The 451,850-nt window shown below is 46.6% G+C and carries 375 protein-coding genes and 2 tRNA genes (1 of these 377 only partly in view); 203 read left to right on the top strand and 174 right to left on the bottom strand.

Translation table 11 applies throughout. The features are described 5' to 3' along the window. Positions 1-135: 135 nt before the first annotated feature. Complete coding sequence (locus FXO21_RS28545; protein ID WP_149643292.1) at positions 136-1,656, bottom strand: glycoside hydrolase family 32 protein; 1,521 nt, start codon at positions 1,654-1,656, stop codon at positions 136-138. A 168-nt stretch (positions 1,657-1,824) separates the two neighbouring features. On the opposite strand from FXO21_RS28545, the gene FXO21_RS28540 reads away from it, so the two are divergent. Further along, on the top strand, positions 1,825-2,655 hold the full coding sequence (locus tag FXO21_RS28540) for an SGNH/GDSL hydrolase family protein (RefSeq protein WP_149643291.1): 831 nt from the start codon (positions 1,825-1,827) through the stop codon (positions 2,653-2,655). Here the strand turns inward: FXO21_RS28540 and FXO21_RS28535 are convergent. Beyond that, the gene (locus FXO21_RS28535; RefSeq protein WP_149643290.1) at positions 2,648-3,190 is read right to left on the bottom strand and encodes a DUF4468 domain-containing protein; all 543 of its coding nucleotides are present in this window, start codon (positions 3,188-3,190) and stop codon (positions 2,648-2,650) included. The genes FXO21_RS28540 and FXO21_RS28535 overlap by 8 nt on opposite strands. 122 nt (positions 3,191-3,312) lie before the next feature. On the opposite strand from FXO21_RS28535, the gene FXO21_RS28530 reads away from it, so the two are divergent. Both FXO21_RS28530 and FXO21_RS28525 read left to right on the top strand, forming a co-directional pair. Beyond that, positions 3,313-3,666 (top strand): hypothetical protein, encoded by a 354-nt coding sequence (locus tag FXO21_RS28530; protein ID WP_149643289.1) that lies wholly within the window; start codon positions 3,313-3,315, stop codon positions 3,664-3,666. Further along, a complete protein-coding gene (locus FXO21_RS28525) occupies positions 3,666-4,139 on the top strand; it encodes a DUF6644 family protein (RefSeq protein WP_225865897.1) in 474 nt (157 codons plus the stop codon). Before FXO21_RS28530 ends, FXO21_RS28525 begins: the two co-directional genes overlap by 1 nt. A 75-nt stretch (positions 4,140-4,214) precedes the next feature. Here FXO21_RS28525 and FXO21_RS28520 read toward each other — a convergent pair whose 3' ends face one another. Then, positions 4,215-5,597 (bottom strand): AraC family transcriptional regulator, encoded by a 1,383-nt coding sequence (locus FXO21_RS28520; RefSeq protein ID WP_149643287.1) that lies wholly within the window; start codon positions 5,595-5,597, stop codon positions 4,215-4,217. A gap of 125 nt (positions 5,598-5,722) precedes the next feature. On the opposite strand from FXO21_RS28520, the gene purL reads away from it, so the two are divergent. After that, the gene (purL, locus tag FXO21_RS28515) at positions 5,723-9,388 is read left to right on the top strand and encodes a phosphoribosylformylglycinamidine synthase (protein ID WP_149643286.1); all 3,666 of its coding nucleotides are present in this window, start codon (positions 5,723-5,725) and stop codon (positions 9,386-9,388) included. A gap of 107 nt (positions 9,389-9,495) precedes the next feature. After that, positions 9,496-9,891, top strand: a complete 396-nt coding sequence (locus tag FXO21_RS28510; RefSeq protein WP_149643285.1) for a GxxExxY protein — start codon at positions 9,496-9,498, stop codon at positions 9,889-9,891. Between the two features lie 80 nt (positions 9,892-9,971). Here the strand turns inward: FXO21_RS28510 and FXO21_RS28505 are convergent, their stop codons facing one another. Together FXO21_RS28505 and FXO21_RS28500 are read right to left on the bottom strand one after the other, a co-directional pair. Next, a complete protein-coding gene (locus FXO21_RS28505) occupies positions 9,972-10,427 on the bottom strand; it encodes a hypothetical protein (RefSeq protein WP_149643680.1) in 456 nt (151 codons plus the stop codon). 70 nt (positions 10,428-10,497) lie between these two features. Further along, positions 10,498-11,121: a TetR/AcrR family transcriptional regulator gene (locus FXO21_RS28500; protein WP_149643284.1), complete on the bottom strand. Its 624-nt coding sequence runs from the start codon at positions 11,119-11,121 to the stop codon at positions 10,498-10,500. Between the two features lie 80 nt (positions 11,122-11,201). Here FXO21_RS28500 and FXO21_RS28495 point away from each other — a divergent pair, with 80 nt between their 5' ends. After that, a complete protein-coding gene (locus tag FXO21_RS28495) occupies positions 11,202-11,681 on the top strand; it encodes a hypothetical protein (RefSeq protein ID WP_149643283.1) in 480 nt (159 codons plus the stop codon). After that, positions 11,681-12,244: a cupin domain-containing protein gene (locus FXO21_RS28490; RefSeq protein ID WP_149643282.1), complete on the top strand. Its 564-nt coding sequence runs from the start codon at positions 11,681-11,683 to the stop codon at positions 12,242-12,244. The genes FXO21_RS28495 and FXO21_RS28490 overlap by 1 nt, the downstream gene beginning before the upstream one ends. A gap of 74 nt (positions 12,245-12,318) precedes the next feature. Here FXO21_RS28490 and FXO21_RS28485 read toward each other — a convergent pair whose 3' ends face one another. The 3 genes from FXO21_RS28485 to FXO21_RS28475 all read right to left on the bottom strand — a co-directional run bounded on the left by FXO21_RS28485 (position 12,319) and on the right by FXO21_RS28475 (position 17,066). Beyond that, positions 12,319-14,136, bottom strand: coding sequence for a sialate O-acetylesterase (locus tag FXO21_RS28485; protein WP_149643281.1), 1,818 nt, complete (start codon positions 14,134-14,136; stop codon positions 12,319-12,321). A gap of 36 nt (positions 14,137-14,172) precedes the next feature. Beyond that, positions 14,173-15,564: an SGNH/GDSL hydrolase family protein gene (locus FXO21_RS28480; RefSeq protein WP_149643280.1), complete on the bottom strand. Its 1,392-nt coding sequence runs from the start codon at positions 15,562-15,564 to the stop codon at positions 14,173-14,175. Positions 15,565-15,674: 110 nt separating this feature from the next. Further along, the gene (locus tag FXO21_RS28475) at positions 15,675-17,066 is read right to left on the bottom strand and encodes an SGNH/GDSL hydrolase family protein (RefSeq protein ID WP_149643279.1); all 1,392 of its coding nucleotides are present in this window, start codon (positions 17,064-17,066) and stop codon (positions 15,675-15,677) included. A gap of 301 nt (positions 17,067-17,367) precedes the next feature. On the opposite strand from FXO21_RS28475, the gene FXO21_RS28470 reads away from it, so the two are divergent. The 3 genes from FXO21_RS28470 to FXO21_RS28460 all read left to right on the top strand — a co-directional run bounded on the left by FXO21_RS28470 (position 17,368) and on the right by FXO21_RS28460 (position 19,357). Then, positions 17,368-18,120, top strand: a complete 753-nt coding sequence (locus FXO21_RS28470; RefSeq protein ID WP_149643278.1) for a uracil-DNA glycosylase family protein — start codon at positions 17,368-17,370, stop codon at positions 18,118-18,120. A gap of 145 nt (positions 18,121-18,265) precedes the next feature. Beyond that, positions 18,266-18,676, top strand: a complete 411-nt coding sequence (locus FXO21_RS28465) for a DUF3644 domain-containing protein (protein ID WP_229245228.1) — start codon at positions 18,266-18,268, stop codon at positions 18,674-18,676. A gap of 153 nt (positions 18,677-18,829) precedes the next feature. After that, a complete protein-coding gene (locus tag FXO21_RS28460) occupies positions 18,830-19,357 on the top strand; it encodes a dihydrofolate reductase family protein (RefSeq protein ID WP_149643277.1) in 528 nt (175 codons plus the stop codon). Between the two features lie 39 nt (positions 19,358-19,396). Here the strand turns inward: FXO21_RS28460 and FXO21_RS28455 are convergent, their stop codons facing one another. Further along, positions 19,397-20,380: an OmpA family protein gene (locus FXO21_RS28455; RefSeq protein ID WP_149643276.1), complete on the bottom strand. Its 984-nt coding sequence runs from the start codon at positions 20,378-20,380 to the stop codon at positions 19,397-19,399. 192 nt (positions 20,381-20,572) lie between these two features. On the opposite strand from FXO21_RS28455, the gene FXO21_RS28450 reads away from it, so the two are divergent. After that, a complete protein-coding gene (locus FXO21_RS28450; protein WP_149643275.1) occupies positions 20,573-21,178 on the top strand; it encodes a 2'-5' RNA ligase family protein in 606 nt (201 codons plus the stop codon). 3 nt (positions 21,179-21,181) lie between these two features. On the opposite strand, the gene FXO21_RS28445 is transcribed toward FXO21_RS28450, so the two are convergent. Further along, a complete protein-coding gene (locus FXO21_RS28445; protein WP_149643274.1) occupies positions 21,182-21,775 on the bottom strand; it encodes a 2OG-Fe(II) oxygenase in 594 nt (197 codons plus the stop codon). A 101-nt stretch (positions 21,776-21,876) separates the two neighbouring features. Continuing rightward, positions 21,877-22,920: an OmpA family protein gene (locus FXO21_RS28440; protein WP_149643273.1), complete on the bottom strand. Its 1,044-nt coding sequence runs from the start codon at positions 22,918-22,920 to the stop codon at positions 21,877-21,879. A gap of 158 nt (positions 22,921-23,078) precedes the next feature. On the opposite strand from FXO21_RS28440, the gene FXO21_RS28435 reads away from it, so the two are divergent. The 6 genes from FXO21_RS28435 (at position 23,079) to FXO21_RS28410 (ending at position 32,654) form a co-directional block, all read left to right on the top strand. Next, the gene (locus FXO21_RS28435; RefSeq protein ID WP_192579351.1) at positions 23,079-23,684 is read left to right on the top strand and encodes an RNA polymerase sigma factor; all 606 of its coding nucleotides are present in this window, start codon (positions 23,079-23,081) and stop codon (positions 23,682-23,684) included. Between the two features lie 78 nt (positions 23,685-23,762). Continuing rightward, positions 23,763-24,839, top strand: coding sequence for a FecR family protein (locus FXO21_RS28430; protein WP_149643272.1), 1,077 nt, complete (start codon positions 23,763-23,765; stop codon positions 24,837-24,839). Positions 24,840-24,930: 91 nt separating this feature from the next. Then, positions 24,931-28,389: a TonB-dependent receptor gene (locus FXO21_RS28425; protein ID WP_225865895.1), complete on the top strand. Its 3,459-nt coding sequence runs from the start codon at positions 24,931-24,933 to the stop codon at positions 28,387-28,389. Positions 28,390-28,420: 31 nt separating this feature from the next. Beyond that, a complete protein-coding gene (locus FXO21_RS28420; RefSeq protein WP_149643271.1) occupies positions 28,421-30,055 on the top strand; it encodes a RagB/SusD family nutrient uptake outer membrane protein in 1,635 nt (544 codons plus the stop codon). Positions 30,056-30,191: 136 nt separating this feature from the next. Then, positions 30,192-31,586: an MBOAT family O-acyltransferase gene (locus FXO21_RS28415; protein ID WP_149643270.1), complete on the top strand. Its 1,395-nt coding sequence runs from the start codon at positions 30,192-30,194 to the stop codon at positions 31,584-31,586. A 3-nt stretch (positions 31,587-31,589) separates the two neighbouring features. Then, a complete protein-coding gene (locus tag FXO21_RS28410) occupies positions 31,590-32,654 on the top strand; it encodes a hypothetical protein (protein WP_149643269.1) in 1,065 nt (354 codons plus the stop codon). On the opposite strand, the gene FXO21_RS28405 is transcribed toward FXO21_RS28410, so the two are convergent. After that, a complete protein-coding gene (locus FXO21_RS28405; RefSeq protein WP_149643268.1) occupies positions 32,606-33,355 on the bottom strand; it encodes a DNA-formamidopyrimidine glycosylase family protein in 750 nt (249 codons plus the stop codon). The genes FXO21_RS28410 and FXO21_RS28405 overlap by 49 nt on opposite strands. Before the next feature lie 146 nt (positions 33,356-33,501). Between FXO21_RS28405 and FXO21_RS28400 the strand changes: the two genes are divergently transcribed. Further along, the gene (locus FXO21_RS28400; protein ID WP_149643267.1) at positions 33,502-34,644 is read left to right on the top strand and encodes an AI-2E family transporter; all 1,143 of its coding nucleotides are present in this window, start codon (positions 33,502-33,504) and stop codon (positions 34,642-34,644) included. A gap of 74 nt (positions 34,645-34,718) precedes the next feature. Here the strand turns inward: FXO21_RS28400 and FXO21_RS28395 are convergent, their stop codons facing one another. Beyond that, positions 34,719-35,711, bottom strand: a complete 993-nt coding sequence (locus FXO21_RS28395) for a ScyD/ScyE family protein (protein ID WP_149643266.1) — start codon at positions 35,709-35,711, stop codon at positions 34,719-34,721. A 213-nt stretch (positions 35,712-35,924) separates the two neighbouring features. Between FXO21_RS28395 and FXO21_RS28390 the strand changes: the two genes are divergently transcribed. From FXO21_RS28390 to FXO21_RS28360, 7 genes are all read left to right on the top strand, one after another. Then, positions 35,925-36,506: an O-methyltransferase gene (locus FXO21_RS28390; protein WP_149643265.1), complete on the top strand. Its 582-nt coding sequence runs from the start codon at positions 35,925-35,927 to the stop codon at positions 36,504-36,506. A 144-nt stretch (positions 36,507-36,650) separates the two neighbouring features. Beyond that, positions 36,651-37,838 carry a formaldehyde dehydrogenase, glutathione-independent gene (gene fdhA / locus FXO21_RS28385; protein WP_149643264.1) on the top strand — a complete coding sequence of 396 codons (1,188 nt, stop codon included), beginning with the start codon at positions 36,651-36,653 and terminating at the stop codon, positions 37,836-37,838. A gap of 55 nt (positions 37,839-37,893) precedes the next feature. Beyond that, positions 37,894-38,166 carry a hypothetical protein gene (locus FXO21_RS28380; RefSeq protein WP_149643263.1) on the top strand — a complete coding sequence of 91 codons (273 nt, stop codon included), beginning with the start codon at positions 37,894-37,896 and terminating at the stop codon, positions 38,164-38,166. After that, on the top strand, positions 38,160-40,811 hold the full coding sequence (locus FXO21_RS28375) for a DUF7133 domain-containing protein (RefSeq protein ID WP_149643262.1): 2,652 nt from the start codon (positions 38,160-38,162) through the stop codon (positions 40,809-40,811). Before FXO21_RS28380 ends, FXO21_RS28375 begins: the two co-directional genes overlap by 7 nt. Positions 40,812-41,053: 242 nt before the next feature. Then, the gene (locus FXO21_RS28370; protein ID WP_149643261.1) at positions 41,054-41,698 is read left to right on the top strand and encodes a dihydrofolate reductase family protein; all 645 of its coding nucleotides are present in this window, start codon (positions 41,054-41,056) and stop codon (positions 41,696-41,698) included. After that, on the top strand, positions 41,691-41,981 hold the full coding sequence (locus tag FXO21_RS28365) for an RNA polymerase alpha subunit C-terminal domain-containing protein (protein ID WP_149643260.1): 291 nt from the start codon (positions 41,691-41,693) through the stop codon (positions 41,979-41,981). The genes FXO21_RS28370 and FXO21_RS28365 overlap by 8 nt, the downstream gene beginning before the upstream one ends. Positions 41,982-41,993: 12 nt before the next feature. Then, a complete protein-coding gene (locus FXO21_RS28360) occupies positions 41,994-42,413 on the top strand; it encodes an SRPBCC family protein (protein ID WP_149643259.1) in 420 nt (139 codons plus the stop codon). 25 nt (positions 42,414-42,438) lie between these two features. Here FXO21_RS28360 and FXO21_RS28355 read toward each other — a convergent pair whose 3' ends face one another. Both FXO21_RS28355 and FXO21_RS28350 read right to left on the bottom strand, forming a co-directional pair. After that, positions 42,439-42,786 (bottom strand): hypothetical protein, encoded by a 348-nt coding sequence (locus tag FXO21_RS28355; protein ID WP_149643258.1) that lies wholly within the window; start codon positions 42,784-42,786, stop codon positions 42,439-42,441. A gap of 58 nt (positions 42,787-42,844) precedes the next feature. Further along, a complete protein-coding gene (locus FXO21_RS28350) occupies positions 42,845-43,711 on the bottom strand; it encodes an AraC family transcriptional regulator (protein WP_149643257.1) in 867 nt (288 codons plus the stop codon). 95 nt (positions 43,712-43,806) lie between these two features. Between FXO21_RS28350 and FXO21_RS28345 the strand changes: the two genes are divergently transcribed. Further along, positions 43,807-44,808 (top strand): quinone oxidoreductase family protein, encoded by a 1,002-nt coding sequence (locus tag FXO21_RS28345; RefSeq protein WP_149643256.1) that lies wholly within the window; start codon positions 43,807-43,809, stop codon positions 44,806-44,808. Positions 44,809-44,856: 48 nt separating this feature from the next. Here FXO21_RS28345 and FXO21_RS28340 read toward each other — a convergent pair whose 3' ends face one another. From FXO21_RS28340 to FXO21_RS28330, 3 genes are read right to left on the bottom strand one after another with little or no spacing between them, the layout of a single operon-like run. Next, positions 44,857-45,948 (bottom strand): Ig-like domain-containing protein, encoded by a 1,092-nt coding sequence (locus tag FXO21_RS28340; RefSeq protein ID WP_149643255.1) that lies wholly within the window; start codon positions 45,946-45,948, stop codon positions 44,857-44,859. A gap of 27 nt (positions 45,949-45,975) precedes the next feature. After that, positions 45,976-46,668 carry a hypothetical protein gene (locus FXO21_RS28335; protein ID WP_149643254.1) on the bottom strand — a complete coding sequence of 231 codons (693 nt, stop codon included), beginning with the start codon at positions 46,666-46,668 and terminating at the stop codon, positions 45,976-45,978. Between the two features lie 60 nt (positions 46,669-46,728). Further along, positions 46,729-48,048, bottom strand: coding sequence for an immunoglobulin domain-containing protein (locus FXO21_RS28330; RefSeq protein WP_149643253.1), 1,320 nt, complete (start codon positions 48,046-48,048; stop codon positions 46,729-46,731). A 257-nt stretch (positions 48,049-48,305) separates the two neighbouring features. Here FXO21_RS28330 and FXO21_RS28325 point away from each other — a divergent pair, with 257 nt between their 5' ends. Both FXO21_RS28325 and FXO21_RS28320 read left to right on the top strand, forming a co-directional pair. Further along, a complete protein-coding gene (locus FXO21_RS28325; protein WP_149643252.1) occupies positions 48,306-49,103 on the top strand; it encodes a HipA family kinase in 798 nt (265 codons plus the stop codon). Beyond that, positions 49,081-49,467, top strand: a complete 387-nt coding sequence (locus FXO21_RS28320; RefSeq protein WP_149643251.1) for a DUF3037 domain-containing protein — start codon at positions 49,081-49,083, stop codon at positions 49,465-49,467. Before FXO21_RS28325 ends, FXO21_RS28320 begins: the two co-directional genes overlap by 23 nt. 3 nt (positions 49,468-49,470) lie before the next feature. Here the strand turns inward: FXO21_RS28320 and FXO21_RS28315 are convergent, their stop codons facing one another. Beyond that, positions 49,471-50,226, bottom strand: coding sequence for a LytR/AlgR family response regulator transcription factor (locus FXO21_RS28315; RefSeq protein ID WP_149643250.1), 756 nt, complete (start codon positions 50,224-50,226; stop codon positions 49,471-49,473). Positions 50,227-50,232: 6 nt separating this feature from the next. Further along, complete coding sequence (locus FXO21_RS28310; protein ID WP_149643249.1) at positions 50,233-53,802, bottom strand: histidine kinase; 3,570 nt, start codon at positions 53,800-53,802, stop codon at positions 50,233-50,235. 277 nt (positions 53,803-54,079) lie between these two features. On the opposite strand from FXO21_RS28310, the gene FXO21_RS28305 reads away from it, so the two are divergent. The 5 genes from FXO21_RS28305 to FXO21_RS28285 all read left to right on the top strand — a co-directional run bounded on the left by FXO21_RS28305 (position 54,080) and on the right by FXO21_RS28285 (position 62,000). Further along, on the top strand, positions 54,080-54,361 hold the full coding sequence (locus FXO21_RS28305) for a hypothetical protein (protein WP_149643248.1): 282 nt from the start codon (positions 54,080-54,082) through the stop codon (positions 54,359-54,361). 360 nt (positions 54,362-54,721) lie between these two features. Next, the gene (locus FXO21_RS28300; protein WP_149643247.1) at positions 54,722-57,169 is read left to right on the top strand and encodes a hypothetical protein; all 2,448 of its coding nucleotides are present in this window, start codon (positions 54,722-54,724) and stop codon (positions 57,167-57,169) included. Positions 57,170-57,500: 331 nt separating this feature from the next. Then, on the top strand, positions 57,501-59,351 hold the full coding sequence (locus FXO21_RS28295; protein ID WP_149643246.1) for a hypothetical protein: 1,851 nt from the start codon (positions 57,501-57,503) through the stop codon (positions 59,349-59,351). Positions 59,352-59,516: 165 nt separating this feature from the next. After that, entirely contained in the window at positions 59,517-60,548 is a 1,032-nt protein-coding gene (locus FXO21_RS28290) for a T9SS type A sorting domain-containing protein (RefSeq protein ID WP_149643245.1), read from the top strand. A gap of 453 nt (positions 60,549-61,001) precedes the next feature. After that, the gene (locus FXO21_RS28285) at positions 61,002-62,000 is read left to right on the top strand and encodes a hypothetical protein (protein WP_149643244.1); all 999 of its coding nucleotides are present in this window, start codon (positions 61,002-61,004) and stop codon (positions 61,998-62,000) included. Positions 62,001-62,142: 142 nt separating this feature from the next. Here the strand turns inward: FXO21_RS28285 and glgB are convergent, their stop codons facing one another. The 4 genes from glgB to FXO21_RS28265 all read right to left on the bottom strand — a co-directional run bounded on the left by glgB (position 62,143) and on the right by FXO21_RS28265 (position 73,778). Then, the gene (gene glgB, locus FXO21_RS28280) at positions 62,143-64,074 is read right to left on the bottom strand and encodes a 1,4-alpha-glucan branching protein GlgB (protein WP_149643243.1); all 1,932 of its coding nucleotides are present in this window, start codon (positions 64,072-64,074) and stop codon (positions 62,143-62,145) included. 10 nt (positions 64,075-64,084) lie between these two features. Beyond that, positions 64,085-67,420, bottom strand: a complete 3,336-nt coding sequence (gene treS, locus FXO21_RS28275; protein ID WP_149643242.1) for a maltose alpha-D-glucosyltransferase — start codon at positions 67,418-67,420, stop codon at positions 64,085-64,087. 6 nt (positions 67,421-67,426) lie between these two features. Continuing rightward, positions 67,427-69,385: an alpha-1,4-glucan--maltose-1-phosphate maltosyltransferase gene (locus FXO21_RS28270; RefSeq protein WP_149643241.1), complete on the bottom strand. Its 1,959-nt coding sequence runs from the start codon at positions 69,383-69,385 to the stop codon at positions 67,427-67,429. A gap of 166 nt (positions 69,386-69,551) precedes the next feature. Continuing rightward, positions 69,552-73,778, bottom strand: coding sequence for a hybrid sensor histidine kinase/response regulator (locus FXO21_RS28265; RefSeq protein ID WP_149643240.1), 4,227 nt, complete (start codon positions 73,776-73,778; stop codon positions 69,552-69,554). 190 nt (positions 73,779-73,968) lie between these two features. Here FXO21_RS28265 and FXO21_RS28260 point away from each other — a divergent pair, with 190 nt between their 5' ends. The 3 genes from FXO21_RS28260 to FXO21_RS28250 all read left to right on the top strand — a co-directional run bounded on the left by FXO21_RS28260 (position 73,969) and on the right by FXO21_RS28250 (position 79,166). Continuing rightward, complete coding sequence (locus FXO21_RS28260) at positions 73,969-74,346, top strand: response regulator (RefSeq protein ID WP_149643239.1); 378 nt, start codon at positions 73,969-73,971, stop codon at positions 74,344-74,346. A 65-nt stretch (positions 74,347-74,411) separates the two neighbouring features. Then, positions 74,412-78,629 carry a malto-oligosyltrehalose synthase gene (treY, locus tag FXO21_RS28255; RefSeq protein WP_149643238.1) on the top strand — a complete coding sequence of 1,406 codons (4,218 nt, stop codon included), beginning with the start codon at positions 74,412-74,414 and terminating at the stop codon, positions 78,627-78,629. A 60-nt stretch (positions 78,630-78,689) separates the two neighbouring features. Beyond that, entirely contained in the window at positions 78,690-79,166 is a 477-nt protein-coding gene (locus FXO21_RS28250; RefSeq protein ID WP_225865894.1) for a hypothetical protein, read from the top strand. 64 nt (positions 79,167-79,230) lie between these two features. Here FXO21_RS28250 and FXO21_RS28245 read toward each other — a convergent pair whose 3' ends face one another. Continuing rightward, entirely contained in the window at positions 79,231-81,075 is a 1,845-nt protein-coding gene (locus FXO21_RS28245; protein WP_149643237.1) for a vWA domain-containing protein, read from the bottom strand. 79 nt (positions 81,076-81,154) lie between these two features. Here FXO21_RS28245 and FXO21_RS28240 point away from each other — a divergent pair, with 79 nt between their 5' ends. The 8 genes from FXO21_RS28240 (at position 81,155) to FXO21_RS28205 (ending at position 90,751) form a co-directional block, all read left to right on the top strand. Next, a complete protein-coding gene (locus tag FXO21_RS28240) occupies positions 81,155-81,802 on the top strand; it encodes an RNA polymerase sigma factor (protein ID WP_149643236.1) in 648 nt (215 codons plus the stop codon). Next, entirely contained in the window at positions 81,789-83,012 is a 1,224-nt protein-coding gene (locus FXO21_RS28235; protein ID WP_149643235.1) for an energy transducer TonB, read from the top strand. The genes FXO21_RS28240 and FXO21_RS28235 overlap by 14 nt, the downstream gene beginning before the upstream one ends. 401 nt (positions 83,013-83,413) lie before the next feature. Continuing rightward, complete coding sequence (locus FXO21_RS28230) at positions 83,414-83,803, top strand: response regulator transcription factor (protein WP_149643234.1); 390 nt, start codon at positions 83,414-83,416, stop codon at positions 83,801-83,803. Between the two features lie 12 nt (positions 83,804-83,815). Beyond that, positions 83,816-85,030, top strand: coding sequence for a sugar transferase (locus tag FXO21_RS28225; protein ID WP_149643233.1), 1,215 nt, complete (start codon positions 83,816-83,818; stop codon positions 85,028-85,030). Between the two features lie 53 nt (positions 85,031-85,083). After that, a complete protein-coding gene (locus tag FXO21_RS28220; RefSeq protein ID WP_149643232.1) occupies positions 85,084-85,755 on the top strand; it encodes a TolC family protein in 672 nt (223 codons plus the stop codon). Continuing rightward, positions 85,752-87,938: a GumC family protein gene (locus tag FXO21_RS28215; protein WP_149643231.1), complete on the top strand. Its 2,187-nt coding sequence runs from the start codon at positions 85,752-85,754 to the stop codon at positions 87,936-87,938. The genes FXO21_RS28220 and FXO21_RS28215 overlap by 4 nt, the downstream gene beginning before the upstream one ends. Next, entirely contained in the window at positions 87,935-89,107 is a 1,173-nt protein-coding gene (locus FXO21_RS28210) for a glycosyltransferase (protein WP_149643230.1), read from the top strand. Before FXO21_RS28215 ends, FXO21_RS28210 begins: the two co-directional genes overlap by 4 nt. A 159-nt stretch (positions 89,108-89,266) precedes the next feature. Beyond that, positions 89,267-90,751: an O-antigen ligase family protein gene (locus FXO21_RS28205; protein WP_149643229.1), complete on the top strand. Its 1,485-nt coding sequence runs from the start codon at positions 89,267-89,269 to the stop codon at positions 90,749-90,751. Here the strand turns inward: FXO21_RS28205 and FXO21_RS28200 are convergent, their stop codons facing one another. Further along, the gene (locus FXO21_RS28200; protein WP_149643228.1) at positions 90,752-91,138 is read right to left on the bottom strand and encodes an Hpt domain-containing protein; all 387 of its coding nucleotides are present in this window, start codon (positions 91,136-91,138) and stop codon (positions 90,752-90,754) included. A 152-nt stretch (positions 91,139-91,290) separates the two neighbouring features. Further along, positions 91,291-92,022 carry an FkbM family methyltransferase gene (locus FXO21_RS28195; RefSeq protein ID WP_149643227.1) on the bottom strand — a complete coding sequence of 244 codons (732 nt, stop codon included), beginning with the start codon at positions 92,020-92,022 and terminating at the stop codon, positions 91,291-91,293. Positions 92,023-92,191: 169 nt separating this feature from the next. On the opposite strand from FXO21_RS28195, the gene FXO21_RS28190 reads away from it, so the two are divergent. After that, on the top strand, positions 92,192-93,130 hold the full coding sequence (locus FXO21_RS28190; protein ID WP_149643226.1) for a hypothetical protein: 939 nt from the start codon (positions 92,192-92,194) through the stop codon (positions 93,128-93,130). 8 nt (positions 93,131-93,138) lie between these two features. Next, entirely contained in the window at positions 93,139-94,344 is a 1,206-nt protein-coding gene (locus tag FXO21_RS28185) for a glycosyltransferase family protein (protein WP_149643225.1), read from the top strand. A gap of 1 nt (position 94,345) precedes the next feature. Here the strand turns inward: FXO21_RS28185 and FXO21_RS28180 are convergent, their stop codons facing one another. From FXO21_RS28180 to FXO21_RS28140, 9 genes are all read right to left on the bottom strand, one after another. Further along, on the bottom strand, positions 94,346-95,197 hold the full coding sequence (locus FXO21_RS28180) for a glycosyltransferase family 2 protein (RefSeq protein WP_149643224.1): 852 nt from the start codon (positions 95,195-95,197) through the stop codon (positions 94,346-94,348). Positions 95,198-95,235: 38 nt separating this feature from the next. Further along, positions 95,236-96,579 carry a flippase gene (locus FXO21_RS28175; RefSeq protein ID WP_149643223.1) on the bottom strand — a complete coding sequence of 448 codons (1,344 nt, stop codon included), beginning with the start codon at positions 96,577-96,579 and terminating at the stop codon, positions 95,236-95,238. Positions 96,580-96,594: 15 nt separating this feature from the next. Further along, a complete protein-coding gene (locus FXO21_RS28170; protein ID WP_149643222.1) occupies positions 96,595-97,356 on the bottom strand; it encodes a glycosyltransferase in 762 nt (253 codons plus the stop codon). A gap of 10 nt (positions 97,357-97,366) precedes the next feature. Beyond that, positions 97,367-98,257: a glycosyltransferase family 8 protein gene (locus FXO21_RS28165; protein WP_149643221.1), complete on the bottom strand. Its 891-nt coding sequence runs from the start codon at positions 98,255-98,257 to the stop codon at positions 97,367-97,369. A 29-nt stretch (positions 98,258-98,286) separates the two neighbouring features. Then, positions 98,287-99,414 (bottom strand): acyltransferase family protein, encoded by a 1,128-nt coding sequence (locus tag FXO21_RS28160; protein WP_149643220.1) that lies wholly within the window; start codon positions 99,412-99,414, stop codon positions 98,287-98,289. Then, positions 99,398-99,913, bottom strand: coding sequence for an ATP-binding protein (locus tag FXO21_RS28155; RefSeq protein WP_149643219.1), 516 nt, complete (start codon positions 99,911-99,913; stop codon positions 99,398-99,400). The genes FXO21_RS28160 and FXO21_RS28155 overlap by 17 nt, the downstream gene beginning before the upstream one ends. A 104-nt stretch (positions 99,914-100,017) precedes the next feature. Next, complete coding sequence (locus FXO21_RS28150) at positions 100,018-100,356, bottom strand: STAS domain-containing protein (RefSeq protein WP_149643218.1); 339 nt, start codon at positions 100,354-100,356, stop codon at positions 100,018-100,020. Positions 100,357-100,362: 6 nt separating this feature from the next. Next, a complete protein-coding gene (locus FXO21_RS28145) occupies positions 100,363-101,520 on the bottom strand; it encodes a SpoIIE family protein phosphatase (RefSeq protein ID WP_149643217.1) in 1,158 nt (385 codons plus the stop codon). Beyond that, on the bottom strand, positions 101,517-102,053 hold the full coding sequence (locus tag FXO21_RS28140) for a hypothetical protein (RefSeq protein WP_149643216.1): 537 nt from the start codon (positions 102,051-102,053) through the stop codon (positions 101,517-101,519). Before FXO21_RS28140 ends, FXO21_RS28145 begins: the two co-directional genes overlap by 4 nt. A gap of 180 nt (positions 102,054-102,233) precedes the next feature. Here FXO21_RS28140 and FXO21_RS28135 point away from each other — a divergent pair, with 180 nt between their 5' ends. Both FXO21_RS28135 and FXO21_RS28130 read left to right on the top strand, forming a co-directional pair. Beyond that, positions 102,234-103,151: a glycosyltransferase family 2 protein gene (locus tag FXO21_RS28135; protein ID WP_149643215.1), complete on the top strand. Its 918-nt coding sequence runs from the start codon at positions 102,234-102,236 to the stop codon at positions 103,149-103,151. 3 nt (positions 103,152-103,154) lie between these two features. Further along, the gene (locus tag FXO21_RS28130; protein WP_149643214.1) at positions 103,155-104,339 is read left to right on the top strand and encodes a glycosyltransferase family 2 protein; all 1,185 of its coding nucleotides are present in this window, start codon (positions 103,155-103,157) and stop codon (positions 104,337-104,339) included. Positions 104,340-104,350: 11 nt separating this feature from the next. Here FXO21_RS28130 and FXO21_RS28125 read toward each other — a convergent pair whose 3' ends face one another. From FXO21_RS28125 to apaG, 12 genes are all read right to left on the bottom strand, one after another. Then, positions 104,351-104,719, bottom strand: a complete 369-nt coding sequence (locus FXO21_RS28125; protein WP_149643213.1) for an Hpt domain-containing protein — start codon at positions 104,717-104,719, stop codon at positions 104,351-104,353. A gap of 107 nt (positions 104,720-104,826) precedes the next feature. Beyond that, positions 104,827-105,864: an MlaD family protein gene (locus FXO21_RS28120; protein ID WP_149643212.1), complete on the bottom strand. Its 1,038-nt coding sequence runs from the start codon at positions 105,862-105,864 to the stop codon at positions 104,827-104,829. Positions 105,865-105,866: 2 nt separating this feature from the next. Next, positions 105,867-106,631, bottom strand: a complete 765-nt coding sequence (locus FXO21_RS28115; protein ID WP_149643211.1) for an ABC transporter ATP-binding protein — start codon at positions 106,629-106,631, stop codon at positions 105,867-105,869. 1 nt (position 106,632) lies between these two features. After that, positions 106,633-107,421 carry an MlaE family ABC transporter permease gene (locus FXO21_RS28110; protein ID WP_149643210.1) on the bottom strand — a complete coding sequence of 263 codons (789 nt, stop codon included), beginning with the start codon at positions 107,419-107,421 and terminating at the stop codon, positions 106,633-106,635. 39 nt (positions 107,422-107,460) lie between these two features. Continuing rightward, positions 107,461-108,228, bottom strand: a complete 768-nt coding sequence (locus FXO21_RS28105; RefSeq protein WP_149643209.1) for an EcsC family protein — start codon at positions 108,226-108,228, stop codon at positions 107,461-107,463. 90 nt (positions 108,229-108,318) lie between these two features. After that, positions 108,319-109,380, bottom strand: coding sequence for an endonuclease/exonuclease/phosphatase family protein (locus FXO21_RS28100; RefSeq protein ID WP_149643208.1), 1,062 nt, complete (start codon positions 109,378-109,380; stop codon positions 108,319-108,321). Between the two features lie 34 nt (positions 109,381-109,414). Then, positions 109,415-111,445 (bottom strand): T9SS type A sorting domain-containing protein, encoded by a 2,031-nt coding sequence (locus tag FXO21_RS28095; RefSeq protein ID WP_149643207.1) that lies wholly within the window; start codon positions 111,443-111,445, stop codon positions 109,415-109,417. Positions 111,446-111,472: 27 nt separating this feature from the next. Continuing rightward, positions 111,473-112,450 carry a glycoside hydrolase family 43 protein gene (locus tag FXO21_RS28090; protein WP_149643206.1) on the bottom strand — a complete coding sequence of 326 codons (978 nt, stop codon included), beginning with the start codon at positions 112,448-112,450 and terminating at the stop codon, positions 111,473-111,475. A 52-nt stretch (positions 112,451-112,502) separates the two neighbouring features. Beyond that, on the bottom strand, positions 112,503-113,639 hold the full coding sequence (locus FXO21_RS28085) for a hypothetical protein (RefSeq protein WP_149643205.1): 1,137 nt from the start codon (positions 113,637-113,639) through the stop codon (positions 112,503-112,505). Then, positions 113,636-114,604, bottom strand: a complete 969-nt coding sequence (locus tag FXO21_RS28080) for a DUF2157 domain-containing protein (protein WP_149643204.1) — start codon at positions 114,602-114,604, stop codon at positions 113,636-113,638. The genes FXO21_RS28085 and FXO21_RS28080 overlap by 4 nt, the downstream gene beginning before the upstream one ends. Positions 114,605-114,709: 105 nt before the next feature. After that, the gene (locus tag FXO21_RS28075; RefSeq protein ID WP_149643203.1) at positions 114,710-115,483 is read right to left on the bottom strand and encodes an O-methyltransferase; all 774 of its coding nucleotides are present in this window, start codon (positions 115,481-115,483) and stop codon (positions 114,710-114,712) included. A gap of 43 nt (positions 115,484-115,526) precedes the next feature. Further along, positions 115,527-115,913 carry a Co2+/Mg2+ efflux protein ApaG gene (apaG, locus tag FXO21_RS28070; protein ID WP_149643202.1) on the bottom strand — a complete coding sequence of 129 codons (387 nt, stop codon included), beginning with the start codon at positions 115,911-115,913 and terminating at the stop codon, positions 115,527-115,529. A gap of 126 nt (positions 115,914-116,039) precedes the next feature. On the opposite strand from apaG, the gene FXO21_RS28065 reads away from it, so the two are divergent. Next, a complete protein-coding gene (locus FXO21_RS28065) occupies positions 116,040-116,705 on the top strand; it encodes a uracil-DNA glycosylase (RefSeq protein WP_149643201.1) in 666 nt (221 codons plus the stop codon). A gap of 53 nt (positions 116,706-116,758) precedes the next feature. Here FXO21_RS28065 and FXO21_RS28060 read toward each other — a convergent pair whose 3' ends face one another. Then, on the bottom strand, positions 116,759-117,163 hold the full coding sequence (locus FXO21_RS28060; protein ID WP_225865893.1) for a Dabb family protein: 405 nt from the start codon (positions 117,161-117,163) through the stop codon (positions 116,759-116,761). Positions 117,164-117,499: 336 nt separating this feature from the next. On the opposite strand from FXO21_RS28060, the gene FXO21_RS28055 reads away from it, so the two are divergent. Continuing rightward, a complete protein-coding gene (locus FXO21_RS28055) occupies positions 117,500-118,528 on the top strand; it encodes a zinc dependent phospholipase C family protein (RefSeq protein WP_192579350.1) in 1,029 nt (342 codons plus the stop codon). 4 nt (positions 118,529-118,532) lie between these two features. On the opposite strand, the gene FXO21_RS28050 is transcribed toward FXO21_RS28055, so the two are convergent. The 3 genes from FXO21_RS28050 to ald form a co-directional block, all read right to left on the bottom strand. Next, positions 118,533-119,057 (bottom strand): DinB family protein, encoded by a 525-nt coding sequence (locus FXO21_RS28050; protein WP_149643200.1) that lies wholly within the window; start codon positions 119,055-119,057, stop codon positions 118,533-118,535. A gap of 65 nt (positions 119,058-119,122) precedes the next feature. Next, positions 119,123-120,892 carry a DEAD/DEAH box helicase gene (locus FXO21_RS28045; RefSeq protein WP_149643199.1) on the bottom strand — a complete coding sequence of 590 codons (1,770 nt, stop codon included), beginning with the start codon at positions 120,890-120,892 and terminating at the stop codon, positions 119,123-119,125. A 426-nt stretch (positions 120,893-121,318) separates the two neighbouring features. Next, positions 121,319-122,431, bottom strand: a complete 1,113-nt coding sequence (ald, locus tag FXO21_RS28040) for an alanine dehydrogenase (protein WP_149643198.1) — start codon at positions 122,429-122,431, stop codon at positions 121,319-121,321. 180 nt (positions 122,432-122,611) lie between these two features. Between ald and FXO21_RS28035 the strand changes: the two genes are divergently transcribed. The 8 genes from FXO21_RS28035 to lepB (FXO21_RS28000) all read left to right on the top strand — a co-directional run bounded on the left by FXO21_RS28035 (position 122,612) and on the right by lepB (FXO21_RS28000) (position 129,983). Next, positions 122,612-123,073 (top strand): Lrp/AsnC family transcriptional regulator, encoded by a 462-nt coding sequence (locus tag FXO21_RS28035; RefSeq protein WP_149643197.1) that lies wholly within the window; start codon positions 122,612-122,614, stop codon positions 123,071-123,073. 71 nt (positions 123,074-123,144) lie between these two features. Further along, positions 123,145-124,167 (top strand): SPASM domain-containing protein, encoded by a 1,023-nt coding sequence (locus FXO21_RS28030; protein ID WP_149643196.1) that lies wholly within the window; start codon positions 123,145-123,147, stop codon positions 124,165-124,167. A 164-nt stretch (positions 124,168-124,331) separates the two neighbouring features. Beyond that, entirely contained in the window at positions 124,332-125,129 is a 798-nt protein-coding gene (locus FXO21_RS28025) for a ParA family protein (RefSeq protein ID WP_149643195.1), read from the top strand. A gap of 21 nt (positions 125,130-125,150) precedes the next feature. Then, entirely contained in the window at positions 125,151-126,068 is a 918-nt protein-coding gene (locus tag FXO21_RS28020; protein ID WP_149643194.1) for a ParB/RepB/Spo0J family partition protein, read from the top strand. Between the two features lie 3 nt (positions 126,069-126,071). Beyond that, positions 126,072-126,761, top strand: a complete 690-nt coding sequence (locus FXO21_RS28015) for a DUF5683 domain-containing protein (protein ID WP_149643193.1) — start codon at positions 126,072-126,074, stop codon at positions 126,759-126,761. A 24-nt stretch (positions 126,762-126,785) separates the two neighbouring features. Beyond that, positions 126,786-127,505, top strand: a complete 720-nt coding sequence (gene dapB / locus FXO21_RS28010) for a 4-hydroxy-tetrahydrodipicolinate reductase (protein WP_149643192.1) — start codon at positions 126,786-126,788, stop codon at positions 127,503-127,505. Between the two features lie 26 nt (positions 127,506-127,531). After that, positions 127,532-128,668: a signal peptidase I gene (lepB, locus tag FXO21_RS28005; protein WP_149643191.1), complete on the top strand. Its 1,137-nt coding sequence runs from the start codon at positions 127,532-127,534 to the stop codon at positions 128,666-128,668. A 136-nt stretch (positions 128,669-128,804) separates the two neighbouring features. Then, on the top strand, positions 128,805-129,983 hold the full coding sequence (gene lepB, locus FXO21_RS28000; RefSeq protein WP_149643190.1) for a signal peptidase I: 1,179 nt from the start codon (positions 128,805-128,807) through the stop codon (positions 129,981-129,983). A gap of 38 nt (positions 129,984-130,021) precedes the next feature. On the opposite strand, the gene FXO21_RS27995 is transcribed toward lepB (FXO21_RS28000), so the two are convergent. Continuing rightward, on the bottom strand, positions 130,022-131,845 hold the full coding sequence (locus FXO21_RS27995) for an alpha-amylase family glycosyl hydrolase (protein ID WP_149643189.1): 1,824 nt from the start codon (positions 131,843-131,845) through the stop codon (positions 130,022-130,024). 121 nt (positions 131,846-131,966) lie between these two features. Between FXO21_RS27995 and dprA the strand changes: the two genes are divergently transcribed. Further along, entirely contained in the window at positions 131,967-133,088 is a 1,122-nt protein-coding gene (gene dprA / locus FXO21_RS27990) for a DNA-processing protein DprA (RefSeq protein WP_149643188.1), read from the top strand. A 3-nt stretch (positions 133,089-133,091) separates the two neighbouring features. Continuing rightward, positions 133,092-133,721, top strand: coding sequence for an AlbA family DNA-binding domain-containing protein (locus FXO21_RS27985; RefSeq protein WP_149643187.1), 630 nt, complete (start codon positions 133,092-133,094; stop codon positions 133,719-133,721). A 38-nt stretch (positions 133,722-133,759) separates the two neighbouring features. Here the strand turns inward: FXO21_RS27985 and FXO21_RS27980 are convergent, their stop codons facing one another. Together FXO21_RS27980 and proS are read right to left on the bottom strand one after the other, a co-directional pair. Further along, positions 133,760-134,188, bottom strand: coding sequence for an FKBP-type peptidyl-prolyl cis-trans isomerase (locus FXO21_RS27980; protein WP_149643186.1), 429 nt, complete (start codon positions 134,186-134,188; stop codon positions 133,760-133,762). Positions 134,189-134,249: 61 nt separating this feature from the next. Beyond that, positions 134,250-135,725 (bottom strand): proline--tRNA ligase, encoded by a 1,476-nt coding sequence (gene proS, locus FXO21_RS27975; protein WP_149643185.1) that lies wholly within the window; start codon positions 135,723-135,725, stop codon positions 134,250-134,252. A gap of 181 nt (positions 135,726-135,906) precedes the next feature. Between proS and FXO21_RS27970 the strand changes: the two genes are divergently transcribed. Then, positions 135,907-137,184 carry a hypothetical protein gene (locus FXO21_RS27970; protein WP_149643184.1) on the top strand — a complete coding sequence of 426 codons (1,278 nt, stop codon included), beginning with the start codon at positions 135,907-135,909 and terminating at the stop codon, positions 137,182-137,184. Positions 137,185-137,334: 150 nt separating this feature from the next. Continuing rightward, complete coding sequence (locus tag FXO21_RS27965) at positions 137,335-138,864, top strand: OmpP1/FadL family transporter (protein ID WP_225865892.1); 1,530 nt, start codon at positions 137,335-137,337, stop codon at positions 138,862-138,864. On the opposite strand, the gene FXO21_RS27960 is transcribed toward FXO21_RS27965, so the two are convergent. The 3 genes from FXO21_RS27960 to FXO21_RS27950 are packed head-to-tail and all read right to left on the bottom strand — an operon-like array spanning position 138,865 to position 141,046. After that, positions 138,865-139,368, bottom strand: a complete 504-nt coding sequence (locus FXO21_RS27960) for a shikimate kinase (protein ID WP_149643182.1) — start codon at positions 139,366-139,368, stop codon at positions 138,865-138,867. A 16-nt stretch (positions 139,369-139,384) separates the two neighbouring features. Further along, complete coding sequence (locus tag FXO21_RS27955; RefSeq protein WP_149643181.1) at positions 139,385-140,476, bottom strand: BT_3928 family protein; 1,092 nt, start codon at positions 140,474-140,476, stop codon at positions 139,385-139,387. Positions 140,477-140,503: 27 nt separating this feature from the next. Then, positions 140,504-141,046: a DUF1599 domain-containing protein gene (locus tag FXO21_RS27950; protein WP_149643180.1), complete on the bottom strand. Its 543-nt coding sequence runs from the start codon at positions 141,044-141,046 to the stop codon at positions 140,504-140,506. Positions 141,047-141,074: 28 nt separating this feature from the next. Between FXO21_RS27950 and folP the strand changes: the two genes are divergently transcribed. The 5 genes from folP to FXO21_RS27925 all read left to right on the top strand — a co-directional run bounded on the left by folP (position 141,075) and on the right by FXO21_RS27925 (position 146,318). Then, positions 141,075-141,920, top strand: a complete 846-nt coding sequence (gene folP, locus FXO21_RS27945) for a dihydropteroate synthase (protein ID WP_149643179.1) — start codon at positions 141,075-141,077, stop codon at positions 141,918-141,920. A gap of 42 nt (positions 141,921-141,962) precedes the next feature. Then, complete coding sequence (cdaA, locus tag FXO21_RS27940; protein ID WP_149643178.1) at positions 141,963-142,766, top strand: diadenylate cyclase CdaA; 804 nt, start codon at positions 141,963-141,965, stop codon at positions 142,764-142,766. Positions 142,767-142,869: 103 nt separating this feature from the next. Further along, positions 142,870-143,133, top strand: a complete 264-nt coding sequence (gene rpsT / locus FXO21_RS27935; protein ID WP_031527289.1) for a 30S ribosomal protein S20 — start codon at positions 142,870-142,872, stop codon at positions 143,131-143,133. Positions 143,134-143,292: 159 nt separating this feature from the next. Further along, positions 143,293-144,567: a beta-propeller fold lactonase family protein gene (locus FXO21_RS27930; protein WP_149643177.1), complete on the top strand. Its 1,275-nt coding sequence runs from the start codon at positions 143,293-143,295 to the stop codon at positions 144,565-144,567. A 137-nt stretch (positions 144,568-144,704) separates the two neighbouring features. Next, complete coding sequence (locus tag FXO21_RS27925; protein WP_149643176.1) at positions 144,705-146,318, top strand: ABC-F family ATP-binding cassette domain-containing protein; 1,614 nt, start codon at positions 144,705-144,707, stop codon at positions 146,316-146,318. A gap of 75 nt (positions 146,319-146,393) precedes the next feature. Here the strand turns inward: FXO21_RS27925 and FXO21_RS27920 are convergent, their stop codons facing one another. Further along, on the bottom strand, positions 146,394-147,029 hold the full coding sequence (locus FXO21_RS27920; protein ID WP_149643175.1) for a gluconate 2-dehydrogenase subunit 3 family protein: 636 nt from the start codon (positions 147,027-147,029) through the stop codon (positions 146,394-146,396). A gap of 31 nt (positions 147,030-147,060) precedes the next feature. Next, positions 147,061-148,800 (bottom strand): GMC family oxidoreductase, encoded by a 1,740-nt coding sequence (locus FXO21_RS27915; protein WP_149643174.1) that lies wholly within the window; start codon positions 148,798-148,800, stop codon positions 147,061-147,063. A gap of 170 nt (positions 148,801-148,970) precedes the next feature. Between FXO21_RS27915 and FXO21_RS27910 the strand changes: the two genes are divergently transcribed. After that, the gene (locus FXO21_RS27910) at positions 148,971-149,924 is read left to right on the top strand and encodes an L-threonylcarbamoyladenylate synthase (RefSeq protein ID WP_149643173.1); all 954 of its coding nucleotides are present in this window, start codon (positions 148,971-148,973) and stop codon (positions 149,922-149,924) included. 8 nt (positions 149,925-149,932) lie between these two features. On the opposite strand, the gene FXO21_RS27905 is transcribed toward FXO21_RS27910, so the two are convergent. Beyond that, on the bottom strand, positions 149,933-151,360 hold the full coding sequence (locus FXO21_RS27905) for an ATP-dependent DNA helicase (protein ID WP_149643172.1): 1,428 nt from the start codon (positions 151,358-151,360) through the stop codon (positions 149,933-149,935). 158 nt (positions 151,361-151,518) lie between these two features. On the opposite strand from FXO21_RS27905, the gene FXO21_RS27900 reads away from it, so the two are divergent. The 4 genes from FXO21_RS27900 (at position 151,519) to coaD (ending at position 153,991) form a co-directional block, all read left to right on the top strand. Next, positions 151,519-151,941 carry a CBS domain-containing protein gene (locus tag FXO21_RS27900; protein ID WP_149643675.1) on the top strand — a complete coding sequence of 141 codons (423 nt, stop codon included), beginning with the start codon at positions 151,519-151,521 and terminating at the stop codon, positions 151,939-151,941. A 118-nt stretch (positions 151,942-152,059) separates the two neighbouring features. Continuing rightward, positions 152,060-152,551, top strand: coding sequence for an NUDIX domain-containing protein (locus FXO21_RS27895; protein WP_225865891.1), 492 nt, complete (start codon positions 152,060-152,062; stop codon positions 152,549-152,551). A gap of 38 nt (positions 152,552-152,589) precedes the next feature. After that, positions 152,590-153,495, top strand: a complete 906-nt coding sequence (locus tag FXO21_RS27890; RefSeq protein WP_149643171.1) for a DUF3822 family protein — start codon at positions 152,590-152,592, stop codon at positions 153,493-153,495. Positions 153,496-153,508: 13 nt separating this feature from the next. Next, positions 153,509-153,991: a pantetheine-phosphate adenylyltransferase gene (coaD, locus tag FXO21_RS27885; RefSeq protein WP_149643170.1), complete on the top strand. Its 483-nt coding sequence runs from the start codon at positions 153,509-153,511 to the stop codon at positions 153,989-153,991. Between the two features lie 11 nt (positions 153,992-154,002). Here coaD and FXO21_RS27880 read toward each other — a convergent pair whose 3' ends face one another. Further along, entirely contained in the window at positions 154,003-154,686 is a 684-nt protein-coding gene (locus FXO21_RS27880) for an NUDIX hydrolase (protein ID WP_149643169.1), read from the bottom strand. 152 nt (positions 154,687-154,838) lie between these two features. Here FXO21_RS27880 and FXO21_RS27875 point away from each other — a divergent pair, with 152 nt between their 5' ends. Then, positions 154,839-156,092 (top strand): hemolysin family protein, encoded by a 1,254-nt coding sequence (locus tag FXO21_RS27875; RefSeq protein ID WP_229245227.1) that lies wholly within the window; start codon positions 154,839-154,841, stop codon positions 156,090-156,092. A 1-nt stretch (position 156,093) separates the two neighbouring features. Beyond that, positions 156,094-156,735 (top strand): orotate phosphoribosyltransferase, encoded by a 642-nt coding sequence (gene pyrE / locus FXO21_RS27870; protein ID WP_149643167.1) that lies wholly within the window; start codon positions 156,094-156,096, stop codon positions 156,733-156,735. 134 nt (positions 156,736-156,869) lie between these two features. On the opposite strand, the gene FXO21_RS27865 is transcribed toward pyrE, so the two are convergent. Then, entirely contained in the window at positions 156,870-157,892 is a 1,023-nt protein-coding gene (locus tag FXO21_RS27865) for an aldo/keto reductase (RefSeq protein ID WP_149643166.1), read from the bottom strand. Positions 157,893-158,033: 141 nt separating this feature from the next. Between FXO21_RS27865 and ppk1 the strand changes: the two genes are divergently transcribed. Together ppk1 and FXO21_RS27855 are read left to right on the top strand one after the other, a co-directional pair. Then, the gene (gene ppk1 / locus FXO21_RS27860; RefSeq protein WP_149643165.1) at positions 158,034-160,130 is read left to right on the top strand and encodes a polyphosphate kinase 1; all 2,097 of its coding nucleotides are present in this window, start codon (positions 158,034-158,036) and stop codon (positions 160,128-160,130) included. A 208-nt stretch (positions 160,131-160,338) separates the two neighbouring features. Continuing rightward, positions 160,339-160,932 carry a TetR/AcrR family transcriptional regulator gene (locus FXO21_RS27855; RefSeq protein ID WP_149643164.1) on the top strand — a complete coding sequence of 198 codons (594 nt, stop codon included), beginning with the start codon at positions 160,339-160,341 and terminating at the stop codon, positions 160,930-160,932. Here the strand turns inward: FXO21_RS27855 and epsC are convergent. Next, positions 160,925-161,755, bottom strand: coding sequence for a serine O-acetyltransferase EpsC (epsC, locus tag FXO21_RS27850; protein WP_149643163.1), 831 nt, complete (start codon positions 161,753-161,755; stop codon positions 160,925-160,927). The two genes, FXO21_RS27855 and epsC, sit on opposite strands and share 8 nt — an antisense overlap. Before the next feature lie 185 nt (positions 161,756-161,940). Here epsC and FXO21_RS27845 point away from each other — a divergent pair, with 185 nt between their 5' ends. Then, the gene (locus FXO21_RS27845) at positions 161,941-162,858 is read left to right on the top strand and encodes an alpha/beta fold hydrolase (protein ID WP_149643162.1); all 918 of its coding nucleotides are present in this window, start codon (positions 161,941-161,943) and stop codon (positions 162,856-162,858) included. Here the strand turns inward: FXO21_RS27845 and FXO21_RS27840 are convergent, their stop codons facing one another. Both FXO21_RS27840 and FXO21_RS27835 read right to left on the bottom strand, forming a co-directional pair. Further along, entirely contained in the window at positions 162,859-163,968 is a 1,110-nt protein-coding gene (locus tag FXO21_RS27840) for a T9SS type A sorting domain-containing protein (RefSeq protein WP_149643161.1), read from the bottom strand. Between the two features lie 133 nt (positions 163,969-164,101). Beyond that, a complete protein-coding gene (locus FXO21_RS27835) occupies positions 164,102-165,160 on the bottom strand; it encodes an isoaspartyl peptidase/L-asparaginase family protein (protein WP_149643160.1) in 1,059 nt (352 codons plus the stop codon). Positions 165,161-165,294: 134 nt separating this feature from the next. Here FXO21_RS27835 and FXO21_RS27830 point away from each other — a divergent pair, with 134 nt between their 5' ends. Further along, a complete protein-coding gene (locus FXO21_RS27830; RefSeq protein WP_149643159.1) occupies positions 165,295-167,151 on the top strand; it encodes a glycoside hydrolase family 2 protein in 1,857 nt (618 codons plus the stop codon). Between the two features lie 130 nt (positions 167,152-167,281). On the opposite strand, the gene FXO21_RS27825 is transcribed toward FXO21_RS27830, so the two are convergent. The 8 genes from FXO21_RS27825 to FXO21_RS27790 form a co-directional block, all read right to left on the bottom strand. Further along, positions 167,282-169,552 carry an NADP-dependent malic enzyme gene (locus tag FXO21_RS27825; RefSeq protein WP_149643158.1) on the bottom strand — a complete coding sequence of 757 codons (2,271 nt, stop codon included), beginning with the start codon at positions 169,550-169,552 and terminating at the stop codon, positions 167,282-167,284. Positions 169,553-169,648: 96 nt separating this feature from the next. Continuing rightward, entirely contained in the window at positions 169,649-170,857 is a 1,209-nt protein-coding gene (locus tag FXO21_RS27820) for an MraY family glycosyltransferase (protein ID WP_149643157.1), read from the bottom strand. Positions 170,858-170,986: 129 nt separating this feature from the next. Next, complete coding sequence (locus tag FXO21_RS27815; RefSeq protein ID WP_149643156.1) at positions 170,987-171,736, bottom strand: glycosyltransferase family 2 protein; 750 nt, start codon at positions 171,734-171,736, stop codon at positions 170,987-170,989. After that, on the bottom strand, positions 171,733-172,299 hold the full coding sequence (locus FXO21_RS27810; protein WP_149643155.1) for a putative colanic acid biosynthesis acetyltransferase: 567 nt from the start codon (positions 172,297-172,299) through the stop codon (positions 171,733-171,735). Before FXO21_RS27810 ends, FXO21_RS27815 begins: the two co-directional genes overlap by 4 nt. Beyond that, a complete protein-coding gene (locus FXO21_RS27805) occupies positions 172,256-173,182 on the bottom strand; it encodes a glycosyltransferase family 2 protein (protein ID WP_149643154.1) in 927 nt (308 codons plus the stop codon). The genes FXO21_RS27810 and FXO21_RS27805 overlap by 44 nt, the downstream gene beginning before the upstream one ends. Before the next feature lie 49 nt (positions 173,183-173,231). After that, positions 173,232-174,389, bottom strand: coding sequence for a glycosyltransferase (locus FXO21_RS27800; protein ID WP_149643153.1), 1,158 nt, complete (start codon positions 174,387-174,389; stop codon positions 173,232-173,234). A gap of 33 nt (positions 174,390-174,422) precedes the next feature. Continuing rightward, positions 174,423-175,589 carry a glycosyltransferase family 4 protein gene (locus FXO21_RS27795; RefSeq protein ID WP_149643152.1) on the bottom strand — a complete coding sequence of 389 codons (1,167 nt, stop codon included), beginning with the start codon at positions 175,587-175,589 and terminating at the stop codon, positions 174,423-174,425. After that, positions 175,589-176,620, bottom strand: a complete 1,032-nt coding sequence (locus tag FXO21_RS27790; RefSeq protein ID WP_149643151.1) for a hypothetical protein — start codon at positions 176,618-176,620, stop codon at positions 175,589-175,591. Before FXO21_RS27790 ends, FXO21_RS27795 begins: the two co-directional genes overlap by 1 nt. A 217-nt stretch (positions 176,621-176,837) precedes the next feature. Here FXO21_RS27790 and FXO21_RS27785 point away from each other — a divergent pair, with 217 nt between their 5' ends. Continuing rightward, on the top strand, positions 176,838-177,716 hold the full coding sequence (locus FXO21_RS27785) for an alpha/beta fold hydrolase (RefSeq protein ID WP_149643150.1): 879 nt from the start codon (positions 176,838-176,840) through the stop codon (positions 177,714-177,716). A gap of 1 nt (position 177,717) precedes the next feature. Here FXO21_RS27785 and FXO21_RS27780 read toward each other — a convergent pair whose 3' ends face one another. Beyond that, positions 177,718-178,083: a VOC family protein gene (locus FXO21_RS27780; protein WP_149643149.1), complete on the bottom strand. Its 366-nt coding sequence runs from the start codon at positions 178,081-178,083 to the stop codon at positions 177,718-177,720. Between the two features lie 45 nt (positions 178,084-178,128). Further along, complete coding sequence (locus FXO21_RS27775) at positions 178,129-179,496, bottom strand: amidohydrolase family protein (protein WP_149643148.1); 1,368 nt, start codon at positions 179,494-179,496, stop codon at positions 178,129-178,131. 110 nt (positions 179,497-179,606) lie between these two features. Between FXO21_RS27775 and FXO21_RS28895 the strand changes: the two genes are divergently transcribed. The 3 genes from FXO21_RS28895 to FXO21_RS27765 all read left to right on the top strand — a co-directional run bounded on the left by FXO21_RS28895 (position 179,607) and on the right by FXO21_RS27765 (position 184,225). Continuing rightward, the gene (locus FXO21_RS28895; RefSeq protein ID WP_192579348.1) at positions 179,607-179,780 is read left to right on the top strand and encodes a DUF6496 domain-containing protein; all 174 of its coding nucleotides are present in this window, start codon (positions 179,607-179,609) and stop codon (positions 179,778-179,780) included. 134 nt (positions 179,781-179,914) lie between these two features. Then, a complete protein-coding gene (locus FXO21_RS27770) occupies positions 179,915-183,790 on the top strand; it encodes a PAS domain S-box protein (RefSeq protein WP_149643147.1) in 3,876 nt (1,291 codons plus the stop codon). A 45-nt stretch (positions 183,791-183,835) separates the two neighbouring features. Further along, entirely contained in the window at positions 183,836-184,225 is a 390-nt protein-coding gene (locus tag FXO21_RS27765) for a response regulator (protein WP_149643146.1), read from the top strand. Positions 184,226-184,266: 41 nt separating this feature from the next. On the opposite strand, the gene FXO21_RS27760 is transcribed toward FXO21_RS27765, so the two are convergent. Then, entirely contained in the window at positions 184,267-185,124 is an 858-nt protein-coding gene (locus tag FXO21_RS27760; protein WP_149643145.1) for an SDR family oxidoreductase, read from the bottom strand. Positions 185,125-185,305: 181 nt separating this feature from the next. Here FXO21_RS27760 and FXO21_RS27755 point away from each other — a divergent pair, with 181 nt between their 5' ends. The 4 genes from FXO21_RS27755 to FXO21_RS27740 are packed head-to-tail and all read left to right on the top strand — an operon-like array spanning position 185,306 to position 190,157. After that, on the top strand, positions 185,306-186,568 hold the full coding sequence (locus FXO21_RS27755) for an NAD(P)/FAD-dependent oxidoreductase (protein ID WP_149643144.1): 1,263 nt from the start codon (positions 185,306-185,308) through the stop codon (positions 186,566-186,568). A 55-nt stretch (positions 186,569-186,623) separates the two neighbouring features. Then, entirely contained in the window at positions 186,624-187,526 is a 903-nt protein-coding gene (locus tag FXO21_RS27750; RefSeq protein ID WP_149643143.1) for a magnesium transporter CorA family protein, read from the top strand. Positions 187,527-187,568: 42 nt separating this feature from the next. After that, positions 187,569-189,026, top strand: a complete 1,458-nt coding sequence (locus FXO21_RS27745; RefSeq protein WP_149643142.1) for a fibronectin type III domain-containing protein — start codon at positions 187,569-187,571, stop codon at positions 189,024-189,026. 12 nt (positions 189,027-189,038) lie between these two features. Further along, positions 189,039-190,157 (top strand): glycoside hydrolase family 18 protein, encoded by a 1,119-nt coding sequence (locus FXO21_RS27740; RefSeq protein WP_149643141.1) that lies wholly within the window; start codon positions 189,039-189,041, stop codon positions 190,155-190,157. Here FXO21_RS27740 and FXO21_RS27735 read toward each other — a convergent pair whose 3' ends face one another. Then, positions 190,158-193,547 carry a DEAD/DEAH box helicase gene (locus FXO21_RS27735; protein WP_149643140.1) on the bottom strand — a complete coding sequence of 1,130 codons (3,390 nt, stop codon included), beginning with the start codon at positions 193,545-193,547 and terminating at the stop codon, positions 190,158-190,160. Between the two features lie 123 nt (positions 193,548-193,670). Between FXO21_RS27735 and FXO21_RS27730 the strand changes: the two genes are divergently transcribed. The 4 genes from FXO21_RS27730 to FXO21_RS27715 all read left to right on the top strand — a co-directional run bounded on the left by FXO21_RS27730 (position 193,671) and on the right by FXO21_RS27715 (position 197,682). After that, positions 193,671-194,120, top strand: a complete 450-nt coding sequence (locus FXO21_RS27730; RefSeq protein WP_149643139.1) for an RpiB/LacA/LacB family sugar-phosphate isomerase — start codon at positions 193,671-193,673, stop codon at positions 194,118-194,120. 50 nt (positions 194,121-194,170) lie between these two features. After that, complete coding sequence (locus FXO21_RS27725) at positions 194,171-194,995, top strand: DUF481 domain-containing protein (RefSeq protein WP_149643138.1); 825 nt, start codon at positions 194,171-194,173, stop codon at positions 194,993-194,995. 119 nt (positions 194,996-195,114) lie between these two features. Beyond that, positions 195,115-196,278, top strand: coding sequence for a Gfo/Idh/MocA family protein (locus FXO21_RS27720; RefSeq protein WP_149643137.1), 1,164 nt, complete (start codon positions 195,115-195,117; stop codon positions 196,276-196,278). A gap of 39 nt (positions 196,279-196,317) precedes the next feature. Further along, the gene (locus FXO21_RS27715) at positions 196,318-197,682 is read left to right on the top strand and encodes an amidohydrolase family protein (RefSeq protein ID WP_149643136.1); all 1,365 of its coding nucleotides are present in this window, start codon (positions 196,318-196,320) and stop codon (positions 197,680-197,682) included. 52 nt (positions 197,683-197,734) lie between these two features. Here FXO21_RS27715 and FXO21_RS27710 read toward each other — a convergent pair whose 3' ends face one another. Beyond that, on the bottom strand, positions 197,735-198,583 hold the full coding sequence (locus tag FXO21_RS27710; protein ID WP_149643135.1) for an aldo/keto reductase: 849 nt from the start codon (positions 198,581-198,583) through the stop codon (positions 197,735-197,737). A 155-nt stretch (positions 198,584-198,738) separates the two neighbouring features. On the opposite strand from FXO21_RS27710, the gene FXO21_RS27705 reads away from it, so the two are divergent. The 6 genes from FXO21_RS27705 to FXO21_RS27680 all read left to right on the top strand — a co-directional run bounded on the left by FXO21_RS27705 (position 198,739) and on the right by FXO21_RS27680 (position 203,530). Next, on the top strand, positions 198,739-198,981 hold the full coding sequence (locus FXO21_RS27705; protein WP_149643134.1) for a transcriptional regulator: 243 nt from the start codon (positions 198,739-198,741) through the stop codon (positions 198,979-198,981). A 494-nt stretch (positions 198,982-199,475) separates the two neighbouring features. Continuing rightward, positions 199,476-199,736: a hypothetical protein gene (locus FXO21_RS27700; protein ID WP_149643133.1), complete on the top strand. Its 261-nt coding sequence runs from the start codon at positions 199,476-199,478 to the stop codon at positions 199,734-199,736. Between the two features lie 191 nt (positions 199,737-199,927). Continuing rightward, positions 199,928-200,620, top strand: a complete 693-nt coding sequence (locus FXO21_RS27695) for a response regulator transcription factor (protein WP_149643132.1) — start codon at positions 199,928-199,930, stop codon at positions 200,618-200,620. After that, positions 200,604-201,971, top strand: coding sequence for a HAMP domain-containing sensor histidine kinase (locus FXO21_RS27690; RefSeq protein WP_149643131.1), 1,368 nt, complete (start codon positions 200,604-200,606; stop codon positions 201,969-201,971). Before FXO21_RS27695 ends, FXO21_RS27690 begins: the two co-directional genes overlap by 17 nt. Before the next feature lie 144 nt (positions 201,972-202,115). Beyond that, on the top strand, positions 202,116-202,577 hold the full coding sequence (locus FXO21_RS27685) for a hypothetical protein (protein WP_149643130.1): 462 nt from the start codon (positions 202,116-202,118) through the stop codon (positions 202,575-202,577). A 44-nt stretch (positions 202,578-202,621) separates the two neighbouring features. Beyond that, the gene (locus FXO21_RS27680; protein ID WP_149643129.1) at positions 202,622-203,530 is read left to right on the top strand and encodes a bestrophin family protein; all 909 of its coding nucleotides are present in this window, start codon (positions 202,622-202,624) and stop codon (positions 203,528-203,530) included. A gap of 49 nt (positions 203,531-203,579) precedes the next feature. On the opposite strand, the gene FXO21_RS27675 is transcribed toward FXO21_RS27680, so the two are convergent. Then, positions 203,580-204,518, bottom strand: coding sequence for a hypothetical protein (locus tag FXO21_RS27675; protein WP_149643128.1), 939 nt, complete (start codon positions 204,516-204,518; stop codon positions 203,580-203,582). Positions 204,519-204,649: 131 nt separating this feature from the next. Here FXO21_RS27675 and FXO21_RS27670 point away from each other — a divergent pair, with 131 nt between their 5' ends. Beyond that, on the top strand, positions 204,650-208,486 hold the full coding sequence (locus FXO21_RS27670; RefSeq protein ID WP_409014848.1) for a PVC-type heme-binding CxxCH protein: 3,837 nt from the start codon (positions 204,650-204,652) through the stop codon (positions 208,484-208,486). 12 nt (positions 208,487-208,498) lie between these two features. Here the strand turns inward: FXO21_RS27670 and FXO21_RS27665 are convergent, their stop codons facing one another. Continuing rightward, entirely contained in the window at positions 208,499-209,416 is a 918-nt protein-coding gene (locus tag FXO21_RS27665) for a formylglycine-generating enzyme family protein (protein WP_149643126.1), read from the bottom strand. A gap of 43 nt (positions 209,417-209,459) precedes the next feature. Here FXO21_RS27665 and FXO21_RS27660 point away from each other — a divergent pair, with 43 nt between their 5' ends. Further along, a complete protein-coding gene (locus tag FXO21_RS27660; protein WP_149643125.1) occupies positions 209,460-211,028 on the top strand; it encodes an FG-GAP repeat domain-containing protein in 1,569 nt (522 codons plus the stop codon). A 130-nt stretch (positions 211,029-211,158) separates the two neighbouring features. On the opposite strand, the gene FXO21_RS27655 is transcribed toward FXO21_RS27660, so the two are convergent. Continuing rightward, positions 211,159-211,737 (bottom strand): YdeI/OmpD-associated family protein, encoded by a 579-nt coding sequence (locus FXO21_RS27655; RefSeq protein ID WP_149643124.1) that lies wholly within the window; start codon positions 211,735-211,737, stop codon positions 211,159-211,161. Next, on the bottom strand, positions 211,727-212,140 hold the full coding sequence (locus tag FXO21_RS27650; protein ID WP_149643123.1) for a VOC family protein: 414 nt from the start codon (positions 212,138-212,140) through the stop codon (positions 211,727-211,729). Before FXO21_RS27650 ends, FXO21_RS27655 begins: the two co-directional genes overlap by 11 nt. A gap of 243 nt (positions 212,141-212,383) precedes the next feature. Between FXO21_RS27650 and FXO21_RS27645 the strand changes: the two genes are divergently transcribed. The 6 genes from FXO21_RS27645 to FXO21_RS27620 all read left to right on the top strand — a co-directional run bounded on the left by FXO21_RS27645 (position 212,384) and on the right by FXO21_RS27620 (position 219,625). Then, on the top strand, positions 212,384-213,511 hold the full coding sequence (locus tag FXO21_RS27645; RefSeq protein ID WP_149643122.1) for a redoxin domain-containing protein: 1,128 nt from the start codon (positions 212,384-212,386) through the stop codon (positions 213,509-213,511). A gap of 27 nt (positions 213,512-213,538) precedes the next feature. Next, positions 213,539-214,546, top strand: coding sequence for a sugar phosphate isomerase/epimerase family protein (locus FXO21_RS27640; protein ID WP_149643121.1), 1,008 nt, complete (start codon positions 213,539-213,541; stop codon positions 214,544-214,546). Between the two features lie 36 nt (positions 214,547-214,582). Next, positions 214,583-215,602: a transposase gene (locus FXO21_RS29035; RefSeq protein WP_225865890.1), complete on the top strand. Its 1,020-nt coding sequence runs from the start codon at positions 214,583-214,585 to the stop codon at positions 215,600-215,602. Positions 215,603-216,085: 483 nt separating this feature from the next. After that, positions 216,086-216,451, top strand: coding sequence for a BlaI/MecI/CopY family transcriptional regulator (locus tag FXO21_RS27630; RefSeq protein ID WP_149643120.1), 366 nt, complete (start codon positions 216,086-216,088; stop codon positions 216,449-216,451). A gap of 16 nt (positions 216,452-216,467) precedes the next feature. Beyond that, positions 216,468-218,396, top strand: a complete 1,929-nt coding sequence (locus tag FXO21_RS27625) for a M56 family metallopeptidase (RefSeq protein ID WP_149643119.1) — start codon at positions 216,468-216,470, stop codon at positions 218,394-218,396. Positions 218,397-218,491: 95 nt separating this feature from the next. After that, the gene (locus FXO21_RS27620) at positions 218,492-219,625 is read left to right on the top strand and encodes a glycoside hydrolase family 5 protein (protein WP_149643118.1); all 1,134 of its coding nucleotides are present in this window, start codon (positions 218,492-218,494) and stop codon (positions 219,623-219,625) included. A 1-nt stretch (position 219,626) separates the two neighbouring features. Here FXO21_RS27620 and FXO21_RS27615 read toward each other — a convergent pair whose 3' ends face one another. After that, complete coding sequence (locus tag FXO21_RS27615; RefSeq protein ID WP_149643117.1) at positions 219,627-220,124, bottom strand: VOC family protein; 498 nt, start codon at positions 220,122-220,124, stop codon at positions 219,627-219,629. Between the two features lie 109 nt (positions 220,125-220,233). On the opposite strand from FXO21_RS27615, the gene FXO21_RS27610 reads away from it, so the two are divergent. Both FXO21_RS27610 and FXO21_RS27605 read left to right on the top strand, forming a co-directional pair. Then, complete coding sequence (locus FXO21_RS27610) at positions 220,234-221,148, top strand: sugar phosphate isomerase/epimerase family protein (protein WP_149643116.1); 915 nt, start codon at positions 220,234-220,236, stop codon at positions 221,146-221,148. 10 nt (positions 221,149-221,158) lie between these two features. Beyond that, complete coding sequence (locus FXO21_RS27605; RefSeq protein WP_149643115.1) at positions 221,159-221,449, top strand: GNAT family N-acetyltransferase; 291 nt, start codon at positions 221,159-221,161, stop codon at positions 221,447-221,449. Between the two features lie 17 nt (positions 221,450-221,466). Here FXO21_RS27605 and FXO21_RS27600 read toward each other — a convergent pair whose 3' ends face one another. Further along, positions 221,467-223,872, bottom strand: a complete 2,406-nt coding sequence (locus tag FXO21_RS27600; RefSeq protein WP_149643114.1) for a PAS domain-containing sensor histidine kinase — start codon at positions 223,870-223,872, stop codon at positions 221,467-221,469. A gap of 297 nt (positions 223,873-224,169) precedes the next feature. On the opposite strand from FXO21_RS27600, the gene FXO21_RS27595 reads away from it, so the two are divergent. Then, the gene (locus FXO21_RS27595) at positions 224,170-224,760 is read left to right on the top strand and encodes a 3-keto-disaccharide hydrolase (RefSeq protein WP_225865930.1); all 591 of its coding nucleotides are present in this window, start codon (positions 224,170-224,172) and stop codon (positions 224,758-224,760) included. Positions 224,761-224,767: 7 nt separating this feature from the next. Here the strand turns inward: FXO21_RS27595 and FXO21_RS27590 are convergent, their stop codons facing one another. Then, positions 224,768-225,250, bottom strand: a complete 483-nt coding sequence (locus FXO21_RS27590; RefSeq protein WP_149643113.1) for a DinB family protein — start codon at positions 225,248-225,250, stop codon at positions 224,768-224,770. Between the two features lie 86 nt (positions 225,251-225,336). On the opposite strand from FXO21_RS27590, the gene FXO21_RS27585 reads away from it, so the two are divergent. The 3 genes from FXO21_RS27585 (at position 225,337) to FXO21_RS27575 (ending at position 231,949) form a co-directional block, all read left to right on the top strand. Beyond that, positions 225,337-226,716, top strand: a complete 1,380-nt coding sequence (locus tag FXO21_RS27585; protein WP_149643112.1) for a Gfo/Idh/MocA family protein — start codon at positions 225,337-225,339, stop codon at positions 226,714-226,716. A gap of 470 nt (positions 226,717-227,186) precedes the next feature. Further along, a complete protein-coding gene (locus FXO21_RS27580; protein ID WP_149643111.1) occupies positions 227,187-231,548 on the top strand; it encodes a gluzincin family metallopeptidase in 4,362 nt (1,453 codons plus the stop codon). A gap of 11 nt (positions 231,549-231,559) precedes the next feature. Next, positions 231,560-231,949 carry a T9SS type A sorting domain-containing protein gene (locus FXO21_RS27575; protein WP_149643110.1) on the top strand — a complete coding sequence of 130 codons (390 nt, stop codon included), beginning with the start codon at positions 231,560-231,562 and terminating at the stop codon, positions 231,947-231,949. Positions 231,950-232,016: 67 nt separating this feature from the next. Here FXO21_RS27575 and FXO21_RS27570 read toward each other — a convergent pair whose 3' ends face one another. Further along, positions 232,017-232,658, bottom strand: a complete 642-nt coding sequence (locus tag FXO21_RS27570; RefSeq protein ID WP_149643109.1) for a YceI family protein — start codon at positions 232,656-232,658, stop codon at positions 232,017-232,019. A 181-nt stretch (positions 232,659-232,839) separates the two neighbouring features. Between FXO21_RS27570 and FXO21_RS27565 the strand changes: the two genes are divergently transcribed. Next, the gene (locus tag FXO21_RS27565) at positions 232,840-233,265 is read left to right on the top strand and encodes a response regulator (protein ID WP_149643108.1); all 426 of its coding nucleotides are present in this window, start codon (positions 232,840-232,842) and stop codon (positions 233,263-233,265) included. A 242-nt stretch (positions 233,266-233,507) separates the two neighbouring features. Here FXO21_RS27565 and FXO21_RS27560 read toward each other — a convergent pair whose 3' ends face one another. Further along, a complete protein-coding gene (locus FXO21_RS27560) occupies positions 233,508-235,418 on the bottom strand; it encodes a CocE/NonD family hydrolase (protein ID WP_225865889.1) in 1,911 nt (636 codons plus the stop codon). Between the two features lie 167 nt (positions 235,419-235,585). Here FXO21_RS27560 and FXO21_RS27555 point away from each other — a divergent pair, with 167 nt between their 5' ends. The 3 genes from FXO21_RS27555 (at position 235,586) to FXO21_RS27550 (ending at position 237,895) form a co-directional block, all read left to right on the top strand. Beyond that, positions 235,586-237,133, top strand: a complete 1,548-nt coding sequence (locus FXO21_RS27555) for an NHL repeat-containing protein (protein ID WP_149643107.1) — start codon at positions 235,586-235,588, stop codon at positions 237,131-237,133. Next, a complete protein-coding gene (locus FXO21_RS29275) occupies positions 237,048-237,428 on the top strand; it encodes a T9SS type A sorting domain-containing protein (protein ID WP_409014822.1) in 381 nt (126 codons plus the stop codon). The genes FXO21_RS27555 and FXO21_RS29275 overlap by 86 nt, the downstream gene beginning before the upstream one ends. Positions 237,429-237,532: 104 nt before the next feature. After that, entirely contained in the window at positions 237,533-237,895 is a 363-nt protein-coding gene (locus FXO21_RS27550; protein ID WP_149643106.1) for a hypothetical protein, read from the top strand. 82 nt (positions 237,896-237,977) lie between these two features. On the opposite strand, the gene FXO21_RS27545 is transcribed toward FXO21_RS27550, so the two are convergent. From FXO21_RS27545 to FXO21_RS27530, 4 genes are all read right to left on the bottom strand, one after another. Beyond that, positions 237,978-238,979, bottom strand: a complete 1,002-nt coding sequence (locus FXO21_RS27545) for a T9SS type A sorting domain-containing protein (RefSeq protein ID WP_192579347.1) — start codon at positions 238,977-238,979, stop codon at positions 237,978-237,980. A gap of 4 nt (positions 238,980-238,983) precedes the next feature. Then, positions 238,984-239,937: a C1q-like domain-containing protein gene (locus FXO21_RS27540; RefSeq protein ID WP_192579346.1), complete on the bottom strand. Its 954-nt coding sequence runs from the start codon at positions 239,935-239,937 to the stop codon at positions 238,984-238,986. Positions 239,938-240,034: 97 nt separating this feature from the next. After that, positions 240,035-240,730: a T9SS type A sorting domain-containing protein gene (locus FXO21_RS27535; RefSeq protein WP_149643103.1), complete on the bottom strand. Its 696-nt coding sequence runs from the start codon at positions 240,728-240,730 to the stop codon at positions 240,035-240,037. Further along, entirely contained in the window at positions 240,727-242,262 is a 1,536-nt protein-coding gene (locus FXO21_RS27530) for a tail fiber domain-containing protein (RefSeq protein ID WP_149643102.1), read from the bottom strand. Before FXO21_RS27530 ends, FXO21_RS27535 begins: the two co-directional genes overlap by 4 nt. Before the next feature lie 249 nt (positions 242,263-242,511). Here FXO21_RS27530 and FXO21_RS27525 point away from each other — a divergent pair, with 249 nt between their 5' ends. Further along, a complete protein-coding gene (locus FXO21_RS27525) occupies positions 242,512-243,483 on the top strand; it encodes a helix-turn-helix domain-containing protein (RefSeq protein ID WP_149643101.1) in 972 nt (323 codons plus the stop codon). A gap of 75 nt (positions 243,484-243,558) precedes the next feature. On the opposite strand, the gene FXO21_RS27520 is transcribed toward FXO21_RS27525, so the two are convergent. The 7 genes from FXO21_RS27520 to FXO21_RS27490 form a co-directional block, all read right to left on the bottom strand. Beyond that, entirely contained in the window at positions 243,559-243,933 is a 375-nt protein-coding gene (locus FXO21_RS27520; protein ID WP_149643100.1) for a DUF983 domain-containing protein, read from the bottom strand. A 121-nt stretch (positions 243,934-244,054) separates the two neighbouring features. Then, positions 244,055-244,636 carry a chemotaxis protein CheB gene (locus tag FXO21_RS27515; protein WP_149643099.1) on the bottom strand — a complete coding sequence of 194 codons (582 nt, stop codon included), beginning with the start codon at positions 244,634-244,636 and terminating at the stop codon, positions 244,055-244,057. Next, a complete protein-coding gene (locus tag FXO21_RS27510) occupies positions 244,618-245,427 on the bottom strand; it encodes a CheR family methyltransferase (RefSeq protein WP_149643098.1) in 810 nt (269 codons plus the stop codon). Before FXO21_RS27510 ends, FXO21_RS27515 begins: the two co-directional genes overlap by 19 nt. A gap of 9 nt (positions 245,428-245,436) precedes the next feature. Next, on the bottom strand, positions 245,437-245,802 hold the full coding sequence (locus FXO21_RS27505; protein WP_149643097.1) for a response regulator: 366 nt from the start codon (positions 245,800-245,802) through the stop codon (positions 245,437-245,439). A gap of 182 nt (positions 245,803-245,984) precedes the next feature. Further along, positions 245,985-249,584, bottom strand: a complete 3,600-nt coding sequence (locus FXO21_RS27500; protein WP_149643096.1) for a response regulator — start codon at positions 249,582-249,584, stop codon at positions 245,985-245,987. Positions 249,585-249,597: 13 nt separating this feature from the next. After that, complete coding sequence (locus FXO21_RS27495; protein WP_149643095.1) at positions 249,598-251,193, bottom strand: hybrid sensor histidine kinase/response regulator; 1,596 nt, start codon at positions 251,191-251,193, stop codon at positions 249,598-249,600. A gap of 97 nt (positions 251,194-251,290) precedes the next feature. Beyond that, complete coding sequence (locus tag FXO21_RS27490) at positions 251,291-251,563, bottom strand: hypothetical protein (protein ID WP_149643094.1); 273 nt, start codon at positions 251,561-251,563, stop codon at positions 251,291-251,293. Positions 251,564-251,748: 185 nt separating this feature from the next. Here FXO21_RS27490 and glgX point away from each other — a divergent pair, with 185 nt between their 5' ends. Then, the gene (gene glgX, locus FXO21_RS27485) at positions 251,749-253,929 is read left to right on the top strand and encodes a glycogen debranching protein GlgX (RefSeq protein WP_149643093.1); all 2,181 of its coding nucleotides are present in this window, start codon (positions 251,749-251,751) and stop codon (positions 253,927-253,929) included. Continuing rightward, the gene (gene treZ, locus FXO21_RS27480; protein WP_149643092.1) at positions 253,926-255,761 is read left to right on the top strand and encodes a malto-oligosyltrehalose trehalohydrolase; all 1,836 of its coding nucleotides are present in this window, start codon (positions 253,926-253,928) and stop codon (positions 255,759-255,761) included. Before glgX ends, treZ begins: the two co-directional genes overlap by 4 nt. On the opposite strand, the gene FXO21_RS27475 is transcribed toward treZ, so the two are convergent. Beyond that, positions 255,756-256,325 carry a hypothetical protein gene (locus tag FXO21_RS27475; RefSeq protein WP_149643091.1) on the bottom strand — a complete coding sequence of 190 codons (570 nt, stop codon included), beginning with the start codon at positions 256,323-256,325 and terminating at the stop codon, positions 255,756-255,758. The two genes, treZ and FXO21_RS27475, sit on opposite strands and share 6 nt — an antisense overlap. 75 nt (positions 256,326-256,400) lie before the next feature. After that, the gene (locus FXO21_RS27470) at positions 256,401-257,288 is read right to left on the bottom strand and encodes an AraC family transcriptional regulator (RefSeq protein WP_149643090.1); all 888 of its coding nucleotides are present in this window, start codon (positions 257,286-257,288) and stop codon (positions 256,401-256,403) included. 175 nt (positions 257,289-257,463) lie between these two features. On the opposite strand from FXO21_RS27470, the gene FXO21_RS27465 reads away from it, so the two are divergent. After that, positions 257,464-258,918 carry an arabinose isomerase gene (locus FXO21_RS27465; RefSeq protein ID WP_149643089.1) on the top strand — a complete coding sequence of 485 codons (1,455 nt, stop codon included), beginning with the start codon at positions 257,464-257,466 and terminating at the stop codon, positions 258,916-258,918. Positions 258,919-258,933: 15 nt separating this feature from the next. Next, complete coding sequence (locus FXO21_RS27460; protein ID WP_149643088.1) at positions 258,934-261,693, top strand: family 78 glycoside hydrolase catalytic domain; 2,760 nt, start codon at positions 258,934-258,936, stop codon at positions 261,691-261,693. Between the two features lie 335 nt (positions 261,694-262,028). Here FXO21_RS27460 and FXO21_RS27455 read toward each other — a convergent pair whose 3' ends face one another. From FXO21_RS27455 to FXO21_RS27445, 3 genes are read right to left on the bottom strand one after another with little or no spacing between them, the layout of a single operon-like run. Further along, positions 262,029-263,207 carry a THUMP domain-containing class I SAM-dependent RNA methyltransferase gene (locus FXO21_RS27455; protein ID WP_149643087.1) on the bottom strand — a complete coding sequence of 393 codons (1,179 nt, stop codon included), beginning with the start codon at positions 263,205-263,207 and terminating at the stop codon, positions 262,029-262,031. 34 nt (positions 263,208-263,241) lie between these two features. Beyond that, positions 263,242-264,153 carry an NAD(P)/FAD-dependent oxidoreductase gene (locus FXO21_RS27450; protein ID WP_149643086.1) on the bottom strand — a complete coding sequence of 304 codons (912 nt, stop codon included), beginning with the start codon at positions 264,151-264,153 and terminating at the stop codon, positions 263,242-263,244. A 52-nt stretch (positions 264,154-264,205) separates the two neighbouring features. After that, entirely contained in the window at positions 264,206-264,760 is a 555-nt protein-coding gene (locus FXO21_RS27445; RefSeq protein ID WP_192579345.1) for a TetR/AcrR family transcriptional regulator, read from the bottom strand. A gap of 277 nt (positions 264,761-265,037) precedes the next feature. On the opposite strand from FXO21_RS27445, the gene FXO21_RS27440 reads away from it, so the two are divergent. From FXO21_RS27440 to FXO21_RS27430, 3 genes are all read left to right on the top strand, one after another. Beyond that, positions 265,038-265,532 carry an RNA polymerase sigma factor gene (locus FXO21_RS27440; protein ID WP_149643084.1) on the top strand — a complete coding sequence of 165 codons (495 nt, stop codon included), beginning with the start codon at positions 265,038-265,040 and terminating at the stop codon, positions 265,530-265,532. Next, a complete protein-coding gene (locus tag FXO21_RS27435) occupies positions 265,516-266,163 on the top strand; it encodes a hypothetical protein (RefSeq protein ID WP_149643083.1) in 648 nt (215 codons plus the stop codon). The genes FXO21_RS27440 and FXO21_RS27435 overlap by 17 nt, the downstream gene beginning before the upstream one ends. A gap of 75 nt (positions 266,164-266,238) precedes the next feature. Continuing rightward, positions 266,239-266,730 (top strand): aminotransferase, encoded by a 492-nt coding sequence (locus tag FXO21_RS27430; protein WP_149643082.1) that lies wholly within the window; start codon positions 266,239-266,241, stop codon positions 266,728-266,730. Between the two features lie 30 nt (positions 266,731-266,760). On the opposite strand, the gene FXO21_RS27425 is transcribed toward FXO21_RS27430, so the two are convergent. The 3 genes from FXO21_RS27425 to surE (FXO21_RS27415) all read right to left on the bottom strand — a co-directional run bounded on the left by FXO21_RS27425 (position 266,761) and on the right by surE (FXO21_RS27415) (position 271,321). Next, entirely contained in the window at positions 266,761-269,079 is a 2,319-nt protein-coding gene (locus tag FXO21_RS27425) for a DUF7133 domain-containing protein (protein ID WP_149643081.1), read from the bottom strand. A gap of 43 nt (positions 269,080-269,122) precedes the next feature. Next, complete coding sequence (locus FXO21_RS27420) at positions 269,123-270,421, bottom strand: MFS transporter (RefSeq protein WP_149643670.1); 1,299 nt, start codon at positions 270,419-270,421, stop codon at positions 269,123-269,125. A 165-nt stretch (positions 270,422-270,586) separates the two neighbouring features. Continuing rightward, entirely contained in the window at positions 270,587-271,321 is a 735-nt protein-coding gene (surE, locus tag FXO21_RS27415) for a 5'/3'-nucleotidase SurE (RefSeq protein ID WP_149643080.1), read from the bottom strand. Positions 271,322-271,404: 83 nt separating this feature from the next. Between surE (FXO21_RS27415) and FXO21_RS27410 the strand changes: the two genes are divergently transcribed. Beyond that, positions 271,405-272,307, top strand: a complete 903-nt coding sequence (locus FXO21_RS27410) for a diacylglycerol/lipid kinase family protein (RefSeq protein WP_149643079.1) — start codon at positions 271,405-271,407, stop codon at positions 272,305-272,307. An 8-nt stretch (positions 272,308-272,315) separates the two neighbouring features. Here FXO21_RS27410 and FXO21_RS27405 read toward each other — a convergent pair whose 3' ends face one another. Then, positions 272,316-273,005, bottom strand: coding sequence for an SGNH/GDSL hydrolase family protein (locus FXO21_RS27405; protein WP_149643078.1), 690 nt, complete (start codon positions 273,003-273,005; stop codon positions 272,316-272,318). A 182-nt stretch (positions 273,006-273,187) separates the two neighbouring features. On the opposite strand from FXO21_RS27405, the gene FXO21_RS27400 reads away from it, so the two are divergent. Then, a complete protein-coding gene (locus FXO21_RS27400; protein WP_149643077.1) occupies positions 273,188-273,925 on the top strand; it encodes a peptidase in 738 nt (245 codons plus the stop codon). Positions 273,926-273,970: 45 nt separating this feature from the next. On the opposite strand, the gene FXO21_RS27395 is transcribed toward FXO21_RS27400, so the two are convergent. From FXO21_RS27395 to pdxA, 6 genes are all read right to left on the bottom strand, one after another. Beyond that, positions 273,971-276,292: an efflux RND transporter permease subunit gene (locus tag FXO21_RS27395; RefSeq protein WP_149643076.1), complete on the bottom strand. Its 2,322-nt coding sequence runs from the start codon at positions 276,290-276,292 to the stop codon at positions 273,971-273,973. A gap of 66 nt (positions 276,293-276,358) precedes the next feature. Beyond that, positions 276,359-277,546 (bottom strand): class I SAM-dependent methyltransferase, encoded by a 1,188-nt coding sequence (locus FXO21_RS27390; protein WP_149643075.1) that lies wholly within the window; start codon positions 277,544-277,546, stop codon positions 276,359-276,361. Beyond that, on the bottom strand, positions 277,543-279,339 hold the full coding sequence (locus FXO21_RS27385) for a tetratricopeptide repeat-containing sensor histidine kinase (RefSeq protein ID WP_149643074.1): 1,797 nt from the start codon (positions 279,337-279,339) through the stop codon (positions 277,543-277,545). Before FXO21_RS27385 ends, FXO21_RS27390 begins: the two co-directional genes overlap by 4 nt. A 176-nt stretch (positions 279,340-279,515) precedes the next feature. Continuing rightward, a complete protein-coding gene (locus FXO21_RS27380) occupies positions 279,516-280,142 on the bottom strand; it encodes a DNA-3-methyladenine glycosylase (protein ID WP_149643073.1) in 627 nt (208 codons plus the stop codon). A 4-nt stretch (positions 280,143-280,146) separates the two neighbouring features. Continuing rightward, complete coding sequence (locus FXO21_RS27375) at positions 280,147-281,034, bottom strand: YicC/YloC family endoribonuclease (protein WP_149643072.1); 888 nt, start codon at positions 281,032-281,034, stop codon at positions 280,147-280,149. Between the two features lie 85 nt (positions 281,035-281,119). Beyond that, positions 281,120-282,226 (bottom strand): 4-hydroxythreonine-4-phosphate dehydrogenase PdxA, encoded by a 1,107-nt coding sequence (gene pdxA, locus FXO21_RS27370; RefSeq protein ID WP_149643071.1) that lies wholly within the window; start codon positions 282,224-282,226, stop codon positions 281,120-281,122. A 96-nt stretch (positions 282,227-282,322) separates the two neighbouring features. On the opposite strand from pdxA, the gene FXO21_RS27365 reads away from it, so the two are divergent. Beyond that, positions 282,323-283,249 carry a 2-hydroxyacid dehydrogenase gene (locus FXO21_RS27365; RefSeq protein ID WP_149643070.1) on the top strand — a complete coding sequence of 309 codons (927 nt, stop codon included), beginning with the start codon at positions 282,323-282,325 and terminating at the stop codon, positions 283,247-283,249. Positions 283,250-283,310: 61 nt separating this feature from the next. Here FXO21_RS27365 and FXO21_RS27360 read toward each other — a convergent pair whose 3' ends face one another. From FXO21_RS27360 to trpS, 4 genes are read right to left on the bottom strand one after another with little or no spacing between them, the layout of a single operon-like run. Next, entirely contained in the window at positions 283,311-283,874 is a 564-nt protein-coding gene (locus FXO21_RS27360; protein WP_149643069.1) for a 50S ribosomal protein L25/general stress protein Ctc, read from the bottom strand. Positions 283,875-283,910: 36 nt separating this feature from the next. Then, complete coding sequence (locus tag FXO21_RS27355) at positions 283,911-284,855, bottom strand: ribose-phosphate pyrophosphokinase (protein WP_149643068.1); 945 nt, start codon at positions 284,853-284,855, stop codon at positions 283,911-283,913. 38 nt (positions 284,856-284,893) lie between these two features. Next, positions 284,894-285,469, bottom strand: coding sequence for a phosphatase PAP2 family protein (locus tag FXO21_RS27350; RefSeq protein WP_149643067.1), 576 nt, complete (start codon positions 285,467-285,469; stop codon positions 284,894-284,896). Next, positions 285,466-286,443 carry a tryptophan--tRNA ligase gene (gene trpS / locus FXO21_RS27345; RefSeq protein WP_149643066.1) on the bottom strand — a complete coding sequence of 326 codons (978 nt, stop codon included), beginning with the start codon at positions 286,441-286,443 and terminating at the stop codon, positions 285,466-285,468. Before trpS ends, FXO21_RS27350 begins: the two co-directional genes overlap by 4 nt. Before the next feature lie 194 nt (positions 286,444-286,637). On the opposite strand from trpS, the gene FXO21_RS27340 reads away from it, so the two are divergent. From FXO21_RS27340 to FXO21_RS27320, 5 genes are all read left to right on the top strand, one after another. After that, the gene (locus FXO21_RS27340) at positions 286,638-287,309 is read left to right on the top strand and encodes a DUF2461 domain-containing protein (protein WP_149643065.1); all 672 of its coding nucleotides are present in this window, start codon (positions 286,638-286,640) and stop codon (positions 287,307-287,309) included. A 51-nt stretch (positions 287,310-287,360) separates the two neighbouring features. Then, positions 287,361-291,011 carry a DNA polymerase III subunit alpha gene (gene dnaE, locus FXO21_RS27335; RefSeq protein WP_149643064.1) on the top strand — a complete coding sequence of 1,217 codons (3,651 nt, stop codon included), beginning with the start codon at positions 287,361-287,363 and terminating at the stop codon, positions 291,009-291,011. Between the two features lie 87 nt (positions 291,012-291,098). Then, the gene (gene trxA / locus FXO21_RS27330; RefSeq protein WP_149643063.1) at positions 291,099-291,431 is read left to right on the top strand and encodes a thioredoxin; all 333 of its coding nucleotides are present in this window, start codon (positions 291,099-291,101) and stop codon (positions 291,429-291,431) included. A gap of 113 nt (positions 291,432-291,544) precedes the next feature. Continuing rightward, positions 291,545-291,733, top strand: a complete 189-nt coding sequence (locus FXO21_RS29270; RefSeq protein WP_149643062.1) for a type II toxin-antitoxin system HicA family toxin — start codon at positions 291,545-291,547, stop codon at positions 291,731-291,733. Next, a complete protein-coding gene (locus tag FXO21_RS27320; RefSeq protein ID WP_149643061.1) occupies positions 291,730-292,125 on the top strand; it encodes a type II toxin-antitoxin system HicB family antitoxin in 396 nt (131 codons plus the stop codon). Before FXO21_RS29270 ends, FXO21_RS27320 begins: the two co-directional genes overlap by 4 nt. Before the next feature lie 19 nt (positions 292,126-292,144). Here FXO21_RS27320 and FXO21_RS27315 read toward each other — a convergent pair whose 3' ends face one another. From FXO21_RS27315 to FXO21_RS27285, 7 genes are all read right to left on the bottom strand, one after another. Continuing rightward, positions 292,145-293,023, bottom strand: a complete 879-nt coding sequence (locus tag FXO21_RS27315) for an aldose 1-epimerase family protein (protein WP_149643060.1) — start codon at positions 293,021-293,023, stop codon at positions 292,145-292,147. A gap of 5 nt (positions 293,024-293,028) precedes the next feature. Further along, entirely contained in the window at positions 293,029-294,246 is a 1,218-nt protein-coding gene (locus FXO21_RS27310; protein WP_149643059.1) for an aspartate aminotransferase family protein, read from the bottom strand. Between the two features lie 50 nt (positions 294,247-294,296). Further along, on the bottom strand, positions 294,297-295,490 hold the full coding sequence (locus FXO21_RS27305; RefSeq protein ID WP_149643058.1) for a hypothetical protein: 1,194 nt from the start codon (positions 295,488-295,490) through the stop codon (positions 294,297-294,299). Continuing rightward, positions 295,483-296,325 (bottom strand): type 1 glutamine amidotransferase, encoded by an 843-nt coding sequence (locus tag FXO21_RS27300; protein WP_149643057.1) that lies wholly within the window; start codon positions 296,323-296,325, stop codon positions 295,483-295,485. The genes FXO21_RS27305 and FXO21_RS27300 overlap by 8 nt, the downstream gene beginning before the upstream one ends. 138 nt (positions 296,326-296,463) lie before the next feature. Then, positions 296,464-297,564, bottom strand: a complete 1,101-nt coding sequence (locus tag FXO21_RS27295) for a carboxylate-amine ligase (RefSeq protein ID WP_149643056.1) — start codon at positions 297,562-297,564, stop codon at positions 296,464-296,466. A gap of 24 nt (positions 297,565-297,588) precedes the next feature. Further along, the gene (locus FXO21_RS27290) at positions 297,589-298,764 is read right to left on the bottom strand and encodes an ATP-grasp domain-containing protein (protein ID WP_149643055.1); all 1,176 of its coding nucleotides are present in this window, start codon (positions 298,762-298,764) and stop codon (positions 297,589-297,591) included. A gap of 35 nt (positions 298,765-298,799) precedes the next feature. Further along, the gene (locus tag FXO21_RS27285) at positions 298,800-299,507 is read right to left on the bottom strand and encodes an esterase family protein (RefSeq protein WP_149643054.1); all 708 of its coding nucleotides are present in this window, start codon (positions 299,505-299,507) and stop codon (positions 298,800-298,802) included. Positions 299,508-299,612: 105 nt separating this feature from the next. Here FXO21_RS27285 and FXO21_RS27280 point away from each other — a divergent pair, with 105 nt between their 5' ends. Continuing rightward, on the top strand, positions 299,613-300,410 hold the full coding sequence (locus FXO21_RS27280; protein WP_225865888.1) for an alpha/beta hydrolase: 798 nt from the start codon (positions 299,613-299,615) through the stop codon (positions 300,408-300,410). 2 nt (positions 300,411-300,412) lie between these two features. On the opposite strand, the gene FXO21_RS27275 is transcribed toward FXO21_RS27280, so the two are convergent. Beyond that, positions 300,413-301,429 (bottom strand): acyl-CoA reductase, encoded by a 1,017-nt coding sequence (locus tag FXO21_RS27275; RefSeq protein WP_149643052.1) that lies wholly within the window; start codon positions 301,427-301,429, stop codon positions 300,413-300,415. A gap of 129 nt (positions 301,430-301,558) precedes the next feature. Here FXO21_RS27275 and FXO21_RS27270 point away from each other — a divergent pair, with 129 nt between their 5' ends. The 3 genes from FXO21_RS27270 (at position 301,559) to FXO21_RS27260 (ending at position 304,817) form a co-directional block, all read left to right on the top strand. Continuing rightward, the gene (locus FXO21_RS27270; RefSeq protein WP_149643051.1) at positions 301,559-301,906 is read left to right on the top strand and encodes a 4Fe-4S binding protein; all 348 of its coding nucleotides are present in this window, start codon (positions 301,559-301,561) and stop codon (positions 301,904-301,906) included. Positions 301,907-302,252: 346 nt separating this feature from the next. Next, positions 302,253-303,452, top strand: a complete 1,200-nt coding sequence (locus FXO21_RS27265) for a porin (RefSeq protein WP_409014821.1) — start codon at positions 302,253-302,255, stop codon at positions 303,450-303,452. 45 nt (positions 303,453-303,497) lie between these two features. Next, positions 303,498-304,817 (top strand): ammonium transporter, encoded by a 1,320-nt coding sequence (locus FXO21_RS27260; RefSeq protein ID WP_149643050.1) that lies wholly within the window; start codon positions 303,498-303,500, stop codon positions 304,815-304,817. A gap of 393 nt (positions 304,818-305,210) precedes the next feature. Here FXO21_RS27260 and mtaB read toward each other — a convergent pair whose 3' ends face one another. Both mtaB and FXO21_RS27250 read right to left on the bottom strand, forming a co-directional pair. Next, positions 305,211-306,539, bottom strand: a complete 1,329-nt coding sequence (mtaB, locus tag FXO21_RS27255) for a tRNA (N(6)-L-threonylcarbamoyladenosine(37)-C(2))-methylthiotransferase MtaB (protein ID WP_149643049.1) — start codon at positions 306,537-306,539, stop codon at positions 305,211-305,213. Between the two features lie 37 nt (positions 306,540-306,576). Beyond that, a complete protein-coding gene (locus FXO21_RS27250; RefSeq protein ID WP_149643048.1) occupies positions 306,577-308,406 on the bottom strand; it encodes an LTA synthase family protein in 1,830 nt (609 codons plus the stop codon). A gap of 153 nt (positions 308,407-308,559) precedes the next feature. Here FXO21_RS27250 and FXO21_RS27245 point away from each other — a divergent pair, with 153 nt between their 5' ends. Together FXO21_RS27245 and FXO21_RS27240 are read left to right on the top strand one after the other, a co-directional pair. Then, positions 308,560-310,746 (top strand): glutamine synthetase III family protein, encoded by a 2,187-nt coding sequence (locus FXO21_RS27245; RefSeq protein WP_149643047.1) that lies wholly within the window; start codon positions 308,560-308,562, stop codon positions 310,744-310,746. Positions 310,747-310,776: 30 nt separating this feature from the next. Further along, positions 310,777-311,328 (top strand): hypothetical protein, encoded by a 552-nt coding sequence (locus FXO21_RS27240; RefSeq protein ID WP_149643046.1) that lies wholly within the window; start codon positions 310,777-310,779, stop codon positions 311,326-311,328. Between the two features lie 76 nt (positions 311,329-311,404). Here FXO21_RS27240 and FXO21_RS27235 read toward each other — a convergent pair whose 3' ends face one another. Continuing rightward, positions 311,405-312,415 (bottom strand): glutamine synthetase beta-grasp domain-containing protein, encoded by a 1,011-nt coding sequence (locus FXO21_RS27235; protein ID WP_149643045.1) that lies wholly within the window; start codon positions 312,413-312,415, stop codon positions 311,405-311,407. Positions 312,416-312,804: 389 nt separating this feature from the next. Here FXO21_RS27235 and FXO21_RS27230 point away from each other — a divergent pair, with 389 nt between their 5' ends. The 3 genes from FXO21_RS27230 to FXO21_RS27220 all read left to right on the top strand — a co-directional run bounded on the left by FXO21_RS27230 (position 312,805) and on the right by FXO21_RS27220 (position 315,185). Further along, a complete protein-coding gene (locus FXO21_RS27230; protein ID WP_149643044.1) occupies positions 312,805-313,515 on the top strand; it encodes an RsmE family RNA methyltransferase in 711 nt (236 codons plus the stop codon). A gap of 126 nt (positions 313,516-313,641) precedes the next feature. Continuing rightward, a complete protein-coding gene (locus tag FXO21_RS27225; RefSeq protein ID WP_149643043.1) occupies positions 313,642-314,301 on the top strand; it encodes a DUF4159 domain-containing protein in 660 nt (219 codons plus the stop codon). Between the two features lie 137 nt (positions 314,302-314,438). Next, a complete protein-coding gene (locus FXO21_RS27220) occupies positions 314,439-315,185 on the top strand; it encodes an acyl-CoA desaturase (RefSeq protein WP_149643042.1) in 747 nt (248 codons plus the stop codon). 344 nt (positions 315,186-315,529) lie between these two features. Here the strand turns inward: FXO21_RS27220 and FXO21_RS27215 are convergent, their stop codons facing one another. Genes FXO21_RS27215 through FXO21_RS27195 form a run of 5 tightly spaced genes read right to left on the bottom strand, consistent with a single transcriptional unit; the run spans position 315,530 to position 320,712 of the window. After that, positions 315,530-316,906, bottom strand: coding sequence for a sensor histidine kinase (locus tag FXO21_RS27215; protein ID WP_149643041.1), 1,377 nt, complete (start codon positions 316,904-316,906; stop codon positions 315,530-315,532). A gap of 3 nt (positions 316,907-316,909) precedes the next feature. Beyond that, positions 316,910-317,587, bottom strand: a complete 678-nt coding sequence (locus tag FXO21_RS27210; RefSeq protein ID WP_149643040.1) for a response regulator — start codon at positions 317,585-317,587, stop codon at positions 316,910-316,912. Further along, positions 317,584-318,117, bottom strand: a complete 534-nt coding sequence (locus tag FXO21_RS27205) for a 5' nucleotidase, NT5C type (RefSeq protein ID WP_225865887.1) — start codon at positions 318,115-318,117, stop codon at positions 317,584-317,586. The genes FXO21_RS27210 and FXO21_RS27205 overlap by 4 nt, the downstream gene beginning before the upstream one ends. Then, positions 318,117-319,397, bottom strand: coding sequence for a dihydrolipoamide acetyltransferase family protein (locus FXO21_RS27200; protein WP_149643039.1), 1,281 nt, complete (start codon positions 319,395-319,397; stop codon positions 318,117-318,119). The genes FXO21_RS27205 and FXO21_RS27200 overlap by 1 nt, the downstream gene beginning before the upstream one ends. Positions 319,398-319,440: 43 nt before the next feature. Next, positions 319,441-320,712: a competence/damage-inducible protein A gene (locus tag FXO21_RS27195; RefSeq protein WP_149643038.1), complete on the bottom strand. Its 1,272-nt coding sequence runs from the start codon at positions 320,710-320,712 to the stop codon at positions 319,441-319,443. A gap of 107 nt (positions 320,713-320,819) precedes the next feature. Here FXO21_RS27195 and FXO21_RS27190 point away from each other — a divergent pair, with 107 nt between their 5' ends. Together FXO21_RS27190 and gldC are read left to right on the top strand one after the other, a co-directional pair. After that, positions 320,820-321,545, top strand: coding sequence for a DUF4197 domain-containing protein (locus FXO21_RS27190; protein ID WP_149643037.1), 726 nt, complete (start codon positions 320,820-320,822; stop codon positions 321,543-321,545). A gap of 58 nt (positions 321,546-321,603) precedes the next feature. Then, complete coding sequence (gene gldC / locus FXO21_RS27185) at positions 321,604-321,945, top strand: gliding motility protein GldC (protein ID WP_149643036.1); 342 nt, start codon at positions 321,604-321,606, stop codon at positions 321,943-321,945. Between the two features lie 81 nt (positions 321,946-322,026). Here gldC and FXO21_RS27180 read toward each other — a convergent pair whose 3' ends face one another. The 5 genes from FXO21_RS27180 to FXO21_RS27160 form a co-directional block, all read right to left on the bottom strand. Beyond that, the gene (locus tag FXO21_RS27180) at positions 322,027-322,389 is read right to left on the bottom strand and encodes an MmcQ/YjbR family DNA-binding protein (RefSeq protein ID WP_149643035.1); all 363 of its coding nucleotides are present in this window, start codon (positions 322,387-322,389) and stop codon (positions 322,027-322,029) included. After that, entirely contained in the window at positions 322,386-322,565 is a 180-nt protein-coding gene (locus FXO21_RS27175) for a DUF6728 family protein (RefSeq protein ID WP_149643034.1), read from the bottom strand. Before FXO21_RS27175 ends, FXO21_RS27180 begins: the two co-directional genes overlap by 4 nt. Before the next feature lie 151 nt (positions 322,566-322,716). Further along, positions 322,717-324,723: a (E)-4-hydroxy-3-methylbut-2-enyl-diphosphate synthase gene (ispG, locus tag FXO21_RS27170; protein ID WP_149643033.1), complete on the bottom strand. Its 2,007-nt coding sequence runs from the start codon at positions 324,721-324,723 to the stop codon at positions 322,717-322,719. A gap of 74 nt (positions 324,724-324,797) precedes the next feature. Further along, entirely contained in the window at positions 324,798-325,889 is a 1,092-nt protein-coding gene (locus FXO21_RS27165; RefSeq protein WP_149643032.1) for a GHMP family kinase ATP-binding protein, read from the bottom strand. 3 nt (positions 325,890-325,892) lie between these two features. Further along, positions 325,893-327,119 (bottom strand): sugar MFS transporter, encoded by a 1,227-nt coding sequence (locus FXO21_RS27160; protein ID WP_149643031.1) that lies wholly within the window; start codon positions 327,117-327,119, stop codon positions 325,893-325,895. A 343-nt stretch (positions 327,120-327,462) separates the two neighbouring features. On the opposite strand from FXO21_RS27160, the gene FXO21_RS27155 reads away from it, so the two are divergent. Further along, positions 327,463-327,879, top strand: a complete 417-nt coding sequence (locus FXO21_RS27155) for a 6-pyruvoyl trahydropterin synthase family protein (RefSeq protein ID WP_149643030.1) — start codon at positions 327,463-327,465, stop codon at positions 327,877-327,879. After that, positions 327,839-328,528 (top strand): GTP cyclohydrolase I FolE, encoded by a 690-nt coding sequence (gene folE / locus FXO21_RS27150; protein ID WP_192579344.1) that lies wholly within the window; start codon positions 327,839-327,841, stop codon positions 328,526-328,528. Before FXO21_RS27155 ends, folE begins: the two co-directional genes overlap by 41 nt. Positions 328,529-328,633: 105 nt before the next feature. Here the strand turns inward: folE and FXO21_RS27145 are convergent, their stop codons facing one another. Next, positions 328,634-329,557: a sugar phosphate isomerase/epimerase family protein gene (locus FXO21_RS27145; protein ID WP_149643029.1), complete on the bottom strand. Its 924-nt coding sequence runs from the start codon at positions 329,555-329,557 to the stop codon at positions 328,634-328,636. 25 nt (positions 329,558-329,582) lie between these two features. Further along, entirely contained in the window at positions 329,583-330,596 is a 1,014-nt protein-coding gene (locus tag FXO21_RS27140) for a cation diffusion facilitator family transporter (protein ID WP_149643028.1), read from the bottom strand. 38 nt (positions 330,597-330,634) lie between these two features. On the opposite strand from FXO21_RS27140, the gene FXO21_RS27135 reads away from it, so the two are divergent. Beyond that, positions 330,635-331,189, top strand: coding sequence for an NUDIX domain-containing protein (locus tag FXO21_RS27135; RefSeq protein WP_149643027.1), 555 nt, complete (start codon positions 330,635-330,637; stop codon positions 331,187-331,189). A 1-nt stretch (position 331,190) separates the two neighbouring features. Continuing rightward, positions 331,191-331,805: a LysE family translocator gene (locus FXO21_RS27130; protein ID WP_149643026.1), complete on the top strand. Its 615-nt coding sequence runs from the start codon at positions 331,191-331,193 to the stop codon at positions 331,803-331,805. Here FXO21_RS27130 and FXO21_RS27125 read toward each other — a convergent pair whose 3' ends face one another. Together FXO21_RS27125 and surE (FXO21_RS27120) are read right to left on the bottom strand one after the other, a co-directional pair. After that, the gene (locus FXO21_RS27125; protein ID WP_149643025.1) at positions 331,806-333,371 is read right to left on the bottom strand and encodes a GH3 family domain-containing protein; all 1,566 of its coding nucleotides are present in this window, start codon (positions 333,369-333,371) and stop codon (positions 331,806-331,808) included. A 13-nt stretch (positions 333,372-333,384) separates the two neighbouring features. Continuing rightward, positions 333,385-334,152: a 5'/3'-nucleotidase SurE gene (surE, locus tag FXO21_RS27120; protein ID WP_149643024.1), complete on the bottom strand. Its 768-nt coding sequence runs from the start codon at positions 334,150-334,152 to the stop codon at positions 333,385-333,387. 115 nt (positions 334,153-334,267) lie between these two features. On the opposite strand from surE (FXO21_RS27120), the gene FXO21_RS27115 reads away from it, so the two are divergent. Continuing rightward, complete coding sequence (locus FXO21_RS27115) at positions 334,268-334,759, top strand: GNAT family N-acetyltransferase (RefSeq protein WP_149643023.1); 492 nt, start codon at positions 334,268-334,270, stop codon at positions 334,757-334,759. Here the strand turns inward: FXO21_RS27115 and trhO are convergent. Next, a complete protein-coding gene (trhO, locus tag FXO21_RS27110; protein WP_149643022.1) occupies positions 334,756-335,742 on the bottom strand; it encodes an oxygen-dependent tRNA uridine(34) hydroxylase TrhO in 987 nt (328 codons plus the stop codon). The two genes, FXO21_RS27115 and trhO, sit on opposite strands and share 4 nt — an antisense overlap. Positions 335,743-335,926: 184 nt before the next feature. Between trhO and FXO21_RS27105 the strand changes: the two genes are divergently transcribed. Further along, positions 335,927-336,541 carry a deoxynucleoside kinase gene (locus tag FXO21_RS27105; protein ID WP_149643021.1) on the top strand — a complete coding sequence of 205 codons (615 nt, stop codon included), beginning with the start codon at positions 335,927-335,929 and terminating at the stop codon, positions 336,539-336,541. A gap of 10 nt (positions 336,542-336,551) precedes the next feature. Here FXO21_RS27105 and FXO21_RS27100 read toward each other — a convergent pair whose 3' ends face one another. Both FXO21_RS27100 and FXO21_RS27095 read right to left on the bottom strand, forming a co-directional pair. Beyond that, positions 336,552-337,034, bottom strand: coding sequence for a hypothetical protein (locus FXO21_RS27100; RefSeq protein WP_225865886.1), 483 nt, complete (start codon positions 337,032-337,034; stop codon positions 336,552-336,554). Between the two features lie 153 nt (positions 337,035-337,187). Continuing rightward, positions 337,188-337,271 (bottom strand) — tRNA-Leu (locus FXO21_RS27095). Between the two features lie 157 nt (positions 337,272-337,428). On the opposite strand from FXO21_RS27095, the gene FXO21_RS27090 reads away from it, so the two are divergent. Next, a complete protein-coding gene (locus tag FXO21_RS27090; RefSeq protein ID WP_149643020.1) occupies positions 337,429-338,832 on the top strand; it encodes a Gfo/Idh/MocA family protein in 1,404 nt (467 codons plus the stop codon). Between the two features lie 407 nt (positions 338,833-339,239). Here FXO21_RS27090 and FXO21_RS27085 read toward each other — a convergent pair whose 3' ends face one another. Beyond that, on the bottom strand, positions 339,240-340,538 hold the full coding sequence (locus FXO21_RS27085; RefSeq protein WP_149643019.1) for an amidohydrolase/deacetylase family metallohydrolase: 1,299 nt from the start codon (positions 340,536-340,538) through the stop codon (positions 339,240-339,242). Between the two features lie 196 nt (positions 340,539-340,734). On the opposite strand from FXO21_RS27085, the gene FXO21_RS27080 reads away from it, so the two are divergent. From FXO21_RS27080 to FXO21_RS27070, 3 genes are read left to right on the top strand one after another with little or no spacing between them, the layout of a single operon-like run. Beyond that, positions 340,735-341,292 carry a dihydrofolate reductase family protein gene (locus FXO21_RS27080; RefSeq protein WP_149643018.1) on the top strand — a complete coding sequence of 186 codons (558 nt, stop codon included), beginning with the start codon at positions 340,735-340,737 and terminating at the stop codon, positions 341,290-341,292. Between the two features lie 21 nt (positions 341,293-341,313). Further along, positions 341,314-341,667, top strand: a complete 354-nt coding sequence (locus FXO21_RS27075) for a YciI family protein (RefSeq protein ID WP_149643017.1) — start codon at positions 341,314-341,316, stop codon at positions 341,665-341,667. Continuing rightward, on the top strand, positions 341,657-342,883 hold the full coding sequence (locus FXO21_RS27070) for an RNA polymerase sigma factor (protein WP_149643016.1): 1,227 nt from the start codon (positions 341,657-341,659) through the stop codon (positions 342,881-342,883). The genes FXO21_RS27075 and FXO21_RS27070 overlap by 11 nt, the downstream gene beginning before the upstream one ends. Positions 342,884-342,890: 7 nt before the next feature. On the opposite strand, the gene FXO21_RS27065 is transcribed toward FXO21_RS27070, so the two are convergent. Beyond that, positions 342,891-343,391, bottom strand: coding sequence for a VOC family protein (locus tag FXO21_RS27065; RefSeq protein WP_149643015.1), 501 nt, complete (start codon positions 343,389-343,391; stop codon positions 342,891-342,893). 406 nt (positions 343,392-343,797) lie between these two features. Here FXO21_RS27065 and FXO21_RS27060 point away from each other — a divergent pair, with 406 nt between their 5' ends. The 8 genes from FXO21_RS27060 (at position 343,798) to FXO21_RS27025 (ending at position 358,035) form a co-directional block, all read left to right on the top strand. Next, entirely contained in the window at positions 343,798-346,926 is a 3,129-nt protein-coding gene (locus FXO21_RS27060) for a SusC/RagA family TonB-linked outer membrane protein (protein ID WP_149643014.1), read from the top strand. A gap of 10 nt (positions 346,927-346,936) precedes the next feature. Then, the gene (locus FXO21_RS27055; protein ID WP_149643013.1) at positions 346,937-348,691 is read left to right on the top strand and encodes a RagB/SusD family nutrient uptake outer membrane protein; all 1,755 of its coding nucleotides are present in this window, start codon (positions 346,937-346,939) and stop codon (positions 348,689-348,691) included. 227 nt (positions 348,692-348,918) lie between these two features. Beyond that, a complete protein-coding gene (locus tag FXO21_RS27050) occupies positions 348,919-350,631 on the top strand; it encodes a pectate lyase family protein (protein WP_149643012.1) in 1,713 nt (570 codons plus the stop codon). 19 nt (positions 350,632-350,650) lie between these two features. Then, entirely contained in the window at positions 350,651-353,818 is a 3,168-nt protein-coding gene (locus tag FXO21_RS27045; protein WP_225865885.1) for a DUF6298 domain-containing protein, read from the top strand. Positions 353,819-353,827: 9 nt separating this feature from the next. Then, a complete protein-coding gene (locus tag FXO21_RS27040; protein WP_149643011.1) occupies positions 353,828-355,393 on the top strand; it encodes an MGH1-like glycoside hydrolase domain-containing protein in 1,566 nt (521 codons plus the stop codon). Beyond that, on the top strand, positions 355,390-356,484 hold the full coding sequence (locus FXO21_RS27035) for a sialidase family protein (RefSeq protein WP_149643010.1): 1,095 nt from the start codon (positions 355,390-355,392) through the stop codon (positions 356,482-356,484). The genes FXO21_RS27040 and FXO21_RS27035 overlap by 4 nt, the downstream gene beginning before the upstream one ends. A 2-nt stretch (positions 356,485-356,486) precedes the next feature. Then, entirely contained in the window at positions 356,487-357,380 is an 894-nt protein-coding gene (locus FXO21_RS27030; RefSeq protein WP_149643009.1) for a sugar phosphate isomerase/epimerase family protein, read from the top strand. Between the two features lie 7 nt (positions 357,381-357,387). After that, on the top strand, positions 357,388-358,035 hold the full coding sequence (locus FXO21_RS27025; RefSeq protein WP_225865884.1) for a DUF3826 domain-containing protein: 648 nt from the start codon (positions 357,388-357,390) through the stop codon (positions 358,033-358,035). On the opposite strand, the gene FXO21_RS27020 is transcribed toward FXO21_RS27025, so the two are convergent. Then, on the bottom strand, positions 358,024-360,294 hold the full coding sequence (locus FXO21_RS27020; RefSeq protein WP_225865883.1) for a DUF5703 domain-containing protein: 2,271 nt from the start codon (positions 360,292-360,294) through the stop codon (positions 358,024-358,026). The genes FXO21_RS27025 and FXO21_RS27020 overlap by 12 nt on opposite strands. Before the next feature lie 183 nt (positions 360,295-360,477). On the opposite strand from FXO21_RS27020, the gene FXO21_RS27015 reads away from it, so the two are divergent. The 6 genes from FXO21_RS27015 to FXO21_RS26990 all read left to right on the top strand — a co-directional run bounded on the left by FXO21_RS27015 (position 360,478) and on the right by FXO21_RS26990 (position 372,331). Beyond that, complete coding sequence (locus FXO21_RS27015) at positions 360,478-361,977, top strand: FGGY family carbohydrate kinase (RefSeq protein WP_149643007.1); 1,500 nt, start codon at positions 360,478-360,480, stop codon at positions 361,975-361,977. Between the two features lie 35 nt (positions 361,978-362,012). Beyond that, a complete protein-coding gene (locus FXO21_RS27010; RefSeq protein WP_149643006.1) occupies positions 362,013-363,602 on the top strand; it encodes a DUF5060 domain-containing protein in 1,590 nt (529 codons plus the stop codon). Positions 363,603-363,864: 262 nt separating this feature from the next. After that, positions 363,865-367,011, top strand: a complete 3,147-nt coding sequence (locus FXO21_RS27005) for a SusC/RagA family TonB-linked outer membrane protein (RefSeq protein WP_149643005.1) — start codon at positions 363,865-363,867, stop codon at positions 367,009-367,011. Between the two features lie 19 nt (positions 367,012-367,030). Further along, the gene (locus tag FXO21_RS27000; protein WP_149643004.1) at positions 367,031-368,443 is read left to right on the top strand and encodes a RagB/SusD family nutrient uptake outer membrane protein; all 1,413 of its coding nucleotides are present in this window, start codon (positions 367,031-367,033) and stop codon (positions 368,441-368,443) included. Further along, on the top strand, positions 368,430-370,289 hold the full coding sequence (locus tag FXO21_RS26995; RefSeq protein ID WP_225865882.1) for an exo-alpha-sialidase: 1,860 nt from the start codon (positions 368,430-368,432) through the stop codon (positions 370,287-370,289). The genes FXO21_RS27000 and FXO21_RS26995 overlap by 14 nt, the downstream gene beginning before the upstream one ends. An 11-nt stretch (positions 370,290-370,300) precedes the next feature. Further along, positions 370,301-372,331: an aceric acid hydrolase gene (locus tag FXO21_RS26990; protein WP_192579343.1), complete on the top strand. Its 2,031-nt coding sequence runs from the start codon at positions 370,301-370,303 to the stop codon at positions 372,329-372,331. 42 nt (positions 372,332-372,373) lie between these two features. Here FXO21_RS26990 and FXO21_RS26985 read toward each other — a convergent pair whose 3' ends face one another. Both FXO21_RS26985 and FXO21_RS26980 read right to left on the bottom strand, forming a co-directional pair. Next, on the bottom strand, positions 372,374-372,601 hold the full coding sequence (locus FXO21_RS26985) for a type II toxin-antitoxin system HigB family toxin (protein ID WP_225865881.1): 228 nt from the start codon (positions 372,599-372,601) through the stop codon (positions 372,374-372,376). A gap of 118 nt (positions 372,602-372,719) precedes the next feature. Further along, positions 372,720-373,337, bottom strand: a complete 618-nt coding sequence (locus tag FXO21_RS26980) for an FISUMP domain-containing protein (RefSeq protein ID WP_149643003.1) — start codon at positions 373,335-373,337, stop codon at positions 372,720-372,722. A gap of 458 nt (positions 373,338-373,795) precedes the next feature. On the opposite strand from FXO21_RS26980, the gene FXO21_RS29265 reads away from it, so the two are divergent. After that, a complete protein-coding gene (locus tag FXO21_RS29265; protein WP_409014847.1) occupies positions 373,796-373,885 on the top strand; it encodes a hypothetical protein in 90 nt (29 codons plus the stop codon). 1 nt (position 373,886) lies between these two features. Here FXO21_RS29265 and FXO21_RS26975 read toward each other — a convergent pair whose 3' ends face one another. The 3 genes from FXO21_RS26975 to FXO21_RS26965 form a co-directional block, all read right to left on the bottom strand. Continuing rightward, a complete protein-coding gene (locus FXO21_RS26975) occupies positions 373,887-374,252 on the bottom strand; it encodes a helix-turn-helix domain-containing protein (protein ID WP_149643002.1) in 366 nt (121 codons plus the stop codon). Positions 374,253-374,254: 2 nt separating this feature from the next. Then, positions 374,255-374,482, bottom strand: a complete 228-nt coding sequence (locus FXO21_RS26970) for a type II toxin-antitoxin system HigB family toxin (protein WP_225865928.1) — start codon at positions 374,480-374,482, stop codon at positions 374,255-374,257. Between the two features lie 164 nt (positions 374,483-374,646). Next, positions 374,647-375,408 carry a 3-keto-disaccharide hydrolase gene (locus FXO21_RS26965; protein ID WP_149643001.1) on the bottom strand — a complete coding sequence of 254 codons (762 nt, stop codon included), beginning with the start codon at positions 375,406-375,408 and terminating at the stop codon, positions 374,647-374,649. 236 nt (positions 375,409-375,644) lie between these two features. Here FXO21_RS26965 and FXO21_RS26960 point away from each other — a divergent pair, with 236 nt between their 5' ends. The 9 genes from FXO21_RS26960 to FXO21_RS26920 are packed head-to-tail and all read left to right on the top strand — an operon-like array spanning position 375,645 to position 385,363. After that, entirely contained in the window at positions 375,645-376,412 is a 768-nt protein-coding gene (locus tag FXO21_RS26960; protein WP_149643000.1) for a DeoR/GlpR family DNA-binding transcription regulator, read from the top strand. A 59-nt stretch (positions 376,413-376,471) separates the two neighbouring features. Next, complete coding sequence (locus FXO21_RS26955; RefSeq protein WP_149642999.1) at positions 376,472-377,944, top strand: L-fucose/L-arabinose isomerase family protein; 1,473 nt, start codon at positions 376,472-376,474, stop codon at positions 377,942-377,944. 2 nt (positions 377,945-377,946) lie between these two features. Further along, positions 377,947-378,774, top strand: a complete 828-nt coding sequence (locus FXO21_RS26950) for a transketolase (protein ID WP_149642998.1) — start codon at positions 377,947-377,949, stop codon at positions 378,772-378,774. A gap of 39 nt (positions 378,775-378,813) precedes the next feature. Continuing rightward, positions 378,814-379,782, top strand: a complete 969-nt coding sequence (locus FXO21_RS26945) for a transketolase family protein (RefSeq protein ID WP_149642997.1) — start codon at positions 378,814-378,816, stop codon at positions 379,780-379,782. 57 nt (positions 379,783-379,839) lie between these two features. Then, complete coding sequence (locus FXO21_RS26940; RefSeq protein ID WP_149642996.1) at positions 379,840-381,246, top strand: DUF1593 domain-containing protein; 1,407 nt, start codon at positions 379,840-379,842, stop codon at positions 381,244-381,246. 22 nt (positions 381,247-381,268) lie between these two features. Then, positions 381,269-382,219 (top strand): D-ribose ABC transporter substrate-binding protein, encoded by a 951-nt coding sequence (locus FXO21_RS26935; protein ID WP_149642995.1) that lies wholly within the window; start codon positions 381,269-381,271, stop codon positions 382,217-382,219. A 2-nt stretch (positions 382,220-382,221) separates the two neighbouring features. Next, positions 382,222-382,869, top strand: a complete 648-nt coding sequence (locus FXO21_RS26930; RefSeq protein WP_149642994.1) for a DUF2291 domain-containing protein — start codon at positions 382,222-382,224, stop codon at positions 382,867-382,869. A gap of 2 nt (positions 382,870-382,871) precedes the next feature. Continuing rightward, positions 382,872-384,392 (top strand): sugar ABC transporter ATP-binding protein, encoded by a 1,521-nt coding sequence (locus tag FXO21_RS26925; protein ID WP_149642993.1) that lies wholly within the window; start codon positions 382,872-382,874, stop codon positions 384,390-384,392. After that, complete coding sequence (locus FXO21_RS26920; protein WP_149642992.1) at positions 384,389-385,363, top strand: ABC transporter permease; 975 nt, start codon at positions 384,389-384,391, stop codon at positions 385,361-385,363. The genes FXO21_RS26925 and FXO21_RS26920 overlap by 4 nt, the downstream gene beginning before the upstream one ends. Positions 385,364-385,366: 3 nt before the next feature. On the opposite strand, the gene FXO21_RS26915 is transcribed toward FXO21_RS26920, so the two are convergent. Further along, entirely contained in the window at positions 385,367-386,707 is a 1,341-nt protein-coding gene (locus FXO21_RS26915) for a WG repeat-containing protein (RefSeq protein ID WP_149642991.1), read from the bottom strand. A 351-nt stretch (positions 386,708-387,058) separates the two neighbouring features. Here FXO21_RS26915 and FXO21_RS26910 point away from each other — a divergent pair. Then, positions 387,059-387,131 (top strand) — tRNA-Lys (locus FXO21_RS26910). A 315-nt stretch (positions 387,132-387,446) separates the two neighbouring features. Here FXO21_RS26910 and FXO21_RS26905 read toward each other — a convergent pair. After that, positions 387,447-388,226 (bottom strand): hypothetical protein, encoded by a 780-nt coding sequence (locus FXO21_RS26905; RefSeq protein WP_149642990.1) that lies wholly within the window; start codon positions 388,224-388,226, stop codon positions 387,447-387,449. A gap of 363 nt (positions 388,227-388,589) precedes the next feature. Here FXO21_RS26905 and FXO21_RS26900 point away from each other — a divergent pair, with 363 nt between their 5' ends. After that, positions 388,590-389,600: a hypothetical protein gene (locus FXO21_RS26900; RefSeq protein ID WP_149642989.1), complete on the top strand. Its 1,011-nt coding sequence runs from the start codon at positions 388,590-388,592 to the stop codon at positions 389,598-389,600. Positions 389,601-390,343: 743 nt separating this feature from the next. On the opposite strand, the gene FXO21_RS26890 is transcribed toward FXO21_RS26900, so the two are convergent. From FXO21_RS26890 to FXO21_RS26865, 5 genes are all read right to left on the bottom strand, one after another. Next, positions 390,344-390,871, bottom strand: a complete 528-nt coding sequence (locus FXO21_RS26890; protein ID WP_149642988.1) for a GNAT family N-acetyltransferase — start codon at positions 390,869-390,871, stop codon at positions 390,344-390,346. A gap of 27 nt (positions 390,872-390,898) precedes the next feature. Next, positions 390,899-391,147, bottom strand: a complete 249-nt coding sequence (locus tag FXO21_RS26885; protein ID WP_409014846.1) for a dihydrofolate reductase family protein — start codon at positions 391,145-391,147, stop codon at positions 390,899-390,901. A 101-nt stretch (positions 391,148-391,248) separates the two neighbouring features. After that, positions 391,249-392,124: a lysophospholipid acyltransferase family protein gene (locus tag FXO21_RS26880; RefSeq protein WP_149642987.1), complete on the bottom strand. Its 876-nt coding sequence runs from the start codon at positions 392,122-392,124 to the stop codon at positions 391,249-391,251. A gap of 330 nt (positions 392,125-392,454) precedes the next feature. After that, positions 392,455-393,390, bottom strand: a complete 936-nt coding sequence (locus FXO21_RS26870) for a DUF6268 family outer membrane beta-barrel protein (RefSeq protein WP_149642985.1) — start codon at positions 393,388-393,390, stop codon at positions 392,455-392,457. Positions 393,391-393,480: 90 nt separating this feature from the next. Beyond that, positions 393,481-394,461: a helix-turn-helix transcriptional regulator gene (locus FXO21_RS26865; protein ID WP_192579342.1), complete on the bottom strand. Its 981-nt coding sequence runs from the start codon at positions 394,459-394,461 to the stop codon at positions 393,481-393,483. A 209-nt stretch (positions 394,462-394,670) separates the two neighbouring features. On the opposite strand from FXO21_RS26865, the gene FXO21_RS26860 reads away from it, so the two are divergent. Beyond that, a complete protein-coding gene (locus FXO21_RS26860) occupies positions 394,671-394,931 on the top strand; it encodes a helix-turn-helix domain-containing protein (protein WP_192579341.1) in 261 nt (86 codons plus the stop codon). Positions 394,932-395,064: 133 nt separating this feature from the next. On the opposite strand, the gene FXO21_RS26855 is transcribed toward FXO21_RS26860, so the two are convergent. The 4 genes from FXO21_RS26855 to FXO21_RS26840 form a co-directional block, all read right to left on the bottom strand. After that, positions 395,065-396,693: a RagB/SusD family nutrient uptake outer membrane protein gene (locus tag FXO21_RS26855; RefSeq protein ID WP_149642982.1), complete on the bottom strand. Its 1,629-nt coding sequence runs from the start codon at positions 396,691-396,693 to the stop codon at positions 395,065-395,067. Positions 396,694-396,725: 32 nt separating this feature from the next. Beyond that, entirely contained in the window at positions 396,726-400,052 is a 3,327-nt protein-coding gene (locus FXO21_RS26850; RefSeq protein ID WP_192579340.1) for a SusC/RagA family TonB-linked outer membrane protein, read from the bottom strand. A 228-nt stretch (positions 400,053-400,280) separates the two neighbouring features. Then, positions 400,281-401,396 carry a FecR family protein gene (locus FXO21_RS26845; RefSeq protein WP_192579339.1) on the bottom strand — a complete coding sequence of 372 codons (1,116 nt, stop codon included), beginning with the start codon at positions 401,394-401,396 and terminating at the stop codon, positions 400,281-400,283. Between the two features lie 88 nt (positions 401,397-401,484). Beyond that, positions 401,485-402,078, bottom strand: coding sequence for an RNA polymerase sigma factor (locus tag FXO21_RS26840; protein ID WP_192579338.1), 594 nt, complete (start codon positions 402,076-402,078; stop codon positions 401,485-401,487). A 325-nt stretch (positions 402,079-402,403) separates the two neighbouring features. Here FXO21_RS26840 and FXO21_RS26835 point away from each other — a divergent pair, with 325 nt between their 5' ends. From FXO21_RS26835 to FXO21_RS26780, 12 genes are all read left to right on the top strand, one after another. Continuing rightward, positions 402,404-402,598, top strand: a complete 195-nt coding sequence (locus tag FXO21_RS26835; protein WP_149642978.1) for a hypothetical protein — start codon at positions 402,404-402,406, stop codon at positions 402,596-402,598. A gap of 69 nt (positions 402,599-402,667) precedes the next feature. Further along, positions 402,668-403,858, top strand: coding sequence for a tail fiber domain-containing protein (locus tag FXO21_RS26830; protein WP_149642977.1), 1,191 nt, complete (start codon positions 402,668-402,670; stop codon positions 403,856-403,858). Between the two features lie 248 nt (positions 403,859-404,106). Further along, positions 404,107-404,745: a GntR family transcriptional regulator gene (locus FXO21_RS26825; protein ID WP_149642976.1), complete on the top strand. Its 639-nt coding sequence runs from the start codon at positions 404,107-404,109 to the stop codon at positions 404,743-404,745. A gap of 477 nt (positions 404,746-405,222) precedes the next feature. Then, positions 405,223-408,405, top strand: coding sequence for a SusC/RagA family TonB-linked outer membrane protein (locus FXO21_RS26820; RefSeq protein WP_149642975.1), 3,183 nt, complete (start codon positions 405,223-405,225; stop codon positions 408,403-408,405). A 26-nt stretch (positions 408,406-408,431) separates the two neighbouring features. After that, on the top strand, positions 408,432-410,210 hold the full coding sequence (locus FXO21_RS26815; RefSeq protein ID WP_149642974.1) for a RagB/SusD family nutrient uptake outer membrane protein: 1,779 nt from the start codon (positions 408,432-408,434) through the stop codon (positions 410,208-410,210). A 48-nt stretch (positions 410,211-410,258) separates the two neighbouring features. Further along, a complete protein-coding gene (locus tag FXO21_RS26810; RefSeq protein WP_225865880.1) occupies positions 410,259-411,548 on the top strand; it encodes a Gfo/Idh/MocA family protein in 1,290 nt (429 codons plus the stop codon). 60 nt (positions 411,549-411,608) lie between these two features. Then, positions 411,609-412,955 carry an aspartate aminotransferase family protein gene (locus tag FXO21_RS26805; protein ID WP_149642973.1) on the top strand — a complete coding sequence of 449 codons (1,347 nt, stop codon included), beginning with the start codon at positions 411,609-411,611 and terminating at the stop codon, positions 412,953-412,955. 28 nt (positions 412,956-412,983) lie between these two features. Continuing rightward, positions 412,984-414,162 carry a galactonate dehydratase gene (gene dgoD / locus FXO21_RS26800; RefSeq protein ID WP_149642972.1) on the top strand — a complete coding sequence of 393 codons (1,179 nt, stop codon included), beginning with the start codon at positions 412,984-412,986 and terminating at the stop codon, positions 414,160-414,162. A gap of 41 nt (positions 414,163-414,203) precedes the next feature. After that, positions 414,204-414,971, top strand: a complete 768-nt coding sequence (locus tag FXO21_RS26795; protein ID WP_149642971.1) for an SDR family NAD(P)-dependent oxidoreductase — start codon at positions 414,204-414,206, stop codon at positions 414,969-414,971. A gap of 19 nt (positions 414,972-414,990) precedes the next feature. Beyond that, positions 414,991-416,388: a neutral/alkaline non-lysosomal ceramidase N-terminal domain-containing protein gene (locus FXO21_RS26790; protein ID WP_149642970.1), complete on the top strand. Its 1,398-nt coding sequence runs from the start codon at positions 414,991-414,993 to the stop codon at positions 416,386-416,388. Further along, positions 416,378-417,949 carry an SLC5 family protein gene (locus FXO21_RS26785; RefSeq protein WP_192579337.1) on the top strand — a complete coding sequence of 524 codons (1,572 nt, stop codon included), beginning with the start codon at positions 416,378-416,380 and terminating at the stop codon, positions 417,947-417,949. Before FXO21_RS26790 ends, FXO21_RS26785 begins: the two co-directional genes overlap by 11 nt. A 41-nt stretch (positions 417,950-417,990) precedes the next feature. Next, entirely contained in the window at positions 417,991-418,875 is an 885-nt protein-coding gene (locus FXO21_RS26780; protein WP_149642969.1) for an SMP-30/gluconolactonase/LRE family protein, read from the top strand. A gap of 139 nt (positions 418,876-419,014) precedes the next feature. Here FXO21_RS26780 and FXO21_RS26775 read toward each other — a convergent pair whose 3' ends face one another. Further along, positions 419,015-423,133 (bottom strand): hybrid sensor histidine kinase/response regulator transcription factor, encoded by a 4,119-nt coding sequence (locus FXO21_RS26775; protein WP_149642968.1) that lies wholly within the window; start codon positions 423,131-423,133, stop codon positions 419,015-419,017. 149 nt (positions 423,134-423,282) lie between these two features. Between FXO21_RS26775 and FXO21_RS26770 the strand changes: the two genes are divergently transcribed. From FXO21_RS26770 to FXO21_RS26760, 3 genes are all read left to right on the top strand, one after another. Beyond that, on the top strand, positions 423,283-426,990 hold the full coding sequence (locus FXO21_RS26770) for a T9SS type A sorting domain-containing protein (protein ID WP_149642967.1): 3,708 nt from the start codon (positions 423,283-423,285) through the stop codon (positions 426,988-426,990). Positions 426,991-427,288: 298 nt separating this feature from the next. Beyond that, a complete protein-coding gene (locus tag FXO21_RS26765; protein WP_149642966.1) occupies positions 427,289-428,104 on the top strand; it encodes a GLPGLI family protein in 816 nt (271 codons plus the stop codon). Continuing rightward, a complete protein-coding gene (locus tag FXO21_RS26760) occupies positions 428,101-430,734 on the top strand; it encodes a carboxypeptidase-like regulatory domain-containing protein (RefSeq protein ID WP_149642965.1) in 2,634 nt (877 codons plus the stop codon). Before FXO21_RS26765 ends, FXO21_RS26760 begins: the two co-directional genes overlap by 4 nt. Before the next feature lie 3 nt (positions 430,735-430,737). Here FXO21_RS26760 and FXO21_RS26755 read toward each other — a convergent pair whose 3' ends face one another. Both FXO21_RS26755 and FXO21_RS26750 read right to left on the bottom strand, forming a co-directional pair. Beyond that, complete coding sequence (locus tag FXO21_RS26755) at positions 430,738-431,502, bottom strand: helix-turn-helix transcriptional regulator (RefSeq protein ID WP_149642964.1); 765 nt, start codon at positions 431,500-431,502, stop codon at positions 430,738-430,740. 24 nt (positions 431,503-431,526) lie between these two features. After that, positions 431,527-432,420, bottom strand: a complete 894-nt coding sequence (locus FXO21_RS26750) for a haloalkane dehalogenase (protein ID WP_149642963.1) — start codon at positions 432,418-432,420, stop codon at positions 431,527-431,529. A 320-nt stretch (positions 432,421-432,740) separates the two neighbouring features. Between FXO21_RS26750 and FXO21_RS26745 the strand changes: the two genes are divergently transcribed. The 4 genes from FXO21_RS26745 (at position 432,741) to FXO21_RS26730 (ending at position 434,921) form a co-directional block, all read left to right on the top strand. Further along, the gene (locus FXO21_RS26745; RefSeq protein ID WP_149642962.1) at positions 432,741-433,364 is read left to right on the top strand and encodes an FEKKY domain-containing protein; all 624 of its coding nucleotides are present in this window, start codon (positions 432,741-432,743) and stop codon (positions 433,362-433,364) included. 215 nt (positions 433,365-433,579) lie between these two features. Then, positions 433,580-434,014, top strand: a complete 435-nt coding sequence (locus FXO21_RS26740) for a VOC family protein (protein ID WP_149642961.1) — start codon at positions 433,580-433,582, stop codon at positions 434,012-434,014. 111 nt (positions 434,015-434,125) lie between these two features. Continuing rightward, entirely contained in the window at positions 434,126-434,410 is a 285-nt protein-coding gene (locus FXO21_RS26735; RefSeq protein ID WP_149642960.1) for a type II toxin-antitoxin system TacA family antitoxin, read from the top strand. Further along, positions 434,400-434,921: a GNAT family N-acetyltransferase gene (locus tag FXO21_RS26730; protein WP_149642959.1), complete on the top strand. Its 522-nt coding sequence runs from the start codon at positions 434,400-434,402 to the stop codon at positions 434,919-434,921. The genes FXO21_RS26735 and FXO21_RS26730 overlap by 11 nt, the downstream gene beginning before the upstream one ends. Before the next feature lie 220 nt (positions 434,922-435,141). Here the strand turns inward: FXO21_RS26730 and FXO21_RS26725 are convergent, their stop codons facing one another. The 3 genes from FXO21_RS26725 to FXO21_RS26715 all read right to left on the bottom strand — a co-directional run bounded on the left by FXO21_RS26725 (position 435,142) and on the right by FXO21_RS26715 (position 437,752). Beyond that, positions 435,142-436,497, bottom strand: a complete 1,356-nt coding sequence (locus FXO21_RS26725) for a hypothetical protein (protein ID WP_149642958.1) — start codon at positions 436,495-436,497, stop codon at positions 435,142-435,144. Positions 436,498-436,582: 85 nt separating this feature from the next. Then, the gene (locus FXO21_RS26720; protein WP_149642957.1) at positions 436,583-437,005 is read right to left on the bottom strand and encodes a helix-turn-helix domain-containing protein; all 423 of its coding nucleotides are present in this window, start codon (positions 437,003-437,005) and stop codon (positions 436,583-436,585) included. Positions 437,006-437,374: 369 nt separating this feature from the next. Beyond that, positions 437,375-437,752 (bottom strand): RidA family protein, encoded by a 378-nt coding sequence (locus FXO21_RS26715; RefSeq protein WP_149642956.1) that lies wholly within the window; start codon positions 437,750-437,752, stop codon positions 437,375-437,377. A gap of 150 nt (positions 437,753-437,902) precedes the next feature. Between FXO21_RS26715 and FXO21_RS26710 the strand changes: the two genes are divergently transcribed. From FXO21_RS26710 to FXO21_RS26690, 4 genes are all read left to right on the top strand, one after another. Next, positions 437,903-438,805, top strand: a complete 903-nt coding sequence (locus tag FXO21_RS26710) for a helix-turn-helix domain-containing protein (protein ID WP_149642955.1) — start codon at positions 437,903-437,905, stop codon at positions 438,803-438,805. Between the two features lie 100 nt (positions 438,806-438,905). Beyond that, the gene (locus FXO21_RS26705) at positions 438,906-439,313 is read left to right on the top strand and encodes a VOC family protein (protein ID WP_149642954.1); all 408 of its coding nucleotides are present in this window, start codon (positions 438,906-438,908) and stop codon (positions 439,311-439,313) included. A 368-nt stretch (positions 439,314-439,681) separates the two neighbouring features. Then, positions 439,682-441,283 (top strand): T9SS type A sorting domain-containing protein, encoded by a 1,602-nt coding sequence (locus FXO21_RS26695; protein WP_149642952.1) that lies wholly within the window; start codon positions 439,682-439,684, stop codon positions 441,281-441,283. 286 nt (positions 441,284-441,569) lie between these two features. Beyond that, positions 441,570-444,473: a T9SS type A sorting domain-containing protein gene (locus tag FXO21_RS26690; protein WP_149642951.1), complete on the top strand. Its 2,904-nt coding sequence runs from the start codon at positions 441,570-441,572 to the stop codon at positions 444,471-444,473. On the opposite strand, the gene FXO21_RS26685 is transcribed toward FXO21_RS26690, so the two are convergent. Next, the gene (locus FXO21_RS26685; protein WP_149642950.1) at positions 444,427-444,849 is read right to left on the bottom strand and encodes a response regulator; all 423 of its coding nucleotides are present in this window, start codon (positions 444,847-444,849) and stop codon (positions 444,427-444,429) included. The two genes, FXO21_RS26690 and FXO21_RS26685, sit on opposite strands and share 47 nt — an antisense overlap. Further along, positions 444,833-448,021, bottom strand: a complete 3,189-nt coding sequence (locus tag FXO21_RS26680) for a sensor histidine kinase (RefSeq protein ID WP_149642949.1) — start codon at positions 448,019-448,021, stop codon at positions 444,833-444,835. The genes FXO21_RS26685 and FXO21_RS26680 overlap by 17 nt, the downstream gene beginning before the upstream one ends. Positions 448,022-448,325: 304 nt before the next feature. Here FXO21_RS26680 and FXO21_RS26675 point away from each other — a divergent pair, with 304 nt between their 5' ends. Together FXO21_RS26675 and FXO21_RS26670 are read left to right on the top strand one after the other, a co-directional pair. Further along, positions 448,326-448,970: a LuxR C-terminal-related transcriptional regulator gene (locus FXO21_RS26675; protein WP_149642948.1), complete on the top strand. Its 645-nt coding sequence runs from the start codon at positions 448,326-448,328 to the stop codon at positions 448,968-448,970. Next, positions 448,951-450,882 (top strand): sensor histidine kinase, encoded by a 1,932-nt coding sequence (locus FXO21_RS26670; protein ID WP_192579336.1) that lies wholly within the window; start codon positions 448,951-448,953, stop codon positions 450,880-450,882. The genes FXO21_RS26675 and FXO21_RS26670 overlap by 20 nt, the downstream gene beginning before the upstream one ends. A gap of 156 nt (positions 450,883-451,038) precedes the next feature. Here FXO21_RS26670 and FXO21_RS26665 read toward each other — a convergent pair whose 3' ends face one another. Then, a protein-coding gene (locus FXO21_RS26665) for a T9SS type A sorting domain-containing protein (RefSeq protein WP_149642946.1) crosses the window boundary here: on the bottom strand, positions 451,039-451,850 show its 3' portion. Its footprint extends 2,503 nt past the window's final position; only the last 812 of its 3,315 coding nucleotides appear in the window; its start codon lies off the right edge, out of view — the gene reads right to left on this strand; it ends in the stop codon at positions 451,039-451,041.

Here is a 451,850-nt window from a genome sequence, read left to right as displayed (position 1 = left end):
TCAACTCTGCACTGTGTTTTCTGTTTTTACCCATAAAAATACCCCCAAGAAGTGTCTAACTTTTGGGGGGCAGTGCAACTGGCGAAAAGGGTTTTCTGTTTATATTGGATACCTGGGCCGAATGCTGGTATCAGCTCATTTGCCCGGAAGAGCGGATTTTAAGACCGAGTATTTCAGGTTTTCGATCTTGATACCTGACACCGACTTGATATGCAGATCAGTCATAGGCGAATCGGGGAAAAAGATGTCCGTCATGACAGTCAGGCCTTTGTCAGCGAAAAGCTCGACGGACGCCGCGTCGGCGATCAATGTCAAATCCATTGAATGGTCAACCGACAAGCGGGGTGCCGTGTGTTTTTGGCCAAATCCCTTTTCAAAATCAATTTTCCCTGATTTACTGCGATCGATAAAATACTGATTTGCTGCTTTATCGTAACCGACAACCAGCTCGTTTCCGGCCTTATTTGACAAGACAATGCTAAAATCAGCCGGCACGCCCATACTCAGATCAAGCCTGAACAGGCCGGTCGCATTTTTAGCCTTTGGGGTCAGGTTTGTCTCACCTTTCACCTGAATGCTTTTCTGTGAAAAGCTGGTTGTATTTAAAACCGCCAGCTCTTTAACCGGAACGGAAGTAAGATAAATTTCTTTTTCGACCGTCTTTAAGCCCAGCTCACGCGCAACCGTATTGGTACTGCGCCATGGATGTGTGGGTACCTGATTGGCATATTGCCAATTGCTCATCCAGCCCATCAGAATGCGGCGGTTACCAGTGTTAGAAAACGTGACAGCGGCATAATTATCAGCCCCGAAATCCAGCCATTTGGTTTCCTTTGAATAAGGCGTAAAGTTTTTCCCGTCAAAATCGCCTGTGAAGTACTGCCCCGCAGAACCTTTATTGGGCCCGCCGGGATTGATGTTGACGATCAGTACCCACACCTCTTTGCCTTCATGCATAATGGGGAACAGATCCGGGCACTCCCATACGCCGCCATGAGCACCCGCATCAGCGCCAAACTCACTTTCACGCGTCCATTCTTTCAGGTTTGGAGATGAATAAAAGGTTATCCTGTCTTTGGTGGCCAGCGTCATCACCCATTTTTTCCGGGGCGCATACCAGCTAACTTTGGGATCGCGAAAATCGGTGATACCGGGATTGGGCAGTACAGGGTTGCCGCTGTACTTGGTCCAGGTTTTGCCTTCATCCAGGCTGTATGCAATGCTTTGGTATTCATGCTTCCCGGTTTTTTGCTTTTCCAGAACCGGGTTATGGTGCGTGAAAATCGCGATCAGCGGGGCCTTTCCATTTTTACCGAAACCGGAAGTGTTCTCAGTGTCGACTACTGCGCTGCCGGAAAAAATGTAGCCAAGACTATCCGGATACAATGCGATGGCCTGCTCCGTCCAGGAAACGAGATCTTTACTGGTTGCGTGTCCCCAGTGCATCGGCCCCCAAACTTTATCTTCGGGATAGTATTGGAAGAAAAGATGGTAAGTGCCGTTACTGTAAACCATCCCGTTTGGATCGTTCATCCAGTTGGATCTCGGAGAAAAATGGAATTGTGGCCGGTACTTTTCCTTCATATCCTGTCCGGACGCAGATTTGTTGCTCAGCAATGCAGCGAACAACAATAGGATGGGCAGCGCTTTTTTCATAGTTGCGGTTTTAATGTGACGGAAGCCCGGATTGACATCGGGACCTGCTATTTACAAGAATTTTTGATTGATCGTATACTGAGAAATACCTTATTGAAATTTTAAAGCAAATCAGTAGAATTGCCGGCTGATCGTATTCCTGTTAACGGTCATGAATATTGTTTGTAAATGAGAAAACAACTTTGCCTGCTGCTGCTATTGGTTGCCATTTGTTTTGGCGCAGCCCCTCAAAAAACTACCTGGGTCGCAATCGGGGATTCGATTACTTATCTGAATGACCACAAAGACGAGACCGGCGACCGTGTTACGAAAGGGTATCTTACCCTGATCACAGAAAAGTATCCGGATATCGAGTACTTGAACCAGGGGCACAACGGCTGGACTTCGATCAATATCGCCGAAAAGATTGAGTCGCTCGGATTGGTGAAAGCCGACGTTTACACCATTTTTCTGGGAACAAACGACTGGTGGCAGGGTAAACCGATCGGTACTATTGACGATTATAAAAATCAAAACGGCGCGTCAACTGTTTATGGCGCATTTCGGGTGATTGTCAATAAGTTGAAAGATTTAAATAATAAGGCACAAATTATTCTGATCACGCCGATGCAGCGCGGGGATTTTGTTTATATCAACAACCCGAAAAACAATGCTTACGGATCCTATAAGCCAAAACGCGACCAGATGCTCGAACAAGTAGCTAACGCGATCCTTGAAATTGGCCTTGAAGAGCAATTTCAGGTCGTCGATCTTTACCATGAAAGCGGCATTAATCTGGACAATATGGTCAATTTCAAGAGGCTAAAAAATCCTGAAAACGGTCAATACCAGCAATACATCTACCCAGAATACACCCGCATTCCCTTTGATCCGGAGAAAGACGAATATCCATACCCTGCGGAGGCAATCAATATGACCTACGACGGGCTTCATCCGTCGGACAAAGGCTACGAAATAATTGCCAATATGCTGATCAGCAAGTGGAAAGGGCTTAATTAGTGAATTGTTTCAGGCTGCCCAGCAGGTTGTACATGGCAGTATTGATGCCATTGTTATCTGCTTTGATGATCTTAAGATTTTCTTCCAGCTCGGCCCGCTTCTTTTTACTGTTTTCCGCATTGATCAATACTTGCTGGGCCGCAATGGCTTCATTCTCTTTTCCGGTAAGCCTTACGGGGCTGTGTATAGGCGAAACTCCGTCGAGATTGTTGATGTGTGCTTCATATTTGTTGTCGGAAGCCGTGATCGTCAGGTCGAAACGCACGTATGCAAACTGCGCGTGAATCAGCGGGACGTAGCTTGTAACCCGCAGTTTCCCCGCATTGGGATCCTCAAATGTGACAGCATTCTGGTAGTTGCCAAACGATTTACCGACCCATTCCTGCACCTTTTTGTATAATTCGTCTTTGGAAAGATTGGGTTGCCCGGAATCGGAATAATGGATGTTTTTGTCCTGGTCTAACGGAAGATAACCATCTTGTGCGAACGATGTACCGAATGAAAAAAGGATCAGAAGCGATGCGAGATATTTCAAATTTTCAAAAGTTGATTGACGGGTAAATATAAGGGAAAACGTATTGTATAGGTTTTTGAAAGATATCAGTTTTAAAGTATCGTCAATTTTGTTACTTTTAAATACACTAAACTCAACAGGTTATGAAGCATTTGAAAGTTCCTGCACTGGCATTGGCGGTATTGCTGCTTGCATCTTTTACAATCCTGCACCACGGCTGGGCCGATTACGATCAAACCAAGCCGACCGATTTCAAGACTAAAATTGAAGAGTCGATCTACGAAAATCCGCACGTACTGGCGAAAGTCAAGTACAAAAAAGATTTGATTACCGTGTTCCTTGCGCCCACCAGCCGCATGACCGATCGCGGGCTCACAGGGGATATGATTAGCAAAGGTACTGACGTAAGACTGGTTGCCTACCCGCACAAAACCGAGAAAAACGAAATGCGGGCAGAACGCATTTTTGTGGACGGCAAAAAATTCGAGCTGCGCTAGTGGAGTTACTGGAATGGCTTGAAAAATCGTCCTGGGCTGTCGGCATCCGGCAATCTTTGTATCTATACCCGGTATTGGAAATCATTCATATACTGGGTATAGTTATGCTCGTCGGCGCCGCTTTCCTTTTTGATCTCCGGCTTTTAGGATATTCGAAAAACTTACCGGTGGCAGGGCTGGCAAAGCATTTACTGCCCTGGTCGCAGCGCGGGTTAATCCTCATTATCCCGTCCGGACTGTTGCTTTTCATCACCAATGCGCAGGCGCTGGGTACTGATTTTACATTCTGGTTAAAGCTGGCATTGATCCTGGTTGCGGCATTGAATGCGTGGATATTTCACCGGTTTATTTACAAAATACCAAAAGGCGACAGCCGGGAGACAATGCTTTCCGGTACCTCAAAACTTTCCGCATTGATCTCAATATCAGTCTGGATCGCGGTGATTGCCTGCGGAAGGTTGCTGGCTTATTAGTGCCCTGGGTCTGGGTTTTGATTTCAGGGTTTGTCCATACTTAAAAACTCCAGACGCATTTGCAGCAAGAAGTAACTATTGCAAAATCAACTCCACCAGCATATCATACCGTTTGTCGTGCAATTCCCCTGTGAGCCAGTCTCTTACGATATATTTGAAAAACAGCATCGGCGGCTCGTGCTGACTGATTGCGTTTTGAAAGTATTCTACTGCAATATCGGCATCGCCTAAAGTAGCATGCACAATGCCCATGTCGTAGTTTGATACTACCTGCGTTTTGCTCAGTGCATTCATTTGTGTCAATATATCCCTTGCACTTTCATGCTCTCCCGAAAGACCGAACAATGCACCGCAGGCACTCAGGGTAATTCCGTTATAATTGATTTCCAAGGCAGTTTCCAGCGCTTCCTGTGCGGCCGGGTAATCCCCTAATGTAATCAGGTTCGCACCAATGATCATATGCCCGCCCCAAAAGGCAGGTTGTAATGCAGTCAGTTTTCTGCCCTGCGCCACTGCATTTTCAAAATTTCCCGAAAGCCAGTACACATAAGCCGCGTAAAAGTTATTGATCAGCGAGAAGGGTTCCAGGGAAAGTGCCGTCGCGATTTCCTTTTCCGCCATCGCAGGGTGGCCGAGCAATCCCCAGTAAAGGGCAAACTGCACGTGCAGTTCGGCGGTGTTCCAGTTGAGATCGGTTGCTTTTTTAAACGAATGCGCTGCACTGCCAAAATCCCACTCATACAACATTTGCATACGGGCCAACGCAATGTAGCTTTCCGCGATCCCGCTATCCAACGCCAGCGCCTGTCTGGTAGCGTCTTCCATCAAAGGAAGGGCCTTTACGGCGGGCATGTGCCGGTAAAACCACATGTTCAGGTAGCACGAGGCTATTCCCGCATAAGCGATTGCATAGGTGGGTTCCAGGTCAATTGCTGATTCGAAATAGCCTATCGCCTTACTGTATTCATCTTTGCCCGCAAATTTGTTGTGATAAAACCGCCCACGCAGATAAAGCTGGTACGCATCCTTGTTATTTGTGTATCGCTTAAAGGTAAGCGCAGGCTCTTCGCCAAGTAATTCCACTTTAACCGCACTTAAAATAGCCAGCGCAATTTCATCCTGAATGTCAAAAATAGCATCCAGCTCCCGGTCGTATTGTTCCGACCATACCACTGATCCGTCTGCTGCATTTACAAGTTGCGCATGGATCAGCAACTGGTCACCCGAACCCGATACGCTTCCTTTCAAAATATGGTTTGCATTCAGCTGTTCGCCGATGGATGACAAATCCTGTCTGGTACCTTTGAAAGTGAATGAAGAAGTACGCCCCGCTACCTGCAAACCGGGCACGCGGCTCAGCACATTGATGATTTCTTCGGTGATCCCGTCACTGAAATATTCCTCTTCGGGATCGTTGCTCAGGTTGTTAAATGGCAATACGGCGATGGATGGTTGCATGGGAGCTGGTCGGCGCTGAGTTTCTTGTCAATTATGCCAATATAGGCAATTTTCAAAACAGAAAACACACTTATCACTAGCCAAAAAGCCAAATTAGCGTTACCTTTGCGCCATAATTCGATACCATGATCTACTTTTTTGCAGACAAACAGAACACTGTTTTTGCGGTCCAGATAGAGCGAACGCTAACAGAATCAGATACTTCCAAATTAAGCTGGCTTTTTGGCGGCGCAGAACTCCGGGATGAACAAACGATCACGGAGTTTTTTGTTGGGCCCCGCGCGGCGATGATCACACCATGGAGTACCAATGCGGTGGAGATCACCCAGAATATGGATATTCAGGGTATTGTCCGCATGGAGGAATTCAGGAAAGTGGATGCAGGCTTCACCGCTTTTGATCCTATGCTTTCGCAGAAATACAGCGAGCTGAACCAGGAGCTTTATACCATCAACATTCAGCCCGAGCCGATTAAAGAGGTAGATGATATCGCCGCTTACAATAAGCTGGAAGGACTTTCGCTAAGTGACGAGGAGGTGGATTACCTGAACAAACTGGCTGAAAAGCTCAATCGCAAACTGACGGATTCGGAAGTTTTTGGTTTCTCGCAGGTCAATTCTGAGCATTGCCGACACAAGATTTTTAATGGTGTGTTTGTGATCGATGGGGAGGAACAGCCGGTTTCTTTGTTCAAATTGATCCGCAAGACTTCCGAAGCGAATCCGAACTCAATCGTTTCGGCATATAAAGATAACGTAGCATTTCTGGAAGGTCCGGTAGTAAGGCAGTTTGCTCCAAAGCGGCCCGACGTTCCTGAATTTTACGAGATAAAAGATTATAAATCAGTTATATCCCTGAAAGCGGAAACGCATAATTTCCCGACTACGGTTGAACCTTTCAATGGCGCAGCGACCGGTTCGGGTGGTGAGATCCGTGACAGGCTGGCGGGCGGACAAGGTTCGCTTCCTTTGGCGGGTACGGCGGTTTATATGACCGCATTGTCGCGTCTGGAAGATGGCCGCCCGTGGGAGAATGGTGTGGAAGAGCGTCAATGGTTGTATCAGACACCAATGGATATCCTGATCAAAGCTTCTAACGGAGCCACCGATTTTGGTAACAAATTCGGTCAGCCGCTGATCGCAGGTTCCGTTTTGACTTTTGAACACGAAGAACAAGGCCGTAAACTGGGTTACGATAAAGTGATCATGCAGGCGGGTGGTATTGGTTATGGAAAAGCGGATCAGGCAAAAAAGTCGACTCCCGAAGTGGGCGACCAGATCGTGGTGATGGGTGGTGAAAACTACCGGATCGGAATGGGCGGTGCGGCGGTTTCTTCTGCCGATACCGGTGCATTCGGCTCGGGCATTGAGTTAAATGCGATCCAGCGGTCTAATCCTGAAATGCAGAAACGCGTCGCCAATGCAGTGCGCGGCATGGTGGAAAGCGACAATAACACGATCGTTTCAATCCACGACCACGGCGCAGGCGGACATTTGAACTGTCTTTCGGAGCTGGTTGAGGAAACAGGCGGAAATATAGATCTGGACAAATTGCCAGTCGGCGATCCTACACTTTCGGCCAAGGAAATCATTGGTAACGAATCCCAGGAAAGAATGGGACTCGTGATCAGCAAAGAGAATCTTGAAACGCTGAAACGCATCGCAGACCGCGAGCGGGCGCCTTTGTATCAGGTAGGAGAGGTGACTGGCTCGCACAGGTTTACATTTGAATCGGCCAAAACGGGCGCGAAACCGATGGACCTGAAAATGGAAGATATGTTTGGCAGCTCGCCGAAAACGGTCATGGCCGACAAATCCATTGAAAGAAATTACGAGCCGGTAACTTACGAAATCGGCAAGCTACATGAATATCTGGAACAAATGCTGCAACTGGAAGCGGTTGCGAGCAAAGACTGGCTGACGAATAAGGTTGACCGTTGTGTGGGCGGCCACGTAGCCAAGCAGCAATGCGCCGGTCCGCTGCAATTGCCTTTGAACAATGTGGGCGTAATGGCGCTGGATTTTCAAGGTAAGGATGGAATCGCGACTTCGATCGGCCACGCGCCACTTTCTGCGCTGATCGACCCGGCTGCGGGTAGCCGCAATGCGATTGCAGAAGCGCTTTCCAATATTGTCTGGGCGCCATTGAAGGATAATCTGACGAGCGTTTCGCTTTCTGCCAACTGGATGTGGGCTTGTAAAAACGAAGGCGAGGATGCGCGTTTATACAAGGCCGTGAAAGCGTGTTCGGATTTTGCGATCAGTCTGGGAATCAACATTCCCACTGGAAAAGATTCGCTATCGATGAAGCAGAAATACAAGGATGCCGAGGTAATCGCACCGGGAACCGTGATCATTTCAGCAGCCGGACATTGCGACGATATTACTGCCGTTGTGGAGCCTGTTTTGAAAAAAACCGGCGGCTCGATTTACTATATCAACTTATCGGGCGACACTTACAAACTGGGGGGCTCTTCATTTGCTCAGATATTAAATAAAATCGGTGACGCTGCGCCGGATATTCAGAGCGCTGATCAGTTTAAGAATGCTTTCAATGCCATTCAGCAATTGATTAAGGAAGGTAAAATTCAGGCGGGCCACGATATCGGCAGCGGCGGATTGATCACGACTTTACTTGAAATGTGTTTCGCCGATCGCGACCTGGGCGCTTCCATTGATCTGTCAGGTTTGGGAGATCAGGATATTATTGAAAAGCTTTTTGCGGAGAATATTGGTGTCGTTTTCCAGGCGGAAGAAAGTGTAGAAAGTGCGTTGGAAGAGAATGGAATTGCTTTTCATAAAATCGGAAATGTCAATCTTGCTTCTACACTGACTGTTAAAGACGCTTCCGGTAAATGGGATTTCGATATTGATCAGTTGCGGGATGTCTGGTTCAAAACTTCTTATTTGCTGGATATCAAACAAAGCGGCGCCAAACTGGCGAAAGAGCGTTTTGATAACTATAAACACCACGTACTACGCTACAAATTTCCAGCGCAGTTTAACGGCAAAAAGCCGGTTATCGATGAATCCAAACCTCGTCCGAAAGCAGCGGTATTGCGTGAAAAAGGCAGCAACTCAGAGCGCGAATTGGCCAATGCGATGTACCTGGCAGGTTTTGATGTGAAAGATGTCCACATGACCGACCTGATTTCCGGCCGCGAAACTTTGGAGGATATTCAGTTCATCGGCGCAGTAGGCGGTTTTTCAAATTCGGATGTTTTAGGTTCAGCCAAAGGCTGGGCAGGCGCGTTCCTTTATAACGACAAGGCAAGAATTGCACTGGAAAACTTCTTTAAACGAGAGGATACACTATCGGTCGGAGTTTGCAACGGATGCCAGCTTTTCGTAGAGCTTGGTCTGATCAATATGGGCCACGACGTGAAGCCTAAAATGCTGCATAACGCCAGCGGCAAGCACGAAAGTATCTTCACCTCACTGACAATCCAACCTAACAAATCCGTAATGCTGTCGTCACTGGCAGGATCTACGCTGGGTGTTTGGGTATCCCACGGTGAAGGTCGTTTTGACTTCCCGTATACCGAAGACCGTTACAGTATTGTTGCTAAATATGGCTATGAAACTTACCCTGCCAATCCAAATGGCTCCGGCTTTAACACCGCGATGCTCTGTGACGAAACAGGCCGTCATTTGGTGATGATGCCGCACATCGAAAGGTCACTTTTCCAATGGCATTGGGCGAATTACCCTGAGGGCAGAAAAGATGAGGTGAGTCCTTGGATAGAGGCATTTGTGAATGCACGGGAGTGGGTGCAGAAGGTCGGACTATGATTTTTTGATGGGCTATGAGGACTATGATTTTTTGATTGATGTTGCCGCTGACTTTTGGTTAGCGGCAATTTTTTTGTTGATTTGTTGCAATTACTATTTGACACACTATGGTTAACGAACTTTACAAACATTCGGATTTGACTGGCAGGATTATTGGTTGTGCAATGGAAGTGCATCGCTATATTGGGAATGGTTTTCAAGAGGTGGTGTATCAACGCGCTTTATCTATCGAGCTCAATATGAACGGTATCGCGCACCAACGCGAAATGGAAATGCCGTTGAGCTACAAAGGATTTCCAATCGGCAAAAGGAGGGTTGACTTCTTTATTGAGAACACAATCATGCTCGAATTCAAAGCGGTCAAAGAACTGGAAGACGTGCATCTGGCCCAGGCGATTAACTATCTGGAGGCATACAAAATGGAAATCGGCCTCCTCATCAACTTCGGCAACACCAGCCTCCAATTTAAAAGAGTCATGAAACCCAAACCAAAATGGGGATGACCAAAAAAGAAAATCAAATCAAAAATGCATCACAAAAAAAATCACAGCCCATCATAGCCCATCATAGCCCATCAAAAAAATCATAGTTTAGACTTCACATACACCTCCCTAATCTCCCGGTCAATTCCCAGACTATCAATCTTCTCGAAACCCGTCTGCACCAGGGTATCTCCATTCATGCGGAGTTTGAAATGAAACTGGTGATTTTCCCATTCGCGGGCGCTACAGTATTGCAGGTTTTCGGTGTAGTCTTCGCCTTTTAATGTATAAGTACCCGCTCCTGCGTCGAAAACGGCAGTATCACCCTTGCCTTGCCGGGTATCATGTTTCATGAAAGTAAAATGTGTGTCCGTAATCTGTTTGATCATTTCCTGATCTTTGACCGGGAAAGTTATGATGGTATCGCCTTTCTCGATGATCTGGCTGGAATGCAGGTGCCAGGTGCCTAAGATGCTGGGTTGGTCGGTGGACTCGACGGCCGAATTACATTGCGTCAACAGAAATAGGGCTGCGAAGGCTGCGGGTTTGAGGTTCATGGTGTTGGTCGGGTAGAATGCTTTTGACAATAAGATTTTTCATCCCGGTCTCTACCTTCTTATCATGAAATTATCCATGCAGTTCATGCAGGAAGCGCTCAATGTCTTCCAGTCCTTTTTTAGTTGAATAGGGCCGGAATAAATGTGCTTTCATGCGAAGGTAATGGGTCATTTGACTTGCCAGATTTTGCCTGGATTCGGTCAACACTGCCTCGGAAAACCAAAATCTGTTTTGCAGACTGTTACTGGACACGATCAGTACTTTGTCATCCTCCGAGCTGAACTTTACGTATTTGTTTTGTTCCAAAATAGCAACATCCAGCGCGAGCCCGGCGGTCCGCTCATGCGAAACACCCTTGTAACTGGCCGAAATCCTTGTGTTTTGTTCCATCAGGTGTACCATGCTCAACATCAGGCACTGATATCTCAAGCCGTTTTCAAACAGGGCAACATTCTTTTTCAAAAAATCATATAAGCTTCGGACGGGGAAGTCGGTATGGATTTGCGAATTGGATTCGGTATAATCCCGGCTTAGCTGGTACACCAGATCGTCCTTGGTGGGGAAATAATACGTGAGATTCCCGATCCGCATCCCCAGGTCGGCGGCGATTTCCCGCATGCCTACATATTCAATTCCTTTCAGGTTAAACAGTTCCAATGCCCGTTTAATAATTTTTTCGTGCGTTGCGTTCATCTTTTAAATTCACTATTTGGTCATTGTCCTAAATCCTGTTAATTTTAGGTCGTTGTCCAAAAATATAACTTTAAATCATTATGACGAAATCATTTGCAAACATTGTGCACATTATGGCTGCAATAGCCTTCATTTCAATTATAGGTGCCGCGATATATGAGCATCTGGCGGTTGTACCTGTCTGGAGCATTGCGCCTCCGGTGTCACTTTCCATGTTTCAGGGCGAGTATGCGCTGCAAGCCGCGAACTTCTGGAAACCGGTGCATCCGGTTACGATTCTGTTGCTCGCAGCTGCGTTAGCTGCCAACTGGCGCCAGCCTTGCCGTAAACAGATTTTGATCGTCGCAGGTGTGTATGTTCTGATCCTTGCCGTTACCGCCATCTATTTTGTTCCGGAGCTGATCGCCATTACTACCTCCGCGTATTCACCTGTTGTAAGTGACGACCTGACTGGCCGGGCGGGAGTTTGGGAGAAGCTGAGTTTGCTGAGACTCTCTGTTTTGCTGATATTGGCAGGTATTTTATTGCATGGTTTGAGCGTCAAATCCAAAGCTGAATAATGGAAGCGAAAACTTTACAAAATGCTTATCCGGTGACGATTGACAATGGTCATGGTGAGCGGCTTATATTTCTGGGTCGCGAAACGCGCGACAGCGTAACTTACATACAGGTTGAAAATTGGGTAAGCTCAAATGCCGGCCCGCCGATGCATATCCACCACAAGCAGTATGAGAGTCTACGTATTATCAATGGAAAAATGGGCGTTGAAATTCTCGGAAAGGAGCCTTATTTTCTCAATGAGGGCGATTCGGCCACCTTTGAACCTGGCATTCCTCACAGGTTCTGGAATGCGGGAGAGGAGATATTGCATTGCAAGGGTGAAATTTGGCCACCTTATAATATTGAATATTTTTTGGGCGAAATTTTCAGGTCCAGTAGTGAAAATGGCAACGGACGACCCGGTACATTCGATGCAGCCTATTTACTTAGGAAGTACCGCACGGAATTTGACATGCTGGGCATTCCAGTTTTTATCAAAAAAGTCATTTTTCCCGTCTTAGTTTTTCTCGGCCAGTTGGCAGGAAAGGGCAAACGGTTCAAAAATGCACCCGATCCGCTTTAAATAGGATAATTTGATAAGGAAAATTATGACGGGCATGCGACTCAAACGCATGCCCGTCATTTTTCTGATTCCTTTCATTTTGTCAAATGGACCAACTTTTTCACCGTATAGCTTTCATTGACCTTCAACCTGCATAACAATATTTCGCCTGAGGTATCAGGCAACTCTGTTACTTCATATTCCCATTTTCCTTTTGCATGGGGATTGTCCACGACTGTTTTCAGTACTTTCCCCTGCATATTGATAATCTCCAACCTGACCTCGGTGTTTTCTTCCGGTACATCAAATGCGATGGTAAAACTTGTCGTATATGGATTGGGAAAAGCATTCAATCCAAATCCCGGCTGTTCCTCCTGGTTTTCCTTTAGGACTTCGGCACCCACACGTTGATTGTCATACTTCCCGACGTTAATCGCGGGTGTTATGTGCCAGTTTCCCGTTGGATCTTTCATGTAGCAGCGCAGGCCGAGGTATTTTTCGTCTGTGGTGTATATATTGGACGTTCCCGCTGGCACTGCCGGACCATTGATACCTACTTTACTCCAGACGTACTGAACCGCCGGGCCAAAGACAGTGAGGGTTCGCCAGTCCCCGTTTTTTGAATAGGTCAGTTGCGGTACCCAACTTGCTGCGATCGGCGCACCCAGTCCACCTATGGTTGAATACCATTTATTAGCGAGCCAGGTGAGCCCTTTGATGGTCCCGGGGCCTTCGTAAAAGTGAGTGGTGTCGCCTCTGTATCTGTTTACCCCGACGATGTCGGTGGTTGCTCCTGAACTTCCGGTTACGTAATCTGTATCCGGGCCACCCAGGTTCGGTGAACCCGGCGCTGCATTGCCCTGTCCGGTTCTTACGGTAGCATTCAGAGGTCCCCACTTGCTGATGGATGCTTTGGAAATATACCAGGCCAGATTGGGCGCTCCGAAATCAGCGCGGGATTTGGCAATAACAGCCTGCAACTTGGCCTGATAATCCGCGGCGCTGGTTGCTTTGTAAACTGGATTGACATTTAAATCCGCATCTGCTTCCCCCTGGTGCCAGAGTACGGCTCTGACACCAAATACCGACCCGTAAACATTTAGGGCGTGTTTTAAGGTTGTGTAGGGTAAGCCATAATAGTCCGATGGATTCATTGATCCATTTTGGTAACCGAGGCAAACCTGTGCTCCCGTATATGGGTGTTTAGCTTCAACGCCGTCGGCTCCTTGTTTCCATTCAGTGATCGAGGATCCGCCAGTAGCAGTATTGAAAAATGCAACTGGCATTCCTCCGTTTGCGTCGGAAATCAGTTTTCCTAGTATCGCATACGCCCAAATAGTATTCCCAGACGGCCCCAACCTGCTATGTCTTTTTACTTCATCGGGCGTATTTAACGAGAACATGTCCGGAAAAGGCGATGGGAAGCTTTTACTGCAAGCATTATCCGCAGAGGTGCCAACGATCCATTCCGGAATACTGGCGCTGCTCGGCAATAAATAGTTGGGTTTTCCAACTCCCTGCGCATTGGATTGACCAGCAATAATAAACACATCACCAATACCGAATTTTGCCGACGCGTACACTACACCATTCGTGAGGATTTCGCATAGATACCAGCCTTTGTTGACTGTCAATGTTGTGTAATACATGCCGTTTGCAGCCAGGTTCAAGTTTGTAGCAGGCCCTGGGGCTCCAACGACGCCGGTCGCATTCACAGTCCGAATCCTGTAACTCATTGTGACTGCGAGGTTGTTGTAAATTAGCTGACCTGCAATGGTCACTGTCGCCTTGTTAAGCGTGTTTCGCTGGATTACTGAATTATTGATAGGATATGACAACGTCACAGTTTGGGCATTGCAAAGGTTTGTCAAGAGGCAGGCGTAACTGAAAATGTACTTTATCAAAGTTTTCATGATAATCATTAATTTGATAGTGATTGGTTTAAATGGTCACTTCATCGGCTCAACACTTTTAACATAACCTGCAATGTCGATCAACGGAATCTTGGCACCATAATACTTGTTAAGCGCCTTAATCACTTCGTTTGTAATGATAGCCTGCCCTAGCGGAGTTGGATATATTCCATCGGAGGAGAAGAAATTACCGTACGGCCCCCCATCTACCAAAACACCATCATCGGTTCTGTAACCGCCCTGGTGAATGCGTTGATACAAGTCAAAAAGATCAACTACGGCAAGGTCCTTTTCTGCCGCGTAATCCCTGATTTTCTGATTATAGTAGGTGGCAGGATCGGACTCGTAAGCCTCGCCATTGTCTATGACTTCTATATCATCGAAATTGGCTGTAAAGTGTTCGCCCGCATACTTCTTGCAGCGCCTATCAAGCTCTGGTGTAGGAATAAGAGAAAATGGTTTAGAGGTATTAATGACCCCATCGCCTACACCATTTCGATTGAAAGAAATGTATACGCTTTTAAAATTTTTCATAGGATACCAGTTCATATATGGCAAATCCTGGTAGCGGGGAACTGTAAAAATAACCCCCTTTTTTCCGTGTAAAAGATAGTTAATAGAGTAGTCCTCAATCCTTCCCGTATTCATTACAGAGCCATTAAAAGAGTAGTCCCATCTTCCAATATTCGGGGTTAGTCTAATGCCCTGCATCCAACGATCAAAAAACTCCTCAATGATTATAAAGTTATAAGGTAAATCAGTCGGTACATGTCCCTCGAATCTGGAAGCGAGAAGCGTCGGCAATGCGCAATTCTCACAACCCCAACCTGGAACATACCATTCTGTGCCTCCCCAGTACAGCCCGTAATTTGAAATTTTTCCTGCATACCTGGGCATCTTAGCGGGGCTGCCAGGAACAACCGAAATAGTATTATTCACCACTCGGTCCCACTGCGGATATCCATCTTCCGTTTTACGATATACGTAATATCCGGTTCCATTGAAATGCTCCTTTTCGAAAAGTGGCATTGCGAAGTTTTTGATGCCCATTTGGTGGGCGAGCAAATTCGTGTAATTGGTCTGCTGGCTTTCCCTGGTAATGCCTCCATTCATGACACCGGCAGTGAGCCCGCCGCCGAATGCAACCATTTCCATTTCCTGCCCCAGTTTCAGGATGCGACCGAAATCGGCTAATGGAACAGGCGCGGACAACCAATCTTCTATTTTGAGCGCGGGCTGTTTTTGGAGATTTTCATAGATCATCTCCGGATATTGTCCCATGGGATGAATACCCATAAAAGGCCCGGCCGTCTTTGCGGAGTCTTCGGCTGTGGGAATGTAAACGGGCTCAACAGGTTTAGGGTCGGGCCAGCTGTTTGTGGGCTTGTTGCAGGCAACCAGAGCAAATACAATTAACAACTTCTTCATTTTTTAATTTGTTTAAAGTGAAACATATAGACAAAAAATTGAGATCGCTTCGTGATCTTTATCACGAATGCTGCGAGTACCTGGAAGAAGAAGTTGAGTCCTGTAAAAGGTTATTTTTTTGGTTCGATTGCCTTTGCAAAACCAGCAATATCGATCAAAGGAATTTTGGAGCCGTAATGTTTATTAAGCGCCTTAATCACCTCATTAGAAATGATAGCCTGTCCGAGCGGCGTGGGATAAATACCGTCTGAGGAGAAGAAATTTCCATAGGCAGTTCCATCCACCAAAACACCGTCATCTGTTTTGTAGCCACCCTGATGAATGCGTTGATACAGATCAAAAAGGTCTACCACAGCAAGGTCTTTCTCTGCCGCATAGTCCCTGATTTTCTGATTATAGTAGAGTGCGGGATCCGATTGATGTCTTTCCTGTGCATCAATGACTTCGATATCAGGTAGGTTAGCTGTAAATACGCCACTCTTAGACCTTTTGTAAATGTTGTACAGTTTGGCTGTCGGGATAAGCGAAAATGGCTTTGCCGAGTTAACGGCCCCATCCGCCACACCGTTCCTGTCAAATGTGATGGATACGGTCTGAAATTTTTTCATCGGATACCAGTTCATATATGGAAGATCCTGATAGCGCGGTACCGTAAAAATGACCCCCTTTTTACCATGAAGCACATAATTGATCGAGTAGTCAGTAATCCTGCCGGAATTCATGATTGAGCCATTGAAAGATTCATCAAACCCCCCAATCTGGCTCGTCGTTCTAATTCCATGCATCCATCGGTCAAAAAACTCTTCGATAACAATAAAATTATAAGGTAAATCTGTCGGTACATGCCCCTCGAATCGCGATGCAAGCAGTGTGGTCAATGCGCAATTCTCACATCCCCAACCTGGAACATACCATTCTGTGCCTCCCCAGTACAGGCCGTAATTCGAGATCTTTCCCTGGTATTTCGGCATAGTCGCCGGCTTGCCTGGCAATACCGAAATGGTATTGTTTACAACCCGATCCCACTGCGGATACCCGTCTTCCGTATTACGGTATACATAATAGCCGGTTCCATTGTAATGCTCCCTTTCGAAAAGTGGCATTGCGAAGTTTTTGATGCCCATTTGGTGGGCGAGCAAATTCGTGTAATTGGTTTGCTGGCTTTCTCTGGTAATGCCTCCATTCATGACACCGGCTGTGAGCCCGCCGCCGAATGCAACCATTTCCATTTCCTGGCCTGCTTTGAGAATCCGACCAAAATCAGCCAGTGGGACAGGTGCGGACAGCCAATCTTCGATTTTGAGCGCTGGCTGTCTATGGAGGTTTTCATAGATCATCTCCGGATATTGTCCCATGGGATGAATCCACATATACGGTCCGCCCGTCCTTGCCGAATCTTCGGAAGTAGGAATGTAAACAGGCTCAATGGGCTTAGGGGTCGGCCAGTCGGGTTTAGGTTTATCGCAGGCAGTCAGGATGATTAAAAATAGCAGTTTCTTCATTTGTTGATCTGTTTGAAATGAAATGAATAGACAAAGGGTTGTTTTTTGCGCTCCAATGGATCCGCGAACCTGGACGAGCAGATGCAATGCTTTAAATGTGTAATTATTAGTTCGACAAGTATGCCGTAATAATAGCTGGTTTGTTTTTGAGCATTGCAATGAAAAGGAGGGCAATGTCCAAACAGCCGATTCTGATTATTGATCGGCAAAGCGGAGTGTTAAATACATTTACGAAACTTATTAAACGGTTTCCGATCGGCTGATATGTTTCTTAAATAGGAAGCTCACTGACTTCTCTATTATGACCGCTGAAACTCTTAATGCCCAATTACTCGAAATCTATCAAAAGTACACCGACTCCATTTACGCCGAAACCTGGGAAAATAATGTCTCCGCACCGCTACTGATGCATGTTTTCAACGAGTACTGCGCGATGGAGAATAAGATTCTCTTTGTGGGACAGGAAACGCATAGCTGGGGGCAAATGAACCTGAAACCAAGCCCGACTGAACTGCTGACAAAATACCATGAATTTAATCTCGGCAAGTCTGCGGATTATGGAGACGAGAAACCGCCTAGGTATTTGCGTAGCCCATTTTGGAATTTCAATCGGAATGTCTTTTATCAAGGAAATTGGAAAAACATTGAAGTGACCAATAAAACAAACGGTTTCCTCTGGACCAATATCTCGAAGTTCGATTGTAACAGTACCACGCCTTCGGACAAATTACAAGATCGTAACGAAGCAGGTTTCGAACTGCTGAAAGCGGAAATCGCCATTTTACAACCCGATGTGGTGGTATTCCTCACAGGCTCCAAATATGATCATCGCATTAATGCCGTGTTCAATCCCGTTCGCGAAAGCATTTTGCCTGACGGGTATTTGTATCAGCTTTCCACCGCCGACGGTTCGCTACCGCCACGCACTTTCCAAACCAAGCATCCCAGAACGTTACTCGGCTCCCGTCGGAATAAAATGCCAAATAGGTATCGGGAGATTTTGGGGAAGGTTGCTGAGCGTGCGTTTTTTGAAGATAAATTTCTTCTTCATTAAATAATAAGACTTATGTCTTTACTAAGAAAAGGTCGAACTAAAACTTTGATTGAAAGTGCTATTGATAGTGCATTACTTGCAGTAGAAATTTACAATAAGCCCGCGAGCTCCATTTCGAGTTGAAAACTTTATAACAAACATGATCATGGCTTGGACTCGGCTCTTCCAAGCTCATTTCAATCATACTATTGGTGAAAGATACTTTTATAAGGAAAAGAACGGCCGATACAAAGTCATTGACGGAGACAGAAAGGCATGGGAATTGAAAACATGTATCGATAAATACAATGACTTGTCTGAGCCTGCTAAAATCAATTTAGAATTTTTTATCAAGCTTAGAAACAAGATAGAGCATCATTGCATAGATAAGGAAGAAATTGGATTGATGATTTTTTGTCACTATGATGAAGCACATAATGACTATTTATTTAAGGAATCTTGGATAACATTGCTAGTGGGAAATATTAAAATGGGTCGTCTGGATAAAGACATTTGGAAAGACCGATTTGAAAAGAGAGAGGTGATTGATATAAGCAGCTTGGAAAACGCAGTATAAATGCTTGTGTGTTAAGTCCTTGTATACGTGTTGTCAGGTTGAAATGTACGGCGCTTACGTAGTCGCCCGGTAGGAATTGGGCTACGGCCTTGAAGTCTTCAAACTCACGTTCCTTTATTGCTTTTAATTTTACATCAATAACATTCTTAAAAAATGCGAAAACTGGTTCTTTATATTGCAACAAGCCTTGACGGCTACATTGCGGCTCCTGGTGACGACCTCGGGTTTTTGACGAAAGTGGAAAAGGAAGGGGAGGATTATGGATATGCGGATTTCATTGCGGAAGTCGATACGGTGATCGTCGGCCGGCGGACTTTCGATTGGGTTATGCAGCACGTTCCCGAGTTCAGCCACTCCGATAAAGAGTCGTATATTATTACGAGAACGCCGCAGGAAAGCGTTGGTAACACACATTTCTATACCGGCGACATAGGCGAGCTAGTACAGACCTTGAAGGCAAAAGAGGGCGGCACGATCTTCTGCGACGGCGGTGCCGAAGTAGTTCATCAGCTTCTGACGCGCGGCCTGATTGACGAATTTGTTATTTCAATTATTCCTACATTCGTCGGTGACGGTACGCGGCTTTTCAAAGACGGGCGGCCAGGCGGGGATTTGAAGTTGGTTGAAGCGAAAAGTTTCGATACCGGGCTGGTGCAGCTTTGTTACAGGAGGGTGTATTGAGGCGATCTGCCTCCGCGGGCGCCTTTTTTTCAAAATGCCTCACCGCTCGCGAAATGTTATTTCCACCCTCCGGTTTTTGCTCTTATTTACTTCACTATCATTCGCAGCCACAGGAAAGTATGGACCTTTCCATTCAGCCCGGATCTGGCCCGGTTTTACACCGTTTGATTTCATGTAATGCTGCACCACGCGGGCCCGGTATTCCGAAAGGATCAGGTTCAAGTTTTGCTTTCCGACATTGTCGGTGTGGCCGGTAACCCTGGCAGTGAGGTTATGCCGGCGTACCAATACTGCGCAGACAGAATCCAAGATCAGGCGGCTGTCTTTCCTCAGGTTATAGCTGCTTTGATCGAAATATAAGGTCTTGGGTTTTAGCATTGCAATCGTACCGTCATTTGTAAAATTGGTACTTCTGTATTTTACTGTTAAGAAATTGAAACCTTCTTTTAGTACCACATTTTCTCCCCATTGTTCGCTAACAGCTAGGTCTTTCTGCTCAAAAATACCTGTGTAAAGCATACAAGGCCCGGGTACTATATAATTGACAGTCAAATGTCGGTTTGTCGGACCGCTGATAGTGCCCCGGTTTTCGCGAGCTCTTCGCTTCGTTCCGTCCACAAGCACCACTGCCATGGTCAGGCTGTCGGGTGCATTTACGTCCACAATCAGCTGGCTCTTGGGAAATACCGTTTCATCTTCCTTGATAGCCGGATCCAGCCCATTTTTGAGCATTGGCACCCTAATTGCAAATGTCGCTTCCCCGGTTTCTTTTCCTATTCTGTTGACGCCGATCGTCCGCGCCTCGAAGCCAGCAGCCTCGAAAGTCAGGTACCGGGCGGAGTCGGGAAGATTAAACGCAAATTTCCCCCACTTATCGGTATTGATTTTATGCTTGCCGGTATTGAAAACTACTGTGATATTGCATTTCAAACTGCCCTGATCGGCGAGGTTGTAACAGCTGCCGGTAATGCGGAGCGAGTCAGAAGTCAATGCGAGAAGTGATAATATGACGGTCGTGAGCATAGCGGATTAACGACTTATGTGGAACTTCGTGGAAAAGGAAAGAATCCATGGAGGCTACTTGAAAGCTACTTTAAATCAGTTTAATACGTAAAAAGCTTGTGTCGTTAACGCCAGCACTTTATTTTTCGCTTCCAAAATGTGGAAAATACCGTAAAAGAAATTTTGTTTCAGTCTATCAGCAATCCATCTAATATGTCAGCTCTTTCCAACTATTCCCTCGCCATTATGCCCGGCCCTCAGATCCTTGCTCAGGTGGCGGATATCAAACAGCAGCTTCGCATTGCTATCGGCAAAAGTTATGGCAGTGCGAATGCGGAGGCGCATATTTCGCTGGATGGGTTTGATGCGGATGAAAATAATTATCCGTACGTGCTGGCCGAATACCGCAGGCTGGTGGCTGAGCTGAAACCCTTTCAACTGAATTTCTCAGGTTTCGCGGATTTTGACCGGGCTAACTTTTCGGCTTTCTATATTAAACCTACCGAAAAATCAGCGCTGGAAATCCGGGAAAGCGCGCAGCACGTGATGAAAGGTTTTGACAAAAAGCTCAAAAAGGAATACATGCAAAAATGGGCCGACGAGTCCAAAAACCCGCATATGACGATTGGCAGGCGGCTGACGAGAGAGTGGGTCGCACTGGCGCATTCGCTGTTTACCGGGTTCGAGGCAGGCTTCGAATGTGATGCTTTTGCAATCCGGAAATTCAATGAAAAACGCAGGCAGTACGAAGTGGTAGATGTACTTCCGCTCCTGGGCGGTCATGTGCCTTCGGTTCAATTGGATTTATTCAATCCATAAACTTCACCCCACTTTCAACCACCCCGTAATACTCAGCCGTGCTTTATTGGTTACCAGAACTTCGTGTTCGAGCTCGCTGCTTTTGAAAAATATGCTTTTCCCATTAACAGGGGAAATGTCCTGCTCGCGATCAGCGTGATGAATCCGCAGTTCACCGCCGTCGCCTTCCTGCCAGTCGGCATTCAGGTAAGTGATCATCGAGTATTGCCGGCTCGGATTGTTGCGGAACTGATCCAGGTGTTTCCTGTAAAAACTGCCTGCGGGATACAATGCATAATGAAATTCGTATCCCGTGATACCGGTGTAGCAGGTACTGTTCAGGTACTGGACAAATTGATCAATGAGGTCGAAAAAATCGTCTTCGAACACATTATTGTGCTTTCGGTCAAGCCAGTAGATCAGGTCGCTGCGATACAGTTTGTCGTGCAAAATGATCTTTTCATTGCCCGTCCCGGCGGGTTGAAACTGATCTGTTTTTAGCAAATCATACAAATTGCTTTTTAAATGCCCGGCGAGCGCGACGCTCAAAAAATTTTCCGCTATCCCCACTTTGTCATCGATGTAGCTGTCGATAAGTGTATCAAAAATTGTTTGCAAAAAGGCGAAGATTCAGCGTATTCCGAAAGCCGGATTTGGTGAAGGTAGCACTATTATCAGTCTACTAAACAATAAGTTAACACGTGCAACGCCTTATTTTTTTATTTAACCGAAAAACTGACCTCAACCCGCCGGTTCCTGATCTTATTTTCCTCCGAATCATTCGGCATTACAGGTTCGTCGGGGCCTTTCCAGTTCAAAGAAAGCTGCTGCTCCAGCACGCCTTTTTTCCGCAGGTAATTTTCCACCACACGCACCCGATATTCCGAAAGCGCGACATTGGGTATCCTTCTTCCGACATTATCGGTGTGCCCCGTAATGTGAGCTGTCCGGTTTCGGTGCGTTTTCAGCAGCATTGCAATCGAATCCAATGTAATTTTCACGCCGGTACTGAGTGCGTAGCTGCTTCGCGAAAATGGCAAAGTCAGGGATCCCGGATTTTTCGTCGGCACAATTACGGGTTTCGAGGCTGGTTTGCCTGCTGTTTTCGGAGTAAATCTTACATCGTGTGCGGCCAGGAAGTTCAATCCGGCTTTGACAATCACATTTTCATTGGTCAGTATATCTTCCAGACTTACCTTATCACTTTGCAGCGCCGTAGCCCTGAACACGTAAGGCCCGGGGATAGCAGTAAGCATTTGCTCGGGCTTGCCGTTTTTTAACTGAAATGTGAAGGTCGATGAAATTTTTTGCGTGCTGATATCGTGCATGATAAACACCGTTTCGAGACTATCCGGAAACTGTAAATGGACTGCAAGCAAAGTAGCAGGAGCGAGCGCCAGGTGCTTTGCCCGCATGGCTGGCGATAAGCCGTTTCGAATCAGCGGAATCTGGATTTCAAATGTAGTATGCTCTGGAATTTCACCGATCAGGTTCACCGGAAAGCTGTTGGTCTCAAAACCGGGCGCATCGAAATAAAGCATTGTCGCGCTGCGATCCAGCTCGAAATCAAGCATTCCAGGACTAAATCCCTGCTTTTCCTGCACTGCATTTTTGGAGGAAATCCTCGCTGTGCAAGGTACGGTCTCATTGGTCGCTACATTATAACATTTGCCCGTAATCCCGATCCTGTTCTCAGGTACCTGAACCGGCTCTTTTCCGACCAGCCACGCGGGTATTGCCAAAAGCAGGAGCAGTAACGTCATTTTATTTGGAAGGATAGGCGGTCTTGGACACGAAATGTAATATAACTGCCGGTTGTTAATTTATTTACGTCGGCTGGTTGGAAAATGTTGCGATTTTTTTGAGACTGCTGTCAGTGCAAAATACCTGCTTGTCGTCTTGTCCTTGTAAATCCTTTTGCATGTATTTCCCGACCGCGGAGCCTATCGATTTTGCAACAGATGACGCTGCGCTTTGGCTGGCTTACCGCCATGGTGACAACAAAGCCCTCGGCATCCTGGCCGAGCGTTATTTTACTACTTTAAAAAGGTATGGGCTGAAATTTATGGTCGACGAGGCGATCGTCGACGATTGCATTCAGGACCTTTTTCTTGATCTCTGGCAAAACCGCCACAAGATCAATCAGACTCCATCGGTTAAATTTTATCTGCTTAAATCGGTCAGGAACAGCATTCTGGAGCACTTGCGTTACCAGCAAAGATTTGCCAGCGACGATTCCCTGCCCTGGGATTCCGGCCTGCCCGAGCAGTTCAATGCAGAATCGCTGCTGATCGAGCAGGAAACGCTGGATAGTCTTGTTCAACAGATCAATGCGCAAATGGCTACGCTGCCCAAGCGGGAGCGGGAAGCGCTTTACCTGCGTTATTTTGAAAACCTGAGTGTGACTGAAATTGCGGCGATCATGGGCGTCAACCGGCAGTCGGTTTCTAATTTTCTTCAAAAGGCTCTTTCGCGGATCCGGACCAAGTGGCTGGTCACAATGACATTCATTTTATTATTTTTTTAAATATTTTCTTCGCTGAGGGTATATCGGCTTGTGCTATTCATATTATCATAGAAATCATTTGAATAGTCAAGAACAGTTATGTCCGAAAACTCTTTTGAATCCGAAGAGGACTTCCTGCAAGACGTGCGTTTCCAGCGATGGGCGCGCGGGGAAGCGCCTGAGGATAAGCATTTTTGGCAGGAGTTTCTGCGCCGGCACCCCGACAAAGTTCATCTTTACGAAAAGGCAGTTGCCTTCATTTTAGTGATGCAGGGTACTGCATTGCCACAAACGGAGTCCGCAGAAAAGGCGCGCCGGATCAGGGATATGATCTCCGAAGCCGAAAGCGAGCGGCCTGTCATGCAGGTCTGGCGGTGGTTCCGCTGGGCAGTGGCTGCTATGCTGGTGGTCGGTTTTGGGTTTTGGTGGAATGAAAGGAATGCAGGCGAAAGAGACCCAATTGCTTTATTGTCCGGCTCAAATGATTCAGCTGAAAAAATGATCACCCGGGAAAATGGCACCAAGGAAGCGGTGCTGGTCAATTTGCCCGACGGGTCTTCGGTATTGCTTGCGAAGGGAAGCAGCGTGCGTTTCGATAAGGATATGAAAGGAGGCGAGCGGATCGTGTTCCTGACGGGCGAGGGCTTTTTTGAAGTTGTGAAAGACACACAGCGACCATTTTTTGTGTTTGCGGATAAAGTGGTTACCAGGGTACTTGGTACGAGTTTCCTGGTGCGATCGTATCCCGATAGCAGCGAGGCTATTGTTGCAGTGAAGACAGGAAAAGTCGCTGTTTCATCAGGAAAAAATGGCGCAGGCCAGCCAACTTCGCTCACCTTGCTGCCCAACCAGCAGATCAATCTGTTGCGTAAAAACGAAAAGCTGATCACAACCATCACCGAAATTACCAAACCCGCGGAAATGACGCCGGTGCAGCAGGAGCCTTTTGAATTTCAGTTTACCCCGGTTGCCGAGGTTCTCAAAATACTGGAAGCCAATTATGCAGTCAAAATCCATTTTGACGAAGAAAAAATGCGGCACTGCACGATTACCGCCTCTTTGAAGGACGAGCCTTTCCTGCAAAAGATCAAGCTGATCTGCCTGGCGACGGAGTCAACTTTCCAGATCCATGACGACCAGCTCATCATTTACGGGAACGGATGCGACAACCCATGATTTTTGAATTAGAAACCCTAAAAGCCGATGATATGAAGAGAACGAAAATTAGCTGTTAACCTGAACCTTAATTATTTAAAACTAAAACTCGATGAAAAAAAATCTGCAAATGAAATTTTATAAACCCTTACTAACAAGGAAGCTATGTGGCGCGTTTTCCTTTCCGGGCCTTCTGGTATTGCTGCTGGCCAGTCTCAACCTGGCAAGTGCAGCGGGCGCGCAGGAAATGCTCAACCAACGGATCAGTATCTCGGTAGCTAATGAAAATATCGAGACGGTGGTTTCTAAACTGGAACAATCAGCGAACGTGCGCTTTTTGTACAGCCGGGAAATTATCCAGTCGCGCCGTAAAGTGAGCTTTACTGCTACCGAGCAGCCGCTTTCAAAAGTGCTCGACGGCATTTTGCAGCCACTTAACCTGAAATACGAAGTGGCAGGCGACAAAATCATACTGAAACGCCAGACGGCCAGTCCGGAAGCGGAGGCAAAACCTGCTGCGTCGGTCAATACCAATGCCCCGGCTACGGCTGATATTTCGGTTTCCGGTAAAATTACCGATGATACCGGCAGCCCGCTGCCTGGTGTGAGCATTCTGATCAAAGGAACTTCGAAAGGAGCGACTACCAATTCAGACGGTAGCTATAATGTGGAAGTCGTAAGTGGTGACGCAGTATTGGTAATCAGTTTTGTAGGGTATGTCAGTCAGGAAATTCAGGTAGGTACTCGCAGCGTGATCGACGTGCAGCTGGTGGTGGACGACAAGGCATTGGAAGAAGTTGTTGTGGTAGGTTACGGGGTCCAAAAGAAAGCCAACCTGACCGGCGCAGTATCGACCATTGATTCCAAAGCCATTGAAAACCGGCCTTCAAGTAACCTTTCAACCGGCTTACAAGGCGTAACTCCGGGTTTGATCATTACCCGCCAGACTGGTCAGCCAGGGCGTGAAAATATCGCGATCCAGATCCGTGGCGCAACTTCCGCAAATGGTAATGTGAATCCGCTCGTATTGCTCGACGGTGTGAGTGTGCCGATCAGTACCATGCAGACTATGAACCCGAATGATGTAGAAAGCATCAGTGTACTGAAAGATGCTGCTGCGGCCGCGATCTACGGTGCGCAGGCTGCGGGAGGGGTGATTTTGATTACAACTAAAAAAGGAAAATCAGGGAAGGTTACCTTTGATTACACAGGGCAGCAGGGTATTGACTGGTCGACGAACGTGCCGGACAGGATGTCGCTGCTCGATGAAGCATTGTTTTCCAACCAGGCGCGGATCAACTCAGGTTCCAGCCCTGAATATACCGACGAAGAAATCCAGCGTATTCGCGACGGAGTACCTTACGTGGTCAACCCGGCAGATACTTCTTCCTATTTATATTATAACCAAAAACCGATTGCGGACGAGCTTTTGCGCAAGATCACTTCCATGAGCACGCACAACATTACGGCGCGCGGAGGGACGGACAAGCTTAACTTTTTGATTTCAGGAGGTTACTATAATAAACAGGGTGTTTTCAAAGTAGGTCCCGACAGTTATGATCGTTACAATGCCCGGATCAACCTCGGCGCCGAGTTGACAAAACATCTGACGCTGGACAGCCGGTTGTCTTATACGCATGAATACACCAACAGTTCTTATGCTGAGGCCAATGGGGGCGGATTGATCTACCAGGTTTACCGGTTCCGTACCCGGAACCCTGCATTCACGCCGGAAGGTCGGTATAATACCTCAAACAGTACTTACGCGCAGCTCGCGGAAGGTGGTTACAACCATTACAAACGCAATTTCTTCGATGGTGTATTTACATTGACCGCAGCCAATTTTGTGAAAGGTTTGCAGCTGCGCGCGGTGGCAGGTACCCAGTACCGTCGCGGTGACCGTCAGCGTTTTAACCGCACCGTTCCATTGTGGAGCAAGTCGAAGGTAGCCAGCTATGTGAACCAGATCAATTCCTACAATATTGACAATGAGCTGACTAAGAATATCAATATGCAGTTTTTGGCCAATTATGATTTCAAGATTGGTGAAAAACACAATATCGCGCTTTTTGCAGGTTACCAGTGGGAAGAGTTCCGGGAAGACTTTCTCTATTCGGGCGCTACAAACCTGGTGAGCAACGATTTGCCTACCTTAAATCTGGGTGACGATAAAACGAAAACGAATAGCCAGACGATCCGTACCAATGCATTCCAATCTGTATTCGGCAGGTTTAATTACAATTTTGCCAACAAATACCTGTTTGAGGCGACTGTCCGGTTAGATGAAAGTTCCAAGCTGGCGCCTGGTTTGCGGAAGAAGTTTTTCCCGTCGGCATCTGTGGGGTGGAATATGCACCAGGAAGATTGGTTTGCCAATACACTTCCTTTCTTCTCTGAATTCAAGCTGCGCGGATCGTGGGGCCGCCTCGGTGGCGCATTGGGTGATGCGATCGGTAACTATGATTATCTGAGCCAGTTAACCCGGGCGAATAACCTGGTGCTGGGCGATTCGCGTACTTCTTACATTTATCAGGGATCAATTCCGTCTGCGAATTTGTCCTGGGAAACCATTGAAACGACCAACGGAGGTCTGGATCTTGGACTTTTCCAGAACAGGCTGCAATTTAATGGAGATTATTACGTGAAATTTAACCGTAATATGCTCACGGCCCAGCAGTTACCTGGTACGATCGGAATTGGCAGCCCACGCAAAAACAATGGGGAGCTGAAATCGTGGGGCTGGGAAACCGAGCTGCGGTACCGCGACAAGATTGGGAAGGAATTCACTTACTCGCTCGCAATCAATTTTTCAGACAATAATAACAGGCTGATCAGTTTCTCAGGCAGGAATGTAGTAGGTACCGGAACCAACGGATTGATCGAAGGTTACGCGATGAATACGGTTTGGGGTTACAAAACTTCGGGCTATTTCACGTCGGAAGACGAAGTGAAAAACTGGGCATTTCAGGATAACCGCGCTGGTGTAGGGGATGTGAAATACAATGACATAGACGGGGATAAGCGGATTACAGTAGGAAAAGGGACTGCTGAAAACCATGGTGACCTGGTGTTGCTGGGTACTACCGCGCCGCGTTATTTGTTTGGTTTTACCTTGGGTGCAGGCTGGAAAGGATTTGATTTTACTGCATTCTTCCAGGGTGTAGGTAAAAGAAGCTACCGCTCCACAGCAGAATCGATTGCGCCGCTTCTGGTTACCTGGAAACAGGCAATGGGCATCCACAGCGACTACTGGACACCCGAAAATCAGGATGCACTTTTCCCGAGACCTTACACCGGAGCTACGCACAATTATCTGGCATCGGACAAATGGACACTCGACGCGAGCTACATCAGGCTGAAAAACATCCAGCTGGGCTACACCATTCCTTTGCGCATTACCGAGAAGGTGAAAATTTCAAGAGCGCGCGTATTCTTCTCAGGGCAGGATATCCTGACGCTTTCGGGCATGGGCAAATTCCAGGGGTTCTTCGATCCTGAAACACGCGACGGTGTCGAAAATGACTATCCGTTCTTCGCGACGGCCTCATTTGGTCTAAACGTTTCCTTTTAATTTCTGACCAACCGCATTAACACTAATAACAATGAAAATTACATTCAAACAAACGCTGCTGAGCCTGTCGCTGGTCACATTCATGACAGCCTGCGACGTGAACCGTTTGCCGGAAACCAATATCAGTGATATGAATTTCTGGACTTCGGAGTCGGATATCAAAGCGGCTAACAATTACCTGTATACGTTTCTGCCGGGTTTTACGGTGCCCAACGAGGGAAATATAACCGAGGATAACTGGTCCGACGATGCATTTGGATTGGCATCCAATTCAGTCAGCGACGGTTCGCGACTTGCTCCTGCTACCGCTACCGGGAACTATAATACTCCTTATAACCTGATCCGCGCGGCTAACAATATTCTGGAAAAAGCGCCACGCGCTGCGGTAACGCCGGCTGTACTTGACCGATATTTGGCAGAAGCATACTTTTTCCGCGCCTGGGGTTATTTTTCACTGGTTCAGAAATACGGAGGTGTGCCTTTGATCCTGAAAACGTTGGGCGAAAGCAGTCCTGAGCTGACAGAAGCGGCAGCGCCGAGAGAGAAGGTTGTGGATCAAATCTATATGGATCTCGATTTTGCGATCACTAAGCTGCCAACGATCACAACGCTTGGCAATGCGGATTACGGCCGGATTTCCCGAACAGCTGCGCAAGCATTCAAAGCAAGAGTGGGCCTTTATGAAGGTACTTATGCCAAATTTCACGCAAAAGGTGACGCCACCAAACACCTGAATATTGCGGTTGTCAGCAGTAAAGAAGTGATCGATAGCAAGGAACATGCACTGTTCGGAAACTATTTTGACCTCTTTCAGACGGCAGGCGAGGGAAGGCAGAACAAAGAGAATATCATCGTGAAACAATATGGTGTTTCCTCTACGGAACGTGTGCTTACACATGCGTACTATCGTAGCTCGCTGGAAACGGGTAGCGTGAACCCTACAAAAAGCCTGGCGGATTCTTATCTGATGAAAGACGGGCTGCCTTTGACCAAATCGCCGCTTTGGACACTGCCGGATTCTTCGCACAAAGTATTCAGAAACCGCGACACACGTATGAGCGCTACTTTCATGAAACGGGGCGATGCGATGATGACGACCAAGCCAATTTTTGATATTGCCAACCTGGTATTTAACAAAACGGGTTACATGTTCCGGAAGTTTGCGAATATAAGCGACTGGAACACACAGGCTTCCGTGACCGACCGTCCGCTGCTGCGCTATGCGGAGGTATTGCTGATCTTCGCCGAAGCAACCTATGAGCTGAAAGGTGCGATCACGGATGCAGAGCTCGACATGTCGATCAACTTGCTGCGGACCCGGGGCGAAATCGCCAAACTGACCAATGCTTTTGTTACCGCCAATGCACTGAACATGCGCGATGAAATCCGCCGCGAACGCCGGGTCGAGCTGGCGCAGGAAGGTTTCCGTTACTTTGACCTGATCCGTTGGAAAATTGCTGAGACCGAGCTGGTAAAGCCGGTTTTGGGTAATTTCTATTTCAAATCTGAATTTGCTGCTGCTACCGTTAACCTGACGCCGGATAATATTATTTTGGTGCAGGCAGCCAGCTTCCGCAAATTCGATCCTGCGAAAGATTACCTCTGGCCTTTCCCGATCAATGAAATTGCATTGAACCCGGAATTGAGGCAGAATGCAGGTTGGTAGGATAGATGGAAAGTAGCAGAAAGTGGGCAGGGGAGTGATCCGCCTTTCAATAAACGTGGTGAGCCTCAGGAAAAAAGAGTTGTCGAGCTGAGCATTTTGATGCTTTGTTTAGTCGGCTTTTAAATTCCGGCTTCCAATGGTTTTCAATTCTCTCCATTTTCTCATCTTTTTTATTTTCACAACTACTGCGTATTACACGCTTGTCGGGCGCTGGCGTTGGGTTTTACTCCTGACGGCCAGCGCCTATTTTTATGCGTCATTCATTCCTGCCTACCTGCTCATTCTAGGCACGATCATCCTCTTCGACTACTTTGCAGGCATTTGTATTGAGAAGCTTTCAGGAATGTGGCGGACCGTTATGCTTGCCGCCAGTATTGTTGCCAACATCGCTTTTTTGGCTTTTTTCAAATATTATGATTTTCTCAATGAGAATATAGCGCTTCTGTTGAGAGCCGGCGGGATCGATTATCAGCCAGGTACGATGGATGGGTCATATCCTGGCCTTTTACTTCCCATTGGCTTGTCGTTTCACACATTTCAATCCATGAGCTATACGATTGAAGTGTATCGCGGCAACCAGCGGGCAGAGCGTCATTTTGGTATTTACGCCCTATATGTGCTGTTTTATCCGCAACTCGTGGCAGGTCCTATCGAGCGGCCACAGAATGTATTGGGTCAATTCCGTCAGCACATTACGTTCGATTGGGAGAATATCCGTCATGGATTGTGGCTGATTGCCTGGGGTATGTTTAAAAAAGTCGTTATAGCAGACCGCCTGGCATTAATCACTGATCCGGTATTCGCTACTCCCGGAACACAAAATGCTGCCAACCTGGCCATTGCAGCCGCCTTTTACAGCATCCAGATTTATTGCGACTTCTCCGGCTATTCCGACATCGCCCTGGGATCGGCTCGGACAATGGGCTACAAACTAATGGTTAATTTTCGCTCACCGTACTTCTCAAAGTCTGTCGCCGAATTCTGGCAACGATGGCATATATCCCTTTCCACCTGGTTCCGCGACTATGTATACATTCCACTTGGCGGAAATCGTCAGGGGCGTTTTCGGACATGGTTTAACCTGATGTTTGTTTTCCTGCTGAGTGGCCTTTGGCATGGAGCTGACTGGAAATTTGTCATCTGGGGAGCGTTCCACGGCTTATTGCTCGTTGCCTCACAGATTCGGATACCAGGAATTTCATCCATTCCTGACGTCTTCCGGGTCGCCTGGACCTTCCTGGTGGTGACACTCGCCTGGATATTCTTTCGGGCCCACAGTACCGATGACGCCCTCCTGATTATACGTACGATTGCCACGCCAGCGAATTGGAGTCTCCCCCAACTGCCCCTGAGCAATAGTGAATCGATATTTTGCTTTTTCTTAATAATAGTATTGTTTTTGAAGGAATACCTGTCGCCTGAATTCGTGCCCGCGGGTTGGAGGTTCTGGCCTGCATTGGGAATGGCCACTTTGATATGCTATTTGTGGGGTGTATTTGGCAGCAATCAGTTCATCTATTTTCAGTTTTAAGCTATGAAATTCCTGCTTAAAAGTACGCGTGCATTCCTTCTGATATTTTCGGCTCTGGTGTTAGCAGCAGGCTTATCCGAGCGTTTGCAGCGAAAGTTGTACGCTCGTGGTTTTATTCCTGATCAATATCGCTTCGGCGACTTGTACAACATCACCAATCTGGAACAATTTAAAGAATTGGATTGGAGCGAAGCCGATGATCTGCTTGAAAGCGACAAGCCTAAGAGTCGTTCACAATCGGTCGACGTTTACACGATAGGCGATAGCTTCACGACAATGGACACAAGCTTTTACGCCGGCAGGCATAATTACCACATTTGGCTGGGGACACATGTTGATACGGTCAGCCTCGATTCGTCGGTGGAGTCAATCCTGGTAATCGAAGTGATTGAACGTACCATCCAGGAGCGGCTTCGGAAGGATTATGCCAGCCTTTATATAGACAAGGGTTTTCAGATACGCGGGAAGAGCAAACGAGCAGCCAAAGAACAAGTGAGGCAGGTGAGTTCTTTTTGGGAAAACAAGTTGAATAAGGAAATTAACCAGCGGCTGGAATTTATACTTTTCAACTCGAGTCTCGCTTTGAAAGTCAAAGAAATCAAAGCCGATCTAATGTTGTCACTTTTTGGCCGTACCCATCCAGGGTCATTGATATCACAGGATCGCGCGTTTTTGTTTTATGAAATCGAAGCAAGTTCCCGCAGCCCCCTTTCCCCCTATAATCAATTAACCGATTCCGACATTGACAGTGTTGTAATTAATATGAACCTTATCCGTTCGCACTACATTCATGCCGGGTTTTCCGAAGTGTACTTTTGCTTTATCCCAAACAAAGTGACTGTTTGTGAACCCAACAGACTTCCTCACAATAATCAGATCACACGTATATCTGAGAATCGACACTTGAAAGTCCCGCTTTTAAATTTGAACGACGAGCTGCTTCATCATCCGGAATGGTTTCATAAAAGCGATGGACACTGGAATGTTGATGGCAAACGGTTGTGGTTAACGCATGTTAATCAAATGGTCTCGAGTAAAAAACGCTCCTGGCAACTCTCACAGAAATAGCTCCTGCGTTTCGATTTTCCCAGGTATTCTTTGTGAAAGGGAATGTTGCACCTGGGGCAGCTCTTTTTGGTGTGTGCCAGCCAGTGCTTTTTCAAAGTATTTTCCTTTTTCCACTTTAAAAAGTCGAAAGCATAATTACGCGTTTCGTTGACGAGCTCTTTCAGCTTGTCGTCGGGTATCGCGCCGATGTGGCTCATCGGATGAACGCGTGTGCGGAACAGGACTTCGTTTTTGATGATATTGCCACTTCCCGAAAAGATATGCTGGTCCAGCAATGCGTCGCAGGCCAGCATTTTGGGATTTTCGTGCAGCTTTTTCAATGCGAGTTTAGCATCCCATTTGTTCGCCATAATATCCCCGCGCCAGTCGTAAAGCTGGTCAGCGGGCTGGTCGAGTATCTGGACAGAGCATGCGTAGAAATTCAGTTCGTCCTTATCAAAAATCAGTGTCAACCGGGGAAGTGTTTTCTTTTGCGCGTTGATCAGATAACTGCCGAAAAGCATGAAATGAATGCGCAAAGTAAAATCCGGAAAGCAGATCAGGAAATGTTTTCCCCACGACCTGAAATCTGTGATTTGCTGGTTGATCAGCCGGTCCAGGTCGATTTTGGCATTACCTTCGGCATGCCGGATCACCTTTCCTTTCAGATGAAGCGCATCGATCGCTTCTTTCAAAATCACAATGGACGGACCTTCTGGCATGGCATGCTTATTATACATTAACAGATGGCAGTCATCTTAAAAAAGCCGGGCCACGCTGGCCGCGCCACGTTGGCCGGGCCACGCTGGCCGCGCCACCGCGTTAGGCGAGAGGATCGTTGCATCAGCATTTCACTACACCGAACAGTATGGGATTATTTTTTAAAAGTCACAAGGACGACCAGCCGGCGGATCAGCTAAACTGGATCAAAGCCCGGCCCGATTATCCGTTTTATATCAAAGCACCGATGATCCTGATCGGGCTTTATCTGATTGTTTACATACTCGCGCTTTTGCAGGACATCATAGTCCCTTTCGCATTTGCAGGGTTAATTGCGATCTTACTCAACCCGGTTTATAACCGGCTTCAAAAGTGGAACGTCAACAAAATACTGGCAATCGTGCTGACTATCCTGGCAGCCTTTCTGGTCGTGGCCGGGATTATGTTCTTTTTGTCTTCGCAGATTGTTCAGTTTGGAGAAATGTTGCCGCAGCTTGAAAAGAAAACGATGGCATTGCTGCATGACCTGCAAGCCTGGCTTTCATCTACCTTTGGAATGTCGACTCAGAAGCAGATGAGTGTGCTGAACGAAGCCGTAAACAGCAGCCGGACCTACCTGGGCAAAACGTTGAATACAGTATTTGGGATACTCAGCTTTTTTGTACTGATCCCGCTTTATGTATTCTTGTTACTATATTATAAGCCGCTGATCCTGAACTTTATCTACGAGGTTTTTGATGAAGACAACTCAGAGCAGGTAGCCGATATCCTGAAAGAAACGAAAGGTGCAGTGCAGAGCTATATTGTGGGATTGATGATCGAAATGTCAATTATAGCGGCGCTCAATTCAACTGCATTACTGATTTTAGGTGTAAAATATGCGGTACTGCTGGGCGTAATCGGGGCAATCCTGAATCTGATACCTTACATAGGCGGGGTGATCGCGATTGCGCTGCCCGTGCTGATGTCTTTTATTACCAAAGATGGATTTACAACGCCGCTGCTGATATTTGCAGCCTATACACTGATCCAGTTTGTTGATAATAACATCATTGTTCCGCGTGTTGTTTCCTCTAAGGTTTCAGTCAACGCATTGGTTTCCATACTGATAGTATTACTCGGCGGGACATTGTGGGGGGTAAGTGGTATGTTCCTGTCTATCCCAATCGTTGCTGTATTGAAAATTATCTTCGACCGGATCGATGAATTGAAACCCTGGGGGAAATTGCTGGGCGATAAAATGCCGGAAGATGCGCCTCATGAAGTTGTTAATCCCAAAGAGACCCAATAACGGGAGGGACCGCTGTTATAAAAAAAGCGCCGCCCCTTTCAGGCGGCGCTTTTCAAACCAGTATGTAATTCTGATCAATAAGTCAGTTTTTGTACTGTTCCAAGGGGCATGCTCAGCAAATAGAACTCCCGTTCGCCGGTACGTTTAATGTCGGTAGGCATCATGATACCGCCTAGCAGTTCTTTGCCTTGTTCATTCAGGACAGCGCCTGTGAAAGGTTTAAATCCTTTATCGAAATCGGCAAATTTGATCACAAGTGGTTTGTTGTTGGCGGTCAGCGCAATGGATGTCAGCGTGGTGAAATTTTCTGCGTGAACGCTTACTTCACCTTTCATGTCCACCGCAAAGATCTTCGCGCTGTTTTTGACAAAAGGCCCGCCAGATAATGTACTGATCAGGAATTTATTTCCATCGAATACAATTCCGGTTGGCACTGCATCTACGATCGGGCCGGTCCCTACTTCGGGAAGCGGTGCAAAAACGCTGATGTCACCAGTATTGTTGTCGCGTTTAATCACTGCGTTAGCTCCCGCGTCAACCATATACATGTTACCGTCAGGGCCAACCGTCATCGCGTAAAGGTTGGAATTGTTATCCTTTGTAGGTTTGATTTTTCTGATCTCCTGTCCATATTCATGAACGATCAGATCGGACATTTTTCTTTCAGGATCTCCGGCATTGAAACCGGAAACGTCTGTGATAAAAAGTTTTCCGTCAATACCGTGGAGGATATACAGCTTGGCATCGTGGAACATCACGTGACTGATACCTTCAACGCCAGCCTCATCGCTGCCTATCGAGGTGAAGCCACTTACGAATGTTGTTTTGGTACCGTTGGGCGAAATCATTACAATCGCACCGTCATTTTTCCCCGTGCCGATTTCAGAAACCCACAAATTGCCCCGATTGTCTTTGTCCATCCCGATCGGTGCCCGCAGGCCAGCCACCACGTTGGATACAGCGAATTGAGTAGGTTCAGGAATCGGTACTTCGTGATCGGTACAGGATACAACAGCAGAAGCGAATAGTAAGAATGCGGCAAGGGGTTTTAGAAATTTTGTTCTCATAAATGGAGATGTTAACGTTGGTAAGATTGATTTTTGCCAATTGCTGGCATCGGCAAAAGTAGGCAAAGGAAAGCCGCCTCCTTTGTATCCTGTGGTTAATTGCGGTTTATTCTTATTAAGCGGTAAATGAGATGAGTTTTTTTATATCTATTCATTGCCCGTAAAGCGGGACGGGCTATTTTCACAGCAGTATCCACAACCAATTATCCAGAAATGACGCAAGATATTTTACAGCCTTTTCCCAAAGCTTATTCGGCTATTGACGAGCAAACCAGATTATCGGGTTTTACAATGGCGTCCGACATTCATACCTGCTCTCTCTTAAAAACCCTGGCCGCCTCCAAACCCGGCGGGCGCTTTCTGGAACTGGGTACTGGTACGGGGCTGTCTACCTCATGGATTTTGGACGGTATGGACGAAGATTCAGTACTTATTTCGGTTGACAATGACGCGGACTTTCTGAGGATAGCAGCGCACTATCTGGGACAGGACCCAAGGGTGTCCCTGGTGCATGCCGACGGAGCTGACTGGCTTTCCGCAAATAGCCCGGAAAAGTTCGATTATATTTTTGCCGACACCTGGCACGGTAAATATCTCATGCTTGATGAAGCATTGAATATGCTCAAACCGGGAGGTTTTTATATTATCGATGATATGATGCCTCAGCCCAACTGGCCTGATGGACACGATGAGAAAGCCAAAAATCTGATCGCTTACCTGGATAGCCGGAATGATCTGGTATTAACTAAACAAGTGTGGGCTACGGGGATTATTTTGGCGGTTAAAATTGGTTAGCGCAAGCGTCGGCTCCCCTGTTTTTTAAAAGAAAGTAAGAGTATAAAGAGGCGGGTAGATGGTTTAAATTTAAATAATTAAAAGAATATGTTTTAATTATTCGAGAATGAGTCCATTTGTCACTAACCCTTAAAATTTACTTTTATGTGTCAGAATCATGGAGTTGCTTACATCAGGCCAGGCGAAGTTGAGGTACAGGAAATTGAGTATCCCAAACTCGCAATCGGAGACCGCAAGTGTGAGCATGGGGTAATCCTAAAGATCGTTTCCACCAACATTTGCGGCAGTGATCAGCATATGGTCAGGGGGCGTACTACGGCTCCGGCCGGGCTTGTGCTTGGGCATGAGATTACAGGGATCGTTGTTGAAGCAGGTAGGGATGTAGAGTTTATCAAACAAGGCGATCTCGTATCGGTGCCATTTAATATCGCCTGTGGCCGCTGCCGGAATTGCAAGGAAGGAAGGACCGGTATTTGCCTTAATGTGAATCCGTCACGCCCGGGCGCTGCTTACGGTTACGTAGATATGGGTGGCTGGGTAGGAGGACAAGCTGAATACGTGATGGTGCCTTACGCCGATTTCAATTTGTTGAAATTTCCGGATAAAGATCAGGGAATGTCTTACATCAAAGACCTTACCCTGTTATCAGATATTTTTCCGACGGGTTTTCATGGCGCTGTAACAGCCGGCGTTGGGCCTGGCTCGATCGTATACGTGGCAGGGGCCGGACCTGTGGGACTGGCTTGTGCAGCTTCCTGTCATTTGCTGGGGGCCGCAGTAGTAATTGTCGGTGATATGATCCAGGAAAGGCTTGATCAGGCTAAAAGTTTTGGTTGTGAAGTAATTGATTTGACTAAGGATACGCCTTTGGAACAGGCGATTGAAGCTATTGTCGGTGTTCCTGAGGTCGATTGTTTTGTTGATTGCGTCGGTTTCGAAGCACGCGGCCACGGCGCACATGCCTCGGAGGAGCGGCCGGCCACTGTGCTCAACACTGCTATGGCGGTGACCCGCGCCGGCGGTGCTATCGGCATTCCAGGGCTTTATGTGACCGGCGATCCCGGTGCAAAAGACAAAGCGGCCCAGGAGGGTAGTCTGAGCATACGGATCGGGCTTGGATGGGCCAAATCGCATTCATTTTATACTGGTCAATGCCCGGTTATGAAATACCACCGCCAGTTGATGAACGCTATTTTGTTCGATAAAATCAAAATTGCAAAAGCCGTGAATGTGGAAGTCATCACGCTGCAGGATGCACCGAGAGGTTATCGGGACTTTGATAAAGGAGCTGCAAAGAAATTTGTGATAGATCCGCATGGAATGATTGCGTAGACTTTATAGTCAAGCCAGTTTTGAACTAGAAGCCGGTGTTTAAACCGAAGCCGGTATGCTAGCCGAGGCCGGTGTACGAGCCGAAGCCGGTGTGCGAGCCGAAGCCGGTGTTGTCACCGGCTTTTGCTTTGCATATCGTACGTTGTTGGTAACAATACAAACAGCTGCATACGAGCTACATATCGATGAACAGTCTTATATAGATCCGGAAAACTTCATTTTGCTATTCAATGTCGTCAGACAAATGATTTTTATCGTTTATTTAGCAGGCCAAAATTTACCGTACCTCCGGCGGTTGCCGGATTTTACCCTTAAATCCTTATGTTAAAAATTTATTTGAGTGTGCTGTCTGCATTTTTGCTTTTGGGTTGGAACAGCCTCGATTTGCAGCACTCACCTGAACAGGAACCCGGCAGGGTGTTAATGAAAGCGGACACGCTGCCCAATGCGGCAAGCTGGCCGGCAGAACTCAACGTAACCCATTTCGCAGGCCCGGACCTGACACCAAGCCCGGCATGTCTTGCAGTTGCTCCTACCGGTGAGGTATACGTTGGAGTGGATATGATCGGCTCGTTAGGTAAAGATCCAGGTAAAGGGAGTATTGTCCGCCTTGTCGATACTGATCATGACGGCAAAGTGGATCAGCATACTACTTTCGCCAAAGTGGATGACCCGCGCGGGATTATTTCCCAGGGGGACCAGCTTTTTGTACTGCATACAACATTCTCCAAAGAAACCGGGAAGGCTTCGGGAATGGATCTGGTGGTTTTTGAAGATAAGAACCATGACGGTGTGGCCGATGGCCCCTCGAAACCATTGATTCAGGGCGTCAGCTCACCAAAATTCCTGCAAAGCCGTGGCACCGATCACGCTACCAACGGAATACGACTGGGCATCGATGGCTGGATTTATATTGCAGTAGGAGACTTCGGCTTTCACGATGCAGTGGACCGTTCGGGCAAAAAACTGACACAACTTGGCGGGGGAATCGTTCGCGTGCGCCCCGACGGTACAGAAATGGAAGTGTACACACACGGCATGCGTAATATTTATGATGTCGCGATTGACCCTTATATGAATATTTTCACAAGGGACAATACCAATGACGGCGGAGGATGGAATATCCGTTTCAGCAACCAGATACAATCCGGCGAATATGGGTATCCGGTCCTTTTTAAAAATTTCACCGAAGAAATTATCCCCGCACTCATTGATCTGGGTGGTGGTTCAGGGACAGGCTCCCTATTTATGGACGATCCTACCTGGCCAGCCAAGTACAACCGCGTGCCGATGATGGCCGACTGGGGCAGAAGCCAGGTATATGTGCACCGACTAACACCCGACGCAGCCACTTTTGATCAGAAGGAAGAAGAATTTGTCAAGCTGGCACAGGTTACGGATCTGGATATCGATGCTTCCGGGCGCGTTTACATGGCAGCCTGGGATGGTGCCGGATATTCGGGAAACCCCAATAAAGGATTTGTAGTGAGAGCGGTTCCCAAAAACTGGACATACAGGGCTTTTAAAGATGTAAAAAAATCGTCAGCAAAGGAATTAGCGGCGCTACTGAAATCTGAAAGCGCGGTACAGCGGCTTGCGGGGCAGCAGGAGCTTTTGGCCCGGTTTCCGAAAGAGGCGGCAAAACTTTCCTGGAAAGTGGCCGAAGATAAAAGCCTTCCCTTGTATGTCCGCGTCGCTGGTATTTTTACTTATGCCCAAGCTTCCGGCAAGGAAGGGATCAGTAATCTGGTTAAACTGTCCGACGAAAGCGACGTGCGGGAGTTCACATTGCGCGCCCTGGCCGACAGAAAGCCGATTATCGGTCAGGTACCTATTGAACCGTTCCTGAAAGGGATGAAAGATATGTCTGCGCGCGTACAAGTTGCGGCGACGGTCGGGTTGGGAAGACTGGGTCGCACTGAAGCTGCCCAATCTTTGCTGGAAGTTAAAGTGCCAGCTTCATTTGTATCTCCGGCCAAGGGAACAGAAGGCCCGCATGCGACTCCGAATTCGGCGATTGTTCCTGCGCATGTCGCAGTAAGATCACTTGTAGCGATCAACGCGGTGGAGGCGTGTGTAAAAGCTGTCGGTACCGAAAATTCGACTATTGCTCTCTGGGCGCTGCGTTATATGCACGATCCCAGGGCTGTTTCCGGACTGATACAGGCTTTCGGAAAGGCCACAGACGAAAAATTGAAGGGGCAAATCCTGACTACTTTGGGCAGATTGCACAAAAAAGAAGCACCATATGATGGCTCATGGTGGTGGAGTACGAGGCCGGATACGCATGGACCCTACTATAAAGCAATCACCTGGGAATCTTCCGATGAAATTAAAAGCTTCCTCATGCAGCAATGGACGAAGGCGGATGAAAATGGGAAGAAGTTTTATGCTGATCTGAATGGTCGCCAGCGCATGGGCATTGATGAGTTTGGCGGGGAGGATATCATTGTTGAAAAGCAGGAACTGAAAATCGACCTGAGCAAGATCAGCAACAAGAAAGGGCAGATCGGCGAAAACTCAATCGAAGATGTGATGCTCGCCATCGCGAAAATTCCGGGAGATCCGGCAGTTGGGAAAACGCTTTTCACCAAGCAGGGTTGCGTGGCCTGCCATAGCGTCAATAAGAACGGGCCGTTGAAAGGTCCATACATGGGCCAGGTCGGCTCGATTATGAACAGGGAGCAGATCGCCGAGTCGATCCTGAAACCCAATGCGTCTATCTCGCAAGGTTTCGCTTCAGTGTTGATTACTACGAAAGCGGATCAGAGTTATATGGGTTTTGTTTCGGAGGAATCGGCTGAGAAGCTGGTGCTGCGCGACATTACCGGTGCGGTTTACACATTCAAGATGTCGGACATCACTTCTCGCAAGGAGCTGGAAAATTCGATGATGCCTTCCGGTCTGGCTAACGAACTGTCTTATGAGGAATTTGCGTCGCTGGTAACATTTCTTTCTCAGCAAAAAAAGTAAAAAGGGTAGTAATTGTACAATGCCGACTTTTAATGTTGCCGATCGAATAGAACGTAATTTTTTTTGAAATGTTGTGTAAATGCTGCTAGCCTTTTTGCAAATTTTGTAGTAACATTTGTAAAAGATCGCAATAGCAATAGAAAGAAATTTTTACTCAACGTTTGTTTAACTTCTTACCCCTGTCCTTCACAAAGGCCAGGGGATTTTTTTTCTCCCTATTTAGTCCTGATTCCCCCTTTCTTATGTCTCATTTCGCCTTCGCTTTGAAGGTTGAGCCGGGTAAATTTGTATGGCTATCTTACGAATTTGTGATGAGAAGGATTATCGTTTCAATCAACGTAACGCCGGATGGATTTTGCAGTCATGAAAGCTCGGTGGCGGATGAAGAACTACTCCGGTTTGTGAATGCGCTTGCCCGCAATTGTGACCAGATACTGTTCGGTAGGGTTACATATGAGCTTTTCGAAAGCTTCTGGCCGCCGGTTTTGAAAAAGCAGAGTTATGGAGGCGAAATGCTGGAATTTGCTAACCTGATCGATCAGGTTGAAAAAGTTGTTTTTACACGATCAACGGTTGAGAGACCGTGGAATAATACCAGAACGATCCATGTAATCGATGAGGAACATATCCTGGCCTTAAAAAATGAGCCGGGGAGAGATATATTAGTGCTGGGGAGTCCTTCTATTGTGGATGAACTGACCAGCCTGAAACTGATAGACGAATACTATATCGCGATTCAGCCGATCCTTGCCGGAAAGGGGAAGAGGTTATTTGAAAAAGTGAGGCTGGAAGAGGATTATATAATGGAGTACATTAAAACGATTCCATTCAGCTCTGGCGCCAATTTAATTCACTATAAAACAACCCGAACCGCGCAAAATGGCTAGTAAGAAAAGCTTAAAGGTATGCCCTAACGGACATAAATTTTACAAAAGTACGGATTGCCCTACCTGCCCCATATGTGAGGCTGAAAGCAGGCCAGAGAGCGGGTTCCTATCCAGGTTGAGCGGGCCGGCGAGGCGGGCGTTGGAGCATCACGGAATTTTGTCTCTGGAAGCATTGAGTAAGTTATCTGAAAAAGAGGTGCTGAAATTGCACGGGATGGGACCTGCGTCCATTCCAGCACTTAGGAAAGCATTGGAGGAAGCCGGGCTGCGTTTTTCGTCATAACTTTTGCAAACCATGATTCACCGCATTGTTGAAAAATCCATTATGATTCATGTAAAACCTGAAATAGTTTGGCAGGTTTTTACCAATGCCCGGCTTACCAGGCAGATGGGCGGGGAATATGTTACTGACTGGAAGACAGGAAGCGCTTTCGGCTGGAAAGGACTAGACGGCAGGATGTACACAAATGGGAAAATTTTGGACCTGGTACCAGGCAAAATGATCAGGCACGACCTGCTGAATGATTGCAATTCAAAAGAACAGACTGCTGTAATCACCTATCATTTTCATGAAAAGCAGGGTAGCACTTTGTTGCAGGCACGTGAAGAGATTATGTATGCGGTAACAGAGAAACAATATCGTGAAGTATCTCAAGGCTGGAATGCAGCTTTGGAAGCAGTCAAACAGATCGCTGAGGCAAACAACATTCCCTAGCATGGTCATGACATCCGACTGTATTTTATGGCCGTTGCTGCTTTCTCGAACCTCCTGGCACAGCCTTGATCGTTGTTTTTCTCTTTTTAACAGAATATGAACCGGTCGTATCTGCGTCCGGACGGCCAGTGCTGCTGCGACCATCAATCGTGCCGGTGGAATTCACACTTCCATTGTCGTTCAAAATAGGTCCGGTTTCTGCATTGGAGGAATCTTTTAATATGGCGGAAACGTCGGACGTGTCTGTGGTTGACCTTGTGCTGGATGTTCTCTTTCGGTATTCCCTGGCCGATTTCTTCCTTTCCGTAGTTTGCGCGTAAGACAATGCCGGAATGACAAAAAGCAGGGCGAGCAGGATTGAAAACGCTTTCATAATTGCTGTATTTAAATTGAAGATGTTAACTGCCCTTCAAAATCCATTCCAAGCATGGTTAAGCCAAAGCCGGTCTGCGGTTTTTTCTTCTGAATTCCCCCAAGCTCATACCTTTTGCCTTTTTGAAAAACCGGTTCAAATGGCTTTCATCTGTGAAAGACAGTTCTGCAGCGATTTCATTTATTCGCATTTCACTATGCAAGAGCCTGGTTTCTATTAGTTTGAGGCGACAATTCACAATATATTCCTGCATTGTCTCATTAGTTTGTTTTTTAAAGTACCGGCCGAGGTAGGATTGGGAAATCCCGAAATGGTCGCTGATGACCGCGGCTTTGATTTTTTCGGGATCATAAATATGCTGCTGTATATATTGTACAATGTCAAGCGCCTTTTCCTCAGTATGCTCACTCACCCGATTTGGTAAAAACATGGCAATATTCCGCGCAACAAGAATGAGTATCGTATTGACGTACTGCCGTATCAGGTCCCGGTTATAGAGGTCGCGGTTCACATATTCCCTGATTACAGCTTCAACCAGCGGCTTCACAATGGATTTGTCTGTTTGATTCTTTAATATGCAGCCCGGCTGGTGGTTGGCATTCTGCAGTATAAATTCAAGCCGTCGCAAGAGTACGCCACGTTCGGGATCAGAGAGAAAAGCGGCATTCTTTTTAATATAAAAATCATTGAATTTAATAAAAAAGAACCTGGTGGTCGTGTCAATATCAAAACTATGGGTGTCTTCCGGGGTTAGCAGGAACATGTGGCCGGGATGGTACCGGAATGTATGCTGGTTGATGATCTGGGTACCGGTGCCGTCCAGAATGTAAACTAGTTCAAAGAAATTATGCTGATGTTCAGACTTTGGACATTCGTCAAGTTCTTTGTAGACGATTTCAAATGGTTCGTGCAAGGTTTCACGCATATTTGCAAGAATATACCGGATAAGAGAAAATTTATACTGTAAAAGTAAGTTGCAAACGGTACAAATTTGCATTGTCAATTAAACAAAAAGAAATCATGAAAGCAGTATTCCTGACAGATACGAACCAGCCGCTGATTATTAAAGAGGTAGAAATGCCCGAGCCAAAAGCACACCAGGTACTCATTAAACTTGCCTACTCCGCATTGAATCACCGCGATGTGTGGATACAAAAGGGGAAATATGCCGGGCCGAAATCCGGCCTGATCCTGGGCTCCGACGGACTGGGAACCGTTACGAAGGTAGGGGAGAGGGTGGAAGGGAATTGGCTCGGCAAAAAAGTGATCATTAATCCCAGCCACGATTGGGGCGACGATCCGGCCGCATTCGGAAACGATTTCAAAATCCTCGGAAATCCCGAGCCCGGCACTTTTTCGGAATATATTGCCGTTGATGAAAAATATGTGCATTTGAAGCCTGCGCATTTAACGGATGAAGAGGCGGCCGCTTTGCCGCTGGCCGGGATTACAACTTATCGTGCGTTATTTACCAGGGCGGCGGTCAAAAGGGGCGAGAAGGTGCTTGTTACCGGAATTGGTGCCGGAACTGCTTTACTGGCGCTTCAATATGCGATTGCGGCAGGGGCGCAGGTTTATGTCACGTCCAGTTCATCGGAAAAAATTGATCGGGCAAAGGCACTCGGTGCCGTCGCAGGTTATAATTATAAGGAAGAAGACTGGTTTCATACTGCCAAAAATGAAACGGGCGGTTTTGACGTGATTGTCGACAGCGCATCAGGCAAAGGATTTGGCAGTCTGATTGAGGCAGCGCGGCCCGGTGGCAGGATCGTATTTTTTGGCGGCACCGATGGTGTGATCGGCAATATAGTGCCGAACAAAATTTTCTGGCGTAACCTTTCAATTTTGGGAACAACAATGGGAACGTTGCAGGATTTTAAAGACATGCTGGAATACACGGAAAAGCACCATATCAAACCGATCCTCGACAAGGTATATCCACACCTGGCCCACGCCCAGGATGCGGTTGACTACATGCACGAAGGAAAGCAGTTTGGTAAAATTGTGCTTACCAACGTCTAGACAAACGATTTGAAAATGCAGATCCCGGCCAAAAGCCGGGATTTGTCATTAATTATGCATCAACTTGAAAATCTTGACCGCACCGTCTTCCTGCTCAAAATGGATGTAGTACATTCCGGTGGGATATTGTTTCATACTGATCGTAAACGCCGGGTCAGTCACCTGTCTGGAGAGGCGGACAATCCCGTCGTTACTGATCAGCCTGATGTTCCTTATCTTTTTGTTGCGGACTATAATTTGTAGAATATCCTCGACCGGATTCGGGTACACTTCTGCCCACGAGAATTCTGTAAAATGTATTGAACGTATTTTACTATACGCAAACGATCCGTCGCGATCCACCATTTTCAACCGGTAGTAGTTGATCCCGGATTCCGGCAGGCTGTCCGTGTAGCCGTAGGTGCGCGCATCGTCACTTTCGATGGCAGCCCTGATCCTTGCGATTTCAGTCCAGTGAAGCATATCACTGGCCCGTTGCACCTCAAAGTAATCACTGTTTGCTTCCTGCGATGTAGCCCATTCCAGATCAGCAAGCGACTCACGTTTGCTGGCTTCAAAAAATGTGAGGACCACCGGAAGTGGATCAGTATTGATTTGAACCCTGACCGTTCCCGCATTCGACGTAAGACCGGATTTATCTTTGAATGTATAATTAAACGAGACATCGCCCACAAAGCCGGTAGCGGGGGTGAATACGAATTTTCCTTCCGACGTGGTTACTGCACCATTTGCGGGCTGCTGTAGTACCACCAGCGAACCGGCGTCCAATGCAGTACAAACAGCGACGTCGTTTCCCAGAGCATCGATTATCACAGGGATATTTTTTTTGCAGATCGCTATATCGTCAACTGCAGTTGGCTTGTGATGCTTAACGATGATTTTGATAGATTCCAGCGATAAGCAACCGTCTTCATTCACGCCGAAAGCATTGTAAGTCCCTTCTTCACTTACAACCAGTTCGTGGGCAGATGAACCAATAACCAGCTCATTGTTACGATACCACTCATAGTGATGTGCGCCTGAAGACTCAGCTCTGAGCCGAATAGACGTAGATTTACACATGGAGACTTCTCTGGTCTGACCTTGCCCGAAAGCAAAGCCAGGTAGCAGAAGCATCCAAACGATTAGGTTAAAGCGCATCGTATGTATTGATTCAGGAGAACTGAATTAGAAAAGCGTAATAACCGGGACTTTTGGAAGTGGCAGGTTTTTCTGGATCTGCTGGGAAGTACCGGTAATGATGTTTGTTGCCAGGCTTGTAGCCGTTGGAATAAGTACTCCTTCCACCGGAAGCTTATATTTGGCAATACATTTGTACAGCCCGGCTTCCACAACTTTCAACGCACTACCGGTTTCCGAAAGGATCGTCCCATCTTCTGTCGACCATTCAAACGGAAGTTCGATACCGTATTGAGCCAGGTTGCTGACAGGCGTTGCGAACGAAGCATTCAGGGTCAGATCGATATCAGCGCCCACGCAAAAATTGGTTTTGGTCGGGATCTGCAATGTTACCTGCAATTTCGGGAGTACAATAATATTGTATTCAACAGGATCAGACTCGCAACCTGCCAGCAAATCGGCGATAACGCTCAGCTTGATTGTGTGTGTTGTAATTCCAGTGGTCGCATCCGAGAAGGTTTTCTTCAATGCACCGCCGGCCACATTTCCGAGAATTTCTGTTAATGCACCGTCAATGCGCCAGAATAGCTTGGAGGCGCTGTTATCGCCCTGCGGTGTCAGCGTAAATTCTTCACCATTTGTTACGTAGAAATTGATTGGTTCAGGGGTGGTTTGCGCAGTTGCGATTTGAGCGAAAGCAAGAAGGGCAAACACTGCAAAGGAGGTAATAGTCTTTTTCATGAATTGTTTTTGTTAAAAATGAACTACTGATAGAGATATGAGGGGGTATTGTTTTGGTATTCAGGGATTTAATTCTGCGCTGGGGGAAGCAGGGGCAGTTTGAACATTGACTGTTACTTTTTTTCTTGGTGAAGCTGTGCATCCGTCACCCGATTTTGCGGCTTCAACATAGTATGTTTTTTTGCCGGTGGTTGTAAGACCTAAAAGAGGCAGTGTGGCATTCACCGACAGCAAATTGCCGTCATTTTGCTCCGAATACCAGGCGTATTTAAAGTTTCCGATGCCGTTGATACTGGCTTGCAGTGCCTGGGCAGACAGCGTGATCTCACCCAGATTTGTGCAGGCAACCACATCTGGCGCATTGATACCGTCCGGCACCCGTCGCACGTCGTGAACATTGATTCCGTTTGCTCCCAAACCGAGCCCTAGCAATGCAATATTGAGGTCCAGCTCAATGCGGTCGAAGACAAATGAGCTTCCGTCCGCGCTTTTGGGGACAAAATAAAAGGTGATATTGCTGTTGTTTGCGAAAGAAGTAAGCAGCGCAGCGTCTAAAACAGATTCAAGCACCTTTACTGTACCCACTTCATTTTCACCATTGTAGGCGCGCAGTGTAAGGCTGGATCCGAGATTGACTTTTAGAAAAGAGCCGCCCTGCGACAGTGTAAGCCGCACCACATCATCCGGATTTGATTTACCATTGAAGTAGAATGTTTGTTTGATATGCCCGCCGAAAAGTGGTAGCCCATTGGAAACGAATGACGACTTCGAGTCAAGGTTTTCATCGATTGCCCCCGCCGGAGTCGACACGTCAAAAGCTGTCAGAATGATATCCGAATAGCCGATACTGGTTCCATTGGGCCTGCCGCAATCCGCCGCATTAAACGGGTATGGATTCGACGAGTTGGACGCGCCCGGTCCGTAGAATGCGAAATAAACGTTTGCACTGTATGTTCCTGCAAGAACAGGCGAAGCAACAGTCAGTTTGACCGACTTAAAACTGGCAGACGGCGTGACTCCGATTAAAATGTAACCATCTGGCGCATAGTAAGTTTTGTAGCCAGTTCCGACGAGACCAACCGAATTCCCCTGGCTGTTATGGGCCGTGATCGTGATCGCGCCATTCGCATAGGCACTTGAATTCGAATTGATCCGAAAGTAAACTGTCTTGGGATTTGCAGCTCCATAGTTTACCGTACTGGTAAAAAAGAGTTGCAGCGAGCACGATGTTGCACTACCCAATAATGCTTTGGAAGCAGTTAGTTCGGCGGCGGAATTTTTAGAGCTATTCGCGGCATTAGCCGGATTGGCTACTGATCCGCCATCCGTACCTGGAACAGGTGTTTCCGTGGCATATACAGCACCATCGGGTTGCGCCACAGAAATTTGAGCACAGAGAGTCGCTACAAGCAGGGTGAGCCTGCAAGTGCATTTAAGGTAAAAATGTTTCAAGTATAGAGTAGGGTATACGTAATGTTTTACAATTACTTCTACAAAGGAAATGGAAAAAATCCATTTGCAAAAAAAATTCAAGATTTTTGACAAACTATTTTGAAAACCGGTACAGTTAAATTCAAACGAGGATTGATACCATCAAATTTTTTCTAACTTGGCTCATATATCATTTTAAGTAACCGATGATTACAAGACCAGTTGCACTTCGGGAGGTCAACGTAATACGCTATCTGATGCCGCTGAGGGAGGGTGGTTCTCTGCCTGCTATTGCGGAAGCAGATGACGATTTTTTATATGTATTGAAGTTTAAAGGGGCAGGCCAGGGTGTGAAAGCCCTCATCGCCGAGCTGATCGGCGGAGAAATTGCCAGGCTGCTGGGACTTCGTTTGCCGGAGATTGTTTTTGCCAAGCTGGATGAAGCATTCGGCAGGACGGAACCTGACGAGGAAATCCAGGACCTTTTGAAAGCAAGCGTCGGGTTGAACCTCGCCATGCATTACCTGTCCGGCGCCATTACGTTCGATCCGCTCGTGACGACGGTCGACGGAAAACTTGCTTCCGAAATCGTCTGGCTGGACTGTTTTTTAATGAATGTAGACCGCACCGCACGGAATACGAATATGCTCATCTGGCACAAAGAACTTTGGCTGATAGACCATGGGGCTTCATTGTATTTTCATCATTCGTGGCAGGATTGGGAGCTGCAGGCAGCCAGGCCGTTTTTGCAGGCTAAAGATCATGTTCTGTTGAAGAAAGCGACAGAGCTGGACGCGGTGGATGCATATTATAAAACGATTTTAAACGAGCAGGAGATCCGTCAAATCGTTTCGCTGATTCCCGGAGACTGGCTACTCAAAGACGCTCCATTTGAAACCGAAGAAGCGCATAGGGAAGCTTATATTCAATTTTTGACCCAAAGGCTTCGCCATTCCGAAGTATTTGTAAAAGCAGCGGCAGATGCAAGACAAGCAGTTATTTGAGTATGCAGTGCTCCGGCTGGTCCCTCGGGTAGAGCGCGAGGAATTTATCAATGTAGGGGTTATTTTGTACTGCTCCGCCCGCCAGTATCTGGACGTTAAATATGAACTTGATGAAGCCAGGCTGAATGCTTTTAGTTGCGTTGCCGACCCTGTGGAGATACGGGCATATCTGCTCGCTTTCAAGCAGATATGCCACGGGAGAAAAGACGGTGGTGTGATAGGCGCGCTGCCGCTTGCTTCCCGGTTTCGCTGGCTTACCGCAACCAGAAGTACCATGCTGCAGACTTCAAAAGTTCATGCCGGGTTCTGTGATGACCCGGAACAGACATTGTCGGTTTTATTCAAAGAGCAGGTGTGCTGTTGATCGCTATTTTAACTTGAGGTACTGCTGCACAGTTTCCTTTTTTCGCCGGGAAATTTCAATTCTCGACCCATCGGTCAGCAGCAGGAACTGGTTATTGTGGGTAACCTGCTTGATGTATTTAGGATTGACGAGGTGCGACTTATGCGTGCGGATGAAATTGAATTCATTCAGCATTTCATCAAAATGTTTGAGTGTTTTACTGGAAAGAAACGGCCTCTTTCCGATCAGATGGATAGAAGTGTAGTTTTTGTCTGCTTCCAGCCGAAGTATTTCGTCCAGCGTAAAAAAGTAGACTCCTTCGCTCGACGGTACCGCCAGCCTGAAATCCTTTATTTCTTTCTTTTCAATGTTTTTGGCCAGATTATCGTATAGTTGCTGGTTGGTTTGCATCGACTTTTGCCTGACTTTTTCCAAATGCCTCTGTACCGATTCCTGAAGTTCCTCGGGGTCGACAGGTTTCAGCAGATAGTCCAGCGCGCTGAACCGGATCGCCTGGATCGCATATTGATTGTAGGCTGTCGTGAAAATGATATCATAACTCGGATTCTTGCGCAGCAACAAAAAGTCAAATCCGTTTTGATGGGGCATTTCCACATCCAAAAAAACGATATCCGGCATAAAGTTGTCCAGAATATCGAGTGCTTCCCTGACCGAATCCGCATGTCGGATTTCAATTTTTTCCTTGATAAAATTAGCCAGATAGTGGTCTAGCACATTGCGTGCCTTTTGTTCATCATCGATTATTAGTGCCTTTATCATAACGTTTTAGGTATTATTTAAGAAAGTAGAAAGTTCGATTGTTACTAGAGTGCCCTGCGCGTTGCCTTGCAGATCATATTTATCTGTTATTTGCACCAATGCATGCTGCCCCTGCTTTTCAAGCAGATCAAGTCTGTCTTTCGCTATTTGTAACCCCTTTGATTTGTGCCTTTTGCCTTTGCTGTTAAACTCTTTGATTTCCAGGGATCTTTTTCTGCCAATGCCATTGTCATCGATGAGGCATCTGAAAACATCGTCATTAATGCGCTCATATCTGATGATAAGCTGCCGGTCGCCGTCCTTGTGCATCAGTCCGTGCCAAAGCGCATTTTCGACGTAGGGTTGCAACAGCATAGACGGCAGCATGATGTCCTCCGCTTCCAGGTCGTTATCGACGGTAATTTCATAAGAGAACGATTGTTCAAACCGCATCTGTTCAAGCTCCAGATAGAGTTCGAGCACGTCATTTTCATCCTCAATCGTGACCAGATTTTTATCCGAATTATTAAGTACCCTCCTGAAGAGCTTTGAGAACTTATTCAGGTATTTGCTTGCTTCGCCGTATTTCTGGGTGACAATGCATTCCTGTATACTGTTAAGGCAATTGAATACGAAATGCGGGTTCATCTGCGCCCGTAAAGCCATCAACTGGCTTTCTGCCAGCATTTTGTTGATTTCCAACAGCATGATCTCTTTTTGCTGGGCCTGTTCTTCAGCCTGGGCCTCGGCGATTTTATTGGCACTGATGGATGCAATCGTTGACAATACACGCGCATGTTCCTCATTGAAGAATTTCTTCTGGCTATGTTCCGAATCGATTACGCCGATGACTTTGCCTTCATGTAAAATCGGGACTGCTATTTCTGACAAACGTGGCTCATCATCAACAATATAGCGGCTGTCTTTTCGCGTATCTTTGACAATCACCGTTTTTTTAGTGGCCGCAGCGGCGCCCACGATCCCCTCGCCCAGATCGAGTTCCATCGGGTTTAAGATTTCGTGTTCTCTTACATTTTTTGTGCCGTACGTAGCTTTTTGTATAAGCTTTTGCCTTCCCTCGTCCCACAGGTACACCACACAATCTTCAAAATGAAGCTGAGAAATACAGTTTCGGGCGATGTCCCAGCAGATTTCATTCACCGAGTTTTCTCCATAAACCGAGTTGGCGAAATAGGCGATGGTTTTGTCGTAAGAGGTTTTTTGCTTACGATTTAAATAGCCTCGGTAAGTAGCGTCGATAAATACGGCCGACAAGGTGCCGGCAAGCACAAAGAACCACCAGGTTTGCCACCAGTGAGGGAGCACCCGGATTTTCAAAGTTGTTACCTCGGTCATCCACTGTTCATTTTCATTGGTACTCCTGACTTTGAAATTATAATACCCCGGTTTGAGGCTGTTGTAACTGACCGTCATGGCGCGCCCAGCCTCTACCCAGTCGTCATCAATCCCTTCCAGCTTATAACTGTATTGTAAGGAAGGCACGTCACGGTGGCTCAGGGAAGCATATTGAAAGGTAATGTAGTTGTCCTGAGGGTGGAGTTCAAGTAATTTTCCGGCCGCAGTTTCAATCTCATTACCGAAAATTCTGACCGAAGTAATATGGGGCGACTTTCGAACCGATATTTTGGCAAATTTGAAAGGATCAATTTCGACTACGTGATCCAGCATGACCGCGTAAATACGGTCTTTGGTGGCGTACACAAAGTTCCAGTAATCTTGCAGCGTTTTGCCAAGGTTGATTTGAACCCTGGTTATCTTTTTTGTTTTGGTGAAAAAGAATAATAGCCCGCCCGAGCCCGCCGCCCAAATTGCCCCCCTTGCATCCATGGTAATGCTTGCAATGCGGTTAAAAGGAAGGCCATCCTCGTCGCTCAGGCTATCTAAAATATTCCCCTGCTGACTGATTTTGTAAAGACCCTTTTCCCAGATCGAGGCCCAGACGTTTCCATCGGAATCTTCGATAGCCTGTTGCACGTGGAAATTCTTGGGATTTGCAACCGGAATGACGGAAAAACGACTTTTGGACGCTTCGAATTTAAGAAAACCCGTGCCCCACATTCCAAACAGAATATCGCCGCTTTTTAAGACCAGAAAACTTTGGCAATTGGCATACTTAAAAATTCCGTACTGCTCATTTTTACCGTCGAAGCGATCGAGTCTGTCAGATGCTGGATCGTACCTGTAAATCGCGTCATTCATTACGTGAAACCAGATCTTCCCTTTATTGTCTGTAAAGATAAAGTTAGTTGGGCTTGGGGGTGCTTTTTCGAGTTGTGACAAAACCTCCTCGCCCTCATTCACGCTGAAAACTCCATGGCTTCCAGCCAGCCAGCATGTTTTCCCTACTTTCACGGTCATCAGAAACCGATTTTTCAAAACGTCTGTGGAAGAAACATAATAACGCTTGAACAACCGCCTGTTCATGTTATAGGCAATCATTCCATCCTCCTTCGAGGCGTAAATGTGATCTTTATCGACAAGTATACTATTTGCGTGAGTGAAATTGGTTTCCAGGAAAGAGTCGTAACTGGGAAGCTTGTAGATTGCTTTGAAAGGTATGCTGCCGGATAATTTGCTTACTCCATTGATTGTCGCGAACCACAAATTTCCCTCCCTATCTTCCACCACGTCCCGGAAATAACCATAACTGATGGAGTTAGGGGAGTCCTGGCTGTATGGTATTTTTTTGATTGGTGCACCTTCTTCTTTAATATAGGCAGCGTACATCCAGGTCGATACCCAGAGCCGGTTCTTCCTGTCCACATATATGTAATTACATCCGTCCGTAGCCTTTTTACCTTCAAATTGTCGATGGATTGTTACCTGATTCGTTTGCTTGTTCCAATAGTTTAGAGACAAGTCTGATGTTGAGGCGTACCACAGATTAGAACTGGTATCCAACGCAATAGCAGTAACCCAATGCTTTTTCAGGAGAGGGTATTGCCTGGGGTTGTTAGTGCTGTCGTAGAGAACCTTATTTTTGCAGTCGAGAAAAAAGCACTGAAGACCCCCGATCCAAAATCCACCCTGTTTTTGATCCCAGCAAAAAGCGTTGCCGGCTGCATAGGATAGTGGTTGCTTGAGGATTTTAAGAGCCATGGGAAACTCCTCTTCCAAGGACAGCAGCTTCCTGCCGTCATAAATGAAGATTTCGGAATTGCATAGTATCCATAACCTGTCGTAACCATCTTTTTTTAAGGCGAGGATATTTTTTTTTGACAATAAGGCAAACCGTGTGTCCGCTATATATTTCGCCTTCCGTTTGTTGAAGGTGAGCAATCCTCTGGAAGTCGCAAGCAGCAGGTTATCGCCATTATCTATTGGGAAAATTGAGTTTATAAAGATGTTTTTGCCCTGACCGGTATTGTCAAAGGGCCTGATCGAGTTTCCATCGTATCGGTTAAGGCCATTGATGCTCCCTATCCACAGAAAGTCGTCCTGATCTTTGTATAGAGATAGTAAGTCCTTCGAATCCAGCCCATCTGCCTCTCCGAGGTTCTGAAAAATAAACTGTGCAGTGGCATTGGAGGCCAGACCGAGAAACGAGAGCAGGAATAAAAATTTTAAATGGCGCATTAAATGCATTTCGTTGAATTAAGCGTAAAGTAGTTATTGGTAAACCAAGCGCGAATAAGATTTCCTAAAAGGCTGAACTCAATTATTCAGCGGTGATCTTCTCCATTTACATGGCGAAATTATTTCCACTTCAAACGAATAACTTCTATCTCTTTTGACCAGTTAATCATTACAAATTACCGTTTATTCATCACTTTTTTCTCTGGTTAAGGTTTACAGCAAATTTGTTTATATAGGCCACTCAAAATGGGCCGATCATTAACAACCTGACAACCCGATGAATATGTACCTGACTGGATTTGCGATAGACTGCCTGGCGATCCTGGCGCTATCAGGTTATTCTGCCTACAATTATTTTTTCAAGAAGCCAATAACTGGCTTGAAATATATCAAACCAGTATTATTCCTGATCATTACGGAATGTTTTGTCTCTGCCTATTTTGCGCACTCTGGTAACCTGACGCTGGCGTCGGTCATCGTTTGGGTGCAAGCTGTTGCAGTCATAGTTACCGCACTCTTTATTTTGCTGATCATCATCTTCAAACCGGACTGGAGATAAGTGCTATTTCCACCAAGAGACGGCCAGTGCAGATTCATGAATAGGCGATGTCGCAAGCGGATGCCTGATCATACTGTGAAGCGATATGCCAAGTACTTCGAAGAACGCTCTTCTTCTTTTTAATTACTTCTAAGTTGATAATGAGATTGTTGTCGGTTTTGACAGGCCATTGACCTTTCAATCAATCAGCGGAAACCGCTCAATCATTGAAATGCTGAGAGGACATTTTTACTCAGAATATTTGATTCAGTTAAGTCTTAAACGGCAGCTTGGCCCGCTGCAAAATCATTGGTAAAGTCAAACTAGCCAAAAGAAAATACTGTCAGCGATTATGAATTCAAACTTTTAAACACACTCCTTATGAAACGGGTTTTATTATTCGTCTTACTGATTTTTTTCACAAACATTCCAAAATGCTTAGCTGAGGAGGTTAATGCTTCTGTTTGTCACGCAGGTAATGCGCAGGTACTAGTCGATGCTACGCTCACAAACGAATGTTTAAAGCCAGCCGCAAACTTAAAAGACGCACTTAATAGTGTGATTCCGGCCGGAAATGGCAATAACGAACTTGTGTGGTACACGAACTCGCACCATACAGGCAGCCCGGTGAGCTCTCCAAGCCAGGTAGGTGCAGGTACCTATTACGCATTCATTTATGATGCCGTGAATGACTGTTTTAACACTGGGACGTCAACTGCAAAAGTGGATGTTACCATAAATCCTATACCAAACAATGGGCAGCAGGTTGCTCTTGCGAAGACAACAGTGACAAACATTTGTCCTAGCCCAACAGCCTTTTTAGGTAATATATTTTCGGGAGTTCCGCCCGCGGATTGTGATTTGGTATTTAATACCAAGTCAGATCTTTCCGGAGACTTTATTTTCGATGGCAAAACTAATGTATCGGGCACATACTACGCGTTTTGGAAAAACAACAATTACTGGTTTAATGGTTGTTACAATACCGCGAATTCAACTGCAAAAGTTGTCGTAACGATTAATGCAGTTCCTTTAAATGGCTTAGTACAACTTAGTAAAACTTCCTTGACCAATGCATGCCCCAAAACAACCGTCAACTTAAATGATGCAGTTTCAAGTTCAATTCCCTGTACCGGCGGAAAGATTCGCTGGTACCATAGTAACAAGCATTTCGGTTCGCCTGTGCAGGACCCCGCAAATGTTGTAGCAGGTGAATATTGGGCATTTTATACCAATGCTGCTGAAGACGCATTTGGAACTGAAACTTCCACCGCTAAAGTTACTGTAACTATTAACAATTGTCCTCCGCCATGTGATGCCGGAACTGCACAAGTGCCTCTGATCAAGACTTCAATGGCGAATGTTTGCCCTACCAAAACAGTCAATCTTTCCGAAGCCTTTGGAGGAACTGTACCAACGGGAGCCTTCTTGTATTGGTACGACAATGCTACTCATTCAGGTAACCCTGTCGCTAATATAAATGCAGTTGGTGGCGGAACTTATTACGCCTTTTATCGAGACTTAACTAATAACTGTTTTAATACTAATTTATCGACAGCCAAGGTAACGGTCACATCAATACGATGCCAATGCGCGGCTGGGACGGATCAGGTTACTTTGAAAAAGAATGTGGTTGAGACTGTATGCCCGGCGACAACTGCAAATTTAAACAAAGTAGTTGCAGTGATAGCTCCACTGGGTTCGAAGGTAGTGTGGTATAACAATCCCAATCATGAGGGTAGTCCACAAACCAATCCGGAAGTTTCTCCCGCAGGGTCCTACTGGGCGTTCTTTTATGATGTGGATGACGATTGTTACAATACAGCGTTATCTTCTGCGAAGGTAACAGTGACCCTGACTGATTGTTCGGTATGTAATGCGGGGACTGCACAGGTTGACGTTGTGGGAGGGCCTAACAGCTTCTACATTACAACCTGTAAACCGTATAAGGATTTAACCGAATATCAAATTGCATCGGTTCCCGCCGGCACATCGGTGGTTTGGTTCAAAGATCCAAATCACGTAAATCCTGTTGCGGACCCAACCATGGCGCCGGTAGGTTCATACTATGCTTTTTACTACGACGAAATTCACAATTGCTTCAACACCGACAACTCAACGGTTCAAGTGACAGTCAACCAGATACCGTCGTTATCGAAAACGAACTTAACCGGTATATGTCCGGCAAACACAGCTAATCTAAACGACGCAGTTTCCGAACAGGGTCTTGAATTGGTGTGGTTCACAAATAATAGCCATTCAGGTGAGCCCGTGGCAGATCCATTTCACGCAGGAGCCGGAACATATTACGGTTTTTATGGAGATGCGGCAACGGGTTGTTATAATGTAGACATTTCAACTACCCCGGTCACCGTCACTATCAATAACTGTCCGATCAATGAAGCCGACCTGACACAGACCGTTGTCATTAATGCTTTGAACTTCAATTCGGAAGCTTCTCGGGATTTTGTTGTCAATCTGTATGAAATCAATGGATTTGATACTAAGGCCCCAATTAACTTCAAAATAAGCAAGACAGGAAGTTTTGACATTACATATCCTACGGTCAGCGGAACTTCTCAGGTTTTGGGTGGCACTCCAAATGAAAATAGCAATTGGACATTTAGTGAAAATGCTAGTTTTATAACAGTTACGTCAACTAGTACAATCCCAGCAAATGGACAGGCCACAATCGGTTTTAAAGTGTCGCGTAAACCAGGTGTTTTGAAGGGCTCAAAGCAGAGCATAACTGTAACACTGGTAGGTGGGTCTGGTGGTGAACTTAATGCTGGTAATAACCTGTCCGTTACGGCAATTTCTACAAACTAGTTAAAGTTAAAGAGGCTACTCTTCCTATCTGTCTAGAAGAGTAGCCTCAGCAATGATCGGAGGATTTAATATAGCGAAACAACTATTTCGCGCAGGCTGCGATTTTATTTGTAATTGTTTCTAATTGATAATCAAAGTGTTGCTGGATTTGAAGGTGCCGATAACCTTTCAATCAATCAACTGAAGCCGCTCAATTATCAAATGCGGTTACGATGATTTTCACCACCATCTTTGGTTCAGTTAAGTCTTAGCGATGGCCTGGCCTGCCATCAAGTAAGAATGCTCTCCCAACAACGGTTATGAAATTTCAAACTTTTAAACACACTCGCTTATGAAACGGGTCATTTTACTCACACTTCTGCTAGCTCTGGGTAGCTTCGGGTTGATTTATTCTCAAAGTGTTCCTTCCACCGGAGATGGTGCTCTGCCTTGCAGATTAAACTGTCCAAATAATGGGTGGATGGGAGCATGGAAGTCCAGTGTAAATAAAGCGGGCGGAGAATTTCCTTGGAGTGGGGCTCCGCTACCTGCTCCTCCGTCTAACCCTGTCGGCGCGGACGGGGGCAAATATTTCGTGACCGCTTATTCGTCCAACACCATTGAGATGGGTGCTACAGCCCAGATGACTGGTCTGATTCCGGGTAGAAAATATACTGTCAAATGTTACATGATGTCTTCGAGGGCACAATTAGAGAGCGGAATGTCAGACTACGGAGAGCAAGGCAAAATTGAAACAATAGGTGGCTTTGCTTTCGTCAACTTCACGAGCGGTGGTCCATTTGGTTCTAATGTGAATCAATGGATAGAGGCCACATTTAAGTTTACTGCATTATATGATAAGCAGACACTCGGGTTCATTCCAGAAACGAACACTGAAAAGGGCGGATTTGTTAACTTGGATTTAAGAGGGGACTGGCTGACGGCGGAACCTTGTAATGCTGGAACGGCACAGGTAAACGTCAATGCCACTATCAATAATGTATGCCCTGCAAATACAGCTGATTTGACAACAGCAATCACCGGGCCGGTACCACAGAATGCCTCAGTAGTATGGTATAATACTCCGGATCATACAGGAGTGCCGGTGATTCCTGGAACTGCAGGTGCTGGAACATATTATGCATTTTTTTACGACTCAGCAAATGGATGTTACAATACTGAAAATTCGACTGCAAAAGTCACTGTAGCTGTTGGCCCGTGCTGTAAAGCTGGAACAGCTCAGGCTCAGGTTAGCTCAACTCTGTCGAACGTTTGTCCCGCGACCACCGCTAATCTGGCCGATGCAGTTACAGGGCCTGTACCGCAGGGTGCGTCTGTTGTTTGGTACGCTACTCCGAATCATTCCGGAGTTCCCGTAATTCCGGGAACAGCGCCGGCAGGAACCTATTACGCTTTCTTTTACGATTCACAGAATGATTGTTATAACACCGCCAACTCTACTGCAACGGTTACAGTGACGATTAATTCTTGTCAGCCAACTTGCGGTGCCGGAAGTCAGCCGGTACCACTCAAAGCCGTTCAATCGAAAATTTTGTGCCCGGCGACAACCGTTAATCTGATTACAGAATTCCATGGGGGAATTAAATCACCTAACATACAGCTACGATTCTTTACAAATCCGAATCACACTGGAACGCCAATTTCTGATCCGAATGTGGGCGAAGGGACTTATTATGCTTTTTATTATGATCCAGCCAATAGCTGTTACAACCAGAATGTTTCCACAGCCAAAGTGACGGTTGGTTACCAGAAATGTGCTGATGTCACGCCGACAGTCCAAATAAATGCTTTGAATTTTAACCCAGGGGTGTCGCGAGATTTCGTAGTCAATTTGTATGAAGTAAACGGCGGGTCTACCACAGGTACAGTAACTTTGAAAATTAGCAAGCTTGGAGGTTTCACAATTTCCTATTCTCCCCTCAGCGAAATCTCGCAGGTCTTTGGGGGAACTCAAAATGAAAATGGAAGGTGGAGTTTCAGTGAGGATGCCAATTTTATAACAGCTACCTCATTTGAGCCAATACCGGCAAATGGACAGGCTACGATCGGTTTTAAACTGACACGAAAAGCGGGCGCTTTGAAAGGACTAAGCCAAAATATCACGGCAACCGTGGTCGGAGGATCGGGAGGGGAACTCAATTCAGAGAATAACTTGACGGTTACGACGATTTCTACAAACTAATCATGGTACGGCTAATCCTCTCAACCCGCGAAGTAAGATTAGCCGTATTTACTATCTCGCTTCACATACTCCAAGTGGTACCTGAGAGCAGGATGCGATAAAATTTTAGATAAAATTTTACATAAACAACTCAAAAATTATTCAATAACCATTTAAACTAAGACAATGAAAACTAAAATGAAACAACTTCTACGCATTGGGGTATGCATGTCATTCATTCTACTATTTAAGAATGCGCAAGCTCAGGATGTTGCAATCAATATTACACCGCAGACCGTTCCTATGCTGTATCATGCAGGAGGTTTGCTAAGAGTATCTATTTGCAATACGAATCCAACGCCAGTCTCAGCACCAGCTAACAAGCTCAGGCCACTGATCAGCTTTCCTGATAATTTGAAGATACTTGGTGCCTTTAATACGGATGGAACACCAATAACAAATTTTAATGTAGAGTCGTTAACCGATGTTCCAGGCGATCACACTATCAGATTACTTTATACTACGACTCTGGCAAATTTTGATTGTGTTGAGTTTGACGTTCTTGTGAGAGGGGAAGAAGTTGGAGAAGGCGGACCAATTACCTGCACACTAAGTTTCAATGGGCCAATGACGGTTGGGAATAGCCCGGCAAATGATAACAGTGTTGCCGAGATGCCAGTCGATGTCAATCTACCTGTTAAGCTTAAAACTTTCAATGTGAGCAAGGAAGGAAAGTTGGCAGTAATAAATTGGGTGACAACAGAAGAAGTTAACAGCGAACGTTTTGATGTTCAAAGGAGTGAAGACGGTAAAACCTGGGAAATCATCGAATCCGTAGAAGCGCTCGGTAATAGCGAGGATGGAAAAACATACACGTCCTTCGACGCCAATCCTTTTATTGGCGAAAATTTATATCGCCTTCACATGATTGACAAAGACGGAACCAGTGCGTATAGTGCAATACGTAATCTGGAATTTGAGGGCGCGGTACAATTTGTATACCCCAACCCCGCTTCGGAAAAATTGATGTTGAACAAAAGTATTCGCTCTGGTATTGCCAGTGTTGAAATATTTGATGCGAACGGTAAGGAAATCTATAAAATCAAGTCAAACCCGGAAGAGATCGACGTGAGCAGGTTTAAGGCTGGCGTTTATGTAGTTCGCGTTAAGTCCATAGACGGAAAGGAAACAAGCTCGAAAATTCTCGTTGTTAAGTAGTTGTTAAGTAGTTGTTTATGTGCTTGTTTGAGGCTATTTCCATTTTCGGGGTAGCCTCTTAATTTATCCTTTGTGAAGACTGGTGAACTCTGGATCGTTCTTCATGAAATACTTGTAGTTGCCAGTAGTCATCTATATTTCCACTCCATTATTATTCACATGAAATCAGGATTTATTTCAGCTCTATTGATCTTGTGGTCAGTAATGCATATTCACGCCCAGGCAGTCAAGCCGACTTCGCAGGGGAGCACTTGCCAACACTGTGTGCCAAGTGGCTGGACTAAAGATGCGGGAGCCACGAACTTTTTTCCCAGTATCTCGAACGAGACGTACTACGCGGGATTGGTTAATCAACCTTGGAGCCCAGCGCCTACAGGCCCGGCTCCTTCTTATCTGGGATCATTTTTAAGCTCCTACGTATCGCCAACAGCCACTGCTACTTGTCATACAAATTTGACGGGACTTACCGCAAATAAGACGTATTATCTGAAATACAACATCATGTCCAGTAAGAGGGCTGGCGATGATGGCTACGCGGAGACAGGGAAGCTGGAATTGGCTACTGTCGTAAATGGTATTCCAACACCTTTTACGAGTCAGGTAACTACCTTTGCTCCCGGAGAAAATACCAGTGAATGGATTGCCAAAATACTAAAATTTACACCTACGTATTCCAACGTAAGATTAACGTTTTCAGGAACAAGTTCTAAGGGAGGAGTTGTGAATCTGGACATCGGTTTTAATGCTTTGACAGAATGCCTTGCAGGTACAGAGCAGGTAAGTCTGAATGCAACTTCACTCAAAGCTAAGTGCGGGAAGGGAGCTGATCTTACAAGTTTGGTAGAAGGAGTTATTGGAGCCACAGTGTCTATCAAGTGGTTTGTAAATCCTTCACATAGTGGTGAAGCATACAATCAGCCAGGTGCCGCCGGTCCCGGAATCTATTATGCATTTAAATATCATAATGTACTGGACTGTTATAATACTGACAACTCCACTGCAAAAGTGATCGTCAATGCCGGCTGTTTTGACCTTTCTCCGACAATTAGTCTGAATGGACTGAATTTCGACAGTGGAACAAGTCGAGACTTCATAGTAAATGTTTTTGAAACCGCCGGCATGGCTACCGATACCGCTACAATAGTAAGGCTAACTAAGGCTAGCGGATTTGAAATCACATATGAGAATCAAAGCGGTATATCGGATGTCTTCGGAGGAACGCCGAACGAGAATTCGAAATGGAGTTTCTCTGAAAATGCCAATTTTATAACTGCCATTTGTAATTCTCCGATCCAGGGAGTAGGTAAATCAGCTTTGGGCTTCAAAATAAAGCGCAAAACTGCAATGACATCTGGTCTTTCGCAAAGCCTTACAGCCGTAATAGTAGGCGGCGCAAGTAATGAAGTTGATTCTTCAAACAACATAGCGATAACTAAAATCTCAAACAACTGATTATCGGTTACCAGATAGTTTTTGTATTCGGAATGATAATTCCCAGAAGTTAAAGTGAAAAACCCACAGAGTTTCGAAATTTCTTGCATTTAAATGTGTGTAGTGTAGTTTTAAGGCTACCTTGGTTGCAAGGTAGCCTTGTTTACAACCAATCAAACCCCTTCACATACTTCAAAACCACCACCGCCAACGCGGGTATCCGCAACGGAAGCGAATGTATTCGCGAATGTTTGGGGATAGGGTAGCTTTCCTGCATTTCTGGCACAACTAGATCGGAGCCGCCATATTTCAGATTGTCCGTATTGAATATCTCCTGATAATATCCCGGCTCCGGAACACCGACACGGTAGTTGGTTCTCACGACAGGGGTCAAGTTAGCGATGAAGATCAGGTTATCTCCCGGATCGTTTCCTTTCCGGATCCAACTGAAAACACTGTTTGTACTATCCTGATTATCAATCCACTCGAAACCTTCCCATGAAAAGTTCTTCTCGTAAAGTGCAGGCTGAGTAGCGTAAAGTTCGTTGAGATCTTTCAATAACAGCTGAATTCCGCGGTGTGCAGGTGTCAGGTTTTCGTCCCAGTCCAGACTGAAATCATGCTGCCACTCGTGTCGCTGAGCAAAATCTGCTCCCATGAATAACAACTTCGCGCCAGGGTGACCAAACATGTAACCATACAGCGCCCGTAAATTGGCAAATTGTTGCCAGCTGTCACCAGGCATTTTGTTGATTAACGAATGTTTACCATATACCACTTCATCGTGAGAAAGTGGTAATGTAAATTTCTCAGTAAAAGCATAATGCGTACTGAATGCCAGTTGTCCCTGGTGATGCGAGCGGTAAACGGGGTCCTTTTGAAAATAGGATAAAGTATCATGCATCCAGCCCATCATCCATTTCATATCAAAGCCAAGACCGCCGTTTTGCACCGGCTGCGTTACGCCCGGCCAAGCTGTTGATTCTTCTGCCACCGTAAATACGTCAGGAAAATATTGGTGAACAGCCGTATTGAATTCCTTCAAAAACTCGATCGCTTCTAAATTTTCTCTTCCGCCGTATTGATTGGGAATCCATTCGCCCTCGCTTCTTGAATAGTCCAGATAAAGCATAGAAGCAACCGCATCTACACGCAGGGCATCAATATGATATTTTTCCAGCCAGTAAATGGCATTGGAAATGAGGAATGCCTTTACTTCATTCCTGCCGTAGTTAAAGATGAAACTTTTCCAATCCGGATGAAAGCCTTTTCTCGGGTCTGCATGTTCGTACAGATGCGTTCCATCGAAATACCCCAGCCCGTGCTCGTCAGTAGGGAAGTGGGAGGGGACCCAGTCGAGTATTACCCCAATGCCAGCCTTATGCAGCGCATCGACCAAATACATAAAATCCTGAGGTGTACCGAAACGGCTCGATGGGGCAAAATAGCCAGTCAATTGATATCCCCACGAACCATAAAACGGATGCTCCATAACCGGCATGAACTCCACATGCGTAAATCCCATGTAGCTGCAATACTCGGGAAGTTCGGCCGCCAGTTCGCGGTACGTCATAAACCGCCCCTCTTCTTCGTGCACGCGGCGCCAGGAGCCTATGTGCATTTCGTAAATCGAGATAGGCTTTTCCAGTGGGCTGACTGATTTTCTTTTCGATAACCATTCTGCATCTTCCCATTCATATTGCAGGTCCCACACGACGGACGCGGTGCGCGGGGGTGTTTCCCAGTAAACAGCGTACGGATCACCCTTTTCAACCTGATAACCGGAGTGGGAAGTGATAAAGTATTTATAGTATTCTCCCCGACCAATTTGAGGGACGAAACCTTCCCAGACTCCCGATCCATCGCGACGGAGCATGAGTGGATTTCCCGTCCGATCCCAGCTATTGAAATTGCCGATTACCGACACATCCTTCGCATTCGGTGCCCATACCGAAAAATAAGTGCCATGCTGTCCATCCACTTCGGTTACATGTGATCCCAGCTTGTTATAAACATGATAGTGTGTACCCGCCCGGAACAAGTCAATGTCGAAGTCGGATAGTCTGGCAAACGAATTATTTTGCAAATCGGTCATAATAGCCTGTTTAAGCGGTCACAGCTTCATTCTTTTTTAAAATAGATTTAATTCCCCTCAACGGCACCGTAACCCAAGACGGGCGGTTATTTACCTCATAATTGAGTTCATAAATCGCTTTTTGGAGCAGGAAAGTCTGAATCAGGATTTCCAGATCTTCTTTTTTCTGCGGGATGATCGGGTTGTCGTTGACCGTGTCCAGGTAAGCCTTCATGAAAATACCGCTCATATAATGATACCATTGCTCCACATAAGGCAAGAGTTTTCCGATATCCTCCTCCCTGATCTGGTTGTCAAGATAAAGACTACCATAAGCCGCATAGTGGAAAGATCTCAACATTCCCGCAACGTCGCGGAGCGCCGAGCGTTTCAGACGTCGCTCGCTATAACTTCTGGCAGGTTCGCCCTCAAAATCAAGAATGATGAAGTCCTTACCTGTAAAAAGCACCTGTCCCAAATGGTAGTCACCATGAATGCGGATCTTGGATGTATCAATTTTATGCGAATACACTTTCTTAAGTTCTGCCAAAATCTCATCTTTCATTTGGATCACCTCATCTGCTTCCTGCTTCACTTCCGGTGTCAACTTTTTCATGTTCCGGTTCAGGCTTTGGAAAGCAACCCTTACCAAAGATTGCAGCGATGAATAAACCGACCGTTGGTAGTGGAGTGAAAATTCTTCCGGCTTGAAGTCAGCAGAATCTTTTTCCGAAGCAAGTGCCAGGTGCATTTCGCCAGTACGGGTGCCCAGCAAGGCAACTTGCTCGGCAACAGTCACTTCCAGCAGATCACGGATTTCTTCCGGAATATCCTCATAAGCAACAGGTTCTGTCAATGTTCCTCTGAGCTCAGGCAGCTCAATTACGCTTCCGGAAAGGATCTTTTCATTAAAACTATCCAGCCTGTCGAGCATATTCGCCCAGGCGTCAGTACTATTGCTGACCATCTCCTGCATCATACCGAGCACCATGGAATCCTTTTTGTACTTCCATTCAACCGCTCCTACAAATGCGGGAATGTTTTTGAACTGCGCTTTGTGGGTGAGATAGTGCGTGATTTCCATGTCAGGATTGATAGCCCTGTCAACCTTACGGTACAATTTGAAAAAGTATTTCCCGTCGTAAGTAATAGAGGTATTGCTTTGCTCACCCGAAAGTACCCGCGGCCTGATTTTATCGGTTTCCCTGACATGCGCTTCCAGTTCCTTGTTACCGGTAAAATGGATTTCACTGTCTTTGGCATTCAGCTTTTCGTTGCCGCCCATATTGAGGATCAAGGCCTGCTGCATTTCCAGGCCGTATATCGCGTCGAACAAAACACCTTCTTCTTCGCCTTTGATTTTAATGCGGGCGACGACAGCCTGGGGGCAATTTTCTTTTACTTTATATGAAAATGGTTCTTTGCCGAATCCCAGTGGCAACTGATACATTTCCGGCAGGTCATTCTGATAGGAAGCTTCCAGAAGAAAGATATAAGCCGGAGGATTGTCGCCCAGCGGGATAGTTGCATGGGAAACGACTTTGATACTGTCGAGCCCCTTTCCTTTTCCCCCAAACCACCTCATTTTCATCAGATAAGCAGGCAGGAATTTATTTTCAAGGTTCTCTATTACCTCGGCGTCGAGCAGATCTTTCCACTTATCAAGTTTCAAAAGCGGTAGTTCCTGATTTTCGTCAATCTCGGGATGTGTCTTTTCTAAAACAAAACATTGGCAGGCATAAGCTTCCAGCGTGAAGAAGTAAGGGGTATTGTCTTTCACAGACGGAAACTTGTTCTTGCTGTAAATTTCCACGGGCTGAAAACCCTTGTACTGGTCCAGATCGAGTTCAACAGGCTGCGGAAAACGCGAAAGGTTAGCGATTACCAGCATGGTTTCATCCTTAAATGTCCGTGTAAATGCCAGTACCTTTGAATTTTCTGAGTTCAGGAAATGAATATCCCCGCGGCTGAAAGCTTTATATTTTTTTCGGGTATTAATAGCCCGCTTCATCCACCAAAGCAGCGATGACGAATTCCTCGACTGCAATTCTACATTGACAGACTCATAATGATACTGCGGGTCAAGGATCAAAGGCAGATATAACCGCTGCGGATTGGCCTGCGAAAATCCCGCGTTGCGGTCCGGGTTCCATTGCATCGGCGTTCTTACCCCGTCACGGTCGCCTAGGTAAAAATTATCACCCATCCCGATTTCATCCCCGTAATAGATAATCGGGGTACCAGGAAAAGTAAACAGCAGCGAATTGAGCAGCTCGATCTTCTTTCTGTTGTTTTCCATTAATGGCGCGAGCCGGTGCCTGATACCCAGGTTAATACGCGCTTTGGGGTCTTTTACATATACCTTATACATGTAATCACGCTCCTCGTCAGTGACCATTTCGAGGGTAAGCTCATCGTGGTTTCTCAAGAATATCCCCCACTGACAGTTTTCCGGAATAGCAGGAGTCTGGTCAAAAATATCCGTCAGCGGATACCTGTCTTCCATTTGGAGCGACATAAACATTCGCGGCATGATCGGAAAATGGTAGTTCATCTGACATTCGTCACCATCCCCAAAATAAGCAGCCGAATCTTCCGGCCACATATTGGCTTCTGCCAATAGTAGAGTGCCCGGATAGCGCTGGTCGACGTATTTTCTGAGTTTTTTCAAATACGCATGCGTCTCCGGAAGGTTCTCGCAGTTGGTACCGTCCCTTTCAAAAAGATAGGGAACAGCATCGAGCCTGAAACCGTCCACGCCCATTTTACACCAGAAGTTGATGATTTTGAAAATTTCATCCTGTACCTGTGGATTGTCGTAGTTCAGGTCGGGCTGGTGGTGGAAAAAGCGGTGCCAGTAGTATTGTTCGGCCTCACTGTCCCAGGTCCAGTTAGATTTCTCGTAATCCTGGAAAATGATCCTCGCATCTTTGAACTGCTTCGGATCGTCGGTCCAGACATAGAAATTGCGGTGCGCAGAGCCTTTCGGCGCTTTACGTGCGCGCTGAAACCAGGGGTGCTGGTCGGAAGTATGATTGATAACCAGCTCTGTAATTACTTTCAACCCGCGTTTATGCGCTTCTTTGAGAAATGCTTTGAATTCGGCAATATCTCCATAGGAGGGGTTGATCGTGTAGTAGTCAGCGATATCGTAGCCGTCGTCGCGCAGGGGAGAAGGGTAAAATGGCAGAAGCCAGATCGCCGTCACTCCGAGGTCCTGAAGATAATCCAGCTGCTCCATCAAGCCTTTAAAATCACCGATCCCGTCACAGTTTCCGTCTTTAAAAGCTTTAATGTGCAGTTCATATATAATTGCATCCTTGTACCAATGCAAATTTTTGTCAAGCAATTCGTTCTTATATTCCATGGTATCTTAGTTGAGTGTTTCTATTTTGAAAATGTGTGCCGGCATTTCGTACGGGTTCATTTGCACATAATTGTATTCGCCCTGCCAGTAGTATTTTTCTCCACTAAGCATGTCGCTCACGCGGTAAGTCTGATCATAATGAATGCCTAACAGGTGCAGCGGGACTTTAATATGGGCGCCCTGCGTATTGAAGTAATCCAGATTGACGGCGATAAGCAGCGCATTGTTTTCGGCGGGATCAAACTTCATGTAACAGATCACCATATCATTATTGGTTTCTGCAAAACTGATATTCCATGTTGTCTGGAGCGCCGTATTCTCCTTTCTGATCGCATTAACCCTGGTGATAATTTCACGTGTGCGGCTGTACCGGTTCCAATCCCATTGCTTTATCTCATATTTCTCATTATCAGTGTATTCTTCTTTCCCAGGATGCGGCGTGTTAACCCCATATTCGTAAACCGGCCCGTATAATCCGTAATTGGAAGACAAGGTGGCGGCCAGGATAAACCGTGTGATATGCGCATTTTCGCCTCCTTCCACCAAATGGTGCGGCAGTATATCGGGTGTATTCGGCCAGAAGTTTGGGCGGAAATAATATTGCTGATCCGTTTTGGTCAGCTCATACATATATTGTTCCAGCTCCCATTTACTGTTTCGCCAGGTGAAGTAGGTGTAGGATTGATTGAAACCGATCTTGCCCAGTCGTTCCATTACCCGCGGCCTGGTAAATGCTTCGGCGAGAAACAGTACCTGCGGGTTGGTTTTTCTGACCTCGCTAATCAGCCACTGCCAGAAACCGAAAGCTTTGGTATGCGGGTTATCAATGCGAAAAACATGCACGCCTTTTTCGATCCAAAAGTCAATGACGCTTTTCAGCTCGATCCACAGATTTTCCCAATCCTGGGTTTCAAAATCAAATGGCAGAATATCTTCATAGCGTTTGGGCGGATTCTCGGCATATTGCACCGTTCCGTCCGGGCGCCATTTGAACCACTGCGGGTGTTCTCTCACATACGGATGATCAGGCGCACATTGGTAGGCAATATCCATTGCAACTTCAATATCCAGCTTTTTAGCCTGCTCTACCAGCTCGACAAAATCTTCCAGCGTACCCAATTCCGGGTGTACTGCTTTGTGACCGCCGAGCCTGTTTCCGATTGCCCAGGGAGAACCCGGGTCAGTGGCTGATGGAACGAGCGAATTGTTTTTGCCCTTCCTTTTCATTTCACCGATCGGATGAATAGGAGGGAAGTATAAGGTGTCGAAACCCATTTTGGCAACCTTCGGAAGGAGGTTGATCACATCTCTGAATGTACCGTGCCGGCCGGGCTGATTGGATGCAGATCTTGGAAAAAGCTCATACCAGCTGCTGAATGCTGCTTTTTTGCGCTCTACTTCTAATAGGAAGGTTTGCTCGTAAACAGTAATACGGTCGGTGTAACGAATAGTGGAGATTGCCCTGGCTATCTCGTCTCCTGTTGCCAGGTTAACCGCCGCCTGGTGGTCGGGCGATGTATTGAACAGTTCGGCCCATCGCTCAAAACCGGCAGCATACTCGCCGCTTGCAAGCTTCGCCGCTTCCTGTAAAATTTCAGCACCTATTTTCAGTTCAACGGCAATATCCTGTCGGGCGTCGAATTTTTTGACCAGTCCTTTTTTCCAGGTTGTAAAATGATCGATCCAGCCGGTGAAACGGTACTCGTAGAAACCGGTCTTTTCCGGAAACCAGCTGGCCTCCCAGCGGTCGTTTAGTGTATAATACATGGGAATCTGCTCCCAAAGCTGGTCAGATTCGTGCTTGAAAATGACACTGGCGGCCACAGCATCATGGCCATCCCCGAAAACATCCGCAGAAAAAACGATACTTTCACCGATGGCTCTTTTCGCCGGAAATTTGCCTTCTTCAACTTGGGGGCCGACATTGGTGATTACCACCCGTTTTCTTCCGTCCTTGTTGCTCATCGATCCGATTTTTTAGTTTTCCACTTTGTTGAATGGCATTACTAGCAATCAAAATCATGCCTGCAGAAAAGGATTTTCTCAAATGCAGCGGCCAGGCGCTTTCGCCCCGTTCATTTTTTTATTGAAACAAATGTTTGATTAAGAGTTGATTATGATGATATTGAAATTACGCTGATCTGCTATTGTTCGCAGCCGTAGTCCGAAGGTGGTACACCCTCTCAAGTGCAGACTTTATTTCCTCATACCGCAGTGGTTTGGCCAGGTAATCGTCCATTCCCGCGGCAATGCAAATTTCCCTATCCTCCTGCATCGCATTAGCTGTCATGGCGATAATGACCGGTTGGGTGCCAGGAAGTTCCCGGATGCGTCCGGTAGCCTCGAGTCCGTCCATTTCGGGCATTTGAACATCCATAAAAATGAGGTCGTAGCTGAATCTTCGAGCCTCATCAAGTGCCTCTTTGCCATTTCGGGCCACATTGGGCGCATAACCCATTTTAGATAGAACCTTGACAAATAACTTTTCATTAATGGCATTGTCCTCCGCAATCAGGATTTTGAGTGGGAAAGCCTCGGCGAATTCGCCCGAGAGCAGGTTCTTCTCGGAATTTACTTTGCGCTCAGTTGTTACTATCTGCCGGGAAAGCTGGTTTTTAATAACTTCGCCAAGCTTCTGATGCTTAACCGGTTTGGTCAGGATCGAGGAGAAGATGCCGGGGTAATTTTTTCTGGTTTCATCGCCTACGGAAGTGAGAAGCACAACAGGTATTTCACCAAAATTCTCTTTTATTTTGGTCGCTAACTGCACACCGGTCATTTCGGGCATATGCTGATCGGTAATCACCAGTTCTATTTTATGCTCCGAATTTAGAATAGCAAGCGCCTCTGCCCCCGACGACGCCAGTACAGGCGATAGCTTCCAGTATTTCAGCTGCGATTCTACTATTCGCAGATTTGTCTTATTATCGTCAACGATCAGCACCTGTTTTCCGTCGATTTCCGAGCCTGTTACCGTGACTGTTCGCTCGGGTTGGTTTTTGCTTGCCTGAGTTTTAATGCTAAAATAAAAGCTGGTACCTTTCCCCGGTTCACTCTCTGCATGAATGCTGCCGCCCATCAGCTCCACCAAACGCTGACTGATTACCAGACCGAGCCCGGTACCTCCATACTTCCGGCTGTGTGAAGAATCTATTTGTGAAAAAGCCTTGAAAAGCAGGTTCAGCTTATCGGCTGCGATACCGATACCCGTGTCCTGTACCTGAAACATCAGCTCGACATCCTTCTGACCATTCAGTTTTTGCTGTTTTACCTGCACCAGAATCTCACCTTCATGTGTGAACTTGATCGCATTGCTAACCAGATTGATCAGAATTTGTTTCAGCCTGAGACTGTCGCCTGTTATTTGCGGTGGAATATCAGGGTCTATCTGATATACCAGATCAAGTCCCAGATCGGCAGCTTTTCCGGCGAATATGTCCAGCACCTCTTCGATACATTCGAGCAGGTCAAAAGACTTGCTTTCCAGCTCCATATTGCCCGATTCTATTTTTGAAAAATCGAGGATATCATTGATTACAGTCAGCAGTCCGTCCCCGCAGCTGATAATTGTTTCTGTATATTCCGCCTGGTCCTCGCTCATTTCAGTTTGTGAAAGCAGGAGCGCCATGCCCAGAATACCGTTCATAGGTGTGCGGATCTCGTGGCTCATCGTTGCCAGAAAAACACTTTTCGCCTGGTTCGCCTTCTCCGCATCCTCGCGTGCCTGTTGTTCAAGGATATGTTTTTGATGAAGGTCGTCGTTGAGTTTTTGCAAATCGGCGGCCTGTTCTTCAAGCGCCTGTTTCTGTCGGATAACTTCCTTGGTGCGCTGAAAAACTTTACGCTGTAAAACCTGTTTCTGACTTTGTATTACCCTGATCCTGGTTCGGTAAAGCAGATAAACAGCCGCCAATACCACGAGTAATACCAGCCCTCTGAACCACCAGGTTTGCCAGAAAGGAGGGACGATCCGCAGCAGGACCGAGGTACCTGTTTCATTCCAGATGCCGTCATTGTTTGCTGCCTTTACCCGGAAGCGGTATTCGCCCGGATCAAGGTTCGTATAGGTTGCCTTCCTGTTTGTGCCCGAGTATATCCAGTTTTGATCGAAGCCTTCGAGCTTGTAGGCGTATTTGTTTTTGCGGGAAAGGGTATAGTTTAGTGCCGAAAACTCAAATGAAAGCATCAGATCCTGATAAGAAACGGTGATCTCCTGTGTTTCGGTAATGTGTTTTTTGAGTGGCGATCCACCGCCGACTTGTACTGATTCATTGAAAATCTGAAAGTCGGTAATATATACGGGCGGGATAAAATTATTGTAGCGGATGCTGTCGGGGTGAAAAATGTTAAGTCCGTTTTGACCGCCAAAAAACATCTGGCCGCTCTTATCTTTATAAGCAGCCATTCTGTTGAACGAAGTCCCCTGCAATCCGTCGCTGATATCGAAGTTGCGGAAAGATTTCGCCGCCGGGTCAAATCTCGACAATCCGTTGTTGGTACTGATCCACAGCATTCCATGACCGTCTTCCAGGATTCCCCAGATCAGGTCGCTCGGTAATCCGTCTTTCTGACGGTAGCTGGTGAAAATCAAGTTCTTTCGATCAAACAGATTCAGTCCCCCGTTAGTCCCGATCCACAGATTTCCTCTGGTATCTTCATAAATGCAATTGACCAGATTATTGCTGATTGTTTTTGGATTTTTCGCGTCGTGGACAAAGTGGCTGAATGTGTCTGACTGCTCGTTCAATACATTTAAACCGCCGCCCTCAGTACCGATCCAGAGCTTCCTGCTGCGGTCCATGTACAGGGTTTGTACACTGCTGTTGCTAATGCTTTTACCGTCTGCCGGCTCGTTTTTGTAGCCGATATATGAATGCGTCGATTTGCCGTACCGGAGCAGTCCCTCAGAGGTGCCTATCCAGATATAACCTTTCCGGTCGTCAAGCAGCGTGTGGATATTCGAAGGGATGATTCTGGCTACCTCGGGATCACGGTTCAGGTTGAGAAATCGCTTGCCTGGCCTGTCGTAAATGCTCAGTCCGCCTTTATAATTTCCCACCCATATCTTCCTGTCCGAATCCTCATAAAGTGCCGTGATGAAATTACTCGCCACAGAAAAGGGATTATTGCGGTGATGCTCGTGGTAATCGAAGCTGCCCGTATTTGAATCCAATACGTTAATTCCTCCTCCGTCGGTGCCGAGCCAGGTTTTTCCTTCGTAGTCCTGCAGGATACTGAGCACATTGTCGTGGCTCAATCCCCTGGAAGCGATCGTACTGCTTCGGAACCGGTTAAATTTCAGGGGCTCAAAATCCAGAACATTCACCCCCCCGGAAAAAGTACCGACCCACATGGTACCCACGTGGTCGCAAAAAATAGAGTAGATTGAGCCGTTGTTGATACCGCCGGGTTCTAGTTTGCTGAACTCATGGCGCGTAAAGCGACCATCTTTTTCCAGGATGTTAATGCCCCCGTTACGCGTGCCTATCCATAATCTGCCACTTTTGTCTTCTGCAAAAGACAATATATCATTGTGGGAAATGCTGCCCGGATCGTCAGGATTATTCCGGAAAGCTTTGAAAGTCTGGGTCTGCCTGTCCATCAGGTTCAGCCCGCCGCCCTCAGTGGCGATCCACAGATTTTTGTGCCTGTCCTCGAAAACGCTGTTTGTTTCGTTTTTGCTCAGTGACTTGGCATTGACAGGATCATGCGTGAAGCGGGAGAAGGTTCCCGATCCGGGGTTGAACCTCGCCAACCCGTTAGACCGTGTTGCAACCCACATTGTTCCACGCTGATCGATCAGCAGATCCTTTATGAAATTGTCACTGATACTGGAAACATTGCCAGGATCATTCCGGTAGCTTTTGAAAGTTTTCCGTTTGCTGTCAAAGAAATTGAGCCCGCCCCCTGCGGTTCCTATCCATAAATTTCCGTCTGCATTTTCAATAATGGAAGTGATCTTGTTACTGCTGATACTAGTGCGTTTTTGAGGATCGTGCCGGTAGTTTGTGAATCGATCAGTCTCAGTATTATACATACTCAACCCGCCATCCTGCGTACCTATCCATAGCCTTCCCCGGCTGTCCTCGAACAGGTCTGTTACGTAGCTCTCGGCAATGCTCGCCTGATTATGTGGATCCTGCCTGTACACGGTAAACTTATAGCCGTCAAATCTGTTCAGCCCGTCCTGTGTGCCGAACCACATGAAACCACGACGGTCCATCAGGATGTCGGTTACATTGTTTTGAGAAAGTCCCTGATTTGTTGTCAAATACCGAAATGTTCGCTGCATTGTCTGCGCACTGGCGCTGTGCAAAAACAGGGTGAGCGCAAGGCACCATCGTAAAGGTATTTTCATCGGGGAATCAGTTCCGGAATGTGGTATTACTTAACACTGAAAAGATAGAGGGAGGATTTTACTAAATGTTGTCAAGTTAGCAAAAACTAATTCTACAAAGATATTTTAAAAGTATAAAAAAAATATTTTTCTACTTTTAGCAAACTATAAATTCCCAGATCGCGCTTTTTGCAGCTTACTACTCATTTCAATGGAATTTATTATTATTGATGACAGCAAATTCGACCTGTTTACGCAGGAAAAGCTGCTTTTGAGAAGCGGTCTGGCTACGCGTGTGCGAGCCTTCGTTTCTCCACAAGAGGCGATCGATTATCTCGAAGGGCAAACTGCCCGGATTCCGCTGACAGTGGTTCTGCTCGACCTGCAAATGCCCGGTTTGAATGGTTTCGAATTTGCGGAGCGTTACGCGCAGATCGACGAAGCGATCCGGGCGCGTATCCGGCTTTACATGATCTCCTCCACGGTGGATGCGAACGACATAATCAGAGCTGAAAACGATCCTTACATTATCCGGCTACTTCCGAAGCCACTGGATATATCGTTATTAAAATCGATGATAGCCGGGTAAATCTGGCTGAGGTGACCAGCTGGCATAATATTTAAAGGGCAGGTTCTGACAATCAATAGCCAGCTATGAACTATCCTTCATCTACCTACCGCATTCAATTTAATCCCGAATTTTCATTTGACGACTTCGAAAAACGGATACCCTATTTTCAAAAACTCGGTGTCGGCACCATCTACGCATCTCCTATTCTCGAATCGACACCGGGCAGTACACATGGTTACGATGGCGTTGATCCCGCAGCAATTGACCCTGAATTAGGCTCTCTGGAGCAGCTTCGGAAAATAAGTGAAAAATTAAAAGAGGCCGGAATCACCTGGCTGCAGGATATTGTGCCTAATCACATGGCTTTTCATTCCGAAAACCCGTGGCTGATGGACGTGCTCGAAAAAGGGCAACAATCTCAATACGCCTCTTTTTTTGATATAGCCTGGAACAACAGGATGTTTCATGGAAAGATCATGGTGCCCTTTCTGACCAGGGACCTCAGCGAAGTGATTGAAAGTAACGGGCTGCAGCTTGATTATGCCGACGATAGACTAATCATGCAATATGAAAGCGCCGTTTTTCCGCTGAATCTCAGGTCTTATGTGAGCATTCTTTCGTATTCTCCTGAAAACCAGCCGCAGTCAGTTCAGCAGCTGCTTAGCCAGTTGAAGGAAATCAATGAGGTGGAGGAGCCGAGGGCCTTTTCGGAAAGGTTCAATGAGCTGAAACTGCAATTGGCTTCGCTGGTAAAGACAGAGCAGGTAGGAGCCCATCTTAAACAGGCACTTGGATATTTCAACAATGATCCGGCGAAGCTGCGGGAAATAGTCGACCAGCAGACTTATGCACTTTGCCACTGGCAGACCACCGAGGAGAAAATCAATTTTCGTCGGTTTTTCACGGTCAATGGCCTCATTTGCCTCAATATGCAATATGACGAGGTTTTTGATGCCTACCATCAGCTGGTCAGACAACTGGTGACCGAGGGCGTAGTGCAAGGCTTGCGCATTGATCATATCGACGGACTTTTTGATCCGGCTTCCTACCTTCAAAAGCTTAGGGCAGCAGTTGGCCACGATACCTATATTATTGCAGAAAAAATTCTTGAAAAGGAAGAAGAGCTGCCTGCCGGGTGGCCGATTGAAGGTACTACGGGCTATGAGTTCCTGGCAATGGTCAATAACCTCTTCACCAATGCGGGCTCGCTCAATGCATTTGATACTTTCTATCAATCGATCACGCAGTTGGACAAGTCTGTTCACGATCAGTTGCTTAGTAAGAAATCAGAGATTCTCTACGGGCACATGGGCGGCGAGCTGGAAAATCTTTACCAGCTCTTTGTCGAGCTGCAACTTGCCAGCGGCGAGGAGCTGGAACAATCGGGAAAGGAAGATCTCAAAGTATTTGTCGGTGAATTGCTGATTCATTGTCCTGTATACAGGTACTACGGAAATCAGATGCCGCTTCCGGAAACGGATCAAAAAGCTTTGAAAGGGCTGATTGAAGAAGTTCTGAAATTTCATCCCAACCTGAAAATGCCCGCCAGGTTATTCGAAGAGTGTATGATAGTCCGACCTAATCAGGCTGACGAAGAGTACCGGAGCAGGGCCCTTGAATTTTACCAGCGATGCATGCAGTTTTCGGGGCCGCTGATGGCGAAGGGTGGGGAAGATACCTTAATGTATACCAATCACCGCTTCATCGGGCACAATGAAGTAGGCGATTTTCCGGATCGTTTTGGCGTGCCCGTCAAGGAATTCCATGCTTACATGCGTAACCGGCAACAACACTGGCCGATGGCGCTGAACGCGACTTCGACCCACGATACCAAGCGAGGGGAGGACGTCAGGGCGAGGCTCAATGTGCTGACTGATCTGGGAGAGGTCTGGATCGGGAAGGTCAGGGAATGGAGGGAAATGAATGCCGGTCTCAAAAAAGGCGGGCCTGATTTAAATGACGAATACCTTATTTATCAAACCATTGTGGGCGCTTACCCAATGCCCGGGGAAGACGAGGAGGATTTTCTGGCCCGCCTAAAAGAATATCTTCAAAAAGCCCTGCGGGAGGGAAAAGTCAATTCTACATGGTCAGAGCCAAATGAAGCTTACGAACAGGAGGTCAAGGATTTTGTAACCCAGATTTTAAAACAAGAAAGTCCCTTTTACCAGAATTTCAAGGCTTTTTTAAATGAAATAGCTGACTACGGAATCATTAATTCGCTTGCTCAGCTGATGCTCAAATTCACATGCCCGGGCGTGCCGGATGTGTACCAGGGCTGCGAGTTGTGGGATCTGAGTCTGGTCGATCCGGATAACCGCCGGCCTGTCGATTATGCCAAACGTGCAGATTGGTTGCAGGATTTGGAGGATAAAAAGCCCGAAGAAATCGCCCGGAGCTTGTGGGAAAACCGTTACAGCGCACAGATTAAGTTGTGGCTGACGAATCATCTTTTTAAGCTGAGAGCTGATAAAAGCCTCCTTTTTACAAAGGGAGAATATATTCCGCTCAAAACGCGCGGCGAATACAAGCAGCATTTAATGGCTTTTGCCAGAAAAAGCAAAAAAGACTTTTACGTGGTAGTGATCCCGTTGCACATCGCAACACTGTGCAGGGAGCAGGAAACCAGCTTTTTTGACCTGGATTGGAAAGACACGAGTGTGGTTTTGCCGGATAGTCTTTCACCGGATTGGGAGGATATTTTGGGGGGTAGGGAGCTGGAATTACAGGGAAAGCTTCTGCCCAAAGAGGTATTTGGGGCAATGCCGGTGGCGATCTTAAAGGGTACCAAGCTGGATAATGAGCGAAAAGCGGGGGTGTTATTGCACATCAGCTCCCTGCCTTCGCCTTACGGAATTGGTGATCTCGGCCCCGAAGCATTTGCCTTTGCCGATTTTCTGAACCGCAGCGATCAGAAGGTTTGGCAGATATTACCGTTAAACCCGACCGAAGCATCTCAGGCCAATTCACCTTACAGCGCTTTGTCCAGCAGGGCCGGTAATCCGCTCCTTATCAGTCCTGATATGCTTGTTACGGAAGGTTTGCTGGATGGAGAATGGCTAGCGAAATATCAGCAGGAACCTTCTGCGAAGACAGATTTCAATAAAGCGGACCTGATCAAGACGGAGCTGCTGAAAAAGGCTTTCGAAGCTTACACGAATAAAAGCGATGATGAGGAAAAGAAATCGTTTGATGTTTTTTGCAGGAATAATACCGAATGGCTGCCTGATTTTGCATTATATGTCGCATTAAAAAGGAAGCATAGCGGCGCCCCATGGTACGAGTGGCCCGAGCAGTTCCGGAGCCGGGACCAGGATGCTGTCGCAGAGGTTGAAAAGGATGATAAGGGGCTGATCGATTTTGTGAAATGGCAGCAATATATATTTGATAAACAGTGGAAAAATCTGAGAACTTATTGTAATCAACTGGATATCAATATGCTTGGTGATATTCCTTTTTATGTAAGCTACGATTCAGCGGATGTTTGGGCCAACCGGCAGTTTTTTTGTGTAGACGAATCGGGGAAAATTTCCGGTATCGCCGGTGTGCCGCCGGATGCATTTTCAGAGGATGGCCAGCTATGGGGGATGCCGGTTTTCAATTGGCCGGAACTTGAAAAACAAGGATACCAATGGTGGATTGACCGTTTGGCCAAGAATATAGAGCTTTTTGATCTTGTCAGACTGGATCATTTCCGTGCATTTGCAGATTATTGGGAAGTACCTGGCGGCGAAAAAACTGCGGTTAATGGAACCTGGAAGACGGGGCCCGACGCGGATTTCTTCCAGAAGATAGAGGCCGCACTGGGCAAGCTTCCGTTTATCGCAGAAGACCTGGGAGAAATCAGCCCCGAAGTTTACAAACTCCGCGACAAATTTTCCCTGCCCGGTATGAAGGTATTGCAGTTTGCATTTGACGAAAATATGCCGCAATCGGATCATATTCCGCATAATTATTCGGCCAACTTCATCGCTTACACGGGGACGCACGATAACAATACAGTCAAAGGATGGTTTGAGCAAACGGCACAGGAAGGTGTTAAGCAGCGTTTAGAAGCCTATATCGGTAAAGAGGTGACAGCAGAAAATGCCTACCGCGAAATGGCGCGCCTGGTATATGCTTCGGTAGCGAAAGTTGCTATGCTGCCGATGCAGGATGTTTTGAACCTGGATGAAAGTGCTAAAATGAACCTGCCCGGTTCCAATGCTGAAAACTGGGCCTGGCGCCTGCTACCGGGACAGATAAGTGACGAACACGGGCAATTTCTCGCCGAACTGACAGTATTGTTCAATCGTGACTAGGATTTTACCAAATACCGGTTACTTTGCGAACCGGCAGACGGCCTGCAATTTGAAATCAATATGAATGCATTTAACAAGGTAACAGGACTTTTTTTGGCCATGCTCATAGCAGCGGCACTGATTTCCTGCCAGCAATCGGCAGACGATCCACAGGAAGCAGCCGAAATTCTGACTGCTTCCCCGAAATGGAAGATCGACGAAATCAGGGTCAATGATGTGGTAACGTTTCAGGATGGTAAAATGACCCAGCAATTTGGTGGGATTGATTTTCAGCGGTACATGGAGATAGTTGAAATCCGGACGGACGGGACGTTTTCCGGCGTTTTCAAAGGTGAAAGCAAACCTTTTCTGCTGGAATGGAAGCGCAACGAAAAAAATATCCGGGTAGGCCTGCCTGGCGCCAAATCGGCACCGAGCGACTGGACGATCACCCCGGCCGATGTGCAGGAAAAAGCATTCTCCATGAAAACGCAAAGCACTGCATACGACTATCCGAATGTTACCAGGATAGCATTGAAGTTTAAGGCGGCGAAATGAAAGGTGTACACGTAATTCTCAGTAAAGCGCCAGGCACGCAGTTCAGCGTACCTGGCGATTTTGTTCAATCCTTGCTTGCGGTTTCTGCTCTGCTATCGATAGCCTGGGCGGCTTTTACGAGCTTCACAAATTCGGAACGATAACCTTCTTCATCTTTCCCGAATGCACCTTTGGCGAGACTGATCACGTTTGTATAGGAAGCATTTCCCTTGAAGTCGGAACTGCGCAGTAACAAGCCGAATTGTGCCACTGCACTCGCGAAACGCACATTTTCAGAACTGGCTTCCAACGATTTGGATGAATTTTTGACAGGCAGATCGAAGAGCACGCTTTCATTCTGATCCGGTTTTTTGTAGCGCACTTTGATAGTTAGCATTTCATTCGTCTTACCTAGATCAGTGCTGTTTGGTTTTTGGTATTTCAATTCATCCGTTTTAGGCAGGTAGGCATTCTTTGACCCGGCGGGTATAATTTCATAGATCGCGGTAACGGTGTGTCCCGAACCCATTTCCCCCGCATCTTTTTTATCATCATGAAATTCCTCATTCTTCAATGCACGGTTCTCATAGCCGATCAGCCGGTAAGCCTGCACATGCGCAGGGTTGAACTCTATCTGGACCTTGACGTCTTTGGCAACCGTGAAAAGTGTACCGCCAAATTCGTGCACGAATTCTTTCTGCGCTTCCTGGATATTATCGATATAGGCGTAGTTCCCGTTTCCCTTATCTGCCAGTGTCTCAGCCAGGTTATCTTTATAATTGCCCATTCCGAAACCCATTACGCTCAGAAAAATGCCGTCTTTTCTTTTTTCCTCGATCAGCCGCTGCAAATCGCCTTCGCTCGAAAGTCCGACATTAAAGTCACCGTCGGTAGCCAGGATTACCCGGTTATTTCCTTTTGGTAAAAAATGCGTTTTGGCAAGTTTGTAAGCCAGCTGAATACCCTCTCCGCCAGCCGTCGATCCGCCCGCTTCCAGTTCATCGAGCGCCGTTTTGATTTTCACTTTTTCCTTGCCTGATGTGGGCGGAAGAATGGTGCCGGCAGCTCCTGCATAAGCTACAATGGAGATCTGATCTTTTTCACGAAGCTGGTCAACCAGCAGTTTAAATGCCTGTTTAAGCAATGGAAGCTTATTTTCATCCATCATCGAACCAGATACGTCGATCAGGAATACAAGGTTGGAGGCCGGCAGATTGTCCGTTGGGATCGTTTTGGCCTGCAATCCGATGTGGAGCAGCTTCAACCCTTTATTCCACGGTGAATCGGTCAGTTCGGTGTGGATCGCAACCGGATGTTCGCCTTTTGGCTGCGGGTAAGCGTAGTCAAAATAGTTGATCATTTCCTCAATGCGGATCGCGTCTGCCGGCGGTAAATTTCCGTTGTTTAAAAAACGGCGCACATTGCTGTAAGAAGCCCTGTCCACATCCACTGCGAAAGTAGTCACTGCCTGTTGGCCAGCAATCGTAAATCCGGTCTCATTTACCACCTTGTAGGCTTCCGTATTAGCTCTCTGGCGAATCGCCGCGCCCGAATAACCGATGACAATGGATTTAGTGAGTTGATTTTCAACGCGTTTTGGTGCGGATTCGTAGGCGACAGCGGCATCGCTAACTGGTAGTGCGAGCTGTTGCAGTATGATCTGGATATTGCTGGCAGAAGTAAGGGGGATTTGCCTGGTAACAAAGCCCGGAGCGGCTACTTGTATGGATTTGGTATAAGCCGGGACAGTAATGCTGAATTTTCCCGTGCTATCGGTTACGGCACGAATGCCGCCTCCTTTTAAACTGACAATGGCTCCCGAAAGCGGGATATGCTGAACATCCTTTACAATGCCGGTCACTGTCCTCTCGGGCGCCAATGCAAATGCACTCAGAATTAATGCGAGGAGTATTACGATCTTTCCTTTCATGGTTCACAAAGTTTTAGTTTATTGACTGGATGCAGTCGCCAGGGTGTTTCCATAAATTTTTGAAAAATATTTATGGAAAATGATCGTCCGCTGCATCTACCAGTTAGCAGCAGGGTTTTTCACTAAGCATACACATGTGAAGTTTTTAAGGGTTTTCAGGAACAATGAGAAAGATCCGCTTACGGAGTCGGAAAAACTGGCGGTTTACAGGCAGTCTGGCGACCTCGGCCTGCTCGGGACTTTGTATGAACCCTATATGGAAATGATTTTCGCGATCTGTTTCAAATATCTGAAAGCAGAAGACGAAGCGAAGGACGCAGTGATGCAGCTTTTTGAAAAAGTGGCGGCAGAACTGAAAACGCACGAAGTAACGAATCTGAAAAGTTGGCTGCATACTGTCAGCCGGAATTATTGTCTGATGCAGATCCGGGTGAAGCGGACTTTCGTGACTGCTGATGATCATGCAGATCTGATTGAATCGGCCTCGATAGATGGTATTGAAGGTGATCAGATCGACATTTCGGAAAGACACCTGCTTTCTTTGGAAAAATGCATGGCAACCCTGATCCGGGAACAAAAATTATCCGTTGAGCTTTTCTACCTCCGGGATAAATGTTACCGGGAAATCGCAGCGGAAACGGGATTTGAATTGAGTAAAGTGAAAAGCTATATCCAGAATGGAAAGCGGAATTTGAAAATTTGTATGGATAGAAATGGCAAATACTGATCAACCGGCGAATTTTCCTGGATTTCTCCGCTATTATCGCGGCGAGATGTCGGAACAGGAACAGCACGCTTTTGAAAAAAAGTTGCTGGCTGATCCTGCTTTCTCGGATGCGTACGACGGCTTTCTGCTGATGCAGGAAACAAATCTCGACCTGCAAAAAATCAGCGCAGATCTCAGCCGCTCATTACACGAAAGAATCGATAAGAAAACCAATAAACGCTTTGCATTTCCGGTTTACGCCGCGGCAGCTGCACTTATTCTCGTTGTTGGAATAGCCTGGCTGGTTGTTTTTAAGGATGCAAATAAAAAAGCCATGCAGGAAGCAAGCTCGGAGCTACCTGCGGTAAAAACCTCGCCCAATGCGCAAGTTGCGGCCAAGCCGGAAATTCAGCCTGAAAGTGCCGCCCTGCCTCCCGAAAAAAGCATTAAAACACTACCGAGAACTGCATTTTCAGCGCAGCATCGGAACGCAGCACCAGCAGTTGCACCCGCGCAGGAGCCTGTCACCAGCGACCTTCCCGACACAGATATCATCGAAGAGCACATTGCCGCTGCCGAGCCGGTGCCTTCCGCATTTCCCGCGGTGCCGCAGCCGTTGAGCAATTTGCGTCAGCAGGTAAGCGGCGCGAGACCGGCTTCGACTAATTCGACCAGGCTGGTTTCGGGCAGGCTGCTGGACGAAAAGGGGCGTGGCCTTCCTGGTGCTACCGTTTCTGCATTTGGTTCCGGGGCGGTGGTTACTGATTCTGTGGGAAAGTTCAAAATTACGGCCAGGACCGGCGATTCGTTGCGGCTGGTCTCCGTGGGATATGATCATAAAACGGTGAATGTGGAGGATACCAGTTTTGGTAATATACCAATGAAGCAGGAAACGGCCGCGCTTGAAAATGCGGTAATAGTCGGGTATGCAGCTACTAAAAAAGCATCTGTCTCGCTTGCGAAACCGCAACCGGAAGGAGGTTGGCAGCAATATCAGGCCTATCTTGACAAAAACTCAATTCCATTCAAAGACAGCACGACAGTTTATGTCGAATTCCTGGTCAAACCGGACGGTACGCTGTCTGACTTCAAAGTAACTGGTCCGGCGGAAATCCGGGACCGGGCTATTCAAATCATCCGCCAGGGGCCTTCCTGGAAACCGGGTTCAAATCAGGGTTCGCCGGCAGGATTGCCGGTAAGGGTATCACTCAGGATACGTTCAGCAGAATAAACCCAATCAAATCAATCGGTTACAAAAAATTCGTAGAATTAATTTGAAATTATTTTCAATTTAGAATGTTTATTTTTTGTGGTGTTGCGTCCAGTATTTAATTTTACTGTTAACTCCTCATCCCTTTCTCTAACATCCTGAAAACAAATGTCACTACGTAATTTTTGTAATGGGTTTTTCCAGTAAGAATAGGCGGATTTTCCTGAATTGTAAATCAAAAAGCCTGCTGCCTCAAGGATCTGCAAAAGTCATTTTGTTATCACAAGTATTATTACTTATTCTAAAAATAATTTGAATAGTGTCGTGACCCGGCGCTATGAAAAATCATTTCAAAGCGCCGATTTGCCAGGCGCATTTGACCAAGTCAGGCAGAAATTTGATAATATTTATTTAAGCCAAGCATGGATAGTAAAAGAAGTCTGTTGATTATCGACGACGAACCCAGTATCACGAAAATACTGGAACATTTTCTCAAAAAAGATTTCAATGTCATCATTAAAAGTGACGGTTCGGAAGGGATGTTATGGCTGGAAGAGGGCAATAAGGCTGACCTGATCATTGCGGACCTGCATATGCCCAATCTCAGCGGAAAAGAGTTTTTGAAAGTGGCGAAAGCAAGCAATTTGTATGCAGATATCCCGGTGATCATATTGTCCGGCTCGGATGAAAGCAGTGAGCGGATCCAATGTCTGAACCTTGGTGCGGATGATTTTATGGTCAAGCCTTTCAATCCAATGGAAGTGCATGCGAAGATTAATGCGATTTTACGACGTAGTAAGCGATACTCTTAATAAATAGGCGATATGGAAATGGCCAGTGAGATTCCGGTAATGGGTACCGGGGGAAAGTCATATTCAGCTCAATTCAGGGTGATGTACCTGCACACTGACTTTGACCATTACCTTAAATTTTCCGATCATTTTGCCGATACCCTGCAAGTCGAATATTTCAGCAGCAAGGAAAGTGTGCTGAGTGCATTGTACGAAAACTTTCCGGCCGATGTAATCGTGGCGCACGTTGACAGCGGCGGGCTTGAACTGCTCGATTTTATCCGAAGCTCGTCCGGTTTTGGAAATATACCTTATGTACTGATGGTCGATAAGCTCTCGGAAGAAGCGATAGAAACCGCACGAAAGAAGCATGCCGACGATGTTTTTTCAGTGAATTTCGATGATGGCGATCTGATTACCCGTGTCAGATATTTTAAGAAGAGACAATGGTACGTAACTAATAAAGCGCTTAGCAAAATCGGTAAGGAAGGTAGCCGCACACCGGCCTGGAAACGCACTATCGATATTATTACCACCGGAACCGCCGTCCTTTTGCTGCTGCCGGTATTCCTGCTCGTGGCGATCCTCATCAAGCTGGATTCGAAAGGACCGGTGTTTTATAAATCGAAAAGGGTAGGAAGCGGCTACAAGATTTTCGATCTGTATAAGTTTCGCACCATGCGTACCGACGCGGACCAGCTGATCCGTAAGATGGCTGCGCTGAGCATGTATAATAAAAGTTCGGAGCCGGTGCAGCAGCTGGAAAATAACGGGCTGTGCGACGAATGCCGGGCAGGAAATCAATGCAAAAGCCTCCTGTTCCATGATGGCAAGGAGATTTGCGAGAAGCTGTACCACTTCCAGAAAGAGCAAAAAGCGGCATTTATGAAATTTCAGAATGATCCGCGCATTACTCGCCTGGGCCAGTTTTTACGAAATTCGAGCATTGATGAATTGCCCCAGTTGATCAATATACTGAAAGGCGATATGTCGCTTGTCGGAAACCGGCCGCTTCCGCTTTACGAAGCAGAAAAAATGACGACCGATGATAAGATATTTCGTTTTGCGGCGCCGGCTGGTCTGACTGGTCTGTGGCAGGTAACCAAGCGTGGCAAGGGGAAAGCGGATATGTCTGAAGAAGAGCGTACGCAGCTTGACATTACCTATGCAAAGGAATTTTCTTTCAAAATGGATATGCAGATCATATTGAAAACCTTCCCCGCATTGCTGCAATCCGAAAACGTCTAGTGCCTTTAAATACCCTCTCTATAAAAAACTATCATTCATTATAACCCCCTTAAATGAGATATTTCTGCTTTCTAACTTTCTTCTTCCTCATTGCACTGGTTCCGGCAAGGGCGCAAAATTCTCTGGCAGAAGAAATTTCGTACCCTTATCTGGAGAAGCTGGTCGAAATCGCCAGGAAGAACTACCCAAAACTCAAGCTTTACCAGGCCAGGGTAGATGCGGGCGGATACAACGCCAAAAAACAAAAGCTTTCCTACTTTGAAATCCTGTCATTCTCGTATTTGTATAGTCCCGACAGGCTTGCCAGCACCATCAATCCCAACTTCCTGAACGGGTACCAGTTTGGTTTTTTTGTAAATATCGGCTCCCTGCTTCAAAAGCCGGCGCTGATCAAACAAGCTAAAAGCGAGCTGCGCGCCGTGGAGTTCGACCGCGATACGTATTTATTGAACCTGGAAGCGGATGTAAAGCAGCGGTATTTCGCTTATGCGCAGTACAAAGTGCTGCTAAGAATCAAAGCGGATGCACTGCATGATGTGGAATCGCTGGCAGAGGAGCTGAAATTCAAATATGAAAAGGGTGAGACGTCCCTGGAGGAGTACAGCAAGGCGTTAGTCGTAATTTCCGACAGACAGCAGGCGAAAATTTCGGCGGAGGCTGATGTGCTCATTTCGAAAAGTGCCCTGGAAGAGTTATTGGGACAAAAACTGGAAGACATCAAATGACAGAGCTATCGCAATTCCTGAGAATATTATACAAAAATAAGTTCGTACTGATTTTTGTGCCGCTGATTACGGTAGTAGCCTCCTATTTTCTGGTCAAATCGCTCCCCGATCAGTACAAGTCGCAGGGTAGTATCGCTACCGGATTGGTGGACAAAACCGAGCAGGGGCTGATGAATTCAGGTACTGAGCAGGATTTCGAGATCTCCCGGAAATTCGATAACATCATTCAGATGATGTCGCAAAAAAGGGTGCTCGGCCAGGTTTCCTACCAATTGCTGCTCCACGACCTGAAAGCAGTCGCGACGGATGATTTTGCCGAAGCTTCCAAAGAATTGCAGGCTTTTGACCAAAATACCAGAAGCCGGGCGATCGCTGTACTCCTTCAGAAGTACCGCACCCAGCAGGAGCTTTCTTCATCCAATCCTTTTGAAAGGAAGCTCCAGAAAATACTGGCCGACATGCAGTACGATGCTGAAAGTCTCGGGAAAAAGCTGACGATTTTCAGGCTTTCGAATAGTGATTTTATCAATATCGAGTACGAGGCCAGGAATCCCGCCATGGCTGCGTTTGTCATCAATACGCTGAGCGACGAATTTATCAGAATGTACGCGTCCAGGCTTACTGATAATTACAACAGAACGATCAGCTTTCTGGCGGACTTCCTGGAACAAAAACGGCTCGCACTGCGCGAGCAAATGAACGGCCTGCGCGACTATAAAATTCGGAACCGAGTGCTGAACCTGGATGAACAGGCCAAGAGTCTTTACGGCCAAATGGCTGAATTTGAACTGCGTCGGGAAGTCGCCAAAAAAGATGTCATCGCTTATGGCGTGGCGATCAGAAATATCGAGAACAAGTTTAATGCCAACGACCGCAAGTATTTCGAAAGCGCGGTCTCGACGATCAATCAAAATATAGTCGCTACAAAACAGCGCCTGCGTGCCGTGAATGAGGCTTATGTGAAAAGCAATTTTGATCCGAAGTTTAAGGCAAGCCTGGATTCAATTCAAACGAAGCTTTCGGCCCAGATCGATGAATCTACCGACCGTTACCTTTACAATCCGCTATCAGTCAAAGAAAACCTGGTATCTCAAAAACTGACGATGGAAGTGGAAAGAGACCTGGCAGCCAATAGTTTAGCGACCATTGAAGCGGAAATGAAAACCCTGAACAATCGCTTTGACGGACTGGTGCCGAATGAGGCGCGTGTGCAGGAGTTTGAAACGGCGATCGATATTGCGGGAAGGGAGTATATGGAGGCTTTGCAGAAATACAACGATGCCAGGCTGCTTTCGAGCTTTCCGGCCAAATTAAAAGTGGCTGAAAAAGCGCTTCCGGGTAAGATCCAGCCATCGAAGAAAATGGTGCTGATTATTTTGTCGGGCGTGATCAGCTTCGCATTCTGCCTGTTTATCCTTTTTATTCTGTATTTCCTTGACTCTTCCATTCGCTACCCGCAGCAGCTCGCCAACGCAACCGACAGTCCGGTACTTGGCTTTATAAATCAGGTAGGAGGTGGTTTCCGGATCAGCGAGCTGCAAAACGAAACTACGCAGGAAGGTAAAATTGAGCTATTCCGCAACCTGATCCGTTCTATCCGCTTTGAGCTTGATAATGAATTTCCAGACCCGAAAATCATCGCTGTAACAAGCCTGCACGAAGGCAGCGGAAAGACATTGCTGACACTCAGCCTCGCGTGGGCTTTTTCCAGGATCAACAAGCGGGTATTGATCATCGACGGGAATTTTAATGCGGCAGATATTACCAAACTCAATAGCAGCTCGAATTTTCTGGAAGACTATCTTGCAAAAGGGGAAACCGTTTCGCTAAGTAATACAAACGGTTCGATATCAATCCTGGCCAACAAGGGAGGTGACGTTTCCCTGCTCGAACTGGCAGACGAAACCCGGATCAAAACCGTATTGAATTCTCTGAAAAGCCAATATGATACCATTCTGATAGACGCCGACTCGCTGGTTTCAATGAATAAGGCAAAAGAATGGATTACTTTCTCGGACGCTGTCATCTCTGTTTTCGAAAGCGGCAGAAGTATCTCGTATGAAGACCGTTCTAAGATCGAATATCTCAAAGGCCTGAATGGTAAAATGGCGGGCTGGGTATTGACCGGCGCACAGGATATATTGAAACAGACAGGTAAGGTTTCAAAACAGGTGACTGAATGAAAGTAGTCTGGTACATTTGGTGGCTTTGCCAGATCGCAATCGGATTCTTCCTGGTCTTCCCGGTTGGATTGCTGGTGCTAAATGTTTTTTCAGGAAGAAAAAAACGTAGCCAGCCTGCCGCGAAAAAGTTGGAAGCAGATTATGCATTGATTGTAGCGACTTACGAGCAAACCCAGCAGCTGCCCGATGTGATTGCTTCAATTTCAAAACTGAATTACTCCAACTATCTGGTTTATATCGTCGCCGATAAATGCGATGCGTCGGGTTTGCACCTGGAAAGTGAAAAAGTAATTGTACTGCATCCCGGAACTGTGCTCGCCAGCAATACGCGCTCCCATTTTTTTGCGATCAAAAATTTCAAAAGACAGCACGAGCGGCTGGCAATCATTGACAGCGACAATCTGGTTGATCCCGAGTTTCTGAATGAGCTGAACGTTTGTTTCGATGAAGGATTTGTTGCGGTACAGGGCGTGCGAAAGGCGAAAAATCTGGATTCTGTGTACGCTTGTCTGGACGCAGCGCGTGACATTTACTATCATTACTATGATGGCGAAAAGCTTTTTGGCGCAGGCTCTTCGGCTACACTCTCCGGCTCGGGAATGGCGTTTACAGTGAAATTGTATAAAGAGGCGTTGGGCCACCTTGATATTGTCGGTGCGGGGTTTGACAAGATCCTTCAAAAACAGATTGTCGGTGCGGGGCATCGGATCGCATTCAGGGAAGAAGCTATTGTGTGGGATGAAAAAACGTCTGAGTCCGAACAGCTTGTCAATCAGCGTTCGCGCTGGATTAATACCTGGTTCAAATATTTTGTTTTTGGGTTTGATATGGTTTTCAGCGGAATCAGGAAGCTGAGCTGGAACCGGTTTTTATTCGGTTTTGTCCTCCTGCGTCCGCCACTGTTTATTTTTCTGATCCTCTCGGTATTGTTTATGGCTATCGATTTATGGATCAACCCGGCTGCGAGCGCTGTCTGGCTGGCGGGACTGCTGATTTTTGTAGGCGGTTTTTTAGTTCCGCTATTCCACTCGTCGGTCGACAAACGCATTATCCGATCGCTCACATCCATACCAGTCTTTATGTTTTATCAGGTCAAATCCCTTTTAAAAGCAAAAAAGGCAAATAAAATTTCCGTAGCGACCAAACACAGCTACCGTAAAGCACCCTGACGATGAGAATATTGCCAGCGAAAAAAAATAAGGGCAAGTTTCGTGATCCGGAACTCACGCATTTACAGACCATTACACGCTCAATCGCGTTGATTCTGGCATTTGTCAGCGTTTTTATATTCTTTTTTAAAATACTTTTTTTCTAGCCCGGTCAAACCCTTGAAGTATCAATTATCACCAGATCCGCAAAGCGAGCTCACCCATACTCCTTTCATCGATAGGATGAACGGAAAGGTGGGAATGGTCGTGCTTGGTCTGATCGCGATTGGGCTCGGGGTCGCTACCATTTATGGCGGGATCACTTCCGGTATCCTGCTGCTGGTCGCAATGATCGCAATTCCAGCAGTTTATGCCATTGTCGTCTATCCGCTATTTGGTATTGTGGTATTGTTGACGATGGGGTTTTTCCTGTTTTTTATCCTGCGTTTTGGGATTAATTTTCCATTGGGAACGCTGATGGATGGGCTGGAAATGCTGCTTTTGCTTGGACTTCTCATGAAGGTCAAGCAACGACGTGATTGGGAAATTTCTATTTACAAAAATCCGGTGTCGCTGATGATACTGATCTGGATCGGCTACAACCTGATCCAGGTTGCAAATCCCTGGGCAGAGTCGCGGCTTGCCTGGGTTTATACTGTGCGTTCGGTTGCAGCGGTTACCATTATGTATTTCGTATTTGTTTATTATCTCCGGACCGTGAAAGCAATCCGGCTGGTGATACGGACCTGGCTTGTTCTAGCGGTTTGCGGAGCGATTTATGGATTCAAGCAGGAGTTTTTCGGTATTGCGCCAGGTGAATTGCAGGACCTATGGAATAATCCTACATCGGTTAGTCTTTTGTATATCAATGGAATATGGCGAAAATATTCGATATTTTCCGATCCTGTTTCGTTTTCCTATACAATGGTTTGCGCAAGTTTGATATGTGTGGCTTTGCTGTCCAATGTGAAAAGCTGGCTGAAAAGGGGCATTTTGTGTTTGATGATCCTTGCGTTTCTGATGGCCATGCTTTACTCGGGTACGCGCGGCGCTTACGTACTGGTGCCTGCCGCATTGGTGCCGTTTGCAATATTGAATTTCAGCAAAAAAATCTTGTTCGCGTCCCTGGCTGCGGCTGCGTTTATAGCGATCCTGATCGTTATGCCTACTTCTAGTCCGACCATAGCCAGGTTTCAAACGGCTTTCCGACCTTCTGACGACGCATCTTTCAATGTCAGAAAATATAATCAAAAGCGGATACAACCTTACATTCTCTCACACCCGATCGGCGGAGGACTAGGTTCCACCGGCGCTTGGGGCGCGCGGTTTGCCCCGCAATCTTTCCTTGCAACGTTCCCCCCGGACAGCGGTTACATCCGGGTTGCAGTTGAATTGGGCTGGATAGGCTTGTTGCTTTTCTGTCTGATGATGTTTACGATCCTGAAAATGGGTATCAATAACTTTTATAAAATCAGAAATACGGAACTGAAGACTTATTGCCTGGCGATGACGCTCGTTATATTTGCACTTAATGTCGGCAATTTTCCGCAGGAAGCACTGGTGCAATTTCCCAATAACATCCTCTTTTTTATGGCCGCAGCAATTGTACATACGACCTTTCTGATTGATAGAAAGGAGTCGCTGAATGCTGAGAATAAAATCTGATCAGAAGTTTTTCAAAAGCTGTAATGCATCCATAGATTCCTGCTCCAAATTCAGAAGTTTTGTTCCAAGGTTTTCAACAGTTTCATTCCTTTTAAGCGCTGTTTCAATTTCCTTGTATTTGGAAGCAGTTTTCAATAGTCCGACAGAAAATAAGGAAGATCTGTATTTGTGAATTGCCTGCTTTAATTGTTCCACTTCGGAGGAAACAAAATGTGTTTTAATTCCGGCTAGCTGAATGACGGTTTCGGATTCAAACATATCAATCAATTCAGTTCTGAGCTCGGCATCTCCACCTGTTATTTCATTGAGGTAAGCAATATCGATCAGGGAATCTTCTGCTGCTGAATTATCCATTCCGAAGGTACTGTCTGGCGGGGTAGTTGACATTTTAATGATTGACTTACAATAAGAAACGAGGGTTCGCTACAAATTTAATATTAATAAATCATTCTTTTGCTGATGTAGTAGTTTTTCGTTTCCCACGGCGACTACCTTCGGATTCTACAAAAGTGCCGGCCTTATCGGGAATCCCCGGGAACTCAGGAATGGATGAAGAAGAAATTGCCTGCGGGCAGTCCTTCCCGGAGGGCGACTGGTTGCAGCGATCCTGTTTCATTGTTAAACGTAAAGGATTGATAGCCGATATTTTTGAGCAGTTCAAAGACGCTTGTTCGGTTCTCGTTATCCCATAACTCGCAGTAGATCATTGGTTTATTGCGTTTCAGCAAGGCTACGGAGCCGCGTAAAACTTCCAGCTCGAAGTTTTCTACATCAATTTTCATAGCACTTATATTCGTTTCAAAAGGATATATATGATCCAATTTCTTTAAAGGGACGTCATATATTGTACCTTTTTCACCAGCACCTTCTTCGTAGGCTTTGCTCAATCCCTGCATCCGTGAGTTTCCTCTTATCGGCATGATCATTTTCAGGGTGCCGTCCTCACTTCCCAGTGCGATATTGAAAAGTTTTATGTTCTTTATTTTCAGGTAGTTGACTATGCGCTGGAGCGTAGAGAAATTTTCGGAAATCGGTTCAAATGCGTGTACCTGGGCGTGTGGATGGTGTTTGGCGAGCGGGGCTGCGGTGATCCCTATATTGGCCCCGACGTCGAGGATAAGTCCGTCACCTTTAATGATTTTAATGAAGTGTAAAAACTCCCTTTCGTATTTTCCGGCCTCAATGGTCCTGATGGAATACAATGAAAAGAGGAAAAGATAATTTTTGAACGAAAGTGTCTTTTGTAACAGGTAGCGGATAAAATTTTTCATGACAATGATCGCGTCAGCCGGGTGAAACCAGCTGCTTAATTAGTAGAAATAGTTGGTATTTTTAAATTTAATACTTTTACCACAGGATTGCTACATGAGTGACATATCTTCCTTATTTTTACCAGAAGAACCAGCCGGGGTTACGTTTCTGTGATCAATTTGTGAATGTATGCTCAATAAATTACTTAGCTTTTTAGTGCTGATCAAATATGGGAAACTGCCCGCGGACCTGAGATACTTTTACAGACATACCTATTCTTGCCGGCTCCATCAGATCCAATATTTATTAAGGGATTATTTGTTCAAATCGAAATACAAACAACTTTCTTTCCAGGGCGAGTTTGCTCCGGAATTACAGTTTGTCCTGCCTTTCGCTTACTGGCATTTTAAGAATGGCACATTGAAAACTACCAGCAGTTCTAAATTCACAAAAGAGCTTTATTTCTTCACGCCGGAGCATACTGAAGAGTACGATATTCGTACAGAACGGGGGAATTATAATTTCGAAATGCCGCGGATTTTGTACAGCCAGGATTACGACATGAAAAAGTGGTTGCCTGTTCCTTTGAAAGCGCATTATCAGAACAATATCTACGTATATGAAAAGCCGATATTGATCGTCGCGAATCGATACAATATGGAGTGGGACGGACCGCCTGTAAGCTTTTATAGTATTGAATTGCTGGAATTTATGTTCAACCGGTTATCGGATAAATACACGATTATTTACAACCGCCCCAGGCCGCAGCATATTACGATGGACAACAGTGACATTTACGATCTGAACGAGTATGAGTGGCTGGAAAAAAACTATCCCGATATCATTTTGATGGAAGATCTTTTCCGTGAGAATAAGGCCGGGGCAAATAATTTTAATCATTTACAGCTGATCGTTTATGCCAACGCCAGCAAATTTATTTCCATTCACGGCGGTACCGCAACGCTGGCGAGCTATTTTGGGGGTACCAATCTGATCTTTTCGAAAAAGGGGCCTGAGCATCATTTCAAATGCTACCAGAAATTGTATCCCCGGCTTTCAGGCGCAAAGATTTTGCACGCTAAAACGGAAGATGAAGTACGCGAGTATGTAAACCAACATTTTGCCTGACGCCGGCCATGAAACTGAAAGGACATCAAATCATCGTCTTTGGTCTGCCCAGGTTCGATTCCAAAATCGAATCAACCAACTACACGATCGCTAAAATGCTAGCCCGCGACAATCAGGTATTTTACGTCGAGCATCCATTTACTATCAAAGACTATATAAGGCTGCGAAATGAGCCGGAGATCGCAAAGAGAAAGGGTTATTTTGATGTGGCAAATGATGCGGTCATCGATACGGATGTTCCTGATTTAAAGGTAGTTGTTCCGCCTGTCCTGCTCTCTATCAATTTCCTCCCGGAAGGTAAGCTGTTTCGTACATTGCTTAAAATGAATGAAGGTTTAATTCGGGCGAAGCTGAAACGAATCATCAGGAAATACCGGATTAAAGACTTCATTTATATCAACTCATTTAATTTCCACTATCCAAACCTGATCGAGGGGTTAGCTCCGAAACTAACCGCCTATCATTGCGTAGATCCGATCGTTGTGCCATTCGACGCGCGGCATGGCGGAATCTCGGAAAGCGAGTTAATTAAAAAGAGTGACCTGGTTTTCTGTACGAGCCGGCAGTTGTTCAATAACAGCAAAGTGCTGAATACCAACACTTACTTTGTCCCAAACGCGGCGGATATCCGCCACAGTCAAAAAGCATTGGACCCGGATCTGCCGGTCGCGGCGGTTTTGAAAGATATTCCCCAACCTGTAATCGGCTATTTTGGGAATATAGAACGGAGAATGGATTATGATATGCTGGAAAAGATTATTGGGTTAAACTCGGACAAAAGCTTCGTTTTCGTTGGCCCGCAGGATAAGTCATATATTCCCGATTGGTTTTTCAATACACCCAATGTTTACGCTACCGGCAGCGTACCTTACTCGGAAATGCCGGCGGTGATCAAAGGGTTTGATGTGGCTTTGCTGCCTTTCAAGCGAGATAAGGTGAGTGCTACGATTTTCCCGTTGAAATTGTTTGAATACCTCGGAGCAGGTAAGCCGCTGGTTTCCATTAACTTCAATGATGACCTGACAGAATTTACCGGAGATGCCGTCGCTTTCTGCGACAATGCCGATTCGTTTTCTGAGGCGATCAGCGATGCTTTGCATAATGATACTGAGGTCAAAAAGCAGCGCCGGATCCGGATCGCGGAGGAAAATACCTGGGACAAAAGGGTCGGGCAGATCTCGGAACTACTCGCCGATGCACTAAGCAGAAAGTAGCTCAAAGCTTTTCGATTTCCTTCGGCGCTTTTGAATGCAGGTTGAAGAACAGTCCCTTCACTTCTTTGACTACTCTTTTTGTAAAAAGACTTAAAAAACTTCCGTCCCTTTTCAGTGTTCTCGCACCTGTCCAGGCGCGGGCGGCATTCGATTTAACCTGTTTGATTTTTCCATAACTCATTAATGCATAGGCTAATCGCCCGTCCTCACCGCGTACATTTTTCATCACGAACCCGATTTTCAAAGCGAATTCACGCACAAATCCCATACTGATTCCATACGTATTCAGATAGGGCCGGTTGAGGTGACGGTATTCTGCGATCACGTCCTTGGCAGTTTCCAGCATCGACAGCTGCCAGCGCGAATAGCCTTCTTCGCTGATAAATGAATACCTCCCATAAACGCAGACCACGTTTGGCCGGGTTAGTACTTTCAGCATTTCCTCCATCCAGCAATTGGGGTAAAAGCAGTCGGCATCGGCAAGGAGAATGTATTGGCCTTTTGCATTTTCCAGTCCCAGCTGCCGGGCGGGGCCGGGTCCCTGAATCGGTTGAAAAACGGATCTTACATGCAGGGAATCAATGGTTTGCTGCGTTTTGTCTGTGGAGTTATTATTGACGACTAATATTTCAAACGGGGTCGAAGTTGCCATATCAGACAAAGTCGCCACACACCTGAGCAGGTTTACCTCCTCATTCCATGCTGCGATCATGACGGTAACAAGCGGCTGGTCTGACTTTCTTTTGTCCAGTCTTGCATTTATTTCATCGAAAACGGAGTCTGGGATCTGGTCGAAAGCAGAATAGGGGTAGTTGTATTTTTCGAGCCAGTCCGGGTTTTTGAAAAATGACATGGGAATCGACTAATTAGCGGTGGTCAGAAGTGAGGAGATCAGGTAAATCTTGGCTTAATATATTTTACGAAAAATTCTGGGTAAAATCTGTAAGCGTAAATAAATGTACTGAAAATGTTCACGTTCAAAATCCTGTTCAGGATCGTTTGTGAAATAACGAAATTGATGATATTAGAAATCAAAGTTGCATAAGCCGCGCCCATTACCCCCATTCTGGTGATCAGGATATAGTTGAGTCCGAGATTGATGATCGCACTTAGCAATACCAGTGAAAAAGTGATCTTCGGTTTTCCGATCGAATCCAGAATAGTCCCGAACTGCCTGCCAAATGGAATAAGCACACAATACAATACCGTCACTTTCAGGATCGGGATCGTTTCGGTGTATTTGTCGCCTGCGATAAAACTTACCACAAAATCGGGGAAAAGGAAAAGGAAAAGCAGTGCGGGGATCAATATCGCGAGAATCGTGCCTACCGATTTTTCGTATAAATATTTAATGGCAGCTTCTCCTTCCGTAGCCAGCCTCCGCGCACTTTGCGGAAATACGATCACGGCGATTGCATTGGTGGGAATATCCACGAGATTCATAATGCGGACTGCAATATTGAATGCCCCGGAAGCGGCGGGTGAAAGCAGCGATCCCAGCATCATCTGGTCAATCGTACTCGACAGGATCGACCCGATAGAAGTGCCGAATGCATATTTACCGTAGTTGAGCAGCTTTTTGACCCATTCGCCGGTAACCTGCAAGGTAAAATTCAAGAGGTCTTTTACGAAATAATATTCAAGCAGAATAGCCAGAAAAAGTGCAGCTGCCTGCACGTAAACCAGCTGTATCAGCTGGATCTGAATATCAAAAATGAAACAGAAAAGCAGGAAACAAAAGAATACACCGGATTTCAAAAAGTTGGTGACGAAGATTCCGTTGAACCGGAAATTGGCCTGTTCCATCCAGTGAAATTGTGACAGTATCCCCGAAAACAGGTATACCAAACTGTAAACCCAGAACAGCGGAATAATTTCTTCCGAATTCCAGATCCTGCCCAGGTAAGTAGCCAGCAGCAGATTGACCAGGATGCATAGCAAAGTCAGCCCGCCGCTTAATGCGAAGGAGGCGGAGAGGATCTTGTTATGTTCTTTGGCGTCACTGAATGAGAGGTACTTGATCAATGCGTTCTGTATCAGGCCGCTGCGTACCATTTCGAAAATGGTGGTAGTAGCCGCAAAAAGGGTCCAGACACCAAATGAATGCTTGTCGAGCATCCTGACCAGCAGATAAAATCCGCCAAAGCCAAAGAGTACGCCCGTCAGATTTTGCAGGACATTGATGAATCCCGATTTCAGCCAATACTGATCATTCCCTTTTTTCTCAACTGCCATGGTACTGCGCTGACTCTAGGAGGTCAGATAATCGTAATTAAATTTCAAATGCCGGTACAAATGCCGCGACATGGTGATGAAAGGATTTTCAGTTTCGCGCCAGAAATTCCTTCTCACTGTACTGGGTTCGGCTGAGGAATTCACCTGATCGAATAGGGTAGTATATTCTTCAAAAAACAGCCCCTTACCCTTGTTTTTCAAAACCGACATCATCATTTTATACTCGGTCACTTCCACTTTCAAACCCTCGGGGTAGCGGCCGAACCGTTGGAAAAATGTAGTCCTGCGCAAATGCGGGTGGTCGCTGTAATAGTAAAATTTCTTGTAACCCGGGTTTCCGATCCTGAAGATCATATCCGAAAATCCGTCTTTGTAGGGTTTTAGATAAGGATATTTGAAATAGGCATAAAAACGCACAAAATCCAGTTCTTTCCGTTCCTGCATAAAACCCAAAGCTTTCGCCAGGTTTGCCGGAAAAACCGCCTGCGGCACGAAATCCTCCTGTACATACAAAGTATAGGGCGTAGCAACCGCGTCCTGGCCTTTGTTAATATTATTGCCTAACCCCTTGTTCTTCGGTGTGGTAACCAGCTGAAAAGTATATTTGTTTCTGAGCGAATTAATGTAGTCAATATGCTCCTGCTTGCTGCCGTCGTCGGATACCACGATGTTGCCGAAACTGCAACCCAGGTCAGCGAAGTTTTTCAATAGCCTTTCAAGTGAAGTGCTTCTATTGTAATGGGTTACTAGTAAAGTTATTTCATCAAAACTGTGCATCTGAAAGATTCTATTTGAGATATCCGGAAACAATTTTTCTCAGTTTGTTGTACGCTTTTCTGCTCAGCCTCACCCAGTCCGGAACAGGTTTGTGGTCTTTCCAGGGTGTCATTCTCAGGTATTTATAAAATTCGTCCTTGTAAGCCGGGTTGCAATTGTAGGATTGGAATATCGGTTTGATATCGAGATAATGGATCAGCCAGGGGTCGGGAATTTCGAGCACAGCGAAAGTATTCCAGCGCTGATCCAGTATAACCCATTGATTCGCCAGGGCAACATTCAAGCCATATTGATCGGGGAAACTGGCCGACGCGATGTTGTCAAAAATGGTTTGAATAATCTTGTTTGAAAGGTCGCCCGCCCTCCATTTGACAGGATCCAAAAGCAACATGCCTGCATTGAAATAGGGTGTGTCAGGCGCAAAACCAAGCTCTTTGTAATTGGGAACACCGCCCCAGTCACTGGCAAAAATCTTCGCAAGATCGGGCACGGCCGCAAAGAGTTTGTCGCCGAGGTCAATGTGCCAGAGCTTCGAGATATCCTCGATCAAAAGCATGTCCACATCCAGATAAAGCATTTTTTCAGTTTCCTTCGGGATGATATAGGGCGCAAAAAGCCGCAGGTAGGTAGTGATAGGGAATGCCGATTTGTCAACCGGAATCTTCACATTCGGCGGAATTACATCATTGGTTTTATGCCAGAACATCGTCGTCACAGCCGGGTTGCTCGAAGCGAGGATCTTCTTTTTGCTCGATTCTGAAATACCGTCATCGATAATATACAGATGGATTTTTTCGTGTGTCTTGTGGTTCATCTCGATCGATTTGATCAGGGCGCCCAGCAGGATTGCGTAGTGATTATCGGTGGCAACTACAATGGTAATCGTGTCTTTTATGCTCATACTTTCGATGTTATAAATTCTAGCTAATATCAGGGTATTTTCAATTCGGGAGAGGCTACATTTTTTGCTGCTTTTGGTTTTGATTTATACGCAAACCGCATTTCGATATGCTTGTAAGTCCAGGCAGAGAAAATGTAAATAATCAGGAAATTCAGTATAAAAAGGTACGAATAAGCGCTTTCAGGAAACTTCAATATCCTTATAAATGCGACGTTGAAGAGACTGATCATCAGCGCGTGGCACATGTAAATAGAGTAGGAGTATTTTCCCAGATTATGCAGCAGCCCGACACTTTTCATCAGACCTGAAACCTGACCTTTTTCGAATGCAAAAATGTAGATCGAGATAAAAAACAAAGCTTCGTACACAAACCCGATTTCTTTCAAAACACCGCCCCAGCTGATCGTGGCAATGATTGCGGCTACGGTCAATACTTCAAGAAATGTAAATAGGGCAGTAGGTAGGGTCGAGATATTGGTATAAGTCAGCCGAAAGAAATTTACACAAACTGCACCCAGAAAAAAGCCGATCGCGCCGCGCAGAAATCCGTAGTCAAATGTAAAGTCGATCTTGAATCCCTCCTGAATGGAAATCAGCCAGATACCTGCCAGTGCTGCTATTGCAGCGTAAAGCCAGTTTTTTAGCCTGCCTGCACCTGCAAGGAATACGCTCAGAGTCAGTAAAGCAAATACAATATAAGATACCATTTCCGCGCTGATCGACCAGCTCGGGATATTCCAGCTCACATCTTTCGGGTCAAAAACCGGGGTTGAATTGAGCAGGAACAGTGAAGAGATGAAGGTATAGATGTTGTTATCAGGATCGTTTGGGTTATTGACTTTTACATAAGCCGTGATCAGTTTCTTTCCGAATTCGATCACTACAAAAATGATCAGCATGAAAAGGTGCAGGGGATATATCCTCAGAAAACGCTTTTTGAGAAACAGTTTTACTTCACTGAAAGAAGAAATGGTCTGATAACTGTAAGCGATCACAAATCCGCTGAGCACAAAAAAGAAGTCCACGAACATATCCGAATTGGCTATAAAGCTATTGTTGATGATCGGCGTGGCTGCAAACGGGCTCAAATGGAACAGAAAAACCAGTGATGCGAACAAACCCCGGAAAATGTCGAGTACCTCAAACCTGTGTTTCATTGTCCGTTGTTTTCAGGTTAAATACACAGCGGAATTTGTTAATCCCGCGCTGCACGTCGTATTCATATTCAAATTTGTCGGCCGCTTTCGCCAGGATCAGCAGGCCAAAATGTTCACTCAATGTATCTGAAACGGGCGGCAAGTCGCTGTTGCCAACTTCTTTTACTGAAAATACCGCATTGGTCCTGCTGGTGGCTGTAAGCAGCAGGGATTCGATACCATTCTGGTAAATCTGAAAATCCGCCGGCAGCAAAGCATCTTTGAGCGGCCAGCTGATCTGAGTGCTGCCGTTCGGATCTCGCAGGCTCAGTGGAACTCCGGCATCCTCTTTTTCCAACACCAGATTGTCGGCGTCACTTTCAATAGACAGCCTGCATGCATCTACACCCGAATGCTTGATCGCATTGGTGAGCATTTCTGTGACTACCCATTTGAATCTCGACCGGATTTCGGGCGTCGCCTTTTCCGAAATCGTCTCATTGTGGCCTAGATAGTCCATACATCGGTCCAACATGTCTGAAATCCCTTGCAGATTGCATTTAAAAACTTTCTCGAACTTCTTGTGCGGCTCCCTCATGCTTTATCATAACTTTTCCCCTCATGCTAACTTAATGCTTCCATAGCCTGCTCATAGTCTTTGAATATCTTGAATACTTTGTCCATCCTGATCAGTGTCAGTAGGTTATGTACATCGGGTTTCAGGGATACCAGGTAAATATCTATGCTGCGGGGCAGTCCGTATTTGAGGGCGACCACCAGGCTTCCTAAAAATGAACTGTCGATGTATTTCACATTTTCAAAACTGACGACGATCAGCTTGCTTCCGTTTACCATCAGCGTAATCATTTCTTCTTTAAACAGGTCTGCATTCGACAGATTGGCCTCTTCCGCAAGGATAGTAGCCTGCACCACACCGTTTATTTCTTTTGTTTCTAATAGCATCAGAGTTTACTTTTTTTCAATAAAAATAATGCTTGCATCGTCCAGCTGATTAGTGTCGTCGATGCCCGACAAGACGTATTTTTTGATCAGTTCAAAAGTGTGCGGCTGGCCAAGGTAAGGCCGGATCTTTTGGACAAAAAACGGATAGTCGCTCTTCTTGGAATTGTTTTCGGGAATATCGATCATTCCATCCGTGAATATCGCCAACTGGTCGCCGGGTTGCATTTTCAGGACCTGCTTGTCGTAGAAGCCTTCTTCCAGCAACCCCAGCAACAAGCCGGATGATTGTACTTTTGAAACAGATTTGTCGGCGGTTTCAAAACCTATCAGCGGCAGGTCGCCCGCACCGGTATAATGCACTTCGCCGGTCTCATTGTCGAGCAAAACCAGTGACAGGCTTGACAATATATTTTGCAGGCTTTCGTCGAGGCAGACGAGCTTATTGATCTTCTGAACGATTTCATCCAGATTAAAATCTTTGTCGAGCACGCAAAACCGGATAGCGGCGCGGATATAACTCAGAAAGCCGAATGTGAAAAACCATGCTTTCCATTTCTTTCCCATGATATCGCCCAAAAATGCAAAGCAGTACCGGCTGTCGACCTGTACGAAATCAATGAAGTCGCCTCCGGGATAACCCCGATAGCCTTTGTGCCAAAAATATATTTTGAAACCCGGCAATTCAGGCGCGTTGACCGGAATAGATTTTACATTGAGGGCGTCGGCCGCTATTTTTAGCTCCCGCACGGAGCGAAGGTGCTCATTTTCAAGCGATTTGATAATGTTATTCAGCTTGGAAACGATCACGGGGATCGGAGTCTCTTTGTTGATGAAATCCAGCGCGTACATATTCAAACCTTCCAGCACAAGCGAATTGTCTGTGAATGAGGTCAAAAATACGAACGGGATTTCATTGATCTTTGGATTGAGTAAAACGGCCTGGCGAAAATGGAAACCATTCATTCCGGGCATATCGTAGTCGGAAATGATCAGGTCGGGCACCTCTTCCGACAGCAAGTCGAGGGCGCCGGCGGCCGATTGACAGAACGCGCATTCATAGCCAGCTTTGAGCAGTGCCGCTTCTATTACTTTCCCAAAAAGAACGCTATCCTCCACCAGAAGGATCTTTTTTACACTGGTGGGCGGCTCGGGGAAGGTGATCATTTCTTATTGAAGTTTAAGACGATCAAAAGCACCCCGCCGAAAATGACCAGTAGGGAGACCAGATCCATGACAGTCACTCCATCCTGGGGCGTGAAGTAGAAAACAGTGGCTATTTCGAAGCTTGCGGGTGCTGGCATGATGATCATCGCAAATCCGGTTGTGATCAGCAGTACTGCCAGGATCAGTACCACCCCTTTTTGAAATCCTTTGCTGCCGGTACCTGTATTGCTTATTTTACTATCGATCTGATTTTCGGCGAGCAGTTTTTCCAGGCCTTCCAGTAGTTCTTCCCTGGAAAGTGAATTGTCTTCGCCCAGTGCCTGGAAAGGCGCAACTTTTTTGTGCATCTGTTCGGCGGCTTTGAAAGCTTCCGAGATCTGCTGCTGGTATTCACGCGCCTGTTGCGGATCTACGGCCGACTGGCCGATCACACGGATCAGCTCCTGCACTTTGCCCCCCAGCAGTGTATTTTCCGATTGATTTCCCGGGAGGTTTTTAACGGGCCTGATTTCCAGCAGACGTGGGATTTTCACTTGCGCGGCTTTGATTTGGGATTGTTTAAATCTGATGTGCGAATGTGGAATGTCTATCTCAAGTCTGCACACCAACATACATTTTGTTAAAGCTATATTTTTTATGCTAATTTTGAAATAGTTCTACAAATCAACAAAAAATATTCCTGCATCCCGATACTTTACGAAGTCAATTTTTGAATGAAAACAATTTCCATTGTAACGGTTAATTTCAACCAGCCTCAGGTTACCGAGGACTTGCTTAAATCGCTTCAAGAGGTTAATACTTATCCTGATCTGGAAATAATCGTGGTTGATAATGGCAGCAGCATTGATCCGGTTCCTGCCTGGCAGACTAAATACCGCGATATCAGGTTCATAAGGTCAGAAAAGAACTCCGGGTTCGCAGGGGGAAACAATATCGGAATTGCACAGGCGTCGGGGGATTATCTGTTCCTGATCAACAATGATACTGAAGTTACACCCGACCTGATCGGCAGACTTGTCGCTAAATTGGAGACAAATCCACGGATCGGGATCATCTCTCCGAAGATCAACTACTTTGACAACCCGAAGATGCTCCAGTACACGGGATATACGCCGATGAACTATTATACGGCGAGAAACGAGGTGATAGGTCAATACGAAGAGGATAGGGGGCAATACGATTCTCTCAGCGGGAAAACCGGTTACGCGCACGGTGCAGCGATGATGGTGCGCCGGGAAGCTTTGCAAAAGGCGGGATTAATGTCGGAGAACTATTTTCTCTACTACGAAGAGCTTGACTGGTGTGAGCGGATCAAAAAAGCAGGCTATGAAATCCACGTCGACCTGTCGGCGCTGATTTTTCACAAAGAATCGGTCTCGGTGGGGAAAAGGACTGCTCTGAAAGAATATTTCATGAATCGAAACCGCATTCTTTTCATCCGCAAAAATGCGTCGGGGACAACATTCTTTATTTTTTGCTGCTACTTCCTACTGGCAGTCGCGCCGCGTAATATCTTCAAATACATCAAAAACAAAGAGTACAGCTTCATTCCTGTGTTCTTAAAATCAATCTCCTGGCATTTTAATCATAAGGCCGATAGCAAAGACCTCGGCTATCCGCTGACGCGCTAACTTATGGAAATCCTTTTCTGGCTCAGTCTGATCGTAGTTTTTTATACATTTCTAGGCTATGGTATTGTGCTCTACGTCCTGGTCCGGATACGCAGAATTTTCAAAGGGAAAAGAGTTGAGCCCCGAATTGATCAGGAAATGCCCTCGCTTACCCTGATTATTGCAGCCTACAATGAGGAGAGCATTATCGAAGAGAAAATTGCAAATACTTTACAGCTCAAGTATCCGGCCGGAAAACTTAGTGTAGTGTTTGTAACCGACGGCTCCACCGACCGTACCCCGGAGCTGGTAAGCGCCTGGCCCGGCATTAAGCTCATGCACACGCCAATGCGAAGCGGAAAAATCCTGGCTATGCACAGGGCGATGAAAGAAATCACATCAGAGATCTCGGTATTTACCGACGCGAACACCTTTTTGAACCGGGAAGCGCTGTTGCTCATGGCCAGGCATTATGCCGACCCGAAAGTAGGGGCAGTTTCCGGAGAGAAAAGGGTGATGCAGGAAGCGGTTTCAGATGCGACTGCCGGGGAAGGTTTTTACTGGAAATATGAATCGACATTGAAAAAGTGGGATTCGGAGCTATACTCCGTTGTGGGCGCGGCAGGAGAGCTTTTCAGTGTCAGAAATTCACTTTACACGGATGTGGAGCCGGACACGATCCTGGACGATTTTATGATCTCCATGCGCATTGCCCAGCAAGGTTACCGGATCATCTATGAGCCTGCGGCGTATGCTTCGGAGCTTTCTTCCGAGAATATCAGCGAGGAACTGAAGCGGAAAGTCAGGATTGCGGCGGGAGGAATTCAATCCATTTTACGACTTAAAAAATTACTGAACCCTTTTCACGATCCGCTGCTTTCGTTTCAATACATCAGTCACCGCGTGTTGAGGTGGACAGTCACGCCGTTTCTGATGCTGCTGGCCCTGCTTCTGAATATCGTAATTGTAGCGCAGTCGGGCGGGTGGCTTTATACGCTGATACTCGTTTTGCAGGTTCTTTTTTACAGTGCGGCATTACTCGGCTGGCTACTCGAAAAACGCAGGATCAAGGTGAAAGCATTGTTCGTGCCCTACTATTTTTGCGTGATGAACTATGCGGTACTGGCTGGCATCAGGCGATATCTCAAAGGCTCGCAAAGTGCGGCGTGGGACCGTTCAAAGCGAAAAAATAGCAGTAGTGCGATCTGATATCTCGTAAATCACAGCTTTTTCAGCCGGGCGGATTCTGTTTCAAGTATCGGAAGAAATTCGTCCAGGTCTTTGGAAATGCTAATGTACATATTCATCAGTTCTGCCTGCTCCGCATGTTCCTTAATCGCCTTTTCGAGGCTATCTACGCGCGTGCGGATTCCGGTGAGGCCGGTCATGGTGAATGAAGGTTTTAACCCGTGAACGATGCTGGCCGATTCTTTTCTGTCATTTGTGCTCAGGGCGGTCTCCAAAGCCCGCCACCGGGGAAGCGAATCACTGAGAAACGCGTCAAAAATCATGTGCAGAATTACCGGATCTTCTCCATAAGCCTGGTCAATATAAGCAATGTCCAGGGCAGGATTTATTTGTAGCGCCATCGGTTTAGGGTTAGAAGTCTTCCAGATAGTGGTCGTTTGTATTGCAACAATTCTCAAAAAAAGGGAGCGTTAAACTCCCTCCAATTAATTCCGCAAAACTATAACATTTATTCGGTTACCTGCGCTTTCGGCTCCTCTTTTACGGGTTGTTTCTCCTCTTCTTTTGCGGGCTGTTTCGCTTCTTCCTTGGCTTTCTTTTTGAAGTACCTGCGGAACAGGAAATTGGAGCGTAATGCCTGCATGTTTTCATCCAGTTTTTCGGTGCTGCTTTCCAGGTTTTCCAGGGTTCCTTTCAGATTGGCTGCCGTCTTTTCGTCGTGCAGCAATACGCCGATCGGGCTGGTGGTATTGGAGTTCAGATCAGCACTGGCAGTTTTCAGGTTGTTGACCATCACGTTGGCAGAACCAACAGTTTCATTCAGCTTTGAAATCGTCCCGCGCAAATCCTTCATGATCATCGTATCCGTTGCAAAATCGTTTGCCAGGCCCCCTTTCTGAGTCAACTTTTCCGAGTAGCTCGACAGTGAGGCAGTCAGCTGCTGGGCGTTGACAGAAGCTTTTTTAAGTGCCGCCAGGGTCTGGTCTACATCGTTATAAAGTCTTTCATCGTTTAAAAGCATACCCACGGTTCCCTTGCCGGCAAGGATGTTTTTGCTGATCGTTTTGAATGCACTGGTAATGCCCAGCAGGTTTTTGTTATTTTCCGATAAAACAGCCAGCATTTCCTCAGTACTTTCCATTTTTTCAACTACCAGCTCATCTCCGTCCTCAATTGAAGGCACCTTCTGGGTACCGCCGTAAATGACAATGATTTTATTACCGATCAAACCGTCGGTACTAACCTTGGCTTTGGCATTTTTGCGAATGAATTCCTGAGACTTCTCTTCAATATTGAGCATTACCTCTACCCGCGAATTTCCCAGAAAACGGATCGTTTTGACCGTACCGATCTTTACACCGGAGTACCAGATATTATTGCCCGGCTTCAATCCATTAACATCGTCAAAAATGGTCTTGACGCTGATGGTAGAGGAAAAAACCTTCTTCATACTCCCTATTGTCAGAATGCCAACGACAAAAATCATGATGCCGATTACGACAAACAGACCAACTGTAACGGAGCGTTTTCTTGCTGATGTTTCCATTATTACTGAATAAAATTATAATCGTAAAAACTTTTGATCCTCTCTTCGTCTGTATCGAAAACTTCCTCGAATGTGCCTTGTTTCAGGAACTGGCCATCCAGCAGCATTGCGATTTTATCACCTGTCGCCCGGGCGCAGGTGAGGTCGTGGGTAATGATGATTGAGCTGGTGTGATATTTCTCTTTCACCTCATTGATGAGCTCATTGATTTCAAGACAGGTAATAGGGTCCAAACCGGCGGTAGGTTCGTCGTAGAGCATTATTTCTGGCTGAAGTATCAATGTTCTGGCGATGCCTATCCGCTTGCGCTGCCCGCCCGAAAGCTCGGAAGGGACCTGATTGATCGTCTGGAGCAACCCCACCGCATCGAGAACAGTCTCAACCTGTTCGTTAATTTCCGCACGTGTAAGATTGGCTACGTTCCTGACCAGGGGAAATTCCAGGTTCTCGCGCACAGTCATACTATCGTATAACGCGCTGTTTTGAAACGAAAAACCGATCTTCATCCTGAGATCGCGCAGTTCCTTATCATTCAGCCGCGATACTTCCTGGCCCAGGACAATACAGTTGCCACGGTCCTGTTTGAGCAGCCCTGCAATGATTTTGATCAACACCGACTTTCCTGTGCCCGACCGGCCAAGTACAACTACATTCTCACCTTTTTCAACTTTAAGGTCCACGCCCCGAAGTACGTGCAGGCTACCGAAGGACTTGTGAAGATCCTGTATGTCGATCACCGGCGCTTCGGGCTGATTTACTTCTTCCATTTTATATCCTGAAATAATTAGATACCTGAACTATGATCACCTCTTCAATAAAAATGAGGAACATCGAAATGACGACTGCCGAGTTGGCGGCTTTTCCTACGCCCTCGGTGCCCTTACTTGCATTGTAACCCTGGTAGCAGCCGACAATACCGATTGTAAACCCGTAGGCGATCGCTTTAACCAGTGAAGTCCCCACATCCAGAAAGGTGATCTGTTCAAAGGCATTCTCGAAAAAAGCAATGAAACTGGTTCCCTCGTTAAGGGTAACATTCAGAAAAGCACCCAAAAGACTTACTGCGGTGCAATAAAACATCAGAATGGGAATCGTAATCGTTGAAGCAAGTACCCTGGTTACCACTAAAAATTTGAAAGGGTTTACCGCTGACACCTCCATAGCGTCGATCTGCTCGGTCACCCGCATCGACCCCAGCTCTGCGCCGATACTGGATCCGATCTTTCCGGCGCTGATCAATGCAGTAACCAATGCAGCCAATGCACGCACGATGGCGATCGCGACGAGGGAAGGAAGCCAGGAAACAGCGCCAAACTCAGCCAGCGACGGGCGGGATTGCTTTGTAAATACCATTCCGGTAATAAAACCTGTGAGTCCGATCAGCAGCAGCGACTTATTGCCGATCGCATAGCATTGCTTCACGATTTCCTGAAACTCCATTCTTCCCTTGAAAGCTTCCCGGAAAAATCTCAGAAAGAATACGTATCCATTGTAAACTGCCAGAAAGGCCGAATCCAAACCTTTGGTGTAAACGTGTTCTCTTTTCTTAGCGCTCATTCAATTATTGGCAAAGTGATTTTTAAATATTGCTTCCCTTCAATTGCTCAGGGGTAGTACGACTTTATTGCCCGGAAGCGACCTTTCTTCAAACCACCTCATTCTGTATGCATTTATGGCTGTTTGACCCAGCTTATCCAGCAACCTGTAATTGACAACCAGTCCTACTGCTGCGCCGATGCCGGGAATCAGCTGCGCCATTTTCGCGAGATCAATATAGTCCCTGTATTCCTGCTGAAAAGTTTTCCAGTCGAACTGATGAATATCTTCTGGCAAATCCTGACTTTTCAATTGCCAGTCACGCATTCTGGAGAAGACTTGCTGCCGCTGTTTCTGACTGGAAAAAGCCAGTTGAAAAATATGCAGTATAAAAAGCCGCTCCCTGTAATCGTTGACGGGGCGGCCGTAGATAGCAGCAATATCGAAAAGCAGTTTTAATTTAATGCCGATCAATACCGGAAACTCTGCCAGCGCGAGGAGAAACCCTCCGGCACCTGTGATACCGCCTTCGGCTGCGCCTGCCTTTTTATAAAAAGATACTCTCTTGCGGGCCGCATCTTCGATCTCTTCCAGTGAATACCTGGCAGGTGCTATGGAAGTGGTGAATTCGGCGCCTGTGAGCACCGCACGTGTCATTTGCTTGATCGTAGTCGTAATAACCTGATGTACTTTATCGGGGATGATGTTGTTGATCTTATCCTGTACAGCCTTCGAAGTCCTGTCGACCAGATTTGGGCGTTTTTGCATCTTATGCTGCCACTTCAACAGTTCTTGCCGCGTATTTTCCTCATATGTTGTAAAATGCATATTGGTCAGAATAAAGATTCGGGAAGGATAGCGTAAACGTTTATACATCAGAATTAACTTCTGATCAGCAAAAATCATTCCAACGAAGTTTTAATCCGTCGGTTTCGTTACTTTCTCTTCCGCCAGTTCCAGATCTGACTGGTCTGCTTCGGGTTCTTCCTGCTGTTTTTCAGCGATTGCTTCGTATTGCAGGGAAATAAGGATAGGAAAGTGGTCCGAGTTGAAATTTTCCAATCTTTTCAGTTGGATCAGTTTGAAGTCGGTTGAGCAAAAAACGTGGTCGAGAGGAAAACGGAGAAAGGGATATTTCGCATGGAATGTATTGAAAAAGCCCCGCCCCAGCCTGGGATCGAGCAAACCGCTGATGCGGGTGAAAAGCTGCGTGGTATACGACCAGGCCACATCGTTCAGGTCGCCGACTACGATCGTGGGGATCGGACACTCCTTCACTTCTTTTGCAACAAGCAGGAGTTCTTTGTCACGCTCTGTCGAGTAAATGTTTTCGCCGGGAACTGGCGGGGTAGGGTGTACGCAATGCAGCTGAAAGGTTTTCCCGGACGCCAGTTCGACGCATGTTTTGATCGAAGGGATTTCTTGATCGACCAGGTATCGCACCTCGGAATCTTTGAGCTTTAATTTCGAGTACAAGAGCATACCGTACGTATTTTCAAGCGGCACAACCACCTGATGCGGGTAGTACGCTTTCAATTCTTCTACCCCTTTATGCCAGAAGTTATCCGTTTCAAGCAGCAGCACGATCTCCGGATTGTATTTTTTTATCAGTCTAAGGCAGCCAGCGGTATTTTTATTATCCTGAAAGACATTCGAAGAAATGATGCTGACGGTATTGTCAGGATCAATGTGCGTAGCCCTGAGCATGGCACGTTTGGCGAGGAATGTAAAAGGGAAGATCTGATAGGAGAGATAGGCAGTATTGATCGCCAGGACGATCACAAATCCGATCTCAAAATTTGACGATACCTTAAAAAGAAAGCAATAAAGAATTAAGACCAATGCATTCAGGAAAAGCTTCTGAAGTCTGGGATATTCGAAAACCCGGAATGCCCAGAAGTCGTTTCTAATCAGCGGGATGACTGAAAAAAGCACAATAAGCGAGCCCGCGATTTCCAGGGCCAGTTTGAAGGAATGCATATTTATTTAATTCACGATGGTAAGTATATGTCAACTACCGTACCAGTATCTTTTTGGACCATTCCTGTTCTCCTGATCTAAGCCTGATCACATGAACCCCTTCCTGAAATACCGGTAAGCCTATACTCACTTCTCTCTCGTTTGTCACCTGTGTTTCTAAAATGGACTGTCCGCCAAGGTTGATCACAGAAAGCTTTCCGGAAACAGGTTTATTAAATTTCACCTGTACTTTTTGGTTTCTGATAGCCGGGTTTGGATATACTGAAAATAACGCGCCAGGCTCTTTTTCTATTCCTAAAACAATTGGTAATGCAATGTTAGCATATGCAAAGTCTGCTGATTCTGAGATCTTTCCAACAGCTTTCAGTCTGTAAGTGATCGTATCGGCCGGTTCGGGCTGATCTACAAATTGGGTAATTGCCGAATCCAAACTGGCGACACTCGTGAACGTTTGCTGGTCCGGATATTTTCTTTCAAGAACATATTGATTGGCACCGGGCAGGGTTTTCCAGCTCAATTTGACTTTGGCGTCGCCCTCTTTTTCGGCAGTCAGGGCAGGCGTGGCCAGCGCGGTACCGATCGGCACATTGTAAAATGTCATCGCCCGCATTCCCTTGCTGTTTTTAATGTACGGACCCATAAAAGGAAAGTAAGGGCCTCCCTCCGGTACATACATGGGCAGATAGTTGATAACCCCAGCATTTTGCGGGCTGGTGAGTTCAAGCAATACCCTGTTTCCCTCAGCTTTGCCCGAAGCGACCTTACCTGACTCCCAGTCGAGATAGAAGAAATCCTTCATCTGGAGCGTAACCCCGGAGGTGGTGCGGTATGGTTCCGGGTAAACCAGCGATTGGCCTTCGTCGAACACGAGGACAAGCTGTTTTTTCTCTTCGTTCTTAAAAAAGACTTTTTGAAGTGACGGGGAAAGGATATTGGACGTGTCTGCTGCATTATAAAAGTCTTTGAGCATGATCCTGGAAAGCTCGAAGCCATTTTGCCTGTTGCCTTCCCGCCCGTAATGCAGTCCGTCAAACTCGGCGGTACCGACCGTTGCCAGTGAAGTCACATCCGGGTATATTTCCGGCAGCCTCCTCTGGTAATCCCGTATCTCTGCTCCGACCGGGGAAGCAAAATAGATAATATCGATCTGGTAAACGTACATTCTGGCGAGGTTCGCAAAATCCTCTTTGAGGTGTTTGCGAAGCAGATCGAAGTTACCCTGCCAGTTTCCTCCCTCGTGGTAAGCTTCTGTTTCGCCTTGCCGGAAAATATAGGCTTTAACCGCATCGGACAGGCCGCCCTTTTGAATCCGGTAGAGCATTCTGCCATAGCCGGTATTCAGATCTGCGGGATTGTTTTCGTTTCTTTTGGCGTGGTCAAATGCAGACGACCAGTGAAATCCGGCATTAATAAGGCAGTTTGGGATTCCGGATTTTTGCATCAGTTGCTTTTGTATCTCAAAACCCATCGTACCGACGCCGTTTCTGAATTCATGCTGATTGGAAAATGCCCATAGTGTGTCCGCTGGATTATAAGCGGAGGTATTCAGGTTTTCCGTTATTTTCCCAAATGTCCGGCAAAAACGCGTGGTGTCTTTTTCCGTAAAGAAACCTGTTGAATTGGATTGGCCGGACAGTACGTAAACATCTCCGCTTACCACATCCTTTCTGGTCACGACCAGCACAGAGTCGCTGCCTTTTACTACATAAACGGCGAAATCGTAACCTGCGAGTTCCGCCTTGATTTTCGTTTCTGTCGCAAATTTTCCTACCCCGGCCTGGTACGTAAGGTTAGCCCGGAGGTATTTGAACGGAGCATTGTTCCGGGTGATCTGAACAGCTATGTAATTCCAGCCTGCTGCCTCCACAATGCCGGAAATCGGAACAGTGGCTTCACTTTTTTCATCGCGGGGATACAACTGTAAATCCTGCGGCAGCTTTTGAAAAACCACTGAATTAAACCGCTGTGCCTGGCCAGGAGTTGCAAGGCAAAGCAGCATGAAAATGTATAAAAGATTTTTCAAAATCTGCTTTTTAGTGTCGAAAAGGTTTATTAATAAATTCATTTTCAGTGCTTTGCTGTTGAAGCCAGTTTACTTAATCGTGACTGGCTTGACACCGTCGAATGTAATCTTCACGGGATTGATCAGGCCTTTACTGTCAAAGGTCATCACATCGACGCAGGTTTCCCTGTGGTTTCCATCCGTTTCGGTAAGTGGTCTTCTGTGGTATACAATGTAATATTCGTCTTTGCCCGGTATCTGAATAACAGAGTGGTGCCCCGCACCCCTGGCCACATTTGGATCCTGCTGAAGAATTTTACCAACGCGTTCGAAAGGGCCGAACGGAGAGTCTGAAATCGCATAGGCAACAGAATAGTTTGGCCCGGTCCAGCCGCCTTCCGACCACATAAAGTAATATTTGCCATTTCTGATAAACATGAACGGGCCTTCCACATAGCCTTCAGGCGTAACCTCCCGGAATATTGTTCCGTCTTCAAAGGGAATAAAGCCAGTGAAGTCCGGTTTTAATTTTGCGACATTACAATGCCGCCAGCCTCCATAGAAGAGATAGTATTGTCCGTCTTTATCTTTGAATACGAACTGATCAATAGGTTGCGCGCCATTGTGGAATTTGTCGATCAGCGGTTTTCCCAGGTAATCGCGGAAAGGACCTTCTGGCTTATCCGCAACAGCTACGCCGATCCCGCCTTTCTCCTGGTCACTCTGGATGTCGTTGGCACCGAAGAAGAAATAGTACTTTTTATCTTTTTCAATAATAGAAGGCGCCCACATTGCACGTTTGGCCCATTTAACTGAAGAAGAATCCAGAATTTTGTCGTGCTTTTTCCAGTTGACCAGATCTTTTGATGAGAAGACATCGAAATGAACCTGCTTCTCGTAAGGTGCAGAATAGGTAGGGTATATCCAGTAAGTTTTATCAAATATAATTCCCTCGGGATCGGCATACCAGCCTTTGAAAACAGGGTTGCCGGACGTTTTTTTGTCAGATTGGGCAAATACCGGGAATGAGAAAAACAGGGCGAGAAAGAGATAAAAGATTTTTTTCATACTAAAAGCGAGCAAAATTGAACTTGGGTAAAGTTCTAAATTTTTGCCCAGATTAGTAAGCTTCACCTGCTCCTCCTCCGCCAAAATTTCCTCCGCCAAACTCAATACCCTTATCTTGTGGTGTTTGTCCCAGTACCTCTGCGACAAGGACCGTTTCTAAATAGGCAAATTTTCGTTGTTCCTCCGGCTCGTCCGACACGCCGTATTTTGGTGTTTCCAAATATTTGATGAGGAGTATTGAAACTACGATTGTGAAGAGGCCCGCTATCGTAAGTTCTTGTGAAGCTGTAAGTTGAATGAAATACATGCGGTAGGTGACAACAGATGCCCCAAGCGCCAGCAGTCCGATAACCAGCAAAAGTCTATCATGCTTTTTCAGTCCCAGCCAGATATATGCAGCCGGGATTGCCGCCGTAAAAAAATAAAACAGGTAGGAAAATGCTATTTGCGTAGAAACCGGAAGATCATTAAGCATTGCATTCCCTTCCCGGACAACATAATAATTTCCTCCCAGGTAGAAAGTGATCAGCGAGAGGACTTCCAATACCTGCCTGCACTTGCGATAGTAAATGCTGGTATTACGACTGACCAGCATATAACTCAAAAAAGAAAAGATCATGATTGCAAAAGGCAGCAATGCCTTGCCCAGCGAAGATTCGGCAAAAATCAATGCTACCAATGCGAGCGCCACCAGGTAGGTCATCACCGTCATCAGGAAATCGGCGTAGCGCAGCATAGCTGGAACGAGCAGAAAAAGCGACAGAAAGCAATACAGCCATGGTTTTTCGCCCTCAATTGTCAAAACGAAGAAAGAAAAACAACATCCTATTGCAGCATAGAGCAATGCATTGTCTACCCCGGAATGGAACAGTTTCCGATCCCGGATCGCAAATTCGAGCGCACCAAAAAAGCCGGCAGCACAAATAACGCTCAACGCCTCAAAGGAATCGCCCGAGACGCTATCGATAAAGAAAAGGGACACAAAGCCGCCGAAAAACAGACATGCTATCGAGGTAAACACAAACAAACCAATTGTTACGAATATACCAGGGCGATAAAATGCGTCGGGATAAGCAGTACGGATTTTTGCCTCCTGTTCTTTGGTTAAAAGGTTTTTTGAAACCCAGCCAGCTGCTATCTCCCGAACATAAATATTTGTAACCCAGGTATTGTTGTATGCCTTTATCATTTTTTGATGCCCAGGAATTTTTTGTATTTGAGAAGAAACAAAATGACACCTACACTCGAAAACATAAAATAGAAGGTCGCAAATGCGAAAGCAAGCTCGTCTCCGAGCAATGTCCCGATCATGTACGTGACTAAGATATACGCATATATCACACCCATTAAAAGAAAAACCAGAGATTGCGCACGCCTTGCGGTGAAAATGTAGAAAAGGGCGAGAGCCAATCCGATGATTTCAAAAACAAACTGTGGTTCAAGCGTAAATGCGCCGGTAAGCGCAGCTACCAGAGCCAGGTTTCCGCCCAGAAAAAGGTATGTAAAGGAAAAATGTTTTTTGATGCCTTTGTGGTCACTTAGCCAGCCGACGACGGCGAGTATCGATCCTAAAATAATAGCCGACCAGATCAGGCTGCTGTCCGTAAAATCATTTTTTGTCAGCAGGGAAAATGGCGCGATTGTCAGCCCGACCCAGGACGCCAGCCCGGTCACAGCCATCGATAGAACACCGGTATGGTCAAACCTGTAAGCGCTGAAAAAAAACAGAATAGTCGGGATCAGGACTGCGATACCATATTTTTTGCCAAAAATCTCATATTGAAACTGAGCATAACCTTCGAGCGCCAGAAATGTAGTACAGCCAAGCAGCAGTATGTACCCGGCCAACTTGTTGATATTTTCAACTTGTGTATGCCGGTAGGGAGGACTATTTTTAAAAACATACCAAAAGCAGGACAAGGTAATGGCGGCAATCGCAGTAATGATAGCCTGATGACCTATCGTGTCAATATTTTCATAGATCAATATCCCGATACCTGAACTAAACATCAGAATTCCGAGGTAAAGGATGCTGCGGAGTTCCCAATGAACGGAGAAAGATTTGCTGGCTTCGAAAGATGCGATCGCTTCCGCCTGCGCTTCCGACAGTATATTTTTATCGGTCAGTTCCCGAAGAATGGTTTTTGAGTCCATGAAATGGTGAGGTAGGGAGGTAAATTAAAAACTTAAAGAGTTTAAATGCTTAACCCTACTTTTTACTTATTTATCGGTACGAAACTGATAGCAATCGGTTGGGACCTAGAAGCGTAGCACGAAATCCTCTTTGGCCTGGCCGGAGTGAAAAAATACTAAGCCGATCCAGAACAAATCGACGGTGAGCGTCACTTTGGGGTGCGCTTTGATATATTCCCAGGCCTGGGTCATCTCCTTAGACCAATAAATGTCGTCGAAAATAAAGACAGAGTCATTTTGAATATGCGGCAAGCATTCTTCGAAGTAACGAACAGTTGGCTCGTAGCGGTGATTTGCGTCGAAATAAGCGAAATCCAGCGCCCTGCCGAGTTGGGCCAGCCTGACCGGAAGCGTCTGATCTATATTTCCTACTACTACCTCGATATTCTCCGAACCAAGCCGCGCGAAGTGATTCCTGGCTTTGGCGGCCGTCTGCGGGCAGCCTTCGAAGCTGATCACGTTTGCATTGGGGTTTGCTTTGGACAGGTATAGCGTTGTCAGTCCAAGAGAAGTGCCCAGTTCTAAAACGGTTTCGGGCTTAAAATTTTCGACAAGACGGTAAAACAGCTTCCCAAACTTTTCCGGCTTTTCAGCATTCTTCGCGATTGTCCTGATTTTACGCTGATTAGATTTATTGATCCGGGAGCCAGCGCCCAGGTCCAGTATTTCAATGATCTCTTCGGACGACAGCAACTCTTTTCTTAATGTCCGGATTTCGGCATAAACCGCGTTCTCATCCTTGACTTTAATAACCCTGTTGTACAGATCAAAAAGGAAAGGGGAGTGGATGGAATGTTCGTTTCCCGATCGAAGCAGATACTTTAAATACGCGGCAATCAAATGAATGAGGGTTTTTCGAGGGTAATAGCGGTGAATTTCCGGATCAATTTAAACGATAAGGTGCTACCAGCGAGAATGCAGGAATTACAACCCGGAACTGACGACCGTCGAGTACGCGCTCCATCAGATAGGTACCGGACATTTTGCCAAGATCCGTTTTCAGGTTGCATCCGGATACATAATCGTGCACGTCGCCGGGTTCAAGAATGGGTTGAAGACCTACGATGCCGGCGCCTTCCACCTCGCGGACCATGGCATTAGCATCGTGGATGAGCCAGTGCCTGCGCAGTAATTTGACCGTATGTTCACTATGATTTTCAATCAGGATTTTATAGGTAAACACGTAATGGTCCTGACCAGGATTGGAATAATCTGGCTGATATTCAGTTAAAACGGTGACTTTCACACCATCTGTTACTTTGGAAACCATATCGGTTGAGGGTCTTGGTAAATAAATATACCCGGCGTTACTTCCACTTAAACGAAAATAGCAACCAATTACTGATAAAACCAAATCAAAAACACATATTTGGCCCCAAAAAACCAGACCTGATGTATGGATGTAAAAATAGAGCAATCCTGGAAAGAGCGACTTGCGCCGGAGTTTGAAAAGGCCTATTTCGAAGCGCTTACCACATTTATTAAGGAGGAATATAAGACAAAGCAGATTTTTCCCCCCGCAAAGCAAATATTTAACGCGTTCAACTATTGCACATTCGATGATTGTCGGGTGGTGATTTTGGGACAGGACCCTTACCACGGGCCAGGCCAGGCGAACGGGCTTTGCTTTTCGGTGAACGACGGTGTGCGAATGCCTCCTTCCCTGATCAACATTTTTAAGGAGATTCAGCAAGATCTGGGGAAACCTTTTCCCCAATCAGGTAACCTGGAAAGGTGGGCAAAGCAAGGAGTGTTGTTACTGAATGCGACTTTAACAGTACAAAGCGGAATGGCCGGGTCCCATCAGAATAAAGGTTGGGAGCGTTTTACGGACGCGGTTATCAAGTGTGTTTCCGATGAAAAAAAGCATGTAGTATTCATGCTCTGGGGGCGGTATGCGCAGGAAAAAGGGGCTATAATCAATGCAAAGGATAATCTGATACTGAAAGCTAAACATCCTTCCCCTATGTCTGCGAACAATGGCGGGTGGTTTGGGACCGGACATTTCAGTAAAGCGAATGCCTTTTTGGCTGAAAAGGGTTTGGAAGCAATTAACTGGTAAAAAAAGAGAGTCGGGAAACCCGACTCTCTTTCCAATTTTCACTCCTATTACTATTATTTTACAATATCAGAATTCATTTCCAGCACCTTCGCCCAACTAGCTTCATTGGTTTTGATGAATGCTTTCCGATCGGAATTTAAAGCATATTGCTGCGCACTTTCATCAGTCCTGAAAGTCAGATAGTGGATCACATCAAATTCGTCTTCATTACCTTCTGTTTTCTGCACCCGGCCGGCTGAATAGGCAACCAGATCCTTCACAGAACTCTTCATTGACGCGAAATCACGCAAATGCTTTTCGATATCCTCAGAAGTAGCTCCTGCTTTGAATTTAATGCACACAACTTTCTGTGTTTCTGCTGGTTTATGCGGTACATAAGCTCCGTAAATAATGAGCATAAAAACGCACAGCGCGAAAACAGGTACCAGATATCCTAATGTTTTATTTCTCGTTCTCATTTGTAGCAAGCCAACTGACTTATTTATTGATGCTACAAAGGTAAAACAATATTGATTAATTGTATTATTTGTATAATAAATATAACTAATATTGAAATATGGCAAATTTAAGAAAGATCTAGTAATAGTTTTTCAGATAGCCGAAATAAAATTTGGCGGCAAGGTTTTGATAAATTTTGCAATCGATGCACTGATAAGTGATGTGACGTGCCAATTTCAGCTGAAAAAAAGCAGAAGTAGCAAAATGTCCCTCACTAACTGTCGAAAGGGTGACTAAAATTTGCGAAAAGCGTATAAATGGGGTATGAGTTGTTTTAACAGCTTCCCAAATTTTGTATGGAGGTAATTTTCGCAGACATGAAACGAGCACTGATTTACTTTACTTTTTTTTTCGAAATTATACTGAATATTAGCGTGTATGCGGAAGCAATGCCTCTTTCATCGCACGATGTGCAATGGGGATTCTGGGCCCATAAGCGGATCAACCGAATGGCAACTTACAGATTGCCGCCTGAAATGCTGGTGTTCTATAAAAAAAATATAGACTATCTGACGGAAAATGCGGTCAATCCGGATAAGAGAAGATACGCTGTCGTGGGAGAAGCGGAGAGGCATTATATCGATCTGGACATGTATGGTGATAGTGCACTGTCAGTTTTGCCCAGATTTTGGTCTGCTGCGGTAGCACGCTTCGGCGAGGACAGCCTTCGGAAACACGGGATCGTTCCATGGCAGATTCAGCAAACGGCTTATCAACTGACGGAAGCTTTTAAGTCGAAAAATCCGGCAAGGATATTGAAAGTTTCTGCTGATCTCGGGCATTACGTTGCCGACGCGCATGTGCCTTTGCATACCACTAAAAATTATAACGGACAACTTAGTGGCCAGGAGGGAATTCACGGATTCTGGGAATCACGGTTACCAGAATTATTTGCCGAAGATTATGATTTATGGATCGGTCCGGCAGTATACTGCGATGATATTGCCGGTGAGGCCTGGAAAATTGTTACCGACTCGCACCTTGCCTGCGATTCAGTTTTTTCGTTTGAGAAAGAGCTGACGATGCGATTTAAAAAGGATGCCAAGTATAGTTATGAGCTCCGGAACAATGTGCTGACAAGAAGTTATTCGCGTGAGTTTTCAGAAGAATACCATCAAATGCTTAAAAATCAGGTTGAGCGCAGGATGAAAGCTTCTGTGAAAATGGTGGGGGATATCTGGTATAGTTGCTGGGTTAATGCTGGTCAGCCCGATTTGAGAGAGATTTCAGGATACTCGCCTGGTGCCGCGGAAGTCGTGGAGAAAACCGTGGAGCATCGCGCCTGGTTGCAAAAACTTTTAAACGTAAGGACAGAACCTGAGTAACTGCCTACTTCCCGTCCCTCGCCAGTAGAATGCGGGCTGTCACAAGCAGCTGGCCTACATGTCGCTGAGTGTGCTCAGCAGCGTGAAAAAGCAAGCCCAGTTGTGTCGAGGGAATCATCGCCCGACCTACGTACCTGACTTGGGTTAATTCGCTCTCTGGTGTGGTTTGTAACTGTTGAAGGGAAACTGCAACTTGTTTTTCAAAGGTGAAAAGTAAGCTTTCATATGTATCATTTCCTGATCCTGGGCTGCCTTCGTTTTTCAGGTAATCGAGCTGGCTTTCATTCAGGGATTCGGCTCTGGCGTAGGTAAAAAGTCTGTCGAGCACTCCGGATAGATGCTTTAAATGAAAACCGACCGAAGCGAGGCCGGAAGGCTTTTCCCAGAGCAAATCCGCAGGAAAAATCGAGCTGAAAGCCGCCAGTTCTTCGACAGCCTGCATTAACGCATGCGCTACGGGTTGAAGCAAAGAGGGAATATGTGGAATAGGGCCGCGTAGCCAAACTTCCGGTTGTTGATTTTGGTTCATGAAGGCAAAATAACAAAAAAAGGGACCTGATGTAAGTCCCTTCTTTCGAATGATTAAATGATCAATTATTTCGCAATATCGATCTGAACTGGCTTGCCTTTTATGGTATTGCCGTCCATAGCGCGAAGTACTGCGCGGGCATCACGTTCAGGTACGTCTACAAAAGTGAATTTATCATAGATATCGATAGCTCCGATTGTCTTGCCAGGGATGTTGGCTTCGCCTGCAATCGCGCCAACGATATCTTTCGGCATGATATGATCTTTACGTCCGAGGCTCAAAAATAAGCGGGTCATTCCAGCCTCAGGAGAGGTAGGTTTGCGATTTTCATCCCGGCCGCTTTCCGGGCGACGGAAATCACTTTTTGGTGCGTAACGATCAGCGCCGCGGCGTTCGCCGTCCCTGCGATCATTACCTCTTTCGAACCGGCTTCCACCAGAGGAACGCCTTTCAAATCGGTCGCCACCTTCACGACGTCCACTGTCGCCACGTCTTTCTTCCCAGGCAAGATTTGTATCTGCGTATTCATTTTTCTGAACACCCATGATTTGCTTGGCCATTGCACCGACTATCTGCTCTGTGGTATAACCACTGTGATGCAGCATTTCAAGCACATCGTTATATAGGCCTGCATCTTGCTCATCTTGAATGGACATTGCAATGTTTTCCACAAAACGCGCCTTGCGCACACCTACGATATCCTCGAACGAAGGAATTACTCCTTTTTCAATTTTAACCTTGGTATATCCCTCAATTGACTTCAAACGATATTTCTCGTCGCGGGCAACCAGCGAAAATGCTTTCCCTGACATACCTGCACGGCCTGTACGACCGATACGGTGAACGTAGTACTCTTCGTCCAAAGGAATGTCATAGTTGATCACACCATCCAGGCCACTTACATCGATACCGCGGGCAGCTACGTCGGTTGCAACAAGAATGGTAGTAACGCCAGCTTTGAATTTGCTCATGACATTACTTCTTTGCTGCTGGCGTAAATCACCATGGATACCTTCAGAAGCATAGCCTCTTAGTTGAAGATCTTCAACGATTTCATCCACCTTTCTTTTGGTATTACAAAAAACAAGAAGGGATTTCAGGTGGTGCATATCGATCAGGCGGGTCATTACTTCCACTTTCGCCTGCGGTTTTACTTCGAAGTAAACCTGCTCAATGTTTACGTTTGTCAGCTCATTACGAACGACTTTAATCAGGATAGGATCATTCAAAAAACGCTTTGTGATCGACATGATCGGTTTCGACATCGTAGCCGAGAAAAGGATTGTCTGACGATCTTCCGGCATATCAGCCAAAATACTTTCAATATCCTCACGGAATCCCATATCCAGCATTTCATCCGCCTCATCCAAAACCATCATCCGAACTTCGTCAAACTTCAAGGTTTTGCGTTCCATATGGTCCATCACACGACCCGGCGTTCCTACTACGATATGTACGCCTTTTTTCAGGGAGCGAATTTGTCTGTCGATAGAATCTCCGCCGTAAATGGCCTCGATTTTAATACCTCTCTGGAATTTGGCCAGGCGGCCAATTTCTTCTGATACCTGCACAGCCAATTCACGGGTTGGGCAAAGTACCAATGCCTGTACTGCATTGCTGGTAGTATCAATTCTTTCAAGTACCGGGATACCAAATGCGGCAGTTTTTCCGGTTCCGGTTTGTGCCTGACCAATTACGTCAGATCCCTGCATTACAGCCGGAATTCCTTGTGCTTGTATCGGCGAGGGTTTTGTAAAACCCATTTCTGTAAGGGCTTTCAGGATATTTTCAGAGAGACCAAGCTCCGAAAACGATTCAATTGTTTCAGTTGTCATTATTTGTTTATTAGTATTATTCTATTTGAGAAAATCAGCTCAGCTGCATTTGGCAACTCTGGTTTTGTCTAAACAAAAAATATACCGGTCTGAATCAGTTATTTGATATGTTCGGACAACGAACCTCTGTCGGAAAATGACGAGAGCGAAAAACGAAAATTAAAAAGGGATTGCGTAAAGCCCACCACAATCATCCGTGGGGCTCTGCATGTGAACGGCTGAATTACCGAACTAGATGGGGCAGGCTGCTATTTATATGCCGTACCGTATGAAGCAGAGAAGCGAACGGATGTTCGTAAATTTTATGCAAAAGTAAGAATAATATCGGGAAGAACAAGCGGTGATAGAATTATTGTAATATTTTTAGAAAGTAAAAGCCTGGCAGGATGATTTCTGCCAGGCGTATGTTAGCTAGGTTTGTTATATTCAGAATAACTCTTTTACCTCTGTATAGGGTAGGTTCCACGCATCGGAAACCCCCTTAAAGACCACTTTGCCGTTTACTACATTCAATCCTTTGCGTAGTTCCTCACTGACTGAGCAGGCTTTTTTCCAGCCCAGGTCTGCCAATTGAAGGGCGTAAGGTAAAGTTGCATTTGTCAAAGCCAGCGTAGAAGTATAAGGAACCGCCCCAGGCATATTGGCGACACAATAATGCACCACGCCGTCGACTTCATAAATAGGATGCTCATGGGTGGTGGCTTTGGATGTTTCGAAGCAGCCGCCCTGATCAATAGCGACGTCGACCATCACCGTACCTGGTTTCATCAATTTAAGCATATCCCTGGTAATCAGAGAAGGGGCTTTGGCTCCCGGAATCAGCACTCCCCCGATGATCAGGTTAGCACTTTTGATGAGTTCCCGAATGTTATATTCATTGGACATGACCGTATCCACATTTGCAGGCATAATATCTTCCAGGTAGCGCAGGCGCGGCAGACTGATATCCGCAATAGTAACATTAGCTCCAAGACCAGCCGCCATTTTTGCGGATTGAGTGCCTACGATACCTCCGCCAAGGACCAGCACATTAGCAGGCTTGACACCCGCAACCCCGCCCAGCAGGATTCCAAAACCGCCCATTGGTTTTTCCAGATATTTTGCGCCCTCCTGCACCGCCATTCTGCCTGCAACTTCACTCATCGGAACGAGCAAGGGAAGGCTTCTGTCGGTTTTCTCGACAGTTTCGTAGGCCAGACAAACCGCTTTTCTTTCGATCATTGCGTGTGTAAGTGACTCCGAAGAAGCAAAGTGAAAATAAGTAAACAGCAATTGATCTTCTTTGATCAGCCTGTATTCAGTTTCAATAGGCTCCTTCACCTTAATGATCATATCCGCGATCGCGTAAACTTCTTCTATGGAAGGCAGGATACTCGCACCTGCTTCTGTGTATTCATGGTCACTGAAGCCACTCCCTTTTCCGGCATCGGTCTGTACATAAACAACGTGGCCGCGTTTACGAAATTCGGTTACACCTGCCGGTGTCAGTGCGACACGGTTTTCATTATTCTTTATTTCCCTGGGAACACCAATGATCATGTGCGGAAAAAGTTAATATTTTGAAGATTGCCTGTAAGCTTTTCAAAATTAAGATCTTATGGAAAATCATACCATATATTCTCGATAACACAGAAAAGAAAACTATTTTTGATTGGTTTTGTAAGAAAAAATTCTGCGACATCCCTTTTGCACCCCAGGTTAAACAGAAAAAAATACTGAATGCAGCTCGACCCTACTGATCGTAAAATCCTCGCATTGTTACAGGACGATGCGCAGCTGACAATTAAGGAAATTGCAAGTAAGATCAATCTCTCGGTTACTCCTGTTCATGAAAGGATCAGGAAGCTTGAAAAAGAGGGGTTTATCGATAAATACGTGAGCCTGCTGAACCGGAGAAAACTCGGTAAAAGTCTGGTCGTATATTGCAATGTCACCCTGGACAAGCAGCGAAAGGAGAGCTTTGAGGACTTCAATCAGGCGATCGTGAATATGAGTGAAGTACTCGAATGTTCGGTTGTTTCGGGAAACTTCGATTATATGCTGAAAGTCATCGTGGAGGACGGAGAAGCTTACAATCAATTTTATCAACAAAAACTTTCTGCACTCAAAAGCGTGTTACACATCAGTAGTTATTTCGTAATTTCCGAAATAAAGTATACCACAGGAATCGAGGTAGTCTGACCGGACAAGCCTGCTATTCCATCATCACATCGGGCAAGTAGCTGATTGCTAATCGCCAAAAGCGGCAAATAATGAACAAAAATTTTAAGGATGGTCTGAATTTAATGTCCAAGGTAACGCCCAAACGTGCCTGGAATTCGATCCAGATATTGAGCAGTTACTTTTACTCGAAGATGACCGGAAATCCGGTACACTGGGGCATGCCGATCGCCATTTCGTTTGAACCCACCACTTCCTGCAACCTGCGCTGCCCCGAATGTCCGAGCGGGCTGCGTTCCTTTACCCGACCCACCGGGATGATGGAGGAACAGTTATACAAAAAGACCATCGACGAGCTAGCAGATACATTGCTGTATCTTATCTTCTACTTTCAGGGGGAACCTTACCTGCATCCAAAATTTTTTGAACTGGTCGAATATGCGCACAATAAAGGCATATATACTGCTACCTCCACGAATGCACATTATCTGACAGACGAAAAGGCAAAAAAAACAGTCGAGTCGGGTCTTGACAGGCTAATCATTTCTATTGATGGGACCACTCAGGATGTGTACCAGCAGTATCGCGTGGGAGGCAATCTGGAAAAAGTGCTGGAAGGCACGCGGAATATCATCAAGTGGAAGAAGGAACTCAAATCCAGTACGCCGCATGTGATATTTCAGTTTTTGGTAGTTAAACCCAATGAACACCAAATCGAAGATGTGAAGAAATTGGCTGAGGAAATGGGTGTCGATGAGATTGGTTTTAAAACGGCACAGATTTATGACTATGAAGAAGGTTCGGACCTGATCCCGACTATTGATAAGTATTCCCGATACAAGAAAGAAGCAGGCGGCGGATATTCAATCAAGAATAAATTTGTAGACCATTGCTGGAAAATGTGGCATTCCTGTGTGATCACCTGGGATGGCGCAGTGGTGCCCTGCTGTTTTGATAAGGATGCCGAATATAAGCTTGGAGATATGAAGCGTCAAACCTTTCGGCAGCTCTGGAGGGGGAAGAAATATGAGGACTTCCGGGCTTCACTGATCAGATCGCGGTCAGAAATTGAAATGTGCAAGAACTGTACGGAAGGAACGCAGGTTTGGGCGTGAAACACCCGCCAATTTTAATGTAAATCTATTTTTAATTAAATAATAATGTGAGTTAAGTGTTTGATTTTAAATAGTATATATGTTTTGTTTAAATCTCCGTGGAACATTTTTTGGTGAATTGCCCTGAATAACTGAAATTTGAAATTGGTAACACAAATGAATACATGGGCAAAGTAATTGCAATTGCAAATCAAAAGGGAGGAGTAGGGAAGACGACCACCGCTATTAATTTGGCTGCCAGCCTGGCTGCTTTGGAATTCCGGACCTTGATTATCGACGCCGATCCTCAGGCGAACTCTACCTCCGGGCTTGGATTCAACCCGCAGGAAATGGAAAACAGCATCTACGAATGCATGGTAGAGCAGGCAAGAGCATCCGAAATAATTTTGGAAACAGATTTTCCAAACCTCAACCTGCTTCCCTCACATATTGACCTTGTAGGTGCCGAGATCGAGATGATCAACCTGAAAAACAGGGAGAACAGGATGAAAGAGGCTATTGCGGAAGTGCGCGACAATTACGATTTCATTATCATCGATTGCTCTCCCTCACTTGGTCTGATTACAATTAACAGCCTCACCGCAGCCGACTCTGTTATTATACCTGTTCAATGCGAATACTTTGCACTGGAAGGCCTGGGCAAGCTATTGAATACCATTACAATTATACAATCCAGACTCAATACCGACCTGATTATCGAAGGGATCCTGCTTACCATGTACGATCTCCGGTTACGTCTTTCCAATCAGGTTGTCAATGAGGTTACCAATCACTTCGAGTCACTCGTCTTCAATACGATCATCCCACGTAACGTCCGCATCAGCGAAGCGCCTAGTTATGGTATCCCGGTCATGGCCCAGGATTCAGACAGTAAGGGGGCGGTTAGCTATCTAAATCTTGCAAGAGAAATTCTAAGTAAAAACGGATTGCTCTCATCGGATAGGCAATTGGGCGTAAACTGATCATGATCAAATAGTTAAAAGATGGAGAATAGCAGTAAGACAAAAAAGATGACCGGATTGGGCAGGGGATTGGGAGCGCTTCTGCAGGACTCGGAGAAGGTAAATAATTCAAGATCATCCTCGCGGATCCCGGCACCAGAAACCGTCGGGTCGATGAATGAAATAAGTCTGGATCAGATCGAGGCCAACCCATACCAGCCGAGAACCAAATTTGACCAGGAAGCATTGCAGGAACTCGCGGATTCGATACGGGTCCAGGGCATTATCCAGCCCATTACTGTACGCCAGATTGCGGAAGATTCCTACCAATTGATTTCCGGCGAGCGGAGGCTTCAAGCGTCCAGATCGATCGGCTTATCAGCGATACCTGCTTATGTAAGAACAGCCAATGACCAGCAGATGCTGGAAATGGCGCTGATCGAGAATATTCAGCGTGAAAACCTCAATTCGATAGAAATTGCCCTTAGCTACCAGCGTCTCATATTGGAATGCAGTCTTAAGCAGGAAGAATTAGGTGTGCGGGTCGGTAAGAACCGGACAACAGTGAATAACTATATTCGTTTACTGAAATTGCCTCCTGTGATCCAGGCAGCTCTGCGGGATAATAAGATCAGCATGGGGCATGCGAGGGCGATTATCACGATTAACAGTGATCAGAGCCAGTTGAAAATTTTCAATAAAATTATAGAAGAGGGCTGGTCTGTTCGGAAGGTGGAGGATGAGGTCAGAAAGCTCGGAATGATGAGTACGACCTCGCTCATCGATAAGAAACCAGTGACAATTAATCAGGAAATAAAGTCGTTACAATTTCAATTATCTTCCTTTTTCGGTGCGAAGGTATCCGTAAAAAGCAGTGAAGCGCACAAAGGTGAAATTAAGATCCCTTTTGGCTCTGAGGAGGAATTAAAGAAGATTCTGGAAACATTGAAATTCAAATAAGACTTGAAAAACTGGGTTTTGCTGGGGGTAATTCTGCTATTTTCGCAACGTATTTCGGCTCAAATTACGAATCCCGAGGACAGCCTTAAGGTAATGGATGTCCCGATTGTAGTGAACGACAGTACGGTTTTGCTGCAGGGAGATTCGTTAAAAAAAGTTAAAGGTAAGTTCATGCCGGTGCCTAAAACGGCCACCAGAATGGCATTGGTCCCCGGACTCGGACAGATCTATAACAGAGATTACTGGAAGGCGCCCATCGTGTACATTGCATTCGGGGGAGGACTTTATGCCTATTACCTGAACTCGATTAAGTATCATGACTACCTGTCGGCCTACAAGGAGTTTTTTATTCTGGACGAAAACAATAAGAATTTTGGTAAAGAGAAGCCCGAGCTGGTGGATTCAACGGTGACGGTAAGGGTGAGGAATTTATTGAATACAAGCAGTGAATATTTGCCGGCCAGGAAGGATCAGGCATTAAGAGGAAAGAACTACTGGCGCAGAAACCGGGGATTTGCACTCATCGTAACCGGGTTGATATACACACTTTCCATCATTGAAGCTAACGTAGCAGCACATTTAAAAACGTTTGACTTGTCGGAAGACCTGACGCTGCGGGTTGAGCCTAAATTACATCAACCGGCAATGCTAACGCCCACACCGGGATTACGGCTGGTTTTTAACCTGAAATAAACATAGAATCAAATCATTTAATTAATGAAAATATTATTACTCGGGTATGGTAAGATGGGAAAAACGATTGAAAGAATTGCTCTCGAAAGAGGGCACGCAATCGTAGGGAAAATTGATGTGCAAAACCGGCATGAAATGGATGAGCTGGCTTCTGAGGATGTGGATGTGGCAATTGAGTTCAGTGCTCCTGAGGCAGCTTACGAAAATATCACGTATTGTTTGAAAAAAGGCTGGCCGATCGTGAGCGGTACAACAGGTTGGCTTGAACACAAAACAGAGATTGAAAATTTGTGCCTAAAGGAGCAGGGCGCATTCTTCTATGCGTCCAATTACAGCATTGGTGTGAATCTGTTTTTTCGGTTGAACCGCCAACTTGCGCGCTTGATGAAAGGACAAGCTTACCGAAGCTCGATGACTGAAATTCACCATATTCATAAGCTGGATGCGCCAAGCGGAACAGCAATTACGCTGGCGGAAGGTATTATAGCAGAAAATGAGGCGCAGAAAGGTTGGAAGCTGGCTCCCGAAGACGAAGAAGGTTTTGTGCAAATAGAAGCCAAAAGGCTGGGAGAAGTTCCCGGAACTCATATCGTAAGGTATGAATCTGAGGTTGATATGATTGAAATTACCCACACCGCGCACACCAGGGCAGGATTTGCATTGGGTGCAGTTGTTTCGGCAGAATGGCTTCCCGGTAAGGTTGGTGTGTTCGGGATGGACGATTTGCTTGAAAACCTGAATTAGAACTCTATCAATAATTGAATATAAGCATGTCTCTAAATAAAGAATTGATTTCAAATACAGTGAGTACTAAAAAGAAAAAGTCAGCGGTAAGAGAGTGGTTTGATTCCATACTGTTTGCGGTTGTCGCGGCTACCCTGATCCGCTGGTTATTTTTTGAAGCTTTCACTATTCCGACCCCCTCCATGGAGAACAGCCTCCTGGTCGGCGATTTTCTCTTTGTGAGCAAACTGCATTATGGCACCCGTACTCCCAAAACACCGCTGCAGGTCCCTTTGACGCATCAAACCATCTGGGGTACCAACATTCCGTCTTATACCGACGCGATTCAGTTACCGCAGTACCGGCTCCCCGGTTTCAGCGACGTAAAACGTGGGGATGTGGTCGTATTCAATTATCCGCCTGAGTTACAACATCCGGTCGATCTAAAAACCAATTACATCAAAAGATGTGTGGGGCTTCCGGGGGACAATTTGGAAGTGAGGGATTTGCAGGTTTATGCCAATGGTACTGCCGTAGAAAATCCGGTACGAATGGAAAATGAATATTTCGTGGCAACAACTACGGCGGTAAATGAAGCGAAAGTGTTCAAGGAAAACGGTATTTCAGAATACAACGCTTATTCAGAAACTTATAACGACACGATTCCTGGCAATGATCAGATGGGTTACCTCGTATTTACAACTGAGGAGATCGCTGCGAAATTGAAGACTTATGATTTTGTAAAAAGCATTACCGTGGTAAAATCTTCCAAAGACATTAGCGAGCCGATGCTTTATCCGAATTCAACACTTTTTAAATGGAACCGTGATAATTATGGGCCGGTAAGGGTGCCTAAGGAGGGCATGACTGTGCAATTAACCCCGGAAAATGTAGCGATGTACGGACCGGTAATCAAGAATTATGAAGAAAATGAAGGAGTTGAATTGGGTGAAAAATCAGTTTCCATTGCCGGAAAAGCGATTACGAGCTACACATTCAAGCAGGATTATTATTTTATGATGGGTGATAACCGTCACAATTCTGCGGATTCTCGCTACTGGGGATTTGTACCCAAAGACCACATTGTAGGGAAAGCGGTATTCGTATGGATGTCCATTGATCCAAATCCGACCAGCTTCTTTAATAAGATTAGGTGGAACCGACTTTTTCGCGTCATCAATTAACAGAATAGCGTTTGACAAAAGGGTAAGGCAAATGGCCTTACCTTTTTTTTGTATATATAAAAAAATATAATATATAAATTTGTTGTTTATTGATGGCATTGTATCTTGCATATCAATAGAAATCGGTATCCGACAAATGGCAGTCATTGAAGCAGCTCCCAGATCAAAAAAAGAACCAAAGAAAAAGTCGGTATTCCGTGAGTGGTTCGATTCGATATTGTTTGCGGTAACTGCTGCTACGATAATCAGATGGTTGTTTTTCAGCGCATTTGTAATTCCGACTCCTTCAATGGAGAATAGCCTGCTTGTGGGCGACTACCTGTTCGTCAGCAGGCTGCATTATGGAACGACCACTCCGGTAACTCCGCTACAAGTCCCGCTTACACACCAGACGGTATGGGGAACGCAGATACCTTCTTATCTCGACTGGATCCAGCTGCCGCAGTTTCGGCTGCCCGGGTTTTCAGATGTAAAAAACGGCGATGTGGTGGTTTGTAACCTGCCGGTAGAGCACCCGGGTGCTTATCAAAAGTACAGCAACGTGTTGCCTGACCTTCATCCACATCCCGTGGACCTGCGTTCAAACTATATTAAAAGGTGCGTAGCTATTGCCGGAGATCGGCTCGAAGTTAAAGCCGGGCAGGTTTTTGTCAATGGTAATCCGATGCAAAATCCACCAAGGCTTCAAAATGAATATTTCGTTTCCACAACTACGCAGGTAAACGAAGAAAATATATTTCACAAAAACGGAGTAACTGACTATGCGCAATTCACGGAAACTTTCGGTGACAGTATATCGGCAAATGATCAGTTTGGCTACATCGTGAAAACAACCGCTGACATTGTTACAAAACTCAAAACCTACGATTTCGTACAAAGGGTAGATCCGATCCTCCTTGACAAAGGATTAAAGGAACCCTTTTTGTTTCCCGGCTCTGATCGCACCAATTGGAATAAGGATAACTATGGTCCGATCCTGATTCCTAAAAAAGGAATGACGGTAAAACTGGATGAGATTAACTCAGCTTTGTATGGAGAGATTATCCGGAATTATGACGGAAATGAGCGGGTAATAATTGAAAATGGCCGTGTTTTACAAGACGGAAAAGTGCTGGAAAGCTACACTTTCAAGCAGGACTATTATTTTATGATGGGCGACAACAGGCACGATTCGGCGGATTCGCGCTATTGGGGCTTCGTGCCAAAAGATCATATCGTCGGAAAGGCAGCATTTGTATGGATGTCTATTGATCCCAATCCAACCAGTTTTCTTAGGAAAATCAGGTGGGATCGGGTTTTCAGGATAATCGGGTAACAAAGCCAGGCTATAAACCTGGCTTTGTCCGATCCTGATCAGTCTTCCTGGGAAAATATCAACGCGGAGTAGGGCGGAATATTCAATGAAGCATAAACCGGGAAATCATCGAATTCACCGTCTCCGGTTTCTATGTCAGCAACTCCCACATGTGAAAAGTCTGAGTCATAGGATTCATTGTCGCTGTTAAATCGCAGGTGCCACTTTCCAGCTCTTGGAAAACCAAGTTTGTAATCCGAAAATGTTTCTGTCGAAAAATTCAGGATAATCATAACGCTATCTTTTGGGCCACCGTCGCTCCACCGGTGCATTGCGATCAGTTTTTTATCGTTATCTGAGCGTACGATGTGAACATTTTGCCCTTGCAGGCCTTTTGTGACACCGAACCAGTTTCTCCGGATATGGATCAGGTCCCGGTGCAGATTTGCAAAGCCCCTGAATTTTTCCAGCCTCGACCAGTCAATCGGATCACTGTCTGAAAACCATTTATCTTCCAATAGGGGTTGCCCCTGGAAGATCATCGGTATTCCGGGCGTTGTCATCACCAGTGCTACACCTAATGCAGCCCGTTTTTTGGAATACCAATTATTAACGTCACCGTCTGCAATTTCCTCGGCAACACGTGCCTGGCCATTTGAGACTTCATCGTGAGATTCGGTGTAAATAATGCGTTGAAAAGAATCAGTATTGTATTTGTAGGTGATTGCCTGGACAACCTTTTCCATGTCCCTTTCCTGATCATTAGCGACAATAATCGCATCCCGCACTGTATGGACAAACTCCGCATCCCACTGTGATCCGTAGCCCAGTCCGCCATTTTCAACCGAATTGGTAATGAAATCAAGTGAATGCATATCCTCGGCGATCGTGATACAATTCGGGTAGTTTTCACGAATATCTTTATTGATCCATTGCATCAGTGAAATCCCTTCCTGAATATCGTTACCCGGATTTCCGTCTGCCTTCACATTGCGGATATAGGGTACCATATCCATTCTTAATCCGTCGACCCGGTATTCTTTCAACCACATTAATGCGTTGTCGCGAATGTACTGACGGACTTCTCCCCGGCCGTAGTCTGGCCGGGTATTGCCCCAGGGCGTTTCGGCTTTCCAGTCGTTATAAAAGTAGATCCCGCCGCCGCCATTTTCAGACCAACCATCAAATTGCCATAAATCCATATCCGAAGGGCCAAAATGATTATAAACCACATCTAAAATAACTGCGATTCCGGCTTCATGTGCGGCCTGAACGAACGCCTTGAGACCATCCGGGCCACCGTAGTCGGCTTCGATGGAAAACGGGTTTGCAGGATTATAACCCCAGGAGCGTGAACCGGGAAATTCGGCACAGGGCATAAGCTCAACGGCATTGAAGCCCATTTCTTTGAGATAGGGTAGTTTTTCGATGGCTGTATAAAACGTACCTACCTGATCTTTTTCCTTCACATGAAATGTGCCGATGTGCAATTCATAAATGACGATTTCGTGCCAGCTTGAAATCTGAAAGTCGAAATCGTGCCACTCGAAAGATGCATGATTGTATACAATGCAATTGCCGGCTGAATTCGTCATTTTCAGCGCATAGGGATCATTTCTGTGAAAATCGCCAAAAGGTGTTTGTAGGTAGAATTTGTACTCATCGCCTTCTTTGGAGTTGTCGATCAGCGCTGCCCAATAACCATTCTCTTCGGACTGCAGGGGATTGGCATTTACATCCCAGTTATTAAAAGTGCCGATTACAGAGACTTGCCCGGCATGCGGAGCCCAAACCCGGTAATGCACGCCTTCGGGATAACATACTGCTCCCATTCCTTGAAAAGAAGCCAAAATTTCGGTGGCATCGGCGTCAAAATTTTCCATATATGTACTGGGGAAATTGTAATTGTTTTAAGTTAACTATTGACGTATATTGACAAAATGCATGCCAAGCGTTTCGTGCGGCTTAGCCCGTTCAGTTTTACACAAAAACACACTAACAAACATGAATCAAACCCCAGAAACGGAAGAAATCTGTATACTCGCCCTGATGCGCACTCCGGGAGTAGGCTCGGTAACGATTCGTCAACTGATCAGCTATTGCGGCAGTGCAAAAAACGTCTTCAAAGCTGACTACAAGAAGCTTATCAGAATTCCGGGTGTGGGAGAAAAGGTGGTTAAAGCGATTTTAACCAAATATCAAATGAGCGATGCAGCGGCAGAATTCGAAAATTGCCGCAAATTGGGAATCGGGCTTCATTTTTTCACAGATTCCACTTATCCGCTCCGATTAAAGCCACTCTACGACGCTCCGATCGCACTTTACTCAAAAGGTAATTTCAATTTTAATGCCGGCAGGGCGGTTGGGATTGTTGGCACGAGGCAGGTTAGTGAATATGGGAAATCGGTAACCGAATCAATCATTCGCGAATTACAACCATATAATGCGCTGATCGTGAGTGGACTTGCTTATGGAGTGGACATAGTTGCTCACCGCGCAAGCCTGCAGCATAATTTGCAAACAATTGGCGTAATGGCAAGCGGCATAGATGTGATCTACCCTGCCGCTCACAAAAAGACAGCATTGGACATGCAGCACAACGGAGGGTTGGTAACCGAAAACCCGCTGGAAACCAAACCAGATTTTATGCGTTTTCCGGCCAGAAACCGCATTATTGCCGGATTAAGTGATGTTGTTATCGTGATCGAATCCGGTAAAAAAGGAGGGAGTCTGATTACAGTCGAGTTTGCGCAAAACTATCATCGGGAGGTGTATGCAGTTCCCGGTATGATTGGAAATACCCAGTCCGAGGGCTGCAATGGTTTGATCAGAGACCACAAGGCATCCATTTTTACTTCAGTGGATGATTTTATAAACGCACTCGGCTGGGTGCTCGAAGCGGCCGCTGACAAGCCCACCCCGAAGAGCCTGTCGCTGAGTTTCGATGGATTCACACAGGATGAGGGGCAGATTCTTTCGATGCTTAAGCAGAAAGGCACCACTCAGATTGACGAACTGGCATGGCATTCAGGCATGCATTTGAACAAATTGGCGACATTATTGTTAAACCTAGAGTTTCAGGGAATGATCAAATCGTTGCCCGGCAAAAAATATAGTCTTATTTAATGAATGATTAAAAGTATTGGAGAGATTATCAGTGCGGGAGAGGGATTAAGCATTGAATTCAAACGCAGGATCGACAATCCGGCGAAAATTGCCCGGACGATCGTTTCGTTTGCAAATACTTCCGGCGGAATATTGATGATCGGAGTGGCTGATTCGGGAATAGTTACCGGAGTGAGCTCTGAGCTCGCGGAGCTGCAAAAACTTGAAAAGGCCAGCCTGGACTTTATTGAACCGAGAATACACATTCAGATAAAGTCTGAGCGGATCGATGGGAAGCAGGTGATGCTGGTGTTCGTGCAGGAAAGTGCTGAAAAGCCTCATTATGTCGTAGGCGAGCGGGGAGCCCGTACGATTTATATTCGTGTTAAGGACAAAAGCGTACCCATTCCCAAGCTATTGCTTTACAATTCGGACAATTTGGAAACAGAAAAGCTGCTTGCTTCCAGGCATGTGAAATCACTTATTGCTTACCTGAAATCGGCGGATGCAGTAAGTGCAAAAATGTTTTCCAAAATGATCAATATCTCAGAAAAACGTGCCGACAGGATGTTACACGATCTTGCAGCGAGGCAAATCCTATTGAAAATACCAGGGACAAGGCCGGAAGCGTTTAGCCTGAAATGGACTGAATAAGAGAACGGACCGGTTAATTGCCGGTCCGTTTCGTTTTGCTAGTTAATTCCTACGAGTTCAAGTTCAAATATGAGATCCTGACCGGCTAGCGGGTGATTTGCATCGAGGATAACCGAATCTTCGGTTACCTCCCTTACAATAACCTGTATGACCTGCCCGCCATCCTGATGCATATTAAGCGTGCCGCCGATTTCCAGGGGGATGTCTGACGGAATTTGCTTGCGATCAAAATTGATAATCATATCTTCATTTACGGGACCATAAGCTTCCGCATTCGGGATATGGATTGTCTTCTTATCACCTACTTCCATACCGGTAACCCCGTCGTCAAAACCTTTGATGACCTGTCCGCTTCCCAACTGAAAGTTGAGCGGATCGCGTCCTTCCGATGAATCGAATAATTGTCCGTCGGGTAGTGTTCCTTTGTAGTGTACCTGTACGTTGTCTCCTGCCTGCGCCTGCTTCATTGTTTCTGGTCTTATGGTTAAAAAAAATCAGTTTCCTGATTGTACTGGATTATTTGTAAAATTAATATGCCCGCGCAAAAACTACCCGGCCCGCCGATGGTTTGCCGGAATAAATGCAGGCACCACTCTCTTCCTCACGATTAAGAGGAATACAGCGTATAGTAGCCTTGGTTTCTTCTTTGATCTTCTCTTCCGTTTCGGAAGTTCCGTCCCAATGTGCCAGGATAAATCCACCCTTCGTATCAAGTACCTGATTGAATTCTTCGAAAGTATCTACCTTGAATGTGTTTTCCTCACGGAATGCCAATGCCTTCTTGTAAATGGATTCCTGAATATTGTCAAGAAGCGATTTAATGTGATCTGCAATACCTTCCAGGCTTACCGTTTCTTTGGTTTTAGTATCACGGCGAGCCACTTCTATGGTCCCGTTTTCCAGGTCACGTCCGCCCAGCGCCAATCTTACTGGCACACCTTTCAATTCGTATTCAGCAAATTTATATCCCGGCTTGTAAGCGTCATTTGAATCGTATTTTACCGAGATACCCATTTTTTTAAGCTGCCTGGTAATTTCATCCACCTTTTGGGAAATTTGCTCTAGCTGCTCGTCATTTTTATAGATTGGTACGATCACTACTTGTATCGGCGCCAGTTTGGGAGGGAGTACCAGTCCGCTATCATCCGAATGCGCCATGATGAGCGCGCCCATCAGCCTGGTGCTTACACCCCAGGAAGTTCCCCATACATATTCAAGCTTTCCTTCCTTGTCCTGGAATTTCACATCAAAAGCATTCGCGAAGTTTTGCCCTAAAAAATGGGAAGTTCCGGCTTGCAGTGCTTTTCCGTCCTGCATCAATGCTTCGATACAATAAGTGTTTTCGGCACCCGCGAATCTTTCGTTTGCTGTTTTTACACCTTTTACAACCGGCAAGGCCATCCATTCTTCTGCGAAAGTCGCGTACACTTCAAGCATTTGCTCACTTTCTGCAATTGCCTCCTGGGCAGTTGCGTGAGCGGTATGTCCTTCCTGCCACAAAAACTCGGCAGTACGCAGAAACAGACGCGTCCGCATTTCCCAGCGTACCACATTAGCCCATTGATTGATCAGCAGCGGCAGGTCCCGGTAAGATTGAATCCAGTTTTTGTAGGTGCTCCATATCACGGTTTCTGAGGTAGGCCGAACGATGAGCTCTTCTTCCAGTTTGGCATCCGGGTCTACAATCACACCCTTTCCGTCGGGATCGTTTTTCAACCTGTAATGCGTGACCACTGCGCACTCTTTAGCAAATCCTTCTACGTGTGACGCTTCTTTACTGAGGTATGATTTCGGGATAAAGAGCGGAAAATAGGCGTTTGTGTGACCGGTTTCCTTAAACATATCATCCAGTGCACGCTGCATTTTTTCCCAGATAGAATAGCCGTAAGGTTTGATCACCATACAGCCTCTCACTGCAGAATTTTCGGCGAGATCTGCTCTTTTTACCAGTTCATTGTACCATTCGGAATAGTTTTCACTCCGTGTTGGCAGGGATTTACTCATATTAGGATTTTTTTGTAATTGAAATGGAGTATATTGTTATAAACCGCGTGAATTTCGGGGAGTTGCAAAGATAGTTTTTTATGTTAACTTTGGAATTAATGTCATGTAACAGGCGTTTACATACTAGTATGGAACGGAATTTATAGCTATATTAGCAACAAACTTTTAATCCTTTTAAGCCATGATTACAATCAATAAAGCGAAGCACTTGTCTTTGCTAATTTTATTGGGAGCTTGGGGATGTACTTCAAATCAATATGTATCACGTTCGGGCGATGGATATGACGACCTCTACGGAGGCGGGCCGGGTTCGGGGGTAGTAACGAGAGACGGAGGTGCAGATCAGGAACTATCCCGAGCAGACAATCCCGATTATAGCTACACTGGCGATTATGCCGAAAGCGGAACCGCAGATTACTACGATGAGTCCTACATGACATCACGTGGTGTGAAGCGCGCGGTATCCAGCGATGTAGGCTACAATGCAGGCTTTGTAGATGGCTTCAACAGCGCTACATCCAATATCAGTCCATTTTACGGCGGAATTGGGTCTTACTGGCCTGGAAGTATGATGAATGCAGGTTTCCGCATCGGGTATGGAAATGGATTCAGAATGAGCCCGTATATTGGTTTCGGAATGGGTTCTATGATGGGCGGCTATTCCCCATGGGGCTATTCTCCATTCGGTTACGGCAGTATGATGGGCTACGGTGGCATGATGGGTTATGGTAGTATGATGGGCTACGGATACAGTCCTTTTGGCTATGATCCATTTGGTTATGGCATGTACGGTTACGGATATGATGGTTTCTACGGAGGTGGATATGGATATTCTCCATGGGCTTACAGCCGTCCTGTTATCGTAATTAACAATGCGGAAAGAGGTGTTTCAAGAACCTATGGGCCACGAGTTGTATCAAACGGAAGGGTTCGCAGTGCATCAGGAACTACACCTTCGAGGTCAAGGGCGGTTTCTAACGAAAGAAACGGTGGCAGAAGATCGTCAAATGCTATATCTGCAAATGACACGTACTCGTCGCCAAGATCGGGAAGAACTTATAACAGGGGGGCAGTAAGTAATCCGGGTGGCAGAACAGCCAGTGAGACTTACTCATCAAGAGGCGCAGGTGAAGGTAACAATGTATACTATTCTCGTCCCCGCCAATCAGGAGGCAGCACTTACTCTCAGCCGAATACTGGAAGCACCGGAAGCTACACTTCGCCACGTTCATCCAGAAGCGGTAATACTTACAGTCAGCCATCATATAACGTTCCTTCAAGGAGCCAGTCTGATTACAGCGCTCCAAGCCGGACTTATACACCTTCAAGAAGTGAATCGTACAGTGCGCCACAACGTACGTACAGTGCGCCTAGTGCACCTTCGAGATCGTACAGCGCACCGTCAGGTGGTGGCAGTGGAGGAGGGGCAACCCGTTCTTCTTCAAGAGGGCCAAGATAAGGTTGAAATAGTAAATTCATATGTGAAAGACCCTGCAAAACATTTTATTTTTGCAGGGTCTTCGTTTTAGTAAAATTTTAAAACAGCGTTGATTTTTTGTAATATATTATCATGAATAAACCGCATTCAGGAGCTCTGTTAATTTTTAGCTTGCTAATATCCTCCTCGACGACCTTCGCTCAATATGCCAGCGATGCTTTTAGATATTCGGAAGTAAATCAGACAGGTACCGCCCGTTTTCAAGCCGTTGGCGGAAACCACGCTGCCCTGGGAGGCGATGCCAGCGCGATCAGCGGAAACCCGGCCGGACTCGGCTTTTTCACCCGCTCTGAACTATCGATCAGCCCCGGTTTTAGTAATAACAGCACAGATACTAAATATATCGACCGCGTTACATCGGCCGGCAAGAGTTCGACAAACCTGGCCAACGCTTCGCTTGTGATCACCAGCCAGCCCGGTTTTCAGCGTAAATGGAAAAGGACCTCTCTGGGAATCTCTTTTTCAAGGCAGCAGTCTTTCCAGAACCGTTTCAATTACGCGGGTTTAAATAAGAGCAGCAATTTTTTGGACCGGGCAATCGAGGATGCGAATGCAGTAGGGTGGACAGATGAGGATTACAATCAGGAACTTCAGGATAACCAGGGTACGTACAGATATCTTGATCATGCCTATTACCAGTTGCAAACGATTTATCCGACCAAATTTGTGTCTACCAGTGAAGGTTACGGGCCGCCATATGCGCGCGATGATGACAAAAATGCGACGTTGCAGCAGGGTTTTTTCAATTCAAAAGGCGTACAAAGCCAGTGGACCATTGCGTATGGAGGAAACTATAATGACAAGCTATATGTAGGCGGTTCCGTAGGGTTCAGCAGGATCCGGTACAATTACACGCACATGTTGCACGATTCGATTATCAATGCTTCCTACTTCCATTCCACGACCAATTTTCAGGATTTCTCGTCCTCTGGAACCGGGATCAACGCCACGTTTGGCTTGATTTATAAACTCAATCCATTTGTCCAGCTCGGTGCCTCACTTACTTCGCCGACTTTTACGGCGATTCGGGAAACCTTCAACCAATCGGTGGCAGCAAACTACATTCGCGGATCCATTACCAACGATCAGGGTGTAGATATCGGTCCGAGAGAAAGCCGGATTTCTATTGTTCCCAACGATTTCGAATATTCGATCTTGAGTCCGTTCAAAGGCTCAGCAGGTGCCACTTATTTCATTAATAACAAGGGATTTATCTCAGGAACTGTCGAGTTTGTAGGCTATTCGGGAATGCGGCTCCGGACAAATTTTCTGACAGACCAGGAGAATGAAGATTTCCGGACAAACAACAATTCCGAGGTGAAAGACGTATACCGAAATGTGGTCAATGCAAGATTAGGCGGAGAATATCGTTTCGGTTTGCTGCGCGGTAGGCTGGGGATTGCCTATTGTGCCGACCCTTATTATGAGCGTCTGGATGGAATAAAGCGGGATAGATTGCTCTATTCTGCTGGCGTGGGAGCCAGGTTTAGCCGGTTATTTGCGGATTTGGCCGGCACCTATTCAGTTTATAAATCGACTTATACGCCTTACACGCTTGAAAACCCTGATAAGCAGTATTTCACAGCAAACATTTCGAATAAAGCATTGAACGTTGTCCTTACAGTAGGCTACAACTTCTGATCACAGCAGCGGTTTTAATTCCTGCATCAAATGGCTTGTGTCAATATCTCCCTTCAATGTAATGAGCGCCTGTGAATAGAACGGCAGGCGCTCTTTTATTTTTTGATCCAAAGTTTCAACAAGCGAAGCAGCCCCGGAAAGTATAGGTCTATCATCTTTTCCGTGGTTTTCAATGCGGCGGGCTAGATCAGCGGCAGGCACATCGAGAAAAATGCTGATCCCCATCTGATTGATCAGGTTCATATTATCAAAAAAGCAGGGAGTACCTCCGCCGGAGGCCAGTACCATGTTCCTGCGGATGGAAATTTCTTTCAAAATCCTGCTCTCCACCTCCCGGAAATAAGTTTCGCCTTTTTGGGAAAATAGGCTGGGGATATCCATGTTCTGGTCCTGTTCAACGAGTTTGTCAAGATCTACAAACCGGTATCCCAGTATCCTGGCCAATTTTTTTCCAAGCGTCGTTTTACCCGACGACATCATCCCAACGAGAATTATATTCTTCATTCTGAAATTAAGGCACTTATTTCACAACAGTAAGGACTTCTTCGGCAGCTGGCGTATCATTATAATGCCACTTACCTTTCACGGTACCTTCTTTTAATAGCCAGAGACCAGGATTTGATCGCATGATGGTTTTCAGGACAGTTGCATCAACATAATAAAAAGGGGCATTCAGCTGATGTGCGGCTACAAATTTGACGATCTCATCACTATTACCCGAAGTAAGTATGATCGGCTCAACTCCTTTCCCGCGAACGCCGTCGAAAAGCTTGTTGATGTCCGGAAGTGCGGCGGTGTTGATATCCGTCAGGTTTTTGATAACCAGGAAAAGTTTGGTACCCTTAAACGTTTCTTCAGTAAAATCGCCAGCGTCATTCCAGACTTTATAATCGGTGATTTTCGGTTTGGCGTCTTCATTCAAAACAGTCATTTCTTTGAATACCAATGTTGTATCGCTCGGATATTGCTCATATTCAAATTTCTTTCCGCCTTTTTCAAAAGTATATAAATAGCGAAGCGGTTCTGATGGTTTCAGTTGCTCCGGAATATTAGCGCCAACGCGATACGGTAACAGATCGAGGATTGGTAAATGCCGAAGAGCGTAAACGGCGATTCCCAGCGACACCATTGTTGAAATCGCGACAATAATACCCGTCGGTAGCGGGCTAAATTTCTTACGATAGTAAACGATGATGAGAATAAGCGCGAGCAAAAAGATATCTTTCAAAAAAGAAGTCCAGGGGGTAAGCTTAATGGCAGCTCCGAAACATCCGCAGTCGGTTACCTTGTTAAAGTAGGCGGAGTAGAAAGTCAGGAAGGTGAAGAAAATGATAATGAGCAGTAATAGCCAGGATACTGTCCTCGGTTTATAACCAACCAGCAGAGCGATGCCCAGTACTACTTCTGCTGTGCAGAGAAATACGGAAAAATAGAGTGCAAGCGGAACCAGCCCCATGAAAAAATCATGAAATGCGGGCAGGTCTGTGGCGAAGACTTCGAAATATTCTTCCAGCTTATACTGAGTCCCGATTGGATCATTGAGCTTGATCAGCCCCGAAAAAATGAATAGTAGCCCGACAATTACCCGGGAGATTTGAGCGATAATTTTCATTTAATAGCTGTATTAAATGTCTGAATACTAATTCGTATCCAGTGCATTGGATTTGATCAGACAAAAAACTGAATAGTTAATAATATCCTGGTAACCTGCTTTCACGCCTTCGGACACAATTGTTAAACCGTTATTGTCCTCGATTTGTTTGATCCGCAGCAATTTCATCAAAATAATATCAGTCATCGAGCTGATCCGCATATCCCGCCAGGCTTCGCCGTAATCATGATTTTTATTGAAAAGCAGCTCCGCGACTTCATTCACCTGCTTGTTATAAAGCCCGGTAAGCTCTGCATCGGGAAGATTTTCTTTTTCCTGGCTATCGATCTGGATCAGAGCCATGACGCAATAGTTGATGATACCTATGAATTCTGACGAAACATTTTCGTCAACTTTCTGTACCCCTTTTTCCTGAATCGTCCGTATCCGCTGTGCTTTGATGAAGATTTGATCGGTAATGGAGGGGATGCGCAAAATACGCCAGGAGGTTCCGTAATCTTTATTTTTTTTTGTGAAAAGATCTTGGCAATACTGAATGATTTCCTGATATTCCGATTCTGTGGATTTCACTGTTTTGAGTTAGTATTTAAACAAATCTATGCTGCAAGTTAGCAAAAAATCACTCAACATCCGGGGCAAAATCGTCGATCTGACTACGCCGCTGGTGATGGGGATACTGAACGTGACCACCGATTCCTTTTTTGACGAAAGCCGTGCGATCACCGAAAATGAAATCGCGGACCGGGTAGGTAAGATGCTGGAAGAAGGTGCCTCGATCATTGACATGGGCGGTTATTCGACAAGACCAGGCGCAAAACACATTGATATTGAGGAGGAATCGGAGAACATACTTGCCGCACTGCAAACGCTTAGTAAGTATTTTCCCGAACTCATTATTTCAGTAGATACATTTCGCTCAAAAGTCGCTGAAATGGCGGTAAAAAACGGCGCGGGAATAGTGAACGACGTTTCCGGCGGGAATCTGGATGCTGATATGTTCGATGTGGTTGCCAGGCTGCGGGTGCCGTATATTCTGATGCATATGCGTGGCGAGCCACAGACAATGAACAGGCTGACTACCTATAATCACCTTCTAATTGATATTCTGAGCGACTTGCGGACAAAAATCAGTTCATTAAATAGTAAGGGTGTGACTGATATCATTGTCGATCCCGGCTTTGGATTTGCAAAAAACATTGCCCAGAACTTTGAGCTGCTCAAAAAAATATCCGAATTTCAGTTACTGGGTTATCCGGTATTGGCAGGGCTTTCCAGGAAATCAACCATATATAAAACGCTTGGCATTACTCCCGGCGACGCCCTCAACGGTACTACGGTTTTGAATACGCTTGCATTACAACAGGGGGCATCCATATTAAGGGTTCATGATGTAAAAGCGGCGGTGGAAGCTGTAAAACTATGGTCTGCGGTCAGTAACTCTTAGAAATTTAATAGTAATTTAGGCGCGAATTTTATTGATTTTCCTATGCGTGTGGGTTTTTTAAACATTAACTGGACTGATGTCCTCGATGTTTTTCTTGTTGCCATCTTATTATACCAGGTTTATACGCTTGTCCGCGGAAGTATTGCCAGCCGTGTCTTTTTGGGGTATTTGTTTGTTTATGTCTTTTACCTGGTCGTCAAAGGTCTGGGACTGGGATTGCTGACTGCTATTCTTGAATATTTTATGGGCGTAGGTGCCGTTGCGCTGATCGTCATTTTTCAGCAGGAAATCAGGCGGTTTTTATTGATCATTGGTAAGTCGACCATTTACACTAATAATGGTTTTTTAAAAAAGATAATCGGGGCGTCGGTACTTGACCTGAAAGCAAAGAATTTAAGAGAAATTGTAGATGCTAGTAAAACCATCGCCGCGAACTTCACAGGGGCGCTGATCGTCGTTAACAAGCGGGACGATCTGACCAAATATGTCGAAACAGGCGAGATGCTCGAATCCAGGGTGTCAAAGCCGCTGTTGGTTTCCCTTTTTAATCAATACAGCGAGTTGCATGATGGCGCTGTGATTATTGTCGACGGCGTCCTGAAAGCGGCCAGATGCGTTTTACCTGTTGCCGATGGCGTTGATGTACCTTCTTCGCTTGGTTTTCGTCACCGGGCCGCAATGGGAATGAGCGAGGCAACCGATGCGATTGTGATCGTAATTTCTGAGCAGACAGGCAAAATATCCCTGGCGGTGGAGGGAGAACTGCACGGCAATATTCCATATAACGAACTCGAAAGCCGGATTGAGGAATACCTTTCGTCTGATTTACAGCGCATGAGGAAATAGATGCTGGAAAGCCCAAATTTATTTTATTGTGAAATTTGGCAAATTGTACTCAAATCTCTATTTTTGCACACCGAAATGAGAAATTGAAAAATATTAATACGAAATGGCAAATCATAAATCAGCTTTAAAAAGAATCCGCGCGAACGAAACAAAGCGTTTGCGTAACCGCTATCAGCACAAAACTACACGTTCATATATCAAGAAACTACGCGAGACGACTGATAAGACAGTAGCTGTTGAAGTTTACAAAACAGTATCTTCGATGCTGGATCGCCTGGCGAAGAAAAATATTATTCATAAGAAAAAAGCTTCTAACCAAAAATCGAAATTGGCCAAATTGGTTAATTCACTTGCGGTAGCAGCGTAATTTTCTACTGAGAAAATCACCCCGATAGCTCAACTGTCGGGGTTTTTCTGTTATATTGCGAATTAAAGAAAGAAACCTTGGCTGGCATTTGTGCTATTCAAGGTTTCTTTTGATTTATAAGTAAATCTTTTTAAACCATCTAAAACCTAAATTCTTTTTATGAAAAAAGTCGTATTATTTGCTGGTTTAGCAGCTTTGGGTAATATCCCCGCAGTTGCTCAATCTCCCATCGCCTTTAATGCCCGTGGCCTGGTCGTAGTTTCCGATGCTGATATGTCGGCCTCTGCATTTGTCGATGGTAAGCTATTAAGAGACAATACATCAAAAGATCAGTTAAGCACTATCAAATTTCCGGTAGAAAGAGGAAGCAAAGGACTTGGATCTGCCCTTGTGTCGAATTCAGCACTTGGGTTTTCTAAAACACTGGCTGTACCGGCAGCCGGAGGCCTCGCTTACGTGATTGAAAACCGCGTAAGGCCTGAGGACGGTGTCACTGAATACAAAGATCCAGCCGCAGAATTTCCTGTTGGCGAAAAGCTCTTCGTCATTGACATCAATAATCTGTCGGCTCCCAAAGCGAAGTTTGGTTTTCCTGTTGGTAAAAAACCAACTTCTATAGATGTGAATAAAAACGAGCTGATACTTTCAACCAATGATACTGGGAAAGAGCTTGTTTTCATTGAATCCGGTCCTGATGGAAAACCGGCGCGGTTCCTTAACTTACCCGCCGCGATTGATTCTGCAAATAGGATTATCGACGTTTCCTGGCACCCTTCCGGCGACTTTATCGCTTTTACATTAGACAATTCCAATGAAGTTGGTTTGTATAAAGTGATCAGAGAAGCAGGCAAATTGAAAAATGTAGAAATGCTCGGTAAACCTGTAAAAGTAGGTACTGAGCCTTCTTTTGGGAGATTCACTCCGGACGGCAAACACTATCTGGTACTCGATTCAAAAGGTGCGCAGGGCAAAGCTGCTGGCGAAGGAGAAATTTTCTTGGTTGACTTCTCAATGGATGGCTCTGCCGAGCATAAAGTTGCCGGCCAGGCGCCGGTTGGCTTGAACACAGGTTCTTTTGCCGTAAGCCCGGATGGTACGTTGCTCGTAACTGCGAATGCGGGGAAAAGCGGTTCTCCCTGGACAGAGGCAGGAGCAGGAACAGGAGCAACACTTGCATTATTTAAGGTCGCACCAACAGGTGCATTGACCAAAGTAGCCGATTATCCGTTCCAGGGAATTTACCCCCGGAGTGTAGTTTTTGACAAAGACGGTTCCAATGTTGCGGTTTCGGTCTTTGAATATCACCAATATGGCAGCGGAAATGGCGGCGTAGAGTTCTGGAGTGTGGCCAAGGGGGATAGCCCTTCTCTGAAAAAGCAGGAAGCGTCCATTGCAGTAGGAAAGGGAGCGCATACTTTACGCGTAATTCCCTGATCGCAAATTGTAATATGAGCAAGGCAGACCGGAAAGACCCGGTCTGCCTTGTTTGCTTTTAGTTTGGCCAAAATACCCGAAATCGACTCGATTTTTGTAGTTTTGCGGTCTCATTCATAAAATAATCGGTTTTTAAGATGATTACGGTTCAAAACGTATCACTGCGATACGGTAAAAGGATACTATTCGACGAAGTAAATATAAAGTTTGTCCCGGGTAACTGTTATGGTGTGATCGGAGCCAACGGGGCAGGGAAATCGACCTTTCTGAAAATTCTTTCAGGCGAAATAGAGCCGCAGACAGGAAATGTCAGCATGAACCCCGGGGAGCGGATGACGTTCCTGAAACAGGACCAGTTTGAATTTGACTCATATTCGGTCATGGATACTGTGATCCTGGGGCACGAGCGGCTCTATAAAATCATGAAAGAACGTGAGGCGATTTACGAGAAAGAAGATTTTACCGACGCAGACGGAGAAAAAGCGGCGGAGCTGGAAGCGGAATTTGCAGATCTGAATGGCTGGGAAGCGGAAACGGAAGCAGCTCAGCTTTTGAGCGGCCTTGGACTGAGTGAAGACCAGCATCAGGTGATGATGGCGGATCTGAACTCTAATGATAAAGTAAGAGTACTGCTTGCACAGGCATTATTTGGAAATCCGGATGTACTTCTGCTCGATGAACCTACCAACAACCTGGACGTAGAGACGGTTTTGTGGCTGGAAAACTTCCTGGCGGATTTTAAAAATACTGTGATCGTCGTATCTCACGACCGTCACTTCCTGGATGAAGTTTGTACGCACGTGGTTGATATTGATTTCAGTAAAGTGCAAATGTTCTCAGGAAACTATTCATTTTGGTACCAATCCAGTCAGCTGGCGTTGAAACAACGGCAGGATGCGAATAGAAAAGCGGAAGATAAGCGCAAGGAACTGGAAGAATTCATTCGCAGGTTCAGTGCCAATGCTTCGAAATCCAAGCAGGCTACTTCACGTTCAAAATTGCTTGAAAAGCTCACGATTGATGATATTAAGCCCTCTTCCAGAAAGTATCCCTATATCGCATTCAAGTCTGAGCGCGAAGTAGGAGACCAGTTGCTGAGGGTGGAAGGCCTTTCCAAAACAGCTGAGGATGGAACGAAACTGTTTGATAACCTGAGCTTCAATGTAAACAAAGGTGATAAGATCGCATTCGTGAGCCGGAATGTCATGGCTATCAGTACTTTCTTTGATATTATCAGTGAGGTTCAAAAGGCGGATAAAGGCAACTATACCTGGGGAGTTACGATTACAAAATCGTATTTCCCGAAAGATCCGGGGCAGTTTTTTGACGTGGATTTAAATCTCGTCGACTGGCTCCGTCAGTACTCGGAGGAAAAGGATGAAAGTTTTATCCGCGGATTTTTAGGCAGGATGCTGTTCTCCGGAGAGGAATCTCTGAAAAAGGCAAAAGTACTTTCAGGAGGTGAAAAAGTGCGTTGTATGTTGTCACGCACAATGCTTTCAGGTGCCAATGCATTGGTATTGGACGACCCTACCAACCACCTGGATCTCGAATCGATTACCGCCTTGAACAATGGGCTTATCGATTTCAGCGGTTGTTTGTTATTCTATTCTCATGATCACCAGTTTGTGCATACCATCGCGAACAGGATCATTGAAATCGGACCAAAAGGAATTCTGGATAAATTAATGAGCTACGATGAATTCCTGCAAGACGAAACAGTTAAGCAGCAGCGGCAGAAGTTGTATTAATTACATATTGAAAAAAAACGAAGAGGCTGGTCAAATCGACCAGCCTCTTCGTTTTTTTGACTATTCACGGCAAGATTAATCGTAACTCAACCCGTACTGTTTCAATACATCGGCAGGTACACCTTCCCAAACGTTCGGCGTATTTCCCATGTAACCAATGTCGGCGATCCCAATTTTGGAAGTATAGAAGCCGGATGCGGTCAGGTTTCTCATTAAATTAAAGAATGCAACACCCTGGCTGTGAATCGGTTTTGCCTTTCCTGGGTAAGCAATGTCGTCGATGATCTGAATCTGCTGCGACTTAGTTGCCAGCGTAAAGACCTTTCCGAAGCGTTTAGATGATTCCCTATCCAGCCATTTCAAACCGCCTCGCAAAGGTGTCTGATTTTGAGGCATATCTTTGGCGATGAACTCTATAAAATCGGGAACGCCGGCTTGTGACGCACTGCCCGATTTTTCATCGGCCGGAATGATGATGTCCACCAAAACTCTAATAGTCGCCAGCTCAGCGGCTGTGAGGAATTTCTCCTTCATCAGCTTTGCATCGCGGATCGCTTCTTCTTTAGTTCTGCCACCCGGAATTTTAATTGGGGTTTCTGGTGGCATCTGTGTTTCCAGCTCCCTCTGCTCGGCCATCGCGACCTGCGGATTGAGCGCAGTGATCCCCAGCGAACTGAGGGTTAATGCTTTGAGTGAATCTCTGCGTTTCATATATATCTGACTTGAAACTGTGTTCAAACAATTAAATATTCTTCTGTTTTTTCTGATCAATAATGTAGTCTGATGCTCTCCACGACAAGGCAAGAATTGTCCACGTCGGGTTTTTATCAGCCTGCGAAACGAATGAACCGCCATCTACCACAAACACATTTTTTGCATCGTGGGCCTGAGAGAATTTGTTCAGGGCGGAAGTCTTCGGATCGTCACCCATTCTGACAGTTCCCACTTCGTGAATGATCCTTCCCGGAGCAGCAAGACCATAATTGGTGTCTGCGCCTGGCTTGGTACCATTCGGAACTCCGCCTAATGCATGAATGATTTCTTCAAAAGTATCATGCATGTGTTTCGCCTGCTTGATCTCGTAATCAGACCATTTATAGTGGAAACGCAGCACAGGGATACCGTATTTATCAACCACATTGGGGTCAATTTCGCAGTAATTATTGATATCCGGAACAGCTTCCCCGCGACCGGCCATACCGATATTGGCACCGTAAAAACGACGGTAATCCTCTTTTAAAGAAGCCCCGTAACCACCTGCCGGCTTCATCGCGCCTGAGGCGGTAGGATATTTTCCGTTCAGATTTTCGATTCCGGAACCGAAACCGTAGCTCGGCATGCCCATTCCGCCGCCGTATTCAATATGGTAACCTCTCGGGAAATCGAGTTTTTTGTTATCGAGCCACCACGGGGTGTATACGTGCATACCGCCTACACCGTCTTCGTTATAACGCTTGCGATCCATCATGTGCGGCATGAAAGCACCACGAGAAGCACCGGTAGAGTCGTGCAGGTAGTGGCCAACCACGCCGCTTGAATTGGCAAGACCATTTGGATGGCGTTCAGATTTTGAATTAAGCAGCAACCGGGAAGATTCCGCCGCGCTGGCAGCGAGGATTACAACTTTTGCTTTGATCGTGTGTTCAGTCAGCTTCTCTCTGTCAATGTACGAAACGCCTGTTGCAAGTCCGGAATTTGGGTCTGTGAGCACTTCGCGACACATTGCGTTGTTGATCAGCGTCACATTTCCGGTTTTAATCGCCGGGATACATAGTACCGAAGAAGATGAAAAATCCGCATAAGCCTGACATGCACGTGAACATTGGCTGCAATAGAAGCAAACACCGCGCTGGTCATTAATTGGCTTTGTCAAGATCGAAAGCCTGGAAGGTATTACCGGAATATTTACTTTTTTTCCGGCTTGTTTGAGAAAAAGCTCGTGCAAACGTGGCTTGGGAGGCGGCAGAAATATTCCGTCCGGCTCATTATCCATGTTTTCCACGGTACCGAATACCCCGATCAATTTATCGACCTGATCATAATAGGGTTTTACGTCATCGTAGCTGATCGGCCAGTCGTCGCCCAATCCGTCGATGCTTTTTCTTTTAAAATCTTTCGGGCCAAAACGGAGGGAGATACGTCCCCAGTGGTTGGTCCGTCCGCCTAACATTCTCGACCGAAACCAGTCAAATTGCGTGCCGTTTTTGCGTGTATAAGGTTCTCCTTCTATCTCCCAGCCACCCCAGGCCGCATCGAAGTCCCCGAAAGGCCGATGATTTGAGGCGCCGCGTCTTGGGGATTCATAAGGCCATTTAAGCTGAGTAATGTATTTAGGATCAGCTGGGTCGAAATAGCCTCCGGCCTCTAAAAGTGCAACCTTTGCACCCGCTTTTGCCAGTTGATAGGCTGCCATTCCACCTCCTGCTCCGGAGCCCACAATGCATACATCAAAAACGGTAGGTTGTTCTTTGATTTGAAACATAGGTAAAGGGTTTTTTAGATAGTATTTTTTAACCAATAAATATAAACACGTATTGAATAAGAGCCGCCCATACTTTTCTAAATCCGGGTTATTTAAAAACAATCTAAATCGCAAGACTCGGGATTCTGGCGCATACGAAGTATTTTTGCAGCAAAAACCTGGTTGTTACATTGGCTGAAATTGGACAAGATATCCGGATTGCAAAAGAGTTTCTGATAAAAGGCGAACTGGTAGGTATACCCACGGAAACGGTATATGGGCTAGCGGGAAATGCATTAAATGAAAGGGCAGTATTATCGATCTTTGAAACCAAAAAACGGCCGGCGTTTGATCCCCTTATTATTCACACCGATTCCGTTGAGAAGGTGCAGAATTTTGTGACTGACATTCCGGAGACTGCACAAATTTTAGCCGCAAACTTCTGGCCTGGCCCCCTCACGTTACTTTTACCTAAAAAGAAAAATGTCCCTGATCTGGTCACGTCCGGGCTGGATACCGTCGCTGTACGCATTCCCCGGCACCCGATGTTGCTCGAATTACTGAGTCAGCTCGATTTTCCACTGGCGGCACCGAGTGCAAATCCTTTCGGATATATCAGTCCCACAACTGCGTCGCATGTGAATGCCCAGCTTGGCGATCAGATACCTTATATTCTCGATGGCGGCGATTGTGAAGTTGGTATCGAATCTACGATAGTCGGCTTCGAAGGCGAGGAAATAATTATTTACAGATTGGGGGGACTTGCTGTGCAGGATATTGAGGAAATTGTTGGCCACGTAAAAATAACCGCGGCTTCTTCCTCCAATCCGAAAGCGCCGGGAATGCTTAAGAGCCACTACGCGCCACTCGTTCCCCTTGAAATGCGCAGGAAAGCAGATATTGTAGGAAATGATGCCTCAACAGCATACCTCTTGTTTGATTCTTATCTGCCCTATGTTGATCGTAACTATCAACGCGTTTTAAGCGAAAATGGCGATTTACGGGAAGCTGCACACAATTTATTTGCTTTCTTGCGTGAGCTGGACCGTCTGCCGGTGAAGTCGATTATCGCAGAGTGGGTACCCATGCATGGACTTGGTCTGGCCATTAACGACCGCCTGAAAAGGGCTTCCGTGCAGGAATAAGGAAATATCTATTTGAAGAATTGAGGATGGAAGTTCATTAAAAAAACTTCGTCAGTAGCCCTGGTAATTGCCGTGTAAAGCCATCTGATAAATTCTCTATTGATCTGTTCCTGAGGCAAATATCCCTGATCTATGAAGACTGCGCTCCACTGTCCGCCCTGCGCTTTGTGGCACGTTAACGCATAAGCGAATTTTACCTGCAATGCATTTAAAAAAGGATCCTTTCGTAGTGCCTCCAATCTTTCCTTATTCGACTTAATATATAGATAATCCTGTAAAACGCTGTCGTAGAGCTTGCGGTTATCTTCGGCCGGCATGGAGGGCGAAGAGGAATGCAGGGTGTCCAGAAAAATCTTGGCGTCGAACTCCGGCTGCTTTTCGTAATCTGTCAGCCTGAGTGTTACATCCGCAAACCGGAACCCGTGTATTTCCTGGGTTTTTCTGATTTTCAATAATTCTACAAAATCACCATTGGCTATAAAACCTGCCGGCGAATCTTCATCGAGAATATTATAGTTGTTCCGAACGACCATCAGACGGTCGCCGGCATCGAGTTCTTCCTCCGAAAAATGGATCACCCGACGAATATATTCATTATACTGTACCGCCGACTTGTTTGAACGTGTCAGAATGATCGCATTTTCCTGGCCATATTTATTGTAGACATAACGAAGCCCCTCTTCCAGTTTTTCTCCCGTCATCTTAAACACATCCTGATAAGATCGTGTCGTGATCTGGATTTCAGGAGCTTCTGCCGCCAGTTGATCGCGTAGCAGGGTAGCATTGTACAATATGCCTGATTGTTCATCCTGGCGCATTACCTCCTTTAATTCCTCCTGAAAAACAGACATGTAGAACGTTTTTTCAAGATAAGCCCCATCCAGAGCCGGGCTTAACTCTTTTCCGACAGGAGGGAGCTGGGCAATATCGCCGACAAGCATAAGCTTGTTGCCGGGATTTTCAAAAACGAAATCAATAAGGTCGGCCAGCAAACTCCGGCTGCCAAAATCGGCCTCGTCGGTGATCATGGAAGCTTCGTCGACAATAAAAAGTGTATTGTCGTGGTAATTTTTTTGGCGCTGAAATGTCAGTGTACCTGAATAAGCATCAGCGGTTTGCTTATAGATTTTTTTATGGATTGTTAAAGCGATCTTGTCTGAATAGCCGGACATTACCTTTGCCGCGCGGCCGGTCGGGGCGAGCAAAATGGATTTATAACCAAAGTTTTTAAGCACCTTGATCAGCGTACTGATAATGGTTGTCTTACCTGTGCCGGCATATCCTTTGAGTAAAAAACAGTCCCTGTAACGCTCCAATCCTTTTTCTTCAACCAGGAAATCATTTGTTTTTTCAAAGAACCGAAGCTGTCCTTCTGTGGGTTTGAATGGAAACTTTTTGCGGAGCAGCTGGGAAGGCAAAATTTTATCGGTATCCATGGCAACGAATCTAGCGGAACGATGAATAATATCAAAATGCGATTTTGCAACAAAATTATACTTAGATATTATTGGACTTTTGGCGGGGTATTCCCTATATTGAATTCCCTTTTATCTTACAACTCCAAATCTATACATCTATGCTGGTACAACATGTAATGGGCAACAAGCCTGTCAATGCGATTTGGTCTGTCACGCAGGACAACACGGTGTTTGAGGCCCTTGAACTCATGGCCGCTAAAAACATCGGTGCAGTTTTGGTTCTTGAAAATAATCAGCTGATCGGTATATTTTCTGAAAGGGATTATGCCAGAAAGGTGATTCTGCAAGGTAGAGCTTCCAGGGATACGCTCATCAGAGAAGTCATGACCAGTAAGGTAATCACGGTAGAAACAGATGAAAAGATTGAGGAGTGTATGCAAATTATGTCGGACAAGCACATCCGCCATTTACCTGTAAATCAAAGCGGTAAGTTGGTAGGGATTATCTCCATTAATGATATCGTGTCCGCAATTATCCACGAGCAGAAAGAACATATCAGCTCTCTGGAAAGCTACATTTCAGGAAGCCCTTATTCCTGATTTACTCCGTATGGTTACATTTGACTTACATTAAAGTGAAGGCGAAATCCTTGTAGGGATAACTATGTCTTGTCAAATTTGAAGGGATAGTTATCTTTGCTGCTTCAAAAATCCGGCATTGCAAACCATCAGCGAGGAAATAAATAGTCTTTTCGGCGGGCAGGTGAGGGTTCGTGCATGTGGCATTTGCGTTCATAACGAGCAGATCCTGATGGTGCGCCACGAAATGTACGGTAGTTGCGAGCCGTTCTGGAGTCCTCCGGGAGGTGGGATCCAGTTTGGTGAAACAGCCGGCCAGGCAGTTTTGAGAGAGTTTCAAGAGGAAACAGGGTTGCACGTGCAGGTGGGTCGCTTCCTCTTTTTAAACGAGCACATTCAGCCACCGCTGCACGCAGTTGAGCTGTTTTTCGAGATCACGGCTTTCGAAGGCAGAATGATCAGTGGCATTGATCCTGAAATGTCAGCCAAGGGGCAGATCATCAAGGAAGTAAAGCTAATGAGCTGGCCGGAGATCAAATCTTTGAAAGATAATCAGGTGCATCGCATATTTTCTCTCGCGGAAACCTTGCAGGACTTTTTTAAATTAGACAGATACATTTCGGTCGGGTAGGGCAGAAATATCATTCAATAGAAGTTTAACCGTTAATTGTGGCAAATTCTGAAAACCAGGTCATTGAAATCATTCCTGCATTACTTGTAGGCGATAGTACATTCGACCAGGCGGCAATCCCTTCCAGTACATTGTGTATCGAAATGAGCGATCAAAATGTCCGTTTTTGCATCGTGAAGGAAGAGAATATGGAATGCATCTGGCTGGAAGATTATGCTTTGGAGCAGACTTTGAGCGAGGAAGAAATATTTGAGAGGCTCAGGCGGATTTTCACCGGGCACATGTTATGGTCTTCGGCGGAATGGAAGGGGGTCTGTATTTCAGTCAATTCAACTTTATTCAGTCTTGTCCCCAATGTGTTATTCGACCCGGAAAAGGTAGGCGAATACTTGTCATTTTCGGCTGGTAATCCGATAGCTGACCGGGACATGGTGCTTTACCACGATCTTCCACTTGTTCACGCAAAGAATATATTCAGTATTCCACGGCAATGGCACGAATGGATTATCAATCATTTCAGATTTTCCCGCGTTACATTTTATCATTTTACAAGCCCGATCATTACGGGTGCATTGGTAAGTCACGTTGAGCAGCAGGAAGTGAGGATCGCTTCTTTGTGTTTTGAAAAAGATATGTTCACGCTCGTTGTTAGCGAAAGTCAGCGCCTGATTCTTTGTAACCGTTTCAAATTCAAGGAAGTACAGGAAATGGCCTATATTGTCCTTTTCACACTGGGACAGCTGGGCTACGAACCTGAGCAGATGAAGGTTATGTGTTATGGGGAAGTGAGTGCGTCGGCAGAAGTTTTCGTGGAGCTCTCTCACTTTTTCCCACATATACAGATAGGAGGGCGGCCAACTACCCTTAGATACAGCAGCCAGTGCGCGGAGGTACCCGGGCACCGGTATTTCGGACTTTTTAATACATACCTTGTTTCATCGTAGCCCACCACTTTTTATGGACCGTATCGCATTATTTCCCGGCTCTTTCGATCCTTTCACAAGGGGACATCAGGATATCGTTCTCAGAGGGCTCAGGCTTTTTGATCAGGTCGTGATCGGCATTGGAAATAATGCCACCAAGAAGCGGTATTTTCCTTTGAATGTGATGAAGGAAATGATTGAAAGGACATTTTCTGACCAGCCTAATGTTAAAGTCGTTACCTACGACGATCTTACTGCGCACATAGCGAGGGAACTAGGCGCAACTTTTCTGTTAAGAGGTCTGCGGAATACAACCGACTTTGAATACGAAAATGGTATCTCGCAGGTTAACAGGTATTTATACGAAGAAATTGAAACGGTTTTTTTGATCACGTCTCCCGAGCTCGCACCGATCAGTTCCAGTATCATACGCGATTTGCATCGTTACGGGCAAGGCGTCGACAATTTTCTTCCCTATTCACTTTCTGAGCTCGACCGGATCAATCCGCAGGTTTAATCATGTCGTGATCAGGATTTTATATTACGCTTTTTGTTAAGGCTGTCTACTACAAATCTGATCGAGCTGTAAGAATTGATCAACAGCGATTTAGCTTCTGACGGACTATACCAGTCCAGTTTTTCGATCTGTTCCTCTGCCTGCGGCTGCATTCTGGAATCGTCGATCGTATCGCACAGGTACCATTTCGTGCGTTTTAATATGCGGTTGTTATTGAGCGTATAGGTATGCCAGGTTGTACAGATTTTGTTTTTAATCAACGATTTAACACCGGTTTCTTCCTCAATTTCCCTGACCGCGGCAGTCCGGGAATCTTCGCCTTTGTCGAGCTTGCCTTTGGGCAGGTCCCATTTTTTGCGGCGGTACATAAAGAGCCATTTTCCGTCTTTAACCACCACGCCGCCGGCTGCCTTGATCACTTTGTACTGTTCCTTGATTTTTTCTTCTATTTCAGATTTTTCCTTCGTCGCCATTGTGATGGACAGCAACTGTTTTGGAAAATCTTTTTCGAGGATTTGAAGCACCTGCAATGCGGTGTTTGCAGTTGAATTTAAAAATAAAGTGTGCCCCGATAACATACTTTTTTGCAATTTTTCCAGCCTCAGATCAACTATATGATCAAATTGGGAAGTTTCGGCGGAAAGCTGATTGGTCCGTACAATTTTGAATGGGCGGTCGTCGAAAAAAATGGTCATTTATCAAATGGTACGTGAATCAGCGCCAAAATTAAGTAAAGTGTTTAGTTTAGACAGTGATTATTATTGATAAATTTGCATCCATATCAAATACACAGTTCTTGGAACTACTGATAATTTTACTACTAGTGCTTCTCAACGGTATATTCTCCATGTCTGAGATAGCACTCGTTTCCTCTCGAAAATCCAGATTGGAAGCAGCTGCTAAAAATGGTGACGCCAGCGCAAAAGCTGCATTAAATCTCGCTAATTCACCTACCCGGTTCCTATCAACTGTTCAGATCGGTATTACATTGATCGGTTTGCTGACCGGTATGTACAGTGGTGATAATATTACCGCCGATTTCGAGGTGATCATCAACCGGGTGCCTGTTTTACAGCCTTACAGCCATTCACTTGCCGTGGGAAGTGTGCTTGTATTCATCACCTATTTGTCGCTGGTTCTGGGTGAACTGGTACCAAAGCGGATCGGCATGTCAAACCCTGAGGCCATTTCGAAGGTGATGGCCACACCGATGAACCTGCTTTCGAAACTGACTGCACCTTTTATTTCGCTGTTGGGCTTTTCAAGTGATATGATTATCAAGTTACTCAATATCCGTCAGAGCGAAAATTCGGTGACGGAAGAAGAGATTAAGAGTCTGATCCAGGAAGGAACTTCGGGTGGAGTTTTTGAAGAAATTGAGCAGGAAATCGTACACAATGTATTCCAGCTCGGCGACAGGAAAGTAACTTCCCTGATGACCAACCGGCAGGAGATTATCTGGCTGGACCTGGAAGATACCGTAGAAGAAAACAAGGCCAAGATTTTCGAAAGCCGTCATTCTATTTATCCAGTATGCCGCGGCACAGTTGACGATGTGGTGGGTTTGGTATACGTAAAAGACATGATCGTTGCCGATATTGAAACGCAGCTCGCCACGCTGAATACCCTTGTACGCGATCCTGTTTATTTACCCGAAAGTAACCGCGCCTATCAGGCATTGGAGAAATTTAAAGAGCAGCGTGTCTATTTTGGTATTATTGTAGATGAATATGGCGGCATGCTCGGCATTCTGACCATGCATGACATTATGGATGCGCTGGTGGGCGATATTTCTGAGGACATTGAAGAAGCCTCTGAAATTGTAAAACGAGAGGACGGCAGCTTTTTAGTAGATGCGCAGCTTCCTTTCGATGATTTTCTGCAATACTTTAATATCAATATACAGGAGACAGAGCGCAGGGAACTTGTCGGGTTCAACACTCTTGGCGGCTTCGTGTTGCACATTCTTGAAAATATACCGAAGACCGGTGAGCAGTTCAGCTGGAAGAATTTTGATTTTGAGGTGATCGATATGGACCGCAGCCGGATTGATAAATTATTAGTGATAAATCATAACAAAAAGGAAGATTCCGAAGATTAATATGTTACACGGTTCCGATATAAGTAAAAGGGTAGCCGAGTTGCTGCTCGAAGCGCAAGCCATCAAATTAAGTCCCGATAAACCATTCCAATGGAGCTCAGGCTGGCTTTCTCCAATCTATTGCGACAATCGCGTTGCGCTTTCATATCCCGACACGCGCACATTCATTAAAAAGACACTGGCGGAGATGATCAGGCAGGAATATCCCGGTGTTCAGGCGGTGGTAGGTGTGGCAACCGGGGGGATCGCCCAGGGGGCATTAGTGGCCGACCTGCTCGAACTTCCTTTCGCCTATGTTCGTCCTGAGCCTAAAAAGCATGGTATGGGCAATCAGATCGAGGGCAGACTGGAAAAAGGCCAGCCCTTGGTCATTATTGAAGATTTGATCTCCACGGGGGGAAGCTCGCTGAAAGTAGTGGATGTACTGAGAGATGCTGGTTACGAAGTGGCTGGAATGGTCGCTATTTTCACTTACGGATTTGCGGCGGCCGAAAACAACTTCAAGGAGAAGAATGTAAAGCTGAGCACAATCAGCAATTACAATGCATTGATTGAAACTGCATTAGAGCATAATTATGTATCAGCCTCACAGGTTGAAAGTCTGAGCGCCTGGCGGCAGGCACCGGATCAGTGGGGGAAATAGGTGGGCTGTTGGCAATTAGCTATTGGCAATTAGCTGTTAGCTGTTGGCAATTAGCTGTTAGCTATTAGCTATTAGCAATTAGTTGTTAGCCAACAGCCAACAGCTAAAAGCCAACAGCTAATAGCTAAAACCCCTTATCCTCTATGATTATCCAGTTTCTCAAATAACCCACCGAAAGCTTCTTCCTTCACTCCATCCGATTTCAAAAATTCATGCGGGAAGCCGAGTTCGATCTGGCTTACCGCATTTAATTTTTCCAAAGCTTCCTGCGGCAATTTGAAATCGAGGCATCCCAGGGAATCCTTCAATTGCTGTTCTTTCGAAGCCCCGATGATCGGTATCATCACCTGCTCGCGGTGCCTCGTCCAGTTGATCGCTACCTGTGCGGGAGTAACGCCCAGTTCGGCGGCAACATCCACCACAGTTTGTGCAATAATGCTACTGTGGTCATTTCTTCTGATACTGTGATCCGGCACACGGCCTTTCTCGCCGCGTAAATATTTTCCTGTCAATGCGCCGCCTCCGATAGCGCCCCAGGGAGTCACTGCCAGGTCCAGCGCCTTCGCCATTGGAAGCAGGTCGCGCTCGGGTGTCCGCTGTAACAGCGAGTATTCAAACTGGATCGCGGCAAAAGCATTCCACCCCCGGAAATCGGCGATGGTATTGGCCTGGGAAACTATCCAGGCAGGAGTATCAGATATACCAATATAATGTACTAAGCCCCTGCTAACCAGATCATCAAGCCCGCGCATTACTTCTTCCGCCGGGGTGGTGTTATCCCACATATGCACCCAGAGCAAATCAATGTAGTCGGTGTTAAGCCTCTTAAGGCTGGACGTGACGGAGCGCATCATGTTTTTCCGGTGGTTACCTGCAAAATTTAGGTCATCGTTTCTGTCTTTCAATGTGTATTTAGTCGCTAACACCCACCTGTCACGGTCATTTTCGATAAATTCACCTACATATTTTTCAGAAGAACCCTCGGTATATCTGTTTGCAGTATCGATAAAATTGCCTCCCGCATCGGCAAACGTTTCGAAAATCCTGAAGCTTTCATGTTTATCTGCTCCCCAGCCCCAATCTTTTCCAAAGGTCATGGTTCCCAGGCAAACTTCGGACACCCTCAGGCCCGACCGGCCCAATAATTGATAACGCATAAAAAATGAAATTAAATTTTAAGTAAAATATAACACTGAACGCATATTGTACAGGGTTAATTTTTGTCTCCCAAAGTTATATCCTTACCAGTCAAATGTATTTATATTGTGCTAAAATTCGAATTTTTCCAAGCCTGTTAAATGATAGATGTCGCTTATCCCTACTTCGATACAAATCTGAGTTGGTTGTCCAATAATTACCGTTTGTTACTGGAAGCCAACGATGACACGGTACCGGTCAGAGAGCGGCTCCGCTTCCTGGGGATCTATTCGTATCAGACGAAGGAATTTTTCCGTATCAGGATTCCCAGCCTGCTTGCGATGGGCGAAGTCAGTAACGACATCAGGGCAAAACTCAATATCTTTCCGGAATCCCTGCTGGAACATGTGAGTGAGACGATCGAAAACCAGCTCCGTGAATTCAACGATATCCTGACAGGCAATATCCTTCCTGCATTCAATGAACAGGGAGTCCACCTGTATTACCGGGAGCCGTTTGCTGCCGAACACCAATCCTTCCTGCGCAAGTTCTTCATTGAGAAGCTTTTCCGGCATTTACAACCCGTTTTCCTGGATAGCAAACGCACATCTAAATCGACCATTTTTGAATCTAAAAAGATTTATCTTATCGTCCGGATGCAACATAGGGAAGATGTGGAAGAGGAATGGTATGCAACGGTCAATATCCCTTCTGACATTTTCGGGCGGTTTATCGAACTCCCGGAGCTTGACGGCAAACGACAGGTGGCTTTTCTGGAAGATATCATCCGGGAAAACCTTCCTCTCCTTTTTCGCGGATTTGATGTTCTGGAAAGCTATACACTGCGTGTAGAACGTGAAACCGAGCTTTCCATAGAAGACGAATATCCGATGCAAATCGCACAAAGGATATTAAAGCAGCTCGACAAGCGGAATTTCGTTCAGCCGTCGCAATACTTCCATGAATCTGGAATGCCGCTCTACATGCGTGAGTACCTCGTTAACAAAGTGGCGATTCCGATGAATGAGTTTCACGAGCGTGGCGACTATCTTTTTCTGGAAGATTTCCTGCGGTTTCCGGCGTTATCCAGGCGGCTTGACTATCCTGCCCAGCGCGCACTTCAAAATCCGGATTTCGAAGAAAATGATTCCATATTTGAAGCAATCCAAAAAGGCGATCAGCTTTTTCATTTGCCTTATCAGTCGTTTGAACCAATAGTGCGGTTTTTCAATGAGGCCGCTATTGATCCTCATGTGAGAGAAATCCATGTGTCGCTTTACAAGATCAGTCCGCATTCATTTATCCTTAACTCGCTGATCAGTGCGGCCAGGAACGGTAAAAGGGTAACTACTTATGTGGAGCTGAATACCAAAATGGATATCCAGGAAAATCTGCAATGGTCAAAAAAAATGCGCGATGCAGGCGTAAAGATCATTCTGAGCGTGCCTGGCCTGAAAGTCCATGCAAAAATGGCACTGGTAAAAAGAAAGGTCTCAAAAGGCTGGGAGCGTTATGCATTTTTAGGTACCGGCGGGTTTTATCGACTTACCAGCCGCGAGATTGTCGACCACGCCCTTTTGACAAACCATCGGGAGCTTACCAATGAACTTGAACTGCTTTTCGGCTATTTATCGACCCAGGACGAGCCTAAAAAATACAAGTATCTGCCATTCAATTATTTATTTGTTACACAGTTTACGTTGCAGAAACGGTTAATGGACTTGATAGACAGGGAAATAGCCAATTGCAATGCAGGGCTCAAATCATTTATAACAATAAAAATCAATCAGTTACAGGATCATATTCTGATTGATAAATTATACCAGGCCGGGCAGGCAGGAGTGCCGGTTCACGTGATGGTCAGTGAGAGTTGCGGTCTGATCTCCGGCCTGCCTTCTATCAGCGATAATATAATTGTAAGCCGGCACGTAGACAGGTATATTGAGAATACGAGAATATTGCATTTTGGTAACAGGGGAAATGACGAAATTTATCTGACCTCCTGCGACTGGACCCACCGGAACCTGCACAGGCGCATTGATATTTGTTTTCCGGTACTGGACGAACAGCTTAAAAATCAAATGCGGCTGGTACTCAGAAACTATGCAAACGATAATCAGAAATCTGTCCGGCTGGACCTTTACCAGAACAATCTTCGGATTAGCGACGATGGCCGCGGAAAACTGCGGGCGCAGGAAGTGAACTACCGTCTTGTTGAAAAAATCGAGAAGAACGGGCCAATCCGCAGGGCAGAATAAACACATTTAAACCCGGTAAAAAAAATTTTTTACAGCCAAAATTTTTCAATCGGTGTTCTGATTTAAGTAGCGCACTTTGGGTGAAAAAATTAAAAAAATAACCGAACTTTTTGTCCGCAACCAGTGAAAGTCCCTTGAGCTGTAAGGACTATATGGTTATATTTGAAAAGATATGTTTCTGACTCAATCATAAAAGAACTACTCAAGCATGGGAATAGTAGAGCGAAGGGAACGGCTTAAAATACAGGTACGTTCTGACATCGTTAAAACAGCTAAAGACATTGCCCGAGAAGACGGATGGACTGCTGTCTCGATTCGTAAAATCGCCGACGTAATAGAATATAGTCCCCCGATTTTGTACGAATATTTCGATAGTAAAGACAAACTCCTGGAAGCAGTCCGTATGGAAGGCTTTGACCATCTGCAGAGTGAGTTTATAAAGATCAAAGGACATTTCAGTAATCCTCAGAAGCAGCTGGTAGAGGTTGCCCAGCGCATCTGGAATTTCGCAGTGGAGAACCCAGAAGTATTTCAGGTCATGTTTAATCTGGAGGGAGCCTATTGCGATTCGAAAAAGGCTTTTTCACAGGCAATGAGTATTAAAGGAAATCCTGTGTGGGAAATGATCGCGGGGCTTCGTCCGAAATCCGCGGAAGGCGTTACCAAGACCTACTATGAGTGGTGGTGCCTCACGTTCGGCTTCATTGGTATTACCATGACCACCCAGCCGCGTTACGCATTTTCACAGGCAGAACCGATATATATGGAAGGCGTGCGGAGATTTATCCGCAGCATTATGTAATAGAAGCCGATTGCGGGCGTATCTCTATTTTGCTCTGGTGATAAACCTGGGAAAATGGAGGTACGCTTCTTACTAACCAGGCATTGCCGCCAATGATCGAATCGTGGCCGATGACGGTCTCCCCACCCAGAATAGTCGCGTTTGCATAAACCACGACATTATCTTCAATCGTAGGATGGCGCTTTCGGGAAGCGAGCGACTTCGATACATGCGTCGCGCCAAGCGTAACACCCTGATAAAGCTTTACATTGTTGCCGATATGAGTAGTTTCTCCGATCACGACGCCGGTTCCGTGGTCTATAAAAAAGGAGCTGCCGATTACGGCATTCGGGTGGATGTCAATCCCGGTTTGGCTGTGGGCAAATTCAGTGAGCATTCTGGGCAGCAACGGAATCCCGCATTGGGCAAACAAATGCGCGAACCGGTAAGTGGCTATGGCCATAAATCCCGGGTAAACAGAAATTACCTCTTCCAGACTGACTGACGCAGGGTCATTATCAGTGATCGATTTCGCGTCGGCCAGCAGCATTTCGTAGATGTCGGGGATACCACCGAATATTTCGTCCAATATCTCATCTTTATCCTTCTCAATCTGCGGAAGCAGAGGCTTAAGCATGTAATCGAGGTCATTTCGCAAGTCGGCATATTTCATTGCCAGATCCTTTGAAGGGCAGTTCTGGCAATCCTGGCTGATAGGGAATAAAAAGTTGATCAGGTTCTGAATGAACTTCCCGGCATCCTGTCTGGAAGGAAGCTTGTAACGGTAATTTTCGTTTTGCTCGGTCAGGCGCTTGAAAAACGGATCTTGGTGGCTGGTCGTCATTCAAAAATATGTTAGGGTATTAGCTGTGAATGCTGATAAAATGGTTTTTTCACTAACAAAGAAACGTTATGAAAAATTTAATTCAGGTAATTCTTTACAAAAATCGGTATAAAGGTTTACTTTTTTTATACTGAAACCGTATATTACAATATCCGGTGAATGCAAATACTGTAACATTCGTGCGCATGTCAAGTCTTAAATTTCTTCGGCCGATCTTTTTGTTCATCCTACTTACTACTTCCCTGAGCTCCTGTTTTTCAAGATATATTATCTCGGCAAAGGAAGTCAGGAAGCATTATGCGCAAAAAAAAGTCAAGCCCGTAGAACATATCATCAAAAACGATACACTTTCGCTTTGCATAGCAAGCATCGGCTCCGACACGCTTCCTATGTTACTTTTAATCCACGGTGCGCCGGGTTCACTTTGGGGTTATATGAACCTGATGGACGATGAAGATCTTCAGAAGCATTTTCATATCGTATCGGTCGACAGAGTTGGTTACGGTAAATCGAGGCTGAAAAAGCGTCGGCACGTCACTTCCATTGCTACCCAGGCTAATGCATTGTTACCCGTTTTCGAGATGAATAAAAGTAAGGAAAAGGTAACAGTACTAGGTCGCTCTTATGGCGCGCCCATTGCAGCCAAACTCGTTTCTATGGTTCCGGATAAGGTAAAAGAGCTGGTAATGGTGTCGCCAGTGATCGATCCTGAAAAGGAAAAATTTTACTGGTTTTCGAAATGGGGTAAAAATTCGTTCATCCAGCTTTTTCTTCCCGGCGCTTTCAACACGGCCACTGCGGAAAAATACAGTCATTCTGATGAACTTAAAAAGCTGCTGCCAGTTTGGCAAAATCTGCATGTTCCTACCACGGTCATTCAGGGTGGGAATGATTGGATCGCGGATCCGGCTAATATTGATTTTGCCAAAAAGCATATCAAAAGCAAACGCGCCCAGTATATTTTCCTTTACAATGCAGGCCACATGATCACCTATACGCATTTGTCGATGATCAAGGAAATGCTTCTGAAAGGTCTGCTATTCAAGGAAAAAATTACTTCCGTCGAAATGACGACTGTCGGAGATCAGACCACCGGTAACTGATCATCGAACCACTTTTTGCGAAACAGATTCGAGAGCATTGTCAGCCTTGATGATATAAATCCCGTGAGAGAGATGCCGCATATCAAACCGTTCCTGTACCGAGATAGCAGGTGAAAGAGTTGAAATCTCGCGGATCGTTTTTCCACTCATATCGATTAGCTGTAAACGTATTACGGCTTTTTTCTTGCTGTAAGCCTTCACGGTAACAAAATCGTCGGTAGGTACCGGATATGCTTCAATTGCCATAGAAACTTCGGAAGAGGAAACATTTGGTACTGATGTAACCGGATTTCCATATTCGGCAGATTCGTAAGGCGGAATTTCAACCGTTTCGCCGGGCTTATCGGACACGTTGATTGTTCCCTCGCGATAGCTCTCAGAAATGACAACGCCATCCCGCCATTCGCTCACAACCATCGCAAAGAGATAATTACCAACTACTTCCGGCGCTTTCCAGATCAGCTTGTTCAATGCAGGTTCTACTTTAAACGTACCATTCGCGCTGATTTCGTTTGGAAACAGATACGAACGATCGGGCATTCTCACGCCGCAGGTTCCAGGAGATGGTTTGCTGATGCGGTGAACTTTAACCGAAACACTATCCCGGTCGGCAACGGTTGGTTTAAGGTCAACTGAAAAAACCTGCCTCACACCTGCATCGAAAGCGAGGTAGGGCAGGATTGGAGTTGAATTAGCAACCTGGGTATCGATCACTGTCCAGATAAACATGGAAGTCTCCAAAGAATTATCAAGGTTCAGCATGCCACCGGTGCGGTTATTAACAGCGGCTGAAATCTGGAAGATGCCTGTTGTAGGAAAAGTATATTGCTGTTCAAAATCTACGGCGATAATGCTTCGGGAACCTGGGACCGGACTAGTAATAGTTCTCGGCAAATTACGCGTCGTGCCATTTCCCAGACAGACCGTCACTTCCTGCATGGCATCTGCCGCTCCGCCACCTTGTTGGCGATCCAGGTAAATCCGGACTTTAATATTATAAGTTTGCCCCGAAATGTGCGCTGCCATGATCTCGCCGCCCTGTAAATGAGTGGCGTAACTTGCGTTACAAAACAACGCGATCAAGAAGAGAATCCCGTAGATTGATTTCATAGAAGGAAAGGCGGCGTTAAGTTACTTAATGTAAACACAACGCTGGAAACGCCCTGTTTTGTATGATTGTAACCAGAAACAAATGCATAAAACTGCATTCTTTTTCATATCAGATTTTAATCCGGAAACCTTGTCAATCTTTGTAAATAAGTACCTCGCGCGTTCCGTCATTTTTGATGTAACCGCGGTACATTCCTTCGCTATTGAATGGCATTGCAATGTTACCGTCACGGTCCAGAGAAATAATGCCTCCTTCGCCGCCGCGCTTCACCAGCTTTTTCACCACCTCATTGGCAGCCTCTTTAAGGGGCATTCCTTTGTATTCCATGAGTGCGGAAATGTCGTAAGCTACGACCGAGCGTATGAAATACTCGCCATGACCCGTTGCCGAAACCGCGCAGGTGGCATTGTTCGCATAAGTGCCTGCACCAATGATAGGGGCATCGCCGATGCGTCCGTATTTTTTATTTGTCATTCCGCCGGTAGATGTCCCCGCAGCGAGGTTCCCGAATTTATCAAGCGCCACGCAGCCTACTGTCCCGAACTTCCTGCCTTCCGTGAATATCACTTCTTCGTCACGCTGCAACCCTGTTTTGGGAGCTGCTTTCACTTTCTGCTCTTCCCTGGAATTATGATCCAGTTCAGTCTTATCAGCTTCTTTGGCTTTTATCAATGCCTTGTACCTGGCTTCGGTATGGAAATAAGCAGGGTCGACAATAGTTATCCCCTGTTGCTTCGCGAATTTTTCGGCTCCTGCACCAGCCATCATCACGTGTTCCGATTTTTCCATGACGGCAATGGCGGCGCTGATTGGATTTTTAATAGTGGTGACACCTGCGACCGCACCGGCTTTCAAGGTTTTGCCTTCCATGACCGAAGCATCCAGCTCATTTTTACCCTCATTGGTGAAAACAGCACCTTTACCTGCATTGAATAACGGCGAATCCTCCATTACATGAATTGTCGCCTCAACCGCCTGAACGCTGGTGCCGCCGTTTTTGAGCACGGCATATCCTTTTTCCAGGGCAGAATTCAGAACCGTTTTGTACGCCTTCTCCTGCTCCGGGCTCATATTCGCTCTTGTGATCGTGCCCGCACCACCGTGGAGGACCAGCGTGATTTTGTCAGAAAAATCCTGTGCAAATAGCGGCAGGTTCAACAGAACCAGGAAGAAGAAACAGAGCTTTTTCATCGATTAGTAATTTGAGCGAGTTGTAAAACCTAATATAACCAATATTTAATGCTTTCGAATTTCACAGTAAAGCATATTTTTGGCGGTCTTTTAAGATGATAAGGATTAAATTATTTCAGTAACAAAAACTCAGAATGAAAAAAGTACTCATTTACCTGACCGCCCTTTTCGCCTCCGTCCAGCTTCTGTATGCGCAGGAAAGTGGTGAGTGGAAATACAAGGAAGGCAAGATAGTATCCCCGTGGGCAGAAAAAGTTTCAGCGGCGAATCCGCATCCAGAATATCCCAGGCCACAATTGGTGCGTAAAAACTGGCAGAATATTAATGGACTGTGGAATTATTCGATCGTTCCGCAATCTGCTGCGGAAACGAAACCTGCTACTTTCGACGGGAGAATCCTGGTGCCTTTCGCAGTCGAATCTGCATTATCGGGTGTCGGCAGAACAGTCGGCAAGGATAGCGTATTGTGGTACAATCGCACGATTGATTTTGCTCCGAAGCTAAAAGACCAGCGCGTGTTGCTTCATTTTGGAGCCGTCGACTGGAAATGTGAGGTATTTGTGAATGGAAAACCTGCGGGTTCGCACCAGGGAGGTTATGATCCGTTTAGTTTCGATATCACCGACTTACTGATTAAAAAGAAGCAGCAGGAGATCAGCGTAAAAGTCTGGGACCCAAGCAGCGACGGGCCGCAGCCGAGAGGTAAGCAGATTAAAAACCCGCACGGAATTTGGTACACCCCTGTCACCGGAATCTGGCAGACAGTCTGGCTGGAAACGGTTCCGACAAGTTACATTGTCAGTATCTTACCAGTACCTGATATCGATAAGCAGGTTGTCAATATTGCGTCCGAAATCAAAAATGCAAAAGAAGGGGACAAAGTCAAAATTGTCGCTTTCGACGGTACCAGCAAAGTAGCAGAACAGGAGGCAGCACCGAATGCTACCGTCGCCCTAACTATTTCCAATCCCAAATTATGGTCTCCCGACAGCCCGTTTTTGTACGATCTTACAGTAACGATCACCAGAAATGGAAAGGTAATTGACGAAGCTAAAAGCTATTTTGCCATGCGTAAAATAGGAGTGCAGGCTGACAAGAACGGAATTCAACGGATGACATTGAACAATGAATTCCTGTTCCAGTACGGTCCGCTTGACCAGGGCTGGTGGCCGGACGGACTTTACACGGCTCCCACTGACGAGGCTTTGAAATTTGACATAGTCAAAACCAAAGAAATGGGTTTCAACATGATCAGGAAGCATGTGAAGGTGGAGCCGGCAAGATGGTACCGCTACTGCGACGAGCTGGGCATGCTGGTGTGGCAGGATATGCCTAGTGGCGATATGGGCAATAAATGGGAACAACGCCCGGGTATAACCGGTAACGAAACCAGTCGCGACCGCACGCCTGAGTCTGAGAATATATTTAAAACGGAATGGAAGGCGATCATGGATGCAAACCGTTTTTTTCCGTCTATCGTGGTTTGGGTTCCGTTTAACGAAGCCTGGGGGCAGTTCAAAACCGAGGAAATCACGGAATGGACTATGAAATATGATCCTAGCAGGTTAGTAAACAGCGCCAGTGGGGGAAATTTTCACCCGGTAGGCCACATTATCGATATGCACAACTATCCTGAGCCTGTGATGCCCAGACCAGATCTATTCGGGGCGAAGCAGATTATCGTGCTGGGTGAATTTGGTGGTTTGGGACTACCCGTTGAGCAGCATACCTGGCAGCAAAAAGATAATTGGGGCTACCAGAGCTTTAAAACGCAGGAAGAGCTTTACAAACGTTATGAAAGTTTGATCGGAAAATTCGAGCCATTGATCAGAAAAGGCTTATCCGCGGCGGTTTACACCCAAACCACCGACGTAGAAGTAGAAACAAACGGTTTAATGACCTACGACCGTAAAATCATTAAATTCTCCGAAGCAAAACTAATGCAAATCCACAAGCCGCTTTACAATGCGGAGTTTGTGAAGATGAAATAGGGGAGTAAGGGAGGATGGAGTAAGGAGAAACGGAAAAAGGGAAGAGAGCAGATAGTTTCCTGCATTCTTCCCTTTTTTCCTTTCCTCCTTACTCCCTTCCTCCATTCTCCCTTCCTCCATCCTCCCTTTACTACCCCTTCATCTGCGCCTCCACGACCGCAATAGCGACCATGTTCACGATCTCGCGGACTGAGCTTCCAAGCTGTAATACGTGCACTGGCTTTTTCAATCCCAGGAGGATCGGCCCGATTGTTTCCAGCTCGGCTGCTTCCTTGAGCAGGTTGTAAGCGATGTTGCTCGCCGAAAGGTTGGGGAATATCAATGTATTGGCACCGCCGTCAACTAAGTCGCTGAACGGGTGGTTTTCTTTCAGCAGTGTGGTATTGAATGCAAGATGGGCCTGCATTTCTCCTTCTACCACCATGGTCGGATTTCTCTTTTTCAGGATTGCAGTAGCTTCCCGCATCTTTTCAGCATCATGGCCGGCTGCACTGCCGTAGTTGGCATACGTAACCAGCGCAATTCTCGGAGAGATATTGAACCGTTCTACTGCTTTTGCGGTCAGTTCGGTGATTTCGACAATCTCGTCTACTGTCGGGTCAAGATTTACAGTAGTATCAGAGAAGAACAGCGGGCCGCGCGGGGTGAGCAGAATGTACATACCTGCTACTTTATTGACACCTTCCTGCTTTCCGATCACGTGCAATGCCGGGCGGATCGTATCAGGATAAGTGCGGGTCAAACCCGATATAAATGCATCCGCCTCACCATTTTCCACCATCATCGAGCCAAAGTAGCTCTTGAAGTAAATCGTCCTTCTCGCTTCGATCGGTGTAAGCCCCTTTCTTTTACGCTTATCGTATAGTTTAGAGGCATAAGTATCGATCATATGCTCGTTTTCCTCTGCACGCGGATCCACGATAGATACATCTCCCAGATCGAGCTTACTTTCTTTGATCAGGTGCTGAATTGTTTCTTTGCTACCCAAAAGGATCGGAATCGCAATGCCTTCATCTCTCACCTGTTGGGCTGCACGCAATACCTGAATGTTTTCGGCATCTGCGAAAACCACTCTTTTCGGAGCAAGTTTAGCTTTGTTAAGGATTACCCTCGAAATCTGCTCGTTACGGCCCAGGCGGCTTGAAAGTTCCTGCTCGTACGCATCCCAGTCCGTAATATCCCTGCGCGCGACACCTGTCTCCATTGCCGCTTTCGCAACTGCAGGGGCCACTGTTGTAAGCAGGCGCGGATCTACCGGTTTTGGAATAATGTAATTTTTGCCGAAAACAATATTGGTCTCATTATAAGCAAGGTTCACAATATCGGGTACCGGCTTGGTCGCCAGATCAGCAAGCGCGTGTACCGCAGCAAGCTTCATCTCTTCATTGATTTCTGTGGCCCGAACATCCAGCGCGCCACGGAAAATGTAGGGGAAACCGAGCACATTGTTTACCTGATTAGGATAATCTGAACGTCCGGTTGCCATAATCACATCCTCCCTGGCTTCTACTGCGTCGGGATAAGGTATTTCCGGGTTGGGGTTGGCCATAGCGAGCACGATCGGATCTTTCGCCATCGATTTGACCATGTCTTTCGAAACGATATCAGCGGTAGAAAGGCCAAGGAAAATGTCGGCGCCTACCATTGCAGCTTCCAGGGAATCAAAAGCAAGGTCGGTCGCGAATTGCTTTTTCATTTCACTCAGATCGGTGCGACCGTTGTGAATATGTCCTTTTGTATCGAACATCGCCACGTTCTTAGGATCAACGCCGAGGGATATGTAGAGTTTGGTGCAGGAAACCGCGGAAGCGCCGGCTCCCGAAACGACTACCCTGATCTCTCCAATATTTTTGTGAACGAGTTTAAGTGCATTCAGCATTGCGGCTGCACTGATAATCGCAGTTCCGTGCTGGTCATCGTGCATGACCGGAATATTCAGTTCTTTTTTAAGGCGGGTCTCTATTTCAAAACACTCAGGCGCCTTAATATCTTCGAGGTTGACGCCCCCAAAGGTTGGTTCCAGGATTTTAACCGTGCGGACAAATTCGTCGACATCCTTGGTATTCAACTCAATATCAAAAACATCGATATCTGCATAGATCTTAAACAGAAGACCCTTTCCTTCCATGACAGGCTTGGAAGCTTCGGGGCCGATATCACCCAGGCCTAAAACAGCTGTTCCGTTACTGATTACGGCAACCAGATTGCCTTTTGCAGTATACAGATATGCATTTTCAACATTTTCGGCGATTTCGAGACATGGCTCCGCTACTCCGGGAGAGTAGGCCAGTGAAAGGTCCCGCTGCGTGCTGGTTTCTTTGGTTGGAATGACCTGGATTTTGCCCGGTCTGCCTTTCGAGTGGTAATATAGCGCGTCTTCTTTTCTGATCTTTTTTTTCATACCTGTATAGCAATATTTTCGTGCTAAGGTACAAACATTAGGTTCATGCCAATGAAATTTACATGGCTATTCACCGTAAAATGATCAGCTTTTCAATCAGGCGTCCCTGACGGTATTGCTTGAAGAAGGCAGGTCGTTTTCGTTGAAAGAAGGACTATTTACCAATTTTTTCTTCGCTCTTACTGTAACGATCCTTTTCTTGAGAATATGTGCAAAAAGCATGTACGCTCCGAACATCGCTATATAAATGTAAAGGGAAGCGGTATTGGTGATGTCTCCGTGAAAGGTAAAGAACAGTGCAGTGTTGATAATTGTCACCATCCACAGGGAGAACGATGCCCAGAAGTGGTTAAGACCGTTATCCAGCAGAATATGGTGCATGTGATTGCGGTCGGCCACGAAGGGGGAGCCGCCTTTGAATATGCGGACGATGAATACGCGCAATGTGTCAAAAATAGGGACGATCAGCAGCACCATCACGATAATCGGCGCATTGAAGTAAGCGTTTGGATCGTGCAGGTAGCCGACGTTGAGGGACAAGAATTCAACCGAAAATATCGACAAAAGATATCCGACGATCAGCGATCCTGTGTCTCCCATGAAGATTTTGCTGGTTTTGGAAAAATTAAACCTTAAAAAACCCAGTAGAGAGCCTGACATTGCAAATGCAAGGCAGCCAAATGAAAAGTGGTCATTCAGAATAAACCATATCCCAAAGCCCAGCCCCGCGATCAGGCTGATGCCGCCAGCGAGTCCGTCTATTCCGTCGATCAGATTAATCGCATTAATGATCGCGATAAATATGAACACAGTCAGCGGAATGCTGATAATATCCGCCACGGCGTGAATTCCGAAAATCCCGTAAAAGTTGTCAACCTTAAAGTTGCCCATCGCAACGAGGATCAGCGAGGCAAAAATCTGGATGATCAGCTTTTTGGTAGGGTCCACCGCCAGTATATCATCCTTGATCCCGAGAAAGAACAAAATGATCACGCCGGTCATGGCGAGACTGATCAGGTTTGAATCGAGAATATTCTCAGAGTGCGGCCATAGAAAGTAGGCGATCAGGGTTGCTGCGAAAATGGCAATACCTCCGAGCGTCGGCGTTTCTGTTTCGTGTGAGCTGCGGAAACCCGGTTTAGCCGTCAAATGCAGCAGGTTCGACAGGTTTATGATAATAGGAATGGAGATGATCGAGAGAAAACAGGCTATCAGAAAGGAAAGGAGGCATTGATACACATCGTGGTGGATGATGTTGCTGAAGTTTCCTTCACTTAATATCTGAAGAGGTAACTTTAATTCCATAGTGTCTGCAATATTTTATGAAGTGTAAAGAGGAAATTCCTAGTCAAATGACGTAAATTTCGTGAATATAGGAAATATCCAAATAACACAATTACAAATATATTTATTCTGTGGTGAATGTGATCTACTTTAAAACTTGATAAACTGAAAAATCTTTCTCACCGGTTTAAGCCATAATGTATAAAACCGGGGAGTTAAGTCATTTGTTTTCCACGCTTTAAGGTCGTTTCTGTTCGCAAGGATCCTGTTCCTGAATGAACTGTTACTGATCCCGCCGCTTCTCATTTTTACAAGTACCTTCGGCAGGTAACCGATATTAATTTCTGCTTTGTGTACAAATCTCAGCATTAGCTCGTAGTCGGCCGCGCTCCCCAGGTCCAGGCGGAATTTGCCAAGCCTTTCGTAAAGCTCCCGGCGCACAAAAAACGTCGGGTGAGGCGGCATCCAGCCATTTAAAAATGAGCCTTTGCGGTACAGGCCAGACTTCCATTTCCTTTTAACAACCGAGCCGTTGGTGAAGTCAACATATTCAAGATCACCATAACACGCATCGTAGTTGCCTGACCGCATCAATTTTACCACCTCCGAAACCACTGTTGAATACGCGTAAAAATCATCGGCATTCAGAATCCCGATGATATCACCCGATGCCAATTGTATGCCTTTGTTCATTGCGTCATAAATTCCGGCGTCTTTTTCGCTGACGAATTTACTGACTTTTCCTTCGAAAGATTTGACAATATCCTGTGTCCCGTCCCTGGATCCTCCGTCCACAACAATGTATTCAATATCAGGATAATCCTGATTTACAATTGATTCTATGCATTTCCTGATGGTGGCCGCACCGTTGAAAACGACGGTCAGTATACTTACTTTCAATGGGTTATAATTCTTGTTTTAACGTATTTGGCAGGATTTCCCTGGTAAATTCCATCGGCTTCCATATTGTTGGTTGCGACTGAGTTAACAGTCAGAACCGCGTGCGAACCAACTTTTACGCCTGGGCATACCGTCGCTTTCGCACCGATCCATGCACCTTTTTCGATCGTAATCGGCCTCACAACAAGGTCAAATCCGCTCCTTGAATAATTATGGTTGCCGGTCAAAAGCAAGCAGCCTTGCGACAGGCAGACGTTTGATTCAATAGTCACCAAAGTGAGGTTGTCGATCCACACATTTTCTCCGATCCAGGTATAATCGCCGATTTCAAGGAACCAGGGATATTTAATGTTCACTTTCGGCTTGATCACGACCCCTTTTCCAATCCTGGCACCGAACATTTTCAACAGCCATACCTTGAATCCCGAAGGGTAAGGAATGTGTGTATTCAAGAACAGGCGGCCGGTGAAATACCATAAAAGTTGTTTCGCGAAGCTGCCTGGCTTGTACCAGCTGTTGTCATACTTTGACAGATCGGTTTGGGTTTTTAAGGTCTTTTCCATATTCCGTTCTGAAATGTGTAATGATCTGCTCTTTGTCCCTGCCGGCCCGGTAATACACTTCGTATATCTTGGCGTCGACGAGGAAGCGGTACCAGAAACCTTGTAAAAAATGCCATATAATACCTTTCAAACCATCCAGAAAACCGAGTTTTAAAAAATACCGGTAGCTGAAATAAATAAATGGCCGGGTAAAAAGCGGCATTTTCGAATACTGCACTTTGAGATAGCGCGTCCGCTGTTCCTGCGTTCCCCAGAACTTCGGCTCTACGGTCGGTTTGCTATCAAAATTATATTTAATGTTCAATAAATCAATTACTTCTCTGATTGCATAATTGTTATGCTTTTGGGTCCACCAGGTGAGGTTGTTCAGGTTATGGTCGACGATATCGTATTTGAGATTCTGAACCGTCCCGCTGCTGAGCTTGATGTGCTCGTCCATCCACAATTCTTCGCAGGTACCTATTCCCCGCCGCCAGATCCGCAACAGCCAGATAGGGTAGTAGCCACCCCGTCGGATCCATTTATCCATAAAAATCACGCGCCGTTTCACATACAGTCCTGATACCCCCTCACCAATTTGCGGCAGCGACGCTTTCAGCTCATTGGCCAGTTCGGGCGTAATGTATTCGTCGGCATCCATCCGCATCAGCCAGGTGGTTTGGAACGGATTATTGGCAATACCAAAATTGAACTGGAAAGAATAGGAAACCCAGGGATTCCGAATTACCGTTGCGCCGAGATTTTCAGCGATGGAAACTGTGTCGTCCGTGGAAAAGGAATCGACAATGAAAATCTTGTTCGTTACCAGCTGAAGGCTTTTAATGCAGCGTCCGATGTGCTTCGATTCATTGTGTGTCAATATTATGACGGATAAATCAATCATATCCAGGGTCAAACGTTTCGGACTAGCTTTTCAGCGGTTACTTAAATGCTCAAAGATAGCTGGTTTTTTTAATCTTCTTGTATTCTTCCAATAATTGATTGGCAACCACTTTGATGTCGAAATTTTCGGTTACCATATCGTAGGCGCGATTTGCGACTTCCCCGGCGTAACTTTTATCTTGTAATATTTTAAGAATACCTTCCGCTACACCATCACTGTTCAAGGGAGTTAAGAAAGCAGCGTCGTACTTTCGGATGTAGTCGCCAAAGCCGACACGGTCGGACACAACCGTCGGGATTTTGCAGCTCATCGCTTCCAGTACGGCAATTGAAAATCCTTCGGAATAGGACGGAAGAACGAATAGGTCGGCGTCGGAAAATGCCTCTTTTTTATCCGTATCTGTCAGCATACCGACCAATTTAACACGACCGCTAAGCTGATGTTTCTGAATGAATTCTTCTGTTTCCGCCTGGTAGCCGTCGTCGGGTCCGGCCAGGATCAGTATTGCTTCCGGTAATTGTTTGTGAATTTTTTCAAATGCAGGTAACAGCAGGTCGAGCCCTTTCTTGATATTAAGCCGGCCCATAAAAAGAATTAGCTGCTGCGCGTCGCCGATCTGGTGTTTAGAGCGGAAAATGCCTTTTGCCGGCAAATTCTGGTAGTCAGAAAGCTTCATTCCATTTGGCACGATGACCATATTCTTCGGCCGGTAACCCAGATAGCGGATTACGTCTTCTTCCTCATCGGTATTATTAATTTGAATAAGATCTGCTTTTCCCAACAATCGCTTCTGGTACAATGCGGTGACGATCTGCTTTTTCCATTTACTGTGCGCCACTGCCCATTTATCCAGCAGGCCGTGAATAGTAATCACTTTGACCGCTTTGCCGGGGATCAAAAATGGCGCAAGGCTGCCGAAGTGCCAGATTCCGTGCATATGTATCACATCGTATTCATCGATATGTTTTTGCAGATATTGATACATTTCAACGGAAAATTCCCTGTAAATGTCACTTATCGGCGTAGTTCTGGCGCATGGGATCAGCCGTGCACCTTCGGGGGCCGGGTACATTTTTTCGCCGGGCGTCATCGGGCTCAGGATGTCGACCTGGTGTCCCTGGGCGAGCACCTCGGTTGTGTGGTCGTAAATAATGCGGGCCGGTCCGCCGATTGCCCAGGTATATGCACAAATATTTAAAATTCGCATTTGCTCAATTGAGTGTATATTCTATTGTTCAGCTCAGGATTTTGCCAGTTGCCGGAAAGTTTCTACCATTTGTTCCGCCACTTTTTCTGAGGCGAAAGGTTTGATCTTCGCCAGTGATTGCGCGCCCATAGCCTTGATTTTTTCAGGATTATCAATAAAAAATTGCATTGTTTTTTCCAGCTCTTCCTGTTTTTCAGCATGAAATGTAAAACCATTCACACCGTTCTCAACCAGATCAGGCACGCAGCCGCATTTTTCGGAAACGATCACCGGCATTCCACAAACCATCGCCTCGTTCACGACCAGGCCCCACGGTTCTGATTTACTGGGCAAAATCAAAATATCACTTTCTGCCAGTTTGGAAGGCACCTCATACCAGGGAAAACCGCCTGCGAAAAGCACGCTGTCCTCTATTCGCAATTCCTTGGTCAGCAGTTCCAGGTGCTGCCGCTCAGGCCCGTCGCCGACAAGTAATAATTGCCAATGTTCTGTTCCTGCTTTGTTATGTTGTTGAACCTTAGCAAATGCGCGGATCAGCATTTCCAGGTTCTTCTCAGGAGCCTGGCGACCGACGTAAATGAATTTCTTTACGAGATCTTCATTACCCGCGGTAGCAGCCAGCTGCCTTTTCGACTTTTCAAAATTGCTTTTAATTATTTCTTCGTCAATCACCGCCGCGTTCCGGACTGCGATATCCTGCGCATGTACGCCCAAACTTTCCAGGTAATCCGCCGAAGTTTTTCCAAAACAAAAAAAAGCATTCGCTTTGGTGACAATGAAACTTTTTAACGCCTCTTTCCACCAGCTGCGACTATGATCCAGCGACGATGATTCAGAGGAAATAACCACTTTCACGCCTCTTGACTTGGCATAAAACATCAGCTGCACCTGCGCCACATCACCCCAGCCTGTAACGTTTAATACATCTGGCTTGAATTCGTTGAAAATTTTAAAAAGTGCTTTTCTCCTTTCGCCGGTTGTGGTGCTATCCAGGCTGCGCTCGAAAAGAACCTTATACGGATATTCGTAGGTGACGGCATTGTCATTTTGCATCACACTCCGGCTCGCCTCGTAAAGTGCGATTTGTGCCACCAGGAGCTCGCTTTGCGGATATTTGTTCTTAAAAACCTGCGATATGTCGCTAAAAAGCCTGGATTTATAATGCGCCCATAGCTGATTGTGAACAATGAGAACACGCATTATTTTTCGAGTTTTAGATATTCCTGAAACAACGGATACAAATTATCCGCCATAAAAACCTGTCCCTGACTGTTATAATGCACCAGGTCCATTTTTCGGTATAGTTTCTTTGAGATCGGGTACTGGAATTCGTTGATCAGCCGGATATTGTTCTGTTTTGCAAATGCGATAATTTCGTCCCCCTGGTCATTAAAATGGCCCATATCCACTTCGGTAATTTCGGGATGCAGGTAAATGAAGAAAGGAATGTTGTTATCACGCGCCATTTCAAAAAGTTGCCGGTAACCTGGATTGAAATCCGTGCCCGGTTTGCGGATGCCGGCCCGGTTCAGCTTGTCTTTTTTAGCAGAATCGGATTGTGCTATTCGAATGGTATCAGTTTTAGGAAGATCGGTTTTAGTTGGCTGGTCTGCTTTGGGTACCTCCGGTTCTTTCGGGAAAAACATCGTATCAATATAATAGAAGAAAATCCAGCGGTACCTGTCCCATAGCTCATACAGTGCAACCTTATACTGCTTATTGGGCCAGCCCGGGTCAATACCGACCGGACTCTGGTGGGACATAATATCATGCGCATCGTGGCTGCTGGTGACCAGGCACATTAGTTTGGCATTAAATAAACCGAACTTTTTAAGGTAAGCCGCCATATTATCAGGCCCCCAGGACCCTGCCGAAATATTCAGTACCCGGACGCGCCTGTTAAAATCTTTCTGAAAGCGCTTTTCCAGCAGGGTCGAGGCAATGCTGTCCTGGTCGGTCAGACTGCCGCCATTTACAACCGAATCGCCGATCAGCAGGATTACCAGGGTGTCCGAAGGCAGGATTTCCTCATTCCGCATGGAAAACTGGTTGGTCTTCAACACATAGCCGAAGCGTTTTACATCCTGGTTCGGGGCATATATATATTCGAAATCCGGATCCGACACGTAGAGTGGAGAATTGCAAAAACCGTATTTAACCCTTAATACAACCTCGGCTATTCCGGCAAGAATGACAATGCCGATCAGTAATCCGTACAGGTACTTTAACATCAATGGAAGCGCTTTTCTACGTCGAATTAGAGCGCAAATTTAGGATTACTTTTGCCAAATACGATTTTTTGGCTGCCGGTTCCTCAATAAGTTGTCGCCCGGAAGGCAGCTTTTCCTTTTTTTGGAATGATAATTTAGATGACCCGATTGGCATTTAGACACTTCCGGTAAGCGGAAAGGACTGGCCGAAAAACTATTCTATTAAAAACCTAGGATTATGAAATTCATTGAATCAACAGCTGGAACCGCAGGAGAGCCTGTCAAATTGCTTGTTCACGAAGTCGGGGAAGGCAGACCCGTCATTTTTATCTCAGGATGGCCATTGAGCCACGAAATGTGGGAATATCAGTTTAATGTCCTACCAAAACACGGAATCCGCTGCATAGGCTACGACCGGCGCGGTTTCGGGCGATCCGACAAACCATGGTCGGGGTACGATTATGATACACTCGCCGGCGATTTAAATGCAGTAATTGAAAACCTCAATTTGCAGAATGTGATCCTGGTAGGATTTTCAATGGGCGGTGGAGAAGTGGTTCGTTACCTGAGTAAATATGGCAGCGCAAAGGTTTCGAAAGCGGTGTTGATCAGCTCCGTTGTGCCTTATATGCTTAAAACAGAGGATAATCCCGATGGCGTGCCCCAGGATCTTTTTGATGGATTTGTGAAAGACGTGGAAGAAGATCGCCCGCATTTCCTTGCCGGTTTCGCCAAAGATTTTTACGGCAACAGTTTACTTAATAATGCAGTAAGCGACGAAATTCTGACCTGGCATAGCATACTTGCGTTGCAGGCTTCGGGCAGGGCAACCACCCAGTGCATCCGCAGTTTCAGCGCGACCGATTTCCGGAATGAGGTTTCACTGCTGGATGTGCCTGTACTGATCATCCACGGCGAATCCGATAAGACCGTCCCTATTCAAGTAAGCAGCGACCGTACTGCTGACATGCTGCCGGGAGCAGAATACATTATCTATGAAGGCGCACCGCACGGGCTTTTTGTTACCCATAAAGAGCGCCTGAATGAAAATCTGATCCAGTTTATCAATGAAGACGTGGTGACGATCAGCAATCCCTACACGGATATCGTAACCTAGGTTAGATCATCTCAATCAGCTCAATGCGATTACCAAAAGGATCCCGGAAAGAAAATCGATTTCTATCCGGGATTTTACTTTCATTCTTGATCGCTATGCCGTGGCCTTCCAGCATGGCGCGCACTTCGGCCAGGTTATTTACTTCAAAAGCAGGATGCCGGTCCGACAGGCCGTGATCTTTCTCAGCCCTAATGTGTAGTTGAATATCACCCATTTGAAACCAGATAGCGCCATTTGGCAGTGGGTAGCCCAAATCCTTCAGCTCAGGCAAGCCCAGCACATTTGTATAAAAATCTCTGGCCTCCTCTTCTTTGCCCTTGGGGATGCAGAGCATAATATGGTCCAGTCTTTTAAAATTAATCTTCATACTATCAGGAGTGTTTTTGTTAATAATTTGGGTCCGTAAAACGGGTCAGTTTAGAGGGCCTTTGCTGACAATATTCCCTTCTTTCCATACCGACTCAATTTTTCGGGTATTTTCAATATCCTTCGTCGGATCTGCACTCAGAATGATCATATCCGCCAGCTTGCCGTTTTCGAGTGTTCCGTTTTCTTTATCGATCAGCAGGGCTTTGGCGGCATTTTTGGTGCTTGCGGTAATTGCCTGCAACGGGCTAAGTCCCGATTCTACCATCATTTCCATTTCCAGATGTTCCGTAAATCCCTGGGCCCGGACAGGGAAAGCGCCTGAATCAGTTCCTAATGCAATGGTAATTCCTGCGTCGGAGATCTTTTTCAAATTTCGCATGCCGATTTTGTTAGCGGCCATATTACGCTGGTAGTCCCGGGAAGTCTTGATTTTTTCACCATAACTTTTCTCTGTGATCATTTCAAAAACACCTGGTTCAAGGGATGATTTGAAAAACGGATCATTCAGCCAATCGGGGCTTTCGGCGTAGGCAAACTGGTATTCGTCCAGCGTTAGCGTAGGAATGTAGATGATGTTTTTCTGTTTCATTTTTGCCAGTAATGCGGCGTCGACCTCCTTGTCCCGGATACTATGCGCAATAATGTCCAATCCTGCATCGATCAGCGCACTGGCGTCATCGGCATAATATAAATGTGCAGCTACGCGGATATTCCTTTTATGTGCTTCCGTGATGATCGCTTTGTAGATCTCCGGCTTCATTTTCTGAGCGCCGCCGCCATGATCGTCTACCCAAATTTTGACAACTGTGGGTTTGACTGCCGCCAGCTTATCCAACATCGCAGGCACTTCCGCCGGAGTTTCAGGGCGCAGCAGCAGGTTCATCCATGAACCGGGATTTTTGTCGGGTGTATTGAAACCGTATCCTGCCGAAAACAGCCGCGCGCCCGGCAGCAAACCAGCCACCGTCGAGTCCCGGAATCCGTTGAAGATCACCGGTCGGTCGGTACCCATGGCAAGCACTGCGGCCACACCGTAATCCTGATATCTTTTCAACTGCCGCAGTACATTCTCCCGCGTGTAATTTTCTGCGGAAGAGGTAGTGCCTGTCAACGTACCGACGTGCGCGTGGGCACACAGCAACGCTGGCATGACAGTCTTCCCTGATAGCGAAACCACTGTTTCCGCGTTGGCTTTCAAATTTTTGCCAATCGCCTTGATCCGTTTCCCTGCTATCAGTATATCCACATGTTCCATTGGCGCAGTGCCCGTACCGTCGATCAGCGTGACGTCTTTCAGCAATTTCGTGCCCGGCTGGGAGCAAGCTGTACCGGCCGTAGCTGCCCATATCCCAACTATCAGGAACAGCCGCTGCGGGGATTGTAATGTATTCTGTAATAATGTATTAGACATCCTCATAGTAGACTTTTTGTGTAAGGATTTATTGGTACAGGTTTTTTAGAAACCGCGATACATTTTTAGGCAAACAAAAATCAGGCTAACAACATTATTAATCAGGAATTATGGCAAAATACTCAAAAAAGGCAAGTGAAAAGGTAGGGGAGGCCTTACACGAGCAAAAAGAAGGAAAGCTTAAATCAGGTTCAGGTAAAAAAGTCACTTCAAAGAAACAGGCCATTGCAATAGGGCTCTCGGAGGCGAAGAAGGAGGGGGCAAAGGTGCCGAAGAAGGATTGAGGGGCCCGGCTGCTTCTTTCAATCGACCTCTTTTGTCGAAGAAATTCAATATCTGATTTAAGTAGTCAAAAAACTATATCTTGTAGGTGAAAAACGCACACTGTGCACGTTGATATAATGAGAGGCTATTAATAATGAATATTTTGCGGAAGGCGTTTGTGAATTTATTGCAACGGGACGGGGAACTGTTTGATTTTCTACAGGAATTTGCAACTGATGGATTTTTGATTTGGGACCTCGTAAATCCAGAAAACCATTGGGTGGACTCAGCGCTGCAAAGAAAGTTTTCAGCCATTTCAAATGCGGATGAAAATTCAAAAAATCCGACATTAATAGTTAATAATCAGCAATTTAAGTTATATCAGGAAAGCCTCGGATCCGAACTGCCAAGAGGAGGGCATTACGACGAATACGAAATAGCACTTTCCGATGGCAATGGTGCCCTGCATCATTTCAGGATTCATTCCAAAGAGATCATCCATCCGGAAGATGATTCCCGCCTTATCGTTTCGGGCTTCGTGTCGGTCAGCAAGCCGATAATTCCGGCCAGCCCTGCGAGTGACGTGAAGTTATACGAAACTTTCATGAAAAGTCAGTCGGTGTATGTAGTAGGTATTTCATACGATGGGAATTACATCTACGCAAACGACCACTTCTGTAATTTCTACGGCTTCAAAAGAGAGGAACTGATCGGGACGTCTTCGCTCGCTGGCGTTGTTCCCGAGGACATTGAAAAATGCTTCCTCGTAGGCCGCGCATGTTTTGAGCAACCTGATATACCGCATCCTGTCCAGCTGCGGAAGGTATCGGCCAGCAAAGAAATCAAGACAACGCAGTGGGAATTTACGGGTTTAACCAATGCCAGCGGCGAAGTTACGGAGCTTTTTTGCGTTGGGTTCGACATGACTCAGCAGGTCAAAGTTGAAGAGGATTTCTCTGTACTGATTTCAAACATGCAGGATGTGCTTTTCACAATAGACCGTGATGGCATTTTCAATTATGTGTCGCCGAGCTGGACCAAGACATATGGATACACGCCGGAAGAGACCATAGGGCATTCTTTTACTGAATTTACCCACCCGGACGATTTAGATGCATGTTTTCAGGCTCTTGCCGTTACCGTCGAAACCGGCATACCCGTAGCCGGCGGCGTCGAGCACAGGATCAGACATAAAAACGGAAAGTGGTCCTGGAGCAATACGACTGCGAATTTGGAGCCTTCCAGTAAAAAAATAATACTTACCAGTCACGATATAACGGAGCTGCGAAATTCACGGGAGAGACTGAAAGAGCTTGCCATAGTTGCTTCCAATACAACCGACTACATTGTTATCACCGACGGGAGGGGTCTTATTACCTGGGTAAACGATGCTTACGAAAAACAAACCGGTTACAGCAGGGAGGAAGTTCAGGGAAAAAATCCGACAGATCTGTTGTGCGGTCCTGAGACAGACCAGGCTACTATCGATCGGATTTATGAAGAATCCAGGCAGTTGAAGGTGGTGCAGGAGGAAATTTTGTGCTATTCAAAAACAGGAGAAAAATATTGGGTTGATCTGAAAATAACCCCGGTATTCGATGATAAAGGCGTGTGCACCAACTATGTAGCCCTGGAAAGGGATATTACTGCCCGCAAGGAGTCCGATGATGAGATGAGACGGATTAAGGATATGCTCGAAGAGACCAATATGATCGCAATGATCGGAGGTTGGGAGCTGTATCCGAAAACCGGTGAGTTGTACTGGTCGGCGACAACGAAGGAAATACATGAGGTGGATGATGATTTTATACCTACGCTCGACAATGCCATTGAATTCTATAAGGAAGGACCGAGCAGGGACACCATTACCGAGGTAGTCAGGGAAGGCCTGGCCAGTGGTACTTCCTGGGATTTTGAATTGCAGATACTGACGGCGAAGGGAAATGAAGTGTGGGTGAGAACCATCGGGAAAGCTGAAATGGCAAACGGAGTCTGCCGCAGACTGTATGGCGCATTTCAGGATATCACAATCAGAAAGGAATCAGAGGTCGAAATCCAAAACTCAGAAGCAAAGTTCAGGAGCTTGTATGATTCGACGAGCGATTCGGTAATCTTGTTTGATCGGAACGGTTACATGGATTGTAACGAGGCGGCAATCCGGATGTTCGGCCTGGATACGGTCGCGAAATTGAGACATATGTCACTTGGAGGCCTCTCCGTGACCGATGACGATCCCGATCAAGCGGTATTGGGTATATCAAACCGGCACATAGAAGCGGTTTACCGGAAGGGCAGTCACAGCTTCGAGTGGATTTATAAAAGGTTTGGGGAAAAGAATGAGACTTTTATTGCGGAGGTATTGCTCAATTTGATCCATGTCAACAACCATCATATTATCCAGGCGGTTGTGCGGGATATAACGTCCCGGAAAATGGCAGAGATCGAGCTGCTTGAAGCACGGGAACAGGCCGAAGCGGCAAGCAAACTGAAATCGGAATTTCTGGCGAATATGAGCCACGAAATCCGGACCCCCTTGAATGGGGTGGTGGGTTTTACGGATCTGCTGATGAAAACCAGCCTTGACGAAACGCAGCAACAATATATGTCCATGGTTTTCCAGTCGGCAAATTCGTTGCTGGACATTATTAACGACATTCTTGATTTCTCGAAAATCGAAGCAGGGAAGCTCGAACTGAGCTGGGAGAAAACGGACCTGCTGGAAATGTGCGGTCAGGTTTCGGATATGGTCAATTACCAGGCGCAGCAAAAGCAGCTTGAAATGTTATTGAATATCCCCGCCAACATTCCACACTTCGTATGGACAGACCCGTTGAGATTAAAGCAAATCCTTGTCAACCTGCTCAGTAATGCGGTAAAATTCACACTTGCCGGTGAAATAGAGTTGAAAATTGAAGTGCTGGAGAAAACAGAGGAGGAAGATTACACATTCAGGTTTTCCGTGCGGGATACCGGTATCGGAATTGAACCCCAGAATCAAAGAAGGATATTCGATGCATTTTCCCAGGGCGATTCTTCCACGACCAAGAGATTTGGAGGCACGGGACTCGGGCTGACCATTTCTAACAGCCTGCTTGGACTCATGGGAAGTAAGCTGCAGCTGGAAAGCGACGTGGATAAAGGCAGCATATTTTTTTTCGACGTGACATTCACTGCCGTGGCGGGAAAAGACCTGTTCGACTGGAGCAATACCTACGATATTAAAAATATCCTCATCGCAGACGATAACGAGATCAATGGGCAGATACTTCAGGACATGCTCAGAAACAAGGATATCGGCTCGACTTTCGTGAAGAGCGGAGAGGCGGCGCTGGAATTGTTGTCAAACGGTAATGCCTTCGATCTCATTTTGATGGATTGTAAAATGCCCGGTATCGGCGGCGTGGAGGCAATACGGAGAATTCGTGAAATGAGCGGGCAAAATGCAAACCGCCAGCCTGTCTTTCTTTTGAACGATTCATATGAAGAGGAGTCTGTCAATGCTTTACGCGAGGAGCTGGATGTGCAGCATTTTCTTCTCAAACCCGTCAAGATTCAGCAGCTTTTCCTGGCAATCTCGGGACTTTACAGGAAGCCTGGTGAAACATCGGTGAGACCTGAGGGCGGACAGCTGGCAACAGAAAGGGTTGGGGAATCTGAGGTTACCATTTTAATCGCGGAAGACCATAGGATCAATATGTTACTGGTACGGTCCATGTTAAGTAAAATTGTTCCGAATGCGGTGATCGTGGAGGCGGAAAATGGTCGGGAAGCGATCCATGCTTATCACAAGAGGGCACCAGACCTGGTTTTTATGGATATTCAAATGCCCGAAATGAATGGCTACGAGGCCGCAAGAGGCATCAGGAACCTGGAAATCGGCAAGCGCGTTCCTATCGTTGCGCTCACTGCCGGTACAGTGGTGGGCGAGCGTGAAAAATGTATAGAGGCCGGAATGGACGACTACCTTACAAAACCGGTTGTAAAAGATACTTTGGAAGAAACAGTCTTTCGATGGCTTCTGAAAACCTAGCTGGTGCGATTGCCAAAAGCGGAAGTATCCTGACAACACATTATTATGAAAAAAGCAGTCAGAATTTTAATTGTTGAAGATGAAGGCATTCAGGCAATAAGTCTGGAAGAAACACTGGAACAGGCAGGATATGAAGTTGCAGGGATCGCAGATAGCGGCGAGGAGGTTCTCAGGTTCGTGCAGGAAAGCCAGGTCGACCTGATTATCATGGACATTCATATCAAGGGTGATCTGGACGGTATAGAAACCGCACATAAAGTAAAGGAGGTCCGGAGCCTGATGCCGATTATTTACCTGACAGCCTACATGGACCAGGAAACCGTCCGGCGCGCAGGGGAAACATCGCCTGCCGGCTATATTACCAAGCCTTACCGGCAATTACATCTCCTTAATTGCATTGAGGAAGCTGTAAAGGATTCGGAGGAAACAAAATAGCAGGAAGGGACCACTATCATCATGGTACCTTCCTCCTGCTGTTATCCGTTCACAACCTGCCCGCCATTCGGATGCAACACTTGTCCGCTCATGTAAGAGGCGTCTTCGCAGGCAAGAAATACAAAACAGGTGGCCACTTCACTTGGCTGGCCGGGACGTTTGAATGGCGTATCCTTCCCGAATTTCGCAACCCGCTCAGCATCGAAGGTAGAAGGTATCAACGGTGTCCAGATAGGCCCGGGCGCCACTGCATTTACCCTGATTCCCTTTTCGGCCAGGTTGACTGCCAGCGACCTTGTATACGCCACAATCGCTCCTTTAGTAGAAGAATAATCCAGCAATGACGGGCTTCCGTGGTATGCGGTGACAGACGTTGTATTGATAATCGAATCACGCTCAGAGAGGTGCGGCAGTGCTGCCTGGGTAAAATAGAAGAAGGAGAAGATATTCGTCGAGAATGTATCAGACAACTGTTGTGCCGAAATTTCCCTGATATCGTCCCTGGGATGCTGCTCGGCCGCATTGTTGACGAGGATATTCAGCTTTCCGAACTCATTGACGGTGCGGTTTACGGCATCCTTACAAAACTGCTCGTCGCGGATATCGCCCGGTATGAGCAAACAGGCTTTGCCCTCTGCCTCAACCATAGATTTGGTTTCCTTTGCGTCCTGATTTTCTTCCAGGTAAACGATGGCTACATCTGCCCCTTCGCGGGCGAAGTGTACGGCCACCGCGCGCCCAATTCCACTGTCGCCGCCGGTAATGAGTGCGGTCTTTCCCTGTAATTTACCACTGCCGCGGTAGTTTTCGCGGATAATGACCGGAGCCGGGTCCATGATTTCCTCTATTCCGGGCCTCACATGCTGGGTCTGGCCTCTGGTATCAATATCATAATTCATGATTTTGGTCTGTTTGGTGAAGTTTGATGCTTTCCTGTCAAAAACTATGTGCCAGTGCGGAATGAGCAAAGAATTTCTCAACCGCCCGGCACTTTCGGAAAGCCGGAATCATTAAATGGTTGCGTGCAGGCATAATTATAATAGCCAGTTCGGACAGATTTTGTATCAAAACCAACAGAATATGGCTGCGAAAAAAGTAGTGATCATTGGTGGAGGTTTCGCCGGGATCAATCTGGCGCAGAAACTCTCGAAAGACAAGGATTTCGAAATTACCCTGGTCGACAAAAACAACTATAATTTCTTTCCGCCATTGCTTTATCAGGTTGCCACGGGCTTTTTGGAAGCGTCCAACATCAGCTATCCCTTTCGAAAGTTTTTTCAGGGAAAAGAGAATCTGAGGTTTAGCCTGGGCGCTTTTCAGGAAGTTTTTCCCGAACAAAACAGAGTATCCACTGAAAGCGGGGACATTTATTATGACTACCTGGTATTTGCGACAGGTACCCAAACCAATTATTTCGGTATGGAGAATGTGAGAAAAAACGCGGTGCCCATGAAAACGGTGCAGGATGCACTCGCTTTGCGTAACCACATTCTTTGGAATAAAGAAAAGGCCAGTAAAATCCCTGACCTGGCCGAGCGCAAAAAAATGCTGTCCATCGTCGTCGCCGGCGCCGGACCTACTGGTGTAGAAGTATCCGGAATGCTGGCCGAAATGCACAAAGGGATATTTAAAAAGGATTACCCGGAGCTGAAACGGGAAGAGGTGGAAATCTATCTGGTAGATGCCCTGCCGGTCGTGTTGAACCCGATGAGCAAAAAATCGCAGGAGGAAACGCTGGCTGAATTGAAAGGACTTGGAATTAATGTGCTGCTGGATCACGCTGTGAAGGATTTTCAGGACGACGTCGTGACGTTTGCGAACGGAAGGACAATAGAGACCAAGACTTTAATCTGGACTTCGGGAGTAACCGCCGTTGAATTGCCCGGACTTCCGAAAGACGTGCTGGGAACAGGCAAGCGCGTTTTGGTAGACAATTACAATAGGGTAAAAGGATTCACGAACATTTTTGCGCTCGGGGATATTTGTTTAATCGAAGGAGATCCGGGCTTTCCAAAAGGGCACCCGCAGCTTGCGCAGGTGGCAATCCAGCAGGGAAGGAACCTGGCAAAGAATTTTTCGCGGATGCAGGCAGGAAAGCCGCTTTCCGGATTCCGGTACACCGACAAAGGCACCATGGCGATCATTGGCGTCAATAAGGCGGTGGCAGATTTGCCTGGTTTGCATTTCAAGGGTTTTATCGCGTACTTTCTGTGGCTGGTCGTGCATCTGTTTTCGTTGATACGTTACCGTAACCAGGTCAAAACATTTTACAACTGGGTGGTGGCTTTCGTTACAAGGGATCAGTCTTTGCGGTTTATTGTGGATTCAAAACCTGAGAAGTAGCCGGAAAATCGATATTTTAAAATCTTACACCGTTAGATCTGCAATATAACCTACTATGGTTCAAAGTATTACCGATCATTCTGAACATCCGTTCGAATGGATAGATATTGTCGATCCTGATCAGGATGAGCTCAATGAACTGACTACCAAGTATGCCCTGCACGAATCGTCGATCAATGACTGGCTGCAACCCGACCATCTTCCGAAATACGAGCATGTGCGCAGTTACACTTTCATTATTTTCAGAATGCACGCTGAAAAGGTTTCCAAAGAGGCAGATACTGTACCTGAACTGACTGACAAGGTTGCCATTTTTATGTTCGAAAAGCTGGTGATCACGTTGCATAAAAATGAGTGGCTGGCCCCTCAGTTCATCAAAGAAAACCAGATCCGCGAGAATGCCTGCGAAAACACGCACCAGCTTGTTAATGAGATCATTAAAAGCTGTATAGCTACTTACGAGGCGCCTTCCATTAAACTGACCTCCGACATTGAGTATTATGAGGAAAACATGTTTCTCAAAAACCGGAAACCCTCACTGCTGAAAGGCCTCTATTATCTCAGGCGCAGGGTGGAGGTGACACGCCGGATTATTATGCTGTCGCACGATATCGTAGAACGGTTGGATAGCGGCGAGCAATCCAACACCTATACCAGGGACACCAGGGATCTTTATGTGAAACTGCATAATATTTACGACACGCTTTTCGAAAATATGAACCAGCTGGTCATGATCTATTTCTCTATATCTTCCCAGCGTACCAATGAGATTGTCCGCGTATTGACCGTTTTTTCCGTTTTCTTTATGCCGCTCACTTTTATAGTCGGTATTTATGGAATGAATTTCGAATATATGCCGGAACTGAAACTCAAGCTTGGTTATCCAGGGGTAATGGTCCTCATGGGCGCGATTACGGTCGGCATTTATGTTTGGTTCAAAAAGCGCGGCTGGTTATAAATTCCTCCTCCTTCCTTCCTCCTGTATTTGAAATGCATAACTATGAAAATATCTTTTACCCATTTCGCTTTATTACTGCTCATTCCGGGCTCTTTTTCCTTCAACCGTGCATTCGCATTCTTAATCCCCAAAGCGCCGACAAGCCTGACAGCGGTGGCGTCTTCGTCTAGTACGATCACGGTTTCCTGGGTGGATAATTCGACGGATGAGACCGGCTTCGAACTGGAAACCTCCGCTGACGGCCTGAAATACACTAAAATCGCCGATCTAAAATTGAACACTGTTAGCTATTTACACGATAGTCTCAAAGGTGCAACGAAGTACTGGTACAGGATCCGTTCGCGGAACGCCTCCGGTTTTTCACCCTATTCCAACATCGCTAGTGTGGCGACAAAAACGCCTGTAACGATTCCGAAACCACCTGCGGCATTGGTCGCGACTGCCATTTCGGCCTACCAGATCGCAGTGACATGGTCCGACAATTCTTCGGATGAAACGGGTTTTGAAGTTGAACGTTCCGTCGATGGGCTGACTTTTACCAAAATAGCAGATGTTGCGGCTGAGCTCGAAATTTACCAAAATACAGGGCTGGCTCCTGCTACAAAGTACTGGTATCGGGTTTCGGCCAAAAACAGCGCAGGCAAATCCGGATTCTCAAATATTGCGACTGCGACAACCATGGAGATTCCTCCCGCAGTTCCCGTAGGGCTTTCGGGAATATCTGTTTCCCAAACTCAGATTAATTTGTCATGGACTGATGCTTCCAACAATGAAACCGGTTTCCAGCTGGAGCGTTCACTGAATGGAACCGCCTTTACTAAAATAGCCGATCTGGGGCCTAATGTGGCTACCTATCAAAACGTCGGCTTGACTACAAATACATTGTACTACTACCGCATTCGGGCTGTCAATGCTGCCGGGGCGTCGGCATATAGTAATGTGAGTTCAATCCGGACCTTGAATATTCCGGCCCCAGGTCAGCCGGTTAACTTCACTGCGGTCCCTACCGAGCCGGGATTGATCCAGCTCAGATGGGCGGCTATTACCGGAAATGCAGTCGAGACGATTATCGAGAGATCGAAAGTCCGTGACAGGGATTTTGTGGAAATAAGCAGGGTGGCAGCGGCTGTATTGCAATTCGAAGACAAGGGAGAATTTGAAAAAATTGACTATTACTATCGTATCAAGGCGATCAATGCCGGAGGCAGCTCTCCGTATAGTCTGCTGGCAATTGTCCGGGCATCATCCATTATTACCTCCGTGGAGGATCCGAAAAGCAGGTACACACTATATCTCTCCGGACGAAAGCTGTTTGCCAGATTGGGAAATACGGTCACCGGCATCCTGGCTGTATACAATATGAGCGGTCGGGAAATAAAAGCGGCCGGCATCAGCGGCGACCAAACACTGGATCTCAGCGGTTTTCCATCGGGGATATACATTGCGGTGATCCGGACTGATAAGGAAGTAATATCGCGCAGAATAGCGCTTATTGAGTAAAAACTGCTGTTTATGAAAGGATTCATCTTCCTCGCGCTCGCCGTGCTTTCGCTGTTGACGGTACAAACAGAACAAGCATTTGCCCAAAAGAAAAAATACATTGTCAACGGTTATGTCGGCGGTTTCAGGGGTTTAGTTAAAACGGAGGAGATTGACGTACAGAAGCTAACGCATATTAATTATGCATTCGTCAATGTGCAGGATAGCCTGGCGGTGCTTACCAATCTCGCAACCGATTCCACTAACTTTCGAAAGCTCAATGAACTGAAATTGAAAAATCCGGATCTTAAAATCCTGATATCGATCGGTGGCTGGGCGTGGAGCGAAAATTTTTCGGATGCTGTATTGACGCAGACATCGAGGGTTAAATTCGCAAAATCTGCTGTTGATATTATCAGGCAATACAAGCTCGATGGCGTGGATATAGACTGGGAGTATCCTGCCATGCGCGGCGAGGAAGGCAATATCTACCGTCCCGAAGACAAGCAGAATTTTACCCTGATGTTCAAGGCATTGCGGGATGAATTGAATGTCCTGGAAAAGGGGAATGGGGGAAAATATCTCCTGACAACTGCAGTAGGCGGCTCCAAATCCTTTGTTGACAATACCGAAATGGACAAAGTGCAGGAGTACACGGACTATATCCTCATTATGACCTACGATTACGGCGGCAAAAACGGGACGGTGGGCCACCATACCAACTTGTACGATTATCTGGAAGACGGCTCCTCGGCCGACAGATCGGTCAGAAATTTTATGGCTGCCGGAGTGCCTGCCGGCAAGATCGTGCTCGGAGCTGCATTTTATGGAAAAGGCTGGGAAGCGGCCTCGGCCAAAAACCATGGATTAGGAGAAAAAAGGGTTAAAGCTGTGCAGGGAGGTGGTTATACCAAATTGAAAGACACTTTGATCGATCAGAACGGCTATAAAAAGTATTACGATAAAAAAGCCAAAGCGCCTTATCTTTTTAATGATTCGACGAAAGTCCTGATTACTTACGAAGACGAAAAGACCATTGCACTAAAATGCAGGTACATTAAAAAGAACAAACTCGCCGGGATCTTTTTCTGGGAATATTTTTCCGACCCCAAAGGTTATCTCTTATCTGAAATCAGCGAAAAATTGGACTGATCAGTGCGAGACCAGTCCCAGCAAATCGTTCTTGGAAAGCGTTTTTAAAACAGAATTATCGGTTTTCACCAGATCATTGGCCAGTTCTTTCTTTGTAGACTGCAGTTCCATGATCTTTTCTTCAATAGTACCCGGGCAGATCAGCCGCACTGCGATTACATTTTTCTTTTGCCCGATCCGGTAACTCCTGTCAATCGCCTGGTTTTCAACTGCCGGGTTCCACCACGGGTCGATCAGGTACACATAATCCGCTTCGGTCAGGTTCAGCCCCGTACCTCCGGCCTTGAGGCTGATCAAAAACACGCGTACATCGGGGTTATTCTGGAAGTTGTTGACCCTCGCTTCCCGGTCTTTGGTCTGTCCGGTAAGGTATTCAAATGCGATATTCCGGCCTGTGAGTTCGGTTTTGATCAGGTCGAGCATGGTAACGAATTGGGAGAATACCAGTATTTTGTGCTGCGGCGACTTGCTTTCGATCTGCTCCATCAATACGTCGATCTTTGCCGACGAACTTCCATAATATGCATCATCGTTGAGCAATGCCGGCGAATTGCATATTTGCCTCAGCTTGGTTAACCCTTGTAAGATATGCAGCGTTTCGCGCGGAATGTCCACTTCGTTCCGAGTGTTCAGGAACGTGTAAAATTCCAGCTCGTACGCATTATAGACTTTCCGTTGCTCATCGCCCATTTCGCAGTACAGGATCATTTCCGTTTTGTCCGGCAGCTCGGTAGCAACCTGCTTTTTGGTTCGCCTTAGCACAAAAGGATTTATGCGACGTTGCAATTCACGTGCGCGGTCACTGTCTTTGAAGCGGTCTATCGGGATGGAATAATGATTTCTGAACTGCGTTTTGTTACCCAGCAGCCCCGGAGAGGCAAATGATAATTGTCCGTACAGATCAAATGTATTGTTCTCCACTGGCGTACCGGTGAGCACAAGTTTATTTCTCGATTGCAATAGGCGCGCCGCTTTGTAACGCTGTGATTCCGGATTTTTGATCGCCTGGGATTCGTCGAGGATAATGTAATTGAAAATGTATTTTTTTAAAAAATTAACATCCGAAAGCAGCGTTCCGTAGGAAGTGAGTACAATGTCGAAATAGTCGAAATCCGTGACTTCCCGCTGCCTGTCGGCCCCGTAAATCGTGAGTACTTTCAGCGACGGCGCGAATTTCTCCGCTTCCGCCTGCCAATTGAATATGAGTGAAGTAGGTACAATGATGAGACTGGTACTTTTACCGCGCTTTTCTTTTTGGGAAAGCAGAAAGGCAATGATCTGTACGGTTTTTCCAAGACCCATATCATCTGCCAGGCACCCACCGAAATTGAATTCGTCCAGGAAGTTAAGCCAGTTGAGCCCTTCTTTCTGATACTCGCGCAGGGAAGCTTGCAGTGCGGAGGGCACATCTACCGGCTGAATCGTTTCGAATGCGTTCAGGTTAGTTTTAAAAAACGCGATTTGCTCTTTTACTTCCCTCGTTAAAACCTCCTCCTCATAAAGCTCGCTGATCGCAACAAAGCTGCTTTTAGGCATTCTGATCAGCTCGCCGCTCACTTCCCCCATTTCGAAAAACTTGGAGAATTTATCGATCCATTGTTCCGGCAGTATACCCATCGTCCCATCGCCAAGCTCCACATATTTTGTTCGATTTTTGACGGCTTTGTGTAAATGTTTTAATGTAACCTGCTGCTTGCCGAACTTAACCGCCGCGACGGTATTAAACCAGTTGATCCCGCTTTCGACGCTTACCGAGATACTGGCTTTATTCAGGTTCAGTTTGTTTTTGGTCAGTGTGTTAAAGCCGAGAATATGGATACCCTGGTTTTGCCACTCTTCAAATGCGTCCAAAAACCAGTTCTCATCCAAAAACTGGCCTTTGTGCAAATACACGAAATCCCTGCCCAGCTGCTCCTCGAAATCAGGATGCTGGCGGATCAGTGCGCTGCTGAACCGGATCTCTGCAGTATTGTCCCGGGCGACCGTAAACGGGTGGCCGTGGCTGTCGACAGCGTAGATTTCTTTTCTGGAAAATAAGGGTACTTCCACTTTCCCATATTGCATGACAGGCGTGATCAGCACATAATTGCCGAAATCTTCCAGATAAACCAGCTTTTTAGGTGCAATATCAATACCCGCCTCTTCCTTCTGCCGCTCAGTGGCAGGTTTGAGGTAGGAGTAGGTGATCTTAATCCGGTTTTCCAGTTTCGAAAGCAGGTTCTGCCTGAATGCTTCGAATTTGGATTGGTGTATAAATATCTTTTGATTATGCTGTTTGAAGAAAGAGATAATATTAAGGATATCTTCCCGATCGATCAGGTAAAGCGAGTTGGTGTAAAGCACGAAATAGTTAAAGCGTTGCTGCACTTTTTCGAGATCTAGATAAATTCCATCGAGGATCAATTCCCCCGAAATTTGATAGAAAGGAGGTTTTTGGTCAATATGCAGTTGCAGATCGACTGGTATCTGCTGCATATTGACAGGAACCAGCGAGGCTGCATTCACATTCTCGGAAACTTCCGGATTGTGGTAATAGAAGCCTGCATGTAATGGATTTTTCAGGATTGCTCTGAATCCGCCAATATCATTTTCGCGCTGCTGCTTTCTGAAATTATTCTGAAATCCGGCAATCGCCGTCAGGAATTTGACCGTGTCGGGATCTTCGGTTTTCCAGACCTGTTCCATCGGGTTCAAAGCAGTGACCGGGTTTTTGATTTTGCCGTCGCGGGTTGTCGGTGCTTCGTATAATTCTGTGTAAAAATGTTCGTAGTACTTGTTCAGGCCGATTACGACCAGCTTTTTGGTCTGTGTCGTACTTTCCGGGTCAACCGGTAAGTTCCTGCCCCGCGCCGGAACGAGGCTTTCTTCCAACGCCGTCACGGATTTATCGTCCACAGGAAGCAGTTCTTTCAGTCGCGGCCTGATATGCAGTTCCCGATTCGTGTAGGTCAGCTCAAAATAGTCGTCCAGGTAAATCTCATTTTCAAGCCCGTAATCCGCCGCCAGCACCCTGATCTTGTCGTACCTGAGCCGGTGGTCGAAAAACGCGCGTAGGTCTTTACGCTTCATCAGATTATAAAGTACCTGCGCCTGGTGTTCGCAAAGTTTCCTCTTGGGCTGGCTGCAATCACAATACAGCTGCACCGATCGTTCATTTTGCCTGATCACCACTTTCAGCAACTCGCCGGTAATGCCTGCAATCCTGAACGAACCGTATTGCAAATCAATTTCATGTGGTTGAATATCAAAATAGCCTCTTTTCTCCGTTTCCGGCATGGTAACACTATTTTGCAAAATATGTGTTGTGGAAAGGTCGGCAATATTGAAGTCGGGAAAAATGAAATTGTGCAGGCTCGGAGTAGCAGTATCGTTCGGTTCAATTTTTCTCATAAGGCAAAATAACTAACTAATACGGAAAGCCGAAAAGAAAAGCCGGTACATCGATAATCTGGCGAAAATATCGAAATTGAGTGCATTGTAAAGACCTGAGTTCTCAAGATCAAATCAAACATTATGAAAATCGGAATAGCAGCAGACCACGGCGGGTATGAGTTGAAGGAATCCCTGAAAGCATTTTTGCAGGAAAAGGGATATTCAATCAAAGATTTCGGTGCTTTCACGTTGGACAACCAGGACGATTATCCCGACTTTGTGATCCCGCTGGCGCAGGCAATCGTGGCCGGCGAGGTAGAAAGAGGTATCGCCGTATGTGGCAGTGGGGTAGGTGCCTCGGTAGCCGCCAACAAAGTCCAGGGCGTACGGGCAGCGCTGATCAACGATCATTTCTCGGCGCACCAGGGTGTGGAGGATGACAACCTTAACCTGCTTTGTCTGGGTGGGAGAGTTACGGGTAATATGGCTGCGCAAGAGCTTGTTGCAGCATTTTTAGACGCAAAATTTACAGGTGCCGAGCGACATGTACGCCGGCTGGGGAAAGTGAAGGCATTGGAAAAAAACAGCTAAAAATGCATCGTGGGCTCGGTTTTGGCATTATTATTTTGCAAAATCGCGTAATGAAAAAATCGACACGCCACCGTTTTGTAAAGCTTGCCGCTTTCTTTTTACTATTTTGTTCATCCTCTGTTTTAGCCCAGCAAACAGGCGATTCACTCAAAATCCTGCCGGCCGATTCGGTAACGGCGCCTCGGCCGGACACCACAGTCAGGCCGAGGCAGGTACTGATTGACACGGTCCGCTACCGGTTTATCGGCGATGGTAATTTTACCAGGGGAAATGTCAACCGCAGTCTGATGGTGCTGCGCGCGGAGCTGATTTTCAGCGGACCGTTGATTAATATAGCATCTAACCCCAGGTTTACCTATGGTAAGCAAAATGGTGTCCTGGCCGAGCGCGATAGTTACGTCGACGTTTTCGTGGATGTTTTCAAGAAAAGCCGGACTTACGCTTTCGGACTTGGCGTTTTGGAAAACAGCAACCTTCGCCGCATCGTATTGCGGCAAATGGCCGGTGCGGGGGTAGGTTACAGGCTTTTAAAAACCAAAACAAATGACCTGAGCCTCACCAATGCAATTTTATACGAGTCGACCAATTTCGAAGAGATCAACACCGTTACCACGATCCGTAACTCGTTTCGCGTAAAAGGCAAGCATTCCCTGATCCAGGATAAGATCCGTTTTAACCACATTACATTTATTCAGCCAGCGCTCAACGATATTTCCAATTTGCGATGGAACACCATTTTGTCGGTGGAACTGCCGCTCAACAAATGGGTTACGCTGCGTACGAGCTTTGAAAATTCCTTTGAAAGTGTAGTGGAAGCGACCCGCAAACGAAACGACTCCCGCATTACCTTCGGCATCTCTGTCGGCAATAAGTAGTTAGCGGCTTTTGCGGGATCGGGTAAGGGAGAAGGGTGATAAAAGCTGTCCTTGGTACTGGCACATTATATCTTCACAAAATGTGCTTTTACAGGTAATCACATCATCCAATCGAAGTAATGAAAGATACACAGGATAACCGCCGCCAATTCCTTAGAAATTCTGTCAATACCGCCGCCGGCCTGATAATGCTGCCGGCACTCTCGGAAGAATTGATCGCGAAGCCGATCACTACCGTTGCCAACGATCCAAAACCTGTTTATATGGCTCCCAGAATTAAATTTTCCGTGATTGGAATGAACCACGGCCACATTTACGGGCAGGTCGAGGCAGTGACCCGTGGAGGTGGCGAGCTTGTTTCTTTTTACGCAAAAGAAGAGGACTTGTCGGCGGTATTTGCCAAACGCTATCCCAATGCAAAAAAAGCGGCCAGCGAGGCGGAGATCCTGGATGATAAGAGTATTCAGCTTATTCTGAGCGCAGGCATTCCCGACGAGCGTGCACCTCTGGGTGTGCGTGTGATGAAAAGCGGGAAGGATTATATGGTCGACAAACCCGGTATTACTTCGCTGGAACAGCTGGCGCAGGTGCGCAAAGTGCAGAAGGAAACCAAACGGATCTATTCGATCATGTATAGCGAGCGGCTGGAAAACCGTGCGACGATCAAAGCCGGGGAGCTGATCAAGGAAGGTGCAATTGGTAAGGTAATACAAACCATCGGCCTTGGCCCGCACCGCATGAATGCAAAAACGCGGCCTGAATGGTTTTTTGATAAAAAACGGTTTGGCGGTATTATCTGCGACATTGCTTCTCACCAGTTTGACCAGTTCCTTTTCTTTACCGGCTCAACCAAAGCGGAAGTAGTGGCTTCCCAGGTCGGCAATGTGAGCCACCCGCAATATCCCAAATTCGAAGACTTCGGCGATGCCATGCTTCGCGGAAACGGTGGGGCCGGGTATATTCGCGTAGACTGGTTTACGCCTGACGGTCTGAAATCGTGGGGCGACGGTCGCCTGACGGTTCTGGGTACCGAGGGGTTTATTGAGATAAGAAAGAACGTGGATATAGGCGGTCGCGACGGCGGCAATCACTTGTTTCTTGTCAATAATAAAGAAACACAGTACGTGGATTGCAGCAAAACCGAACTTCCATACGGTCGTCAGTTGGTAGATGATGTACTGAACCGGACAGAAACCGCGATGTCTCAGGAACACTGCTTTTTAGCCACCGAGCTTGCCTTGAAAGCGCAGAAGAATGCGCAGAATGTGGCTGCTTTGAGCTAATTGCCGGAAATTTTTTCTAACCACTTAACCATTCATTTTATGAAACGTTGCCTGTTTTTAATATGGATCGGATTTACGGGTCATGTGGCTTTTGCCCAGGAACCTGTCAGTAACGCGGACCGGGAGATCGTTTTCAAATCCGTAAACGTGATTCCGATGGACAAAGAGACCGTGCTGCAAAATCAGACTGTGGTGGTGAAAGGAGGAAAGATCACGGCACTTGGAAATGACGCGTCGGTCAAATTCGGGAAAGAGGCATTGGTAATTAATGCGGCTGGGAAATATCTGGCACCAGGCTGGTCGGAAATGCATGCGCACGTGCCTACGGTCGACGATCTGGCACCAATGAAAGATGTGCTGATGCTCTACCTGGCCAATGGGATCACAACGATCCGCGGCATGCTTGGCAATGCAAAGCATCTGGAGTTACGGGAGAAAGTCAGGAACGGCGAGATACTGGGCCCTAATTTTTACACGACCGGACCGGCATTCAGCGGGCAGTCTGTCAAAACTGCGGAAAGAGGTATTGAAATGGTTCGCGAGGAAAAGCAGGCGGGTTATGACTATTTGAAGCTGCTGCCGGGGCTCACCAAGCAAACGTTTCCCGGGATTGCAGAAACGTCCGCCGAGCTGGGTATCCCGATGGTTGGCCATGTGTCATTCAATGTGGGCGTTTGGGCTGCTATTGATGCAAATCAATCTTCTATCGATCACCTCGACGGTTTCGTGGAAGCGATCACACCGGGAATTGATACGTTGGTCGAGCAGGAAACCGGCCTATTCGGCGCGTGGATTGCCTATTCGGCCGACACTACTAAAATCCCGAAACTGATCCAGGCGTTAAAAGCGAAGAATGTGCGCGTTGTGCCCACGCAGGCGATCGCCGAGCGCTGGCTTTCGCCATTGCCGGCAGACAGTTATGCGAATGACGACGATCTGAAATATATGAAACCGGAAGAGATCAAAAACTGGATGAATGCGAAGAATAGCTATTACACCAATCCCAAATTTAATAAAGAGAGAGCGGAAGCATTTATCGCAATCAGGCGAAAGCTGATACTGGCGTGCCAAAAAGGTGGGGTAGAGCTGCTGCTTGGCTGTGACGCGCCGCAGGTTTTGAATGTCCCCGGTTTCGCGATCCATCATGAGATGAAATACCTGACAGAAGCAGGATTGTCGCCTTTTGAGACGCTTAAAACGGGTACGGTCAATGTGGCTAAGTATCTGAAAAAAGATAATTCCGGGTCGATTAAAAAGGGAAATGTGTCCGATCTGGTATTGCTGGCGGGAAATCCGCTCGAAGATATTGGTCAGACAAGAAATGTAGAGGGCGTCATGATCGGTTCGAGATGGCTGTCAAAGGAATTTCTGCAAAAGGAGCTGGCTAAGCTTGAAAAGAAGTAACAACAAAAAAACCGGTGCACCTGCACCGGTTTTTTTTTGAATTAATGGCCGACTACTCGGAAAGTGCCCTGAAATCTTCGTCCGAAAGCTCAATTTCGCCTGCTTTCAGATTCTCGTACAAATGTTCCAGCGAGCTGGTGCCAGGTATCAATAGAATATTCGGTGCCCGTTTCAGCAGCCAGGCCAGCGCGATCTGCGCGGTGGTTGCGTTATAAGCTGCCGCGATCTTTTCGATCTTGGCTCTCAGCTTGTCTGGCCCGGAAGCAAGCGGAAACCAGGGAATAAAAGCCATTCCCTGCTCAGTAGTGTAGTCGAGCACCTCTTCCCACTGCCTGTCTCCCAGATTATACAAATTCTGAACGGACACAATAGGCAGCACTTTTGCTGCACGCTTTATCTGCTCGACATCTACCTCCGAAAGGCCCACATGCCGGATCTTTCCGGCTGCGACGGCGTCGGCTACCGGCCCCAGTGTTTCTTCAACGGGAAAGCGAGCGTCGAAACGGTGCAATTGCCAGAGATCGATCACGTCCAGTTTAAGGCGTTGCAAACTTCCGTCGATCGTTTCCCGAATATGCTTCGGATCTCCGTTGACCGGCCATTTATTTGGTCCCGTACGGTCGAGGCCGCCTTTGGTGGCGATGAGCAGGTTTTGCGGATAGGGATGCAATGCATCGGCAATCAGTACCTCGTTGGTGTGCGGGCCGTACGAATCGGCAGTGTCAATAAAGTTGACGCCGGCTGCGACCGCTTCCTGTAATACCTTTTTTGCATTCTCCCGGTCGGGCGTATCGCCCCAGACACCTTTGCCAGTGAGCTGCATTCCCCCGTAACCGAGTCTGTTGACCTCAATTTCCCCAGCAATACGAAATGTGGCTGGATTTTCTCTTGTTGTACTCATTCTTTTAATTGTTGATGTTTATTAGGGATAACAATGCTTCCTTCACATTGGTTACCGGTTTCAGCAGGACTTCACGCAAATGCCGCGCCAGGACAAAATGCGGACAGGTGGCATAATTTTAGTCTTTTTTGATTCTGAATTAAAACCACAATCATATGGAAACGACAGTGTATGAATCCCGCGCAAAGGAAATGATCATCGAGATCAGGAAGATCATTGAAGTAAAAGGTCTCAATCTCAATACTGCGCTGGAAGAAGCCGGCATTTCTGCAAGTACCGCCGACAACATATTGAATCAGGGCGCCATTCCGTCCCTGTCCGAGTTTCTGGCGCTCTGCGAAATTTCAGGAATCACCATTCACCTGCCCTCTATCGAAACGCCAAACACGGCTATGTAAGTGATCAGCGAGGGTTTACAAGGCTCAGAGTCAGTCTAGTTTTGAATAAAAATCAACCGGTTAATCAGTTGCAGAAAAATATTTTCAATTTTTTTGAAAATATTTTTTGGTTTATAACCGGGGTAATCAGTCAATTGTTGCTGAAAATGGCTAATGGTAAAATCCACTCAGAAGATTATTTTGAAAATGGGGATTCCTCCCAAATTATATATCTGTGTTAACGTTACCGTAATATTGCATTAGCATCTCCCGCATTCCCGCCAAATCTTCCATCGCGGAAAACCGCTCATTATTACATTTTTTGAAATTGAAAACTTTGAATAATACCATTTATTTTACTCGAAAGTTGCCTTTTTTAAGTACTGGAAAGTCATATTTTTCAGAATATAGTTTGGTTGATAATGGTGTATATTACTTGTATTCAAAATATTGTAGTATATTTGTACCTGTAAATGATACAGAAAAACACAAGAACAAGTAAACCACTATTACCAATGAAAAATGCAAAAACAATGATAGCTACTGCCATGATGGTTTTGACTATCGCAACTTACGCCGGTGCCAACAATACTACATATACTATTGAGGAGAAAACAACAGTTGCAGTTTTGAACAAAGCGCTGCCTGTTTCACTTCCCGTTCTGGACAGCCCTGCTCCACAGAAAGATAAATTGACAGTTGACACCAATAAACACAGTGCTGACCAAAAAGCAGCAATCGTAGGACTTCAATTAAAAAGCAACTCTGCTAAGTAATTGAATTGACTCTGGCTAACAGGGTTCGTTGAGTTTGATTGAAAAAAGGGAAGAAATGTTTCTTCCCTTTTTTTTATGTCCCTACCTTAATAATCGCCAAATGCGAGAATTACGTGGACGCAGAAAGCATTTGGCACAAGCTTTTTTTATACCTTGACAGCACGACCTATGCTGGGAATTAAACGATACTAATGAAGATTCTGCTTATTGAGGACGATCCGGGTGTCATTTCCGTGATTCAGCGCGGATTATCCGCTTCGGGATATGAGATTACAATTGCGATGGACGGAAAGTCGGGGCTGGAAATGGCGCTTCAACATAGTTTCGATATTGTGGTCCTCGACCTGATGATCCCGATGATCAACGGAATGGAGGTATGCCGCAGACTGCGAAACGCCCAGTTTATAAAACCGATACTGATGCTCACCGCGCTCGGGACCACCGAAAACATTGTTTCAGGCCTCGACGCAGGTGCTGACGATTACATGACAAAACCTTTCAAGCTCGCCGAGTTGGAAGCCCGCCTGCGGACCCTTACGCGCAGGGGAAAAGAAGTGGAGAAAAAGGAAGGGATACTAAGCCTGGGCGACCTTACGCTCGACAAAGTAACGAAGACCGTTAAAAGGGGCTCCGCCACCATTGATCTTACCGCGACAGAGTTCCGTTTGCTGGAATATCTGCTCTCCAATACCAACAGGGTACTGAACCGGATCGAAATCCTGGAAAATGTCTGGGACATCAACTTCAACCTGGGTACCAACGTCGTCGACGTTTACATCAACTATCTAAGGAAAAAAATAGATAAAAACCACGATGTAAAGCTTATTCATACCGTTTTCGGAATGGGCTATGTGGTGCGTCAGGCCTATGAAGATTCAAAATAAGATTGCATTACTTTTCACATTACTGTCGGCGAGTATTATAGTCGCGCTGAGCGTATTCGTCTACATTTTTGCTTCCGAAAGTATTTCATCCAGCTTCTACCACCGGCTCGAAGTGCGCTCTGATATCATCGGTCACGCGATCCTGGAAGAGAATGAATCGCGAAAGCCAATTTATTATGATATCAAAAAAAGGCACCTGGGCGACCTTGCTTTTGAAAAACATAAAGTACTGCTATCGGTCGCGGATCCCAAAGCACGGCCCAGGCTGCCCTTACCGGAGAGTTTTTATGAAGAATTGCTGCAAAACAATGAAGCCCGATTTTTCGCAAATGATACTTCCTATGTAGGCAGAAGGATTGTCGATGGTGATAAAAAGATTGTTGTTATTTCGTCGGCGGTGGACCTTTATGGGTTGGCGGAAATGGAAAATCTTAAAAACCTGCTCGTGACCGGTTTCCTGATTTCGCTGGTTTTTATTTTTACTTTCGGCAAGCTTTTTTCTGATGAGATCTTCAAGCCAATCCGTCGGATTATCCGCAATGTGAAGGGGATCAATGCCCATAACCTGCACCAGCGTCTCGTGATCGACAACAGTGACGATGATATTGAGGACCTTTCGAGGACTTTCAATGATATGCTCGACCGGCTGGAAATTACCTTTGAAATACAGAATAACTTCGTCAGCAATGCCTCGCATGAATTCAAAACGCCACTTACGGTAATCACGGGCGAGGCCGAGCTGGGACTGAGCGTTCCGTCGCTACCCGAAAATGCGCGGCAATCGCTCCACAATATATATAAGGAATCCGAAAAGCTCGAACACCTGACGAGCAGCATGCTAAGCCTTGCCCAGACGGGATTTGACGGGAAGAAGGAAGAATGGGGGTGGCTGCGCATCGATGAGCTGATTTTATCTGTAAAGGAGGCGGCGGACAAGATTAATGCCGATAACAGGGTAAGCATTAACTTCGATCTGCTTCCGGAGAATGAAGAAAAGCTGGTTGTTAACGGGAATAAAGTGCTTTTGAAAGCTGCATTTACGAACATTGTCCTGAACAGTTGTAAATATTCCGACAACAAGCCGGTCGAGATCATCATCAGCTCCGACCAGCATGATGCAATCGTTGAAATTGTAGATGAAGGAATCGGCATACCGGATCGGGAAATCGGGCAGATCTTCGTGCCGTTTTTCCGGGCATCCAATACCGAACGCTACAAAGGCTACGGGATCGGCCTGCCGCTGGCGCACAATATCATCCGCATGCACGAGGGCAAGGTCGATGTGCAAAGCAAAGTAGGTGCCGGCACCCGCTTCAAAACGTTTCTTCCATTCAGAAAAGCCCGTCTCTAATCCGGTTTTAACATTCTCATCCCATTCTAATAAGTCTCACACTGTATTATAATTTCCCTCTTAAGACAGCCTAATATCTCTGCCGTAACATTGTATCACTGATTTATTCAGGGAAAATCATTGTTAATCAAACCGATAGAGAGTATGAAGACTGTAATGATCCCAACAGATTTTACGAATGAAAGTATTCAGGTTGCCGAAGCGATCGTAAGAGACTCCAATGAGGAAGTGAAGATTGTTTTTACCCACCTCTTCCATGTGGCGGACGATATCCAGGACCTGCTTTTCTCAGGCTACCGTGAAAAGGAGTTTGAATTCGTCTCCGAATCCTTTTGGTCGGATTGTAAATTGCTCAAAGATGAGTACTCCGAAAATCTGAAAAGCATCAAGATCGATTTCTTTTACGGAAGCAAGCTGGCCGCACTCAAAAATTTCATGGAATACCATGAAGTCGATAGCATTGCGTATTCGGAGCGCCATGGTTTTCCAAAGCTCAATAAGGCCAGTCTGGACGCACTTCCGGTCCTGAAAAAGAGTGGCATTCCTTTGATCAACGCTGACCTGATCAGCATCTCGGCATTCGCCGAATCGTCGGCAATGAACTGAGACGTTTGTGAAAGAAATGTGTGAAATGATAATGTGATCCAATTATGCTGCTCAAAAAGAACATTCCGATCCGATATATTTTCGGTAAAATAAAATATGAGATATTTTTTGTGACAATTTATGGTGTGGCGATAGAAATCATTTACCAGAACTTTCACATCACCAATATCTCCATTCCGATGACGGTTCCCACGGTTTTGGGGACGATCATATCCCTGCTGCTGGCATTCCGCTCCAACCAGGCGTACGACCGCTGGTGGGAAGCGCGGATCATCTGGGGAGCAATTGTCAACGATTCGCGCACCCTGGCCCGCCAGATCATTTCGCTGATGGAAGAGCCTTATGATTCTGAAAGTATCGACGGTTTTAAAAAGCGGATGATCAAAAGACAGATTGCCTGGTGCTATGCTTTGGGAAAAGGGCTGCGCAAGGATGACCCGCTTCCGCTGATCAGCAAATTCGTGACCGAAGAGGAATACGAATATGTAAAGGATTATGACAACAAGCACGTCGGACTACTCCAGTTACATGCCCGCGATCTTAAAAATGCGTTGAAGCAGGGCTGGGTGAATCCTTATCAGCAAATCGAAATTGATGGTACCCTGACCCGCCTTTGCGACGCAATGGGAAAATGTGAGCGTATCAAGAATACGGTTTTCCCTTCGACTTATAGTTTATATATCCATCTTGCATTGCACTTCTTCATCTTACTATTGCCTTTCGGGCTGGTGCAGCTATTTGGTTTTCTGATGGTTCCGGTGTTGATCGTGATTACTGCCTGCTTCTTTTTGATCGAGAAAATGGCTATTCACCTGCAAGATCCATTTGAAAACAAACCAACAGATACGCCGGTGATGACCATTTCGCGGAACATCGAACGTGACCTGAAACAAATGATGCGCGACGATCAGGTTCCGGTGGTTTACACGCCCGATAAATTTTACATCCTGTAAACCGTCCTTTAAAAGTGTCAGCGCGGAGCTTCGGCTCCGCACTTTACCCCTAAACCCCCTGTTGGGGGCTTTTTTTGGCATTGTGTCGTGTCTCTCCCCTTAAACGGCCGGGGGCAAGTCCGTTGCGGATATCCGTCAGGATCCTGTAATTCTGCTCCACCCAATTTCCGCTACCGTTGCCTTTGAACTTCGAGCGGGCTATACAGTCTTCGAAGATCCCAAACGCTTTTTTGGCATCTTCCTGTGAATGAAAGGTATTGATCCAGGCGGCAGGGACCTGGCCGGGCTTGACCACGCCAATGCCGGGATTGTAGATCCGGAGTATACCTTCCGAAAATTCCCAGGAAACCCGATTGTGCTCACGGATTTTTGCAGCCTTCAAAAGGTAGATATTATGCAGTAAATAGTTGCTTAGCCTGCTGCGTAGCTGGCCTGCATTCTCAGCCTTTTCAGGTTTGATGCGCCACTCGTTATTTTTTGCAAAAAACGGATCTTCACGGTAGTTGCTGAGCGGTTTTCCATATTCCATCAGCAGCATATTCTCCTGCGGGTTGAATTCAAAATGCATCACCCGAAGTCCGTTTTCTGCCATATTGAATGCGATGCCTACCTCCTGGGTAATTCTTTCTGACGTGAGAAAAACGGATTGCGAAGTACTATCATACGACCATTTTCCGATACTGTAAACATTGTTATCACGGATCTGGGTAAAACTGCCGTCGGGAAAAAAGGATATAAACAGTTCTTTCTTGCTCATCGGCGTATTTTCCAGCGTTTTTCCATCCGGCCCCAGTGCAATCGGATCTCCCTGATTGACTCCGTACATTCGCCAGGAACCCAGCAAGTTTTTGCTTTTGGGTAAAACAGATTCGTTAGCCTCCACCGCTTTTTTCTGCGCAACAGTGGTTTTGCCAGTGCGATAGATGATCCCCCGATGCTGCATCATCATGATCAGAATAAACAGGAAGATGATTTTTATAAAAGTCATAACCTTTAATGCTCGTGGCTGATTGTGATTTTGCGAGTAATTTCTGTGCAGAATCTACTTATCCTGCTAACAATCGGGAAGAAAAATCCATCCTGATATTATCCTAAAATCCGCAATTTTTTATGAATTTGATGAGGTCAGTGCCATTATTTCTGGTTTTTTTATTGATCAATTTTGGCTATGATTTCCGCAAGCCAGCCGAGCAGTCCGCAAGGATACTTCCCCAGGATATCCAGCTGAAAGCGGTGGCCAGCAGCGATGGCGAAGTGATCAGCATCTCGAAAAGTACCGGCGGACAGCCAATATTGGTACAAAATGCGAAAAAAGATTTCAGGCCCTATCTGCACCCGATCATGGCTCCCGACGGAAAGGGCGTGCTCACTGAATACAGCCCCGGACACCACAAACATCAGACCGGCATTTACTGGGGATATACCCGCGTAAACGGCCGCGATTATTTTCATCATCCCGAGGGAAGTTACTGGCGCAAAGTTTCGTCGCAAGTGGTTCAGGGTAAGGGTGTTGAGGTTAAATGGCAAACGGTTTACGACCTGCTCGATTCCACCGGTACCGCCGTGCTGACTGAGACGCAAAACTGGTCAATGCGGATTAAGGATGGCAAATATCTCCTCGATCTTGAATGGAATGGGGAGGCGCAAACGGATGTGACGATCGGTAAGTATGATTACGGCGGCCTGTTCGTAAGAATGCCCTGGAAAGAGGGAATTAAAGGCGAGGTAGTGAATGCGGCGCGGCAAAAGAACGAGAAAGCAGAAGGACAGGCAGCGCACTGGGTGGATATTGGTATGCAGGTGGAGGGCCGCGACGATCTGGCGCATATTGCAATTCTTGATCATAAACAAAACAAAGGCTATCCGCAGATTTGGCGGGTCGACGGGCAGCTGGGAGCCGGTCCGGCGCGTGCCCGGAAAGGCGACTGGCATATTAAAAAAGGCGAAACTGAAATCATCAAACACGAACTCGTCATCTACACAGGAGAATTGAATGATGTGGAGCTGAACAAAACGTTTGGTGAATTTGTGGGCGATAATGGTCTTTACAGCGCCACCGCCTTGTGGGCACTGGCGCAGAAAGAGGGCAGGGAAGCCAAGTTTCTCAGTGCGCAGGAAGCAGTAGCTGCGATGACGATCAAGGATGGTTTTCAGGTAAATGCCTGGGCCTCCGAACCGATGATGACACAGCCGATGGCATTTTGCTGGGACGATAGAGGACGGATGTGGATTGCAGAGAATAAAGACTATGAATCGCGCGGGAAAGGATTTTCGAATGCAGGCAACAGCCGGATCCTGATCCTGGAAGATACCGACCACGACGGCGTGGCGGATAGTAAAAAAGTGTTTATGGAGGGAATCGCATTTCCTTCTGCGCTGGCCGTGGGTTTTGACGGAGTGTTTATAGGTGCGCCGCCAAATTTGCTTTTTGTCCCTGATAAAAACGGTGACGATAAAGCCGATATGGAGGATATTGAAGTGCGCCTGACCGGCTGGGGAATCCGCGACCGGCATGAAACGCTGAACAGCTTTCACTGGGGCCCTGATGGCTGGCTGTACGGTTTGCAGGGTTTTGCGACACCTTCGAAAGTGGGTAAGCCGATCGGAAAAGGGCAGCTTTTTAAACACAAAGACCCGTTTCCGGAAGATATACAGGTTGAAAATGGGGTTGATATCAATGGGGGTGTGTGGCGCTATCATCCTACTAAAAAAATCTTCGAAGTAGTCGCGCACGGTTTCAGTAATCCGTGGGGAGTTGATTTTGACGCGAAGGGTCAGATGCTCATTACTGCCTGTGTGATACCTCATTTATGGCATGTGATTCCCGGAGGTATTTACCATCGCCAGGGCGGGCAGCACTTTAATCCCTACGTTTATAATGATATTAAAACTATTGCCGATCACAGTCACCGCTCGGCGCACGGTGGCGCGCGGGTGTATTTGTCGGACGCATTTCCTGAGAATGAAAGAGGTAAGATTTTCATGGCCAATATCCATGAGCATGGGATTTTGTCGGATGTACTGGTGCCAAAAGGCTCTGGTTTTTCGGGTAAGCACGGCGACGATTTTATGATGGCCAACAATGCGCAGTGGGTAGGGTTTAGTATGGAAATCGGCCCGGAAGGCGCGATGTATGTGCTGGATTGGCACGATGCAGATATTTGCGGTTCTGATGTACTTAACTCGGAAACCGGGCGCATTTTTAGAATAACCCCCAAAAAATCACTGGCGGAAGATTGGAAAGGCAGGTATTCCGACCTTAACAAAATGAAGGATACCGAGCTCGCGGATCTCCAGACCAGCAAAAGCGAGTGGCATGCGCGCCGGGCACAAATTATCCTGCAAAACAGAGCAGGCAAGGGAAAGATCGACCCGGCTGCATTGAAAAAATTGACAGAATTGTATCAATCTACCGGCAATGCCGATCACAGGCTCAGGGCGATGTGGACTCTGAATGTGACTGGTAACCTGGATGAAAATGCATTGACAAAAGCGCTTGACGACCAGGATCCGTACATCCGCGGCTGGGCTGTACAGTTTTTGACGGAAGATCGCAAACCCTCGGCAAATGCAGTTGCTAAGTTTACTAAAATGGCGGTTAAGGAAAAGTCGGCGGTGGTGAGGTTGTACCTGGCGGCAGCATTGCAGCGGATGGACGATGCTGCAAAATGGAATGTTGCAGCCGGACTGCTTTCGCACGCGGAAGATTCGGAGGACCATAATCTGCCGAAGATGATCTGGTTTGGTATCGAACCTCTTGTGAAAGCGAATCCTGCCAAAGCGCTTACCATGTCGGAAAAATCAAAAATCCCGATGGTGACCCAATTTATTGCACGCCGGACTGTTGACGCAGACCAGATTCAAATGCTCGTTGCTGCAATCGGCAAAGCGCCTGCGAACCGGACGAACCTGCTTGAAGGAATGCGCGACGGCCTTGACGGGAGGACGGATATCAAAACACCGGCCAACTGGAATGCGGTATATGCGAAGTTGAAACAGGCAGATAACGCAACAGCCAAGCTGGCCACTGAGTTATCGCGTCAGTTTGGCGATACGGAAGCGTCAAAAGCGGATCTGGCCATCTTGAAAAGTAAAACCGCACCGCTCGACCAGCGAACCAGGGCACTTCAATCTCTTACCAGCCGCCAGCGGCCGGAGTTGTTGAAAGAGTTGCCGGCATTGCTGGACGATAACAAATTGCGATTGCAAGTGATCAGAAGTATAGCCGCATTCGACAACGAACCTCTGGCTAAATCGCTGATTGAGCGTTATTCTAAACTGAACAATACCGAGAAATCCGAAGCGATCCAAACGCTGGCCTCGCGTCCGAAATCGGGCTGGCTGCTGACGCAGGCTATTTCTAAAAATACGATCCCGAAAAAGGACGTCCCAACCTTCGTGGCGCGTCAGTTACGGCGGGTTGTGGGCAGTGGTTTTGTGGAAGTATGGGGGCCGATAGATCACGTTGCTTTTGATGAAAAAGCGTATAAGAAGTATCGCGGCCTGCTTACTGATCAATCCGTCGCCTCGGCGAACAAGGCGAACGGAAGAATGGTTTTCCAGAATACCTGCGCGCCTTGTCATAAATTGTATGGCGAAGGTGGTATTATCGGTCCTGAGCTGACCGGTTCCAATCGGGCGAATCTCGATTATTTATTAGGGAATATCCTCGATCCGAGCGGTGAAATACAGGATGATTACAAAATGGTAGTAGTCACCACCCGCGACGGCCGAACCTACGTTGGTAATATTGCCAAAGAAACTGAAAGACAGGTGACGCTCCGAATTGTGGGCCAGGACGCGGTCAATATCAATAAATCGGATATCCAAACGCGGGAAGTGACGCCCGCCTCCATGATGCCGACGGGGTTATTGGAGAATTTGAGTGACAAAGAAGTGACTGATCTTATCGCCTATCTGAAAACGAATGCGCAGGTGGCATTGCCAGGGAAGTGATTTTGAATTAAGTCATTTTTCAAAAACACAGCGAAATCCTTTTTCATTGTTTTTGATATCAGGATAGTTGCCAAGTCGCCGCGCGATCCGGGTAATCGTTGGGATGGTATCAAATGCCCCTCCCCGCAAAACACGCCGGTCGCCGGTTGCGGGGCCTTTTGGATTTTTGGAGGGAGAATGCCGGTAGTAATCAAGCGCATACCAGTCGCTGCACCATTCCAGTACATTCCCGGCCATGTCGAAAAGACCTGATCCATTGGCTGGAAATTGGCGGACTGGCGACGCGGTTACAAAGCCGTCGGTATAGCCGCGAAAAATGTGAAAGTTTGGATTGGCGTAGTAGCCCGATTTCAGAAATATTTCATCGGCGAGATTAGCCACTGGTTTGACGGGCATTGAATCGCCCCAGGTAAATATATGTCTGGCATTATCGCCGATTCCATTGTGGCTGCCTCTTGCTGCGCGTTCCCATTCTGCCTCAGTGGGAAGCCTGCCGCCGGCCCAATCGCAATAGGCTGTGGCATCGTGCCAGCTTACATTCACAACCGGATGCTCCTCTGCCCAGCCGTAGATGGGTGATTCAGGCATTTGACGGTTGGTTAGCCTGGAAAACTTCCGGTACTGGGCGACGGTGACCAGGGTTTGATACATCCAGAAACCGTCTAATGATACCCGGTGCGCTGGCTGTTCGCTTTTTGTAAATTGTAATTCCTGACGGTCCCATTGAAATTTTTTCCAGATAGCTTCAAGCTCGGAGAAATCGCTGCCCATGATGAATTCGCCGGAAGGGATAAAAACCATTTTGGCGCTGTCTGCTGGATTGATTTTTATTTCTTCTCTGGCCACGAATGCACGAATGGGCACGAATGTGGGATTGATTTCTGTTAGTGCCAATAGTAGCCCGAAACAATAGTAGGAGAGTTGATACATGGGGCGGCTTTCATAAATTGTGGTTCAATGTATTAAAATTAGAATGAAACAAACTCTCCTTTTTTGTATTCTCCTTTGTACAATTCTTTCCTGTAAATCCAGGAAACAAGATGACGATGCAGATTTGAAAGAGCCTGCTGTTTCGAATCTTTCGGGAAGGGAGCTTTCGATAGCGCATTGCAGCCGTTGTCACCTATTGGTCAGTCCACAAATACTTCCGAAAGCCAGCTGGCAAAAGGTACTTCCTGCAATGGGCCAACGAATGGGTATCTACGCCGGCGTCACCAGGCCGGACAGTTTATTCAATCCTAAAACCGGTGGCTCAGTGGTGAAAAGCGCCCATATCTTTCCCGAAAAGCCTATTATTTCGAAGGCAGATTGGCAAAAAATAGAGCAGTACTATCTGGATAATGCGCCGGACAGTATCCCCGCACCGGTTCGCAGCCGTAAGATCCAATTGGGACTACGACATTTTAAATACAGAAAGCCGCCAACTGCCCACCGACCTGCATTGACAACGATGGTGAAGATATTGCCTGATAAACAAGGGATTGTGTTCAGCGACGGGAAGGGTAAGCAGAAAAAAATGACTTTCCTTAATCCGCGTCTCGAAGCGCAATATACCATAGCGTTGCCCTCTGCTCCGGTGCATTTTTACCAGACATCCAAAGAGCTCTATGTGACGACGATCGGTAATACGGTTTTTCCTACCGATGCAGCGGAAGGTTCGGTGCAAAGATGGGTGAAAGGTGCGGCAGGTTATGCATTGTCCAATACTCCTGTTTCCAACTTGCGCCGACCCGTAAATATGGCCTACGGTGACCTGAACAATGACGGTTTCGAAGACATTGTCGCTTGTGAATTTGGTAATGAAACTGGTCAGTTGGCCTGGTATGCAAACAACGGGAGAGGCGGGTACGATAAGAGGGTGCTGAATGAGCGCCCCGGCGCGATCACGGCCATTATCAAAGATGCGAATGGAGACAAACTGCCTGATATCTATGTACTGATGGCGCAGGCGGATGAGGGGATTTTGTTATATGAAAATCAGGGACAAGGTCAGTTCAAGGAAAAGCGCCTGTTAACTTTTTCGCCGCTCAACGGCTCACAATACATGGAACTGGCCGATTTTAACAAAGACGGTTTCGACGATATCATATACGTATGCGGCGACAACGCAGACAAAACGCCGATCCTGAAAGATTACCACGGGGTATATATATATCTAAACGACGGTAAATCTAACTTCAAACAGGCGTATTTCTACCAGTTGAATGGTGCATACAAGGCTATGGCGCGGGATTATGACCTGGATGGCGATCTGGATATTGCCGCGATATCTTTCTTCCCGGACTACAAGCGCTACCCACACGAAAGCTTCGTTTACCTGGAAAACAAGGGCAGACTGAAATTTAGGGATTATTCATTTCCTGAATCGCCCGAAGGCAGATGGTCGGTCATGGATGCCGGTGATATGGATGGAGACGGGGACACGGATATTGTTCTGGGCTCTTTCGTCTACTTCATCCCCAAAGGCGACAAAACCGGACTAGGCCAAAAATGGCTCTCCGACGGGCCTTCGGTGATTGTATTGGAGAATACGGTTAAATAACCAAAAGTGTAGTGCCGGTGACTCCTTTATCTATCTCCAAATACTTCAGCATTCACCGTCTGGACTGTAATGATACTCGCTATATACTTGTTGTAAGACAATGAGTTAACTGTTTTTATTTAAACTTATTTCAGGCATAAGCCTTCAAATTCTCCGCTGCTTTCTCCACCGTTTCCTTAATACGCTTTTCCCGTGTTTCAGGTCTTTTGGCAGCGTAAATCCATTGGAGGATGAATTTACGGGCGGAGGGCGCGAAGGCCATGAAGTTTTCGAACGCCTTTTTGTTTGTCGCGAAAGCCTGCTTCAGATCGTCGGCCAGTACTTCGTTTTCGACGTCAGTAAGCTTGTCCCAGGAGCCGTTTTGTTTGGCGAGATCGATCATGGCCTGGCCTTGCGGGCGCATTAAGCCCAGCTCCGTCATGCGGGCAACTCGTTCTTTATTGCTTTTCGCCCAGTTGCTGACAGGTTTTCTTTTTGTAAATGTCTGGTACACACTGTTTTCATCACGTTTCATGGTCTTGCTGTCAATCCAGCCGTAACATAGCGCGTGTTCCACCGATTCGGCGTATCCAATGCTGGGAACTTTGCTATTTTTATTATAAATCACCAGGTACACGATGCTCGCAGTGTCCGCATTTTTGTCGAGCCACTCCCGCCATTCACTGGCAGAAGCGGCTTGAATTACTTCTTTTCCGTCCTTAGTTTCCATTCTTTCCGAGGATTTCGAGGTAGTGCGGGTTGGTCATAATGCCGAGAATATTGCCGAAAGGATCGACAACTGCGGCGGTTATAAAACCAGCGCCGCGTTCGATAATGGGCTGGTACTCTGTGGCTCCTAATGAAAGCAATCTTTGAAATGTTCCCGGAAGATCGTCTACATGCCAGGAAGTAATCACTCCTGCCGGTTTATCAGCCGCGCCGGGAGGGGCGTATTTGGCATCAATGATACCCATTTCGTTTTCATAGTCACCAATGCGAAATTCGGAATAGCCCGGCTTGTTGAAATAGGGCGCTATGCCGAAAACTTTTGTGTACCAGTCGATTGCAGCTTTGTGATCGGCGGCATAAATTGTCATCGTCGCAAATCCCCGAAATCCGTTTGATCCTGCCATTTTGATATCTTTTTAGTTGATCAGTTATTTATATTCAAAGTAAGTCAGGCTGTATGACAGCAGTATGTCAGCACTTTCCTGGAAATTCAGAATAATCCCACATCAAGTGGTTGGACAAGTTTAATATTTCTACAAAATTCATTCTCGCCACTTTTAAAATCACAATATGGTACAAAAACAGTATTTTGTTGGAGTGTTATTTCTTTTGGCTTAAATTAATGTTGAAATTAAACTGCCAGACTTATGTGCTCACGTTACAGAATTTCAGTCTTGTTGTTTATTCTATTGGTAGCCGCCGGCAAAGTAATGAGCGCGGATCAACCGGAAACGCTGAAAATCGGTGCGGCAGCACCGGATTTCAATTTGCTCGGAACAGACGGAAAACGTTATTCATTGAAAAGTTTTGCCGCCGCCGAAGTTCTGGCAATCGTTTTTACCTGCAACCACTGTCCGACTGCACAAGCTTACGAAGGACGTATTAAAGCATTAGCCGCTGATTTTAAGACGAAAAAGGTAGCCGTAATTGCTATTTCTTCCAATGATCCCAAAGCGATCCGGCTTGATGAACTGGGTTATACAGACCTGAGTGATACTTACGATGAAATGAAGATCCGGGCAAAAGATATGGGTTATAACTTCCCCTATTTATATGATGGAGATGATCAGAAAACGGCTTTGGCGTACGGCCCGGTAGCGACGCCTCATATTTTTATATTTGACAAAAGCCGAAAATTGCAGTACAACGGTAGAATCGACGATGTAGAAAAACCAACCGGCACGCCTAAAAATATGGACGCCAGAAATGCAATTGAGGCACTGGTTGCAGGCAAGCCTGTTCCGGTAGCAAATACCAAAACGTTCGGCTGTTCAATGAAATGGGCGGCAAAGGAATCCGGGGCGCAAAGCGAGCAGGCTGGCTGGGCCAAAGAACCGGTAAAGCTGGAAACGATCGACGAAGCCGGTTTGAAGGAATTGATTCAAAATAAGACGGATAAGCTTCGGCTGATCAACGTTTGGGCAACGTGGTGCGGGCCTTGTGTAACTGAATTCCCTGATTTTATGACGATGCATCACATGTACAGGGGCCGCGATTTCGAGTTTGTCTCTATCAGCGCCGATAGTCCGGATAAAAAGGCAAAAGCATTGAAATTTTTGCAGGGAAAATATGCTTCCAATCCCAATTACATTTTTAATGTGGATGATAAATATAAGCTAATCGAGGCAGTAGACCCGAAATGGCAGGGCGCTTTACCTTATACTTTACTCGTTGAGCCGGGTGGAAAGATTGTGTATTCGCAACAAGGGCCCATTGATCCGGCGAAAATGAAGAAAATGATTGTCGAGAATAAATATGTAGGCAGATATTACTAACCAAACTATTCCAAATTTATACAACTCATGGAAGATCAAGACTTGTCCAGACGTCGGTTTTTAGGCACCTCGGCACTTGCAGCCGCAGGTTTTGCGCTGCTCCGTACGCCTGTTATCGGCGCACCGGCTTATATCAAGAACTTAGGCAAACCGAATTCACTTTTCAACGGCGTGCAGGTCGGCGCGATTACCTATTCGTGGCGCAGTATGCCGCAGGATGCGGAAAGTATATTGAAATATTGCGTTGAATGTAATATCAGCGCGATCGAAATGATGGGCAATACGCCTGAGCAGTTTGCAGGAGCGCCGGAAGCGCCGCCACGCCCGAATATGACGCCCGGCCCGGACGGTAAGCGCCCGGAAATGACGGAAGACCAGAGGGCCGCCATGAAGGAGCATGGTACCAAAATGGCCGAATGGCGCGCCAAAGTTTCGATGGATAAGTTCACGCAGCTGCGAAAAATGTATAATGATGCAGGTGTAACCATCTATGCTTACAAGCCAAATGCTTTGGGCGTAAATAATACGGATGCGGAAGTCGATTACGCACTGCGCGCAGCAAAAGCATTGGGGGCAAATCAGGCGACGGTCGAATTGCCGAATGATTCGGCTCAAACCAAGCGTTTGGGAGATATCGCTGCCAAAAACAAAACATTCATTGCCTATCACGGGCACACTCAGCAAACGCCAACCTGGTGGGATACCGCACTGGGTCAGTCGAAATACAATGCAATGAACCTCGATATGGGGCATTACGTGGCGGCAGGTTTCGAGCCGATTGACCTCATCAATGCCAAACACGAGCACATTAAGAGCATGCACATCAAGGATCGCAAATCCAAAGCGAATGGCGGAGCAAATGTGGTATGGGGTTCCGGCGACACGCCGATTATTCCTGTGCTTGAACTAATGCGTAGCAAGAAATACAAATTTCCGGCAACCATCGAGCTGGAATACGAAATACCGGCGGGCTCGGATGCTGTGAAGGAAACAGCGAAGTGTGTTGAGTATGCACGGAAAGCGTTGATGGCTTAGGCTAACATGTAATAAGGAAAATGCCGCTGCCGCGAGGTGGCGGCATTTTTTATGTTGGTGGCGGCCGTTGTGGCGGCTGTTGTTGGTGACAACGCCGACAATGATGCGTCCGCCTCGCCATCGTTGGTGTTTCCGCCATCGTTGGTGTTGTCACCAACGAACATGCGATCCGCCAACATGTCTCGCCATCGTTGGTGTTGTCACCAACGAGCATACAATCCGCCAACATGTTACCAAAGCTTTCTGTCGACGTCTAAGGGAAAAGCCGATGGAAACAGATTATATTCAATTTTCCCCCATCGTTCCGCCATCGTTGCTGTTGTCACCAACGAGCATGCAATCCGCCAACATGTTACCAAAGCTTTCCTTCGACGTCTAAAAGGGAAAAAGCTGATGGAAACACATTACATTCAATTCTTTACTGCGACGATACTTCGCTGGAAAGACATTTCCGCCATCGTTGGTGTTGTCACCAACGAGCATGCAATCCGCCAACATGTTACCAAAGCTTTCCTTCGACGTCTAAAAGGGAAAAAGCTGATGGAAACACATTACATTCAATTCTTTACTGCGACGATACTTCGCTGGAAAGACATTCTGGCGTCAGATAAATACAAGGATATCATCATCGAAAGTATGAGATTTCTGGTGAATAACGGACGAGTCAAAATTCATGGTTTCGTAATTATGCCAAACCATATCCATTTGATATGGCGGATCAATAAGAATCTTCTTTTGCAGAATGTGCAACGGGATTTCTTGAAATACACGGCTCAGCAAATCAAATTCGATTTAGTTGATAGCAAGAGTCCATTATTATCAGGTTTTGAAGTGCGGTCAAAGGATCGTCAGTATCAGTTTTGGCAAAGAAATCCATTGAGTATCGATCTGTATTCGCCTGAGATACTGGAACAAAAGTTGAATTACATCCATCGTAATCCAATACAAAAAGGATGGACGCTGGCAGCTGACGAGTCGCGATATTTTTATAGCTCCTACCAGTTCTATCACCAGGGGCCGAATCCTTTTGAATTCTTGTCGCACTACATGGATTGACTTTAGTGCGCTTTTGCGCTGTGCATGATTGTTGGTGACAACACCAACAATGGCGGACAGAGGATGGACGCTGGCAGCTGATGAGTCGCGATATTTTTATAGCTCCTACCAGTTCTATCACCAGGGGCCGAATCCTTTTGAATTCTTGTCGCACTACATGGATTGACTTTACTGCGCTTTTGCGTTTTGCATGATTGTTGGTGACAACACCAACAATGGCGGACAGGCCGAATCCTATTAATTCGTTACGCACTACTAGGATTAATTTGTATGTGCGGTATGTGCCGAAGTTGGTGTTGTCACCGACTTCAATATAGCTTGACGCACTATATGGATCAACTCTGCTGCGCTTTCGCGTTGTGCATGATTGTTGGTGACAACACCAACAATGGCGTCGACAATGGCGTAAAAAAACAAACATAAAAATTTGTTCGTACGAAAAATTTCCTACCTTTGAGGTGTTGGTAATTTAAAAACGTGAAAATGGAACCTACTAAGTCAGAATTGGAAATATTGCAGGTGCTTTGGGAGCATGGTCCGTCGACCGTCCGGTTCGTCAATGATAAGCTGAATGAGGAAAAACGGGCGGTTCAGTATTCGTCTACTTTGAAGCTAATGCAAATTATGGCCGAGAAGGGAATATTGCTCCGCGACGAAAGCAGTATGAAACACGTATATAGCCCGGCGGAGGCTGAGGATCGGACGAAAACGGCATTACTTGAGAAGTTTGTCGATTCCATGTACAAAGGTTCTGCCACCAGCCTGGTCATGCAATTATTTGGGAATAAAAAAACCTCGTCGGAAGAGCTGGACGAAATCAAGCGTTTTTTGAACAATCTGGAAAAATAACATAAATCTGTTAGCCATGGATTTGAGCTTTTGGAATCAGTCTTTCGTTGAAAAATTAGTCCAGTCGGTTTGTCTGATGCTGATGCATTCAATCTGGCAGGGATTGATTATTGCAGTTTTGGCCGGCGTTGTGTTATGGTTTACGAAAAAATCAAAGCCGGCGCTGAGGTATAATTTGCTTGCAGGCCTGCTACTTGCATTTATATTGATGGCAGGGGGCACTTTCTGGCTGCAAATAACAGAAGATAGTCGCGCGTCACTTTCGAATGCCTACGAATTCGTATCACACAAAAAAACTACTATATATCTTAACAACAGTCCCGGTGAGTCGTTTGGAGCCAGCTTAAAAGAGTTTTGGATTAAACCGGCTATTCGCTTTTGCACCGGGCATTCATCCCTGATTGTTACGATATGGCTATTTGTTTTTACCCTCAAATCAGTTAGTGCTGCCAGTGGTCTATTTTACCTGAAAAAGATCAGGACACAGCGCGTTACCGAGCCTGACGAACAATGGGAAGCGCATTTACGAAGACTTTGCGGAAAGATGCGTATAGCCCAACCCGTTCAGTTACTCGAGTCGGCTTTGGTCAAAGTGCCTATGGTGGCAGGTTATTTGAAACCGGTCATCCTGCTTCCGATCGGAATGTTGTGCAACCTCAGTACTGAACAGATCGAAGCCATTCTGCTGCACGAATTAGCGCATATCAAACGCCGTGATTACCTGATCAACCTTGTGCAAATTGTTTGTGAAAATATATTCTTTTTCAATCCTGCACTGCTCTGGCTTTCGGGGCTGATCCGGGAGGAACGCGAGCATTGCTGCGACGATCTGGCTATCTCGGTCATGCAGGACAGTCATTCTTTGGTACATGCACTGGTCACTTTCCAGGAATATAGCCTGAAAGGACCGACCGCAGGATTGGCTTTTTCAAGAAAGCGGAACCACCTGCTTGACAGGATCAAACGCATTATCTATCAAAACAATAAACAATTAAACGCCATGGAAAAATTATTTGTAACACTAAGTCTGGTTGCTGTAACCGCTTTTTCGGCTGCAATGACAAAATCCGACCCACAAAGACAGCCGGCAACAGACCGGCAGATCAATGCATCGGTAGCAATTCAAAACCCTGCCAATCAACATGCTGACTATCACCCTGACACTTTACCAAAAAAGAAAACGGGGGCTATATCAGATAACACCATTTACTCAGCTAATGTATACTCGGCGAGTGAAGGTGTGAGTACCTATCACGTTACATCGGGCGGTAAAGAATATCAGATCGTTAAAAAGGCTGGAAAAATTATTTCACTGGACATTGACGGCAAGGAAATACCGGCTGATCAATATGACTTATACGAAAAAGAGGTCGACCAGATAGAGCAGGAGATCAAAGTGGCTCATGAGCGAGCTGAAGTTGAGCGTAGAAACGCAGACGAAATGCGCGCGAAGGCCGATACCGAACGCGCCAATGCTGAAAACCTGAGGGATGCAGCGGAACAAAGCAGATTGCATGCGGATGACAGCCGGAAAGCTGCCGAGAAAATACGCGAACAGGCCGAGCACCTTCGCCACCAGGCCATCAAATTACGTGAAGAGGCGGAGAAAATGCATATTGCCGCTGGCCATAACAGGGAGGAAGCAGAAAAGGCCCGTGAAAAGGCAGAAGTGGCGAGACAAAATGCCGAAAAAGACCGTAAAGAGTTTGAGAAAAAGCAAAATGCCCTTATCAAGGATCTTTCCGACGCCGGACTGGTGAAGGATAAGGGTAGTCTTTCTTACAAATTAAGTCAGGAAGAACTCATCGTGAATGGAGTGAAACAGCCCGATGATTTTCACAAGAAAATGAAGGCAAAATATATCCAGGACCAGGCGGTCGAGATGGTTTATAATTTCAAAGGCCGCACCGGTTACACGGTATCGGGTATGATTTATTCCAGGTAAGGTTTTGCCGGAGACCGCATCGGGCGGGATCATGCTAAGTAAATGTTTCCTGCGCCTGTATTTTAAAGGAAGTAACAACGATAATCAGATTCACGATGCATCGAAGGACTTTCATTAAAAATACAGGCGCATTGGTTGCTGTCGGGACTGTTCCGGGATTTACCTTCCAATCACAGAATGCAAAGAACAAGCTGCCCAAATGGAAAGGCTTTAACCTGCTTGATTTCTTTTCCCCGGACCCCGCATCCAGCCGCAAGCCAACGACCGAAGAATATTTTAAATGGATGAGCGACTGGGGATTTGATTTTGTGAGAATACCCATGGCTTATCCCGCTTATCTTAAATTCGACAGAAGTAAAAATATCACTCCGGAAGAGGTTTACCAGATTGACCAGCAGGCAGTTGATAAAATAGATAAGCTGGTAAGTACCGCACATAAATATAAAATGCATGTGAGCCTGAACCTGCACCGCGCGCCAGGCTATTGCATCAATGCGGGATTTCATGAACCCTATAATCTTTGGACGGACCAAAAAGCGCTGGACGCATTCTGCTTTCATTGGAACATGTGGGCCAAACGTTATAAAAATGTATCGTCCGAACTGATCAGCTTCGATCTCCTTAATGAGCCAAGTATGCGGGAAGATATGAACGATCAGCATTCAAAAAGATCTTCGGTACCCGGAGCTATGTACAGAAAACTTGCCCTCGCAGCCCAGGAGGCGATCAGGAAAGAAAACCCGAATCACCTGATCATTGCAGACGGAAACGATGTAGGCAGCTCAGTAATACCCGAGCTGGCCGATCTTGACATCGGTCAAAGTTGCCGGGGTTATCATCCAGGCATTATTTCACATTATAAGGCACCGTGGGCAATGAAGGAAACGGACAACCTGCCGGAGGTAAAGTGGCCTGGGCAGGTTGGTGACCAATACCTCAGCAGGGCAATGCTGGAAAAGTACTACAAACCCTGGATAGACCTGGTGGCCAAAGGAATAGGGGTGCACTGCGGTGAATGCGGATGCTGGAATAAAACACCACATCCGGTATTTCTCGCCTGGTTTTCGGACGTACTCGATATTCTTTCTTCCGCCGGGATCGGGTTTTCGCTCTGGGAGTTTTCGGGGGATTTTGGTGTGCTCAATTCACGCCGTGACGATGTGGCTTACGAGGATTTCCAGGGTCAGAAACTCGATAGAAAATTGCTGAATCTGCTGATGAAATACTAGATTACTCGCCCAACTCACCGAGCAATCCGCGCATATTCAATGATCTGGTAAACATTTCTATCGAACCATCGGGCAGGTAGGACCATAGTTCTTTTGGTCTGTCCCAATACAATTCTACACCGTTATTGTCGGGATCATTGAGATATAGCGCTTCGGAAACGCCATGGTCGCTGGCGCCGGAAAGAGGATATTTGGCTTTCAAAAGGCGGTCCAGAATGGTTGCGAGGTCTTTGCGGGTTGGGTAAAGAATAGCAGTGTGAAAAAGCCCGACACCATGCTGGCCCGCCGGTGGTGCGTCTTTGCTGTACCAGGTATTCAAACCGATATGGTGATGGTAACCGCCGGCCGAGATGAAAACCGCCTGATCTCCATACCGGGTTGTGATTTCAAATCCCAACAGGCCGCAATAAAAATCAAGTGAGCGTTCCAGATCGGCGACTTTAAGGTGCACATGTCCAATGTGCGTGAGGGCTGGCAATTTGTAGTCTGAGGTTTCCATGAGCAAGGTTTCAACGTGGTTTTGTAAACCAATTTACATTTAGTTGCGGTAAAAAATTCCACTGCGCCCCTTTAACGAGTAGACTAATTTATCTCATCATTCCTATTATATGAACCGTAGAGAAGCAATGTCCTCGATGCTGGCTGTCAGTGGTACAGGACTTTTACCCGCCGGGACTTCGAAAGTGAAAAAAGAACCATTTATATATTCGCTCAATATGAGCACATTGCGCGGTCACAAACTTGGCTTTCGCAAGGAATTGGAAGTTGCCGCAAAAGCCGGCTACGGGTCTGTTGAGATATGGATCAATACCTTGCAGGATTACCTCAAAAATGGAGGAAACCTGAAAGAAGCCAAAACAATCATCGATGATCTCGGCTTGAAAGTAGAGGATGCGATCGGTTTTGCGCCCTGGATCGTTGACGACACTGCTACCAGAAGTAAGGCTTTGGAACAGCTGAAACTGGAAATGGAACAGCTCGCTGCCATCGGTTGTCCACGCGTGGCGGCTCCTCCGATGGGTGCGACGACCGGCGATTCGCTTGATCTGAAAAAGGTCGCAGAACGTTACCGGGCAATTTTGGAATTGGGCGAAACGACAAAAGTGGCTCCACACCTGGAACTGTGGGGCTTTTCCAAAAATTTAAGCAGGGTGGGCGAACTTTTATATGTGGCAGTAGAAGCGGATCACCCTTCCGCGCGCGTTTTGATGGATGTTTACCATCTGCATAAGGGAGGCTCGGGAATGGATAGTGTAAAAGATGTAGGCAAGCCGCTGGTAGAGATATTTCACATTAACGATTACCCGAAAACACCGCCACGTGAAACGATTACTGACGCCGACCGGGTTTACGCTGGCGACGGGGTGGCGCCGCTTAAAGAACTTTTAAAGAATCTCAAAAATCCTGAGAAACCTGTCATCCTTTCTTTCGAAGTATTCAATCAGGGATACTATGCACAGGATGCATTGCTGGTTGCCAAAACCGGGCTGGAAAAGATGAAAAAAGTTGCGCAAGGAGTTTAAAACATTGTTTATGAGTGAAATACAATTGAAGCTGGACAACCAGAAGCGGGGCGCTTTTTATATTGAGCAGGAGGGGAAGCAGATCGGAGAAATGGTGATCGGGCTCAGCGAAACCACACTTACCGTGTATCATACAGAGGTAGACCCGGAAATGGAGGGAAAGGGCTTTGCCAAAGAAATGTTCGATGCGATGGTTGCATACGCCCGCAAGGAGCAATTACAAGTGCTGCCGCTCTGTCAGTACGTGCATGCGCAATTCCGCCGGCATCCGCAGGATTACGAGGATATCTGGAAAAAATAGAGCTGTACACCGCAGCTCTATTTTACGTCGACAACCGGAAGAAATACGATAAAAGCTGATCCTTCACCAACCGCGCTCCTGGCAGTAATGTGCCCGTGGTGGTTCTGCACTACTTTTTTACACAGCGCCAATCCGATTCCTGAGCCGGAAAATTCGCTGCGTCCGTGCAGGCGCTGGAACATCTGGAATATCCGGTCGAGGTATATTTCATCAAAACCGATCCCGTTGTCTGAAACTTCAATGCGCGCATACTTGTGCCCATCCAGGGGTTTGGTTATATAGACAAGCTCGTCAGCCGTTGCTGCTCTCGACGACAGCCTGATTTCGGAAGGTTCGTCAGTTTTTCTGTATTTGATCGCATTACTGAGCAGATTCTGCATTAACTGGGTCAGCTGGGAGCGGTTTCCAAAAATTACTGGTAAATCATCTGTAACGATCCGGGTACGCTGTTCCTGGATCGCAATTTCCAGGTCGGTCAGCACATTACTGACAATTTCCTTCATGTCCACCGGCTGGAATTCCGTGTCGCGGGTCGTCAATCTTGAATAAGCCAGCAGATCATCAATCATCATCGACATTCTTTTGGATGCATCCTGGATTCTGTTGAGCATAAACACGCCGTTTTCATCCAGTTCCTTCGAATAAAGGGACTGCAACCGAGAGCCGAACGACTGAATTTTCCGGAGTGGTTCCTGCATATCGTGGCTAGCCGCATATGCAAATTGTTGCAGGTTATTGTTGGAATTGATTAGCTCTGCATTCGTCTGGTTCAGTTCGGCAGTCCGCTGCTGCACCCGCCTTTCCAGCTCGTTGGCGAGCTGCCTGTATCTTTCTTCACTTTTTTCGAGCGCCTGGCGGGACTTAACCTGCTCAGTTACGTCAACGGCCATATCCAGGATGGCATATATTTCCCCCCTTGCATTCCTAAGCGGTTTGTATGTATAATCATAATAAAAAGTCTGTAATCTTCCGTTAACGACGATATCTCCCCTGGCGCTTTGCTCGGAATGGGCTTCGCCAGTTTCATAAATTCGGTTGAGAACTTTAATGAACGGTTGATCGGTCAGTTCTGGCAGGGCTTCCAGGAGCGGCTTACCGATCACCGAGTCGCCTTTTCCCCATAGCTTTAACATGGCTGCATTGGGGATATCAATTACAAAATCCCTTCCTATAAATAAGGCGGTTGCCACCGGCGCTTGCTGGATAAGGGTGCGCAAATGCTCTTCGCTGGTTCTAATGCGCTGCTCGGAGTCAATACGGTCGGAAATATCCATTACAATTCCGGACAGGGAAGTAGCTTTGCCGCTACTGTCGAAAAGATATTGTCCAATCACCCTTATCCAGTGCACAGAACCATTATCCCAGATAAATCTGGCCTCGTAGCGCAACTCGCCGGTTTCGTCCGCAGTGGAGTAAGCGTTTTCCCGGATCTGCCGGTCCTCGGGGTGAACGTGTTCGATAAATACGTGACGGGTAACGTGCCGGTCCTCATGACCCGTAAGTATCCGAGCCATGGAGGGGGAGTATATCACTTCATCTGTTTCGATATTGACCAGAAAGGACCCGGCTCCTGAGCCTTCGATCGTCATTGCAGCTTGTTGGTCAGCCCATTCTACTTTTTCACGGTTCAGGACCTCATCTGTAATATCCCTGGTAATTCCCGCAAATCGGTAAGGCGTTCCGTTTTCGGTAAAGTATGCCTGGCCGGAACAATGCAGCCAGCGCAAGGATTTGTCTTTCGCGCCGATTGTCCGGTACCTGATATCATAAAGTGCTCTTATTTTTGGGTCGAGCGAAGCGGCTATTGCTTCCTTCGCTTTTTGCAGGTCGCCGGGGTGAATATATCTGGAAACGATTTCGTAGGTAAGTATTTCTTCTTCCGGATTTCCATATAAATCGCGGCAACGCTGGTTTGCCGCGATTGTCCCGGTTGCAGGATCATAATTCCAGGTACCCAGCTGCGCGGCTTGCATAGCGAATTTGAGGTTCTCCTCACTTTCCGCCCGCTCTTTTTCCAGCCTGAGCTGTTGTGTAAGATCCAGCATTGAACCGACCATTCGGACGGGTTTCCCGCCGGCGATGATAATATACCCCCGATCGTGCACCTGGGCGTACTCGCCGTTTGCACGACGGAACCGGTAAAAATCTGTCCAGTGCGGCTCATGAAGTTCAATCGCCTCATGTATTTTTGACAGCACCCGCTCATGGTCGTCGGGATGGATGCGGTCGTACCAGGAATCGATCCCCTCCTGGAGGCCCTCGATTGCATGCCCGAAATTTTCCCGCATACCTTCGTTCCACCAAACGGTATTGTTAATCAGATCCCAGTCCCAGATGACGTCGTGGGTAGCTTTGGCAACAAGCTGGAACCTTTCAATGGCGACCAACAGATCGTCTTTACGGTCGTTAAAAGAATCAATCATACGGATTAAGGGAGCTTTAAAATGCCGGATGGTCATTTAAAGCGCAAATACTATTAAAAAAAAGCGTTAGAAGAAGCCCAATAAATGTGATTTCATATTTGAAAAACGGACATTCACAGACTCGTTAAAGTATTAAAAAAACTGCGCCGGAGCTGTATTCGCTGCAACTTATAGTAAAATTGCTGGAAGCGGGCGCTTTTAAAACTTATTACATCCAAGATATCATCGGAACGCTAAAATACAAATCTTATGCCGAAAATGACACGCTACCCGCTCGCCGCCATCCTGCTTATACTGATGAGCTGCACGGTGTCGCCAGAAAAAAAGCCGGTTTCACTTTTTGATGGAAAAACTTTTAATGGTTGGGAAGGCGATACGGTAACGACCTGGGGAATTGAGGACGGTGCGATCGCTGGCGGCTCGCTGAGCGAAACAGTGCCTCACAATGAATTTTTATGTACAAAAAAGAGCTATTCCAATTTTATCCTCAAAGTGAAATTCAAGCTGACCGGCAGTGAGGGTTTTATCAATACCGGCGTGCAGTTCCATAGTGTGCGGGCCAAAGATCCGGCTTATGAAATGATCGGTTACCAGGCCGACCTGGGTGATAAATTTTGGGCGAGCCTTTACGACGAGTCGAGAAGGAACAAAACCCTGATCGCTCCTGATTCGGCATTAGTTGAAAAGATTTTGAAAAGAAATGAATGGAACGATTACGAAGTACGCAGTGAGAATGGGCGCATTCGAATTTCGCTTAACGGTACGCAAACCATCGACTACACTGAGCCCGACAAGTCGATCCCGCAGAAAGGAATTATCGGTTTGCAAATCCACGGAGGTGGCAAAGCCAAAGTATATTACAAGGATATCTGGATCGAAGAAATATAGTCAGTAACTATTTCCAGGCATTCAATAGTCGTCTTATCACCACAATTTCGGCCGTATGATAGGAATTATGGTCGGCAATCAGCATTGCCTCGCGGAGCAAACTCTGGCCTTCGCCCCAGGAGAAAGGTGTAAAAAGGTCATTTTCTTCGTTTCGAAGCAATGCGATGAATTGTTGCTGATCTTCGCGGATCTCTGCCAGCGAATTTTCCCAGGTTTCTTCGTCAATCTGTTCCAGCGCCGGTGTCCAATAATCCTTGGGCCATTCTTTTTCCTGATAAGCTTCCGACTCTGAAAATTCCAGAATATCCTTTTGGGTGATCCGCAGGTGCTCGACCAGCTGCCAGATGCTGTAAGGCAGATTTTTGGGAACCGCTCCCCTGAGCTGTGCTGGTAAACCTCCAATTGCGTCCCAAAATGACACATGTGCATTCCCTTTCTCGATGAGCATGGTCAGTTCTTCCGCCAATTTTCCTCTTTCGTGTTTTTCCATCCTATTACTTGTTAATCAAGCCGTTTGAAAAGCGTTTTTTATTTATTTTAGCAAAATCATCCTGTCAACTTTTCCTTATTCTTACAATGAATCCAACCCGCCGGAAGTTCCTTCGAAATGTGACTGCCGCCTCCGTATTGGTAGCAGGCGAAAGCGTCGCCAAGCCATTCAGCATCATCAAAGACCTCAAAAAAATCAGTCCGAACGACAAGATACGATTTGCGACGATCGGGATGGGCATTCAAGGGCACAGTGACACCAATGCGGCGCTTAAAAGTGGATCAGGAGCGGAATTCGTGGCGGCGGCAGATCTGTACGACGGCCGTCTGACCAGGGTAAAGGAGCTGTATGGAAAGGATGTTTTTACAACCCGGGACTACCGGGAAATCCTTGAAAGAAAGGACATCGATGCAGTGCTCGTAGTTACTTCCGACCATTGGCACGACCATATTACCAAGGCGTCGCTTGCCGCCGGGAAGCATGTGTATTGTGAAAAGCCGATGGTACACCATATCAATGAAGGATTATCGGTGATAGATGCGTGGAAAAAGTCGGGGAAAACGATGCAGGTCGGCAGCCAACGGATCAGCTCTTCGGCATTTAAGGAAGCCAAAAGACTTTTTCAGGCAGGGGAAATAGGGGAAATAAATTACGTCGAATCAAATAGTGACCGGTTCAATGCAATTGGAGCATGGAACTACTCGATACCTACCGATGCATCCGTAAATACCGTAGACTGGGATGCTTATTTGGGCGATGCTCCGAAAGTGCCTTTTGACGCCAAACGTTTTTTCAGGTGGAGAAACTACCGGGATTACGGAACTGGTGTGGCGGGCGATCTTTTTGTGCATTTGATCACCGGCGTGCATTTTGTGACAGGCTCAAATGGGCCTGAGCGGATTTTTTCGTCGGGCGGATTGAGTTATTGGAAAGATGGAAGGGACGTACCCGATGTGATGGTTTCTATTCTCGACTACCCAAAAACTGATATTCATGCCAACTTCCAGATGGTACTGCGGGTCAATTTTGCAAATGCAGGCGCGATAGCGAATAATACGCGGATTATCGGGACGGAAGGACAAATTGAATTTACCCAGGATAACCTGATCCTGACCAAGAAGAAACTGCCGAAAGCGCCCGGGTTCGGTGGGTATGACAGCTTCAATACGTTCTCGGATAGTGAGCAAAAGGAATTTAAAAAACAATATGACGCACAATACCCAGCCGACACGAGAAAGGCAGATCCGGTTAAAGAAGTACGCTTTGAAGCGCCGAAAGATGAGGATGAGCATGCAGATCATTTCAGGGATTTTTTCGAAAATTTAAAAAAGGGAAGTGTCCAAACGATAGAAGACCCGGTTTTTGCATTTCGTGCCGCGGCACCGGTTCTGGCTTGTAACGAAAGCTATTTCAGTCAGAAAGTGATTAAATGGGATCCGGTTGCGATGAAATTGAAGAAGAAGTAATTCTGACTCAATTAGAGGCAAATTCATCAAAATATTTACGTACAGTGCTAAGGATATTTGGCAAACGTATATTCCTTATGGTTTTCGAACTTACCATTACTTGGAGAGCCGATAGCTATGTTTTGAGGTTAATTGAAGGTATTACCTGTAATTATTTTGTAGTCAGCTCCGATTAATAAAGCAAAGCGGTCGGCTGATATTTTAGCACCCTCAAATAATGCTTTGGGAGATATTATAGCGCAATTTTTCACGTCTAAATATCTCTATTTATGGTTACAAAATTACCCTGGCGAAAGTGCGCTAATCAAAGGCGCTGTAACAGCCGAAGGCAGACATTGTTTATATTCTTACTTCTTTTCTCGGCTTGCACTACACATTTATGTAGTGCACAAGACGACGATGCGTTTCCAGTTTATCCAACTGATTTGTATGATCCGGCAAAACCGCCAGTTGCCAATCGATTTGGGGTGTTGTATGCTCCTGAACCTTTTACGGTATATGTGCCTACCAAATACTATGGTGTTCAGCCCATTCGGGTAACCGCGTATTTACCATATGTTGAGAGCGAATATGATGCCGCTCAGCCTATGACGCCCTTTGGATCGCATTATACGACCGGTGCGGCCTTGCGATCGACTCAGCACGCGCCCTTCGGTCTGTTTCCGACAATTGAAGTGGTAGCAACAGATGGAGTCGGAACGCTTTCTGAATTGACCGGGTATCCATTTGCATCAATTATGCCGTCGGGTAGCCAGCCGGATTACTATGATGGTTCATTCAGCCTTCTTCATAATTTGAACGATCAGGCTAATGCGAACACGCCTAATCCAATTCCTTCCATCTACGGCGTGACAGCTTTGCATGTTGCACAACGCTTTTTCAAATTCACCACTGGTTTGCTGGATCACAAAGGGATAGACAAGGCAGGAGCGAAATTAGTCCGGATAATCCTTCGTGACACCAAGACGCCTTATGAGGCGCTGCACTTTGACGACCGCTCAGAGTTCTATATTAACATTGAAGACAATGTCCATGATTCATATATTTCTAGGACAAATCTGGCTAGTTCGATGACATTTGGAATGGCCCTGGATCTCATGGAGGGAGAGCCAACTGCGGGTGAAGCCGTACATATTATCAACGCGTTTGCGAAAATCATGGGTTTGGCATTCGTTAATTTCGAAAAGCCGGGAGAACCATTTTCTAATCCTGGCTGGTCGTTTGGTTACGAGCCGGGAATCATTGAAGCGGCCGACCTTATATCGTTTGATAACCCAAAACAGTATAGTGTACCGTCTACATACAAGGGTGAATTCTGGCAGGATAATTCTGGACCTGAAAATTTTAATGATTCCGTATTAACGCTGCTGTTCTATTATCTAAATGTGGCGAAAAGTGGCCATATCGATGATGACGAATCCAGGAGCTATTTTTCCACGGAGCCTCTTATCACAGGGAACAAATATGCAACGTATGCGCTTGCCCTGAAACTATTCTACCGTGCAATTGTCGGTAAAATCAATACCAACTCCACTTTCTCCGAACTGCGCTTCCGACTTCTGCAAGCTGCCATTGCCGAGGGGCATCTGCCCGGTTCGCCCGTATTTGAAAGGGTCATGACAGCGTGCGCGGCTGTTGGGATAGGAGAGCTGCCTTACGATAGTAACTATAATTGTTCAAGTACCAAGACAGCTGATAGTTGGTTTAATGGTCCAGTTCAATACAACGTCGCGCATGTAACTTTGGAGCAAGACCCCACTAGCAAAAAGGCAATACTATTAACGGATTGCACTTCTGAAGCTTTTATTAAAACTGCCGAACTGGATCCGCTGATTCCGGAGAAGTACAATGTCTTTATCAATAAGACACCTGATCAGGGTGAGCTATATGGAAAAGAAAAAGACTTGGTTAAATCGAAGGTGGCCATCAGCGTTCACGCACATTCTATTACTGCCAGAGATTGGTTTAGGGATCGCTTCGGACATTTGGGAATGGATGGCTTGGGTAAAATAGGCCTATTGAATTGCATCGGTAATTCTATAAGTCCTGGGGAAGAGATTATTCCATCTAGTAATGAAATAGATCTACGTCATACGTTTTCCTTTAAATCGGCATGCAGGGACGATGTTTTTCGTCGGTATACCCAAGCCATATTTATTTCTCGTGATTACCCCTCATATGTAGACACAGATCAGGGCGAAGAGGCAAAAATTCTCAGTTCAGGCCTGTCGAGTATTTTCGGATTAACCATAAAGAGGGATTTCGAGAAAAAGAAGCTAAATCCGGATGCAGATGAGATTTGGCAACTTTACGAAGAATTAGGAGATGCGACACAGGTCCGCAGTTTTCCTCAGCCTAAATTACACGGGCAAGTGAGTGTCTATCACGGGAATAATTGGGTTCCGGGCGATACAAGAGTCAATTCTGGCTTTCTGCAACTCTTTTTCTACCTGCTTGTTCACGGAACAAAATCTGCCGAAGGGTATAAAAATGACGAACCTGGCAGCTTGACCTATTTTGTCAATCCACTGCCCGAAGATTTAGTAGTCAAAGTGCTGTGGAACGCGTCACGGACTGTCTCCTATGACCCAACCATCGAAGAATTCCGTATGGCGACCTTAACAGAGCTTCACAAGTTGGACCCTGTGAAATACCACGCCAAATCCAAGGAGCACATTTCAATTTTTGATGCTTGGGCCGCGGTTTTGGGTTTGCCGGATTATGCATCTGGGCTGGCACATTTCCCTGAGGACGACGCGGTCGTTTATCCCTGGGCTGTGAAGGTGGGTGTTGAGGCGGAATATCCGGTGTACGAGAGCTACCGTCTTTTTGAGGTGAGCACCAGTATGGCTTTTAACGATAATGTGGCGCCTGTTTACCGGTTTGTGAACAGCAGCGCCCCTGACCTGGAAACTGGTATGACCTATGGTTACATCAACCTGGAACCGGGCAAGTACTTTGTCCGCTCTCACCTGGCGCAAGGCCCTGATTCCCGCGCGCATTGCGAGGCCACTAACGACCCTGCGTTCTGCGAATCTCTTTTAGGGAAAGAGAAATGGACCCTTCCATACCCTTTTACTGCGGGGCCTGTCCCTGCTCCGGTAACCATTTCGCCGCTAAAAGGGGAGACGGTGCCGGCATGGTCGGGCTTTTTCAGCTTCGGCAGTGTGGCCGGCGCCATGGGCTATGATATGCATGTGAAAGACCCACAGGGTACAGCTGCTGAGCATACTATCGCTGTTGATATACCCTATGACGAAGACGACCAAAGTTCGGTTACGAAAAAGCTGGCTTTGTCTGCCAAAAAGCCGTACAGCTATGCTGTTGCGGGCAAGCAAAAACTAGGCTCTGAAAAGGCGGTACATGTCTTGCCAGGCGGGCTGCTGCAACTGCTGACGGAAGCTGAAAAAGAGCAGTTCCCGACGATTTACAGTGATTGGACCGAGGAGATTTCATTCGAAACCGACATGCCGACGATCAGTTTGCATTCGCCAGCGGACCAGGATTCTATACCCCTGTTTGGAGAAGATGTTGTTTTGCGTTCCACGCGGCTCACTCCTGACCGCGCCGATTACTACCAATTTTATTTGAAAGAACCCTTTTACGAATCACCCGCATTGACCCAGGAGGAAGGTTTCGCCCACTTCGCTATCCATGTTCCTGGTTTGCAGGGTGTTGAAGACAAAAAAGGGTACCATTGGGCGATCGTGCCCCGTAAAAAGGCGGAGCTGCCTTTCATTGTTGAGGAAGAAGAAGGTGAAGTGGTCAAGTGGCACCGATTCATTGTTACCAAGAATTTGGCGCCCAAGCCCGAGGTGGACAATATAGATTGCGTGGAAGCTGGCAGTGAGCCGGTATTGCACTGGAAGCCCGTGCCAGGGGCGCAAACCTACAAATTGACTGGCGTTGATGGGGCCACCCAAACAGAGCTGGGAGCGTATCAGACCGGGCAGCTGGCAGGCAAATTGTCCAATATGTCGACCTTTCCCAATAAATACATTTATAAGGTGGCTGCCGGTATCATGGGCGGCAATGGAGAATGGATTTTTGGGCCGGAGGCGGTAGGGGATTATAGTGTTGTCCCGCCCAGCCCATCCAACCTGGCCCCGAATAACGTGAGCGGTGTAATACTGGGGGAAAACAATTCGGTTCACTTTTCCTGGGAGCTGCCCGCCGGGGTGACCGAAGTTCATTTGTTTGCCCGCGACGAGGATACCGAGCAGGTCCTGCTCGATCACTTTATAGTAGGGGACCAGGTCAACTTGAACCACCTTGAATTTGACCATGATATATTCTGGTCTTTACAAAGTCAAAGCCCGGATAAATCCTGTGTAAGTAAGGAGGTCACTGCGATATTCCATACGGAGCCTGCCCCGGATGAGTTTGATTTCGGTTTTGAGCTGCGAGTGGATAATGACGATCCCAAGATCTTCGGGGGCCTTTATCATTATTCGATCAGGGTTATTCGTCCTGATGGGAATGTGGATTTTACCGGCATCGGCACCGTGGATGCTGATACCTGGTTGCAGGTAGGTTTTGTTCCTGAGATGGGTCAGGTAATCAATGGCAATGAAATGAACGGGCAGCTGACCGACCAGCAGGGGGACTATCTGATCGAACTGGAAATCATTGATATGTTCCAATGTCAAAATTGCCCAGACGTCAATGCGCACCCCAAGATCAAAGTCCGTGGTATGGAGTACATCCGTAAAAACGGTGAATCAAGCTGGAAACTGAATAAGTCGGTGCAGCCTCAGCCGAGTGACCCCGAGTTCCCCAGTCGTACGATCGGGGCAAAAAAGTTGATCAAACTACATTATAACTTACCATAACTAGCAATCCGATGAAGACATACCTGATTATACTGGGGTTACTGGCTGGCCTGCCTGCTTTTGCCCAGCATCAAAAACCTGCGGTAAACCGGCAGGACGAGCGCATCTATTTTTACCAAGACGAGCCGTCGCCGCGCGCATTGATCAAAGGGGATCTAACGATCTTTCCCAACCCTGCCTGGGCAGTCACCAAGCTGAAAGTGACGAATATGACTGACCATGCCGTGGGGCAGGGATACGTTTTGCAGGTCCATTCAACGGACGGCAGGTTGTGTCACCAGCAGGGGTGGTCTGCGGGTCAGGGGCTGGATGTGACGCGTATCCCGGAAGGGACCTATATTGTCACTGTCCGGCGCGATGACCTTGTCTTCTCCCAAAAGCTGATTGTCAAAAGACAATAGCATTAATCCCAAAGCAAAAAATCCAGCCGCTCAGCAATGGGCGGCTGGATTTTTTGCTTTTCAAGCCTCATTTCCTTTTCCCGCTTAACTTCAAATGCACATCCACAACAGGCTTGATCGAGGCTTCATCCGGCAAGCCGGGTTCGGTGGCGTAGTTGATTCCCCATAACGTGCGGTCGAATGGAGCGAGTGCTTCCATACTAAAATTATCGCCGTTAATGCTGATTCTGGCTAGGAATGATAGGGGACGTGTATTTCCTAACATTGTTAAATTTCCGGTCACTTTATGATTTGCACCCGAAATAATGCCGTCTCCTGATTCGCTCGAAGGCGTTACGCTGGTGATCTCAAACTTTACGTTCGGGTGTAACACCATATTGAAGAAGTCCGGGCTTTGGAGATGGTGGACCAATGCCTGTTTCAACTCCTTGGTAGGTTGGTTAAAGTTGACTATAGATGATACCGGGATTGTAAAAGTGCCGCTTTTTACTTTCGAATCTTCAATTACAAAGCTTTCACTTTTCACCGCAATAGAACCTTCATTGAAAAAGCCGGTCTTAAGGTGCCCCTTCCACTGCGCTATTGAAGTATCATCTAACCCGAATTGAGAATTGCCAACTTCATGATCTGTACAGCTGAAAAAAAATCCTGAGACCGCTACAAACGCCAGGAACTGCATTCTTCCAAAAATGGAATTTACGATTTTCATAATAATTTTATTTAACATGGCTTGATAGAACTGCTGCGAAAGTAGCTGATCCGCTTCACGGAAAGCCTACGCGAAACGGACAAAAATATACGTACAACGGACTTTCGGTTTTGGGCCGGATTGGTATTCGAATGAATAAATCCGATATTTGGGAAGAATTATTCGCTTAAAATTTCTGGTAATGTCAATAAAAGGTCCTATCATTTCCATTGAAGACGATACTGACGATCAGTTTTTAATCCAAAGTGTGGTCGACGAACTGAATCTTCCGAATAAGCTGATTTTTTTTGGAAATGGCCTTGAAGCACTCTTATATCTCGAAACCACCCAGGAACAACCCTTCCTGATCATCTGCGATATTAATATGCCCGTCATGAATGGGCTTGAGTTGAGAGAGCGGATTGACCGAAATGAATTTTTAAAAAGAAAAGCTATTCCTTTTATTTTTTTAAGTACTGCCGATAACCCGCATGTAATCGAAACTGCCTATAATTCAACCATTCAGGGTTTTTTTAAAAAAGAGAACAGCTTTCATGAACTGAAAAGCCGGGTAAAAATTATCTACGACTATTGGCAGTGCTGCCTGCACCCTAATTTACACGCGTGAATACCAAAATGGATAGTTAGCCGCGTAGTGCAAGTTGTTGGTGACAACACCAACAATGGCAGAAGGTGACAACACCAACAATGGCAGAAGGTGACAACACCAACAACGGCGGAAGGTGACAACACCAACAACGGCGGAGGTGACAACACCAACAACGGCGGAGGTGACAACACCAACAATGGCGGAAGGTGACAACACCAACAACGGCGGAAAACAACAATGGCAAAAAGTCTCCTTAGGATTTAGGGTACCACCCTCACACCCACATAAGAAGAGCTGCTTCCCGACAAGTAAATCCGGTGATTTGCTTTCTGAAAATCCTGTTCTGATGCCTTATAGATATTTACGAACTTCTGAGGGTTGCGATCGACCAGTGGAAACCACGAGCTCTGTACCTGCACCATAATCTTGTGGCCTTTTTTGAAACGATGCGCCGCATCCTGCATGTCAAATTTAACCTGCTCGATCTTTCCGGGTGTCATCGGTTCGGGTTTCGAAAAGCTCTTTCTGAATTTCGCCCGCATCACTTCGCCACGGATCAGCAATTGAAAGCCACCCATCTTCATAGCAGGGCTAACCGGACTGTCGTTGGGCGCATCCCCCGGGTAAACATCAATCAACTTAACCACAAAATCAGCGTCAGTACCGGTAGTCGACACAAACAGATCCGCAAACACATTCCCTGATATCGTTATATCTTCCGTGAGGGGGGCCGATTCATAAACCAATACGTCGGGCCGCGAAGCAGCAAAGCGTTGATCCTCATACATATAGTCACTTCCTCGGATGATCCGGATCTCGGAAGTATAGGGGACCGGCTTTGCGGGATCGCTGGTATATTCATCAAATGCGGGTTTTGCACCCACTTGCATGGTCGTCATAGTGGGAGAGAAGGAGAGGGTTCCGTCCGGGTGGAAATAGAGCTTTTTCTCAACCGTATTTTTTGGGGGCCACTGGTCGTACTTTTTCCATTGATTGGAGCCGGTCTCGAAAATGTAGGCTTTGGGAAGTCCCGGGTTCGGCTGATCTTTCAGGAAGTGGTTGAAGTAGGGCAGCTCAATTTCCTGCTGATAAAATTCGCTGGTTTTGGCGCCGAACCGGATATTACCCAGCGATTCCCCCGTACCGCGTGCCCAGCCACCATGTATCCACGGACCCATTACCAGCAAATTGGGAGATTTGGGTTTGTTGTTTTCAATGCCCTGGTAAGTCTTCAAAGGCCCGTACAAATCCTCCTGATCAAACCAGCCGCCGACGACCACCACGGCAGGTTTGATGTCCTTCAAATGCGGAACGGGTGTTCTCGCTTTCCAGAAATCATTATAAGATTCGTTTTCCATCATCTGGTTCCAGATGCGGTTCTGTTTCTTGAAAATCTGCTCGTTCACATTTTTAAGCGGCCCCAGTTTTTTGTAAAATTCGTAAGAATTCGGTGTGCCGTATGCATTGAAACCCGGGGCGCCCTTTGAGGTAGGGACCGGTCGCGGCGCGCCGTAGGAGGAGAGGAATGCGAATGTTCCCATCAGAAAGAACGCGCCGTTATGGTGGCGGTCGTCGCCCATAAACCAGTCGGTCACCGGGGCCTGCGGGGATGTTACTTTCAACGCATGGTGCGCTTCAATGGCCGTCATGGTTGCGTAGAAGCCAGGTGCTGATATCCCCCAGCTGCCTACTTTCCCATTGTTGTTTTCAAGATTTTTCAGCAGCCACTCGATGGTGTCGTAGGTATCCGAACTTTCATCGACGTCGGATTTGCTTTTTTTATTGGGGATAAATGGCCTGTTCGCTTCGAAATCGCCTTCCGACATATATTTACCCCGGACATCCTGGTAAACAATAATATATCCTTCACGCGCAAAATGCATACCGGGTCCGATCGGTACTTTGATCTGATCCTCGCCATAGGGGGCCACGCTGTAAGGTGTCCGGTTTAGGAGGATCGGATATTTTTTCGTGGTTGAAATGTCTTTGGGAATGTAAATAGACGTAAAAAGCTTCACGCCGTCCCGCATCGGCACCTTCCTTTCTATTTTGGTGTAGTTCGAGCGGATATAGAGCGAATCCTGTGTGAACGGTGTCTGTGCGGATGCTTGAAATGTTGTAAGCAATGGAAAAAACAGAAGACCAAGCAAAATGCAACTATGGTATTTCAAGGTATTTGGATTAACGTGAGTAGCCGAAAATGCAGCGAAGTCAATTTAACAAAAGGAAAGTATCATCGCAAGAAGTGGTTTGATAATTAGAAGTAGCCGGTTGCACATTCCACGGAATTTTTGCCAGGGGGTTGATTAATTTATGTCTTCTGTAAATTTTCACATACATGAAAACCCCTTTCTTAGTTTGCGCGATAATTCTAATTCAGCTCACTAATGGAATTTTTGCACAACCCGGCGCGCTGGATTTATCTTTTGGTGAGAACGGTAAAGTTGTGACCGGCAATGGGGCAGTTTCCAGTGTCGGTCACAGTGTGTTAATACAACCTGATAAGAAAATTGTAGTTATCGGAAACTGCTTTGAAGGAGGTGTCAGCCGAGACTTTCTTATTATCCGTTATAATCCGGACGGGTCTCCGGATACTTCTTTTGGCTTGAACGGAATTGTTCGAATGCTAATCAGTTCGGTAGAGGATTTTGCGTCATCCGCAATCCTGCAACCCGACGGTAAAATAATTGCTGCGGGATATTCCTGGAATGGCAAGGACCTGGACTTTACAATGGTCAGATACCTCTCAGATGGAAGCAGGGATGCCAGCTTCGGTAACGGTGGAATCGTCACTACCGATTTCGGTGGAAATAGGGATAAGGCAAATCAAATCATCTTGCAAACAGATGGTAAGATCGTAATGGTTGGAGCTACTGGCAAAACAGACTACACTGACCAAGACGTTGCAATAGCCAGGTATGAAACATCCGGTGCATTGGACCATAGTTTCGATTTGGACGGCAAGATAGAACTTTCAATGGGTGAGCCTGGTTTTTGGCAGTCGGCGAAAGGAGTGGCGATACAAAATGACGGAAAAATCGTCATAACCGGATACACCGAAAACTTTGACACCACTAAACAATACATAGAGGTTCATTTCTTGCTATTGCGAATCAATCCTGACGGTACATTGGATCATTCTTTCTCGGACCATGGAGTCGCAATTACGCCCATAGGGAAGGATGATGGCAGCACTTCTGTCGTAATTCTTTCAAACGGCAAAATACTGCAGCTTGGGAACGTTAATTTTGAATTGGGTGATAGTTCCGATATGTGCCTGGTACAATACAATTCGGATGGGACAAGGGACAACAGTTTTGGCAATGAAGGAAAGGTGATGATGTCGTTCACCGATTTCGAGGAAACAGGATATACTTTACTACTTCAAAATGACCAAAAAATATTGGTTGCAGGCGCCGTTTGTGTTGACAGTAGCGATAATCAGGACTTTTTTGTTGCACGCTTTCACTCCAACGGCCTTTTGGATCACACTTTCGGATCTATGGGAAAGGTCACAACAGACTTTTTTGAAGATAGTGATGTTGCAAGAGACATGGCGCTACAAACAGATGGGCAATTAGTGGTTGCCGGATACACGACAAAAGGAAATGGTTTTGACGTAGGTGTTGTCAGGTATAGCAACGATGCATCTCTGCCAGTCGATTTACTCCAGTTTAATGCAAAGCCTGACGAGTACAACGTTGTATTAAACTGGACGACCGGTTGGGAGAAGAACAGTGGCTATTTTGAGATTGAAAGAAGCAACTCGGGAACAATCTGGCAATCAATCGGCAGAGTGAATGCAAATGTCGACTCGGAAGTCAAGCAGGTTTATCATTATAGCGACCTGGATCCTTTTTTTGGCCGCAGCTACTACCCGGCTTAAAATGGTGGACGGGGATGGAACATTTGCATATAGCAAGATTAGTGTTGTGCTTTTAATTGGGGCAAATACCCAGGCTTTTTTATTTCCAAATCCCGCCTCCAATCTGCTGTTTATTAAGGCGGCATACCTTCGCAACCTTAAAAGTGTTCGTATCTCGGGAACTGATGGGAAAACTATCAGGCACTTACAGGTTGGCCCGGTTATCGACATACAAAATCTACCGAATGGCAGGTACGTCGTCGAGCTTGATTTCAATGGTTTTTTCCTGGCAGAGCATCTATTGATAGTTAGATAATCGCAATACATTCATCCGGCAATAATACCGTTCGTGTAGTCGACAAAGCTCATAACGATCTAGTACCTTATATTGCATAGTACCTTGTTAAGCATCTATTAGCCATGAAACTATTATCAGCATCATTACTCTTGCTATGTTTTTCCTGCAATCGTGGAAATGACCTGCATATCAAAGTGACAGACAGTGACGACACTTACGAGTATGCAGCCCGGTTTGAGCCTGCTAAAAGTGTTGCTGTCCAACGGTTTGTCAATCGCCACATTGCCCCGACCCGCATTATTTCCGACGGAGACATGGAAGTGACGGTGGTACTTGAAGACAAAACCAAGTTCGACTATGAGGTGTTTCCCGGTGAGTTGAACATCTCCCTCGACAAATCTCAAAATTCACCTGCGGGTTATGCAAGGATCAAAAAAATGTGTGAGGATTTGAACCGGATCATTAATCCGAAAAAGGAGGAGTAAGGAAAGATTTCCGATAAATTCCAAAAAACACACCAATTCATAAAGAACGGATGTGTTTTGTTGGCAGGCCGACTAAATTAGGCTACTTCTTAAGTATTTTGGTAGAATTATTGGTGCCGTCTTTCAGTATGGTATTCATAATATAGATGCCTGAGGGGAAGCTTGTTAAGTCAAATTCCTTTGTGTCGCCTTCCACCCCTTTACTTTCGATCGCCTTCATGGATTTTCCGGCGACAGAAGTGAAAAGCACCTGCTGAATAGCCGCCTGTCCTATGGCTCGGACTGTTGTTTTATCTGAGACCGGATTAGGGTAGACGCTGACAAATGCATCTGATAAACTGAAATCCACATTGACAATCCGGCTGTAAGCGTAGGTGCCGTCCTGATCCACCATTTTCAGGCGGTACAGATTTTGGGATGGATCGGGCGTTTCATCATTGAAAGTATAAGTTCGTCCTGTTCTGGTATCACCGTCTGCTTTCACCTCGCCCAGTGCCTTCCATACTTTTCCGTCCCGGCTGCGCTGCACTTCGAAATAGTCACTGTTGATTTCATCGGAAGTACTCCATGTGAGGAAAGCCTGCTGCTCTTGCCTGGTTGCCTGAAAGCTAATCAGTTTCACCGGTAATGTGCTCCCGGCAGCTACCGCTGTAATACGGAGCAGGCTATTGTTGAAGCCGCTAAAAAATTTGGAAACGTGGTGCGCTGCCTGATCTACCGTTCCGTCGCTTGTAGTTTTATATTGCTCGGTTGGGTTGAAGTATGCGATTTGCAGCATGCTTTCTTCATTTCCATTCAATTCCTGCGGGGTGTAGCTGATGCCGACGGTACCATTGAAGCCAATGGGCTCATTAAAATCATAAACCCTGCTGATGCTGGAAGTAGGCGAGCCGACGATCGGAGTCGATGTCACGGTAAGCGTCTTGTTTTCCCAGGTATTGTTAAACGTAGGCCGCAGTGCCAAACCATCGATAGAAACCGTCGTATTCGCCCCGATGAAAAACTGGCTGCCGGAGGAAAATTGGGCGTGGAGATCAGACGCAAAAAAGAGTGCGAAGATTGAGATGTAGTTTCGAATATTCATATTGTTATTTAGTAGATTGGACGAAGCGACCAGTAAAATGACTGTCTTCTCCAAGCGTAACAGTACTTTCATTGCCATGTGTGAAGGTTACAAAAACTTGGTCGCCCGCTTGAAGCATTACATCTGTGGAGGTACCATAATAACCAATGGTATTCCCGGGGCCTGAGCATATCCTTTCTGCAACTCCCCCGGAGGAACGGAAAAGCCCGATGGCAGCAGGCCCGCCTCCCCATTGTACTTGAAAATCGAAATGATAGATTCCATTCTGGGGCGCTGTGAATGTATCGCTGGCACCTTGAAGATGAATATCATAATTGTTCGTCCGGTCATAATCTTCGTCACCAAATGGAACCTTGTATGTTATATTTTTCGCAAGAATATGAGCGCCATTTTTTAATACACCTGTTACCCGAAATGCCGCTCCACCCTCCCAGGTAGCATTTCCATTATTATCACTAGTCAGAACCTTCCCCGATCCCGGCGATTGCCCGTTTCCTGAAATCTTCAATTTACCATCTACTATCATTGCATAACCGCCTTGACTGAAAGTCTGTATGGCGGATGACGATCCCGACTGGCTGAAATTGCTGATGCTAAATGCCGACTCGCCGCTGGCCGTACCTATTGACTTGTTTACCGGCAATTTAAAATCATTTAAACTTGTCCAGCTAGGCGCAGCCGGAGGGGTTGCGGCATTGTAGTAAAAGCCCACACCGAGCATCACATCCGGGTTGGTGTTATAAACCAACAATCCGTTTGCAGGATTGGGAACAGTGGTGTTGTCAACGCTGTTTTGCAAACTTACTTTCGGAATCAATATCCCTTTATTCGTCGCCTGGATATCCAGCGCGGCGCTGGGGTCGGGGGTGGTGGTGTTGATCCCTACGCCCTGCCCGAGGCTGGCGGTGGTGAGCAGGCTTGCGAGCATGGCCGCGCAAACCAGGCTGGTTGATCGCATTTTACGTTTCTTTTGATTGAGTACCTGGGGTCGTTTTTCCATCGTTGTGTTTGTTCTGTAATAATAAAGTTTGATGTAGCTGGTATGAGGAGGGTCTTTATGGTTGTACGAGTGTGATTGTTTTGCTACCTGCTATGGACTCGATGCTGAGCAGGTAGGTACCTTTTCCGGGCAGCTGCATCCTTTCCTGTGCGCCGGGTTCCGCGATTTGTTTCACCAGTCTGCCCGCCTTATCGTAAAGGCTGAGTTTGAAGCTCCGGTCGGGCAGGGAGGCGGTTACTTTTCCGTCCTGCACCGGATTTGGGAATGCTGTAAAACGGTCGAGGCTTTCGTTGGGGGGGATCACACGGATGATCTTGCTGAATGAGAACTGCCCATCCGTATCCACCTGTTTCAGCCGGTAGTAGCTGGTAGTAACCAGTTGATTGTCAATAAACTGATATTGCTTGCTTACTTTTATATCCCCGGCTCCATCTACCCAGCCGATATTTTCAAACTGCCGCGCGTCGGTTGATTTCTGGACTTCGAAGCCGGCATTATTGTATTCTTCTGCTGTTTCCCATTCCAGCCGTGCTGAGCCGTCGGCTGCTAATATGCCTTCAAAACGGACCAGCTTGACCGGCAGCGTAGAGAGGGTTGTAAATGCATTGATATCACCCAGCACCCACTCGAGACTTACGCCGCCCGACTGGCCGGCATTGGCTGCCGCGTAAATACCGCCGGGGGAAATGGATTGGGCGAAGGAAGACAGAGAAATCAAAATAGAGCCAACGGTGAGATATATATATTTCATTTTGAAGGTTCGTTTGAATGGTTAGATGCTGCTGTTTTAATATTACTGAGTTCAGCTTTCAGGGCTTGCATTTCAGCCCGGATAGTGCCGATCAGCTCCGTTTGTGCTTTCAGGCTTTTTACCGACTCTATCAAATGCGGGATCAGCCCGATGTAGTTGACGGCCTTAAAACCTTTTTCATCCGTAGTAACCAGCTCGGGAAAGTATTGCTCCACTTCCTGGGCAATGAGGCCGGTTTGCAGCTGCTGGCTTTTGGTGCTGTCTTTCCAGAAATAATGCTGGCCGACCAAATGGCTGAGTTTGGAAAGGCTGTTTGAAAGCGGAGAGATGTCACGTTTGAGGCGGCGATCGGAGGTTTGGATCAGTGCTCCATTGAGATAACCGTTGCCCCCGTCATTTATCCAAAAACGCCAGTTGTCGCCAATGAACAGTCCCACATCGTTGCTTGTCTTCATTCCTACGAATGCGGCGTTTTCTTTTTGCGCTCCGTTAAAATAGATGCCTGCAGTATGGCTGCCGAGTGCATCGTGACGTATTCGAATTCTGCTGCCAATATCGAGTACATATTTTGGTTCAACAGTAGAAAAAATTTCACCGATTCCGATATAGCCATTTCTTAAAACAGTTAAAGCATTCAGGCGAGACAAATAATTTTTCCCGATTCCAATTTGAAATATTCGATCAGTTTCCGCAGCGGTTACTCCCGGGGTGTCGGAGTCATTATTGAATGATCCGATCGCCACGCCGTTTCTGGCTTTTGCAGTTGTGCCTTCACCCAACGCAACTGACACTGGCCCTTTAGCGCTTGCATCTATCCCGGAAGCAAAGGAACTATTGCCAATTTCAGGGTCTAGCCATTGGCTCCCATTTATTGTTCCGGTTATTGTTCCAGCCCGAAAAGCAGCTTTTTGGGGATGCCAGATTAGTTTGTTACCTGTTCCGGGGTTACTCAACGCAGGGCTGTTTGCCGATCCCGAAAAGACAATCGGAATATCACCTTGCAAACGCTCAGCCAGCTTTGCGTTATCAGCGTTTTTGGCATTATCGGCATTGTTTGCAAAAAGGGCACTTGGAACAGCTAAAAGCGGAGTTATTCCGAGATCAATGTAGTCTTCTAGTCCAGTTTCGTTGAGGGCCAAATAAATATGAAGTACATATGACTTTAATCCCCATTTTGCATCAAGCAGACTACCTTGCGAACCCAGATTTCCAATGCTCCCAATTATGATATTGAACACCCCTCCGTTGTTGGTTGTGACACTATGTATTTCTTCATATGCATACGGATCAAGTTCGTCTGTTGAGCGAATAACTACATTGATTCTGATCGGCTTAGAGGCAAGAATCTTACCTGCTGCGTCCCGCGCAACTCCCTGAAAATTAAATTGCCCCGGCACCTGCCCCCGCACATCAACTGTACACATAATAACCCAAAAGAAAACAAACCACAGCAAAAGCAGTAATGACAACCTTCTGGTGATCGGCCTTGTGCCTTTTTCCTCAGGTTTATTTTGATTATTTCCCGATCTCATAATCAATCACGTTTAAATGTTGAATTTTATACAGACCGAATATGCACATTGGATTTGTAGACCAGTAAATGGATAATTGATCGGCTGGTGTTAACGATTTAGCGGTATGTTGGAAGGGGGGAAGGGAGGAACGGAGGAAGGAGGAAGGGAAGAATGGAGGAAGGGAGGAACGGAGGAAGGGAGGAAGGGAGGAAGACGGAGGAATGGGGGGATGGGTTATATTTGGGGTGTTACTATTTTCTTTTTTTTATGCGCTCTTCTTTTCCACGGCTGGATATCGGGCCGCTTTCGGAGTACCGGGCGGAGGATTTTATGATCAGCCGGTTTTCTGAGTATCTCAAAGAGCATCAGAACCTGGTCTTTCCGCATCGGCACAGCTTTTACCATCTGGTACTTTTCACGGAAGGCGCGGGTTCGCATATCATTGATTTCAACCATTTCCAGGTCGAGGCGGGGCAGATGTATTTTATGGTGCCGGGGCAGGTGCACGACTGGCGTTTTGAGGGTAAGCCGGAAGGGTACGTGGTCAATTTCTCAGCGTTTTTTTTTAATGCGTTCCTGCTGCAATCTGACTACCTGGATTATTTTCCTTTTCTGAGCAGCGATAGCAGAAATAACGTACTGCGCCTCAGTAAGCAGGTTTTTGAAAAGGTGATCGTCCTGTTCGAAGAACTTTTGACACATGAACACGGAGAGATTTTATTCCGCAAGGATATGATCCGGGTGTTGCTGCTGCAAATCCTTTTTACGGTGGCAAGGAATGATGTGTCCGGGGATGCTAAAAAGTCGGCAAAATTGGCCGGCATACACAAACACGAGTGGAGGAACCCCGTAATCCGACAATTTCAAAAGCTGGTCGACCGGCATTTCATTTCCATGAAAAAGCCGGGTGCTTATGCAGACCTGCTGAATATTACGCCCAATCATTTGAACGCTCTGTGTAAGGAACATCTGGGCGTGCAGGCGGGGGAGGTAGTACGGGCACGCATCGTGCTGGAAGCGAAGCGTCTGCTAACAAACCAAACCCTCACCATTTCCCAGGTTTCAGATCAGCTCCAATTTGCAGATAACTCTTATTTTACGAAGTTTTTTAAAAAAGAAACGGGGGCTACGCCGGAGGAGTTTAGGGGGGGAAGGAGGAGGGAGGAAGGGATGAAGGAGGAAGGGATGAAGGAGGAAGGGATGAAGGAGGAAGGGATGAAGGAGGAAGATACTCAATGACTCAATGACCGAATGACCCAATGACCCAATGACCGAATGACCCAATGACCCAATGACTCATTCATTCATTCAAAACTAAACCTCCCCCGCGGCCGGCTTGATAAAGATCGCCAGCCAGGCTCTTCTTGCCAGCCGGTAAAACCAGGGTGTGAGGATGATCAGGACGGGGATGATGCCGAAGAGGAAATAGTCCAGGTATTGTTCGAAGAGGTTTACGACGATCAGGAATACGATGACCATAAACGCTACGTAAAACGCGTAGCTCATGTACAATGCGCCCTGGTAAAAACCGGGTTCGGGTACCAGGTTTTCGCCGCAGTGCGGACAGTACTTGTTCATTTTTTCAAAATTCCGGAGGTCGTAAGCGCTTTTGCTCACGAAAAAATCGCCTTCCCCGCATCTGGGGCATTTGTTAAAAAGTACGCTGTATATTCTATTGTGTTTTGCCATGATCAGTCCGGGTATCTATGAGAAGTGGTGTTTTTTTTGTGTCACACAAATCTCCTCATAAACGGGGATGAAAAAAATGACAGAAGACACCTTTTATGGTAAAAATCAACGATTATAAATCTTATTCCAGCCCGTTGAAAAACTGCGCCATTGCCTGCACATCCAGGATTTCGTCGACCGCACCACTGGCAATGGCATGCTGCGGCATAAAAGGCATCTGTGCGGATTCCGGAAGCTGGGCAATAGTCCTGCCACCGGCGTTTTTGACCGCCATAATCCCGGCAGTACCATCTTCGTTGGCGCCCGACAAGATGGCGGCAGTCAGTGAACTTCCGTAAACCCCCGCCGCCGATTCGAATGTGACGTCAATACTGGGCCTGCTGAAGTTAATTTTCTCTGAGTAGTCGAGTGAAAATGACCGGTCTTTTTCAATTAGCAAGTGATAGTCGGCAGGGGCGAGGTAAATATGACCCGGGAGGATTTCATCCTTGTCTTCCACCTCGGAGGTGGAAAGTACGCTTTTACCGGCCAGCAGGCCCGTCAGCGACGAATCGCCGGAGCTGCGCCGGTGCAATACCAAAATGACGGGAAACGGGAGACCGGCTTTGAGCAGCGGCAAAAGCTTGAAAAGTACTTCCAGGCTTCCGGCCGAACCGCCTATCAGCAGCATTTCGCAGCGCGTTTTTACAGGATTTTCTTCCATATTTTTTCACGGTTCAATTGCTTGAACTTGTTCTGGACAACCGAAAATTTAAGAGTTTCCTTCGTTCCCAGCGCCAGGTAGCTCAATGTGCCCAGGCTGGCGTCAAATAATTGTAAAACCCTGTCTTGCAGGTCTTTGTCAAAGTAGATTAATACGTTCCTGCAAAGGATCAGGTCAAATTCGTTGAATGAACTGTCGGAGACGAGGTTGTGTGTGGAGATAATAATCTTTTCGGAAAGTTCGCTGTCAAATTTCGCCTGTCCGTAATTGGCTGTGTAATAGCTGGAAAAGTCGCGGGTACCGCCCGATGCAATATAGCTTTCGGAATACTGCTTCATCTGGTTGAGGGGGAAAATTCCCTTTCTCACTTTTTCAAGGACGGTCGGGTTGAGGTCAGTGGCATATAAAAGTGATTTCCGGAGCAGATTAGCCTCTTTCAGCAAAATCGCCATGGAAAAAACTTCCTCACCCGTAGAGCAGCCTGCATGCCAGATCCGGATAAAAGGCTTGGTGCCGAGTACCGGCAGGATGTCGTCGCGCAGGGATTTGTAGAAAGACGGGTCGCGGAACATTTCCGTCACATTCACGGTGATCTCTTCCACAAACCTTTTCAGGTAATCCGGATCGCTGCGTACCCGGTACCTCAGTTCCGCAAAACTGGGAAATTTGTCGAGCATGCACAGCCTTTCAATGCGCCTTCTGAGCGACGCCCTTGAATAGCTGGTGAAGTCATATCCGTACAGATCGAATAAGTCATTCAGCAACAGGTCTATATCTTCATCTTCGATCATCGATCCCACTTAAATACCTGCCAGCAATCCCAGCAATTTATCAACATCGATCGGTTTGGAAATATAAGCATCGGCGCCGGCCTGCAGACACTTCTCCCTGTCGCCGACCATCGCCTGCGCCGTCACCGCGATCACGGGAATATGCGCCCGCCGTTCGATGGTCTTGATGATCGGAATAGCCTCATATCCATCCATTTCCGGCATCATCATATCGATCAGCACCGCGTCGACCACCGCGTCGGTCCGCAGCAAATCCAAAGCCTCCGGCGCACCCGAGCTGGAAATACAGTCGAAACCTTTGGCTTTCAAAGTAGCTTTCAACGCGAAAATATTCCGCGAATCATCATCAATAATCAAAACCCTCTTCTTGTCCATGTTAAATTATAATGATTGAATGATTGAATGACGGAGTTTATAGTCAGTGAGTCAATGAGTCAATAGGTCATTGAGTCAATGAGTTAGTAATCTGTTTTCGTTTCCCGGAAGGGCATTCATTCATTCAAAAGTCCTTTATTCGGTCATTCATTCATTCGGTCATTCATTCATTCATTCAAAATTCAAAACTTCTCATAAAGCCAGACCCTCAAAAGCGACATTAGCTGGTCGATATCTACTGGCTTGGTGATGTAATCCGATGCGCCTGCATTGATACATTTCTCACGGTCGCCGGTCATTGCTTTGGCGGTGACGGCGATGACGGGCAGGTTACGCCATTTCAGGTTATCCCGGATACGCCGTGCCGTTTCGTAACCATCCATTTGCGGCATCATCATATCCAGCAGCACCACGTCCACCGAAGGGTTTTCTTCCAGTTTTAAAAGCGCCTCCTTGCCGTCTAGCGCCGTGATTACATTCATTTTATAGTTTTCGAGCGACTTCGAAAGCGAGAAAATGTTCCGGACGTCGTCGTCGGCGATGAGCACCGTTTTATTGGTCAGAATATCGCTCAGGCCGCCCAGCTTTTTAATATCCGTTGATTTTTGGGCAGATTTTTTGTTTTCCTCAACCACATGTAAAAAGAGCGAAACCTCGTCGAGCATCCGCTGATAGGAATGCGCCGTTTTGACGATAATGGAATCGGCGTACTGCTTAATGCGCAGCTCCTCGGACATCGACAGGCTTTTGCCCGTAAAAATGATGATGGGGATCTTTTCAAAACCAGGATTCTTTTTCGCTTCCTCCAGTGCTTCGTAAGCCTTTTTGTCGGGTATGCCCATATCCAGGATCACGCAATCGGCCTGGTTGTCTTTGAGCGCCTGTATGCCTTCGGAGAGGTCGCTTTTCAGTTCTGAGTTAATATGGAATGTCGCCAGGAAATAGGACAATGCCTTGGCATGCATTGGGTTATCTTCCAGGATCAGTACTTTTTTTGATTTCTTACTGATTACATATTCAATCTTCCTGAACACCTCCTGCATTTTGTCGATGGCGACGGGCTTGTCGATAAAATCGATCGCCCCTTTCATCAGGCTCTCGTTTTTGAGCCGGAGCGAAGACATAATGTGCACCGGAATGTGGCGCGTTTCGGGGTCGGATTTAAGCTGGTCCATTACTTCCCAGCCACTCACCACCGGCAGCTGGATATCGAGTAAAATTCCCATGGGCTTGAATGTTTTCGCGAGCTGCAAACCCTCGTCTCCGCGCACCGATACAATGCCCTTGTATCCCTGGCGCCGGGTATAATCCAGCAGTGATTTTGCGAAATAAGTATCGTCCTCGACGATCAGGATGGTTTTATCGCTGTTAACGATCGTATTTCTGTCGTCGGGAATACTCTCGGGGATGACCGTGCTCACGAACCGGTAATCCGGCTCCGGCTTGCGCACTACGCTTTCTTCCGGGACACTTTTAAAGAAATTCTGACTCTCCGGTTCCTGAACGGAGTACTTCGACGCGACCGGGATAAAAATGGTGAACTCGCTGCCTTTGTTGACGATACTGGTCAGCGAGATCTCGCCGCCGAGCAGCTTCACCAGTTCCCGGCTGATCGAAAGTCCGAGACCGGTGCCGCCATATTTTCGTTTGGTAGATCCGTCGGCCTGCTGAAATGCTTCAAAAATGTGCTGCTGTTTTTCCGGTGGCACGCCGATACCGGTATCGCGAACAGCAAAGCAAAGCATCCTTTCGTTTCCTTCCTGCAACTTGATATTAAGCTGTACAGAACCCTGTGAGGTGAATTTTAATGCATTGGAGATCAAATTTTTAAGGATCTGTTCCAAACGCATTTTATCCGTTTCAATAATGACCGGTACGCCGGGGGCGATATTAATATCGAAGTCAAGCCCTTTTTCACGGGCAACCGGCGCGAAAAGCCCTTTCAGGTCTTCTGTAATTTCCTTGACGGCCACATTGACATAATCCAGCTCCATCTTGCCCGCCTCTATTTTGGAAAGATCGAGTATCTCGTCAATCAGCCCCAGCAAACCATTACCTGACGACTGGATTACCGTGGCATATTCAATTTGTTCGTCGGTAAGATTTTTATCGTCGTTTTCCGATAAAAGCCTGCTCAGCAGCAGGATAGAGTTCAGCGGTGTCCGCAGCTCGTGCGACATATTGGCCAGGAACTCCGATTTGTACCGCGTTGTCAGTTCCAGTTCCTCAGCTTTTTTGACGATCTCAATATTCTTCTCTTCCAGCAAACCGCTTCTTTCTTCGAGCTCTTCATTGGTTTGCTGCAATTCTTCCTGCTGTACCCTGAGTTCCTCTTCCGAAGCCTGCAGTTTCTGCGACTGCGCTTCCAGCTCGGCATTCAGGTTTTCGAGTTCATTATGCTGCGTCTGCAATTCTTCCGACTGCGCCTGGGTTTCTTCGAGGAAGTTCTGCAGTTTGAGATAATCCAGGGCCGAGTTCACACCGGTGGCCATTGCTTCCAGGTTTTCTTTCAGGAACCGCACATGCAACTCGTTCGGTACCGTCAAAAACGCCAGTTCTATTACGCCAATGCATTCGTATGAATAGGTCAATGGTAAAATCGCCAGCGCGGCAGGCTTACTTTCGCCCAGGGAAGAAGAAACGCGCAGGTAATTATCAGGGACATTCTCGATGATAACCGGCTTTTTACTCTCGATAACCTGGCCGGTCAGTCCTTCACCAGGAACAACAAACCCGGGCGCGTTTTGAACTGCATAAGCGCTGCTCAATTTGAATTGCCAGTCGCTGTCAAGAATATAAATCGTACCGAGCTGTGCGCCGGTATATGCTGTAAGGGTGTTTAAAAGATTGTTGGTCAGTTTTTTTAGTATCCGCTCACCTCTGATCGCATCGCTTACCTGCACGGCGCCTGTTTGCAGCCAGTTTGTATTGTTAAGGTCGTTGAAGGTTTGTTCCAGTGAGCTGGTCATCCGGTTGAGCGCCGAGGCAATCCGTCCGAGTTCATCTTCACTGTCTTCCACCGCTCTCACGGAATAGTCGCCGTCGGAAACATCCTGTGTAACATTCTCGATATGCGCGATGCGTCTCTGGGTTTCTGCGTATTTCTCTGTTTCGGCCTGCTGCTGCACGAGCCGTTTGTCCATGTCATTTTTGATCCGCATGTAAGCGAATACAGTGATCAAAATGGAGATCAGCGCTGCTACGACGAGCAGGATAGGGGTATATTGAATATAGATCTGCTGCTGCTCGAGCCGGGTTTGCAGCACGGCATTTTCCTGTTCCTTGATCTGCTGCACCGCCAGTCTGAGATCATCCATCACTTTTCTTCCGCGCACCATTTCCCTCAGGCGTGCTTCGGTTTCGGTTGAAAAATCCGGGTTTTTGCGCGCCATATCGATGATATTCTGCATTTGTCCGAATTTGGCCTCGTACAATGCCTTTACTTCCCGCAAGTACTTCTGCTGGGTCGGATTGTCAGCCGTCAGCTCAGATAGTTTGTTGTAACTGTTCGTGGTTTTTTCATAAGCACCGTTGTAAGGCTCAAGAAATTCTGGGTCCTGGGTAACCAGAAATCCCCGCTGGCCCGTTTCGGCATCTTTCATGTACGAAATGATGCTTTCCGCCTGAATGAGCACTTCGTTGGTGTGGTTGACCAGCTCCGAGTTGTTGATCAGCTTTTGCGTGCTGTAATAGGACGCCAGCAAACTGAAAATGAGAAGCAGGATGGAAAAGGAGAATACAATCTGGAGTTGTTGTATGATTGAGTTAGAGGTTCTTTTCATAAATGCTGGTCCCTTAATTTTCTAAATTCGTTTCTTTGCGTGCCTGGTCCTGCACAAGCGGCATGATCAGTATAAATTTCGCACCTTCGTTTTCTGTACTCTGGGCCGAGATCAGCCCGTTATGTTTGTCCATGATCTTTTTGGCGATAGCCAGCCCTATACCGGTTCCCTCGTAGCTGCTGAGATTATTCAGCCGCTGGAAAATGACAAATATCCGGTCAAGGAACTTCTCGTCGAAACCGATCCCGTTGTCGGCAATGGTTATCCTGCAGAATACACCGTCAGCTGACGGTTCTGCCGAAACGTCTTTACCGGCGATCAGATCTGCCTTAATGCGGATCACCGGCGTCACATCTTTTTTGGAAAACTTCAATGCATTGCTGATCAGGTTCTGGAATACCTGACGGATCTGGCTTGGAATGGTATCGACGACGGGAAGTTTGTCAACCTGTACCATCGCATTCTTTTCCGCAATGACTTCGTCGAAATCCAGGAGCAGTTCCGAGATGAGCATGTTGAGGTCGGTAGGCTGGAAAAATGCCTTTACCGAAAGCCGTGAATAATCGAGCAGGTCACTGATCAGCCGCGACATCCGGGCCGAGGAATTGATAGAACGGTTCAGGTAGGAAGTCGCTTCTGTGTTGTCGCTCAGATATTTGTCTTTCAATAAGTGGCTGAACGTCTGTATTTTGCGCAGGGGTTCTTTGAGATCGTGTGAAACTACCCAGGCAAATTGCTGTAATTCATGGTTCGTTATTTCCAGTTCTGAGTTTTTATCAAGAAGCTCTCTGGTGCGCAGCTCCACCTTGTGTTCGAGCAGCTCGTTGGCTATTTTCTGCTGGTGAATATCGGTAAAAGTACCTACCCAGCGGATGATCTCGCCGTGTTGAAACACGGGTATGATCTTTAACAGAAAATAACGGTAGTCTTTTGTTTCAAGGTGTTTGAGACGGGCCTCGCTGGTAAACTCCGTGCCGCTCCGGAAATGTGCTTCCCATCTGTCAAAGAAATGATCGTCGGGGTGAGTTTCGGGAAATATGCCCGATTCTGTCGAAAACTGGAACCAGTGTTCGTTTACATACTCGATCTTTCCGTCCGTTTTGATTGTAAATGCGATCTGTGGTAAAGATTCCAGGATGAACCGCAGTTCCTGCATGCGCAGTGCCAGCTCTTCCTGTGCATCTTTTCGTGTTTCAATTTCCTGTTTCAGCGATTCCTGAATGGTTTTCAGCTCCTGCTGCTGCTCGTATAATCGGATAAAAGTCTTGACTTTGAGCAAAAGAATATCCGGGTCGACCGGCTTGGTCAGATAATCGATACCACCCGAAGTGTAGCCTTTCGTAATAAAACGTTTTTCTGTATTGACAGCCGAAAGAAAGATAATCGGCGTGTCCTTGGCCCTGCTGAAACCTGCAATGGCTTCGGCCACCTCAAAGCCGTCCATACCCGGCATTTGCACATCCAGGATGATGACGGAATAACTGGTATTCAGAACTTTTTTCAATGCCTCTTCACCAGACTCCGCCGTGTCCGTTTTAAAACCATGTAATTCCAGGATTTTTTTTAGAGGTAGAATGTTTTCCGGCCTGTCGTCGACAATCAGGATCATAGTAACTGGTAAAGGAACAAAAAGGAGCGAGTGTACGGCATTTTACTTAAAAATATCATACCCAAAACCCGTTTATTCACGCAAATAAGGCATTTTATCACTGCGAATCAATTCTTTCCTCGGCCAGCGTATCGGCGACGATCAGTTTTAACTCCTCAACCCATTTCTGGACAGTGAGCATCGGATGGAGGTAAGGAGTGTCAAAATCCTCGGCGATAGAAGTTTTGCCCCTGGCCTTCACCAGCCGGATGAGCGCCTCAACCAGATACTCCTGATCAGGATCGAACGTGGTGTCTTCATTGGTTGCTGCGGTTTCTTCAAGGAATCCGTGCATTTTCAAAAGGAGTTGTCTGTCTGTAGTCGGTGTCATAAACGTCGGATCAGGGTTAATTGGGGAAAATGTTCCCGGTTACGGGCATCGCCTGTTGGCATAATTTTATAGCAAATTGCGTTCTAGCAGTCCGGGAAGTGCGGGGAAGGGCGAAAACAGCATTGCCGCAAAAGCTGTGCAGAAGGTCAGGGAGACCAAATTATTGCGGAATTAATTACTAGCATATGAGAAAAATTGCCAATAAAAAAGTTGTAGACCAGTCGAGACTGGATAATGTTGTCGTGTATCCCGGGGAGCCTTATCCGCTGGGTGCGACCTGGGACGGAGAAGGCGTCAACTTCGCATTGTATTCAGAAAACGCAACTGGTGTTGAATTGTGTTTGTTCGATTGCGCCGACAGCCTGTCGGAAAATGTCAAGATCCAGATCAGGGAAGTTTCACATTACGTATGGCACGTATACGTTCCGGGATTGAAACCCGGGCAGCTATACGGTTACCGTGTCCACGGGCCCTACGAGCCAACCGTCGGACTTCGTTTTAATCACAATAAACTACTGATCGACCCTTATGCCAAAGCCATATCCGGTACGATCCAGTGGCACGACGCGCTTTTTGGATACGTCATTGGCGATCCTGCGGAAGACCTCAGTTTTAGTGACCTGGACAGTGCCTGCTACATTCCCAAATCAGTGGTAGTCGGCGATGCTTTTGATTGGGAAGGCGTAAAGCAGCCGGAAATTCCTTATCACGATACGATTATTTACGAAACACATGTGAAAGGCTTCACCTGTCTGCACCCCGATATCCCGGAAGAGATCCGGGGTACCTATGCCGGGCTGGCGCATCCTGCCAGTATCGATTACCTGAAAAAACTGGGTATCAATGCGATTGAACTGATGCCCGTGCACCATTTCGTTTCCGACAGGCATTTAAAGGATAAGAGCCTTACCAATTACTGGGGATATAATTCCATCGGCTTTTTCGCCCCCGACGTTCGGTACAGCAGTTCCGGCACGCAGGGAGCGCAGGTCACCGAGTTCAAGAATATGGTGAAGGAAATGCATAAGGCAGGTATTGAGGTCATCCTTGATGTGGTATATAACCATACCGGGGAAGGTAATCAGATGGGGCCAACATTGTCTTTCAGAGGCATTGATAATATGTCTTATTACAGGCTGATGGACGGCCGCTATTATATGGACTACACCGGCACCGGAAATACCCTGAATGCCCGTCTGCCCAGCGTATTAAGGCTGATTATGGACAGCCTGCGTTACTGGATCACGGAAATGCATGTGGACGGTTTTCGTTTTGATCTCGCTTCGACCCTGGCGCGGGAGCTGCACGAGGTGGACAGGCTCAGTGCATTTTTCGATATAATCCACCAGGACCCGGTTATCTCCCAGGTCAAGCTGATCGCCGAACCCTGGGACGTCGGCGAAGGAGGCTATCAGGTCGGGAAGTTCCCGATGGGCTGGGCGGAATGGAATGGCCGCTACCGTGATTGTATGCGCGATTACTGGCGGGGAGCGGACAGTATGCTGGCAGAGTTCGCGGAGCGATTTACCGGAAGTTCCGATTTATACAAAGGCGAAGACCGTCACCCGACAGCCAGCATCAATTTTATCACCGCCCACGACGGCTTTACATTGAACGACCTGGTTTCGTATAATGACAAGCGTAACTTCGAGAACGGGGAGAATAATATGGATGGCGAAAGCCACAACCGCTCCTGGAACTGTGGTGATGAAGGTCCTTCCGATGATCCGGAGGTGATTAAATTGCGCAGCAGGCAAAAAAGAAATTTTCTGACCACGCTTTTCCTTTCGCAGGGCGTGCCGATGCTTGTAGCCGGAGATGAATGGGGAAGGACGCAGCAGGGTAACAACAATGCCTATTGCCAGGACAATGAGATCTCATGGCTGAACTGGGATAAGGCGGATCACGAGCTGCTTGGCTTTACCCAAAAGCTAATCACATTCAGTAAAGCCCACCCGACATTCCGGCGGAAGCACTGGTTCCGGGGAATGCCTATCAAAGGAATAGGATTGGAGGATATCGCCTGGTTCCTGCCCGACGGCCAGGAAATGCCCGAGGAAAACTGGAACCACGATTACGCTAAATCGCTGGGTATATTCCTGAATGGGAAGGGGATACGCCATATGGACCCCAAGGGAAAACCGATTTACGACGATAGTTTTTACATCATTTTCAATGCGCATTACGAACCGGTACAATATATGCTTCCCCCCGAGAAATACGGAAGCGAATGGCGGAAAGTCATTGACACATGCGAAGGTTGCGTCAGTGAAAATGGGGAGGTCTTCCTGCCCGACACAGCGGTGACCGTTGACAGCCGTTCCATCATTGTTTTCAAACACGCTTTGGAAGAACAAAAAATATGAATAACGATTATATAGTGCCGGGAAGGCCCGGCATCAGTTTTAATGAGTTTGGAGAAGCTGAAATCCTGGTGTGGGCACCTTTGGCAGAGGAAGTAAGGATATCAGTCGTTTCGTCAGGCGAAAAGATTCCTCTTGAAAAGCTGGGATATGGGTATTGGGGAATAAAAACCTCCGGGGTAAAACCTGGGGATTCCTATCTTTTCGACCTGGGTGACGATCAGTTGCTTCCCGATCCCGCTTCACTTTTTCAGTCTGAGGGCGTACATGGCCCGTCGGAGGCTGTCGATCTCCGGGATTTTCAGTGGACCGACCAGCAGTGGGTTAACCCCGCACTTCCCGCATATATCATTTACGAAGTCCATATCGGCACATTCACCCCGGAAGGTACACTCGCGGCAATGGAAAAGCGGCTCGATTATCTGGCCGATCTCGGCGTTACCGCCATCGAGCTGATGCCGGTTTCTCAGTTTGCCGGGCCGCGCAACTGGGGCTATGATGGTGTATTTCCTTACAGTGTTCAGGATTCTTATGGTGGTCCGAAAGCCATGCAGCATTTCGTAAATGCCTGTCATTCAAAGGGAATAGCAGTGATCCTGGATATGGTGTATAACCACCTGGGGCCGGAAGGAAATGTGTTTGGCCAGTACGGTCATTATTTTACCGATAAATACAACACGCCCTGGGGAGAAGCGATCAATTTTGACGATGCATGGAGTGATGCTGTGCGGCATTACTTCATCCAAAATGCATTGATGTGGTTCAGGGATTTCCATATTGATGCGCTGCGTCTGGACGCAGTTCATGCGATCAAGGATTTCAGTCCCGTGCATGTATTGCAGGAGATGAAAATGCGGGTGGACGAGTTGAGCGAAGCGACAGGAAGGCAGCCTTATCTGATGGTCGAAATGGACCTGAACGATACCCGATATATTAAGCCGGTAGATCAGTGCGGATTCGGCATGGACGCGCAGTGGATCGACGAGTTTCACCACGCGCTCAGGGTTTCTTCCGGTCAGCAGCAAAGTGGGTACTATTCAGATTTTGAGCCTGTTGTATCGTTAGCCAAGTCTTTCCGCGATGCCTATGTATTCGATGGGACTTATTCAGAACACCGGAAAAGAAAATTCGGTGTTAAGGCAGACGGATTTCCGGGACATCGGTTTATTGTTTTTTCTCAAAACCACGACCACATCGGTAACCGTATGCTCGGCGAGCGGACCAGTCAGCTGGTAAGTTATGAAATGCAGAAGTTGCTGGCGGGCACGGTGATGGTCAGTCCGTTTCTGCCGCTGCTATTTATGGGCGAGGAATGGAGCGAGAGTAATCCTTTCCAGTATTTTGTAAGCCACACCGACCCCGAGCTGGCCGAAGCCGTGCGCAAAGGACGTAAACGGGAGTTTGCCGCCTTTCACCTCGAAGGCGATGCGCCCGATCCGGTAGGGGAGGAAACCTTTCAGCAATCTAAATTACAGTGGGATTTACTCGAAAAAGAGCCGCACCGAACCATGTTCCGCTATTACAAACAGCTGATAAGCCTTCGTAAAGAGCAGCCTGCATTAAGTGCTGCCGACAGGTCGGGGCTGACTGTAACGGTGCCGGAAGGCAAGGAATTGATCATTCTGGAAAGAAATACAGCCGGTCAATTACTTGTCGCCGTCCTTAATTTCGCCAAGAATAGCGAGGAGGTAGTGCTTCCGCATGCGCAGAAATGGCAGAAACTGATCGCGTCTTCAGATCAGGAATGGAACGGGGACAGGACATTGCCGGAACATCTTGAAGCCGGTGCCTTGCATGTTGCGGCCGAATCTTTTACACTTTACGCGGCATCATAGGTTGCGGATCTTGATCCGGACATCCTGAGGTGCGGGCTCATCGCCGCCGAAATAGGGCAGGAGCTTGTAGGAAACGCCAACACCGCCGGTGCAATGCCGGGGCATGACCGTTTCCATCCCGCGGAATGTGAAAAGATAAGAATTATCCCGAACTGCGATTTTAAAGCTCGCCGGCTCGTTCAGCTCGACAGTACCGAGCTCTTTTTCCTGCCGGGTACCGTTCACATACACATAAGCATAAATGCGCAGTGCGCCTTCGCGCCAGTTCCAGCCAAAGCGGGCACTGTTGCTCTGGTGTCCCGAACTGCAATCGGAAAAGCCGTACAGCTTATTGATATCATTCTGATTTTCAGGTACTGCATTCCTGTAAACGCAGCTGCTGTCGAATACAGCCTGAAAATGCATGGAAGAGGATGTGAAAGGGGTGTTCAGATTGTTGTCCACCTCGTGGCGTCCCTGGCGGATTGTGTAGGTAACAAAATCGTCGCCAAAACTGGGGGCATTGCCGATCCATTCGCAGGAGCTCAGGCCGATGATGACCAGAAAAAGGGTGATGTATTTCATCGGGATGTTTTCGGGGATATGTGACTTTCCAAAACCTTCATATCAACGAACGTTCGGGATGGAAATTACCCTCCCTTAGCCCTCTCTGTAAGAAGTTGGTGGTACCGTCATTTTTTTCTTGAATATCCGGGAAAAATAAAATTCAGATTCGAAACCTGTTTTATAGGCAATTTCTGAAACGGATAAAGAGGTTTCCCGCAGCATTTGACACGCTTTTTCTATTTTAAGATTCAAATGATACTGTCCGGGAGATGTGCCCAGTACCTCCTTAAAAGCCTTTCGGAACCAGCCATAACTCACGCCGTACTGACTCGCCAGCTTCTCCATATCGATCACCTCCGTACTGTGCTCGTGGATCTGATAACGCATTCTGTGCACGAGCTTTTCCTTGTGGGAACGGGAACGATCTGTCATTAACGCCGACGCATACACCAGCCCCAGCAGCTGGATTACCAGGCAGGATGAAATCTGTTTGAATGCAATCCCTTCGAACTTAAGCGTCTGGACAAGCCGGATAAATACATTCAGCAGCTCCGAGTTAAAGCCGATCCGGATCAGGGGATGGTCGGGCTTGAAACATTCCTGCCGCATCAGGTATTCGGAATAGTGCCCTCCGAAACCCACCCAGAATTCTTCCCAGCCCGTATCCTGCGAAGGTTTGTAGCGGTGCCAGACATTCGGGAACAAAAGAAATGCGGTACCTGCCTCGACAATGGTCGGCGGAATAGTTTCGGTTTCAAATATGCCACTGCCGCTGGAAATGTAAACCAGCTGAAATTCGTTGATCACCCTTCCTTTCTCCCAGTCGAAATAGTAGCTGTCGGGATGGTTGGTGTCCGGGTACACTTTCCCGGCGGGGTGCAGGTTGTGTCCGATATTCAGGATGGAAACGCCCCAGTTCGGTTCGGAGTCTGCCAGCTGTTCAAGTTGCTCGGTGCTGAAATACTTTCTATATAGTTCCATGTCAATATGTGCAAATAATGAATCACTTTATTCATTGTATGCGATCTTATTTGTGTCCTATTTTTGCGAACCAAAGTTTAATTTACAGAAGTATATCTGTTCAGAATGGGTTTTTAAATCAAACCCTGCACACGGCGGAATCTACCTTTTAATTTTCAGATTTGTATTTTTTGATATGGCGGATCATTCCAAATACCGGCTTAAAGTCGGACTTTTCGGCATCGGGTTGCAGGCTTACTGGGAACAATTCGACGGACTGGAAGAAAGACTGAAAGGGTACCTGGGCGTAGTGTCCGAAAAGCTGGAAGGCTTCGGCGCGGAGATCACCAATCTGGGCCTGATCGATTCGCCGGAAAAGGCGATGGAGGCGGGCCACGATTTTCGCCGTGCCGATGTAGACCTGCTGTTCCTTTACGTGACTACCTACGCGCTTTCGTCAACCGTTTTGCCGGTAGTAAGGCGCGCGAAGGTTCCGGTGGTGATATTGAACCTCGCGCCAGAGGCTGCGATCGACTACACACGTTTCAACCAACTGGCCGACAGGACCCGGATGACGGGCGAATGGCTGGCTTTCTGCTCATCCTGCCCGGTGCCCGAAATCGCGAATGTCTTCAATCGCGCCAGGATTCCTTTTTACCAGATCACCGGTATGCTGCATAACGACCCGCTTGCCTGGGATGAGGCCCGGGAATGGATCGAGGCGGCAAGTGTTGCTAATATAATGACGCACAACAGGTTAGGGGTGATGGGCAGCTATTATGGCGGGATGCTGGATATTTACTCAGACCTCACACTGCAATGCGCGACCTTCGGAGGGCATATTGAAATCATAGAGGTAGACGAACTTTCCGCACTCCGCGAGCAGGTTTCCGATCAGGAGACAGAGGAAATGCGCCAGGTTTTTGATCAGGCTTTCGAAATAAAAGAGGATTGCCCGGACCACGAACTGACAAGAGCTTCCCGAACCGCGGTGGCATTGACTAAGCTGGCAGAGAAATACCAGCTGGGCTCAATGGCTTATTATCACAAAGGGACCGGTAACGCGCTGAATGAAGATACGATGAGCTCGGTCATTCTCGGTAATTCCCTGCTCACAGCCCGGGGTATCCCCGTCGCCGGTGAGTATGAGGTCAAAAATGCGCAGGCTATGAAAATTCTGGATAGTTTCGGCGCAGGGGGTTCATTTACAGAATATTATGCGATGGATTTCAATGATGATATTGTGCTGATGGGGCACGATGGCCCGGGACATATTGCGATTGCGGAGGGAAAAACGAAAGTGCGGCCGCTATATGTCTACCACGGTAAGGTTGGTAAGGGACTTTCGGTGGAGATGAGCGTAAAACACGGGCCGGTTACGCTGCTTTCGGTGGTAGAAACGGCCGAGGGGAAGGTTATTCTGCTGGTCGCGGAAGGGGAGTCGGTGCCGGGGCCCGTCCTCGAAATTGGCAATACAAATAGTCGGTACCGCTTCAAATCAGGTGCGCGCAAGTTTGTCGAAACCTGGAATAGCCACGGCCCTGCGCACCACTGCGCCGTGGGAGTCGGGCATATCAGTTCGAAAATTATCAAACTGGGCCAGCTGCTTGGTATCGAGACCAAAATCGTTTGCAGGCACAGTTTGTCCTAATCATCTGGTAACGTTATGAAGATTTTTTTCGCAGTAATACTGAGTTTTTTAACCGTCACATCTTTTTCGCAATCTGCGATCCGTGTGACTGTGATCAAATGCGAGTCCCGGCAGAATCCGCTGGGTATCGAAACCCCGACGCCATCGCTGAGCTGGCAAATGGAATCCGACAAGCGGGCAGAAAGTCAGTCGGCTTATCAGATTGTTGTTTCCGACCAGGCTGATTTCAAACCAGAAAATGCGAATTACTGGGATTCCGGCAAAAAGGAGAGTGATCAATCCATCCATGTTCGTTACGCAGGAAAACAGCTATCGGCGGCGAAACGATACTACTGGAAAGTCCGCGTGTGGGACAAAACCGGCCAGCCTTCCAAATGGAGCGCCGCAGGTTATTGGCAAATGGGGCTGCCTTCCAAGTCGGATTGGGGAAAGGCAGCGTGGCTTGCGCTTACTCCGTGGACAGATTCCATGCGGGTAGTACCGGGCATTCACGTACCGCACAACAATCCGAAGTTTGGTAAAAAAGTATCGGGTGCACATCCTCTGCCCATGTTCAGAAGGGATATCCGTATTTCGAAAAAATTGAAAAGAGCCACCGCATTTATCACAGGTTTAGGGCACTACGAATTTAGTATCAACGGAAAAAATGCTGATACGGATTTCCTCTCTCCGGGCTGGACCAACTATGACGAATACACCTACTATAATACTATTGATATTACCGGAGCGCTCAAACCAGGCCGGAATGCGCTCGGTGTGATGCTTGGAAACGGTTTTTACAATGTCCCGAATGAGCGTTACCGCAAATTGCTGGTCGCATACGGAAATCCGAAAATGATCTGTAAAGTCCTGCTCGAATACCAGGACGGAAGTACGGAGGAAATCGTGAGCGATGAAACCTGGAAGGTGACAGAAAGCCCTGTGACTTATTCCAGCATCTACGGCGGCGAGGATTACGACGCAACCAGGGAACAAAAAGGCTGGAATTTGCCAGGTTTTGATGACAGCAAATGGAAGAAACCGCTGATCGTAAACAAAGAGGAAAAATTGGTGGCCCAGATCGGTTACCCGATGGCGGTTATGGATACATTCAATGTCGCCCGGATCTCGCAGCCGAAACCGGGCGTATGGGTTTACGATATGGGACAAAATGCCTCCGCGATCCCGCAGCTGACTGTCAGCGGAAAAGCAGGAACACAGGTGAAGATTACACCGGCAGAACTGATCCTGGACGATGGGACCGTCAACCAGCAGGCTTCGGGGGAACCGCATTTTTATCAATACACATTAAACAATGAAAAAATACAGACCTGGCAGCCCAAGTTTACCTATTACGGTTTCAGGTATATTCAATTAGAAGGAGCTATGCCAGAGGGGGAAGCAAACCCGAATACCCTGCCGGTGGTAGCGGGAGTTAGCTCGCTGCACGTTCGTAGTGCGGCACCGCGCACGGGAAGTTTTAGTTGTTCCAACGATCTTTTCAACCGGATCTACGCGCTCATTAATTGGGCGATCAACAGCAATGTTACCCATACCGTGACCGATTGTCCGCACCGGGAAAAGCTGGGCTGGCTGGAAGAAACTTACCTCATGGGCAACTCGATCCAGTTGAACCTGGACATGGAACTGCTCAATAAAAAGCTTTTCAGCGATATGAGATCTGCGCAGCTGAAAAATGGACTGGTACCGGATATCGTGCCCGAATATGTACCCTTTGAAGGCGGTTTCCGTGATTCGCCCGAGTGGGGCAGCGCGAGCGTGATACTGCCCTGGTACTGCTATCAATGGTATGGAGATAAAAGCCTGCTGCTGGACAACTATGAAATGATGGTCAGGTATGTCGATTACCTCACTTCCAAATCAAATCAATATATTCTGATGCACGGGCTGGGCGATTGGTTCGATATGGGGCCGGGGCCGATGGGGGAGTCGCAGCTGACGCCGAAAGGTCTCACGCCCACAGCCACTTATTATTACAATGCTACTATCCTGGCGAAGATCGCCGCTATTCTTGGAAAGCAGGCCGACATTGCAAAATTCACCGATCTGGCGGCGAATATTAAAAAAGCATTTAATCAAAAATTTTATGACAAAACAAATCACCAGTACGGCACGGGCAGCCAGACGGCCAATGCAATGGCGGTTTATCTCGGATTGGCCGGGGGGGCTGAGCAGGATTTAGTTTACAAAAAGCTCAACCAGAATCTTGTAGACAATAATTATGTACTTACTGCCGGCGATATTGGTTTCCATTATCTGGTGAAGGTATTGTCGGAAGGCGGGGCGTCGGATGTTTTGTTTAAAATGAATAACCGCAATGATGTGCCGGGTTATGGGTATCAGCTCGCGCATGGTGCCACTGCGCTGACAGAAAGCTGGCCTGCGCTGCGCAACGTTTCAAACAACCACTTGATGCTGGGGCATTTGATGGAGTGGTTTTACGAAGGAATAGGGGGGATAAGGCAGGCGGAAACTTCCATTGGCTACAAAAATCTGATCATCCAGCCGCAGTTTCCCGGCGACCTTACCGAAGCCAAAGCATCGTATCAATCCCCCTACGGCACTATCTCAACCTCCTGGCGGAAAGAGGAAAGATATGTAACTGTGGAAGTGCAGGTCCCGGTTAATGCAAACGCAGCGCTGATTTTACCTGTTGCCGAATCGGCGGAGGTGACTGAAAATGGAAAGGGTATTGTTTCGCGGCCGGGCATTACTATTCGGGGAAAACAGATTTTTGTCGGCTCAGGTAAATATAATTTCCGGTTTAAAAATTAGGGGTTTTGCAAAAGAAAGCCGGATCCAGAAAAACGCTGAACCCGGCTCTCACTCTAATCACAATAAACACAAAAATTGACTGGTCAACTTTGCCTTTGTTTATTAAGGCTTCGTTTTTCCTGATGGTTGTTGGTAATATGATTACCTTTTACCATCTCTTCTTCCTTGTGCCTACTGTCCAAATTGTCCTTGTTTTCAGGCCTTGTCCGGGAACTATGGTTTTGACTCATTGTGCCCGAATTTTGTGACTGTTTCATGACAAAGTGTTTGTTTGATTATGCCTTAGGTAATCTAATTATCGTGCCAAAGATTCTGGTTTAAAGACTATAATTGCATTAAGCAACAGGTTGTACAATTCGCCTCGTGCCCTCATAAAGCTCGTATTCCAGCAGCCGGCAGTCGATTTTGCCCGAATAGAATTCGATCCTGCGCTTTGCTTTCAGCCCTATTTTTTTGGCAAGATCCAGGTTGCCGGTGAAGATATATCCGGAATATCCGCCACACTTCTGTTTCATAAAATCACCAATCCGGGCATAGGTTTCTTCAAGTTCCTGCTCTTCACCCAGCCGCTCGCCATATTCCGGGTTGACGAAAAATACGCCCTTGTTTTCCTGCGGTATTTCTGTTTCGGTGAAATCGCATACTGCAAATTCAATCCGATCAGCCACTCCGGCAGCAATCGCATTCTTGCGCGCATTTTCGATCGCTTTTTCACTATGGTCCGTTGCGATGATCCTCAGGCCGTGGGCGTCAGTAATCTGCGCTTCGACTTTGTCTTGCTCGGCATAGTAGAATTCCTCGTCGTAACCCAGGAAATATTGGAATGAATAGTTATTTCGGAACAGGCCGGGCTTGCTGTTGGTCGCGATCAATGCAGCTTCGATTGCCAATGTCCCCGACCCGCACATCGGGTTGATGAACACCGATTTTCTGTCCCATTTGCTGGCCAGAATAGTTGCGGATGCCAGCGATTCCAGCATAGGTGCCTGTCCGGGAATTTTGCGGTAGCCGTGCCTGGCAATCGTTTCGCCGGAGGTATCAATGAAAATTTCCGCCTGGTCTTCTTTCCAGAACAGATGTATCACAGCCTGGTCCATTTCAGAACCTGAGGAAGGACGGATTCCTTTTTTAGCGCGGATCCGGTCCACGATCGCATCTTTCACCTTCACATTCACGAACATCGAGTTGTTGACCGTCTCGTTGTGAACATTGCTGGTAACGGAGAAATAACCGTCTTCCGGCAGCAGGTTTTCCCAGGCAATATCGGAGAGAAAACGGTAAACGTCGGTGGCATTGCGTGAGGTAAACTTGCCCAGGCTATAAAGTACCTGGCTCGCGCAGTACAGGTTGAGGTTGAGCCGGATACAATCATTGACGGTGCCTTTGATGCGCACGCCGGTCGCGAAGGTTTCTTCGACCTCAAATCCGAGTTCCCGTACTTCCTGTTCCAGAAACGGTGCCAGGCGACGGTAGCAGGTAATGACGATATTGGCCGGGGTATTAAAAATTGACATCAGAATTGGTGAGCGTTAATTGCCTGCAAACATACTAAGAATATTGCTGGCTGATCAAATCATGGCATATCCTTGCGCCTGCCATCCCGCCGGCCGCTATTGAACCGGACACGGATCTTGCCATGGTGGTATTGTCGCCCGCTGCGAAAATGCCTGCAACGCTGGTGCGCTGGGTGGTATCTACGCTGATATGCCCCTGCTCAGTCAGCGTACAGCCCAATTGCTCGGGAATCCGGCAATGCTGGACAAAAGGCGGTCTGGAATACAGGGCTTTCAAATGTTGGGTAGTGTGATCTGTAAACACGAGCTGGCTGACGTAACCATTCCGGTGCTCGATTTTTTCAATGGTTCTTTCATTTAATGAAACGCCCAATTCTTCCAGGCTATCCTTCACCTGATCTCCAAAAACAGCCGGTCCATTTGTGAAAATGGTCAGTTTAGGTGTCCAGTTCCTGATCAGCTTCGCGAAGTCAAGCGTCATTTCGCCGTTTGTTATAATCCCCGTTTCTTCGTCGTGGTATTCGTAACCGTGACAAAAGGGACAGTGGATTACGCTGATACCCCAGCATTCCGCGTGGCCGGGCAGGTCGGGCATGAGGTCTTTTACGCCGGTTGCAAACAACACTTTTTTGACATTCAATTGCAGGCCTTTTTCAGTAAATACTTCAAATTGGTTGTCCTCGCCGCTGACGCCGGTTACGAGATCCTCTATAAACTGAACGGTCGGGTAGGCCAGTACCTGCTCTTTGGCAGCAGCTGCGATTGCTGCGGGCGTGTCTCCGTCGTGGGTGATGAAATTATGCGAATGCGGCGTTTGTGCATTGCAGGGCTTGCCACTATCGATAACAGCCACTTTCCACAAGGAGCGGCCAAGCGCCATAGCTGCTGAAAGTCCGGCATAACTGCCTCCAACGATCACTACATCAAAATCATTTTCCTGAATCATATTGTTATCTGGGTTTTTGTCTCAAAAATGAGACATGTATGTACAAAAAAATTTAGAGACCAATGCCCCGGCTGAACGAAAACCAGCCGAGTTTCTTAACTTCTTCCAACGGCATTTTAGGGTTGTTGCGGGAAGATACCGAAGCGCCGACGATTCCCTGGAACAGCTGGTGCATCCACTCTATCGTCATCATCGGGCTGATCATTCCTTCCTGTTGCAGGTACTTCAAATGTGATTTCCAGACTGAAAAGGTGTCGTCGTATTCGACACATTCCTTGTCGTGCGCCTGGTGCTGATGATCGTGCAAAGTGTGCAATTTGTGCAGAAAAGTATCTTTTGTACCACATTCAATGCCCGCATAAAACATATATTCCAGCCGCTTTACCGGGTCTTCGGTGCTGTCGTAAGCCTGTTGCATCGCTTTGTAGCAGGCTCTTCTGATCTCCGCCTTGCATTGCTGCATCAATTCACTCCTGTCCTTGAAATACCGGTGGAGCGTCCGCCTCGTGGTTTGCGCCCTTTCCGCTACCTTTTCGAGCGGTGCAGAGAGGTCCTCGTTAAAAATCAGGATCGCCGCTTCAATGATACTTTGCTCGGTGTCTTTCAAGAGTTTTTGATTTTGGTCGAGTATATATGGTATGTCTCAATTCTGTGACATTATTGGGGGCTGAAAAGTTCACTATGAGGGATAATAGATTTCTTCGTCGATGTTTCGATCGGAGAGGATGGATCGAAGTGCCGTAGCTTTTAAATTAAAAAAACCTGTGACCTGTAATGTTTTCTGAGTTTAGCCACTAACTAGGGAAAGAAGAGAAACACGGTTGAATTCTCTGTCAAACGTTTGACTTGCAATACTAAAACGAATACACACCTTACCCAGAAAAGTGAGTTCAGATTTTTACCACATATCGATTTTACCGTTTTCGGGCATCATCATCAAGATTTGCAGGGCGTATACCAATTCGCAGGAGGATTTTGAGGATTACTACCAGGAAGTATGTCTGCAGATCTGGCGGAGCAAACATACTTTTCGCGGGCAATGTGAATGGTCGACCTGGGTATATCGCGTTGCATTGAACGTATGTCTGACGCTGCTCAAACAGAAAAAAACTGCCGGACAAACGTATTTCACTTCGGATGTTTTACCCGATGTGATCGTAACCGAAAACAGGGCGTTTGAAGATGAATCTTTGAACTTGCTGTATGTGGCGATCAGGAAATTGTCGGAAGTCGACAGGGCATTGATCCTGTTGTATCTCGAAGAAAAATCATATCAGGAAATTGCCGATATCCTGGGTACAAATGCGAATAATATTGGTGTGCGTGTGAACAGAATCAAGGAACGCTTAAAAAAGATACTCGATGAAAAATTCAATTGAAGAAATTTGGAAAAACGGCTTTCTAAATGAAACAAGTTTAGTTGTCCCGAAGATTAATGATTTGTATAATCAGAGATCGAAACACGTGGTCGATAAGGTGAAGCGGATGTTCAGGTTCAATCAAATGCTCATTGTCGTGATGTCAATTTTATTACCCGTTATCCACTATTTCGTGGATGCACTTTGGCAGGGTATTGCTGCTTCTATCCTGCTTCTTGTTACGTTTTGGTACAACAATAAGTTAATTTACAGCATCGAAACACTGGATCAGGGAACGACAAGCTTTGAGTACCTCCAATCTTTCGATCGGTGGCTTGAAGATATACTTTCGAAATGTGAGAAAATAGCCCGTTTTTCCTATCCGCTTTATGTTCTGATTTCCATCAGTACGATCTGGTCAGCCTGGTACAAGCAAGGAATTATTTTGAAAATACACCACCGGTTTCCAGACTTAATATTTATCGGTAATGTTCCATTAATTGCAATCATGATAGCAGGAGCTATGATTTTGCTGATGTCCTATTTTTCAGTCCGGATCTATAAGTGGGAAGTGGGTATGATGTATGGAAGGGTATTCGGGAAACTGAAAGAAACAATTGCAGAGATGGAGAAATTAAAGCAGGGAGAATAACAGGTGGTAATTAGAGTGCATAAATCTTCACGATACCAATATTTAACCGTTTTGGTAATTTAAGACAAAAATCAAATGGAAATATGGTCAACTTCTGCCCGGGGAAATTTTGAAATTAAAAGTGATAGTGGTGAAAGACTTTTAGAACTGACGTATTCTAATTGGTTTGCCAGCAAAGCTGAAACATTATTTGAATCAGATAAAATCGAAATAGAGCTTAGGAACATCTGGCACAGCAAGTTTCACATTGTGAAAAATGGGTTAGACAACGGGTACATCGAACTCAACTGGAATGGAGATGTGCGTATTATATTAAAAAGCGAGAATGGAGTCGGAAAACAATACGCGCTGAAAGCGGTTGGATTCTGGGAAATGGGGTTTGAATTATTCGACCAATACGAAACTAAAATCCTTTCATTGAAACAAAATTTCAACTGGAAAAGAATCAGCTATAACTACGGCATTGAGATAGCAGACAATCAGGAAGTAAATCATGAAATGGTAGAACTCATCCTTTACTCGGGATTTGCTGCGAATTTATTTATGGCAATGGCGGTAGGAGGATAAATTCAGGAACCGAATACGGAGTAACTTGTATCAAATCCCATTCAACTCTGCCTCTGTAAATGCTTTTTCACGGCCGGTCAGTTTTTGTCGGACCTTCGCGACTTCTTCCGTGCTGACATTGTCGGCATTGTTACGCCATGATTTGCGGATGAAACTCAGGAGTTGTGCGATGTCTTCGTTAGGCATATCCTTGTCGTAACCAATACCGGGCATGTCGCCGCTTACTTCGGGCGTCTGATAAACGTGGCCGTTCACTTTTACGGGGCCGGTCAGCCCAAACAAGATAATAGAAATCAATTTGTCTTTACTACCCGTAACCCATTCCGACTGATTCAGGGGAGGTGCCAATGATTTCACACCACCGCCATCAGCACCGTGGCAAGTTTGGCAAATCGACGTAAATAAAGCTTCCCCCTTCGGAAACTGCTTTTTGAGCATATCGGGATTTCTGTTCGCCTGTGCACTGCGCACTGCGGTGATTACTTTCTTCAGTTGCTTGTTAATAAGCAGATTCTCGTCGGTTAGGGAAGCGGTGAGCTGGGTTTGGAATGCCTCTTCCCGGCCTTCCAGGTTACTGATCACGGCGTCGGCGACAAAGCGGTTATTCGGATATTTTGTGGCCAGTTTGGTCAGCAGATTGTTGGATGCAGTCGTATCGAATGTGGACACGCTTTTACACAGCAATGCGACATATGGCGCCGAAAGCGTATCGTTTTGATTGATCAGATCATCGAACACGGTGGTCAGTTGCTGGTAGGAAGTAGGTGTCATAATTGCGGGCGATACTGCGAGTGCCTGCATTTTGTAAGTCCAGTCGGGTCGTCTCAGCCAGGCGAGTACTTCTTCCGTTTTGAGCGAATTTAATCCTTCCAGGGTCCATAATGCATGAATAGCAAGTAACGGATTTGCTGTTTGCTTCACCGCCTCGCGCAATGCGGAAACGGTCTGGTTATATTTCCCGTCAATCAGTTTTTGTTGCACCCTGTCGCGGACCCAGCCATTCGGATGGCCGAGCAGCTTCACAAGTTCCTTTGCATCGCCGGGGATCAGCACAGGTTTCGCCACGGATTTTTTGGGTACCACTTTGTAAATCCTTCCGCTGGAAAGTGGCTGCGTGAGGCTCCTTTTGCCGATCTGGTCTTTCAGATAAGGTGTCAGGTAGGTTTTGTGCTGGATAATGCCCCTGTACATATCCAGGATATACATGGCGCCATCGGGTGCATTGTACAGGCTCACCGGACGAAAACGCTCGTCGGTGCTGGCCAGGAATTCTTTTCCCTTGTAAGCCTGCTCTCCTTTGACTACGTACCCTTTTTGTGCCAGAATATTTCGCTTGATCAGGTTAGCCGATGGTTCCGGAACAAATGCATTGAATTCAAATGCCTGTCCGAACAGATCGCCCCTGTACACAACCGGGCCAGCTGCGGCGGTGAAGTCGTTGAGACGCAGGCTGTCGTCCAGTATGTTTTTCATGTAACCACGGTTCACGCCGGGAGTAGGATGGAGCGGGTAGACCTTATTGTTAGCGACGGACTTTTCATTGTATCCCGCGACGCCTCTCTGGTTCTTATTGGAAGCGCCCACGCCCGAAGGGAAGTAATCACCGATCAGGTTCTGAGAGTTGTTATTGTAATAAAGTCTTCCATAATTATCCTGGCAAATGCCCCACTGCCCACGAAAATGAGTACGTTCGATCAACCACTTGTTTCCAACTTTCCGATAGCGCTTGTCAGACTTGGCATTGTAAATCCAGTTGTCCATAGCACGCAGCAAGCCGTTCGGCTGATGCTCAACGTTGCCCCCCTCGGTGTATTTAGGGTCGACCAGCACCCGTTTTCCAGCTTTGTCATTTTTTATTTCATAAAACCAAAGATTGGTAGGTTCCGCCACCAGAATACCGTTTTCGATCAGGCATATTGCTCGGGGAAGCACGAGTGAGTCAATGATCACTTTACGGTCGTCGTACACGCCGTCCTTATTTTTGTCTTCCAGGATCACGATGTTCCCATTGGGAATATCTTCGCCGGTACCGATGGTATCGGGCATGTAGCCCGTCATCTCAACCACCCACATTCTGGCCTGATCATCAAACTGCATGGCCACGGGCGCGCTAACAAGTGGCTCGGCAGCAACCAGTTTCACCTCAAAACCTTCTTCTACCTGCATCAGGCCAATGGTTTTTTCGGGTGCGATAAACGGAGATCCTGCCGGCTTTGTTACCGGTGCTTCCTCTTTCGTAGTTTCAACAGCGCTGGTAGTATTGGCGGTCGTTGTTTGCTTATTGGTTTTACAATAAACCAGCGAAAACGAAAGCGCCAGAAAAAGGAAGGGGTAACGGTACTTTTTCATTGAAAGAAATTATTTCCTGCAGTTCAGTGGGTTTTACTAAATATTAATCTCTTAACGCTTCTTCAACTGGTTTCATATTTTTCGTCAGGAAATGTATGATGATCCAGGCTACAAAATAGGCCAGCCCGCAAATCACGAACAAGACATTGTACCCTGCGCCGATGTTCCCCGCCGCTTTATAATAATCCAGCAGTGCGCCTACCACAAGCGGAAAGAAAGTGGAACCCAGCGAACCGGCCATCCCTCCGATCCCTACCACAGAGCTTACAGCGCGTTTGGGGAAAATATCAGAAACAACCGTGAAAATGTTGGCGCTCCATGCCTGGTGCGCGGCAGCTGCAATACTGATAATGCCTACTACCACCCAGACATTGCTGGCAAACTGCGCAAGAATGATCGGCAATACTGCAAAAGCAACAATCAGCAGGGCGGCTTTACGTGCTCTCAGCGGCTGCCAGCCTTTTTTAATTAAATAGGAAGAAAGGTAACCGCCGCCAATGCTGCCGAATGTGGTCGCCGTATAAACGATCGCCAGGTGAAGGCTTGGCTTTTTAAGATCGAGATCGAAAGTCGTTGCGAAATAGGAGGGAAGCCAGAAAAGGAAGAACCACCAGATCGGGTCGGTCAGGAATTTACCTACGATAAAAACCCACGACTGGCGTAATTGGAGCAGTTTTGTCCAGTGGATTGGCTTCTGGTCTTCTCCGTCAGTCAGTTCATTGTCACTATGGATAAATGCATATTCTTCCGGCGTCACTTTTTTGTGGCGGGAAGGGATTTCATAAAACAACCACCAGAAAATCAGCCATACAAATCCGAGTGCTCCCGTAATCAGGAAAGCTTCCTGCCAGCCATAAGCGCCCAGCAGCCAGGGAACAAGAATAGGCGCAGCAACTGCGCCGATACTGGTGCCGGAGTTGAATATACCCGTGGCAAGGGCCCGCTCGCGTTTTGGGAACCACTCGGCAGTCGCTTTCACAGCCGCCGGAAAGTTACCCGATTCTCCCAGGCCTAAAAGTGCCCTCACTGCTCCGAAACCGAATGTGCTTTTGACAAATGCATGCAGGATCGCGGCAATACTCCACACCACGATTGAAACAGCGTAACCCAGTTTGGAGCCGATTTTGTCTATAATATTCCCGAACACGATATATCCCAGGGCATAGCAGGCTGCGAATACCATTACAATATTTGCGTAATCTGATTCTGTCCAGTTGAATTCAACTTCGAGGGTGGGCTTTAATAATCCAAGAATCTGTCTGTCGATGTAATTGATAGTGGTCGCAAAAAAGAGGAGCGCACAGATAATCCAGCGGTAATTGCCAATCTTGGGTTGTTCCATAATGAGGTACTGGTTCTTGGATTCAGGAATGGTTTTAAAAAACTTCTGTCTCGGATAAGACTGTTGTTTCGGCATTCTACCCCTTACTGCGATGGCAAAGACTTTAAAAAAAAGAATCCCGCCGGGCACCGGCAGGATTCGCACAAATACATATTTTCACCAGATCTAGGTGATCGGATAGGCGAGTTGGGCTTTTATGAGCTCGGCTTCGTTGGTGAGGTCGAGGCGTAGCGGCGTGATCGATACAAACTGGTTTTCAATAGCCCAGCGGTCGGTACCTTCCTCGGCGGGTTCTAATGGTATAACTGTAAACCAGTAGTGTTTACGGCCCATCGGGTCCAGCGCCGGGACAATATTGTTATCATAAAGCCGCACAGACTGCCTGGTCCAGCGTACTCCTTTCGGCTGGTGGGGGAAGTTTACATTGACAAGATTGAGATGCGGGTTTTTAAACAAAAGATCCAGCGCTTTTTCTACAAATGGGTCCAGCGCCTCAAAATCTGGCTCTATATCGGTGGGAGTGCTGAGCGCAATGCCCTTGATACCGAACAGAACAGCCTGTTTTGCAGCGGCGAGTGTGCCCGAATGCCACATGGCGTTACCCAGGTTCGGCCCCAGGTTAATTCCGGAAAGTACTACGTCAGGTTTGTCCCAGAGATGCTGGCCGAGCGCCACGCAGTCGGCCGGCGTACCATTTACACGGTAAGCCTCGATGCCGCCGAAATCCACCGGTGACTTTTTATAGGAAAGTGGGCGTGATGCAGTTATGGCGTGGCCCATGGAAGATTGCTCCACGTCGGGTGCCACTATTTTCACTTCTCCGAATCTCGCTGCTATTTTCGCCAGTGCCGCGATTCCGGGACTATAAATTCCATCGTCGTTTGTTACCAGGATTCTCATACGTATATCGTTTTTACGTATCTGTCAATAAAATTATGCCTGGTATGTTTTTTATAAAATGGAGTTAATCCTAAATACATTTTATGAAACGAACTACCCTTTTGCACAACCCGACAGCCGGAGATAATGATTTTAGTAAGAAAGAACTTACAAAGTTGATAAAAAAGGAAGGTTTTGATTGTGCGTATGCCTCGGTGAAGGAAGACGGCTGGGACGAGTTTGAGGAAGATTCGGATTTTCTGATTATTGCCGGAGGGGATGGTACCGTGAGGCGCGTGGCAAAGGCGTTGATGAAAAGGAGACAACTTCAGAAACAGTATCCGCTGGCCCTGCTTCCGCACGGTACGGCCAATAATGTAGCGTGTGCATTAGGCATCGACGGGGAGGCCAAAGACATTGTTCAGCAATGGCACCATCATCGTCTCAAACCTTTTGATATCGGCAAAGTGCAGGGTTTGGAGGAAGATATGTTTTTTCTGGAAGCTTTCGGGCTCGGGATCTTTCCGCGTTTAATGAAAGTAATGAGCAAGCTGGAAAGCGAAATCGGTGACACTGCGGAGGAGCGGCTTCATGCAGCTAAACGCGTGCTGCTGGAAATTCTCCAGACTTACGAAGCCCGGCATTGCGAGATTATCGCGGACGGAAAGGAGTTTTCGGGCAACTATTTAATGATCGAGGTAATGAATATCCGTTCTATTGGCCCTAACCTCATCCTGGCGCCAAATGCCGACCCGGGCGACGGTTTGCTGGAAGTAGTCCTTATCGAGGAAACACACAGGAATAAGTTTGAATCATTCCTTAGAAACGAGATCGACGAAACCGGGCAGGAGTTCAGTTTCAAGACCATTCAAGCCAAACGTGTGAAAATCAACTGCGACTGGAAGGATATGCATATTGACGATGAGCGGATCAAGATTGAAAAACCTGCTGAAATCAATATCCAGATCATGCCTGATATGCTTGAATTTATTTTGGCGGATAAATAGCCGGTTCACTACAATTTAAACCTGGTATTTCTGAAAATTTCATCTACCCATAACTGATGCATTTTTCCCGAAAAGTGAAGGTTATCCCGCGCTATCAGCGTGGGATCATTCAACGCGCTTCGGGAAATAGGGGTAATATCAATAAATAGCACATTTGCTTTATTGCATTCTTCCTCTGCTATATCATTAAATTGATCAATCTCCTTCCCAATTTCCTGACGATTTTCAATACCGAAAGGAGTTACACCCCAGTCTGGCGTGGAAAGAACGATTACCCGGCCAGGCTCGTCACCGGCGTAGGCGATGCTTTTGAGCAGTAACTCACGGAATTCGCCGCGATACTCTTCCAGACTCCTTCCCTGGTACTGGTTATTGACGCCGATCAGCAGAGAGACAATATCATATTTCTCAGCCGGATTGAAATTCGTTAACGCAAGCAGCAGATCGCGGGTAGTCCAGCCGGTTCGTGCAATGATCTCGGGATTTTTGACCGGCTTTTCCCTTTTGTTCATCGCATCCGCAAATAAAACAGGCCAGCGGTCTCTTTCCTCCACGCTTTCCCCGATCGTATAGGAATCTCCCAGCGCGAGGTAGCGCATTCCTTTTGTATCCTTATCCTTCTGCTCTGCCCGGGGCGATTTGTCGCCGCAAGCGTTAATGAGGGTCAGCAGACAAGCCGATATGATGAGTGATTTCATGCCTTATATACTTTTCAGCGGGGCAAAAAGATCATGTATACCAAGATTTATGTGTTGAAAAAACTGCAACTTTTGCCAGGTTCACCAGTCGATTTGGTACTTTTGAGGCTGGTTTATGATTAAGCCGGATCAGATAACCAGCTTAATTGACACCCAATATCCGGCCTGTTAAAGCAAATAAAATGACTTATTGTTTAGGAATAAAAGTAAAGGAAGGGCTTGTTGCACTGGCGGATACACGCATTACTGCGGGTACGAATACCACAGTAAAAAGGAAGATGTACGTCACGCAGCACGATAACTATTCCATGTTTATCATGACCAGCGGTCTGCGTTCGGTACGCGACAAGGCAGTACATTATTTTGAAGAGCAGATCAATGAAGGCGTAGTTTACAACAAGCTCTATAAAGCCGTAAATGCGTTTGGAGAGCAGATTAAGCGGGTTGCGGAAGAGGATCGGGACAATCTGGAACGGTCTGGATTCAAATTTAACCTGAATACCATTGTCGGCGGCCAACTTAAAGACGACAAAGACCACAAATTATTCCTGTTGTATTCCGAAGGAAACTGGGTGGAGCTCGACGAAGGTTCGCCTTATGTAATCATCGGAAACTCGGGGCAGGGCAAAGCGATCCTGAACAGGGTATTGAACGAGGAGTCGACAATGAAACAGGCATTGAAGGCGGGATTTCTATCTTTCGATTCTACGAGGGTCAGCAATAATGATGTCGATTTTCCGATCGACGTGGTGCTTTATAAAAAGGACAGCTTCAAGATCGTAGAGCATCGGTATGAACAAAAGGATTTGCAGGCTATCTCGGAAATATGGGCTGATAAATTGAAGGAGGCGCTGGATGATATTCCGGAAGAATGGATGGACAAAAGCTTTGAAAAAATACCAGGCCCCGAATCAGTATAGTCGATTCCGGGGCCTGGGCCTTTGAACTTTATCTTTTCTGAGCTGTTAAGTCGGCTTTACGTTCTTACCCTGCCTTTTTGCAATAGAAAGCAGCAGGGCCGGAAGCAAGATCAGGTTGGTACACATGGCGACCAGTAAAGTGATTGAAACCATCACCCCCATAGCGGCAGTACCCCCGAAGCTGGAAGCCGCAAATATTGAAAAGCCGCAAAACAGGATCACCGCCGTGTAAATCATACTTAATCCTGTACCGAAAATGGATCTGCTAACTGCATTCGAGGGGGACAGACCATTTTTATAAAGCTCTTCCCGATAACGGGTAAGAAAATACACGGTTCCGTCTGATGCGATTCCAAATGTGATACTGAAAATCAGAATAGTGGTTGGTTTGAAATAAATATCGAAGTAACCCATAATCCCCGCGGTAAGCGCAAGCGGGATGAGGCAGGGGAGCTTTGACAGCAGGATAATGGGTATTGACCGGAAAAGTACCATTCCCACAATAGCGATCAGTACGATTGCGATCAAAAGGCTTTCATACAGGTTACTAAGCAGATAATCGTTGCTCTTCAGAAATACCAGGCTGTGGCCCGTGAGACTTACCTTGTATTTTTCGGGACTAAAAATCGAATCCACCTTGGGGCGGATCTGGTTCATGAGCTCCTTGATGCGCTCGGAACCCACATCGGCCATTTGAAAACTTACGCGGGTTACGCTTTTATCTTCATTTAGAAAGGAGTTGAGCTGCTTGGCTGCACCCTGCTGTCCCTGGACATAGTTGGTCAGCTTGTTTAGTTCCAGAATACCCGGCAGGGCATAATACTTTGCATCGCCGCCGCGATAACCCTGGTAGAGGAAGCGGGAGGCTTCAACAATCGAAACGGGCTTCGAAAACTCGGGAAACTTCGCCATTTCATTTTGAAAGGCCTTGATTTTATACAAAACCTGCGCCTGGTCGCCGAATACCCCGTTCGGCTGTTTGGTATTGATCATTACCTCGAACGGGAGTACCCCATTGAAATTCTTCTCAAAAAACCGCAAATCCGTATATACCACATCCTTTTTCGGGAGATCATCGACTACATAGCCGATGGTTTTAATTTTCTGCATTCCAAAAACTGACACGATAATCATGACGACCATTGCGATGTAAATTTCTTTCCGCTTATGATGGACCAGATAATCGACCTTGCGCAAAAAACCAATCGCCCATTTGCCTTCCAGATGTTTGAGGTGGCGGGCTTTCGGTGTACTCATATAATGGAGTGTGATCGGCAGCAGCAGCAAACAAAGGACATATGTGACCATTACGCTGATCGCTGCGACGACGCCGAATTCTACCAAAAGACTACTGTTTGTGAAATAAAATACCCCGAAACCAATCGCGGTGGTCATGTTTGCAAGAAATGTAGAAAGTCCAATCTGGCGGATCATTTGCATGAGGGCCTCGTCTTTGTTATTGTGCGAGATCAGTTCTGCCTGGTATTTGTTGATGAGAAATACACAGTTTGGAACACCGATCACGATGAGCAGCGGGGGTATCAGTCCGGTGAGCGCGGTGATTTTGTAATTGAAAAGGTGCAATATCCCGACCGAAAAAATAACCCCGATCAATACTACTGTAATGGATAGCAGCGTAAGGCGGAACGACCGGAAAAATGCCCAGAGGATCATGAGCGTCACGAAAACCGCCAGTCCCATGAACAGCTCCATTTCGCGCGATATCTTCTTCATGTTAACCGTCCTGATGTACGGCATCCCTGAATAGTGCAGATCAGTATTGTATTTTTGGGCGAAAGTTTCAGCCATTTGCTCGATATCGTCAACGATCGTCAGGCGGCGCTTTGAGTTAAGTTCCTTGTCGTTGAAGGTTATTACCATCAGCGTAGCGTTTGTCTTGCTGTTGAGTACCAGGCCTTCGTAGATAGGTAGGTTCGCGATTTCCTTTTTAAGGCTGTCTGCTTCTGCTTGTGTTTGAGGCATTTGCCTGATTACGGGGGCAAAATCGAAGCGCGTAAGGCTGTCATTACGAACGATTTTGTAAACATTGGCGAGAGAAAGTACATTCTTAATACCCTCAGAACCCTTAATTTCCTCGGAAAGCTTATACCAGTCGCGAAATTTATCAATGTTGAAAAGCTCGGGATCCTGCCAGCCGATCACCATTACACTGCCATCTTCCCCAAATAATTTTCTGAAATCCTGGTACTCTTTTTCAACGGGATCGTTGGATGGGAGAATTCTTGCGAAGTTGTAGGAGAGTTCAATTTTGCTGGCTTCGAAAGCCATGAAGACCGTTGATACCAGCACTAGTGCAACCCACAAAAGCCGGTAACGGATAATGTAAGTCGCTATTTTATTCCACATATTTAGTTAATCAGGTTAAACAAAAAGTCGCAATATAGGCACAGGGAAGCAAAACAGGGCATTTTATCACGCAATACCTGCGATTCTTTCCAGGTGATGGTAACCGATTCCAAAGTAATTTTTGGCCGCTCTGATCTTATCCAGTACCAGCTGTTCATCAACTTTGTTCCTTGTATCCCTTATACCTACTACCATTACATTCTTGGGGGTGTGCGCGTCGGAAATAAATTCGAACACCTTGGTTTTGTATCCAAAGTATTCCAGAATCAGCGCCCGCAATCCGTCGGTGACCATTTCTGCCTGTCTTTCTAGAAAAATACCGTACCGGGTAAGAAATTGGACATCATTGCTGGCTTTGTTCGCCTCCATCTCCCGGCGGATCTGCTTGTGACAGCAGGGCGCTACCACGATCAGGCTGGCCGCGGAGGTTATTCCTTTCCAGATTGCGTCGTCGGTAGCAGTGTCGCAAGCGTGCAGCGCGATGAGGATATCAAGCGCTCCCGGGTCGAATTTGTCGATCGTACCCTCTTCAAAATGAAGTTTTTCAAATCCCGATTTTTGGGCTATTGCATTACAAAGCGACACCAGGTCTTCCCGGAATTCGACACCCGTTACTTCGGCAGACTGATGAAGGACATTCTGGAAATAATCGTAAAGCGCAAAGGTGAGATATCCTTTCCCTGAACCCATATCTGCCACTTTCAATAATTCTTTTTTCGGTATTTCGTGTATCAGACCGCTTAAAAGCTCAATATAGTGATTGATCTGACGGTACTTGTCCTGTGCATTTTTCAGGACTTGTCCCTGCTCATCTGTAATGCCCAGCTCGTGCAGATAAGCTTTGCCACCGGTTTGTATCAGTCGCTTTTTGGCTTTGTCGTGTTCCAGCGAAGGGGTTTCCCGCAAGGCTGTTTCTCTCTTTCTGATGACAGTCTTTCCATTTTTTTGGGTGTCAAATTGCAGATCGTAGCCGGTCGTCTGAAGTGTGGCCGCATGAAAATCGATGCCGATCGTGTTCCGGAAGATTGCCAGCGCTTCCTGGTAGGAGAAGTTCTTGGTAATATCTCTCGTTTTGTAACGGTATGTGAAACTTAGTTTTTCCTCTTGTTTGATCTGCACCCTTTTGATATAGATGTTTTTAAGGTTTTCCTCAGTTCCACGGTAATTGCCCAGAGAAAGTTTGATGAAACTTTGTCCGGCCAGACTTTTTTCTATTTCGTTAGTAAATGCTGATACCTTTTCAGGAACGCTCATAAATTCATTTTTTTGCCAGGTATTTCTATCTCCACTTTCGTGCCCTTCAACGTTTCGTTATGCTGTATGTTGATCTTTCCATGCAGACTTTCAACGCGGCTTTTCACGTTCCGTAGCCCAGTCCCTTGTCGGCCGGAGTCGATCATCCCGGTGCCATTGTCGCTGACGCAAAGCAAAATACTTTTTGCATTTTCCGTCAGCTCGATCCGTGCCGTAGTAGCGCCTGAGTGTTTGATAATGTTGTTGGTCAGTTCGAGGACGATACTGTAAAGTTCAAATTCAATTTTATTGTTTAGCCGGCTTTCCAGTCCGGTAAGGTTAAATTCAAACTGGATATTCTTGTTTTCATTCAATTTACTGATCAGCCGGTCCAGGGCCATGATCAAGCCGTGTTCTTCTAGTTCGGCTGGCATCAGGTTATGTGAAAGGCTTCTAACCTCCCGGTACGCAGATCCGACCATCTGGTGGACACTATCGTAAATCTTTTGTTCTTCCAGGGAAAGTACTTTTTTGTCGATCCCGTACATATACCAGTTTAGCGAAGCCAAAGTACCGCCAAGATGATCGTGCAGCTCTGCCGCGACCCGTTTACGTTCCAGCGTTTGCCCCTGAATTAATGCTTCCCTGATCTCAGCATTTTTGCGGCGCAGCTTTTTGTTATTAAACCATAAAAATGCCGCAAAGGCGATGATCAGGGCAGAAAAACCGATCAGAAATTGCTGGATACTGCGCTGCTGCTTAATAATACCCTGCTGTATTTCCGAGTCCATCACCTGATTGTCGTACATAAGCTGATACATGGTATACTGGCGTTTCACCGTCTCATCATGCACCATTCTCCGGCTATTGTTGACCTGCTCATTGTAATAGAGCGCGCTGTCGTACATATTTTTCGCTTTGTAAGCGCGTGAAAGTGTTGTCAGCGCCCAGTTTGTTTGCTGGGTGGAGTGGTATATTTTGGAATGCTCAAAAGCTTCGAGGCAGGTTTGAATCGACTTGTCGTACTCCTTTTGGTGGTAGTAAGTGTTGCTCAGGTCGTTTAGCGTATTCAGTTCGCCATACCGGTTTTTGTTTTTTTGAGAAAGTGCCAGACTTGTCTTGAAATATCTCACAGCAGCCTTAAAATCCTGCTCCCTTACTTTGAGATATCCTTTTTCCTGCAAAACAGCTGCTTTGCCCCAATCTGAATTCAATTTGTCAAAAATTGCATATGCCTGATTGTATTGGTGTATCGCCTGATCATTTAATTTTTTTTCCCGGTAGCAGTTGCCGAGATTCACCATAGTGAATGCTCTGGCGCTGTCGGCACCCAGCTGCGTGAAAATCCGGATAGCCTGGTTATAGTTGATCCTGGCCGAATCCCAGTGTCGGAACTCGGAGTAGCTTTCAGCCATAAACCGTTGTGCATGAGCTGTGTAATAGGGGAGCCCTAATTCCTGCGACAGTATCATTGTTTCATTGGAAAGCTCTCTGAGCACATCATAGCTGCCATCGAGCAGATAATAGGTGCTGAGCAGGTTGTAGGCAAGGATCTTGCCTTTTTTCCAGTCATGTTTTTGTGAAAGACGCAGAACATGTTTGGCGTAAAGCATGGATTTGTCGGCATCGAGGAAAAGGTAAGAGGCGCCGAGCTTGTGATATTTCAGTATAAGAGCCGTGTCTTCTGCAAAATCCTCTTTTTGTAAAATAGCCGCCTCTGTCAGTGAGACGATGCTTTTGTCCTGGCTGCACCTACTTTCGGCTAGTAATACAGCAATAGCAAATAGGGGGAGTAACCTGAATATGAAACTCATACCACTTTAATACCATGCCGGCAAGGCTTCCAGGGCATCCGGAAAGAGTGAAAGGATTTCATGGTATTTTGTTGAGAAACGGGGTTATGCAATTCAAAGATAAAAAATCAATCGCAAAGTCAGGGAATGTAAATTCCGCTAAATAGAATTTTCTCCCTGTTTATTAGCATTTTATCCTATCCCCGGCTGACAAAAGGATTGTTTTTGACGAAAAACCGATACGGCAGATCGGCACCCACATTGATACCAATGCGGGTCGTAACCATCACGTCAAAACTGGTAAAGAGCGGCGCTGTGAGATATAGCGGGCTGTCGGTTAACGTAAGATTATTGTGAATCGCGCGATCGATACCCATTGCTTTTACCAGCTTACCTGGTCCGCGACAAAGCTCTCTGAGCGCAATTTCCTTTCGTGGTTTCGCGGGTGTCGCTGCCTTGGCTCGGATAACTTGCCGCCGGTATTGCATTAAATCCAATCCGCCGGTCGGCTGCAGTGCGCGTATTAATACCGCTTCTCCAATGCCGGCTTTATTGCTGACCACATTGAAACACTGGTACATACCATAAATAAGATAAACATAAATGGTGCCAGGCTCCCCATACATTGGCTCAGTCCGGGCAGTACGGCGGTTGAATGCGTGGCAGGCGGGATCGTCGCGAAGGTAAGCTTCGGTTTCCACGATAATCCCGGAGGTAATGCCTTCGGGACTATCGTGGAAGAGCTCGCAGCCAAGCAAATTTCTGGCCAGCGAAAGCGTATCGTGAGAATGGTAAAAGGAGAGAGGGAGCTTGCTTCCCTGCATGATATTAAATGATATTCATGGTTTGTTCCTTGATCTTTTCCAGCTCGTCTTTCATCTGAACTACGAGGTGCTGGATCGCCACGTCGTTCGCTTTGGAGCCGATGGTATTGATTTCGCGGCCGATTTCCTGCGCAATAAAATTGAGCTTCTTTCCATTGCTTTCCGACGCCTTCATTGTTTCAATAAAATAGGTCAGGTGATTTGCCAGACGTATCTTCTCTTCTGAAATATCGAATTTCTCCACATAATAGATCAGCTCCTGTTCGAAACGATTAGGGTCGAAATTATCGTCTGACAGCAGCTCACGCACCTGCTTTTCCAGCCGCTCCCGTACATTCGGAATACGTTGCTTGTCCTGCTCGGCAACGCCTGCCAGTAGTGTTTCGATGTTTTTGATATAATCCGTAAACTTATCAGCGGTCATTTTTCCTTCCTGCTCCCTGAACACCGTGCATTTGTGCAGCGCATTCATCACTGCAACCTTAATTTGCGCCCAGTCATTCTCCCGGCTCGATTCGTCCACAATTTCATTATTGTAGGCATTCGGCATTTGCAGTGCAATGCGGAAAAGTTCTGTATAGTCTGGCGCAAACTGCAATTCGCCAGCCGTGGTAACCAAATCCTGATAATATGCATTGATCAGCGGGCGGTTTACAGAAGTTGAGGCGATCGTTTTACCAACCGGCTGGACTGTGAGCGTAAACTCCACTTTCCCTCTTTCCAAAGATTGCGTAATCAGGTTTCTGATCTCGATTTCTTTTTCCGAATAATTTCTCGGTATCCTGCAATAGATATCCAGAAATTTGGAATTAAGCGTCTTGATTTCGACGGTCACATTAATTGAATCGGACTCGATGTTGGATACACCGTATCCGGTCATGGATTTTAGCATTTTTGTATATTTAGTAACATATTATCACCTGTCTATTTCTAAACCTAGCAGCCCTAGCCAAAAGCTAATAGCTAAAAGCCAACAGCTAATTAAACCTCTGCTTACCCCCGGATTTCGCAGGGTGCTGACTTTCCGATTGTTGTGGCTTGGAAATCAATGCATTTTTGTCCATCTCTCCGTTAAAATCGCGGAAACGGGAAATGTCGCAAGCGAGATAAATAGCCTGTAAAAGGGAGCCCGGCTCTGCCAGGTTTTTGCCTGCAATGTTATAGGCGGTTCCATGATCCGGAGATGTACGGACCGCAGATAAGCCCGCTGTAAAATTTACTCCTTCATTGAATGCCAATGTTTTAAAGGGAATCAGGCCCTGATCGTGGTACATGGCCAGTACTGCATCATATTGCTTATAAGTGCCTGCGGCGAAAAAACCGTCGGCCGGAAATGGGCCTACCACCAGATTTCCTTTTTCTTTAAAGGTTTTAATCACCGGCTGGATCACTTCCTGCTCTTCCGTACCTAGCAATCCGTTTTCACCCGCATGCGGGTTCAGCCCGAGCACGGCGAGCTTGGGTTTTTTGATTCCGAAATCGCCTTTGAGGGATTTCAGGATCTGTTCGATTTTTGCAGAAAGCTTCTCCGCCGTAATCTGTGACTTCACTTTTTCCAGGGGGATATGTCCCGTCAATACACCTACGCGCAGGTCGCCGGCGACCATAAACATCAGCGCCTCTTCTTTCTCAAAAGCCTGTGCCAGGAACTCCGTGTGGCCGGGAAATTTAAAATCCTCACTCTGGATATTATCCTTGTTGATCGGGCCGGTAACCAGCGCCTGGATTTTTCCGTCTTTAAGGTCCTCAACAGCGCGTTTCAAGGACGCAAGAGAACCTTGTCCGGCTTCGGCAGTAACTACGCCCGGCTGGATCTCGGTCTGATTATCCTGCCAGCATGTGATCACATTCGTAAGCTTATGGTTGGCCTGCTCCGGCTTTTGGATACCGTGCAGTGTCCATTCTTTCATTTCAAGGAGATTGCGGTATTGGTTCAAAACTTTTAAAGAACCGTAGATAACCGGCGTGCATAATTTGGCTAACTGATTTCCTTCTAATGCTTTAAGGATTACTTCGGGGCCAATGCCGTTATAATCGCCGATTGTGATTCCTATGACGGGTTTATCGCTCTGTTGATCGCTCATGTACGTTAAATGCGGTTGAATCTATTCTGCTGAGCAAATCTCTGTTATTTTTGCCAGCGCCTTAAACAGGCAAGTTACAAAAAATCCTGTGCTCCTATGAAAATCCTCATTGCAGACTCCATGCATCCGTCGCTTTTCAGCATGCTCGAACAGCGTGGCTGGGAATATGCGTACCATCCCGAGTATCGTCGGGAAGACATTAAAACGGCTCTTCCAGACTATGAAGGACTGGTGATCAGAAGTAAGACATTTTTGGATCAGGACCTGCTGGCGAATGCGCAAAAGCTTCGTTTTATCGCCAGGGCAGGGGCAGGGCTCGATCTGATTGATCTGAATGTCGTAAGAGATATGCAGATCGAAGTTTTTCACGCCGGCAAAGGCAATCGTGACGCGGTTGCGGAACAGGCCCTCGGAATGCTGCTAAGCCTCTTCAATAATCTGTTGAGAGCCGATAGGGAAGTGCGGCAGGGAATCTGGGACCGGGAAGGTAATCGGGGTATTGAGTTATTGGGTAAAACCGTCGGCCTGATCGGTTACGGGAACAACGGAGGCGCTACCGCCAAAAGACTGAGCGGCTTTGGCTGTCAGGTGCTGGCATATGACAAGTACCGCGATCATTATGGCGATCAGTTTGCTGCTGAGTCGGGTATGGAAGAAATCATGGAGAAAGCGGATGTGATCAGTCTACATCTTCCATTAACTGAACTGAGCCGCTATCTCATCGATGATGATTTTATTGCGAAATGCGGCAAGCCATTTTTTTTAATGAACCTTTCACGTGGTGAAATAGTGAAACTGGATGCGGTGGTAAGAGGCTTAAAAAGCGGAAAGATCCGGGGAGCCTGCCTCGATGTATTAGAAAATGAAAAAATCAATAAGCTTACCATATCCCAGCAGGATGCTTTTGAGTACCTGCGCAGTTCAGATCAGGTAGTACTGACGCCGCATATCGGGGGCTGGACGCAGGAGAGCTATGTTCGCATTAACGAAGTGCTGGTACAGCAGATTGAGGAATGGTTATAAAACAAATATGCCGACCAATGGTCGGCACGTTTGCATCTATTAGCCATGAAAAATAAAATACTTACTTAAGTGTACCGCGAAGCGCACGTGGTATCTCTACTGAAGCGATCGGGTTGCTTGCGGCTGTCAATATAACAAAATTTTCAGCTTTTACTGCACCAACCTTCACAGATTTTCCTAAATCAAGTTCAGTAACGTCAACATTTACATAGTCCGGAATGTTCTGAGCCAGACCTTGTACACGCAATTTACGCAATTTTTGGTTCATTTTTCCACCTTTCATTACTCCTGTGGAAGTACCTGTCAATTTAACCGGTACGTCAACTTTAATTTCCTTGCCGTCAATGATCTGAAGAAAATCCGCGTGGATCAAAGAATCATTAACAGGGTGGAACTGCTTTTCCTGAAGAATCGCATTGTACAAAGTACCCTCGATATTCAGGGTTACGTCAAAAATATCCGGTGTGAAAAGCAATTCACGGAACAGCATTGCCGGTGCATAAAAATGTACCTGCTCATTGCCACCATACAGCACAGACGGAACATAACCTTGTGAACGTAGTTCCTGGGCTTCCGTCTTGCCGAGATTCGCTCTTTTAAACCCTACAATCTCATGCTTTTTCATAAGAATATTTATTAATAAGTGAATTAAAATAAAATTTTACTGATAATTTATAAACAATGAACTAATAGACTCATGATCTCTGATCCGGCCGATCGCTTTTGCAAATATCTCTGCAACCGACAAGACGCGGATTTTTTCATTTTTTTGTTTCAAAGGGATCGTGTCTGTGACGATCAATTCTTCCAAAACAGAGTTGGCAATATTTTCGTGCGCCTTACCCGACATGATCGCGTGAGTACTGATGGCCCTTACCGAGCTGGCGCCTTTTTCAAGGATCAGTTCAGCAGCTTTGCAGAGCGTCCCACCGGTATCAATCAAATCGTCGACAAGTACCACATCCATCCCTTCAACATCTCCGATCACCTGCATGCTGGCAATTTCGTTAGCCCGTTTACGATGTTTGTCGCAAAGGATCATATCCACATTCAGGAATTTGGCGAAGTTTCTGGCCCTTGCAGCTCCTCCCATATCCGGGGAAGCGATCAACAGGTTTTTAAGATTTAAGGATTTAATATAAGGAACAAAAATCGAGGTTCCTTCCAAATGGTCCACAGGTAAATCGAAAAATCCCTGGATTTGTCCGGCGTGCAGATCGATTGTCATCAACCTGTCCACACCAACAGATGTAAGCAGATTCGCTACCACTTTGGCAGCAATGGCAACCCTGGGTTTATCTTTCCTGTCCTGGCGCGCATATCCGAAATAAGGGATTACCACAGTTACGTAATGCGCAGAAGCGCGGCGCGCGGCGTCAACCATCAGGAGCAGTTCCATAAGATTATCGGCCGGCGGAAAGGTAGATTGAATTAAAAAAACATCGCAGCCTCTGACTGATTCCTCGAAGCTGGGTGACAGTTCGCCATCGGCAAATTTTCGTAAATTATATCCGCCAAGTTCCTTACCGTAATATCTGGCAATGTCTTTTGCCAAATATTCTGACTGACTTCCTGAGAATATTTTTACTGTATTGAATGAACCCATGGCTGGACTAAAATTTGCGCAAAATTAAACAAAATCAATTAATTAAGATAATATCTCTTCGAAAAAATGTAATACAACCGGATACAGAGCCAGCCAACCAGCATTCCGACCAGTGCACCTATCAATATATCGGCGGGGTAATGTACCCCTACATAAATGCGACTGTATGAATAAATGATAGCCCAAATAAACAGCAAACCGGGATATTGTACTTTTGTTCTTAAAAACGTAAACCAGGTAATCGCCAGCGCAAAGCTCGTCGAAGCATGCGAAGACGCAAACCCGTAAAGTCCGCCGCAACCTGTAACCTCATGCACCAGCCCGTCGAGTGCAGGCTCGTGGCAGGGGCGAAAACGGATGAAATACGGTTTCATCAAACCTGATGTAATTTTGTCAGCAATAATCACGGCAAGCAAAACGAAAATCAGCTCTGCGAATCCCTTCTTTCTGTCGGAGGCCAGCGTAAACGCGATCAATATCACGTACATCGGTATCCAGGTGTACTTATAAGTAATCCAGGCCATGAGCGTATCGAGCCAGGGGGTATGAAACCCGTTCAGCCAGAGAAAAAATTCCTGGTCGGAGCGAATGAGCATATCCACTGTTTCCGTCATGAGCTGAAACCTAAGACCTTACGTACTTTTGCGATCGTTTCCTGGGCGATCAGGCGCGCTTTTTCTTCCCCTTCTGCCAGGATCGCCTCCAGTTCCTGATCGTTTTCCATGTAGTAGTTGAAAATCCTTCTCGGCTCAGCAAATTTTTCCAGCATGCATTCCAGTAACGCCTGTTTGGCGTGACCGTAACCGTAGCCACCGTTTACATAACTGTGGCGCATGTTTTCGATTTCAGCTGTTGAGGCGATCAGGCTGTATAATTTAAAGGTAATATCGGTTTCCGGGTCTTTTGGTTCTTCCAGCGGAGTTGAATCCGAGACGATCTTTTTGATCACCTTTTTGAGTTCATTTTCAGGAAGAAATATATCAATATAGTTATGATAAGACTTGCTCATTTTTTGACCGTCGAGCCCCGGGATCGTCATAATGCGCTCATCGATCTGTGGCTCCGGAAGTACCAGGATATCTTCACCTGCTAACTGATTAAACCGGCCGGCAATATCTTTTGTCATTTCGAGATGTTGCTTCTGGTCTTTGCCAACGGGGATAATATTCGCATTGTAAAGGAGAATATCAGCTGCCTGCAAAACAGGATAGGTGAATAGACCAGCATTCACGTCGGCTAATTTTTCGGATTTCTCTTTAAATGAAGTGGCATTCGCCAGCATAGGAAACGGCGTGAAGCAGCTCAGGTACCAGGCCAGCTCAGTATGTTCCTGCACCCGCGACTGTCGCCAGAATACATTCTTTTTATAATCAAAACCGAAAGCAAGCCAGGTTGCTGCGATCGCTTTTACAAAACCTTCACGCTCTTTTCCATTTTTAAGCGAAGTAAGTGAATGGAGGTCAGCGATAAAGAAAAAAGATTCGTTTTTTGGATCTTTTGAGAGTTGGATAGCCGGAGCGATTGCTCCGAGGATATTACCTAAATGCGGTCTTCCGCTACTTTGAATGCCTGTGAGGATTCTGGCCATTTATAGATATTCTTAGTTACTTATTCGAGGTTCACGGCGATTATCCCAAAAGGGAAGCAATACGATATGATCATGCTTAGCCTCATAAAATGGTGTGTACTGTTTTGTTATAAATACTTTTCGTACACCCAAAATTCGTTAAATTGAATCACAAAAACGCAGTAAATTTGATTTTATACCTTCAAGAAATTAGAATGGAATCCGCAACACTTCACTTTCTCAGTCAATTAGCAGAAAACAACAACAGGGAATGGTTTCAGGAGAATAGAAAGCGGTATGACGCCGCAAAGGCAGATATGGAGCAACTGGTAGGCTACCTGATCGAAGAAGTCGGAAAATTTCAGGATCTCGGAAATTTGCAGGTCAAAGAATGCCTCTTGCGCATTAACAGGGATATTCGTTTTTCAAAAAATAAAGCACCTTACAAAAATAACCTCGCTGCCGGCATTGGTCCGGGAGGGAAGAGTTCCGGTAAAATAGACTATTATATACAGATACAGCCGGGTAACCTGACCTTTCTTGGCGGCGGTATGTGGGAAACTACTTCCGAGCAGCTCGCACGGTACCGTCAGGAAGTGGATTATAATGCCGACGAACTGAGGGCGATCATTGAAGCAAAAGAATTCCGGACGTTTTTTCCTGAGATCGAAGGTGAAAGTTTGAAGACAATGCCCAAAGGTTTTCCCAAAGATCATCCTGAAATTGAGCTGTTGAAACGCAAGCAACTTTTTTTTATGCATCGCTTCACTGATAAAGAAGTGGCTTCCAGGGATTTTGGTAAGCAGGTGCTAAAAGGGATCGAACTCCTTAAACCTTTTACCGACTATATGAATTATGTATTGTACGAGCAGCCTGCGGAGCACTGACCGGACTTTCCTTCGTATTTGAGCCAATCCTATTAATACAACCTATACCAAATGCAATTTTCACACTTACACTGCCACACCCAGTTTTCGCTTCTTGACGGTGCGGCTGATATTAAAAAGCTCTTCAAAAAGGCCAAGGAGGACAATATGCCCGCCGTGGCGATTACCGATCACGGGAATATGTTCGGCGTATTTGAATTTGTCGCCGAAGGAAATAAGCAGGGCATCAAGCCGATAGTAGGCTGCGAGTTTTATGTGGTGGAAGACAGGCATGTACGGCAATTTACCAAAGACAAAAAAGACGTACGTTTTCACCAGTTGCTGCTTGCCAAAGACGAGCTTGGGTATAAGAACCTGGTTAAAATGTGTTCGCTGGGCTTTATCGAAGGTATGTATGGTAAATACCCGCGTATTGATAAAGAGTTGATCGTCAAGTATCACCAGGGCCTGATCGCTACTACCTGCTGCATTGGTGCGGTAATTCCAAAGACGATATTACGACAAGGGGAAGAAGCTGCGGAAAAGGAATTCAAATGGTGGCTAGACTTATTTGGCGATGATTTTTATGTAGAGTTGCAGCGTCATGAAATCCGCGATCAGTATATTGTAAATGAGGTACTTTTAAGGTTTGCCAAGAAATATAATGTAAAAGTGATCTGCTCAAACGATTCGCATTATGTGGACCGTGACGACTGGAATGCACATGACATTTTGCTGTGTATCAATACCGGTGACAAGCAAAGTACGCCTTCTGCAAAAGATTTTGACGATGAAAAAGGCATTCCGAAAGGCTCGCGTTTCGCTTTTTTTAATGATCAGTTTTATTTCAAAAAAACGAGCGAAATGATGCAGCTGTTCAACGACTTGCCCGAGTCGCTGGACAATACCAACGAAATTGTCGACAAGATCAAAACGCTTGATCTGCGAAAAGATATCCTGCTTCCCAACTTCCCGATTCCCGATGAATTTAAAACGCATACTTTGTCGGAAATGGTTGGTAAGAAAGAACTTACAGCCGACGTGCTCAATCAGTGGGAGTATTTGAAGCACTTGACATTTGAAGGAGCCAAGTTTAAATATGGGACGATTACTCCCGAAATTGAAGACCGGATTAACTTTGAATTGAATACAATCCGGAATATGGGTTTTCCCGGTTACTTCCTGATTGTGGCAGATTTTATTGATGCAGGTCGCAAAATGGGGGTTTTCATCGGCCCGGGACGCGGATCTGCTGCCGGCTCAGTTGTAGCTTACGCAACCGGAATCACCAATATTGATCCTATTAAATACGATCTGCTTTTCGAACGTTTCCTCAATCCTGACCGTATTTCACTTCCTGATATTGATACGGATTTCGATGACGAAGGCCGGCAGAAAGTGATTGATTATGTGGTCAAAAAATACGGCTACAACCAGGTAGCGCAGATTGTTACTTATGGTACAATGGCCGCCAAATCTGCGATCAAGGACGTGGCGCGGGTAATGGACCTGCCCTTGCCGGAAGCCAATGCACTGGCCAAGCTGGTACCGGACAAGCCTACCTATAATATGACGCTCAACCGCATTTTCACAGCGCCGCTGGAAGGTGAGGGTAGCCTGACGAAAAAGGAAGGCATTGCGCCGGAAGAGCTTGATAATGTGAAGAAAATGCGTCAGATAGCATTGGGTAAGGATTTGCAGGCCAGCGTTTTACAGGAAGCAAGGAGGCTGGAAGGTACTGTTCGGAATACAGGTATCCATGCAGCGGGTATCATTATTGCGCCAAGTGACTTAACAGAAATTATCCCGGTAAGTACCTCCAAAGACTCGGATTTTCTGATCACCCAATATCAGGGGAAAATTATTGAAGACGCGGGTGTAATTAAAATGGACTTTCTGGGGTTGCGAAACCTCACGATTATTAAGGAAGCGCTACGCCTGATCAAGCAGAATCATAATATAGACATCGTCATTGACGACGTGCCGCTCGACGATCCGAAGGTTTTTGAGTTGTTTCAAAGAGGGGAAACGAACGCAATTTTCCAGTTCGAGTCTGATGGGATGAAAAAGTACATGCGCGACCTGATCCCCGATCGCTTCGAGCATTTGATCGCCATGAACGCATTGTACCGCCCTGGTCCGATCGCATACATTCCCAGCTTTATCCGCCGGAAGAACGGGCTGGAGGAAGTGACTTATGATTTGCCCGAACTGGAAGAATATCAGGCTGATACTTATGGTATTACAGTTTACCAGGAACAGGTAATGCTTCTTTCACAAAAGCTGGCCGGATTTACCAAAGGCCAGGCGGATACGCTGCGCAAGGCGATGGGTAAGAAGCAAATTGAAACACTGAACAAAATGAAAGGCGATTTCATGAAGGGCGGTGTGGAGAGAGGTCTGGACGCTAAAAAACTGGAAAAAATCTGGACAGACTGGGAGGCATTTGCATCTTACGCGTTCAACAAGTCCCACTCGACCTGCTATGCATTTGTAGCCTATCAAACCGCCTATCTGAAAGCGCATTACCCGGCTGAGTATATGGCGGCGGTTTTGACGAGCTCGCTGGGCAACATTGATAAGATTACATTTTTTATGGAAGAATGCAAGGCGCTGGGCATTACAGTTTTAGGTCCGGATATCAACGAGTCCGACAGGCAATTCAACGTAAACAGCCGCGGTGAAATCCGTTTTGGGCTGGCCGGTGTGAAAGGCAGCGGCGACGCGGCAGTTGAGTCTATTATTGAAGAGCGTAATGCAGGCGGTGCGTTTATTGATATTTATGATTTTATTACACGCGTCAATCTGAGGACGGTCAATAAGAAAACGATTGAAAGTTTGGCGTATGCAGGTGGTTTTGACTGTTTTACGGATTATCACCGCGCGCACTACTTTGGTGTGGAGTCTGGTGAAAACGGCACATTCATTGAAAAACTGATTCGTTACGCCAATAATTATCACGCCGAAAAATCTTCCGCACAAGCCTCACTTTTTGGTATGCTCGGTGACGGTGGATCCACGCTTGCCAAGCCGAAAGCAGCAGATGTGGGCCCGTGGGACGATCTTGCCAAATTGCGTTACGAGCAGGAAGTGGTCGGCTTTTACATTTCCGGGCACCCGCTGGATACTTTCCGTACCGAGCTGGATAATTTTTGCAACTGTACCGTCGATAAGCTAATGGAAATACCTGAAGGTGAGCGATCGCCAAGGTATTTTGGAAAGGAAGTCAATGTGGCGGGCATTGTGACGAGCGCGCAGGAGAGGATGTCGAAAAACGGAAGCTTGTTTATGATTTTCAAGTTGGAGGATTATAAAGGATCAATTGAAATGCTTCTGGGCGGCGAGGACTATATCCGCTTTAAAAACTACTTGCAGGTGGGACAGTTCTTATACATTAAAGGAAAAGTTCAGAACCGCTGGAAACAGGAAGACCAGTTTGAATTCAAGATCTCGCAAATACAGCTGCTGCCCGAGATTATGGGCAAAATGTGCAGGAAGATTCGGATTAATCTGACATTGGATCAGATCGATGCGCAGTTCATTCACTTACTCACTGATACATTTGGTAACCATCCAGGGCAATGTGCTGTAAATATGACGGTTGTAGATCCGGATACGCGGCTGGAAGTGGAAATGCTATCGCGCGGTTACAGGGTTGCACCTACCAATGATCTCTTCAAAGTACTGCGCGGATTTCACGGGGTACAATTCTTTTTGAACTGAGTTTTAATGAAAATAAGTGAGGAACTTTTAGATAATGAAATTCCTTATAATATCAGATTTATAAAAAAACATTAGACATTTTGTAACATGGGAAAAGCACTTGAAATTACCGATAGCACCTTTGAAGAATTGATCCAGAGCGACAAACCTGTACTTGTTGATTTTTGGGCAGAATGGTGCGGACCTTGTAAGATGATCGGGCCTGTTGTAGAGCAGTTGGCCGGTGAATATGAAGGAAAAGCAGTTATCGGTAAAATGGATGTTGATATGAATTCTTCGGTACCCGCTAAGTTCGGCATCCGCAGCATCCCAACATTAATGATCTTCAAAGGCGGACAGCTGGTTGATAAAGTTGTAGGCGTTGTTCCAAAAACTACCCTGGAAGATAAATTGAATGCACAAATCGAGGCTACGGTTTAAGTAGCTTATGCCGATAAATAGTTGAAAGCTCCCACTCGGGGGCTTTTTTTGTGACTGCTTGTTAAAAGGTATATTATTGTATACTTTTATTAATAGTTTTGCTCACACTATACATGAAATCCTCAGAGTTCCATCGCACAATCCGCCGTAATGGATGGACACATATTAGAACCAGAGGTAGTCACTACCTTTACCGAAAAGACGGTGAAATCATTAGCGTCCCGTATCATGGGGCAAAGGAAATGGCAGAAGGGATCAGACTGATGTTTATTAAAAAAATGAATTTAAATACTACGTTATGAAAAGAATAAAAGTGGTAGTGGAAAGAAGCAAGGATTTTTTTTGGGCTTACGGAGAAAATGTTGGTAAAATTTCTGGTGGCGGAGAAACCATTGAAGAGGTCAAAAAATCCATTTTGGAATGCATTGAAATCGTGAAAGGATTCGATGACCGAAATATTCCCGCAGCACTGAAAGGAGAATACGAAATTGAATGGAAGCTGGACGTAGGTAGTTTTTTGAAATACTATAAAGGCATATTCAGCCAAACCGGTATTGCCAAAATTACAGGCATCAATGAAAAGCTGCTGAATCACTACGCGTCGGGGTTAAAAAAGCCGCGGCCTTCCCAGGCAAAGAAAATAGAAGCTGCGCTGCATAAACTAGGCAGCGAATTACTGGCGGTAAAGCTCTGAGTCAGTATAATATCATCGTTTACTCACTTATCTCAATGGCAAAACTTGCTTCAAAATCTTGTCCAGCTGCCAGCCTCAGTAACCCTTCTTTCGTCTCAAAATCCTGATCAGAATCTGCACTGTCGGCGATGCCTAGCCAGGGTTCAATGCAAACGAAATTACCGTTAGTCTTAGCCCAAACGCCCAAATAAGGGAAATCCGGAAAATGTATGGTAACAACCTGGGCGGATTTCGTACTTCTTAAACTGACCTGATTAGATACCAGATGTTTGAATATCAATGCATCATTTTCAAACATCTGGTGATTTAAATGCAGGGTGTTAGTATTGTCAAATACTTTGCGGGTTTCAGTTCCTACCAGTCCGTCTTTCGTAAGCAGCCAGGTTGAGTCGTTTTCAACTGCTTCAAATTCAAGGTAATAGTCCTGGTAAGTTTCATCTGCATTCAACGGACATTTAAACGCAGGATGCCCGCCGAGAGAAAAAAGCATTTCCGTATTCCCATGATTGATAACCCGGTGATCTACGATAATCTGGTGTGCTTTAAGCCGGTAAGTAATCTCAAATTGAAACTCAAAAGGATAAATTTTCAGCGTTTCTTCCGAAAATTTCAATGCGAAAGTCAAGCTTGACGCCGTCTTCTCCGCAAGCTTTACATTCGAATTATTGCGAACAATCCCGTGACGCGGCACCGCATATTCCTGGCCCTGGTATCTGACATACCCATTTTTAATAGCCCCGATTACAGGAAATAAAACGGGCGCGTGGCTTGACCAAACGGCCGGGTCCGCATTCCACATAAAGTCTTTACCAGTCGTGACAGACTGTATCCTGCACAATTCCGCACCGGTTTCTTTGATTGTAATTTGCAGATATTCGTTGGCTATCTTGTGTTCCATTGGAGTTAGCTATCAGAGTAAAGTACATCGATGATCACCTTGCATGCTTCACGGATCTGCTCTTCGGTAATAGTCAGTGGCGGCGCAATGCGCATGGCATCGTCGCAAAATAAGAACCAATCGGTTACAACGCCATTTTCAATGCAATGATCGATCGTGTTTTTTAGTTTTTCAAAGGATTCCATTTGCGCAGCCAGCATCAATCCACTTCCTCTTACCTCACTGATTTTAGGATGTTTGAGAAGTGATTTAAAAAGCTCGCCCTTTTCAAAAGCAGCGGAATGCAGCTTTTCATCTACGATAACTTCGAGTGCTGCGAGCGACGAAGCGCAACAAATGGGATGCCCGCCAAAGGTGGTAATATGTCCGAGAATAGGACTGTTCTTGAAAACGCTCATCACTTCCTGCGAAGCCATGAATGCGCCGATAGGCATTCCGCCGCCCATTCCCTTGGCGCTTAGCAATATATCCGGGTATATATCAAATTGCTCAAATGCCCAGAACGTACCAGTCCGTCCGAAACCGGTCTGTATTTCATCCAAAATCATAAGCGCCCCCACTTCTGAACAGCGCTTGCGCAGCTGAACCATATACTCTTTTTCGGGAACGCGCACACCAGATTCGCCACCTATTACCTCGATCACCACCGCCGCTGTCTTTTCTGTAATTGATTCAAGGTCAGCAAGTACTCCGTGATGAATATGTTTAATGCCAGGTAGCAGCGGACGGAAATTCTGTTTGAAAGTATCCGATCCAGCCAGACTGAGTGCACCTTGGGTAGCTCCATGATAAGCATTTATGCAGGAGATGAATTCACTGCGGCCGGTAAACCGTTTCGCGAGTTTCATTGCACCTTCGGTCGCTTCCGTGCCTGAGTTGGTGAAGTAAACATTATCGATCTTGCCAAAAGGAGAAGGATTTGGAGCATTAACGTCAAGCGTCCTTGTCAATGCGCTGGCTAATCTTACCTGTGCGCTTTGCACGAATTCGCCATAAACCAGTAAATGCATGTGCTTCTCCAGCTGCTCATGAATCGCAGCAAGAACTTTCGGATGCCGATGACCTACGTTACTAACCGCAATTCCGGAGATCAGGTCGATGTACGATTTACCGTCGGCGCCAAACATATATACACCTTCCGCTTTTTCAATTTCGAGTGCCAACGGGTAATCCGATGTTTGCGCTAAATGGTCAAAAAACTGCTGGCGATGTGTAATGTACATTATATACTATTAATACTTTTATTAAGTATATTACTTTTAGCTTTAAATTGCTATTTCTCAAAAAATGTAGCACTGCTGCCCACCCACGTAAAGTCTTTATTAAACCGCACTCCGATCATTTCTCCGCGGCTCAACCTGCTCAGACTGATCAGTAGTTCCGGTTTTTCGGAATGATCGTCCCAGCCATACATCATTCTGATCTCACATTTCACCATGCCGTCGGGAGCCTGAATAACTGGTTCGTAGGCAACCTTCCGTTGCAAAATGTAATTCTCTGGGTCAGAGATCGCTTCCAGATCAGATAACGTAACATGCAATTTTACGCCGGAACCTGCGAAAGAAAAGAGTGGCTTCAAGACGAAATTTTCTAGGTTCGCAGGGAACTGGCCCTGGTAATCGCTTACGAATCTGGTTTCCGGGATATACTTCCCTTGCAGAAAGGGCATGGAAAATTTACTGATCCTGAAAAACCAGTTCGGGTGGCCAACCCAGGATACGTCCACTTCATCAGTGAAGTGGTAGTTCGTGATCAGGTCGGGATAATTAAGCAGATCGTCAAATATCAGCCTGTTATAAATTCTCTTGATCCTGATCTTCCTTTCGTCTTTCAGGTAAAACAATTCCCTGCCTTCTCTGATCAACTTTGTATAACAAACTGCCTTAATGCCCAGCATTTCTTCGGTAGCAGCGAAATCGATTCTTGTTTTCTGTTTTTCCGGAAAGATTTCAAGCAGGATAACCGATTCGGGGTCTTCGTCGGCGAGTATAAGTGATTTGAGTTTTGCTACGTATTCGTTATAATGTTCGGTTCCAAACAGGTAGCCGAAATTTTCAGCAACTTCAAAATGCGTTTTAAACGCTTCCGACAAGAAAGCCTGATAGCCAAATACAGATGGAAATCCTTGTAATTCAATCAGCTGCGGCTCTAATTCACCTGTTTCACTTTTGCAGATTGCAAAATCAATCGCGAGAAAAGAACTGTGGCTATTCTCACCGGGCACATATTGGTTGCCCGGTACTGCACGGTCGGTTCTCGCTACAAAATCCGGCGAACAGAGCGTTTCAATGATCTGTTCAGAAGTTTGCAGGATTTTCTCTTTCAGGTCGGTCGGCACAAAAACCGGCGTTTCAGCCAAGCGGAATTCCAGTTGACCGGGAAATGAGGACTCGATGTAGGTTACAAATTCCTCGTATTTCTTTTCTGAAAAAGATTGGTTGAATGCTTCCCGGGCTTCCTTATGCATAGGCCAGAGCGAAAGTTTTGTTTAACGCGTTTTTAAGGAATGTGGGGAGAATCACGGATTCAGTGAGTAAAATTTTGTCCGGATCATTCAAATGCGCGATCATATCATTGTATTTCGCTTCCCCGTGCGCAGCGATAATGCTCGTTTTTTTATCCTCTCTCAAAAAATATCGCAACATTCCTTCCGCATCCGCCTCCGGGTGAAATTGCGTACCGACTATCTCATTAGAAAAACGGATAGCCATCACAGCTCTTTCCAGCGGTACGTGCGGGCGCATTTTTTCCAGACATAGCAACCTGGCGCCCATATCGTCAAATGCATATTGATTAGGCTGGGTGACCTGAAAATCGCGCGAATCGACAATCCAGAACGGATCTGCGAGCGCATTCAGCAATGGATCCTTGCGGCCGATGCTCGTTTTATGAACCGGAAAAGTACCGAATGAGGTTTTCCTCCTCTTGCTCACACCGGCAAGCTGCCAGTGAATGCATGCCATTTGAAAGGAGTGACAAATCAGGAAAAGGTGTTTTTTTACTTTGTTTTGGCGTTTTAGGTTGTACTGAAAAAGCTTATCAAGGAAATTGAAGAACTTTTTCTCCCAAATCTCGCCGACAGGAGAAGGATTACCCGGGCCGCCTGTCGAAATATACGCGTCAAAGCTCATATCCGGTATTTCCAGGTTTTGCCTGACATTGAAAATAGTATAAGTGACGGGCACGTTTTCATGCTCACCAAAATTGGTGATTATCTTCCTGATGCAACGCATTCCTTCGTTTTCGAATCCGTTGTACATGTCCAGTATTGCTATCCGGAAATGCTTTGTATCGTTGGTCATCTGATGAGGGCTTCTAGCCTGGCAATTAGCTGCCAGTTTTTAGCATTTAGCTTTTCTAATTTATTTTTCGGTAAAATATTTAAACAAAATGAGGTGGTATAAGTTCGGTTTTGATGGTAAAAAGCAAAGTGCCAGCCGCTATTCCAGTCCGATTTTTGTTTCCGAAACGATGTAGTCCACTACTGCATTCATGCTGCCGGTTTGCTCAAATACAGCGAGCTGCCTGTCTGCCCCGGTACCCATTTCCATGATCTGGTGAATGTAATCGATCTCTTTCCGGCTACCGAGTTCGTCGACTACATCATCTATAAATTCAAGCAGCTCGCCGGCCAGAAGTTTGTACTCCACTTCTTCCTGCTTGCCAAAATCGATCAGTTTTCCAGAGATACCATATCGTGCCGCGCGCCATTTATTTTCGTTGATCAGCATTCGGTCGTAAATACGGAAACTAAGGTTCATTCGGTGAAGCTTATAGATTTTGGCTACTAATGCCTGCATAATAGCCGCAAGACAGATCGTTTCGTCTGTCCGCATCGGCACGTCGCACATCCTGAACTCGATGGTATTAAAAAACGGGTGCACACGGATATCCCACCATATCTTCTTGCCATTGTCGATGCATTTTGTTTTGATAAGTAAATTCACATACTCATCATATTCCGACGCACTTGAAAAATAGTCGGGGATACCGGTTCTTGGAAATTTGTCAAAAACCTTTGACCGGTAAGATTTGAAACCCGTATTGCGCCCGCACCAGAAAGGAGAGTTGGTAGACAGGGCGTAAATGTGCGGCAGGAAGTATCTCACCGCATTCATAATCTGTATCCCCTCGTTCCTGTCTTCCAGCCCAACGTGCACATGGAGTCCAAAAATCAGGTTTCCACGGGCCACATCTCGCATTTCGTCTATGATTTCGTCATACCTGGGATCATCGGTGATGAGCTGGTCAACCCAGTCAGCAAATGGGTGGGTGCCCGCAGCTGCAACCTGTAAATCTTGCTTCTGCGCAAGATCCAGGATCATTTTGCGCAGATAAGTTACCTCTTCCCGCGCTTCCTGGATATTGTGGCAGATATTGGTTCCCACTTCTACTACCGCCTGGTGCATTTCTGCTTTAACGCGCTCTTTGAGGGTAATTTTTCCGTCCTCAACCAGCTTTGACATGTGCGACCGCAGATTGCGGGTCACCGGATCTATCGTCTGAAATTCTTCTTCAATTCCTAGTGTGAAGTTGGGCATAAGTAACGCTTATAAACGTATGGATCAGGATTTTTTCAATTTGGAATTCTTGGCCGGCGCTTTTGTTACCGCCGCTTTTTGTGTTGGCAAAAGTGGATCGGGTTCTGCTACTGGTTCATTTTTTGCCGAGCCTGGCATTTTTACTGACTTTTTTGGAGTGACCGCCTTGACATTCACTTCTTTCGCCGAAGGAATAGGCTTGGGTTTCGCAGCGGGAGCATCCGCGACCGGAGCGACTGGCGAGGGAGTTGCCTGGATCGCATTCTTCATAAATGTGCCCCAGGTGAGGTTTACCTGGCCCGGTACCTGCTGTTTTGCGCGCTCAATCGCCATATTCGCGGCTGCTTCCACGACCCACTCAAAATTGTCGGGACCTACGGAATAAATGTCGGCATCGGGCGCAGGGTTACAAAAATCGATCGCATAAGGTATGCCGTCACGAACCGCAAATTCGACGGTATTGAAATCATAGCCCAGCGCCAGATTTAATTTTAATGTATAATCTTTGATCGTTTCCAGCAATTTTTCTCTTTCCTCGCCGGTTGCTTTCAGTTCGGAGGCATATCTTAAATGATGCGGGTTACGGGGTTCGTAAGGCATAATCAGTACGTCTTTCTGGCCAATGCAATAGCAGCGCACATAATCGCTGAACTCGATTTCCTCCTGCAGCATCATCACCAGCTGGCCCGTTTCCTCGTGCTTAAACCACATATCATGCGGGTTGACAACTTTGTAAACACTCTTCCAGCCGCCACCATCGTGTGGTTTCATGTATGCCGGAAAACCAACATATTCAAATATTTCTTCCCACGCCATTGGAAATGCGAGGTTACGAAAAGAAGTTTCGGTTGTGTTGTCCGGACGTTGTTTGGAAGGGAGGAGAACGGTTTTAGGTACCGGAACTCCGATCTGCTCTGCAAGGGCATTATTGAAAAATTTCTCATCTGCACTCCACCAGAATGGATTATTGATCACCGCTGTCCCGCAAAGCGCTGCATTTTTTAGATAAGCCCTGTAAAAGGGTACATCTTGCGAAATCCGGTCAATAATTACGGCATATTCAGTTGGCGCTGCCTGCGCTACTTTATCTATTGTAACTGCCTCTGCAATGATATCCTTTTCACCTTTGCTATTCACTCGCTCAATAAATGCATTTGGAAAAGTGTTCTCCATTCCAAACAATATTCCGATTTTTTTCATACTAATAATTCTGGTTTTGTTATTGATTTATCTGTTTACATGATTCTGGAAAGGTAATCCGGAAACATCCTGTTCCATAGCGGCCAGTCGTGCTTTTCCCAACCCCTGATATCGAGCCAGTGATCAATTCCTTTGTCATTCAAAATATTGGACATTTTTACATTACTGTCCAGGCAAATATCCCACTCAGAAGTGCCCAGCACAATTTTCATATGGCCAAACCGCCAACCCTGCTCATTCGGCATAAAATCGACCGGATTGTTGAAATAGACAGTATCATCGTAAAATCCGTCCGTGAAACTGCGGATATCGAATGCCCCGCTCATGCTGATGAGATAGGCCACTTGTCCGGGATGCCGGAATGCGAAGTTAGCCGCGTGAAAACCTCCGAAACTGCATCCTGCCACACCAATTTTCTCCACATTACATGCTTGACGAATATGCGGTACCAGCTCGTTGCTCAGGAATTTATCATATTGATTGTGGTTCAAAACACGGTATTGGGGATTGATGTGTTTCGCATACCATGAGTCGGCATCGACGGAGTCAACACAATATACTTTGTACTTGCCGGATTCTACCAGCGTTTTTACGGAATCAATCAAACCCATATCCTTGGCCTGGTAGTAACGCCCGAGCGTAGTCGGGAAAAGCAGGATAGGGTAGCCCCAGTTGCCATAAATAAGCATATCAACGTCTCTGTCGAGATGGTGAGAATAGTATTTAACGTGCTGCTCTTCCAAAGGGTAGGGGGTGAAATGTTGATAAATGAAATATACAAAACAAATCATAGGAAGCAAATTAATAACTTGCACGTTTGTTTTGGTCCAATTAACAGATTTGCAGATTTGAGTTCTTCCGTTTCCTTTGTTCATATTAATATCCATTCCACCTTTTTGCAGCGTGAAGTTCACGTAAGCATTCTGCTTCCGGCGCAGCATGATAAATTACAATCGTATCCGCTGCTGCTTTTCAATGATGGCCAGGATTTTCCGGCGCTTAACCTGGCTGGAACTGTTGGCGAATTACAGCTCGAAAATTTATTGCAGCCCATCGTAATAGCAGGCATTCATGCAAATCACCGTAGAACAGACGAATACGGAACCGCAATCCGTGGTGATTATGCCGGAAGGGGTGCTGAGGCAGGAGCCACTACTGCATTCGTGATCAGGGAACTGATCCCCTTTTTGCATGAGCACTACCATGTCCGAATGTCGGGAAATGTCTACGCAGGTTTTTCATTGGGCGGATTAATGGCGCTGGATATTACGTGGAACTATCCGGAATTCTTTGCTGCGGCCGGTGTGTTTTCAGGATCACTTTGGTGGCGGCAAAAGGCAATTGGAGAAGGTTACAAAGATTCGGACCGCATTATGCACGCGCAAATCCGCGAAACGGCCGAAGCTCCGAAGATCAAATGCTGGTTTCAATGCGGCTCAAATGATGAATACGACGACCGCGATGGTGACGGTGTGATCGATTCTGTGCAGGATACCCTTGAATGTATCGGAGAAATGGAGCGAAAGGGATTTGTGTGGGCCCGTGACGTTTTTTATACCGAAGTCGCGGGGGGCGAGCATAACCCGGCTACCTGGGGCCGGGTTATGCCAATTTTCCTTGAATGGGTTTCAAAAGAATTATCTTAAGATCAGAGCTGGCTCAGGAACGTCATGGTGTCAACTCCATCTGCGTAGTCAAAAAGGCCGGGTTCTTGTGATTTTCCAAAAGGCAAAGCATCCTCGATATCCGCCTGTCCGATTACGCACTGCACTTTCTCTTTTACTTCCGCCAGTGCAGATTTAACTTCATTCAAATCGTCGTATGTTTCAAAATGCAAAACGCTGATCGGGGAGACGAGCGCCGGGTTTTCAGTGATCATCAGGAACCCGTTATCAACATGCGGCACCCTGTTTATCAGGAAAATCGACTTATTATATTCGTAGTTATTAAAGTATTTGTGATTGTGTAAAAAGAAAGAATCCATGTGCTGGATAGATTCGTAAAACTTGGTAAAATCATATCCTGTGGGAACAAATACCTTTGACACGTTCCGGCATCCGAGGCCAAAGTATTGAAGTACGTCTTTGCCCAGATTCTCTAATTCTCCGCTTATTTCTGCACCCGTGAGAATTGCGACCGACGTGCGGTTTTTGCGGATAATGTTGGGTTTTTTGGCAAAATAGTAGTGGAAATATCTGGCTGTGTTGTCGCTGCCGGTAGCAATGTAGGCATCGGAATCATTGAGTCTGTCCACGAATTCAATTGAATCTTTAAATCCCGGCTCAATTTCTACGAGTTGATTCAAAAGAGCTGTGATCAGAATAGTGTCATCGGAGCTGGGTTTTACCAACAGAATGTGCCCGCTGACAAGGACACTCAGTGCATCATGAAAACCGACGGCAGGGATATTTCCTGCCATCACTACGCCTACTTTTTTGGGTTGAGCAGGTTCAGGATAATGCGCTGCCCATTTTTGCAGATCTTCTTCCTCTAAAAATTCGCTTGCAATGGCTTTCAGCGAGCTGGTCACATTTTCGGGAGTGAACCAATTGTTCCTGCTCTTGGCGTAGGCTACCCAATCCTGAACAATTTCCTTGTTTTCGGGGCTTGTAATGAATTTTCCAAGATTTACAAAAGCATTTATTCTCCGGACTCTCGATAGCATTCTGACTGAACTGTAAAAAGTTTTATTAAACCGCCGTTTTTATTTTTCCGATTGTTGGGAAACTATAAATAGTTATATTTGTTAATCTAAACAGTAGAAATAGCAACAAATATAAACAATCCGGCGACTATGGCTATAATGATAACCGATGAATGCATAAATTGTGGGGCGTGCGAGCCAGAGTGCCCTAATACAGCGATTTATGAAGGCGGTGTGGAATGGACCTGGGGCGATGGTACCAGTCTGGATGAGGTTGATTTTGGCGATGGTACGGTAGTGAGCGGGAAAGAAAAGCAATCACCTGTTTCAGACGAATTCTATTATATAGTAACTGATAAATGCACCGAGTGCGTAGGTTTTCACGAAGAGCCTCAGTGCGCTGCTGTTTGTCCCGTGGATTGCTGCGTTCCTGATCCCGATAACGAAGAGGAAGATGATACACTTTTAGCTAAGAAGGCCTGGATGCACGGCGAATAAACTTTCTTTCACCCATATTCATATAGCCCCGCTTTTTGGCGGGGCTTTTTTTGTGCCTGTTGATTTCGTAAATGTCACTATAATAATAAAAATTCTTACTAATTGTTATCATTCTGAGTGAATAAAATTTTGTGTATTCATTGTTATGCAAAATTTTAGTTTTCAGTAATTTTTATCAAAATATGTAATATTATGTTTTAAAAACACTAAAAAACTGTATAAAAACATGAAAATTGTATTTTTTAGGATAAATTTTGCCGCGTTTATTTGAAAAATATAATTTATCGATAATATTTGATCTGGAAATACTGCCGGAGAATGATATTAACTTAAACAGAATATAATTATGAAAAAAGTCTATTGTACAGTATTATCTTTGATGGTATCGATTTTGGGTTTTGCAAAGTCGGGGGAAGATGAAAAGGCTATGAAAGCTGACACGGTAATCGCCGTAGAGGCAGAAGAGGAAGAAGGAAAAGGAGCATTTGCTTTTTCTGGTTATCTGGATTCTTACTATATGGCCAATTTCAACAAACCCGCCTCCCGCTCGAATATGGGTGCAACGAATGCACGGGTATTTGACCAAAGAGCAGGACAATTTTCTTTGGGACTTGTGCAGGCGAAAGTCGCGTACACCAATTCAAAATCAGAAGCAGTAGTCGACCTCTCGTTTGGACCGAACGCCAACATGGGTAATTATGGGAATGCCTTGTTCAGCACCGCACTCGCTATCAAGCAGGCTTATTTTACCTACAAATTCACAGACAAGTTTTCGATGACCGCGGGACAGTTTGGTACGCATATCGGATATGAAGTGATCGACGCACCGGCCAACTTCAATTATTCCCTTTCAAACCTGTTTAACAATGGTCCGTTTTACCACGCCGGTTTGAAAGCTACTTACGCATTTTCCGACAGGGCGTCCTTAATGGTGGGTGCAGTCAACAATGTGGATGGTTTGGGCGATAACAACCGCAAAAAGGGCTTCATCAGTCAGTTGTATTTCAAACCGGTTGATAACTGGAACGTGTATATCAATTATATCGGAAGCAATGAAGCTAACCCGGACAGCGCAACGTTTAAAGAACCCAAAGCTTTTTATCAGGTCCTTGATCTTGCAACCAGTTTCCAGGTGAGCGACAATTTCCTTCTTGGCTTAAATGCTGCTTACGGAAGCCAAAAGGGCGATTTCCAGGGAGCTGGTGGTCCTGAATCCGCTAAAACCTGGGGAGGTGTTGCCGTATACGCCAACTCTGCTATCACTGATAACTTCGGCATCGGAGCACGTTACGAGTACTTTACCAACGACAGCGGTGTCCGCGGCCTGCTGACAAGAGCCGGAATGGGAACGAGCGTGAATTCAGTGACATTGACGGGAAACATCAGTCTTGCCGACGGCCACATTCTCGTAAAACCTGAGTTCCGCCTGGATGCCTATCCAAAAGTGGCAGGTTCAGGAGAAGAGCAGCAGTTTGAAGATTCTGATGGCAACTTCACCAAGAACAGCCAGACAACTTTTGGCCTTGCATTCATTTATAAATTCTAATCAGCTACAAATACCTTCTTAATCACTATCATAACAATTACAGAAATGGAAAAACGTAATTTCGTCCCATTAATCATTCTTCTGGCAATCAGCATCCTCGGTGTTTTTGTGCCAAATGTTCCAACTCAAATTGTCACCGAAGGTGTAAACGGAGGTGATACAGCCTGGCTTCTTGTTTCGGCCGCACTGGTATTACTGATGACGCCTGGTCTTGCCTACTTCTACGGCGGGATGGTAAATAATAAAAATGTGATTTCGACCATGCTGCAAAGCTTTATTGCCATGGGCGTGATCAGTGTGCTGTGGGTCGTGGTTGGTTTCAGTCTTGCATTTGGTGACGATATGGGCGGATTTATTGGTAACCCAATGACGCACTTCATGTTCAAAGGTGTATTGGACGGACCAGTTTGGGGTACAATTCCTTTCGCATTGTTCGCTATGTTCCAAATGAAGTTCGCAGTGATCACACCGGCACTTGTGACGGGCTCGATGGCTGAACGTGTAAATTTCCGTTCTTACGTCTTGTTCATTATACTGTTCTGTATTTTTATCTACTCTCCGCTGGCTCACATGACCTGGCATGCAGATGGTATCTTATTCAAAATGGGTGTTCTTGACTTTGCGGGCGGAACCGTGGTTCACATGTCGGCTGGCTGGGCTGCTTTGGCAGGTGCTCTTTATTTGAAAAGACGTAAATCGCTTTTGGAGGATCACGTTCTGCCTCCTGCTAACATTCCATTCGTTCTTTTGGGAACTGGTTTGCTTTGGTTTGGATGGTTTGGTTTCAATGCAGGATCTGCTCTTGCTGCCAGCCCGCTTGCTGTTTCAGCTTTTGCTACTACTAATACTGCCGCTGGTGCCGCTGGTTTGTCGTGGGTTCTTTTTGATGCTGCAAAAGGTAAAAAAGTTTCAGCGCTTGGATTCTGTATCGGTGCCGTTGTAGGTTTGGTTGCGATCACGCCTGCGGCAGGTTTTGTAACGGTCCCTGCGGCACTATTCATTGGTACAGTAGCTTCGATCATCAGTAACTACGTGGCTCACCTGCGTACTCGTTCTACTTTGGATGATACGCTTGATGTATTTCCTTGCCACGGTGTAGGTGGAATGGTTGGTATGCTGATGACCGGTATCTTCGCAACAAGCGGTATCAATCCATTGGTAACTGATCAGGGTCTTGCATTCGGCGAAACCAAATTGTTCATCAATCACGTGATTGCGCTGGTAGGTGTGTCGGCATTCGCATTTGTAGGTTCGTTCCTGCTTTTGAAAATTACCGATCTTATCTTGCCACTTCGCGTTTCAGAACAAGATGAGAAGGCCGGTCTGGATGTAAGTCAGCATGACGAATTTCTTGTAGAGGCTTAATATTTAGTGTGTTATGTTTCTGACAACACTAATGAAGGGATGAAAAGCGAAAGCCTGGCCAATTCGGTCGGGCTTTCGCTTTCTAAGTAAGTGAGTCAAAAAATTCTTGGCTGGTAATTCAGAAATCGTCGACTTAAGTTGCGAGCCGTCGACCAGGCCCGGAGCCGCCGACTTAAGTTACGAGCCGTCGACTAAAGTCAGTAGCCGTCGACTTCAGTCGACGGTAATTAATTAAAGCTCGCTAACGCAAACGCCAACGAAAGTCGGCCGTCCCAGTCAATACCCGTCGACTTCAGTCGACGGAAAGGAAAAGAAAGGAAGGGAAAGGAAAGCAAGGGAAGGGAAAGGAAGGGAAAGGAAAGCAAGGGAAGGGAAAGGAATAATTATTGAATGCTAATGTGCCAATATTTCCTCGGAAACTTCCGAAACTTCCATAAGCCCCTCGGCATTGATGTGGTCGTGGCGGATTTGCTTTGTTTCGTTAATAAGCAGCGGATCGTATTTAACCGCTACTCTGACGTAGTTTTCAGTGAAGCCCAGCATTTGGCCGTTTTGGATCTCGTCTTCAAAAAGCACCGTCCCCTCTTTCCCTATCTGACTGTCATAAAATGCCCTTCTCTTTTTATCGGACAAAATGTGAAGCATTTTTGAGCGATCAGCGCGGATATTTTTGGGGACAACCGGCTTGATTGCCAGTGCCGCGGTATTTTCTCTTTCGGAATAAGTAAAAACGTGCAGATAGGAGATGTCCAGCTCGTTCAGAAACCGGTAGGATTCTTCAAAAAGCTCCTGTGTTTCGCCGGGATGACCAACAATTACGTCAACGCCAATGCAGCAGTCAGGCATGAGGGATTTGATCGCTGCGACCCTTTCTGTGTATAATTCTCTTTTATAGCGGCGTTTCATCAGACCCAAAACCTTATTCGAACCTGATTGCAAGGGGATATGGAAGTGCGGGACAAACCTTCTGGATTGTGCAACAAATGAAATAATCTCGTCAGTCAGCAGGTTCGGCTCGATCGAAGAAATACGGAAACGTTCAATACCTTCAACTTCGTCCAGCGCTTTGACCAGGTCTATGAATGTTTCTTTTTTTTCGCCATTCTGAATCCCGAAATCCCCTATATTAACACCGGTCAGAACAATTTCCTTTACATCGCGCGCGGCAATATCTCTGGCTGCTTTAATAATGTTTTCAATGCTGTCGGAGCGGCTTTTACCTCGCGCGAGCGGGATCGTGCAGTAGGAGCAGGGGTAATCGCAACCGTCCTGAACTTTCAAAAAAGTGCGGGTGCGGTCGTTTAGCGAATAAGAAGTGTGGTATTCAACAGCTTCGTCGATATGTGAGGCGAGTACCCTGGCCGGCTGTCCGACAGGAGTTTTCTCAAACGTATCTACCAGGTCGGCGAGCCTGAATTTTTCGGCCGCGCCAAGTACCACGTCTACCCCCGGAATCTCAGAAATTTCCTGCGGCTTGAGTTGGGCGTAGCAGCCGATAATGGCTACATAACCGTCCGGATTAATCTTTTGCGCCTCCCGGACGATTTTGCGGCATTTCTTGTCCGCATTCTCGGTAACTGAGCAGGTATTAATTATAAAAACGTCTGGATTTTCATTGAATTCCACTCGCGAATGTCCTTTCGCCTCAAACAAACGTGCGATGGAGGAGCTTTCGGAGTAGTTGAGCTTGCAGCCCAATGTATAAAATGCAACTTTTTTCATTTCCTTAAAATATCCTGCAAAAATACAGCTTTTATACTCAACGCCTGATATAATCTCCGAAAGAAGCTTGTAAATACGCCTTTCCGAGCTTTTCTTCATCTGCGCCTAATGCGCCTTCCCGTTCCGTAATATTGCCGCCCAGGTTGTCCCTGACCAGAAATCCCGAGGGACGGACCCAGCCTAATCCGTTGTTGAAGGCGAAATAGGCAAATGGTGTTCTGTCTTTGCCAAAAATGTCACTGCTCCATTTGAACGAACCCGACGATAACTTCAACTGGCCAAGCAATGTTGCAGCCAGGTCGGTTTGAGAGCAGAGCCCGTCTACTTTAAGGTTTCGTTGACTAAGGGCACCTCCCAGCCAGAGCATGGGAATATGAAATTCGCTTGTTTTGGTTTTTTGCGTGTATGGGAGCGGGTGACCGTGGTCAGCTAGAATCACGACCAAAGTGTTTTTCCACCAGGGTTTTGTCTTTGCAACTTTTATAAAATCACTTATTGCCGAATCTGTATAGTGATGGGCATTAAGGAACAAATGCTCCGGGTCGTTGCCGGGAATGACGGTTTTGGCCGGCACTTCAAACGGTTCGTGGCTGCTTAAAGTGAAAATGGTGGAGAAGAAAGGCTGCTTTTCCTGATCCAGGTCGTTGAGCAGTTTATTAAGAACTATGTGGTCGTGTGCGCCCCATTTGGAATTCATATCAGCCTTCGCAAAATCACTTTTGTCGATAATCCTGTCAAAGTTCTCTTGCAGTAAATAGGATTTCATATTGGCGAATTCACTTTCGCCGCCATAATAAAAGGAGGTTTGCCAGCCGTTTTTTCGGAGTTCTTTTGGAAGTGAAGGCAGCGTCAATGTTTTCTTGGGGATCTTGATAATAGAATGCGTGGGTTGTGCGGGGTAGCCGCTGAGGATCGCCACAATGCCTTTGTCGCTCCTGTTGCCGCTCGCGTACATATTGGTGAACAAAATGCCTTCTCTGGTAAGTGATGAAAACCGGGGTGTGACGCCCTTCATACCATTTAGATCCTCAACCACTTTGGAAGTAAAGCTTTCCCAGATCAGGACGATTACATTCAATTTGCCGGTCGTGTCAGTGACCTGTTCCCGGGTGCCCGAGACATTGTAAAGGTCGCCTACCAGTTTATCAGCATCGTCATAATAGATAAAAGGGTTTTTCTTTGAATACCCGGCATTAATAAGCGAGCTCATATAATTCCATGGTACATTGACAGCGGCATAATTGGCAAAGCTTTTATCCGAAAAAAACACCGCGCTTTCGTTCATGGGTGCTAATTGGAACCCGCCCCGGATCGGGATGATCAGCGAGGCCGTCAACACGATGAATGCAGGAAGGGTAAAATAGAATTTCGTTTTTTTAAAGAAAGGGACTGTCCTTCGAATCACGGATCTGAATATTCCCCAGGTAAGGGCGAGCAGCACAATCAACAGAATGACCAGTGGAAATATCGGCGCCGCGCCCATCGACGCAAATGCTTCTGCCGGTGTTTCCAGGTAATGCAGCGAAGTACTGTCGATCCGGAATCCCCACGCTTTGAATAATTCCAGATCAACAACCACCAACAAAACGATAACGGTGCCAACTACGTAAGTGTAGCCAGCAAGGAATTTCTGATACCATTTCGATCGGTCATAGGTAAAAATCAGCAACAGTGCAGGTATCAAAAGGAGGTAAGCGGCAAAAGATACGTCCATCCGCAAGCCGTGCAATGTGCTCTGAACCCACAGTGATGAGGGTAGTGCTGCGGATTTATCGTGGTGGTAGGCGAAAAACAGTACGCGAAAAAACTGGAAAAGAATGATCCAGGTGAGCCCGTACAAGGCTATAAATTCTAATCTCTTACGCATTGATGTCGGTCAAAAATGGCCACAAAGTTCCGAAAAATGCCTGACAACTATCCTTTACCGTAAAACTTAAATGTGAAAATGTAAACGTACATTGTTATCGCTATCCTTAAATAAATAATTTTGAGGAGAAATTCTATAACTGATTGAATAAAGATGACTTTTCGTTCCAAGGCATTTGAAATCGCACAAGGCCGCGTTTCTCCAGTATTAACCCCTCCGGCTGAAAAAGTGGCCGACCTCTATGGAAGTAATACTTTTAATGAAGAGGTGATGAAAACACTGCTCTCCGCAGAGGCTTACACGAAAATTTCGAATGCAATCCGCTCGGGTTCGACGATCGACAGGGAAGTGGCCGACGAAGTTTCCGCAGCCATGAAATCCTGGGCGATTTCGAAAGGGGCGACCCACTATACGCACTGGTTCCAACCTTTAACCGGAACCACCGCCGAGAAGCACGATTCGTTTTTCGACCTTACGATCGACGGGAAAGCAGTAGAGAAATTTAAAGGGAGTGCATTGGTACAACAGGAGCCTGATGCATCCTCGTTTCCAAGCGGCGGCTTACGTGCCACATTCGAGGCGCGGGGGTATACAGGCTGGGATCCGAGTTCACCTGCTTTTTTAATGGATAATGGGGCAGGAGGGAAGACCTTGTGTATTCCGTCTGTATTCATTTCCTACACCGGCGAGGCGCTGGATTATAAGGCTCCGCTCCTCAAATCGCTGGTAATGCTCGATAAAGCGGCCACTCAGGTCTGTCAGTTCTTCAATAGAGACGTTGACAAGGTAACTCCAACGCTGGGTATTGAGCAGGAATATTTTTTGGTCGATAAAGCATTGTACTACGCGCGGCCTGACCTGTTAATGGCCGGCAGGACTGTTTTCGGCCATAGCCCTGCGCGCGGGCAGCAATTGGATGATCATTATTTCGGATCAATATCGCCACGGGTGAATGCATTCATGGTGGACTTTGAATTTGAAGCGTTGAAGCTGGGCATCCCGGTTCGTACGCGGCATAATGAAGTGGCGCCGGGCCAGTTTGAATGTGCACCTACTTTTGAAGAAGTAAACCTGGCGATTGATCATAATGCATTGCTGATGGATTTGATGCAGAAGGTGGGCGACAAGCATAATTTTCAGGTGCTGTTCCATGAGAAGCCGTTTGCAGGGATTAACGGGAGTGGAAAGCATAACAACTGGTCACTATCCACCGATACGGGGATCAACCTGTTAGCACCTACTTCCAAACCGAAAGAAAATCTCCGTTTCCTGACGTTCTTAATGAATGTTGTAAAAGCAGTCCATGATCACGCCGATCTGCTTCGCGCCTCCATTTCTTCTGCCGGAAACGAGCACAGACTTGGCGCGAACGAAGCACCGCCTTCCATCGTATCGGTTTTCCTCGGAAACGAGTTAACCAACATGCTCGAAGAACTGGTAAATAAGGGAGAGATCACGCTCGAAAAAGGCGAAAATTTTTACTACAAATTGGGTATTACCCGGATCCCGAATCTGCAAAGGGACAATACAGACCGCAACCGGACTTCGCCCTTCTGTTTTACAGGGAATAAATTTGAATACCGCGCCGTCGGAAGCGCCCAAAACAGCGCCTCGCCGATGATCGTGCTGAATACAATCGTGGCGAATCAATTGATGGATTTCAAAAAGGAAATGGACGAGCGCCTGGCGGCCGGGGAGGAGAAAAAAGTAGCGACTGTTGAGATTTTGAAAAGATATTTCACGGAATCTAAAAACATTCTTTTCGAGGGAAATGGGTATTCCGATGAATGGGTCCAGCAGGCGAAGGAACGCGGGCTCAGCAATATCAGGGAAACCTATGATGCGCTTTATGCGTACAAAACCGATAAAACGATCAGTGTTTTTGAAAGAATAGGGGTTTTGACTTCTAGAGAATTGCACGCGCGTTACGAGATCGAACTTGAAAACTATGTGAAGAAACTGCAGATAGAATCAAGGGTAATCGGCGACCTGGCACTTAATCATATCGTTTCCACGGTTGTTAAATATCAGTTTAAGCTGGCGCAGACAGCCCGGTCACTGACTGACCTTGAAATGCTCGAAGAAGCTGCTCCGATCAAGGAAATCATCAGAGATATTTCTTCACATATCGTAGTGATCAAGCGTTTGGTGCACGAAATGACCGAGGGCAGAAAAAAAGCGAACAATCTTGAAGACCTCTACGAACGTGCAAAATGTTACGGATCGGAGGTAAAAGGCTTTTTCGAAGAGATCCGCTATCATGTAGATAAACTGGAGCTGCTGATCGACGATGAAGACTGGCCTTTGGCAAAATACCGTGAAATGCTATTTTTGGAATAAATTAGAAACAGATAACTAATAACTGAAACTATGAATCCGGGATTCGATCCAGAAGAAATTGCTCAGCTCAGAAGGGAGTGCAAGGCGGAAAGGTCAAATTTTATCCATGTAGATGATGAATTTGAAGAAGAGGAAGAAAATAACGAGCACGCACACGTGCAGTTTGTAGGAATATATAAGAATTCTGAAGTGATATACGATGCATTGATCTATACACTTCGCCTGCACCATTCGACACTGGTTTACGATGAAGCATTGGAGCGATTGAAAAAGGAAATGCCGAATTACATATCCCAGGACGAGCGGCCTGAAAACTACAAGATTTCAGCGGAAGAAGAGGAGGATGCAGAAATGCTTCTCACCGAATTTATCGAAGAGATTGAAGAAAACGAAGAAATAACAGTTCGAGAGCATGTAGAGATCGACGACAAATTTGAATACGGCGTCGGACTGGAAGTGGGTTTGAACAAAACCGAAATCACAGATAAAGTCATTGACGAATTTATCGCCGTTTTCAATGCAGGCCGCGTCCAGCTTGATCCTACATTGTATTCATTTACAGGGAGTGAAGAGCAGGATTGATCAAAGTGAACAACTTATAATGAAAAAGCCACCATATCGGTGGCTTTTTCATTGTCTTAAATATATGCTTTGAATATCAGACTGCAGATTTAACGGTCTTGATGATACGTGCAGCTACTTTATAGGGATCAGCAGCCGAGTTAGGGCGGCGATCTTCCAGGTATCCGCTCCATCCTTTCTGAGGAACAAGAACCGGGATACGGATAGATGCACCGCGGTCAGAAACACCGTAGCTGAAATCGTGGATAGAAGCAGTTTCGTGCTTTCCAGTCAGACGAAGGTGGTTATCAGCACCGTAAACTTCAATATGCTCTTTCACAACAGGACGGAAGGATTCACAAACTTTGTCGAATACCTCTTTGCTTCCTGCAGTTCTCAAAGCTGTGTTAGAGAAGTTAGCGTGCATGCCGCTACCATTCCAGTCAAGCGCGCCCAGCGGCTTGCAGTGCCAGTTGATAGATACACCATATTTCTCACCGATTCGCTCCAAAAGGTAACGACCCAACCAGATCTGGTCACCAGCTTCTTTGGCTCCTTTTGCGAAAATCTGGAATTCCCACTGACCAGCAGCAACTTCCGCATTAATACCTTCTACATTTAAACCAGCTTCCAGACAAGCGTCAAGGTGCTCTTCGATGATCTCGCGACCAAATGCATTCTGTGCGCCTACCGAACAGTAGTATGGACCTTGCGGTGCCGGATACCCATTTGCCGGAAAGCCTAGTGGCTTATTCGTTTCGTTGTCCCAAAGGAAATACTCCTGCTCAAAACCGAACCAAAAATCGTTGTCGTCGTCCTCGATAGTAGCACGACCGTTTGAAACGTGGGCAGTACCGTCCGCGTTCAATACTTCGCACATTACCAAATATCCGTTTTTACGCTGCGGATCTGGAATAATGTAGACCGGTTTCAAAAGACAGTCAGATGAACCGCCAAGAGCTTGTTCAGTAGATGAACCGTCAAATGACCAGTTGCTGCAATCTTCCAATTTGCCGCTAAAATTATCTTCGATTTTAGTTTTGCTGCGTAGACTTTGGGTCGGCTTGTAGCCATCCAACCAAATATATTCCAGCTTGGACTTAGACATAATAGTACTAGATAAAGTGGTGACGAATAAATTCAACGGCACAATATTAATGCAAAATTGTATTTCCAAAAAATAAAAAATAAGAAAGATTAAAGTTAGACAGAATATTATTGTGTTGATGGTAGTATTGTCAGTAAAAAATGTACTTTTCTTATAATTTTGACGAGTTTGGATTTGAAGCAGATTGCTGAAAATTTTTGCAAAATCTCCGGAAACGCGTTTTTATTCTGCATTTTCCTGGTGAAATTTTATACAAACTAAATAAAATAGATTTAGAGTCGGTTGTTCAAAAACCAGATTCTAAAATGTCTTTTCACAGTCCTTATGTCAATTAATTCCCTATTTTTGAGGTTTTCTGACTTATATCCGCTGTAAAGCCAATATTAGAAATGCACATTTTTTATCAACCCGAAGATAACGCGTTTGAACTGGAAGAAGAGGAAGCCAGGCACAGTTCCAAAGTGCTGAGGCTGGGGTCAGGAGATATGATTTACGTAACCAATGGAAAGGGACTGTTACAAAAGTGTATACTTAACGTACAGGGCAGAAAGGTGGGGTATGAAGTTGTTGAATCCACATTGATCGGGCGCAGGGATTTTTCCGTAAATATCGCCGTGGCACCGACCCGCAAGGCAGAACGTAACGAGTGGATGGTTGAAAAAATGACCGAAATCGGTGTGGAGCGGATCGATTTTATTGTGACAGAGCATACAAACACCGAAACGCTGAACCGCGTTGTGAACCTGGCAAGGCTAAACCGCATCGCTGCAAGTGCAATGAAGCAGTCGCAACAATTTTACAAACCGGTTATCACAGTAAACAATAAGTACGATTCGTTTATTACAAGTGTCTCCGACGAAATCAAATTAATGGCTTATGTACCAGATCAGAATAAAGTTGATCATGTTTTCAGTAAGGTAAAAAAAAACGCTGGTACGACTTTGTTGATAGGTCCGGAAGGAGATTTCAGTGAAAGAGAGGTAAGCCTGGCGCTCGAAAACGGTTTCAAAACAGTATCGCTCGGCCCGACGCGGTTGAGAACCGAAACCGCGGCAGTAGCAGGCTGCCACGCAATTAACTTGGCCCAGGAGTTGGGGTAAACGGGAGGGAAGGGAGAAAGGGAGTAACGGACGAAGGGAGGAAAGGAGGAAAGGATGGATTGACCATGTGAATACTTTCCCGGCGACGTTTAAGCAACGATCATTCAATTATTCAAAATTAAAAACATGCGCCTCAAAGTTTTTTTATTTATTGCGCTGTTTGCCTTTGTGCTTCAGTCGCGCGCTCAGTCTTCGTTGAAGATTGCAAAGCTCAAATATGGCGGGGGAGGTGATTGGTACGCCAATAAAACTTCATTGCCAAATCTGATCAAATTCTGCAATTCAGAGTTAAAAATGAATATCAACCCGGTAGAAGACGTGGTTGAAGTGGGCAGCCCCGATATTTTTACTTACCCATTCGTTCACATGACGGGACATGGTAATGTCGTATTCTCCGACGCAGAGGCTCAAAATCTTAGGAATTACCTGTTGTCGGGAGGATTTTTGCACATTGATGATAATTACGGGCTCGACCAGTTTGTGCGTCGGGAGATGAAAAAAGTATTTCCCGAGTTAAGTTTTGTCGAACTGCCTTTTGACCACCAGATTTACCGTGTTAAGTATGTATTTCCGGAAGGGCTGCCAAAGGTTCATGAACACGACGGCAAGCAGCCGCAGGGATTTGGTTTGATCTGGCAGGGCCGGCTGATCTGTTATTATAGCTACGAAACCGATTTAGGAAATGGGTGGGAAGATCAGAGCGTTTATAACGACCCGGAGGAAATGCGGCGGAAAGCGTTACAGATGGGTGCTAATTTGCTGAGCTATGCATTCATGATCCAGTAGCATTTAAATATTCCTAAAGCTGGGTTTGAGAAAATGCGGTAACGATATATTCCAAATTTCACAACCCGAATTTCGTTTTTCTGACGTTTGGCACTTACTTTTGTACAAACTTGACTTCTTAATCTTTTAAGCGTTTTATGTATATTGTTATTATAGTATTTGTTTTACACTGGTACTTATCTCTCTTCTGTCAAACCTTTTTTCTGCACCGCTATTCCGCGCATAAAATGTTCATCATGAGCAAGCCGTGGGAAAGATTTTTTTATTTGCTGACCTATCTTTCTCAGGGTTCTTCTTACTTAAGTCCACGGGCCTACGCAATCCTGCACCGAATGCATCACGCTTTCAGCGATACTGAAAAGGATCCGCACTCTCCCCATCATACAAAAAATGTCTTTACAATGATGTGGGAAACCAAGCACATTTATAATGCGGTTTTACATCGCAAAAGAGCAATCGAAAACCGCTTCGAAAGAAACTATCCTGAATGGAAATTCGTCGAGAAATTGGGCGACTCGTGGTTCTCTCGCATCGGTTGGGTGTTGATATATATGGCTTTTTATGTACTTGCGTACCTTTACCTGGATATGCACTGGGCATTTTTCTTCCTGCTGCCGATTCACTTTCTGATGGGGCCGATCCACGGCGCAATCGTCAACTGGAGCGGCCATAAATATGGGTATCAGAATTTCGATAACGAAGACAAATCTAAAAATTCCCTCGTTTTCGACTTCCTGATGATGGGAGAATTGTTCCAAAACAATCACCATAAAAGACCAAATTCAATCAATTTCGGAAGCAAATGGTTTGAAGTTGATCCGACATACCCGGTGATCAAGCTGTTGAATAAGTTGAAGATTATTGAAATCAGGAAGAAGCATTAGGGGAGGCGTTATTATGGTCATTAATTGTCTTTGTAGTCGTTAGCGGGTCATTTATTGTTATTTATAGTCATTTGTTGTAGGGTTGTTCGTCGAGAGCAGCCCTATTGTTTTTTATTGTAAATAATCAGTAGCAACAAATGACAATAAATGACAATAAATGACAATAAATGACTACTAATGACCACCCCCTACAAAAAAACTTTGGCAGACGTGAGATACGCCTGCCAAGTTTGCTTATTAACACCACAAAAAATGAAATTCAGTTGGAGTCGCTTTGTCTATTGCGACAATACAAATAAATCACCTAATACTTAAGATGGCGTTAATAGCGCGTTAGAATTTGCTTAGAGGTGCGAAAAAGATACGCGGAAGGTAGTACCCTTGGGTTGATTGGGATGAATTGAGATAGTTCCGTTGTGTAGCTTCACAATACGGTCAACCAGCGACAGGCCGATTCCATAACCTTTGATATTGGCCGTATTGTCGCTGCGATAAAATGGTTGAAATACAAGACCCTGATCATCTTTTGGAATGCCCTTCCCCTGATCAGAAAAGCTTACTGTAAGCCTTTTGCTCGAAGGTTGCAGGTTGATGTTAACAGAGTGATTGTCTGAGAATTTACAAGCATTATCCATCAGGTTGAGAAATGCGGTTTTTAGCAAAGTCGAATTTCCGGTAACTTCCAGCCAGGTATCATCTTCCGGTAACTCGTCGAAGTTGAGGACAATGTTGTAGAATGGGTTGGCTTGTGCAAGGTTCAGCCGGCAATCTAGCAGCAATTCGTCTACCCGGACGATTTCAGTCAGGAGCTCTCGCTGGTGTTCACTCACTTTTGCAAGGTCGAGAAGCGTGTTCGACAGCTGAGCGAGCTCATCGATATCTTCCAGAACCGATGCTATTGTAACCCTGTATTCCTGCGGGTCGCGCTCTTTGAGCATGCTTACTTCCAGTTGCGACCGAATTTTGGTGAGCGGGTTTTTCAATTCATGGGAAACATTGGCCACAAAGATCTTTTGCATTTTAAAAGCGGTTTCAATGCGGTCCAGGAGTTTGTTGAAAGTTGTAGTGAGCCGCCCGATCTCGTCTTTCTGGTTTGGTACTTCCAGCCGCATATCCAGTTTTTGCGGCAGAATTCCTTCCACCGAGTTCATCACTTTTGAAATTGGCCTCAAAGCGCGCTTTGAAAATATCCAGCCGACGATCGTCACGATAAATGTAACAATGAAGAAAAGAACGGTTAGTAATGTGCTGAGATTGGACAAGTTAGCCTGTCCATAAAGATCTTTTGCCCCCAGCATTACAACAGCGCGCCCGAAAGGGTAATTGTAATACAAACCCACCACTTTGAAATCTCCGTCTGTATATCTGATCTGGCCGGCTTTGCGGATTTCGTCCAGCCAGTAGTTGGACACGTGCAGTGACTTAGACTGGGGAATGGTGGGATTACTGTAAATGAGCCGGTTCTTTTCGTCGAAAATGAATGTGTTTTCGTCGTAAATCAGGTCCCGGTTCGTTTCATCAAGCGCCTTTAAGACCTCTGTATTGACCTGCGGCACTTTCAAAAGCAGTTCCGCCTGGGATTTGGCTTTTGACCGGAGGCGGTCGTAGAAATCCTCCGTAACGTTATAGTAGGAAAAGAAATAGATAGCCAGAAATGTAATCAGCAAAATACCGCTTACCAGCAGCGAAAACTGAACCGTAAGTCGGGTGCGGATTTGCATAAACTATTCGACTTTAAGCACATAACCCATGCCAAAAAGAGTATGGATCAATTTCACCGGGTAATCTTTGTCAATTTTTTTTCGCAGATAATTGACATAAACTTCTATCACATTCGTGCCGGTATCAAAACCAATATCCCAGACCTGCTCGGCGATTTCCACTTTTGAAATAACCCTTCCCTGATTTCTGATCAGATAAACGAGCAGATTAAATTCACGGGCTGTCAGATTGATCTTATTACCCGAGCGATGCACGGTTTTTGCGTCTATGGAAACTTCAAGATCAGCAAAACGCAACACCTGGGCAGTATGTCCCACATTGGCGCCCCGCTTTGTCAACGCACGGACTCTTGCGAGCAATTCTTTGAATTCAAATGGTTTGACCAGGTAATCATCCGCGCCGGCGTCAAGTCCGGTAACTTTGTCGTCCGTGGTTCCCAGGGCTGTGAGCATTATGATCGGTGTTTCATCACCCCAGCTCCGTATTTCCCTGCAGAGCTCGATACCATTGATGCCAGGGATGATAATGTCGCTGATTATCAGCTGATAAGAGTTGTTCTTCGCAAGTTGTTTCCCGATCAGCCCGTCGTAAGCGATATCTACTTCGTAGCCATTTTCTTCCAATCCCTGCTTAATGGATTGCAGCGTCTTCGGCTCATCTTCAATTAATAGTAGCTTCATGAGATCGGTAAAAATAACTCTGACACCTCGTTCCAGTTTGAAACGCGTTTGAATGTTGTTTCCTTCAAATTATGAGGAGCAGAAAACAGTATGCCTTGCCCTTTAAAAGCAACCAGATTTCTCACGTGATCGTCAATCAGATAATCCGATTGAATGATGCTTTTATAACCACAAAAAACAATATGGGTCCAGGGTATGAAAGGAAAATGCTTTTTAAGCCAATCAAATTTATCCCTGAAAGAGTTGGGGAATTCCATACAGGCCGTTGCGACAAACAGTTCATAAAACTTCGATAACTGGTACACCGTCTCCTGCGCTCCTTCCTTTACTTTTATATCTGAAAAAAAGCCTGGCGAATCGATTATCCGATTCAGCTTTGTTAGTTGCTTTGGATGCAGTACTTCGCGTAACGCTCTGGGCAGCAGGTCTTTTTCTGTGTAATTTGTATCAAAATCGTTGAGTACCACATTCACCAGCTTTTCATGCGTATTGGCCAAAACATCATCCATGTCCAGGGTTAATCGCAGCATCAGATCAGGGTTCTGTGGGTGTCAAAATTTTCAAGATAATCATTAACCCTTTTCAGGAACAAACCGCCCAGCGAGCCATCCACGACGCGGTGGTCGTAAGAGTGCGAAATGAACATCATGCTGCGAATCCCCAGAAGGTCACCTTGTGGTGTTTCGATCACGGCAGGTTTCTTTTTAATTGCACCAAATGCCATAATGGCCACCTGGGGCTGCACAATGATCGGGGTGCCCATCAGGTTGGCAAATGCTCCGATGTTGGAAACGGTGTAAGTGCCTCCTGCAAGATCGTCGGCTTTCAGCTTGTTTTCCCGGGCTCTTTTCGCAAGTTCATTTACCTTTCTTGCCAGTCCCGGCAGGTCGTATTGGTCCGCGTGATGAATGACCGGCACAATCAGGTTGCCATCGGGCAAGGCGACGGCCATACCAATATTGATTTCCCTCTTTTTAACGATCTTGTCGCCGTCGACCGAAATATTGATCAAAGGGTAATCCTTTATTGCTTTAACAACAGCTTCGATCAGGATAGGAGTGAACGTAATGCTGTCTCCTGACTTTTTACGGTAGTCATTCTTTACATGTTCACGCCACTGGACAACCGGCGTCATATCTGTTTCAATAAACGAAGTGACGTGCGCCGATATCCGCTTCGATTCCAGCATGCGCTGCGCGATCATCTTGCGCATACGGTCCATTTCCACGATTTCGCTGCTGCCATTCAGTGACGTAGCGGCTGGAGTTACCTGGGGTTTTTTATGTCTGGTTTCCAGGAAGGCGATGATATCATTTTTGGTAACGCGGTTTTCCTGGCCGCTGCCCGGTATTTCTGCGAGTTCCGCAGGGCTGATATCCTCTTCTCTCGCAATGCTTAATACCAAAGGAGAATAGAACTGATTATTTCCCGAAGCATTGGAGGGCGCATCCCGCTTTTTACTGACTACCTGCTCATATTCCTTTTCAAGCTGGGAAGCGACTGCCGCTTCTTCGACAAGTTCCTCCTGCGGCTCAGCCGGGATAGTCCGGGACTCTTCCGGCGTATCATCATCTACTTCGATCTGAGCCACCGGACTGCCAATCAGCACTACATCATTTTCGCTGACAAGCCATTTTGCAATTTTGCCCACATAAGGACAAGGCACTTCGGTATCCACCTTATCCGTAGCTACTTCCATGATGGAATCATCGATTGCCACGGCATCACCTTCCTTTTTCAGGAGGTTGAGTACCGTACATTCCATTATGCTTTCGCCCATTGAAGGCATTACCATCTCTAATATTTTCATACTGATTGTATTAACCGGCAACAAGCGTCGCCTGTAATTAATTCTATTCCCTAACGTTCAAAATGCTTTTGAGGATCGTTTTCCGCAAAAGATTAAGGGCATAAGAAGATGTCAACTCGATATTTATTTTTCTGTCGTTCCGAAGCGTCAGCAGCTGGGTGAAAGTTTCATCCGGCGTTGCGCAGGCGATCCAGACGGTTCCCACCGGCTTTTCGGCGGTCCCGCCATCGGGTCCGGCAATGCCGGTTGTGGCGATTGCAAATGTAGTATTGAGCACTCTTCTCGCTCCCTCGGCCATTTCCCGGGCAGTTTGCTCACTTACAGCTCCGTAAGCCTGCAATGTTTCCTGTTTTACTCCCAAAACATTCATCTTGACAGCATTACTGTAACTTACCACAGATCCTTCAAAATACCCGGAAGATCCCGGCACCGCAGTGATCCTGCTGGCGACGTATCCTCCTGTACAGCTTTCTGCTGTCCCCAATGTCGCTTGATTTTCGACAAGTAGTTTTCCGATCACAGTTTCCAGCTCGTCAATATCGTACCCAAATACATGTTCTTCTATCAAAGGAAGCAATGTGGCTACCTGCGCCTGCAATTCTGCATTCAGAAGATCCTGATCTGTGCCGGTGCCTGTCAGCCGCAGGCGTACCTGACCGAAATGCGGCAGGTAGGCGAGCTTAATGTGCTCAGGAAGCGCAGTTTCCCAATCTGCTATTTTTTCGGCAAGAAAAGATTCACCTATGCCAATCGTGCGGACCGATTTATGCTGGATAATGGTCGTCGAAAACCTCGCTTTAAGCCTGGGCAGTATTTCATGATCCATCAGGTTCTTCATTTCATAAGGGACACCCGGAAGGGAAACATACACCACATTATCTTGCTCAAACCACATTCCCGGTGCTGTTCCCCAGAGATTGGGGATATAGGTACAGTTTTTTGGAAGAGCGGCTTGTTGGATATTCAGTTCGGTCATGGTCCGGCCGCGCTTCGCGAAAAAGGCGGTTATCAAAGCGAGGGCCTCCTGGTTGATTTCAAGCTCTGTACCAAAATATTCGCAAAAAGTATGTTTCGTGATATCGTCCCGGGTAGGTCCAAGGCCGCCGGTTACAATGACCACGCTGGCTCTTTGGCTTGCTTCTGAAAATGCACTGAGAATATCCTGCTTGTTATCCCCGACCGACGTTTTGCGGGCCGGACGAATGCCAATGTCAGTCAATTGAGTGCCAATCCATTGGGTGTTGGTGTCGATAATCTGACCAAAAAGAATTTCGTCGCCTATGGTAATTATTTCAGCCCTGGTAGAGGAAATCATCTTGTTGAAAATGGATTGTTAAGAACCGTTAATTCCCAAAAATAAGTAAAATTAATCGTTATTGAGTACGTTTGAACCACAGTACAGTACCAACCAATTCAATTGTAATGAAACACAAATTTTTAGTCATAACATTGCTTTCCCTGCTTTCCGGGCCGGTTTCGATGGCACAGTTTAACCTTGGAAAAGCACTTGACAAACTCAGCGGAAAAGACACTGGGCTAGGTGAGAATGAAATAGTACAGGGCCTCAAACAGGCTTTGAACGTAGGGATCAGTAACGGGTCTGCCGAAGCTTCGAAAGTGGACGGTTTTTTTAAGAATGAACTGATCAAGATCACCGTACCGCCGGAAGCGCAAAAAGTAGCGGAAACGCTTCGGAAAATGGGGCTTGGTGCTCAGGTTGATAAATTTACCCTCTCACTGAACCGCGCAGCGGAGGATGCCGCAAAGAAATCCAAACCGATTTTTGTAAAAGCGATAACTTCCATGACCGTTCCCGATGCGCTGGGAATCCTGAAAGGCCAGGATGATGCTGCTACGCAATACCTTAAAAAGAGTACAAATGATGAGCTGTTCAAAACTTTCTTCCCGGTTGTGGACAGCACTTTGAACCTTAATAAAGCGACGGAATACTACACGGATATCGTGAATACCTATAACCAGATTCCCTTGGTAAAAAAGGTAAATCCAAACCTGAAAGAATACGCAACGCAAAAGACGATTGACGGGCTTTATGTTTTGATCGCGCAGGAGGAAAAGAAGATCCGCGAAGATCCGGGTGCCCGTGTGACCGACCTATTGAAAAAGGTTTTCAGCAAGTCGGGAAAATAGTATTTGAAGGCATTCGTAAAAGCATAATGCTTACTTTTGCTGAAAATTAACACCTTGTATGAAAAAATCAGAAATACATTTCACCGTTGAACTCGACGATAAAAATATACCGGAAAAGATATTTTGGGATGCAACCGACAATCCGAATGAAGGTATCAACGACACCCGCGCCATCGCAATCGCCGTTTGGGACCATTACCACAGAGGTACCCTCAAAATCGACCTTTGGACAAAGGATATGGAGGTTTTTGAAATGAAGCGGTTCTATATCGAATTAATGAGCGGCATCGCGGACACCATGCTGACCGCAACGAACGACCGTGGAATGGCAGAAGCGATCGAAGGCCTGTGCGAAACGCTCAGCAAGAAGCTGGACGAAGAAATGAAGGCTGCAAAATAGTCTTCGGCAGCCGGGAGGGCCCGTGCGCTCAGACTGGCAAGTACTTGTTCCACGACGCACAGCCGGAGTGCATATGATTTGTTACTTTGAGCGCAACTGAAGTGTTTCCCGGTCTTTCTTTGGCAAACCCGCTACTACCAGATCGTAAGAGTCTTTAACCCACTGAAATAGTGTTTCGCTTGGAATGCTGCCTGTCACATTTACAGTATTCCAGTGCTTCTTGTTCATATGATATCCGGGCAATACGTCCGGATATTTTTCTCTCAGCTCCATTGCTTTTTCGGGATCGCATTTCGCATTAAACCCGAAACTCGGGGCGTCGAGCGAAGTGAGCAAAAAAACTTTTCCCTTTACTTTAAAAACCAATGTATCAGGCCCGAAAGGCAGCTCTTCGGTGACTCCCGGCAGATGAAGGCAATACTCGCGCAGCGTTTCTAAATTCATCTCGTAAGTGCTCTGACGATCATTACAATCACGCAAATCAGGAACATAATGATCGAAATGCGGTTGATTCCGTGCATCATGCGCAGGTTAAACGAGTCGGGGGAATTCGGGTCTTTTTTCTTAAAAACCCGGACGAAATAGTAAAAAACGTCACCCAGTTGAAAGTATTTTTTCATATAGCTTTTGGCTATTAGCTGTTAGCCGTTAGTTTTTTGGTTTAAACCCTAATTTTTTAAAAGTATGCTCTTTTTTTTAGCCGAGGTATTTACGCTGTAAAAATGCATCGCAGCGCCTAAAAGCTAACAGCTAACGGCTAATAGCCAAAAACTAAACATACACTTCTCTCTCCTCCGGTTCGATCCAGCGGCCATCTTCGCGAATCAGCTCTATCAGCTCCTCCACCGCTTTTGCAGCAGTTACCGATCTTTTGATCACTTCCTGGCCGCGGTAAAGCGCGATCTTATCTTTACCCATACCTACATAACCATAATCGGCATCGGCCATTTCACCGGGGCCGTTTACGATACAACCCATGATACCGATTTTTACACCCTTCAAATGCTCAGTATGTTTACGGATCATGGCGGTAGTTTCCTGCAAATCAAACAAGGTCCTGCCGCAGGACGGGCACGAAATGTATTCAGTTTTCGACATCCGGGTTCTCGCCGCCTGCAAAATTCCGAATGCGATATTGTTGTAAGCCGCCGCAATTGAGAGTCTGTCGTCGTGTAAGATATCCTCTGAAAATTCTGGGGACAAAATTGCGCCGTCGCCAAAACCGTCTACCAGTAAGCCGCCGATGTCCGTCGCTGAGTAAAGCGTAAGCTTGTCGCCAATATCGGTTTTATAAGTTCTCCGGATAATTACGGGCACTTTCACTTTCAGCTCCGTAAGTTTGTAAAAAAAGCGGCGCAGCTCCGGCATTGCGTGTTTGTTCTCCGTGAAAACTACCAGGACCACATTGCCTGCATCGCGTATGCTTTCCAGAAATACATGATCCAGCGAATGGATATTTCCTTTTATAAAATTGAGCTGCCCTGAGATTTGCTGCGCATCGCGACCCATCCATTCCTGTACCTGAAACAGCGGAAATTTGTTGGCTTTTTCAGGATGCAGTACCCATTGTTCGTAGTCTAAAATTTCTTTCAATCCATTCGGTAACATGAACGGGACCGGGTTTTTGGCGGTATAAATATAATCGGCGCCCAGATCGTTCATAGCCCATTTGTCGGGTACCGGCAAGAAAAAGTGGCCGATACTTTTCAAGTCGGCCAGGTTCTGGACCGGGATATTGGAATAATCGGCGATTACCCTCGGGACATTCAAATGCCCGATATTATTTACCTCCCGGGTTTCTCTTCTGGTATATTGAAATGGATTGATCGGACAATTTTCAATCGCCTCGATCGCCTCGTGCGGAACGCGGTTCGTATACCTTTCAATCAGGGCGCGCGCAACCGGTGCTTCTTTCTCAGGTGCTTCGGTCAGCGAAACGCGGACAGTATCTCCCAGCCCGTCTTCGAGCAAAGTACCGATACCAACTGCTGACTTAATGCGCCCATCCTCTGCTTCACCCGCTTCGGTCACGCCCAAATGCAATGGATATGGTTTCAAACCTTCCTCGTCGAGACGCTGCACCAGCAAACGATAAGCTTCCACCATCACCTGTGTGTTGCTGGATTTCATCGACAGGGCTATATTGAAGTAATTCAACTCTTCACAGATCCTCAGAAATTCAAGTGCAGATTCGACCATGCCCAGCGGTGTATCGCCGTAGCGGCTCAAAATCCTGTCGGACAGGGAACCGTGATTGGTACCGATGCGCATAGCGGTACCATATTCCTTGCAAATTTTAACCAGCGGAATAAATTTTTCCCTGATCCTTTCGAGTTCGGCCGCGTAGGAAGCGTCGGTATAATCTATGATCTCAAACCGCTTTTTATCAGCATAATTGCCCGGATTGATCCGCACTTTTTCCACGATCCTGGCAGCCAGCTCGGCTGCGTTGGGGGTAAAGTGAATGTCCGCGATCAATGGAACGTGAATGCCTATTTTACGCAAACCATTCCTGATATTTTCAAGGTTTTGGGCTTCTTTGACGCTGGGGGCAGTGATCCTCACATATTCACAGCCCGAATCTACCATCCTGATTACTTCATCAATAGAACCTTGCGTGTCCATTGTGTCCACCGTGGTCATGGACTGCACCCGGATAGGGTAGTCGGAGCCCATGGGAAGATCCCCGATATTGATGGTAATGGTTTTTCTGCGTTGATATGCTGTCAGCGATGGACAGTAAAGCTTACTTTTCGTTTCAGAAGGTGTGATGATCATGGAATTTTTAATGAGATCCAGCAGCCACAAAGGTCTGAAAAGAATAACACAATCGGAATTACAATCGTGCCTTTTTAGGGTTGCGCGTCTTCCAGTATAGTTCCTGAATCTACCGTAATAATATAGCTCTTACCGCCTTCTCTTTCAATTGCTTCTGCTACTTCTTCGGCCTTTTGGGGAGCGTAAACGAACATGCATCCTCCGCCGCCAGAGCCATTTATTTTCCCGCCCAGCGCGCCAGCCTGCAATGCCGCATCCATCATTTTTTCGATTTTAGGCGTTGAAGTCCGTTTGTAGTCGCGGAGATTTTTGTAGTGCCTGTAAAGCAAATTACCGAAGTCTTCGTCAAATGACCGATCAACAGCGCCCTCGATATTTTTGCTCAATAATAATTTCCCCTCTAGCAAAATATCCCGGTCGTCGATATTCGCTTTCAAAAGGCCCATTTCGTCATCTGAAAGGATATTCTGGTAGTCTGTCAAATGCTCAGTCGGCGTGCTGAAAATAGAAAATTGCGGATTAAAAGAAGTTACTTTCTTAATCACATCTTCCATTCCAAAACGGCACCTTGCCAGGATACCCAATGTGTCTTTCGGTTCCAAAGAATCGCCCAGCACGAAAGCGCCAAGTTTTGGCGTCAACGTCTCAACCCTGATTTCAGGCGTAGATTCAAGATAGATCACATTTCCGATAGCAGTAGAATAATGGTCCATCATACCTCCCGGTTCACCAAATTCAAGCACTTCTGCTGCATTCGCTATTTCACCGAGCTCCTTTTGAGAAAAATTAACCGGGTTGTCACTCATTTTATCCAGAAAATGAGCCCAGGAAACGATCAGCGCCGATGAACTTGAAGTACCTGAGTTGATCGGAATATTGCCATGTATGGTACATTCAAACCCTCTCGAAAAAACCAATCCTTTACGTTTCAATACATTGATAGTACTGCGGAAATAATCGCGCTGGATGACATAGGGAAAAGTATCCGAGAGCGAAAATTCCTCTCGTAATCCAAGGTCCGGTAGATGCAGAATTACTTTTTGGTCATTCCGGTAAGTGCCTTCTATACCTATTCTGCGCGAAATCGCCGCTGCTATGACTGGCAGTCCGAGATAATCCTGATGTTCACCAAAAAGACAAATGCGGCCGGGGGTGGAAATCCTCATTAGTTACCAGCTTTTCTTTTTGTGACCAAACAGGCCGAAATAGAGAATAAACAGGTAGAGCGGAAGCATGATCCAGTAAGCCTGCTGGGTGCTGCCGATCGAGTCGGCAACGCCGCCGTAAACCAGCGGGAGAATAGCGCCGCCGGAAATACCCATTACCAATAGCGCTGAGGCAGTTTTTGTGAATTTACCCAGTCCGCTGAGCGATAATGGCCATAATGCCGGCCAGATGACCGCATTCGCAAAACCGAGCACCGCAATGCAAAGCACCGAAGTGAAGCCCGTGGACATTACCGCCACCACCGTGACGATTACGCCTAATATCGCGCAGAATTTAAGGTATGCCTGCTGAGAAACGTACTTCGGAATCAATACCACACCCAGAATGTAACCGAACATCATACCATATAATGTATAGGTACCAAACAGCCTCGCTTCTTCTTCCGCAAAACCAAGGTCTATACCATAACTGATGATCGTATCTCCTGCAATTACCTCTACACCCACATAACAGAACAGTGCAATCACACCCATGACAAGGTTAGGAAATTGCAGCACACTGGTCTTATTTGCAACCACCTGAGACGACGGGCTTATCACCGGCTCTTCTTCCTCTTCGCTCACTTCTACCAATCCTTTTGAAAGGCGGATCATGATAGCAGTTGCGACGAGAACGAGCGTCAGCACGATATAGGGGGTAACGACTTTGTCCAGTTCATCTTTCGGGTCAATGGAAGAAGCGCCTGCCAGCAGCAATTGCCCGAATATCAGCTGGCTGATGACGCCGGCTGTTTTGTTGGCGATACCCATAATACTGATGCGCTGGGCAGCACTTTCGCGGGGGCCCAGGATCGTAACGTAAGGGTTTGAGGCAGTTTGCAAGACAGTCAGACCAATACCAATCGTAAACAGACCGACGAGAAATAATCCGTAAGACGCCATGGAAGCGGCGGGAATAAATATCAGAGTACCAGCTGCCATGACCAGCAGGGCGAGTGACATTCCGTTTTTGAACCCTGTTTTTTTCAGAACCATGGACGACGGAATCGCCATCAATGTATAGGAAATAAAGAATGCAAATGTGACGAGGTAAGAACTTGTATTGTCGAGCGAAAATGCCTTTTTGAAGAAACTGATCAGCGTTCCGTTGACCCAGGTGACAAAACCCATAATAAAGAAAATGACGCCAATGATCAGTAGGGGCATCAGGTAGCTATTTTTTTTGCTCATTTAAATAAGGATTAATTGGTTGTCCAGGGTTTATCGGTAATAAATTAAACTTTTTGTATACAATACTGCATATTCGCAATTAAGGCGCTCTTTATTCTGCGTTTCGCCGCAATTTACACGCATTAAGCAGTTTTTTAATTTTTTTACGATTTAAAAAAATCCGGTCACTTTCAATTACAGTTCTGATGAATTTGCATTGGTGTGAACATTTTATCCGGAAATGTGGTTAATCCAAAGCAAGTGACTCCGATGAGCATTTCACGCAGGCTCGAAGCTTTAAATGTGTTGGACACATACTTTGTTACGACATTTAAAGTGATTATCAATTTAAGTGATCTACAATATGGTGCAAAAGGTGGCTGTGTTCCGAAAGGAGCATTTCAATGCGGCTCATCGTCTTCATAACCCCGAATGGTCTGACGAAAAGAATGCTGCTGTTTTCGGTAAATGCAACAATCCCAATTTTCACGGCCACAACTATGAGCTGATCATTCAGGTGACAGGAGCGGTTAATCCCGAAACTGGTTATGTGATTGATATGAAAGTACTTAGTGAGATATTGAAAGAATTTGTGATCGACAGGTTTGACCATAAAAACCTGAACCTTGATGTAGCAGAATTCAAGTCCCTCAACCCTTCTGCTGAAAATATAGCAATCGTTATTTACTCCATTTTAAGACCAAAAATTGATTCAGGGCTCGACCTGAAAATCAGATTATATGAAACCGAACGGAACTTTGTCGAATATCCCGCCAACTGATCTTTTGGATTTGGAAGAAATTGGTGACGATCACGTATTTAACTCCATCGAAACACCGCTTCGAAAGGATGCTTTTGCCATGGAGGATGAGGTCAAAATGGAATTGATCGAAAAACATTTCAGGCATATTATGGAAATAATGGGCCTGGACATGACCGATGACAGCCTCAAAGGAACTCCAAAAAGGGTGGCCAAGATGTTTATCCAGGAGGTTTTTAGCGGACTGGATCCAAAAAACAAACCTGCGGTCACGCTTTTTGACAATAAATACAAATATGACCAGATGCTGGTCGAAAAGGATATTTCGGTATTCTCCAACTGCGAGCACCATTTTGTCCCTATCTACGGAAAGGCGCACGTGGCCTACATTTCAAGTGGTAAAGTGATCGGACTTTCGAAACTGAACCGGATTGTGGAATACTATTCTAAACGCCCGCAGGTTCAGGAAAGGCTGACCGTTCAGATCGCCAATGAATTAAAACAAGCCTTGCAGACCGAGGATGTAGCCGTGGTAATCGACGCCCAGCACATGTGCGTCCAGTCGCGCGGCATCAGAGATTCAGGCAGCTCCACAGTCACTGCCTACTACGGTGGGAAGTTTGAAAATGAGACGACTAAGAAGGAGTTTTTGAGTTATTTGGGGATGTGAAAAAAATAATTATTAAGTCATTTGTAGTCATTAGGTCATTTGTTGTTTTAGTGTAAAATGCAACGAATGACTCAATGACTATAAATGACAATCAATGACTACTCCCTAAACCATCGGTCCCACTCTTTCCAACAACGCTTTCGTGGCCTTAATACCTTCACGTTCCGAAAGCTTACTTCCTTCGTATTCGATTCCTGCGATGCCCTTGAAACCTGCGTCTTTAACGATTTTTAGGATCTTGGTATAATCTGTTTCGATACAGTTCCCTTTTTCGTCGAAATCGTAAGTTTTTGCGCTCACACCTTTTGCGAAAGGCATTAATTCTTTCGTGCCCTGGTATCTGTCGTAAGATTCTTCACACCCACCGGCTTTTCTCTTGATACAGAAATTACCGAAATCGGGTAGGGTACCAACGTTTTTCAAATTTACCTGCTTCATCACGCCAGACAGCCACTGGCCGTTTGAGGATGAGCCGCCATGGTTTTCAACGATCACATTGATCCCTGTTTTCTTTGCAAACTCTCCCAGTTTACCCAAACCTTCAACCGCCGCTTTGGCAATTTCTTCGTCTGAACCCTTTCCGAACGCATTCACACGGATGGTCTTGCAGCCGAGATACTTAGCCGCCTCAACCCACTTGTAATGGTTTTCAACTGCTTTGTTACGAACCGCAGCGTCCAGTTCGCCCAATCCGCCTTCGCCGTCGATCATGATCAGGTGCGCTGTGACACCGTTGTCTTTTTGTCTTTTTATTAGATCATTCAGGTAGGTTTTGTCCTCAGCTTTGTCTTTAAAAAACTGGTTTACATACTCCACAATCGATATTCCGAATTCTTTCTTAGCCAGTTCCGGGAAGTCCATGTTTGTCAGTTTTTTGGCAAACAATTCTTTGTGAAGTGACCATTCAGCGAGGGAAATGTCAAACCAAAGCTTCTTGGCAGGCTCAGCAGCAAAAAGATCGGTAAAGGTGGTTGCAGCAAGCGCAGTCGCTCCTGCCTGTTTAAGAAAATCGCGTCGTGAAACGTACATTTTTGGTAGAATTTAGATTAAAAGTTTATTCTTGAATATTGATCTTGGCCTCTGTATAGAGCTTTTCATTCTTCACCAGCTTCGCCGAATCCCACTCAATGTCCTGCACAAAAGCGTGCTGGCGTACCGGGCAATCGTCGATCCTGCAAAAATAGCAGCATTGAAACAGGCAGGGATCGGCATGAACGAAAATCTCCGTCTCGCCTGTGTGGTTACTTTTCAGGGTATTTTCAAAGTTATGAATTGTTTCGTGCACTTTCTGAAGTTCCCAGTAATAGGGCAGCGTCAGATGGCAGTCTATATGCAGATCAGAACCATATTGCTGCACGCGCAGGTTGTGAACGTCGATCCAGTCCGGTTTCTTGTTCGTCTTTAACGTTTGCACCACTTTTTCCAGCAATATTTCGTCTGTCGCGTCCATCAAGCCTGCGACTGATTTACTGGCTAGCTGCAAACCGTTATATGCCAGAAATACCCCGAAAAGCAGGGAAGCGACGCTGTCAATCCAGGCATATCCCGTCAGTATAATCAACCCAACGCTCAATATCAGCACCATACTGCTAATACTGTCCGACATTAAATGCCTTCCGTCTGCGATCAATGCCAGCGAATTTGCCTTTTTACCCTCGGTCAGCAGCTTGTAGCCGATAATAGTATTAACAAGGATCGTAAATAATATAAAGCCTGATCCCTGCAGCAGATTCTGAATAGGGGCGGGATTCATGAGCCGCTGAATAGCCTCTATAATAATGAACAGCGAAGCGATTACGATGAGCGCACCTTCGAATCCGGCTGAAAAAAACTCAATTTTCCCATGCCCGTACGGGTGATTTCTGTCTTTGGGCTGGGCGGAAAGGTAAATACTGTAAAACGCAAAACCGCTGGCGATTACGTTGATAATCGATTCCAGCGCGTCGCTTAAAATCGCATTTGAAGAGGTAAGATAGTAAGCGAAAAATTTCAGTCCTGTCAGCAGAATGCTGGCTATAAAAGACAGCAGTATGAGACGTTGTTTGCGCTTATTTTGGTTTATTTGCATCTGGGATCTGAAATTCCGATCCTAAAATTACTAAGAAAATGCGGGTTATGTCCACAGAAAATAACTGGAAAACACTTTCGTCTCAAACTGTCTATGAAAATGCCTGGCTCGAATTAAGTCACCGGGACGTGATCAATCCTTCCGGCAACAAGGGCATTTACGGGTTGGTAAAATTTAAGAATCAGGCGATTGGCGTCATACCTGTGGACGAAGAAGGGAACATTTATCTGGTCGGACAATATCGGTATGCGATCGACGAATATTCCTGGGAAATTCCGGAAGGCGGCGGCGTTTTAGGTGCCGACGGACTCGATGCTGCCAAACGTGAGCTCAAAGAGGAAACCGGATTGGTAGCCGCAAAATGGACGACACTAGCCCGTATTCACACTTCAAATTCTGCAACAAACGAAGAAGGGTTCCTATATATAGCCGAAGAGCTTTCGCAGCAGGAGGCCGAACCCGAAGAAACGGAGGATCTGCAGGTCAGGAAAGTGCCGCTGGCCGAGGCTGTGGAGATGGTCATGCGCTCCGAGATCACAGATTCCCTGTCAGTCTGCGCAATTCTGATGACTGCCAGATTGAAGGGAATCTGATATGCTGGAATCGCTATTCTACGGGACGCTTACCGGCATTGCATTGTGCCTGACTTTTGGGACTGTTTTCTTCTCACTGGTGCAAAACAGTGTTGACAATGGGTTCTGGACTGGCGTCAAGATCGCGTTCGGCGTTTTCGTGTGCGATATTATCTTCGTTTTCTTCGCCATTTTCGGGACTGCACTGCTCCCGGATATTCCCAATTTCAAACAATATATGGCGGGTGCCGGCGTGGTGTTCCTCGTAATTCTGGGATTAAGTAACCTCATTAAAGGACAACCCAGGATCGCTTATCCGCAAACCAGCCTTGGAAACCTGGTCTACTATTTCACTACCGGTTTTTTGTTAAATGGATTGAATCCCGTGAATTTTATCAGCTGGGTAACGATTGCGTCCTATATCCGGACCAACTTACATTACGATATGAACCAGGTGTTACTTTTCTTCGGGGCGAGCGTGGTGGCTGTATTTTTGGTGGAATGCGGTATTGCATTCTCCGCGCAGCGGCTCAAAAGACTTTTCACGCCGCGGGTCGTGACGGTATTTAACAAAGTGACAGGCGTGGTTTTTATTCTCATCGCCTGTCAGATCGCTTATACCAATTTCATAAAATAGCTATTCAGCTGAATATCCCTGACTTTTCAGGAAGCCTTTCCAATCGTCGATCAGGAAGTTTTTGAAAACGCGGGGGAATTTATGCTGCCCGCCCATTTTACCTTTTGATTTCATCCAGTCGTAAAAAACCTGGTTAGGTAACACATTTACGAATATTTCCTGCAATGCATGACGCCGTTCCACCGCGTAGTCATCGTTGAGTTCAGATAATTTTGCGTCCAGCTTAGTTTTCAAGAGCTCCGTATCCACATCCTTTTCCTCTACACCGATATACCATTGGTGCGCGAACATCGTACCGTGCTCCACGCCGCTCACCGTGAATTCTTTCACGGTTAAGCCCATTTCGTCGGAAACCAGGTCGATCGCCTTGTTCATATTATCTACCGAAAGGTGCTCGCCGCAGAGACTGAGATAATGCTTGGTCCGGCCGGTAATGACAATTTCGCCTTTTGTTTTATCAATAAACTTCACCGTATCGCCGATCAGGTAGCGCCAGGCTCCAGCGCATGTGGAAAGCAGCAACGCATATTCCTTGCCTTCCTCCACCTGATCGATCATCAACGTTTCAGGGTTAGCCTGCAAAGTCCCTTCCGAATCGAAATTTTCCTGAGTGAACGGGATAAATTCAAAGAATAAACCGTTATCGCACACCAGTTCCATTCCCTGTGCGCCGGGACGGGTTTGATAAGCAATAAATCCTTCTGAGGCGAGGTAGGTATTAATGTAGATCAATGGTCTGGCCAGCAGCTTTTCAAATCCCTTTCGATAAGGTTCAAAAGAGACGCCGCCGTGACCAAAAACGCGCAGGTTGGGCCAGATATCGTGAATCGTTTTGACTTTATAATGGTCAATGATCTTTTCCATTAAAAGCTGGATCCAGGCTGGTACGCCCACTACAAAACCAATATCCCACTCGTGCGCCTGCTTGGTAATCTCTTCGAGCTTCAACGCCCAGTCTTTTTGGGCAGCGATTTTTTCACCGGGCTTGTAATACGGACGGAACCAATAGGGGATCTGTTTTGCCTGAATCCCACTCAGATCGCCCTCGAAATGCTTTTCCTGATCGTTGAGGTTGGTACTTCCGCCGAGCATTAAGAATCCTTTTTCGTACAAATCGTCGGGAAGGTCTTTGTAGTTACCGAGTGACAGGATCTGGCGGATACTCGTTTTTTGCATGGCCCGGGACATCGCTTTAGTCACCGGAATATGCTTGGTAGACGCCTCTGAAGTGCCTGAGCTCAATGCGTAATACTTGATCTGCCCTGGCCAGCAAACATCTTTTTCGCCTTTAACCGATTTATGCCACCATTCACTGAAAATCTTATTATAGTCGTAAACCGGCACCGAACGTTTGTATAGCTCGTAAAACGCCCCTTTTTCACCAAAAAGAATAGAAGAAAGAAGCTCGTCGAAATTGAATTTCTCACCGAATTCCGTGTACCGCGCTTTTGCGAGCAATTTGGCCAGTGTCTTCTTTTGCTGTTGATGCAGCGATGCTTTCTTTCTGTTAGCGAATATGTTGCTGTAATGAATGCCCCGCTTTAATATGCTGCCTACTAATGCCATAGCTGATAGTTGATTATAGATCCCAGGTAGAAAGCTGATTAAGAGCCTCGTAGCCTGTTAGATCATATTGACAAGGGACAACCGAAACATAATTGTTTTCAAGCGCCCAGACATCCGTATCTTCTTTTTCTGTATCAAAATTCACAAACTCACCCGCCATCCAGAAATAACCCCGACCGTTCGGGTCGACGCGGTAGTCGAATTTCTCCTGCCATTTTGCATGGGCCTGTCGGCACACTTTAATTCCCTTTAAAGGCAAATCACTTTTAGCCGGAATATTTACATTTAAAGCAATGCCATTCGGTATCCCGTTCTTGATCGCTTCTTCGGTAATCGATTTTATAAAAGGTATTCCATGACTGAAATCGGCATCCTCCCGAAAGTCACACAACGAAAATCCGATTGCGGGAATCCCTTCGATCGCTGCCTCGATCGCCGCCGACATGGTGCCTGAATAAAGCACATTGATCGAATTGTTACTTCCGTGATTGATCCCACTTACAACGAGGTCTGGCTTCCGGTCCAGCAGAATATGGTGTTTCGCAATCTTCACACAGTCTGCCGGGGTGCCTGAGCATTCGTATTCATCTACATTTTCAAAAATATGCGTGGAATACAATCTCAAAGGCTCACCAATTGTAATGGCATGTCCCATTCCCGACTGCGGGCTGTTCGGAGCAACAACTACCACTTCGCCCAGCTCCTGCATAATCTCAACCAGTGTCCGGATTCCCTTGGAAGTGATCCCGTCGTCATTAGTAACTAAAATGAGGGGTTTCATATATTTCTACTTATCGGAAACGGGCAGACTGACGCGCCGCTGCTGCGATGAAGTAATGGTGGTTTTTAGGTTAATAAATATTTATTTGCAGTTTTAAGCGCCAAATTTAAGCAATATGCCTGCATTCTCAATAAAGCATGCTACCGTAGCCGACATCCCGGAGATCATTGCAATCCAGGAAAAAACCTGGGAACCTACTTATGGTGAAATCCTTAGCAAGGATCAGATCGACTATATGTTCAACAAAATATATTCTCCCGAAGCGTTAAAAGAACAAATGCTGACGGGCCAGCATTTCCTGATGTTATTGAATGGAGCGAATCCGGAAGGTTTTGCATCCGTGGCCGAGGAAGAACCTGAAAAGTTTAAATTACATAAAATATATGTACTTCCTTCCACGCAGGGAACGGGCGCGGGGAAATTCCTGCTGCAAGCGGCTGAAAACTACGTAAGCGGCGCAGGGGGAAAAGTGATAGCGCTCAATGTAAACCGGTATAACAAGGCGAAAAGCTTTTACGAGAAGCAGGGCTACGCGATAATTGCCGAAAAGGACATTCCGATCGGACCGTATTGGATGAATGATTTTATCCTCGAAAAAGTACTCTAAAGCGGCTGCGTCTGCTGCGCCAGCTTCATTTTTTTGATATTCTTTTTCTGACTTTTCAGTCCCTGCAGGGGATGGTAATGATTGCTCTGGCTTACGTAATAGCCCGTTCCGTCATAGGTACGCTTTCCGGGATGCGCCTTGCATTCCGCTGAGCAGGCGCCTTCCATTTCTTCCCCGCATTTTTCACAAACCGGCACGTGGGTGTTGCATTCTGCATTGGCGCAGTTGATCATGCGGTCACAGGGTTCGTTGCAGATGTGGCATTTGGAAATTACCGTCGGATTTATCCTGTTCACATCCACGGTAATCCGGTTGTCGAACACGTAGCATTTGCCGTCGAAATTTTCGCCGCCTTCTTCCAGTCCGTAACGGATGATACCGCCGTGGAGCTGGTAAACGTCAGTAAATCCCTGGTCGAGGAGGTAGGCACTGGCTTTCTCACATTTGATCCCGCCGGTACAGTACGTGACGATTTTTTTGTCTTTCAGATGCTCGATTTCATGAATATGATCGGGCAGCTCGCGCAGGTTATGCATGTCAAATGTGATCGCGCCTTTGAACTTGCCCACTTCATGTTCGTAATCCGAGCGCATATCTACCAGTACCACGTCCGGATCGTTGATCAGCTTTTTGAATTCTGCCGGTTCAAGGTGTTTTCCTGTTTTTTCCAGGGGATTTACAGGCAGATCAGAATTCACGATCTCGTCCTTTACCCGCACGTGCAGTTTCTGGAAAGCCATTTTATCATGCTCCTCAATCTTAAATTGAACATGCCTGAAACGCTCGTCAGATTTTACATAATGCATGTATGCGTCGCAATCCGCCGGTGTGCCGGACACAGTCCCGTTCAATCCTTCCGGCGCCACAATGATCCGGCCCAAAAGGTTGTGCTGCACACAAAATACATGGTGCTCGTCCCGATAAGTTTCGGTATCCGCAATAGGAGAATAGCAGTAATATAAAATAACCCTGAAAGGCTTCATTTCAATAGTATTGATAAATTGGGAAGAGGAAAAATACTGATCGGCGCGGCCCTTTCCTCTAAAATCGAGTGCAAATATACGAATAACACAACTTCAACGAAAATCAGAAAGCGGCAGTTCGAACTCGACCGAAATACATACTTTTGCAGCTGGCTCACATGTTTTAACTTCAATACTGACTTTTATGCACCTTGCGATCATCGGTAATATTGGCGCCGGAAAAACCACGCTGACCCAGATGCTGGGCGAATATTATAAATGGGATGTAATGTACGAAGCAGTAGAAGGCAACCCTTACCTGGCAGATTTTTATCAGGATATGGATCGCTGGGCATTTAATCTTCAGATATTCTTCCTCAACAGCCGGTTCGCTCAGGTTCAACAGATTCGCGCTACTACGTATTCTACGATTATCCAGGACCGCACCATTTACGAAGATGCCTATATTTTTGCACGAAATCTTTATGAATCGGGCGTAATGACGGAGCGGGATTACCAGACTTACCAGCTTCTTTTCCGGTCTATCATCAACACAGTGTCCCAGCCTGACCTGCTGATTTATTTGAAAGCTGATATTCCCAAATTGGTTTCACAGATCAAAAAGCGGGGGCGTAAGTTCGAGACAGATATTTCGACGGAGTATCTATCCAATCTGAACCGCTATTACGAAGATTTTGTGAAGCATTACGATCATGGGAAAATCATTGAGATCGATGTTAACCAAATGGATTTCGCCGCAAACCCGGAAGATTTCAATACAATTGTCGCCCTTCTGAATAAAGAGCTGTTTTATATTTGAATTCTGCGACTTATTTGAGGCATAGTAATCCTTTGCGGATCAGATTGTTACTGGAAGCGCTGACGAGGAAAATACGTTTTTCTTCCGGAAGGATAATTTCGATGCGCTGCGTTCCACCCATTTTCTGCATTTCCTTAAGAGTGAGCGGGGAGGTGAGCGTAAAGGAAGTAAACCAGCGGCTGCGGTCGGAAGAGGTGGTAAAAAGCGAAAAATTGCCCGCAGTCGAAATGAAACGGATCTCGGTAAACATCCGGGCATGGAATACCAGGTCCAGGTCCTCATTATGGTAACTGAAAAGTCGCTCTTCCCCCGTTCGCGAAAGCGTCAGGTACTCCCGGTCTCCTTTCAGGGGGATTTGATGATAATGTACCTTTTGATCATTCGACTCACTGATCTTTTCCTTGCACTGACCGGATGTTTTGTTGGAGGCAAGAAGTATCAGGAAGGCAGTGGTAAAAGGCAGGACCGTAGTGAGGTAAAATTGTCTTTTCAAACGACTGTGGGTTGAGTAAGGGTTGAGACAGAAGTTAAATAAAAAGCTACCAATTCGGGTTGGCAATTAATACTAAGGGATTCAAAAGCCGATTTCTACCCAAAACCTGAAACAAAAAAAGTGCGCTGATTGCTCAAACGCACTTTTAAAATGTGACCAGAAGGAGAGTCGAACTCCTATACCCAAACGGGCACTACCCCCTCAAAGTAGCGTGTCTACCAATTCCACCACCTGGCCGCTAATTGGATGCAAAAGTAATATTTAAATAATACCCCGCAAGCACGATTTTCAGGTTTTTTAATCCTGTATATATATTGAAGAGTCTTCACACGGAATTGCGTGTTTTGTTATTATTTTCATCCCCCAGAGAATCAATTACAAAACCACAGATCCTATGCCTCAATTTCCGCAAAAAAACAGAAGGGATTTTATTAAGAAATTATCAGGCGGCGCTTTACTGGCCGCCAGTCCGGTACATGATTTACTTGCCGGTCAATCCAAATCTACCTCCCACGAACTGCCGTGGCTAAATAAAAAAATAGCCGCGAATGATAAAATACAAATCGCGTGCATTGGTACCGGCATCATGGGAATGGGTGATACCCGCACCGCATTGCAGGTTCCGGGCGTGAAGCTCATGGCAGTAGCAGATTTGTACGACGGCCACCTGGTACGTGCGAAAGAACTTTTCGGAAATGATATCCACACCACCCGCGATTACACAGAACTGCTTAACAGGAAAGATATCGACGCCATTATTCTCGCAACGCCAGACCATTTGCATTCCCAGATCGGTATCGAGGCTTTAAAAGCCGGAAAGGCGGTGTATTGCGAAAAACCGATGGTGCATAAGATCGAGCAGGGTTACGATATGATCAAGGCGCAGAACGAGACCAAAAAAGTATTTCAGGTAGGTAGTCAGCGGGTTAGTTCTATTATTTATACCAAAGCAAAAGAACTGTATAAAGCAGGTGCGATCGGCGAGCTGAACTTTGTGGAAGTGTATTACGACCGCCACTCGGCACAAGGAGCGTGGCAATATTCTATTCCCCTCGATGCTTCACCCAAAACAGTGGACTGGGACAGGTTTTTGAGCAACAAAGCGCCAAAGATGTCTTACGATCCGTTGCGTTTCTTCCGTTGGAGAAATTACCAGGATTACGGCACTGGCGTAGCCGGCGATTTGTTCGTGCACTTGTTTTCAGGAATGCACTACATTCTCGATAGCAAAGGCCCGACCCGTATTATGACCAGCGGCGGACTGCGCTACTGGAAAGACGGTCGCGACGTGCCGGATGTAATGGTCGGTATCTACGATTACCCCAAAACAGACACGCATCCCGCATTCAACCTGACATTGCGCGTCAACTTTGCCGATGGTTCCGGCGGCGGCTCAGGCTTCCGTTTCGTAGGTACCGACGGGCAAATCACTTTGCAGGGCAACACGGTGACGGTTAAAAAGAAGAAAATGGCGAAAGCTCCGGGGTACACGATCGACACTTTCCCGAAAGACATGCAGGAGAAATTCCTGACAGAATATAAGGCAAAACACCCGGTTGTTCCGGAAATGTCGGAGCCGGATTTTGAGGAATACAAAGCGCCGCAAGGCTATGACGACCGCCTCGACCACTTTGCATTGTTTTTCGACGCGATGCGGGGTAACAGGACGATCATTGAGGATGCCACATTCGGCTTCCGGGCTGCCGGTCCTGCCTTACTTTCCAATAAGAGTTACTTTGAAAATACGGTAGTAAACTGGGATCCGGAGGAAATGAAGATCGTGAAACAGCGGAGTTGATTGGCATGCGGGGGTTGGTGATAACACCAACTCCCGTATGCCAACGTTGGTGTTGTCACCAACGCGTGCACAAACGCCGTCCCGAGAGCGCTGCCAGGGAAATTGTTGGTGACAACACCAACTAAGGCACAAAACACCAACTCCCATTTACCCCGCCAATGTTGGTGTTGCTCCGCCGGTGTTGGTGTTGCTCCGCCAACGTTGGTGTTGTCACCAACGCGTGCACAAACGCCGTCCCGAGAGCGCTGCCGGGGAAATTGTTGGTGGCAACACCAACAAAGGCACAAAAACGCCAACTCCCATTTACCCCGCCAATGTTGATGTTGCTCCGCCAATGTTGATGTTGCTCCGCCAATGTTGGCGTTGCTCCGCCAACGTTGGTGTTGTCACCAACGCAGGCCCAAACGCTAGTTCCGCGCAGCCGGCCGTGGCAGGTTAATTGGCTCAACAAGCGCATTCAGCGTATACACGATATTTCCTCCTTTGATAGTCAGTTCGGTTTCAATCCGCTTTTTACCCTCAATTTTCCCGTCACGTGCATAAAATCCAAATTTCCCATCACGCAGGTTCAATACAGCGATATCAGCGATAGCGCCCACCGACAAATGCCCCAGGTCTTCTCTTTTGATCTCCTTCGCCGGGTTCCAGGTACTCGCGCCGATCACGGTTTTCAGGTCCATGCCCATCGCCAGAAAAAAAGACATAATGTTATTCATATCTTTCATCGGGCCGTTCATGCTCGTGATATGCTGATCGGTACTGATTGAGTTCGGAAAAAATCCTTGTTTGATCGCAGGCTGTCCCTGTGCCAGCAGAAAGCTCGCGCCACCGAAACCGACATCGAAAATCACGCCCTTCTTCTGAGCTTCGATCACGTAGGGTTTCACTTTATTGTTCGAAATGTCAACGATAGATTCCCTTCCCTTCGGGCTATTACTACTGTTTCCGCCAAAACAATGCGTGTAAATATCACCCTTCCTGAATTTTTTGAGAAACAGTTCTTCGAGCGGCAATATCGGATCTGCACTTCCGAAATCAACCATAATCGGAATATTGGCCAGCTTTCCTGCTTCAATCGCCCGGTCGGTTGGTTCCCAGTTGTGGCCGCTGAAATGGGCAAGTTTTACTCCTACGATATGGTCCGGATATTTTTTGGCCATTTCCGCTGTTTTTGCAGCATCCATTTCTTCGAGGCTGTTCTCAAATTTCCCGCCCGCCATTCCTTCGCCGACAATGTTCAGCATCGCCAGTACACGTGTTTTCGATAGGTCGATCGTCTGTGCTTTGAAAGTTTCAAACGTCTTCCAGCCCGAACTCCCTGCGTCTACAACTGTTGTTACTCCGCTCCTGAATGTAAATCCGTCGGGTTGCAGTCCGCTCGGTCCGTTCCTGTAAGTTCCTTTCAGGTCGGTACCCCAGAAATAATGCACGTGTATATCGATCAAACCGGGAGCCACATACATTCCTTTCGCATCCACCACCTGGGCAGCAAGCGTGGGGTCTATGTTCTTGGCAACCAGTGCAATTTTACCATCGGTACCTCCGGGCGTACCTTCAATGGCAATGTCCATCAGGCCGTCGATATGGTTCTTCGGGTCAATAACATGGCCCTTTTTGATGATAATGCTGTATTTGGGCTGCTGCGCACGGGCAGGCTGGTACAAAATAAAAAGTAGGAAAAAATGAAGTAGCCAATTTAGATTCATAGTTTACAACGGTTTTAGGAATATAAAACTGCGCTTTTTGCGGAGTGTGTGCAATTTAATGTATGTGAGGATTTAATTCCGAGAAATATTTAGTTGCTGGAATGCAGTTTTTAAAATTTAGTTGTAGCGATGTCCTGTTTGCTAAATCTCATTTGTAATAGAGGTAAACAGGCTATTTTAACTAAATTCAAAACGTATGGCTAAGCTGACAACATTCAATTTTATAACGTTAAACGGTTTGTATAAAGGCCCGCAGGAAGATACAAGCTGGCACAGGCACGGAGAAGAGGAAGCCGAATATGCCTCGGGAAGTATGGAAGGGGATCATAGCATATTGCTGTTCGGCCGCAAAACCTATGAATCAATGGCCAGCTGGTGGCCAAGCCCGATGGCGCTTGAAACGATGCCGGAAGTTGCAGCTGGCATGAACCGCTCAGAAAAGATCGTTTTTTCTAAAACACTCGAAAGTGCCGACTGGGAAAATACGACACTGATTAAAGGGGACCTGATTGATGAAATCAAGCGATTGAAAGAGACGCTCACGAAAGATCTGGTCGTGCTGGGAAGTAGTAATCTGATCACACAACTCGCCGACGCCCGGCTGGTCGACTATTATGGTATCATGATTGATCCTGTCGCACTCGGCAACGGCACGCCTTTTTTTAATGGGTTGAAAAATAAGCTGGACCTGAAACTGGTAGAGTCGAAAGTATTTAAAAGCGGCGTAGTGCTGCTGGGATATATCCCTCTATAACCTTTTTATAATAATTTGAATATGGATGAATACCTGATTTTAATGCGCCTTGACCTGTTGACCAGGGAAGCGCAACCATCGCCCGAGGAAATGCAGGGATATATGAAAATGTACAACGACTGGGTCGGTGGAATTGCCGCTCAGGACAAATTTGTGGGTGGGAAAGGGCTTTCCACCGAGGGCAAGGTGCTTAAACCGGGCGATGTGGTCACAGATGGACCATTTGTGGAGATCAAGGAATCGCTCGCCGGCTTCATCATTGTAAAAGCGGGTAGTCTTGAGGAAGCAACGAAAATGGCGGCAGGGTGCCCCATTTTGCTGGGCGAAGGTAATAGTGTGGAAGTGAGGAAGATTGCGGCAGTTCATGAAAAATGACAACCTGATCCCTCATTTGTTCCGAACAGAATATCGCAAGATCGTTTCGGTACTTTGCCGGCGATTCGGATTCAGTCAGATCGAGATTGCAGAGGATATAGCCAGCGAAACTTTTCTGGTGGCCACGCAGGCGTGGGGTATTGAGGGTGTCCCGCCCAATCCTGTGGGCTGGCTTTATCAGGTCGCAAAAAACAACGCAAAAAACTACCTGCAGCGCGGCGCAATTTTCGAAGAGAAGGTTGCGCCTGCCTGGGCTGCCGGCATGTCGGACAATTCACAAGCCGAAATCGATTTGTCGCCAGGGAATATCAACGACAGCCAGTTACAAATGATGTTCGCGATCTGCAACCCTGCTATTTCGTCGGAAGCGCAGATCGGGTTATCATTGCGGATATTATGCGGGTTCGGGATATCAGAAATTGCGGATGCATTCAATACCAGTAAAGAAGTGATCAGCAAACGTTTGACCCGCGCGAAAGAGAAACTGCGGGAACACGATATTGAGATCGAGTTGCCTGGCTTAAATGCGATTGAAGAGCGGCTCGATCCGGTTTTGCTGACGATCTATCTGGTTTTTAATGAAGGTTATTACTCCCGGAGCCAGAACAAAATCCTTCGGAAAGATCTCTGTCTGGAAGCAATGCGCCTTTGCACGATGCTGATCGAAAACCCGGTCACCAACAGGCCGAAAGTCAATGCACTGCTCGCGCTCATGTGTTTTCACGCCTCCCGGTTTGATGCACGTATGGACGAATCGGGCGAGCTGATTTTGTATCAGGAGCAGGATATCCAGCTTTGGAATAGTGACTTAATAGCCAAAGGCGCCTATTTCTTAAATCATGCAAGAAGCGGAAATCATCTTTCGAGGTATCATCTGGAAGCCGGAATCGCCTTCTGGCACACTCAAAAAGAAGATTCTCCTGAAAAATGGGAGCAGATACTGCAATACTACAATCACCTTCTTCAGATACAGTACACGCCGGGCGCTGCGCTCAACCGGACATTTGCGTTGTATAAAGCACGTGGCAGCAAAACAGCGATCGCCGAGGCAGAAAAGCTCGGCCTCGGCGATAATCATTTTTACTTTTTGCTACTTGCGGAGTTGTATCAGGATGCAGAACCGGGAGTAGCAACCCGGTTCCTGGAAAAGGCACTTGCACTGGCCAGGACAGAGCCTGAAAAACGGGCGATTCAAAAAAAGCTGAATGAACGCTAGCCCCGGATTATTCTCCGCGGTATGCTTTTTCAAGCTCAGCGATATCCAGCTTCTTCATATGCATTATCGCTTTAAACGCTCTTAGAAAGCCTTTGTCTTCCGGATCGCCGCCGATTTCTGACAGGAATTTAGGTACTACCTGCCAGGAAACACCGAACTGATCTTTCAACCAGCCGCATTGCTGGGCCTGCGGATCGCCGCCTTCTTTCAAGTTGTCCCAGTAGTAATCAATTTCTTCCTGGGTTTCGCATTCAATAATGAAGGAGACCGCTTCATTGAATTTAAAGAGCGGGCCGCCGTTGAGGTTCACAAACTTCTGACCTTCAATCTCATATTCGACGGTCATCACCGAGCCTGCTTTCTGCCCATGAATTTCTTGTCCCTCACTACCGTAGTAAGCAATTTTCCCGATTTTGGAATTTTTGAAAATGGATACATAATAACGGGCAGCTTCTTCTGCCTGATTTTCGAACCAGAAATTGGGTTGAATTTTGTTTGTAGTTGCCATGGTAGTATCGTTTTTAGATTTGATTGAACAAAATTAATGTCGCCTGTGCTAAAACTGCGTGTGCTAATCTGCCAATATTGGGGGGTATTTGCGACAGTCGGAACATTTGAACTCCGATTTTCTTTGAGGTGTATTATTCGAATAGTGCAATTTTTGTGGAAATTCTCAGCCACTTTCTTCTATTTTTGATAACAGCAAATTGTGTCCTTTGAACACTTTCTTATTTTTTCGAATTTTTGTTTTATATGGCTGCAATCGTTCCCGGTATCGATTGCAAAAATAAAAATTAGAAAGTGCTTGCTTCCCAAACATCACTCAAATAGACTTGAACATGGTTTAAATTGTATTTTATCAATTTAAAGCTGACGTATTATTTAAATAATGATATTTTAAATAGCTCAGTTACATGTCAAGGAAATTTCTACTAACCTTATTCCTGCTGTGCACTGCATTGTGCGGGATAGCTCAAACAAGACAGCTCAGCGGTACTGTGACTGATGGAGGCTCGCGAGAGCCGCTTCCAGGCGTTTCGGTACTGGTGGCCGGATCCAACACCGGGACAATTACGAATGCGGAGGGGAAATTTACACTGAATGTGCCTGCGCAAGGCGGTTCGGTTGTAATCAGTTACGTGGGCTTTACCAGTCAAACCATTGAAATAGGAAAACAAACTGCGTTGAATGTCACACTCGAACCGGACGTAAAGGCTCTGGAAGATGTGGTAGTGGTCGGTTACGGTGAGCAGAAGCGATCGCATCTCACCGGCGCCGTCGGTACCGTAAGGGTGAAAGAGATTGACGAGCTGCCGGTTGGCGACATTTCTTCTGCGCTGGTAGGTAAGTTGCCGGGAGTCAACATTTCGGGTGGAACCTCCCGGCCTGGAAATCAGGCCTCTATCGTAATACGTAATCCGCCCGCGGCTTCCAAGGATGGCGGAACCAGTGCCCCATTATATGTCATCGACGATGTGGTCAGAACAGAAGCTGATTTCAGGCTGCTGGATGCTTCGGAGATCGAAAGCTTTTCGGTTTTGAAAGACGGAGCCGCTGCCGTGTACGGTGCCAGGGCGGCGCTGGGCGTGATTGTGGTGCGTACGAAAAGAGGAAAATCCGGCAAACCGCAGATCAGTTACAGCGGTACAGCCGGTACGTCGGATGCAGCCTACAAATCCAAAATGATGAACGGGGTTGATTTGGCGACCTACCTGAACGATTACAACACAACCCGTGGCTTGCAGCCAGATAACGCAGAATTTTATTCACCCGACGAGCTGGAACATTTCCGTAAGAACAACTACAATTGGTTCGACAGGGCATGGAAGCCATCACTCAATATGCGGCACACGATCAATGTTAGCGGCGGCTCAGAAAAAGCTACTTTCTATGCGGGTGCGGCCTATTATTACCAGAATGGAAATGTCGACAAGATCGATTATAAAAAATGGAATTTCCGCGCGAGTACGGATGTGAATGTGACTAAGAATATCAGGGCTGGTTTGGGAGTGAGTGGTAATCTGTCCGACAACAAGCTTTTTTACCTCAAACAAGGCGGCGAGAATCCGGAGAAGGATGTGACTAATTTGCTGAATACCCCCCAATTTATTCCGCCGTATGTCGATGGGCTGCCGGTATTATTGCCCGGAGGTTCGGGTACGACCGGCTTCCATTTCTTTGAGGCACAGCGACTTAATAACTACACCCGGTCGAGAAATGTGGTTTTGAATATTAACGCATACCTCGAAGTGAATATCCCTTTTGTTCCCGGACTGAAAGCCAAGGCAATCTATAACCGGAACCTGGGCAACGATTGGGGCAAGCAATATGGTACCTTTTACAAAGGCTACGGTTTTTCAATGCTGGGCGAAAACAGGCACATTTACGGAGGAACGCCCAATCCGCCTACCATGATCAAAAATGCAGATTTACTTCGGTTTAATCCGGGCTATACCGACGCGTACCAGTTCAATTTTAACCTGAACTATCACCGCGACTTTGGCCGGCATTCCGTCGGAGTCCTTGCTTTGGTAGAGCAATCGGAAACGTATGCGGAAAGTATCGCCGCCTCCAAGGAAGGAATTTTTGATGGCGGAAATGATTACCTGATGTCTGCGCTTGGAGTGAAAGATATTGGGCCAAACCTGGCGAATGAAGGCGGGATCCAATCTTATGTGGGCAGGATCAATTATAGTTATGCCGATAAATATCTGTTCGAGGCGTCCTTCCGCCGCGATGCTTCTACCAAATTCGCTCCTGAGTACCGGTGGGGAACATTTCCAAGCTTTTCCGCGGGCTGGGTAATTTCGGAAGAGGGCTTTTTTAAAGAGAAAGTTCCATTCGTCGACTTCCTGAAACTGCGCGCGTCGATCGGCTTCCTCGGTGGCGACAGGACGGCTGCCTGGCAGTGGATGCAGCGCTACACCGTACAAGCTTCAAATGGCGCGGTGTTTGGTGGCAACAGTGGCCGCACGGTGGGTATCAAGCTGGAAAAACTGCCTAACTACATGGGCCGCTGGGACGATGTTACCAAGAAGAACATCGGTCTCGATGCCACATTCCTGAACAGCCGGTTATCCGCAGGATTTGATTTTTACCATGATCACGGATACAACCTGCTCACGACACTTTCGGCCTCCGTTCCGCTGACAATCGGTTCGGTTATGCCGGCGGAAAATTATGCGACGATTAACTCCTTCGGGACAGAACTTTCACTCGGCTGGAAAGACAAAATCGGTAAAGATCTTTCCTACAACGTGGGCGGTTTCCTGGCATGGAACGACAACAAGAATATCATAGTAGACGTGGAAGCGCTGAATGTTGGAACCTGGCGTGACCCTACCGGTCGATCCAGCGATATGGGCGTGCAGGGTTACCATTACCTCGGTATGTTCCGGTCGCAGCAGGAAGTGGATGCATTTCTGGAAAAATCGCCTGATTACACGATTTTCGGAGTCGCTCCCAAGCCGGGAATGCTTTATTACAAAGATATCCGCGGTCCGCGTGAAGCCAACGGTGCGTACAGCGAGCCCGATGGAAAAATCACCGAAGAAGATCTCGATTGGCTGACGCCGAAAGAAAGCAACCATTATAACTTTGGGTTTTCACTTGGCTTTAACTATCGCGGATTCAGCGTGGATATGGTCACCGCAGGTTCTTTCGGGGGACAAGCCGTCGTAGAAGGCGATGCGCGCAAACGGGCGACCACACAGATCTCGCGTCCGGTTTTCTGGAACGACCATTATACACCTGAAAATACGAATGCAGCGTATCCCGACCCATTTTACGAAGATAGCTACGCCGTCGTTTCTTCATTCTGGTTCCGGAATGCATTCTCTTTCCGCATGAGAAGTATCAATCTGTCGTACTCGCTCGGTCAGAATCTGACCAAAAAGCTGGGCGTTTCTAATCTGAAAATCTTTGCAGTAGGAATGAATCCGGTGAATTTCTCTAACCCCTATGATTACAAGGATGCTGTGGGCGCCTACAATACCTATCCGGTACTTCGCACTTTTTCACTGGGACTGAACCTCACGCTTTAAAATCGAAACTATGAAAATGCGTCATATTCCTATTCTTTTTGCAGTTCTGGCACTTTCTGCCTGTCAGGATGTATTGGAAAAAACAGACTTGTCGGCTTTTAATGAAGAGCAGGTTTTCAACGATTCCCTGCTGGCCCGTGCGTATGTCGACTATGTATACGACCAGAATCTGCCCGTTTGGCCCACCGGCGATTTTTTGAAATGTTCGGACGAGATAGCGGGCGAAACGCGCTTTTTCGAAGGCACTGTTCAGTTAAATACCGTTGTTGATTTTGGAACTGCCGTCAATGCGACCAACAACTACGGTAAGATCCGTTCTATCAATCAATTCTTGCTTAAAACGCCCGAAGGCACATTGAGCGAAGCCTATAAAAAACAGCTGATGGCGCAGGTTACATTCTTCCGGGCGCATAGATATTACGAGCTGGTGCGGTTATATGGAGGCGTTCCGCTGGTGCTGGAACCCCTTGAAGGAGTAGGGCAGGAAGCAAAGGACGAAGCTGCTATTCCCAGAAGTCCGACCTCGGAAAGTATCGCTCAAATCGTAAAAGACCTCGATTACAGCATCGCTGGCCTGCCGGGCAAATGGGGCAATTCAAACGATTGGGGCCGGATTACCAGTGGCACGGCTGCGGCTTACAAAGGAAGGATATTGCTTAACTGGGCCAGCCCGCAGTTCAATCCGCAGGACCTGCCTGAACGCTGGAAGGCCGCCTATGATGCTAATAAACAGGCTATTGATTTGCTTTCAGCGAATGGTTACAGGCTCCACGACAATTTTCAAAAGTTGTGGTTTGAAGAAGCGAATAACCCGGAAGCGGTATGGGTTACATGCTATAATAATTTAGTCGGCGACCAGGTGAGCAAAAATCAGGGTTACGACAACAATACCAGGCCATCTTACCTGGGCACGGCGGGCGGTTCCAATCAGCCCACCTGGGAAATTGTGCAGGCTTTTCCAATGAAAAACGGAAAGAAGATTACAGAAACCGGCTCGGGGTATAACGAAAAGCTGTTTTACAAAAACCGTGACCCAAGATTCGACCAGACGATTGCATTCAACGGAGCTACGTGGCACATCAACGGAAATGCCAACTATCGGTTATGGACTTACCTGGTTGACAATAAAACCGTTGAGCAAAAAGCAACTACCACGGGATTTTATGCCCGAAAGGCGATCGACCCGAACTTGCCCACCGGAGCAGTTGTAAACAGCGGCGGCGACTGGATCGAACTGAGGTATGCCGAAGTATTGCTCAATTACGCCGAAGCCGCCTGCGGCATTAACCAGGTTCAGGAAGCTTACGACCAGCTGATCGCAGTCCGGAAGAGAGCGGGGATCGACGCCGGGGCCGACGGATTATATGGTTTAAAAGCAAAAATGACGCGCCAGGAAATGTTCGACGCCATTTCGTATGAACGTCAGATCGAATTCGCTTTCGAAGGAAAACGTTTCTGGGATTTGAGAAGGTGGAAAAAATTTGAAACGGTATTGAACGGAAAAACCAGGACGGGAATCGACGTGAAACTCAAAACCTCTGCCATCGCCGGAGCCGATTTCGCAACGCGCCGCGATGCTATGCCGCTGGATTCAGCCTACCTGCGGTATTTCGAGATTGTTCCCAGGGTGCTGGACACCAAATACAAAATAAACTGGCTGCCCGAATATTATTATTTCGCAATCCCCCCCGCAGCCCTGGCCAACAATCCAAAACTGGAACAAACCGCGGGCTGGCCGTCAGGCAGTTTTGATCCGTTGAGGTAGGGACTGGCTGTTGGCTATTGGCTTTTAGCTGTTAGCTATTAGCCATTAGCCATTAGCTATTAGTTTCAGCTATCTCGGATACGGAAAATTTTACCCTAAAACCATAATTCCAACTATTACAATCAACGCAAATAAGCCAACAGCTAAAAGCCAAAAGCTAACCGCTAACAGCTAAAAGCTAACAGCCAAAAGCTAAGAGCCAACAGCAAACCCAAAACCCACTTTCCATGAATATCCCAAAAATACCCCACTACACATTAATAGCCATGTTGCTGGCTTCCGGAAGTGCTTTCGCTCAATACCCCAAAATCCCCGCGGCGGCTCAGAAGACCAGTGATTCTTTGCTGGCGGAAGCTGCGAGGAGGTCTGAAATTGCCTGGCAAAAAGCATTGCCGATTATTGAAGCAGAGGCGAAAGCGGGGAAACCTTATATTCCCTGGGCTGCCCGGCCGGTTGACCTGCCCCAATCCGATATTCCCGCATTTCCTGGCGCTCAGGGCGGTGGCGCTTTCAGTTTTGGTGGACGTGGCGGGAAAGTTTACGTGGTAACCAGTCTGGAAGACAGCGGTCCCGGCACTTTGCGCGACGCTTGTGAAAAGGGTGGGGCACGCATAATCGTATTCAATGTGGCCGGAATCATCCGGATCAAAACGCCGCTCATTATCCGCGCGCCTTACATTACCATCGCAGGTCAGACTGCCCCGGGCGACGGCGTTTGTGTTGCTGGTGAAACGGTCTGGATCAATACGCACGATGTCGTGATCCGTCACATGCGCTTCCGCCGCGGTGAGACTTTTGTAGGCCGCCGCGACGACTCGATCGGCGGTAACCCGATCGGGAATATCATGATCGACCACGTGTCGGCCAGCTGGGGTTTGGATGAAAATATGTCGATGTACAGGCACATGTATAACGACAGTACCGGCGCGCAGGAACAGAAGCTGCCGACCGTGAATATCACGATCCAGAACTCGATTTTTTCTGAAACACTGGATACCTGGAACCACTCTTTCGGCAGTACGCTCGGCGGTGAAAACTGTACGTTCATGCGCAACTTATGGGCAAATAATGCGGGCAGGAATCCCTCGATCGGCTGGTACGGAATATTCAATTTTGCCAATAACGTGGTTTTCAACTGGGTGCACCGCTCGATCGATGGCGGCGATTACCGGGCAATGTACAATATCATCAATAACTATTTCAAACCCGGTCCCCAAACACCGAAGGATTCGCCGATTGGCCACCGCATTCTAAAACCGGAAGCCGGCAGAAGTAAGCTCGACCACCTCGTTTTTGGCCGTGCTTATGTGGAAGGTAATATCATGGAAGGCAATGAAAAAGTGACCAAAAACAACTGGGACGGTGGCGTTCAGGTAGAAGATCTGCCCAATACCGACAAATACACGGAGGCAATGAAGTGGAGCAAACCGCTTCCAATGCCTGAATTTCCCATTATGTCGGCCACAGAATCTTTCGATTATGTACTCGCGAATGCAGGCGCTACATTACCCCGCCGCGACCCGGTCGACACGCGCGTTACAACCCAGGTACGCACCGGGAAGATTAATCCGATCCCAAATGTGAAATTGCCCACCACGCAATTTGAACACCGCCGCCTGCCGATCGATTCTTATAAAAACGGTATCATTACAGACATATCGCAGGTAGGAGGCTACCCGGAATACAAAGGCACCCCGTACAAGGATTCCGACACCGACGGAATGCCGGATGACTGGGAGTTGAAATACAGCTTAAATCCGAAGGATCCCGCAGATGCACAGAAGGACATGAGCGGCGACGGATATTCCAACATTGAAAAGTTCATCAACGGTATTGATCCGAAGAAAAAAGTAGACTGGACTAACCCAAAGAATAACCATGATACGCTAGCCGCTTTCACTTCAAATCCCTCAAAAAAGGAAACGAAGCAGGGCCGCTAGCTAATCCAAACGAGCAATCTTGAATCAACAAACTTACATATCGAAGGTGATTGAGTTCAATACAGCCCTGTTGGTAACGGGGTTGTATTTCCTTTTGGTTACCTGCTGTTTTGGTCAAAAGAAATTAAAACCTGCCTCGCCGCTGTCGCTCGGGCAGGACAACCGCCTCGTTTACTCGGCCGACTCACTCGGAAACCGCATTGTCGACTTTTCGCATTGTGGTTATCAGGGCGGCAACCTCACAATGCCGACGGTAGCAGCCAAAATTTTTGTCAAAAACGAACCTGGCGATGCCACGCCACGCATTCAGGCTGCAATTGATTGGTTAGGTAAAATCCCCCTGGATGAAAACGGCTTCCGCGGTGCTGTTTTGTTGGAAAAGGGTGTTTATCAGCTGAATGGCGGTTTGATAGTTCGTCAATCAGGCATTGTGATCCGCGGAAGCGGTGCGGGAAAAGACGGTACCGTGCTGCTCGGCGCTGGTACCACCCGGGAAACGGTGATCCGTGTTTTGGGTGAAAACGATATACGGTCAGGCAATACAAGCGAAGTGACTGACGAGTATGTGCCTGTTAACGCGACTACTTTTCGTGTCAGAAATGCAGGTATTATAAAAGCAGGAAGCCGAATTCGAATTCGACGACCCGCTACCAAAGAATGGATCAAGCTATTAAAAATGGAGGAGTTTGGCGGCGAAACGGGCTGGCTTGGCTGGAAGCCCGGCCAGCGGGACATTGTCTGGGACAGGATTGTCAAATCGGTTTCGGGAAATGAAATTACCGTCGACGCGCCTCTTACGACGGCCCTGGATGCAAAATTTGGAATGGCCAGTGTGGAAACTTACAGCTGGCCGGGCCGTATCAGCCAGATCGGCATTGAAAACCTGACGATCGACTCGGAATTCAATACCGAAAATCCAAAAGATGAAGACCATCGCTGGATGGGGATTACCGTCGAGAATACTGAAAATGCGTGGGTGCGGCGGGTAAATTTCAAACACCTGGCCGGCTCGGCAGTGGCATTGTTTGAAACAGCCTCCAGAATCACTGTGGAGGACTGCCTGTCAACCGAACCTGTTTCGGAAATAGGCGGGCAGCGTCGCTATACTTTTTTTACCCAGGGGCAGCAGACACTTTTTCAGCGGTGCTATGCAGAATTTGGCTATCACGATTTTTCCGTAGGTTTTGTTGCGCCGGGGCCAAATGCTTTCGTACAATGCGAGTCGCATTTGCCGCACAGTTTCAGCGGTCCGATCGACAGCTGGGCGTCCGGGGCACTTTACGATAATGTCAATATCGACGGTAATGCATTGCGTTTCTGCAATCGCGGGCAGGACGGACAGGGTGCCGGCTGGACAGCGGCAAACAGTGTTTTATGGCAATGCAGCGCTTCCCGGGTCGAGAATTTCAGTCCGCCCGGGGCTGTCAATTATGCTTTCGGGATCTGGTCACAGTTTGCGGGCGACGGATACTGGGAAAATGTAAATGAGCACATCCAGCCACGCAGTTTATACTATGCACAATTGTCGGAAAGGATTGGAAAAGAGGCGCTTGACCGTGCATTCTTAATGCCGAAGGAATCGGAAGCATCAAGTAGTCCGACGATCGAGCAAGCCGCAAAATTGGCAGCCAGCTCGTATGAGCCGGCTCTCGTGTTACGGGATTGGATTGAAAGGAAGGGGGGGGAAGGGGAGGGAAGGGAGGAATGGGAGGAAGGGAGAAAGCAGAAAAACCTTCGTCCCCGTCCTCCCTTTCCTCCCTCTCCTCCATCCAAAATACCTCTGCTGACGATAAAAAACGGACTCCTTTTGCGAGATGGGAAGGTTTTGACTGGTGGGCGGCAGGAGGTGCCGTGGTGGCGTGGGAGTTTGAGACCGCATGATGTGAAATCTGCTAAACCGCACATCACCAGGTTTGTACCGGGCAGGTATGGGGCGGGGGTGACTGATATTCTGGAAGAAATGACAGATTCTCTGGTTGCCAAAAATGTCACTGTAATAGATCACAACTACGGCCTTTGGTACGACCGCCGCCGCGATGATCATGAGCGGACGAGGCGCATGGACGGTGAAGTTTGGGCGCCTTTTTATGAGCAGCCTTTTGCAAGAAGCGGAGAGGGAAGTGCGTGGGATAATTTGAGTAAATATGACCTGACAAAGTACAATGCGTGGTATTGGAACCGTTTGCAGCAGTTCGCTACCCTGGCCGATCAGAAAGGCCTGGTACTGTTTCACCAGCATTATTTTCAGCATAATATCCTTGAAGCCGGGGCGCATTATGCCGATTTTCCATGGCGGCCGGCAAACAATATCAACAATACCGGCTTCCCCGAGCCGCCGCCTTACGCGGGCGATAAAAGGATTTTCATGGCTGATCAGTTTTATGACGTTTCACATCCCGTCCGCAGGGAACTGCACCGGGCTTACATCCGAAAAAGTCTCGATAACTTTTCTGAGAATGGAAGCGTGATCCATTTTGTGAGTGCGGAATATACCGGTCCCCTGCATTTTGTCAAGTTTTGGCTGGATGTGATTGCGGAATGGGAAAGAGAAAAAGGAAGGAATGCACTGGTTGCGTTAAGTGCCACAAAAGATGTACAGGACTCTATCCTGGCAGATCCGGCCTATCAGAAAATTGTAGATGTGATCGATATCAGATATTGGCAAATGCGTGAAAATGGCGGCTTTTATGCACCTGAGGGCGGCAAAAACCTGGCACCGAGGCAACATGCACGCATTCAGAAAGCAGGCAAAGTTTCATTTCAATCCGTTTACAACAGTGTTCTGGAATACCGGAAAAAACACCCGGAAAAGCCGGTGCTTTACAATGCGGACGGAGCCGATCGGTTCGCCTGGGCAGTATTGCTGGCGGGAGGCTCCCTAAGTACTTTGCCTGGGTTGACGGATTCAAAAGTGTTGGCACAAATTGCAGACATGCACGTTGTTCCGCATTCAGATGGGGGTGTTTTTGAACTGGAAAATAGTGAGAGAGGTAAAATCATTTACACCGAAAAACCAACATCCATGCAAATTGACATGACACGATTTAAAGGCAGTTTTATACTGAAAAAAATAGACCCTGTCTCTGGTCAATATATTGGGAAGGAGCAGGTGATCAGAGGCGGTAAGATCATTCCGGTTGCATTGTCGGGAGAAGCGCCGGTTGTTTTGTGGATTTCAAAAAAATAGGTTTTGAGAATGAAGTATCAAATTTTTTTACTGTTGATTCTGGTCGCATTCATTACATCGTGCTCGAAAAAAATGCAGCAGGGTGCCGTTTTGAAGGCAGATAATTTCAGGCACCACGTCGAGCATTTTAACCGGATGGAGGATGAGAATAAGGTTAATGCAATTTCCAATGCGCAGTCCTGGGATTGGATGAAAGCGAATATTCCGCTGTTCGACTGTCCGCAGGATAACTTCAAGGAAATCTATTATTACCGCTGGTGGACGTTTCGCAAACATTTACACCAAACTCCGCAAGGACACATTATCACCGAATTCCTCGTTGACCGCAATTATGCCGACAAGTATAATATGATCAGCTGCGCGCTCGGGCATCATATTTACGAAGGCCGGTGGCTGCATAACCAGCAGTATCTTAACGAATATGTGCACGTCTGGTTTAGGGGAAATGAGGGAGGAAGGATGAAAAAACTGCTCACATTCAGCAGCTGGACAGCCGATGCATTACTCAACCGCTATAAAGTAAATCTTGACCAAAACTACCTTACAAACCTGCTGCCCGACTTGCAGGACGAATACAAAACGTGGGAAAAGGACCGCCGCACACCGAGCGGATTATTCTGGCAAACGGATGTAAAAGATGGAATGGAGGAATCGGTCAGCGGGGGCAGGCGGGAGCAAAACGCGCGGCCGACGATCAATAGTTATATGTATGGAAATGCAAAAGCACTTTCGGAAATCGCAACGATTGACGGGAAAGCAGAGGTTGCAAATTTATATAAATCAAAAGCCGATACCTTACAAAAATTAATAGAAAATAGGCTCTGGAATGCGGAAAGCCAGTTTTTTGAAACCGTAAAGAAGAGAGGGGAAGGGGAGTTTGCAGGAGTCCGCGAGGCGATCGGCTATATTCCCTGGTATTTCAATCTACCCGGCAAACAATACGACGAAGCGTGGAAACAGGTATCCGATCCAAAGGGGTTTCTGGCGCCTTTTGGCCTGACTACCGCCGAGCGCCGTCACCCGGATTTTCGCACGCATGGTTGCTGTCAATGTGAGTGGGACGGTGCTGTGTGGCCTTTTGCAACTTCGCAAACGCTCACCGGGATGGCCAACCGCATGAACCAGCCGGATCCTTCAAACCTGGCGGATACTACCTATTTCAGATTAATGGAGCTGTACGTGGAATCGCAATATTACCGGGGCAAGCCGTACATCGGAGAGTACCTTGACGAAACAACGGGCTATTGGTTAAAAGGCGATCAGGAGCGGAGCCGCTATTACAACCATTCGACTTTCAATGATCTGATCATCACTGGTTTGGTAGGATTGAGGCCGCGCGCAGACGATACGATTGAAGTAAATCCGCTGGTCCCGCAGGAAAAATGGGACTGGTTTTGTCTCGATAATGTGCTTTATCACGGGAATATCCTGACGATCCTCTGGGACAAAGACGGACAGCATTATAAGAAAGGTACCGGCCTGCTGGTTTTCTTGAACGGAAAACAGATCGGTTCCTCCAAGAATTTAGACAGATTGCTCATTCAAACATCTACCTTAACCCGCGACAAAAAATGAAAAAAACAAAGAACTGGCTTGGAGCTGCATTCCTGGCGCTTAGCGTACTCTGTTCAGCCCATGCGCAAAGCTGGAAAGACGGGATCGTCATCGACGAGTTCATTTATGAAAAAGCACCTTTCCCCGAATGTCACGCATCGACCATTGCCGAAACGCCTGGCGGACTTGTCGCTGCGTTCTTTGGAGGTACAAAGGAGCGGAATCCGGATGTGGAGATTTGGGTGACGCGGCTTGAAAACGGTAAATGGAGCGCACCTGTGTCAGTGGCCAATGGTATCCAGGACGAAAAAGTGCGCTATGCCTGCTGGAACCCGGTTTTGTATCAGGTCCCCAATGGCGAGCTGATGCTTTTTTATAAAGTCGGGCCTACGGTATCGGCATGGAAGGGATTTCTGGTCACCTCAAAGGACAATGGAAAAAGCTGGTCGAAGCCGCAGGCCTTGAAAGATGATTACCTGGGGCCGGTTAAAAATAAGCCGGTACTTCTCAAAAACGGTGAGCTATGGTGCCCGACCAGTACCGAAGGCAAGAACGGCTGGCGTGTACATTTTGAGGTGACGCCTGATTTTGGGAAAACCTGGCGGAAAGTTGGCCCGATAAACGACGGCAAGACGATTAACGCGATCCAGCCCAGCATTCTGACGCATGCAAATGGAGATTTGCAAATCCTTGCCCGTAGTAAAAATCGTGCGATTATGGAATCGTGGTCGAAGGATAATGGCAAAACCTGGTCGGAAATGAAAGCTTCCAACTTACCGAATAATAATTCCGGGACGGATGCGGTGACTTTGAAGGATGGCCGGCAACTGCTGGTTTATAACCACGTGCTACCCCCCGGCAATGAGGTGAAAGGACCTCGGACACCGCTGAATGTTTCTATTTCAAAGGACGGTAAAAACTGGGATGCGGTACTGATTCTCGAAGATTCGCCGATCAGTCAGTACTCATATCCATCTGTGATCCAGTCCACTGACGGCATGGTGCATATTGTGTACACCTGGCGGCGGGAGAAAATCAAATATGTAAAAATCGATCCTTCCAGGTTGAAAGGTAAGGCGATCGAAAACGGCAAATGGCCGGGAGGCATTTAATTATGAAAAGAAGACATTTCATCAACATGATAGCTGCCGGAACAGTTTCGGCGCCATTCCTGAGGCTGGGCGACGTGGTTGCCCAGCCTTCGAAAGGCCAGCGCTACAAGATTGCAGTGATTGATTTGATGATCCTGAAAAGGCAGAAAATCAGTGCATTACCATTGGCCAAAGAGATTGGTGCCGATGGTCTGGAAATCGATATGGGCGGCCTTGGCAACCGCGAGACCTTCGACAACAAACTCGCTGATCCGCTGATCCGGCAGCAATATCTCGACAAAGCAAAGGAGTTGAACCTTACTTTTTGCTCACTGGCGATGACGGGCTTTTACGCACAATCGTTTGCCAAACGCGATGGCGTCGAGAAAATGGTCGGCGACTGTATTCAGACGATGCAGGAGATGAATATTAAAGTTGCGTTTCTGCCGATGGGCGTTCAGGGCGATCTGGTGAAAAATCCGGAATTGCGCCCACAGATTGTCGAAAGGCTGAAAATGATCGCCCCGCTGGCAGAAAAGGCGGGCATTATCATTGGGATAGAAACCGCGCTGAGTGCGGCTGAGGAAGTGAAATTGCTGAATGAGGTGGGCTCAAAAGCGATACAGAGCTATTTTAATTTTTCGAATGCGCTCGAAGCGGGAAGGGATGTGAACGAAGAGCTGCGGATTTTGGGTAAAAACCGCATTTGCCAGATCCATTGTACCGACAAAGACGGCGTGTGGCTGGAAAACAATACGCGCCTCGATATGCCAAAAGTTAAAAAAACGCTTGATAAAATAGGCTGGGAAGGCTGGCTGGTCATTGAACGCTCCCGTGATGCGACACAACCGCAAAACGTAAAAGGAAATTTCGGCGCCAATACTGCCTACATGAAATCAATTTTTCAAACGAAATGATATAAGTATGAATGCAAAAGCTGCCATTTTTTCTCTCGGTATCATGCTGATAAGCCTGAGCGCAAAGGCGCAGAATTCGGCGCAGGAGGAATTGAATTACACTAAAACTTTGGATCAGCGCGCATCCAGGATTTTGAATACCATGCAAATAGGCGATTCGCTGAAGTACCATAAAGTCAAGGGGTTGATTGTGGATCAGTACCGCGCCCTGAATGCAATTCATGAAGATGAAAAGAAGCAGGTTGCAGCTATTGATAAGGAAACAGATAAAAATATAGTTGAAGCTAAACGAAAATCAATCGAGGAAGCTACATCCAGACAGCTGGCGCCGTTACATGATGCGTACCTGAACAAACTGGCAGCTGAACTGACCAGCGAGCAGGTTAATGCAGTGAAAGATGGTATGACTTTCAATGTGTTATCTGTCACGACGAAGGCTTATCAGGACATGATTCCTTCTCTGACCGCAGAGGAAAAAGGGCAGATCAATAGTTGGCTTGTCGAGGCGCGGGAGCTGGCGATGGATGCTGGTTCTTCCGAGGATAAGCACCGGATTTTTGGTAAATACAAAGGCAGGATCAACAATTACCTGGCCAAACGCGGTTACGATCTGCAAAAGGAGCGCGCTGCCTGGAATGCGCGGTCAAAGCGGTAAAACAGTCACATCGGCTGCACGTGAGGATGGTGTAACGCTCAGATTCTCGATTTTTCCATCTCTGATACTACCTTCCAGAACGGTCTGGTACGGCGCATGCAGCCTGAATTTTCCATTCCATTCTTTCGGCCAGGCCGGCAGCAGGTAAATCCTGCGGTCATCGGTTTGCATGAGCATTTCCTGCAAGCCGATCATCGCCGAGCCGCCCCAGTTGTGGTCGGGCGTCCAATCAAAACCCGGCCCCCAGAATGTTGGGAAACGATGGTTTGAATCTTTGAATTTCTCGCGCGTCAGTGTCGCAGCTTCTTCCGCTAATCCCAGCCGGGCCGCGAAAATGCTGTATTGCCGCCAGCCAACGTGGCTTTTGAACTTCACGGCGTGTGGATCGAATCTATATGTGTTGACTGCAATGTCCAGTCCGGGTTTTCCAACACCATAAATACCCCAGGGGAAAACGGGATACAGTTGCGGCGTTTCCGAATTTTGCACCCGCGCCCAGGTTACGGCCGGCGCCAGCGTTTTGCGGCCGTCGAATTCCGCAAACGGGAGTGGCGGGACCTTTTGTAACATCGTCGTCCATTTTTCCCGCTGCGATTTTTCGAGATATTTTTCTGGTAATGCCAGTATTCTTTCGAGTATTACTTTCAATGCGCAAATGACCGTTGTGGAGTTGTAGGTCATTTTGAAAGTCTCGGCAGCAGAACTTGGGTACAGGATATAATGCCCGTTTTCATCCAGCGTTTTTACGCCGCGCTGCTTTGCCAGCATTTGATAATGCTCGTCATAGAAAGTGAGGCAGCTTTCGATAAACGGGATGTATTCAGTGATATCCCGGCCTTCATAACGCTCGGTTTCGAGCATCATCAGGCAAAATTCAAACACTGTTTCCCATTGATATTCCAGCCACGCGTTGTGTTCAATTCCGGGGTCGTAACCCGCTGGACGCTTCATTCCATATTCGGTCACATTCGGTAAGCCAAAATTTTCAATCTGCTCGGTGAAACTCGCGCCTTTGTGCTTCCAATAATGTTCGCTGCGCAGCTCCGCGTTTTTCAGATTGTTTAAATAAAAATCGAATTGTGGTTTCAGCAGATCAAAATCGCCGTTTTTAAACATGGGAAAATAGACCAGCCTTTGATTTTGTGCTGTGAACGTGCCGCCGCCCCAGAGACGGAAATCGGGAGAATAGCTGTATTTCCTGTCTACGTATTCGGGGTCAAAAGTGAATAAGCCTCCATTAAATTTCGTCGGCCACTTTCCGAATGCATTGCAGGCCAGCTGATACCGGAAGAGATTATAATTGCGTGTGACCGAACTGTCTTTGCCTTCAATCCAAATATAGCTTCTGTTCCAAAATTGCTTCCACCAGGCTTGCGATGCGGAAAGTGCTGTTTTTCTGTTGTCGTATGCATCTTTAAAAATAGCGGCCAGTTCCGTTTTCCATTCTTCCAAACTACCCGATTGCGCTACATGCAGCGCGATTTCCAGTTCGTGCGACCTGGCATTCTTCACACTTTCCAGCTTCCACGCCTTAAACCCGGTACTCGCATAAGTACCTTCCGACTGACCCGCCGCACGCAGGTTACTTCCCCGCACGATGCCACCGAATGTATTGTTTTTGACCGGGTTAAAGAGCTGATCCTTAACCGCTTCCATTTGTTCTTTTTTGACCGTAAAATCAAATATATTCTCCTGGTCAGCCGGATTTCTGTGGAAAAAAAGGATTTCGTTTCCCTGGAATGTAATATTGTCTTTCCGGGTTACAACCTCGAAAGGCTGCGGTGCCTTGTAAGAATTCGCACGGAGTTCAGGCCCGGCGACAACATGATCTTCAAACCGCCAGGATTCATAAAATGCATTCAGCTGCGTTGGACGGCTGCTTTTTACCGACACGTGAATCAGCGGACGAAATACGTCAACCCAGATATCGAGCACAGTTCCGCCCGCTGAAATCCGCACGCTTCCTTTTGAAAGTTGTAATTCCTGCTTGAAATCGCCTGCATGGAAAGGGTTCGGAGCCAGGCGCAACCGCATTCTGCCCTGTTTCAGCATTTGGTTGTTTTCGTCGAAAGCCCCGCTGCGCGACATATAGAAAAGTACATCACCGTTTTCAACCCATACATTTAGCCCGATATCTCCGCCGCCGCAGGGCATAGATTCGCCCGAGTTTTTGCTTTGGGTTGTCCAGATCACATTGGAGCGGTCAATTTGGTCAGACTGAGCGTTAAGTTGGGCAGTTGACAGAATTATAGCAAACAATGCAAGCAACGGTTGTAGCCGGGGAGATCTCATTAGCAAAAGCAGCTGTTTTCAGTAAATGATACTTTGGTAAGTTTAAATTAGAGGAAATAAATGATATCTTTCTTTGTTTACGTTTATTTTTCTTTTCTTTGTTTTGTTAAGATCCGACCCATTATCAATTCGTTATTCTCCATTTAAGCTATGCAAGGTCCGTTTGTTTTAGCGATCGATCAGGGTACCAGCAGTACCAAGTCCGTCATTTTCAATGCTGTGGGCGAACCGGTGGCCCGAGGTTCCGAGCCGCTCAAAACCTTCTACCTCAAAGGTGGGTTTGTAGAGCAGGAGCCTCAGGAAATTTATGCCAATGTGCTGGTTTCGGTCAGGAAATGCCTGGAAGATTTTGCTGCAAAAGGTGGTTTACCTGCCGATATTGTTTCCTGCGGCATTTCAAACCAGCGGGAAACCTTTGTGGTTTGGGGAGAGTCGGGCAAGCCGATATACAATGCCATCGTGTGGCAATGCAAACGGTCGACGGGCATTTGTGAGAAACTGGTCACCGAAGGATTTTCGGATCTGATCCGTTCCCGGACGGGCTTGCTGATCGACCCCTATTTTTCGGGGACGAAAGTTTGCTGGCTTTTGGAAAATAACAATAGGGTGAGGGACGCTATTCAGGCTGGCCAGGCCTATTTTGGAACGATAGATACCTGGCTGCTTTTTAAATTGACGGGTGGAAAGCGGTATCTGACAGACCATACCAATGCCTCCCGCACGCTCTTTTTTAATCTGGAAACACTATCCTGGGACGAAGAAATTCTCGGTGCGCTTGGGCTTTCCGGTTTGCATTTACCTGATATTCAGGCTTCTTCGAGTGATTTTGGGGCTTCCTACTTTGGCGGGCTCTTTGAGAAACCACTTCCGATCACAGCGATGATCGGCGATTCGCACGCGGCTGCTTTCGGGGAAGGCTGTTTCGGGCCAGGTATCGCCAAAGCTACCTTGGGAACCGGGTCGTCGATATTGATGAACATCGGGACTGTACCGAAAATGTCCGGCCAGGGGATGGTTACGACCATGGGATACAGTACCGCCTCGCATATTGAATACGCGCTCGAAGGTGTGATCGTGACCTGCGGCGCTACGATCGAGTGGCTCAAAAACAACCTGGGGTTGTTCGAAAACAGCCGTGAAACCGAAGAAATGGCGAAAAGCGTAAGTGACAACGGTGGCGTTTATCTAGTCCCGGCATTCAGCGGACTAGGGGCGCCGCATTGGGATATGAACCGAAAAGCTTCGATTACCGGCCTCACTTTTGACCATACCAAAAATCATATTGTGCGCGCCGCCCTCGAATCGGTGGCTTACCAGATCAGGGATGTGATTACGGCGATGGAGCTGGACGCAGATATTGTGCTGGAACAATTGATGATCGACGGCGGACTTACCTCCAACGGTTTTGTGGTTCAGTTTCTGGCTGATCTCCTCGAAAAGCCTGTCGTGAATCCTGGTTTACAGGAAGTATCCGCATTGGGTGCGGCATATCTTTCCGGGTTACAGTCAGGTGTTTATGCAAGTATTGACCATTTAAAACAACTGAAAAAGAGCAACATGACCACCTTGCCCTCCGCCCGGAGCGTGCTGGCGCAGCAGAATTATCTGGGCTGGCAGGAAATTGTGCGGTCTCGTCCTGTGCTGGTCTGATATTCAAATTCTTCTTAGTAATCAAATTGCCTTTCATGAAATCCGTTATCCTGCTTATTTTACTTTGTACCGCCACTTTTCAAAGCGCGTTCGCGCAGCAGCAGATCGAGCGTTGGGACCGTTTCGAAGTTACTTTGCAAGGTCCGGAAACAGGTAACCCTTTCGAGGAAGTAACGATCGGCGCAGAGTTTAGCAATGGAAAAGAGCGCGTGAAAGCAGCGGGATTTTACGATGGAAACGGCGTTTATAAAGTTCGGTTTATGCCGGAGAAGGTAGGAGAATGGAAGTACAAGACATTCAGTAACGATAAGAAATTGAATGGGAAAACGGGCAGTTTTACCTGTGTCTCAGCGACTGGTGATAACCACGGGCCGGTAAAAGTGGCTGATACCTACCATTTTAAATACGCCGACGGGAAGAGGTATTACCCTTTCGGGACAACTTTGTACGCCTGGACGCACCAGCCGACTGGATTGGAAGAAATCACTTTGCAGACATTGAAGAATGCGCCGTTCAACAAAGTGCGGATGTGCGTTTTCCCAAAATATTACTCCAATGTTGAAAATGAGCCGCTTTTATATCCTTATGTCAAAAAAGGCGAGCGGAAAAAGACAGATGGAAAAGTGAAGTTCGAGTGGGATCTGACACGCTTCGAACCTGCATTTTTTGCGCACCTGGAAAAACGGATCGACGACCTCAAAGCATTGGGTATCGAAGCCGATGTGATCATTTTTCATCCCTATGACAAAGGTCATTGGGGCTTTGACAGTCTGGGTCGCGAAAATGACCTGAAATACATCAAATATCTGACAGCCAGGCTCTCATCTTTTAGGAACGTTTGGTGGTCGTTGGCGAATGAGTTCGATTATATTAAGACAAAACCGCGTGCAGACTGGGATATTTATACCAAAGCGGTCGTCGAATCAGATCCTTACAAACACCTGTGTTCCATTCACAATGGAAGTGTTTATTACGATAACTGGAAGCCGGAATATACCCACGTAAGCATTCAGAATGGATCCACGGTCGAAGATTTCGGGCGGGCCGTATTGTTGCGGGATGTGTTTTTTAAGCCGATGGTTTACGATGAAGTTTGCTATGAAGGCGATCTGCCGCAGCGCTGGGGGCATTTGAGTGGTGAGGAAATGACGGAAGCTTTCTGGCAGGGTGTGATTGCGGGGACGTATGTAACCCACGGTGAGACTTACAAAAATGCCGGCGATACGATTTACTGGGCCAAAGGCGGGCGGTTGATCGGCAGTAGCCCGGCACGGATCGGTTTTTTGAAAAAGATACTGGAAGAGGCACCCGGCCCGCTCGAACTGGCTGATCCCTGGAAAGACCACCACACAGCAACTACGGCCGACAGCAGCTATTATCTCATCTATTTCGGAAAAAAAATGCAGCAGGAATGGGCCTTCAATCTCCCTAAAAAGGCAGGTCCAGCTGCAAAAACGAAGTTTCAGGTGGAAGTGATCGATACCTGGAATATGACGATTACGAAGCTCCCCGAAGTATTCGAAGCCGGCGCGCCAGTGGAATACCGCATATTCGACAAAGACCGAAAATCAATCCGGCTGCCCATGAGGCCTTATCTGGCGCTCCGGATTCGTGCAGTTGAATAACAACGAAGGATCGTTTTATAACCTGCACATTCCACCTAACAGCTTGCTATCAGTTTCGAAACCCACTGGTTTGTAACTGATTCTTTTACTTTTTAAAGAATTTACTTCCCGTCGAACACCTAATTCACAAATTTTTATAGGAAAAGACATAAAATATCGTCAAATGGTTTTTTCTGTTTCTTTTTATTTCTAATTTTCGTAAAAAATAGAATACAAAAGAAAGTAAAGGAAAATCTGCCACCAGTTTCAATTCACCTTTAATATGAAAAACATATTACCACTTATTCTGGCATTCCTGCTGGCTGTTTCGGCAGCTGATGCTCAGACAATTACTTTAAAGGGCAGGGTTACGGGTATAAATGAATCGGACCCGCTTCCTGGTGTGAGTGTGATCATCAAGGGCACACAAAGAGGCACTACTACTGATGCCGACGGCGCTTACAGCATTGATGTACCGAATGGTGCTACTGTGTTGGTTTTCAGTTTTGTAGGATATAAAACCATTGAGGAAACAGTAGGATCGCGGAATGAGGTGGCTGTGAAGCTCTCGCCTGAAAACAAATCGCTGGAAGAGGTGGTGGTGGTGGGTTACGGAACGCAGAGTAAGCGAGCCGTGACGGGGTCGGTGATTTCTGTTAATTATGACAAGTTTAAAGATCGCTCATTCAGTAACGTCACTCAGTCACTGGCTGGAACGATGCCTGGGGTCAATATCTCGCAATCTCAGGGCGCGCCGGGCGCTTCGCCGGTGATCAAGATACGCGGTGTGAGCTCCATCACGGCGGGTACCAATCCACTGATCGTCGTCGATGGCGTTCCGCTTGAAAACTTCAACCTGAACCTGATCAACCCGCAGGATATCGAGTCTATTGAAGTACTCAAAGACGCTTCTTCTGCCGCAATTTATGGTTCAAGAGGATCGAGTGGGGTGATTTTGGTAACTACCAAAATGGGCAAAGCGGGGAAGGTGAATGTGAGCGCGAACATCGAATATGGTACGCAAAAGGTAGTTCGTCGCGTGAAAATGATGGACGCCCAGCAATTTATCGAGACTTATAAGGATGCAAAAAATAATGCATGGGTTGCGCAGGGCGGTCAGGCGAGCGATTTGAATGATGTTCGTCCGGCTACTTTAAGAATTCCCGATGATTTTAGAAACAATCCGGAACAATTCGGAAAAGGTACCGACTGGCAGGATGTGATGTTTCGGACAGCGCCTTCATTTAATGCGCAGTTCAGCGTGTCGGGCGGGACTGAGAAAACGCAATATCTATTCTCGGCCGCCTATCTTGATCAGACAGCGGTTTTGGATGAAAACTATTATAAAAGACTGTCTGTCAGGTCGAATGTAAAGACTGCGATCAATAGCCGGTTAACAGTTGGATTGAATCTGGGCATTACTTCCATATTCGACAGGACGGAGGGGACGCAAGGGAAAAGCGACGTAATCAGCCTGGGATTGCAAAGCAACCCGCACTTTCCGGTGTACAACGAAAATGGCAATCTGGGCTTCCGCGATCCGAATTCCTCCTGGTTCCGGTTTACTTCCTATGCGGACATGAACCTGTGGCACCCTTATTCTCTCACGCGGGAAGTCGACAAGAGCAGGAAGTCTTTCAATACGCTTGCTACCGGGTTTTTGGAATATGAAGTAGTAAAAGATCTGCGTTTCCGGACCAGTTTGAGCGGCAACCTTTACAATACCAGAAACAGCTTTTATTGGAATGATAAACAAAAATACGGCTACTCGGCTGTATTGGCCGCGCAGGGTAACGCAGGCGATGCTTACATGCTCAACTGGCTGAGTGAGAATACGTTGAACTATGATAAGAAGATCGGTGAGCACGCATTCACGGGTTTGCTGGGATATACCATTCAAAAGCAGCGGGATGAGACGATGTACGTGGCTTCGAACAATTTCCCAAACGATCTGGTGCATACACTGAATGCGGGAACGGTAACTGCGGGAAATACGACAGCGAGCGAGTGGTCGCTGCTTTCTTACCTGGCGCGTGTCCAGTATAACTTCAGGAACAAATACTTCCTGGCAGGCGCGATCCGGCGGGATGGTATGTCGCGCTTTGGAAGTGATAACAAATGGGGGTATTTCCCTTCTGTATCAGCAGGTTGGCTGATATCTGACGAAAGCTTCCTGAGTTCGGTGCCTGCGATCAACAACCTGAAACTGCGCGCTAGTTACGGGGTGACGGGGAACAACCAGATTCCAAATTACGGCCCGATCAGTTTGCTTGCCGGTGCTTCTTATGTGAATGGTGCTACGCTGGCCAACGGTTTAAAAGTGAGTGGTTTGGCGAATCCCGGATTGAAATGGGAGAAGACGGACCAGTTTAATATCGGTGTAGATCTGGGGCTCTTCAATAATCGTATCAACCTGTCAGCGGAATATTACAATTCGATCACGCGGGATATGTTGCTTTTTGTGCCGATCCCTGATGTTACCGGCTTCTCTTCTCAGTTGACGAATATCGGTAAAATGCGTAACAGGGGTGTCGAGCTTAACATTTCGACCAAAAACTTCGCAGGAGATTTCTATTGGAATACCGATTTCAATATCTCCCGGAACCGCAATAAAGTGCTGCAACTCGGGCCGGGCAATGCGCCGATTCAATATGTAGATAATGTGGTGACGGTGCGGACAGAAGTAGGCCAGCCTGTTTCGAATTTTTACGGATATATTTTCGACGGTGTTTTCAAAAATCAGGCAGAGATCGATGCATATCCGCACCACACAAGTACAACACCAGGCGACCCGAAAGTACGTGACGTAAACGGTGACGGTAAAATTTCGGATGCGGACCGTACGATTCTCGGAAACTATCAGCCCGATTTTATCGCAGGTATCACCAATACAGTAGGGTACAAAGGATTTGAATTCTCGTTTTTGTTGCAGGGGTCTTTTGGCGGTGAAATCGCGAATAACAATGTCAGATACCTCGGTACCTGGGATAATGGGCGTAATTTCTATGAAAGTATGTATAACTACTGGCGGTCGGAAAGCCAGCCGGGCGACGGAAAGCATTTCAAGCCTTCGGTCAATTACCTGGGTTTGCAGAAGCAGTTTTCTTCCTATTGGGTAGAAGATGCAAGTTTTGTAAGGATCAAGAATATCCGCGTTTCCTACGCATTGCCGCAGTCGGTGACCAGCAAACTGAAAATCCGGGATGCACGCGTGTATGTGAATGCTGAAAATGTGCATTTGTTCAGCAAATACATTGGCTACGACCCTGAAAACACAACTTACGGAACTACATCTTATAGCAGCAGCATGGAAACTGCGGGCTCTTACAGCAGCGGAAATGCGCCGGTACCTGGTGCTTTTTCGGGGGTAGATTATGGATCTTATCCATTGCCAAGAGTAATCACAGTAGGTATCAAAGCTGATTTTTAATCCATTCGCCCAATCTGTTATGAAAAAGAACATATTTATTCTGACACTGATCACCTTCGTCGCCGCACTGTCCGGCTGTAAGGAATCCTTCCTGGAACTCGCGCCGATTTCTAATCCTAATGCGGAGAATTTTTACAAAACCCGCTCCGATTTTGACCTGGCTGTGAATGCGGCTTACAATACACTTTACACCGTTTATCATCCGCAGGGGCCGGTTTCTTACACCGGAGAATTGATGGCGGACAATGTGACGATCCTGAATATTTCGGGAAATCAGGCGGATAAATGGCAGTTCCGCGACTACTCGCTGGCGCCGGCCAATACGATGGTATACCAGTTCTGGCAGGATTTCTACAAGTCGCTCTACAATATCAATATCATATTGAGCAAGATCGAAACCGCTGATATTGATGCGGCTTACAAAGCGCAAACGCAGGGTGAAATGTTGTTCCTGCGCTCGCTTTACTACTACAATATGGTACAGATCTGGGGCGATATGCCGCTGGTTACCAGGCCACTCACAGCCGCTGAAAGCTATGATGTACTCCGCTCGCCTGCCTCAGAAATCCATGCACAGATCATCAAGGATCTTGCAGAAGCGAAGACAAAACTGCCTGCCACCGCTGCGATTGCGGGACGGACCACGAAAAGTGCCGCGCAGATGCTGCTCGGGAAAGTTTACCTCCTGGCAGGAGATAAAACCAATGCGGTCAAAGAGCTGAAAGAAATTTATGACAGCAAAAAATTCGAATTACTGCCTTCTTACGCTGCTTTGTGGGATGTGAAAAACAAGAACACGAAAGAATCGATCTTTGAGATTCAATATCTCGGCGGCGCTGCGACCAATCCTTACAGCAACTATTACCTCGAATTTTTCCCGAACTCCAATGCATTGGGCTTTTATGGAGCGGGTATGAACCAGGTTGTGAATGATATTCTGGCCGAATATGAACAGGGTGACAACCGCAGGTTGGCGTCAGTAGATACGGGGTACACCGACGCGAAAGGTGTTTTTACGCCTGCGTTTTTTCCGAAGAAATGGGCTGATAAAACGGCACCGCTGATCAATCAGAGCATTGCTGCGAATAACAATTTTATCGTTTTCCGCTATGCAGACCTGCTTTTGCTGCTGACCGAGGCGACAGGCGACGTGAGTTACCTGAATGAAGTCCGCAAAAGATCAAACCTGCCTTTGTTCGGTGCGGCGGGCTATCCGGCCAAATACAGTACAGTGGCTTTGGCTGTGGAGCATGAGCGGCGCGTCGAGCTGGCGTTTGAATTTCACCGCTGGTTTGACCTGAAAAGGACCGGAAGGGCGATACCTGTTTTGACACAAAAAGGAAAACCGGTAACGGAAGCGAAACTGCTGCTGCCGATCCCGAATATCGTGCGCGACCAAAACGCCAAAATAACGCAGAATGCCGGATATTAGAGAGGATGGAATGAGAAAGGTATTGCTAATCTTATTGACTTTATCGATTACGTATCCTGGGCTTAAGGCGCAGGATACGATCCGTTACACGGGCAAAACGCTCTCGAATGTTGACTATCACCACGGTCAGCTGAGCCCGGTGATAGGCGCACATGCCTATCAGACTTTCCGGGCGAACCGGACGGATTTCGGCGGAGATTCTGCATTGAGCTGGACTTATAACCACGCGCCGATGCTGGCTTACTGGAAAGGTACTTTTTACCTCAATTATTTGAGTAATCCAGTAGGAGAGCATATTCCGCCGGGTCAGACTCTGCTTCAAACTTCCAAAGACGGAACGAGCTGGACAGTGCCAAAAGTTATTTTTCCGCCATATAAAATTCCTGACGGCACGACGAAAAAGGGTTATCCGGGCACAGCGAAAAATCTCTACGCAGTCATGCATCAGCGCATGGGATTTTATGTCTCCAAAAATGGTAAGTTGCTGACGCTGGGCTACTACGGGATCTCGCTCGATGCGAAAGATGACCCGAATGATGGTAACGGAATAGGACGGGTCGTACGTGAAATCAGGGAAGACGGTTCGCTCGGGCCGATTTATTTTATTCGAAATAACAGCTCCTGGAAGCAGAAGTCGGATTACCCATTTTATGAAACGAGCAAGGACAATGCATTTGTAGCAGCTTGTAATGAGTTGCTTGCTAATAAGTTGGTGGTGCAACAATGGGTAGAAGAAGCAGATCGTGACGACCCTCTGATCTCATTGAAAGGCGAGTATAAAGCATTCAGCTCCTACCACTTACCCGACGGCAGGGTAGTAGGGCTATGGAAAAATGCGTTGACAAGTATAAGTACGGACAACGGCAAAACCTGGCTGTACAAACCAAAAAGGGCACCTGGATTTGTAAACAGTAACGCGAAAATATGGGGACAAAAAACTTCCGACGGAAAATACGTTACGGTCTATAACCCGGCCGAATTCCGGTGGCCGCTCGCAGTTTCGGTAAGCGATGATGGGGTGAACTACAAAAATCTGCTTTTGTTAAATGGCGAGATCACTGCGATGAGGTACGGCGGCAATTATAAATCTTATGGTCCGCAATACGTGCGCGGCATTTCGGAAGGGAACGTAGCGCCCTCTGATGGGAAAATGTGGGTTACTTACAGCATGAATAAGGAGGACATCTGGGTATCGTCTGTTCCGGTGCCGCTCACGGAAACTGCCGCCTTGCATTCGGATGGGGGATTTGGTAAGGTGAATAATATCGGCGGGCTGCGGGAATGGAATATTTACAGCCCGCTGTGGGCTCCTGTTAAAGTAGAGGGTGAGCAACAGGGGGATAAGTCACTTGTTTTGAGGGACTTTGACCCGTTCGATTATGCAAAGGCCGAACGGGTTATTCCTGCAACCAGGAAATTGTCTGTCGAATTTTCAGTGACTCCTGGTCAGCATAAAAACGGGCTGCTGGATATAGAGCTGCTCAATGCGCAGGGCAATCCGGGATTGCGTTTATCGTTCGATTCTACGGGGAACATTCGGGTGAAGGCGGGTTATCGTAACAAAAACCTGATGCAATACGAAGCCGGCAAAACCTACAAAATCACGCTTCGGCTGAACACTGAAACAAGATTGTACACTGTTAGTATTAATGGAAAATCGCTTGGTAATCAGATACTTTTCTCTGCTATGGATGCGGTCAGCCGCGTTTCGTTCCGCACCGGGGACACACGTAGATTTCCCAACGCAGATACCCCCACCGACCAGATGTACGACCTGCCCGGCGCCGGTAGAAAGGATCCGGAGGCCGTTTTTAGAATTAAAAACTTGATAACGAAAGAACTTTGAAAAATATAGGAATGATGCGTTTTAAGAGGTTTCTGTTGATCCCCGCAGCCGGGCTGGCATTTTTCCATGCAGCTTCGGCGCAGGATAAAGCATTGGTCAATACTTCCAAGAGTACTCACGCGAAATTGCACGGGACGGATATGAACGCGGTGCAGTGGACTACCGGTTTCTGGGCCGATCGTTTTCAGGTGTGCCGCGAAACGATGGTACCTAATATCTGGAAGGTTTATACGGATCCTAACCTCAGTCACTCTTTTCGCAATTTCGAGATCGCGGCGGGCTTGAAGGAAGGCAACTTCAAAGGTCCTTCATTTCATGACGGGGATTTCTACAAAACATTCGAGGCTGTCGCAGGAATGTACGCAGTGACCAAGGATCCGAAGCTGGACGAAATCATGGACCAGGCGATCGGGGTAATGGCGAAGGCGCAACGTGCTGACGGTTATATATATACCAAAGCAATTATCCAGCAAAAGCAAAACGGAGAAGCGAAAATGTTCGACGACCGGCTGAGCTTTGAGGCATACAATTTTGGCCATTTAATGACAGCAGCCTGCGTGCATTACCGCGCTACCGGCAAAACGACCTTGCTGGACGTTGCCAAAAAAGCTTCTGATTTCCTGATCGGTTTTTACGCAAAGGCAACTCCGGAGCAATCCAGAAACGCGATTTGTCCGTCGCATTATATGGGCTTGTCCGAAATGTACCGGACGACAGGGGAAGAAAAATACCTCAAACTGGTGAAGCATTTGATTGCCTTAAAAGGTGCAACGGAAGGTACTGACGACAACCAGGACCGGATCCCGTTTTTGAAACAAACCAAAGTAATGGGTCATGCGGTACGGGCGAATTATCTGTATGCGGGTGTTGCGGATGTTTACGCGGAGACCGGCGATAAGGCATTACTGGACCAGCTGAATGTGATGTGGGAAGATGTGACCAATCACAAAATGTACGTTACCGGTGGCTGTGGGGCACTTTATGATGGTGTGTCCCCCGATGGTACCTCTTATAAACCGGACGAGGTGCAGAAAATCCATCAGGCTTACGGGCGCGATTACCAGCTGCCTAATTTTACAGCACATAACGAAACCTGCGCCAATATCGGCAACGTGCTCTGGAACTGGCGGATGTTGCAAATTACGGGTGACGCCAAATATGCGGATATTGTCGAACTGGCTTTGTACAACAGTGTTTTGTCGGGGATTAATTTGCAAGGAGATAAGTTTCTTTATACCAATCCATTGGCTTATTCGGATGCGCTTCCGTTCAAGCAGCGCTGGGAGAAAGAGAGGCAGCCGTATATTTCCAAGTCAAATTGCTGTCCGCCCAATACGGTTCGTACGGTTTCTGAGGTAAACCAATACGTGTACAGCATTTCAGAAGCGGGTGTTTTCTTCAATTTATATGGAGGGAACAAACTGGCTACGCATTTCAAAAATGGTTCATTAAAGCTTTCGCAAACAACAGATTACCCTTGGGACGGTAAAGTAACAGTTCAACTTGAAGAGGCTCCTGCGGCTGCGTTTTCCATGTTTTTCAGGATTCCGGGCTGGTGCTCAGGCGCTAGTTTGACTGTGAACGGCAAGAAACAAACCGAGGCCTTGCATGCAGGTACCTATGCCGAAGTAAAACGGAGCTGGAAAAAGGGCGATAAGGTCGAACTCCTGCTGCCTATGCCGGTGAAGCTGATCGAATCCAACCCGTTGGTAGAAGAAACCAGAAATCAGGTCGCAGTAAAGCGCGGGCCCATCGTGTATTGCGTCGAATCGATAGATCTGCCAAAAGGCAAAACGATTTTCGATGTAGCGGTTGCGGTCAGCAACAATTTCAAACCCGCAAAAATAACGATTGAAAACAGCCCCATCACTGCTTTACAGGGTGACGCTGTGTTGCTTGGCAATACGGATTGGAACAAAAAATTGTATCGTGAAGTAAGTAAGGAGGCCCCCAAAACGATTCCTGTCAGATTGGTACCATATTATGCCTGGGGCAACCGCGGACACGGGGATATGTCAGTCTGGCTTCCGCTGGTGCGGTAGTCGGTACTTTTTGTCTGATTTCAAAGTTTCCATGTTACTGTTTTAAAGTGTCGCCAAATTAACTTCATCATATTGTTTGTGCGTCCCGATAAAGCGAATATATAATGTCCGTTTTCTAAAAAGGATTCGAGCGATTAACCGACATTTGTTGCCCCCGATATTAAACACAAATAAACCGTTACCAACAAAGTCGACAGAATTGAACGTCTGTCTGACCTCGCTAAAATTCGCCAAGTCCGCTTTCACGGTTTCTTTATACCATTTCTCCAACGCGTTTTTTAGATCAGGATTCTCTATGTGATTGTTGGGAAATAAGTGTTGAATGAAAAGGCGCCGGCGTGATGCTGGCGCCTTTGTATTTTAATACGTCAAGACATCCGGATCGATACTAATTCTTTGCGATCGTTCTGACGCACCGGACGGTGGCGCCCTCCCCCTTTCCCATCCCGTCCTGGCAATGCAATGCTTTCCCTCCCGCACCAAAATTGAAGTTCCAGGCTGTCTTCTGGTCGATTTCGGTGGCTGTCCAGTAAAACCCGTGCGCATTCAACCTCTCATATTTCCCGCCGGTCAGCTCCCTATTACCTCCCAACGTAGCATGGAAGCCCGATTCCCCTCCCGTTTGTAAGGCTTTATATGCAGCTCTGCCCCAATCTTTCGACTTATTACTGGCACCACCATATTGATCAGACAACACTTCCCAATCTTTCCGGGACGGCAAATGCCAGCCATTACCGAGCGTATTACAAGCTTCCGCTGCCGAATAGTAGGTATATAACCTTCCATAAATCTTGCAATTTGCAGTGTCATCCGCAAAACACCAGGAACTATCGACCCGGACATTCAAGTCCTGCGTCATCCACTGATTCCCGTCGGGCATTAGTTTGATGGTATACGTATTTCCATCGCTATCGCTGATTTTGTCGGTTGTCTGGCACTTTGCGGGCTCGTATATCAAAGAGATACAGGTGACCAGCAGTAATGATCTCAGGATTTCGTGTCGCATGGCAGAAGTCGTTTGGGATTTAACGTTGGTATAAATATATTAGACGGTTTGGAATAATGTATTAATTTACAATACATTAACCATCATTCTTAGCGTGTGTCGGGGAATTGAAGATATCGGGGATCGTATCAACTTTGCTGTGACCAAACTCCAAAGATGTGAACAAACAGTTTTTAGAACTGATGGCACGGGCCGCCCCGCGATCTCCAATGGACGCAATTTCGTCCTTTTTTGATCGCTCCGACGGCCCGGTAAAATGAAGAGGAAAATTAGATCTGAGAGAGATCATGATTGCCTTGCTCTTTACAGTTCGAACTGGTTGTCACGGGGTCGCCCGGCGATGGCGGAATTTGCCAACTTAATGGCCCAATTGGTCGATAGCGACGGCCGACTATGGGCGGCTCATGTACATGCAGCAAATATCGGAGATGGTCCAGCCGGGCTTTTCTTAGCGGCCGATATTTTATGTAGATCAACGACTTACCTATTACGCCTGGGGCAACCGTGGGCATGGTGATATGTCAGTGTGGTTACCGCTGGCGCGGTAGGCTAAGCTTTGTCTAGCAAGAATGCAGGGTCGACTCCCAGTTTATGATAAACCGCCTTTAAAAATGTGACGTCTGGTTCGAGCTTCCCATTCATAATCTGTGCTAACTCCGGCTTGCCTAGGCCGAGGATTTTGGCTAGTGCGGCCTGCGTTAGTTTCAGCTGGAGCCGCCTGAGCTCCAACATTTCTGGAATCGTCTTAGGCATTGGGTATGGATAATGAATCCTTTCGTATGCCTGGATCGCTAGTCCGAGCATTTCGATTTGACGAGTGTCATCATCTGATATGTTTTCTTCACCTATTTTCATTAATAAGTTAAGATTTTCAAGCGCAGCTTCGTATTGACTTTCCGATGTGATAGTCTCCATGTTTATAATTTTGAAAGATCAACCTTATCGTATTGATTGTGGGTGCCGATAAATCGTATGAAGATCATCTGCGTCTTAAAGATAATTCGAACAATTAATCTACACTTATTTCCACCAATGTTGAAAACGTAAAGATCATTTCCGACTGAATCCACGGATCCAAAGCTTTGTCGTACTTGCGCAAAGTTTTGCCAATCGGCTTTTGCGGCAACGTTGTACCATTTGTCCATCGCGGTTTCATACATTGGATATTTACCACTAAATAATCTAATTGCCTTGTGCGAAACAATAACCAAGATAATCTAATTGAAGTTAGGCCTTCAATCTTAAAAATGTTATCGTGGCTAATCGCAACTTGTTTTTTACCGGTTACTGTCAGTTCCTGAACGGCCGATCATAACTCCCTAACCCAGATATTCCGAAAACTAACCCTGCTGCCGTGTTCCTGCAATCGCAGCGGAAGCTTGTCCTCGTGGAAGCTGTACTGCGGATAGCCCTGGTACATCATCGGCCCTTTGAGCTCTACGTGATTAAGAATGAGAACGTTGTTGTGAAAAACCGTCATGTAGGCTGGGGTTTTCAGGGTTTTGTCGGTATTGAAAACGGGGGCTTCAAAAACCACGTCGTAGGTCTGCCAGGTTTGCGGCTTGTTCGCAGCATTCACCAGGGGGGCATGTTGCTTGTAGACGCTTCCTGCCTGGCCATTATAGTAGATTTTGGTCAAATACTGGTACGATTCATAAATCTGCAACTCGTATAACCCCATAAAGAGTACGCCGCTATTGCCGCGGTTCATTTCCTTATCTTCCTTTGGATCAGGTGTTTTCCATTCCAAATGCAGCTGCATACTACCGAATTTTCGTTTCGATTCAATATCGGTTGCTTTCGGGACAATGGTTAATTCTCCCTTTCCTGCTTTCCACCTAATCGCTGAACCGTCGCTGTGCTGCCATTTTTGTGCGTCGGCTTCACTTCCTAAAAGTACGACTGCGTCTGAAGGTGGTGCTTCGGATTGTCCGGGCGTGACTATGGGAGGTTTAACCGACCAATCCTCCGTCGCGGAGGGTGGGGGCAATGTATCCTTACGGGAAGTCTGTCCAAAAGCTGTGATCGAGGCGCTTAATCCGAATGAGAGTAGCAAATATTTAGAAAGCATATTAACCATATTAAATCTGAGACCGTATTGTTGACAATTTAAGAATTAGTAGCATAATAGTGTTGTAATATTTTCACTTATTACTTTTTACTTTCTTTTATTTTCGTAAATTTGCTTTTATAGATTTTAGCTGTGCTGTTTTTTACCGATGACGGTTATATTTCACGGCAGATCTATTAATTGTTTGTTTTCCTTTTATTTTAGCTGAAAAGGAAAACAAATTAATAATGGGAACAATGCTTGCAAACCAAAGAAGGGATAAAATACTAGAGTTGTTAAAAGAAGATGGTTCGGCCAAAGTGATCGATCTGGCCAAGCTTTTCAAAGTCACTGAGGTGACGATCCGGCAGGATCTGGATAAGCTGGAAAAAGACGGTCTGGTGATCAAGGAACACGGCGGGGCATTTTTGAAAAACGTCGAAGACCAGGTTCGCAACTTTTCGCTGGGTAATCAGGAGAATCTCGACAAGAAAGAGCTGATCGCCTCAAAATGCCTGGAATACATTGACAACGGTGACACGATTATCCTGGATTCGGGATCGACCACCACTGAAATTGCCAAGAAACTGCGGGGCGGCAACCGGCACCTGACCGTGATTACGAATGCATTGAATATCGCATTGCTGCTGGGAGCGGAAACGGGCATTGAGGTAATCATGACCGGAGGCGAATTTAAGCCGCCGACCTTATCGCTGACCGGACAAAAAGCTGCCGATTTTTTCAAGGGCCTGAATGTGCAGAAGCTGTTTTTGGCCACAGCCGGACTTTCACTAAAATCAGGACTTACTTATCCGAGTATCAGCGACTTAGTAGTAAAAAAAGCAATGATCGACGCCGCCGATACGACTTACCTGGTAGCGGATTCCACCAAAGTAGGAAAGAGCGCATTTGCCAGCTTGGGGGCACTTTCGCTGATCGATTATATCATCACAGATGCAGGTGTGGAAGACAAGCACAAGCAGCTTTTTCATGACAATGAGATTGAGTTGATAATTGCAGGATAGGGTTGAAGGGAGGAAGGAGGAAAGGAGAAAGGAGGAAGGAAATTTGATTTTGTAAAACCATGAATATGAAAGGTAGTATTGGGGTAATAATTGGTAACCGGGACTTTTTTCCGGACCGGCTGGTTGCGGAGGCCAGGGTGGAGATTATTGATCTTTTCAAAAAGCTTGCTATCCCGGTGGTAATGCTGGATACTGAGGATACTAAATTAGGCGGTGTCGAAACTTTCCAGGATGCGCAAAAGTGTGCTGCATTGTTTCGCGCGCACCGCGACGAAATTATTGGCGTGCTGGTAGTATTGCCCAATTTCGGCGACGAACGCGGCATTGCCGAAACGCTCAAACTTTCCGAACTGAATGTACCGGTTCTGGTCCAGGGTTATCCCGACGATCTGAATAAAATGGACGTGGCGCGCCGGAGAGATTCCTGGTGCGGGAAAATTTCGGCCTGCAACAATCTGTACCAGTTCGGGATCAAATACACGCTTACTACCAAGCACGTCGTGCACCCGCAGGACGCATCTTTTATCAAGGATTTACAGGATTTCGTTGCGGTTTGCCGCGTTACCAAAGGTTTGCGGAATGTACGGATAGGGGCGATAGGAGCCAGGCCGGGCGGTTTTAATACCGTTCGATACAGCGAAAAGATATTGCAGCGGAATGGTATCTCGGTCGTAACCGTGGATCTTTCTGAAATTTTAGGCAGAGCCAATAAACTCACCCGGCACGATACCAGCGTGCAGCAGCATTTACAAAAAATAAGAGATTATGCATCCGTGGGGCGCACGCCGGATGAAGCGTTGTTTCAAATGGCGAAACTCGATGTGGTATTGGCCGAATTCGTTGCGGAAAATGCGCTCGATGCCACGGCAATTCAATGCTGGACTTCCGTGCAGCAGAATTACGGTTGCAATGTGTGTACTTCCATGAGCATTATGAGCGAAAGTATGTCGCCCAGCGGCTGCGAGGTAGACGTGACGGGTACGTTGAGTATGTACGCACTGCAACTTGCCTCCGGGACGCCCAGTGCCCTGGTAGATTGGAACAATAACTACGCCGACGACGATAATAAGTGTGTGCTCTTTCATTGCGGAAACTGGGCCAAATCCTTTTTGCCGGATATCGAAATCAGCACCGCGCCGATCCTGGGTACTTCCGTGGGAGAAGAAAATACTTATGGGGCACTCTCGGGCCGCACGCCTGCCATGCCGCTCACTTTCGGCCGGATCAGTACCGACGATCCGAAGGGTATTATGAAAGCCTATGTTGGCGAAGGCAGGCTGACCGACGATTCGCTGAAAACGTTTGGAAACCGCGCAGTCGCGGAAATTCCGAATCTTCAAAAGTTAATGCATTACATCTGCAACAATGGTTTTGAGCATCATGTAGTAATGAATGCGTCCAAAACAGCCGGCATATTGAAAGAGGCACTGGGCAATTACATGGGCTGGGAAGTGCAGCTTTTCGACGAGCCTGTCCGCGATTCAGTAGGGAACGGCTTTACAAGCAGAGAAATGGTTTCTCAATATCAATAACAATGTCAGAACAGGAGCTTGCACGTAAGTCGGTGGAGTACCGGCGCAAAATACTCAAGTACATCTATCAGGCGAAGGCAGGTCATACGGGCGGGAGTCTTTCCTGTATCGACATTCTGAATGTGCTTTATAACCACATTTTAAATGTGAATGCAGCAGATTTCGCCTCGCCCGACCGCGACCGTTACATTCAGAGTAAAGGGCATACCGTGGAGGCGCTTTACGTGGTACTGGCTTCAAAAGGCTTTTTCCCGGAGTCAGACCTTGACACATTGTGCAGGTACCAGTCGCATTACATTGGTCACCCCACGCGCAAAGTACATGGTGTTGAGCAGAATACGGGCGCATTGGGCCACGGACTTTCGCTGAGCGTGGGTACCGCGATCGCAGGCAAGCTGGATAAAAAGGACTACCGCGTTTTTACATTGCTGGGCGACGGCGAGCTGCCGGAAGGCTCCAACTGGGAAGCCGCCCTGTCGGCTTCACATTATAAGCTGGACAATCTTTGCGCTATTCTGGATAAAAATACATTACAGATCAGCGGCCCTACCAGCGCTGTATGTGATATTGATCCGGTCGACAAGAAATTTGAAGCTTTTGGCTGGGCTGTCCGGCATGTAGACGGACATGATTTTAAGCAGCTGAAAGCCGCCTTTGAGGCGATACCATTTGAAAAAGGAAAGCCTAGCCTGGTAATCGCGCATACAATTAAAGGAAAAGGGATCAGCTATATGGAAGGCCAGCTGAAATGGCACCATGGCGTGCCGAGTACGGAGCAATACGCCGTCGCACTGGAGGAGCTGAATGTAGCTGAGGAAACTATTGCATAACATTTTACCGGATTTTTCGGGACATTAAATGAATTAGGAGTGGAAGCGACCATTGAAAACATTGCTTTAAAAAACGAGGCGAACCTGGAAGTTTTTTCCAAAACACTTCAAAGGCTGGCAGCCGAGGACCGGGATATTATAGTAGTCACAAGCGACTCGCGGGGTTCCGGTAAGCTGGTACCGTTCGGGCAGAAATTTCCGGACCAGATCGTCGAAGTAGGTATTGCGGAGCAAAATCTGGTCGGCGTTTCGGCAGGACTGGCTTCTACCGGTAAGAAGGTTTTTGCTGTCTCTCCCGCTTGTTTTCTTACTGCGCGTGCGTTAGAGCAGATCAAAAACGATGTGGCCTATTCTGACAATCCTGTTAAACTGATCGGTATCAGTGCAGGTGTAAGCTACGGGGCACTGGGTTCAACGCATCACAGTTTGCATGATTTTGCTGTTTTGAGGACGATCAATAATCTTGTGATCGTAGCGCCAGCAGATAATTTTGAAACGGAGCAGGCGATCAGGCTGGCTGCGGAGTCGGATTTTCCTGTTTATTTAAGATTTGGAAAAAAAGCAATGCCGCTGCTTTCGGAAGATGAAAAGACCTTTGAATTCGGCAAAGGCCGGATTGTGAGAGAGGGCGGGGATATCAATATCATTGCTACCGGGGAAACGGTCGCACCGGCATTGCAGGCCGCCGAAAAGCTGGAAAGAGAGTCGGGTATCTCGGCCTCGGTCGTGAGTATGCACACAATCAAGCCGCTGGATTACAATTTGTTAAATAAACTGGCTTTATCGGGCAAACCCATTATTACAGTTGAAGAGCATAGTGTTTACGGAGGTTTGGGTGAGGCTTGTGCATCGTATTTCATGCAGACGGGGCATCGCAATCCATTCAAAATAATCGCCATACCCGATGAATATACCGTCACGGGTTCACAGCAGGAGATATTTGCACATTACGGTATTTCCGAAGAAGGTATCGCTGCATCTGCCCGTAAACTTTGTAAGGGTTTGTGACAGATACCTCTGTCTGAAAAATAGTACCAGTCCATTCTTTCACCGTTTTTCTTTACTATGAAACGGATCAAAAAGCTGATTATCTTTTCGCTACTGGCCTTATCGGTTCCCGGTTTTGGCCAGGGTACTGCCGGAAAAGCACGTGTGCTAGTTTTGACCGATATTGAAAATGAACCCGATGACACGCAGTCGCTGATCCGGTTTCTGACCTATTCGAATCAGTGGGATATCGAAGGGCTCGTCGCGACGACGTCTATTCACCAGCGCGAGCGGGTAGCACCGGAAAAGATCAGGGAGCTGATCCAGGCTTATGGAAAAGTGCGTAACAATCTCTTGCTGCACGAAAAAGGTTACCCTTCAGCCGAGTATTTGTTAGGCATTACAAAGTCTAGCATTCCCGAATTTGGCATGCAGGCGATCGGGGAGGGGAAGGATTCGGAAGGGTCTGAATGGATTATTAAAGTGGTTGATAAAAAGGACGATCGGCCGGTCTGGATTCCGGTTTGGGGTGGGGCTAACTGTCTGGCGCAGGCTCTTTGGAAGGTTCGTAAAACGCGTGCTCCGGAGGATGTTAAAAAGTTTGTTTCCAAAATACGGATGTACACGATCTCGGATCAGGACGATACCGGGCCATGGATCCGTAAGAATTTCCCGGACCTGTTTTATGTGGGCAGTCCGGGCTACCATGCTGCCGGTGCCTACCATTATGCAACCTGGTCGGGCATCAGCGGGGATAAATTTCATGGCCGTTTCGTGGGGGCCAATTTTGAAATCGTAGACAATCCCTGGCTCGACGAGCACGTGAGAAGCCACGGGCCGCTGGGTGCCGAATATCCTTTTACCAAATTCCTGATGGAAGGTGATACGCCTTCGTTTCTGGGTTTGGTTGAAAATGGCCTAAATAACCCCGAACACCCGGAATATGGTGGCTGGGGCGGCAGGTATGAACTTTATACACCGAGAACGTTAAAATATTTTTACGAACCCGAAACCCGACCGATTTACACGGACGCCATGGACGAGGTAAAAGGTTTCGATGGCAATTTCCATACGAGCAATAAAGCCACATTATGGAGATGGCGCGAGGCTTTTCAAAATGATTTTGCCGCGCGAATGGACTGGACGATCAAACCTTTCAAGGAAGCCAATCACCCGCCGAAGGCAGTTTCTAGAAATGGAAATGCGGTCAAAGTCAAAAGTGGAGAAAAGGTAACGCTGAGCGCGGACGGTTCGCAGGATCCTGATGGAAATGCGCTTTCTTACGAATGGATTTATTACCCTGAACCGGGTAGCTATAACTCGAAAGAGCCTTTGGGGATCGTTGACACCAAAGCGGCTTCCACGTCGTTTCCGGCCCCAAAAGTAACGCAGCCGGAAACAATCCATATTATTTTGGCCATAACAGATAACGGAAAACCTGCACTTACCCGCTACCAGCGGGTGATTGTAACGGTTTATCCGTAACAGGTCTACAACCCCAACGCCGATGAAACCAAACCATATATTACTGCCGATTTACATCCTTTTCACACTAGGACTAATCGGTTGTAAAACAGAACAAAGTGAAGAGGAGCCCAAGAAAATGGCTATTGTCGTTTCTACACTGAATAATCCGTGGTTCGTATTTCTTGCGGAACAGGCGCAGTTGAAGGCGAAAGAACTGGGTTATGAATCGAAGGTTTTTGATTCGCAAAACAATACAGCGCAGGAAACGGACCATTTTGAAAATGCGATCGCGTCGGGTTATGATGCGATTTTGTTTAATCCGACCGATGCAGACGGTTCAATCGTGAATGTAAAAAATGCGACTGCGGCTGGTGTGCCCGTATTTTGCATGGACCGCGAAGTGAATGCAAACGGCGCGGCAACTTCACAGATCTTGTCCGACAGCTACTCAGGCTGCGTGGCAATCGGGAAGTACTTTGTTGAGACTTTGAACAAGAAAGGAAAGTATGTAGAGATCCTCGGAATGGTAGGGGATAACAATACCTGGAACCGCTCGAAGGGTTTTCACAGCGTGGTCGACCAGTATCCCGATCTCAAAATGGTCGCTCAGCAGAGTGCTGATTTCGACCGGAATAAAGCAATGGAAGTACTTGAATCCATTTTGCAGGCACAGCCCGATATTGATGCGGTTTTTTGCGGAAACGACGCGATGGCGATGGGCGCTTATCAGGCTTTGGTCGCTGCGGGGAAAGCGGAACATGTTAAGGTGTTCGGTTTTGACGGTGCCGAAGATGTGGTCAAGTCGATTCAGGATGGAAAGATTATGGCGACCGGTATGCAGTTCCCGATCGTCATGGCGCAAACTGCCGCAACTTTTGCCGATCAGTACTTCAAAGGTGAACGCAAATTTCCGAAAAAGATGCCGGTTGCAGTGGAACTCGTGAAGCGTGACAATATTGAAAACTACGCAGCTTACGGTAAAGAAGACTGACTATGAAAAAAGCGTTCAGATACTTGCTGTTCCTGGTGATCATTGCATTCGTGGCTTACAATTCTGTCTATTTCAAAAAGCTCGACGAGGTCAATGCGGGAACAGATTCATTTAACGGACGAAAGTTTGCGACGAAATTCTGGACTGAGAAACTGGAACCGGCACTGGCGAATGCGCCAGAAGCAGCACAGCTTTTTGATCTCCTGAAAGCAAACAGGGAACAGGCATTTTCCCGGTTTGGGAAGTCGATGAGCATCGGAAACATCAAGTACTTTCTGGTAAAAGGGACTGGAAAAATCCAGTCCGTGGAAGAGAACAGGATTGTGATTTTAGTGCGTACCAGGTCGGGCGAAAAGCCGGTTACGATTGCTACCGAGTACATTTTCGGGAATGCGGTGCGCGATGCTTCGGGGCAGATCGATATCAATGATTTTGCCAATTCTTCCGATCTCAACGCCATCTCTGCCGAGCTGAACCAGATTATCCGCGACAAGGTGCTTCCCCCTTTTCTTGCCAAAGTAAAAAAAGGCGATGAAGTGACATTTTCCGGAGCTGTGGAACTCAATCAAAAATACCCTGACCTGGTGAATATCGAGATTATTCCCATTCGTCTGGGGTTCAATACATCCTTAGAAACCAAACCGGAATAGTCGTGCTGACCGCAGAGAACATTACCAAGAAATTCCCCGGCGTCGTGGCTTTGGAAAACGTCAATCTGACGCTGGAAGCGGGAAAAGTGACTGCCTTGATCGGTGAAAACGGCGCGGGCAAATCGACGCTGATGAAGATACTTTCAGGCGTTTATGCGGATTATGAAGGCCGTATTCTCTGGAAGAATAACCTGGTGAAGTTTCAAAATCCAAAAGAAGCGCAGCAGCACGGAATAGCGATCATTCATCAGGAGCTGAACCTGATACCTTATCTCACCATCACCGAAAATATTTTTCTCGGTCGCGAAATACTCACGCAATACGGCACGCTCGATAAGAACAAAATGCGGCGAAAAGCCCAGGAACTGCTCGACAGGCTGAAACTGAAAGTGGCCCCCGATGCGCGCGTCGCGAACCTGAAAGTAGGCCAGCAGCAGATCGTGGAAATTGCGAAAGCATTGCTTACGGAGGCGGAGCTGATCATTATGGACGAGCCTACTTCGGCGATCACCGGTAGTGAAGTGGAAGTTTTGTTCGGGATTATTGATGAATTAAGGGCTGAAAACAAGGCGATCGTCTACGTGTCGCACAAGCTGGACGAGCTGTTCCGGATCGCCGATCATTTTGTGGTTTTGAGGGATGGGAAATCTGTTGAATCGGGGCGGATGAAAGATATTGACCAGGATTTGCTGATTACAAAAATGGTCGGAAGAAAGATTGAAGTAATGCGGAAAAAGCAGTCGACGACTGCGACGGACGTTTTGCTGGAAATAGAAAACCTATCATTACAGCATGCATTGCGCAAAAATGAGCGGATTTTAAAGGATATCAGTTTTCAGGTCCGCTCTGGCGAGATCGTCGGGATTTTTGGTTTGATGGGGGCGGGGCGGACAGAGTTACTTGAAACCATTTTTGGCCTGCATGCGTCGCGTTCGCACGGTACCATCCGTGTGGAAGGAAATGCATTATCCATTTCGAACCCTGCCCAGGCGATTGCTGCCGGCCTGGCGCTGGTGCCGGAAGACCGGAAAAAGGACGGGCTGATTTTGGGAATGGATGTAAAAACGAATATCTGCCTGACCACGCTTGCCGACCTGGAAAATATGGGTGTGTCGAGTGAAAACAAAGAAGCTGCGCTCACTGACAAATATATTGGCGAACTGAAAATTAAAACACCTTCCGGAAGTCAGCAGGCAAAAAATCTGAGCGGCGGTAACCAGCAGAAAATCGTGCTCGCGAAGTGGCTGGCCACGAAACCGAAGCTGCTTCTACTCGACGAACCGACGCGCGGAATTGATATCCATGCAAAAAGTGAAATTTATAAACTGATCATTCAACTGGCAGATAATGGTCTGGGAATCATCGTGGTATCTTCCGAATTGCCGGAGATACTGGCGGTTTCGGATCGCGTTCTGGTGATGGCAGAGGGCGTGCTCACTGCCGAATTTACTGCCGCCGAAGCAACCGAAGACCTGATCCTGAAAGCGGCGATCCCGCATTCCATCTACGAAAAGCAATTATGAACCTGGCATTAGATAAAGATAAATTACTTCGTTTTCAGTCGCTAATCGCGCTTTTTTTACTTTGTGTCGGCCTGAGTATTTTATCAGATAAGTTTCTGAGCGTTTCCAACTTATGGAACGTCATGCGACAGATTTCCGTCAATATCTGCATTTCAACCGGAATGACATTGATCGTACTGACGGCCGGGATCGATCTTTCCGTAGGCTCGGTACTGGCACTCTGCGGTGCGATCACTGCGGGTCTGCTAAAAAGTGGCATTGAAATTCCAAGTGATAATCTGTACATCGGCTTCACGGTTTTGGGAGCGTCACTTGCAGGTATCCTCACAGGTTCCGCGTTAGGCGCCCTCAATGGTTGGACGATCACCAAATTTAGAGTACCGCCTTTCGTGGCCACGCTCGCCATGCTCACAGTCGCCCGCGGATTTACCATGTTGTGGACCAAAGGTTTTCCGATCAGCGGGCTTGGAGATACGTTTTTGTACCTGGGTACCGGCTGGTTTCTGGGCGTTCCCGTGCCGGTATGGATCTCCGCGCTGATCGTTATGCTCGCTGTTTTTCTGACGACCAAAACAAGGCTGGGCAAGTATATTTATGCAATTGGAGGTAATGAAAGTGCTTCCCGACTTTCGGGTATTCAGGTTAACAGGGTTAAAATCATTGTGTATACAATCGGCGGGGCACTCGCTGCGGTCGGTGGTCTACTGGTTACTTCACGACTGGATTCTGCCCAGCCGAATGCGGGTGTCAGCTATGAACTCGATTCGATTGCGGCCGTGGTAATAGGAGGGACTTCGCTCTCAGGCGGTCGCGGTAGTGTGCTCGGCACGGTTCAGGGCGCGCTGATTATTGGGGTGTTAAATAACGGGCTTGTGTTGCTGAACGTATCCCCGTTCTGGCAGCAGGTAGTCAAAGGGCTGGTGATATTGCTCGCCGTAATCATCGACAAGGCTAATTCAAAAAACGACTGATTGCTACTTTTTAAAGCGCGCAAACAGCTTTTTGCCTTCAAACCTTTTGAACAAATAACTGTTGATCCGGATGAAAATTAGCAGGGCTATTAGTATAAAAACAGCATTAAGTTTATAAGAGAAACCTACAAAAGTTTCCTCGCCGTCCATTGCCAACTCATAACGCAACCACGTGCGTTCAGCAGTTGTAGTAGTTTCGTCAAATGGCAAAGCTTCGTCATAAATCGGCTCGACTATATACTTTCCGGTTGTGTCAATGTAACCGTACTTGTCCTCAATCCGCACCATTGAAATGCCGTGGTTATAGTAAGAAGCAAAATCGTATTTGAGCGGCGTGCGGATTCGGCCTTTTTTATCAATATGGCCGAATTTCCCGTTGATTGCTACTGCCGAGCGGTCTTCACTGGTAAAGCCGGTCGCTTCGTCGTAAAGGAAATTGATCCTGACCTTGCCCGTCTTGTCAATGCAGCCCCATTTGTTATTCTTTTTTACCCAAAATAACCCTGCGGTCGGCTTGCGGGTATCGGTGTATTCGAAGGGTACGATGAGGTCGCCGGTGTACGGACTAATATACCCGAACTTGTCGCCGTACTGCACCCGCTCCATTCCCTGACCGGAAAATTTGTAGGTAGGATCAATATCATCCAGTGCAACCGGGACGCGAAGGATCATATTTTTATCAATAATCCCGTATTTGCCGCCGAAATTGAAGTGATAAATATGCTGTGATTTCTTGATCTCACGAACGTTAAACTTGCTGAAATTCCAGTTGAGGATAAACATATCACGGTTTTTCCACCAGATAATATCTTCCCGGGTATCGCGGTTACAGATGTGATTCTGTTCAGCCGCCGCTATGAGAAAATCGTTTTTATAATGCCGGATCGGGATTTTATAAAGGGTATTTCCTTTGGTATCAATGTAAGAAAGGCCGAATTGCTTGCCTACGGGATAAATAACCCAGGTTTTGCCATCGACGAACTTGTCGGTCCCGGCATAAACAGGCGGCACGACCACCTTGCCCTGTCTGTCAATAAATCCATGCAGCCCTTTACCGTCGGGGCCGAGCTCCATGGGCACAAATTCCGCCAGTCCGTCAGAGAAATCGCCGATATCCCTCAGGGCCGGAGTCAACTTGTTGCCGTTCTGGTCGGTCAGGAAAGTTTCATACGTGCGGCAGGGTACCGCCACTTTTTTGACGACATAAACTCCGTCGTATTCACGATGTTCAGTATACGCTTGCAGCCAGGGCCTGGGATTCTCAGCATTGTTTTGGGCTGAGGAGGGATTGAAATTCAGGACAAAAAAAAGGAACGCGAAACACCTTGCAGCCAAAGAAAACATTTACGAAATCGGTTTTAAAACAGGGTCTTGTTAATTCCATGCCAGCTAATATAGCCAATAGGCGGTTTTCAGGCTAATTTTTCAGCCTCTTGTCTTCGCTTATTTGCCTCAATTTTCTTCGAAACTCCTCCTTAATTAAAACGAGCCGGCATTTTTCCTACGCGACGGAAAAAGTTTATTTGTTTTGCGCGCGGCATTAATCGTCACGGAAACAAGTGCTTAACAAAAATCTTAATAATTTCTTCACAAATCTATTTTGAAAAATTTGTTTCGTACAATTTTACTAATACTTTTGCACCACAATCAACGACAAGGCTTGGGTTTGTACAAGAAATCAAGTTGAAAGTAAATGATTCCGTAGCTCAGCTGGTAGAGCAATACACTTTTAATGTATGGGTCCTGGGTTCGAATCCCAGCGGGATCACTGAAAGCGCCTCAAAGGGCGCTTTTTTCGTTTAAAAACGTCATTTTTTAACTGTTTTCGAAGATAAGCAAGTCATTCTAATTCAATCCAGATCAAAGCATTCGGTAACCTATTCGGTAACCTGCTTTGCTTACTAAATTAGGTTACCGAATGGACATGTTTGACAGAGGCGATTTTGACCAAGGTTTCTCAAACATCAATGTTTTTCTAACCTTAAATTGTGTATAATGGCCTGAATTATCTTATAGCAAATGTGGCTGCGGAGTTGCCGATTGCTAAAGATTGTACTTGTCTTCTTATGAAAGTTTAAAAAAATTAGAAAGGTTTGGGCGGTATGTATGGGGGCGTCATTTTATGTCTTGCATCAAACTCCAAGTATTTTTCTGGATCATCGACAGGCTTTCCATTCCTGGTGTAAGAGAGTGAAACGAGTTCGAAGCTATTGTTATTAATCCGAAATTTCAAATGCATATCATAGAAGTTAGCATTCCAAATAACTTCCAACTTATATTCAAACCGGGTATTACTGTTCACCCTTTTCGAATAGAACATCTCCTCCTTTTCTATTAATAGTGGACTTATTACAGTTGGATTTTCGTAAATTGGTGTATCACCATAGTCGTTTCCATACATACCCCCTGGCGGCGATAAATCCTGAACTTTAATTTTCACTGTGCTAATTGGCACTCGTCCTTTATTGAGAGCATAAAACTTGATATAATTTGGATGAGCAGGAGATAACAGGCCTTTAAAAATTTCTAGTTTTATCACGGGCATGTTATTCCCCCCAGTCACAAACTCATTTAACTGTTCCTGTAATTCAACCGTCTTTGCTTGGCTACTTATTAGCAAGTCATTTTTCCTATTCAACTCTTCCTGCTTCGCTTCCTGTTTGATCTGGTTTTTTTCCTGAAGGGTAATTATAGCGTCAGATTTAAGTAAAAGTTGTCTGTTAAGATCTCCAATTTCTTTCTCTTTTACAGCATCATCTTTTGCTTCTTTGATTTCTTTCAGTACTGTCAGAAGTGCGATACCAGCTGCGAAGACGCCTATGAGGATAGAGAACATGTAAGCTTTGAGGGTTTTAAATAGCATGAGAACTACTTTTTGATACTAACATAGTGAGAGTAGTACCACTCGGCCATACGTTTTAAATTAATTTCAAAAGGCCCTTCATCGTCGGATTTAACCTCCGGAACCTCTAAAATATAGGTACTTGCCGTCTTACTTGAATATTCCTGCTTGGTGAGCATCAAATTGCAAAAGGTTGGAATAATACGAGAACAACCCAATGACTGTAAGTGAGACAGCGTGTCTTAAGAACAAATTGACATTCATTGGGAATGGTAATGGAATTATACACTAAGTTATAACTTCTTGTTACCACAAATACACTAAAATAATCTACATTTAGAAGTTACACCTTTTCTATCGTCAACCAGCTAAATACTATCATCAATGAGGCATCTCGTAACACTTCTTACAGTCATAATATCCGTCGCGTTGGGAAGTTGCAAAAAGGAAGACGATAAAATTCCAAAGGGTCCGGACGTGTATATAGCTGGCTATCAGTTCAACGGATCAAAGGAAGTCGCCATGTACTGGAAGAATGGGGTAGCCACGGCTTTAACAAAAGGGGTTACAAGTGCCAGAGCTATGGCCATAGCAGTAGTGGGTAATGATGTATTTGTAGCTGGATACGAGCGGGTTGGAGATAGTATAGTCCCTATTTATTGGAAAAACGGGATACAAGCAAACCTTCCGAGTAAAGACGATGTGGCTTATGCAACATCGATCGCAGTAGCCGGGCAAGATGTTCATATAGGGGGACACCAATATTCGGCACCGGGATACCATACCGCTGTATACTGGAAAAATGGCGTGGCTAACGAACTAACCGATGGGAAAAACAAATCTTCCACTTCTTCCATATCTGTCGTAGACAACGATGTGTATATATCAGGCAGTGAGTTTACCGGCACGAATAGCCGTGCCATGGTGTGGAAAAACGGCGTTCCACTTCCGCTGAATATCGATAGCAACGAATCCTATGGAGTGGAACTCGCCGTTTCCGGCGGGGATGTTTACCTGGCTGGCTTTCAAGATGTCGCCGGAACATTTGCAGCCAGATATTGGAAAAATGGAGAATCGAAAGCGCTCCCGGACGGAAGGCACATTTCTCAGGCCCGGGCAATCGCTGTTTCGGGTTCAGATGTCTACTGTTCGGGCTATGACAACAAGGGGGCCAAAGACATCGCTACGTGTTGGAAGAACGGCGTGCCTGGCTATCTCACCGACGGTATCTACGATGCATTTACGGTGGCGATCGCAGTTGCAGGAGACGACACCTATATTGTCGGTTGGGAATACCAGGAACCCAACTTCATCCCTATCCTTTGGAAGAATCAGGAAAGGATTGTTTTTCCACATAAATCGATGCTTACCGATGTGTTTTTAGCAAATCCATGAGGAAGCAAGAAATGTGCAAGCTCGAATGACAAACCATCAAATGAAGTACTATTTAGGCGGGTATTATCTGGCAAAGCTTGCCCCGGTAAATTTTGGTAGTTACAGCAATGCCATGATTTATACTTGTAGTAACTGTATTAATGATCATTTAGTCGACGTATGTTCGTACACTTGGGCCACAGGAAACGATGAGCGGGCCGTAGAGGCAAAGGGATTCATAAAAATAGATGCAAATCAATCTGAGTTAATACGAAAGTCTCGATTATAGTGTATAGTTTTTTGATAAGAAATCAACCTTTCCTAACTGGCGGCCCATTCACATTAAAGTCTCACGCGGAAGAGTTTAATAAATTTTCTATTTTTGAACCAATTGCAAGCCAACCACCACAATTTGCTGAGTGACAAGGTGAGTACAGGATTTCGCAGGACACAACCACTTGATAAGCAATTTGTTACTACAAAACATATGATCCCAGCGGGATCACAAAAAGCGCCTCAAATTCACTGCCCCCGCATAACGGACGCATTCCTCTCGGATCATTCAACGAATAGGCAGTCGACTCCCAGCGGAAGGTTGTCCCACGCGTGAGAACAGCAGGCGGAGAGGCGAATAGATATCCGTAATGGTTCCGGCGGTCGAGCGGGAATTGCCGCCCAGGCGCTTTTTGTCCATCACAATGACCGTGGAAAGATTTTTCAGCCTGTCTGCTTCATGAAATCATATGAATGGTCTTGGGCAGACTTTAAAAAAGATCAGTCTGTGTGATCCTGTAATAATGGGTGGCATACCCGAACTCGTCATCTTGCTGATACAAAAAACTAAAACCCAGTTTGCTCAGAACCTTACCGGAGGCTTTATTTTCCGGGTCGATAGACGCATAAATTTCGCGGAGCTTTAAAGTATTCAGTCCAAATTCAAGCATTTTAGCGCTGGCTTCGGTTGCAAGTCCCAGGTTCCAGTATTGCTTCTTCAACGCGTAGATCAATTCGATTTTATCGATATGTTTTGAATACACAAGTCCGCAATATCCAATCAGCTCATCGTTCAGCTTAGACACAATCGCATAGTTGCCAAACCCCTTGCTTTTGTAATTGTTTTTAGTGACGAATACCCATTCTTTGACCTGTTCAATGGTCAAAGGTTTGCCGTCACCTATAAACCGCATCAAATCCTGATCACTGCAAATCGTATGCAATCCCATTAGGTCTTCCATATTAAACTCCCTGATGTACAACCTTGGCGTTTCGACAATTAATCGTATCTCATCCATAGATTTAAATTAACCAATGCAGAAATATTATTTGGAACTATAAACAAGCTGAACAACACCCGATTTGTAGACATTTGTTCTTATCAAACTCAGATTTAACGGGGTTTTTAGGTCTTCAAACAAAGGTTTCCCGTTTCCGATTGCAACTGGGTGAAGAGATATCTGATATATATCAATCAGGTCTGATTGTATAAATGACTTGATTAAGCTTGACCCACCATACAGCCAGATGTCTTTTCCATCTTCGTTTTGGATTTTAGACACAGTTTGGAGAATATCTGATTTGATAAAGTCCTGCGCGCTTTGAGTAGCAAGCGCTTCAAACTCAATCTTAGGATTAACTGTTTGTGATTAGGCTGGTGGGATTGTTATGCGCATTACTTCTTCCATCTTCTATGCGTCCACAGCCATGAAGAAGGGTTCTCTCTAATGCCTTCGGCGAGTAATTCAGCGTACTTCCTAGTGACTTCGCCAGCATCTGTTGATGCAGCGTTTTGACAGATGGTTTTGCATTTGATATAGTATCCTCCCCTGGATAAGCCCGTTACATGCAAATACACTACAGCGGACTGATTCAATCGAGCTAATTTTTCCATCCCGGAGAAAAAGTATGTCTCCTGGTGCAGGAAATCAAATTTGTAACGATTATCCAGTACAGAGGGGCATTGGTCTGCTAAAAAAAGATATATCGCAGGACCCGATTTCTTTGAGAGGATGTGGCGCGTAACGGATGCGTCGGATATTAACCTCATCCCAAAGCGCGAACGGACTCTTTTCATCAGGCTATCAATAATCGGAGATTTTAAGGGTTTGTAAACCGCATAAACCGGGTGTGGTGTATTACTACTCATCAGGTTCAGAACCTCCCAATTCGCACAATGCCCCAGGCAAACTATCACGTCTTGCCCCGCGGAAATATACTGATCTAAAATTTCGATATTCTCAAAAACCAGGTTTTGATTCAAAGTATCAACCGGGGCCGAAATAGCTTTGATATTTTCTACGAGGTATGATGCAAAGTGCTTGTAAAATTTTTTTGTGATATGCTGTATCTCAGTATATTTCTTTTCAGGGAAAGAGCGTGAAATATTTTGGATTGCTACCAATCTGCGATATCCGACAACATAAAATGAAAAATAGAATATTGCAGAAGATATTCCGTACAGCAGCTTCATAGGAAGCAAACTGATAAAAAAGAGTATTGCGTAACACAGCTCATACGCAACGAGCTGTGTTACTTTCTTTGTGATCATAGGCAAAATGTATTTTTGAAATTTTGACTGGCCTCAATGAAGATTGGACGTGTACCCAGGCCTTTGGGAGCACGAAAAATGTCACTCAACTAACTCCTCACACATGAAACCGTCATCGTTCAGAATCCTGAAAATCAAACCGGATATCTCCACTGAACTTTCAATCCGAAGTATTTTGTCGCAGTCATTTAAATCGAAACTCCAACTTTCGATAGGATCGAGCTTGTCAAGTGACACACTCAGTTTTCTGACTGCCGCTTTAGTTTTTACTGAGGTTTTGAATACGCTCACCATAAGGTAACAAACATTAATCGGACTTCTGGAAACATGTTACTTTTTAAAAGGGCGATACTTAATTCCAAGACCATAGATGAGATTTGTTCCCAAACCGTGATATGGATATTCGGTAAACATTTCGGATATTTTTTTCTCTCCGTAGGCATATCGGCGCAGTGCTGTAAAACCAACACTTGGAATGATCTCAAAATCTCCAACCTGAAATGCAGATGAAAGCGTGAATGGCAATTGCCAGAAACTCATCAATCGGTTGGTTCTTTCTCGGTTGGGTGTGACGTCGTAGGATACTACCTCCGGTTGAAATGCGAGGGATAAATTCAACTTGCTGTAAGCAGCATAGCTTATTCCCACGTAGTGTGCAATTCCGGGGGATTTGTCAGGGGTGCGGATATCCAGCCTGAATTTGCCACCCATTTTCCAATCGACTGTCAAGGCGGGCCATGGCATAAATCCTCCCAGATTATTGTGGACGAGGGCCCCGAAGCCCAGACTGAAATTGGGCGTGAACTCCCGGCTCAACACAGCACCTCCTGCCAGGAAAATATCATTCTTATCTATTTTCTTAAAATCGGTGTTGAGCGCTGTATTAAAAAATACATTGTATGCCCATTTTTGATTGATCGTGGAATAATAATACAGTCCAACATTCGTGCAGTAGAGATCCGTGGGTAAAATCAATTCATTGTACCCATTTCTGGAAAAATTCGTGTATCGAAATTGCACATTCGACCCAAACGATCTTATCCGGTTTAAAGAATCGACCCCGGTATAGAAGTTAATTTGAGCTGCGGCATTTATTTCAGATTGTACGGCTTTTCCTGGCTTTGAGGAACTATCAGCCGGTGGTAAATACTTAGATGTCGGATTATACCTTCCGGAGATCTCGATTTGCGAAATCTGTGCATAACATGTCAGGTTATTAGCAATGAGCAAGGCCATGGCAGCTTGCAGGAATTTAGTTGTTTTCATCTTTCGTTTTTTATTGCAAATAAATCCTGCTGCCAAGACTAACTGTTTCAAATGCGGTAGTATGGTTTTCGAAAAATGAAAATGGATGACCTAACGTAATTGACTGGGAGGAACTCCGTAGCGGTTTTTAAAAGCGTCGCTAAAATGGCTGATTGATGCAAACCCGGTCTGGTAGGCGATGTCGGTCAATGAACTGTTTCCCTTATTGATTTCATGATAGGCCTGAACAAGTCGTTCTTCCCTCAGGTAACTGAAAACAGACTGGCCGAAAAGTGCCTTGAAGCCAGTTTTTAACTTAAATACATTGATTCCGACCTCAAAGGAGATGGATTCTAATGTTGGCGTAAATGACAGATCCGATAGGATGTATTCCCTTGCCTGATTTATTCGTTTTATGTCCCCATCGCTAAGCTTCGATACGACGGCATTTTGCGGGCTGTCTTCAATCTGGGCGATTTGTAGGGAAAGTAGTTCCAGAATCTTTGATTCAGTCGACAACCGGAGTGACGCGGTGTTGTAGACGTTGGAATCGAATGAGCTCAATAGCCGAAGCATTGGCAATGATATCGACAGGTTATTGGAGGCGACAAACGCATTAGCCTTGTCTCTATCGATCCTGGTCGCCATTCGGTCAATAGAGGCGCTTCCCCCCTCAGCGAGTTTAAAAAAATATTCCGGCGGAAAATTGACTGTTGTGAGGTTTATCTGCTGATCAGGTAAAAACAGGGTTTCCTCCGTTTTTTGCGAGTTAATGATCAGATTGTGATGCAGGTTTCCGATTTCCCTGAACGAACTATCCTGTTGCTTTACCTGGATACTTCCTTTTTCTAAGAACAACATTCCTACCATAGCGGGAGCGGCATAGGTTTTCAGACTTACCTGTTCTTTTACATCTATCTTGTGAACAGCCAGTTGAATTTCACCTGCTTTTATTTCTGTGACGTCGCTTGTCCAGTATTTTTGAACGATTGAATAGGAGCTTTTACGGTATGAAGGCCCTGTTTCGTCAGGAAGCCCCAAAGTACTCGCTTGTACTACTTCCTTGTGTTTATTGAATACCTCTATTTTCATGAAAGTACGGAGTTGATCTTGGACCTTTTTGTCATGATCAGTCAATACATTGACTATTGCTCTCATGACAACTGAAAGTGCCCCTACACTATTTTTTAAGAAGTTTTTTCAAACACCGCGCATTTTAGATTCTCTTCTTCCGCGTTGATGGTAGTTCCTGCTGCGTTGCCGCCAGGTAACTTTTGACCCACACCTTTGGATTGGTATATTTGTCTAAACTGGATTTGATAGACCAGATGGTGAAGCAATCAGAGGCTAATGAAATTTCTTCCCTGCAGCGTTTTGAGATCAATTTGAGTACTGTCGGACTCACTGTCAGGGAAAAGGAAATCGTTCGATTGATCGGGGTCGGTAGGACTTACAGGCTAATAGCTGATGCGCTTTATATTTCTGAACGTATTGAAAGCAGGCATATCCAAAAGGAGTTTGCTTACAAAAACCATATGAACGGAATCCGGAACTCTGGCTGACCAGCTTTTTAATGTAGAGATGCACGTTATTTGCTATATCAACCCATTCTCACAAAACTTTGTATTTTCTATTAAAGCATTACCGGTGAAGGCAAAGACTTCACCGGTAATGCTCAGCACATATTTACTTGTCTTAGTATCCAGGATTTTGTCTTATTCCCGAGTTATTATTGATTTCGTTTTGGGGGATAGGCCAAAGGTAATCCCGGTTTTCGATAAAAATCCGGTCCTCCACTCTTACGCGTTCCTTAGCCTGCGGATCGAAAGCTCCGAAGACGGGACCATCAAGTACCTCTTTTCCGATTTGCCACCTTCTGATGTCGTGAATTCGAGTCCCCTCCAGCGCAAGCTCGACCATCCGTTCCCTCCTGTACAGGCCTCTTAACTTGTTCTGAGAATTATATTTGGTAGCATTGTAATCCGGCAATCCCGCGCGGTTACGAATCTGATTGAGATAGGTCTTGACATCGGCATGTTGCCATTGTCCTGACTCCACCAGTGCCTCTACATAGCTAAGCATCATTTCAGCATAGCGGATCACAATATAGTTGAGATTCCCGCTCCCGTACTGCGCTGTTCTGTCTTGTTCGGTCATGTATTTTTTGACGAGATAGCCAGAAACATTGGCTGAATTGTAACCTACTCTGGTGGTATTCCCTGTCGTGGCAGTAAAGGGTTCGTATACGATTCCGGCTATCAGTGTGTTCCCGGGAAGCAGTACCGTCTGGGCTAATCTCGGATCTCTCTTATTCTGATAATTAGGCTCTTTTACATAAAGTAAACGTTCCGCTTCGGGCATCTCATCCAACGTTCTGCCATCCAGGGTTTCGTAGGCATCCACCAATGCTGCGGTCACACTGATCGTAGCCTGCCCACCCTGAACACTAGCCGGTCCCATACGCCCCATAATGCCCTTATTGCCTCTGGGTTTGATCCAGATCCGTTCCTTGTTTGTAAGGCCGGTATAGTTAAAAACATCCTCATATTTTCCCTTGTGCAGTTCGAATGCTTTGAGGTCCCGGAGCTTTCCAAACGATTCGATTACCTTGTCATAATTCTTCACCGCCAGGTAAAGCTGCACCTGCAAGGCATAGCAAACGCCTTTTGACATCCGGAATAATTCTGCTTCGGAATACGAGACAGGAAGGTCGGCTGCGGCTGTTTCTAATTCCCTTGCGACGAAGTTGACGATTTCTTCGGTCGTATTGCGAGGGAGATTTTTAGCATCCGGATCGGCGAATTCAATTGCGCGGTCCACAATAGGAATCTCACCGAAATACTGAAACAATTGCAGGTGAGAATAGGCGCGCAGGGCTCTTGCCTCGGCTGCAAATCGTTTTTTCAAAACCGTATCTGCCACATACACTCGCTCGTAATTTGCGAGGATTCTTGAGCAGTCCCTGATATTGGCGTAGTTGAAGCGATACATATCGGCTATATAGCCGTCTGCTGGTGTCAACTGATTGGTCACAAATTGCTGCCAGGAGCCAAAGTTGCCGCGAAATACTCCTTCATCAGTTATCCCGGCCATTTGCATCTTCGAATTAGCCTGGAAAGTCCCGCCGTCGGTAATCAACGCGCCTGCTGGTATGGCATTCATATAAACGGCATTGAGGTAATCGACCAGGTTGTTTTGCGTGCGCCACCAAAGGTCATCGGTTGTCGCAGTAGGATTATCTCTTTCCAGGAATTCGCTGCAGCCTGAAAGGATCAGCAGGGGAAGGATGAGCAGTATAGCGCGATGTGTTAAAATCGATTTCATATTTTTCTCCGTTTGTTTGATTGGATGATTGGTCAAAACCTAAGGTTCACACCTACGGTCAGCACCCTGTTTGGCGCCACTGTTTCCTGTATACTCACGCCGGAAGCATTAAGAACTTCCGGATCGACCATCCTTAACTTCGTGAATGTGAATGGATTCTGAGCGTTCAAATAAACCCGCAGTGATTTGATTGCAAGTTTTTTTGTTGTGAAAGTGGTAGGAAACGTATATCCCATTTGAATATATCTGATTCTCAAAAAATCGGCTTTTTTCTGAAAATAATCTGAAAACCGCACACCGGCAGCGCTAAGTGCGGGCAGCGACGCATTGGGATTCTGCGGGGTCCAGACGTCGGTTTGATAGATCTGGGGTGTTGCCTGTGTTCCGATATTTCCCTGAAAAGGGTTGGCCAGAATTCCTTCATAAAAAAAATCTCTGCCCGCAGACCCCGAGGCCAGTGCGTCAAAATCGAAGCCGCTATACTTGAATCCAAAGCCTCCGAAGAATACATCAACAGGCTCCGTATTTCCCAGGGCCACCCGGTCGTTATCGTTCAGGATGCCGTCGCCGTTGCTGTCGACAAATCTTATTTCCCCCGCACGCTGGCCGCTGAATTTCACTACCTCCTCATTGTCAATATCGGCTTGTTGCAATAACCCTTGCGTTTTAAACCCGTAGCGTTCGCTGAGTGCCTTACCTTCCATCAAAATAGAGTTGCCCCGGATGATTGGCATACCAGGTGTGATCAGCTGAAGTATTTTACTGTTCATTTTGCTGTAACCGAGGCTTGCATTCAAATTCAGCCTGCTGTTGATCTTTTTCCTGTATTTAACACTGAGATCAAAACCTCTGACCCTGGCCGAACCGGCATTGAAAAGCGGAGCGGTATTGGTCCCGCTGGCTGAGTTTATGCCAATTCCCGAGGAAAAAAATTGTTCGGATCGTATCAGGATATCTGTCGTTTTTTTCTCGTACCATTCGGCAGTAATGTCAAACCCTGATAGCAGGTTAATGTCGGTACCTATGTTAAAAATGGCCGTCTTTTCCCATTGAAGCGCGGTGTTGCCAAAAACGGACGGGGTTCCGTTTGAGTTGATCAGGTTTTGATATTGATAGGGCGATACCCGGTTATTACCCAGAATACCATAAGAAGCCCTGAGTTTCCAACCTTCGATCTGCTTGACCTTGAAAAAAGATTCACGGTCAATGTTCCATCCCACCGCCACCGAAGGGAAATTACCCCATTTGTGGCCTTTTCCAAAAATGGAGGAACCATCCCTGCGAACCCCTAATTCCAGCAAATAGCGCTCGTCGAAGGCGTAGATCAGCTTTCCGAAATACGATCTCAATGCGACATTGTTCCAGTTTCCGGTCGTTTCGAGTTCCTGGACGTACCCGAGAATACCATTGATGCTGTGCGACCCGACAACTTTCTTGTAATCAAAATTACCTCCCCAATAAAAATAGTTTGATCTCCTGTCGAGTGTTGCTGTTTTGACAAAGCTGTTGTTCCCTTCCGAGACAAAGGTGTTATAGTTGAAAAATGTATAGTCTAGCTGATCATGCATGTCTAATCCGGATGTGACGTTGTAGCTTGCCTGGGCATTAAATGTCAGGTCGCTGTTGATCTTCCATTGCGGACGGATATTTATCGTCGCCTGATCATTTGCACGGGAGGTCGTCCCGGCCTGTTCAAGGATAGCTACGGGGTTCCAAAGTTCCCCAAATGACCCGTAGAAGCGGTATCCCGCCGGAATATATGCAGGCAGCTCACCGGCTTGCCGCTGTGGAAAAACGCTGACGATCGTAGGAGGAACAGCGTAAATCTTCCCGTACAAATATCCCGTATTCCTATTTGTACCCCCCACATACGGTTCGGTTTGATCCGATCTGGAAGCAAAAATGTCCGTGTATACAAACAGGTTCTTAGTCAGATCCACCGTCGTATTGATCCGTACAGTCGTGCGGGTGTACTGCGATTGCGGCCGCGAGCCCAAATCCTGCAGCTGACCGAGTTGTTTAGTGTGATTAAGATTGACTACAAATCTGGAAGCGGTGTTTCCGCCGGAAACCAGGATGGAGTGTTGCTGAATGGGAATGCTCTTCCGGACGGTCAAATCCCACCATTTCGTGTCAGGATATCTTGCCGGGTCGGACTGGTTTCTGGTTGCCTCGATGGCTTCGTTGGTAAACCCCGGCGCTCTCCCTTCGTTGATATCAAGCTGGTTGCGCATTTGCATATAGGTACCGCCATCGACAAATTTGGGGACGTTCAAGGGCTGTTGTACCCCGATAAACCCGTTGTATTCAACATTGACAATACCCGCCTTCCCTCTCTTGGTTGTGATCAGAATAACACCGTTCGCTCCCCGCGAGCCATACATGGAGGCCGAGGCAGCATCTTTCAGAACCGAAATACTTTCGACTGTAGTAGGATCTAGGTTGTTCATGTTGCCGGGGATACCGTCGATCAGCACGAGGGGGTCCGCATTGTTGAGCGTAGCTATTCCTCTTATCCTGATATTCGAGGCGTCACTCCCTACCACACCCGATTGCTGCTGCACCATGATGCCTGTTGTGCCTCCCTGTAATGCCTGGGAAAGCTGCGTGACCGGTTTGTTTTCGAGATTGTTCAGGCTTACCGTGCTGACCGACGAGGCTATTTCTTTACGTCGTTGCGTACCAAAGCCTGTTACAACCACTTCTTCAAGGACTGCTAAATCCTGTTCCAAAGAAAATATCAGGTTGGATCGTTCTCCCTTTATCAGAAACTCCTGAGGTTTATACCCCACCATACTGATCACAATGATAGCATCGAGCGGCACATTATTTAGCGTAAAATTCCCTTTGTCGTCCGTGATAGTTCCCGTATTGGAATTACCTGATACGCGGACAGTTGCTCCCGGTAATGGGATAGGAGGGTCGTTTACCTCAAAAACCCTTCCCGAAACCGATACATTGTTGGTAAGCAGAACGGATTTTTCGAGAGCCGGTTTGTCACTGCTATCGGGAAAAAGCTCGGATTGCGGACGAGACTTTTTTCGGAAAAGCAAAATTTGGTTGCCACGGGTTTCATATTCAATATCCAAAGGGGTGAATAGCTCCGAAAATATTTCCGCCAATTTCGAATTCGTTGCCGTGAAGGATACTTTGGAAGACGCTTTGATTTCGCGTGGATTGTAAATAAACCTGACACCGGCCTCCCGCTCTATGGAGGTCAGTGTACTTTTTAAAGTTGTACTCTCCACGGTCATCGTGATCTTTCTTTCCAGCAACTCCTGCGCGTGTAATTTGTCCTTGGCAAATGCCAGACCAGCGAAAACGACAAATATGAAAAGTTGCTGCGAGGATAATTTCATGATAACCCAACAGGATGTTTTGAAAGTATGAATTTCGGTCATAATTTTACTGTTCTTTGTTCGTGATTTTGAAAGAATTAGGACAAGAAAAGCCCCGCACACCGGTTTCGGTGTGTTGCTGAACTGCAGCTCGGGGGCGAAGCAAGTGACCAATGATGACGCAACCATCATTGGTCTTTTTTTTGAAATTAATTGATTGGCATAGGCGATGGTAGGTTCAGTTGAGGATTAATTTGTTTCGGGACAGCCGGTGCTATGAAAAATAATCTGGCCTTCGACGATATCATACCTTGCATTGGCTATCCGGGAAACAAAGTCAAGTTGTTCATACAGAGAATTACCGGTTAGATCACCCGTGAAGAAACAATCTGCCAGTAAATCGTCCTGGTAAACAATGCTCACGCCGTACCTTTCGCTCAGCGTACTCAAGACGTCCGATACTGGGGCTGCGTCGAAAATGAGCTTTTTTTCCGGCACGACGATGACAACCTGCGGATTTAAAACAAGTCTTTTGACCAGCCTGGCCCCATTTCTACTGTAAACAGCCTCTTGGTTAGGATTCAGGATCATACCGTTCATCTCGCCGCGAACGACGTTTTGAGTCTTAACGGCAGGTGTGTGGGTTAGCACCGAAACTTTGCCAGTCTTAACGGATACCAAAGCTTCCGGAGAAGATTTGAAAGACCGTACCATGAAACTAGTGCCCAGCACCTCGGTAACCAGGTCGGGCGCTATCACCTTAAATGGACGCTTTGTATCTCGGGCGATTTCGAAAAACGCTTCCCCGTTTAGATGAACCTGCCGTATCGCCGCATCAAAAACCTGCGGATATCTCAGCTCGCTACCCGGGGCCAGAACAATTTTACTCCCATCTTTCAGTAGGATATTTTTAGATTCAAAATCAGATGAACGGGTTATTACGAAACCTGCCTTTACCTCTATGGAAGATTGGGAAGGTACACTTCTCTTTTCCGACAAAAACCATCCTGCAAACATTACCAACAAAATGCTCGCGGCAACTAAGGCAAAAAGAAGAGGACGTGAGCGCACTACCGGCTTACTCCGTGGATAGGCATCAATACGCTCGTGATGTGATTTTTGGGATTTGATCTGATCAAGGGTAATGGCTACTCTCTGATCTATTTCTTTCTGATCAACAGATTCCCTTTTTTCGGCCAGGACATAGAGTAGCGCCTTTGCTTCTTCAACCTCTTCCTGTTTCTCCGGATGTTCTTTCAGCCATTTGTTCCAGAATGCGGTAGCATCCGGGTCATTATCGAGCACCCACGATCTGAATCGCGGGTCGCTCACAAAGTCGGGAACTCTGAAATGATCGTATCTCATTCGCATTCTTAATTGAACACACTGTTATTTATGAGATACAAATTCATATCAACCCATACTATAAATTTCTATTTTTTTTTAAAATAATTCAAAAAGAGACAAACGGGCTCATAAATACAAAGAGGAAACTGATGGTTGAAAACTTCCACTGCTTGCGCATTTGAGTAAAAGCGAGCTGCAGAAGATTGGAAACCGACTGAGGTGTAATGGCAAGCACCTCCGAAATTTCGTCGCGGCTCAACTCCTCGAAAAACTTCAGATAAACCACCTCGCGTTGCCGTTTGGGAAGTGCATTCAGGATTTCGGCAATTCGCCGGGCTCTGATGTTGACCGACTCTTCTTCAATGAGCCACCATTCGGGGGAAAAGGTGACAAATAACTGGTTCTGATCTTCTATTTCTTTCAAATGCGGCTCATGGGACAGGTTCCGTTCGATCTTTCGCTTCAAACAAATGAACAAATATGCCTTAATACTGGTAGGTAGCGTCAATCTCCCGTGGGCGTTCCATATATCAACAAATACGTCCTGTATGCAATCCTTGATGAACTCGTCATTCTTGATGAATTTATATCCATAGTTGATCATCGTCTTATAGTAGCCGCGCATGAGCTCTCCCAACGCCTTGTCGTCACCGGCCATCATCTGCACCCATAAAAAAGAATCATCGGAATTTCTGCTCATGTCTGCTCGCTTACTATAGTCGGTGATCAGGGTTCCAAATATAAAAATTGTATACCTAAAAGAATATTTAATATGTTTTATATTAGAAAACAAGTGTAATTCCCAGAGTACGCGATACTGCTTCCGGTCGGAATAATATCTACTCCCTGCCTGGTCATTTGGATTAAATACCTGTCGATCAATTTGAATATTCGGCAACATGCGAACCCCGGCAACAGCTCCTGTTTCAAACTTCTATTCGTGCCAACAGGTTACGCGAGGGGGTATGGCCTTCTACGGCTAAACGTCTTTTCTAATCGTCTGAGTAAGTAGAATTAATGCGTCAATGAATTTAAATTATTTTCATGTGTGCATTACTTATTTTTCGAAACGCGGAGTAGGAGGCTTCTTGATCGCAGCAGGTTCAGCGTTTACCATCGACGGTCTTATCATGAAGCCAGGCGCTGATTCAACCGTTGCTTCCAACAGTCTGACACGCTCGCCAACATTTCTTCGGGCATTCCGGCGAGCATTGCCATGACTTACTTTTTCAATTTAGAATGGCAAATGGTCAAAATCAAATCGTCAAAATCATCAAATAATAATTGAAATGAAAAAAACTATCCTATCCTCTCTTTTAGTTGCCTTATCATTCTACGCCAGTGCCCAGGTGGGGATTGGTACCATTACACCACAGGCCGGCTTACACGTTGCCGACAGCAGCGTCCTTTTTTCGGCACCCGGCGATGTCGCAGTTAGTCAGTCGGGCATTCCTGCCGTCGGTGCAGGCCGCCGCATGATGTGGTATGCCGATAAGGCGGCATTCCGCGTGGGATATGTAGGGGGCATTGCAAGTACCTATTGGGATGACAGTGACATCGGAAACTATTCATTTGCCGCCGGCTCCCATACCCGTGCCTCCGGAGCCAGTTCTTTTGCCATGGGTGCAGGAACGATCGCTTCCGGCGCCCAGTCTACCGCTTTGGGCAGCTTTAGTACTGCTTCCGCCGACCGGGCGATGGCTTTCAACGGTACCGCATCCGGTGTGGGTGCGCTCGCACTGGGAAGTGGTGCACGTGCGACTCGCGATGACGCGGTCGCAATAGGTCCGTCGTCCATATCCGGAGGGCTCGCCTCCACAGCAATCGGGCCATCTTCAGCCAACGGTAATTTTGCTACTGCGATAGGATTGCAAAACAGTGCGAGCGGCAACTTTTCCCTGGCGCTGGGCAAGAACGCGCGGGTAAAACACCAAGGATCGACTGTAATCAGTGACGCAAGCGCGGGATTCAGCGCTGATAGTGCCTACAGCACTACAAATAATCAGCTTACCATGCGTTTTTCAGGTGGGATGCGGCTTTTCACCAGCATGGGCATGACTTCCGGGGTGACGCTGGATATGGGAGGCGGCTCATGGAATACCGTGAGTGACAAGCGCAGAAAGGAAAATTTCAAGGATCTGGACACTGAAATAATCTTGCAAAAAGTGGCAAAGATGCAGGTAACCAGCTGGAACTATAAAAGCCAGCCAGCCACAACCCGCCACATCGGTCCGATGGCGCAGGACTTTTACGCTGCGTTCGGCCCTGAGGGCATTGGCAGCGATACCACAATCAATTCTTTGGATATCGACGGCGTGAATATGGCGGCCATCCAGGCGCTTGAAATGCGTACCAGGGCTCTGCAAAACGAAAATGATCGATTGAAAGCCAAACTCGAAGCAATGGATGCCAAAGTGGCCGCCATTGAAAAAATGATCATGGGCGTACCTAGAAAAGAAGAGGTGAGTGCTTCCCGATAGCGCATCAATTACTTTTACACTGATATCTTCCCAGGGCTCAAATTGTATAATTTGGGCCTTTATATTCTCAGAAGGCACCCAGGCGTTATCAAAATAGAGAACCTTTTAATCCTCCCCGCAGGTAAGTCCGGCCATTTTAAGTGAGGCACTTGCGACACGCATATAAGTTAGTCAACAAATTCGTAAATTATTGCCTGTGAAATTTATACCTTTATGTTTACATTTTATTACACATTTGTAACCCGCACATGAAAGAAGATTCACTGGCCAGCAAAGTTTATATTGAATTACGAAGAAAAATTCTGTCTAATCAGCTCGTTTCCGGGATACGGCTTAAGGAGGATGTATGGGCTAAAAGATTGGAAGTTAACCGAATGGCAGTAAGAGAAGCACTGACGAGGCTGCTGGGTGAAAACCTGATTGTTTTCGGTGAAAAAGGCGGTTACTTCGTCAAGTCGCTCACAGCTGCCGATATCAAGGAAATCAGGGAGTTACGCGAGGTGCTCGAATTGGGCGCGCTGCGGCTTACCTTTCAAAAGACCGACGAAGCATTGATTAAAAAGCTGGAAGAAATATGTGATGATTTTACTTCGATGGTCAGCGGAGGCTATTTCGGCGGTGCTTGTGAAGCGGACGTTAAGTTTCATGAGACGCTCATTGACAGCGCCAGAAATAAAAAGTTGATGGATTTGTACCAGTTCAGCAATATTCCGCTCTTTCATCACAAGCTTGGGCAATCCCAAACACATATGAATGACTACGAACAGACTGATTTTGAGCACCGTCAGATCGTTAAGGCATTAAAAGAAAACGACCTCAAGCTGGCGGAAGAAACGCTTATCAAGCATCTCATCAGAGGAGAGGTGTCCGTGCTCGACCTCGAATAACTTTTTTTCGGGAGCGGGCACATGCTGCAATTCCCTGAATCCAATAATCTCTCCCTTTTTTAATCTGAAAATTTTGGTTGGCTCCAGAAGCAACCCAGACGGTAGGTGCTATTCTGTCAGCACGCAAATCTGCCATATCATACTTCCTGCTTTTGCGAGGCGTAAATGTCACCTGTGAATTTTTTAAAAAATTGTGCGCCTCTATTTTTTGTTTACAAAATCAATATATATTTGTAAACGATTTTATGAAATATCTGGGTTTATGAGTTTAAGTAATTGGTTGACATTTCATATCGTATCGTCTCTTTATACCGACAGTCTGAGGTAGCAATTCTCTTCATCCGCACACGGAAAATCTGATAGAAGCACAGTGTTAAACATGCCTGAATAGAAATGTTCGCGCTGAGAGCTATGACCGAATTATCGACCATTTTTCCGCATACCTATTCTTAAACCTCTTTCCAAAACCCAGTTACTATGAAACAAGAGAATCTTTACCAATTACGAGCCGTCATTTTCCTTCTGATTGTTCTTTGCCTGGGTGCGCCGGAGAAGTCGGCGGCGCAGACTACCAGGGAAATTAAGGGTGTGGTGCTGGATAGTTTGAGCCAGACCCCATTACCGGGGGTCAGCATAGTCCTGAAGGGAACAACGAGTGTAGGAACAACCACGGACGCTAACGGCGCTTATGCATTGATGCTGCCTGCGGAAGCCGAATTATTGGTTTTTAGCTTTGTAGGCTATATAAGTCAGGAGATTTTAATAGGGACCAGGGCGACAATAAATCTTAATCTGCGAACCGACAGTCAATCACTGAACGAAATTGTGGTGACGGGTTATTCGGCCCAGAGGAAGCAGGATATTACGGGCTCGGTATCGGTGGTGGATATGAAGGCGCTGAAATCGGTACCGGCAGGTTCGGCGGTGCAGGCGCTGCAGGGGCAGGCCGCGGGGGTGAATGTGATCAGCTCGGGGGTGCCGGGGGCCAGCAGCAACATTTTTGTGCGTGGCGTTACGTCATTTGGTAACACGCAACCGCTGGTAATTGTGGACGGTATCCAGGCGGATCTGAACAACATCAGTGCAGGCGAAATTGAATCCGTGCAGGTTTTAAAAGATGCGGGTGCAGCTGCAATTTATGGTGTGCGCGGTGCGAACGGGGTAATTGTAGTAACTACTAAAAAAGGGAGATCCGGGCAACCAAGCGTCACTTATGACGGTTATTTCGGCATTCAGCGCCCGCTTGGTGGAAATCCATTCGATCTTTTGAACTCGGAGGATTTCATGAAGGTGGTCAATATAGCGACGCCGAATAACGGAATCTTCAAAAACGGAATGCCGGATTACCTCTATGCAGGACCCGGCGTTTCGGGCGTTGGGATGGAAGGAGATGCGGCTGTCGATCCGGGTAAATACAGCCTCGACCCCATTAATACCGCAAATAATTACCTGATCCAGAAAGTGAACAAGCAGGGCACCGACTGGTTTCATGAGCTTTTCAAGCCTGCTCTGATGACCAACCATAACCTGGCCGTGAGTGGCGGGAACGAAAAAGCGAGCTACCTTTTTTCACTCGGCTACATTCATCAGAAAGGGACGTTGATCGAAACGTATTTGAAAAGGTATTCGGGCAGGATCAATACGGAATACCGCGTGAACAAGCGGATCAGGGTAGGGGAAAACATCAATATTTTTCACGTAGATAACCCCGGTTTTGGCAATCAGTCTGAATTTGGAACGCTTTCGGCAGTGTACAAAATGATGCCGATTGTTCCCGTTTACGATATCAAAGGGAATTTTGGCGGAACATTCGCAGGGCCCGGCCTGGGAAGTAACCAGAATCCTGTGGCCGAGCAAAAAAGAAAGGTCAACAACCGGAACAGTTCCTGGAATATTGTCGGCAATACGTATGCTGAGGCGGACATTCTCAAAAACCTGACGGCCCGGTCGAGCTTTGGGGTGAATATTAACAATCCGTACAGTCAGAGCTTTAACTTCACCCAATACGACAATAAGCAGGGAAACAGCAGCCCGAACAGCTATTCCGAAAGTGCGAGCTACAACAATACGATCACCTGGACCAATACGCTGACTTACAACAAGCAGTTTGGCAAGCACAACATGCAGGTTTTGCTTGGCTCGGAATCAATTAAAAGCATGGGCAGAAGTGTGGGCGGCTCATCCCAAAAGTTTTTCTCAACGGAGTATGATTACCTGATCCTTGGAAACGGGACCGCCGGGGTTACCAATTTCAGCAATGCGTATGTAAATAGTCTGTTTTCCGTTTTCGCCCGACTGGATTATTCGTTTCAGGACAAATATCTCATCGGCGCAACAGTCAGAAGGGACGGTTCTTCCCGGTTCGGATCGGAAAGCCGGTTCGGTGTATTTCCTTCTGTCTCATTGGGTTGGCGGTTATCGGGCGAGGAGTTTATGAAATCGCTTAACTGGCTGAATGACCTCAAATTGCGCGCCAGCTACGGCATATTGGGATCGCAGAACAACGTGGCCCCTGAAAACGCCTACACATTATTCGGCGGCGGTTACGGCAATGCTTACTACGATATTACAGGTTCCAGCAACAGTGTAAAACAAGGGTTTATCCAAACCAGGATCGGCAATCCGAACGCGGGCTGGGAGGAGAATATCGTTTCAAACATTGGTATCGATGCCACGATCCTGAACAACAGTCTTGATTTCTCGTTTGAATACTATAAGAAATCGATCAACGGACTGCTCTTCACACAGCCGCTTCCGGCTACGGTGGGAGGTGCTTCTGCGCCGGTCGTGAATATCGGGGACATTCAGAATAAAGGATTTGACCTGGCCCTGACCTACCGCGGCAAGATTGGGAATGACCTGCAATATTCGGTAGGGGCCAATATTACTGCTTACAAAAACCTCGTGGTGGATATTCCAAGCCCGGGGTATTTCGAGGGGGTGAGCCAGCAGGGAATGGGTACAATCGTCCGCAACAAGCAGGGCGAAGCAGCAAGCTCGTTCTTTGGTTACGATGTGCTCGGGTTGTTTAATTCGGACCAGGAAGTGGCGGAAGCCCCTGCGCAAACCGGCGCGGCTCCGGGCAGGTTCAGGTACAGAGATGTAAATGGTGACGGGGCGATCACGCCCGACGACCGCACCATGCTGGGCAGCCCGAACCCGGACTTTACGTACGGATTGAATCTGGGATTGAATTATAAGGGATTTGATTTTTCGGCTATATTTTACGGTTCGCAGGGTAACGAGATCGTGAATACCATTCGCTCTTACACGCATTTTTATGCCGGATATATCGGTAATAAAAGCAATGTGCTGCTGAATGCGTGGACTCCTGAAAATACGAATACAACCGTTCCGAAAATTGAGACCGGTGCTACATTAAGCACTTCCGGCGCGATGAATTCTTATTTTGTAGAAGACGGCTCTTACCTCAGACTCAGGTCACTGATCCTGGGCTACACGATCAAGCCTACGATTTTACAGAAAATCAAGGTGTCAAAACTGAGACTATACGTGCAGGCTGCGAACCTGTTCACGATCACCAGATACACGGGACTTGATCCCGAGCTGGGCGGCAGCAGTTCGAGCTTTGGGGTGGATTACGGTAATTACCCGAACAACCAGCAGAATTTCCTTTTTGGACTTAACCTTTCCTTTTGATTATCAAATCATTAATTCAAAATACGATGAAAAGATATTTTAAACCTTTCCAAAAGGTACTCCTGCTTTCCTTCCTTTTGTTGCTGGCATGCAATGATAAGTACCTCGAACTGAAACCGATAGGGGCAGTGGACGAATCCATTCTGGCAACCAGATCGGGCGTTAACGGTGTATTAATCGGTGCCTATTCTCTGCTGGACGGAGCAGGCGCGGTAGGAGGAGGAATCTGGGGGAGTCTTACTGTTATGGCCAGCGTGGCTTCCGATGATGCGCACACCGGGACCGAGCCAAACGGGTTACTTGCGTCCTATGAAGGATATAGTCATGATCCTACAACCTCGTCGACTGACGAAAAATGGCGGTTCCTGTATGCAGCAGTCCAGCGTTCCAATGATGTGCTGCGTTTACTGCCTAAGGTTACCGATATCTCGGAGGCGGATGCATTGCAGATCAAGGCGGAAGCATTGTTCTTACGCGGCGTATATCACCTGGAACTGGCCAAGCACTGGCGGAATATTCCATTCGTGGATGAAACGGTGACTTATACGGGCAACAATTACAATGTAACCAACACAGAGCCGGTCTGGCCGAAGATCGAGGCGGATTTGCAGTTTGCTGCGGCCAATCTTACACCTGTCAAAGCAGACGTGGGGCGCGCCAACAGCTGGGCGGCGAAAGCGTTTCTGGCCAAAGTATATATGTTTCAAAACAAATTCACCGAAGCCAAAACTTTGCTTGACGACATCATTACAAGCGGGGTTACGGTTAATGGTAAAAAGTACGCGCTGGCTGAGGGATACTTCGATAATTTTCTGACTGCGAAAAAACATGGGGCTGAGGTTGTATTTGCCGTGCAGATGTCTGTTTACGATGGTTCCAACGGGGCAAACGGAAATGGCGCGGATCTGTACAACGGACCTTTCGGCGGTCCTCCTTCCTGCTGCTACGGCTGGCTGCAGCCTTCATTTGATCTGGTAAATGCTTATCAAACCGACCCGGTCACCGGCCTGCCGCTATTTGATACTTACAATCAGAATCCCGTTAAAAACGACCAGGGAATGGAGTCTTCCGAACCTTTCACGCCGCATACCGGCACACTGGACGCCCGCCTCGACTGGGTGGTGGGAAGAAGGGGAATTCCGTATCTCGACTGGGGACTGCACCCCGGTAAAGCCTGGATCCGCCAGCAGTCGACGGGAGGGCCTTACAGTGTGATCAAAAACATTACGACGCAGGCCAGGGTGTCGCTGGACCGGGAAAATGCAGCCATGAACTCACCTTACAATATGATCCGTTTTGCCGATGTATTGCTTTGGGCTGCCGAGGTGGAAGTGGAAGTAGGGAGTTTGGTAAAAGCAGAAGAATACGTAAATAAAGTGCGTGCCCGGGCGGCGAACCCGGCCGGCTGGGTGAAAAAGTACATTGATGATAAAAACCCGCTGAAAGGATTTACAGACGTGCCTGCCGCCAATTATAAAGTAGGACTTTACAAAGGGCATTTTTCTCAGCAAGGTAAGGAATATGCCCGCAAGGCTGTCCGTTTCGAGAGAAGACTTGAACTGGCACTGGAACATCAGCGGTTTTTCGACTTGCAACGCTATGACAATGGTACCGGTTACATGGCCAATGTGCTGAACACTTACCTGAATTTCGAAACGAATGTTCCGAAGTATGACAACAAAGCTTACATGCCTAATACCAACTTCACAAAAGGCAAAAACGAGATTTACCCGATCCCCCAGGCGCAGATCGATTTGAGTATGAAAGACGGTACGCCGACCTTAAAACAGAATCCGGGTTATTAAAACACTATTTCTAAACCGTTACTTTTTTATTCATTTCAACTAAATAGTATGAAAAATCCTAACAAACACCAGGCTTCCGCCACAGAACCTGAAAATACTGTCCCACAAACAGCAGCCACAAATCCATTCAACCGTCGTTCTTTTCTGCAATCAATCGGGTTGGGTTCGGCTGCGCTGGGTTTCGCAGCAAGCTGCTCATCCGATAAAAAAGCCGACGATGGGAGCAAAGGCAATCCGGATATCCAGGGATTTGAAAAAACAGAGTCAGCAGCCAAATCGACTAAAAAATGGGTCGCAGTTTCAGACAAAAAAGTGCGGGTGGGCATTATCGGCTATGGCCTCTGCAAATTTGGTGCGGCATTTGAATTTCAAAATCACCCTAATGTGGAAATCGTTGCGGTAAGTGATCTTTTCCCGGACCGCTGCGCAGAACTGGCCAAAGCCTGCAAGTGCTCCAAAACCTATCCTTCGCTGGAAGAGCTCGTAAAAGACGACAGCATTGAAGCGGTATTCATCGCAACCGACGCGCCTAGCCACGCCAAACATGCTATTGAGGCATTGAAACACGGGAAACACGTGGCAGTAGCGGTTCCGGCTGTTTTTGGATCTCTGGAAGATGCGGAAAAATTGTACGAAGCGGTGAAAACGAGCGGCAAAAAATACATGATGTTCGAAACTTCCTGCTTTCACGAAGACCTGTACGCGATGAAGCAGATCTACGATCAGGGCGGATTTGGCAAGCTGGTGTACTCGGAAGGTGAATATTACCACTATATGGACGAGCCGCTGGCATCGTACAAAGAGTGGCGGGTGGGATTGCCGCCGCAATATTACCCTACGCATTCCAATGCCTATTATGTGGGCGTGACGGGCGGAAGTTTTACGGAGGTATCCTGCCTCGGTATTCCGAGCATTGTGAAGCAGCTGCAACCTGCGAACAACCGTTATAAAAATCCGTTCGGAACAGAAATAGCGCTCTTCCGAACCAGCGAAGGAGGTATGTCGAGAATGGCGGTAAGCTGGGATTCTCCGGGTGATCACGGCGAAAAAGGCAGGATAAGAGGTCAGAAAGGATCCTATTATGGTAAATATGAGGGGCACGAAAACAAGTTGCCGGACATCGAAAGGCCACCCCTTCCGCCGGGCGTAGAAGAAGGCGGTCACGGAGGTTCACACGGGCGACTGACGGATGAGTTCATTTCAGCGGTTCTACAGGACCGTCATCCGCTTGTGAACATTGCGGTAGCCCTTAACCTAACGGTTCCCGGCATTGTGGCGCACAGTTCGGCGATGAAGGACGGGGAAACTTTAAAAATACCGCAGTACAAGCTCTCGTAATACCTGCTATGAAACGCAGGGCACACTTTCCCGATAAATTTTATTTTAAATACTCAGATTATGAATTTAACATGGCCGAAATCGTCGGAATTACTGAAAAATAACGAACAATGGATCCCCGGCGGCGTGGTATCCCTCAACCGGAAATCTGATCCCAACATTTGCTTTAACAAAGGCGAGGGAAGCCACGTGTGGGATTTGGAAGGAAATAAATACATTGATTACCAGGCCGGGTTCGCGGCTTCCTTTCTGGGACATAATGATCCGGACGTCAATGAAGCGGTGCTGCGCACTTTACAAAGCAGCAGCGTATTGATGGGCGCCGGGCCCACCGATCTGGAAGGAGAATTTGCGGAGCTGTTCTGCAAATGCGTGCCTACGGTTGAAAGCATTCAGATCACCACGACAGGCTCGGAAGCCACCTACCATGCAGTACGTATAGCGCGCGGCGTTACCGGTCGCAATCATATTATCGTGATGCAGGGCGGCTACAATGGCTGGCATAACGACGTCGCCTGTAATGTGATCAGTGCGTTGGCGGATGTGGGCGAGCGTGTGAGTCCTGGTGAATATCCCTTCGATTCACTATCCTCGGGTATTCCTGAGGAGCACAAATCGCTGGTGCACGTGATCAATTACAACGATCTGGATTCTGTCCGGCATATTGTAAAAAATTTCCCGGTAGCCTGTATTCTGCTAGAACCGATCCTGCAGAATATCGGTATCGTCAAACCGCTGCCGGGCTATTTGCAGGATTTGAGGAAACTGGCTGATGAAGAAGGCTTTCTGTTGATTTTTGATGAAGTAAAAACAGGTTTCCGGCACGCATTGGGCGGTTACCAAAGCATTTGCGGCGTGCAGCCCGACCTGAGTACCTTCGGAAAGGCAGTCGCAAATGGTTACCCGCTGGGCGTGATCGGGGGCAAAAAGAAGTATATGGATTACTTTGTCCATCCCGAAAAATCAAAACGCGTACTGATCGCGGGTACCTTCAATGCCTTTCCGCTGACAACCGCAGCGGCGATCGCAACGCTGGAAAAGCTGGCTTCGCCGGAACATGATGTGTATGCACATGTGAATCACCTGGGACAGGTGCTGGAAGACGGGCTCAATTCGATATTCGCTTCGACGGATAAACCTTACCACGTCGCGCGCCAGGGATCGGCATACTGTGTGTATTTTATGGACCATGCGCCGGTGGATTTTCATGATATTTTAAAAAACCACGATTTCGGTTTCGATAGATCGTACCGTTTGAAACTGATCGATAAAGGCATTTTTAACTTTCCTCTTCCTATTAAACAAGGCAGCATTTCGTTCGCTCACAGTTTGCAGGACATTGAAGAAACGCTTGAAAAAACCGAGGAGGTTGTGCAGGGTCTCTTACAGCGCAGCGCGGTTTTGTAGTTTTCAGGCATCATATATTTAATACTTTATGAAAATTACGTCCATTGAGACACTGGTCTGTCACGCCCGTATGCGTAACTGGATCTTCGTGAAAGTAGTAACAGATCAGCCCGGACTGTGGGGATGGGGTGAGGCTACGCTGGAATGGCATACGCGGTCGGTGGTCGGGGCTATTGAAGACCTTTCACAGCTTCTGATCGGCGAAGATCCGCGGCGCATCGAGCATCTCTGGCAAATGATGTACCGCCAGCACTTCTGGCACGGGAACGGCATTGTGCGCGGTACGGCCATCAGCGGGATCGATATTGCGCTCTGGGATATTGCCGGAAAAATTCACGGCGTTCCCACGCATCATTTGTGGGGCGGCCGGGTGCGCGATCATATTCGGCTGTATTGTCACTTAGGCGGTGGCAAAATGGAGGATTTTTACCAGACCAGGCCTGATGATGCCAACCGCTTCGGCGAGCTGGCGCAGAAAGCGGTGGAGGATGGCTTTACTGCTTTTAAATCCATGGCCGTGCCGGAAACGATGCCGCTGGAAGGTTTGAAACCAATCCATTATGCCGAAGCCTGCGTGGCGTCCATGCGGGAAGCAGTGGGCGACAACATTGATATTATGGTCGATTGTCACGCGCGGCCCAGTCCGCGAATGGGTATGCAGTTTGCCAAAGCACTGGAACCTTACGGTCTCTACTTTTTCGAAGAACCCTGCTGGCCCGAAACGCTGGAAGACATCGCCCTCATACAACGCGCTGTGAAAACACCCATTGCGAGCGGCGAGCGCCTTGTAGGCGTACACGCATTTCGCGAGTTGCTTGAAAAACGGGCGGTAAGTGTGATCCAGCCCGATATTACGCACTGCGGCGGATTGAGCGAAGTGCGGCGCATCGCTGCAATGGCCGAGGCGTATCGTGTAGCCGTAGCGCCGCACAATCCGCAAGGCCCGGTGAGTACTGCGGCTTCGATTGAGTTTGGTTTTGCTACGCCATCCTATATCATTTGTGAAAGTGTCCACAGCGACGTTCCCTGGCGGGATGCGGTTGTGAGTGAGGGTTTTACGGTTGAGAAAAAGGGCAGGATCGTTTTGCCAAATGAAAAACCCGGATTAGGGATCGAAATCAATGAGGAAGAAGTCCGGAAGCATCCCTTTGAACAGGAAGTGTTGCAGCGCTCATTTTACGGCGACGGGAGCGTTGGCGACTGGTGATTTATTGATCATGAAAGGGATACCAGCAATTTTAGCACTAAATGGATAAATTATTCGAAGGTAAAACGGTCATGCTCAGTGGCGGACTAGGGGATATCGGTCGTTCCATAGCCACAGAATTCGCCAGGCAGGGCGCGCATATTGGTATCGGTGATATTTTGCCGGAATCGGGCGCAACGCAATTTTTAGAAGAAATAAAAAATTTTGGTGTCAAAGTGCATTATTGTCAACTCGATATTACCGACGCCACTGCGGTCCAAAACTGGGTGATCGACGTAGAAAACGAGCTGGGTGTCGCCAGCTTAATTATCGCCAACGCCGCAACTGTGACCATCGCCCGCATTCACGAAATCACCCCGGAACAATGGGCGAGAGAACTTCGGGTGAACCTCGACGGCGCTTTTTACCTCACGCAGGCAGCAACCGCTCGACTGTTGCACCACAATCAGCCGGGTAGGGTAGTGTTTGTCGGAAGTTGGGCGGCAGGCTCCGTTCATGCACATATCCCTGCTTATTCGGTTTCGAAAGCGGGTTTGAGAATGCTGTGTCAATGCATGGCGCTGGAACTGGCGCCGCATCAGATTCTGGTGAATGAAGTCGCACCGGGTTATGTGGAGGCTGGATTAAGTGCCGGTATCTGGGGCAATAATCCAGGTTTGAAGGATATATCAAGAGAAAAAGTGCCGATTAAAAAAATTATCAGTCCTCAGTCCGTCGCGCGGCAGGTCATACAACTTTGCCATCCGGAAAATGAACACATGACAGGCAGTACCGTGCTCATGGATGGAGGATTATCGCTGCTTACCTGACTTTAAAATCTTATTTTGAATGGACCCACAGCCTTACCCATCGTTTAGAAATGCCTCTTTTTCAGGGATATTCGGTGTAGCCCAAAAAGATATCACGCCGCCAGCAGGCATCTACTCCCGCAACTGGGGCGCATCGGAATTTGATATTGCAGAAGGAATCCACCGGCCGCTCATGCTCACCAGCCTGACCATTCAAGCCACCCAAAAAGAAAAACCGGTCCTAATTGTGGCGGCTGACCTGGGCTGGTGGAAAAATGCGGAAGATGAACGATATGTGCGCGGGGAAATCCTGAAAGCATTGGCACTGGAGGCTGAGCGGCTGATGTTCTGTTTGTCGCACACCCACGCAGGTCCCGGCTTGTGTACAGATGATGCCGCTAAGGAAGGTGGGGCATTGATCGCCCCTTATCTTCAAACAGTTATCAGTCAAACTGTCCTCGCCATTAATGAAGCACTTTCTTCTGCAAAAAGCGGGGTCCTGACCTGGGAATATGGCACATGTAATCTGGCCAGCAACCGGGATTTACCACAGCCTGAGCAAAACCGCTTTCTGGTTGGGTTTAATGCGGAAAAAATCGCAGACGACACGTTGCTGGTGGGGCGGGTAACCGACGATCAGGGAAAAATTCTGGCGACACTTACCAACTACGCCTGCCACCCTACCACGCTGGCGTGGGACAACCGCCTCATTTCGCCCGACTTTATAGGTGCCATGCGCGAGCTGGTCGAAACCGAAACGCAGGCACCAAGCCTTTTCCTGCAAGGTGCTTCGGGCGACCTTTCTCCGGCCGAGCAGTATTCGGGCGACGGCAAGCTCGCCGACCGTTACGGAAGGCAGCTGGGTTATGCGGTACTGGCTACGCTGGAAAGTATGCTGAGCCCGAAATCCGTACTTACTTACCAGCGTGCAGTAGAGTCCGGCGCACCGCTTGCTGTCTGGCGGGAAGAAGTTGGGGGTGTTTCAAATGTGTTCAAGATCAATATGATAGAAATTGAATACCCGCTTAAACCAATGCCGTCTCTGGCAGAACTTGAAGCAGAATGGGCGAAGTGTGACGACCGGGTTTTAAAGGAGCGACTCTGGCGAAAACGCTGCATCCGCAAAGTGGTCGGCGACGGAAATACGGCTGTTATGCCTGTGTGGATATGGCAGCTGGGCGATAGTTTGCTGGTAGGGCAGTGCAACGAGGCATATTCCCAGTTTCAAATGGATGTGCGCGCTGCATTCCCGTCGCACGCGGTGGCAGTGATGAATGTGGTCAATGGCAGCATCGGTTACCTGCCGCCCGCCGCATTTTACGCGGAAGATATGTACGCTGTGTGGCAAACGCCCTTCGACAAAGGTTCCTCCGAAATGCTCACCGAGCGGGTTTTATCACAGGCCCGACTCATGATTTCTGAAAATAATGAACATTAACCTCACCGCGCTCGACGCGACGATATTTGGCATTTATATTCTCAGTGTAATAGGACTAGGCATTTACGCCTCCCGAGAAGGCGAGCAAACCAAGCGCGACTATTTCCTGGCAGGCGACAAACTGCCCTGGTGGATGATCGGCGGAAGCATTATCGCGTCGAATATCAGCAGCCACCACCTGGTAGGCGCAATGGGTATGGCATACAGCCGCGGGTTTATAGCAGTGGCAATGGAGTGGGGTGCTATTTTTATGGGTTTCAATGCATTGCTTTGGATTTTCCTCCCTTTTTACATCCGCAACGGGTTTTACACCGTACCGGAATTTTTAAACAAGAGGTTCGGGGGAGCTGCCAGAACAACTTACGCGGTGCTCATTTTGCTTACTTATATTTTGGTGGAAATCAGCGCCGTGCTTTACCTGGGCGCACTGTCACTGCACTCATTATTGAACATTCCGGTGGTGACGAGCGTAGTTGTACTGGCTGTACTGACGGGCGTTTACACCATTGTCGGGGGACTGCGCGCGGTGATCTGGACTGAAATGCTGCAACTTGGCGTGCTGGTACTGGGCGGGATTATACTCACCGTCGCCACCGTGGATGCGGCGGGCGGGGTGGATGCAGTCATCGCAACTTCCGAAGATTGGGAGCTCATTCTCCCGGCTAATGATCCCGATTTTCCCTGGACCATGTATCTCGGCGGCTCGCTTTGTATCAGCGTGTTTTACTGTGCTACCAACCAGTTTATCGTGCAACGCGTATTGGCTGCGAAAAACGAGTGGCACGCGCGCATGGGCGTTATTTTTGCTGATTATCTCAAATTCCTGATCCCGCTCATTATTACGGTTCCTGCATTAGTTGCACCCAAACTGTTCCCGAACCTGGAAAAACCCGATCTTCTTTTTCCTACACTGGTGCAGAATCTGCTTCCGTCCGGATTGGTCGGGCTGGTGATGGCGGGGCTGATCGCAGCAGTGATGTCGCATCTTTCCGGGGCTATCAATTCGTGCACTACGATTCTGACAATGGATATTTATCTTCCCTATTTCAGTAAACAAGCCTCTGAGAAGCAGGCTGTGAAATTTGGAAGGATCTCCGGCGCCATCATTATCATGATCGGGATTCTTTGTACCGGATTGTTCCTTGCACATTCTGATAAACCCGTTTTCCTCTATCTGCTGAATGCATACGGCCTTTTCACACCCGGCATTGCAGCCATGTTCCTGCTGGGTATTTTGTGGAAAAGAACCACCCACGCCGGCGCGCTGACTGCCGGTATCATGACCATTCCTTTGTCCCTCATTATTGAATTTGTTTTTCCTCAAATGCCTTTTCTGAACCGCACGGGAATCGTTTTCTGGACTTGCATGGCAGCCTGCATTTTAGTGAGTCTGGTTACCACGCCCAAGCCGGAGGCGGAGCTGGAAGGGTTGATCTGGAACAGGGCAAGTTTAACCCTGCCCAAAGCTGACCGGGAACAGCAGCGGGGAATACGCAATCCATTTTACTGGTGGGCGCTCATTACCGCGATCGTTCTGTTTTTTTATATCAAATATGCTTGATTATCAGGTAGTAATGTGGTGTCTTGCTAAATTTTATTCTCATGGTCAAACTGCCGGAAATTGTGCTGGACCATCTTTGTGAGCTGGGGGAAGGGCCGGTTTGGGATGAGGTCAGGCAATGCATTTTGTGGGTCGATATCACGCGGGGAGCGATTCATCAGTTTTTTACAAAAGACAAAAAACACCATGTTTTCAATGCTGGTCAAATGGTCGGAGCAATCGCGCCTGCATCAGATGGGAGGCTCATTGCTGCGTTGCAGCATGGATTTTACATGGTTGATCTCGAAAAAGACAGTATGTATGCGATCAATGATCCGGAAGCCTCTCTTCCCGGCAACCGGTTCAATGATGGAAAATGTGACCCCGCGGGACGATTTTGGGCGGGAACAATGTCGGTATCAGGTCAGTTAAAAGCAGGTAAACTGTATTTGCTGAATAAGGATCGCTCGGTTTCAATTAAAATAGATAACGTAACCTGCTCGAACGGCATGGCGTGGAGCCCTGATTGCAGGACGTTTTACTATATCGACACAGGCCTTAGGGAAGTGGTCGCCTACGATTACAACAACGCAAACGCCGACATTGCAAACAGGCGCAGCATCATACAGATACCGCCCGAAGAAGGCTATCCCGACGGAATGACCATCGACAGCGACGGTAAGTTATGGATTGCAATGTGGGGAGGTTGGAAGGTGAAAAGGTATGATCCTCTTAACGGCCGGTTGCTGGATGAAATCCGATTGCCCGTTTCGCTGGTTACCTCCTGTACTTTCGGCGGCGAAAACTTGGAGGATATTTACATTACCACCGCCGGTAACGGGCTTTCAGAATCAGAGCGCCATTTACAACCACTCGCAGGCTCCCTTTTTGTAGTCAGGCAAAGCGGCTACCGGGGGATCCGGCATGAACGGATGAGCATGAATTAAATGATTGTATCATATCAACCGGATTTATGCCCCTTTACTCCAAAACTGTTTTTGGAGACTTGGTGTAAAGGATCATGCAGGCAGCATTCGTTTATTTATGGAATATGAGGGCGCGCTGCACGAAGTAACTTTTGTCCGTTCAGACTTTCGCTGCGAAATCGCGGGGTGACATTTGGAAGAGGTCGCGGAAGCATTTGGCGAAATAGGAGAGGTTATCGAAACCGACCAGATAAGCCGCCTCGGATACGCCGGTACCGTTAGCCAGGTATTCTGCCGCTTTTTTCAAACGGTAATTACGGATCAGCTCCACTGGCGAAAGGTCCGTTAATGCTTTCAGTTTCCGGTTCAGACTGCTGTTACTCATGCCAATTTCCAGGGTCAGTTCGTTCACGCCGAATTGCGTGTTATCAAGTTGCGCGTCGAGAATGTTGTACAACCGTGTAAGGAACGGATCGGTAACTTCGCTGGCACTGCTTTGCTCAACTTTTTCCTGGGTAGTAAACTGCTTTTGAAGCATTTCCCGGAATCGTCGCTGCCTTTCCAGCATATTTCCCACCCTGATTTCCAGCTCGGGCATGTGGAACGGTTTCGTCACATAATCATCTGCGCCGCCGGCCAGGCCTTCCATTTTACTTGCTACCGCATTTTTTGCAGTCAGCAGGATCACCGGGATGTGGCTTGTCAGCAGGTCCGATTTGATTTTCCGGCAGAGGGTGTTACCGTCCATCACGGGCATCATGACATCGCTGATTACCAGATCGGGCATCATATCCTGCATTAAAGTCAGCGCTTCCTTGCCATTCCCGGCCCGGTAACACTGGTAGTTTTTGGATAGACTTTTTGCCACAAAATCGCCCAATTCAAGATGGTCTTCGACAAGCAGGATCTTGATTTCTGAATGCCGGTTTTCAGTTGCTTGTTCACTCAGATATTCGTGCGGAAGTGTGGGTTGTGACACTGAATTCCCGCTCGCCAGTGGAGCTGTGCGATAGGGTAACTCTATCACGAAATTTGCGCCGGAATTTTCTTCCCCGCTCTCTACGCGCACATTTCCACCCTGAATTTCGACCAACTCTTTCACGATCGCCAGCCCGATTCCCGTGCCTTCACGATAACCTGTTTCTGAATCAACCTGATAAAAACGTTCGAAGACATGTTCCAGCTTTTCCGGTGGAATGCCGGTTCCGGTATCGCTGACGCTGATCATAACGCCATCTGAATATCCCGTAAGCTGCACGGAGACCTGTCCATTTTCCGGAGTGAATTTCAATGCATTGGAGAGCAGATTGTTCAAGATCCTTTCGAGTTTTTCATGATCGAACCAATACGCATTTGCCGTTTCGGTTGCAGTGAATGTCAGCCGGATCTTTTTTGCTTCTGCCGTAACCTGAAATGCACCAACCAATTGCGCTACAAAATCTTGGAGATTACTCTGCGCCTCGGTCACTTTCATGGTACCCGATTCCAGCTTCGAGAGATCCAAGAGCTGGTTCACCAGTCCCAGCAGCTGGTGCGCATTCCGGTCGATCAGGCCAAGGCGGGTCATGTCTTCGGCGGGGCGTTTTTCTTCCAGCATTTGTTCTGCGGGCGCTAGTATGAGGGTTAGCGGCGTGCGGAATTCGTGGGTAATGTTTGAGAAAAAGCGTGTCTTCATCTCATCGAGTTGACGCAGCTGCTGCGATTCTTTATCGATGAGTTCCAATTCTTTTTGGTTCAAAATAAACGATTGACGCAGTTTCAGTCGGTTTATATACATTTTCAACAACCCGTAAATCAATGCAGAAGCGATCAATGCATACAGTAAATACGCCCACCAGCTTTGCCACCAGGGCGGGCTGATCAGGATTTCCAGTGTCCGTATATCATCGCTCCACACGCCCTCGGTATTGGATGCATTCAGGTGTAATAAGTAGGTGCCAGGCCGGAGGTCGGTGTATTTTGTGACCGGGTTTTCCGTCTCGATCCAGTCATTTTCCAAACCTTCCAACCGGTACCGGTACTTCATTTTGTCACTGCGGTTAAACTGCATGGCCGCAAATTCGACCGTCACGAAATTTTTCCAATAGTCTAATTCCAATGATTGCAGCGCGGTCACCGGGTTCATGAACTTATCCGTTTCGAGCTTCTCATTATTAATCGAAATCGCTGTAATCAGGGTTTTTGGGCGGAATTCATCGACATTGGATCTGGCAGGATCGAAGCTCGTAATGCCTTCAATTCCGCCGAGAAAGATACGTCCGTCGGGAAGTCGTAATGAATGAAAACGGTTAAATTCATCGGCTAGCAGCCCGTCTTCCCGCGTGTAAACGCGGACTTTGAGTGTCTTTTTGTTTACCTGCGCCAGTCCCTGATTGGTTGCCGCCCAAATATTCCCTAACCTATCAGGAATGGCCGTATATACTACATCGTTGGGCAAACCGTCCTCACTGGTGATCCGCCTGACAAGGCCCGTACGTTTGTCAAACCGGCATAAGCCGCCGCCAAATGTACCGATCCATAACAATTCAGGATCATCGGGATCTGCAAACAGGCAGTAGATATTGTCATTGCTCAGCGTGTTCGCTTTGTTTTTATCATAGCGAAATTGTTGGATTTTGCCGATTGTCCGGTCCACCCGGTAGAGACCTTTTCCACTTGTGGCGATCCATAATGCCTGTTCATCGACTACGAGCTGCATAATGCCCGACTCAATGGCCGGCCGGACGGGATATTTGAAACGCTGCCAGTCTCCATGCTCATAAAAAAACACCAGTGAATCATATACAGCCCAGATACGTCCCCCCGGGTCGGTAGCGAGGCTGATCGCCTTTTCCGAGCGCTCGCTATATTTAATGGTAAGCGGGAAAGGGACGATTTCGATTTCTTGGCTCTTTAAATCGAATTTGTAAAGTGGGGTCGTGCCGCTGCTGAACCAGAGATTTTGGTCTTTGTCGAAGGTATGCCGGAAGTTGTAAACGAAAAGATTAAAGGGAATTTTTGCTATCTGGTTTTCCGGCGCATTCAGACACACGGACAGGAGGTCGCGGACGAAAGAGTGTTGATATTGATTTACACCAAAAAAGGCAGCCCGCAGGTTAAATTTGCGTACACCCTGTCCATTTGTCCCGGCCCATAGCACATCCGATTGATCCACGTAAATAGCTTTATATTCCGAAAAGCCTTCCAGCTTCGGATACGCCTGCACGCCTTCTTGATCACTAAAACGCAGGATCGAGTTCATGCGAAAAAAGTAATCGTTACCCTGGCTGTCAGAAACGATCGAGTGGTCATATTCCGCTTTTTCGTCTGGCGCCAACGGAAAAAAATCAACCTTACCCGTTTCAATTCTTAGTGTCGCAGCACCATTCTTTGCGATGAGCAGCAAATCACCATTGTGACGCTCCTTTAAAGTATATGTCGATTTTTCAATGTCTTCAAAATCAGCGTCAGACGACGAATACCTGATCAGGTTTCCGGTTTTTCTATCAATGCTGAAAATCCCGTTTTTCGAAGCCAGCCATACACTTCCGTTTTTACGCTGAATAAGGTCGCGTACTTTGATCGTATTCAGCGAGTCGGTTTCATTTTCACGGTCGTGGTACCATCTTATCCGGCTCGTTTCTACATCAATGCAGGCGAATCCTGGCTTGTCAAATACCAGCCATAAACGGTTCTGGCTGTCTGTATAGAAGGCTTTAATAAAGCGGTTTCCAAAGGCTTTTTTAAAGAATGGCTTTTTAGAATAGTTGACGACTGTCTCTGAAATCGGGTCAAACAGGTCAATATCGCCCTGATCTGAAAGTACCCATATCTTCTTATCGTCCGCCAGTTTAATGCTTTCCAGGCCGAGCGAACTCAGGGAAGTCTGGTGGTCCGGCGAAGCGTCGCCCGGCGATCCGTCACGCGGCGAACCGTCGCCCGGCGAAGCGTCGCCCGGCGATCCGTCACGCGGCGAACCGTCGCCCGGCGAACCGTCGCCCGGCGAACCGTCGCCCGGCGAACCGTTTCCTGCGCGGAATATTTTGATATGCTGGCCGTCGTACCGGCAAAGGCCGTTTCGGGTGGCGATCCAGATCAGCCCGCGGGAGTCCTGGACAATCCCCGGGATAAAACCCTGCGGAAGGCCTTGCTCAGCAGAAATAATTTCAGGTTTGGGAAAGTTAACCGGTTGCCCGGGCAATGTGGAAATGGTTAGTGTGGAAACCAGAAAAGCAAGAACGTAAAGAGCTGTTTTCAACGGGATCGGCAACGAGGTCGGCTGAGTATTGGTATGATCCACAATTTAATATGAAAAAGTCAATGTTGCTAAGGTCGCTGACGAAATTTGAACAGCTTTTGACGAAAAAATAGCAATCCGTTTGGGGCATACGGGCGAATATTGTCGGGAATAAATGCGAACCATCGATCTCATACAAACCGACCTGAACCATGCGAACAAAATCTCTACCAACTTTTTTTTCAATCTTTAAATGCTTAGTACTGATCCTCGCACTCGGTTTCCTGGCATCCCGGCAGGCATCCGCGCAGCTTTACCGTAATAATTTCAATGACCAGAACCTGAATACACCGGAGACTATTTCGGATAAAATGGATGCATCCTGGTCCTCAACCGGCGGATCACTTTATTTCAGGGGCATTACTTCAGGAGGTTCGACGAATTACGGGGCAGCAATCCTCGGCCATAACCACACCTACATCCTTACGCTGAAAATGGATGAGCGCTACCAGGCGGAGATTACCAGCATTTCATTCAAAAAGCTTTCCGCCGACAATGGCAGTTTCCAGATCAAGATCAACGATGTGAATTATGGCGCGTCAATCCCAGCCAACAGTAGCCTGCTGAACGCTACCCGCACCCAAACGGTTTCTAACCTGCGAAATACCATCACGATCAAATTTGCCGTGACCAATACCGATACGCGTTATCAAAACTACTCGCATATCGATGATCTCGTCATAAACGGAACGGTGAGCTCGTACGACCCGGCAGCTGAGGCGACACCAAATGGTGATGGCGTGCTGTTTGTTAATAAAAATGTCTCGACGCCGGGTAACGGCGGCAGCTGGAATAACGCGTTGGGTCAGCTTCACTATGCTTTGGACGCAGCCAGGAATAAGCCAGAGGTAAAAGAAATCTGGGTTGCCAGCGGGGAATACCAGCCGGAGACGAATGGAGGTTATTTTGAAATGGTGAATGGGGTGAAGCTTTTCGGTGGATTTTATGGCGATGAAGAGTCGCGGCTGGACTACCGGAATATTGTGGAGTACCGCACGGTGCTGAAGGGACGCGGGAATACGGTGATTTTTAACAATAACATTGACAACACGGCGCGTCTGGAAGGATTTTACATTTCAGAAGGCAACGGTTTTTCCGACGGCAATACCAGTTTTGGAGGAGGAATGTACAATGTCAATTCTTCCCCGGTGATTACGAATTGTGTTTTTCTTAATAACAAAACCGATCCCAACAAGGAACTTGGAAAAGGCGGGGCGATTTATAACCTTAACTCCGGTCCGAACATTACACAATGTCTTTTTTATCTCAATGAGGCAAAAGGATCGAACTCCGGTGCGGGCGGTGCGATCTTCAATGAAAGTTCGTCACCGGTACTGACCAACTGCACCATTACCGAAAACACAGTAAATGGCAGCAATACAGCGGGTAGCGGTGGGGCGATCGGCAATACAGGAAGCGCTTCCCCGGTGATCAGAAATGCTATCATCTGGAACAATTATGATCCTGCGGCCACTAATGGTTTCAGTAGTATCAATAGTGTGGGCACCTCCGACGGAACGCCTGTCGTTTCCTATTCACTGATCCAGGGTGGATTTGCAGGCGGAACTAATATCATTGATGCTGATCCGCAGTTTGAAAATACATTTGACCGGAATTACACGCAAAGAAACACGAGCCCAGCCATTAATAAGGGCGATCCTGCGACCGATTTGAGTGACTTTCCCACCGGCTACGAGCTTGTTCAGACGGATATGTCAGCGCAGGAACGGTCACGAAACGGGCGGATTGATCTGGGTGTTTTCGAGGTGGTACCAGCCGTCAAATGGCGTGTGAATGCAGCAAGCACAGCGGAAAATCCTGATGGGCTGAGCTGGGAAGCGGCTTTCCCGACTTTGCAGGAGGCACTCAATGCCGCTTCTCCGGATGACGAGATCTGGGTGGCAAAAGGAGAATACCAGCCGGGAACAGGTGAGTCGTTTTCGCTGATTCACGGTGTTAAATTCTATGGCGGATTTAATGGGGATGAATCCTCGCCCGACGAACGGCCAATGCCTGTTCCGCGCGGAAATGTTCCTGGTGCGACGATCTTGAAAGGAAATGAAGCGCCTGTAATTTATAATTTTTTTAGCAATCTTGACACTGACGACATTCTCGATGGCTTTACGATCAAAGGGGGCAAGGCATCGAGTGGCGGGGGAATGTACCTGGACCATGTGGGGCTAACGATCAGCAATTGTGCTTTTCTTGAGAATGAGGCGCAAATCAACGGTGGCGGACTTTATGTGGAAGGAGGCTCAGTGCAGATCATCAACACGATTTTCAGCATGAACAAGGCATTGAATGGGAGCGGTGGCGGACTTTACCATGCCGAGTCCTATTCAGAGTCGCGGCTTATTAACTGCCTTTTTAACGGAAATACGGCCACGGAAGTTGGCGGCGGGATATCCAATGCGGCAGAAAATCTGTATGTAATGAACACAACGATCACTAAAAACACGGCACCGGCGGGCGGCGGACTGGCGTTGGTTGCGCCCGGGGGAATGAATATCTCAAATACAATAGTCTCCGGGAACAACACCGGTTTCTTTAAGCTGAATGCCGAATACTCCGTCGTGACCAGCATTATGCAGGGGCTGCCTGCCGATGAGAATCTTGGTGTCCTGGATGGCGGTACCGACCCGCAGTTTGTCAACCCGGAGGGCAACGATTTCAGGTTGAAATCCTGTTCACCTGCTATTAATCATGGATTTGCCGATACATCATTTCCTGCGGAAGACGATCTGGATGGGAATGCCCGGTTCTTCAATAAGAGCATAGACATGGGCGCCTACGAATTTCAGGCGCTGCCGTTACCTGCCGGACTGCCCTCGGATGATCAGTCTGTTTCCATGTTCGTATTTGCAGGTGTGACCGCATTTACAAAAGACTGCCAGACACTCGCGGTGCTGGAACCGACCAGTGAAGAACCTATCGTTGCCAATATTGCTGTGACTACCCACATAGCGGGCACACCTACTTTAACAGCAGCGCACAAGGTGTTTGTAAAACGGTACGTCGACATTACACCGGTGCAGGTATTTTCGGGTGAGTCGGCATTTAATGTGACTTTGTTTTTTACAAAACAGGAATTCGACGACTATAACGACGCTTACGGAAACGCCCATAATGCGAGCTTGCCGGCGAAGTTGAAAGTAGTGGCCTTTCATGGAACGAGTCCGACAGGGTTACCGGATAGCTACTCGGGGGAAATGGAAGTTATTGATGATGTGGAAGTTACCACTTTGGATAACGGGAATATTTACGCCGTTAAATTTGCTGCCACCGAATTTAGTGGATTTTTTATCTCCGGACAGTCGGAAGGTGCCCTGCCTGTAACGCTCACTTTATTTGAAGCAACCAGGCAGGAAAACAGTGCGTTTCTGACCTGGCAGACCAGCTCCGAAGTGAACAGCGCTGCTTTTGAGCTGCAACATAGCACCAATGGAAAGACCTGGAATTTAATAAGCCGGATCGCAGCCTCCGGAACCAGCGCATCGTCGACGGATTATTCCTACACGCATCTGAATCCCGAAAACGGCAGCAATTTTTATCGCCTCAGGATGCTGGACTTAGATGGAAGTTTCACATACAGCACAATCAGGGATTTGCGCTTTGATCACATTTTCAAACTGTCAGTTTACCCAAACCCTGCAGTAAACAACATCACGATCAAGGGAATATCACTTACCAATATTAAGGAAATCACACTTTACAGCCTGGACGGACACGTTGCGTACGTGTCCAAAAGTCCTGGTTCGGAAGTAATCGATGTTTCGGGATTCCCAGGTGGCGTTTACATGGCCGTGGTAACTCAAAAGGACGGATCAACACAATCCTGCAAGGTCTCAATCAGGCATTGACCGGTCCGAAAAGGCATATACTCAACGTTGTTTAAGCTGCAAATTACCGGCGGGAAACTGCTGGTAATTTTTGCTTGAGCAGGTTTACTTTTGGCATTGTATCCCGTTACTTTTTAGCTTCCGGCGACAGGAAATTGGATATATAATAGCCTTGGGCTTCAAGTTTATTTCATGGCCTTCTCGTACTAACTGAATCTGCTTTCTATTTTTTGCACGCTGATCCTCCGAAATACTTCCGACAATGAGGTACTATTAGTAAATTACAATATATTCATATTTAAAACATACATTAGGTGATATGATTCGATTCGCTTGTGTAGCAATGCTGATGTTGGCATGCCGCTTTACAATGGGCCAGGATAAGGCGTTCGCGCCTGTTTCCTACGATATCACCTGCATTTTCCAGCTGACATTTTTTCCCGATAGTACAAGCGCCGTTTCCAAAACGGAATCGTTTTTTTTATTTATCAAACAGGAGCAGTCGCTTTTCAAGAGTAAAAACAGGTATTTGCAGGATTCGGCAATCTCAGCAGCTGATGCTGCTGAAAATCGCCGAAATCTGATGTCATTTCTTCGGCAACATCCAACCGACTTCGATTTCAGCATTGTGAAACACGGCTGCAATGTGACCCATACAGTAGACCGAATCTATCATAATTACTTTTCATACACCGAAGTCCCGGGCCATTTGCAATGGGTTCTGACACAAGACACAGCGACAGTTTCGGGTTACCCCGCCCAACGGGCCACTACGGAATTTGGGGGTAGGATATGGGAGGCCTGGTTTACCGAGACCGTGCCGGTCAGTGAAGGTCCGTACAAGTTTTGCGGATTACCCGGCCTGATAGTTCGCCTCGCCGATTCAAAAAAGCAATACGAATTTGTTTTAGATGGTTTGAAGCAATCGCGGCGCGACGTTTATGATCAGACGCCCAAAACTGTCAAAACCGATAAGCGAACATTTTTTAAAAAGCAGCAGGAATATCGGGCGAACCCGATCGGCGTAGCGGAACAATCCGGCGTTGTTTTCACATCAGGCCGAAGCGAAATAGTCCAGCGAGTGCAGCAAAAGCAAAAGTCCAACAACAACCCAATTGAGTTTTTTACGAATTGAAGGTCGGATTAGCTAAGCAAATCATCTCAGCCCTGATTTTGCTCATTCAGATCGGCTGCTTCCATGCCTACGCCCAAACAACGATATCGGGCAAGGTGATGGATGAGCGCGGCAGGGCGATTCCGAACGCGAACATCGCTATCGTTAACAAAAGCAATACAATATCAGCCTTCACTTTCAGTGGGGATGACGGAAGTTTTACGCTGAAAGCAGCGCTATCGGTCGACTCGCTGACGATCAAGGCGACGCGGCTGGGATTCGAAGCCGGACTGTTTGCGCTCCCCAACAGAACACAGTCCACACAATTGGTTTTGAAGGAAAGCGCATTGAAACTGCAGGAACTTACGGTGAAGGCACCGCCCGTTATTTTGCGGAAAGATACGATCGATTACCAGGTCAGCGCATTCCAGGCAGAAGGTGACCGGACAATTGCGGACGTCATCAAACGCATGCCCGGTATTGAGGTAAAGCCAAACGGCCAGATCCTCTATCAGGGAAACCCAATAGAGAAATACTACATCAACGGCCTGGACCTGTTGGAAGGCAGATACAATCTTGCCAATGAAAACCTACCGGCCGACGCGGTAAGGAAAGTGCAGGTGATAGAGAATGATCAGCCGATCAAAATTTTGAAATCAAAAGTATTTTCGGAGAAAGCTTCACTGAACATTCAGCTGAAAAAAATTACGACAACGGGAAGCGCGAAAGCGGGTGTGGGGCTGAGTCCGGCGTTGTGGGATGTGAATATCACGCCCATGATATTCAATAAAAGTTTCCAGTTGATTGCGAGCGTGCAGAGCAACAATGTCGGGACGGACCTTTCGAGGCAACTGGATGCACTGACCAAATCGTCACCGATTCCAGCTCCCGTACTCAGCATTCAATCGTTGAATACTCCAAATATCAGCACCGACCGGTGGCTCGACAACAGATCGCACCTGGCCTCCTTAAATTTGATCAAAAAAACCAGGAGCCAAACCGAACTGAAACTTGGGCTTGGAATACGGGACGAGACGCAGGAACAAGCCGGAAGGAACTACACGAGGTTGCTAACTCCCGGCGGAGTTGTCGAAATTGATGAGCGGATCTCGAACCGATTTCATTCGAAGGCTTTGCATGCTAATTTGGTAGTCGAAAAAAATACAGAGCGAATTTTTCTGAAGAATAACGCTGGTGCACAGTTCGGACAACTGGACGGATCCGGCAGGCTGAGCAGGAATCTGCTCCCAACGGACCAGAATTTAACGACCGAACAAACTCAGCTCCAGAACAACCTTACGATGATCAAAAATGTGGGCAAGCAGCTATTGAATATCCATTCGCAAATGGCATACAATCGGCGGCCGGAGGCGCTGCTCGTCCGCCCGGGCGTTTTTTTCGAAATATTCAATGCCGGAAAAAGTTTCCAATCCATCTCTCAAAACGTATTTACTGCTGAATTTGATACCAGAAACTCCGTCAGCTTTACGCGGCAATTTTCAAAAGTGTCTGTCACGCCGGCAATCGGTTTGAACTTCCAAAATCATCTGTTCGAAAGTGCTATAAAGACTGCGGCCAACGATAGCACGCAGACTCACAGCAATGCATTCCAGAACGATTTGAAGTATGCACATTTGACTTCGTTTGCACAACTAGGCAGCTATTATGAGTCTAAAAAATGGCAGCTAGAACTGAACCTACCGTTGAGGATGCATGCATTCAGCTTAACGAATTTCATCGGAGATGATCGTCAAAAGCAATCACGACTGGCATTCGAGCCTTCGGTAACAACAAGGTACCAAGCCACAGATTACATTGATTTCACATCAGGTGCGAGCTATTCATATGACTTCGGAAACCCGCCACAGCTGTATAGTGGCTTCCTTTTGAGGTCGTACAGAAACTTACAAAAGACCAACGGAGCCATTCCGGTCAACCGGATCCTCATGGGGAGAATTGGGATTAATTATAAAAACCCGCTTTCGCTGGTCTTCTTTAATCTGGCCGGTTCGGTGCTGCGGATCAATAACAACCTGCAATACCGTACCGGTATCGATTCAACTGGTGCTTCCCAACTTACTTATGTTTTGAACAACAACATCCAGCTTTCAGAGAATTTTCACTTGGGCGTTGGGAAGTACTTTGGCGGCATCAAAACTTCATTCAAATTAAACAGCGACTTCGGATTTACGCGATCCGAACAGATTGTAACTGGTCGCGAAGTTCAGGTCCGCAACTGGAATTACCGGGTGGGTTTATCTGCATCAACATTATTTACCACTTATCTTGGTATCGAACTTGCGGGAACTGCCAATTTTTTTCAAAATGGCCTGGCAGAGCAGCGCAAAAAAACGTCGGGAATTTCACAATTGCAGTTAGGAATCGACATTTATCCGGATGATGCACATGCCTTGCGACTAGACACAGAGCAATATGTAACCCGGGGAGGAGTACGTCAAAACCAGTTTTACCTGAACCTGCGGTACCGTTACACTTTTGGAAAAAGGAAGATCGATCTTGAAATCAAAGGGACAAACCTCACGAACGCCAAAAACTACCTTTCAATCGTAAATACCGCGTTTACAATAGCGGAAAGCAGTTTTCAAGTGAGGCCACGACAGCTAACTTTCGGGGTAAGATTTCCTTTTTGACTTCTACCGCGAAAATCCGCTCAGAAGTTCTTTGGGGGTGAGGCCGGTGAATTTTTTGAAATCCCGGATAAAGTGTGACTGATCAAAAAAACCTGCATCCAGCGCCGGTTCGAGTAGTGTACCGGTTGCCTCTACCTGCGTGATCAGTGCTTGCATACGGACTATATCGGCAAACCGTTTTGGCGTGGTACCCACACTTTTTCTAAATCTCTTTTCGAATGCATCCAGACTGATATACAGGCTGTCGGACAAGTTCCTCACGTTAATCAGCCCGTTTGCAGCCTTTATTTTCTTGACCGAGTCGGCAATGAGAAGATCAGCCTTTTGGTAACTGATTCTTGCCATAAAGAACTGCTGCACGATGCCTACTTTTTGTTCAATAGATACAACATGCTGCAACTGCTCTTCTAATACGGCCAGTTCAGACGGTTTGAAGAAATTATCCAGACTAACATTTAATCCGAATAGTTCATGGACAGGCAAATTGAAAAAAGCCGCTGCGCCGCCCTCCCTGAATTGAACAAGAATATTAGCACTGTTTTTTCCATATTCAACGATGCTGTACGACTTTCTCAGACCCGATAAAGACCACATGGGAAGACGGATATCCCCGGAGTCCTCTTTAAATAGCACGTCCCCATTTAAACGGATTGCTGCAACCACACAAGTATCCGGCAACAACCGGTTTATTTGGGTGTCGCTGCTTTCAATTACCACAAATGCTTTCACATAAGGGCTTAAACAGGGAGCCGGTTCGAATGTTTGCATAGAATAAGGAGTGAATCTACCATTTTACCTGATTTTCCGCAACCACCAGGCAATCGCTGCGCCAATTTCAGTTGCAGAATCCTCTTGCAGATTATGATGCCCGTTTACAACAATGTGGTCCTGGTTGGGCCAGCGTTTGCATGCCTCTTTCTCTGCTTCGGCCAAAGTCCCGGGTGCCGCCTCGATAAATAGTTTGGGAATGTTTGTTTCGCTTAACCAGCTACTGTTATCATTTACGACACTGACGATATCGGCCGGTTCGCCACCCAGCGGCAACTGCCGTGCCCAGCTGAGCATGGCGCGCCTGCCTTCGCCAGGCTCGGTAAATGGACGCCGGTATTCTGCCATTTCTTCCGGCGACAAAGAGCGTAAAATCGTTTTGGGCAAATTGAACTCAATGAAAGAATTTCCGATAAGTACCATTTGCTCACCTTCTTGGGTGCGAAGTTTTTGAAAAGTTTCCCGCGCCACCCCGGGCACCTCATCCCACGAGCGTGGTTTTGTGATGGCTTCCATGTACACAATGCCCTTCACTGCACCGGGATGCTTTCTTGCCCAGTCGAAAGCGAGTACGGAGCCCCAGTCGTGTACCACGAAAACGATATTCTTTTGAATGCCCAGGCTGCTGAAAAGTTCGTCCAGGTATTTTTCATTATTTGCAAATGTATAGGCTGCTTTGTCTGTGAAATGGTCGGAGTCGCCCATACCCATCAGGTCGGGTGCGATACAGCGGCCTAACTCCGTGACGTGGGGTATAATATTCCGCCAGATGTAGCTGGACGCAGGGTTTCCGTGAAGAAAGATGATCGGATCGCCTTTACCTGCATCCACATAGGCCATTTTGAGCCCATTAATTAGTTGAAACTTTTTCGGCAGGGGAGAATCTGTTTCGTGTAGAAGTTGCTGTGATGCATTCATTGTGACTTTGTTCTTTGATTTGATAAATGTCTGTGGGCCCTCTTGTGAATTGACCAATGCCGGTGCTAACATCAGCAACCCGGCAACAGGCCAACTTATAAGCGATGGTTTCATACCTGTGATCTTTCATACAAAAGTCGGACTGAGCGATAGCAGTAAATTGTATAAAATCATTGATCAGGTTAAACGACTCCGGGGCGGACTGATTTCCGCTGCCTGTTCCGGATTTGTGTATGTTCCCCGTTGGCAGTGACCGGTAATCTTGTTGGACATTTAGTAGTAAGTTCTTATTTTGGAATGACTTTCAAAATTTCCTCCCGGTGAAAAAATTGCTGATTATAAATGTAGTCATCCTGGCAGTGCTGTTGATCGCTGTTGTGGCCCCAGATTATTACATCAACTACGAAGTGTATGTCAATTTAATGGACTCTCTGGCTAGTTTCGAGTGGCTTACTTTGTTGGGCATATTATCGGGAGGTGCGCTGCTTTCGGCTTTTTTTGCTGGTATAAAACCTAATAAGATTCCATATACGAGCCGTTTTCTGAAAATCAATATTGCCTTTAATACGGCATTTCTCCTTCTCATTTTGTATTACGCGGCGTTGGCGGTTCTTAGTGCCAAAAGAGAATACGAAGAATTGTTGTCTGAATATAAAATCAAGGCTGTATCTGACATCAAAAATGGGCTGATCGTGTACGAAACTTTCGGCTTTCCAATAGTATTGGATTCAGCAGACCGAGCGCAAATAGCTAAAATCGACAGCCTTAGGAGATCGTACGGTCTTGAAAGCCGGAATATCGGATGTATGATGACAGCCCCATTGTTAAGAGCTCAATCAGAATACGAAAAACTTACAGCGCCATATCTCGACCGAAGAAATGGCCCAGGTTGGAAACAGCGAATGGACACGCAAATTGCGAATATTAGAAAGGGGCAATTTTAGGAATACTTTCGGAAACATTATAAAGCCCCGGACGAGGCCGCCAAAGTATGTTTTCATGTATTATCAGGCGGATAATGTGGGCACAACAGCTCAATTTTGGCGGTATTCACCCGCTTAATTGTCGCATTTACACAGGTTTAAATACCGGACTAAATTTCATCTTTGTATTTCGGAGCATCCGATGTCCTTCAATTCAGAACCTAAAAAATTAAGTGATGAGAGCAATCAATCCCTGGATCAACTTCAATGGAAATGCTGAGGAAGCGTTCAATTTCTATAAATCAGTGTTTGGCGGAGATTTTACGAAGATCATTCGTTTCAAAGACCTGTCAAGCGATGAATTTCCGATACCGGAAAGCGAGGCGAATAAAATCATGACCATTGTTTTGCCAATAGGCAAGCATAATGTGTTAATAGCCAATGATGTTCCGGAATTTATGGGACGGGTAAATGAAAACGAAAACAGGTCCAAAATTTCAATCAGTGCAGAAAGTCGTGAAGAAGCAGACCAACTTTTCAACGGACTATCGGCAGGCGGAAATATCGAGGGGCCGATGGGCGACAGCCCCTGGGGGACCTACGCCGGAATGTTCAGGGACAAATATGGTATCGAATGGATCGTGGAATTTGACCCGGGTTATAACGGGTGAGTTTGATGCAGAAATCTTACTAGCTAAGGTTTCTGGTACGTGTATTTTACGTACATTTATAGCCATATTCAGGATATCGTCGGTTACGACGACACAACAGCACAACAACACATGGCAACTATAATCAATGACCGCATCGATGTTCGGATCAGCAAAGAACAAAAGGAGCTGATCAAGTATGCTTCCTCACTTCGGGGCTTCAAAAGCCTGTCAGAGTTCATTGTTTATTGCGTTAACACAGAGGCTAGTAAAATTATCATGGATAATGAGAAGATTCTGAAAACGATTGAAGACAAGAACATTTTTGTGAATGCTATTTTGAATCCACCGGCTCCCGGGGAAGGTCTTAAGAAAGCCCAGCTATCGGCCTTAAACCATAAAATAAATGGAATTTAGCATCAATGTACTTGACAATGGCCACAAAAAAGAAAACTTCAAATGTGAGAGAGAATCATTAGACGATTACATTAAAAAACAAGCAAAGCAAGATGTAAAGCGAGCGTTAGCAGTTTGTTACGTTTTGGAGGATAGTGAAAAAATAGTTAAAGGGTACTTTACTCTTTCGGCAGCCTCTATTCCTCGGGAAGATTTACCAGAAGTTATACTTGCTAAGTTGCCGAAAGGCTACGTAGACTTTCCCGCAACATTACTGGGAAGATTGGCGCTTGATATTACTGTGAAAGGCCAGGGACTTGGCTCTTCACTGCTGTATGTGGCATTAAAAAAAGCCTTAACACATTCTGAGGTTGTTGCTTCAATGGCAGTGATAGTCGATCCTTTGGATGACGCTGCAAAAAGTTTTTATAATAAACACGACTTTATCGACCTCCCGGGTAGTGGGCGAATGTTTCTACCGATGGCGACTATCAAGAAATTGATTGAGCAGGAGGATACTATTCGGGCTTGATGATACACCGAATTTATGCAAGTGGCGCTTGCAAAAATTTGATCGGGATTGGCTGTCAACTGTGTGCTCTGGGGGATTTGTAATTTTACGATCGAGACGATCGTGCGGATTGAGGAGGCGCTAGGGGTGGAGTTGATTGGGGTTAGGGTTGGGTACAAATTCTGAGTTCATTACTTAATATTATTATCCAACTCGAACTATTGATACATTTTATTGCCCTTTACGGCTTTGTATTTAATGCTTTTGAGAGTTTGAAAATTAAACTTGCAACAGGTTGAAGCCGCTTTCCACACCATTCTATTTCAATATTATCTTCGCTCTTCTCATACTCATCAATTACGTTATTTTTGGGTACATTATGAAAGCTGAATTGGAATTTATTCACCTCAATCAACAACAAATTCATATTTATGTAAATCTTAATATGCAGCCTCCTTTGCTTAATTAAGTCGGTAACAAAATTTGAGAGATACCCCTTAAAATAGTAAATGTTTCTAAACAAATCGTCCTGCTCATTTTCTATTACATCTTTTTTACGCTGTTTAGAAGCCCAATAATTAATTAAATTAAAAGCGGCTAACTTATAAAAAATATCTTTTTCGCTTCCTGGCGGTATTTTCATTACGCTAAATGCTTCGAGCAAATCTGGCTTTGAAATTTCTACTGCATTTGTTTCGGGGTCGTCTATTTGTTTTCGTAGGAGGATTAAATCTATGGGTGTATCCGAATTTAAATGATTTTGTAAAAACCTTATTTGTTTGTCGTATTTACTACGCAAGTTAATATTAAGAGATGACCAAAATTCAAACGCTGAAACTACTTGCGTGTTTTCAAATTTGCATCTGTGGTGCCTAGTATAGGTTGGCTTAATGTAAACTACAATCAGTTCGTTACACTGATTCGCTATTGCAATCGCCTCTCTATGAGCTCTCTCTTCACTGAAAGAGTATGCTATCCATAACTCTCTCTCCATGGAATATATAGGTGTATAGCTTATGTATCTTATGTCGATCTCGGGGTGACTTGGCAATTTTCGGTGACCAGAATTTAATATGTCATAAGTTCTCGCATGCGTACCTCCTATAAATTTCTCTTTGCACATATGAGCAATAAGGGTTCGAAACAATAAATCTGATAGAGGTTTTGATTTATTTTTCTCAATAGCTAAGAATTTTCCCTTCATGAAATTGGATACAATAATCTTGGATGGATCATTCTTGGAAGTAAATACAGTTATAAATTCAAATTTATCGGTATATATGATTTTAAATGTTTCATTCCATAGTCTGTTGTTCCAACCAATACCTTTTGAGACATTATTGTAATTCAGAGAAAATTCACTACAAAACCTTCCATTTTCTTGCATTTCAATACATAGAATTTCAGCCCGATATGTAATGAAGTTATACCATAACCTTTGCTTTTTGTGAAGCGCATGTTCTGAGAAGTCGATTAAATTGAATATCGAGTAGGGGTAAAGTTCTCGACACCATTTTGCATAATGGTCATTAGAGTGATTTCTGAGCCAGGTATCGAAATTGAGATTACTAAGGAATTGTTTCTTGTACCTTGTCATCTAGGAATTTGTTTCAATTGCTTGTGCACTTACTATGGATCACTATTGCGGCTGGTGCTGCTATACAGATTTTAGGCTCCAAACCCTACCTCCCCCCAATCAACCGCTCCAACCGCCCCATCATCTCATCCTTCTCCTTCAACATCCGCTCATACAAAGCAATCTTCTCCTCATGAAGCTGCATCAATTTATCAATTGGATGATAAACAGGGTTGTGATATACAGCATTTGCTGCCGAATTACCATTGAATGTATTTGAAATAATATTCACAGCCTTCTCCTCATCAAAATTTCGGATCGCCTCAGCCGGGATCTTAAGAATCGCCGCAACCTGTTCCAAAATCTCAGAGTCGATCTTTTCCTTTTGTTCGAGGGTGGAGATTCTCTGCTGATTCCAGTCTTCGCCGAGCTCAAATGCAAGCGCGTCTTGCTTGATACCGAGCATTTCGCGAAAACGTTTCAAATTGCGGCCTTCGTGGATCTTCGGGTTGGAGGTAGCATGTGTCATGCGGAAAGGGTGTTTGGTTAAAAAGGCAATTTATGGAAATCCGGCGGGAACTTCCCGGATATTTTACAGGCTCTGCGATGTAATTTACGGGGCGATGGAGCGCAGCAAGTAGTGCTTTGCAAAAAACGTAAATGCAAGATATTGTACCACACTTATCAACTCGACACACTCCGGCATTCAAATCAGTAGCAAGACTCACTCCACCTGGCCTATGGCCGCAAAGTTCAGAGGAAGGGGATTAAAGGGCGACCCGCGTAGGGCGACCCGCGTAGGGCGACCCGCGTAGGTAATAAGGAAAGGGCAACTTGCTGGGCTGGTTGCCCTTTCCTTTTATTGTTTGATTTTTCATCAAACTGGCTTGCTTTTCTTCTAGCTGGCTTTTAGCTCTAAACTCGCAATCGTAGTTAACTCGACCCTCGCTTGCTTTGGCAAACCTGCTACGGCTATACAGGTGCGGGTTGGATAGCGGTCGGTGAAATAGGCCTGGTACACTGCATTCAGTTCGTCGAAATACCTCATATCGGTCAGATATACCGTGACGCTGACAATGTGGCTGAAAGTCAGACTGTGCTCATGGAGTATCGTTTCGATATTCGTAAACACCTGCCTGACCTCGTCCTGGAAGGACGTAGTCACCAGCTGTCCACCGGCGGAGCCGATCTGACCGGAAATGAACAGGAACCCGTTGGATACCAAAGCTTTTGAAATCGGTACTGCCGGTGCGGCAGCATTTGCATTTGTACTCATGTGATAAATTGTTATTGATAGGTATGCATCTCAGCACTAAGATAGGCGCAATTAGGTTTGCATTTTCCTTTCGCTTCCCGATTGTGTACTATATTTGGAATTCCAGGAGCAGAAGCATCAAAGTGATCAGGATACCTGAATGTGATTCCGATGGATAAAGAGAAAATAGCAATTCCTTATTACACAGACATCAATGCCTTTCTGGAATCGATCCCGTCGACCGGGCGAACAACCAATCCGCTCTTCTATTGTTTAAGGCTGAGAAAACTGGAACACCCGGCAGAGATTTACAAGCCTCCTTTCAAAAGGTCATTTTATTTTTTTGCGCTCTTTGTCAATTCGGGCAACGCACAAATCAATTATGGCGACAAAACAATTATGAATCCGGAGTCGTACCTGGTTTTCCATTCTCCCGATTTGGTATATAGTTTTTCTCACGATGAAACATTGGAAGGATATGTAATCTATTTTAAAGCTGAGTGCTTTTCGTTTTTCAAGCCTGATTTTCATGAAGAATTTCCTTTCTTCAACCGGTTATACACCAACCTCTTCAAACTGGACCAGGCGACCTTTCAGGAGCTGGCGCCGCATTTCGAAGACGTACTTACGGCCTATGACCGATCCGGCGTTGAATCACATATGGAAGCCCGGGCAAGGCTACTTGCATTGCTTTATTACATGAAGGCATTTGTGGCAGAAAGAAGGAAAATAGCACGGTTTGCAACGCCCCAGCAATTGCTTTTGAATAAATACCTTCAATTAGTGAACAACCACTATATCGACAAAAGAACAGTAAAGGAATATGCCGACCTGCTCTCGGTGACCCCGAATCATCTTTCTCAATCTGTCAAGGCCGTTTCGGGCAAAAATGCGCTTTCTTATATAGCCGCCCGGTTGTTGACCGAAGCAAAATCATTGTTGCTGTACACCCATATCGATATCGCTGAAATAGCATACCAACTTGGCTTTTCGGACCCTGCCAATTTTGGCAATTTCTTTAAAAAGCACGAAGGAATGTCGCCTCTGGCTTTCAGGAAACGCGGGGAGAAATAGAATTCACCAGTATACCCAAGCTTTTAACCAGCCCGAACTCAGCAGGGGAGCTTTTCTTTGCAATGATATTTATTCAATAACCACTTAAAAGAAAAAACAAATGGCGACTAAAATTTTTGTCAATCTTCCGGTGAGTGACCTCAACAGGTCAAAAGCATTCTTCGAAGGCCTTGGTTTTACGTTTAATCCGCAATTCTCGGACGAAAATGCCGCCTGCATGGTGATCAGCGACGCTATTTATGCGATGATGTTGGTAGAACCGTATTTTGGGACTTTTACTAAAAAACCGATTTCCAATGCACACGAAAAAACCGAAGTGCTAATCGCGCTTGACGCCAGTTCCCGGGACGAAGTGCAGCAGATCATAGCGAAGGCGAAAGAATTGGGCGCTACTATTTACAATGAGCCGGCAGACCATGGCTGGATGTATCAGCACAGCTTTGCCGATCTGGACGGTCATCAGTGGGAGTTTGCTTACATGGACGAAAGCCAGTTCCCGACGTCGTAGTTGCTGCATAACTGCACGTTCAATCTCGCTAACACCGATCCTGATATACCCTTCATCAAATCGCCCTGCAAGCCAGTTACTTGCAGGGCGATTTGATTCCGTTCAACCATTTGCTACAAGGCGCTCGGATGGAGGCCCCGGGATTTGGGGTAGCGACGAGGTGACTAACTCGGGAGATATGTGGCACGTCACGGTTTCGCTTCCGGAACAGTGAGTAAATCTGTGTCGTAGCCGCCTGTGATCCGGCTTCGTAATTCAACTACAAGGGTCATTCATATACTTGTTAATATCGATCAGATATTATAGAGGTGAAGTTACAGGCAGGATAGGTTTGTGATAAAATTTGTTACATTTTATCGCAAACGAACATGGGAAAGATCTCCAAAATTCAATTGTCACTCTTCTTTTTTTTACTGCTAACCCTGGACCTAGCAGGGCAATGCATTCAGGCAACAGGAAACACTACCACCACCATTCCACTGCTCTCTTCCATTACGAATCCCGCCGCCGCTTACGACCAAAATGACGGTGACGCGACTACCGCAGCGACCTTGACTGTCAACGGTGTCGGGGTCGCCACATTGAATGTGAATTTTGATGATTCAGCGAATCCAGGCGATTCCATTATTGTCCTTTTTGGCGTGCCTACCGCGAATATACTTGACTGGGGATCATTAGGCGGGACTACTTTCACTCCCTATTCCGGACTCAACGGTACCGGTTCGGCGAGTACACCCGTAACGGCTGCAAATCTTTCTTTTATCATTACTGCGGGCGCCAATTCGTTGGCCAGGATCGCAATACCGGTAACCAGTCTCTCGGGCGCGCGTTCCGTGCGGATTTCCTATCTTGGAATCGGTGTTGCTCTCAATAAGCGCACGTTTATCTATGACGTGTCGGTCAAAAATGGCCCGGTTGTGGTGAGTGCTAACCAGGCAGTTTGTTCTCCGGGAGGAAGCGCTACTTTCACGGGAACGTATAACGCACTGGGTTCGACGCCAATCGATGTCATTTGGTACGGTCCCGATGGCACAACAGTCTTGCAAACGGATGACAATCGTACCGGAATTCCTTATACGAGTACGTTTACGACGCCATTTGTAACTACTACCACAACTTTTTACGTTCGGGAAAGGTGGGCAGGCTGCACGTTACTCTCAGATCCCCGTCCAGTGACCATTACGGTCCGCGCACCGCTCGTACCCGACATTTCAGTTACGTGTGGAAATCCGGTATCATTATCTGTAACCACATCCGGCTCTTCGGGAAATGAAACGTATAATTGGTTGGCATTGAACGGTGGCAACATTGTGTCGGGAGCAAATACAGGGAATCCGGTAATCGATCGGCCTGGCGACTACCAGGTCACTGTTTCGGATGCAAATGGCTGTTCTGGAACTACGACGGAGCGCGTGACCGCCTCCCACTGCGCCCAACTGCCGGTAAAATTGGTATCATTTCATGCTAAAAAGGAGGAGAATGCAGTTGTAGTTGAATGGCGGACAGCTTCGGAAACTAACAGCGACAGGTATGAAATAGAGCGTAGTATAGACGGGAAAGCCTGGAATGTAATTGGTACAGTGACTAGTCAGAACGACGAATCAGAATCCGTGAAAAATTACCTTTTTACAGACATAAACCCGAATGCCGGCGAAAATTTGTACCGGCTCAAAATGGTTGACAGGGATGGTACATTTGCGCTGAGCGTGATCCGGTCGGTATTCATCGAAAACAGCGGACTGACAGTTTATCCCAATCCGGCGTCCGGGGTTTTCTATATAAAGGATCCGGAAGCCGCCAGGGTTAAGAAAATTTCGATTTTCAATGCGAAGGGGCAGTTAGTGTATACAGGGGATTCAGTTCCTTCTTCCGGAATCAATGTCAAAGGCTTGTCCGGGGGAATTCATACTGTTTGGATTGAGCATGCCGGTGGTGCCAAAAAGTCATTGAAAGTCATTTTATACAGGTAATCTGGGATCAGTAGACGCATCCCCCGTCGGCTTGCTATTTTTCATCAATCAATTCGACTGGCAGGCCTCCGATAACATAGGAGGCCTGCTTCGTTATCTGTGGATTGCAGGAATAGGCCCTTGCCGGATTGTAGTAATATAGCGACATCGATAGTGCAAATACTAATTATTCTTCTCCTTTTCCTGACAAATCTCTCTTTCCTGCTGTCCTAGTTTTGCCCTGATGAAAGATGGAATAGAGGGTCATCTGTGTTATAAGCTTTCATGAAAACATAAATAACAAAATATGGACTTACGTTTACATTTCAGACGAGCAAGCTATGTAGCGCGGCTCTTTTCGACGTTGACCGGGAGCACCCTGGGCTACTGTATAAAAATGCTGGCTAGAAGGCAGCCAGGCAGGAATTTGTTTCCTGTATTAATTGCATTCGGCTACTTCGTTACCAATGCAAATGCACAAACCTGTGCGACTGTTGAGCGCTTTCAAACCACCACATTTGCAAGGCCTTCCACGGGAACGGGAGGGACCGTTCCAATAGCCGGATATAGTCAGAATAACTGGCAAGGTAGTGGGGCAGGCAACATTGATAGAGGTCCTGGCAGCATTTATTTCAGTGATAACACCAATACACAGACATTTACGCAAGCGGTTTCAAACGTGAACCTGAAGGGTACTGGCGCAACATTTAGTATGACCTTCTCCGCTTTTAACGGGAACTCGCTTTCTTTTCCTTATGATGGCAACCAATCTGATCTGAGGATTAGTTATGCCGGCGTTTTATATGCAACTATTTCCACTTCAAATGGAACGGCAACAACCGGTGCAGGTACAGTAGCTTTTTTTAACGGCGCTGTAAATTCCACAAATGGCTCTAATGCCTCATACAACTACGATATCAACGCCAACGGAGGGGCCGGTTTCGTCCATACACTCAGCTTAAGATTGCCGACAACAATTCCCAATTCAGGATCATTTACCGTAGTATTTGTGCCGAATGCAAATGCAATTGATCCGCGTACTTTTTCAGATGACTATAATGTATTTACCGCTTCATTGTTGTCATGCCCTATTATTTACTCAGGGACTATTTTAGACGATGCCAATGCTTTAACAGACAACCTGGTCAACGGTAGCCCCATTAACACAGCAAGCGTAGCCGGCTTGCAGGTTGCTTTGTACGATGGATCCGGGAACATCGTCGCTGGTACGACAACAAATGTAAATGCCGACGGTACATATAGCATTTCGCATATCGGGACCGGAACCTATACGGTACGATTGTTGAATTTACCATCCACCTACGTAAATACCGGAGAATCGTCCAATGGTACAGGAACAATCCCGGATGGTACAGCCGATGGGATCGTAAGCGCCTATACAATTTTAAATGCCAATACCAACACCGACAAACCAAACGGCAACATCGGCATCCAGCAGCCACCTCAAACCGCTGTCAGTTCTATACCTGCCCAGCCAAACCCGGGAGGCAGCGTGGCAGTAGCTATTCCTGCAACTGCCTTCACAATAAGCACAACTGCCGACCCAAATACAGGTGACGCAGCGCCGGGAGTAGTGAACTATATCAGGATCACTTCATTTCCTGCAAATGCTACAAGCATCGTGATCGATGGGGTTTCCTTCACAAGTCTGGCAGCTATCAACCTGGTATACCCGAATGGAATTCCAACGGATGCTTCCGGTGCACCGACCGTGTCCGTAGGTGTTGATCCGGTAGATGGAGCAGTCACTGTGGTGCTACCAATTGCTGCTGTTGATAATGGGGGAGCGCAGGATCCGACCCCGGGCAGCATCACAGTTCCTTTCTCAGATGCACTTGTATCGGTAAGTGGTAATGTATGGAATGATGCCAATGGAGAGGCAACGAAGGATGGTTCGGAGCCTTTTACAAATGGAGGAGGGTTATTTGCCAATTTAACGGATGCTTCCGGGGCAGTGGTCGCTTCGGTGCCGGTAGACGCTGCAACGGGTGCCTACAGCTTTTCAAATGTGTCGCCAAATACAGCATACTCGATTGTCCTGACGGAAACCGGCCAAACCAACGGCACTATCCTCACGGCCTCGGATCTTCCCGACGGATGGGAGAATACAGGGGTGAACCTTGGTGGTACGGCCGATCCGGGCAACAAGACCGGGGTCATCGCACTGACAACCTCGACTACCGACGTCAGCAGCGCGAACTTCGGAATCGAGCAAACGCCGACTGCCGATGATAAGACTATTTCGAATCTCCCTAATTCCACTTTCAGTTCAATGCCGCCGTCAGGATTTCCTCCGGTAACTGATTATGTGGCTGTGGCAATGAGTGATCCGGCATTACTGCCATTGAGTGGAAGCGACCCTGAGGATTGTGCTGCGGCGGCTTCATGCAGCACCGGATCCACTTTTATAATTGAATCAATTAATACGGCCAATACAAAACTGTACTATGATTTTGGTGGCGCAATAGGTGTTCAGGAGGTAATTCCAGGAACTTCTACCGGTGTAATCCCGAATTTTGATCCCGCAAAAATGGTCATTTATGGTGCAATCGGATCAGGAAATTCCACCAGTCCACTTGAATTTACCTACCAGCTTGTGGATGCTGCCGGTATCCCTTCGCTCCCGGCTACGTATTTGGTGTCTACTGAGTCATCCCTTCCGGTCGTGCTTTCAAGATTCACCGTTAAAGAGAGCGAAAGCCACGCTGCTTTGCTTAACTGGACAACCACCGCGGAGACTAATAGTCAGAAGTTTGACATACAGCATAGCGCCGATGCTAAGACGTGGGATGTAATAGCAAGTGTGGATTCAAAAGGTGAAAGTAAGGACATCGTCGATTACAGTTACACCCACACTTCCCCTTTCCCCGGCGAAAATCTGTACCGCCTGAAAATGGTAGATCTGGACGGGACTTTTACATACAGCAGGATCGAGCGTGTCAGCTTCGCAGTGGCATCACTTTATCCAAATCCTGCCTCAGATAAAATAGTCGTCAGCTTTCTGGGCGAAGGTACCAATGATGTGACTGGCGTGAGTCTTATTACAATGGATGGCAGGTATGCTTATTCGGCGAATAAGTTGGTGAATGGTACGATAGACGTAAGAAACCTTGCTGCCGGAACTTACATTGTCGCTATTACTTTCAAAGGCGGGACGGTACGGACTTCGAAAATCGTGATCGTGCGATGATTGATTCGATGCAGGCAATTAATCTTTGTTTGTCATCCTGCCCGCCGAGATAGCCATCGGCACCTGCCATGAAGTAGCTCGCGCAGTCTTCATGGCAGGATGTATAATCGTATACGATGATCTTCGATGCAGGAAACGCTTCTTTGCAGGTTTTTACTGAGTTGAGGCGGTTATTCAGGATACTATTACTCACACTGAGAATAATGATAAATGGTTCTTCCGGTGGTTGGTTTCTTTTAAATTTTACAAGGGTCCGGGCTGTTAAAAACCTGGCCCCTTTGTATTGAGAGGTAATTAACATCGATAAGCCTGTCAGCATAATCGGGAATGGATCGATGATGCCGATCGTCAGCATGTCTCTATCTGTGCTGAACATCCGCATGGTCGAGGTTTTGTTGTTGTTTAAATTGGGACAGCAAAAGCTTCACGCTGGTACCGGTTTCAGAAGTTTGTACCCTGATTCTGATACCGAGCATTCGGGCGATCTCCTTTACGACGACCAGGCCGAAACCTGAACCCGGAGAATCATGGCTATGAAGTTCTTCCTCGGCCCCGGAAGTGATGTTGAACCAGTCGGCAATTTCCTGCGGCATTCCGCTTCCTGTATCGGAAACCGAAATGATGACATTTTCCCCTCTTCTTTCGGCAGACATTACAATCGAGTCCTCATAGGTTGATTTCACGGCATTATCCAGCAGATTATGAATAATGATTTCCAGCATCTGGCGGTTGCCATTGACCAGGATATCCGGATCGGCAACGACTTCAATCGTGGTTAAATTTGTTTCGGCAATACCGGCAAACAGATCAGATTTCGCTTCCAGAATTTCTCTGGGGGATAATGCTTCGGTGAGGATTTCTTTGTCCTCTCTAATGAGTTTGATGAATTTCAGTAAATCCTCAGTCATGACAAGTACCTGGTCCGCGGACTGGTGAATTAGATTTCCGATATGGAGGTACGGAAAGTTGGGGAACTCACTTTCGGTCTTCGTGAGTATGTTTCTTATATTGGAAGACAAATATTTCAGAGGGGACCGTATATCGTGGCTGATCGCCCCGTTGATGATCGATTGAAGTTGCAGCTGCCTGTTCAGGTTGCGCTCTGACTTCTTCAGGCCGTCCAATGCCTCCGACAGTTCCAATGTACGGTCCGCCACTTTTTGCCACAGAACCTTGTTTTTTCTGCGCAGATAGGAAGTACGCCATCGTACTGCAATAAGGATGATTCCGGCGAGGGCAAACATTACGAGCAGAATGCCGCTCCAATGCAGGAACCAGGGTTTGGCGACCCGTATAAATAATTTTTTCTCGACGCTTCGGTTACCAGATTCGGTCATTTTTCTGACCGTCAGTATGTAGTCGTCGGAAGGTTGGTTAAAGATGGTTATCCCAAGGTTTGTATCGGTGAAAAGCCATTCTCCCTCAGGTGCATCGACGGGTTGTATTTTGTATTGGAAACGAAGATTATCCTTAGCTCCGAAATAGGGAGTTGCCACCGACAGGGCGAAGAGACTGAAATTATGAGGCAGGGTGATGGAATCCTGCACCAGAACGCGTATCCCGTCCACATTGAACGCTTCGAATATGAATGGATGATCAAGTGCGGCATTTACAACTGATTCCGGATTGAACCAGACAAAGCCCGACAGCGAGGGAAACGAAATTAATCCCGCCCCGACCTTGATCCCGCAAGGTTGGCAGCCACCATTGAACTCGTTGGTCTGAAAGCCGTGGGGTTTATCATAATACAGGTAAAAAACGTCTTCAAGATAGTGATGGGCGTAATCCAGCAGGTCTTTTTTACGGGCCCGGAAAAGTCCTTTGTTAGTGGTAATCCAAAAATTTCCGGCGCGGTCCTCTATAATGCAGTGCGCGTAATCCAGATACTGGCTGCGGCCACCTGGCAACTTGGTCAGCACGCCGTTTTCGAGCAGGAACATTCCGTTACCGTAAGCCGTGATCCACAGGTGATTGGCGTCGCTTTGATAGAGGCTTCGAATATGGGCATCCTGTAATGCCTTTATTTGCTTTAGCACTTTTGATTTGGTATCGAGCTCGTATAAACCTTTCGACGTACCTATCCATAAGTGGCCCACCCGGTCCTGGTGAAACCAGGTAATTGTGGTATGGGGGATCTTAGTGACGTTTTGAACAACCTTCGACTTGCCCTGGTCGTGCAGGTAGCTGATGGTACCGTGGCCGCCGCCACACCAGATCCCCCCTGTTAAATCCTCGTACAGCTTGACTGGCTGCTCCGACATTCCCCAGATTCCCCGTATTTTTTTTGCATCCGGGCTGTATTGGTAAACGGAGCGCTCGCGACTGATCCACAAGTTTTGTTTCCGGTCCCGCAGCAGGGTATATTTATTGGTAAAATTATCATCCTGTATCTGCAATATCTCAACCGCTTTTTGATGAGGGGTCAACACAAAGCCTTGTGGTGTAATGATAGATGACGAACCGTAAGGCGCTTGTGCATAGAAGATATTATCGCTTTCTTCACCTGGTACCGTCATCGTTCCAAACGATTTTTGCGTCAGTACGAACAAGCCCTTCGCAAGGCTCCCCAGGAATATGGTACCATCAGATTCGTTCAGATAGGCGCTTCTGATATAGTTTTTGTCAAAGTCGAAGTCTTTCAGCAAGAGCCGTGTCATCAAAGCGCCATCATTCCAGGTGATCAGGTAGAGATGACTGTTTAGATAAGCGAAGAATTGATTATTAGCGAAGTTTCGGAGGACACGCACTTTATCCTTACCGGACCTGAATACGGGGTTCTTTGTTATATCACCCTGTAAATCGACGATCTGAAATTCCCCGTCCTTTTGTGGTTGTATATTAGTAAAACTGCTGCCCAGGTCATTTTTTTGAAAGAATAACCTGCCACCCACCGTAATGCAATTATCAATGTTATATCCCTTTCCCGCTAACTTACCATTGCTTTGGTGGCTCCATTGGAGTTGAGGGACCTCAGTTGATACCGGGTCTTTGATATTGACACTGAACTGCACTTTGCCGGAGTCGATCAGCACAACACACTGATTATAATAGACGTAATAGCGGCCCCTGCCGGCAGATATGATCCTGTATCCTTTGGAACCGGTCGAAAAAATCTCTTCCCGGGGTGGGATCGGGATTCGGGCCTTGCTCCACGGACCTAAATTGACCAGGTCCATATAAGGAAGGCCCGATAATGTATCACGGAATGCTTCACCGTTTTTAATCCTAATCGTTTTTTCAAATTCCGCGATGGCATACAAGCTGCCGTCGGGCGTATTGTTAGTGAAATTGACAAACCGCACGCTTTTTAAACAGAGCTGAAATTTAGAATACACCTTAAATGCCCTGCCGTCAAAACGTGCTAACCCGCCCTCTGTTGCAAGCCAGACAAAACCCAGCGAGTCGGCTATCACATACTTGACGCCATTTTGGGGCAAACCGCTTTCGTCATTGTAATTCCGGATAAAATAGTGGTCGTTGTCGTCATGGAATGCAAAGCAAATCGGGGTCGAAGCAATTAAAAAAAGTGCAAGTAAATAGTGCCTCATAGTTAAATAATAAGCCGGAGAAAAGTACTGCGGGGGATCTCCCTGTCAATTGGTATTTTTAAAAATATGTGATGTCGGTACCTGTCCGAATAGTCGGTTCAACTAGGCGATTGTAGTTATTAATCTATTGATTAGCAGTTGTATACGACACCGTTAATCGACAATGCAAAGGTTGGGCATTTGGCGAACGTGTGAAATCACTTTAAAGCAGTAATTTTCTACTACAATTGTTTGCCGGTCTACTATGATTGTAGTAGATTCCTCAACCGTTTACTAAGTTTCGTTACCCAAGAGTCCGTTATATATGTACAAGGACATATACACTTCCGAAGCCAACATTTTGCTGATTGACGATCACGTTTTGGTGGCAGAAGGTCTTCGTGAATTGCTGTTGCGCATGCTGCCTCCGGGATCCCGGGCAGATGTCTTTTCCTCTGTTGAACCGGCCAAGGAAGCGCTTCTGAAATGCCGGTATGACTATATTTTTACGGACCTGAACATGCCGGGGCAAGATGTTCTGGGCTTTATAACCTTTTGCCGTAAAAGCCATAAAGACATGATTATCCTCGTGATCAGCAGTATGATGGATTCAGCCAACATCAAAGCTTGTTTTACGGCAGGGGCAAATGGTTATCTCAGCAAGGCGATCGACCCGCGCGAGATCAAGCTGGCTTTGGAATACACCCAAATCGGAAGGAAATATGTTAGCAGCGACCTCATCGGAAGATTGGCGGACAACGTTTTTAATGGTAACAACACCGCACTCACAAACAAGGAACTGGAAGTATTGCGATTGATCGCCGCCGGTAAAAGGACGAAGGACGTTGCTGATTTGCTTTTCGTTAGCCCGATTACCATCATGACCCACAAAAGGAATATCATGAAGAAACTGAACCTTCATTCTGCGACCGAACTGGTCAAATATGTGTATGAGAACAATTTGGCTTAATGTAAATTTTTTCGGATTATGGGTTAGTTTGCTCTTTTCCATATCCTGCCTTGGTCAGGGCAATAAGCCAACTGATAAGGACTGGAAAGATATAGCGGACCAGCATCGGGCGGGGGCCATTCATGATACGGTTTACCTTTTGAAAGCACAGCGCCTGACGGAATCTTCATTTAAAGATCCGTTATTGAAGGACAGATTGGCCGATTATAAAAAAGTGGCGTGGAGCAATAAGGATTATCAACCGTTCCGGATCAAGTATTATGCATTCCTCGCCAACCATGCCAGTGCGCTTCATCAGGACGGATTTGCGATATATTATGTTCAGAAAATGGAGGAGGAGTTACAGAAAGTGAAGCCTTATGTGAACTCGCTGAACCAGCCGCGCTTGCTGCTGTATGTTTACGGAACAAATGATTACACCAACCATGAAAAAAGGCTGGCCATCATCGATAGTATCACGCCATTTTTGAAGACCTTACCAGCTTTGGTTTCCAGACAGACTGTCAATATCAATACCTGTATCAATGCATTTACCATATTAAAACAATCTGCGGCACTTTATGCGTCCAGAAAAGACACAACGAAAGCGCTTGAAATGCAGGATCTGGCCAGAAAGCTGCTGCGCGTGTTGAGGAACAAACCGAACGTGGATGCGGGTAAGATTGTGCATGGCCAGCTATTATTGTACCTCATCGAATCAGACGTCGCCAAGCTATTATCCAGAAAAGAGGAAGAGGGGAGAATCCTGAATGCGGCCTACCAGGCAACGATGTCCCGCGATACCGTGGGTAACCCTATATACAAAAGTGCGTTTGAAAGTACCATTTTGGGAAGACTGATAGATTACCATATTGCACGTAAGCAAATAGATAGCGCCAACTATTTTTTCGGACTTTATAAAAACAAAGTTCAATCATCAAAAGGTACAGCCACTGCGGACGGAAACCGGTTCCGGCTTTATTCAGGGAAAATTAATGCGGTTAACGGGGCATACGGGGCGGCATATGAGGATGTGCTGCGGGCTTCACAAATCACTGACTCCATTGTTTCGATCAGGACGGCCGACATTCAAAACAACATGTACGCAAATGTGATTGCCGAGCAGCGGTATGAGGCATTGATAGCTTCACAGGCACAGAACGGAAAACGAAACGTGATCATCTTCGCGATCATTATCGCATTAATAGCGACAGTTGCAGGTTTTTTGTGGGTACTGAGGGCCAATAAAAAGAAAGCAGGCAGGCAAATTGAGAAACTGAACGAAACCACGCAGATACAGATTGCAGAACTGGAAGCCCATGCCAATGTCATCCAAAAAAAATTGGGATTGGAGCTTCACGACGATATTGCCGGCAGACTGGCCAGCGTTGTAAACTACGTCGAAACAAAAATTCTGGAAGAACACGATCCTGGTACCAGGGATAAGCTGGCAGTGATCGCAGGTATGACCAGAAGTGCCTACACAAGTGCCAGGTCAAAAAGCCATGAATGGTATTTCAAGAGCTCGGAGGAAGAAAAGATTGCTTTTTCGCAACGTATATCCTATATCGTAAGGCTCGCTCTGCCGGATGATCAGTACGAAAAACAGATCGAAATAGACGATCAGTGCATTGAAGGCATGTCACCCGAAATGCGCATTCATTTACTACGGATTATACAGGAAGCGGTAGCCAACATTCTGAAACACGCCAAAGCCAGCAAGGTGAAGCTCTTTATTTATGAGGACGACGGTTCGGCCGTTTTACAAATTAGTGATAACGGCAAGGGTTTTGACCAGAAATTAAAACTTAAGGCGAAAGGGATTGGATTGGAATCGGTCAAAGCCAGGACCAGGGAACTGAACGGCTCGCTGGAAATCGCGTCGTCGGGAAGTGGTACGGAATTACTATTCCATATTCCGTTGAGAGGTTGAAATGCGCTGCTTCGCTGCCGGTTAAAGAGATCAACCTTCCGTCTGTGCCGGAAGGTTGATCAAGTTGCCCGGGATTCTTCGTTTTCCCAGCCATAAAGAGAGGACTTTCAGGAGAGCAGGACATAAGATGATGCGCTCCGGCGGCTATTTTAAAAACTAGTTTTTAACTACCGTACGGGACATTTTTACTCCGCTTTTGTAGATGATAGTCAGTATATACACTCCTTTGGGAAGACCAGACATTTCTATCGAATTTTTGGTAACATCTTTTTTGGTATATACAGCTTGCCCGCTTACGTTGTACAGGGTCAATTGCTGCATTTCCTCCATTTGCGCATCTTCGATAATCAGCCTGTCCGATACGGGATTGGGATATATCCTCACGGCGGCACCTTGTAACGAAACAGAGCGGATCTGGCTGTAAGAATAAGTCTCGTCCATGTCAACCATTTTCAGTCGGTAGTAGTTAGTGCCCCGCGCGGGAGACAGATCGGCAAAGTTGTATTCAGAAAGCGTATTGGTGAATTCACCAGCAGATATTTTGCCGATTGCGTTCCAAATACGTGCGTCGGCGCTGCGCTCGATGTCAAAGTGAGCGCTATTTGTTTCTGAAGAAGTAGCCCAGGTAAGCTGCACAGCCGATTCAGATTTTGCTGCGTCAAAGCGTATCAGGGTTACCGGCATGGGGTCTTCCCAGATGAGCTGATAAATGGCCGGAGTCGGATCCGGTTTGCCTGCCAGGTCCACATAGACATATTCAAATTGGGTAGAGGTATCCCCCAGCGTCTCAGCGGTCAGTTTAATCTGTAATTTCGACGGGTCGAAATTGTTGATCGGCGAGCCGTCCACCAGCAATACATTGTCATAGTACAGCTCTGAATTCGTTGGAACCGTTGTGAAGATGACAGATTTTCCCGTTAACAAACCACCTGTCGGCATGTCTTCGGGGTCGCTTCCCGAAAGCACGG

The sequence above is a fragment of the Dyadobacter sp. UC 10 genome (genome assembly GCF_008369915.1).
GTDB lineage: Bacteria > Bacteroidota > Bacteroidia > Cytophagales > Spirosomataceae > Dyadobacter.
Note: the sequence above shows the minus strand (reverse complement) of the source record. Positions and strands in the feature narration are given on the sequence as shown.

Excerpts from the sequence above, each read along its gene's own strand:
- FXO21_RS28220 (WP_149643232.1), top strand. The coding sequence starts at position 85,084 with ATGAGATATTTCTGCTTTCTAACTTTCTTCTTCCTCATTGCACTGGTT.
- FXO21_RS26720 (WP_149642957.1), bottom strand. The coding sequence starts at position 437,005 with ATGACACATGCTACCTCCAACCCGAAGATCCACGAAGGCCGCAATTTG.
- FXO21_RS28545 (WP_149643292.1), bottom strand. The coding sequence starts at position 1,656 with ATGAAAAAAGCGCTGCCCATCCTATTGTTGTTCGCTGCATTGCTGAGC.
- FXO21_RS27545 (WP_192579347.1), bottom strand. The coding sequence starts at position 238,979 with ATGAATATTCGAAACTACATCTCAATCTTCGCACTCTTTTTTGCGTCT.
- FXO21_RS27795 (WP_149643152.1), bottom strand. The coding sequence starts at position 175,589 with ATGCGTGTTCTCATTGTTCACAATCAGCTATGGGCGCATTATAAATCC.
- FXO21_RS27900 (WP_149643675.1), top strand. The coding sequence starts at position 151,519 with ATGGGCAACAAGCCTGTCAATGCGATTTGGTCTGTCACGCAGGACAAC.
- FXO21_RS27920 (WP_149643175.1), bottom strand. The coding sequence starts at position 147,029 with ATGAAACGCAGAGATTCACTCAAAGCATTAACCCTCAGTTCGCTGGGG.
- FXO21_RS28455 (WP_149643276.1), bottom strand. The coding sequence starts at position 20,380 with ATGCTCACGACCGTCATATTATCACTTCTCGCATTGACTTCTGACTCG.
- FXO21_RS27535 (WP_149643103.1), bottom strand. The coding sequence starts at position 240,730 with ATGAAATATATATATCTCACCGTTGGCTCTATTTTGATTTCTCTGTCT.
- FXO21_RS28125 (WP_149643213.1), bottom strand. The coding sequence starts at position 104,719 with ATGGCGCTACAAATAAATCCTGCCCTGGACATTGCTTATATTGACCAG.
- FXO21_RS28390 (WP_149643265.1), top strand. The coding sequence starts at position 35,925 with ATGACGCAAGATATTTTACAGCCTTTTCCCAAAGCTTATTCGGCTATT.
- FXO21_RS28495 (WP_149643283.1), top strand. The coding sequence starts at position 11,202 with ATGACGAAATCATTTGCAAACATTGTGCACATTATGGCTGCAATAGCC.
- FXO21_RS26780 (WP_149642969.1), top strand. The coding sequence starts at position 417,991 with ATGGTCAAACTGCCGGAAATTGTGCTGGACCATCTTTGTGAGCTGGGG.
- purL (WP_149643286.1), top strand. The coding sequence starts at position 5,723 with ATGATCTACTTTTTTGCAGACAAACAGAACACTGTTTTTGCGGTCCAG.
- FXO21_RS27955 (WP_149643181.1), bottom strand. The coding sequence starts at position 140,476 with ATGAAAATTATCGCTCAAATCTCCCGGGTAATTGTCGGGCTACTATTC.
- FXO21_RS27775 (WP_149643148.1), bottom strand. The coding sequence starts at position 179,496 with ATGTCTAATACATTATTACAGAATACATTACAATCCCCGCAGCGGCTG.
- FXO21_RS27510 (WP_149643098.1), bottom strand. The coding sequence starts at position 245,427 with ATGATCGAAGATGAAGATATAGACCTGTTGCTGAATGACTTATTCGAT.
- FXO21_RS27230 (WP_149643044.1), top strand. The coding sequence starts at position 312,805 with ATGCACATTTTTTATCAACCCGAAGATAACGCGTTTGAACTGGAAGAA.
- trxA (WP_149643063.1), top strand. The coding sequence starts at position 291,099 with ATGGGAAAAGCACTTGAAATTACCGATAGCACCTTTGAAGAATTGATC.
- FXO21_RS27155 (WP_149643030.1), top strand. The coding sequence starts at position 327,463 with ATGGTGCAAAAGGTGGCTGTGTTCCGAAAGGAGCATTTCAATGCGGCT.
- FXO21_RS27740 (WP_149643141.1), top strand. The coding sequence starts at position 189,039 with ATGAAAGGATTCATCTTCCTCGCGCTCGCCGTGCTTTCGCTGTTGACG.
- FXO21_RS26915 (WP_149642991.1), bottom strand. The coding sequence starts at position 386,707 with ATGTTTTCTTTGGCTGCAAGGTGTTTCGCGTTCCTTTTTTTTGTCCTG.
- FXO21_RS28530 (WP_149643289.1), top strand. The coding sequence starts at position 3,313 with ATGAAGCATTTGAAAGTTCCTGCACTGGCATTGGCGGTATTGCTGCTT.
- FXO21_RS27755 (WP_149643144.1), top strand. The coding sequence starts at position 185,306 with ATGGCTGCGAAAAAAGTAGTGATCATTGGTGGAGGTTTCGCCGGGATC.
- FXO21_RS27305 (WP_149643058.1), bottom strand. The coding sequence starts at position 295,490 with ATGCATAAGGAAGCCCGGGAAGCATTCAACCAATCTTTTTCAGAAAAG.
- FXO21_RS27310 (WP_149643059.1), bottom strand. The coding sequence starts at position 294,246 with ATGTACATTACACATCGCCAGCAGTTTTTTGACCATTTAGCGCAAACA.
- FXO21_RS27840 (WP_149643161.1), bottom strand. The coding sequence starts at position 163,968 with ATGAAATCAATCTACGGGATTCTCTTCTTGATCGCGTTGTTTTGTAAC.
- FXO21_RS28540 (WP_149643291.1), top strand. The coding sequence starts at position 1,825 with ATGAGAAAACAACTTTGCCTGCTGCTGCTATTGGTTGCCATTTGTTTT.
- FXO21_RS26930 (WP_149642994.1), top strand. The coding sequence starts at position 382,222 with ATGAAAAAAGCGTTCAGATACTTGCTGTTCCTGGTGATCATTGCATTC.
- FXO21_RS27785 (WP_149643150.1), top strand. The coding sequence starts at position 176,838 with ATGAAATTCATTGAATCAACAGCTGGAACCGCAGGAGAGCCTGTCAAA.
- ald (WP_149643198.1), bottom strand. The coding sequence starts at position 122,431 with ATGATCATTGGTGTTCCCAGGGAAATAAAGAATAATGAAAACCGTGTC.
- FXO21_RS26890 (WP_149642988.1), bottom strand. The coding sequence starts at position 390,871 with ATGGATGAGATACGATTAATTGTCGAAACGCCAAGGTTGTACATCAGG.
- FXO21_RS28185 (WP_149643225.1), top strand. The coding sequence starts at position 93,139 with ATGAAACTGAAAGGACATCAAATCATCGTCTTTGGTCTGCCCAGGTTC.
- FXO21_RS26835 (WP_149642978.1), top strand. The coding sequence starts at position 402,404 with ATGAATTTAAATTATTTTCATGTGTGCATTACTTATTTTTCGAAACGC.
- FXO21_RS28345 (WP_149643256.1), top strand. The coding sequence starts at position 43,807 with ATGAAAGCAGTATTCCTGACAGATACGAACCAGCCGCTGATTATTAAA.
- FXO21_RS27360 (WP_149643069.1), bottom strand. The coding sequence starts at position 283,874 with ATGAAAAAGCATGAGATTGTAGGGTTTAAAAGAGCGAATCTCGGCAAG.
- FXO21_RS26690 (WP_149642951.1), top strand. The coding sequence starts at position 441,570 with ATGGACTTACGTTTACATTTCAGACGAGCAAGCTATGTAGCGCGGCTC.
- FXO21_RS28470 (WP_149643278.1), top strand. The coding sequence starts at position 17,368 with ATGACCGCTGAAACTCTTAATGCCCAATTACTCGAAATCTATCAAAAG.
- FXO21_RS27465 (WP_149643089.1), top strand. The coding sequence starts at position 257,464 with ATGGCGGATCATTCCAAATACCGGCTTAAAGTCGGACTTTTCGGCATC.
- FXO21_RS28315 (WP_149643250.1), bottom strand. The coding sequence starts at position 50,226 with ATGATAAAGGCACTAATAATCGATGATGAACAAAAGGCACGCAATGTG.
- FXO21_RS27705 (WP_149643134.1), top strand. The coding sequence starts at position 198,739 with ATGGAAACGACAGTGTATGAATCCCGCGCAAAGGAAATGATCATCGAG.
- FXO21_RS28325 (WP_149643252.1), top strand. The coding sequence starts at position 48,306 with ATGATTACAAGACCAGTTGCACTTCGGGAGGTCAACGTAATACGCTAT.
- FXO21_RS27625 (WP_149643119.1), top strand. The coding sequence starts at position 216,468 with ATGGATTTGAGCTTTTGGAATCAGTCTTTCGTTGAAAAATTAGTCCAG.
- FXO21_RS27435 (WP_149643083.1), top strand. The coding sequence starts at position 265,516 with ATGAAAAATTCAATTGAAGAAATTTGGAAAAACGGCTTTCTAAATGAA.
- FXO21_RS27925 (WP_149643176.1), top strand. The coding sequence starts at position 144,705 with ATGATTACGGTTCAAAACGTATCACTGCGATACGGTAAAAGGATACTA.
- cdaA (WP_149643178.1), top strand. The coding sequence starts at position 141,963 with ATGCGTGTGGGTTTTTTAAACATTAACTGGACTGATGTCCTCGATGTT.
- FXO21_RS27565 (WP_149643108.1), top strand. The coding sequence starts at position 232,840 with ATGTCAATAAAAGGTCCTATCATTTCCATTGAAGACGATACTGACGAT.
- FXO21_RS27355 (WP_149643068.1), bottom strand. The coding sequence starts at position 284,855 with ATGGGTTCATTCAATACAGTAAAAATATTCTCAGGAAGTCAGTCAGAA.
- FXO21_RS27175 (WP_149643034.1), bottom strand. The coding sequence starts at position 322,565 with ATGAAAAAATACTTTCAACTGGGTGACGTTTTTTACTATTTCGTCCGG.
- FXO21_RS26820 (WP_149642975.1), top strand. The coding sequence starts at position 405,223 with ATGAAACAAGAGAATCTTTACCAATTACGAGCCGTCATTTTCCTTCTG.
- FXO21_RS27375 (WP_149643072.1), bottom strand. The coding sequence starts at position 281,034 with ATGCTAAAATCCATGACCGGATACGGTGTATCCAACATCGAGTCCGAT.
- FXO21_RS28425 (WP_225865895.1), top strand. The coding sequence starts at position 24,931 with ATGAAAAAAAATCTGCAAATGAAATTTTATAAACCCTTACTAACAAGG.
- FXO21_RS28230 (WP_149643234.1), top strand. The coding sequence starts at position 83,414 with ATGGATAGTAAAAGAAGTCTGTTGATTATCGACGACGAACCCAGTATC.
- FXO21_RS28110 (WP_149643210.1), bottom strand. The coding sequence starts at position 107,421 with ATGAGCGCTAAGAAAAGAGAACACGTTTACACCAAAGGTTTGGATTCG.
- FXO21_RS28195 (WP_149643227.1), bottom strand. The coding sequence starts at position 92,022 with ATGAAAAATTTTATCCGCTACCTGTTACAAAAGACACTTTCGTTCAAA.
- FXO21_RS28085 (WP_149643205.1), bottom strand. The coding sequence starts at position 113,639 with ATGATAAAGGCATACAACAATACCTGGGTTACAAATATTTATGTTCGG.
- FXO21_RS26765 (WP_149642966.1), top strand. The coding sequence starts at position 427,289 with ATGATTCGATTCGCTTGTGTAGCAATGCTGATGTTGGCATGCCGCTTT.
- FXO21_RS26790 (WP_149642970.1), top strand. The coding sequence starts at position 414,991 with ATGGACCCACAGCCTTACCCATCGTTTAGAAATGCCTCTTTTTCAGGG.
- FXO21_RS26750 (WP_149642963.1), bottom strand. The coding sequence starts at position 432,420 with ATGAATGCATCACAGCAACTTCTACACGAAACAGATTCTCCCCTGCCG.
- apaG (WP_149643202.1), bottom strand. The coding sequence starts at position 115,913 with ATGGTTTCCAAAGTAACAGATGGTGTGAAAGTCACCGTTTTAACTGAA.
- FXO21_RS28270 (WP_149643241.1), bottom strand. The coding sequence starts at position 69,385 with ATGAGCAACAAGGACGGAAGAAAACGGGTGGTAATCACCAATGTCGGC.
- FXO21_RS27605 (WP_149643115.1), top strand. The coding sequence starts at position 221,159 with ATGAGTGAAATACAATTGAAGCTGGACAACCAGAAGCGGGGCGCTTTT.
- glgB (WP_149643243.1), bottom strand. The coding sequence starts at position 64,074 with ATGACCGATTTGCAAAATAATTCGTTTGCCAGACTATCCGACTTCGAC.
- FXO21_RS27075 (WP_149643017.1), top strand. The coding sequence starts at position 341,314 with ATGGATGAATACCTGATTTTAATGCGCCTTGACCTGTTGACCAGGGAA.
- FXO21_RS27825 (WP_149643158.1), bottom strand. The coding sequence starts at position 169,552 with ATGAAAAAAAAGATCAGAAAAGAAGACGCGCTATATTACCACTCGAAA.
- FXO21_RS26850 (WP_192579340.1), bottom strand. The coding sequence starts at position 400,052 with ATGAAATTATCCTCGCAGCAACTTTTCATATTTGTCGTTTTCGCTGGT.
- FXO21_RS28350 (WP_149643257.1), bottom strand. The coding sequence starts at position 43,711 with ATGCGTGAAACCTTGCACGAACCATTTGAAATCGTCTACAAAGAACTT.
- FXO21_RS26685 (WP_149642950.1), bottom strand. The coding sequence starts at position 444,849 with ATGTTCAGCACAGATAGAGACATGCTGACGATCGGCATCATCGATCCA.
- FXO21_RS27505 (WP_149643097.1), bottom strand. The coding sequence starts at position 245,802 with ATGGACAAGAAGAGGGTTTTGATTATTGATGATGATTCGCGGAATATT.
- FXO21_RS27035 (WP_149643010.1), top strand. The coding sequence starts at position 355,390 with ATGAAAAAAACAAAGAACTGGCTTGGAGCTGCATTCCTGGCGCTTAGC.
- FXO21_RS27490 (WP_149643094.1), bottom strand. The coding sequence starts at position 251,563 with ATGACACCGACTACAGACAGACAACTCCTTTTGAAAATGCACGGATTC.
- FXO21_RS27180 (WP_149643035.1), bottom strand. The coding sequence starts at position 322,389 with ATGAATTTAGAAACGCTGCGCGAGTATTGCCTTCATCTGCCGGGAGTC.
- FXO21_RS26940 (WP_149642996.1), top strand. The coding sequence starts at position 379,840 with ATGAAACGGATCAAAAAGCTGATTATCTTTTCGCTACTGGCCTTATCG.
- FXO21_RS27750 (WP_149643143.1), top strand. The coding sequence starts at position 186,624 with ATGGTTCAAAGTATTACCGATCATTCTGAACATCCGTTCGAATGGATA.
- FXO21_RS27115 (WP_149643023.1), top strand. The coding sequence starts at position 334,268 with ATGCCTGCATTCTCAATAAAGCATGCTACCGTAGCCGACATCCCGGAG.
- FXO21_RS27685 (WP_149643130.1), top strand. The coding sequence starts at position 202,116 with ATGAAGACTGTAATGATCCCAACAGATTTTACGAATGAAAGTATTCAG.
- FXO21_RS26855 (WP_149642982.1), bottom strand. The coding sequence starts at position 396,693 with ATGAAATCGATTTTAACACATCGCGCTATACTGCTCATCCTTCCCCTG.
- FXO21_RS27905 (WP_149643172.1), bottom strand. The coding sequence starts at position 151,360 with ATGGATACCGATAAAATTTTGCCTTCCCAGCTGCTCCGCAAAAAGTTT.
- FXO21_RS28305 (WP_149643248.1), top strand. The coding sequence starts at position 54,080 with ATGAATATGTACCTGACTGGATTTGCGATAGACTGCCTGGCGATCCTG.
- FXO21_RS27275 (WP_149643052.1), bottom strand. The coding sequence starts at position 301,429 with ATGCTATCGAGAGTCCGGAGAATAAATGCTTTTGTAAATCTTGGAAAA.
- FXO21_RS27730 (WP_149643139.1), top strand. The coding sequence starts at position 193,671 with ATGAAAATCGGAATAGCAGCAGACCACGGCGGGTATGAGTTGAAGGAA.
- FXO21_RS28250 (WP_225865894.1), top strand. The coding sequence starts at position 78,690 with ATGAATGCATTTAACAAGGTAACAGGACTTTTTTTGGCCATGCTCATA.
- FXO21_RS28895 (WP_192579348.1), top strand. The coding sequence starts at position 179,607 with ATGGCAAAATACTCAAAAAAGGCAAGTGAAAAGGTAGGGGAGGCCTTA.
- FXO21_RS28115 (WP_149643211.1), bottom strand. The coding sequence starts at position 106,631 with ATGGAAGAAGTAAATCAGCCCGAAGCGCCGGTGATCGACATACAGGAT.
- FXO21_RS28405 (WP_149643268.1), bottom strand. The coding sequence starts at position 33,355 with ATGCCAGAAGGTCCGTCCATTGTGATTTTGAAAGAAGCGATCGATGCG.
- FXO21_RS27930 (WP_149643177.1), top strand. The coding sequence starts at position 143,293 with ATGAAAAAAGTCGTATTATTTGCTGGTTTAGCAGCTTTGGGTAATATC.
- FXO21_RS28165 (WP_149643221.1), bottom strand. The coding sequence starts at position 98,257 with ATGAGCATAAAAGACACGATTACCATTGTAGTTGCCACCGATAATCAC.
- surE (WP_149643024.1), bottom strand. The coding sequence starts at position 334,152 with ATGAAACCCCTCATTTTAGTTACTAATGACGACGGGATCACTTCCAAG.
- FXO21_RS28460 (WP_149643277.1), top strand. The coding sequence starts at position 18,830 with ATGCGAAAACTGGTTCTTTATATTGCAACAAGCCTTGACGGCTACATT.
- FXO21_RS27640 (WP_149643121.1), top strand. The coding sequence starts at position 213,539 with ATGGAAGATCAAGACTTGTCCAGACGTCGGTTTTTAGGCACCTCGGCA.
- FXO21_RS26970 (WP_225865928.1), bottom strand. The coding sequence starts at position 374,482 with ATGGACAAATGGTACAACGTTGCCGCAAAAGCCGATTGGCAAAACTTT.
- FXO21_RS26710 (WP_149642955.1), top strand. The coding sequence starts at position 437,903 with ATGGATAAAGAGAAAATAGCAATTCCTTATTACACAGACATCAATGCC.
- FXO21_RS28360 (WP_149643259.1), top strand. The coding sequence starts at position 41,994 with ATGATTCACCGCATTGTTGAAAAATCCATTATGATTCATGTAAAACCT.
- FXO21_RS27270 (WP_149643051.1), top strand. The coding sequence starts at position 301,559 with ATGGCTATAATGATAACCGATGAATGCATAAATTGTGGGGCGTGCGAG.
- FXO21_RS27015 (WP_149643007.1), top strand. The coding sequence starts at position 360,478 with ATGCAAGGTCCGTTTGTTTTAGCGATCGATCAGGGTACCAGCAGTACC.
- FXO21_RS26795 (WP_149642971.1), top strand. The coding sequence starts at position 414,204 with ATGGATAAATTATTCGAAGGTAAAACGGTCATGCTCAGTGGCGGACTA.
- FXO21_RS27830 (WP_149643159.1), top strand. The coding sequence starts at position 165,295 with ATGAAAAAAGTACTCATTTACCTGACCGCCCTTTTCGCCTCCGTCCAG.
- FXO21_RS28295 (WP_149643246.1), top strand. The coding sequence starts at position 57,501 with ATGAAACGGGTCATTTTACTCACACTTCTGCTAGCTCTGGGTAGCTTC.
- FXO21_RS27650 (WP_149643123.1), bottom strand. The coding sequence starts at position 212,140 with ATGGCAGGATCAAACGGATTTCGGGGATTTGCGACGATGACAATTTAT.
- FXO21_RS28135 (WP_149643215.1), top strand. The coding sequence starts at position 102,234 with ATGAAAACAATTTCCATTGTAACGGTTAATTTCAACCAGCCTCAGGTT.
- FXO21_RS28400 (WP_149643267.1), top strand. The coding sequence starts at position 33,502 with ATGGGATTATTTTTTAAAAGTCACAAGGACGACCAGCCGGCGGATCAG.
- FXO21_RS27140 (WP_149643028.1), bottom strand. The coding sequence starts at position 330,596 with ATGCAAATAAACCAAAATAAGCGCAAACAACGTCTCATACTGCTGTCT.
- FXO21_RS27960 (WP_149643182.1), bottom strand. The coding sequence starts at position 139,368 with ATGAAGAATATAATTCTCGTTGGGATGATGTCGTCGGGTAAAACGACG.
- FXO21_RS28245 (WP_149643237.1), bottom strand. The coding sequence starts at position 81,075 with ATGAAAGGAAAGATCGTAATACTCCTCGCATTAATTCTGAGTGCATTT.
- FXO21_RS28025 (WP_149643195.1), top strand. The coding sequence starts at position 124,332 with ATGGGCAAAGTAATTGCAATTGCAAATCAAAAGGGAGGAGTAGGGAAG.
- treS (WP_149643242.1), bottom strand. The coding sequence starts at position 67,420 with ATGGAATATAAGAACGAATTGCTTGACAAAAATTTGCATTGGTACAAG.
- gldC (WP_149643036.1), top strand. The coding sequence starts at position 321,604 with ATGAAAAAATCAGAAATACATTTCACCGTTGAACTCGACGATAAAAAT.
- FXO21_RS28440 (WP_149643273.1), bottom strand. The coding sequence starts at position 22,920 with ATGACGTTACTGCTCCTGCTTTTGGCAATACCCGCGTGGCTGGTCGGA.
- FXO21_RS27790 (WP_149643151.1), bottom strand. The coding sequence starts at position 176,620 with ATGTTAAAGTACCTGTACGGATTACTGATCGGCATTGTCATTCTTGCC.
- FXO21_RS27800 (WP_149643153.1), bottom strand. The coding sequence starts at position 174,389 with ATGCGAATTTTAAATATTTGTGCATATACCTGGGCAATCGGCGGACCG.
- FXO21_RS27090 (WP_149643020.1), top strand. The coding sequence starts at position 337,429 with ATGCCTCAATTTCCGCAAAAAAACAGAAGGGATTTTATTAAGAAATTA.
- FXO21_RS26950 (WP_149642998.1), top strand. The coding sequence starts at position 377,947 with ATGTCAGAACAGGAGCTTGCACGTAAGTCGGTGGAGTACCGGCGCAAA.
- FXO21_RS26815 (WP_149642974.1), top strand. The coding sequence starts at position 408,432 with ATGAAAAGATATTTTAAACCTTTCCAAAAGGTACTCCTGCTTTCCTTC.
- FXO21_RS27125 (WP_149643025.1), bottom strand. The coding sequence starts at position 333,371 with ATGGCATTAGTAGGCAGCATATTAAAGCGGGGCATTCATTACAGCAAC.
- FXO21_RS28260 (WP_149643239.1), top strand. The coding sequence starts at position 73,969 with ATGGAATTTATTATTATTGATGACAGCAAATTCGACCTGTTTACGCAG.
- FXO21_RS28225 (WP_149643233.1), top strand. The coding sequence starts at position 83,816 with ATGGAAATGGCCAGTGAGATTCCGGTAATGGGTACCGGGGGAAAGTCA.
- FXO21_RS28180 (WP_149643224.1), bottom strand. The coding sequence starts at position 95,197 with ATGTCATTTTTCAAAAACCCGGACTGGCTCGAAAAATACAACTACCCC.
- FXO21_RS27675 (WP_149643128.1), bottom strand. The coding sequence starts at position 204,518 with ATGACTTTTATAAAAATCATCTTCCTGTTTATTCTGATCATGATGATG.
- FXO21_RS28095 (WP_149643207.1), bottom strand. The coding sequence starts at position 111,445 with ATGAATTTATTAATAAACCTTTTCGACACTAAAAAGCAGATTTTGAAA.
- FXO21_RS27405 (WP_149643078.1), bottom strand. The coding sequence starts at position 273,005 with ATGAAATCACTCATCATATCGGCTTGTCTGCTGACCCTCATTAACGCT.
- FXO21_RS28055 (WP_192579350.1), top strand. The coding sequence starts at position 117,500 with ATGGAGGTAATTTTCGCAGACATGAAACGAGCACTGATTTACTTTACT.
- FXO21_RS27660 (WP_149643125.1), top strand. The coding sequence starts at position 209,460 with ATGAAACAAACTCTCCTTTTTTGTATTCTCCTTTGTACAATTCTTTCC.
- FXO21_RS26960 (WP_149643000.1), top strand. The coding sequence starts at position 375,645 with ATGCTTGCAAACCAAAGAAGGGATAAAATACTAGAGTTGTTAAAAGAA.
- FXO21_RS28300 (WP_149643247.1), top strand. The coding sequence starts at position 54,722 with ATGAAACGGGTTTTATTATTCGTCTTACTGATTTTTTTCACAAACATT.
- FXO21_RS27190 (WP_149643037.1), top strand. The coding sequence starts at position 320,820 with ATGAAACACAAATTTTTAGTCATAACATTGCTTTCCCTGCTTTCCGGG.
- FXO21_RS27450 (WP_149643086.1), bottom strand. The coding sequence starts at position 264,153 with ATGATTCAGGAAAATGATTTTGATGTAGTGATCGTTGGAGGCAGTTAT.
- FXO21_RS28175 (WP_149643223.1), bottom strand. The coding sequence starts at position 96,579 with ATGGCAGTTGAGAAAAAAGGGAATGATCAGTATTGGCTGAAATCGGGA.
- FXO21_RS28200 (WP_149643228.1), bottom strand. The coding sequence starts at position 91,138 with ATGTCAACTACCCCGCCAGACAGTACCTTCGGAATGGATAATTCAGCA.
- FXO21_RS27380 (WP_149643073.1), bottom strand. The coding sequence starts at position 280,142 with ATGCAGGGAAGCAAGCTCCCTCTCTCCTTTTACCATTCTCACGATACG.
- treY (WP_149643238.1), top strand. The coding sequence starts at position 74,412 with ATGAACTATCCTTCATCTACCTACCGCATTCAATTTAATCCCGAATTT.
- FXO21_RS27780 (WP_149643149.1), bottom strand. The coding sequence starts at position 178,083 with ATGAAGATTAATTTTAAAAGACTGGACCATATTATGCTCTGCATCCCC.
- dgoD (WP_149642972.1), top strand. The coding sequence starts at position 412,984 with ATGAAAATTACGTCCATTGAGACACTGGTCTGTCACGCCCGTATGCGT.
- FXO21_RS27515 (WP_149643099.1), bottom strand. The coding sequence starts at position 244,636 with ATGGAAGAAAATCCTGTAAAAACGCGCTGCGAAATGCTGCTGATAGGC.
- FXO21_RS27210 (WP_149643040.1), bottom strand. The coding sequence starts at position 317,587 with ATGAAGCTACTATTAATTGAAGATGAGCCGAAGACGCTGCAATCCATT.
- FXO21_RS26980 (WP_149643003.1), bottom strand. The coding sequence starts at position 373,337 with ATGCGACACGAAATCCTGAGATCATTACTGCTGGTCACCTGTATCTCT.
- FXO21_RS27520 (WP_149643100.1), bottom strand. The coding sequence starts at position 243,933 with ATGGCAAAACACAATAGAATATACAGCGTACTTTTTAACAAATGCCCC.
- FXO21_RS28485 (WP_149643281.1), bottom strand. The coding sequence starts at position 14,136 with ATGAAAACTTTGATAAAGTACATTTTCAGTTACGCCTGCCTCTTGACA.
- FXO21_RS27600 (WP_149643114.1), bottom strand. The coding sequence starts at position 223,872 with ATGATTGATTCTTTTAACGACCGTAAAGACGATCTGTTGGTCGCCATT.
- FXO21_RS27875 (WP_229245227.1), top strand. The coding sequence starts at position 154,839 with ATGTCTGAGATAGCACTCGTTTCCTCTCGAAAATCCAGATTGGAAGCA.
- FXO21_RS26805 (WP_149642973.1), top strand. The coding sequence starts at position 411,609 with ATGAATTTAACATGGCCGAAATCGTCGGAATTACTGAAAAATAACGAA.
- FXO21_RS27550 (WP_149643106.1), top strand. The coding sequence starts at position 237,533 with ATGAAACTATTATCAGCATCATTACTCTTGCTATGTTTTTCCTGCAAT.
- FXO21_RS27700 (WP_149643133.1), top strand. The coding sequence starts at position 199,476 with ATGAAAAATGCAAAAACAATGATAGCTACTGCCATGATGGTTTTGACT.
- FXO21_RS27495 (WP_149643095.1), bottom strand. The coding sequence starts at position 251,193 with ATGATCCTGATTGTCGACGACAGGCCGGAAAACATTCTACCTCTAAAA.
- FXO21_RS28235 (WP_149643235.1), top strand. The coding sequence starts at position 81,789 with ATGGCAAATACTGATCAACCGGCGAATTTTCCTGGATTTCTCCGCTAT.
- FXO21_RS26965 (WP_149643001.1), bottom strand. The coding sequence starts at position 375,408 with ATGCTTTCTAAATATTTGCTACTCTCATTCGGATTAAGCGCCTCGATC.
- FXO21_RS27130 (WP_149643026.1), top strand. The coding sequence starts at position 331,191 with ATGCTGGAATCGCTATTCTACGGGACGCTTACCGGCATTGCATTGTGC.
- FXO21_RS28370 (WP_149643261.1), top strand. The coding sequence starts at position 41,054 with ATGTCTCATTTCGCCTTCGCTTTGAAGGTTGAGCCGGGTAAATTTGTA.
- FXO21_RS26670 (WP_192579336.1), top strand. The coding sequence starts at position 448,951 with ATGAGAACAATTTGGCTTAATGTAAATTTTTTCGGATTATGGGTTAGT.
- FXO21_RS27970 (WP_149643184.1), top strand. The coding sequence starts at position 135,907 with ATGATTACAATCAATAAAGCGAAGCACTTGTCTTTGCTAATTTTATTG.
- FXO21_RS27065 (WP_149643015.1), bottom strand. The coding sequence starts at position 343,391 with ATGGCAACTACAAACAAAATTCAACCCAATTTCTGGTTCGAAAATCAG.
- FXO21_RS28215 (WP_149643231.1), top strand. The coding sequence starts at position 85,752 with ATGACAGAGCTATCGCAATTCCTGAGAATATTATACAAAAATAAGTTC.
- FXO21_RS27145 (WP_149643029.1), bottom strand. The coding sequence starts at position 329,557 with ATGTACGTTTCACGACGCGATTTTCTTAAACAGGCAGGAGCGACTGCG.
- FXO21_RS27710 (WP_149643135.1), bottom strand. The coding sequence starts at position 198,583 with ATGAGTACAACAAGAGAAAATCCAGCCACATTTCGTATTGCTGGGGAA.
- FXO21_RS28145 (WP_149643217.1), bottom strand. The coding sequence starts at position 101,520 with ATGATCACCTTCCCCGAGCCGCCCACCAGTGTAAAAAAGATCCTTCTG.
- FXO21_RS27835 (WP_149643160.1), bottom strand. The coding sequence starts at position 165,160 with ATGAAAAAGCTCTGTTTCTTCTTCCTGGTTCTGTTGAACCTGCCGCTA.
- FXO21_RS26740 (WP_149642961.1), top strand. The coding sequence starts at position 433,580 with ATGAGAGCAATCAATCCCTGGATCAACTTCAATGGAAATGCTGAGGAA.
- FXO21_RS26995 (WP_225865882.1), top strand. The coding sequence starts at position 368,430 with ATGCCGGATATTAGAGAGGATGGAATGAGAAAGGTATTGCTAATCTTA.
- FXO21_RS28190 (WP_149643226.1), top strand. The coding sequence starts at position 92,192 with ATGCTCAATAAATTACTTAGCTTTTTAGTGCTGATCAAATATGGGAAA.
- trhO (WP_149643022.1), bottom strand. The coding sequence starts at position 335,742 with ATGAAGCCTTTCAGGGTTATTTTATATTACTGCTATTCTCCTATTGCG.
- treZ (WP_149643092.1), top strand. The coding sequence starts at position 253,926 with ATGAATAACGATTATATAGTGCCGGGAAGGCCCGGCATCAGTTTTAAT.
- FXO21_RS26865 (WP_192579342.1), bottom strand. The coding sequence starts at position 394,461 with ATGAAAATAGAGGTATTCAATAAACACAAGGAAGTAGTACAAGCGAGT.
- FXO21_RS28380 (WP_149643263.1), top strand. The coding sequence starts at position 37,894 with ATGCTAGCCGAGGCCGGTGTACGAGCCGAAGCCGGTGTGCGAGCCGAA.
- FXO21_RS27200 (WP_149643039.1), bottom strand. The coding sequence starts at position 319,397 with ATGAAAATATTAGAGATGGTAATGCCTTCAATGGGCGAAAGCATAATG.
- FXO21_RS26975 (WP_149643002.1), bottom strand. The coding sequence starts at position 374,252 with ATGGAGACTATCACATCGGAAAGTCAATACGAAGCTGCGCTTGAAAAT.
- FXO21_RS27695 (WP_149643132.1), top strand. The coding sequence starts at position 199,928 with ATGAAGATTCTGCTTATTGAGGACGATCCGGGTGTCATTTCCGTGATT.
- FXO21_RS27995 (WP_149643189.1), bottom strand. The coding sequence starts at position 131,845 with ATGGAAAATTTTGACGCCGATGCCACCGAAATTTTGGCTTCTTTTCAA.
- FXO21_RS27365 (WP_149643070.1), top strand. The coding sequence starts at position 282,323 with ATGAAAATCCTCATTGCAGACTCCATGCATCCGTCGCTTTTCAGCATG.
- FXO21_RS27770 (WP_149643147.1), top strand. The coding sequence starts at position 179,915 with ATGAATATTTTGCGGAAGGCGTTTGTGAATTTATTGCAACGGGACGGG.
- FXO21_RS27320 (WP_149643061.1), top strand. The coding sequence starts at position 291,730 with ATGAAAAGAATAAAAGTGGTAGTGGAAAGAAGCAAGGATTTTTTTTGG.
- FXO21_RS27980 (WP_149643186.1), bottom strand. The coding sequence starts at position 134,188 with ATGAAGCAGGCGCAGGCAGGAGACAACGTACAGGTACACTACAAAGGA.
- FXO21_RS27810 (WP_149643155.1), bottom strand. The coding sequence starts at position 172,299 with ATGGAAAAGACCTTAAAAACCCAAACCGATCTGTCAAAGTATGACAAC.
- FXO21_RS27820 (WP_149643157.1), bottom strand. The coding sequence starts at position 170,857 with ATGGAATTAAAGTTACCTCTTCAGATATTAAGTGAAGGAAACTTCAGC.
- FXO21_RS27745 (WP_149643142.1), top strand. The coding sequence starts at position 187,569 with ATGAAAATATCTTTTACCCATTTCGCTTTATTACTGCTCATTCCGGGC.
- FXO21_RS28435 (WP_192579351.1), top strand. The coding sequence starts at position 23,079 with ATGTATTTCCCGACCGCGGAGCCTATCGATTTTGCAACAGATGACGCT.
- FXO21_RS28415 (WP_149643270.1), top strand. The coding sequence starts at position 30,192 with ATGGTTTTCAATTCTCTCCATTTTCTCATCTTTTTTATTTTCACAACT.
- FXO21_RS28450 (WP_149643275.1), top strand. The coding sequence starts at position 20,573 with ATGTCAGCTCTTTCCAACTATTCCCTCGCCATTATGCCCGGCCCTCAG.
- FXO21_RS27235 (WP_149643045.1), bottom strand. The coding sequence starts at position 312,415 with ATGTCTAAGTCCAAGCTGGAATATATTTGGTTGGATGGCTACAAGCCG.
- FXO21_RS28520 (WP_149643287.1), bottom strand. The coding sequence starts at position 5,597 with ATGCAACCATCCATCGCCGTATTGCCATTTAACAACCTGAGCAACGAT.
- FXO21_RS28210 (WP_149643230.1), top strand. The coding sequence starts at position 87,935 with ATGAAAGTAGTCTGGTACATTTGGTGGCTTTGCCAGATCGCAATCGGA.
- FXO21_RS27245 (WP_149643047.1), top strand. The coding sequence starts at position 308,560 with ATGACTTTTCGTTCCAAGGCATTTGAAATCGCACAAGGCCGCGTTTCT.
- mtaB (WP_149643049.1), bottom strand. The coding sequence starts at position 306,539 with ATGAAAAAAGTTGCATTTTATACATTGGGCTGCAAGCTCAACTACTCC.
- surE (WP_149643080.1), bottom strand. The coding sequence starts at position 271,321 with ATGAGAATCCTGGTAACAAACGACGATGGAATTTATAGTCCCGGAATC.
- FXO21_RS28080 (WP_149643204.1), bottom strand. The coding sequence starts at position 114,604 with ATGGACTCAAAAACCATTCTTCGGGAACTGACCGATAAAAATATACTG.
- FXO21_RS28395 (WP_149643266.1), bottom strand. The coding sequence starts at position 35,711 with ATGAGAACAAAATTTCTAAAACCCCTTGCCGCATTCTTACTATTCGCT.
- FXO21_RS27295 (WP_149643056.1), bottom strand. The coding sequence starts at position 297,564 with ATGCCCAACTTCACACTAGGAATTGAAGAAGAATTTCAGACGATAGAT.
- FXO21_RS27420 (WP_149643670.1), bottom strand. The coding sequence starts at position 270,421 with ATGGAACAACCCAAGATTGGCAATTACCGCTGGATTATCTGTGCGCTC.
- FXO21_RS27340 (WP_149643065.1), top strand. The coding sequence starts at position 286,638 with ATGGAATCCGCAACACTTCACTTTCTCAGTCAATTAGCAGAAAACAAC.
- FXO21_RS27050 (WP_149643012.1), top strand. The coding sequence starts at position 348,919 with ATGAATATCCCAAAAATACCCCACTACACATTAATAGCCATGTTGCTG.
- FXO21_RS27500 (WP_149643096.1), bottom strand. The coding sequence starts at position 249,584 with ATGAAAAGAACCTCTAACTCAATCATACAACAACTCCAGATTGTATTC.
- FXO21_RS26830 (WP_149642977.1), top strand. The coding sequence starts at position 402,668 with ATGAAAAAAACTATCCTATCCTCTCTTTTAGTTGCCTTATCATTCTAC.
- FXO21_RS26990 (WP_192579343.1), top strand. The coding sequence starts at position 370,301 with ATGATGCGTTTTAAGAGGTTTCTGTTGATCCCCGCAGCCGGGCTGGCA.
- FXO21_RS26705 (WP_149642954.1), top strand. The coding sequence starts at position 438,906 with ATGGCGACTAAAATTTTTGTCAATCTTCCGGTGAGTGACCTCAACAGG.
- FXO21_RS27540 (WP_192579346.1), bottom strand. The coding sequence starts at position 239,937 with ATGCGATCAACCAGCCTGGTTTGCGCGGCCATGCTCGCAAGCCTGCTC.
- FXO21_RS27615 (WP_149643117.1), bottom strand. The coding sequence starts at position 220,124 with ATGGAAACCTCAGACTACAAATTGCCAGCCCTCACGCACATTGGACAT.
- FXO21_RS28045 (WP_149643199.1), bottom strand. The coding sequence starts at position 120,892 with ATGACAACTGAAACAATTGAATCGTTTTCGGAGCTTGGTCTCTCTGAA.
- FXO21_RS27735 (WP_149643140.1), bottom strand. The coding sequence starts at position 193,547 with ATGAGAAAAATTGAACCGAACGATACTGCTACTCCGAGCCTGCACAAT.
- FXO21_RS27915 (WP_149643174.1), bottom strand. The coding sequence starts at position 148,800 with ATGTTTCAAATCAAAGAACAACCTACCGTTTTTGATGTATGCATTGTG.
- FXO21_RS28335 (WP_149643254.1), bottom strand. The coding sequence starts at position 46,668 with ATGAAAAAGACTATTACCTCCTTTGCAGTGTTTGCCCTTCTTGCTTTC.
- FXO21_RS28490 (WP_149643282.1), top strand. The coding sequence starts at position 11,681 with ATGGAAGCGAAAACTTTACAAAATGCTTATCCGGTGACGATTGACAAT.
- FXO21_RS27575 (WP_149643110.1), top strand. The coding sequence starts at position 231,560 with ATGAAGACATACCTGATTATACTGGGGTTACTGGCTGGCCTGCCTGCT.
- FXO21_RS27385 (WP_149643074.1), bottom strand. The coding sequence starts at position 279,339 with ATGAGTTTCATATTCAGGTTACTCCCCCTATTTGCTATTGCTGTATTA.
- FXO21_RS27475 (WP_149643091.1), bottom strand. The coding sequence starts at position 256,325 with ATGAAATACATCACCCTTTTTCTGGTCATCATCGGCCTGAGCTCCTGC.
- FXO21_RS26785 (WP_192579337.1), top strand. The coding sequence starts at position 416,378 with ATGAACATTAACCTCACCGCGCTCGACGCGACGATATTTGGCATTTAT.
- FXO21_RS26870 (WP_149642985.1), bottom strand. The coding sequence starts at position 393,390 with ATGAAAACAACTAAATTCCTGCAAGCTGCCATGGCCTTGCTCATTGCT.
- FXO21_RS28060 (WP_225865893.1), bottom strand. The coding sequence starts at position 117,163 with ATGAGAACGAGAAATAAAACATTAGGATATCTGGTACCTGTTTTCGCG.
- FXO21_RS26920 (WP_149642992.1), top strand. The coding sequence starts at position 384,389 with ATGAACCTGGCATTAGATAAAGATAAATTACTTCGTTTTCAGTCGCTA.
- folE (WP_192579344.1), top strand. The coding sequence starts at position 327,839 with ATGAAACCGAACGGAACTTTGTCGAATATCCCGCCAACTGATCTTTTG.
- FXO21_RS28340 (WP_149643255.1), bottom strand. The coding sequence starts at position 45,948 with ATGCGCTTTAACCTAATCGTTTGGATGCTTCTGCTACCTGGCTTTGCT.
- coaD (WP_149643170.1), top strand. The coding sequence starts at position 153,509 with ATGGACCGTATCGCATTATTTCCCGGCTCTTTCGATCCTTTCACAAGG.
- FXO21_RS27680 (WP_149643129.1), top strand. The coding sequence starts at position 202,622 with ATGCTGCTCAAAAAGAACATTCCGATCCGATATATTTTCGGTAAAATA.
- FXO21_RS28240 (WP_149643236.1), top strand. The coding sequence starts at position 81,155 with ATGATCGTCCGCTGCATCTACCAGTTAGCAGCAGGGTTTTTCACTAAG.
- FXO21_RS28510 (WP_149643285.1), top strand. The coding sequence starts at position 9,496 with ATGGTTAACGAACTTTACAAACATTCGGATTTGACTGGCAGGATTATT.
- FXO21_RS27060 (WP_149643014.1), top strand. The coding sequence starts at position 343,798 with ATGTCAAGGAAATTTCTACTAACCTTATTCCTGCTGTGCACTGCATTG.
- FXO21_RS27070 (WP_149643016.1), top strand. The coding sequence starts at position 341,657 with ATGAAAAATGACAACCTGATCCCTCATTTGTTCCGAACAGAATATCGC.
- FXO21_RS28375 (WP_149643262.1), top strand. The coding sequence starts at position 38,160 with ATGTTAAAAATTTATTTGAGTGTGCTGTCTGCATTTTTGCTTTTGGGT.
- epsC (WP_149643163.1), bottom strand. The coding sequence starts at position 161,755 with ATGACGACCAGCCACCAAGATCCGTTTTTCAAGCGCCTGACCGAGCAA.
- FXO21_RS27205 (WP_225865887.1), bottom strand. The coding sequence starts at position 318,117 with ATGCTGCGATTAACCCTGGACATGGATGATGTTTTGGCCAATACGCAT.
- FXO21_RS29275 (WP_409014822.1), top strand. The coding sequence starts at position 237,048 with ATGCAAATGTCGACTCGGAAGTCAAGCAGGTTTATCATTATAGCGACC.
- FXO21_RS26695 (WP_149642952.1), top strand. The coding sequence starts at position 439,682 with ATGGGAAAGATCTCCAAAATTCAATTGTCACTCTTCTTTTTTTTACTG.
- FXO21_RS27160 (WP_149643031.1), bottom strand. The coding sequence starts at position 327,119 with ATGAGCAAAAAAAATAGCTACCTGATGCCCCTACTGATCATTGGCGTC.
- FXO21_RS27460 (WP_149643088.1), top strand. The coding sequence starts at position 258,934 with ATGAAGATTTTTTTCGCAGTAATACTGAGTTTTTTAACCGTCACATCT.
- proS (WP_149643185.1), bottom strand. The coding sequence starts at position 135,725 with ATGAGTAAATCCCTGCCAACACGGAGTGAAAACTATTCCGAATGGTAC.
- FXO21_RS27225 (WP_149643043.1), top strand. The coding sequence starts at position 313,642 with ATGCGCCTCAAAGTTTTTTTATTTATTGCGCTGTTTGCCTTTGTGCTT.
- FXO21_RS27570 (WP_149643109.1), bottom strand. The coding sequence starts at position 232,658 with ATGAAAATCGTAAATTCCATTTTTGGAAGAATGCAGTTCCTGGCGTTT.
- FXO21_RS27080 (WP_149643018.1), top strand. The coding sequence starts at position 340,735 with ATGGCTAAGCTGACAACATTCAATTTTATAACGTTAAACGGTTTGTAT.
- FXO21_RS28065 (WP_149643201.1), top strand. The coding sequence starts at position 116,040 with ATGGATGTAAAAATAGAGCAATCCTGGAAAGAGCGACTTGCGCCGGAG.
- FXO21_RS28265 (WP_149643240.1), bottom strand. The coding sequence starts at position 73,778 with ATGAAAATACCTTTACGATGGTGCCTTGCGCTCACCCTGTTTTTGCAC.
- FXO21_RS27585 (WP_149643112.1), top strand. The coding sequence starts at position 225,337 with ATGAATCCAACCCGCCGGAAGTTCCTTCGAAATGTGACTGCCGCCTCC.
- glgX (WP_149643093.1), top strand. The coding sequence starts at position 251,749 with ATGAGAAAAATTGCCAATAAAAAAGTTGTAGACCAGTCGAGACTGGAT.
- FXO21_RS27865 (WP_149643166.1), bottom strand. The coding sequence starts at position 157,892 with ATGCGTTATCAATTATTGGGCCGGTCGGGCCTGAGGGTGTCCGAAGTT.
- FXO21_RS27240 (WP_149643046.1), top strand. The coding sequence starts at position 310,777 with ATGAATCCGGGATTCGATCCAGAAGAAATTGCTCAGCTCAGAAGGGAG.
- FXO21_RS27055 (WP_149643013.1), top strand. The coding sequence starts at position 346,937 with ATGAAAATGCGTCATATTCCTATTCTTTTTGCAGTTCTGGCACTTTCT.
- FXO21_RS28100 (WP_149643208.1), bottom strand. The coding sequence starts at position 109,380 with ATGCATTCCTTCAAACTGGCCCTGGAAATCGCGGGCTCGCTTATTGTG.
- FXO21_RS26755 (WP_149642964.1), bottom strand. The coding sequence starts at position 431,502 with ATGCAAACATTCGAACCGGCTCCCTGTTTAAGCCCTTATGTGAAAGCA.
- FXO21_RS28430 (WP_149643272.1), top strand. The coding sequence starts at position 23,763 with ATGTCCGAAAACTCTTTTGAATCCGAAGAGGACTTCCTGCAAGACGTG.
- FXO21_RS27010 (WP_149643006.1), top strand. The coding sequence starts at position 362,013 with ATGAAATCCGTTATCCTGCTTATTTTACTTTGTACCGCCACTTTTCAA.
- FXO21_RS27410 (WP_149643079.1), top strand. The coding sequence starts at position 271,405 with ATGAAACGAACTACCCTTTTGCACAACCCGACAGCCGGAGATAATGAT.
- FXO21_RS27025 (WP_225865884.1), top strand. The coding sequence starts at position 357,388 with ATGAATGCAAAAGCTGCCATTTTTTCTCTCGGTATCATGCTGATAAGC.
- ispG (WP_149643033.1), bottom strand. The coding sequence starts at position 324,723 with ATGATCATCACACCTTCTGAAACGAAAAGTAAGCTTTACTGTCCATCG.
- ppk1 (WP_149643165.1), top strand. The coding sequence starts at position 158,034 with ATGATAGATGTCGCTTATCCCTACTTCGATACAAATCTGAGTTGGTTG.
- FXO21_RS28465 (WP_229245228.1), top strand. The coding sequence starts at position 18,266 with ATGGCTTGGACTCGGCTCTTCCAAGCTCATTTCAATCATACTATTGGT.
- FXO21_RS27855 (WP_149643164.1), top strand. The coding sequence starts at position 160,339 with ATGGGAATAGTAGAGCGAAGGGAACGGCTTAAAATACAGGTACGTTCT.
- FXO21_RS26810 (WP_225865880.1), top strand. The coding sequence starts at position 410,259 with ATGAAAAATCCTAACAAACACCAGGCTTCCGCCACAGAACCTGAAAAT.
- FXO21_RS27455 (WP_149643087.1), bottom strand. The coding sequence starts at position 263,207 with ATGTCAATTTTTAATACCCCGGCCAATATCGTCATTACCTGCTACCGT.
- FXO21_RS28120 (WP_149643212.1), bottom strand. The coding sequence starts at position 105,864 with ATGGAAACATCAGCAAGAAAACGCTCCGTTACAGTTGGTCTGTTTGTC.
- pyrE (WP_149643167.1), top strand. The coding sequence starts at position 156,094 with ATGTTACACGGTTCCGATATAAGTAAAAGGGTAGCCGAGTTGCTGCTC.
- FXO21_RS27005 (WP_149643005.1), top strand. The coding sequence starts at position 363,865 with ATGAAAAACATATTACCACTTATTCTGGCATTCCTGCTGGCTGTTTCG.
- FXO21_RS27265 (WP_409014821.1), top strand. The coding sequence starts at position 302,253 with ATGAAAAAAGTCTATTGTACAGTATTATCTTTGATGGTATCGATTTTG.
- FXO21_RS27135 (WP_149643027.1), top strand. The coding sequence starts at position 330,635 with ATGCGGGTTATGTCCACAGAAAATAACTGGAAAACACTTTCGTCTCAA.
- FXO21_RS27765 (WP_149643146.1), top strand. The coding sequence starts at position 183,836 with ATGAAAAAAGCAGTCAGAATTTTAATTGTTGAAGATGAAGGCATTCAG.
- FXO21_RS27315 (WP_149643060.1), bottom strand. The coding sequence starts at position 293,023 with ATGGAACACAAGATAGCCAACGAATATCTGCAAATTACAATCAAAGAA.
- FXO21_RS26680 (WP_149642949.1), bottom strand. The coding sequence starts at position 448,021 with ATGAGGCACTATTTACTTGCACTTTTTTTAATTGCTTCGACCCCGATT.
- FXO21_RS27665 (WP_149643126.1), bottom strand. The coding sequence starts at position 209,416 with ATGTATCAACTCTCCTACTATTGTTTCGGGCTACTATTGGCACTAACA.
- FXO21_RS27105 (WP_149643021.1), top strand. The coding sequence starts at position 335,927 with ATGCACCTTGCGATCATCGGTAATATTGGCGCCGGAAAAACCACGCTG.
- FXO21_RS27165 (WP_149643032.1), bottom strand. The coding sequence starts at position 325,889 with ATGAGGATTTCCACCCCCGGCCGCATTTGTCTTTTTGGTGAACATCAG.
- FXO21_RS26955 (WP_149642999.1), top strand. The coding sequence starts at position 376,472 with ATGAATATGAAAGGTAGTATTGGGGTAATAATTGGTAACCGGGACTTT.
- FXO21_RS27395 (WP_149643076.1), bottom strand. The coding sequence starts at position 276,292 with ATGTGGAATAAAATAGCGACTTACATTATCCGTTACCGGCTTTTGTGG.
- pdxA (WP_149643071.1), bottom strand. The coding sequence starts at position 282,226 with ATGAGCGATCAACAGAGCGATAAACCCGTCATAGGAATCACAATCGGC.
- FXO21_RS27425 (WP_149643081.1), bottom strand. The coding sequence starts at position 269,079 with ATGAAAAAGTACCGTTACCCCTTCCTTTTTCTGGCGCTTTCGTTTTCG.
- FXO21_RS27390 (WP_149643075.1), bottom strand. The coding sequence starts at position 277,546 with ATGAGCGTTCCTGAAAAGGTATCAGCATTTACTAACGAAATAGAAAAA.
- FXO21_RS27290 (WP_149643055.1), bottom strand. The coding sequence starts at position 298,764 with ATGAAAAAAATCGGAATATTGTTTGGAATGGAGAACACTTTTCCAAAT.
- FXO21_RS27610 (WP_149643116.1), top strand. The coding sequence starts at position 220,234 with ATGAACCGTAGAGAAGCAATGTCCTCGATGCTGGCTGTCAGTGGTACA.
- FXO21_RS28090 (WP_149643206.1), bottom strand. The coding sequence starts at position 112,450 with ATGAAAAAAATCTTTTATCTCTTTCTCGCCCTGTTTTTCTCATTCCCG.
- fdhA (WP_149643264.1), top strand. The coding sequence starts at position 36,651 with ATGTGTCAGAATCATGGAGTTGCTTACATCAGGCCAGGCGAAGTTGAG.
- FXO21_RS26905 (WP_149642990.1), bottom strand. The coding sequence starts at position 388,226 with ATGCTATTTAAAACCCTCAAAGCTTACATGTTCTCTATCCTCATAGGC.
- FXO21_RS26845 (WP_192579339.1), bottom strand. The coding sequence starts at position 401,396 with ATGAGATACGATCATTTCAGAGTTCCCGACTTTGTGAGCGACCCGCGA.
- lepB (WP_149643191.1), top strand. The coding sequence starts at position 127,532 with ATGTCTCTAAATAAAGAATTGATTTCAAATACAGTGAGTACTAAAAAG.
- dnaE (WP_149643064.1), top strand. The coding sequence starts at position 287,361 with ATGCAATTTTCACACTTACACTGCCACACCCAGTTTTCGCTTCTTGAC.
- FXO21_RS28105 (WP_149643209.1), bottom strand. The coding sequence starts at position 108,228 with ATGCATTTTACAACATATGAGGAAAATACGCGGCAAGAACTGTTGAAG.
- FXO21_RS28155 (WP_149643219.1), bottom strand. The coding sequence starts at position 99,913 with ATGGACTATCTAGGCCACAATGAGACGATTTCGGAAAAGGCGACGCCC.
- FXO21_RS26935 (WP_149642995.1), top strand. The coding sequence starts at position 381,269 with ATGAAACCAAACCATATATTACTGCCGATTTACATCCTTTTCACACTA.
- FXO21_RS28035 (WP_149643197.1), top strand. The coding sequence starts at position 122,612 with ATGCAGCTCGACCCTACTGATCGTAAAATCCTCGCATTGTTACAGGAC.
- FXO21_RS27530 (WP_149643102.1), bottom strand. The coding sequence starts at position 242,262 with ATGAGATCGGGAAATAATCAAAATAAACCTGAGGAAAAAGGCACAAGG.
- FXO21_RS28420 (WP_149643271.1), top strand. The coding sequence starts at position 28,421 with ATGAAAATTACATTCAAACAAACGCTGCTGAGCCTGTCGCTGGTCACA.
- FXO21_RS27000 (WP_149643004.1), top strand. The coding sequence starts at position 367,031 with ATGAAAAAGAACATATTTATTCTGACACTGATCACCTTCGTCGCCGCA.
- FXO21_RS27085 (WP_149643019.1), bottom strand. The coding sequence starts at position 340,538 with ATGAATCTAAATTGGCTACTTCATTTTTTCCTACTTTTTATTTTGTAC.
- FXO21_RS27715 (WP_149643136.1), top strand. The coding sequence starts at position 196,318 with ATGAAACGTTGCCTGTTTTTAATATGGATCGGATTTACGGGTCATGTG.
- FXO21_RS27620 (WP_149643118.1), top strand. The coding sequence starts at position 218,492 with ATGCATCGAAGGACTTTCATTAAAAATACAGGCGCATTGGTTGCTGTC.
- FXO21_RS27630 (WP_149643120.1), top strand. The coding sequence starts at position 216,086 with ATGGAACCTACTAAGTCAGAATTGGAAATATTGCAGGTGCTTTGGGAG.
- FXO21_RS26770 (WP_149642967.1), top strand. The coding sequence starts at position 423,283 with ATGCGAACAAAATCTCTACCAACTTTTTTTTCAATCTTTAAATGCTTA.
- FXO21_RS27040 (WP_149643011.1), top strand. The coding sequence starts at position 353,828 with ATGAAGTATCAAATTTTTTTACTGTTGATTCTGGTCGCATTCATTACA.
- FXO21_RS28310 (WP_149643249.1), bottom strand. The coding sequence starts at position 53,802 with ATGCGCCATTTAAAATTTTTATTCCTGCTCTCGTTTCTCGGTCTGGCC.
- FXO21_RS27215 (WP_149643041.1), bottom strand. The coding sequence starts at position 316,906 with ATGCAAATCCGCACCCGACTTACGGTTCAGTTTTCGCTGCTGGTAAGC.
- FXO21_RS27670 (WP_409014848.1), top strand. The coding sequence starts at position 204,650 with ATGAGGTCAGTGCCATTATTTCTGGTTTTTTTATTGATCAATTTTGGC.
- FXO21_RS26675 (WP_149642948.1), top strand. The coding sequence starts at position 448,326 with ATGTACAAGGACATATACACTTCCGAAGCCAACATTTTGCTGATTGAC.
- FXO21_RS27260 (WP_149643050.1), top strand. The coding sequence starts at position 303,498 with ATGGAAAAACGTAATTTCGTCCCATTAATCATTCTTCTGGCAATCAGC.
- FXO21_RS27760 (WP_149643145.1), bottom strand. The coding sequence starts at position 185,124 with ATGAATTATGATATTGATACCAGAGGCCAGACCCAGCATGTGAGGCCC.
- FXO21_RS27690 (WP_149643131.1), top strand. The coding sequence starts at position 200,604 with ATGAAGATTCAAAATAAGATTGCATTACTTTTCACATTACTGTCGGCG.
- FXO21_RS27645 (WP_149643122.1), top strand. The coding sequence starts at position 212,384 with ATGTGCTCACGTTACAGAATTTCAGTCTTGTTGTTTATTCTATTGGTA.
- FXO21_RS28320 (WP_149643251.1), top strand. The coding sequence starts at position 49,081 with ATGCAAGACAAGCAGTTATTTGAGTATGCAGTGCTCCGGCTGGTCCCT.
- FXO21_RS27720 (WP_149643137.1), top strand. The coding sequence starts at position 195,115 with ATGAAAGATACACAGGATAACCGCCGCCAATTCCTTAGAAATTCTGTC.
- FXO21_RS27555 (WP_149643107.1), top strand. The coding sequence starts at position 235,586 with ATGAAAACCCCTTTCTTAGTTTGCGCGATAATTCTAATTCAGCTCACT.
- FXO21_RS28365 (WP_149643260.1), top strand. The coding sequence starts at position 41,691 with ATGGCTAGTAAGAAAAGCTTAAAGGTATGCCCTAACGGACATAAATTT.
- FXO21_RS28410 (WP_149643269.1), top strand. The coding sequence starts at position 31,590 with ATGAAATTCCTGCTTAAAAGTACGCGTGCATTCCTTCTGATATTTTCG.
- FXO21_RS28480 (WP_149643280.1), bottom strand. The coding sequence starts at position 15,564 with ATGAAGAAGTTGTTAATTGTATTTGCTCTGGTTGCCTGCAACAAGCCC.
- FXO21_RS27300 (WP_149643057.1), bottom strand. The coding sequence starts at position 296,325 with ATGACCAACGATACAAAGCATTTCCGGATAGCAATACTGGACATGTAC.
- lepB (WP_149643190.1), top strand. The coding sequence starts at position 128,805 with ATGGCAGTCATTGAAGCAGCTCCCAGATCAAAAAAAGAACCAAAGAAA.
- FXO21_RS28150 (WP_149643218.1), bottom strand. The coding sequence starts at position 100,356 with ATGCTATTAGAAACAAAAGAAATAAACGGTGTGGTGCAGGCTACTATC.
- FXO21_RS26880 (WP_149642987.1), bottom strand. The coding sequence starts at position 392,124 with ATGATCACAAAGAAAGTAACACAGCTCGTTGCGTATGAGCTGTGTTAC.
- FXO21_RS27430 (WP_149643082.1), top strand. The coding sequence starts at position 266,239 with ATGGAAATATGGTCAACTTCTGCCCGGGGAAATTTTGAAATTAAAAGT.
- FXO21_RS28030 (WP_149643196.1), top strand. The coding sequence starts at position 123,145 with ATGAACAAAAATTTTAAGGATGGTCTGAATTTAATGTCCAAGGTAACG.
- FXO21_RS27845 (WP_149643162.1), top strand. The coding sequence starts at position 161,941 with ATGTCAAGTCTTAAATTTCTTCGGCCGATCTTTTTGTTCATCCTACTT.
- FXO21_RS28500 (WP_149643284.1), bottom strand. The coding sequence starts at position 11,121 with ATGAACGCAACGCACGAAAAAATTATTAAACGGGCATTGGAACTGTTT.
- FXO21_RS27220 (WP_149643042.1), top strand. The coding sequence starts at position 314,439 with ATGTATATTGTTATTATAGTATTTGTTTTACACTGGTACTTATCTCTC.
- FXO21_RS27400 (WP_149643077.1), top strand. The coding sequence starts at position 273,188 with ATGACTTATTGTTTAGGAATAAAAGTAAAGGAAGGGCTTGTTGCACTG.
- FXO21_RS26840 (WP_192579338.1), bottom strand. The coding sequence starts at position 402,078 with ATGAGCAGAAATTCCGATGATTCTTTTTTATGGGTGCAGATGATGGCC.
- FXO21_RS27030 (WP_149643009.1), top strand. The coding sequence starts at position 356,487 with ATGAAAAGAAGACATTTCATCAACATGATAGCTGCCGGAACAGTTTCG.
- FXO21_RS26715 (WP_149642956.1), bottom strand. The coding sequence starts at position 437,752 with ATGAGTACAAATGCAAATGCTGCCGCACCGGCAGTACCGATTTCAAAA.
- FXO21_RS27655 (WP_149643124.1), bottom strand. The coding sequence starts at position 211,737 with ATGGAAACTAAGGACGGAAAAGAAGTAATTCAAGCCGCTTCTGCCAGT.
- FXO21_RS27985 (WP_149643187.1), top strand. The coding sequence starts at position 133,092 with ATGATTAAAAGTATTGGAGAGATTATCAGTGCGGGAGAGGGATTAAGC.
- FXO21_RS28505 (WP_149643680.1), bottom strand. The coding sequence starts at position 10,427 with ATGAACCTCAAACCCGCAGCCTTCGCAGCCCTATTTCTGTTGACGCAA.
- FXO21_RS27725 (WP_149643138.1), top strand. The coding sequence starts at position 194,171 with ATGAAAAAATCGACACGCCACCGTTTTGTAAAGCTTGCCGCTTTCTTT.
- rpsT (WP_031527289.1), top strand. The coding sequence starts at position 142,870 with ATGGCAAATCATAAATCAGCTTTAAAAAGAATCCGCGCGAACGAAACA.
- FXO21_RS28475 (WP_149643279.1), bottom strand. The coding sequence starts at position 17,066 with ATGAAGAAACTGCTATTTTTAATCATCCTGACTGCCTGCGATAAACCT.
- FXO21_RS27805 (WP_149643154.1), bottom strand. The coding sequence starts at position 173,182 with ATGATTGATTTATCCGTCATAATATTGACACACAATGAATCGAAGCAC.
- dprA (WP_149643188.1), top strand. The coding sequence starts at position 131,967 with ATGAATCAAACCCCAGAAACGGAAGAAATCTGTATACTCGCCCTGATG.
- FXO21_RS27595 (WP_225865930.1), top strand. The coding sequence starts at position 224,170 with ATGAGCTGCACGGTGTCGCCAGAAAAAAAGCCGGTTTCACTTTTTGAT.
- FXO21_RS26735 (WP_149642960.1), top strand. The coding sequence starts at position 434,126 with ATGGCAACTATAATCAATGACCGCATCGATGTTCGGATCAGCAAAGAA.
- FXO21_RS28050 (WP_149643200.1), bottom strand. The coding sequence starts at position 119,057 with ATGAACCAAAATCAACAACCGGAAGTTTGGCTACGCGGCCCTATTCCA.
- FXO21_RS27470 (WP_149643090.1), bottom strand. The coding sequence starts at position 257,288 with ATGGAACTATATAGAAAGTATTTCAGCACCGAGCAACTTGAACAGCTG.
- FXO21_RS26900 (WP_149642989.1), top strand. The coding sequence starts at position 388,590 with ATGAGGCATCTCGTAACACTTCTTACAGTCATAATATCCGTCGCGTTG.
- FXO21_RS27590 (WP_149643113.1), bottom strand. The coding sequence starts at position 225,250 with ATGGAAAAACACGAAAGAGGAAAATTGGCGGAAGAACTGACCATGCTC.
- FXO21_RS26730 (WP_149642959.1), top strand. The coding sequence starts at position 434,400 with ATGGAATTTAGCATCAATGTACTTGACAATGGCCACAAAAAAGAAAAC.
- FXO21_RS26825 (WP_149642976.1), top strand. The coding sequence starts at position 404,107 with ATGAAAGAAGATTCACTGGCCAGCAAAGTTTATATTGAATTACGAAGA.
- FXO21_RS28290 (WP_149643245.1), top strand. The coding sequence starts at position 59,517 with ATGAAAACTAAAATGAAACAACTTCTACGCATTGGGGTATGCATGTCA.
- folP (WP_149643179.1), top strand. The coding sequence starts at position 141,075 with ATGCTGCAAGTTAGCAAAAAATCACTCAACATCCGGGGCAAAATCGTC.
- FXO21_RS28170 (WP_149643222.1), bottom strand. The coding sequence starts at position 97,356 with ATGCACAGTTTTGATGAAATAACTTTACTAGTAACCCATTACAATAGA.
- FXO21_RS28355 (WP_149643258.1), bottom strand. The coding sequence starts at position 42,786 with ATGAAAGCGTTTTCAATCCTGCTCGCCCTGCTTTTTGTCATTCCGGCA.
- FXO21_RS28160 (WP_149643220.1), bottom strand. The coding sequence starts at position 99,414 with ATGAAACACAGGTTTGAGGTACTCGACATTTTCCGGGGTTTGTTCGCA.
- dapB (WP_149643192.1), top strand. The coding sequence starts at position 126,786 with ATGAAAATATTATTACTCGGGTATGGTAAGATGGGAAAAACGATTGAA.
- FXO21_RS28130 (WP_149643214.1), top strand. The coding sequence starts at position 103,155 with ATGGAAATCCTTTTCTGGCTCAGTCTGATCGTAGTTTTTTATACATTT.
- FXO21_RS28020 (WP_149643194.1), top strand. The coding sequence starts at position 125,151 with ATGGAGAATAGCAGTAAGACAAAAAAGATGACCGGATTGGGCAGGGGA.
- trpS (WP_149643066.1), bottom strand. The coding sequence starts at position 286,443 with ATGGCCAGAATCCTCACAGGCATTCAAAGTAGCGGAAGACCGCATTTA.
- FXO21_RS26725 (WP_149642958.1), bottom strand. The coding sequence starts at position 436,497 with ATGACAAGGTACAAGAAACAATTCCTTAGTAATCTCAATTTCGATACC.
- FXO21_RS27525 (WP_149643101.1), top strand. The coding sequence starts at position 242,512 with ATGCGCTCTTCTTTTCCACGGCTGGATATCGGGCCGCTTTCGGAGTAC.
- FXO21_RS27880 (WP_149643169.1), bottom strand. The coding sequence starts at position 154,686 with ATGACCATTTTTTTCGACGACCGCCCATTCAAAATTGTACGGACCAAT.
- FXO21_RS27195 (WP_149643038.1), bottom strand. The coding sequence starts at position 320,712 with ATGATTTCCTCTACCAGGGCTGAAATAATTACCATAGGCGACGAAATT.
- FXO21_RS29270 (WP_149643062.1), top strand. The coding sequence starts at position 291,545 with ATGAAATCCTCAGAGTTCCATCGCACAATCCGCCGTAATGGATGGACA.
- FXO21_RS27350 (WP_149643067.1), bottom strand. The coding sequence starts at position 285,469 with ATGACGGAAACAGTGGATATGCTCATTCGCTCCGACCAGGAATTTTTT.
- FXO21_RS27250 (WP_149643048.1), bottom strand. The coding sequence starts at position 308,406 with ATGCGTAAGAGATTAGAATTTATAGCCTTGTACGGGCTCACCTGGATC.